Here is a 461,373-nt window from a genome sequence, read left to right on the forward strand (position 1 = left end):
AAAAGTAAAAATCAGATAACAAATAGTTAATTTCGCCTCCAAGTTTTTATAAAAACAAATACTACTATGGGATATATCGAACCGGCTCCAATAAAAGACTTAGAAAACCCTTTTGAGTCGATGATGTCGCGATTCCACATCGCTGCGCAACATTTAGGTTTAGATGATGAAATTTACAACGTATTGAAGTCACCTGCTCGTCAGGTTACAGTAAATCTTCCAATAACGATGGATGATGGGTCAATACAAGTTTTTGAAGGCTACAGAGTTATTCACTCCACTATCTTAGGCCCATCAAAAGGTGGTGTAAGGTATGATATGGGTGTGAATATCGATGAGGTTAAAGCACTTGCTGCATGGATGACATGGAAATGTGCGGTAGTTGACATCCCTTACGGTGGTGCCAAAGGAGGTATTAAGTGTAACCCACGTTCAATGTCTGCTGGTGAAATTGAAAGATTAACCAGAGCCTACACAGAATCAATGGTTGATGTATTTGGTGAAGACAGAGATATTCCTGCACCAGATATGGGGACTGGCCCAAGAGAAATGGCGTGGATGATGGATGCTTATTCAAGATCCAAAGGTATGACTGTAAACGCAGTTGTTACCGGTAAGCCATTGGTATTAGGCGGTTCATTAGGTAGAACAGAAGCTACAGGACGTGGTGTAATGGTTTCAGCTTTAGCTGCAATGGAAAAACTGAAAATCAATCCTTATAAAGCTACAATGGCTGTTCAAGGGTTTGGAAATGTTGGTTCTTTTGCTGCTTTATTGTTAGAAGAAAGAGGTGCAACAATCAAAGCAATATCCGATATTTCTGGTGCATATTTCAATGATAAAGGCATCAATATTAAAGAAGCTATTGAATACAGAAATAATAATAACGGTACTTTAGAAGGTTTTAATGGTGCAGAAAAAATTGCACATGAAGAATTATTAACCCTAGAGGTTGATGTATTAATTCCTGCTGCAAAAGAGGATGTGATAACACATGATAATGCAGGTAAAATAAAAGCTAAACTGATTGTTGAGGGTGCAAATGGACCAACTTCAGCAAAAGCAGACAGCATTATTAACGAACATGGAATTATGGTGGCTCCAGATATCTTAGCGAATGCTGGTGGTGTTACGGTATCATATTTCGAATGGGTGCAAAACAGATTAGGTTATAAGTGGACAAGAGAACGCGTAAACAGACGTTCTGATAGGATCATGAAAGATGCTTTTGAAGTGGTTTACAAAACTTCTATTGACTATGACGTACCTATGAGAATTGCTGCATACATTGTTGCAATCGATAAAGTAGCTCAAACTTATAAATATAGAGGTGGATATTAATTTATCAGCCAAATAATTTTTAATATATTTAAAAGCGCAGTAAATCTGCGCTTTTTTTAATAGAATTAGAAGTGAATAAAACTTCATTAGAATTCATATAATTTAACGCTATGACTTTACATAAAGAAGGAAGAAAAATATTGTTCTTTTCGCTGATTATATTCATTGGTATATTTTTCTTATTTGAATATGTGTTAAATACTCCACAATGGGTAAATGATGGAATATTAATCATATTAATTGTAGTTTATTTGTTAATACTTCAGTTTTTCAGAAATCCAAAATTCATCATCAATAAGAATGACAAACATGTTTTGGCACCAGCTGATGGAAAAGTAGTTGTAATTGAAGATACAGAAGAAACAGAATATTTTAATGAGAAAAGGAAGCAGATTTCCATTTTCATGTCACCCGTAAATGTGCATGTAAACAGAAGTCCGATTTCTGGTGTAGTGAAATTCTGTAAATATCATGCGGGTAAATATTTAGTAGCTTGGCATCCTAAATCCAGTACGGAAAATGAAAGAACTACTATTGTTGTTGAAAACGGAAGTGGCATTGAAGTACTTTTTAGACAAATCGCTGGAGCTATGGCAAGAAGAATCAAATGGTACGTTAGTGAAGGTGACGTTGTAGAACAAGGTGGAGAGTTTGGTTTTATTAAATTTGGTTCCAGAGTTGATATATACCTACCATTAGATGCTGAGGTAAAAGTGAATATTGGTGATAAAACAAAAGGTGGAAGAACTGTAATAGCGGAACTCAAATCTTAATCTTATCAGACTAATCCTCTATTTAAAAAATTGAAGCAAAAGAGAACTATAGGCAGAGTTGACAAAATAAGCCTACCTGAATTAGGCTTAGTAAACGTCCAGGCAAAAATTGATACTGGCGCTTATACTTCTGCTATACATTGTTCAAAAATACATCTAGAAAAAGAAGACAATGCTGATTTTTTAGTCTATACCATTAGTGGTAAAAGACTAGGTGAAGGCATGAAAGCTCGCAAATTCAGGACTTCTGATTTCAAATTGAAAAAGATCAGAAGTTCGAATGGTCAGGTACAAGAGCGTTATGTTATTAAAACAAAAGTCAAAATCTTCAATAAAATTTACAATACTGAATTTTCTCTTTCAGATCGTAGTCATATGAAAAACCCCATTTTATTGGGTAGGAAATTATTGAGTGGTAGATTTGTGGTAGATGTAGCAGAAGAAAATCTTTCTTTCCAATACAATCAAAAATCATAAAAGGGAAATGAACATTAGAATTGGAACTAGAGGAAGCAAACTGGCCTTATGGCAAGCCGAATACGTTAAAAATAAACTAGAAAAAGCAGGTCATAGTGCTGAAATCAAAATCATTGAAACCAAAGGTGATAAAATTTTAGATGTTGCTATTTCTAAAATAGGAAGTAAAGGTGTGTTTACCGAAGAAATAGAAGCACAACTTGCTGAAGGAAATATAGATATCGCAGTTCATAGCGCTAAGGATATGCAATCTGAATTACCGACCGGATTTGAATTAATTGCCTTTACTGAAAGAGAAAAAGTTAATGATGTATTAGTATCTCATAAAGATTCTATTGATTTTTATAATAAAGAAAATCCAATTGTAATCGGAACTTCTTCAACCAGAAGAATTGCTACTTTAAAACACTTCTATCCGCACGTTAAAACAGTTGATATTCGTGGAAACCTTCAAACCAGAATTCGAAAAATGGAAGAAGGACTATGTGACGCTATTCTATTAGCCTATGCTGGTGTACATAGAATGAATTATGATGAGAAAATAAAGCTTGAACTCTCAACAAAGGAATTTATCCCTGCGGTTGGTCAAGGCTCAGTAGCCATAGAAGTACATAAAACTATTGACCAAGAAAAGAAAGACATCTTGAGGTTTGCATTAAACCACAAGCAAACAGAATATTGCCTAAGAGCAGAAAGAGCCTATTTAAAATACTTACAAGGCGGATGCAGCATTCCAGTTTTTGGCCTTGCTCAACTAGAGGGTAATTCCATTGAAATGGAAGCGGGGATAATCAGTCTTAATGGAAAAGAAAGAATATCACTGAAACTGACAGATGAAGCTTCTAGAGCTGAAGAGTTAGGGAACCTTATCGCAAAACAAGTCCTTAAAAAAGGGGGTGACAAAATATTAAAAGAAATAAGAGAACAACTTTCTGAATAACTATACCATGAAATACAAAAATTTAATACTGACTACAGTTTTATTTATCACTTTATTTGCCTCGTGCCAAACTTCAAAAGATTCTGTGATTGTATTACATACAGAATATGGTGATATGAAAGCCATTTTATACGAAGAAACACCAAAACATAAGCAGAATTTCATAAAACTAGTTGAATCAGGAAAATATGACAGCACTATATTTCATAGAGTGATTGAAAACTTTATGGTTCAAGGTGGTGATGTAAATCAGAAAAAAAATATTGAGGATGAGGATAAGGTAAACTACACTATCGAGGCAGAAATTCAACCTGACTTTTGGCATGTAAAAGGGGCTTTAGCTGCTGCAAGACAAGGTGACCAAATCAACCCTGAACGAAAATCTAGTGGATCTCAGTTCTACATTGTTCATGGACAAAAATTCGAAGAAAGTGACCTAAAGCAAATGTCTGAGGGTAGAGCTTATCAGCAAAAGCAAATGAAATTACGTGAGCTTTTAGGCATGAAAAAATATGCTACTTTAAGAAATGAGGTGATTGAAATGCAAAAGGCCCAGGATATGGAAGGATTGCAAAACTTCATGGAAACGATAGCAGATTCATTAGTTGAAAAAGAATTTGGCAAGATTGAATTATATGAATTTAATCAGAGTCAAATCGAAGATTATGCCAATATTGGAGGTGCGCCTCACTTAGATGGAGAATATACAGTTTTTGGAAGAGTGGTCGAAGGCTTAAATGTGATCGATTCTATTGCTTCGGTGAGGACTGCTGGTGCAGATAAACCTGTTAAAGACATTTATATGACAGCGGAAGTTGAAAAAATGTCTAAAAAGAAAATTACTGAACAATACGGTTACGAATATCCAAGCGAAGAAAAATGAAAATTCTGCTAACAGGCTCAAATGGATTATTAGGTCAAAAATTAGTTAAACTTATAACTGAGCAAACAGATCATCAACTGGTAGCTACTGCAAGAGGAAAAAACCGTTTACCAGCAAGTGATCTATATCAATTTGAAAGTCTTGACATAACAGATAAAAATCATGTCTTAAACTGTATAAAAACTCATCAGCCAAATGTTGTCATTAATACAGCTGCAATGACTAATGTGGATCAATGTGAAACAGAAAAGGAAGATTGTTGGCAACTAAATGTTACCGCTGTTGAGTATTTAATTGAAGCTTGTGAACAAAATAATTCATTCCTTTTACATTTATCTACTGATTTTATTTTTGATGGTGAGGATGGCCCGTATTCAGAAGAAGCTGAAGCTAATCCTGTGAGCTATTATGGTGAAAGCAAATTGGCAGCAGAAAAATTAATTGAAGGAAGCAATATTGAGTGGGCTATAGCCAGAACTGTTTTAGTGTATGGTATAGCGCATGACATGAGTAGAAGTAATATCATTTTATGGGTCAAAAAATCTCTTGAAGAGGGTAAAGAAATTCAAGTAGTAGATGACCAGTGGAGAACCCCAACACTCGCTGAAGATCTGGCGCAAGGTTGCTTATTAATTGCTGAGCAAAAAGCTACTGGTATCTTTAACATTTCAGGTGATGATTTATTAACTCCATATGAAATGGCCATTGCCACGGCTGAATTCTTTAAACTTCCTACGGACAGTATGACTAAAACAGATAGCACTAAGTTTAAGCAAACAGCTAAAAGACCTCCTAAAACTGGTTTTATTTTAGATAAGGCCAAAAACATTTTAGGTTATAAACCACATTCATTTAAAGACGGTATTGAAATTTTGGCTGACCAAATAAACTAGTGATTCCTTATTTTCTATTTTTAAAAAAATTAAGAATTTTTCGTTTACACCCTTTTATTTATCGAAATATTATGTGGCTTCATGGAAAAATTTCCATATAAATATTACATCCTATAAACAATCTCATTATACAAGGCTTATTAATATCAGTTTTAAAAATTGATACCTATGCCAAAATTTACGATTGTTTTTAATGATGATTCAACAAAAGAAATAAAAGCAGAAAGTAAAAATGAGATGATTAAAAACTTCAGCATAGAAGATGCTACTGCATTTCAAGCTGATGTGAAAGAAATTAGGTGGGAAGAAGGAAATTTTTGTTGTATAGAAACCATTTCTAGTGGAAAAATTAGTAAAACACTAAGTGAACTAATGGAAAAATAAAGGGAGATATTTTCACTCCCTTACAACTAATATTCTATTTTGGCTTTTGAAATTAATCATAAAATTTCGCTTAAGAGTCAGAAGTATTCCTAGTTCTTACCTCTATAAAAACATCCAATTATTAAATAATATATCATTATTCTTTCTTGTTCAAAATAGTATAACTATTTCCATTCATAAAATATTGAATTACCACTGTTAATTAAGAGAACTCTAAATCCAATTATTCTCTTCTCTTAATAGGTTTTGAAGTAATTATCTGAATGGATCTTTTACAGAAATTTTAAAAAAACTTTATTATATTCACTATTATTTGAATACTTCAGATTTACTTCATAAAATACAGGCAGAATTACTTTTTTCAAGAAATGAATGTTCCTAAGCCCAAAATTCGCTCTCAACTTAGAAGAAAACTCGGAAAGGAGTTTTACATCATAAAGCGTAAATGGGATTGGATGAAAAAATCTCAGTCTTTTGCCAAAACCCAAATTCTGGAGCTCCTTCCAGAAGTAGTTTTTAGTCATAAATCTTTTTTGTTGCGGCCTTTGAAGGATGTGGATATGCAATTGCAAATCAATAAAATCACTAATTTGGAATTGGCAAATGAGCGAATTAGTAAAATCGTTATTCCTCCGGGTAAGACTTTTTCTTTTTGGTATTTAGTAGGCAAACCCAGCTCGGCCAAAGGCTACTTACCGGGATTAATATTGAACCAAGGAAGAATTGAATCAGGTGTTGGCGGGGGGCTATGCCAATTGGGCAATCTATTGTTTTGGATGATTATGCATTCTCCACTGGAAGTAACAGAGCGCTACCGACATGGCTTTGATGTATTTCCAGATGTAAACAGAAAAATACCCTTTGGAGCAGGAGCTACCTTGGCCTATAATTACATCGATTTTCAATTTAAAAATACAACTGATATTACTTTTCAATTAGAATTATATCTTACAAAAGAATACCTAAATGGCAATTTAAGGGCGGACAAGCCCCTTCAATACAATTACGAATTAATTGAGGCTGATCATCTTATCAAACACCAAAGCTGGGGCGGATATACACGGCATAATCGATTGGTAAAAAAAGTGATAGATAAAGAAAACAATGAGTTAGTAGAAGAAGATGTAAAAATAGAGAATAATGCCATTATGATGTATGAGCCTTTTCTTGAAGATTAATTTTTCAATAGATAGGCGGGCCTAACCTCATGTGGATTTTTCCAATTTTGGTGTAACTCATACAATGCTACACTTTCATGTTTTTTTAGATTAGCAAGAAATATTTGCCAATCAGACTCTTTCATGTAATAGTAATTCACTGCCAATTGGTAAGGTGTATTATGAAGATAATATTCATATAAACGGTCAAAAGGCAAGTAAGCAATGCGATAAAGCTTATCAGCTTCTACTTCATATTCCACCTGCCATGGAAGCACATCCACCTGGGTATGATAAGTTATTATTTCGGCCAATGATTTATGGCCAATTATGAGTTCTGCCTTGCTATTTTTCATCCAATAAGACTCCAATTTTTGTATCATTTTTGAATAGGTCTTATAATCCGGATCATGCTTTTCTGGCGCATAGGTTTTCCAGCTAAAAAAAGAAAAAATCATGAAAATGAATGTCAGGCTTCTAATCAGCCGTGAATTAAGATTCAGGTTTTTAAAAGATACCAAGAACAACAATGGAAGCAGTAGAAGACCAGCATGAAAAAGTCTGTAAGGAATATTGTCGGAGGTCATTTGATAAAAAGGAAACCAAAGGATAATGAATAAAGCTATTATCACAAATTGGAAAGAAGATATGCTTTGATTTTTTATTAGCTGTTTGAAGAGCCTTCCGATTATATAAATGACAAGCATGATACTCATAATCATTTCCATTCTCCACCAGTTGGAGATTTTTTCGGTTTTGAACAAGTGAAAAAATGATAAATGAGGTAATTGCAATTGATTACTTAATAATGAATTAAAGCGCTCAAAATCATAAAAAGAAATTAAGCCAGGCACAAAATGAACAATACTCAGGCTCAATAAGCCTAAAGTGACTATCCCAATCTTGAGTCTTATATTAATTTTTTTGTTGAAAATCCATAATGCTACAGTGATTAATCCCAAAACGGCTACCATCCTATGGGCAAAAAAACTCACTATCAATAAGGCAATAACGAAAAACCAAGACTTCTTAACTAGGGTCGTTAAAAGCAAAACATAAACGATGATCCCCAATAGATTCTTGGGCCATTGAGAAGCAAAATAGGTGAGCTCGGGGCTGAAAAGGAGATAGGCTAGTAGGAAGATAATGTACTCAAAACGAACTTTTAATTGAACGGTCAATAGAGAAAAGGCATACATGAACAAAGCCGTCAAGCTTGCGGATAAAAATTTAACGGCAGTAACGGAGTCTGAGAAAAACCAATCAACTAATATAAGGGTTGGATAAAATAGATTCCATTCCGAAGAGTGCATTTGTCCTGTGCCTTGCAGAGATGCTAATTGAATTAAATAATAGTAGGTGTCCCAACCATTTGCAAAATCTGTTTGTTGGAGCGATAACCATCTGAATACAAATCCCGCAATTAGAAAACAAAATACAATAAATCTTTTACCAAGCGATTTATTCATTGCAAAGCGCTTGATTTGAAATAGGATAAACTTCTCCTATATAGCTAAAATGCCACCATTCTGTTCTAATTCCTTTGAAGCCATGCTTTTCCATAATCGTTCGGAGCAACCTCCTGTTTTCCTGAACCTGGTCTGCTAGCTGATCGTATTCATAATGTGCTTCTTTTCCAAAATAATCAAAGTCAGTGCCCATCTTCAATTCCTCCTTGGTTGAGATATTAACTAATGTAATGTCAACTGCATCCCCTCTATTGTGGATAGATCCGCTCTTCGGATTGGCTACATATCTACCATCTGGCATTACTTCCCACATTTTGTATTGTACTGCTCTTGGTCTAAAGCAATCGTAAAATTGAATCTGATAACCATTTTTAATAAAATCACGATTGGCCTTAATTAAAGCCCTTACTGTTCGTGCTCTAAGCCAACAATTATCACAGTCATATACTTTTTTCCCTAAGAAATTATTGGCTGTTGCATAGCGCATATCATATTGAAATGAATCACTCACCTCGCGCAAATTAACAAATGCCGAGTCAGCCAATTCTTCCATAGCTATAAGGGTTTGAACTTTATAAGTTGCAGCACTTTCTTCTTGTTGAACCGAAATATGCTGATTATCAGTAGTTTTTTCATTTTTCTTTTCTTGATGACAGCTCAGCAAGAATAAAGCAGAACTAAATAGTATGGTAATGATTTTATTCATTTGACTCATGTACAATTTCATGGTTTTGAATGAACTTTTCTCCCTCAATCTTATCTTTCGTAAAAGTCACAAAATCCTGAAATATTTGTATGTAGGAATCCTCTGATGATCCTGCATAATAATCGATGGTTCTGGAAATGTTCATTAACTTTCCAAACACCCTTATTACTGCTTTGTTAGGCCCTAATTCCTTTATTTCCCAATTGCCATCTGAGATAGTTTCTTTTAATACTTCATCTCCTTCCCTTTCCTTATAGTAGGAAACAAATGTATAGTCGGATCTGAGAATGAAAGTGCTACTGTAGCCATCCATTTCCCCATACCAATAATCAACCGCATTGTCCAAGTAATTTTGGAGTACAGTATTTTTAGACTTTTCAATCAATTCCTTTTTCAAAGTCTCTTGCGCTTTATTCGAAATCACCATTAATTTGTCCCCTTGTAAAAACTTCAGCTCGCTGATTACCAAATCTTCATAAGCAGTACCTTTGTAACCACTATTAATGGTCAATGTGATGTTTTTACCATTTAGAGGTTGTTGTAAATCAATGTACTGCTCATCCATTTTATCTTTCACTTTAAGGATATTTTCATTACCATTCTCGTCTTCAATTTTTAATTCCTTCACTCTTGCATTTGCATAAAAATGGCTTTCAGAACGCTGAAATCCATTATTGATTAAAACCCCTGTTATTTCAGTTTCTGAGTCAAGTTTTACATTTATCGTTTCACCAATTCCTAAGCCAGGAGCCTCTTCTACCCAAGCAAATTCTTTGTGAGAATCCATTAGGTTTTGTACTCCATAGGCTTCTTTTGGTAAAAGTGTAGAGCTGGCAGTAAAACTTCCTGAGAGTAGCTGCGGAGCTTTTAAATTTAATCTGTTGCCAGCATGCATCATTTCAATTTCTGATATTGCAACTGATTTATTTTTATCGAAAAATGTAGTTCTCATGTATTCTCCATCGAATTTCTCGGTTCTGCTAATATCTGATAGACGCTCAAATTTAATATACAGGGAAAGAATATTTTCAGCTTCTAATTCGATGAATTCGTTTTTTAAATTATGAATCCCTTCTTTACTTCCGTTAGTGTAGATTTCTACTGTCTCTATCTGCGCGTAATTTACTCCACTCTTTTGATTGATTTTGATGAAATTAATTGCTGTCGGTTCTTTAAAATAAAGCATGATGCCTTCATTAGGTCCAGCACCCTTCATGCTTTCCCAAAAGGTGGTTTTATCTCCATCAAATAGGTTCGCATAGGAATATTTAGTGTGAGGCATTTTTGTAGAGGTTACATAAACGCCTTTCAATTTTGCATCAGTGGTCTTAGTATTCTGTGGAGCATTGAATGGTGAAGATTTATCGGTTTCGCTTATTGCCGCGGCTTCTTCTTCTATCTGTTCAGCAGCTTCCATCACTTCTTCCGTTTCAGTCGTACCTTCATTTTGTTCGTTGGAATTGCTTGAAGAGTTACAAGAATAAAAATAGGTGCTAAAAACAACCATTATAAATGCTAAATAAAAAGGATTGAGCTTCATGATATTGATGTTAAGGTGATGGAAAAGGTTTCATTTAAATAATTAAAACTAAGTAATAAGAGGTATCGGTGTTATTTTCTCTAAGCTTTGATCAACTTGAAAAGCATTAATAAATTAATTTCTTAAAAATATGGCGTTAATACAATTAATTCCTTTATAATTACTCCCCATCAACAAATCCTTGTAAATATTTATAATTATCATTCAATTGTCCATTCTCTGCAATTGTAGCATTTTTGATAACTTGTTGGGTATCTCCCTCAAGTAAGTGCGGAAGAACGTTTTCAATTAGCTCATTTCCAAAACTTTCAGACGCATCTCTAGGGAGTTCACATGGTAAATTATCAACCGCCATAACGGTAATGTTGCTCTCTACACTAAATTCAGGCTCTATTGTATCAGTATTAGGATTATAATCATATACTGGGTCATCTATAGTAGCCGGCTTTTTTGTACTTGGAATAGAGCCTTCTATGTCACAAGTGATATCTCCAATTATTCTAATTTTAAACTCCGGACGCATGGCATCCTCCTTTGTAAAAAGCATAGGAGCTCGAGGATCCCAAAAAGCACCAGCAATTAAAACATCCGCCACTTTAGCATATTTCATAAAATCGCCCTCATATAAGCCTGGATTTTCATGGAATTCGTTTCTATTATAAGGGCTTCCATCTCTCTTAACATGGTAAGTATGACTATTTAACTGAGCAAAAACAGGCCTGTCAAATCGTTCATTTAAAAACTCGTAAGGAGTAACTTGAAGTATATCCATTCCATACATTACCTCCATTGCTCCCTTTGCCACTCTACCCCCACCTGTTATCGCAATCTTAATAGAAGGTAATTTAACTTTTTCATATTCCGATTTCATATCATCAAGATCGAAACATTCATTTGCTCTCCTTAAATTGAATAGGTTATATCGTTTTCCAAAAGTCCATATGGTATTATATGCTCCTACTATTCCTGCAAATCTTCCAAAAGCAACTATTCTTTGATTAGTTTTTGGGTCTAATAAACATTCATAGTCAACTAGCTTTATTTTCTTTTCAAGAATGGTTTGTAAAAGTTCTCTATTATACTCTTGCTCTTTTATAGTATGTGAAAAAAAGAAATACGTTTTTCCTTCAATAAGTTTTTCGGTAGGAACTTCTTTTACTCCTAAAAGGATATCACAATCGCTTATATCTTCTACTACTGCAATACCATGTTGTAGATATTCCTCAGCTTGAAAAATCCTAACCTCACTTTTCTGAACTTTTACGTCAACATTAAACTTATTGGCAACTTCTTGACATTGAGCAGGCGTTAGTGGTGAGCGTTTATCAACCGGTATTTTATCCTCTCGAATGATTCCTAATTTCAGCATAAATAATGTTAATTCTTACAATTGGATTAAATCCTAAAGTTATTAAAATTAATTATGCTGAAGAATTAATAGGGATTAATGTTGAGAAAATAAACCGTGAACTTCAGTATCAATTTTACTCACGATTAAAGCAAAATCCTCTACATTATTTAAATAATCTAGCTGATTAACGTCTATAATTATAAGCTTGCCTTTATCGTAATTTTTCACCCAAGCTTCGTAATGTTTGTTAAGATTTTTTAGGTATTCGATTCGGATTGTTTCCTCGTATTCTCTACCTCTTTTTTCTATTTGCCCAACTAGCTTAGGAATGTCAGCTCTTAAATAAATTAGTAAATCTGGAGGAGTAATTACAGGAGACATAGAATGGAAAAGCTCCAGGTAATTATGATAATCTCGATCCGACATATTACCTGATTCATGAAGATTTTTAGCAAATACATGGCAATCCTCATAAATAGATCTGTCCTGAACTACTGTATGATCACTTTTCCTAATTCTTTTAACCTGATTCAGTCTGCTATTCAAAAAATAAACCTGTAAGTGAAAAGCCCATTGCTTCATATCATCATAAAAATCCACCAAATATGGATTCTCCTCTACTGCTTCAAATTCAGTTTTCCACCCATAATGATGTGATAACTTTTTTGCTAAAGTAGTTTTACCCGCACCTATATTTCCCGCTATTGCAATATGCTTTAGTTCCTTCATTCTTATTTTTATCTGGGCACAAAATTATAAAATCTATAGTTTTTACATCCTATATTTTTCTTATATAATCTTATAATTTTAAAGGTTGGTCGTATTATGTATAACAAATAAAATTTATTGTCAAATCTGAATCAGTCTGATTATACAATATTCATGACTTCAGCTACTAAACTTTATTCAACCTCCTCTACCGCTTGCCTTAAAAATTTATTTACGGGATAGGCTTTTTGAAACTTATCCGCACAAAAGGATACCAAATTATTTGAGGTGATTTTATCTTTTCCGTATTGACTCATAAAATAAAACTGCTTGTTATACAAAAGCGGAATTTGATCTCCATATTCTTTATATGGCGGTTTTAATATTTTGTTTTTATTACCTTGAAGCCCTCCAAATTCCTTTTTAAAATCTGAATTTCTCATGACTTCATTTATTTCATTTTCATTGTATAAAATCTCCTGCCTTACCTTATAGATATTTTCAGTAGATAAGTCATACAAACCTCCTCCTAACCAAATTCCTTTAGCATCTAAATGAACATAATATCCTGGAAACTGCTCCTTTTTAGAGCTTCTTGAAATGTAGGCCGCTACATTATTTTTGTAGGGTTGCTTATTTTTAGAAAAACGAATGTCACGATTAATTCTAAAAATTGCATCCTTTGGTTTTATCATGATTTCAGGATCAAATTCCTGTACTGCTAAAATCAAATCAGCAATGAAGGATTTAAAAGGATCTTTAACCTCCTTTTCGTATCTTTTTCTATTCTCATCAAACCATTCTTTATGGTTATTCTCAGCTAACTCTTCGAAAAAATTAATAAAATCATTACTAAAATAGGCCATTCTTTCTACATTAAAGGAACTAAAATAGCAATAAATAATTGTTATGTTTGTTTAAGGATTGTTGAATTATTTTCCTCATAATGCAAAATTACTATCAAATACTAGGTATAAGTGAAATGGCTACTCTAGCTGAGATTAAATCAGCTTATAAAGCGCTAGCAAAAGCTTATCATCCAGATATAAATCCTTCTAAGGAATCTGAGGAAAAATTTAAAATTATTTCAACTGCCTATTCTGTATTAAGCAATAATGCTTCAAGGCAACAATATGATGCAAAACTAGCTCATCAAAGACTTCAAGCAAAAAGAGCTAGCATGCGCGCTTATGAAAACCGGCAGAAGTCGTATAAAAATCCTTATCAAAATTATACCTATCGGCCGCCAGTTTACAGACCTTCTTCATTTGACAAAAATGCCGAAAAGAAAGCGAATTTATATGCCATAGGAATAGTCCTTTCAGTTGCAGTTTTAATCCTTATAGGTATAAGTATCTATGATTTTTATCATGAATATAAGTTGGAGAAAAAAATCTCCCTATTTGATGAAAGTGTAAAAAGAGCTGATAGTTTATTCTATGCAGGTAAGGTTGAAGCAGCATTAAACTCTGTAATTAAAATAAAGTCTGATAATAATGAATATAACCCCATTAAAAGTTATGAGATCGATTACCTGAATTTCAGAAGAGAACAAGCTGATATTGATTATAGAAATAAAGCATACCAAGATGCACTTTGGGGGTATTTATTCTTTATGGAATATAGTCAAACTCAAAATCCTGACATGCAATTTAAAATGGCGGTATGCTATCGAAATATGAATGAACCTAATAAAGCAGTTTTCATTTTAAATGAGTTGATGAATAATAATTACAAGCGGATAAGGATGATTGCCTTAATCGGTGAAATCTATAAAGAGGAATTAAACAATACAGATGTAGCCCTACAATATTATGATATGGGTATTCAGAGTATAATTGCTGATTTTAAGCGAGTATATGGTAATGCTTACAGATTATTAGTTTCTGCAGAAAGAACACCAGAAAATGTTAAATCAATTTATTTTAATTCTGCTGAAATTTATTATCAGAAGAAGAATTATAAACAGGCTTCAAAGCTTCTTGAATGGGTGATATTCTTTAAACCCGAGAATCAACTTGCCTATGAATACTTAATTAACAGTTATTTCGAATTAGGTAATGAAAAGGAAGCTTGTAATATTTTTAAAAAGGCAGAAAAACTGGATATTCACCCAGATTTAAATATTCAATTAAGCTGTAATTAAATGCGGAACTTTCTTTTATTAGTATTCACTATATTGATTTTCTCGTTTCCTAGCTTTAGTCAAAGCAAAAAAGCTCAAAAACATATCTCCATATTAACTGCTGATTCACTAGCAGGCAGAGGTTTTACAAAGGGGGGACAAACAAAGGCCGCAAATTATATAATCAGTGAATTAAAGAAATTAAATGTAAATCCATCAGGAGAAAATCAATTCAAACAGGAATTATCTTATCCTGTGAATACATTTCCAGGAATGGTTCAATTTTCAACTTCTATTGCAGGAACTACAAAAATTTATGGCGCAGGATCAGATTATTTATTTCACCCTTCATCAAACAGAATTGATATTGAAGGAAAAATAGAAATTATAGACACTACTTATCTTTTTGATAAAATTGAATCTAAAAATATTTACTACATTGATCATAAACCAAAAAACCCTTTTATTGAAAAATTCCTTTTTGAATCAGCTTCCCAAAATTCATTATTAATAGTAAGAGATACTGCAAAATGGAGCTGGTTTCCTTCTGATAAACAATCTCAAAATACAATAATGTATGTAAAAGATGAATTGAAATCTGGCGTAGAAGTTAAAGTTAGTAATGAGGCTGAGTTCATACCCAATTTTAGATCTTCTAATATAATTGGGAAAATAAATGGAGATAGATCAGATTCAATAATAGTTTTTACTGCTCACTATGACCATATAGGACAAATGGGGAGCGCCATTTTTAAGGGTGCTAATGATAATGCATCAGGTGTTTCAATGTTGCTGAGCCTTGCGGAATATTATAGCAAAAACACACCTCCATACGACACTTATTTTTTATTTACAACCGCTGAAGAAGTTGGCTTAATTGGAAGTTATTATTTCATTCAAAATCCAACTTTTGATTTACGGAAAACAAAAATGCTGATCAATTTAGATATGGTAGGAACTGGAGATGAAGGAATAACCGTAGTAAATGCTGTTAAACAAAAAGCATTTTATAATACACTAACCGAATTAAACCAGGGTAAAATCAGTCAAATTAAGAAAAGAGGAAAAGCATGTAATAGCGATCATTGCCTTTTTGATCAAATAGGTGTGCCAGCAATTTTCATCTATACCTTAGGAGGAAAACAAGCCTATCATGATGTATTTGATGACGGTAAAGATTTAAGCTTGGAAGCTTTTAATAGTTTACACGAGCTATTAATTGAAAGCGTGAATAGTTATTAAGCACTTAAGCTAAAGATTGACCGAACTTCTGCTTCTTGTCTTAAGCTTTTACCCTCAATTGCTTGAACAAAATGCTGGCTTAATTCCTTTCTACTAAAAAATTGCTCGGCCGTACTTCTTGAAGCTATTTGGTATTTTCTTAATAAATCTGGTGACTCTATAAATGGTTTTATTTTTTCAGAAAATTCAGCTGGGAAATCTGAATCTGCAAAAAAACCTATATGCCTTTTCTCCACCAAGCCTCTAATCCATCCTTGAATATTTGTAATTATAAGCTTGCCAGAGGCTATAGCATCAAAAAATTTATTAGGAGAGTTTGTTCTTAAAACAGGTTTGTGTAAAAAGGATACATAGCAAGCATCTGTTACATTCATCACATCTCTCACTTCTTCCTTAGTTCCGTATGGAATAAAAAATATATTCTTGAGCTGGTTTTCGGACACATAATTCTTAATAGAATCTAAACTTGAGCCTTCTCCCATAATCAAAAAACGAATGGGAAGATGAGTGGATAATTCGGCACATTTAATTAGACTCATTAAGTCATTTACAGGACCCACAGCCCCAAAATAACTTACGACAAATTTATTTTTAACTCCATACTGAAGCACTAAGTCTTCATCCTTCTTTTCAACTCTATTGAAGAAGTCACAGTCTGCCACATTGGGAATCAAATCAACATTTACATCAGGGGCCTTTTTTTCTATATGGTTTCTCATTCCAGGAGATAATGCTATAACTCTTTCAGCATTATTGTAAATCTGGATTTCCTTTCTTTCAAGCCATATCTTTAATAAAGGATTTCTAATTACTCCCATTTGAATGGGCGCTTCTGGCCATAAATCTCGTACTTCAAAAATATACTGGATGTTAAATTTCCTCTTTGCCCAAAGCGCAATAAAACCAATTGTAAGTGGGGTGCTTGTCGCAATTATTTTATCATAATTATGATGCTCATTTATATAAGATTTGCAAAGCATAATAAACTTCAGAAAAGCGGAGATTCTTTTAATAAAGCCATATTTATTGTTATAGCTAACCGCTAAATAATGAACGTTTAAACCATCAACCCTTTTACTCTTATCCGCACTTTCATTATGGGCTGTAAGCATATCTACCATATGCCCTTTTTCTTTTAAGGCCTGAGCCATAAAATAAGAGCGGTTTGCCCCTCCTTCATCTGGAGTTTTAAAATATTGATGGATGTAAAGAATCTTCATTGAAGCCTAAAGTAAGCCCTTTATACTTAATACAACAAAATTTTAATAATAAAATTCTTAATATGCGCACTAGCCAATCTCTCTTATTAAAGGATATTCATTTTGAGATTTTATTGTGATCATTCCATCCTCTATAACTTTTAAATAATCCTCTGATTTAGATAAATTACTCAATTCAAAGTTTTCACTATTTTCCAAGTTTAATTTAAAATCCTTGGGGTACCACTTTTTGAAAATAGGCTCAACACTCAAAATATATTTACCACTTTCAGTAAAGAAATTGATAGGTAGATGAATTGTGTTCTTGATAGATATAAACTTGGATTGCATCAAATCATTTTTGCAGAATACATTTAGGCCTGTATACTTCTTCTTGTTCAACCACTTAGCAATACTTGGCCATAAATCATCTGATTTCAAAATTATATCCTCCTCTTCCGACTCTATTGTATTTTTATCTTCTAAAATTAAACCGTCAATTTTAGTGCGCATAATTTCAAAAAAATACTTTAGTTCTGGATTAATCAAAACAATTGGAGACCAAGCCAACAATTCTGAAAGTTGATTCCAGTTATCATGCAACTCAAATACTAAAATTGGTGGCTCTTGTTCATCTCTAATTACATGATGAGAAGACATAATACTTTTTTATTTAGGTTAAATCTACTATTTTAAGCAATATGGCAAAATGATTTTGTATTATTACATTGAAATTATACTATCGCTTTAACTGGTATTCAAAGTGAAACTCAAAAACTATTTCATATTATTGTCTTTAAGCTTTTTGCTACCAAATATTGGACTTGGGCAAAATCAGCAACTGATCGACAGCTTGAAGTCTAGTATTGAGAAATCAGCTCCTACTGAAAGGGTTGAAATATACAATCAACTTGCTTGGGAATACAGAAAGTCATTTCCTGACAGTACCATTTTATTTAGTGAAAAAGCTATTGAATTAGTTGAAAGTAAACCTGAACTAAGTGAAGGTATTGCTAAATCAATAAATTTTAAAGGTGTTGGCCATTTTTACGAAGGGGAAAATATTAAAGCTTTTGAAACTTATCAACAAGCGAAAGACTCTGCCTTAATTTATGGAGATTCTTTACAATATGCATACGCTTTAAATAATATTGGTAGAATTTATTTTAATCAGGGAAATTATGTTTCTGCTTATGATAACTTTTTCCGTGCGTTAGAAATTTTTGAAGTACTCAACGATATCCAATCTATGAGTTATGGCTATAAGAGTTTAGCAGAATTATATCAAACCCAAAATAATTTAGAAAAGGCATTAGAAATGTCTTTAAAGACAGCTGAATACCGAAAAAGATTTGATGACCCTTCTGGCATTATATCAATTTATTTGGAAATAGCTGGAATTTATGGCCAAATGGAGAATTACAATAGTAGTTTAAAGTATTTTACTCAGGCCTACGAGGTAGCTTCAAAAATAAATGATGAAGCTAATCTTGCAATTATTAAATTATCAATAGCAGAAATGAATACTAAAAGAGGACAATTAGGAATTGCCTTAACCAATGCTATTGAAGCTCTAGATTTTGCTTCTAAGTCTAAAAATATTAACCTTATAATTCAAGTGTATTCCTTACTAGGGGAAATCTACTTCTACCAAAATAATTATGCTCAATCAAAATCATATTTCTTAAAAGTAAGCGAATTAGCACCTAATAATGATATTACATACACGCAAGAAGCATATTATTACTTATCTAAAATAGCAGAGAAACGCGGAAATATTGCTACTGCATTTGATTACTTTAAAGAATACACAAGCCTGAAAGAAAAAACTGAAAATGTAAATACCGCAAGGGAAATTGAACGTCTTGAGAGTAGGTTAGCATTAGAAGCCAAAGAAGTTGAAAATGAGTTATTGAAAAAGAATGAAGAGACCTATAAACAAGTAATTCAGAAGCAAAAGGCATTTAATTATGCGCTTATTGCTATTGTGCTACTTACTTTAACCCTATTAACCATTATTTGGATAACTGCCACCAGAAGAAGAAGACATAATATGGTTCTCCAACTAAAGAACAATAAAATTGAATCACAACAAAAAAGAATTACTCTTCAAAATAAAGAGATAAAATCCCAGAATGATCAACTAATTATCCGAAATAAAGAATTAGATGATCTAAATAATGAAAAGGACTCTCTATTAAGCTTAGTGGCACATGATATGAAAGCTCCTTTTCACAGAATTAAAGGCCTAACTGAATTACTCAGATTATCAGGCTTAAATGAGGAACAAATGCAATATGTAAGCATGATAAAAAATAATGCTAAGCATGGAGCTTATCTAATAAATGATTTATTGGATGTTAATTCAATGGAAATTGAGAAAGAGAATTTAAAAGTAGAAAATATTGAATTAAAGGAATTGTTAGAAGAAATTAATTCAAATTTCATAATAGAACTCACCAATAAGCAAATTGAAAGTAAAATTGAATGCGAAGCTGGGCTTGAAGTTAGAACTGACAAAAACTATATCAACAGGATTTTAGAAAATCTTGTATCTAATGCCATAAAATTCTCTCGATTAGAATCCGAAATCATATTGAGAGCAGGTAAAAATAAAAACCGTTTTTGGATTTCAGTAAAAGATTTTGGCCCTGGGTTTACCGAAGAAGATAAGATTAGTTTATTCAAAAAATTTAAAAAACTAACGGCTAAACCAACAGGTGGGGAAAGTTCAAATGGACTTGGTTTGGCAATCGTAAAAACCTTGACAGATCGTTTAAATGGAAATATTGAATTAAGAACAGAATTAGGAAAATACAGTGAATTTACTCTGTATTTCCCATTATCATAGTTATTTTAAAATCCTACCTTACCAGATTTCCAACCTTTTTCTTCAACCTCCTCAGCAGTTTTCAACACTTTATCTTTCATTTTCTTTTTATAATCATCAAGGTTTTTTGCAGCTGATTTATCAAAAGTGGAAACTATCTGAGCTGCCAAAATTCCTGCATTTTTTGCACCATTTAACGCTACCGTTGCAACAGGAACTCCTCCAGGCATTTGCAGTATAGATAAAATTGAGTCCCAACCATCAATGGAATTACTTGATTTTACAGGCACCCCAATCACAGGCAAAGAAGTATATGCCGCTACCATTCCTGGTAAATGAGCAGCACCTCCTGCTCCGGCAATTATGGCATGATAACCATTATCTCTTGCCTTTGTAGCAAACTCCATCATTCTTTCAGGAGTTCTATGGGCCGAAACTATGGTTAAATCAAATTTCACCTCTAGTTCCTCTAACACTTTAGCTGCTTCACTCATTACAGGCAAATCAGACTGACTTCCCATTATGATTGCTATTTTACCTTTACTCATGCTTTTACTTTTAATGTAGATTTCACAATATCAATTTTCCTTTTTAAAGAGGTTAAACTAGGATCAGTTATCGTAACATGTCCCATTTTCCTAAAGGGTTTTGTTAATTTTTTACCATATAAATGAACTGCTGCTCCAGGTATTTTCATTACTTCATCCATACCTTCATATTGAGCATTTCCTGTATACCCATCTTCTCCTAATACATTTACCATGGCTGAACTAATTTTGGTTGAGGTATCTCCTAGCGGTAAATTCAAAATTGCTCTTAAATGTTGATCATATTGTGAAACAAAATTTCCTTCAATACTTTGATGCCCGCTATTATGTGGCCTAGGAGCAATTTCATTTACTAATATTTCATTATCCTTAGTTAAAAACATCTCAACTGCTAAAATCCCTACCATCTCTAATTTTTCGATGATATCAATAGCTACTTTTTTAGCTTTAGCCTCCTCTTCTTTTTCAATTATGGCAGGCGATAAAAGATACTCTACCAAATTATGTTCAGGGTGAAAGACCATTTCAACCACCGGAAAAGTATTGACCTCTCCTGCTTCATTTCTACTTACTATTACAGCTAATTCTTTCTTAAAAGGAACAAATTCTTCTAAAAGGGCTGGCGCATCAAAACCAGATTTAATATCATCCTTTGATTTAATAACTTGAACACCTCTACCATCATATCCTCCTTTTCCAATTTTATGAACAGCTGGTAATTTATCCGTCAGCTTTTCCAAATCTTGAAGATTTTCAGTTAAAGTAAAAGGGGCTGTAGGAATATTATGATCAACATAAAATTGTTTCTGAACTCTTTTATCCTGTATCATTTCAACTATTTCCGGCTGGGGATACACTTTTACTCCTTCGGATTGAAGCTTTTTCATCGCTTCAATATTTACTTTTTCGATTTCAATTGTGAGTATGTCGCAATCTTTACCAAAATTGTAAACTGCATCATAGTCTTCTAAATCACCAACTGTGAAATCAGAAGTTAAATTTGAACATGGAGCATTAGGATCAGCATCCATCATTTTTAAATCAATATTAATATTTATGGCACTTTGCAAAAGCATTCTGCCTAGTTGCCCACCACCTAAAACACCAACTTTTAAATCTGTATTAAACCTCATAGAAATGATTTATGTATTTCTTATTATGCAACAAAGATATGAATATTGAAATTGTTCTCTTTTTAAAAGGATATAAAAAAAGCCTTTCCTTGGCGGGAAAAGCTTTTAAAGTTTCTTGATGGAGATATTATTTACCTTTTACATCTTTAATTTTATCTCCATTGATTTCTACTTTCAATATGAATAAATCAAAATCCTCATCTATTGGTAAAAATTTATATACTAATTTCTCACCTGTTTTTCTTGCTATATCTATTAAACCTAGTCCTGCTCCTCCTTTATTAGAAAGCTTACCATGCTTAATTTGTTGCATATACATTTTCTTAAGCTCATCAGCGCTAGCTGCATTTACTTCATCGATTGCGCTTCTTAAGTCTTCTACTTTATTTCTCGCAACCTTATTACTTGTGATTACATAGTAAATGTCTTCTTTATTACCGATGACGAACAATCCATTACCGATCTGAGCATCTGTAATTTCATCAGAGTGTTTATTCATGTTTTGAAGCGTTTCAACCATTACATGATATACTCTCTTTTTCACATATCTATCTTCTTTTTTACGCTCCATGTCCGACTCAGCCATGGAAGTAAACATCTTTGTAATTTCGTGATTAAATTCTCCTAAATAGACTAAGGAAATCCCGTTTCCTTGCATTTCAGAAAAAAGACTAAGTACCGATTTGATGAAATTTACGTTTAAATCCATCTTATTTTCATTTATGTTCTCTATCATCAATAACTAGATTTTTATTTCTACTTTTTACAAATATGTGAACTTTTTACAAATTAGGATATTTTTTTGAAAAATCAGTCAATTCCTAAATCAATTGTTTCAATTGTATCTTTACTATTCTTTTTACCTTTTGATTTCCCCTTTGAAACATTACCAAAAGTATGATTTATTCCAAATCTAAAATCAACCACCCTCCCTTTTACAGGATTTATAATGGAAGCCAAATCATTTGTAGCCAATACAACTTGAAATGGAATTAGGTTCAGAGTTATGCCAGTTCCGAAATTATTAATTCTTCCATTCATTGCTGTAGCTGAAAAAGCAAAATTAAAGAATGTTCCGGCCTGGAAATTATACATTGCGGTTAACGCTGGAATCAATGCACCTCGATACAATTCTGAATATAGAATAGCAGATGCAGTTTGTCTTCTGGTTATTTCGTATGATGCTCCAGCATAAAGTCTACCTGTTAATGAGGTAGAAAAAGCCTCTCCTGTTGTTTCAGCAATTTCCAAATCGTTTACAACACTGTCAAAATCATCCACTACCGAAATACTATTCCCGTTAATTAAATCAACCACATCAACTCCACTAAATCTGTAGTTAAAAGCGGGTACGGTTTGCTGATTTGTATAACTATCATTCCACCTAATGAATCCCAAATCATTCAAACTGGCGAAAAAGTTAATTTTTTCATTAAACTCATAAGTAGCTCCTAAATCCAATCCGAATCCTCTGTTTGATAATGCGGAGGAACGAATGTCTTCTGAAGTACTTTGATCATTAAATAATGCACCTGCAACACCTGCCGTTCTAATGTCAAATTCATTTATATTCATTGAAATAGAATCCCCTCTGAATTCTTCATTGCCATATGTCTGCAACTGAGCATCAAACGAATTGATATCCGCATAAGCATGCCCTAATAATAACTTCAGTCGAGCACCAACCGTCATTTTACCTGCTAAAATTTCACGACCATGGCTTATTCCTATTTCAGTAAAGCCTACTATTTTAGTATTAAATCTATTTAAATCTAATAAACCATCTTCTAATTGATCACTAGCATTTCCTAAAACAGCAAATTGAAAAAATTCTTCTGGAATACTTACACGAGAGATTGCTCTAGTGTTGATACTAAAAGCTGTATAACTTGCAAGACCTCGAATACCTAAGTGAAGCACATTAACCGTATTATTGACACTGATACGATTATTTCTTCTTAATCTATTTAAAATTCTTTCTGTATCAATATTCCCTTCTGCATCAGTAGAAGTTAACAAATCAAGATTTGTGAAATTTTGCCCTAAATTGAGGTGAAATCCTGATAAGCCTGGTAAGCCAAATGAGAACTTATAATCTGGTAAAACAGCCGGGTTTAAGTTATTGGCTTGCGGTAATGTTTTATTTAATCCATAAGAGATCATATCAGATTGGGCGAATACACTACCACTAGTAATCAGCAGCACAATCAGAATTATATATTGTAAATTTCTTTTCATAATAGTAGTCATTATAGATTTACATTATATTTAGCTTGAACAGCCAAATTGAATTGAACAGCCGCATCAGCGGTAATTCTTTCTATTGTTGTTCCGTTATTAGTAGTTGAAATCGTAGCTTTAATCCCGATTCTTCTTACATCTGCTAAGCCTTCAAGATTATCCTCTAATCTTATAAGATCACTTAAAGTCTCTGGTTGAGATGGGCTACCCCCACCTAAAAACTTACCATCAAATAAAGTTCTTACGAAACTACTGTCTTCTCTTAATAAATCTGCCCTAAAATTAAGATCGATTGGCAATGAGTTTTCTGAAGTAAACTTGAATAATGCATAGTCCAAATCCTGAAGATCAACCCCATCTAATTCAACTGTTTCATTTATTTCTAAACCACTTAGACTTAACTCTAGAGGAAGCTCAATCTCATAGCCTGCTTGAATGTAACTGTCTTTAGTGACGAAATTATCCGCAACATTTTCGGGGTCAATTAAACCACTAATTTGAAGTGAAACAGAATCAGGAACGTTATTGACTAAGTCTTTAAAAGCCTGATCAAAATTTGTTTCTGATTGTACTATTTCACCTTCTGGTGCAGATAGTAGTTCGATAGTATTGTCAATTGGCTCAACTGTTTGAGCTCCATTTTTAAAGGATAAGAAATTATCAATTTGAAACCTTACTGGTAATCCCATTGAATTTGTCAAAATTAAAGAGAACTTGGGGTCTTCAAAGAAATAATCTATGTTGTCAGCAAAGTCCACTCCACTAAAGAAATCTGTACTGATTGTATTTAAGTCTGTCACAATATTTTGTGTGTTCAAATCACCATATATTGCATTGAATATAATATCCCGTACTTGTAAATTTAACAAAATTGAATTTTCCCCAAATGTCAAGTCTTGATCCACTCTACTAATCGTAATATCAAAATTGAATGCTAATTGAGATTGACTTGCATCTTGATCAAAAATAAATTCTACACTTCCGAATTGATCTGATTGTTGGTCGGTTCCTACAGGGTTTCCACCTATGTTATATCCAAAAACATGTTGATAATCAAATAATCGAATATTCGTAGGTGCATCTAATGAAAAGGCCATGTCTACATTAGCTGGAAAATCTTCAGTAACATCAGCACTAACGGTACCTTCATCAATGAGTAATCTGTCATAATCGCCCGCTAAAGGATTATTTACATTTACACTTCTTGAAATTGAAACGCTTCCATTCTGATTAAATTCATTAATCTCATTTGGCGTTAGAATGATTGGCGGTACATTTATGTCTCTATCTGGAACTGAATAGTACTCGGTAGCCGACTGACTAAACAAACTGTCATCTGCTAGAGTAAAAACAATTGTATTTTCTGAATTTGTTGTATAGTCTATATTAGCCGCATTAGTTTCCAAGATTTCACTTAAAGTAAAGCGAGAATCAACTAATGGAACACCTAATTCAGGACTCCACTTTATACTGCCTAGTTCCAATTCACTCAATTCCGAGTAACAACCTCCTATCGTAAAGGAAATTAGTAGAACGAAATAGAACAATGGTTTTCTTATCATTCGATTCATATCTATTAAATTTATTCCAAATCTATCGAAAATTGAAGGATATTTATAAATTATAGAAATAAAAATATATGGAAAAGCAGTTGTATTTTATTGGAATCTGCCCTCCTCATCCATTAGAACAGGATATTCATAGGATAAAAGAGGAGTTTTATCAAAAATATGGTATTAAAGGTGCTTTTCGATCAAAAGCCCATATTACGCTGCAAATGCCTTTTCATTTAGCTGATAAAAAGGTAACTCCTCTAATTAAAGAATTGGAAGAAACACTCCATTTTCAGAAGAACTTTTTAGTAGAAATACGAAATTTCAATGTCTTTGAACCCAGAGTAATATATATTGATGTTATGAGAAACAAAAAGCTAGAGGCTTTACAGCAGATGATCGAAAAATTTATGAAACAATATCAAGTGTTTAATGGCACACATAAAAACAGAGGTTTTAATCCTCATATAACAATAGCTTTTCGAGATTTAAAAAAGCCTACCTTCTATAAAATATGGAATGAAGTGAAAGATCGAAAATTTCAGGAGTCATTTGAGGTAGATTCAATAACTGTTTTCAAGCATAATGGCAATGATTGGGATAATTATAAAGAATTGAAATTTGGTAATGCTGAATAATTGCAGTTTAGATTGAACTTTTTAACTTTAAAAATCAACCATCCTTTAGAAGTCTAAATGAATAAAATATACATCTGGTTCCGTAACTTTTTTGGCTTTTCCAGATCAGAAAGTAATGGATTTGTTCTTTTGCTTTTCATCATGATCCTGATTATTTGCATTCCATTTATTACCAAATCCATTTTTTTGAAATACAACCCGCCAATTCAATCTAAAGCTGACAAAGCCGCATTAGATAGTCTTATTGTTGAAATTGAAAAAAGAATAGTTAAGCAAAAGGAAGAAGAAAATAATTTCAAGACTTTCAATTTAAACACCTCAACTGCTGATGAAATAGTTGAAGCTGGTTTGCCAAATTATTTGGCAGAAAGAATAGTAAACTATAGGGGAAAAGTAGCGCCATTCAGTGAAAAAACTGACTTATTGAAAATTTATGGAATTGATAGTGCTTATTATTTAAGATTATCTTCCTTCATTAAGGTTACAAAAAGCGAGAACTCAATAAGTGAATTTAATATTTCTGAGAATATAGAAATCAAATCTTCAACCTATGGAAAAGCAAACTTTAAAGATAAAAGAGAAATAATTAAGCCTTTCGATATTAATAAGGCGGACGCTAGTCAACTACAAAAAATATATGGAATTGGACCTAGTTATTCAGAAAGAATTATTAAATACAGAAATCTATTAGGTGGTTTTTCTTCCTTAAATCAATTAAAAGAAGTTTATGGTCTTAAAAAAGAAAGTATAGATTCAATTAAAGCATATTCTTTTGTTGAAAATAATTCACAATTAAAAAAATATCCTATCAACCTTATATCTGCTGATAGTTTGGTTAAGCATCCCTATATTCGCTACAAAGACGCCAACCTCCTTATTAATTATCGAAATCAGCATGGATATTATACATCTGAAAATGACCTATATAAAATAATTGCTTTAGATAGCAGTTGGATTAAGAAGGTTATCCCTTATTTATCATTTCAATAAGCAAAAAACAAAGATTTCAAATACGCTAATAATTTATTAAATTGATTCCTTGCTAATTATTTTTTTATGCACGACATACTAAGGTACTATTTAAAACGTCTGACAAATCTTTCTGGTAGTAATCGTTCCTTATTACTGCTTCGTTTAATCTCAGATCAGACCTTAGATTTACATGATTTTGACTTTTTACTAAATAAAAGTTCGTTTTCGCTAATTGAAGATTTAATAGCCAGAAAAAAGCATATCCCACTTACTGCGCTTAATGATCCTCGTCTGGAGGATAATAACATCATGAGTCATAAGCTGAAAAAGCTAAAAAGGATTGAAAAATTTATTTATGATGAAAGAGGCGCTAAAGATTTATACGTAGGATGGCCCTTTGTAAGGGGTAAATTTCAAGGAGGTACTTCTGTACGATGCCCCCTTATTTTCTTTCCCATTGAAATTAAACAAATAAAAGATCAGTGGGTAATGGAATTGAGGGAAGATGTAAATATCACTTTCAATAAGTCATTCCTATTAGCTTATGCTCATTTTCATGAAATTAAAATTAGCGATGAGCTTATTGAAAAAGTATTTGAAATTTATGATCCCGACAGTAGAGTATTCAGAACTGACCTTTATCAAATTTTTAAAGAAAGTCCTATTGAATTAAATTTTAATCAAGATAATTTTATTGATGTACTTCATTCTTTCAAAAATTTTAAAAAGACTGAATTTGAAGAGAATGAAAAAGAAGGAGAGCTCAAGCTTTACCCTGAAGCAGTATTAGGAATCTTCCCCCAAAGTGGATCTTATTTAGTACCCGATTACACTTATTTATTAGAAAAAGAACAGCAAGTTCAGGATATAGAAGAATTCTTCTTAAGTAGAAATCCAGACAAGGAAACCGAAGATCCGAATGATTATAAACAGCGCTATCGTTTTATAGAAAGTATTAAGGAAGAAGAAACCTTTTCTGTTTTTCCTTTGGATGCTTATCAGGAAAATGCCTTGAAAGCAGTAAAAAAAGGAAATTCTCTCGTGGTGCAAGGTCCTCCAGGAACTGGTAAATCACAGCTGATTAGTAATTTGGTGACTGATTTTATTGCTCGTGGTAAAAAAGTACTGGTAGTATGCCAGAAAAGAGCTGCATTAGATGTGATTTACGATAGAATGAAATCAATCGACATGCAAGCTTTTGTAGCTCTAGTGCATGATTTCAAAAATGATAGAAAAGCCATATTTGAACAAATCCAGAATCAGATTAATCGATTGGAAGAATATGAGGCAAAGAACAATGGATTAGATTCTGTACAAATTCAAAGAGAATTTCTTAAATCAAGCCGTATAATTGATCAATTAGTAGAGGAAAAGGAAGAGTATAGATTGGCTCTATTTGATGAATCTGAATGTGGAATATCAGCTAAAGAACTGTATTTAAATTGCGATTTTAATCAACCCAAAATTGGCTTTAAGCAAATCCATAGGCATTTTCACAAAAAAGAGATTCAAGACTTTGCTGAAAAGCTTGTTCATTTTCAAACTTATGTGGATGACTTTAGCAAAGATGATTTTATTTGGCAAGACAGGGTAAATTTTAAAGGTTTTGGATTACCGGATAAATCTGAAATCATTAGGCTTTTGGAGAAAATACCTATCTATTTTCAAGAGAATGCAGAAAAATCTAAAAAATTGGTAGGTTCATCCATGTCGTTAAAAGAATTCGAGGATGTAGTTGAACATAAAGATAAGCTGGAAAAACTTGAAGAGTTACTAAATATTACCTCTTATGAATATCTGTTTCATATGTTTAATTACTCCGATGATAATACCAATGCTCTTTGGTTAAGTAATGTACAAAGAGTAATTAACGACTGTTTTAAAGACGGGGGAATTGAAAGTAGCTTGCCATCAAAAGATTTAGGAACACTTCAAAAAGTAATACAATTAAGACGCCAATCCAGGAAAAGACCTACAAAATGGCTTCATTGGCTTTTATTCGCGAAAGAAAAATACTTCTTAAAAAAGGTTTTAGTAGCTAATCAATTAGAAGTAAATGGTGCCGGAGTGAAAGAGCTCGAAAAACGTTTAGACAATAGGCTAAATTTTGAGCATAATATGACCAAGCTAAAAAAGCAAAATTGGTTAAAAGACATTCCAGATAGTAAAAATCAAATGGAATTAAACAATTGGTTTCAAGAACAAACACAAGCCATTAAATCAAAAGAGATAATAAGTTCATTTACTAATTTCAAAGCTTTTTCTTTAATAGAAGGAAAAAGTCTTGAAGAGTTTATTGATAAAATAAAGTCTATCATAAAATTATCAGAAGAGACAATACATGAGAAAAACACATGGAAAAAATACTTAACCCGAACTCAAATTGATCAGCTTGAGCAGGAGCGCTTACCAGAAACATATATTAAAACTTTTCAAAGGCATTTCGATGAATTGGTTCAATTTGATCAATTGTATGATGAGCTTGAAGAATATGAAAAGCAAGTAGTGAAATTGCTAAATGAAAGCGATATCACCATTGATCACAAAAATATAAAACCAATATTTCTAAATAGTATTTATTTGGAATGGTTGGATCATATAGAAACTAAATATCCAATTTTAAGAGAAGTATCTACTAGAAAATTTGATAAACAAACAGATGATTTACAATATGCAATTGAAGATAAGCTGAAACTCAGTTCTGAAATATTAAATCTTAAAGTAAGAGAAAGAACATTTGCTAATGTTGAGTATAACCGATTAAATAATCGAGTTTCATACAGAGATTTAAGCCATCAAGTCAGTAAAAAAAGGCAAATATGGCCGATCAGAAAAGTGATTCAGGAATTTCAAGATGAACTTTTCGATTTGATACCATGCTGGATGGCAAGTCCTGAATCTGTTTCAGCCATATTCCCAATGGAAGAAATTTTTGATCTAGTAATATTTGATGAGGCTTCACAGTGTTTTGTTGAAAAAGGAATCCCTGCTATGTATAGAGGGAAACAAGTTATTGTAGCGGGAGACAGCAAGCAATTAAGCCCAAATGATTTGTATAAGGTAAGATGGGAAGAGGAAGAAGTGGACCATCCTGATTTAGAAATTGATTCACTACTAGATTTAGCCAATAAATACTTAATGAATCTACAATTATCAGGACACTATAGAAGTAAATCTTTAGATTTGATTGAGTTCTCAAACAAGCATTTTTATAAAGACAGATTAAGATTATTACCTGACTTCAACTATATCAACAATGCAGATCCAGGAATTGATTATATTAAAGTAGAGGGTGTTTGGGAAAAGAATACTAATAGGGTTGAGGCTTTAAATGTAGTAGATTTAATAAAAGAATCGCTTAATAACCAACCTGAAAAGGAAATTGGAGTTGTAACCTTTAACGCAGCTCAACAAGGCCTTATCTGGGATTTAATTGAAGATCAAGTGGCCGAAGGAAAAATCACACTCCCAGACAATTTCTTTGTCAAAAATATTGAGAATGTGCAAGGTGACGAAAAAGATATCATCATTTTCAGTACAGGTTATGCAGCTGATAAAGCTGGAAGGCTTCGTATGCAGTTTGGTAGTATAAATGCACCAAAAGGTGAAAACAGATTGAATGTAGCCATTACAAGAGCTCGTGAAAAAGTAATTATTGTAAGCAGTTTATTTCCTGACCAATTAAAGGTAGAGGATACTAAAAATAATGGTCCTAAATTACTTAAATCTTATTTACAATATGCTTTAGAAGTATCAAAAGGAAACTTTATACCTAAGCCTAAAAGCACTGAAAATTTCAACAGTCCATGGTTTCTGAAAAATAAGGTGAAAGAAGAATTAGAAAAAACTAACAAAGCAATAGAAGCCGCAGAAGAACTTCCATTCGCTGATCTCAGCTTCAAAGATGGAAATCAGTACAGAGGACTATTATTATCAGATGATAATTTATTTTATGATAACCCCTCAGTGAAAGACATATTCGCTTATACACCATTTTTATTATCTAAAATGAATTGGCCATACATTCAAATCAAGAGTAGAAACTTCTGGAATGATAAAGAAGAGTTGATGGAAAGGGTAACTCAGTTCGTAAAAAGGAATGAATAAGTAAGCTTATTTATTTATACATCTTAATACCGAGCGAATAGTTTGTGTACTTCACCAATAGTAAACTACTGTGTTTAAATCAATTACAGTTGTAATTAAGTATAATTTCCACTATATTATACTACACTAAACTATTTTCACGTATGGTAAAAAGTTATAAAGGTGCCTTTATAAAGAAAGAGGCAGCACAAGAAGAAGCACATAGCCTTTCTGTAAAAGATTATATGGCTACTCAATTAATTAAGTTTCACGAGCATCAAACTGTTTATGAAGCCATGGATACCCTTTTGAAAAAGAAGATATCTGGTGGACCAGTAATTGATGAAGAGGATAATTTGGTTGGGATTATATCAGAAGGTGATTGCTTAAGAGAAGTGGTAAAGGGAAAATATAACAATTCACCTAGATTACCCGGCCTAGTAAAAGATTACATGGCTACTAATATAATTCATATCGATGCAGATGTGAATATATTTGAAGCTGCTGATATGTTTTTAAGAATGCGCTTTAGAAGATTTCCAGTATTAAAAGAAGGTAAACTAGTAGGTCAAATCAGTCAGAGAGATATCATGAGAGCGGTAAGAGATACCTCCGAAGTAAATTGGAAACATTAAAAAAGCCGAAACTAATAATTTCGGCTTTCCTATATCATAATGTACTGACTTATTTTATTCTGCTGCTAGGGCTTCAGCACCTGCTGTAATCTCAAGAATCTCAGTAGTAATAGCAGCTTGTCTTGTTCTGTTATAAGTTAATCTTAATTCTTTTAATAACTCACCAGCATTATCAGTTGCTTTATCCATCGCAGTCATTCGAGCTCCATGCTCAGATGCATTAGAGTCTAATAAAGCTTTGAACAATTGAGTTTTTAAAGAAGTAGGAATCAATTCATTCTCGATATAATCTCTAGATGGCTCATATGTATAATCATAATCTGATCTACTTTCCTCATCACTTGATTTAGCTATCGGCAAGAATTGCTCTTTATTTAAGATTTGTGTAGCAGCATTTTTGAACTCATTGTAGATGATTTCTACTTTATCGTAAGTTCCTTTTTCAAACTCATCCATAATGAATTGAGCTGCTTCGCTAGTCGCTTCAAAAGTTAAGTTATTGAATAAATTAATATACTGATCGTTATAAGAAAGCTTATTTCTTTTCAAATAATCAGAAGCTTTTTTACCAATAGTCATAAAATGAAGATTACCACTTTCAGCATATGACTTATACTCACCTTCCATCAAGCTTTTTACTTTACGTGTTACAGTAGAGTTAAAAGCTCCGCATAGTCCTTTATCAGAGGTTACTAATATTAAAAGGATATTGTTTACGGGTCTTTCCTTAGCATAAGGATTATTCATCTCACCGCTACCACTAACATTTTGTAATATAGTAGATAACTTCTGAGAATAAGGACGCATCATGGTGATTCTGTCCTGAGCTCGCTTCAACTTAGCGGCCGCCACCATTTTCATGGCTTTGGTAATTTGTTGAGTTGAAACAACAGATGTAATCCTATTTTTTACTTCCTTTAGATTTGCCATACAGCCTTATATCTATTTTTACCTTTACAAGGAAAATTTATCTTAAACTTTTAAAGGAGCTCTTTTGAGCTCCTAAATAATTAATATTTAGACGATAAATCGTCAGCTACTTTCTTAACCACTGCAATTAAATCGTCATTAATTTTACCAGCTTTGAAAGCGTCTAATGTTTCTTTCTCTTTGTTTTCCATCATCATCGCAAATTCCTTCTCGAAAGCACGAACTTTATCAACTGGCACCTTATCTAAGAATCCTTTTGTAGAGGCAATAATAATAGCTACCTGCTGCTCAACAGCAACTGGAGAATATTGTCCTTGTTTAAGAATCTCTTGGTTTCTTCTACCTCTCTCAATAACTCTTTTTGTTGTAGCATCTAAGTCAGATCCGAATTTAGCAAAAGCTTCTAGTTCACGGAACTGGGCTTGATCTAATTTCAAAGTACCTGAAACCTTCTTCATTGACTTAATCTGTGCATTACCACCCACACGAGAAACCGATATACCTACGTTAATAGCAGGTCTAATACCTGAGTTAAAGAGGTTTGTTTCTAAGAATATCTGACCGTCAGTAATTGAAATTACGTTTGTTGGAATATAAGCAGAAACATCTCCCGCTTGAGTTTCAATAATTGGAAGTGCGGTTAATGAACCCCCACCTTTAACTTTACCTTTTAAAGAAGGAGGTAAGTCGTTCATATCTTTAGCAATGTCATCATCATTAATAACCTTAGCAGCTCTTTCTAATAATCTTGAGTGAAGATAGAATACATCACCAGGGTATGCTTCACGTCCTGGAGGTCTTCTTAATAATAATGAAACTTCACGGTATGCTACGGCTTGTTTTGATAAATCATCATAAACAATTAAACCTGGACGACCCGTATCTCTGAAGTATTCGCCAATTGCTGCACCAGCAAATGGAGCAAAGAATTGTAATGGAGCAGGATCAGCTGCAGAAGCTGAAACAATAGTAGTATAAGCCATTGCACCAGCTTTTTCTAATTCTGATACAATTTGAGCAACAGTTGAAGCTTTTTGACCTATCGCTACATAAATACAGTAAACTGGCTCACCAGCATCATAAAATTCTTTTTGGTTAATGATGGTATCAATCGCAACAGCTGTTTTACCAGTCTGACGGTCACCAATGATTAACTCACGCTGACCTCTTCCAACAGGAATCATTGCATCAATTGACTTAATACCTGTTTGTAATGGTTCAGTTACTGGCTCACGGAAAATTACACCAGGCGCTTTACGCTCTAAAGGCATATCGTAAAGTTCACCTTCAATCGGTCCTTTACCATCAATTGGTTGACCTAAAGTGTTTACAACTCTACCTGCGATTCCATCACCAACTTTAATCGATGCAATTTTACCAGTTCTTTTAACAGCATCTCCTTCTTTAATACCTTGAGAGCTTCCTAAAAGTACAGCACCTACATTATCTTCTTCTAAGTTAAGTACTAAAGCTTGTAAGCCATTTTCAAACTCTAATAACTCACCTGATTGAGCTTGAGTTAAGCCGTAAATACGTGCAACACCATCACCTACTTGAAGGACGGTACCAACTTCTTCTAATTCTGCTTCTGTTTTGAAGCCTGAAAGTTGCTCTCTTAATATTGCTGAAACCTCGTCTGGTCTAACCTCTGCCATTATTCTTATATTATAGGTTAATTAATTTTTAAATCTTTTTGATATATTGATTTTGAGTTAATTCCCTTCTCAAATCATTTAATTTACTTTGAATAGTTTCATCTATTTGTCTATCGCCTACGCGAATCAAAAATCCACCAATCAAAGATTCATCTACTGTTTCGTTTAATTCAACTTCTTTGCCAGAAATCTCTGTAACTATTTTTACAACTTCTGAACGAAGAGCATCATCTAATGGAAATGTTGTGCTTACTTCAGCAGTAATAATTCCCTTATGCTCATTGTAAAGCTGCTTGAAAACTTTCGCAATCTCAGGTAAATATTTGTCTCTATTCTTTCTTGAAACAATTTCAAAAAATTTGGATGTCATATCCTGAACTTTGCCGCTGAATACTTTCTTTACTATGGCAGCCTTTCTTAGGCTCTCCAAAATAGGATTATTCAACATCAATACAAAGTCTCTATTTTCAGTACAGACTTTCGAAAGTAATTCCATATCTGCCTTTGCATCTTCTAATGTTCCCTTCTCAACAGAAAGGTCTAACAAAGACTGGGCATATCGGGATGCAATTCTATATTCTGACATTGGATCAGATTAATTGAGTTTCAATTCTTTCATAAAATCTTCAGCTAAAGCTTTTTGAGCTTTATCGTCAGATAAGTTTTTGCGGATAACTTTTTCAGCTATTTCTAATGAAAGCTCAGCAACTTTAGTAGTTACCTCTTTCAATGCTGCATTCTTCTCTACCTCGATAGAGTTTTTAGCGTCCGCTATCATTTTATCAGCTTGCTTAGCTGCATCAGATTTCGCTTCTTCTTTAATCTTATTAGCAATATCTGTTGCTTCTTTAAGCAATTTATCTCTCTCCATTCTAGCTTCTTGCAATAACTTTTGGTTATCAGCCTGTAATTTCGCCATTTCTTCTTTAGCATTTTCAGCAGCTTGCAATGCATCTGCAATACTACCTTCTCTTGCTTTCAAAGAATTTAGAATGGGTTTCCAAGCAAACTTTGATAATAAAAGCAAAAGAACAAGGAAAATGATGAGCTGCATGAAAAACAAGCCCGGAGAAAAGTCATTTATTAATTGTTCCATTTTTTTCTTTGATTAATTTAAATTTTTAAAAACGCTATTTGCAGCCTAGCGCATACAAATAGCGTTGTTTCATTTTCAGGATTAATTATCCAGCTAAGATTAAAGCACCGAATGCTAAACCTTCTAATAATGCTCCGATAATAATCATGGCTGTCTGGATTTTACCAGAAGCTTCTGGTTGTCTAGCAATACCTTCCATTGCTTTTCCACCAATCTGTCCTAGACCGATACCAGCACCAATTACGATTAATCCTGCTCCAATTAAATTGTACATGATAGTTGATTTATATTAAATTAAACAAAAATACTCTTTTAATGATGCTCCTCTACCGCCATACCTATAAACAATGCTGATAACATTGTGAAGATATACGCTTGAAGAAAAGCTACTAATAATTCTATTAGGGTAATAAAAAACGCTAAGCCAAATGAAATACTTGAAGAAGCTACTATACCGAATTGAGCTCTCATAGTAATTATAAGTGCTATTAAACTCATTACTACTACGTGACCAGCTGTTATGTTTGCAAACAAACGTATTAATAAGGCAAATGGCTTTGTAAACATTCCTAATACCTCAATTGGCATCAAGATAATTTTCATGACTACAGGCACACCTGGCATCCAGAAAATATGCTTCCAATAATTTTTATTCCCACTAAACTGTGTAACAACGAATGTAATGAGTGCCAACCCAACTGTAATGGCAATATTACCCGTTACATTGAAACCTAAAGGTGTTAAACCCAATAGATTCAATATCCAGATATAGAAAAATACTGTAAGTAAATAAGGGATAAACTTCTCGTATTTAGGGCCAATGTTTGGTCTTGCGATCTCATCGCGCACATAAATCACTAATGGTTCAAGAATTCGACCAACACCTTTCGGAATTGCTCTTTTGTGATAACCCCTTGCTAAACTGTTAAAACCTAAAAATATTAACAATGAGGCTAAAAGCATCCCTACTACATTTTTCGTGATTGAAAAATCTAAAGGCTTTGAATTTGTAGCGTGACCTTCTTCATCTAAATTAATTTCACCCTCTGCATTAGTTTCATAAACTTTACTGTGGTAGAGTGCAAAATACTTTCCGTTTGATTCAGCTACCTCATGCCCATGATCAAATTTTGAAGATGAGAAAACATGTAGGCCGTCTGACCATAAGATAACTGGTAAAGGAAAACCAATATGGGTTCCTGTTTTACCGTTGGTCCACAAAGTAAAATCATGAGAATCTTGCAAGTGATGCTCAATATAATCTTTTATCTCCTCTTGGGTGTCTATTTGCCCACCTTCTTCCGAACCTCCTGAAACCGCAAATAACGTATTCACGTTAAATAGCGATACTAAAAGTGCGAACAACAATGTTTTTCTCATTATAGTTGGATTGATCATTCTACTTTTCTACGATAGCCTTAATTTGGGGGCAAAGGTAATCATTTTCTTAATAAACATAATTTTTTTATTAAGTTTTTTACCACTTGAAAATTCATGCTTTGTCATTGGTATTCATAAGCCTTCCGCTATAAATAGCTTCCATAACTAAAAACATGAAGAAAGGGATGATAATGGAAATTCTTTCAGGGAAGTTCAATTCTTCTTCTGAAAACAAAGTATTCTTAAAAATCAGAACAAATAATCCGATTTTAATAAATACACTTGCTAAATAGAAGTATCCTACTTGATCAGGAAGTTTTTTGCTTAATAATTCAACTGAACCAGCTATTACAATAAATGATATGAAGTGAAAAATATACATTGCCTCTAAAGAATAAGACAATACTTCATTTTGGCTTGATAAATACCAGTTTTGGGCAAATAGAATTACTACTGCTAACACTAATGTTAATAGTGTAAAAATCAATAATCTTTTAACCATGAATTCTATTCTTGGGATTTTATAACTTCTCTTATCACAACAAATATGGATAAGAAAACTGCCAAAAGCGTTATGACTTTGGTATAAATGTCAGACCCACTTTCGGCAACTTCATCTACATATTCTCCTAGTAAGTGGCCTAGGTAAATGGTTACAGCCATTTGAATGGCTAAACCAGAAAATTTAAGATAATTATTATACTGCTTTTGCTTCTTCAATTTTTGGGTTTGATTGTGATTTGTTTCCTTTTTCATCACCTATTTTAATAGACTTGTTAGAAACACCCATTTTACATTCACCATTGAATGTAGCACCAGATTCAACAATTAATTTATTGGTAATAATGTCACCGTGAACAACAGCTGATGGTTTTAATACAAGTAATTCAGTTATTTCAACTACTCCTTTAACTTCACCTTCTATTTCTGCATTTTGAGCCAATACATTTCCTTCTATATGAGAGGTGCCACCTAAAACCAATTTTGACTTGGTTTTAATATTACCAATCACTTTCCCATCTATTCTGATATTACCAAATGTCTCTAAATCTCCATTTATGGTAGTTCCTTTTCCAATAGTATTGCTAGAACTTGTGATATCCTGTGCCATCTGTATTTTTTCTTGCTTGTTATTAAACATTTCTGTATTCTTTTCTTAATTATTTTAAAAGGTAATAAATTCTTCCGGATCAACCGGGTTACCATTATACCATATTTCTAAATGAACATGCGGGCCTGTAGTTAACTCTCCAGAATTACCTATAATTGAAATAACCTCCCCTGCATTTACAAAATTACCAACTTTTTTTAATATAGCAGAATTATGCCTTACAACTGATATTAAATTCGCTCTATGTTGAATTGCTATAACATACCCCCCGTCTTGAGTCCATGATGATAATATAACGGTACCATCTGCAATAGATTTTACTGGCTCGTTAGATTTTGCTACTATATCTATTCCATAATGATCAATACTCATATCATATGGAGAACTAACAATACCTTGCAAAGGAGGAAAAAAGAATATATCCTTTAATTCTTCTGAATAGTTATTGCTAGAATAACTAGTTAAGCTAAAGTCTTGCTCTTCAAACTCCTGCCTAATAATTGAATCCCCTGCATTCATCTTTTGAGGATTCATATCTCTGTTCAATTCCTCGGTGTTGACCTGGCTTGGTCTCCGATAAGTTTCTCCATCTGGCACATCACCCTTTAATATGGTTTGAAGATTACCTATAAATTGATCTTGTGCCTGCAGCCTTGATTTCAATGAATCCATTTCCATAGTCAGCGACAATAACTTTTGATTATACTCCATTGTGGTATGCCGTGGATCAAACCATTGTGCTAATAATGATTGGGATAGATATAATGCACCAATGAATATCAAAACGAAAGTTAATAGTCCTACTACAGCAACTTTTGCATAAGTAAAGTTAAGTGAAGATACTTCAGCTAAGTTTTCTTCGTTTCTTACCACCATTTGATATCTTGTGGTAAGCCAATTGGACATTGTTTTTCTTATTCGCAAATTTGTTATTTTAATATTTTATGCAAAAATACATATTATCAACGACTCACAACAGTTTTCTTATATGAATCGCTTAATTTAGTCGTTTCAAAATTACTGTGCTGATTAAAATAAAAAAATATCGTTTAATATTATTCGGGCTATTCTTGATTATTGTAAGCTGCTCCCCAGAAAATTCTGGTGTGATTGGCTATAGTTATCATAATATTACCGCTAAGTATAATGCCTATTTTATTGCTAACGAAAAATTAGATGAGGTATTACTTGAAATTAAAGAAGCTCACAAGAACAATTTCAATAGAGTTTTAAAAGTAAAAGCTCCAATTGACACTAACATTGTTAATTCAAATACGGAGAAAATTGAAGATATTATAAAAAAAGCATCCATTGCTATACAACGACATGAAGTTAGTAAATGGGTAGATGATAGCTACATATTGGTAGGAATTGCCAGAATGCTAAATCAAGAATATGAGGAATCAATTGAAACTCTGAAATATGTAAATGTGAATAGTGAAGATGAGCAAACCCGATATTATGCTCTCACTCATTTAATAAGAACATTTACAGAATATGGCGAACTCAATAATGCTTTAGCAGTAATTGATTATTTAAATAGGCAGAAACTATCTAAATCCAACCAAAGGTATCTTTATTTAAATGCCGCTTATTATTATCAAATAACTAATAATCCAAATAATGTAATCCAATACTTAAGTGCCGCTATAAAAGTAATGCCTAAAGGGCCTGAAAAGGCAAAAATGCATTTTATTTTAGGACAGCTTTTTCAAAAATCTAAGCTTGATGCAGTAGCTTATGATAATTATTCTCAGGTATTAGAAAACCGACCACCTTATGAATTATCATTTTATGCTCGACTTAATATGGCTCAAGTTACCGAATTAACTAAAGGCGAAGATGTAAAAAGAATTAGGAAATATTTCGAACAGCTATTGAAGGACGGGAAAAACGTGGAGTTCCGTGACAAAATATATTATGAGATGGCTGAATTTGAATTAAAACAAGGAAATATAAAAGAAGCTATCCCATTTTATAAGTCATCAATAAAATCCAGTGTTGACAATCCAAGACAAAAATCGTTTTCCTATCACAAATTAGGAAAAGTATATTTTGATCGATTAAAAGAGTATCCATTAGCCAAAGCTTACTACGATAGCGCATTTAGCATTATGCCTAAAGATGAACCAATCTATCCCCAAGTTGAAACTAGGCATGCTGTACTTTCAGAATTTATAAAACAAATCAATACTATTAATGAGAATGACTCATTATTAAATCTTGCTCAAATGGACAGCTTAGCATTAAATAATTTATTCCTTTCAAAAAGAAAGGAAAGAATTCAAAATGAGAAAGAGCAGGAGAAAAAGGAAAGAAGAGCCAAAAGAAATCAAGCGAGCTATACGAGCAATAATGCATTTAATGATAGCCCAACCATCCAAAATAATTCAGCCCCTGGAGGTGGATTTTATTTTTATGACCCTGCAACCGTTGCACAAGGTAGAAATACATTTAAAAGGATTTGGGGAGACCGCTCTTTGCAAGATAATTGGAGAACCAAAAGAAATACAGTTTTTGAAGAGGAGTCATCAGCAACAACGGAAGCAACTGCATCTAATGAAAGTGTAGAACAACCGAAAATTTCAGAGGAAGATTTAATTGCACAAGAAAGGAATGAATTCTTCAATACAATCCCATTCGACACGGCAAGCCAAAGAAAAATGCATGAAGAAATGGAGCTAGCTTATTACAAACTAGGGAACATTTACAATTTTGATCTTCAAGAAAAGGAAGACGCTATTACTACTTATGAAAAATTATTAGAAAAATATCCTGATACCGAATATAGGGCAGAAATACTATATCTGTTATATATCTATTATGAAGAGAGAAATCCTGAAAAGGCTAAACAATTCTCACAAGAATTATTAAACAGATTTCCGGATACTATTTTCGGAAAGCTAATTGAAAATCCTAACTATCAAGAAGAAAGTAATGTTGCTAGTGCAAAAGTTAAACTAATTTATGAAGATGCCTATCGAGTATATCAGGAGCAATATTATGATTCCGCATTAACCATAATCAATAATGGCTTAAATGATTATCCCGAAAATGATTATGAGGATAACTTAGTATTATTAAAAACATTAATCTCTGGAGTTCAAAACGGAAAAAACACCTACCGTTTTAATCTTCAAAAATTTATGGAAGATTATCCTGAAAGTGAATTATACAGTTTTGCTAAAACCTTATTAGCTGCAATAGATGAATTAGATCAGAAGCAATTACAAAAAGAGCAAATTAAATACATCCCCTATTTTGAGCAAACCCACTATTTCGTTGTGGTTTATGAAAAGAATAAAGCTTTATCGGGGATATTACCTTCTGAAATTGAATCCTTTGCTGAAAAATTCTTCCCTAATGAGAACTTAAATGCTGGAAATTTAATTTTCAATGACGACTATTCAATGGTTTTATTAAGCGAATTTGAAGGAAAAGAAAGTGCTGAAGCTTTTTATAAAAAATTTAATAGTGATTTATCGCCCTTAAAAAATTTCAATAGTTTAAATTTTAGTAATTTTATAATTTCAAAAGACAATTTTCAGATTTACTACCAAGCAAAAATGGTAGATAGTTATGATGAATTCTTTAATAATAATTATCAAATAACTCCCTAATTGAAGTATTGATCTTCAACTGAAGCAATTCGAGAATATGAAAAAATCTAAGATATCTAAAATAATAATTGCATTATGGTCTTTATTCGCCCTTGCTATTATTAGTTTTTCTTTATTCATCTATAGTATTAGTATAAATTTAAATGGTTGGTATGGTGAATTACCTGGACTAAAATCATTAGAAAACCCTAAAAGTGATTTATCATCAGTTCTATACTTTGCTGATAATAAAGAAATGGGGAAATACTACAGATACAACCGAAGCCAGGTTACTTTTGACGAATTATCACCTAATGTTGTAAATGCACTTATTGCAACGGAAGATATCCGTTTTACTGAGCATTCCGGAATTGATTTATATGGCTTAGGCCGTGTATTCTTTAAATCAATATTAATGTTTGACAAAAGCTCTGGTGGTGGTAGTACGATTACGCAGCAATTAGCTAAAATATTATTCCGAACTAGAAGTGATTTGTCAAACGGTAGTTTAAATGATGTTCCCGTTTTAGGATTGGTAATTGCCAAGATGAAGGAATGGATTGTAGCTGTGAAATTGGAACGTTCCTATACTAAAAAGGAAATCATTGCCATGTATCTAAACACCTTTGAATTTGGTAGTAATGCATTCGGAATCAAAACTGCTTCGAAAACATTTTTCAATACTACTCCTGATCAATTAAAAATTGCAGAAGCTGCTGTATTAGTTGGATTATGTAAAAACCCGAATTTATTCAGTCCAGTTTATGAACCTGAAAATGCATTTGAAAGAAGAAATGTAGTATTAAACCAAATGAGAAAATATGGCTATATAGATGATGTAGCATATGATTCAATTTCGTCTAAACCGATTGAGCTAGATTATGATGTTGAAAATCATAATGATGGTTTAGCCACTTATTTCAGAGGTGTTATTTTGTGGGATTTATTAGCTTGGACTAGAGCTAATGGTTACGATTTATATGAAGACGGTCTAAGAATTTATACTACCATCGACAGTAGAATGCAAAAATATGCTGAAGAAGCCGTAGAGGAGCATATGAAATTTCAGCAAGAAATATTTGACGAACATTGGGAAGGAAAAGCTCCCTGGAGGGACGAATCCGGGAGAGTAATTAAAGATTTTATTGAAAATCAGGCTAGAAGAACAAAGGCATATAAATATTGGGAGAAAAAGCTGGGAGATGATGAAGAAGAGATTTTCAAAAAACTGAATGAACCTAAAAAAATGAAAGTATTTAGCTGGGATGGTGAAAAAGATACTGTCCTTAGCACTATGGATTCAATCCGCTATTTCAAAAAATTCCTGCATGCAGGATTTATGGCAATGAATCCTAACAATGGACATATCAAAGCTTGGGTTGGCGGAATAAATTACAAATATTTCAAATATGACCATGTGAAACAAGGTAGAAGACAACCAGGCTCCACCTTTAAACCTTTGGTATATGCCGCTGCTATAGATAATGGATATTCTCCATGCTATCAGGTAGAAGATGTTCCTGTAACCTTTGAAGTACCAGGAGATCCTCCAACCTGGACGCCTGTAAACTCAAATGGAAAATATACAGGTGAAACCTGGACATTAAGAGAAGCTATGGCTCAGTCCTTAAATTCTGGAACCGCTTATGTTATGAAAAAAATTGGACCACAAACCGTAGTGGATTATGCGAAAAGATTAGGAGTTGAAAGTCCTTTAGCTGCAGTACCTTCACTCTGCTTAGGAACCTCCGATGTTTCTATTTACGAATTAATTGGTGCCTATAGTACTTTCGTAAATGAAGGATTCTATACTATGCCATTCTATATAGATAGGATTGAAGATAAGAACGGAAAAGTATTAAAACAGTTTGTACCGAAAACAGGCGAGGCCTTAAGTGCTGAAACTGCCTATGTGATGTTGCATATGTTGAAAGGTACAACAGAGCTACCAATAGGAACTGCAATTGGTTTAGATAGAGAGCTAAGAACAGATAATGAAATTGGTGCAAAAACGGGTACCACCCAGAATTACTCAGATGGGTGGTTTGTTGGCGTTACTAAAGATTTAGCTGCTGGTGCATGGGTTGGTGGTGATGACAGAAGTATCCACTTTAGAAATATTGCCTTAGGACAAGGGGCAAGAATGGCTATGCCTATATGGGAGAAATTCATGAAGAAGGTTTATGCAGATGAAGAATTAGCAGTATCTAAAGGCCCTTTCAAGAAACCTTCAAATCTTTCAATAGAAATTGATTGTGAACAGTATGATATGCAGCAAAATAATGTAACTGATTCAACTGAACAAATTCAAAAACTTGATGTTGATGCCATACAGTAAATAGCTGGATTATGTATGATGCAGTTTTTTTAGATCCAAAGGATATATCCGATTTACCAAAACAGCCTGGAGTTTATAAATTCCATAATAATAACGGAGATATTATTTATGTAGGAAAGGCAAAAAACCTAAAAAATCGTGTTAGCAGCTACTTCAATAAATCCTCCAATCACAATAAAAAAACAATTCGATTAGTTGGGGAAATAGATAAAATTGAAATAGCTATTGTAAATTCTGAATTTGATGCTCTTTTATTAGAAAACTCATTAATAAAAGAGCTTCAGCCAAAGTATAACATTCTATTAAAGGATGATAAATCTTTTCCTTATTTATGCATAACTAATGAGCCATTCCCAAGGATAATTTCAACCAGAAAACGTATTGCAAGAAATGGCACTTATTTTGGGCCATATGCAAGTGTTCGAGCTATGAATAATGTTCTTGAATTAATAAGGAAGCTCTATACGATACGGACATGCAAACTCAATCTTTCAGATCAAAATATTAAAGCAGGTAAATTTAAAGTTTGTTTAGAATACCATATAGGTAATTGTAAAGGGCCCTGCGAGGGATTACAACAACATAAAAATTACCAAAAAGATATAAATCAAGCTGCAGAGATTTTAAAAGGAAATTTAAATGTTCCTAAGCAACTATTTAAACTGAATATGCAACAAGCTGCGGAGGAGTTACATTATGAAACTGCTCAAAAATATAAAGAAAAATTAGAGTTATTAGAGAAGTTCCACAGCAAATCATTAGTTGTAAATCCTAAAATAACCGATATTGATGTTTGTACTATTATTTCTGAAGAGAAAAGTGCTTTTGTTAATTACTTAAGGGTTAAAAATGGAAGCATTACGGTGACCAAAACCATTCAGCTAAAAAAGAAGCTTGATGAATCCGAACAGGAATTATTATTATTGGCATTAATTGATCTTAGGAAACTATATGAGAGTGGTACTGAAGAAGTATTAACCAACATAGATATTGAAAACCTTCCAGAAAAATTTCACTTTATAAAACCACAAATTGGTGATAAAAAGAAATTAGTGGAGTTAAGTTTAAAAAATTCTTTATTCTTTAAGAAAGAAAAACTAAATCAGAATGAATCATCAAAAATAAAGGAGTTGAGAGTCTTAAAACAGTTACAAAATGATTTAAGACTAAAGGAATTACCTATCAAGATAGAATGTTTTGATAACTCCAATATGCAAGGTACTAATCCGACTGCTTCCATGGTTCATTTTAAAAATGGTCGGCCTAAGAAGAGTGAGTACAGACATTATCATGTCAAAACTGTGGTTGGGCCTGATGACTTTGCTTCCATGACTGAAATCGTAGGTAGAAGGTATAAAAGATTGAAAGACGAAAAGCAGGAAATGCCTAATTTAATAGTAATTGATGGTGGAAAAGGACAATTGAGTTCAGCAGTCAAAGCACTGAAAAAGCTCAATCTTTATGGAAAAATTCCAATAATAGGGATAGCTAAAAGATTAGAAGAAATTTATTTTCCTGAGGATCCCTATCCTGTCCATATCAGTAAAAAAAGTGAATCACTAAAGTTATTACAAAGACTTAGAGATGAAGCGCACAGATTTGCCATTACATTTCACAGACAAATTAGAAGCAAAAATACTTTTAAGATTGATCTAGAAGGTATCAATGGAATAGGAGATAAAACAATTGATCAACTATTGACTCATTTTAAATCCCCCAAAAAAATCAGGGAAGCTTCATTTGAAAACCTTAGCAATGTGGTGGGTACTTCCAAAGCAGAAATAATTATAAAAGCCTTTAAACAAAAAAAGGAAGACTAAAAGCCTTCCTTTTGAATTTATTTTATTTGGATTAATAAGACCACAATTCGTGTTCTTTTTCCATTAATTCATATTCTAACCATTGAGATGCCATAATACCCTCTTTTGGAGATTCATTATAAACATCAACAATCATATTATCATCAGGATTTGCAACCTTAACAATTCTAGCAGAGAATAATCTTAAAGCAAAGGCGTCAGCTAAATTTTTATGCTCAGCGCTATTTTGAGGGTTGAACCAAATCATTTGTTCTGGATTACTTCTAAACAAGTCAATCAAGTCTTTGTATTTAAAAACTCCAACTAATCTTTCCACACCAGAGGTAAAATTCTGTGCTGGAATTATGATTTTAATTGCTTGAATATCCCAATGAGTTACTGATCTTTTTCTATCAAAGATCATGTCTTCCACTAATTCTAAAGTAGATAACTGAGTAATTCTAAATTCGGTACTGATTTCACTAGCTGAAGATTCTTCTTCTGTTTCTGAACTATCATCACCTGAGCTATCGCCCCATCCATCATCACTACCCCATGAATCACCTCCACCGGAATCTCCCCAAGCATCACCGCCTCCACCCATATCCATATTAGCTAGAGATGGATCTTCTAATTTCTCAAGGAATTCTTCTTTTGTCATTCTATTAACCATAGAATCACCTTTGTAAATTGGGAGAATACCTGCCTTAGCAGCATTTACAATATGCTTAGTTATTTCATTACCTTTTGCAAAGAAAGGCTTATTCTGCTTTTCTCTTAAATCCATTCTTCTCCATACTCTCTTTTTATACATGATATCATCTTCATGCACGGGGTACACAGAATTAGGATTATAACCATTGTTTTCAGATTCTTGCGCTTTTACTGGTTTTACATAAACCATCAAGCCAAGAACCAAACATAATAACACAAACTTTTTCATACCTATATTCTTTAACACTATTAATTTAGAGATATCGGGAATACTTGTTCTCCAAGATTAACTTCCTCAGTATTTCCTCTAAAATTTCTTCTTAATACTTGGTCCACTTGAACAACCAATCTATCACCCGGACGCGCATTACTCATTAATTGACTAATGTTTACAGTTTCACTAGTAGCTTTGATCGGCTGACCCACTGGTCTTGGACCTCTAGCTAAAGTAATTGTCCATCTTGTAACTCTATATTGAGCATCCTTTGGTAACTGAGCTTTAAAGTTTTCATCAGGAATGGCCTGTACTCTTAAAACTCTCATCGCAGTAGCTTTTTCACCTTGTTTTAAGTTAACTGGTTTTGAACCATTATATACTTGAACATCTGGCTTAGGAATTCTTCTTACGCTAAATACTTTATTTCCTATTTTGTTACCATTTGAACTTACACCTAAAGTAACTTTAGGAGCATTAGGGATAATCGTAACTAACCCTCTTTCTTTACCTTGTATTGATGATCCACCAGATACTGAAAAAGAAGGATTATAAGAACTACCTAAAGCAGGCACTGATACATTTAATTCGTTACCGCAATTCAAATATAGTTGACTTAACGCAGCAGATTGAACTTGAATTACTGGCTCAGCAACAAAATACTCAATTTCTTGTCTGTAAACACTATCTTTCAATTTAGCAGTTGCTTCATAAGTCTTACGAGCTGTACCTTCTTCACCATAAGAACCTGCAGGAGTAGCTGTAAATTCTATTTGGCCAGCACCACCAACAACATCAATTTCTTTTCCATTAAAAGTCATTTCTGGGTCTTCAGCTGAAGATGAAGCTGCAACAATTAAATCAGCTTTATATTTTGCACCGGCTGCAACAACCTTTGATTCAGGTAATGCAACTAATTGGATTAAATCAAATTTTAAATCACCTGCACCAACTTTTCTTGCCAACAAATCTAAAGCTCTTGCTTCATAAGCCATCACTTTATTTTGATAATCAGAAATTGTAGCTAATGCGGCAGGAGTAGGAGCACCCATGAATTCCAATGTAGCCCAATCTTTCCCTTTTTGATTTGGATCATCCTTAAATCTCGGATTATCATTAGCATCTAAAGCTAATGGAGCGAAAGAAACAGCAGAATCTCCAACGGTTTCATCAATAAATGTTGCATATGCATTTAAAGATTTCTGTAATTTTATTCCATTATTCTGGTTTTCAGGCATCATGTAGTTTCCTACCTTATCATAGTCGGTTTTACCAACAATGTTTCCAGTTTCATCTCTACCTCCAGTAATTTCTATAAAGGTATCTTTATATGTCCCTAATTCTTTAACCATATCTCTGGTTTTCTCTCTGATGGCTTTAGCGGTTTCTAAAATTTTCACATCATCAGGACGGTTACCAGATTCTTCCACTGCGTTTTCAATTCTACGCAATGTATTACCATTCTGCTCTCTAGCCGCATCAACTGATACTTCTAGTGAGTTATTAATATCGATGAATTTGTCGAGTACTGTAACACTAACGTTAAGTGCCAAAAGGGCCGTTAGTACTAGGTACATCATACCTATCATCTTCTGTCTTGGGGTTTCTTTTCCTCCAGCCATATAGCTCTAAGTTTTAAGTTTTTTAATAACAAATTAACCTTTCATAGCAGATAGCATATTGCCATATACCTTATTCAATTGAGAAAGATTAGTTGTTAAGTTTTTAACTTCAGTCTGGAATTGTGCAGTATCCTTACTTGCCTCAGTCATGCTATCTAAAGCAGTTGATAAATTCTTGTAGAATTTATTCATTGCTTTTACATGATTCTGAGAGTCTTGCAATTCCATTTCGTAAACTTGATTTAAAGCTGTCAAGTTTTTAGTAACCGCTTGTACTTGTGAATGATATTCTTTTGAGTCATTCGTAGCGGAAGCCATTTGCTTCATAGCTGCAGCAGTACTATCATATGATTTGTTCATTTCCATCAATGATTTACTTGCCTGCTTAACGTTATTCGCATAATCGTTCGTAGCAACTGCTGCATTACTTAGGGTAGACATTTGTTTAGCTGATTCAGCCATATTTTTCATACCGTCACCTAAACTTTTAATCAACTCAGGACCAATTTTACCTTCTTCTAAAACTTTGTCAAGTTGCTGAGCAGTAGATCCAGAACTTTTCCCGATTTGTTTCTTTGACCCTCTAGAATCTAAATCTTCATATTCATCATTATCATCAAACTCTGTAGCTAGTTCAGGGTAAACTTTACTCCAATCTAATTCCTTATGCTGAGGCTCAAATGCACTTAGTAAGAATATAAGTGCCTCAACACTTAAACCTATACCTAACATGGCACCCGCACCAGGTAAGTGAAGAATTTTAAATAATGCACCAACAATTACAACTGCCGCTCCAATACCATATACCTTCGGCATAATGGTTTTAAATAGTAACTCCTGAAATCCGCCTTTTTTATTGCTCATGTTTGTAGTTTTTAATGGTTAATGTCTAAATATGATTTTATTTTTTTAAAAAGTCAATTAAAATTCCGCCCCAGATGATCTTCCTAAGTAAGTCATTGCACATCTGAAACCAATGTATGCTCTAGTTGAGTCTTTATGTTCGTAAGCTCTGGTACCTGTTTCTAAGTAATAAGCGATATCTTTCCAAGAACCTCCTCTGATAACCTTTCTCGGTTCACTCTCATCGAAAAACGTTGGGTTCAAATCCCATACTAAAGGAACTGATGCAGGATTAAATGCATCTTCACACCATTCGGAAACATTACCTGACATATCAAATAAACCAAAATCATTAGGGAAGTACGACATTACTTGAGCAGTATATGCATTTCCGTCATCGTAATAATTACCTCTACCTGGTTTGAAGTTAGCTAACATACAACCTTTAGCGTTTCTGATATATGGATTACCCCAAGGATATTTTGCCATATCTCTTCCGCCTCTAGCAGCATATTCCCATTCAGCCTCTGATGGTAATCGGAATGCCGGCATAGGAAATTCTCCTAATGATTCTCTATATGAATTTAAATAATCAGTTCTCCACTCTGCGAAAACTTTTGCCGCTTCCCAATCAACCCCAACTACAGGATAATCATCAAATGCAGGGTGCATATAATAATACTCTTGCATAGGATCTCCCATATGATTAGTGAAGTCTTTCATCCAAACCGTAGTATCTGGGTAAAGTTCAGTCATAATAAAATCACGACCCAATGTTGAAGCAGAATCCTCCATCATTCTTTGGATGAATTGACGGTACTCGTTATTAGTGATTTCAGTTTCATCCATGTAAAACCCACCAATCGTTACCTGTCTGTTGAAGTTAATCATACTCGCTGCTACATCTTCGTCAGCTTGTCCCATATGAAAAGTTCCAGCTGGAACTGATCTCATACCATAAGGAGTGGCCATATACCATCCTTCTCTTCCGGGAACACCTACCAAGTTACCGCCATCACCACCGCTTCCACCAAAAAGGCCGCAACCTTCTAAGAAAAGAGTAGCAATAAACAAAATCGATAGGGTTAAATTTTTCAAAACACCTTTATTATTCATAACACCTATTTGTTTCTAACTAAACGCTAATATATTGACAATTATTAAATATATTCTTTACACCTAAACAATATAACCTCACACTGTAAGGTTTTATTGTATTTTAAATAATTTATAGAAATATCTTTACAATTTTGAGAAAAAAGATTTATTCTGCAAGCATTTTACGATTAATGTCTAAATCTAGGCGTTCGTACAACCTTTTTTCCCGATGTAGATATAGCTGGCAATCGATAACTCAACATGATTTCATGAGAAGTAGTACTTTTTGCACTTTGAGCTACCAATACATAATCAAATGCGTAACCTAATTTTAAAGTATTTTCTTTAAAAAAACTATAACCCACCATTGCGATTGCTGCTTCTTGTTGTCTAAAAGATAAACCACCCCAAATTTTTTCTTTATAAGTTGCCACTGCTGAAACATCAAATGTATAAGATGTAAACTCAGTAGTTCTTACCAGTAAACTTGGAGTTAAACTGATGTCATAATTGATTGGAAATGTATAACCACCTGTTATTAAAAAGTCTTTTGGATATGGATTTCTAATTGCATCTGCACCGAAACCAAATTCCGCTTCAATTAAATGATTAAAAGCAGCACCAATGTAAAAATCTTTATGCTGAAAATTTACACCCATTGAAAAATCAGGACGTACTTGAGTAGCCTGTACATTGTCAATATTTGGATCATCATTATCAATATAGATATAACCATCTTTATTAATATTTTGAGTGATGGCCCCACCTCTAAATCCTATACTGATTTTTGATTCTTTTATCCCTAAATGATAGGCTCCTGAAACTTGTACTTGAATATAATTCTGATTCGCTATATCATCATTTAATACATAAAACCCGAATCCGCTATTGTAGCGCATAATAGGAGATGTTAATGAAATTAATTGCGAGTTCAGACCTGAAGTCGGGCCATTAGAGGGTGCATAACCAGCCCATTGTGTACGATGCAAGGCTGTTAGTTTAGTATAACCTTCAACTCCTGAATAAGCGGGGTTATTGAAAAGGTTATTAAACATGTAATGAGAGAACTGCACATCTTGACTGTAGGCATTTGAAATGCCCACAGCAAGAAAAGCAATTACTAATAATTTTGAAATTTTTTTCATATCCTCAACACTTTAGAGGGATAAATATAATAAAAATAACTTTTGTTCAAGCCTTTATGTAAGTAATTTAAAGTTATTATATAATTATATATGACTAAAGGTCTAAATACCAGCTATTTAAGACCATTAGCTTTTTTAATATAAAGTTCTAATGCTCCCGTCATAGACGGTGCATTTGGCAATGGTGCTTCTATATCTATTATCAGACCTGCATCCCTTGCAGCTTTAGCTGTTGTGGGTCCAAACACAGCAATTCTGGTTTTGTTTTGTTTGAACTCCGGAAAGTTCACAAACAATGAATTAATTCCTGACGGACTAAAGAACGCTAAAATATCATACGTAATATGTTCAAGATCAGATAAGTCTGCTGCAACTGTTTTATAAATAGTTGCTTCTGTGAAATTGTAACCGTTTTTGGTCATGAAAGATGGAATGTCATCTTTTCTGATATTTGAACAAGGAAAAAGATACTTTTCGTTTTTATGTTTCTTGATAACATTTAAAATGTCCTGTGCAGTTCGCTCTCCCACAAAAACTTTTCTTTTTCTAACTACAATGTATTTTTGTAGATAATTAGCCGTTTGTTCTGAAATACAAAAATATTTCATTTCAGGTGGCATCTCGATTTTACTACCCTTACAAATTCGGAAGAAATGGTCTACTGCATTTCTACTTGTAAAAATGATTGCAGTATGCTTTAAGATATCAATTTTTTGTTTCCTAAATTCTTTTGCATCAATAGGGTCAACATTGATAAATTGCCTGAAATCAATTTTAATTTTGTACTTATCCGCTAATTTGTGATAAGGAGAATTCTCAATATTCGCTGGTTCCGGCTGTGAAACCATAATACTTTTTACCGGATAAAATCGGTCTTTTACAGTTGTTGACATATTAATTGGTCTACTTTGAAAAGTTTTATCTCACGAAATATTTTAATCCAATTAAAAATGGGAATATTTCTGTGGTGCAAAAGTAAGAAAATAAATATAGATTACTGAACCCACTCAGTTTTAATATTTTAAAATATAGTAAGATCAACCTCAATAGATAGAAGAATAATAGGCCAAAGAGCGCTGTATTGAACCAAAAGTTAGGTATGAAGCCCAAATACAAGAATATTAGAGCCGTAATGAAAAATATAATTATGATAAAAAATAAATTTATGTTAAGCATTTCCTTTATGTAAAATGCTGAAATTTTGCTATTGCCAAACAAATTAGAAAAGAGGGTAACCAATACCACTTTTGAAATTAAGCCTATTGCTACCCATAATATAATGTTGAAAAACTCAGGTAGCCCTTTATTAGAAATAAGTGAGATTTCATAAGGGCTGTAAAAACTTAAAAAATAAACCAATGATGAGATTAGAAAAACATACAACCCTCCAAAAATTAAATTGTCTTGATCTGTTATTCTAACTCTTGATTGATCGCCTTCATTCAATCTGGTTGTAAATACTTTATTAAATGATAAAACCTGAAAAAGTCTTTTATCATAATTTAATTTAATTACAACCATTGCTAATGCCGTGATAATTAAAATTATGATTAATACATTGTTAGAAATCCATTTAGTTTCCCGATTAAAGTTTATTAATCCTGTGAATAAAGCATTTTCTTTTTTGTGCTGAAGAAAATATGTTTTAAAAGAAAATTCTTGAGCCTTATCGTCAATTCCTAAATAATAATTACCTTTTTCTGCCTTATCAATTTCAAAACGGAGTTCTCCAGTATTAGCGCCATAGATTAATTTTGCATCTTTAAATAAATATAATGGAGCATCTGCGACCGCTTCTAAATATAATTTTTTGTTTTCAATTGTTTTTATTTTAATCTGCCTAAGACTATCCGAGTCCCACTGGCTTAAGTTAGATAGAGTATCCGCCTGATAAATTATTTCAAGCTGATTGGATGATTTAGTTAATTCAATCTCAGCTTCTCTATCTTCTGATTGACAAGAAAAAAATAATAAGGGGAGTATATAAAGGATGATTCTGTACATTTCCAGAAGAAAATATTTTTAAAGTTTATGTATCTAAGACTATCGCTAGATAATAATTGAATTTTAAAAAACTGCAATATAGCCGAAATGAATTTTAGCTTGTCGAAAATCTACATTTTCATCAAGCTCATTTCCTAAAGCATAAATAATTCTAAACCAGCCATTTTTACTTCTTACATCCAAACCAGCACCAAAAGCATAAGTCCAATTTATTACAGGCTGTAATTTAGCAATATCAGTTAGCAAAAACACACTGGATTTATTATCTAAGAAATATCTATAATTCAAATTTAATAATGTATAATATCTAGAATAAAAATAATTTCTGTCAAAGCCTCTTAAATTCTGCAAGCCTCCCAAACGGAGCAAATCGTTTTGCGAAAGGGCTGAATTTTCAATGAAATTATATTGAGGAATAATTTCTATTAAAAATCGCTTAGCTAACCTTCTTTGAAAATGTAACTTAATTCTAGTAGAAAAATACAAGCTATTTTCAGGCACATCTTGCCAAACTTCTGGTAAAGATGAATAATTTAATATTCTTTTTCCCCCAATTCCGAAGGCAGATTCCAAATAATAATCATTTTTCAAAACTGGATAATAAATTGCTCTATTCCAGTCAGCAGACAACTGAATTGCATTCGTTTCTGAGCTTCTATATGCAATATCATCTATTTCTTCTGGCGAAAATTCTCTTAAAACACCATTGCTTTGTCTCTTATAGGATACGCCTAATGTCAATGATTTCCAAAAAGGATATTCTAGTCCGATATTTAAATCTGTTTGTAAAAAAGTACTATCCTCTTGCAATAAATTAAAATCAAAACTTACTCCTAAATCAGTTTTAAAAGCATAGGATTGACTTAAAGAAGTTGCCAAGGTTTGCGAATTTGCCGAATACTTTTGCCAAAAGATATCTAAGGCAACTCCCCTTTTGAATAAATTTCTTAGGCGAGTGTCAACTTGCCCTGTGATATTTACCTCATCACCATTAGGTACAAGGCCAATAAATGCATCAAATTGATTTGAAGTTTCTTTTATTAAATCCAGACCAATAATAGCTTTATTATTTTCAAACTTAAGAGTAGGGCTAGAACTTAAATTGATCTGATCAATACTTTCTATTTTCGTGTTAATTGCTCTAAAATCTTTGATATTAAATGCCCTACCAATTTCTAGATTTAATGCATTTGAAAGATATGAACTGTTAATTGATTGGATACTCGACTTAATATCTAGAGAATCATAAACAATATAATTTTGGGGTTTTATATAAACTGATGCTAAAACATTATTAGCATTCAGCCCTTCAATTGTTAAATTGGCTTTAGCAAGAGGATATCCTGATTTGTGATAGTTTTCAACCAAATACTTTTGCAAAGCTTTTTTTAATATGTATTGATTAGCCTGTTTTCCTATTTGCTTATCCAAAGATGAAATACTGATTCTAGCATCCTTTTCATAAACTTTTAAATCACTCCATAGGTAAGGTTTTCCTTCTTCTATTTTGAAAGTGCTATCATTTTCAATTTCTACAATAGCTTCCCAATAACCCAGATTAATTAATGAATCCTCTAGCTTCTTCTTTTGTTGCTTTAGGCGATCAATATTGACTTGTGAATAGGTAATTGGTGAGATAAAAAAATATAGGAAGAAAACGAGCAGGTACTTCTGTAAAATTCGAATTAACTTTGTATTCATTTTGGCAGGTATATACATACATATTCCCTTTTGTAAGCAAGCATGCTTTTATTGCGACTTCCATTTTTCTACCAATATGGTAATTAAAAATGAAATGGTAGATGCAATCTGTAAAGAAATTGAAATACAAAAGGATTACTTAAAAGGAGAAGTTGTTGAGTCCGTTTATTTTGGGGGTGGCACTCCTTCACTTTTAGATCCAAATCAAATACAAAAGATTCTTTCTACACTAAACGAATTCCATACTATTTCAAATACGTCAGAAATTACATTTGAAGCCAATCCAGACGACATAAAGCCTGAAAAATTAAAAATACTTTATGATTTAGGTATAAATAGGCTTAGCGTTGGAATACAATCTTTCAATGAAGAGATTTTAAAATGGATGAATCGTGCTCATAATAGTGCTGAGGCTTTCCAATCCCTAAAATGGATCAAGGAAAGTGATTTTTCAAACTACAGTTTAGACTTAATTTATGGTATTCCAATTGCATCTCATGAAATTTGGGCTGAAGACTTAAGAAGACTTGTTGCGTTTGAACCTCCACACATTTCATCCTATTGTTTAACCATAGAACCTAATACAGTTTTCGGTAGATGGCAGCAAAAAGGAAAATTAGATGAGGCTTCAGAAGATTATGCTGCTGAACAATTTCAATACCTAACTGCGTATCTGAAAAAGCATAATTATGAACATTATGAGGTGTCAAATTTTGCTAAGAAAGGTTTTAGATCTCAACATAATAGCAGCTATTGGCAACAAAAAGCCTATTTAGGATTAGGCCCTTCTGCACATTCTTTTAATGGAATAAATCGCCAATTTAACATCAATAATAATGCTAAATACTTAAGAGCTATCAAGCTAGGTCAACTTCCTGCTGAAATGGATATTTTAAATAATGAAGACAGAATAAATGAGTATATCATGACTTCTTTGAGAACTATTGAAGGCTGTAGCTTAGATTATTTAAGTCAAGAACATGATTATGATTTAATGAAAAATGCAAAGCCTCAAATCCAGCAGTGGATAGGATTGAAACTTTGCACTTTGCAAAATAATTATTTAAAACTTACAACAAAAGGAAGATTATTAGCAGATAAACTCGCCTCAGATTTATTTGTAGTTAATTAGAGACTCATCAAATCTTTAAACTTCGTTGCTTGTCTTCTAGAAACCTCTACTTTTTCACCGCCTTTTAATTTTACCATTAATCCCCCGTTGAACCAAGTCTCAATTTCATCTATCCATTCAAGATTAATAATATGCTTTCTGCTCACTCTGAAGAAATGTTTATTGTCTAACTTTTCATCCAAAGCATTTAATGATTTATGAATCATTGGTTTGTTTTTATCAAAATATACTTTGATATAATTACCATCCGATTCGAAAAGTCTAACATCTTTCAATTTCACAAACCAACAATTATCACCATCCTTAACAAATACTTGATCATTTACGGTTAGTTGTGTATTCTTTTTTTCAGATTCTTGCAATGCCTCAACTTCCTGCCTTATTTTAATGATAGATTCCATCAATCTTTTGGGCTCTATTGGCTTTAGTAAATAATCCAATGCGTTGAATTCAAAAGCTTTTAATGCATATTCATCATAAGCAGTAGTAAAGATTACTTTAGGTGTTTTCTCTAAAGATTCTAATAGTTCAAACCCCGTCCTTCCAGGCATCTGTATATCAAGAAAAATCAAATCCGGATTAAGGTTTTCAATCATTTCCTCCGCCTCATCAGCATTTGCCGCCTCTCCAACTATATTTATATCTTTATACTCCGCTAAAAGATTCCCTAATTCTTTTCGAGCCAATCTTTCGTCATCAATAATTAATACCTTCATATCTGCAATTTAATAAAATTAATAAATGATTTGAGGGATTTTTACGGTTGTTAATACCGTTCCCTCTGATTCATTTTTAATACTAAAAGATGCTTCTTTATCAAAAATCAACTTTAAACGCTGTTTGGTATTTTCAATTCCAAAGCCTTTATTTTTTCTTCTTTTATCCAATTTAAAATGACCAGAATTCCTAATGTTGATATTCAAACAGTTTTTTTCTACAATTTCTGTTTCAATTGACAGCCTTCCTCCGTTAGTTAAACTTGATATTCCGTGCTTAATTCCATTTTCAACCAAAGTTTGAATCATTAATGGGGGCACTTGATACTTATACGAATCTGGATGAATGATAAACTCAGTTGTCAACCTTTCTTCATATCTAATTTTCTCAAGAGCTAAAAAATCAATTACCGTATTTAGCTCATCATTAAAATTAATAAGTCTTTTTTTATCCAGAATAAGCGAGTTTCTTAGAATATTTGATAGTTGAGTAATAGAATTTTTGGCCTTCGCAGGGTCTTCATCTACAAGTGCTCTCACACTATTTAAAGCATTGAATATAAAGTGAGGGTTTAGCTGAGATTTCAGGTTATTCAATTCAATCTCATTCATTGCTGCATCAAATTTCAATGACCTATTGTAATTCTCAACATAATGATACATAAAGTAAACCAAAGACCATAGGAAGAATAGAATTAGATAAGCGAGTATATTTAGAAAAATTACCTTTGGATTAAGGTCAAAGGCAGGATCAAAAAATCCCAAAAAAGTTGTCATGAGAAATAAGAAAGCATAATTAATAATGCTTAGGACAAAGCATGCAATAATTACTCTAACAACTAATTTCTGAATAATAATCTTTAGCCACCCATTCCGGATTATAAAAATTCTGTAAATATGAGTGATGATAATATAGAAAGGTACCAGAATCAGCTGTCCCAATGTCTGCTCTTTTGAAAAACTTCCTCCAAAGTGAGCCAACGAAATATTAAGTAGGCCATATGCAGTCCAACCGACAATTTGAAGGGTCCAGTACAGTACCTTTTTATTCATTCTATTCTACTTCTACAAGAATCTGATTAAGCATGCAAAATAAGCTTCTTTTTGCAGATTTAAGAAACCGTCTATCAAATCATATGATTAGGTTTTTTTCTGCTTATTAATTTTAGGTATAAATGGCCTAATGATTAATCTAGTACCTCTATCGTAGGTGAAATAATTCCAAACCCAGTTACTAAGAATTACAATCTTATTTCTAAAACCAACAATGGAGATCAAGTGTACAAACATCCAAATGAACCAAGCCATAAATCCGCCAAAATGTAGATTCTTCGGTAAATCAACTACTGCTTTATTTCGCCCCACTGTAGCCATACTGCCTTTATCTAAATACTTAAAAGCTTTTTGCTTTTTTCCTTTTAGAGAAGCTAAAATGTTTTTTGCCAATAAGTCTGCTTGCTGCATTGCTACTGGCGCTAACATTGGGTGGCCTTTAGGGAAATCTTCGGTTTCCATTAAAGCTATATCACCAACTGCATAAATATTTTCTGTACCTTCTATTAAATTATATTTATCGACTTTGTAGCGACTATTTTTTACACTCTCTTCTGCGAGACCTTCAATTATGTTCCCCATTACGCCAGCACCCCAAAGCAAAGTAGTGGTTGGGATTTTTTCACCATTATCAAATTCAACGTTTTCTCCATCAAAGCTTTTGACCATAGTCTTTAACTTCACATTCACATCAAACTTTTTTAGGTATTTTTGAGCTTTTACATCTGCGAATTCTGACATACCTCCTAATAACCTATCCATTCCTTCCACTAAGTAAATATTTAACTTCTGGAAATCTAAATCAGGATAATCATTAGGTAGAACATGCTTTTTGAGTTCCCCTAAAGCCCCTGCTAATTCCACGCCTGTTGGTCCACCACCTACGATCACAATATTCATTAAGCGCTCAATGTCATTTTCATCAGAGCTTAATACTGCTTCTTCAAAATTTTGTAAAATATGACTTCTGAAATCTAATGCTTGCGGAATCTGTTTTAATGGAAAAGCTTTCTCAAACTTTTCTTGCTGACCAAAGAAATTTGTTTTCGATCCTGCTGCTATAATTAAATAATCATACGAAAGCTCCCCAACATTACTTTTGATTTTATTATTACTGTTATTAATATTAGTAACAGTTGCCATTCGAAAGAATATATTTTTATGATTTTCTAGTAACTTACGCAACGGGCCAGCAATTGAATCTGGCTCAAGTCCCGCAGTTGCAACTTGATATAATAAAGGTTGAAAGGTGTGATAATTATGCCTATCTAGTAATACAACCTGAACATCTTTACCCGCAAATTTTTTAGCCAATGTGATACCTGCAAATCCTCCACCTATTATAACTATTCTTTTTTGTTGAGTATCTGGAATTCTGAACGCATTAGATTGATTCATATCATACTTATTTAAAAAATAAAGTCCTTATTAACTAATATAAATGTATTGCTTATTCTTATCCTTTCAACATTATTTCCATTCTATAAAGCAATTTTTCTTACACTTCAGGAAAATTTTAACCCCTCAAAAATACTCTCTAGTTACAGTAATTCTATTTCTGAATAGAATACAAATTACAAAAAGGTAAAATGAATAAAATCTAGGCCTAAGGCAAAATTATAAACTATCCTAAATTGGATTATAAGCTAAGTACAATTTAAGATTTTACAATAAGAATAAACCTTTAACATGGCTAACCCTATATTGCTGATTTTTAACACTTTAAGTAGTGAATGAATTATAGATATAAAAACAAATTCAAAATAATATTAAATATATTAATGAAATAATTATATGAGATAAACAGTAAGCCTAAGGTTGAATTATAATATTTTATACGGCAGACTCTCCATTTTACAATATTTTCTTTTTATATAAAAAATATATATTTTAATATAAATCTTACATGTTAATTACATCAGCCGAATATTTTTCTGTAAAGTGCATGCAACTTTCCGCTATTATTCTGCGTCAACCTACTAAAAGAACCTAAAACAAAATATTATGAAATTTGCAGTTGTATTTTTCGCTTTCTTATTCTCAATTACTAGCGTTTACGGTGATGATGAGAATAAAAATATTGATCAAAAATTAATAGAAGAAGTAAAAGCTGAGCTTGCAGCTCCAGTTTTTAATCTGGAAGAAATAAATGAGCCAGCTATTTTAATATATAATACAGATGGTACTCTATTATATAGTTTTGAAAAGGATAACATTGATCCTGTAGCAATGAGAAATGTTGACTTACTTATGGAATTAAAAAGCCAGAAAATATTTATTAAGTCGCAGGAACTAAAACCTAATATTTAGAATTAATAAGTTATAGTTTAATTCATAGTGAATGGTTGATGTTTTGGTAAGTAAGAGCCTCTTTACGAAAAGTAAGAGGCTCTTTTTATTTTAATTCCCTCCTGCAACGGCATCGAGTAATTGTAATGCATTAGGGCCTAAATGTTTTGCTATAATCTTTCTGTAACTAGGGCTTGTTCTATATTCCTCTGTTAAAAATTCAGCAAATGGCTTAGCCCAATCGCTATTTTTTGGCATTACAATACCAAATTCTTCTGCAGCCTGATCACCAGCGGGGTGTCTCTTTACTGGTTTATTTGATTTCGTTGCATCCAAATAATAGGTAAAGTCAACATTTCCAAAATAGTCTGGACTGCTAATCACTTTATCCATCACTTCTTCGAATGAATTTACATATTCAATTTCTAAGGAAGAAAAATATTTCTTTTTGATATTTAATATTTGATCTTCATTTGTAGTTCCTTTAACTGAAACTGCTTTTTTACCAGCAAATACTTCCGAAATTTTTGATATATCTGATAAAGTAGGCACATCGCTATGTGTAAGCATCATTCCAATATTCGTGATATATGCAGGGCTAAACTTGTAAATAGATTTTCTTTTTTGAGTAATAGTGGTGTTACTTAAACCAAAAACACCATTTGAAGATTTCTTAACAGCATCTAAATAGGCTGTAAAATTATCAGCATGATCTTTTACCATTGTTGAATTAACGGTGATTCCGTAATTATCTAATAAATAGAATTCAAAATCACTCATAACATCAACGCATACTCCTTCAACCTGTCCATTTACTTCTGCGGCAAAACCAGGTGCTTCAGAATAAACATAAGTTAAATTGGCTTTTTTAGATTGCTTCGCTTTGGCAAATGTATCTCCGGAATATTGAGCCACAGATATAAAAGCTTGGAATAGAAAAATTAATAAAAGCGAACTTTGGATTAATAGTTTTTTCATAATATTTGATTAAAGTACGAATAGGAAACTTATGAAGGACTTACCATTATTTCAATAATATTCGTCAAATCAAATACATTTATCGATAAAATAAAATTATAATAAGAAAATAGTAGTCTAAATTATATTTATCAGCTTAAAAATATAATTAATCTAATGTATTGTTTTTTTAAGGCATAAAAAAAGCACAGCTTAAAGACTGTGCTTTTTGAAAAAATGAATTTATATATTTAATTATCGATAGACCCCATCACTCTTTGCATGAATCCATTAAGTGCTTCTTTTTTAGGGGTACCACCTTTTATTTCTTTTCTAACCTCAAGGGCTCCAGAAAAATTAGAGAGTAATTCTCCAATAACTTCTAATTCCTCATCCTTAATGCCTTTCGCCTCAATAAGGTCTTCAAGAACCTCCATTGTTTCTATTACAAAATCATCATCATTCTTTTCGATGAACTCTACAACGTGCTTAATTATTGGTAACCTCATTTAATAAATCAGTTATAATGCTTGGTTTATTTCCAGAAATAGAATTTACTAATTTACCATTTTTGAATCCTGCAAAAGTGGGTAAGTTTTTAACTTCTGCTAAAGATCTTGAATTTGGTAATTTTTCCGCATCAACATAAACAAATTTTATGTTTTCGTTTTCACCTGCTAACCTTTTGAATTTTGGTTTTGTAATCCTACAATTTCCGCACCATGTAGCTCCATATTGCACCATCACGGTTTCATTACCTTCAATTATTTCTTGTAAATTATCTTCTGCTAATTCTATCATGTCAATTTTTATTTAAACTCTTGCTTATTTAGAACGCAAAATTAACAATAGGTTTCAACAAATTAAATTGATTGTTTTCATACTCTTATAGACAAAATCTATAAATAGCAGTATCCCCTACAATTTTTCATAGATTCTATTGAATGAAGTAGCTTTTGCAATAAAACTTTCTAATTCATCAACAGACATTCTTTCTTGCTCTGTACTATCTCTATGGCGAATGGTTACCGTATTATCTTCCAATGTTTGATGATCAACTGCAATACAAAATGGCGTACCAATTAAATCTTGTCTTGTATAGCGTTTCCCAATGGAAGCAGCCTCTTCATAAACAACATTAAAGGCTCCTTTTAAAGAATTATAAATCTCCTTTCCTTTTTCTGGCAATCCATCCTTTTTGGTTAATGGTAAAATAGCAGCTTTCACAGGCGCTAATGCTGGGTGTAATTTTAAATAAATTCTGGTTTTAGCTTTGTCACCTTCTCCTACTTCTTCATTAGTATATGCATTGCAGAAAAGCATTAAGAAAAGTCGATCACAACCAACAGAAGTTTCCACAACATAAGGAATATAATTTTTGTTAATTTCAGGATCAAAATATTGTATCTTCTTTTTTGACACTTCCTGATGACTTTTCAAATCGAAATCAGTTCTGCTGTGTATTCCTTCAACTTCTTTAAAACCAAACGGAAATTTATATTCAACATCAACTGCTGCATTAGCATAATGTGCTAACTTTTCATGCTCATGTAATCGTAAATCTTCCTCTGGGATTCCGATGGCTTTATGCCATTTTAAACGCATATCGCGCCATTTTTCATACCATGAAAGTTCTTCCCCTGGGCGAACAAAGAATTGCATTTCCATTTGCTCAAACTCACGCATTCTGAAAATAAACTGACGTGCAACAATTTCATTTCTGAAAGCCTTTCCAATTTGGGCAATCCCAAATGGCACCTTCATTCTAGCAGTCTTTTGCACATTCAAGAAATTCACAAATATACCTTGAGCTGTTTCAGGTCTTAAGTAAATTTTACCTGAATCATCAGCCACACTACCGATTTGAGTAGAAAACATTAAATTAAACTGTCGCACTTCAGTCCAGTTAGCGGTTCCCGAAAGAGGACATTTAATATCTTCTTCAATAATTAATTCACGAACTGCTTCTAAATCTTCGGCTTCCAATAATTGGCCTGCCTTTTTTAGGAGAGCATCTGCTTTAGCTTTATCACCAGCATTTTCATATTCAGCAGCCTTTTCTTCTAATAAAACGTCAGCACGATAGCGTTTTTTTGAATCCTTATTATCAATCATCGGATCATTAAAGCTATCAATGTGACCAGAAGCTTTCCAAGTATCTGGATGCATGAAAATTGCTGAATCCAATCCAACAATATTATCATTAAAGCGAGTCATGGTATTCCACCATAATTCTTTAATGTTTTTCTTTAATTCTGCCCCGTAAGGACCATAATCATATACAGCCTGCAGGCCATCATATATCTCGCTAGACTGATATACAAAGCCATATTCTTTAGCGTGAGCTACAATATCTTTAAAAAGTGAATTCTCGGTTGCTTGTTCTTTCTTTGCCATGCCGCAAAGATAAATTAATTCAATTATGGATTGGAAAGGATTGTTTGAAAATTTAGGCTTTTGGTAATATTATCGTAAAAATGGTTCCTTCTCCTGATTCAGATTCAAGACTAATTGAACCACCCAATCTTTCTGTCATGTCTTTAACAATGTACAAGCCTAAACCAGAGCCTTTTGAATTTTCAGATGCTCGATAGAACATATCAAATATTTTGTCTTGAGCATTTGATGGAATTCCTTGACCATTATCAATAATTTTAATGGATAAATCACTTCCTAAATCTTCGGATTGAACTGCGATATATTTCCCAGGATAGCTGTGTCTATGATATTTAATTGCATTATCAATCAAATTATTTAATATAACACTTAGCCTTCCAATATCGGTTTCTAAGATGGTATCTTTTGGAATTTTCATTCTGAAATCTATATCAGCTGATAATTCACGATATTGAGTATTTTCAAAGGTTTCTTTTACTAAATCATAAAGATTGACTTCTTTTTTGAGAATTTCTGTTCTTGTATTTCGAGCAAAATTGATAATCTCATCAATGAAAGAATAAAGCTTTTTAACTCTATTCTTCATCATTCCCAATAACTGTTTTAGTTCTTGCGTGTCATCGGTAGTATCACCAATATTTATTAAGCCTTGAATTGAATTTAGAGGAGCCCTTAAGTCGTGAGACACACTATAAACAAATCGATCTAACTCAGCATTGGTCTGCTCAAGCAAATCATTTTTTTCTTTTATCTCTTCTTCTTTAACCTTCTTTTCAGTAATGTCTATTAATGAACCTACCATACGAGTGGGTTTCTCATCACTAGTCCATTTTGCCTGACCCGATCCATGAAACCATCTGTAGGTGCCATCTTTATGTTTGAGCTTATATTCTACGGAAAAAGGCTCTTTACTATTTAAGTGTTTTTTAAAGTCTTTTATGAGTTTCGGATAGTCTGATTTTTCAGCTAACAGGTTTTTGAAACTTGCTTTAGAAGGGGTGAATTCTTTCTGGCTATACCCCAATAATTCATATAATTTTGGCGACCACCACTGCTGATCTTTATTGATATTTTCCCAATCCCAAATTCCAGCATTGGTGCCTTCAACAGCTAACCTAAACCGTTCTTCACTTTCCTTCAATTTCCGATCTTGTTCTAAAATTTTTTGCTCCGATTTATGTTGTAGTTTAACTTGATAATAAATCACTACTATCAAGGCCGAAAAGGTGAATAAATAATTTAAAAAGTAGGTCTTATTTATATTTTCCTCTGAAACCAAATCTATCTCAAATAATCGAAAATCAGTATATTCACTAATTAAGAAGCAAGCGAAAGCTAAAAGGCCATATAAAAACCAATATTTAATTTTTTGATACCCAAATAAAGCAATTGAAGCAACTAATATGGGGAATAAATACAATTGAGAGCCATAGTACTTTCCATGATTAGTCATAAAAACAAATACAAACAAAATAGTAATTAGAATTAAGCTGTGTTTTGCCAATTCGAATTTACCAACTCTATTTAGCAGGAATGAGATTATTGCACCAAGTATTCCAATTAAAAAAACTGGGCTTAGATCTAAACTCCAAACGAATACACTTATTACGGCATGAACAGAACTAAAAAATAATAATAACAAACAGCACGCCCCTACAAGCAGAGCCTTTCTGTATTTTGACTCAGATTCTATATGAGTCGTATCGCCCAAAATAATATTTCGAAAAGGGTATTTTTTCATACTAACTGTTAGTAAATATACTTATTTCTCGAAATTTATTTAATAATTAAAGACAAGTGTTTGTGCTTACAAATGTGGTATTATACTGAAAAAAAAAGAATTCCACCTGATAAAAAGGCTAAGGATGCCAATATGAATTCCTAAAGGAGGTTTTAAAGATGTAAGAAAGTGAAGAATATTGTATTATTCCTTATATAGCATAAAGGTCCCCATAGAATGCTTACCCTGTACTAAAACTTCTTTATAAGGTTCTATTAAGCTAAAACCTATTCGGTTCATCTGATCTATAAATTGGTCTGAATTAATTACATATCTTAAGTTTTTCTGACCTAAATCCACTATATTTTCCTTCAACTTTAGAGTTGAATCAGAAAAATAAAGATCCGTCATAGTCCGTATAAATAGAGCGCCTTTGGATTTTAAAACTCTACTCATTTCTTCTATCATTTTAGTAAAATGATTCGTATCGGATGCGAAATGCAATACCGCATTACAAATTATAGTATCAAAAGTTTGATCAGGGAATAATAGTTTATCAAGTCTCATTTGCTGAAACCTTGCCTCAACATTATCTAATTTATGTATATTAGCTATAAGTCTCAAGAAATGTAATGCTTCAGGATTTTGATCAATACCAAAAACATCCATCTGGTTTTTCAGACAATAATGAATGTTTCTTCCTTCACCACAACCAGCATCTAAGATTTTTGTCCCCTCTTTTAAGTATCCTTTAAGAATAAAATCCAGCCAATAAAGGTCAATATTTCCTAATTCATGATTTACTTCTTTCCAGTTCATTTATATAATTATGGTATGCCTTCTCAAATGCAGTTTTACCCAATTCAACCAACTCATTACTTTTGTAAAATTCAAAAGTACCACAAGAATTTCTAGAAACTTGAACCAACATATCAGGTTTTATGATATCCATTTGTAGATTAGTCATCTTTTCCTGCATTAAATCAATAGATCTATTCAGTATATCAAAATAGCCAAACTTTTTAGGGGTATTATTGGCTTTGCCGTTGTTATTAGGAAAAAAGCTTTTGATCCGTGCTGTAAAATCATCTAAAAACTGTTTGTTTTTTTCATCTTGCTCAACTTCCTCTGCTGTTACTGCAATTTTTTTTTCAAAAGGTATGGCAGCATTTACATCAACAGCTATTAAAATATCTCCGTCTACTCTTTCTACTCTATTTAAAGGGATCGGATTTAAAACCCCACCATCTACAATTTCTTCATTATTATGATAAACTGGAGTTAAAACAGTAGGGATTGCACATGATGCCCTTAAAGCATCCATGAGGTTTCCTTCATTATACAACACTTCTTTTTGAGTTCGGATATTGGAGGCTACGGCAGTGAATGGAATTTCAAAATCTTCAATTTTAAACTCACCAAGTAACCGCCTCATTTCTTTAAATACTTTCTCTCCCCTAACAATTCCTTGCCAGCTTAAGGTGAAATCTAAAAGTTTAAAAACGTCTATTTTATCGAAATGAGTAACCCAGTCTTTGTATTCCTGCATTTTACCAGCAGCATATAAGCCACCAATAACGGCTCCCATACTTGAGCCTGCAATGGCAGAAATCTCAAAACCATTTTCCTCTAAAGCTTCAATTACGCCAATATGAGCAACTCCTCTTGCGCCCCCGCTACCTAAAACAAGTGCAACTTTTTGTTTCATAGTTTAAAAAATTTGGCTGAGCTCTAAGTTAGGAAAAATAAATCAAGTTATTAGGCTTATATGCCTAAGTATTCACTTCCTATTTTTGACAAACTTTAAAGCGACTATTGCAAGTACAAAAACCATAAGGGGATAAATGAAAGATAATTCTAATTTATTGATATCAGCTTGATCTTTGATGTGAACTGTAAAAAAATACAAAATTGAAAGGGCGACAATCACTTGTAAAAGAATTTTGGTTGGCTTCATGTGACTCTAAAGGTTGATGAAAAAACTTATTTTGATTTATTTATTCACCTCAATAAACTTATTTACATCTTTAGATTTTCCTAAGATGATCATAATATCTGTTTCTTTTAGGAAGGTATCGGCTCGCGGAACTCCTATGATGTGTTCTACTTGTTGTAGCTGCCCATCCACTTTCTCATCATATAATCTTTTTACTGTAATGAGGTTAAGGTTATATTTTTCACGTAATCCTATTTCGCTAATGGTTTGATCTACCACTCGTGTAGGGGTGTTGATCTCTACAATTTCATAGTCATCTGGTAAAGGAAGGAAAGATTTCATATTAGGATGCAGCAACATTTCAGCCACTGTTTTCCCTACTGTTTCTTCAGGTGATAGAATCTCACTAATCCCCATCTTCTCCAAAATCATGCGTTGCTGAGCGTTGGCTGCTCTGGCGATAATTCTTTCTACTTCAAGCTCTAATAATAAAACCGTAGTTAGTAATAAGCCTTCAAAATTTTCACCTATTGCCACTACCACAGCATCCATATCCTGAATATTCTGTGCTTTTAATGCTTTCACATCTGTAGAATCTAATGCTACAGCATAAGCTACATCATCTTTTATAGCTTCAACTTTATCTAAATCAATGTCAATAGCCAGTACTTCAGCACCACTATCACTCAAAGTTCTAGCAATTGATTCTCCGAACTGTCCTAATCCTATTACTGCAAAGCGATTGGTCATAAGGCTTTATTTTTAAGGTAAGATACTAAAACTTCTAATCCTTTATCAAATTTATTGTTATTAGGTACTATGATATCGGCATCATATTTAAAAGGATCGATATATTTTTCGTAGGTAGGTGCTACATGCTTTTCATATCGATATAATACGTCATCCAAATCATAACCTCTTTCAGAATTATCGCGGACAATTCTTCTTTTCAACTTCACATAATCCTTAGCATCAATGAAAACTTTTAAATCCAATAATTTCGCTAATTCAGGAAAATAGAATACGAATAATCCTTCTACCACAATTATTTTAGAAGGTTTAAACTCCAGCATTTTAGGTACTACATCCGGATTATTGAAAGTATATTCTTTACGGCTGACTGACTTACCCTCCTTCAACATTTTAATGTCACGGGCATAGTCGTCAAACTCTATAGATTGAGGAGTGTCAAAATTTTCAATACCATTCTCATCTTTAGGTTGCAAATGGCGATCTTTGTAATAATTATCTTGTGAAACTAAACAGATTTCTTCTTCAGGGAAATGGTCGAGCAAGCTTTTCAAAAACATGGTTTTTCCTGAAGCGCTTCCTCCTGTTATGCCTACAATGAATGGATTGTTCATGAGTGCAAAACTACGTTTTTTAAACTGTTTTTAGGAATTTGTTTTTAAAAAATCGACCAGTTTTCTTACAGCTTTCGAACGATGAGAAATTTTGTTTTTCTCTTCCAAACTCATTTGTGCAAAAGTTTGGTCATAGCCATCCGGAATAAAGATTGGATCATAGCCGAATCCTTTATCACCACTGTGAGAAGAAGCAATTTTCCCCTCAACTATTCCTTCAAAAAAGTGCTTTTCATTATCAATATAGGCACATATTACGGTTCTAAACCTTGCTTTCCTATTTGATGATTTTTCCAAACGCTGAAGTAATAGCGCCATATTATCTTCATCAGACCTTTGAGGACCAGCATAGCGAGCAGAAAATACTCCCGGCTCATTATTCAAAGATTCAACCTCTAAGCCGGTATCATCAGCGAAGCAATTTATATTGTAATTATTATAAACGTATGAAGCTTTTTGTTGAGCATTACCTTCTAAAGTACTCTGGTCTTCGCTAAGCTCCTCATTGCATCCAATATCTTTTAAACTAAGAAGCTCATAGTTATCACCTAACATTTGAGCTACTTCTTTAATTTTATAAGCATTATTAGTTGCAAAACAAATCTTCATCATCAATATGTATTCAGACGGATTCGAAATTCTACATTACTTCCTTCAGGGATATTCCTTGGAAAAACATCACTAATACCTTTATTGATCAACAGTTCTGCTGGGATGAAGACTCTATAATCTGCTCCCCTATTCATCAAGCTGATTGCAATTTTAAATCCTGGTACAACTGAGTTAGTACGTAAAGAGAATTCACTACCAATCGCACTAATAAAGATCTCATCGCTTCCTAGTTCGCGCCCTTCATAATCAATAGATACAGACGAACAAAAATTTGGAGATCTTCCTTCACCACTTTCTAATTCAACATATCGTATTCCAGATGAATGCGTTTGGTAATTAAGACCTTCAGCACTCAGATAAGCTTCAATTTCATTGATTTGAGATTCCAGATTAGTTTGATCTGGAGAGATATCTGGCGCCTGATCACATTGGATTTCAGATGTGCAAGAAGAAAAGATTGTAAATAATATACTTATTGATAAAAGATATCTTATCATTCTTTCTTAAAATTTAATTATTGATACTTACTAATTCTACTTCGAATAGTAAAACGGTATTAGGTGGGATGCTAGTATTTCCTCTAGGACCATATGCTAAATAGGAAGGCAAAAGTAAAGTAGCTTTTCCTCCTTCACTTAATTTTTTCATCCCAATTTCCCATCCTAAAATCACCTGACGCAAGCCTAAAGTAAATGAAAAAGGCTCATAGGTTCTTGACTCACTAAAAACACCTGCATCCTTAGCTACAGATTCAATACTGGTATCAAAAACTTCACCATCAAGAAATCGACCTACATAATTAACATTAATTTCCTGACCATTTTCAGGAAAAACCCCATTTCCTTCCTCCTCAATTATGTAAAACAAATCATAAGAAGGATCTCTTTCGGCTTCAAGGTTATTTTCGGCTATGTAATCTTCAATTAACTTAACGTCCTTGGCCAACTGCTCTTCCGGACATTCCCCTCTTAAATTTTCACATTCTTCATCACAAGAAGATAGCAAGACTGCTGCTAGTCCTGCTATCATAAATACTAATATCTTCTTCATTTTATTTTACCTCCACTAGCTCAACATCAAAAATTAAAGATGAGTTTGCTGGAATTTTTGGTCCTGCAGCTCTTGCTCCATAAGCCATGCCAGAAGGAATATACAAAGTAGCTTCGCTTCCTTCATTTAACAACATGATGCCTTCGTCCCATCCTCTGATTACTCTACCTTTACCAATAGGGATTTCGATTGGACCATATTCTCTCTGCTCATTATAAACACCCGATTCTTTAGCGATATCTTCGTATGAAGTATCAAAAACAGTACCATCCATAGTTCTACCTACATAGTTCACTCTTACAGTATCTCCTGCTTCAGGCTTCTCTCCTGATGCTTCTTCGGTTACCATATAATAAAGACCTGATTCTGTTTTCTCTGCCTCAATCTCGTTTTTAGCTAAGAAATCTTGAATCAATTGATCATCAATTCCTTTTTGTGCTTCAGCATCTGCTCTTTGCTTCTGCATTGCTTCCTCTCTTTTTTGTTGCTGCCATTCCATAAAACCAGCAGTATCTAATTTCTGAAGTGCTTTTGCATATACTGTTAATCTTTCTTCAGGATCTTTATCCTGAGCAACAGGCTGTCTGAATCCTTGAGTTAAAACTTCACTCGCAGAAAGTTTAGTTTTAATACTATCGCCAATATTCAATTCCTTTAAAATTGAAAACAATGGGCCTCTTGTTGATAATACAGAATCAATAATTTGAACTGGCAACTCACCTACTTCTTCACTATTAATCAATACTGAATCTTCACTATCTACTAATTTTAATGAGTAGATTGCGAAATCACCTTCAGAAAATGATTCTCCATTTTCACTTTCTACTAATACATAATCAATACCATCTTGAGTAGTCTCTTTCTTTTCACTATCACATGCTCCTAAAAAGATGATGGATAGTAAGGCTATGGCTAAACTCTTATAATTGTTCATAAACTTCTATTTTTTCTCTGTTTTGTAATTGTATTGCGTATTCTCTTATAATTCTTTCAAATAAATTCACGGTCTCCTTTAAACCTAAATCAACCTTTCCACCAGCTGCATTCTTATGGCCTCCACCATTAAAATATTCTCCTGCCAGTGTGTTAACTTCAAAATCACCGATTGACCTTAAAGATAGTTTAGTACCATCTTCTGTTTCAGTAAACAATGCCGCCATGGTAATACCATTAATAGATAAAGCATAATTTACAAGACCTTCTGTATCACCATTTTTAGAATTAAATTTTTTCAAATCTTCCAATGAAATGGCAAAATAGGCTGCATGCTCCTTTTCGAAAACTGTTAATCTTTCACTTAATGCAAAACCTAAAAATTTTAAGCGATCGAGTGAATTTGTATCATATATCAATCTTGATACTTCCGAATTGTTAGCTCCTAAACTAATTAACTCCGCTACAATTTCATGTACCTCCTGAGTAGTGTTAGGATGTTTAAAGGAGCCGGTATCGGTCATGATTCCTGCATAAAGGCAATCTGCAATATCAGGATCAATTTGTTCTTTATCTCCAAAAAGCTTAATCATTTTAAAGATTAGCTGAGCAGTAGAAGCTGAATCCACATCATGATAAACGTATTCAGCAAATTCTTCCGGACCGCGGTGATGATCTATTAATACCTTATGCGCTTTTGATTCACCTACAGCATCTCCTAATTCATTTATTCTATGAAGATTAGAAAAATCAAGACAAAAAATTAGATCTGCCTCCGCTACTAATTGGTTTGACTTTTCCTCATTTCCATTTTCATTGTATACAATCACCTTATCATTGCCTTTCATCCAATAAAGGAATTGCGGATAGTCAGTAGGGGTAATTACTGTTGCATTATGACCGTTTTTGATAAGATAATTATAGATTCCCAAACTACTGCCTAATGCATCAGCATCAGGTTTTTGATGGGTGGTAATTACAATATTTTGAGGTGTTTCTAATACCTCTTTTAGTTTTAAAATGTCCTGCATGAATCAGATTAACCCTATTGGGATTAAATTGATTTGCAAAGTTGACAAGAAAATCATGAAAAACAAACGCCTAATTGCCTGCGAGTTGACGAAAAAATTAATTTCCTGCTGAGATTAAGGAAATATAATATTTCATATCAGATTTATCCCTTAAATTTGCATTTCAAAATATTCAAATCAATAAATTTAACACAATGGCTGGAAACAGAACATTTACGATGATTAAGCCCGATGCAGTGGGTGAAAACAATATTGGTGCAATTACAAAAATGATTGAGGAAGGTGGATTCCGTATTGTATCAATGAAAATGACGAAATTAAGTGAAGAAAGAGCGGGTCAGTTTTATGCTGTTCACAAAGAGCGTCCTTTCTTTAAAGATTTAGTAGCATATATGTCAGGTGGCCACATTGTTGCTATGATTTTAGAAAAAGATAACGCAGTTGAAGATTTCAGAAAATTAATCGGAGCAACTAATCCAGCTGATGCTGAAGAAGGAACTATCAGAAAAATGTTTGCTAAATCAATTGAAGCAAACGCTATTCACGGTTCTGATTCTGATGAAAATGCTCAAATCGAAGGAAGTTTCTTTTTTGCTGATATTGAGAAATTCTAAGAATTAAGAATTTTGATTACTAAAAAAGGCATCTGCTGGAAAGCGGATGCCTTTTCTTTTTATTTAGTTTTGCTTCTAATTCGTTACGATTTCCGAAGCAGCTGGAGAATCAAAAATTTCTTTAAAGCTATACCTATATATAACCTGAAATAAGATGTTATATGACATTGAAGACATCGAACTTTGAGAATTCGCCTTATTATCAACGCTATCTTTTAGCATAGGCTTTTCCCTAATGTTGGCTAAAGAATCGGTTTTGCTTTTCTTCTCCGGATCTACTTCAATTGTTTTGTATTTTTCTTTTTTGTCTTCTGCGGTTTCGGCTGAAACATCAAATGCACAAAAAGCACCGAGTAATAATACTATAATACTGGTTTTTTTTAGATCAAACATGGCTGTTTCATTTTGATGTTATCAAATATATTGAAATAATATGACATTATCCCAATAACCTATTGATAACTATCTCTTTGCTGTAAGGTTTCAATTATTTTTTTATAAAAAAGTGAAATTTCCTTCGGTGTCTCCTATCATTCATAAATTTTGATTTATATTAAAGGAAAAATTAAGATCACTATTATGGAACTCACTAGGCTTTTCGATTTACTATCTTATCAAAAAGAAAACCACCCAATTAAAGATACATTCTCCTACAAATATGATGGCCGCTGGAAAAACTACAGCACAGATGATGTAATAAATATTGTAAATGCTGTATCAAGGGGCTTTCTAAAATTGGGATTAAAAAAAGATGATAAAGTTGGAATAGTCTCTTCCAACAGACCAGAGTGGAATTTTATTGATCTTGCCTTACAACAAATTGGTGCTGTTAGTGTGCCTATGTACCCTACCATCACCCCAAAAGATTATAAATTCATTTTTGAAGATTCAGGATTGAAATATGTTTTTGCTGAAGATCAAGAATTATATGATAAAGTTAAAAAAGCTTCAGAAGGCTTATCCTTTGTAGAAAATATTTACTCTTTTGAAAACCTGAATAATATTCCTCACTGGTCAGAATTAAGAGAAAGTGGAGAAAATGACACCACAGATTTAGAGGAATATAAAAAAGCCGTTACTCCTGAAGATTTAGTAACACTTATTTACACTTCTGGTACAACTGGTAATCCTAAAGGTGTGATGCTTACCCATAATAATGTATTAAGCAATGCAAAAGCTGTCTCAGAGAACTTAGATGTTGCCGGAATAAGAAAGTCTTTAAGCTTTTTGCCACTCTGCCATATATTCGAAAGAACCAGTGTTTATTTCTACTTATATAGAGGCGTTGGGGTTTATTATGCTGAAAACCTTGAAAAAATTGGAGATAATTTAAAAGAGGTACAGCCTGATATGTTCACCACAGTTCCGAGGTTGCTTGAAAAAATCTATGATAAAATTGTTGCAAAGGGAATGGAATTAACTGGGATTAAAAAATCTCTGTTTTTCTGGGCTTTAAACTTAGGACATAAATACGACCGTAACAAAGCCCAAGGCGGGTGGTATGATTTCCAACTTAAGCTAGCTAATAAATTAATTTTTAGTAAATGGAGAGAGGCAGTTGGTGGTAATATTAAAATAATTGCTTCAGGTGGTGCTGCATTACAACCTAGATTAGCTACTATTTTCTGGTCGGCACAAATACCTGTTTTGGAAGCCTATGGTTTAACAGAAACCTCTCCAGGCATTTCTTTTAACAGATACAATAAAGAAGATATGCTTATTGGTACAGTTGGTCCTGCATTACCTGGGGTTGAAATAAAAATTGCCGAAGATGGTGAGGTTTTAGCCAAGGGGCCAAATATCATGAAAGGGTATTATAATCAGCCTGAAAAAACTGCCGAGGTAATTGATAAAGATGGTTGGTTCCATACCGGTGATATTGGAGAAATGGTGAATGGTAAATTTCTTAAAATTACAGATCGTAAAAAAGAGATGTTCAAAACATCAGGAGGGAAATATATTGCGCCACAATACATTGAAAATAAACTAAAGGAATCCACCATGATTGAGATGGCTATGGTAGTAGGTGATGGACAAAAATTCCCTGGGGCACTTATAGTTCCAAACTTTGAAGCTCTAAAGGAATGGTGTCAACATAAAGGTTTAGCCTATACATCTGACTCTGAAATGATAAAGGATGAAAAAATTATTGAAAAATTTGACCGGGAGATAGGGAAAGCAAATGATCAATTTGCTCAGTATGAAAAAATCAAAAAGACCATTCTTCTTCCAGAAGCCTGGACTGTTGAAAATGGTGAATTGACCGCAAAACTGAGTTTGAAGCGAAAAATAATTGAAGCAAACTATAAAGATGAAATCGCTTCTATATATAATAATTGAGATATAATTTCATTTAGGTGGTTTACAATTCTTGATATAATAGTTATATTAGTGAAAGCGTAAACCACCTAAATATGAGAACCTTAGCTGCTCTTAAATTTCTTTCATTACTTTTTATAATTAATTTTTCATGTAATGCTGAACCTGAAAGCAATCTTAAAGATGATTTTGAGGGAGTCACTATTGCTGATGGATTAGAAAATCCTTGGGGAATGACCTGGCTGCCCGATGGCAAAATGCTTGTTACCGAAAAAAGAGGAGAAATTTTAGTAATTGAAAATGATGCTTTTGAAGGAGTAAAATTAAAAGGAGTTCCAGAAGTTTATAATCGTGGTCAAGGCGGACTTCTTGACATTCAAGCCCATCCCAATTATGCTGAAAATGGCTGGATATATTTTAGCTATGCAAAACCAGGCAAAGGAGGTGGTAGCACAGCCATTATGAGAGCCAAACTCGATGGAAATCAATTAGTCAATAAAGAATTGATCTACGAATCCTTTCCAAAAACGAATTCAGGCGTTCATTTTGGTTCCAGAATAGATTTTAAAGAGGGTTACATCTTTTTTAGTATTGGAGAAAGAGGGAAAATGGAAAACGCCCAATCAGTGGGAAATCCTTTTGGTAAAATCCATCGATTGTATGAAAATGGTGATCTTCCAGAAGATAACCCTTTCGTAAAAATTCCTGATGCTGAACATAGCATTTGGAGTTATGGTCATAGAAACCCTCAGGGCCTGCAGTTTCATCCTGAAACTGGAAATTTGTGGGAACATGAACATGGACCTAAAGGAGGAGATGAATTGAATATAGTAGAAAAGGCAAAAAATTATGGCTGGCCTGAAATCACCTATGGAATAGATTATGATGGCACTATTATTAGTAATGAAACCGAAAAGGAGGGAATGATGCAACCTGAGCATTATTGGGATCCTTCCATTGCCCCTTGTGGGATGACTTTTGTTAGCAGCGATCGATATCCTTCCTGGAAAGGCGACCTATTATTAGGCTCGCTTAAATTTCAATATTTATGTAGAGTTAATCTGGATGATGAGGGAAAATATATTAATGAAGAAAAATTATTAAAGGGGATCGGAAGAGTTAGGCATGTTGCTGAAAGCCCGGACGGTTACATCTATGTTGCAGTTGAGGGGCCAGGAAAAATTGTCAAACTAGTTCCAAAAAAATAAAAATATTTAAGATGGTAATTTCATGGCTATCTCTCTCTATTTCCAATTTCAATTATTATTCTACCTTAAGATAATTCTTTTAGGCTGAACTAAAATTTGTAAAACTGAATTACTTAGTGTAAATTAGACACTAAGTATCCTTACTGATTTCCAACTTCTTTTACTTTTTTGGATTACTTATTATCAGTAAATTATACATCTCAATTGACTGACTTTCATATTTATGCGTAACAATTCTTTATACAAATCTGCATTTGAACATGATGCCTGTGGAATAGGAACCATCATTAATATTAACGGCAAAAAAGAGCACCAACTTATTCAAGATGCTCTTGACATGTTGGAAAACATGGAGCACAGAGGCGGTACAGGAGCCGATAAGCAAACTGGTGATGGTGCAGGGATTATGATGCAAATCGATGAGCATTATATTAAATGGACTGCCGATGATGCGGGCATCTCATTTAAAAAGGAAAAACCGGTAGGGACAGGAATCTTCTTCTTTCCTAAAATGCCAAAAGTTGCTGATGAATGTAAAGAAGTATTAAATAAACATGCAGAAGAACTTGAGCTAGAAATTTTAGGATACCGAAAAGTGCCAGTTAATGAAAAAGTGCCAGGATCCGGTGCCAAGCCAGTAGAGCCTTTAATTGAACAGGTATTTATTCAGTCAAAAAAGGCAATTTCTAATGAAGAGTTAGAACGTAAATTATTTGTATTAAGAAATTACAGCACTCATTACATTGGCCATAATGTACAAGGAAACAATAAAGCCTTTTATGCCTGCAGCCTTTCTACTAATACAGTAATTTATAAAGGTCAATTAAGAACTAATCAACTTAGAGAATATTATTATGATTTAACAGACGAAAGATTTAAATCCGCTTTTGCTATTATTCACTCAAGATTCTCCACTAACACATTTCCAAATTGGAAACTTGCTCAACCTTTTAGATTCATCTCCCACAATGGAGAAATTAATACCATCAGGGGGAATGTAACCAAAATGAAATCTAAAGAAGCCAACTTTGATTCAAAGGTTTTTACTGATGCTGATTTAGAAAAGTTACTACCGGTAACCAATCCAGAACATTCTGATTCCGCTAATCTGGATGCCATTGTTGAAATGCTAGTGCTTGATGGCCGACCATTAGAACATGTCATGATGATGATAGTGCCCGAAGCATGGCAGGATAATAACATGATGGATAAAGACAGAAAAGCTTTTTATAAGTATCATGCATCCATAATGGAGCCTTGGGATGGCCCTGCTGCTTTAATTTTTACAGATGGTAAAAAAGTAGGTGCTACATTAGATAGAAATGGATTAAGGCCTTCTCGTTTCTGCATCACCAACAATAATCGATTGATAGTTTCTTCAGAAGCAGGAGCATTGCCGGTTAAAGCAGATGAAATTATCCAGAAAGGAAGATTACAGCCTGGTAAAATGTTGATGGCTGATTTAGAACAAAACAAAATTTTATTTGATGAGGAGATCAAAAATAGCATCACAGCTAATAAATCCTATCAAGACTGGATTATTGCCCATAGAGTAAAATTAAGAAATCTGCCCGTGCCTGAAGTTAGTACAGAAAAATTATCAGGTGAGAATTTATTACAACAACAAAAAGCTTATGGGTATACTTCAGAAGAATTAAAAGTTATACTAGCTGATATGGCGGTTAGAGGAACTGAGCCCATTGGTTCTATGGGGGCCGATACTCCACTAGCCATTTTAAGTAAGCAAAGCCAACATATATCAAATTATTTTAAGCAGTTATTTGCCCAGGTAAGCAATCCTCCAATTGACCCCATCCGAGAAAGAATGGTTATGTCACTTTTCACCAGAGTGGGTGAAAGTTTGAATATTTTAGAGGAATCCCCTGCGCATGCGAAACAAGTTCACATATCACAACCTGTTTTACTGGATTCTGATATTTCTAAATTCATGTACTTAAAAGACATTGGCTTTGATTATGAGATTATTGATTGTGTATTTAAAGCTGATGGAGAGCCTGGCAGACTAGAAGAAGGACTAAATACGATTTGCGCTAAGGCAGAAGAGGCAGCAAAGAACGGAAAAGTTGTTTTAATTCTTTCCGATAGAAATATTGATCATGACCACGCCCCTATTCCTTCTTTATTATCAACCGGAGCAGTTCACCAACATCTTGTAAAATTAAACCTTAGAACTAAAACAGGTATAGTAGTAGAAGCGGGAGATGTAAGAGAAACTCACCATTTTGCCACTATCATTGGATACGGAGCTAGTGCGATAAATCCTTACCTAGCAATTAATTCAATTGAAGAACTGCATGATAAAGGTCAATTAGAAGATGGGCTTTCAAAAGAAAAAGCAGTAGAAAATTATCAGAAAGCAATCGGATATGGCTTATTGAAGATTTTATCTAAAATGGGGATCAGCACCTTGCAGTCCTATCAAAGTGCACAAATTTTTGAAGCATTAGGTCTTCATTCAACCGTGATTGAAAAATGCTTTACGGGTACAATCTCTCGAATTGAAGGCATTGATTTTGATGGATTAGCTAAAGAAGTTTTAGTAAGACATTTACAAGCTTATCCTTCAAATAATCAGGTTAAAAAAGGTTTAGAAGTTGGAGGCGTTTACCAATGGAAACAAAGAGGTGAAAAACACCTTTTCAATCCGGAAACAATTCATCTGCTTCAGCATTCCACTAAGACCGCTAACTTTTCACTTTATAAGAAATATGCTTCAAAAATTAATGATCAGGTAAAAGATACTTTAACCTTAAGAGGCTTATTCGACTTTAAGAAAAGAGTACCTATTTCCCTGTCTGAAGTAGAGCCCGCAGAGAAAATAATGAAACGATTTGCAACCGGAGCAATGTCTTTTGGTTCAATTTCTCATGAAGCCCACTCTACACTTGCGATTGCCATGAATAGAATTGGTGCTAAAAGTAACAGTGGTGAAGGCGGAGAAGATGAAGTGCGATTTGAAGTAAAGCCAAATGGGGATTGGGAAAGATCTGCCATAAAGCAAGTCGCTTCTGGACGATTTGGTGTAACTAGTTATTACTTAACTAATGCTGATGAACTCCAAATTAAAATGGCACAAGGCGCTAAGCCCGGTGAAGGAGGTCAATTGCCAGGTCATAAGGTAGATGAATGGATAGGAAGAGTAAGGCATTCCACTCCAGGAGTAGGATTAATATCTCCTCCACCCCATCATGATATTTATTCGATTGAGGATTTAGCCCAACTTATATACGATTTAAAAAATGCTAATCGTACAGCCAGAATTAATGTGAAATTAGTTTCACAAGCGGGTGTCGGTACTGTTGCAGCTGGAGTTTCGAAAGCAAATGCAGATGTGGTTCTAATTTCAGGTGCAGATGGAGGAACAGGTGCATCGCCTTTAAGCTCTATTCGTCATGCTGGACTTCCATGGGAATTAGGATTAGCTGAAGCCCATCAAACCTTAGTGAAAAACAATCTAAGAAGTAGGATTACAGTTCAAGCGGATGGACAAATGAGAACAGGTCGTGATTTAGCCATTGCTACTTTATTAGGAGCTGAAGAATGGGGAATCTCAACTGCTGCTTTGGTGGTCGAAGGTTGTATCATGATGCGTAAATGTCATACCAATACTTGTCCTGTAGGAGTAGCTACTCAAAATCCAGAATTAAGAAAACTCTTTACTGGAGATCCTGAGCATGTTGTGAATTTCTTTAAATTCCTAACTGAAGATTTAAGGGAAATAATGGCTCAATTAGGATTTAAAACCATTGATGAAATGGTAGGCCATTCAGAAGTATTAAAGGTTAGAAATGATGTGCCTTTCTGGAAATTAAAAGACCTTGACTTAAGCCCAATTTTATATCAAGAGCATATTGCGGAACAGGTTGGTGTTTTTAAGCAAATTGAGCAAGAGCACGAATTAGATGAGGTATTAGATTGGCAACTATTGGAAACTGCCAAAGAAGCTTTAGAGAATAAACAAGCTGTTCGAAAAACTTTCCCAATCCGGAATATCAATAGAGCGGTGGGAGCAATTCTTTCCAATGAAATCAGTAAAAAGTATAAAGGAGAAGGGCTTCCTGAAGATACAATTCGATATAAATTTGAAGGATCAGCAGGGCAAAGCTTTGGAGCATTCCTTGCTCCAGGAGTGACCTTTGAAATTGAAGGTGAGTCTAATGACTATTACGGAAAAGGCTTATCTGGTGGTAAACTCCTCATTTATCCTCCTAAAAACTCAAGCTTTACGGCATCTGAAAATATCATAATTGGGAATGTTGCCTTTTATGGAGCGACTTCTGGTTATGCCTACATTAACGGAATGGCTGGTGAGCGATTCTGTGTTAGAAATTCAGGAGTACATACCGTAGTTGAAGGCGTAGGGGATCATGCATGTGAATACATGACTGGTGGAAGAGTAGTAGTGCTTGGTGAAACTGGTAAAAACTTTGCAGCCGGAATGAGTGGTGGTATCGCCTATGTATTAGATGAAAATAATTCATTTGAGGAAAATTGTAATAAAGCCATGGTAGGCATGGAAAGTCCTTCGGAAGAGGATATAAATGAGCTTAAGACCTTAATTGATTATCATGCTCAAGCCACTGGCAGCGTAAAAGCCAAAGCAATTTTAGAGGATTTTGATCACTATTTATCAAAATTCATCAAAGTAATCCCTCACGATTATAAGCGCATTTTAGAGGCTAAAAAAGAAGAAGAACAAAAGAATAACGAAAAAATAGTAGCATAAATGGGACAGCAAGACGGATTTTTAAAGTTTGATAGAGAATTACCAGATAGCAGACCACCTGAAAAAAGGATAGAAGATTTTAAAGAAATCTACCAGCCTTTTCCTGAGGTGAAAACCAAAAAGCAGGCAGCAAGATGTATGGATTGTGGCATCCCGTTTTGCCATTCTGGTTGCCCTTTAGGAAATATTATTCCTGAATTTAATGATGCGGTTTATCATGAAAATTGGGAAGAAGCTGCTAAAATTCTTTATTCTACCAACAACTTTCCCGAATTCACAGGAAGAATATGTCCCGCTCCTTGTGAGGCAAGCTGTGTATTAGGTATTAATAAACCTCCAGTGGCTATCGAGCATATTGAAAAAACAATCGCTGAAAAAGCTTATGAATTAGGGTATATAAAACCAAATCCTCCTCAAGTAAGAACCGATAAAAAAGTAGCGGTTATTGGATCAGGGCCAGCCGGATTGGCGGCAGCTGATCAGCTTAATAAAGCAGGACATTGGGTAACTGTATTTGAACGTGAAAGCAGAATTGGCGGATTACTTCGGTATGGAATTCCAGATTTCAAATTAGAGAAGCGGTTCGTAGAGCGCAGAATTAGCATTATGGACGAAGAAGGCATCCGTTTTAAGGTGAATGCAGAAGTAGGAAAAAACATTAATCCTGATATGCTGAAGGATGACTTTGATGCCATTGTGATTTGTACTGGTTCTACAGTGGCTAGAGATCTTCCTATTCCGGGTAGGGAGCTAAAAGGCATTCACTTTGCAATGGATTTCCTTACTATGCAAAACAAAGAAGTTGCAGGAGATAAAGTTGAAAATAAAATTTCAGCTGAAGGAAAAAATGTGGTTGTAATTGGTGGTGGAGATACGGGTTCAGATTGTATTGGCACTTCGCATAGACAAAAAGCTAGTTCTGTTCTTCAATTAGAATTGATGCCAAAACCTCACCTTAAAAGAGATGATAGTGATCCTTGGCCATTATGGCCTATGACTTTACGCACTTCTTCTTCACATGAGGAAGGTGGCGAAAGAAAATGGGGAGTATTGACTAAAGAATTTAAGGGGAATGAAAAAGGAGAATTAAGTCATATTAAGTTGGTCGATATTGAGTGGGTAAACCAAGGAGGTAGACAAAGCATGCAAGAAATACAGGGGACGGAAAGAGATGTACCTTGTGAACTGGCTTTACTTGCCATTGGTTTTTCTCATCCTGAAAATCATTTGCTAGAAAATTTAGGTGTTGAAAAAACCCAAACCGGATTAGTAGGATCCAATCAATACAAAACAAATGTTGACAACATTTTTACTGCCGGTGATGCAAGAAGAGGACAATCATTAGTAGTTTGGGCCATTTCTGAAGGCAGAGAAGCTGCCAGAGAAGTGGATCAGTATTTAATGGGACGAACAGAATTACCCGCAAAAGACAGTTCGTTTTTTGACATAGCTGAATTAGAAAAGTAACACTACTTTAAACATATTAATCAACGCATAGTTTTTAATGAAATGAAAACATATGCAACAATAGATTCTTCTGAAGAATCCTTAATTAAGGTAACGTTTACTGGTGAGAAAAGTACTGATGAAAACTTTAATCAATACTTATCTGAACTTTCTAAAATTTATGATAACAGGATAAATTTATCTATAATTTTTGATGCACGAAAAGCAGGAATCCCCAAATTATCTCACCAAAAAAAGCAAGCTACTTGGTTAAGTGAGCATTGGAAATTAATGGAAAAATATTGTAATGGAACAGCTTACGTAATATCAAATGCTGCTATTCGAGCTGTTTTAAAAGTTATATTTTCATTCCAAAATCAGCCTGTTCCTTATAAAATATTTTCAACTATAGATGAGGCCAAAGAATGGGTTTCAACGATTGATAATAAAAAAGCTAAAAAAATAAGCTAACAGCTATTATCTCGATTGATCTTGGATAGTGGTGTGTAAATAGCTTTTCAAGCTGTCAAGTTTTTGTAAAAGCTTGGCTTTCTTTTTAGCCGTTTTCAATTCAATTGTTGTACCATCTGAAAATTTAAGGAAGGCAATATATTTTTCAACATTGATAACGGAACTAGTATTTGCCCTTCCATAAAACCTTTGGCTAGTTTTTAAATTCTTAATAAATATTTTCTCAATTCCTTCATAGCCCTTCCATTCTCCAGTTTTGATAAAGTAAAACGCATTAAACTCTCTATACTTATTCCCTTTGAATTCGATTCCAGAATATGCGGTTATAATTAAAAAACTAATCAGAAATAGTAAAATAGCTACATATACATTAATAAATACAGCAATAAATGCCACTAAAAGTAAGCTATAGGCTAAAATCTGAAATTGTATCGGAAATAATAGTGCTTTGTAAAATCTCATATCTACATTCAATTATCATTCATAATATAAATGACATTTTTACCAGCCTTAAGATATACATTTGTTAATATTAAATCCCTGACATTTATCATTATTTTCGATAGTTTTCATCAAGAATCCTTAATTTGTGATTAATAATTTTGCGACTGCAAACAAGAAAAGAATTATGAAAGAATCACTAACTATAGTAACTGCCGAAGAGGCCGTTTCACACGTTAAATCTGGAAGTAGAGTATTCATTCAAGGAGCCGCCATGACTCCTTTAAAATTAGTAGATGCGCTGTCTGAAAGATACAATTCGCTAGAAGATGTAGAGCTTTTTCACTTGCATACAGAAGGTCAGGCTTTATATACTCAAGAACCTTATTATAAAGCTTTTAAAATTAATAGCGCTTTTGTAGCAGGAAATGTTCGAAAAGCCATAGCAGAAGGAAAAGGAGATTATATCCCGATTTTTTTAAGTGAAGTACACTGGCTATTCAGAAGAAATATTTTGCCTCTTGATGTGGCTTTTATCCAAATCTCAACTCCAGACCAACATGGCTATTGTTCCTTAGGGGTTTCTGTGGATGTCACTATCCCTGCAATTCAAACGGCAAAGTTGGTAATTGCTCAGGTAAATCCTAATGTGCCAAGAACTCATGGTGACGGGATTATTCACATTAGTCAAATTGATTGTGCGATTGAAGTGAATGACCCCATTAGAGTACACGATGTGGTTGTACCTACTGAGGTGGAACATAAAATTGGGGAAAATGTAGCGAGTTTAGTAGAGGATGGTGCTACACTACAAATGGGCATTGGGGCAATCCCTAATGCTGCTTTACTAAATTTAGGAAATCATAAGGATTTAGGAGTGCATACTGAAATGTTCTCAGATGGAATATTACCGCTTGTAAAAAGTGGCGTAATCAATGGTCGTAAAAAAGAAATCAAAACGGGCAAATTAGTGACCTGTTTCGCCATGGGATCTCAAGAATTATATGATTTTATGGATGATAATCCAGTAGTTCATATGAAAGAAGCTGCCTACACCAACGATACTGCCATCATAAGAAAAAACCCGAAGGTAACCGCTATTAACTCTGCCATTGAAATTGATTTAACCGGTCAGGTTTGCGCTGATACTATTGGGCAATATCAATACTCTGGTGTTGGAGGCCAAATGGATTTCATTAGAGGTGCATCTCTATCAGAAGGAGGAAAAGCTATTATTGCTATGCCATCTGCTACCAATAAAGGGGTTAGTAAAATTGTTCCTTTCTTAAAAGAAGGAGCAGGTGTAACCACTACTAGAGCTCACGTGCATTATATTGTAACTGAACATGGTGTCGTGAACTTATACGGTAAAAATTTAAGGGAAAGAGCAAAAGCATTGATTTCGATTTCTCATCCTGATGCCAGAGAGGAATTAGAAAAAGCTGCTTTCGAACGATTTGGTAAATTATAATTTACATACATTAAAATGTCCGATCATGAAGTCGGACATTTTTATTTTTTTGTGATCTTTAATAATTTTAGCCAAAAACTATCGAACCAATGAAAAGAATTAACAAAAACCAGTTCATCGGATTTCTTATAGGATTATTTGCCGTATTGGGTACTGAATTTTTATCCAATACTGAAAAATATGTAGATGCATTTAAGAATGGCTATGAGATGGCCCAAAAGCCTATATCCGAATAATTAAAATAAATTCTCTCGCTTAGGAATATTCCATCTAAGATTTATTCCATAAAAACTATTCTCACTGGTATTATTACCAAATTGGCTTTCTTGATTTCTAATACTATAATTTAAATCAAGGAAGAGATTATGATACGGCATATAACTTAAGGTCATTTTCACGAATTGTAAGGTATTACGTTCTCCTTGACCAATTGTATGTCCATATTGCCATCTGCTTCCTGTATCAGGATTGATGTGTGTATATCGAGTATTATTCGTTTTAAAAATATCACCTCCAAAATGGCCCACAGCAGTAGTATCTGTTCCAAATTCAGCCATTACCGCTTTTGCCTGAAAATGAATTCTAGGTGTGATTTGATAACGCAAAGTAGCCACCCACTCTTCAAAATTAGCACCTAAAGGATGAGCTAATGGTTGCTTATAATTCGCATAATTAGTGAAATTAGAATCATGCCCATAAATAAAAGGTCTTGCTACATTATATTCAGCCTGCAAATCCAAATTAGGAATTTCAAAAGCATTGAAATACTTCAAACCCGTCTGAACCGCCCATTTATTGGCCCACCAGCCTCCTTGTCTTAAATTATCAATTAAGAATTCATCCAAAACGAGTTGACCGTATAAGCTGAACCGCTTTAAGAATAATGCCCTGAAATCCATACCCAAAAGAGCGTTACCAGAACTACCATCCTGTTGTTCTAAGGCTCTATAAAAAATTAATGGATTGAAGTAAACCGGATCAATTGGATTTTGAGCGACTGATGAATCGCCCGACATGATGGCCTCAAAAACTCCTATGTTGATGTTATCGGTAATATTATAGCTTAAATGGTGAAGCGATAAAAATTTCCGAGGATACTGATATTGTGTACCTGATAGCTGGTTCCCTCTTAGTACAACATCTGCTGTTTGCAATCCAAATAGGTTGGTATAATTCAATTTCCAGATGCTTGTCTCAGCTTTTAAAAACAGATAGCCCGGAGAAAAATCGCTTAGAATTAACGAACGTTCTCCATTACCTATGAAAAAGCGATCATGACCAAATTGTAAATTAATACTTTTGGTAGCCTGAAATGAGATATATCCTCTAGCAGTGAAAAAATCTACCCCTTCATTATTATCACCATAAGGCTTCCAAAATCCTTCATTAGGCACTGCGCTAAAATCGCTTACATAATCATTCACATAAGACGGAAATACGACTTGATTTTCACCTACGAAAGTGTAAAACCCTAACTTTTTATTAATCAGTCCTCTTACCTCAAGCCCGCGGGTATTGGTATAAAGTCTATTATCAGAAATACTTTCTTGCCCGATTGAAAAATCTAAAACGGGGTTGATATGTAAATCAAATTCATCATTATGAACATTCAAAAAGTCTGCTTTAGTTTTATAAATGTGCCCAAATATGCCTTTTTCATTTTTGTAATCAGCACTATCAACCCATTCCCAATTATCATTTTTCAAATAATTATGGTTGAATTTATCTTTTCGATTATAATCACCCGTATCTAAACTATCTAAAAACTGAGCAATTTCTTTTCTATTAAATGGCTTCATGGAAGCATGAAAACCTTCAGAAAATTTCCCGCTTTTCACTTCCAGTCTCTCCAATAAATGATAATAATCGCGGTTTAGAGGAGCATTTACAGCCTGACCAAGCAAAAGTGAGGTGGAGAAAATGAAAAAGATAGTAAATAATAATCTCATATTGAATACTTTATGGCTTGCAAGATAATTAAAATAGTTAAGCAATAAATAAGCAGGTGTTTGGAAAGATTAAATGCATCTGCTATTTTTGCATTCCTTTAAAAGAATTGGTTGGAAATCAATAATTTAATTTATTAGTTATGAAAAAAGAAATTCATCCGGATTACAGAGAAGTTGTATTCTGGGATACTCAAGCAGACGTGAAATTCTTAACGAGGTCTACAATGACTTCCGATGAAACTATCAAAATGGATGATGGTAAAGAATATCCGGTAGTAAAAATTGAAGTTAGTTCAGCTTCTCACCCTTTTTATACAGGAAAGAAAATTTTCTTGGATACTGCAGGTCGTGTGGAGAAGTTCAACCAAAAATACAAAAAGAAGAAATAATTATAGATTATCACTTCTTCAAGAAAGTCTCTCTGAATTTAATTTTAGAGAGACTTTTTTATTTATACACCACTCAACATTTTTGTTTCGTCCATCACAATTATAAAGCTTATATTTGAATGCATTGAAAATCATTCATTATGGAGATAGAAGAGTTCAGAAAGCATGCCCATGCCATGGTAGATTGGATGGCCGATTATTTAGAAAATGTAGAAGAATATCCGGTCCTTTCAAAGGTTAAGCCGGGAGAAATAAAAGCTCAACTTCCAAAGCAATTTCCGGATAAGCCGGAAGAATTCAGTTCCATCTTTAAAGATTTTGAAGATAAAATCATGCCGGGCATCACCCATTGGGAAAGCCCTAACTTTTTTGCCTATTTCCCGGCTTCTAAAAGCAAGCCTTCTATATTAGGTGAGATGTTGATGTCAGTACTAGGTACTCAAGGTATGGTTTGGCTCACCTCCCCAGCTGCTACCGAATTAGAGGACCGCATGATGGAATGGATGCGTGATTTGCTTGGCCTTTCTAAAGATTGGACTGGTTCGATTCAGGACACTGCCTCCACAGGAACATTTAATGCATTGATTACGGCAAGAGAAAAAGCCTGTAATTTCCAAATTAATGAAAAGGGATTCCATCGAATGCCTAGCTACAGAATTTATGCTTCAGAACAAGCACATAGTTCCATTGATAAGAATGTGAAAATCGCGGGCTTTGGCATTAATAATTTAGTCAAAATTCCTGTAGATGAGAATTTCGCAATGATTCCTGAAAAGCTGGAAGAAAAAATTCAAAAAGATATAGATTCGGGCTACGAACCTCTTTTTATTTTGGGTGCATTGGGTACTACAGGAACGACTGCTGTTGATCCACTTGAAAAAATCGGACAGATTGCCAAAAAACATCATATCTGGTTTCATGTGGATGCTGCTTATTCCGGTGCCGCTTTAATTTGTCCGGAACATAGGTGGATGAGCAAAGGATTAGAATTAGCTGACAGCATGGTTTTCAATCCGCATAAGTGGATGTTTGTGAATTTCGACTGTAGCCTTTACTATGTGAAAGAACCTGATTTATTAAAACAAACCTATAGCATAACTCCTGAATATTTAAAAACAGATGCTGATGAGCAAGTTAATAATTATAGAGACTGGCACATCCAATTGGGCAGAAGGTTCAGGGCTTTAAAATTATGGTTTGTCTTGCGCGAATTTGGAGCCGATAAATTAAGATCCATCATTCACAATCATATTAAATGGGCTCAATGGCTGGAAAAAGAGATTGAAAATTCCCCTGATTTTGAAATGCTGGCGCCTGTTCCGGTTAACCTCTTGTGCTTCCGATTTAATAATGGAAAAATGAATGAGAATGAACTGAATCAATTCAATGAACAGCTGCTAAAACAGGTAAATGCCACTGGGAAAATATTTATTACGCACACCAAGCTAAATGGAAAATACACTTTACGTTTAGTGGGCGGACACCCTGAATTGACTAAAGGACATTTAGAAATAGCTTGGAAACTGATCCAGGATACTGCTCATAAAACACAGTAAGCAAGCTGTATAAAAATAGCAAATACTGAGCCGGTAGAGCAGGCTATTTCTTTGCCTTTTTTAACCGTAGATTTAAACTTTTATTAACGTTTTATTGATACCTATTTCCAAAAAACCTTCTCAATCGGTTCTATTAACATTTTATATTAACCTAATAATTAGTAAATTGCTTTAAAGCATAATATAGATATGACCACATTTGTGAGCATATCCAGATGTTGGCATCAAAGGAAATAATCAATGAAAAAAATACTTCTTATTCTCTTTCTTGTGATTAACCTTGATTCTTTTGCGCAAGATCCACAATTACCCATAATCGATATTCACTTACATGCTTATCAGGGAGTACCTCCAAACATGAAAGCTTCATGGGCAGGTGAATCTTATGCGCAAGGACTTAGTTCACCAGAAAATGCATCGACTCATCTTCAAATGGTCCTTGATGAGATTGAGAAAAACAATATCAAGCTTGCTCTGACAAGTAGTACCTCAATAAAAGCGCTTGAAACTTGGCAACAATCCCGTCCAGAATTGTTTCTGATGGGTATTCAAACAGATGATGATGGAAAACCGATTTTAAGCCCAGACTCTCTCAAACTATATTTCGATAATAACAAGGTTAACGCGCTCGGAGAATTGGGGCTTCAATATGCTGGAATTGCTCCTGATGACCCAATGATGGAGCCCTACTACAAAGTTGCGGAAGACTATGGTATTCCAGTCTGTTTACACACAGGTTTAGGTCCTCCAGGAGGCCCACACACCTTTGCCCCAAAATTCAGAACCACTCTAGGCAAACCAACACTCTTTGAACCAGTATTGGTCAAACACCCTAACATGAAAGCTTTTATAGCGCATGCAGGCTGGCCTTATATTTCAGAAACTATAGCAATGATGTACATCTATCCTAATTTGTACGCTGACATTGGGGTTTTGAACTGGGCGCTGACGAAGAAAGCTTTCTACACCGCACTTAAACAATTAATGGATGCCGGATTTGGTAAACGCATTATGTTTGGAACTGATCAGATGTTATGGCCAGAAGCAATCTCAATTGCCATTAAGGCGGTAAAAGAAGCACATTTCTTGTCCGAAGATCAAAAAAGGGATATACTCTATAACAATGCTGCTACTTTTTTAGACCTTTCTGAAGAGACAATTGCTAAACATCATGAATGATGACTAGAACAATAAATCCGGTGCTAACAATGGATAAAATGAATGCACATAATATCTTTGAGTAATCTAAGAAGTCAAATCAAAAGTCTTGTCCTTTTAGAGCGTTTAAGTAAACTCATTTTATCCAGACGTTAAAGTTGAATGAAAATCGAGAACAGCAGAATGTTATCAGACTTTTTTGAAAATAAGGACAGCTCTGCATCCGTCTTTGAACAGTGGGTCTATTCAAATCCTGATTTGGAAACCGAAATTGGAGAACATATTTAATCAGAGTTTATTTTATTAGACTTTAAAGATAATTCTATAAGGATTCAAGTCAAAGAATTAGTTGATCCATTAATAGATTATGCTCAATTACATAGAAAAGAAATAATTGCAATTTTAGACAGGCTGATTTCTCAGACAGGCAACCCACTGGACGAAATCAGAAAACTTTTCCAATTGTCTGAAAAAGGTTATATGTTTTTAGCTTCAGCTGAAATTGGCTATTTTTCGCTGCCATTCATTTAAGCCCGTACGCTCTGCAATAAAAATAATTGTACATTGAAAGTGTGATTTTTTGAAATTTCTGCGAATAATAAGCTAAAGATCAAAATTCATTCAATGAAAAAATGCCTTCACATAGCATGTCACCAATAGCGGATAATAAAAAAGACGAATTCTTAGCGACAATTGATGATCATAAAAAGATCATCTATAAAGTTGTTAATTCATATTGCAGGAATAAAGAAGACAGAAAGGATTTGGAGCAAGAGATCATTATTCAGTTATGGAACTCTTTCGACAAATACAATACTGCATACAAATACTCTACCTGGATGTATCGAATTGCGCTCAATGTTGCCATATCCTTTTATAGAAAGGAGAAAAAATGGCTAGCGATAAGTGATTTTTATAGTGAGGATTCAATCTACAGTATAGCAGAAGAAAATGAAAGCAAAACAGAATTAGACCATAATATTAAATCACTGCAAGAATTCATTGCTAAGCTAAATGAATTAAATAAAGCCTTGATGTTATTGTATTTAGAAGAAAAGCCATACGATGAGATAGCGGACATATTGGGAATAACAAAGACCAACGTGGCAACAAAAATTAGCAGACTTAAACTCAAATTAAAAAAAGAATTTCAAAAATAATATACTCTTATGGAAGCTCATGAATTAAGTAAAATAATGGAAGCTTATGATAATAAGTTGGACAAAACACTCCGCTTAAATAAGTCATCTATGGATCATTTACAGCTTGAAAAGCCTCAAAATAAAACAAAGAAAATTCTCGTATCTAGAATCTCTGAAGTCGTGGTATTTAGTTCTTTAGCTATCTTCCTAGGATGGTATGTAGCGAATAATTTGGGGCAAACTCATTTGGTAATAAGTGGCATCATCCTTCATGTATTTACTCTGATAGCATTGATAGGCAGTATTGGTCAGCTAGTATTATTACAGCAAATCGATTTTTCAAAACCAGTTATTGAGATCAGAAAAAAAATCGAGTTAGTAAATTCACATGGATTATTGTTTCTAAAATTGATTTTTCTTTCGGCCCCAGTTTGGTGGTCATATGCAATTGTGGGACTTGATGTATTTCTGGGTTTTGATATATATATTCATTTAGAGCAGGATTTTGTGATTCGCTATTTAGTGATCAACTTTCTTTTGATCATTCCACTTCTCTGGTTCTTAAATAAATTGTCTTATAAAAATCTCCATATAAAATGGGTACGAAATACCATCAAAATATTTACAGACCCAAAAACAAAGAAAGCCTTGGAGTTTTTAAATGATGTAGAAGAATTTGAAAATTAAGTTTTGAAACACAAATGACTATTAACCTTAAGTCCATTTACTACTAATTTTACAAATGGATTTAAGATCAAACTTGAATCGCTTTTTGTTTTTAATGAATAGCTGGTCCGATTCTTCTCATTATTTCCTAATCATTCATTGAATGAGTTATGCATTTGAGGATTATCAGAGCCAAATCTATTATCTGTCTGCCATCATTCAAATTCCTGTAGGGTGCAATCTATAATTGAATTTATCAATCTACACCTCTTTCCTCAATATCTCCAAAGGTGGTTTATTCACTACTGACCGGCTATTGGTTAAACCAATGAATACGGTTAATCCTGTAATGGCTAAATAAGTGATCAATACGGCAAGCAAGTTTGGTACAAATACCGTTTCAAAGCTGAAGTACGCTAATCCCCAGGCAGAAAGTAAAGCAATGATGATTCCGGTTAAACTAGAAATGCTCCCTAAGAAAAAGTATTCCATAAAATTTATGCGTATGATTTGTTTACGACTGGCACCTATCGTTCTTAACAATACTGCCTCTTGCATACGCTGAAACTTGCTGATATTAACCGCTCCTATCAATACAATAATCCCGGTTATGATAGAAAAGAAAGCCATAAATTGAATCACAAAGGAGATTTTACCTAAGACCTCGTCCACTGTTTTTAAGATCAAGTCCAAATCGATAATAGAGATGTTGGGGAATTTGCTCACAACTTTTTGCTGGTATTGAGCAGACTTCTCTACCTTTTCATAACGCGTTAGCAATACATGGAATTTTGGAGCCTGTTCTAATACACCTTCAGGGAAAACCACCAAGAAGTTTGTTTGTACACGCTGCCAATCAATTTCTCTTATGCTTCCTACATAGCACTGAATTAATGCACCTTGTACGTTGAAAGTTAGTGGGTCACCTAGCCCAATCTTCATATCTTCCGCTAAGCCTTGATCCAGTGAAATGAAAATTGAGTCATTCGGGTTTTGTACTTTTCCTTTCCACTCCCCTTCCAAAATGGTTTCAGAATCAATTAAGCTATCTCTATATGTTACCCTATATTCTCTTCTCAATACCCAGTTACGTACCTCTGAAGTGGTATCTTCCTTAATATCATCTGCCAATTTAGCTTTCAAACTGTGAAGCTTCATGGTTACTATGGGTACTTCTTGAATCACAGGAAGGCTATCCTTTTCAGTAATTTCAATGACCTGATCAACCTGGTCTGATTGAATATCAAAAAGTACCATATTCGGCTGATTCTCACTGCTGCTTAGCTTCACTTTATCGAGTAGCAATTCCTGACTTAACATTAAGGTGGTAATTAATGCAGTACCCAACCCAATGGTCACAACTAATATTAAGGTCTGATTATTGGGTCGATATAAATTCGCTAAACCTTGTCTCGTGGTGAAAGCGGTCTTTTCAGGAAAGTATTTTCTCACAGCCCAGATGATCAAGCGACTTACACCCATCAGAATTAAAGCTGCAATCAATAGAGATACCGTAAATACTGCGGCTTCCTTTAAAGATTCAAGTTGTAAATAAGAGAACCCAAATACAAAGAGTACTACTAATAGGTAGACAAATCGACTTGCTTTTGAAGTTTTACCCCAACCTAAACTTCTTAATACGTTTAAAGGCGAGACCTTCCTGATTTGCAATAGTGGTACTAAAGCAAAAAGGATACTGGCTAAAAGACCAATCAGAATGCCTTGAAGGAAGGAACTAAGGCTGAAACTCAACTCGATTTCAAAGGGTAAGAAATCAGCAAAAAGCTGCGGCAAAAAATATTGGATGCTACTTCCTATTCCTGCCCCAATGATGGAGCCTATCAATCCGATAACTGATATCTGGATCAAGAAAATGTACATCCCCTGTAAAGAAGAGGCCCCTAAGCATCTTAAAATGGCTACTGACTTTACTTTCTCCTTCACATAAACTTGCACGGAACTCGCCACACCTATACAGCCTAATAATAAGGCAATAAAAGCAGTGAGATTTAAGAAACCGGTCAGATCAGAGTAAGCATCACCTAATTCTTGTTTTCTTTCCTCCACATCATCAAAGCGTAGTTCCTCTTTTTCTAAGCGAGGTTTCAGAACCTCATTGAAATATTTTTGATCATCGATTCCATCAGGGAATTTGATGTATAATTTATAATTGATGCGACTCCCCTTTTGCATCAATCCTGTTTCTTCTAATTTGGAAAATGGAATAAATACAGGTGGGGCTACTGTAGTGGTAATGGCAGATTGGCCAGGCGTTTTATTGATCTCCCCTGCAATAGAAAAGACTGAATTTCCTATTCGAACAGAATCATTTGGATTGATATTAAACTGCAGCATTAAAGATTGATCTACTAATGCTTTTTGTGCTGCATTATAACTATTAGCAGAGGTTAATGGGGTTGTTTCAATGGCTCCATAAAATGGATAGTTTTCTTCTACTGCTCTGACATTAATTAATCGAGTTCCTCCATTTTTGGGGAAGTACACCATGCTGGCAAAGGCTCTTTCCTCGGAAAGTATTAAATTTTCCTCTTGAAGAAATTGATATAAAGAATCAGGAAAGGGGCTGCGACTTTCTAATTCTACATCTGCTCCTAATAATTCTTTGGCTTCCGAATTGATTTGCTGAGTAAGATTATCTCCAAATGAATTGATGGCTACAAGTGCCGCAATACCGAGTACAATACTACTCATAAATAGAAATAGTCGCGATCTATTTCTACGACTATCGCGCCAAGCCATTTTCAATAACCAGTTAAAATTTTGCATGAGAATGGGTTTTAAGCGTCTTGAGAAGTTGATTTAGCAGTATCCTTAATTAGTTTACCTCCTTTTAACTGCAGAATTCTGTCGGTTTTTTCTGCCAGTTCATTGTCGTGGGTTACTAAAACTAAAGTGGTGCCTAATTCTTTATTTAGATCGAAAATCAAGGATTCAATGGTAGCTCCCGTTTCTTCATCTAGATTTCCAGTGGGCTCATCAGCAAATAATATCTTCGGTTGATTGGCAAAGGCTCTGGCAATAGAAACTCTTTGCTGTTCCCCTCCTGATAATTGAGATGCATAATGATCCATTCTATCTCCTAGTCCAACTTTTTGAAGTAAATCAATGGCTACCTCCTTCACATTCTTTTTGCCTAGTAATTCGAGCGGAACCATCACATTTTCTAAAGCCGTAAGGGTTGGCAGTAAATTAAAGCTTTGAAAAATAAAGCCCACTGCTTCATTTCGAACAGCAGCTCTTTCATCCTCTGAAAGTTTTTCTAATTGCTTTCCATTTAAGACAACGGAACCTGAGCCGGCCTCATCTAAACCTGCACATAAGCCTAATAGAGTGGTTTTCCCACTTCCTGATGGTCCGATAATAGCGCAACTACTGCCTGCTTCAATTTCAAAATTGATATCTGACAATACGGTTAATGACTTTTCACCTGATTGGTAAGTTTTGGTCAGGTTTTGAACTGCTAATATTTGATTCATGCTCTTGATTTACTGCTATAACTACAAAACAAACGGTTCTAGCTGTAAACAGTTTTGGGAATGTGATAGGTGGAAATGACATTTAAACCACCCATCAAAATTTGAAAGCTAAATCTTCATCTAAAAGACTTATTTATTAACTTAAGATTCCAAAAATAAACTTTATTCAAAATGAAGAGATACATAGTATTAATAATTAGCTTTTGCTTTTTGACGAGCGCTAGTCTACAAGCTCAAGAAAAAAAAGATGAAAGCAGTTATGTAAAAGAAAATTACGATAAGGAAGAAGTCTACATCCCAATGCGTGATGGCACCAGACTTTACACTGCCATCTACACCCCAAAAGAAGAAGGTGAATATCCTATTATGATGCAAAGAACTTGTTATAGCATTGCGCCTTATGGGCCAGATGCCTACAAGCGCTCTTTGGGGCCTTCAAAATATTTAATGGAGGATAAATTTATTTTCGTTTATCAGGATGTAAGAGGAAGATGGATGTCGGAAGGCGAATGGACCAATATGACTCCTAACATTCCAGGTAATAAGCATAAAAAAGAGGCTGATGAAAGCTCTGATACTTATGATACTATTGAATGGTTGTTGAAATACCTTAAAGGCAAAACAAATGGAAAAGTAGGCCAATGGGGTATCAGCTACCCTGGTTTTTATACAGCTGCTGCTTTACCTGATGCTCACCCGGCATTAAAAGCTAGTTCTCCGCAAGCACCAATTGGAGATTTCTTCTTTGATGATTTTCACCATAATGGCGCTTATTTACAATCCTATACTGCTGCTTATCCAGTTTTCGGCTATCAAACAGAAGAGCCTACAACTGAATCATGGTATAGAGAAGCTTTAATGAGAATGAGAACAGCAAATGCAGCTGATGGTTATGATTATCATTTAGAATTAGGGCCACTTAAAAATATTACAGAGAAGATTCATTTTGATAATGAGTTCTGGGAGCAAACCGTTGAGCACCCAAACTATGATGAGTTCTGGCAGAAAAGAAGCATTATCCCTCATTTAGATGATATTGACCATGCTGTAATGGTTGTAGGTGGATGGTATGATGCGGAAGATTTATACGGTCCGCTGAACATTTATAAAACGATAGAAAAGACAAGCCCAGATGCTTACAATACCATTGTGTTTGGTCCTTGGAGTCATGGCGATTGGGCAAGAGAAAAAGGTTTTCAAGCCGTAAATCATATTTACTTTGGAGATAGCATTTCTACCTTTTATCAAAAGGAAATTGAAAGAACCTTTTTCAATCATTTCTTAAGAGATGGCAAAGGCAAACCAGATTTACCAGAAGCTTATATGTTTGATACTGGCTTAAAAGAGTGGCAAAAGTTTGACGTTTGGCCTCCTCAAATTCCAAAAACAACTTTAGGTTTTGCTAAAAATGGAAAGCTTTTAATAAACGGTGAAGGAAGCAATGATGATGAATTTAGCTATGTTTCTGATCCTGCTAAACCCGTACCTTATACTTCATTTACTGAAGGCGTAACTTTTACTCCTCGTCCTTACATGACGGATGATCAAAGACATGCCGCCAGAAGACCAGATGTATTGGTATGGGAATCTGACGAATTAGATGAGGATTTAACTTTAGCTGGTGAAATTGCCGCCAAATTAAAAGTGGCAATTTCTTCTACTGATGCTGATTTCATTGTTAAATTAATTGATGTTTATCCTCCAGATCATGAGAGCTATGAACACAATCCTGATAATATTGTAATGGGAAATTATCAGCAATTAGTAAGAGCGGAAGTATTCAGAGGAAGATTTAGAGATAGTTTTGCAAATCCTAAACCATTTGTACCAAATGAAGAGGATGAGGTGGAAATTGCATTGCAAGATATTTTACACACCTTCAAAAAAGGCCATAAAGTGATGGTACAAATTCACTCTACTTGGTTCCCTTATATTGATAGAAATCCTCAGAAATATGTAGACAATATCTATAAAGCCAATGAAGAAGATTTCATCAAAGCCACTATTACAGTTAAGGGAGACTCTAAAATTGAAATTGGTGAATTACAAACTACTCCCCAATCTTTACAATTAGAATTGGATAAATAAATACTATTTGAAATGATCTGAAGCCTCAGTAAGTAAATTGCTGAGGCTTTTTTTATAGCCAACCAATTATTAATTACATGTGTCTGTAAACTGGACGTTAAACCAAATCAATGAAAAAACTTTTCAGCCTAATTCTATTAAGCTTTATTGGCTTATCTTATGTAAATGCGCAAAAGCATTCGGTTGGTATATCTTACGATTATATTTGTGATGGAGGTGCTATCCGATTTGCTATGTTAGCTGGTGCTTCCTCTTATCATCATATACAAGGGAATAAAATAGGTTTGGTTTATTCCTATCAAATGAGTGATCATTTTTCATTGAATTCAGGCTTACAATACCAACAAAACTGGATGCAAACGAGAAATATTTCCTCAACAGGAGAACTTCAGACATGGGATTTTAAAGTTGAAACCATAAATGTTCCTTTTTTACTTCATGCCAATATTTTAAAATATCTATTTGCTGAAGCCGGGCCTTTACTAAACCTTCAGACTAATGATGTTGATGCTTATGGTACAGATCAACAATCTGGTATTGGTTTTTCCTTGGCAGCAGGTATACAATATCACTATAATCAATTTAGGGTTTTAATTAAACCTCAATCACAAATACAAAGTATAATTCCGTTTCAGAAAGAAAATTATCATAGCAGAATTATCAGCAATAGCATCTCTGTTGCATTAACTTATAGCTTTTAATCTCCGTTGGCTCTTATAATTGTGGAAAAATATATATTTTCATTTTTATGAAGAGAGAGACCAGATTAAAGTGGGTGATTTTATTAAACATTATCATCACAGCTTCTCAAATAATTGGGGGTATAGTGGGAAATTCCATGGCATTGATATCCGATGCTATGCACAATTTCAGTGATGTAGCCGCTCTTATTTTAAGTTTAGTAGCCATTATTTTAGCCAGTAAGGAAGCTACCTATAGTAAATCTTTTGGCTATAAAAGAGCCGAAGTACTAGCCGCTTTTGTCAATTCAGCAGTCATCATTGCAGTAGCTATTTACATTATTGTAGAAAGTATTCAGAGGCTTCAAGTTGCACAATCATTAGAAATAAATAATGAATTGGTGATTTGGTTAGCAGCTGTAGCAATTGTAGCAAATGGATTAAGCGTTGTCTTTTTGGCTTCAGATGCAAAACACAGCATGAATATGAAATCTGCTTTTTTGCATTTATTATCCGATACTCTCTTTTCAGTAGCCGTTTTAGGGGGAGGTTTAGCCATGAAATATTATGGAATTACTTGGGTTGATAGTATTTTATCCATCCTAATTGGTATATACCTAATTGCAACTTCTTGGAAGCTTTTATGGAGTTCTGCAAAAATATTAATGCAATTTGTACCGGAAGGTGTGAATATTCCTGAGATAGTTAAGAAAGTAGAAAAGTTAACCGAAGTAAAGAATATTCATCATATTCATATCTGGCAGTTGGATGAGTATACCATTCATATGGAAGCTCATGTTGACCTCAATGATGATTTGAATGTAAGTGAAACCCATGCCATACAAGAAAAAATAGAAAATTTAATGCAAAGCCATTTTTCTATTGGTCATATCACTTTACAATTTGAGCATGGTCTGGATGATGGGAATAAGGAATTGATTCAGTAAAAAACCACTTCATAAAATATGCTATCTAAAGCACAAGCGAATGCTTGCGCTATTTTAATGTTGTCTATTTCATCTTGCAGCTGATTCAAGCGTCCGCTTAGACCTATTTCAGTGGGTGGGAAAGAAAAAAATACGGGCCAGCGGTAGAATGTGGGTTGTCTGCTAGCTAGTAGCGGATTGTCCAGATTCTTCTATCTTTTTTATCAAGAAAAAAGATTAAAAATAACAATACACCCCTAATATCCCCTCTAGGAGATAGATTAAAAACAAAAAAACCATCTCAAATAAATGAGATGGCTTCAAATTTTAACTTAAGAGGATTTTACTCGCCCTTTTCTTTAAACTCATCTAATTTAGTTTTACCCTCTGCTTTAGGGAAAACATTATTAGTTTGATCTGTATCAGCTAATTCCCCTTCTGGATCAAATACTATTTTCGAAACTTCTTTATCAAGGATTAACATCTTACGAGTTTTACCTTCATTTTTCCTCCAGATTTCCGCTGGGATATATTTCTCTTCTTTAGTTCCGTCTTTATATTCAATATTGAAGATTAATGGCGTTACAAGCCCTCCTTTATTACTTAAAGTTACTTCATAAAAATGCTTGTCAGCGTATCTTGCTTCAATTGCTTCGTCATCAACTTTATTACGGTACTCACCATACCAGAAAGATGGCGTTTCAGAAATTGTAATGTAATCCGGACCTTCACTAAAGTCTGTTTTCATTTCTTTTTCTTCTTTTTCACCTAAATCACCTTTCGGTGCTTTAGCATTTTTCTCCATATCTGACTCATCCTGTGCGATTCGGAAGTATTTTACTTCATCAACACTTACATCAACATGGTCAGTAGTATAGAACCATCCTCTCCAAAACCAATCTAAATCAACAGCTGATGCATCTTCCATAGTTCTAAAGAAATCTGCAGGGGTTGGGTGCTTGAACATCCATCTTTGCGCATAGGCTTTGAATGATTCATCAAAAAGCTCAGGTCCCATGATGGTATTTCTCAATAAGTTTAAGGCTGCTGCTGGTTTAGAATAAGCATTAGGGCCCAATCTTAATACCTGCTCAGGGTTTGTCATAATGGCTCTTTGAGCATCTTTACTACTTTTCATATAACCTGTTACCGCTTGAGGAATATTATCATTGTAAGGTAAGTCAGGATAGTATTCGAACATTACGTTTGACTCTAAGAATGAGTTCAAGCCTTCATCCATCCATGCCCACTGACGCTCATCAGAGTTCACAATCATTGGGAAGTAATTATGACCTACCTCATGCACGATTACATAAGTCATTCCTAATTGAGTTCTTACTGAATAGTCACCGTTTTCATCTGGACGACCAAAGTTAAAGCAGATCATTGGATACTCCATACCGATAGAAGCTGCATGAACTGAAGTGGCTTGTGGATAAGGGTAATCGAAAGTTCTTTTAGAATATAGCTCTAAAGTATTTTTAACAGCCTTAGTAGATTCCTTCTCCCATAATGGATTTCCTTCTTTAGGATAGAAAGATTGTGCAAATGGTTTTTTAGTTTCTAATTCAACCATTTGTCCATCCCAGATGAATTTTCTTGAAGCCGCAAAACCAAAGTCTCTTACATTTTCAGCTTTGAATTTCCAGGTTTCATATTTGTTAGATTTCTCTTTCTCGTTTTCAATTGCTTCTTCTTCCGTAACAATGAAAGTCTGTTCAGTAGATTTTAAAGCTTTTTCGTAACGCTTGAACTGATCTTTTGTCAATACTTCTTTCGCGTTTTGAACCATACCAGTTGCACCAACAATGAAATCATCAGGAACTGTAATTTCAACATCATAATCCCCAAAAGTTAAAGCAAACTCACCTGAGCCTATGAACTGCTTATTTTGCCATCCTTCAACATCATTATAAACTGCCATTCTTGGGTAAAACTGAGCAATAGTATATAGCGCATTTCCATCCTTTTCGAAGAATTCATAACCACTTCTTCCTCCACCTTTCATTCTGTCATTTACGAAATAATTCCACTCAACAGAAAAAGAGATGTTTTCACCTGGCTTTAAGGCTTGCGGCAAACGAATTTTCATCATGGTTTTTTGGATTAAATAATCCATCGCTTCACCATTTGCATTTTTAACAGATTGAATGTTAAAACCACCAGGGAAATCATAAGAATTACCACCATTCGCTACATATTGCTCTAAATATTTACCAGGAATAGTGTCATTGAAAAACGTAGCCGTACTGATTAATTCGCTATCAGATCCTTCTGCCCTCATGTTTTGGTCTAATTGTAACCAAAGGTAATTTAAAGGATGTGGTGACTGATTGTAATAGGTAACCGTTTCTGAACCTGTTACTTTATTAGATGACTCATCCAATTTAACTTTAATAGAGTAATCCGCCTTTTGCTGCCAATAGTCTTCACCAGGAGCCCCAGATGCGGTTCTATATGAATTAGGAGTAGGCAACATAGTTCCTAATTGCTCAAACCTTTCCTTATAATCTTGCTCTTGAGCATGCATCATAAAGGGTGCACATAGCATGATTATGATTAATAGTTTCTTCATAGTTTTCATGTTTTTAATTTATTGTTTGCATTAAAACCTTAACTCGATAAGAATTATACTTTTAAAAAAACTAGTATAATACCAACTCATAGCTTTGATTTCAAAGCATTATTATCTTCAAACCTACTAAAAAATAGTGTTTCATCCTTTCAAGAGGCGTAAAATTACATCAAAGGACAAAAGAATTTTTTAAAGGAGAGTTTTATTAACGCAACTTTTATATATTTGCAACAATGTTGCGTTTAGGGAAAATATTATGGATGATAAGCCTGATGTTAAGTTCGGCTACTTTGCTTTCAGCACAAGATGATTGTAAAGTTAACTTATCGGGCAGAGTGCTCTCTGAAGGAGAACATGAAGCTATTGGTTTTGCCACCTTATATTTTCCTGAACTTAATGCTGGAACCCAAACTGATGAAAGAGGCTTTTTTAATATCAATTTGGATTGTAATAGTAGTTATGAACTTATAATAAGCCAAGTAGAGTATGAGAAAAGGAATACCCTTATTACAGTTAATTCCACAGACATAAAACAAGATTTTTATCTTATCCCTAAAGAAAATGTATTGTCAGCTGTAAGCGTACATTCTCATAAAAGAGAACAAGTAATGCTAACAAATGTTGAGAATGTATTAACCACTCGGGAGCTTAAAAAACTGAAAGGAAAATCCCTATCAGAATCTGTAAGTACACTTCCGGGAGTAAACAATATAAAAACAGGCCCTGGAATAAATAAACCAATGATACACGGCTTATTTGGAAGCCGAATTCAAGTAGTAAATAATGAAGTTTCTCAAATGGGCCAGCAATGGGGGATAGATCATGCACCTGAGATTGATCCTTTTGTAGCTTCCAGAATTACGGTAGTGAAAGGAGCTTCATCGGTTAAATATGGACCGAGAGCAATAGGCGGGGCATTATTATTAGATCCAGAACCATTATTGCCTGATTCTGCTTTACATGGAAGCCTTGACTTAGTAGGCTTTACAAATGGTAGAGGCGGAATAGGATCAGCAATGCTATCCGGAAGTATCTTTTTAAACAAAGAAGAATCCATAAATTGGAGAGTACAATCTTCTGCGAGGAAATCAGGAGATCAACACACAGCAGATTATAACCTTACTAACACCGGTAGTGAAGAGCTTAATTTTTCAGGAGCAGCCAATTACATTAAAAAAGATTTACAGGTTGATTTATTTTACAGCAGATTTTCGACCGAAATAGGTATTTTAAGAGGAGCCCATATCGGAAATGTAGATAACTTCTTCGAAGCTTTAGATAGAAGGCCTCCTTTTTTTACAGAAGCATTTTCTTATGAAATCAATAACCCTAAACAGCAAGTAGTACATCAATTACTAAAAGCAAAAGTCCATTTAGATAGATCCAGCTATGGGGATTTTGACTTTATATATGCTTACCAGCAAAATGCTAGAAAAGAATATGATGTAAGAAGAGGGGGAAGAAGCGAAATTGCAGCGGTTGATTTACAATTGGATAGCCATATAGCGAAGCTTCAGTTTCATCATGACCCTATTTGGAACAATTTAAGTGGTGAAATAGGACTAGATTATGAATATCAAAACAACAAAAATGTTCCGGGTACTGGAACTACTCCCCTTATCCCTAATTATTCAAGTTTTCAAGCTGGCGCTTTCCTAAACGAATCATGGATAGAAAACAACTGGAACCTTGAAGCAGGTCTTCGTTACGACATCATTGCGCTTGATGTATTAAAATTTGATGAGAACAAGGAATTAATCAACCCTACCCATCAGTATAATATGTTTGCTGGAATAATTGGCGGTGGGTATGATTTCAGCAAACATTTGAAGTATAAAAGTAATCTGAGCTGGAGCCAAAGAGCACCTAGCATCAATGAGCTATACAGCCAAGGCTTGCATCATAGCGTAGCGGCTATAGAAGAAGGCGATGATCAATTATTACCAGAGACTTCTTTAAAATGGATTCACAGCTTTCAGTTTAATTGGAATGAAAAACTAAAACTGAATATTGATGCCTATGCTAGTAGAATCAATAATTACATTTATTTAGAGCCAGAAGAACCTCGCTTAACTATTAGAGGAGCCTTCCCTGTATATCAATACCGTCAAACCATGGCTTCCTTATACGGTACCGATATAATTGGAAGCTATGAATTTTTTCATCATTTCAGTCTTAATTCTAAGGCTTCAATTATTAGAGGAAATGATTTAAGCAACAATTTACCATTGATTTTTATGCCTGCAGATCGATGGGAAAACAGCCTAAACTGGAGAATAACAGACCGATTAGGGTTTAGAGAAATTGATTTTAGCTTAAGCGGGCTTAAAGTATTTGAACAGTTTAGAGCTCCTATAACAGAAACTGAAGCTTATGAAAGAGGAACTGTACCCGTGCCTGAAGGCTATTTTATCAGCAATTTCTCAATTGATACTTCCAAAGAGTTTGGCGATACCCAACTTAATGTAGGCTTTAGCATTTACAATTTAATGAATGTGAATTACACAGACTACCTCAATCGATTGCGTTTTTACGCTGCTGAAACGGGTAGAAATTTTGAATTACGAATTAATTATATCTTTTAACCTTTAACTTTTAAACCCATGATTTTACAAAATTTAAAATTCTTAAGAAACTTTTTCCTATTAGGTGCAGTAGTGCTTTTTTCACAATGTAATACAGAAGAACCTGAACCAGAAAATGAAGAAGAACTAATCACTACTTTAGAAATGGTTTTTGAATCCGTTGATGGTAGTGAAACTGTTACTTTCAGACTTTATGATGAAGACGGAAATGGGGACATTGAACCAGTTGTTACAAATGGTTCATTATCTGCCAATACTGATTATAATGTAGAAATCGAAGTGCGAAATGATATTGAGAATGAAGATATCACTGAAGAAGTTTCTGAAGAAGCTTTAGAACACCAATTCTTCTTTACAATTGCTAATGGATTAAATCTAGATTTTGCATATGATGATGCGGATGAAGATGGAAACCCAATAGGAATCGAATCAACTTTTAGCACAGGAGATGCAAGTAATGGTTCATTAACTGTTGAATTAAGACATGAACCTAATAAATCAGCTGCAGGAGCAGTAGATGGTGACCCAGCAAATGCAGGTGGTGAGACCGATATTCAGGCAACATTTACAGTAGTAATTGAGTAGTAGTTTTTTTATATTTTGGTTAGTTAATAAAGCAGTAATTCGAGAGGATTGCTGCTTTTTTTATTCAAAAACGGGAACTACTAGGCATTTGGTTTGTCGTTAGAATGATTTTTTTCAAAACTAAAACATTTACTTAAATAAAATCGTTTTGATAGCAAAACAAATGAAACTAATAGTATTACTATCATGAGGGTAATCCTAAATTACATATTAGTTACTATTCTATTAATTCCTCTTGGATTGGAGGTCTCTTTTAGTCATCAAGAAGTGGCTCCTAAGCAACTAACTGAAGAAAGTATAAGCTTTCAAGAAGAAAATATACCTCTTAAAACAGCTCGTGAAGAAAGAAAAATATCAATTCGAGAATGTATTGATACTAAATATGTGTACTTACCTTCCATATCAATTTTTCCTAAAGTAACTGAAGTATTTATTTGCGCTAAGCCTCGCTACCTATTGCACCAATCCCTCCTCATATAATTCTTTTCTTTTTTAAAAACCAGATCGATATTTCTGGTTCTATATGCTCTATCTTATCAAAATAGATGCAGCCAATCAAATCTAAATAATTACCCTTTTAACTTTAAGAAAGATGAAAATAACTATGCTTGAGTATTCCAAGATGATACTCTCAAAGGTCCGTTTCAGTAAAAAATTATTTACTAAAGAATTTAGAAAAACGAAACAATGGCTTACAGTGGATGAGCACGAAGAGTTGAAAAACTGGCTTAGAAAGGATCGATCCTACAGAACCCCTAGTTTAAAATAAAATTTCGTAATCAATAGACTATCTAACACTTAAAGTAAAATGAATCAAACAACTTTATGGATCGGCTTTAATATTTTTATCGTCCTCATGCTTATTATAGATTTAGGTGTCTTTCACAAAAAATCACATGATGTATCAGTGAAAGAAGCGCTAATCTGGACCACTGTCTGGGTGACTTTGGCTTTCGCCTTTAATGTTTTCATCTATTATTATCTTGGGCAAAAAAGTGCTTACGAGTTTCTAACAGGTTATGTCATAGAAAAATCACTTTCTGTAGATAACATTTTCGTCATAGTTCTAATATTTTCCTACTTCAAAGTACCCAATAAATACCAACACAAAGTATTATTTTGGGGAATTTTAGGTGCATTAGTAATGCGAATCACCTTTATTTATTCAGGTGTAGAATTGATCAATAATTTTCATTGGTTGATTTATGTTTTTGGTGTTTTTCTAATTGTAACAGGAATAAGAATATTAAAATCTGGGGATGAAGAACCTGACATGAATAAAAATATTGCGGTTCGCTTAGCTCGTAAACTCTTCAAAATAACGCCTGATTTTGAAGGGGATAAATTTTTTGTGAGGAAAAAAGGAGTACTATGGGCTACCCCTCTATTTCTAGTAGTTATTGTTGTAGAATTTACAGATCTGATATTTGCAGTTGATTCAATTCCCGCTATTTTATCTATTACAAATGATGCTTTCATCGTTTACACCTCCAATGTTTTTGCGATTTTAGGACTACGCTCCTTATACTTTGCCTTAGCGGGAGTAGAAAAATATTTTACCTATCTAAAGTATGGCCTTTCGGTAATCTTAGTATTTGTGGGAGTAAAAATGTGCTTAGCGGATATCTATAAAATCCCAACAGAATTGTCTCTTGGATTTATCATTTCAACATTATCAGTTGCCGTATTAGCTTCTATGGTATTACAATCAAATCGTAATGTAGAAAGAAAATAATGTTTAGCATGAATACCGCTTTTCATTATTAGAACTAAAGTTTAGACTGGCGAATATCTAAAATTTGAGAAGCATGAATTATTGAAAAATAATCAGTGCTTCCATTTTGATTTAGAATGTTTCAGTAATAAATCTGCTACAGATGCAGTGAGTGGCGATCCAACTAATGCAGGTGGTGAAACTGATATACAAGCTACATTTACCGTAACTGTAGAATAAAAGATCTTAGATTTTGGTTAGTTAATATAGCAGTAGTTCGAAAGTGCTGCTGCTATTTTTTTTTGATTCAACTAATTTTTTAGTAATTGCTTTTATGATTCAACAATTTAGGTGTATATTTTGGTTTATTCCTAATTAATAAATAATAAACATGAATCGAATCAACTTATTTTCTCTCTCTCTTTTGGTGCTAATTGCAGTAGCCTGTAGCCAACAACCAGAAAAAAAATCAACAAAAATTATTGGGCAAATTTTTAACCAAGAAGAAGGGCAAGCATCACTTGAATTAATGGATACTACAATTTATGTTAATCTTGATTCAAGTGGCAGCTTTTCATCTGTTCTACCTATCGATACTGTTCAAAGTGTTATTTTTCATCATGGAAAAGAAATATCCAATTTATACATAAGACCCGGTGATGATTTAAGCTTGACTGTTGATTCAAATAAATTTGATGAAACGCTAAAGTATACAGGTAAAGGTGCTAAAATCAATAATTTTTTAGCTTCTATGGAATTGATGAATGATAGTCTTAAATCGTTGATTGAATTAACTAAATTAGAGGAAGACAGTTTTTTAGTGGCTTATCAAAGAAATTTTCAGGAAAAAGAAAATGCATTACAAAATGCTGAAGTTGATGATGAAGCATTTGTTAAGTGGTATTTAGGAAGTAATAAATGGGAATTAGCTTTTGGTCTCTTATCCTACCCTGCTTATAGATCGCAATTTCTTAAAGAAGAGTTCACACCATCAGACAAATATTTCTCTTATGAAGATTCACTAAATCTATATGATCCATCTAACTTAATATACAAAAATTATATCCCTTATATACAAAGAAGAATTTCAAAAAATATGATGTGGCGCTTTGAAGGTAAAGGCCCACAAGATGTTAGTGTCTTTATTATGGCATCAGTAGAGGAAATAAAAGATATTCCAAATGAAGCAATAAAAGAAGAATTATTATTTCGCTTAGTCGACAGAAGCATAATTCAACTTAAAACGGAAGATAGAAATATTTTACTTACCGAATGGAAAGCGCTCAATCCATCGGAAGACCGTTTAAGAAAAGTTAAAAAGCAACTCTCATTTCTAGATAATTTGGCAAAAGGAAGGCCTGCTCCAGGTTTTACCTATGCAAATACTGAAGGCAATACTGTAAACTTAAAAGATTTCAGAGGAAAAGTAGTTTATATAGACGTATGGGCTACATGGTGCGGACCTTGCATTAAAGAACACCCTGATATGGAGAAGCTTCAAGCGCAATTTGAGGAGGAAGAAGTGGCATTCGTTTCCATTAGTATTGATGAGTCACCTGAGCCTTGGATAAAAATGGTGAAAGAAAAAGGATTAGGAGGGCACCACCTTTATGCTGATGGTGCTTGGAAATCTACTATAATTAAAGATTATGGTATTATAGGAATACCTCGTTTTATTCTAATAGATCAGAAAGGTAACATTGTGGATTCTAATGCTGAAAGACCATCAGGAGATATTGCTTCTGAAATAAGTGCGTTATTAGATTCTGGAAACGCGAGTTAATAATCTAAAAAAATAATAACAAATTCAGTCCTTCTTTCTCAACCTTAATTTATAGCCAAATAATTTTAGTAGGATTATGGAGCTATGGAAAACACGTGTTAAGGTTGGAAGATGGAAAGGGCCATAGATGATATCAAATTGAAAAGGCCAATAAATCCATATGAAAAATGAATAAATAACGGATAAAAAAATGGTTATTATTGATATTAGAAGAAATTTACTCCAGTTAAATTGATTTGCTCTTAATACCATAAATATAAAAACAATACCCAGTACATAGGATATGGAACCTAGGAATAGATTTAAAAGCACTAATTCACTTAATGGCACAGGTAATTGCTCTTCCATTCTTTTACAACCTATAATGAATCTCAATCAAAATATTAGAAGTTATTTTATCTTAACATTATACAACTCCGGAATAAATGCATATTCTGGGTTAGAAGGCAGATAATAAATTTCCATTTTATCTCCTGTTTCCAAATGTCTCCTATAAGCTGAGCTAAAATCATACGTATAAATTTTATCATCCACCTTATAATTGAAAAAGTAATTTTTAACTACTCGGCTATTGTGTACAAAGGATGAATTTAAAATGTATGATAAATTAGCAGTTACTGAATGGCCATATCTAATAGTTTTAATTCCTCTTATTATAGTTTTAACTTTTCTATATGTAAAATAAAAACCTACAATTAGTAAGATTATTCCAATTACCAAATTTTCTGAACTCCCTTCAACATGAATTAAAGCAGAAATACCAAAAATCAACGCTACTTCTCCAAAAATAAAAGGAGCTATACTAAAGTAAATTTTTAACCGATTGTAAAAAGAAAGCTCTCTTGGCATAAGGTTAATTCCAATTTTCATAAACAACATCTAAATGCTGATTTGAGCCCGTCATCTGCCAATGGCCTAATGAAATTGGAATATTTCCTATACTATTGAGAGTATCAAAGAAGTTTTTTAGCTCAAAATCATTATTCTTAAGTTCTTGAATTCTGGCATAATCCGCCATGACATCTTCCAGTAAATATTTACCGGTAATATAGCTGGTACCATAGCCTGGCTGACGCAAATAAAGGTGTTGTTCAAAAATGAGCAATTCTTTTTCAGTTTTCATCCATCCACGTGGAGTGTATTCACTATGAATGGCACCCGCTTCTTCCATTGTCATTTCATTAGCATGAGCATATAAGGAGCCCAGACCTCTTGCTGCACGCTGCGCAATCATTATGTACACAATTTCTCGGGTTCTTGGGCTATCATCATATAAACCTGCATGCATGAACATTTCTTCAACGGCTGTTGCTGTACCCTCATTTCTTGAATCGAAAATGTTATATAACAAAGGCCCTTTTCTGATTTCACTTTGATGGGGTTCGTTATCCATTCTTGCTAACTCAAACCAATGGTAAAAATGAGAGTAAAGCGGGCGAGCATCATAATGCTCTCCGATCAAGAAAAAGTTGCGTTCTTCTTTAGGTACATATTCTCCCAAATGCTCACGCAAAGCGGGTTCCATGTAAGGCTTCACCGTTACAATATCTTGATCCTTTAAAAAAGACATTAAACTTTTGGCCGCTTCATCCGCCATTTTATCATAAGCTTCTGGTGAATCTGCTGCCTGCAGCTTCGGTAAGTTCCTATTTCTGTGTTCTTCTAATTTCAATGAAGACCAGGCACGAGCTAATTCGCGTTTTAGAATCATCACTTCATCCTCCCAGCTTAAGGGGACTAAATGAACATTTTGTAAATACCAGCTATAATTTTCCTTTCCAATTCCAGATGGACCTGTTTTCGATTTAGATTCTGCTTCTAGCCATTTCACGAACTGATCTGTGGAAGCAATAGCCTCTTCAATAAGCTGTAAAAATTCAGCGTCATCTTTTAGGCTAGGCTCTTCCGTTAAGTCGCTAAGTTCTTTGCTTTGGTTCCGGATATCTCTAATTCCAGCAATCCATAAATCCTTAGCATTTCCAGTTAAGTTCTTTTGGGCTTGAGTATTAAGTACAGGAATTACTTTTAAATCTTGAAGCAGACTTTCTCTAGCTTCTTGAGATAAGGGAAATTCATACTTCCATATATCGATAACTGCATGATTAGTGGGACCTTCATGAGCGGGGACATCACTTCTGTAGGTCCATAGCACTTTATAATAAGCGGGATCACGAACCCATGGTTTTAGAACTCTATGATTGAAATCATATCCATTCATTTCAGCCCATACGATCATCCAATCTACCTTATTTTCAATTGACCAATTGCTAGTGTCAATAGAGTTTAAGCTTGATTGTAAGTCCTTAAATTCTGACCATCTCTGATTGAAAGTTTCAGCTGTATAATCAGGTGCGCCATTCAACAGTGGGGGCTGTTCAAACTCCCTCCATTCATTAAATAATGAGACCAAATCTTGATATTTATCGCTTGTAAATTTTGGAGCTTCTGTTTGAGAATTTACTTTGCTTTCCTTTTGATCTGATTGACAACTAAAAAGGAACATTGAAAAAAGCGAAAAGACAATTATGGTTAATCTCATGGTGAAGGCATTTTAGTCAAATGAATTTTCTAAATATATAAAAAATAATTGCCTTCTCTATTTAATGAGATTATTACCATGAAAAGAGGTTTATAGTGATCGTTATTTTTTAACGGTTTGCATATGGCTTGTGGCGGTTTAGAAGCACTTTCCCTTCCAGCGAGACCAAAGCTGGCTATGGAGAGAAAGCCTTGCTGGCAGCCATTCTCCCGCCATAAGCTATATGCGTTGTTGTGCCACGTTTTTTATTTTATTCTTTCGCAATATTGTATAGCCTCCTTGCATTCTATGTCTAAGAATTCGTTCATTTCGAAAAACTGATTTCTTATTGTCCAAACAAATCGAAATTCAGATTGAACTTGATACTTGTTGTCCTTTAGATACATTAGATCGATACCATTTCCAATCATCTCGTTGGTTCGTTTAGCCATTCCTGGTCCACCAATAATAAAATTCCCTTCTTCATTCGTAAAGTCCTTCGCAGAAAGTCCTTTAATTTCCTTTTCAATTATGCGTCCATCTTGATAGTTACAAAACCCTACAAATACTTGGTCATTTCCTAAAATACTATTTGAAATAGCAGCTGCAAAGTTGATAGGGTCTTTTATTCTAAACACTCCGTCAGTTTCAAATTCATCCATTATACTTTGAGAATGAAGAAGGCTTGTCGAAAGCATATATCCATTTTTACCTACACGAGTCATTAAATGAAAAGTAAATCCTTCTTTGTCAGATTTACCTGTTATTGAACCGCCACCTTCAGATTTATCTCCACGAATTTCATCAGGATATTTTCTAAACTTATCAAACGAGCTGATTCGCAATTTACCTTCATCAAAGAACAAGTCAATAAACTGCTTGTCCATATACCTATAAACGATAGGAAATTTAATGTTTAATGGTTTTCCTATTTGTAGATTTATCATAGTTTTAAATTATGCTAATAAGTTACTGAGAAGGTCAAATTGTATTCGGTCATGATATTTAATCACATATGTTATCCTATCTATATTTTTTAAGTCTGATTCTCTTCGTCTCAGATAAGGAATAAGTTTGTTTTGAAGGTAATTATTGCTATTCAGAACTTGAATAAAAATTGAATATCGAAATTGGAGTTCGTCCACGTATTTACCGAGTTTGATAATATCTTTTTTTAATTGCTTTTTACCATTTGAGTGTTCAAGGGCTCTAAGTGTTTTAATCTCGCAAGCTATTAATTGTTGATTGAGGGTATTTTGTTGTTCATGGAGAACGAAATCTGGATAGACTTCACTTAAACTTTGGTGTCTGAGGATAGAATTATCTTTTCTTATTTCACCATTTAAGATCAGGTTTTCATAGGTATTTGATTCTGTTATAGTTCGCCAACGGTAATAAAACTCATAAGCAAACACTCGTTCTCCCATCTGTTGATTGATTCCATATTGCCAAATTAAATATTGCCTATCAACTTGCGTTAATGCAGTTAGAAAGTCTTTGAAATAGAAGTCATAGCCATTTAGTATTGGTAATTCCTGTCCATCTTCAATTTGTGTATTATAAATTTCATTCATTCATTGTTTTTTAATGTGGCACAACAACTGTATATGTGCACCTTTGGTGCACATATACGTCCAATATCGGAGATATAGTTACCCCTTGGTGACGATATATCTATTATGTCCTTCTAGTTCCAAAAAAATTGTTGAATTAGGTTTTGGTTGTAGATGAACTGATATCATAAATGTAATAAAATTATTTTGAATGTATACAAAACAAAAAAGCCTGTAGCGTTTCCACCACAGGCTTTTACATCATCATTAAAATTTAACTTATTCTTTTACTTCAATTGCTTCGTACTCTTCAAAAAGGGAAAGATCTAATTCGCTGATTTTCTCTTGATAGGCTTTCCAGTCTTCTGCGAAGAATTTATTAAGGGCTTCAATAGCAGGCTTTAATGCTTCCTCAGCCTGCTTTTTCAAACGCTTCTGAGTATCACCCGGTTTATCAAAGCTAGCAGCAGTATAATAATACGCATTTCCAATTCTATCGCCTATATCTGGAATTGGAGTTCTAATAATACCTTGCTTTTCGCTAAAGTCTTCACCAACAAATGGCTCAAACAATACCTCTAGGGAATCCTTAATAGCCTTGCTTGCTTTAATCTCTTCTTTGAAGGCTTCTTTATCTTTTTCCTTCATCCATTTGATATAGTGATCAGCAGTTTCCTTAGCTTCCAAAATTCTTTGGCTTGCCTCATAAGCCGTTACTTGCATTTCCTCAATTTCTTTGATGAAATCATAACGTGCTTGCAAGTCTGCTCTATCTACCTCTAAACGCGGATCGAACTGAACTTCTATCTCAGTAGAATCTTTATGTTCACCAAAGTGTAAAACCAATTTGTATTTACCCGGCATTACATCTACCCCACCTGCTTCTTCTGCATCTTCTTTCGTTAATCTTCTACTAGGCCCTCTGCTTCCTGCCTCATCCATTCTCCAATACATACGATGTAAGCCATTCTCTTTAGGTGTCTTATTTCTCAATGTACGGATCAACTCTCCATCCATAGTATAAACCTTCAACTTTAATGAGTCATAAGAAACTTTCTTCTCATCATTTTCCTCTTCTTCCTCCTTCTTATCCTCTTCCTCTTCTTTTTGCTCAGGCTTATTGATCAGATAAGAAATCATGGCATTAGAGTTTCTATTTTCTCCATTAAAAAGGGCATTCGCTCCAAAGCGAGAACCACTCGGCTGCTGGTTTACCGCCTGATAGGCTGTAGGTGGAGTAAATAGTTTTAAGGGTTGATCTAATACAGATTTACCTTCTGTAGCCAGTTCTCTTAACGGACGGATATCATCCATCACATAGATTGCTCTACCAAAAGTTCCAATTACTAAATCATGCTCTCTTGGATGAATCATCATATCACGAGTAGGTACATTAGGGTAGTCATTGGTCCATTTTTGCCAATTCTGTCCTTTGTTGATACTGAAATACAAACCTCCATCGGTTCCTAAGAACATTAAGTTAGGCTCTTCAGGATCTTGCACTACACTTAACGTATAAGTCCATACCTCATCACCTGAAGTTAAATTAGTCCAGCTTTTACCATAATTGGTAGTGTGGAATAAATAAGGTTTGAAATCGAAATTTCTATAATTATTCACTACCACAAATGCTTCTCCAGCATTATAAGTAGAAGCTTGGATTTGAGCTACCCATGATTCAGCAGGGAATCCCTTAATATTGGTACTTACCTTATTCCATGACTGACCACCATCTTGGGTTAGTTGAATGTTACCATCATCGGTACCCACCCATATCACTTCTTCTTTCAATGAAGATGGAGCGATAGCAGTAATGGTAGTATTATTTTCAGCCCCTGTAGCATCATAGGTTAATCCCCCACTTTCAAATTGCTTTTGTTTTTCTGGATCATTGGTTGTTAAATCTGGTGAGATAATTTCCCAAGTTTGTCCCTTGTCAGTAGTCTTATGTAAAAACTGACTTCCAAAATACACTGAGCTATTATCAAATGGATTTTGAGCAATAGCTGCATTCCAGTTGAATCTTAATAAAACATCTTTTTCAGGATGCGTTGGTCTTACAATTTGATTATTGCCAGTTTCTCTATCGTAGCGAACTACAAAACCTTGCTGTGATTGTGCAAATCCATATCTTGAATTATCAGGATCAGGTACTACATCAAAACCATCCCCAAAGGCTAACTCCTGGAAATAAGAATTACGGATACCTTGGGCTTTCCAAACGTAAGCTGGCCCGATCCAGCTACCATTGTCCTGCATACCCCCATAAACATTATAAGGATAATCATTATCTACATTAATATGGTAGAACTGTCCTACTGGTAGATTTTGTACAAATCTCCAGGTTTCTCCTCCGTCATAAGTGATGTTTAATCCCCCGTCATTTCCATCTAACATCATATCAGGGTTTTTCGGGTGAATATACCAAGCATGGTGATCAGGGTGAACCCCTACATCAGTACCGTAAGCTGGCATTAATTCTTTAAATGACTTTCCGCCATCTTCACTCACATTTACATAAGTGAAAATGGTATACACTCTATTTTCATTAGAGGGATCAGCATACAATTCGGCATAATAAAATGGACGGTTTCCAATTTCACCCATATCTGAGTTGATCATTTCCCACTTATAACCGCCATCAGTTGATTTATATAAAGCATTTTTCTTTGATTCCACTAAAGCATAAACCGTTTTAGAATCTGCAGCAGAAATCGCTAATCCTATTCTTCCTAAATCTCCTTTTGGAAGACCATCTTCATCCGTTAATTCTTTCCAGTTTTCACCTCCATCAACTGTCATGTATAAACCAGAACCTGGACCACCGGATGTAAATGTCCATGGCTTTCTTCTATGTTCCCACATTGCTGCAAATAACTTATTCGGATTATTAGGATCCATAATCAGTTCCGCAACACCTGTTTTATTATCTACAAATAAGCTTTTCGTCCAGCTTTTACCACCATCAGTGGTTTTGAAAACACCTCTTTCAGGATGCTCTCCCCAGGGTGAACCGATAGCACCTACATAAACCGTATTGGGATTGCTAGGGTCAATTCTGATTCTATGAATATTACGAGTCTTTTCTAGGCCCATCAATTTCCAGCTTTTACCACCATCCATTGATTTGTATAAGCCATAACCTCCATTAGAACTATTTCTTGGGTTACCTTCACCAGTCCCAACCCAGATCACATCCGGATTATCCTGCTGAATAGCTACTGCTCCAATTGATAAAATTTGTTCTTCATCGAAGACTGGTTTCCAGTCTACTCCTCCGCTTTCTGATTTCCAAAGGCCACCAGAAGCTGAGCCTACATACATTACTTGTGGATTATCATTCACCACATCAATGGCTGTAATACGTCCACTCATACCGGCTGGTCCGATACTGCGAACATCAATGCCTTTTAATTTCTCTAAGTCTACTTGTTGAGCAACTACTGTAAAATAGCAGCAGAAGGCTAACAAGAAGCTAATCCATAGTTTTATTGAAGGTTTCCTCATAGTAAAATTTAAGTTTGAATCAATCTCGTAAAAGCTAAGCTTAGATGCAAACGCTTTTTACGCCAAGGGTAAATATGCTTTGTGGAAGAGCATCTTAATGAGCTTGGTCCAAGCGGACGCTTGAACCAAAAAAGATTGGAGATGAAATAGAAGTGTATAATTTTATGATTAATGTGATTCAGTTCACAATTTCTGTATTAGGAAACAGTTAACTATAAAAGAAACAAGCTTAAAACATCAACCTATGAAAACCACCTTAGCATTTATTCTTTTCTTGTGCTCCCCGATTATCACTAATGCACAATTGGAACCAGAGCCAGTAAAACCAGTTCAATTCGCAGCAAAAATAGGAATTGGACTCACGGCATTTCATGTGACAGGTTATCACACAGAGAATTATCCCGCAACTGCCATTCGCCTAGGTGGTATGATCACCAAGCCTGTTATTAATGATAGATTTAAGATAGGCTTAGGATATAATATCTTTTATCGTGATAAAAGCGAATCACCACTTGATGGAATTTATTATTATGGTCGAGGTAATCCTTTACATAGATTAGATGACACAGCTATTCAAAGACATCTTGCATTTGAGTTTCCTATTACTTTTCATTATTCATTAAGTTACAGTCAATCCGTTTCAGCAGGGTTCATGTTAAGACAGTGGGCACCTAGTAAAAAGGTGGATTTATTATCCTCACAAACGGAATATGGTATTGTAATAGGGTTTAAGCAGAATCTTGTTATGGGAATGAGTGTAGGTATTGACTTACATACGGGTTTTGATTTTTACGATGCTTTACTTGTAACACCAAGAAGAAATGGTAGAATAGGCATTAATAATCATTCGATATTATTAACTGCTGGCTATGATTTTTAAGTCCTAATAATCAATTCAAGTAGATTCTCGGTAATCTGCCTATTAATGGTCCAAGCGAACGCTTGAACCAATAGAGAATGGGTTTATAAAGCACAATAGTTCAAGCGTCCGCTTGGACTATTATACTAAAGTGCTGATTATCTCTTTCTATAATCCACTGCCTTCATATTTCCTTCTTCATCTATAATATGTGTTTCTTTACCGGGTACAACATCCGTATTTTGAGCTGAAGCGCAAGTCCAGTAGCCCTGCTCATTTTGATGTACAACAAAAGTGAAAATGGTATTTCGATCTTGAGCTTGAACATCATTTACATTAGTTTGTCCTTCTAGATGGACTCTGGCATTTACCACAGCTATAGAATCAGACAAGTATTTTACTTTTGATTTTCTTAAAGTTAAGGTAGAGTCTTTGAAAATGACTTTCAGGCCATAATCATGAGCTTGAAATATAGATTCTCTGTCATGCCACCATAGCCCAGTAACATTTATAAATTCTGCATCCTCATCAAAAATAGAAGCTAATTTCCTGGCATCTTTTTCATTCCAGGCATCGATGAAAGTATTGGGTATATCTTCTGGAGAATTCAATTCTAAATGATCCATAGTATTCATACGGTTTCGAATCCACAATAGATATAAAAAAAGCCGATTGAAAATTAATCCAATCGGCTTTGTATATGATTTGAATTAGCTATTAAAGCTTTCTTTTTACTTCTCTTTCTTCGAAACCTTCGATTATATCTCCTTCTTTGATGTCGTTATAGCCTTTTATACTAATACCACACTCATATCCTTTCTTCACTTCCTGAACATCATCTTTGAAACGCTTCAATTGATCAATTTCTCCTTCGTACTTCACAATACCTTCTCTAATTAATCTGATCTTATTATTACGCTTCACATAACCGTCTGTTACCATACAACCCGCAACAGTACCGATTTTAGAGATTTTAAAGATTTCACGAACCTCTATATTACCCGTAATTACTTCTTCAGTAGTTGGTGCCAACATACCTTCCATTGCATCTTTGATCTCATTAATCGCATCGTAGATGATAGAGTATAACCTGATTTCGATTTCTTCATTCTCTGCTATTCTTCTAGCATTTTGAGAAGGTCGAACCTGGAAACCTAAGATAATCGCATCGGATGCAGAAGCTAATAATACATCAGATTCTGAAATCTGCCCTACAGCTTTATGGATAATGTTAACTTGAACTTCTTCAGTAGAAAGCTTCAACAATGAATCAGATAAGGCTTCGATTGAACCATCCACATCACCTTTGATGATCACATTCAATTCCTTAAATGAACCAATTGCCAATCTACGGCCAATTTCATCAAGCGTAATATGCTTCTTAGTACGCATGCTTTGCTCACGCTGGATTTGCTCACGCTTATTCGCAATATCTCTTGCTTCACGATCACTTTCCATAACGTTAAAACGGTCACCTGCTTGTGGTGCTCCATCTAAACCAAGCATCAATACTGGTGTTGAAGGACCTGCCTCATCCACTTTTTTACCTTTGTGGTCAAACATTGCTTTCACCTTGCCGTAATGAGCACCTGCTAATACCACATCTCCTACTCTCAAGGTACCTGCTTGAACCATTATAGTAGTTACATAACCTCTACCTTTATCTAACTCAGCCTCTACTACAGTACCTACAGCAGATTTAGCTGGATTTGCTTTCAATTCAAGTACTTCAGCTTCTAATAATACTTTCTCTAATAAGTCTTCAATACCAGCTCCTGTTTTGGCCGATACTTCCTGGCACTGGTATTTACCACCCCAGTCTTCTACTAGAATATTAATGTTTGCTAATTCTTCCTTAATTTTATCAGGGTTAGCATTTGGCTTATCTACTTTGTTAATAGCAATTACCATTGGTACGCCTGCAACCTGAGCATGGTTAATTGCCTCTTTCGTTTGAGGCATCACAGCATCATCAGCAGCTACCACTATTATGGCAACGTCAGTGATCTTAGCACCACGAGCACGCATAGCTGTAAAGGCCTCGTGACCTGGAGTATCTAAGAATGCCACTTTTTTACCAGAATCGGTCATTACATCATATGCACCAATGTGCTGTGTAATACCACCGGCTTCACCTGCAGTTACTTTTGATTCCCTAATAAAATCTAGTAATGATGTTTTACCGTGGTCAACGTGCCCCATGATCGTAACGATCGGAGCTCTATCTGTAAGATCTTCTGGTCTATCTTCTTCTTCAACAACCTCCGTTTCATCATCTGCTTCAGTGAATTTAACATCATAGCCAAATTCATCCGCAATTATAGTGATGGTTTCTGCATCTAATCTTTGATTAATAGAAGCAAAAATACCAAGGTTCATACATTTACCTATAACATCATTTACACTTACATCCATCAATGATGCCAAGTCATTTGCTGATATGAACTCTGTTGTTTTAAGGATTTTAGCTTCTTGCTCTTGCTGTTGAAGATCTCCTTCTCTTTTATCAGCCTGAGTTTGACGCTTTTCCTTTCTATATTTTGATCTATTACCGCTAGCTCCTGGTGATTTACCACTCAAACGAGCCATCGTTTGTTTAATTTGCTCTTGGATTTCCTTTTCCGTAGGCTCAGCCTTTTCTACTCTACCTTTTCTACCTCTATTTCTGTCGCTTCCGCCACCTCTATTTGCGCCTTGGCCTTGACCACCACCTTTTGCTCTTGCATCTTGTGGTTTATTGCTGGCGATTCTCTTTCTAGGTCGTTTTCCTCTTCTATTTTCTTTCTTATCATCAGAAGAAGCAACTGGCTTAACGCCTTTTTTACCCTTTTTCTCTTTCTCTTTCGGTAATTCAATTTTACCTAATACAGTAAGTCCTTTAAGAGAATCTGCTTTTGCTGAAATCGTGGAATCCTTTTGTTCCTCCACTGATTTAGATTCTTTATCAGATTTCTCATCAGTTTTAGGTTTTTCAGCTTTTGGAGCTTCTTCTTTCTTCTCTTCTTTAGGAGTTTCCTTCTTTTCTTCAGCTTTAGGTTGCTCTGGCTCTTTTTCCTTTTTCTCCTCTACCTTTGGCTCTTCTTTTTCTGCCTTAGGAGCCTCAACTTTTTTATCTTCTTTTGGAGTTTCTTCTTTCTTCTCTTCACCTTTTACTTCTGGCTTTTCTTCTTTAGGTTCCTCTTTAGGCTTCTTAGGCTCTTCTTTTGGAGTTTCTTCCTTTTTCTTAGCCTTTTTATCATCTAGGTCAATTTTACCTAATACTTTGGGGCCAGAAAGTTTATGGCTTTCAGATCTGTAAACGTCATCTTCCTTTTTCTCTTCCTCTTTTTTAGCAGATGATTCTTCTACAGGCTTTTGCTCTGCTGCTGGCTTTTCTTTTGATTCACCAGCATTTTTGATCAATACTTTGTCTTCATCATCTTCCTTTTCCGCCTCTTTGCTTTTTTCTGCCTCTGAATCGATGACCACATTGCTATTATGCTTTTTACCAATGGACAGACTGGATGCTTCCTCTTTCTCTTGTGCAGAGGAGGCAAACTCTTTTGCGAGCATACCAAATTGCTCTTCTGATATTTTGGAGTTTGGTTTACTATCCACCTCATAACCTTTTTTGCCCAAGAAGTCTGTGATTGTAGATAATCCTACATTCAATTTTCTTGCCGCAAGGCTGAGTCGCATCATTTTTTCTTCTGACATAAATGCTTTGTATTCTGCTAAAAAATTATTGAGTTTGAGTAATCAATAAGATCTTACTCAAATTCTTGACTAAATATTTTAAATATCTCGTCTATTGTTTCTTCTTCTAAGTCAGTCATTCTAACTAACTCTTCTCTTCCTAATTCTAACACTCTTTTGGCAGTGTCAAGCCCAACTTTCTTCAATTCTTCGATTACCCAATCTTCAAGAACATCATTGAATTCATCAATCAACACATCTTCTTCCTCCGCTTCAGATAACTCACGGAAAACATCGATTTCCATACCTACTAATTTACTAGCAAGCTTGATGTTCTGACCTCCTTTACCAATAGCCAAAGAAACTTGATCAGGTTTCAAATATACTGAAACTCGTTTATTCTCTTCATCAATTTTCATAGAACTTAACTTTGCAGGGCTTAATGCACGCTGAATATAAAGCTCCATATTTTCAGTATAATTAATTACATCAATGTTTTCATTCTGTAATTCTCTTACTATACTGTGAATTCTTGAACCTTTCATCCCCACACAAGCTCCTACTGGGTCAATTCTATCATCATAAGATTCCACGGCTACTTTCGCTCTTTCGCCTGGTTCTCTTACAATCTTCTTGATGGTGATCAATTCATCATAAACCTCTGGAACTTCCTGCTCGAATAAACGCTCAAGGAAAACCGGAGAAGTTCTTGATAATATAATTTTAGGATTACCATTCTGCATTTCCACTCTGTGAACAACGGCACGAACAGAATCTCCTTTTCTAAATCTATCTTTAGGGATTTGCTCAGATTTTAGTAATACCAACTCATTCCCTTCCGCATCTGTTAATAAAGTTTCACGGCTTAAGATTTGATATACTTCACCAGCGATAATTTCCCCTACTAATTCACTATACTTGTTAAATAAAATATCTTTTTCAAGATCTTTTACCTTCTGAATCAATGTTTGACGAGCTGTAGTAACGGCTCTTCTTCCGAAGTGCTCTAGTTCAACCTCCTCAGCTACTTCTTCACCAATTTCAAAATCAGGCTCAATTTTTCTAGCTTCAGTTAAACTAATTTTATCATGATCCCAGATATCTTCTGAGTTATCATCAACAATTTCTCTGAAACGCCAGATTTCAAGGTCACCCTTATCGGCATTAATAATAATATCAAAATTATCGTCCGTTTCGTATTTCTTACGAATCATGGTTTTGAATACATCCTCCAAGATTCGAATCATGGTTGGACGGTCGATATTTTTCTGCCTTGCAAAATCGGCAAACGATTCTATTAAATTTGATGTGTCCATGTTACTTAAATGAAACCAAGACTTTTGTTTTGTCTATAATGTCAAAAGGAACTTTCGTTTCCTCATGTTTAATTTTCTTTTTTCCTTTTTCCTTTATCTCTTGATTTACAAGAATAAAGTCTTCACTAACTTCAAGTAATTCGCCTCTTATCGATTTACTTTCCTTTGTATCAACCTTTACCTTTCTTCCAATATTCTTCTGATATTGTCTAGCATTCATTAATGGATGATCCAAACCTGGAGATGAAACTTCTAACACATAAGCCTTTTCCAACACTTCATCTTCTTCCATCTTATGACCAAGTTGTCGGCTTACGCTAGCGCAAAAATCTATTGATACGCCATTGTCTCCATCCACCAATACAACGATTTTCAATTTATCGTTTCCACTTATCACAATATCCACAATAAAATATTCTGGCTCTGTGATAATCTCAGCTAAATAAGATTGTATTTTTTCTTCTAAACCACTCATTCCACGATAAAAAAGAGGGGACTTAAAAGCCCCCTCGTCATGTTGTTTTACTAACTTTGTTGCAAATTTAGAGTAAATAATTGAGCAAAACAAATAGTGTTGGTCAACAGATTTATATATTATTAGTATAAAAATAAAAATTCAATCCTGTTTGTGTACCCAAAAAGAGAATCTTATTTATAATTTTGCCTTATGGACAAAGAACTAAAGATACAAAATTCGCTTACTAGACAGAAGGAGATATTCAAACCTATTAATCCTCCCTTTGTAGGAATGTATGTCTGCGGCCCAACTGTTTACAGTGATGCCCACATGGGAAATGTCCGAACTTTTATGAGTTTTGATGTCGTTAATCGCTATTTACGTCATTTAGGTTATAAAGTGCGCTACGTAAGAAATATCACGGATGTAGGCCACTTAGTTGATGATGCAGATGATGGAGAAGATAAAATTGGCAAAAAGGCAAAATTAGAAAATTTGGAGCCTATGGAAATTGTGCAAAAATATGCCAATGGATTCCATGAGGTAATGCATTTATTCAACATTTTACCACCTGATATTGAGCCAACCGCAACGGGCCATATAGTTGAGCAGATTGAAATCAATAAAACATTATTAGAAAAAGGTTGGGCCTATGAAGTAAATGGTTCTATCTATTTTGATGTTACTAAATATAATGAGGCGCATGAATATGGTATTTTAAGTGGTAGAAAGATTGAGGATTTATTAAGTAATACCAGAACTTTAGACGGACAGGATGACAAAAAGAACCCTCTAGATTTTGCGACTTGGAAAAAAGCCTCAGATGAACATATTATGCGCTGGCCATCTCCTTGGGGAGAAGGTTTTCCGGGATGGCATTTAGAATGTACTGTAATGAGTACCAAATATTTAGGTGAAACTTTTGATATTCATGGTGGTGGTATGGATTTAAAATTCCCGCATCATGAATGTGAAATTGCCCAATCAGTTGGCGCAACTGGAAAATCACCAGTTAACTATTGGATACACACTAATATGTTAACAGTAAATGGCCAGAAAATGAGTAAGTCATTAGGCAACTCATTTTTACCTACTCAATTGGTAACAGGAAATCATGAAATGTTGGAGCAAGGCTATTCGCCTATGACTGTCCGCTTTTTTATGATGCAGACCCATTATTCAAGTACTTTAGATTTTAGCAATGAGGCTTTAAAGGCTGCTCAAAAAGGATATAGAAGACTTGCCAATGGATTAAAAACTATAAGAAGTTTAGAATTCAAAACTGATGATGGCAAGAAAAATGAAAAAGCAATTAGTCAGATAGAGCAAGCCTGTGATGCGTGTTACAAATCAATGAATGATGATTTTAATACCGCCAAAACAATAGCAGCTTTATTCGAATTGCTTAAAAAGATAAATTCTTTACACACTGGCCAGCTAAAATTTGGTGAATTAGGGCAGGATGTTTTTGAAAAGCTAGCTAAAACTTATCAAGACTTTATGGTTGAGATTTTAGGATTAGAGGAAGAAGCACCAACTGACCTTGAACCCATCATCAATTCATTATTACAGGTTTATAAAAAAGCGAAAGCTGATAAAAATTATGAGCAGGTAGATGAAATCAGAGCCATATTAAAATCTAACAAGCTGATTATAAAAGACCTGAAAACGGGAGTGGATTGGGGATATGAAGAATAAAAAAATCTTAATTTATCATAAAAAAGGCGCTGAATCAGCGCCTTTTTTATTGAATTTTAATCTTACTCTGGTTGTGGAGTAGTTCTTAAATATGGCTTTATTATTTTATGTCCTTTAGGGAATTTCTCTTCAATCTCTTCATCTTTAACACCAAGACCAATAATAACATCATTACCTGGTGTCCAATCTGCTGGAGTAGCAACTGGATATTTTGCTGATAATTGAAGCGAGTCAATTACTCTTAAAATTTCAGCAAAGTTTCTACCAGTACTAGCTGGGTAAACGATTGTTGCCTTTATCTTTTTATCAGGTCCAATAAAAAACACTGAACGAACAGTAGCGGTTTCAGAAGCATTCTCATGAATCATATCATATAAATTCGCTACTTTTTTATCCTCATCTCCTATAATTGGAAATTCGACAGATGTATTTTGAGTCTCATTCACATCTTTTTTCCATTCATTGTGAGATTTCACATCATCCACACTAACTACTGCTACTTTAGTATTACGCTTAGCAAATTCATCCTTTAACTGTGCTGTTCTACCAATCTCAGTAGTACATACTGGTGTAAAATCTGCCGGATGAGAATATAATATTCCCCAGCTATCACCTAACCATTCGTGAAAATCAATTTTTCCTTCTGTAGTATCCGCTTGAAAGTTTGGTGCGGTATCTCCTATTTTAAGTCCCATAATTTAGTAATTTTTTATTTGTTTGAATTTTAAGATATAACGACTTGTTCAATTATGGGTTTTACATTTTCATACGATTGTGATATAAGTTACAATACTGATTAATAATATGTTATAACGCCTAATTTCCTAGCATGCTCTATTGCATCTTGAGTATTTTCCAAAAGCAATAATGGTACTTTTCTCTTTTTGAACTCCTGAATAGTTTCTTGATCAAACTTATCCTTCTTACCAATCTTTCTAATGTAAACCGCCAAAATTCTGTCAGGATAATTGACTAATGCTTCTCTGTAGATTTCAGTATCTCTTTGTCCACTATCCCCAATTAAAATGAATTTTAAGTGTGGAAATAATTTCATCAAACGCTTAATTTTATCTTGTTTGTGTTGATGGCTACCTCCTCCTGAGAAAATCAAATCTCGAAATCCTGATTTATATTCCTGAAGCAAAAATGGTCCTTTAGGAATTTTGCGAACATTGAAAAAATCCTGAAGAAATTCATATAAATTCCACTCACTACTACTTACATAGAAGAAAGGATTTCCATTAGCTTTTAACTGCTGATAAAAATTAGCAACCCCTTCAAAAGGTAGTCGCGTTTTAGCATTTTTTGTTAAAATTAACCTTAGCTTTTTGAATAATTGAGTAGCATGCGAAACCAAAATTGTATCATCAATATCAGAAATAGTTCCAAATTCAGCTTGCTCTCCAACTATCAAAAACTCACCTTCTGTTTCACAAATTATTTCATCAGAGTCTGGTTTCCTAATTTGAAAATTTACGGAATGCCAACCCGGTTCATAATCTATAATAGGATCTATCCAACTACTAAAATAACCATACTCGTCTGTTACAGAGTGATACACTTCACCATTTAAATGAATCCACACTTTCATATCTGGTAAAGGACTACTTAAATAGCGAGACAACATCACTCTAAAGTTTTTCCTTCTTTTATCGGTTGCTTCTGAATAAAATTCAGGGCGGTTTTCTACTACCCCTCCTTTAAGATAAAGAAACTCATTGGTGCCATAGCCCATAAAAGGAACAATCTTTGGGGGAGAAATAATCCCTAATAATCGTTTTAAATAAAGGGCAAATCGTATATTTAGAGTGCGTAAAATAATTTCTACATTTAGTTATTTATGACCCCACAAAAGCTACTTTTTATAGTAAATCCAAAATCTGGAAATAACGACAAGTCCAAACTAGAAAGAACTATAGCTAAAGCTTGTGATAAAAATAAAAAGGAATATACGCTTTTCTATACCACTGGCGAAAATGATTTAGATAAAATTAAGAAAGAACAAGACCTTTATCAAGCTGATACTTTGGTAGCATGTGGTGGAGATGGCACCGTAAATTTAGTAGCAGAATTACTATTAAATAGTGAAATCCAATTAGGGATCATTCCTCTTGGTTCTGCTAATGGCTTAGCTTATGAATTAAAAATTGAAGAAGATATTGAATCCAGTTTGGAATTGATTTTCAGAGGAAAAACCATTTCAATGGATGTAATAAAAATAAATGACCAGCATATATGTTTACATTTAAGCGATTTGGGCTTTAATGCTAAAATGATTAGAGATTTTGAAGAAGGTGGTGAAAGAGGAATGTTAGCCTATGCCCGCTCCTTTTTTAGCTCATTAATGGATAAAACTACTTCTGAATTTACTGTAGAGTTTAAGGGGGAAAAGAAGAATATAAAAGCAGATATGATTGTGATGGCTAATGCTTCTAGTTATGGCACTGGAGCTGTAATAAATCCTGGCAGCAAACTAGATGATGGAAGCTTTGAACTTGTGGTTTTTAAACCTATACCAATTAGAGATTTGCTGGGTTTAACCTTAGAATCTTTTCTGGGTGATATTAAAAATTCTCCCTATGTAGAAATCTTTAGGGTAGAAAAAGTAAATATCCATTGTAAAGAGGAAGAATTACTACAAGTGGATGGTGAGCTGAAAGGCGAAAAGCAAGAGATCAATGCTGAAATTTTAAAAGGAGCCCTAAAAGTAATTTCATAAATGAAAAAGAAAGAAAAAACCCCTTTTAGTAAGGGGTTCGTTGCATTTCTACTATTAATATTAGCGGTAATGGGCATTTACCAAATTATTCTTGATTTGTGGAATTATTTCAGTAATCCGTAACCAATTCTTCAATCTCATTCAGTTTTTTTAAGGATGACCTCCCCGATGTTGCATATATGATCTCTCCTGCTTTATTGACTACATAAAAATAAGGCAGCTCTTTATCGTCCATATTTAATTGATCCTCATAATCCCCCATTTTTCCGCTGTAAACAATTACATGTGGGTGTAATTTCTGATCAACATCTTCTTGCATTTTTTTCATTGCAGATCTTGATGCTCCTCTTTTAATTCCTGTAAACATGGGGATGAAAACTACATTTACATCAGGCTTCATTACCGGAATTAATGCGTTAGGATCCTCTTCTCTAATAAATTGCTCCCAAACGGGTTGAAACCAAGTTTTTAAATCATCTTCAGCTTTTTGGCTAAAGGCTATACCCACCAAGGTCATTTTATCCTGAGTGGCGGCTGGAACAGTTACTTCATCATTTGTTAAGCTCGTTCCTGTCATTTCAGGAAAAGCTTCTCCTACTTGAGCATTTACAAATTGATTGATTGAAAATAATATTGCGAATGTTAAGGTTAATTTTTTCATAAAATTGAAAACGTTGTTTTTAATATTCTGTTATTAACAAAAGTACAAAATATGATAGAGCAATTCTTTCAATGCCCACATTGTTTTCAAGAAATAAGCATGTTGGTGGATAGTAGCATCTCTAAACAATCCTATGTTGAAGATTGTGAGGTCTGCTGTAATCCACTTCAAATTAATTTAGAAATTGAAGATGGTGAAATCTCATATTTTGAAGCAAGCCCAGCCCAATAATTCATTTTCCAGTTCATTAGATTATATTTTTTATTAACTTGATTTTCTCTTTAACTTTTTACTATTGATCATGAAAATCGACTGTACTCATCAACACATATTAGTAACCGGAGGAACCAGAGGTATTGGCGCTGCTAATACTAGAACACTAGTAGAATGTGGTGCCAATGTTGTGGCGCAATATCACCGCCATGAAGAAGCTGCTCAAAAACTTAAGAAAGAATTGGGAAGCAGTGTTCACTTATTAAAAGCTGACTTATCCGGAGCTATGGAGGTGGCCCGCTTATTCAGTGAAACCTTAGAATATTTTGATGGAAAGCTAGATGGGGTGGTAAATAATGCAGGTATCGCCATCTCGTCTGATATTCATAAAAATGCAGTTGAATGGACAGATGATTGGCTAAAAACCATGGATGTGAATGTAAATGCAGTTGGCTTAATCTGTAAGAGAAGTATTGTCCAATTTGAGAAACAAAGTACGGGAGGTAGAATCGTAAATATTTCATCAAGGGCTGCTTTCAGGGGTGATACAGCTGACTACCTTGCCTATGCAGCATCAAAAGGAGCAGTAGTTTCATTAACCAAATCTATTGCAAGAGCCTTTGGTAAAAAAGACATAAAAGCTTTTACTGTAGCGCCTGGTTTTACCAGAACGGATATGGCACAACAATTTATCGATCAATACGGAGAAGATTTTGCTTTAAATGATATCGCTTTAAATCAACTAACAGAACCAAAGGATATCGCACCAACAGTTGCCATGCTTATGTCAGGACTGATGGATCATGCCACAGGTACTACCATAGATATAAATGCCGGAAGTTATGTCCACTAAATTAACTGATGAAAAAGAGAGGTGTCCATGGTGCTTAGGCTTTGACCAATACATCCGATATCATGATGAAGAATGGGGAGTACCTGTTCACGATGACCAAACACATTTTGAATTTTTAATTTTAGAAGGGGCACAAGCGGGTTTAAGCTGGTCAACTGTTTTGAAGAAAAGGGAAAATTACCGAAAGCTATTTGCTGATTTCAATGCCGAAAAAGTAGCGCAGTTTGATCAATCTAAAATTGATGAACTTTTACAAAATCCTGGTATCATACGAAATAAATTAAAGGTTAATGGAGCGGTCACCAATGCGCAGAAATTTCTAGAAGTACAGAAAGAATTTGGGAGCTTTGACCAGTACATATGGTCTTTTGTGAATCATAAACCGATTATCAATCAGTTAAAATCATTAGAGGAAGCACCTGCCACATCTCCTGAATCAGATGCTTTAAGTAAAGATTTAAAAAAACGAGGTTTTAAATTTGTAGGAAGCACCATTATGTATGCGCACATGCAAGCTTGTGGATTAGTAAATGATCATTTAGTCAGCTGCTTTCGATACAAAGAAGTGATGTAGGCAAAATTTATTCAAAGGAAATTATTAAAAACATCTTTTAATTTAAATATTAATCCTTTAGTTTAATGTTTACTCAACTTTAACATGAAGCTTAAACTATTTACTTTATTACTTTGGACGCTTAGTTCCTATACCTTAGCCCAAACCTTATCAGGAAGATTACTTAATACAAATAAAGAACCAATCCCATATGCCCATATTCAGTTGGATAAAAGTAATTATGGGACCATCACAAATGACTCGGGATATTTTAGCTTAAAAATAAAGTCTGGTTTTACCAATATCAATTTTTCTTCTATAGGATTTGAAGGAAAAAGTCTGCCCTTATCGGACTTATCTTTTGAGGGTATTCAAATCTTTGAATTAAAAAATAGCAGAATCTCTATGAGTGAAGTAGTGGTGAAAGGCACTTTTGATTCAGCTACCTGGTATGTAGAAAAAGCAATTAAAAACATTCGGAAAAATTATCCTAAAAGGAAGCATTCACAGATCGCATTTTATAGAGAAGCTACGATTCGAGATACCTCTTATGCAAGAATGTTAGATGCCATAGTGCTTTTAAGTGAAAGAGGAATAAACAAGCAATCGGAAGACACCCGGTATGAAATCTTAAGAAAACGGCAAACAAAGGACAATAGAGATATAAGCTGGAGGCAGTCACTTCAAAACTGGCTATATCAGGATTTAGGACCTTATACGGTTAACAAAGCAAATCCTACCAAGCCTATGGGACCGTATAATCAAGACCAAAATGACTTTTTATTAAGTTCAGAAATCTCAAAGATAAGAAAGGAGCGTCCTGAAAGATTGTTGTATGAGGGTTTTATTGAAGAAAATATTTTTGAAATTACCGATCGCTTTCTAAATAATGGTAAAGAATACTTAGAAATTACTACTGATAATGATTCTTCAAAATTTCAGTATAAAAATACTATTAATCCCGTAGCCAAAATGATTATTTCAAAGGAAGATTTTGCTATTGTGCAGTTTGAAAAGATTCAAGAGTTAGTAAAGAAAGAAGAGAAAAGCATCTTAACTGCTCAGTTAATCAGTGAGGGTATTAAATCTCATTATTTAATAAAGTGGAAGAAAAACTCTATGGATCAAAAATACTATGTTCATTATATTAGAGATGCAGCAGTAGGTAATAACGCAAGCAGAATATTTGGAGTAGCAAATATGCAGCAAGCCTATGATTCAAAATTTAAAACAGGTTTTGTAAAACAGGTGAATGAATGGTATGTGCTAGAGAATAGAGATTATGAAAAAATTCATTGGACGCAAGGTGCTGCTCATGATTACGATATTTATGAATTAAAGCCTACAAGGCGATTAGGAATTACTTTTGAGGATATCAATTCAATGCCAGTTAATCCCATCAACCAAAAAATGTTAGAAGATTTAACCGAAAATAATTCTATAGATGAGCTATTTATTGAAGAGTAAGACAGCTATTATTTTATTATTTTGGATAATAGCATTCGCTTGCAAGCCACCGCCAAGCAAATTTGATGCTGATTATCCTGAATATACTACTGAAAAAAATACCACAGAAAGCTATGAAATGGTAAATGACTCTACCCTGTTTCTATCCATTACTGCAGAAAATAAAGCTTATGGTAGAAGCCCCAAAAGCCCAATTTTTGTTGGAGTAACTAATGCTTATGAAGGTGGGAAAAACAGAGAACGATTTTTGAATGCGTTAGAAATGGAAGATGGAAGAGAGATCAAATATGAAAGACTTAAAAGTTGCTGTCCTTTTAAAACCTTAAATAGTAGAACTATTGGAGCAGATCAGAAATTTGGGTTATTAGACATATGGGTTCTTTATCCACAAGGAGAACATAAATCAGAGGCTGACACCTTATATATAAATGCCTATGATGAAGGTAATCCTATGATTCCAAAAGGTTACAGAGCAAAGAAATAAGTAAAATCCAAACCTAAGGGTGTTTTTAATGTTTTCTTAAACATGAAGAAATTCGTTATCCTTATTCTACTTTTTAGCGCCTGCTCAGTTAACACCTCTAAAAAAATTGAGCTTGATGGTTTACGATTTAATTATGCTGATGATGCCTATATATTCTTTAGAAATATGAGGCAAACCAATTATGACTTACAAGTAATGGAGGAGGGTGGATGGAGAATCTATAGACATGAAGAAAGAAAATTAGACACCTCAGATTTCTATTTTAATATTTCACTAGTCGTAAACTGGAGAGTCAATAGGGTTTACCCTATAATTGAAATGACCAAATCCATTAACAAAGCTAATTTTGAAGTCATTTGGGAATCCATAGAGTCAGAAGAAAGTGGTAAAATTTCTATGGAGGGAGAAAAACGAAAGGATGAAATGATCTTCTCTGCAAAACTCTACAATAAAATGATTGATGAAGTGGAGATTTTCACAACCTACCAGAATAATAAAATCCCTTTATTCGAAAATTCAGAACAAAAAGAAGCTTTTCGGATAAGTATGTACGATTTTTTTCGAATGACGGGACAATTATAAAAGATGAAAACTCTTTAAAGAGTTAGGTATTAGGTTTTCCAAAATCATTATTCTACCTTTGCAGTCCTTAAAACAAAAGGCTAATTACTTGATTAACAAAAGCCTGAGTTTTAAGAGAATATTCACGAGAGGAGGTGTAAATTATGATCGTAGTAAACGTAAAAGAAAACGAATCGATTGATAAAGCTTTAAAACGCTTTAAGAAGAAGTTTGAAAAGACAGGTGCTTTAAAAGAAGTACGTGCTCGTCAACACTTTGTAAAGCCTTCTGTTGCAAGAAGAAAAGAAGTTATCCGTGCCGCTTATAGGCAAAAAATGAGGGATATGGAAAGCTAATAATTTATAGCTTTTTATAAATCTTTTTACTAAGTTAGTATTCACTCGTAAGCATTACGATTTGGGTACTAACTTTTTTTTTGCCTAAGTTTAAGTATCAGATCGTATTAATTATTAATAGGGAAAAATATATATGCTGAATACTTTCTTTAAATACTTAGAATATGAAAAGCGATACAGCAAACACACCCTTTTATCCTATGAAAATGATTTAAAACAATTCAAATCATTTTTAGAAAATCAATCTCAATTACACGATCTTTTAAAAGCAGAACATAGACACATTAGAGCCTGGGTGGTTCAACTTATGCAAGAAGGAATTAAACCCAAAAGCATAAATAGAAAAATAGTATCCTTAAGAACCTTTTATAAGTTTGCCATTTCGAGAGAAGCTATACAACAAAACCCTACTCAAAAAATAAAGGCTTTAAAAGTCAGCAAAGATTTACCGCAATTTGTTCAGGAAAAGGAAATGGATAATCTTTTAAATCTGCTTGAATTTCCTGATGATTTTGAAGGTAGCAGAGATGCTTTGATCATGGAATTACTTTATGGAACAGGGATCAGATTAGCTGAATTATTGAATTTAAAATATTCTGATTTCAATCTTTCATCCAAAACCATAAGAATATTAGGTAAGGGAAATAAAGAAAGAATTATTCCGTTTCATTCTAAAATTCTGGAGCGATTAAATAATTACATTTCACATAAAAATAAAATGTTTATCGGCAACGAGGCCGGTCCATTAATCGTTTCTATTAATGGAAATGATGCTTATCCTATGATGATAAATCGAATTACTAAAAAATATCTCAACCAAGTCACCACCATTAGTAAAACAAGCCCTCACGTCTTGAGGCACACATTTGCAACACATTTATTAAACAAAGGTGCAGACCTAAATGCTGTAAAAGATTTACTAGGACATAGTAGCTTAGCAGCCACTCAGGTTTACACCCATAACTCGCTTGACAAGCTTAAAAAAGTATTCGATCAAGCGCATCCTAAAGCGTAAGTTTAACCTTTAAAACAAAAAATCATGAAGCTACAAATGCATTCTATCCACTTTGACGCAGACGTAAAATTGTTAGACTTTATTCAAAAAAGAATAGATAAGTTAGAAACCTTTTATGATAGGTTTATTGACGGAGAAGTGTTCTTAAGATTGGATAAAGACTCTCAAAGAGAAAATAAAATAGTGGAAGTAAAGTTGAATATACCTGGTAATCAATTGTTCGCTAAAGAGAAAAGCGACTCATTTGAAGCCGCTATAGATAGTGCCACAGAAGCTTTAAGGAGACAGATTAAAAAAATCAAAGAAAAACAAATGGCTCATTAAGTAATTAATATAAATTAAATTTTAAAAGCTCGATTTCTGTCGAGCTTTTTTAATTTTGTAGTTATACCATTAATTAAATGATTAGAAAATTATTTCTTTTAAGTATTTTAATAGGTTCTGCAGGCCTACTAAATGCCCAATATGTAATGAAGCAAGACAGCAGCATCTTGCTTAATAATATGTATATTCAAATTGAAGTAAACGAATCTGTGAATGCCATTTATAATGCCGAGCATGATAAGGTTGAGAAAGATTTTGAATGGTTAAAATATCGCTTTCCTAATCATCCACTTCCCTACTTTCTATATGGCTTAAATGAATGGTGGAAAATTCTTCCTGAGCCATCAGCTTATGAAGGAGGAGAAAAACTAATTGCTTATTTGGATACTGCTCAATATTATGCTGAGAAAATGGAAGAAGCAGATGAAGATAATTTAGAAGCGACTTTCTTTCTAGCTGCAATCCATGGTTTCAAGGGGCGATTTTATGCAGATAATCAAAGCTGGACAAAAGCCGCTTTCTCTGCCAGAAATGCGCTGAACTATATGGAAGAAAGCAAAGGCAATAGGAACTTAAGTCCGGAATTTTTATTTGGAGACGCTTTATATAATTATTACGTAGAATGGGTGCCAGAAAATTACCCTATTCTTAAACCGGTATTACGCTTTTTCGATGACGGTGATAAAAAACTAGGAGTAGAACAACTCACCAAAGTAGCTCAAAACGCATTTTATACACGAACTGAAGCACAATATTTTTTAATGAGAATATTGGCATTAGATGAAGGAGAACTTCAAAAAGGATTGCAATTATCTGAATATCTACACGAAACCTATCCACAGAATGCATATTTTCACAGATTTTATGCTCGCTTATTGTATACCGCAGGGAAAATTCAAGATTCGGAAAGAGAGTGCTTAGAGATATTCCAAAGATTGGATAGTGGTGCAATTGGTTATGGAGGAACTTCAGGTCGTTATGCAGGTTTTTTCCTTGGGCAGATTTACGAAAGGAAAGGAAATATAGATGAGGCTAAAAAGTATTATGAACGCGCTATGATTTCATCGGAAAGCATAAATGAAGAAGACGCTGGTTATTACTTATACAGTATATACCATTTAGGATTGATTGCGGAAAAGCAAGGTGATACCGAATTAGCTGAATTTTATTATAAAAAGACTAAGAAAAAAGCTGATCGTAGTCAGGGAGTCTTTAAAAGTGCGAGGAATAAATTAAGAGAGTTGTAAAACTAAACCATTGAAATTAGTTGATTTAATTATAGCGCCAGTCACTTTAGTAGTTCTACTTTTAATTGGCTACATCATCAGAGAGGTTTCCACTTCTGATGAAACTAAAAAATATTTCTACCCTGCATTATTACTTAAAATGCTGGGAGCGATAGCTGTAGGATTGGTTTATCAATTCTATTACGGAGGTGGTGATACTTTTAATTATTACACTCATGGTGCTTCCCATATAGTAAATGCCTTTTACGATAACTTTTCCACAGGATTTAAATTGCTAACGGCCAATGGCGAATTCGATCCTGAAACCTTTAAATATTCGTCCAAAATATGGATGTATAGAGACCCTACATCTTATATGATTGTTAGAATTGCAGCAATCTTTGGATTTCTTACCTACAATTCATATGCAGCAGTAGCTTTACTTTTTGCCTTTTTCTCCTTTTTAGGTTTATGGTTGATGTATCAATCTTTTGTGAAAATTTATCCTGAATTAAAGCTCCAATTTGCAATTGCTATATTTTTCATTCCTACTGTTTTCTTTTGGGGCTCAGGAATATTAAAAGATACCATTACCTTAGGAGCAAGCGGTTTTTTGGTATATTCTTTTATCCAAATCTTCTTTGAAAGAAGGAGTGTAGTTTTTAATACCTTACTCCTACTTTTGTCCATCTATTTAATTACTTCTATAAAACTATACATATTTTTATGTCTAATGCCTTCGCTCATTCTTTGGTTTTTCTTTTACAGAATAGGAAGAATTAAGTCATTAGCCTTAAGAATAATGGTTGCTCCTTTTTTACTTACTATTGGGGCTATTGCAGCGTATTTTGTTGCTCTAAAAGCAGGTGAAGACAACAATCGATATGCGCTTGATCAGCTTGCTGAAACCGCTCAGGTTACAGCTTATGACATCCGTTATTGGACAGGAAGAGATGCCGGTTCTGGTTATGCTCTGGGTGAATTAGATGGTACTTATGCTAGTATGATTAGATTAGCACCTCAAGCTATTAATGTATCGTTATTTAGACCCTATATTTGGGAAGTTAACAATCCTTTAATGTTACTCTCAGCACTAGAGGCTCTATTTCTACTAGGTTTAACTATATGGGTTTTTTATAAAAACAGATTCGTCCATATTACTCAAAGTATTAAGTCTCCAATTATTTTATTTTGCTTGATTTTTGCCATAATTTTTGCCTTTGGTGTGGGTATTTCCACTTATAATTTTGGTACGCTATCCCGCTATAGAATTGTAATGGTTCCATTCTACGTTATGGCAATTTATATGATCAATTTTCATGCAAGCGTTAAAAAGTATACTGCTGATAACTAATCGATTAGCCCTTTTATATTTTCAGTGCTCATTTTTTAAATCATTAATTTTCATTTTTAAATCCTTACAAACTTTAGTGATTTTCATTATATTGAAATACGATAAAGGTTCATAAATGAAATAAAATTCATTAAAAGAGCATTGTATGAATGTAAATCATCAGAAAAATAAAATGTTGAATCAGCAAATTGAATCATTAGCAAATATGGGTAGCTGGGAATACTTTTATTCAGAGCAATGCTTTAATTGGTCTGATGGTTTATTCGATATGCTGGGATATGAACCCAATGAGTTTGAGGTTACTTTCGAAAAATTTAAAGAATTAGTCCACCCAGATGAGCAAGAAAAAATAGATGAATTTTTCAAATCAGGAAAAAAAATAAAGACAAAGCAAACTACTGTTCACCTACTTACCAAAAGTGGAAAATATCTAAAAGTAAAAGCTAAAGCTAACTTATTAAACTTATCGAATGATTCTAAAGAACAACTAATAGGTATTTTCCAAGACTTATCTGAACAAGAAAGCACGGAGAATGACCTTAAAATATTTAAGGAAAGGTTTGAGTTAGTTAACAAGGCCTCAAATAATGTAATTTATGATTGGGATATTGTAAACGACAAAATATTTTGGGGAGAGGGCCTGGAGAGAGCTTTTGGACATAAAAGCAATGAGGGTTTTAAATTAAATGATTGGGCAAAATGGATTCACCCAGACGATGCAGATGAAGTATTACAAAGTATAGATATTTTTCTTTCAGATCAAAAACAGAAAAGATGGTCCTGTGAATATAGGTTTGAAGACTACAATGAGAAATATGCTTATGTAAAAGATGTAGGCTATTTGGTAAGAGATGAAAAGGGAAAAGCCACCAGATTGATTGGAATTATTTCGGAAAAAACGCAGGTTAAACTAGAAAGTATACGGCAAGAAATCCAAGAGCAACTTAATCGTATTTTTAAAAAAGAAGATAATTTAGAAAGTAGCTTAAGGAATAGTTTAAAATATCTATCCGAATTTTCAGATTATTCAGCAGGAGAAATATGGCTTACAAGTGAAGATGATCATCATATCAGAATTATGTCTCATTACGCACGAAATAAAACTGCTGAGACCTATTATGAATTTTGCGAGTTACAAGAGTTAAAAAAAGGTGAAGGATTAGCGGGAAATTGCTGGCAAAAAGGTGAAATAATGGTTTGGAATAATTTAGATGAGACGGATATTTATCTTCAAAAAAAAGCAATTGAAAAAACACATATCAACCATGCAGTTGCATACCCCTTATATTCGGCACAGTCAATTATTGGTGTGGTTTTATTTCTTCATAAATCTAAAATAGAGGACAGATCACATACTATTACCAATTTTAAAGTATTACAAAATTTTTTAGCAGATGAAATAATTAGAAAGCAACAGGAAGAAGAATTAAATCTATTTTTCGAAAGTGCCCCTGATATTTTAGTTATCGCAAATACTAAAGGTTATTTCACAAAAGTTAATCCTGCATTTTGCGATTTACTGGGCTATACAGCGGATGAATTAAAATCTCAACCTTTTAAAAACTTCATACATCCTGATGATTTACTTTCTACAACAAACGAATATGACAACATAGTTAAGGAAGGAAAATTTACTGATAATTTTCTTAATCGGTATAGAACAAAATCTGGGGAGTATAAATGGATTTCATGGAAATCATCAGCTGGCTTTGGGCCGGATAATCTTAGTTTCAGTTATGCAAGAGATTTTACTGATATCATAAAACTTCAAGAAAGTATTGATAATGCTTCAAAATTGGCTAAAGTTGGGGGCTGGGAATTTAATTTAGTCACTCAAGAAAGTTATTGGTCGCCTATAACAAAGGAAATACATGATGTTCCTCCAAGCTTTGAGCCTTCAATTGAAACTGGCATTAGCTTTTATCATCCTGATTATAGAGACTTGGTGACCGAGTCTGTTGAAAAAGCATTGAAAAAAGGTGAGTCTTATAAATTTGAAGCGAAAATTATCACTGCCAAAGGTAAAGAAAAATGGATTCGATCAATAGGCAATGCAGAATTAGTAGGTGGAGAATGTGTGAGAATTTACGGTAGCTTCCAAGATATTAGTTCGGAAAAAGCCGCAAAAGAAAGATTAAGAAAACTTTCTGATAATATCCCCGGAGTATTATTTCGTTTTCATTTAAAAACGGATGGTACTCAGTTAGTTGATTATGTGAGTCAAGGAGCTAAAGAAATCTGGGGTTTAACACCACAAGAGGCAATGAATGATATAAGTGTTTTGTGGAAAGGCGTAAAACTAGGAGGAGATTTTGAAGCAGTAATTAAAGAAATACAGAAGTCCGCACAAAACCTCAGTCGTTTTAATATGCGTTGGAGATATGTTATGCCAGACGGTGAAATCAAATTTCACGACTGCTTTGCTAATCCTGAAAAAACTACTGATGGTACTATTATTTGGGATGCCATTACAATTGACGCTACTGAATTTCAGTATTATGAAACACTTGCCGACAGAACTGCTAAAATTGCAAGAATAGGTAGCTGGGAATTAAAGATAAAAGATGAAAAACCTTATGGTGATGTTTACTGGTCATCTGTTACAAAAGAAATTTTAGAAGTTGAGCACGACTTTAAACCTACTGTTGAATCTGGTTTTGGTTTTTATATTGACAAAAGCCGAGAACTAATTGAGCATTCAATCGATCAGTTAATTAAAAAGGGCGATAATTTCGATTTAGAATTATTAGTAGAAACCCAAAAAAGAAATAATATATGGATCCGAATTATTGGAAATGCTGAAAGAATTGAAGGTCAAACAGTAAAGATTTATGGTAGTATTCAAGACATAAACTCCAAAAAAACATCGGAGGAAAAAATCAAAAACTCAAACGAAAGATTTGAAAAGGCAGCACTAGCTACCAATGATGCTATATGGGATTGGAATATTAAAACAAATAAGACTGTAAGATCAGGTTTTGGTTTTGAAAAGCAGTTTGGTTACAAAACTTATAATGCAGATAAAGACGATCAATTTTGGCTGAAAAACATTCATCCTGACGACTTAGAAAGAGTGCAAAACTCACAATCCAAAGCAATCAATAATAAAAAATACAATTATTGGAAAGATCAATACAGGTTTAAAACTAAATCAGGAGAATATGCCCATGTTATCGATAAAGGCTTTATTGTAAGAGATGAATCTGGTGAAGCAATTAGAATGATCGGTGCGACTACAGATATAACCGATCGGATTAAATATGAAAAATCTTTAATTGAAGTAAACGAACAACTCCAAAAGCAAACATTTGAATTATCAAAATCAAATGCTGAATTAGAACAATTTGCCTACGTAGCATCGCATGACCTACAAGAACCACTACGGATGGTTTCCAGTTTCTTAACTCAGCTTGAAAAAAAATATGGTGATAAGCTCGATGAAAAAGGGATTCAATACATCAATTTTGCTGTGGATGGTGCCAAAAGAATGCGCCAAATCATTCTCGACTTATTAGATTACTCTAGAATTGGCAAGCATGAGGAAGAAAAGAAAGAGATTAACCTCAATGAAATAATTGATGAAGTTTGCCTATTAAACCGTAAAAAGATTGATGAGCTAGATGCTAAGATATATTATAAAAAGCTTCCTTCAATTATCAATCATAATGCGCCCATGATCCAATTATTTCAAAACTTAATATCAAATGCGCTAAAATACATTGAGGAAGGTGTTCAACCCAAAATTATTATTGATGCCTCAGACAAATTAGAATACTGGGAGTTTACAGTAAAAGACAATGGTATTGGTATAGATGAAAAATACTTTAACAAAATCTTTAATATATTTCAGAGACTCCACAATAAACATGAATACTCTGGAAGCGGAGTAGGTTTAGCTATTGTGAAAAAGATAATTGATCACAATAATGGTAAAATTTGGGTCGATTCTGAAATAGGTAAAGGCACTACCTTTCACTTTACCCTTCCGAAGGTTTAGGTAACCTCAAAAAAATGTAACTTCTTGCGTATACTAAATTTATTCTTCTAAAGATTTTTGTGTAATTTTCATTGAATTAATAGTACTTTTTTTTAATACGTTTAATAATTATGGAATTTTTTTAAACGCAAGATGTTATCGTTGCAGCTTGAAACTATTAACCTTTAAACCATAATTTAAATAATGAAAAACATTCATATTCTTTTAGTAGAAGATAATGAAGGAGATATTATCTTAACACAAGAAGCATTAGAAGATAGTAAATTCATTAATACAGTTGATGTGGCTAGAAATGGTAAAGAAGCCATTGATTATTTAAAAAGGTCTGAAGGCTATTCCAAAGCACTTGAACCAGACCTGATATTACTAGATATAAATTTGCCTATCATGAGTGGTCATGAAGTTTTACTGGAAATTAAGAATGATGAAAAACTAAAACATATTCCAGTTATCATGCTAACCACTTCATCTTCTGATACAGATATCAACAAAGCTTATGATAATCATGCTAATTGTTATATAAGTAAGCCAGTAGATATTGATGAATTTATGAAAGCAGTAGCTGGAATTGAACATTTCTGGTTTAGCATAGTTCGCCTTCCTAATGTAAAATCTTAGGATGAAAACCAAAAAGAGGCGATATGACATCTTAGTAATCGAGGACAATCCTGGAGATGCTTTATTAATAGAAGATTTTCTTGATGAAGCTGCAATTCTTAATAGGCTTTACAAAGCTGATGATTTTAAATCAGCCAAAAAACTCCTTAATAATACTACATCATATGATATCATTTTACTTGATCTAAGCTTGCCTGATAAAAATGGAGAAGAACTAATTAATGATATCCAAGTTTTAACTAAAGATAAACCCATCGTCATCTTAACTGGCTATCCTAACATGGATTTTGCTATTAAATCTTTAGCCTTAGGAGCTTCTGATTATGTATTAAAGGATGTATTAAATGCTACTATACTTGAAAAGAGTATAATTTATAGTATTGAGCGGAATAAGATTTTAGTTGACTTAAAAGAATCAGAAAAACGCTATGCTGATCTTTTCCAACTCAGCCCTTCACCCATGTTTGTGTTTGAAAGAGACAGCTTTGAAATTTTGGATGTTAATGAAGCTGCACTCCAAAACTATGGATATTCTATTGAAGAATTCATGGCGCTTGACATTACACAATTGATGGATGAAAAATCGAAATTGAGTTTTAAAAATTCTTTATCTTCATTGAAAAGAAACCATCAAAACCAATACATAGGCTTACAAAATCATATTACAAAAAAGGGTCAAATTATAGAAGTTGAGGTAAGCGCGAATAGTTTTATCTATAAAGGCAAAGTCTCTGAAATTATTTCTTTGAATGATGTAACTGAGAAAAACCGTCAAATAGCTGCTATTGAAGAACAAAATAAAAGGCTTAAAGAAATTGCTTGGACACAATCGCATGTTGTTAGAGCCCCATTGGCTAGAATAATGGGTTTGGTTGAAGCAATGAAAGGAGATAATTTTGATAAGATTGAAAAAAACACTTTTTATGATTATATTATTAAATCTGCTGATGAGTTAGATCAAATCATCCGTGAGATAGTCAGTAAATCTCAAGAGATAAATCTAAAAAATGATAAATCATGAGCGCTCACAATTTAATAATAGATGATGATGAAATAAGCCTTTTGTTGGTTGAAAAACTTCTTAAAAAACAAGATTCTTTTAGTGAACCCATTAAGTTTTTTGATGCTAAGAATGCATATCAATATCTACAGAAAAATTATTCCTCCAATTGTAAATACAGAATATTCCTAGATATTAATATGCCTTTAATGGATGGATGGGAGTTTTTGGATGAAGCAAGTAATCTACTTTCAAAGAAGAATACTTGCGTTTATATTTTAAGCTCATCTAATAATAAAATAGATAAAATAAAATCTGAAGAATATGATTTAGTTAAAGGGTTTATTAGTAAACCACTAAGGCAAGCTCATATTAATAACCTAATCAACTAATTTATTTTACATTTCTACTTTAATATGATGAACTCTGTCAAAGAGTTCAATTTTTTCCTTAACTGTTTTATTTCCATCAAAGCTTATGCTTTTAGCTTCAGCATATTCAAAATTAATTTTCCAATTGTGCAACTGTGATATTTTAAATTCCAGGGTATTATCAATTCTTTTTACCTGAATGTCAATCAAATTATTTCCTACTTTGATTTGATTGAGGCTAACATCATCCCAGCTTAAAGGTAAATTAGGTTTTATTGTTATTTCATTTTTCCATGCAGCCGGTTTAATCCCAAAATACTCTTCCACCACAGGGACTGCCACAGCGTAAATATTCCATGCTTGTGCCATCATTCCAAAATCAGGACTTACTTCATACATAGAGCCAGCTAAGGCATAGCTAAATGAATTCTCTAACTTCTTCAGGTATTCTAAAGATTTATCTGCCTTACCATATTTTGCTTCCGCAATGGCTTGAACTCCGGTTGGTAATGTCATTACAGCACCCACATAACTGAATGATTTCCACTTTGAGGCTTTTTCTTGCTTTTCATCCCTATCAATTCCTGTAACAAACATACCAAATCGATTGCTATATTTCTCTGCAGATTTAAGCGCTTTTTCAGCCTTATCAGGATCAGAAGCACCTACTTCCATAGGTGTATTTACTATCCAATTATGGAATACAACATATGGTGAATTCCCCTCATTTTGATCAGCCTTTATTTGGATCAGTGTATTTTCTAATTCCTCAACGGACCATGGTTTTTGAATACTATCCGCTCTGATTATAGCATCTTCAGTTAATTGAATAGCTTTTTCTTTTGATGATCGAAAGTCCGCATAAGATTTAAATTCTTCTACCCACCAATCCGAATTGATTCGTTCTTTAAGGGATATTGCCTTTTGATTATAGTCATTGGCTAAAACCATATCATTTTTAACTTTGGCAAAATTTGCTGCTGCTATATACATTTCATATTGATAGCTCACAACATCAATCATTTCGGAGTCTAATCCATGAATTTCCATCATACCAGCACCATCCGGATAGCCATTTTGATCTTTATCTTGCTGCTCCACCCATTTTACTGCCTTTTTGATAAATTCATAATAATCTAGAATTTTTGAGTCTGCAGTCCAGGCATAGGCTTTCCATAATAGGCTAACAAATTTAGGAGTGGTATTTAAATTACCAGGATTAAAAATGACACCATTAGTAGAAGCTTCATGCATAATTCTACCAGTATCACCATTGGCTTTTTGAGATAATTTTAAAGTGAGGGCGATAGATTGTAACGCTTCTTTATGCATGCCTGCAGCAAGTAAGCCTTGAACCGCATAGCCATTATCTGTACCAAACCACCAAGGATAATCGGGACTACCAGCCGTAATGCCTGTTCCGAGTTCGGGCACAGTTTGCATCAACCATTTGGAATTATATTTCAACCAGGTATACATCTGATTAAATCCTTCATCATTTGTATTGAGAGCATTAAAGTTTTTGATGTTTTGGTAGGCTATTATTTTTTCTTCTAATAACTGCAGCCTATTTTTCAACAACTTCTTATGGATATTAAGGGCTTCCCCTCTGCTTTCATAAGAGCCAGCTATAGCATAGAATATAACTTGGCTTTCATTTGCTTTTAGTTTTATGGACTTACTTAAGGTCTGATTAAATCCTAAACCATTAGATTCACTATCACATAGTTGATTATTCATTGAGGGCTTAAACCCCTTACCTCCAAAGGCTACAAACCATTTATTTGATTCATCTTTGGCCGTATAAACACCCGGCTTCATGATCCATTTACCCTTATCCTTTCCATTTTTAAGTTGAAGCGAATCTGATAACCAAACGGGCAGTAAATCAACAGCATTGTGAATATTAAGCTGAAAATTGTTTGCTTCGCTACTATTATTCTGCAATTTCAAAGCTATTATAAGTCCCTTTTCTTCCTCTGGTACAAAATGAAACTGACGTATCGCTATACCTAATTCATCCAAATTAAAATTCTGCGATGCTCCAACGGGATAATTTTCAAAATTGACTGCTTCGTTCAGACAGATTTGTTGGGTATCCTTTTTAATCGAAAGGCTATAACCATCCATTAATTTGATAGGAGGAAGCCAAACACCACCCATTTCATCTTTTATATGCCAACCTAAATCTGGAAATGTTCCATTTTGATGGCCCACTACATACATTCTTTCCCCCGCACTTAAAAAAGGACTATCCATATAATCAGGATTCCCATTTATACTTTCCAAGTTATTTATTTGAACAAAGAAAGCATCCTCTTTCACAGAATTGCAGGAAATTAAAACAAGAAAAAAAATGAAGTGGATTGTATATTTCATGCTTAAATATGTAATGTATTTAAATTTAATCATTATGATTTTGAAATAGCATTTTAATGTTAAAACATCTTTTAAAAAGACCAAATTTGAAGAAATAAGCAGTTTGATGTAAGGTTTTCTGATAAAAATTGAACTTTTTTATGTGAATTTGATCGAAATAATTAACTTTCCTTAGAATTGGTATAAAATAGCTGAATAACAAAAATTATGGCGAAACTAAAGAATATTATCATGCAACTTTCAGATGCTGATTATCAGGCAGTTCATGAAAGTTTATCAACAGGAGGCGCAGAAAAATCTGCGTATTTACTAAAATCGATGCGTGAAAGTTCTTCAAGTGATCATGCCATTATGGAAGAACTTGAAGTGAATACGAATGCTTATTACACTTTAAGGTCTAGACTTAACCAAAAAATTGAGGAATATCTGCTTCAGCAGATGGAAAACCCTAGAACGGACATTCTAAAGAAAGTAGCCAATATTAATGAAATCATTTTCACCAAGAAAAAGGCTATCGCCATTGCGACCTTAAAAAAGCTGGAGAAAGAATTAATTGATTATGATCTTTCTAATGAGTTAACCATTGTTTATAAAGCATTAAAGAAATTACATCAAAATACTGAGGAATATTTTCAGTATAGCCAATTGTATAACCGCCATGTAGCGTATATGCTCGCGGTTGATAAAGCGGAGGACCTTTTAAGCAGCTATTTTATTAAATTTGGTAACTACTCACTTACAGGTGATGAAACTAACAAACTTGAATTGGTTTTATTAAATAAGGAAATGTTGAATACCTGTCAGATTTATGACTCTCACAGATTATTCATATATAAAAACTGTCTTAACATCTTCCACCGCCTATTTGTAGAAGAGGATGAAACAGACGTTGACCTTGATCCTATTGAAGATATATTAGCCAAAGCTGACGGTATTTTTGAATTATACAGTCTAGATTCAATTTATTTTCATTTAAAACTAGTCTATGAATTCTTGAAACTTGAATATTATAATCACTACAGATTATATAGAAAAGCAGAGAATTACTTTGAAGAAGTAAATGAATCATGTGCAGCATTCTTATCTAACTTTAACTTATTTACCTATCCGGCTCAGTTTTTAATTACCAAACTACAGCGATCAAAAAGACTCCCAGATAAAATCAAGTTATCAGAGGAGAATGCGGCTTTATTTCAAGACTTTGAAGCTGATAAAGATGATATCCCTCAATATATCACTTATGCTACTTACAGATCTTTAAGTTGCCATTTTGATGACAAACATGAAGAGGCCGCTAAATGGTTAAATAACTTATTGAATGATGTTAGTCTAAAGAAATACCAAAATGCACAATTAGAGATAAAGACTCTTTTAGCTTTAGAGTATTGCTTAATGCGTGATTATGAATTATTCAATCAGTTAATCAACAGTATTCAGCGTCAAATCCGTATTATCGGAAAAGAGAACTGTATGAATATTCAGGTGTTGAATAAAATCATGAAAATCTCATTAAGCGAATCCAAAAGAAATAAAGAAGAGAAAATTAGTGAACTAGTGAAGAAATTTAAAACCGTAGAGCCACAACAACACTTTGCTCCTACTTTATTGCTGGAATTTAATGATGACATCATCAAAAAGTTAGTGGTATAGTTCAAGATATTTTTACGATAAAAAAACCATTTGAAATAATTCAAATGGTTTTTTTATTGATCAATGTTGTTTATTCACTTAGAGTGATAAGTCAGTTAAGCTTTCCTGTGACAATGGTTTATTCAAATACTTTTTAACTGCATCATATTTTTTAGACTTGCTAACATCTTGTGGATTTATAGATGAAGTAAGCATTACAATCTTGCACTTTTCTTTAGTGCTATCTTTCAATTTATTGAACTCTTCCAAGAATTGGAAGCCATCCATTAGAGGCATATCAATATCTAAAAATATAATATCTGGTAATACGTTAGACACTATATTATCATCTAATTGTTCAATATTTTTTAAGAACTCAATTTCGCTTTTAGCACCTGTGTGAGTATAAATATATTTTGATAAGCCAGCAGCTTCAACCATCTTTTGGTTAATCAAATTATCGATTTCATTGTCATCGATTAACATCACAGAATTATACTTACTCATATTGAACAATTTATATTTTAAACCAAGTTAATAAAATCAATATTTTTTAAAAACATTTCAATATAGAAAATGCACACGAATAATTGTGTGCATTTTCAGAAAAAATTAAATATCAAATTTAATCCCTTGAGCAAGTGGTAAAGAATTACCATAATTCAAGGTGTTCGTTTGTCTTCTCATATAAGCTTTCCATGCATCTGATCCAGACTCACGGCCACCACCGGTTTCTTTCTCACCACCGAATGCACCACCAATTTCGGCACCTGAAGTACCAATGTTCACATTTGCAATACCACAATCAGACCCTCTAGAAGAAAGGAACCTGTGGGCTTCTTGCATGCTGTTAGTCATGATGGCAGAAGAAAGCCCTTGCTTCACATCATTTTGCATGTCAATAGCATTTTGTACATCTCCTTTATACTTCATCACATAAAGAATGGGGGCAAAAGTTTCTTCTTGAACAATTTCAAAATGATTTTCAGCTTCAATTACAGCCGGCTTAACGTAACACCCACTTTCATATCCTTCACCTTCTAATACACCTCCTTCAATTAAAACTTTACCACCTTCCGCTTTCGCTTTTTCAATAGCATTTAAGTAATTATTTACAGAGTCTTTATCAATTACAGGTCCCACGTGGTTTTTCTCATCAAGTGGATTACCAATGCTTAATTGTGAATAAGCATTTTTAATTTTATCAATCAACTCATCGAAAATGTCTTCATGAATGATTAACCTACGAGTAGAAGTACATCTTTGACCAGCAGTACCTACAGCACCAAAAACGGCACCAATTAAGGTCATTTTAAGATCTGCTTCTTTGGTGATGATCATAGCATTATTACCGCCTAATTCTAAAATGGATTTCCCTAATCTTGAAGCCACTTCCTGACCTACGATTTTACCCATTCTAATGGAGCCTGTAGCGGATACTAATGGAATTCTTGAATCTTTAGTCATCATTTCACCCACTTTATAATCACCATTTACCAAGCATGAAACCCCTTCCGGCATATTATTTTCTTTCAGTACTTCAGCAATTATGTTTTGACAAGCAATACCAGTCAATGGCGCTTTTTCAGATGGTTTCCATACGGTAACATTCCCACAAACCCAAGCCAAAGCCGTATTCCAACTCCATACCGCCACTGGGAAGTTGAATGCAGAAATGATAGCGGTAATTCCTAATGGATGCCATTGCTCTTGCATAGCGTGATCAGGACGCTCTGATTTAATGGTTAAGCCGTATAGTTGACGAGATAAACCAACGGCAAAATCACAAATGTCAATCATTTCTTGAACTTCACCCCATCCTTCTTGAAGTGATTTACCCATTTCATAAGATACTAACCTACCTAATGGATCTTTTAATTCTCTTAATCTATTACCAAACTGACGAACGATTTCACCTCTTTCTGGAGCAGGCATATTGCTCCAAGTTTTGAATGCTTCAGAAGCAGCTTGAATTGTTTTTTCGTAATCTTCAGCAGTAGTTACGCCTAAAGATGCTATCTCTTTACCATCAACTGGAGAAACAGAGCTTATTTTTCCACTTCCTTCCATCCAGTTACTTCCTGTTGAAGTACCGCCATTATGTTCTTTAACTCCTAATTTTTTAAGGGCTTCCTCTAAGCCGTATGTTTTCTTAATGTCCATAGTATTCAATTAATAATATTTATAGGTATTTTAGGTGTTTAAACAGTTTAAAACAGGTTTTTAACCATAATACATTGATTTCGACCTGCCTTCCCAAATTTTAATTGCACAAAATTGGCTTTTTTTAAAGGATAACAAAAGAAAAAGGCACCCTTATTGGAGTGCCTTTCAAAATTATTTACAAAAGTTAGGATTTATTGCCATCCCATTCCATAATAGGCTTTTGTACCATCAGGATATATTCCTTCGATTAAAACTCCACCTTGCTTTCCTTGTAAAGTTTCAATTAGATCTTCAGTATTGGCTACAGCACCTTTATCAACTGCAGTAATAATGAATCCTTCTTCTATTCCTATATCCTTCCATTTTCCTTCTTTTACTTCTACTACTTTTGCTCCACCTTTTATGTCTAATCTTTCCATTTCTTCCGCTGTAAGGTCTTCAAAAGTTGCACCACCTAACATTTTAGCTGTGCTAGCTTTTACTACCTCCGTGCTATTCATTAAGTTTTTCAGCTCTACATTAGCAGTTTGATCATTTCCATCACGCAAATAAGTAACCTTAACTTTTTCACCTGGACTATAACGAGCAATTTGCTCTTGCAATTCCGCTACATTAGTAACCTCCTTATCATTAATTTTAATAATGATATCTTCATCCTCCATACCTGCTTCTTCGGCTGCACTGCCTGGATTAATAGCCGCTACAAATACACCAGAGTTTGTAGGAAAGTCTTTATTTTCCAATCGAGGGTCATTTAAGTCTAAAATACTTACTCCTAGAACAGCTCTTTGTACAACTCCGTATTCTTTTAAATCATTTACAACTTTTTGAACCAAAATAGAAGGAACGGCAAAAGAATAACCTGCAAAACTTCCAGTTGGAGTCGCAATAGCTGTATTTACCCCAATTAATTTCCCAGATAAATTCACTAAAGCTCCACCACTGTTACCTGGATTCACCGCAGCGTCAGTTTGAATAAATGATTCAATTCCATAGCGATTTTGTCTGTTTAAGATATTAATGTTTCTTGCTTTTGCACTCACAATACCGGCAGTAACTGTTGATGTTAAATTAAAAGGATTCCCTACTGCTAGTACCCACTCACCTACTTTAGTATTATCGGAGTTCCCGAATTCAACAAAATTTAAATCCTCCTCATCAATTTTTATTAAAGCGATGTCCGTATTGGGGTCAGTTCCGATTACTTGTGCGGTATAGCTTCTATTATCATGTAATACGACTTCTAATTCCGTTGCATTATCCACTACATGATTATTAGTAACGATATAACCATCTGGGGAAATGATCACTCCTGAACCTGATGATTGACCTTTTCTTGGCTGCTGGCCTCGGTCTCCGTAATAATCTCTAAATAACTCTTCAAATGGTGATCTTGATCTAGGCATATCACGTTCAACTTCAGCCTTAATATGCACAACTCCTTTGGTTACTTCTTCAGCGGCATGTATGAAATTGATGCCTTCGGGTACATTGTATTCTGTTTCATCTAAAAAACTTGAAAAGCGTGTATTGTCTGCTTGAATTTCTTCAAAACTTTTATTGTCCGTTGCTGATGGACTTGGATTAAAATATACATAGCCTCCCACTGATATTACAGCACTAAGGATAGAGGCAAAAATAATTCCTAAAAAAAACTGCTTCTTTTCCATCTTATAACTCATTTTAATTTACATCTAAAACGCACAATTAACGCTGTGGTTTTTAATCATATTGTTTAAAAAGTAAAAAGGGGCCATTAGCCCCTTAATAATTTATTTAAGTGTTGATTATTTTACTTGAATGGTTCTTTTTAATTCCTTTTTCTCATCTTTTGGAATTGTAATATTTAAAATTCCATCCTGATAAGTGGCTTCAATTTTATCTTCTTTTATGTTTTCTGGAAGATGAAATGTTCTTGAAAATGAACCATATTGAGTTTCTATTGAATGAAAGTTTTTTTCATCCTTTTTTTCTTCAAATTTTCTCTCTCCAGAAATGATAATTGAACCATCATTCATGTTAATGTTAAAATCATCTTTTTTCATTCCAGGAGCCGCAACTGCAATTTCAAAAGCAGTTTTAGTTTCTGCAATATCTACTTGTGGAGAGAAGTGTTGCATCTCTTTTCCTATACCGTTAAATGATTCATTAAAGAATCTGTCTAATAAACTTGAAAAGCTTCTGTTTTCAGTATTAGGTAAACTTGGGTTATACTTTATAAGTGTCATAATTTTTTGTTTTAAGGTTTAAAATCAAATTCATAAACACTATAGAAAATTCTATACCAATTGCTTAAAATTTTATAAATAAGCCATTATGTCATATTTTGTTGAATATTGAAATATAATAATGTCATTTTGGCGTCTTTTATTGAATTTACCTTCATTGGCTGTGCCATTTTTTACTCGTTAAAATATTTTTAATTTTTTTTAAGGAAGTATTTGGAAATAATCAAAGCGCCATGCATATTTGCATTCCCAAACGGGAAAATTCCTCTTTAGCTCAGCTGGTTAGAGCATCTGACTGTTAATCAGAGGGTCCTTGGTTCGAGTCCAAGAAGAGGAGCAAGCCTTACAGAAATGTAAGGCTTTTTTTATGCTCTTTTGTTTATATTAGACTATGAGCACATTTTTCGTTTACATCCTATTCTCTTCAAAAATCAATAAATTCTATATTGGTTATTCTCAAAATCCAGAAAAGAGACTAGAGTTTCATAATTCAACATTAAATAAAATTTGGTCAAAGAGAGGTCAACCCTGGGAGCTGAAAACGACAATTCCATTTAAATCAAAAACAGAAGCTCTAAAAGCTGAGCGAAAAATAAAAAAACTAAAAAGCAAAGCGATCATCAAAGACATTATTGAAAATGGGTGGAAGCATTAGCTTGTCTCCAAACTTGCGCATCTGATCCCGATTCATCGGGAAGGGTCCTTGGTTCGAGTCCAAGAAGAGGAGCAAGCCTTACAGAAATGTAAGGCTTTTTTTATGCTCTTTTGTTTATATTAGACTATGAGCACATTTTTTGTTTATATCCTATTCTCTTCAAAAATTAATAAATTCCATATTGGTTATTCTCAAAACCCAGAAAAGAGACTAGAGTTTCATAATTCAACATTAAATAAAATTTGGTCAAAGAAAGGTTAGCCCAGAGGGCTTAAAACTTCAATTTCATTTGAATCAAATTCAAAAGCTTTAAAAACAGGTAGAATTATTAAAAACTTAGAGAGGTAAATTAATACTATAAAAAACAGAAAGGGCTATAAATACAAAAAGCCTCTCATTACTGAGAAGCTTTTGTGCCAGGAGCGGGACTTGAACCCGCACGAGCTAATGCTCACAAGATTTTAAGTCTTGCGTGTCTACCAATTTCACCATCCCGGCTGAGATGTCTTGTTTGTGTCAAAAAAATAAGTGAGCCTAATGCTCACTTATTCTCTTTTTGAGCGGGAGACGAGGTTCGAACTCGCGACCTCAACCTTGGCAAGGTTGCGCTCTACCAGCTGAGCTACTCTCGCTTTTCCCCGATTGGGATTGCAAATTTAATAGGCAGTTTTTAAAATACAATAGCAATTCAAAAAAAATTTAAAAATTTATGCTACTTGCTTTTTCATCTGTTCTTTTAAAGCTTTTGCTTCTGCTCTATTTTTTGATTTCTTGATATATTTTGGCACTGGTTTCAAGTCCCAAATTAAACCTAACATTGACATAAATTTAAGCCCATAGTAAGTAAGATCCACTTCCCACCAGAAAAATCCTTGGCGTGCAGAACTTTCGTAATAATGGTGGTTATTATGCCAACCTTCCCCTAAAGTTAATAAGGCTAACCAAACACTATTTCTTGACTCATCCCCTGTTTCATAACGTTGTTTCCCAAACTTATGCATAATGCTGTTTATTGAGAATGTAGCATGATAAAGTATGATGGTACTTAAAAAGAAGCCTATAAATAAAGTAGAAAATCCAGCTGATGTAAACATAGCTAGAATACTTCCTCCATTTACTATACCACCCAAAGCCATTACGGTTAAAGCCAATATCACAGGAGGAACCAGATAGTTTTTATTTAACCATCTTAGTTCAGGATATTTGCTGTAGTCATTAATGACTTTAAAATCTGTTTTCTTGAAGTCAGAACCTATAATCCAACCCACATGAGAATACCAAAATCCAAAATGTAGCATACTATGTGGATCTTTTAAAGTATCACTATTTCTGTGATGATGCCTGTGATGAGAAGCCCACCATAAGGCTCCTTTTTGAGCTGAAGTTTGAGCAAAAAATGCAATTAAAAACTGAAACCACCTAGATGTATTATAGCTTCTATGAGAGAAATACCTGTGGTAACCTCCTGTAACCCAAAACATTCTCCAGACATATAAAAATGCACAAACTGTCCAATCGAACCAAGTAGCCCCAGTCCATATTGCACCAAGCGGCAATAAATGAACTATAGCAAAGCTTATTTCTTTTTTCCAGGTTCCTTTTTTCCTGTGTTTTAAGTTTTCTTTAACTGCAACTGCCATTATAATTACTTTAATAAATGAAATACAAAGATAGGACTATTACTTTTTAATCTTTAGTAAAAATAAAAACGAAATGATTTTAAAAATAGTTCTTAGGGAATAAACAATCGAATTTTATTTGTTATATCGTGCTGGAACCAATCTCCAATAAAGATTTAAAGAAACGAAAGTGGTATCCTGATCATTTGTATTTCCGAAGCCAGCATAGGCTTCTATCATAATATCAGCTGAAAAATAATATCCTATTCCTAGGTTAGCATAATTATCCCAGCTTTCCCTTCCGTATTGACCATAATATTCCACAATTATATCCAATGGATAAGGTATAGTAAAAGTAATTCCTGAAAGATAAACCAGATTAGCTCTAGGGCTGCCTGAAGACCAGCTTAATCCTAAATTATTTTCCAAAGCTAGATAGCTGTCTATATTATGTTCAGAAATAGCCGTTATTTGTGCTGCTCCTACTAGCTTGTCAAATTCATTTCTAGAAAAGCCCAAATCAGATTTTAAAGAAAAGTTTTGGCTGATTTTTTTCTTAAACCCTGCTGTGAAGTTGCTTAAGCCATTAGACCTTCTCATTTGATCAGAAACAAAGAGCTGTTGTCTTGAAAAGTTATAGCTGAAGGCTATATCTAAATTATGTAGAACTCCATATTTTATTAAGCCATATTGTGATATTTGCTGATTGTATTGGTTAATATTATTATTTAAACGTTCAATATTTAGCCCATACTCTAGCTGAAGTACATCTTTACCTGTAAAATTCTTCCCACCTGAAAATACTAATTGTTGCAATCCTTGACCATATACAGCCATTCCTACAAAATACAATATGATAGAATAAATAAATTTCATATTTATTTATTCTTCACTAGGCATCATTTCTTCAGGTCTAAAGCGTGTTATAATTCGATAAGAAATCCCTGCAGTTAAAAAATAGCTTTTGTATGGATAATTTGCGCCCCAACCCCCATTTAAATCAATTAGTAAATCTTTATTTAAGTTGTAGCCCAAACCAATATCGAAATAATTATTAATCTGTGACTTTATAAAGTTTCCATAACTCTCAGCAACAAGCGACATATTATCTGTAAGGGCAAAAGAAAAACTAAAGACATAAAAGCCTCTTGGCCTTCCATCTACTCCATTCCAATAAGTTCCAATATTGGTAGTTAAACCTGCATATTCCCCGAAGGGAGTACTATACATTACTCGAAAGCGTGGGGCTAAAAAATCAATTTTATAATCTTCACTTCTTATTCTAGTACTCACTCCTACTTGCAAGGCAAGATGGTCGTTAATTGTTGTTCTAGCTCTAATCAAACTGGTATTAATGCCGCTTCTAGACAGTGATTCAGAGCCATCTTCTAAAAATTCCGTAGAATTAATATGATTAATTACGGTACTCACTTCAAACCTTTCTCTCAATCCAAACCTTATTACTAAATTTTCTGAGGTGTTTTCCACCCTGTAATTCATGCTATCTCTAACATCTCTTACTTCATCATATTGAATTCCTGTTTGAAATTGTAAAACTCCCTTTCCTACAGTACCTGCACCATTAGCGGCACCTGGACGAGCAGTTGCAATGGTTTCACTATATTGCCCAAAAAGCAGGACTGAGTAGCTACTAAAAAGAAAAAAGACTAAAATTTTTTTCATTTTGCTGAGAAAAACAAACGTTTTTTGTCGTTGATCGTCTTTGAATTTTTTAGCGACTGACGGAATTTTTCATCTGGATTATCTATTATATAAGCTGCTTTTTCAACCAGACTTTCAAATTCCTGTGAGGTAGAAATTACTTTATATTTATCAGTTGCATTTAGTATTTGTTCATTTAATGTTGGAAACAGTTCTTCACTTATCGATTCGTATACCTCATCTTGATTATTTTTTACAATAATTTTACTGCCGAAAAGGGTCTTTTTAGTAGAAGTGAAGTTATCTTTAATCCATTCAAATTTTCTATTCATTTTATAAACAGCAAACTCTTTTTGTAACCGTAATTCCTTTTCAACTAACTCAAATGAGTATTTCCAGTTTCTATCATTATATTGAGAAATTGAAGAATAAAGGGTATCATACCATTCTAAGTCATTTGATAAATCATCAAATTCTTTCGTTTGTTCAATAAAATAAGTGAGTTTTTTATCGAAATCATCTTTATAATTATATTCACCAATCACACTGTCATAATCTAGATACAGTGAATCCGATAGGGTTTTTATGGATTTTAGTTGATTTAGGTTTTGAGGGTGAGTTGTATTTAAAACTAATATCTCACTAAATATTTGCTTTTTCTTTTTACTTATCGCTGAATACGTTTTAGCATCAATGCTATTTATTTTATTACCATTTACATCATATTCGCTGATCTCGATTAAATCACCCTTTTCATTGTAGTATTCATGAATTCCCAGCAGCTTACTGGATTGGGTTAGACCATATGATTTTAGCTTACCATTAGTAAAATATTTTTCGGTTTCATAAACCTTTGTTTTATCCTGAATACTTTTTGGAATATCTTCTTGATCAGTAATTAATTCTTTTAGCTGAATTAGATTTTCATTTTCATCAAATATTTGGACGTTATCCGCTAAACCATTAGCATAATTTATTTTTTTAATAATTGAACCATCCTTGCGGTAAGTATTCCATAATTCAATTTTTGAACCTTCCTTTTCTTTTCCACTTTCTTTAAGATTACCATTGGCATAATATTTTTTTATGCTTTTAGTAGTAGGATTCAAAACGGTAATCTCACTTACTAAATTACCATTATCAAACAGCTTTTCAGAATTAAGCTGTCCTCTTTTATTGAAAGTATTTTCAGTTAATAGTTTTCCATCCTTATAATTCTTCCAAACCCCTATTCTTTGAATTTTCCAATCACTATCTAACAATCCTTTTATTTCTGCTTTTCCTTCTGAAGTTTTATTCCCATCAAAGCTATAATTAATTACATAAGGTAACTGATCATTAGAGCTGAAGTCAATAGTTCTGATAAGCTTACCATTATCATAAATTTTTGCAGTTCCGGAAGGATAAGCTGCCACCTTTTGTAATCTAAATTCAAAATTCAAATCTACATATGGTGATTCAAAGTTCTTTAGCAGCTTAAGTTCTTTCTTTAGTTCACCAGTCGCATCATAAACCACAAAATCATTTACTAACCTATTTTTATCAAACTCTGCTGTTAATTTTACTTTTCCTGTATTACAATTGTAAATAATTAGTTCATCATGATATTTTATTTCATCATTCTCAATATATCTAAATCCTAAAGAGAAGGGTTGGTCTTTTAATTCTTCGTTTGATAATTCACCATCATATAAAGGCAAATCAACTTCATCTGCACAATCAATTCTAAACCTATCGAGATTCTGTGACTGAACACCAAACGTGCAAAATATTATAAGCAGTATTACTACATATAGTTTCATAATATAATTATCTATAATTTAAATTTAAGCTGATTTATTCTCGTCAGAATTTGACATATAGGTGCTTTCCGAAACCTTATGAATAATTTTTTCAAGGTTAGAAGCTGACTTTTTAAGGTGATTTAAAATTCTTTTACTACTCTCGTTTACTGATTCAAAATCAAGTAAATTAAGTAAGCCTAAAATTGAAGCTAAGGGGGCCCTTACTTCATGAGCATTAATGAAGGCTATGTCGTCAAGCTTCTTCTCAGATATTCTAATTCTCTTTTCAAGATTTACTTCTTCTGTTATATCGGAAGTATTTAAGATTACGCCCATGATTGTTCCTGTGGAATCAGAAACAGGCTTTAATTCCATGTCAACTATTTTTTCGTAGCCACTTAAATTTTTAAATGAACGACAAAACTTTTGTTTTTGACCCTTTTTAGCTTTATCAAATAAAACTTCAAAGGTCTTAGTAAAACTACCGCTAAAATAAAATGGTAAATACTCATTTAATCTTAATTCTTTATGAGTATACCATGACATAAACTCATAAGCAGTAGCATTGAATTCAATAACATTTCCATCCAAACCAACTAGAATATTGGATTCATCAGCATCATTAAAAATTGCTTTCATCCAACTATCCGTGGTCTCTTTTTCTGTAATTAAACTTTGCTGAGATTTACCAACCGTTGCAATCAAATTGAAGCCAATATATTGACCATTTAAATCTCGAGTTGGAATTATATTGGTATGATACCAAGAAATACTTTCTCCTACCTTATTAGGAAAAGCAAAATTTCCATTCCAAGACTTTTGCTGCCTTACCAAATAGGTTAACTCATCTTTAATGTATTCAGGTAATTCTTCACATAAGTGTTGAAAGAAATTTAAACCTGCTAGTTCATCTCTTCTAATACCAGTAGCCTTAAGGAAAGTATCATTGGCAGAAAGGACATCAAAATCCTCATTAAAAGATAAAAGCACGACATTATTTGAAAGAAAATCTATTGGGTCTTGCTTTACCTTTTGTGCCTGTTGAATGTTTATTACTTTTTCCATACAAATCCTTAAACAACATTAGTCCTGTATGGTTTTGTATATATAGACTAAACGTAATCAGTAATTATACCTTAATAGAAATGTACATTTGTAAACTAATATATGTTTACACACGAAATAAGGGTTTAAATAAAATATAAAGGCATTTAACTATTTGAAAAATATTAAGCGCTTGTGGATAAGTTGTGGATAAGTTTTGTTTAACTTTTTAATTTTTTTATTCAACAGATCTATTTCAGCTTACTTTTTAGTTCATTTAACTTTAATAATGCTTCTACTGGGGACAAGGTATTAATGTCAATATTTTCAATCAAATCTTTAATTTCTGACATAGCTGGGTCTGCTTCAAACATATTTAGCTGATAATTATTCTTAGGAACTTCATTCATTTTTTTATTTGTTCTTTCACGAATTTTATCTTTTTCCAAATGATGCATAATTTCATTTGCTCGGAGGACAACAGGATTTGGCATTCCGGCAATATGAGCTACATGGATACCAAAACTATGCTCACTGCCTCCCTTTTTCAACTTTCTTAAAAAGATAATTTCACCATCAATTTCTTTAACTGATACATTAAAGTTTTTAATTCTTGGAAAATCATGGGCTAACTGATTGAGCTCATGATAATGAGTAGCAAATAAAGTCTTCGCTTTAAATTTCGGATGGTTATGCAGGAATTCAACTATACTCCAGGCAATGGAAACGCCATCATAAGTACTAGTACCTCGACCAATTTCATCCATTAAGATCAAACTTCTATCCGATAAATTATTTAAAATGCTAGCCGTTTCAGTCATTTCTACCATAAAGGTTGACTCCCCTTTCGAAAGATTATCAGAAGCGCCCACTCTGGTAAAAACTTTATCTACCATGCCAATTTCAGCTGATTTAGCAGGAACGTAACAGCCCATTTGCGCCATTAACACAATTAGTGCCGTTTGTCTGAGCAAAGCTGATTTACCCGCCATATTAGGCCCAGTAATAATCATAATCTGTTGACTTTCATTATCTAGAAATACATCATTGGGGATATATTCTTCTCCATGTGGCAATTGCTGTTCAATAACAGGGTGCCTCCCCGATTTTATATCTAAAGATGAATCTTCTAAAATACTAGGCTTTACGTATTCATTGGCTAGTGATATTTCTGCAAAACTTAATAGACAATCTACTTGAGCTATAACTCTTGCATTCTGTTGAATAGGGGTTACAAAATCCATTGCATTTTGCAGTAAGGATTGGAATATCTTCTGCTCAATGACTACCATTTTATCTTCAGCACCTAAAATCTTCTCTTCATATTGCTTAAGCTCTTCAGTGATGTAGCGTTCAGCATTTACTAAAGTTTGCTTTCGAATCCATTCTTGAGGTACTTTATCTTTATGGGCATTTGTTACTTCTAAATAATAGCCAAAGACTTTATTATAGGCAACTTTTAAAGAAGAGATGCCTGTTTGCTCCATTTCTCGTTTTTGAAGCTGTAATAGATAGTCTTTACCTGAAAATGCTATTTTCTTTAATTCATCTAATTCTTCGTCAACTCCTTCCTTAATTAAATTACCTTGATTAGTCAATAAAGGAGCATCCTCCATCAACTGCTTATCAATTAACTCATAAAGGTATTCGCAAGTGTTTATTTGATCTGCTAACTTTTTTAAGACTTCAACATTTGAATTCTGAAGTTCTTGTTTTAGAGGCACCATTAATCCTAAAGCTTTCTTCAGCTGGTTGAGTTCTCTTGGGTTTACCCTTCCTACTGCGACTTTAGATATAAGCCTCTCAACATCTCCCATGGTTTTTAATGAAGAAGATATTTTCTCTCGTAGATCAGCACCTTCATAAAAGGCTTCTACCACTTTCAGCCTTTCCTCTATTACCGCTTTGTCTTTAACGGGCAACACCATCCATTTCTTAATTTGGCGAGAACCCATTGGCGTTAAGGTTCTATCTAACACCTGAATTAATGGAATTCCTCCTTCTTGTTGAGGATAAACAAGCTCTAGATTTCGGATCGTAAATTTATCCATCCAGACATACTTCTCCTCCTCAATTCTGGAAATGGAAGCGATATGTTCTATCTTTTTATGTTCTGTTTCTTCTAGATAATGAAGAATCGCCCCAGCAGCAATAATCCCTTCTTCTAGTGATTCAATCCCAAAACCTTTGAGGGAGTTTGTCTTAAATTGTTTGGTTAATTTTTCATAGGCAAAGTCAAATGCATAAATCCAATCTTCCAAAAGATGAACATTATAATCATTGGAAAATTTTTCTTCAAAATGATTCCTTGCGCCTTTAGAATAGATAATTTCTGAAGGCTGAAATCCTTGCAGTAGTTTATCGATATAGGCTGCATTTCCTGAAGCCGTCATAAATTCTCCTGTGGAAATATCTAAGAAAGCTACGCCTAAAGAATTTTGAGAAAAGTGAATAGAGGCTAAATAATTATTTCTTCCCGTTTCAAGGACATTATCGTCAAAACTGACCCCAGGAGTTACGAGTTCAGTCACTCCTCTTTTCACAATTCCTTTTACTGATTTTGGATCTTCTAATTGGTCACAAATAGCAACTCTATGGCCTGCTCTAACCAATTTAGGCAAGTAGTTATCCATAGCATGGTGAGGAAAACCAGCCAATTCAATATGAGATGCAGACCCATTCGCCCTTTTAGTCAAAATGATATTTAAAACCTTACTAGCTTTAACAGCATCCTCCCCAAATGTTTCATAAAAATCACCAACACGAAAAAGCAAAAGTGCACCAGGATACTTTGCTTTTATCTGATTATACTGCTTCATTAAAGGAGTTTCCTTCGCTTCTTTAGTCTTCGCCATGCTTTTAGGGAAATGTTCTTACTTTTGCAGTTCAAAGATGATAAAATATGAGGAAATTAGCCAATGAGGAATTAAATCGATTAGAAGTAGAGGAATTTAAAGAAACTCCTAAAAACCCCATTGTTTTAGTGCTAGATAATGTTAGAAGCATGAATAATGTAGGTTCAGCCTTTAGAACTTCTGATGCATTTTTAATCGAAAAAATTTATTTGTGTGGCATAACTGCTAAGCCTCCTCATAGAGAAATTAATAAAACAGCATTGGGAGCAACCGATTCAGTAGAATGGGAACACCTAGAAAATACTTTAGATGCGGTTGAAAAACTTAAAAAAGAGGGCTATAAAGTAATGAGCGTTGAGCAGGCTGAAGAAAGTTTAAGCTTGGAAGAATTCAATCCTCAAAAAGATGAAAAGTATGCTTTTGTTTTTGGAAATGAAGTATTCGGGGTAGAACAGGAAGTAGTGGACAAAAGTGACCATTGTCTAGAAATTCCTCAATTTGGTACCAAGCACTCTTTGAATATTTCCGTTAGTATTGGTGTGGTTTTATGGCATACTGTACTAACTGCAGGATTGGTGCAGAAATAGTCTATTATTAAAATTTAAGATCAAGCGTTACATAAAAATTTCTTCCTGCTGAAGGTATGATGCCAGGACCTGGATAACCTGTTGCTCTTCTCGTAAAGTAGAAATTATTAGTTAAATTATTAATTCCTGCCTCCAGCTGAGCAAACTTATATTTATACTTAGCGCTTAAATCCAGAACATGGAAAGAAGGGATAATACCATCTACTCCTGTAGCCGTTCTTTCTGCATTAGTTGCTTCAGTATATTGCTCACTTAAATAAGTGAATTGAAGTGTTGAGGAGAAACTTTTCCATTCATAATTTAATCCTGTTTTAATATTAACCTCCGGAACTAATTCTACTTTGTTTCCAGCTATAGCACTTTCCTGATTATCTTCAGCATACCTACCTCTGATAAAGGCTGCATTTAAGAAGGTGGAAAATTCATGAATAGGCTTCGGATTTAAAAATTTGCTCCAATTCATTTCTGTATAAGATTCAACACCTGCTATAGCTGCATTACCCACATTAGTTCTAAATCTATAAATTCTAGGAAAGCCATCTATAGCATCATCGTATCGAAGTAATGCACCTAATCTATCGTTATAAGCCAAATAAAATAAGCTCCAATCAAAATTTAAGAAATCGCTATAATTTCCTCTAAATCCTAAATCAGCATTATATCCGCTTTCATCTTTTAGGTTCGGATCAACCAAAATATTGGTATTATTAACTCTTAAATCATTGAAGTTAATTCCTCTATAATTCATTGAAATATTCGAATATACTTCTAAATCAGATTCCGTTTTGTAGCTTATTCCTATCCCACCCAATATGAAAGAGCGATCAAGGTTTTTAGACTCGTAAATTGTAGTATCAAATATTATATTTCCAGCTAAATCTTCAACTGAATTCCTATAATAACCAGTACTATTTGTACTTATATATTCCCATCTTACACCTGGTGTAATGGATAATTTATCATTTACATTTATTATGTTTTCAGCAAAAACAGCAATGTTTTCTGATGGATATCTAAATGCTAGGTCTTCTAATTCTGAAGGATTATTGAATCTGAAATCGGCCTCGAAACCAGCAGGGCCTAAGCCTTGTCTTTGTTGCGTATTTCCTTTAAAGTATCTGGCACCGATTGCTGCTGCTTGAATTTGGCCAAATAGGTCATAACGATGCAAAAACCTCAATTCAGAACCAAAGTTTTCATAATCATCCCACAAAAGATTTCTTTCTTCTTCTGGAAAATCAACTTGAGTAACACGTTCTAGATTACCCAAAGCCTTTCTAGAACCTACCAATCCAAAAGTTTTCCAGTTAATTTTAGTCTTTTCATTAAACTTATAGTCCACTATCATAGCTGGAATATTCCATTGAATAGCAAACCAGTTCCTTTCTCTTACCGATTGAGTTGGATCTTGCTCAAACATACGGTCGGTTAAACCTCCTGCTTGCTGCGCTAAATAATCCATGTGAGTGAATTCAAAACACAAATACAGCTTATCGGTCAAATTCATATTTAGATCGGCAAATAGCGTATTGGATTCAAAGGATTCATTATCTCTAAAACCATCTCCTTGTTTTCTTTGATAGAAAACAAAGTAATCCATATCCCCAGTATTACCCGTAACACTATTGTAAGAACTTAAAAGACCGAATGAGCCTACAGTATTTCGGGTATGAAATTGAAAAGGGTCTCCCTCAGGTGCTCTTTTGAAAAGGAAATTGATCATTCCTCCGAATTGAGAACCGTATTGTAATGATGCAGCCCCTCTAACCACTTCTATCTTAGATAAAGATTCAACGGGTGGAGTATAATAACTTTCCGGATAGCCTAATGGGTCTGCAGAAATATCATATCCATTTTGTCTGGTATTGAAATTAGATGTTCTATTAGGATTAAGTCCTCTTCCTCCAATTCCTAATTGTAAGCCTCCACCATCACTTTCCCATATATTTAAACCTGGAACCTTGGCAAATACTTGACGAGCATTATTGGTTGCTAAATTTCCATTTAATTGATCAATGTTGATGACCTCATTTTTCTTCGCCTCATATATTAAGGTCCCTTCAACTGGATTTAATCGAGTAACATTAAACACTTCAGATTTTTTACCATAAGCTTTCACTTCATCTAAAGTTTCAAGAAGAGGTTTTAATGAGAAATTGATGGTCTTCCAGCCTGATTCAATCTTAATTTCTTTGATTTCGCTTTGTCTTCCCAAATAGAAGGCCGCAACTTTATATTCTCCAGAAGGTAATTCTAATTTATAATTTCCCTTTTTATCCGTAACTGCTTTAAGGTTACTATCGAGCACAAAAATTTCAGCTTGTTCAATGGCATCATTACTTTCTGAATCACTTACTTTACCCTTTAAACCTTGCGCTATTGCAGCATTTTGAAAAATACCGATTAACAAAATGATATGTATACAATACTTTTTCATTGATTGTATGGTAGTACCCAATTTTTATGTTGATAACCTCTTTTTATGCTCGCTAAATTTATATTTGGATCGATAAAGGGGCGACTACCTTTACCATTCACTGCGGCATAGCTTTCCACAAAAACTTTTGCAGAAGCATTAAATTCTTCTTGATATATATCTCTTAAAAAGTGAGAAAATTGTAAGATCATGTCTGGCTGGGTGTTCATCATTTTTTCCTGCACAGCTGTTAAATATTGCTGAGGCATCACTTTAAATGATTTGTTCAGGTCTGGAATTTCTACTGTAAATTCTGAGTATCCTACCTTCTCCATTAGCATAACTCTCCACGAAAATCTATAGCCTTGCTCTGTCCAAAAAAGATTACCTGGGTAAAGTGTGTAGCGAAATGGTAAAAGAAGCTGTATTCCGAAAAAAATAATTAAGAAATATTTCAATATACCAAGTTTGTAACTTTTACTAGATTGTATTTCTGGAACCTGAATGTTTTGAAAAAACCTATTCCATAATCTTTTGTGAAAGTCTTCAGAAAAGAAAATCAAGGTACTTAATACCATTATATATGGAAACATTCCGATTTGGAATAAGGCTGCAGTCATAAAGTGGAAAGCAATAACCGTTAAATAAGCTATTACTCTAGTGCGCTTCCAAAGTAAGAAAAACGGTATAGTTAAATCGTAAAAGGCACCAAACCAGCTAAAAACATATGCTGTGAATTTGTAATCAAACAACCAACCAATTAATGGAGTATCTACTCTAGAAGGTAGCCAGATTTTTAAGGGTAAGGCTTCAATCAACCAATCTGATTGCAATTTTGCTAGCCCAGCAAAAAAATAAACAATGCATAATTGTATAATGATGACATCAATAGTCCAGGATGGAACATAGAAACTCTGCTGTTTTTTTCTCCAGGCATCAAAAGAATAGGCTTGATTTGCTGGTACCAAAATGAGTAAAAAGGCAACTATGCTTACAAAATAGTAATGATTAAGATAATTCGTTTTATCAATTAGCTCTACATAGGTGAAAGACAGGAAAAATAAGGATGCACTAAATCGGTAAAAAGCTCCAAATGCAATTCCGATAGCAGAGATACCCATTAATGCAAACAAGATGTACATTCCCGGATCACCTAAAGACTTTATCCATTCAAAGCCATAATAAGGGAAATAAAAGTCTGGCTCTATATATTGTTTAGCTATCCAACCATTAGCCCAAAATCTAATAATAGAAGCTAGCATCATAACACCAAAAGCTACACGGAATGTAGCTAGTGGCGCAATATGTTTCAATTGATTAGGACGATATTTTAATGACCAGTTAGTCACCGTCATTATCCTGGAAAGTAATGGAAACTGATAATGCTGAGGTCATATCAACTTTTATAAGTGGAATCACTATTTGCAATTGATTATAAACCTCAACCAAATTACTTCCTTCATTAGCTGCTAGTTCGCTGTAAGGAGCATTTATGGACTCCATTAAATCTAATGCAGCTTGCGACTCATTAATAATCGAAGTACTTAAAGGATTTTCATTTCTATCAATTGCATTAAGGGCATCTAGGTAATCATCCATTCCTAAGCCATCAGTTGTAGAATTAAAAGCTTGTCCTTTGAACACTTCAATTGAAGACTTTACTGACTCTTTAGCTAAATCACCTGACCAGCCAGAAAAATAAGCTTCAACGCTTTGGGGACTTACTATACCGCCAGTTCTAGGATTACCACCAGAGGGAAAACCAATTTTAGCATTCTTAAGTCGAATATCGAACTGAAAATTATATTCATTTACTAGCAAACTAGTTCCACTTCCTACATCCGTTCCAATGTTACTAATAAATGTCTCTCGGTAAGGATCCCAGCCTTCTGATACAATATTCGAAGCAGTTTGAATATCCGCTATAACATCCGATAAGTATTTCAGTCTGCTTTCTCCTAAATCTGGATCTCCAAAATAAGATAAAACTTCTTCCTGACTAGCTCCAGTTCCAAATAATAAATAATCAATAGCAGGAAATCCTTTAGCTGCTACATTTGATGCAGAACCAATTATATAGTCTTGATTATTGATATTCTGTTCAATCAATTCCGTGTTGGTGGGAAAAATATTAACTCTATCCCTTAAGTTAACACTTGAAACAGGGCCTACATGTACAAAAGCTAAGTGTTGATACGCTAACCAAGCTTCTTTAAATTCTGATCTTAATTCGTTAAGGCTTTCTAAAGATGGGTTAGTAGCAAATGAACTGCTAGCCACAGAAATTCCTTCAACTTCTGATGCAAAATTTAAAATTGACGGCTTGATTACATTATCAGCCATATTGACTAAAAATGCTTCTCTATCAAAATCAACCTTTTCACTACCTGTGTTATCATCACAGGCGGTGAATAAGGTTAACAAAAATATGAAGAATAAATATTTAATGTGTCTCATATTACGTTTTATAGCTGATCTTGAACTTCTTCGAATCCGTATGTAGAAACTAAAGTTGCTTTAACTGCATTGATATTATCAGTAGTTATCTCATAGAAATTAGTTCCTAAAAGCGCTAATAAAGCTTCAATTTCTGTATTCGTTAATTTTTTATTTGGATTAAATTTTAAAGAATAAATAAAGGCCCATGCTTCAGAAATTACGTGATTTCTAATAGCATCATCAGCAAAGGATGCAATTCCACCATTTAAATAATGAACAGCGGTAGCTGCTGAAACTCTTTCCCATTCATTTCTAATGATTTCAATTTGCTCATCTCTGGTATCTAAATCTTTATTTGAAATGGCTGCTCTACCTGTAATGAAAGCATTCATTAAAGCTTCATTCGTATTCAATAACTCATCTCTTCCATTGGAATATTTACCCCAAAATCTAGTTCCATCATTATTGGTAGGGAAATCAGTTGGAACACCTAAGTAACCAAAAGCCTCATCCCAGTGATGTTCCATTGCTGTTCCTTCGCCCTCAATAATTTCCTCATTATCAACATCCATTTTACCTGGGCTTAGGTAAATAGAATTAGCTTGAAAATAAAAACAAGCTCCCATTAACCCTTTTTCAATTAATTGAATGTGTTCAAAACCATTTTCATCGAAGAAATATTGCGCAGACCCATCATTTGAAACAACTACTCCAGGTGTTCCATTACTACCAACTCCACCATTAGCTTCCACTGTTGCTGCTGCAAAATCTCTAATAAAAGTTTTAAATCTTGATACTTCGCCTTCTACTGTTTTATTTTCTAATTCTTTTGAATCCGCTTCATTTAAAGACGCCTCCTCAAAAGCACCATTTTCATTGGCATACATATCGAGCATTTTCTGAGCATCTAATACCGCTCCATTGTTTGCGGTTTTCATATAAACAGTAAGCTCATCTAACATATCAAGTCTTTGAGTTTGGCCCGTATAGCTTACATTTTCAAAATCATAGGTAGAAGGTACCTCATATGACAAATCATTTTCTCCTTCTGTGTTATCATCGCAGCTTATTAAAAATATTGAAGCTAATAATGTTAATCCTAGTAATCTCAAGTTTTTCATTTGTGCAAAATTAATATTTGTATTTAGATTGATTCTAATGATGACGCAAAATTAATTTTATTTAGATTGGTTACAAATAAAAACCTAAATTTATTTAGATCAGATTTAAATAAATTTTAAAACATAGGTTCAATGGCTCTCGAAAGCTTTTTTACGTAGAAAGGGAGATTTGAAAAATGGAAGGATGGAAGATAATTTAATCTTAGAAGTTTAATTATTGAGGAGTGGCAGCATAAAAAGTAGATAAATCTTTCATGCTTTTTAATGAAAGTCCGCTTTCAATATTTCCGTTTTTTTTCTGGTGACAATAGCCGATTGACAATACACAAATGAATAATACGAATAGGCTAACCATCAATCTTTCGTAAAGATTTTTCATTTCAGATTTATTGATTTGATGCAAATTTAGACTAAAATCAAGGATAAAGCGAATATATTATGATTTTTTATAGTTGTTTTATCATTATTCGAATTATTTAGTCTGTCTATTTTCTTATTTAATCATAGCAATTCCTATGATTAGTTGTAATTTTACGGCATTAATCGAAAACAGACCTACTTATGGAATATAGAATAGAAAAAGACACAATGGGCGAAGTAAAAGTACCAGCTGACAAGTACTGGGGTGCCCAAACCGAAAGAAGTAGAAACAATTTTAAAATTGGTGCTGAAGCAAGCATGCCTTTAGAAATTGTTCATGGTTTTGCTTATTTAAAAAAAGCTGCTGCTCATACTAACCATGAACTAGGAGTTTTAAGTAAAGAAAAAAGAGATCTGATTTCTAAAGTTTGTGATGAAATTTTAGACAATAAACATAATGACCAATTCCCATTAGTAATCTGGCAAACAGGTTCAGGTACTCAGTCTAATATGAATGTGAATGAGGTAGTATCAAACAGATCACAAATATTAGCAGGTAAAACATATGAAGATGAAAAAGTTGTTCATCCGAATGATGACGTGAACAAATCACAGTCTTCAAATGATACCTTCCCTACAGGCATGCACATTGCTTGTTATAAAATGGTGATAGAAACTACCATACCAGGTATTGAAAAATTAAGAGATACCTTAAAGAAAAAATCAGAAGAATTTAAAAAGGTAGTTAAAATAGGAAGAACTCACCTTATGGACGCAACTCCACTGACTATTGGTCAAGAATTTTCTGGTTATGTGTCTCAATTAGATCATGGAATAAAAGCTCTAAAAAATACGTTAGATCACTTATCTGAAATTGCACTAGGCGGTACTGCTGTAGGAACTGGTATTAATACTCCTGAAGGTTATGCTGAATTAGTAGCTAAAAAAATAGCTGAATTTTCTGGTTTACCTTTCAGAACAGCAGAAAACAAATTTGAAGCTTTAGCAGCTCACGATGCGATTGTAGAATCACATGGAGCATTAAAGCAAATTGCTGTTTCTTTAAATAAGATTGGAAATGACATTAGATTACTAGCCTCTGGCCCTAGATCCGGAATTGGCGAAATTATAATTCCTGCAAACGAGCCTGGATCATCGATTATGCCAGGAAAGGTTAACCCTACTCAAGCAGAAGCCTTGACCATGGTATGTGCACAAGTAATGGGTAATGATGTAGCCATTACAATAGGGGGTACTCAAGGTCATTATGAGTTAAATGTGTTTAAACCAGTAATGGCTGCTAATTTTCTTCAATCAGCAAGATTAATTGGTGATGCTTGTGTATCATTTAATGATAATTGTGCAGTAGGAATTGAGCCAAACTATGAAAGAATTAAAGAACATTTAGATAATTCTTTAATGTTGGTAACTGCCTTAAATACTAAAATTGGGTATGAAAAAGCGGCTAAAATCGCTAAAACAGCTCATGAAAATGGTACTCGCTTAAAAGATGAAGCAGTGAATTTAGGTTATTTAACTGCCGAAGAATTTGATGAATGGGTAAGACCAGAAGATATGATTGGAAGCCTTAAGAAACATTAAAATAGTATAATTTGGCTTTATTATAGTTATTTACTTACTTTAGTTATATAAAATAGAATTAACGGAATCATTGATATGAAAAGCAAGATCAGTTTTATCGCCATCCTTATGATTTTTTGCATGGCTTTTTCAGTTTCTGCTCAATTGAGCAAGGAAGAAAAGAAAGAAATGAAAAGCTTAGCAAAAGAGCTTAAGAAAAACCCAGAGCAAATGAAAGCTATGGTGGACGAAAACGAAAGTTTAAAAAGCTCAGTAGCAAGCTTAACTGCAGAAGTTGAAAACCTTAAAGGACAACTTAGCAATAAAAATGCTGAGATCGCAGCTGCAAAAGCTGAAGCACAAGAAGCAAAAGCTATGGCTGAAGCTCAAAGACAAAGAGCTAATGAGATGGCAAAAAAAGCAAAGGAAGCTAATAATAGCGAACCTGCAGCTTTAGATGAAAGTGGTACTTGGTTTAAAGTTCAAGTTGGCGCTTTTGAAAACATCGACATGTCTGAATACTTTAAAAACAATCCAAATTTCAGCGGTGAAGATACTGAAGAAGGTTTGCAAAGAATTACTTTAGGGAGATTCAGAGATTATTGGGAAGCCGATAAATTCAAAAAAGCACTTAGGCAAATGGGCGTTAAAGAAGCCTGGATTGTTCCATATAAAGACGGTGTAAGAGTTCCGTTAAAAGAAGTTTTAGAAAATCTTACTGCAAAGCCACAAGGCGCAGGAAATTAATATTTAAAGCTTGTTTGAAAGTGTAAGGCTATAGTTGCCTTTTAAAAATGTAGAGATGCATTAAACTTTCAAGCAAGCTTTTTTTGAATCTTAAAACATACCGTTACACATCCTTGAAATTTGATTTTTCTTTACTGCCCAATCTAACCAAAGGAGAAATTACTCAACTCCATCAGGATCACAGTATTGAAAATATTTTTATCGACAGTAGAAATATTGTTGTTAGCTATAAAAATATATTTATAGCTATTGAGGGTGAAAGACATGATGGCCACCAATTCATCCAAGAGCTTTATTCTAAGGGCATCCGAAATTTTATAATTGAAAAGGATGTAAACTATATTGAGTTTGCTGAGGCTAATTTTTTTAAAGTTGAGAGTTCTATTCAAGCCTTACAACAAATTGCGGGTAAAAATAGAGCTAAATTTAAGGGCATACTTATTGGAATAACAGGAAGCAATGGTAAAACCATTGTCAAAGAATGGTTAGCTAAGTTAATCGAATCTGTTTATTCTGTTTATAGAAGTCCTAGAAGCTATAATTCACAAGTAGGTGTACCCCTTTCACTTTGGCACATTAACGATTATCAAGATTATGCCATTATAGAAGCTGGCATTTCACAAATGCATGAAATGGAAAAGCTTGAAGCTATAATAAAACCTAATATTGGTATTTACACCAATTTAGGCACAGCACATGATGAAGGTTTTCCTAGCTTAGAAGAAAAAGCACATCAAAAAGCTCGATTATTTAAGGATAGTAAAACTATTATTTTTTGTAAAGATTTTCCAGAAATATCTAATGCTTTACATAATCTTCCCAATCTGGAAGATAAGGAATTTATAGGTTGGTCTTTTGAAGACAACACGTCCAACTACTTTGTTGAAACCGAAGAAAGAGAAAATGGAATTGCCATTAGAATACCATATAGGGAGGAGTTCTTCATTTTTACAGTGCCTTTTAAAGATTATGCATCTTTAGAAAATATAACACATTGCTTGCTATTGCTTCTTCATGAAGGCGTTCCTATCAAAATCATTCAAAATACTTTAAATGAAATCCGCCCTTTAAAAATGAGGTTAGAAACCAAAAAAGGGAAAAATAACACTTATTTGGTGGACGATTCATACAATAATGACTTAGTAGGACTGGATACTGCTTTGCATTTCTTTGCACAACAAAAACAATATCAGAAAAGAGTTTTAATCTTGTCTGATTTACTTCAAACTGGCTTAAGTGGAGATATCTTATACAAACAATTAGCCGAAAGGATTGAAAATGAAAATATTGACCAATTGATAGGTATTGGATCTGAAATTCAGCAATTAAAAAGCTTTTATCATGGTAAAATAGAACTCTTTAATTCAACTAATGAATTTTTAGATTATGAACAAACCCATCCGTTTCACAATAGTGTGATTTTAATTAAGGGTGCTAGAAAATTTGGCTTTGAAGCCATAGTTCAGCGATTAGAGCAAAAAATTCATGGAACAGTCTTAGAGATTGATCTTAATAAAATTACTCACAACCTGAACTTTTACAGATCACGGCTAAAACCTAATGTTAAAACCATGGTAATGGTAAAAGCATTTGCTTATGGAAGTAGTAGCCATGAAATCGCAAATTGGCTTGAATTCCATAATGTTGATTATTTAGCGGTTGCCTACGCTGATGAAGGAGTTATTTTACGACAGCATGGAATTAAACTCCCTATTATGGTCATGAATCCTGATCCACGCTCATTTGAATTACTTCATCACTATAATTTAGAACCTGAAATATATAGTTTTAGTTTGTTAAATGACTATGTGAATTATACCAGAAGTTTTGATTATAAAGCTAAAATCCATTTAAAACTGGATACGGGTATGCATAGGCTAGGGTTTGAACCTTTTGAAATTGAAGATTTAATACCTATTCTAAAGAAAAATCCTCATATCCATGTTTCTTCCATATTTAGCCATTTAGCTGCTTCGGATGAAGCCTCACATAATGGTTTTTCTGCTCAACAGGCTATGTCTTTTAAAAAAGCCGCTGACGATATCATCAGTTACATAGGATATAAGCCTATCCTTCACCTCTTAAATAGCCCAGGCATCAGTCGCTTTCCAGATTATCAGTTTGATATGGTGCGCTTAGGGGTGGGTCTTTACGGAATTGACACTACAGGTTTACATCCTGGTGAATTATTGCCCGTTTCTACTTTGAAAACCGTAATTTCTCAAGTGAAGCATATTAAGAAAGGAGATACAATAGGATATTCACGAAAAGGCCTAGCAATTGAAGATATGAAAATTGCTACCATATCGATCGGTTATGCAGATGGCTTCAACAGAAAGTTTAGTCAAGGAGTGGGAATGGTAAAGATTAACGGGAAATTAGCCCCAGTAATTGGCAATGTTTGCATGGACATGACAATGGTGGATGTAAGTGAAATTGATTGTGCAGCTGGTGATGAAGTTATTGTTTTTGGTGATGAGCCCAACATTACAAAAATGGCTAAATCTATTGATACCATACCTTATGAGATCTTAACCAATGTGAGTGAAAGAGTAAAAAGAGTATTTTATACTGAGTAATCAGTCTCTATTTCAATTAAACCAATCTTTTTAAAGAATACCTACTTTTAGGTATTGACTAAGTATATATTTCCTTCAATATTTATAAAAATTTTAGGGGATGAAGTTTTTCTTAGTTATATCAATAATTGCCTTATGGTGGATGCCCACTAATTCACCTGGCAATATTGATATGAAAAAAGTAAGCTTGCCATCAATATCTACACAGATAAAAAATCAATCGATTAACTATCAAAAGAATACAAGCTTAACAAAAAGAAAACTAGATCATTATGGCTATCAAGCTAGGAAAAGCTTTTTTAGATAATATTTGATATGGAAATTAATTCTAAAAACATTTTAGAAGAATTACAAGGAAATTGGAATTGTACTGAAATTAATGATAGTTCTAAGCAAGAATCAATTAATTACAGCTTCTCCTTATTAATATCTGAAAACTTAATTTCATGCAACGGTGATAAAAATGAGTACTGGCCCAGCATTTGTAATTTTGAATCTGTGGGCTCTTTAAAGGATGGATATTTTTATAGAGAAGATGGTTCATTCCTTCAAATTAAATCTCTAATTGATAATAAGTTACAAATAGAACTCTCCTTTAAAAATGAAAATGGAGATATAAATCCTGTTCTGTTTCAATTTAAAAAAGAATTGGAGGAAACTATATATTAATAAAAAAAGCAAGCTGACTAATCAGCTTGCTTTTCCTACTCAATATCTTAATTCCATTTAACTATTGGTTTTTACCCATTTAATTAGGGTTTTATAATTTACCTTTGTGCCATGCATTAATATACCGATTCGGTATATTCTTCCCGCGGTCCAAATTGTAAATAAAAAGCCAACGATCATTAATCCCATACTTAATGCTAGCTCCCATGCCGGAACACCAAAAGCAACTCTGGCCATCATGGCTACTGGTGCTGTAAATGGTATTATAGAGAGCCAAAAACTAACATTTCCATCAGGCTCAGGCATTACAAACATAAAGGTTCCTAAGAAACCTATTATCATAGGCATAGTGATAGGCATGGTAAATTGTTGAGCATCTGAAATATTATCAACCGCTGAACCCACTGCCGCAAATAACGCCCCATATAATAAATAACCTGAAATGAAGAAAAAGGCAAATACAGAAATATAATAAGCATATGGAATATCATAAACAATATTCAAGATCTCCCCTGCTTTTGAATTTTCCATTACCATTTGCTGAGTTTGCGATGTCCCATTCATACCTGACATACTCTGCTGTGCAGTTTGCATATCCGCTGGATTTAAATCGAAAAAGCTAAATACCGCTGAAGAAAGCACAAAGATTAATACTACCCAAATAGTAAACTGTAATAATCCTACAGATGCAACCCCTACTACCTTACCAAGCATCAACTGAAATGGTTTAATAGAAGAAACAATGATTTCTACAATTTTATTGGACTTCTCTTCAATAACTCCTTGCATAATTTGTGTACCGTAGATCAACACAAACATGTAAACCAAAAAGCTAAATACATAAGCAATACCATAAGCAACTCCTGCACTACTGGCTTTTTCTTCACCATCATCTGAAACATTAATGGTACTTAAGCTTATGTTCGTTTTCAGGTTTTCTAATTCCTCCTCGCTAATACCACTTTCCGTTAATTTTAAATCTCGGATTTGTGATTCGATTTTGTTTTCAAAATAAGAACTTGCCTGTAAGCTTGGGTTCTTTTTAGCGTACATTACAATGCCTTCAGGGTTTGCCAATTCAATTTGTGGCAAATAGATTAAGGCATAAGCTTCACTTTCTGTAAAAATAGTTTTAGCCTCTTCTAAGCTAATGTTAAGCTTTTCAAAAGCATACTTTTTATCATTTTCAAATTTGAAGTTATCTCCTTCATCTATAAAATATACTTTTTGCTGTTCCGCATTTTTAGATTCCTCTATGGCGAAATAGATCATTCCTCCTATAATAGCAGGAAACAATAGTGGTATTAAGATAGTAGCTAGTAAAAAGCTTCTTTTTTTAACTCTACTATCAAATTCTCTTTTTATTACTAAGCCAATTTTACTCATTAGTTCGTGTTTTAAGGTTATGCAGTAGCTAAATTTTGTTTTTCACCTTTTACCAATTGAATAAAAATATCATTGATGGAAGGGATTTCTTCTTGGAAGGATACGATTTCTACCTTTTGGTTAATCAATTCCTGTAAAAGTTGGTTTGAATTTGATTCAGCTACAAGTTTTAAGATTGATTTATGATAGCCTTCGCCTGCATCAGAAGTGTTTTCAATGTTAAATATTTCATTAGTTGAAATATTGTTTCCTTTATGGATTAGTGTAAACTGATTGGATTTGAAATTATTTTTGATTTCTGATTTTTTACCATCCAATATCTTTTCTGATCTATTTATTAAAGCAATATAGTCACACATTTCCTCTACGGATTCCATTCGGTGTGTACTGAATATAATGGTACTTCCTTTTTCCCTAAGGCTTAAAATTTCATCTTTAATCAAATTTGCATTAATAGGGTCAAAACCAGAAAAAGGCTCATCTAAAATAATTAATTCGGGTTCATGCATTACAGTTGAAATAAACTGTACTTTTTGTTGCATCCCTTTTGATAAGTCTTCAATCTTTTTGTCTAACCAATCAGAAGCCTCAAAGCGTTCTAACCAAGCTTTGATTTTTTGAACTGAATCCCTTCTTGAAAGTCCTTTAAGTTGGGCCAAATAAAGAAGCTGATCGCCAACTTTCATTTTTTTGTAAAGCCCTCTTTCCTCAGGTAAGTAGCCAATGGTTCCCACATGTTTAGGGGATAAATTTTCACCATTAATTTGAATTTGACCAGAATCAGCATTTATAATCTGATTCACAATTCGGATAAAAGTACTTTTCCCTGCTCCATTTGGACCTAGCAACCCAAAAATTGACTGTTTCGGTATTTCTAAATCTACATTATGCAGCGCAACATTTTCATGAAATGTCTTATTAAGATTGTTTGCAGTAAGTATGTTCACGTTGATAAGTTTTTTTTACAAAAGTATTTTAAAAATTAATACATACAACTAAAATTGATGTCCTTACTATTTTTCTAGATGAATGGTAGATAAATCATGATTTTAGGGACTGAACTTCTAACTCCTTCTGCTGTAGTTTTTCCTCTAAAGCAGCTTTTTCCTTTTGAACCATTTCCAATTCAGCTCTTAGTTCCTGTTCCTGTCTTTCTGTTTGTTCCTGAGTAGCTTGAAGTTCCTCCATGTTCTGCCTCATTTCCTCCTCTTGAGAATGCAACTGTTGAGATTGTTCCTGCATTTCAGCTAATAGCAATTTAGTTTTTTCATTATTCTTAATGCTATTGAGTTGCATGGCAATGTTCTCTCCCATTTCTAACATAAAATCTATTTGGTATTGCTCTATTTCTTTAAAAGAAGCAATTTCAAAAACACCATATACTTCTTCGTTCACCATTAAAGGCGTTATTAAAATTGAACGAGGGTTAGCATCCCCTAAGCCACTGGTTATATTTATAAAATTTTCTGGTACTTCTGTAAGATAGATGTAATCCTTTTCGAGATAACATTGACCTATCAACCCCTCTCCAACATTTACCTTCTGATGAATTTTCTTTTTTCGTTTAAACGCATAAGCGGATTTAAGCGAGAGTTGAACTTCTTCATTATCTTCTTTTTCATCTATTAAGAACAAAGCTCCTTGATTAGCCTCTAGATACTTTACAATAAATGAAATAATTTGATCTGTTAAAACATTTAAATCTTCCTGCTCACGTAATATAGACCCAATTTCAGCCAAGCCTTTTGTAGCCCATGCTCTCTTCTTTTCTTCCTGTTGTGCTTCTTCTAATTTCTCTAATGATTGTTCCAGTTCCTTTTCTTTCTCTAATGCTTTTTTATTTTCTACAGCAAATCTATTAGTCAATTCTTGAGCCTTATCGAATTCTTTTTGATTTAATCGCTGAAGAAATACGAATAAAAAGCCTCCTAAAAAGAATGCTCCAAATAAAACAGAATTACGAACCCAGGCTTGTTGAAATGGGGAATTATCAAAAGCTACATCAAAAAAATCATTCCATTCATGTATATATAATATCGGAATAGCCGCTATAATAAAAGCAGGTAACCAAAATCTAATCCTTTTATGATCAAACAGGCTAAAGGCTATTAATGAACCTACAATTTGAAAGGCATATACCTCCTTCATAATGCTATCCCCTGCTTGCATAATGACCGCATGTAACATACCTATAACCAATGCTGGGAGTATTGACATAATAAATCTTGTCAACAGATTGAATCTTAAATATGATAAGAAAAGATTTAGTGAATAGGCAGCAAAACCGTATAGGCAATAAGGCACTAATTCAGGTACCACTAAAGCTGCGATAACGGAATAAAAAGCTATGATTACGATTAAAGCTAAATTTAAAATATTAGCTAATTTTATTTTGGTGTTGATTGAATCTTCAAGTTTTGAATCTACCCCAAAGTCAACTATTCTATTAATGAATTTCATTTTGTAAAGAATTAAGGCTTGTTTATGCAATATAAATTGATTGTTGCTTTAATCAAAAGTATAAATACACATTGTTCTTAGCTCTGCATTAGCGCTTTTTCATATCATTCTTTAGTTTATATGTTGTAACAAATATTACAAAAACATCCTAAACAAGCCGATATAGCATTTAATCATAGAATTTCATGACGTATGTCAGGGTTTAGAAGAGAATTACCTAGCACCTTTACATCGTAATAAAAATACAAACGCCATGAAAAGTTTAATGATTATAATGCTGATAATTTTTGCACCATATGTATATGGACAGCAATTAAAAGTAAATGAGCAAAACACTCAACTCAGCATTGACGGTACTTCGACAGTTCATGATTGGACAATTGAAGCGGAAGAGTTTGATGGAACAGCAGATGTTAAAATTGAAAACAATGCTTTGCAAGCTATCAACAGCTTAAGTTTCAATGTTCCAGTGAAAAGCTTAAAAAGTGGGAAGTCTGCAATGGACGATAACACCTATGAAGCCCTAAAGGAAGATGATCACCCAATCATCACTTATAAGTTCAAATCAATGGACAATGTGAAGGTTGAAGGCAACACCACTACCATGGATACTAAAGGCATACTCACCATAGGGGGCGTAAGCAAAACAGTAAACATGAAGGTAAAAGCGGATACTAAAAATGGAATCGCTTTTAATGGAGACATCACTTTTAAAATGTCAATATTTGAAATTGATCCTCCTACTGCAGTTTTCGGAACCATAAAAACCGGAGATGAGGTAACCATAAAATTTAATGCACAATACAACTAAATAAGATAACCTATAAATAAAAGAAGCCATGAAAACTTTTTTAAGATTTACGATGATTGCCCTATTAATGGGATTTACACAAGTACTATTCGCACAGAATAGTAGAAACCTACAGTTTTTCCGACCAGTTGGCCAAGATGGATTAAATGTATTCGAGACTGGTAAAGCTGATTCCATTGAATATGATGGAGTTAAAGTAAGAGTTGGTGGTGATTTTGCCATGCAATTTCAAGGACTAAGCCAATCAAATGCTGCAGAAGCTGGATCTGGTTTAGAATTTAAGGATTTAAACAACAATTTCAATTTACCTACTGCTAACTTCAACTTAGATGTTCAGATGTATGATGGAGTAAGATTACACTTACGTACTTACCTATCTGCTCGTCACCACGCTGAAGCATGGGTAAAAGGTGGACACTTACAAATTGATAAATTAGACTTCATCAGTGAAGGTTTTATGGAAGGTTTGATGGAGTACACTACCATCACAGTAGGTTTGGATGAGTTCAACTATGGTGATGCTCACTTTAGAAGAACCGATAATGCAAGAGCTATCTATAACCCATTTGTTGGTAACTATATTATGGATGCCTTCTCTACTGAAGCTTTCGGTGAAGTAACAGTTCAGAAAAACGGATTAATAGCGGTTGTTGGTTTAACCAATGGTAACTTAAACCAAAATGTAACAAGAGGCACTGACAATAAACCTTCTTTTTACACTAAATTAGGTTTCGACAAACAAATCAGTGATGATTTCAGAGCACGTTTAACCGGTAGCTGGTATGTAAATAGTGGTACAAGTACAGGTACTTGGTTATACGGTGGTGACCGAGGTGGATCTAGATACTACAATGTATTGCACACTACTGGTAATCCAGATTTAGGAGTTGATGCTCAAGGAGGTGACTTCGATGGTAGATTTAACGCAAGATTCGCTAAGTTATCTGCGATACAAATCAACCCATTCATTAAAGCAGGAGGATTTGAGTTCTTCGGAATTTATGAAGTAGCTAGCGGCTTAAGCGAAGGCGATGGTGCCATGACTCAAGTAGCAGGTGAAGCCCTGTACAGATTTGGAGCAAATGAAAGATATTACGTAGGTGGACGTTACAACACTGTAAATGGTAAAATGAACGAAGCAGCTACTGAGGATATGAATATTAGCAGATTGAACTTCGGTGGTGGTTGGTTCTTAACCGACAACATCATGACTAAAGTGGAATATGTAAACCAACAATACAATGGTGATGCATGGACTGGAAGATTTGCTGGCGCTGAGTTTAATGGTGTGATGGTAGAAGCTGTTATTAGTTTCTAATTCGAACAGCTTGTTTAGTTAAAGAGCGATGGAGCAAAGCTTCATCGCTTTTTTATATTCACATAAAGTATTAAATAGTTGATATATTGAAAGTTACAACTTAACTTATGAATTCAACCCCATGAAAAGTTTACTTTTAAATATTGTAATATCGCTATTTAGTTTTAGTTGCTTATTTGCTCAAATTGAACAAAAACGTATTAAAATAAATAGTGAAAATTCATTCGTAAAAGTGCATGGTAGCACTAATGTAAATGAATTTAGATGTACTTATTCCGCTGAATTGCCAATTGAAGAACTCGAAATTACCTATCAACAAAAAGGAGAAAATTTTATTATTAAGCATGAGGCTCTTTTTTTAAAAGTCATCAACTTTACTTGCCCAAACAGCCAGATGACCGAAGATTTTCACGATCTACTCGACTATGAGCAATATCCTTATATCATTTTTCAAGTTCAGAAAATCATAAATCATAACACTGCCGAAATCATAATCGAAATGGCTGGTGAACAAAAAACTTACTTTGTTGACATCCAAAATAATTTTCAAGACAAACTATTAGCCTGCACTACCACCATGCAAATCTGCATAACTGACTTTGGCCTTAAAGCTCCAGAGAAATTCTTCGGAATGGTGAAAGTCAATGAAAATATTGAAGTAGATTTTAAAATAGAAATGAATATTAACGATAACTAATATTATAGAATCAAGAGTCTAGATACTAGGATCTAGACTCTTACAATCTATTTTTAAAATCCTAAACAAAGAAAGCTCCCATTTAATAGGTTTTCTTTATTGTAATTGAAACGTTCCTCCTCTGTATTGCCTTTGTATATTTTACCACCTGCAGCTTCAAGTATAGCTTGGCCAGCACCTGTATCCCATTCCATAGTAGGTCCATGACGGTAATAAATATCTGCTTTACCTTCAGCCACCATGCAAAACTTCAAAGAACTTCCTTTAGAAATGCTGTCTTTTACATCATATTTTGCTAGCAACTCATCTTCTTCAGGAGATGCATGGGAAGCACTTCTTACGGCAATTCTATCCGAATTCTTTTGGTTGACTTTCAGCTGTGTTTTTTCTCCCCCTACTTCTTTGAATGCACCTATTTCGCTACCGTAGTAAAAAGTATCTGTAGCAGGAACATAAATCACTCCCATAATTGGAAAATGATTTTTTATCAAGGCAATATTAACCGTGAACTGACCATTTCTTTTGATAAATTCTTTTGTCCCATCCAAAGGATCCACTAACCAAAAAGTATCCCATTCTTTACGCTCTTCATAGGACATCTTTTTACCCTCTTCTGATAAGATTGGATATTGAACAGAAAGCTCTTCCAATCCTTTTTTGATCACTTTATCTGCCGCCTCATCTGCCAAGGTTAAGGGACTATCATCCGCTTTATAATCTACTACCTGGCTAAGGTCTGCATCAGCATAAATTTTCATGATGGCAGCCCCAGCATTTAAAGCTATTGCCTTTACTTCTTCTACTAAATTTTCAATTTGCATAAGTGAACTAATGAATTTCAATTCCAAAGTGGAATTTCCAAATTTTTTTTTATTAAAAATCCTCCTCTATTAGCCTACAAACCCAATAGAGTTTAAATATTTTTGGGAAGCTGCAAAATTACGCAACAAATGCTTATTAGTATAATTTTATCCTATTAACTTTGCCAAAAATTATATGAGTTTGGAAAATATTTATCCCATATTCGATACTATACTTAGCCGCTCGGATAAAGAGAAAATGCTAAATCAAAAGTCTATCGTCATCTGGATGGTGGGCTTATCGGGTTCAGGCAAAAGTACCTTAGCTAGAGCATTAGAAAACAGCTTACATGAAGAAGGCTATTTAACACAGCTTTTAGATGGTGACAATATGCGAACTGGTATTAATAATAACTTAGGCTTTAACCAGGAAGATAGGACTGAGAATATTCGAAGAGCGGCAGAAACCGCTAAGCTATTTATGAATGCAGGTTTGGTAACTATTTGTTCTTTCATTAGCCCTACGGAAGATCTTCGGAAAATGGCAAAGGAAATCATCGGTGATGGATATGTAGAGGTATATGTAGATTGCCCAGTTGAGGTCTGTGAAAAGAGAGATGTGAAAGGCTTATATGCCAAGGCCAGAAAAGGAGAAATTCCAGATTTTACGGGTATCAGTGCTCCTTTTGATGAACCCAGTGCTCCAGATGTTGCAGTAGACACTGCTAATCAAAGCTTAGAAGAAAGCCATCAGCAATTAGTGAAGGCTATAATCGAAAAAATAAAATATTAAAATAGAATAAAAGATATGTCATCTTACAATTTATCACACTTAGATCAGCTAGAGTCAGAAGCTATTTACGTTTTTCGTGAAGTAGCTGCTCAATTCGAAAAGCCGGTTATCCTTTTTTCCGGTGGAAAAGACTCTATTACCATGGTGCATTTAGCGAAAAAAGCTTTTTGGCCAGCTAAAGTCCCTTTTCCATTATTACATATCGACACGGGTCATAACTTTCCGGAAGCTCTAGAATTTCGTGATAATTTAGCAGAGCGATATAATGTAAACCTTGATGTTGGCTTAGTGCAGGATTCTATTGACCGAGGAACAGCAGTAGAAGAAAAAGGGGTAAACCCTAGTAGAAATACGCTACAGTCCATCACACTCTTAGAGAAACTGGAAGAAGGTCAGTATGATGCCGCTTTCGGTGGTGGCCGTAGAGATGAGGAAAAAGCGAGAGCTAAAGAAAGGTTCTTCTCCCACAGAGATGATTTCGGCCAGTGGGATCCTAAAAATCAACGCCCGGAATTGTGGAATTTATACAATGGTAAAAAAGCACCAGGTGAGTCATTCCGTATTTTCCCCATCAGTAACTGGACAGAAATGGACGTATGGCAATACATCAAAAAAGAAAAAATTGAATTGCCTAGTATTTATTTCTCTCACAAAAGAGAAGTAGTAAACAGAAATGGTGTATTAATCGCTAAATCTCCTTACAATACTTTATTAGAAGGAGAAGCATACGAAGAGAAAATTATCCGATACAGAACTTTAGGTTGTATGACGATTACAGGTGCTGTAGAGTCTGAAGCAGATGATTTAGATAAAATCATTGAAGAAGTAGCGGCTGCAAGACAAACGGAAAGAGGCGGAAGAGCTGACGATAAGCGATCGGAAGCAGCAATGGAAGAAAGAAAGAAACAAGGATATTTTTAGAAGTAGATCTTAGATTTAAGAATCTAGATTCTAGACTCTGGATGCTAGGTTCTTCTCCAACAAAATTGATACAGTTATTGAAAAGACATTTATAAATGCAAGACACTAAAGAACAAAACACTACAGACACTGCGGGTTACTTAGACATGGACCTATTGCGTTTTTCAACTGCAGGAAGTGTTGATGATGGTAAAAGTACCCTGATCGGTAGATTGATGTACGATACAAAATCAATCTTTGAAGATCAGATTGAGGCCGTAGAAAAATCAAGTAAAAATCGTGGTGACGAACACGTTAACCTTGCTTTATTAACTGATGGTTTGAAAGCCGAAAGAGAGCAAGGAATCACCATTGATGTAGCGTACCGTTATTTCGCAACTCCAAAAAGAAAATTCATTATTGCAGATACTCCGGGTCACGTACAATATACTCGTAATATGGTTACGGGTGCCTCAAATGTGAACTTAGCCATTATCTTAATTGATGCAAGAAAAGGAGTAATTGAGCAAACCAAAAGACATTCTTTCATTGCCTCTTTATTACAGATCAAGCATGTAATTGTTTGTATCAACAAAATGGACTTGGTTGATTATAAAGAAGAAGTATTCGAGCAAATCAAGAAAGATTATTTAAGCTTTGATGCAAAACTTGAAATTCCAGATATCCGATTTATTCCGATCTCTGCCTTAAATGGGGATAATGTAGTAGATAAGTCTAAAAATATGGACTGGTATCAAGGTCCTTCCTTATTATGGACATTAGAAAATGTACAGGTTGCATCCGATCGAGATTTAATAGACGGTAGGTTCCCCGTTCAATGGGTAATCAGACCACAATCTGATCAGTATCATGATTTCCGAGGCTATGCAGGTTTAGTAAGCGGTGGAATTTTCCGTAAAGGAGAAGAAGTAGTGGTTTTACCCTCTGGTTTTACCACTAAAATCAAATCCATAGAGACCATGGATGGGGAGTTGAAAGAGGCCTTTCCACCTATGTCAGTTACGATGACCTTAGAAGATGATATTGACATCAGCCGTGGAGATATGCTGGCTAAGGTAAATAATCAGCCAACTAAAGCACAAGAAATTGAATTAATGGTATGCTGGCTAAATGTTGATCCCCTAAAATTAGGAGGGAAATATACCGTGAAGCATACCACAAATGAGGCTCGAGCGATCATTAAAGAAGTGAAATATAAGGTGAATGTAAACACTTTAGAAAAGAATGAAGAAGATAAAGCTGTAGGAGCAAATGATATTGCCAGAATCACAATCAAAACTGCTAAGCCTTTATTATTTGATTCTTACCGAAAAAATAGAAATACTGGTTCTTTAATTATCATAGATGAATTCTCACAGCAAACAGTGGGAGCCGGAATGATCATTTAAGGAAAGAATATTTAGGAGCTTTTCTATTGTGTACGATTGGAAAGCTCCTTCCTTTTGAACCTACAGGATAAAAGCACTATGAACCCTCTAAAAACCTTCCTCCTCATTGCTTCTATGAGCGTTTACTTTTTATGCCCACAATCTATAATCGCTCAAAAGAATCATAATAACTATACACCTTTTATGTTTACCAGCTCCATTTTTATGGAGGGGAAAGAGCCAAATGAGCAAACAATAGACAGCATTTTTCAATTGCAAAGCGCACTCAGCTCACTGGACTTGGAAGAGATTAAATATTGGAATTCTGCCTACCCTAATTATAGATGGCATCAACTTTTAATGGACATTAGCAATGCACATAAGGGCCATAAGAATGGGGCAAGGGTGGTTATTATGCATTTAGCTATTTATGATGCCTTAGCAACCATAAACAATTATTCAACTGATAGAACTAGCAAAAGGCCTTTTGAGCTAAACCCAGATGTAAAATTGTTTGCTAAAAACAAGAATACATCTTCACTTTGCGAATGGAGTGCAGCAGCAGGAGCTGCTTCTCAAATCATTTCCTACTACTTTCCAGATCAATCATATAAGGTGGACAGTTGCCTTCAATCTTTCAAATTAAATCGCTTGAGAAGCGGCACCCTATATGCGAAAGAAATTAATGCAAGTATTGAGGTGGGAAAAAAGGTTGCCGCTCAATATATAGCTTACGCTAAAACTAATCGGACAGCAGATACTTGGGAGGGAGAGGTTCCTATTGGAAAGAATAAATGGAAAGGCATACCGAGCAAATGGGATCCTATGAAAGCAAAATGGAAGCCTCTAACTTTAGATAGCAATGATCAATTCAGGCCGGGGCCTCCACCTTCAGACTGGGAAGCTGAAATGCAAGAATTAAGGGAATTCCAAGAAAATCATAAGCGAAGTAACATTGCCTGGAAGTGGCGCACCGAACCCGTTTGGGATGACCTTCTAGAACGAAAAATTTTGGAATATGACCTTAATCCTATGCAGGCCGCCTATGCCTCAGCTCTTTTTCATGCCTCCAGATATGAGGCTACCATTGTCGCATGGGATGGAAAATATCATTACTGGACTATCCGTCCATTTCAATACGATCCAGGGTTTAAACCGTATTTAATCGATACTCCTAACTTTCCGGGCTATCCTGCTGGTCATACTACGGTAGCGGGTTCAGTTGCTGAAGCCTTAAGTTATATCTTCCCTCTTGATCATAAGGAGTTTGAATTATTGGCAGAAGAATGTTCAGAATCTAGATTTGAAGGTGGAGTACATTTCAGAACCGATAATGAGGTAGGACTTGAAATTGGCTCTCAAGTAGGCGAATTTGTGATCAAGCGATTCCAAAAACTTAGTCCTCGCTAAGCTGATTTACGGCCTCCCAAACTAAATCGGCCTCAAATCCTTTTTGCAATAAATAGCGTACTGTTTTCTGCTTTTTAATGTAGAGGTTCTGCTCTTTTAAAGCATCCCATTTCTTTTCCACTAAGCTAGTAATGGTGTCTTCATAGGCTTGAGGGTCTATCTCTTTCATACCCATTTTAATGCAATATGATGATATTTTCTTTTGCTCCAGGCCTTGCTTTATTTTAAGCTTTCCCCACTTCTTTAATTTGAAATGACCCCTTACATAGCTTTGAGCAAAACGCTCTTCATTCACAAAGTCTTCAGAAATTAACCAGGATAATACTTCCTCCACTTCATCACCATACAAACCCCATTCGTACAACTTATCTCGTACTTGCTGTTGACTTCTTTCCTGACCAGCGCAATATTTTGCCCCTCTGGCTTTTCCCTCTTTAATAGTATATATTTTCTGTTTTGCCATTAGCCCTTCATGCTCTATCAGCAAAATTACAAATGCTTCTGCAAAACACCCATTAAAGCTTCTACATCCTCAGCATCATTATACACATTTGGTGAAATTCTTATTTTGCTGCCTCTAGCCGAAACAAAAATATTATTTGATTTTAAGCTATTCATTAATTGGGGAAGATCAATAGTATCTGGAACAAATAAGCCGTATAAATGGGCACTCATCCTATTGTCTACTTCTTTTTCAATCCCTTTTTGATCCAATAAATCACGGAGTGGATTTAGTAATTCAAAACAGTAATTTTGAATACTTTCAGGCCTCCACTCTAATAATTGCTCTAATGCTTTCTGCATCATGGGTAGAGCAATGAAATTACTAAATTCTCCTACATTATAGCGCATCGCATTAGGGCCAAAATCCTCTGGGTATTCTGTTAATTTACTGAAATCATCGCTATCCTTTCGAGTCATCCAGGAATATTCAAGCGGAATGCCTTCATTAAACTTTTCACTATAATAGGCTAAGCCAGATGAATAGGGTCCTAGTAACCATTTATAGGCTGCGCAAATTAAGGCATCAATGTGAAACGCTTCTACATCCATCGGAAGTGCCCCAACCGACTGGGTACCGTCTACAATAAAGTAGGTATTGGTTTCTCTACACTTTTCTCCTATCGCTTTTAAATCAAACTTCAATCCTTCCATCCAATGAATAGAAGACATGACTACTAAGGCAGTATCCTCAGTAATTGACTCAATAATTTGATTGGTCCAGCTTTCAGTTCTGCCCTCAACAAAATCAGGAGGAGAAACTACTTTTAGTTCAGCCTGATATTTTTCGCAAAAATGCCTTAGGGTTAAGTGATCACTTGGAAATTCCTCATTCACAGTAATGGCATGTTGCCCTTCTTTGATGGGAACATTTTGAATAGCATTCATTAATCCATAGGAGGCAGAGGGAATTAAGGCTATTTGTTGAGCCGGAGCATTTACCAATTCGGCAAACAAGGATTTAACCTTCTCTGCAGGTTTAAAAAAGTCCTCTTCAGAAATTGAGGTAGGATTTGTTTTCCTTTGAATCCCTAGAATTCCAGCTGCTTCTACAGTTTTTAAGTTTGGAGACATATAGGCCCCATTTAAATAATGGATATTTTCAGGGAGGTTAAAAAGCTGTTTTTGGTTTTCCATAGTATAGATTTCAATTACTCTTTTCTTTTTTGAAAAGTATATTCAATAAATTTAAAGAATTAATTAGTCCGATATGAAAAGAGAAAAAGAAATAGCAGTCGAATTTTTAAGAATGGTTGCTAGCGGTGATGTAGAAAATGCTTTCTCCCTTTATGTTTCAACAAATCTCAAACATCATAATCCCTATTTCAAAAAGGATATATCTTCTTTAAAAACCGGCATGCAAGAAGATGCTAACCAAAACCCCCAAAAAGAATTAATCATATTAAGGGCGATGGCAGATGAAGAAGGAGTGGCAGTACATTCTTTAATAAAGCAAAACCCTAATGATTCTGGCTATATATTGGCGCATTTTTTCAAATTTCAGCGTGATAAAATCAGTGAGCTATGGGATCTTGCTCAAGAAATTCCTAAAGAAATAATCAATGAAAATGGGATTGTTTAATCTAAAACTATACCGTGTCTATTGTTAAGTAAATTCTAACAATTAAGAATCTAAATTCGTATATTTCATTATGAGTAGAGAAGAAGTAAAAATAGCTATCAATGAAATGCTGGAAAATATTCCTGAAGAAGCTTTACAAGAAGTCTTTGAATTTTTGACAGCTGTGAAAAATCAATCTTCCGATAATTTTAATACTGTCAAAAATCTTCGAACTATTTTGTCTGAAGATAAGCAGCTTCTTGAAAAGTTAGCAAAGTGATTTCTCAAAAGGAGGCCTTGGAAATTCACCAAATATTAATAGAAAGATTTGGAGGATCAGATGGTATAAGAGATAAAGAATTATTAAACTCTGCCTTAAACCGCCCTTATCAGACGTTTGATGCCAAAGATTTATACCCTAATGTAATTGATAAAGCGGCTGCAATCCTAGAAAGTATAGTCAAAAATCACCCTTTTTCAGATGGTAATAAAAGGACAGGCTATGTTTTAGCTAGGCTGTTAATGATGAACAGTAAACATGACATATATGCTAGTCAAGATGAAAAATATCAATTAGTTATTTCAATTTCAAAAGGAGAAGTTGACTTTGAATATATCAAGAACTGGATTTTAAAGCATTCAAAGCAAAATTAAATCATGCCCCTACCTTCTCATCTTCTTTCTTCAAGCATCTTTTCGCCAGTATTAGTAAAACGATTGCCAAGGCAAAAAGTAAAGTAGCCACTATGGATATACTATATATTCCTTTTTCGAAGTTTTGAAAAGCCAAAACAAATAGTGAGCTCAGCGTAACTACAAACATGAAAAACATTGGGATCAGCAAAAAGCCTACTTTCTTGCCCGACTTTATCATCCAAACGGAGACCGCCAAAAGCGCCAAAGCTGCTAATAACTGATTAGCTGAACCAAAAATGGGCCATAAAGTAGTGAATTCCCCCGATAGCAAAAATAAAGAAGAAAGGATTACCACCACCGTTGTGGATAAGAACCTATTTTGGGTAAGCTTTTGAACTGATTTATTATCTGATTCTTCAAAAAATTCCTGAAACGTAAAGCGAGCTAAACGGGTGCAGGTATCTAAAGTGGTTAAAGCAAAAGCAGAAATGGTTAGCGCTACAAAGTTAACCGCTAAGCCTTCTTCAATTCCTAAGGAGGAAATGACAAACCCCATTCCATCAGCAAACATATTAACAGGTCCATCAGTGCTGAGACTGTTTACATAATCTGTTCTACTAATCACCATAACGGCACAAACAGAAATGATAGCCAGGAAAGATTCAATCAGCATTCCACCATAGCCTACCACCTTAGCATCTGATTCCTTATTAATTTGCTTGGAAGTTGTGCCTGATGCTACCAAAGAATGAAAACCACTTATAGCACCACATGCGACTGTTATAAAAAGAACCGGGAATAAATACCCAATATCCTCACTATTAAATACAATATTATGGTCCATTTTCACTTCCGGATTGGCCACTACCACTCCTACTATGGCGAGAATGATCAAACCATATAATAAAAAGCTACTGAGATAGTCGCGTGGTTGTAATAAAACAGACATAGGCGTAACGGATGCCGCAAATGCATAGGCTAATAATAAACCTACCCAAAACACATAATTCCGTTCAAAAGGAATGCTGTTCCCTAATATTACAAAGTAATACATGAAGAAAACCCCAATTATAGATAGCCAAAGAAAGGCTGATTTTTTATGTGCCAACTTTCTATTCAATGAGCCAAAAATTAAGGCTAAGCCTATAAATAAAGCAGAGGTAGAAGCTACCCCTGGGTTTTTTACAAAAGTCTTGGCAATAATATCCGCAAAAACAGCTATGATTAAAATCAGGGTAGAAAAGCTAAAGATCAGAAATAGTCTTTTCCCATTTTGCCCAATATATTGTTGAATGATTACCCCAATTGATTTTCCTTTATGGCGCAAGGAGGCTACCATGCTTCCGATGTCATGCACAGCACCAAAAAAAATCCCCCCTAATAAAATCCAAATCACTGCTGGAATCCAACCGAAAGTTACTGCAATAATGGGCCCTACAATAGGACCTGCCCCCGCAATGGAAGCAAAATGATGCCCTAAAACCACTAATTTATTGGAAGGAACATAATCTACTCCATCATTTTGAGTATGGGCTGGAGTAGGCTGCTCATCCCGAATTTCAAACTTTTTACTAATAAATCTACCGTAGGTAAAATAAGCAAATAGTAGAATAAGGGCCGAAAGGAGCAATAGAAGGGGTAAACTCATAAAGTTCCAGGTTTTTTTGATTTTTTACAAAATAATTATAACAACAAATTTCGGATAATGAAAGTATGTTCGTACTTTTGCCCTGCAAATAATCACAGCTAATTATTTGCATTATGAGCTTAGACACATCCAAATTTGTTTACGAAGCTTTAACTTACGATGACGTATTATTGCTTCCAGGATATTCAGAAGTTTTACCGAGAGACACTGACACTTCCTCAAAATTAACCCGAAATATAACGCTTAACATCCCTTTGGTTTCCGCTGCCATGGATACCGTAACTGAGCACAATTTAGCCATTGCTATTGCATTGGAAGGAGGGCTTGGCTTCATTCATAAAAACATGACCATTGAGCAACAGGCTATGGAAGTGCGTAAAGTGAAGCGTTCTCAGAGTGGAATGATATTAGATCCGGTTACCCTTCATATTGATAGCACAGTAGGTGACGCCTTAAAAATTATGCGTGAGAACAAAATTGGAGGTATTCCGGTGGTTGATTCTTCCAAAAAACTATTAGGCATTGTAACCAACAGAGATTTACGTTTTCAAAAGGACAATAAAGTGTCGGTTGAAAAAGTAATGACCAGCCAAAACCTCATCACAGCTGAGGAAGGAATTGATTTAGAAGGTGCTGAAGAAGTATTACAAGAGTATAAAATCGAAAAATTACCGATCATTAATAAATCAGGCATCTTGATGGGCTTAATTACCTATAAAGATATCCTGAAGAAAAAAGATAAGCCTAATGCCTGCAAAGATGAGTTTGGCAGATTAAGAGTTGGGGCTGCCGTTGGGGTTACGGATGATATTGAAGAAAGAATTGATGCCTTGGTGAAAGCTGGAGTAGATGTTGTAACCATTGATACCGCCCACGGACATAGTAAAGGCGTAATTGATACAGCTGCAAGAATCAAAAAAGCATATCCTAATCTTGACATGATAGTAGGAAATATTGCCACTCCTGAAGCTGCAAAAGCTTTGGTAGAAGCAGGTGCTGATGCGGTAAAAGTAGGGGTTGGACCGGGAAGTATTTGTACTACCCGAGTGGTTGCCGGAGTAGGCGCACCACAGCTTTCAGCCGTATATGAAACTTATAAAGCGATTAAGGATACTGGAGTTCCGATTATTGCAGATGGCGGTATCCGTTTTTCTGGTGATATCGTAAAAGCATTAGCCGGAGGCGCAGATAGCGTAATGATTGGGTCATTATTAGCGGGTACTGAAGAAGCACCTGGTGAAATGATTCTTTTCGAAGGTAGAAAATTCAAATCTTACCGAGGCATGGGTTCTGTTGAAGCCATGGGGCAGGGAAGTAAAGATCGTTATTTCCAAGATGCGGAAGATGATATTAAGAAATTAGTGCCAGAAGGAATTACAGGACGTGTACCGTTTAAAGGAATGGTAGCGGAAGTATTGCACCAGATGGTGGGTGGATTAAAAGCCGGAATGGGTTACTGCGGTGCTGGAAACCTAGAGCAATTAAAAGAAGCGAAGTTTGTTAAAATAACAGCTGCTGGTGTTGCGGAAAGTCATCCACACGATGTACATGTAACTCGTGAAGCTCCGAATTATAGTAGAAAATAAGATGCTAGATTTTAGAATCTAAATTCTAGACTGATTTATAAATTCTTTAAAACCTTGGAATGAGAATTTCAGGGTTTTTTTAGCTCTTAACCTTTCAGATTATTTATTACTTTATACCACAGGAAAAGCCAAGTATCTCATTACTTGGTTATAGAATCTAGATTATACACCCCTATAATCCCCTCAAGGGGATAGCTTTTAATAACCCCAATTATTTGGTTGGTAAGGAATTTATAATATTGTTAATTAACTATTAGCTTTAATACACAAAAACCTGTCAGGTTTTAACTTGACATTATTAGTATTGATATTCGTATTAAGTTATGTTTAAACTGGAAACCTGACAGGTTTAGTCCGATTTTAAGATTAGAGTATGGTATTAGGTTACATTTTACAAGATTCTAGGTTCTAGATTCTTATCAATTTGACACCACTATTATGTCCTCAAGGGGATATCTTTGCTGTAAATTCATATTCTAAACCTGTCAGGTTTAAAATCATTACGACCACCGAAAATTATAAATTGAATGAAATTTGCTACTGAAACCTGTCAGGTTTCGATTGACTTTAATAATTTTTATAAGTACTAAACGTGCCCTTAGAGATATTTAGTTAACTAGTTCCTATACTCTTAGTTCTAGTATCTAAAATCTAATTTTCCATATAATCTTGCCATTTGATAAGGGTAAATTTTCTGACATCCTGATCATCTTTGAAGGAAAGAAAACCAAACTCAAAGCAAAAAAGATAAACCTGATTTTTACTATTCTTCCAATAATGGGTGAAAAACTTTGGGTCGAAGCCGTGTTTATATAGTTCTTCTGCCCTTACGGTTGCTTTCCCTGCCCGATTGTAGTTTTTTAATATCCTTCTGTTCAGTTTTAATTGCTTATCAATCTTTTTAAATAAGCTGCTTTCTTTCTGCTTATTTCGCTCATAATGGTAGTTGGACTTACAATAAGGAGTGCAGAATTTCTTACCCGCTCTTCCTTCTAACTCTTTTCCGCAATTCAAACAAGTCTTCATATCCGTAGATCTTAACGTTTAATAAACGTTTAAATCTACCATTAAATTTTGATTGAAATGCAATTTTGGCTGTGTTTGTATCGAAAAACATTGATTTATGCGAAATCTTGATAAAATGGTAAGCTTGCGACATTTACAAGTAGAAGGCAAGCGTATGATCGGCTTAAAATTCTATCCAGACAAAGTTTTGCAAGCCTTGGTGAAGCAATTACCAGATGTCAAGTGGCATCAGGCGAGTAGTTTAGCTTACATCCCTAACAAAAAAGAATACCTTAATTTAATATACCAAACCTTCAAGGGGGTAGCCTATGTGGATGGTAAATACTTTTATAAAAAAGCAGCCCTTAAAAATCCTGTCAGTAAAGAGAATCAATTTAGTTTCCCGCTAAATCCAGATAATGAAATAGGGGTAGACACAGCTATTCCCAGAGAGTATTTACAGAAATTAGCTTTAAAAAAATATGCAAAGAGTACAGCAAACACCTACATCAACCTATTCAAAAGCTTTATGAATTATCATCAAGGCAAACCATTAAATGATTTAGCAGAAGAAGAAATCAGAGATTATTTATGTTTTCTGGTTCAATCTGGCAAGAGTGATTCCATGCTTAATCAGACAATCAACGCTATCAAGTTCTATTATGAAGTTGTACTTGCTATGCCCAACAGGTTCTATGAAATTGAACGTCCTCAAAAAAAAGAAAAGTTACCCTTAGTTTTATCAAAGAAGGAAGTACAGCTCATTTTAAATCAAATTAAAAACTTAAAGCACAGGACTATTATCGGATTGATTTATTCTGCTGGTTTGAGAGTTAGTGAATTAACTAATCTGAAAATTGGTGATATTGACAGTAATAGAATGATGATTAGAGTAGAGAATTCAAAAGGAGGAAAAGATAGGTATACCTTATTAAGTCAGCATATATTGAAAGAACTGAGAGAATACTATAAGAAATACAAACCTAAACGCTTCTTATTTGAAGGCCTAGATGAACAACCTTATTCAGCCACTTCTGTAAGGGCTATATTAAAAAGAGCATGTAAAAAGGCACGAATTCGAAAGAAAGTAAGAACCCATACTTTAAGACATAGTTTTGCCACACACTTGCTTGAACAGGGGACTGATTTAAGAAGTATACAAATATTGTTAGGTCATAACAGCCTAAAAACTACCGAAATTTACACACATGTAGTAAACACTCATATGAATACAATAAAAAATCCATTAGATTAGTGCCAATAATATATAAACGCAATAATAGCGTTTGCACAATTGTTGGCAAACATTTGGAAGCATGGGAATCTGGAATAAACTTTTTGGCAGTACGGACAAGAATTCTGAAGAGGGCTTACAACCATCTGAAGTCAGGGTATCATTCCCTGAAGAAGTGTTTTCAACTATAGAATTTAACAAAGACGACCTACCAGGTATTGGAATTATTACGTCCTCCCTTAAGGACTTTGAACACAAACATATTTTTCCTTGGCATCTTTCAATTGTACTTCAATACAATGAACTCATTGAGAACGGTATGCCATCGATTCAGGAAAGAGAAGAAACAGATACATTTTGTGAGCATCTTGAAGAGTTATTGAAGGGTGAAAACCAAGATAAACCTAATGGTCTATTTATAGGTCGATTTACATGGAATGGTACCCGTGAAATGATATGGAAAATACACGATCCAGAAATTGCAGATAAAGAATTAAAGCAAATCATTGATTCAGGCAGTCATCCAAGACCGTTTGATTATAGAATGGAGGAAGATCCTGAATGGAAACTTTCAAAATGGCATTTGATGGAGTAAAATACGTTTGCCAACAAAACATAAAACCAATTTGCTCACCACCCTGTAGCAAAGTCAGCAGTAACTAGCCAGCAATTTATGCTTTCACTTTGTGGCGGCTTCATCAACGGGCGGACTTGGCATTGCAGGGCTCAAAAGCTTTTAAGGTTATTCATTCAAGTCAACTATTTGCCATCATCGGGCGGACCCTATTTTACCGACCCACTGGACTGGCTGTATAAGGACATCACTTTAATCAACATTCGGCCTTGGTGGAAACCGCATAAATTGCTTAGTTTAGCTTTTCATAGCTTACATCGGCAAACAGGTTTTATGTAGGCGTTGTATGCCATATCAATCACAGACCTACACAAAATGACTAGACACCTTATCCTAATTTTTCTATTGTCAGTTAAAATCGCTTTTGGACAAGTAATTCAGAATGGACTTATTTTACCAGAAGAAAAGGACAACCAAGAAATCTGTTGTATTTATGCCCCAAAAGAAGGATTCACAATTTACAACCTGCCCGATGGGGACATTGTAGGAAAGTTGACAAGAGATGTGAGACAGAATACTGGCGACCAGTCAAATTATCGAATTTACCTTGTCGACTTCAGAACCAAAGCAGATACCCAAATTGATTTAGAGCACTTTGAAGAAATTGGATATGAAATCTGGGCTTTACCATATTCTGAGAGAAGAAACGGATTCGTTAAATTTAGATATGACGAAAAGGACTTATGGTTAAAGGAAAATGATATTAAGAAAGCAGGGTTTGCATTAGTCGACTGGCAAACTTTTCTTGCCGACAATGTTGAAAACCTATTAGGCTTTTATGCCAATGACCCTGGATTAAATTTAAGAGAAAGACCTAACACAGACTCGAGAATAATTAAAACATTGAAAGGCGAGACACAACAAATTTCTCCAACAAAAGAGCACGATGGACTTTGGACAAAAGTTAAAGTTATCACTACTAAGGAGCATCCTTGTGGCACAGACTTACCAGAAAAGGAAAATATTATTCAAGAATTGGAAGGATGGATAAAAATTATTGGCGATAATGGACTACCAAACATATGGTACTATTCAAGAGGGTGCTAAAATAAGTACGGCATACAACACCAGCTATGAATGAATGGGGTTTCATCAGTCAGGAAAATTTGGTAGTGGTTGGAAAGTCCGCCACAATTAGTAAATTTATTAAAAAACAATTGGTTATTGTGGCTTGGAGAAGATGGCAAACTTAGTTCTTTCTATGCCCCACTCATCATAGCCATAACGTTGGCAACAATTATCAATCAATGAAACATTTCATTTTAATCACAATCTTATCAGTTCTCATCTCTTGCACAGAGGACAAAGCATCTTTGGAAAAATATTTACTCGCTCAGGAAAAATACGAGCTTGAAAGACTCGAAAGAAAAGCAAATGCAGTTTCTAATTTGTTGGCAGAAAGTACAAATAAGGAATTGCTCGTAAAGAGTAAATTGAAAAATTTAGACTCATTATATGATAAAGCGATAAGCGACTTAAAAAATGGAAATGAGATAAAAAAGATATTCGATTCCTTCAAAGAAGGATCTTATGGACTATCAAAATACAACTATAGTGATTGGGAAATTATCTTAAGCGAGGCTCCTAGAAAATATGAAAAGCTAGCGGGTACTGTTGCTCTTACAAAAGCAAAGACAGCGATATTGGAAAATATTTCAATGGAAGCAGGAGCATCTTATATGTTTGATCAGCTTGAACTGATGGTTGTGCCTACAAAGAAAGTATTCACTACTAAGGAAAACTTCGAAGCTGAAGTTATATTTGCAGCTTTTTCTTCTAAAAGTGAAGAGTTCATGACAATTGTACTTAATGATAGTGACACTCTTGATATCATTAATGGGAAAGCTAAAATAAAAATAGATCCTAAAGGCATAGGTAAACATACTATTAAAGTTAACATGTATGATAAAAAAGGACTTGACCTATCAGATGATTTAATATTAGAAAAAGAAATCACATATCAAGTAGAATAAAAAACTGTTGCCAACAATACATAAAACCAATTTGCTCAGCACTCTGTAGCACACTCAGCAGTAAATAGCCAGCAATTTATGCTTTCACTTTGTGGCAACTTCATCAACGGACGGACCGAGCAGTGTAGGGCTAACTAGCTTTTAAAGTAGTTCAAGCAACTCAAATATCTGCCATCATCGGGCGGACCATTTTTTACCGACCCACTGGACTCGACTAAGTACAGCATCACTTTAATCAACAGTGTACCTTGGTGGAAACCGCATAAATTGCTTAGTTTAGCTTTTCATAGCCCACATAGGCAAACAGGTTTTATGTAGGCGTTATGCATAAAAACATGAAATATAATCTAATCATTTTATTCATAGTAATTATTTCCTGTGAGTCAAAAACCCAAAGGGTCATAAAAAAATTATCGAACGGAAATGATACATTGATTGAAGAGCCTTCCTACTTAAGAAAAAAAGTGTTTCAAGAATCATATCCTGGTATTTTAGTATTTAAACAAATTATTAAAGACGATCAGGGCAGAATTATTCAAGAAAGGACTATTGATGAAAATGGAAGACTGGTTAAACTTCTTATGCAATATCCTATTATTGATTATACTTATGATTCTATAGGCAACTTAATTTTAACAGAAAGGAGAGATAGAAATCACCAACTTACGTCACATATGGGTGAAGCACCATCAGTCAAAAATAAATATGACAAGAATAATAATTTAGTAAAAATTAAATATCTGGATGAAAACGGAAATTATTTTTACCCAATTAGCCAAACATCCATAGTTGAACATTCCTATGACGACCTTAATAGACGTATTCAAACTAAATACTTAAATAAAAAGAGGAATCCTAAAAGAAAAGCAAGCATTATTGATTACTCATATGACTCTTTAAATAGAGTAATTAAGGAATATATCTACGATTATTCCAATGGGAATCGGGAGCTCTTTTATTTTAAAGAATTCAAATATACCCCTAATGACACTATTGAGAAACGTATTAAACCTGATGGGTCATTAATTATGCATTTGAAAAGAACGAAAGAAGCTGTTTATGTCATTACTGAAGAGACTGACAGTACAACAACCTTTTATATTAGTGAAGAACACAAATGATATGCATAACACTACCTATGAATGAATGGGGTTTCATCAGTCAAGAAATTTTGACGGTAATTGGTAAGTCAGCCACAATGTGTAAATTTATTAATTGCTGTGGATGTTATGCAGATGTCAAGCTTAGTAATTTCTAAGCCCCACTCATCATAGCCTAAGCGTTAGGTGTAATAAGGATTGCAAAAAATGAAAAGACTCAGTAACTGGCATATTTTTATAGTATTTCTAACACTAATAATAGGTAGCCAGATTATAAAAGACGAATTGATTTCAGAGCTTTTTACCGCAGGAATATTTATATTCATTATTTCATATTTTCTTCTGACTGCGGAGGAATTAAGAGAAAATGCTAACAAAAAGACGAATTGGTTCTATATTTTTAATTGTATTTTCATGCTGTCGATATATTCACTATCGTTGGCAGGTATAAAAATTGACGAGGGTATAATCGTACTTCCAATTTTGGGATATTTTGGATTTTCCTACATTTATGTGACCGATGAATTAGCTATTCTGTTAAGAAATTCTGAAGGAAAACAGACAGGCAATTTTAAGCAGAAAAAGGAATTTTTACTTTTTTTTCTATGGCCCGTAGGAATATGGTTTCTTCAACCAAGAATTAGGAAGGTTCTTCAGTAGAAAAATAAATAAAACACCTAACATTTGCTAAAAATGCATTTGCTTACTGCTTCTAGCGAAGTGAGCAGGTATTTCACCACAAAGCCAAACATCTAGTTTCATTCAAAGAGTATACAGACACAGCGATCCTGTCTTTTTACTGCTCCGCAATTGTAGTTATGGTTTGGCTTTGCTACTTTAGTATTTCATAAGCGGAGTATAGCAAACGCATTTTAGCTTCGCGTTGGCAAACATTTGGAAGCATGGGAATCTGGAATAAACTTTTTGGCAGTACGGACAAGAATTCTGAAGAGGGCTTACAACCATCTGAAGTCAGGGTATCATTCCCTGAAGAAGTGTTTTCAACTATAGAATTTAACAAAGACGACCTACCAGGTATTGGAATTATTACGTCCTCCCTTAAGGACTTTGAACACAAACATATTTTTCCTTGGCATCTTTCAATTGTACTTCAATACAATGAACTCATTGAGAACGGTATGCCATCGATTCAGGAAAGAGAAGAAACAGATACATTTTGTGAGCATCTTGAAGAGTTATTGAAGGGTGAAAACCAAGATAAACCTAATGGTCTATTTATAGGTCGATTTACATGGAATGGTACCCGTGAAATGATATGGAAAATACACGATCCAGAAATTGCAGATAAAGAATTAAAGCAAATCATTGATTCAGGCAGTCATCCAAGACCGTTTGATTATAGAATGGAGGAAGATCCTGAATGGAAACTTTCAAAATGGCATTTGATGGAGTAAAATACGTTTGCCAACAAAACATAAAACCAATTTGCTCACCACCCTGTAGCAAAGTCAGCAGTAACTAGCCAGCAATTTATGCTTTCACTTTGTGGCGGCTTCATCAACGGGCGGACTTGGCATTGCAGGGCTCAAAAGCTTTTAAGGTTATTCATTCAAGTCAACTATTTGCCATCATCGGGCGGACCCTATTTTACCGACCCACTGGACTGGCTGTATAAGGACATCACTTTAATCAACATTCGGCCTTGGTGGAAACCGCATAAATTGCTTAGTTTAGCTTTTCATAGCTTACATCGGCAAACAGGTTTTATGTAGGCGTTACCAGCAATAATCGTATATGCACAGGATAATTCTTATTTCTATAGCATTGATGGCATCAACTCTCTGTAAATCGGATCCTTTCGGTTATGATCTAATTATTTCCTTTGAAGTTGAGACGGAAAATTTACGGATTATTCATTATCATAACTGGTCAGATTCTACAAGAGAAAGTAGATTTAAAATGATTTCTACAGATCAAAATCCATTTACACCAGAAAACAACTATGCCTATGTAATGGCCATAGACAAGAAATCTAGTGACACTTTATTTAAATCACCCTCTCCGGCTTTAACACATATTGAGGTTTCTGATGATGAACAATATATTATTGGTATCACTAACATCATGTTGTGGAATCCCTTTCAATTAGTTGCATATAATCTTAAAGGTGATGTAGTTTATAAAAGACATATTACCTCTATAGAAGCAAAACTGGATAGCGCAGATTTCAAATATTTTAAAAACAACTATTCAAAAGGGTTTAAACACTTACAAGAACTTGACAGAATACATCTATATAAAGGCTATTATTATATAGATTTTCTGAGTGCAAATATGCCAACGAAGATAAAAGAAGCTGGGAACTACCTTATAAAACTAAAAAGTAATAATCACCTATCCGATGATTTTAGTGAGACAACTTCAAATTATATTTTTTGGTATCAAGAAAGCGATCCTAAGCTGGAAATATGCTCCTTACCAAACAAATTAGATTATATCTCTCTATTAGACCCAGAAGGAAATAGGTTTTATCTGATGATTAAATAAAATAGCTGGTAACATAATATAAAAACCCATTTGCTCACCACCCTGTAGCCACGTTTGTGCCAAATAGTCCGCAATTTATGCTTGCTTTTAATAGAAGGCAAACAAGTTTGAAATTCTAAAATTTTGCAATTAATGAAGTGTATCAGTTTGTGGAAAGAGCATAAATTACTACTTTCAGTATTTCATAGCCAAGTAAAGCAAACGGGTTTTATACGGTCGTTAGGTAGCACTGCCTTCCCACTCAATCATAATGACAACTATCATTCAATATTTTTATTTTAGGTTTTTTAAATTTTCAAAAGCTTTGAGCTTTGGAGCGAGTAAACCTCAGTATAGAGCTGCATTTTGGGCGAGCACCTCGACTCTTTCTTATATGTTCTGTATTTACATTTACATTTTGAATCAGACACCAGTAAAGACACCTTGGCTAGTATATACAATCCCTATTGCAGTTTACATCTTATTTCTAATGTTCTTTCTAAGCCCCAAGAGATATAGAAGTGCGTTAAAGAGATTTAATGAATCCTTCGTTATCAGTATTCTGGGAAATTGGATAACTGCGATTTATATTCTAACATCATACGCTTTGAGTTTAAAAGCATTAGTTGAAAATTAGAAACGCTACCTAACATAGTATCAAAACCCATTTGCTCACCACCTTGTAGCAAATTGAGTGCTAAAGAGCCCGTAATTTATGCTTACGTTTCATAGCTGGCAAGCAAGGATACTGCGTTGGTCAAGTAAGGCGCCTAATTATTCTAATCTTTTGCAATTAATGAAGTGTATCAGTTTGCGGAGATAGCATAAATTACTACTTTCAGTATTTCATAGCCTAGTGTAACAAACGGGTTTTATACAGGCGCTACCTGTAATTCCCCATATAGCTAAGCCATTGACTTCACAAGCTAACGGTGATGCTAGAAATTGAAAGAATTAATAAAAAAAGTGAAATGATTGGGAGAAATTGATTTTCAACAACTTAAATAAACGTTAGTCAGAATTAAGTATTGGGAGATATTTACTTTGATAGCTAACGGATACAATAAATAATAGCAAATCATAAATTAAAAAATGTTATTTTCACCACCTAGGTAAAATGTAAATCAGAATAAATTAACCTTCAAAAAATGATAATAAGCAAAGTCATAAGCTATAAAAATGCTTGGCAAGATTTAATAAATGAACATCCGAATGAATTGGAGGAGGTATTAGAAGTACTGCCTCAATTTATAAGCAGTTATGTTTCAATGAGACAAGCAAATGAACGGACTTTTATTGGTCATAGGGATATTTGGAATGAGCTTCTTAAAGAAAAAGAATGGATAATATCGGATACATCTTTTTACCTAGAAGATGGACAGCGAATCTTTATCGGCAATTTAGGGCCAATTAAAAATGACGTTAGTGCCTATATTTCATTTGGACATATAGATTTTGCTAACAGGTGGCTTTTTCAGCAGACTACTTTAGCAGGTAAATATGACATAGCAAAAATACCTATTTTATTAGTACCTACTGCAGAATTTGGTGCTAGACATGAAGATAGATTCTTTAAAAGGTTGTCATTCGAACAATATCAAAAGCAAATCCTTCCTCTTACTCCTTTAAGTCACTCTTATCCTTTTTTAATACTTGGTTATACTGACCAAGGTCAATTATTTGAAACAGAAATTCATGAATTAGAATCTGACCCTCTAATTTCAAATGAAAATGTAGTAATTGATAGATGTATAGAATTTCCACCTGAATATTATCAAGCTGGTTTGAACATTCTAAATTACTTTGGCACCTATATCAGAGAACAATATCCTGACCAAGAGGCAAAAATTAAAATAGAACAGAAAGACAAAATTGTAAGACTCATCATTGAAACGGGTGATGGAGAAACAGAAGTTATCGAAAGAGCACTGCAGGAATATCAGCTTGTTATTACAGGACAGAAAACGCCAGAAGAAGTTACCAAAAATGAAAAATTGATATTAGAACTAAAAAACGAATTAAGATTAGCAAGGTATAGAGTAGAAACTCAGCAAGACATTATGCTAGTGCAAACAGGACAAATTGATAAATTAATGAATATACTAAGTGAAGGGTTAGCTAATAAAAGTCCAATTCATATTGATTTCAAACCTGTTATTACTTTAGATAATAAAGTTGTCAATAATCAAACCGTGACTTCTGTTATATCAGATATTAACGACTTAAAGTTGCTTCTTGGAACTTCAAGTCCAGAATACATAGAACTGCAAAATTTGGAGGGTTCTCTAACTGCAATAGAAAAAGAAACCGACTCTGAAATTGTGAAAAATTCGACTGCGATGCAGAAGTTGAGAAATTTTCTTAATTCAGTATCTGAAGGGAATGAACAATTAGCAAAAGTTCTTGAAACTACTGAAACTGGAATTGATATTATCAGGAGCCTTGCGGGCAAATATAATAGTATTGCAGAATGGTGTGGATTACCGCAAGTTCCTAGAGTTTTTATAAAATAAAATACAGGTAACACCACATATAGCTTATGGCGGGTGAAGCAGTAAAAGAAAATTTTGTACATTTAAGTAAGTGTGTTGAGGACAGACAAGAAGGCACCTCGAAAACCGCCACAAAGCCATATGCTTAGCGTTGGCAAACATTTGGAAGCATGGGAATCTGGAATAAACTTTTTGGCAGTACGGACAAGAATTCTGAAGAGGGCTTACAACCATCTGAAGTCAGGGTATCATTCCCTGAAGAAGTGTTTTCAACTATAGAATTTAACAAAGACGACCTACCAGGTATTGGAATTATTACGTCCTCCCTTAAGGACTTTGAACACAAACATATTTTTCCTTGGCATCTTTCAATTGTACTTCAATACAATGAACTCATTGAGAACGGTATGCCATCGATTCAGGAAAGAGAAGAAACAGATACATTTTGTGAGCATCTTGAAGAGTTATTGAAGGGTGAAAACCAAGATAAACCTAATGGTCTATTTATAGGTCGATTTACATGGAATGGTACCCGTGAAATGATATGGAAAATACACGATCCAGAAATTGCAGATAAAGAATTAAAGCAAATCATTGATTCAGGCAGTCATCCAAGACCGTTTGATTATAGAATGGAGGAAGATCCTGAATGGAAACTTTCAAAATGGCATTTGATGGAGTAAAATACGTTTGCCAACAAAACATAAAACCAATTTGCTCACCACCCTGTAGCAAAGTCAGCAGTAACTAGCCAGCAATTTATGCTTTCACTTTGTGGCGGCTTCATCAACGGGCGGACTTGGCATTGCAGGGCTCAAAAGCTTTTAAGGTTATTCATTCAAGTCAACTATTTGCCATCATCGGGCGGACCCTATTTTACCGACCCACTGGACTGGCTGTATAAGGACATCACTTTAATCAACATTCGGCCTTGGTGGAAACCGCATAAATTGCTTAGTTTAGCTTTTCATAGCTTACATCGGCAAACAGGTTTTATGTAGGCGTTGGGTTCCATAGTGTCCATTCAAATTCTATTACAGCATATAATGAAAAGTCTATCAGTCCTAATATTGTTAACGTGGTCACTAAATCTGTATGGTCAGCAGGATTCTGTTCCTGTTAAGGTTTCTGCAGTAAAAATTTTAAAAGAGTTTATTGAAATAATTCAGCAGAAAGACTACAAGAAAGCATATAGCTTTACAAGTGATCAATATTCAAGTAGCGTAATGACATTGCAAGAATTCACAAACTACTTTATTTCTTTAGATCAATATTATGGGGACCTGTTAGAATATTCAATCGTGGAAAAACATTTACCGGATAGCATGTCGACTTCAGCTAAATCCATTATGGCAGGAAGTCAAATGACTTTTGAGAATGTGACCTGTTTTAATACTTGGGAATTAAAGCTTACTGATAATAAGGACTTTAAAATATCGTATTTTACATTTGGTATAATTGAATATACAAACAGAGATGCATTTAATGCTATTACAACTAAAGAGATTGAATTGATAAACCAAAAAGAATTCGATTCAATTTACAACTCATCGCTTTGGCTGAAGCAATTTGAAGATTTAGATGAATTCAGAAAAAAAGGATTGAGATTTTTAGGAAAAAAACCACCGGGTTTAAAATTAAGCAGATTCGATATTTATACTTTTGACGCAACAACTAATATAGAATTATCTTATAAAAACAATTTATCCAAGAATGAAATTATCCTTGAATATTCAGAAGAAGCTGATTCTCTAAGATTCGAAACGATGAGGTTCTTTTTTGAAGATGATGTTCATGAATACGCAAAAATTGATAGTGTTTTTCACACAGAAACATATTTCGACTCGACCTTTCACTACAGTTTTAAATATCCAAATAACTGGCTAATTGCTGATACATCTGGAAGCGTTGTTCTTGTTGAAAAAATCAAAGAAGATATGATTTTTCCATCAATTGTTTTAATCTCGGCACAAGATTCAGTTTCATTAAAAGAAACTATCAAGTTACATGAAAAATCGCTCGAAGAAGCTAATGGCATCCAAGATTTACAACTTGAATCAAAGTCTGATTTAAAGTTTAAAGACTACGAAGCGTTAAGATACAAATACACAGGAAGAATAGGAATACCTCTTTTATTTATAGATATTTTATTTATTGAGGCTAATAATAAAATATATTCAGTCTCATCTATATGCTCGCTCGATAGGAAAATTATAAATCAGGCAAAAATCAAGAAAATAGAAGACTCTTTTACTATTAAAAAATAACGGAACCCAACATTCTGTCATAAATCATGGCTTTTCAGTAGGTTATTGCTACTTCTGCTCTTTGTAGATAGTCCGGCAATCCGCAGGATTGCCTTATTTGTAGAATTAAATTAATAAGCCAATCCTGCGGATTGCCTCGGTAGTTAACTGAAATTTTTATACTTTTAATCAGCCACGAATTTATACAGTGGCGTTAGGCTCAATTAAATGTCAGCAAAACTCATCATTATATTAACATTATTCTTTACAAGCTTCGAGTCACTCGGACAAGAGGTTCAAGTAAATTGTATCATACAGGTCAACAAAGAACTTGTAGAAGGACAGCTCGCGGACATTAAAATTTGGTTTTCCGACAACATGGAAAAAAAATATCAGGTTGGATATGTACCAGGCGAACTCAGCATTCCAAAAGAGGCATACCAAAGGCTGATAGACCAAAAGGATACGATTCAGGCAGTTCTAAATTTTGATTATTACAATTACGATAAAAAGAATCAGAGAGATATAGTAAATTGGTCGATAAAATTAACTGGTATTTTATTTAAGCAACCATATTTAATACTGGACATCTATGACTTTAGAGTTAGGAAGTACAGAAAAATGTATAGCTTTCATACCGATCAAAATTTCATCTATGAGTGGAATTTCCCTAACTCAGGAATGCTGATATCAAAATAAAAACTTATTTACACTTCAGTTAACCATGAGAAATAAAAAAATAAATATTCAGTCGTTGCCAATTGCTATGGAACAAGCAAATGAAATGTTTAACCATGCACTTCAAATTGACAAGGAAATTCAGAAATATCTTAATAAGGACAAAAATAACTCTCCACTAGGAAAAATGATTTCTGCCAATGTTTTGATTGGACTTTCAATTGAACTATATCTTAAAAGCTTGATGATAGCTGGGCGAAAGGATGGTGTAGTATTCGGTCACAACTTGACGGATTTATATAATGAAATACATCCTGTTTTAAAGATGGCAATAGAGACAGAATATGGAAAATGCAAAAAGTCTAAAAATGTGTTGATGGTGGAAATTGGTATAAAATCATCAAAGGGATTACCGCCTAAACCAGAAAAAGAACCTTTTGACGGAGTAGACTTTAAAGATTTCAATCAGTCTCTAGACACTATTTCTAACATTTTTGTAGAGTCTAGATATTATTTTGAGACAATCGGTTCAAGTGACTGGTCATTTATCAAATATGCTTTTGAATCTGCAAGATGTATCGCTATTGCGGTTAAAACAGTTTTAGAAAATTTTCGAGCGGGCATTTTTAAAGGTGAAATATGAGTTAAAATGAGCCTAACATCCTGTATAAATCATGGCTGTTCAGTAGGTAATTGTTCCTTTGGCTCTTCGTAGAAAGCCCGTCAATCCGCAGGATTGCCTTATTGGTGAAAATTAATTTAATAAGCCAATCCTGCGGATTGCCTCGGTAGTTAACTGAATTTTTTATACTTTTAATCAGCAACGAATTTATACAGTGGCGTTATAGCCAAATATATTTTCAATGAAACAAATTTGCTTAATTCTAACCTTCTTTACTTTAATTGCTTTTGGAGCTGTGGCTCAGGACTCGCCATGCTTTGAAAATAGTAATGGAGAATGGTGGCCAATTGAGCCTGAATTAGAATATAAATATTCTGAGGGCAAAGCGTCAAAGACTTCTTTGATACTAAATGATAGCATAAAATTTAATGGGAAATTCTATCTCATTAAAAGGGAAACCTATAAAAATGGAAAAGTAAAAGAAAGTTATTGGAGAACAGAAAACGGAGCAGTCTATCACTATAACAAAGAAGAAGGACATGAATCGAAAGATTTACCAGCTTCCCCTGAAGTTGGACAAGAGTGGAATAGTACTAAAAATGAATGGTCATATAAGATTATTAGTTTAACTAGTTCTTTCTCTACTCCGTTTTGCGATTTTAATGGTCTTTTAGAAGTAGAAACAAGGAGTTCTGAAAGAGAAGGAACTACTTATTCTTTATTCTACAAAAAAGGAGTAGGTTTTGTGGGACTCAATGTCAATGGAATTCCGTACACCCTAATCATGCCTAATGGTCAAATAAATGAAAAGGATTTTATGGCATATGGTTGTGAGAATTTAGAATCTGAACAAGAAATAAAAACTTGCACACAGCAAAAAATTCTTCAACACATACAGAATAATTTAAAATTCTCTAGAAAGTATGAAAAGGGGGAAATATTAGTAAATGTAATTATTGGCACTGATGGTAATGTAGAAAATACGGAGGTAATTAAAGCCATGCCTAATTCTGATAAACAACAAGCGGCAGTAATAAAAGTGATCAAATCTTTACCAAAATTTATTCCAGCCCAAGTCGATGATGATAAGCTCGTTAGGGTTTCCTTTGTAATTCCTATCAAGTTTTAAAATGGCTATAACATCACATAAAACCAATTTGCTCACCACCTTGTAGCAAAGTCAGCAGTAACTAGCCAGCAATTTATGCTTTCACTTTGTGGCAACTTTATCAACCGAGGACCGAGCATTGTAGGACTCACTAGCTTTTAAAGTCATTCAACCAACTCAACTATTTGCCATCATCGGGCGGACCATTTTTTACCGCCCCACTGGACATACTGTATGTGGACATCACTTTAATCAACAGTGAGCCTTGGTGGAAACCGCATAAATTGCTTAGTTTAGCTTTTCATAGCTTACATTGGCAAACAGGTTTTATGCGGGCGTTAGTAACAATCCTCACTATTGAGCAGACTATATAAAATATCAAAAAGTGACATTCTAAAGTCAAATAAGTACTTAATTAGGTATTTATATTTGCTACCAATATTATGTATTCTAGCTATACCTCTAGCTCATTACAGAAATGGCTGGAATTGGGAAAAAGCCGTAGAATATGCAGTTCCAGTAACGATTTCATCTTTCCTTGTATTAGGAGTTATTCCAAATCTAATAATGCATCTAACTCACTATTTCTCTAACAGAAATCTTTCAATCCTAATAGACTGTGAAGAAAAGAAAATTACAATTCAAAAAGACTTGAGATTTACTTACAAATTGAATGAACTAACTATTATTCTTAATACCCCAATTTATCATAAGAACAAAGTCGATAATAGAAATCGTTGGGAAACCCCATGGTCTAACTATTCATTTTTCACTTTAATAACACCTGATAACAAGGAATTTAATATAAGTTCAATTGTATTATCGCATTCAGAACTTCCGATTGAACCAACTGAAATAAAATATTCGCTCTGGCCCACCATTAAACCATGGTATGTCAACAGACAAATTGAAATCGACCGTAATCAAGAAATTTATAGAGAACAAATTAATAACTGGAAGCAAAAGTTTTCAGACTTGACTTCTGAAGAACTAAAATCTAAGCTTGGAAGACCAAAAGATTATGATGAACTACCAAAAATAGCAATGGAGGAACTCCTGAAAGAAAAAGTTACTAACATTTGCTTACTGCTTCTAGCAAAGTGAATAGGTAAATTGCTGCAAAGCCAAACGTCTATTTTATTTACATTTAGAACAAGTAGCCAGTATGTGTCTCTTCTTTTTTCTTTCAATAATTGTGGTTATGGTTTGGCTTCGCTACTTTAGTATTTCATCAGCGAAGTGTAGCAAACGCATTTTAGCTTCGCGTTACAGGCCATAGTAGCAATATGAGAATATTAATCATAATCACCCTCTTCATCACTTCTTTCAACTCTGCATCTGGACAGATAGTAAAAGCAGACCTTGAGCCTGTTGAGAAAGATTACTACGCTTGGATTACTTCTTTAAACGAGGGACCAATAGAATGGCTAACTGTATCTACTAATGACATAGATGCTAAAGCCTACCGAATAGTCATTACAACTTCAGAAATCTATAATAGTTTATATGTGGAGACTGTAGTTTTTGGCAATGAAGGCTGCTGTAAAAGAATAGTTGCAAAACATCAAATTGATCTGTACGACCTTTTTAGTAAATTGAAAATGAGTGGAGAAATTACGAATATTGAATTTACTAAGTGGCTAAACAATGGGGAGTTCGAAATGAACATTCAAGATCAAAGCTATTTATTGAGTATAGAGGAAGACCATGTAGAAGTCAGCCAAATCAACTAGAATAAACAGCCTGTAACATCACATAAAACCAATTTGCTCAGCACCTTGTAGGAAAGTCAGCAGTAATTAGCCAGCAATTTATGCTTTCACTTTGTGGCCACTTCATCAACGGGCGGACCGAGCATTGTAGAGCCAACTAGCATTTAAGGTTAATCCGTTAAGTCAAGTATCTGCTATCATCGGGCGGACAAGTTTTTACCGACCCACTGGACCTGCCTGCCGGCAGGCAGGCTTGCTGTATAAGGACATCACTTTAATCAACATTCTGCCTTGGTGGAAACCGCATAAATTGCTTAGTTTAGCTTTTCATAGCTTACATAGGCAAACAGGTTTTATGTAGGCGTTAGCGGTAATTCCCCATTTAGCTTAGCCATTGACTTCGCAAGCTAACGGGTGAGTAAAGAAATTGGAAGGATTAATGAAAATCAAATAAATGCAAACTATTGATTTTAAGCAGTTTATAAAACGTTATTTAGAATAAAGATTCAGAATTGAGATTTAAAAGAAAACAGCGGTTTGAGCACTATCCATCTACTTTGACTGGCAGATTACTGAAGAATAAATTCTTTTTAGCCTTTTTTGTAGTTTCAATAACAATTGTAGTGTATTCTGCCTTTAAAGATTCTAAGAATAGAAATGACTGGATAGCGACTAATAAAAATAACTGCCAAAGTTATAAGTCAGTCTATTTTCAAGGTCAAATTGACTCAACCTATGAAGATAAAGATAACAGGTATTTATTTACTGCCATTGTTGAATCACGGGATTCTATATTCTCAATCTCCTCATGGTATATTGACTATCCTGAAGCATATTTTAAAAAGGGGGATTATATTATAAAGGAAGCAAATGGCTTTATCTATAAAATAATAAGACCACAGCAATCAAGTGACACTATAAGAATCAAAAGTGATTTTGATTGTAACCGATGGGAAAAGCATCGTAAATAGAAAAAACCGCTAACATTCTGTCATAAATCATGGCTGTTAGTAGGTTATTGTTGCTTCAGCTCTTTGTAGAAAGCCCGTCAATCCGCAGAATTGCCTTATCTGGTGAAAATTAATTTAATAAGCCAATCCTGCGGATTGCCTCGGTAGTTAACGCAAATTTTTATACTTTTAATCAGCCACGAATTTATACAGTGGCGTTGTGTGAAATTGATCCCATAACAAATTTGAATGAATAGATTCATAGCACTTTTTCTTTTTGGCCTATTTGCATCTTGTTCAAATAATGAGCACTCAAAAAAAGCTGATGATAGTCTAAACCAGTCTGAAACTTTAGAGTCAAGTTCAAACATTGGAAATCTAAGTGAATTTCTTGCTAATCATAAGCCATATCGCAGTTACTTTCAGTTGAACATATTTAATGATTCAATAAATCATGTTGCAATAGTCAAAGAGACAAAAGATAAATCTCCCTGTTTATCTTTGTTCGATTCAGGCTGCTATTATTTAGAAATTTCAATTTATAATCAAACAAATAACAACTGGAGAATGAGAGAAACCATTTCTCTTCCAGATGCAGCAAATACTTTTATAACGACAGATTCCTCATTAAACCTGATCATCAATCAAAAATTCAGGCCATCTGGATTATCCTCTCAAGAAAACAGCCTAGGTTATGCTTTTAAAAATGACAATTACATTTTACAGAAAGCTAATTTTATAATAAATACAAAATCTAACGCTTCAGGTAGCCTAGACACAGACAATTGGAATTACTGCGTAAATATTGATTCCAAAATGGCAATTATTCAGAACACTAAGACAAGAATAGTTGAGCATGAAGGTGGTTCTAAAGATTTAGAATCAACAGATACAACATACAGTGTGCAAATCAAGCCAAACTTAAAGCTACAATTAGGACAGTCAATTAGTTTAGACTCGCTTTTATCTGAGAAAGACCTTATTCACTTCTATTAAAAACTTCACACAACAGTACATAAAACCAATTTGCTCAGCACCCTGTAGCAAAGTCAGTAGTAATTAGCCAGCAATTTATGCTTTCACTTCGCGGCAGCTTCATCAACGAGGGACTGACCATTGTAGGGCTCACTAGCTTTTCTAGTTATTCAGTCAACTCAAGTTTCTGCCATCATCGGCCGGACTGATTTTTACCGACCCACTGGACCTACCGTAGGTGGACAGTTTCACTTTAATCAACAGTGAGCCTTGGTGGAAACCGCATAAATTGCTTAGTTTAGCTTTTCATAGCTTACATTGGCAAACAGGTTTTATGTAGGCGATAGCGGTAATTAAATCGAAATGAAAGAAATAGAAAAATCTTGGATAGAAAAAGGCTATCGGTTTTTCGCCTACGAAGGACCTAGAGGACTTAAAGTAGAACGACTATCTAAAGAAGTTGGCAAGCATAAATCTTCCTTTTATCATTTATTTGCGGATTTAGAAATCTTTTTGGAAAGAGTACTGACTTTTCACTTACACCAAGCCAAAATTGTTGCTGCTAAGGAATCAAACTCTAAAAATGAAAAAGAACTAATAAAAGTTATTCTTGAACATAAACTTGACCTATTATTTAATCGACAATTAAGAATTCATAGAGAAAACCCAGATTTTGAAAATTGCTTCAATCTAACCAATCAGATTTCAATTCCTGCGATTCTTCCTATTTGGAAAAGAGTAATAGGCTTGTCAGAAAACAATTCATTAGCACAAATGGTGCTAATGCTCAGTTTAGAAAACTTTTATCTTCAAATTACAGATGAAACTCTGAATGAATCTTGGCTTGAGGAATACTTCGCAAGTATTCGTAATATGGTTTTACAGCTCAAGCAATAAGATAGAAAAATCCCATTGGACGGTAGCGTCTAAAATTTAACCATTAAGCTCTTTATTTTTACCGAAACAATAATCGTAATGGAAGTAGGTAAAAAGCAGAAATTCTTAAAAGGACTTTTAATAATCCAGACACTTGGACTATTAATATATACAGTTATCGCAATTCAGAATGATGGTGGAAATTTTTTAGCAAGAGCTATAGAATTTGCTACTTCCTTGACGTGGATGGGGCAATTTGCATTGGATTTTCAATGCTATTTGATACTTTCAGCATTATGGGTAGCTTGGAGAAACAATTTTTCAATTAATTCAATTGTAATTGCGATAGTAGCAATGATTCTAGGGATTATTATATTCGCACCGTATTTACTCTTTTTATTATCTAAAGAAAAGGGAGATTTGAAAAGAGTCTTAATTGGAAATAGATAAAAACTAACTCCAACTACGTATATAAAAAATAGCAGTTTAGGTGTTTACCTGAACCGCTTTTGTATTTAATTAATTATCTTATAGTCCAAAAGCTTAGTGTACATGAATCCGCTACTTTTCATATACAAGAACGTAGTGCGTATAAGATGACATTGGAAATGATAATAAGACAAGAAACAAAATATGATCATAAGGAAGTCTTTAGCGTAATTGAAAGTGCTTTTAAAGATGCTGAATTCGCAGACCACACTGAACAGTTTTTGGTCGAAAGATTAAGAAAATCAGACGCTTTCATTCCTGAACTATCAATGGTGGCGGAAATTAACGGACAAATAGTTGGCCATATTCTATTGACAAAACTTAAAATCAATAACGATTCTAATGAATTTGATTCATTGGCGTTGGCACCTGTTTCTGTCTTACCTGAATTTCAAGGAAATGGAATTGGTGGAAAACTAATACTGGAATCACACAAAAAAGCAAAAGAATTAGGGTATAGATCAATCGTTCTTTTAGGACATGAAAAATACTACCCAAGATTCGGTTATAAACAAGCGGATATATACGGAATACAATTGCCATTTGAAGTTCCGAAAGAGAATTGTATGGTAATTGAATTGGTTAAAAACGGACTGAAAGGAGGATATGGAAGGGTTGAATATCCTAAAGAATTTAACGAATAAAAAACCGATTAGATTCTCAATATGGAAAACATAAGATTGAGAAAAGCAACTAACAAAGAGAAGCTAATTGTAGTGGACATTGATTATAGGCTTGACAAGAACGAACACATCAAGCTGAACAGGGAAGAAAAAATCACCAAAGCAATATCACGTGACGAATGCTTTCTCATTTTATCAGATCATCAAGTGATTGGGTTCTTGATTTTTGATTACCGTTTTTTTGACCAAGGTTGGATAGAGTTGATAATCATAGATGAAAAATATAGAGGAAAAGGAATAGGTGGAAAAGTATTTGATTTGTTGTGTGAAAAATGTAGAACGGATAAGATATTTACTTCTACCAATAGTTCAAATACTCGAATGCAAAAAGCACTTACAAAAGCTAATTTTTCTTTTGCAGGTAAACTTAACGGATTAGATGATGGAGACCCAGAACTATTCTATTATAAAAAGCTTATTAAATCAAAAACTGATTGACATAAAAATAGCGCACAACAACTAAGCATTTGTTTCGTGTTTACAAGCCAAAATAGTGTATCCCTACTTCGTGAAACCTAATGATGAGCGTTGTACATTATAAGGCTAGGTCAAAAGGAGGTAGTTTAAAATTCTAAGGATATTACGTTGACTATATTCTCAAATCTTTAAACATTAAAAAAACAAAAAACCTCTGCCTATGGCTAGAGGTTTTTTGTTTACACACTTCTTCACTTCGTCTTACTACTCTATAACAAATTCAAAAGTGCCAAACTCTCCCCTTGCGTTCTGTTCCTGATAAATAATGGTGACTAAATAGGCTGAACCTGATTGAGAAACTGTGAACAGTCTGCCGTCCTGACGAATAAATTCATTTTCAGTCTCCACTGAGCTAAAGTCGAAGCTCCCACTGCCAGGCCACACTGGACTACCATTGGTGGTGGTATAGCTTTTATCGCTGATCGTTAGCGTAAAACCCTCGAAATCAGTAATCAATGTTCCATCTTTACGGACTTCATTGGCCGTCCAAGTGCCTTGAATGGCTTCCAATAATTCTTGCTGTGCTTCTTCTATAGGCGTTAGTGGCTCCTCTGAATTACAGGCCATTAGCAATAGCCCTATAGCCAAAAAACTCAATCCTGTGTATATTAATTTCATTTTCATTTTCGTATTATTTTTTAATAAATCTTTTAGGTGCATTCCCGTTTATTTTGAGTTGATAAACACCAGTTGGAAGCTGTGAAACCTCTATTACAGATGACTTACCTTCTAACTTTTGTTCTAACAACTGCTTTCCGCTTAAGTCATAGATGCTTAATTGAGTTGCATCCTCTGAGTGTTGCACTTGCAAGCTATTTATTGCTGGATTTGGATAAAAAGACCACTCCGCTTGCCCTTCTTCAATATTTGCAGTTACTCCACCTACTGTGAAAGTTTCGCTTAGGCTACATCCGTTTTCATCAGTTACCGTTAGGCTATATTCGCCAATTTCTAGCTCCGTCAAACTTGCCGTTGCTGCCCCATTCGACCATGCATAGGTGTACTGGCCTGTCCCTCCCGTTACTGTTATGCTTATGCTTCCGTTTCCGAATATACTCGTGCTGTTCTCTACTTCTGCTGTAATCGCTAGCGCTTCAGGAGCAATCAGTTCCACCGAAACTATAGCGCTACATCCATTTGCATCCATAATAGTTACTTCATAGGTTCCTGCGCTCATATTTTGAAATAGATTTTCACTTTGTGAGCTGCCTTCCATTTCATAAGTAAAAGGTGCTTTTCCTCCACTAACCGTAAGTTCAAAACTACCATCTGATGCATCCGCACATGAAATAGGCTGTATGATTGAGGCTGATGCAGAGAAACTTTCGCATGCTGAAATCACTTTAAAACTCATGGTCGCTGAAGCTTCCATATAATTCTGATTGCCTGCCTGGCTTGCTACTACTTCTACAGTGCCAAGGTCTGTGAATGTAAGGGTGTTACCGCTTAGGGTAGCTGGGCCCGAACTGACCTCAAAGGTTACTTCCAAATTAGCATTTGAAGTGGCTATTACTTCCACGCTCTGATCTTCAAGTAGCTGATCTTCTAATTGCTCAAAGGTAATCGTTTGTGCTGCTTTATTCACGATCAGCTCTTGCTGTACTGGTGCAGCCGCATTGAAGTCATTATTACCTTCTTGGGAGGCGGTAATGATGGTGCTCCCTGCCCCTACAATCGTTAGCATATTTCCATCTACAGTGGCTACCGAAGTATTTGAGCTTGCATAGGAAACTGTGAGATTGGAACTGCTTGTTGCCGTCAGCTCAAAAGCTGTATCTCCAAATGTTTTGGCTGCTAAGGCGTCAAAAGTGATGGTCTGATCTGTTTTTGTGTTAACCGTGGTGAAATTCCAATCGCTCTTGTTTTGTAGCCCGATAAAAGATTCAGCATTGAATGAACTCCTTAAGCTTCCCGCTCCTTCTAGGACCACATAGTACTGAGTACTGTTGTCAAAATCTGAAGCAGGATTAACCGTGATGATCCCGTTTAGGAAGGTGCCGGCTCCTTCTCCCATATCTAGGGCAGCAAGGTCGAAAGACGCAAAGATGTTATTTGAAGCAAAGTCTTTGATGACCAACTGTACCGCACCATCCACGTACATATCCTCATCAAGATCTAAGGTAAGTGAAGCATCAATTGCTATGTCAGTTGCATCGTCTGCTGGGGACAATGCTTCAATCAATGGTCTAGCATTGGCAGTAAAGTCAAGCTCCCCAATCCCTATGCCGGCAAAAGGATTTCCGGCCAAATCTTCATAAGCACCTTCTGAAACTAAAATGTAATAAGCAGTAGATGGAACTAAATCAGTATTGAAATCCCAGGTAATTCTAAAATCTGCCGGTTGTCCGAGACGCGTATCATTTATTCCAGTTGGGATGGATTCTACCAATGTCCCATCAGCGAGATAGAGTTCAATAGTTCCAGCCGCTTGTTGCACTGCTTCATTGAATACTATACCTCCTCCTCCACTTAATGGCGCAAATGTGCCTTCATCGGATGGTGAAGTAGAATTTACTACCGGAGGCGAAACATCATTATTACATGTAGTAGAAAAGCTGACCCCTGCATCTACATTCCCAGAAAAATTAGTTTCAAAATGAGTGACATCATCAACATTAATACATGTAAGGTTAGCATTGCCCCTCGCATTAAATGAGCTAATATTAGAATTATTCCCATTTTTAACGGTTAGTGAAGACAAGTTACAATTAGCTACATTTATCGTTCTTAAATTAACATTAGATGAAAGGTCTAACTCGGTAATGGAGGTTCCATTAGCATCTACAATTTGAACATCTACCATATCGCTAATATCAAGCATTGTTAAATTGGTGTTCCCATTTATCAGGAAACGATCAAAAACATTAGTACCTGTAAAATCTACCGTTGTAAGGTCATTTATATTAAGAAAAAGATAAGTAGAAATACTAGAGTTAGTAATACTAACATTTGTTAGTGCATTATAGCCCAACTCCACACTTGTAAGATTTATTGCACCGTCAAGTTCAAAGCTAGTTAGTGCGCACTCACGTGCGTTTATCCTCTCTATTGTACTGCTAGAAGCGGACAAATTTAAGGCAGACAATGAAGCGTTTGCTCTCGCAAAGACCGTGATAAGATTAGCATGATTGGATAGGTCTAGAGTCGATAAATCATTATAATTCACATTTATATCCGTCAATAGCAGGTTATTGCTAAGGTCAAGGTTGCTTAAGTTATTATTGTTTACATACAATTCAGTTAAGTTGGGGAAAGCTTCGATACCCGTTAAATCATTAATCCCCAAATTTCCGGCAGAAATTTGCCCAGTAAACGCCTCTGCCTCAGACACCTGAATTTCTGTATCACCGTTAGTATTAATGGAATTATTTCCCACCAGATACGACTTAAAATTAGCATCAGGGATATTAACAATAGCAGGAGGATCAGCGGTGACGAAGTTATATACCATACTCAAAGTCCAGCTATCCAGAAAATTACCTGCATCATCAGTAATGGAATTACTGAATCCAGTAAACTGAAGATAATGCATGGTACCGGACTGCATCTCTGGTATTCCCGACAGGGTAATAGTATTTCCACTAACGGTCAAATCAGGAGCATTGCTTACCGCCCATTGTTTAACAATTGGATCCCCTACACTCGACTCGCGCAGGGTAAAAGTTCCTGTAATGCCTCTATTCACTGGCTCAGTCATAGTCAGGACAATAGTTCCCAAATTCACGTCCACATTATTGGATGATTTCACCGGCACGGCTGAGTCGATTGTCGGTTTCGTAACATCTGGCGCAGCTGTAGTAAAAACCCAGTCTCCCTCGGGAGTGGTAGCTATCTCATTACCTGCTGCATTTTGAATATTAGCTAATCTAATGTTGTAGGTTTTTGAGTTTTCAAGTCTACCTTCTGGGAATGTAAATGTAAGTACATTATCTACCCAGCTCACATTTGCATCATTCTCTCTGTAGAAATATGGAGTTTCTCCATCCAACAATAGAACGATAATTTCGCCTCCTTCCAATATAATATTCTGATCAAAAGTAACTGTAAATGTTTGGTTTAATGGAACATTATTAGTGGTAGTTGCCGGGGTTTTAGTTAGAATAGCAGGCGGGGGATTGTCTGAGGAGGTTGTGAAAGCCCAGCTAGTGGTATTATCTAAGTTTGTAATACCATTACCAGCTATATCTTTGATGGCATTATCATCAATTGAGATGTAACAAGCAGTACCTACGGGAAGGTTATCCCTATTAAATGAAATAGCGTTATTAGTGACAGATAAAAAGCCATTTGTTATAGATTGAGTACTGTATGAAATAACAGTTATTTGTGTATCATCACTTTGCCTTTTTATTCTAATATAACCTGAATTCGTACTTGTAGGTGCCTGGATGTCCTCGTTAAAAGTTATCGTAAATAATTCATCTGCAGGCACGTCTAGTGCACCAGCTGATGGATTTCTACTAGATACAGTTGGTGGCGTAACGTCACCTCCCGCACCAGTTGTAAAAGTCCACTCACCAGCGGGTATATTTGGAATTCCATTACCGTCTGCATCAATATAAGTAGTAAGCGCACCTGTTACTCTCACTTGATAAGTAGTATTAGGGTCTAAAGCCGGTAAGTTATTGATGTGCATATCCAGTCCATCAAATTCTATATCTGGGTCGGATCCATCCATAACATAAAGCTTTATCCAGCTTCCATCTTTATCAATCCATACATTTCCACCCGTGCCATTCGGATCGAAGAATATTGGCTCTGAAAAGGTAACCGTAACGCTATTAATGGAGGTAGAAAGCCCCGTTGCATTGTTTGCAGGAGTTAAGTTAGTGATAGTAGGCGGTATAGTGGTGGTGAATTGATAGGTATTTAAAGTGAGTTCTGGTGTCGGGTTATCAGCTAAATCCTTTCCTACGCCTTCCGGAAGGTAAAGTGAATATGTAGTTCCGGGATTTAAAGTGGTTGACGTTAATGAAAACCTTAGTTCTCCATTACCGATGTAGGGAGTTAAAGAGGCCACAAGGTTATTAGCCGCATCACGCAACTCTGCTTGTCCTGTGCCTACAGAAATTTGCTCATCATAGTCAATGCCAATAAAAGTTTGAGTTAATCTAATATTTTGCGCACCGTTTACTGGAATAAAATCAACTATTTCCGGAGGCCTTGTATCACCCACTCCTGTAGTGAAAGAATAGCTTTTATCTGTGATACCCGCATAATCATTATTACTATCATCTTTAATCACACCGGCAGGCATGTGTACATAATATTGCGTACTGCTAGTCAATGCCGTTAGGGGAACAGTGACGGTAGTTCTGGGTAGAGGACTAATATTTTGTGAAAAAGTAGCAGCGCCTATGGCTATGGATTCTATAACCACATTATCACTAAACCTTCTTAATTCAATATTACCAGTACCGGCAACCACTACCTCATCGAATGTTAAAGAAATTTGTGTAGTAGATGGTGAAACATTAGGATCAGAAGCAACAGGAATTTTTCTTGTTAAGCTAGGGTTGATATTGTCAGCTCCAGTGGAAAATGTAACGAGCGAGCCATCATTAGGACTCCACCCTCCTCTTATTCTTGTGTTCTCGTCATACACACCCACTACATTTGCGAAGTTAATGTTGTCAAATCCTGTAGCAATAAGCTCGTAAGTGGTAAACGGATCTAATTGACTTGCTAGGTTAGCAGTACTAAGGCCCAAAAAAGGTGTCATCGTTAAAGACCTAGTATCATTATCATAATTGAAAGTAGTGATATTAGTGGCATTATCTGATCTTCTCAAATAAACTTGATCCAAATTAGATGGTATCAGAGATACTTGATAAGGCTGTTGCCATTGGAAATGAAAAGATCCAGGCTGAACACTAACATTGGTAGCATTATCAGCTGGAGTGGAGGAACTAGGAGCCTGCGCTGAAGCAAAATGTATTACAGAAATAAATAAGGCCGTAAGTAATAGTCTAAAATGTGTAAATAGTTTTCCCATAACAGTAAGATTTTAACGTCTTGCTAATGTCTTACTAAAATAGGCTCAATTCAATCGGGTATTTTCACAGATTTACTAGGTGAATTCCCGTAACATATATTATTGTTTTAATTTTTTATATAATTATCCCTTTATTAAACCGATCTTTAGGGCTTGCTTCACAAGTTCTATCGGGGTCGTGACATCCAATTTTTTTAGGAGATTATTTTTGTGAGACTCTACAGTACGAGAACTAATTGATAGGCGGTCTGCAATCTGCTTGTAGGGGAGTCCTTCGGAAATGAGTTGCAGAACTTCAAGTTCTCGAATGCTGAGGTCAGCATTGTCTTCAATGAGCAAATTGCTAAAAGATTGTGAAATATACCTCTTTCCTGATGCGACAGTTGACAGTGCTCTTATATACTCATCAGATTCAATGTCTTTACCCAGAAAACCATACGCTCCTGCATGCTGCGCTCTTTTTAAATCTAGTGCATTAGGCTCTGCTGTGAGTAATATGCACCGTAAGTCATTTTTTATTGCCATCAAGTCTTTAATGAGAACGGATCCGTTACAGTCTGGCAAACGTAAATCCACAAACGCGATAGAAGGTAGCTCTAGCTGTTTTAATTTTACCTTGGCTTCGGTACCAGATGTCGCTTCCCCTACCACGGAGAACTCGGGAAACCCAAGCAAGATTGCTTTAATGCCATCCCTTACAATTTTATGATCGTCTATAATAAAAACAGAATGCTCCTTCATGCGGCTTTGGGGAATAATAATTTAAATGTTGTACCTGAATTTTGCTCACTTTCTATTTCCATTTTAGCACCCATTTTCTGTAGAAGCTCTTTTGACAGGGTTACGCCTAATCCAGTACCTTTTTTATCGGAATTTTTAATATCATGAACTGACCCGTTTTCACTTAAAATGAGGGCTACTTCAGATTCCGACATACCAACTCCATAATCCTTGATACTTATGGTACTGTAGCGCTCGTTTTCATCAATAATTAAATCTATGGATTTACCCATAGAGGAGAATTTTATGGCGTTGCTTAAGAGATTTCGTAAAATTATTTTTAAATAATCTTGATCCGCTTGAATACTTGCTGAAGAATTATATTTCCTATTTAGGATAAGACCATTGGCTTGAATGGCAACCTCTAATTGTTTAATTGCATCATCTACCACTACATTTGGTTCTAATAGCTGTGGTTTATAGTTGAGTTGACCCGTTTGTGAAAGCGCCCAACGAAGTAAATTATCCATCATTTCATGCACCTCTTTGGAGGAGTCACGCAGGCTTTCAATGAACGATTTCAGTTGTTCTTTCTCTAGCTTGTCCCAGTTTTCAGTTAGACTTTTCGTAATGGTGTGAAACGAACTTAAGGGGCTTTTTAAATCATGTCCAATAATGGAAAAGAGTCGATCTTTAGTGAAGTTGAGCTCTTTGAGTTCTTTATTCTGCTGATCAAGCAGTTTCTTTGCACTATTTTCTTTTTTGAAACTTCGAAATAACAGTATTGCAATGATAGCTACTGCACTAAGAATAGCAATAAGCATGATTTTAGACTGCCTATCCTTCTGCTGTTGAAGACGCTGGATCTTATTTTCACTCTCCAGTTTAGCTATTTCTGATTCTTTTAGCTCTGTATCAAATTGTACTTGCAATTCCTGCAAGGATTGTGCACGCTCAGCACTGATAATGGAATCATTTAATTCCGCATAATTCGCCCAATTTTCAGTCGCCTTTTTGTATTGACCTGCACCTTCATATAATTGTGCAATGACTTTATACATATCACTTTTGGCTTTTACATCTTTTAGAAGTTGAATCGATTTAGTTGCTGTTTGAATCCCCTCCTTAAACCTTGATGTTTTCAAGTAATATCCTGCTCTGTTACCAATATCAATCGAGTAGGCTATTGAGTCACCAATTTCCAAATCCAAAGCCAATACTTTAGAATTATAGAACAAAGCTGAATCGTATTTTTCTTCATCACTAAATAGTACTGCCAAACTGTTATAGGTTTTCGCTAAGCCTTTCTTGTCATTATATTTTTTCTTGATTTCAAGAGACTTATAAAAATAATAGCGAGCCGAATCATATGAAGCCAACTCTGAAGTATAAATACCCAGGTTATGGTAAGATGAAGCTAAAGAAGCGCTATCGCCTAGCTGCTGCTTATACTTAATCGCATTTTTTAGATAATAAATTGCATTTTTATAGTCGCCCAAGTAGCCGTAGGTGGCCCCTATATTATTGCTTAACTTGGCTAGCAACTTTGTATCGTTTAGCTTTTCGATAATACGATTAGCTCGCTTCCAATATTCAATGGCCATTTTATCATTCGCTTCATAGTAATAAGTAGCTCCTATTTCAATGTACAATCCAGCAAGAATTTTGTCTTCTAATGCTTCACCATACTTATCGATCATCAGAAGGAAATGATTCCTGGCCGAATCAAGCAAATTTTGGGATTGAATATTAAGCCCTATTTGCTTTTCGGCCTTCGCTATAAGGTTCTCGTCATTAGTTGTTAATGCAAGCCTTTTAGCTTCATTTGCTAGCTGATAATGAAGCCCATTATTAATCTTTAGGGCCTGATCTGCATACTCAAGCAAAAAGTTAATCTTATTCTCCACTCCCACTACTTGGTTCAATTCAACCTCAACGCTATCCGGAATTTGAAATGCAAGGCTGAAAGAGCAAAGAAAAAACCATAGAAGAATCGATAGAGTTAATTTTTTCATAACATTTCAAAATGAAATACTTCTTTAATTTGCATAAATTTATTAATAATAAATATTAAATCTTTACAAAAAAAACATATAAGAAGCCTATAATGATCTTTTCAACTTAAGTACCGTTATCGGTGAAAAACATTTGATATGATTGACTTAATGATGAATAGCAATTATCATGACAAAACACTTAATTGATTTTCGAAAGTTTTATGTTGCCCTGTCTCTAGTTTTGATAATTCATAATTTAAATGCTCAAGATACCACAGATATAAAAAGGTCTCAATATGTAAATGGGGATGACATAAGAAAACAATACGTGCATCTTGAACTTGGTGGTCGGACATTTTTAATGGGTTCGTTCAATTACGAATATTTGATCAGTGAACAGTTTGCTATTGGTTGCGGTTTGGGCATAATTAATTTTCAAAGAGGAGAAATTAGCAGAAATAATAATGGTGCGACAGAGACCGGTAAATATCTTGATATTAGTACTTCTCAAATGATTTACGGAAACTATTTTATTGGAAAAGATAATCACAAACTATATTTCACAGTAGGGATATCTAATTTTCTGTTTACAAATAGAAATACATATGTGAAAGAGACAGAAATATCACGGGAAACAGAATTAGAATTTAATACTGGAATCGGATATCAATTTACTTCAAATAAAATTTATTTTAGATTTACGGGCTATTTGATTAGCCTAGCTGAATCAACTGAGTGGTTTCCAAAGTATCTACCTTGGGTTGGAATATCAACTGGAATAAAGTTTTAAAGCAATAATATCAACAAAACAATGGTTTTAAATCAAGGAAATTACTTTTTTATAAAATGAATTAGAGCTGAGTCAGCCTATTTTTTAATTTTAAATTATAATAGTTAAATTTCCGTAATTAATATTTACTTAACTAAAATTATGAACTCTGCACACTGGCATTTAGTAGTCAATCATTTCCCCATTATAGTTCCTATCATTGCTCTATTCGTTATGGTCGGAGGGATTGTTTTTAAGTCTGATATCTTAAAAAAGACGGCCTATTTATTATTTATTTTAGCTGCAATCTTAACACTTTTTGCATTTAACACAGGAGAAGAAGCTGAAGAAATAGTTGAAGAAATGGGAAATATAAGTCATGATATTATTCATGAACATGAGGAAGTAGCAGAAACTTTTTCAATTATGATGTATGTATTAGGGGGTATTTCCCTAATTGGTTTTTGGGCTAATTGGAAGCAAAAGTCATTTTCTGGAATCATTGTAATAGTAACATTAGTTTTCTCTATAGTGACATTATTCTACGCTCAAAAAACAGGAACAAGCGGTGGAGAAATAAGACATACTGAAATTCGAGCTGACTTCTCAGCAGAACATGAGGAACAAGAAGAAGCTGAATATGATGATGACTGATTACGAATACGATTATTAAATTGAAATTCTATTAAAAAATTAAAATCTTGGGCGAATAAACTCTTTAATGAAATAAGTGCTTTACAAATTGCATTGATTAAGAATTTAGTTGCCTGGTATGTAAAGGCATTAATCATTTTTGTTTTAGCCTATGCTTTTAGCCCAATTGATTTAATTCCTGACTTCATTCCTATACTGGGAATTTTAGATGACCTTGTTCTTCTTCCAATTTTAATTTTTTTCATTATCAAACTCATTCCCAAAGATGTAATGGCGTATTGCCGTGCTTTGGCAAAAGAACATGAGTTTACTAATCAAAAAAATTGGTTCTTCGGAATACTGGTAATCTTATTATGGACCGCCTTAATATTTTGGGCGTTAATGTTTTACGTAAATCGGGAATCCCTTTTTTAAACAATACATCTTCTAATAGTTGTTCTCGTTAGGAAATACTCGTATAACTCATTAAGATTGTATTTTAATCAGACTTGAAAAGAACCGCAAAGATCATATCATATATAGTAGCTAGCATTGTATTGCTATTTGTGGTCTTCATATTTTCCTTAAGAATTCCATCAGTTCAGCAAAAAATCACCAATTATGCTACAAATTATGTGAGCGATAAAACGCACACAAAGTTTGAGATTAATAAACTATACATTACATTTTTAGGTGCTGCCCAGATAGAAGGAATATATGTTGAAGACCAACGGAATGACACCCTTTTATATGCAAAATCAATTTTAGTGGATCTTGCCTGGAAACCATTAATAGATGGAAATATATATGTTAAATCTTTAGAACTTGACGGTTTAACTGCAAGAGTATATAATCAATTACCCGATAGCAGCTTTAATTATCAATTCATAATTGAAGCCTTTTCTTCCGAGCAAAATACTAAGCAGAATGAAAAGAGTGAAAACACATCCCCCACTTCTATTATTGTTGATAATATCACTTTAAATAATATTGACTTAGGGTATAAAAACATTGCAGTGGGATTGAAAACCTATTTAAAATTGAAAAAATTAAAGCTTGCTTTTAGTGATTTCAATTTAGATAGTATGGAATTTAATGTTGATAATTTTGTAATTTCTGGGCTCAACGGAGGCTATTCTCAAGTTAAGCCCTTTTCTGAATCAGTGAATGATACATCTGAAGTTATTCTACCTAAGATTAAGTTAAGTACGCTTAATTTTCGAGATATTAATTTAAGGTATAATACCGCTTTTGATAGCTTAAATATCAATTCTTTTATTAATTTCATTAAGCTAGAAAACGCTCAATTGAATCTAAAAACTAATTCCCTATCTATAGGAAGTTTTGATAACCAGATTGATCATTTTCATATGACTTTAGGTCAAACAAATGATTCTTCCTCTTCTGAAAAAAATAAGGCTCCTTCCAAATTCGAATTTCCTGACTACCAGTTTCAATTTGACAAATTTAATTTCAATTTAGCGGATTTAATTATTAAATCATTTCCTAATTCTCAACCTAGTCCTTATTTTAATCCTGATTATTTAGCCTACCAAAATATAGGTTTTCATATAGATGAAGGCCGTTACAAACCGAATAATATTAATATTTCATCATTCCAATTCAATGCTAAAGATCAAGATCAATTTCAATTAAAAACCTTATCAGGAGGGATTATACTAGATAATAATACTATTTCAATTAGTGACATTAACTTAGAAACCAATCATTCTATATTACAATCAAATTTAAAAGTAAAGTACAATTCTATAGATTCATTAATCAAAGGAAGCTTTCATAAAACAGATTTTAATTTAAAAGTACAGTTACCTACTTCTTTAAATATTAGAGATGCTTATTATTTTTCTCCTGACTTAGCCAAAGACAGCACTATTATAGCATTATCAAAATCACCAATCAAAATTTATGGTGGTATAAAAGGAAATGAAAACTCACTAGATGTAGAGCAATTGCATTTATTATATGGGAAAGAAAGTTCTCTATCTATCAAATCTGAAATCAATAATTGGCAAAATGTAGAAAACCTTTCTGCATCGATTCAAAATCTTAACCTTAACACTTCTATTTCAGATTTTAATGATTTGATACCATTTAAGTATCCTGACCATTATCCTAAAAAGGTAGAATTAAACGCTAAAGGAAATTATAAAAATGGTATAATAAGTACTGATTTAATTGCTTTTCTTGATAAGAAAAGTTCAATAGACATTAAAGGGAATTACAATACGAACACTCCTAGTGATTATAAGGCCCAAATAAAATTATCAAAACTAGAATTGGGAAAGTGGCTTCAGGATACCGTAAAATTTAATACAGCAGATATTGATTTAAAAGTTGAGGGTGAAGGACTTATTCCAAAAGATATGAATACCAATCTGAATATGGCTATTAATAATTTCAGTTATTTATCTAATCAAATGGAAAGTATAAGTCTAAATGCCTCTCTCATTAAGAACGAATTCATTTTAAATACTGATTATTCAGATGCTATAGCCGACCTGTCCTTCAAAACTACTGGATATATTGATACGGTAAAGCAAAAGCTAAACATTAATGCAGATATAAAGAAATTAGATCTATTCGCTTTTGGCATTGCTGATAGTGCTGTCTTTGCAGCTACAAAAACAGATATAAATATTGAACTGGATAGTGCTTATCAGTTAATAACAGGAAATATAACAGATACAAAAATCACTAGTACAAACCAAAGCTATTCATTTCCTCCTTTATTATTTGAAACGAATAATTCTACAATAAACTCTTATGCTTATTTGAGTTTAGATGAATCATTTATTGATATAAAACTTAACCATAGCTTTCAGGAATTATCTAACTACAATTTAGAGGCATCAAAACTCCAAAAGGCTAAAATATTTGAAGTAGATAATACTGAAAACCCAATGGATTTATCTTTTAATTTGAATTTAAAAGATAATCAAAGTATCTCTTCTCTTCTACCCGCTGATGTAAACTTTAAGCCTGTGGTAGGGAAAGGGAAATATAATAGCGAAAATGAATTGATTGATTTTAACTTAAGTATCGAAAAGTTTCATTATGGAAATATCGATTTAGATAGTCTCTCAATAAAGCTTGATAATTCAGCTGATGAGTTTCACATTAACACAAATTTCAAAAGAATCAATTCAGGTGATATCAGTATTTTTCCAACTCAATTAAGCACTGATATTACACCTGAAAAAGCATTTTTTAATCTGTTTATGCAAGATGAGATGGCTGATAGTTTATTCTCTGTTAATGCAGTAGCACTTAGAAAAACAGATTCACTTTTTTGGTCTATCAAAAATGAAAACTTAATTCTCAATGCTGAAAAATGGAAAATACATCCCGAAAACGAGATTTATTTTGATGCCTCCAGTGTTAAAATTCAAAACCTGATTTTCGAAAGAAATAAGCAATATTTTGAATTAAAGACTACAATCAATAATGCTATTACTTCACTTAACTTAGACTTTGAAAACTTTCGAATCGAAAATATTTTTGCCATTATCAATGCAGAGGAAAGTCCTGTAAATGGAATTTTAGATGGAGATATCCACCTCAATAATTTGAAAGATCTAAATTCTTTTACTTCAGATTTAAAAATTGATAGCCTGAAAATATACAATACTGCTGTTGGGGTATTGAATGTAAATGCACAGCAAAATAAGGAAAACAGGTATCAGTTTAATGTCAATTCTGTAGGTGAAGTAAGTCTACGATCTGAAGGATGGCTAGATTTGAATGATGAATTACCAACTTTTGATATTAAATTAGATATGGACAGTGTTTCACTACCATTTTTAGCAAGTTTTTCAGAAGGTTTAATTCGAGAAACAAGTGGAAACTTAATCGGTAAATTCAACATAAAAGGTAATACAGAAAATTTTGATTATAGTGGAAATTTAAAATTTGAATCCGCTTCCTTATTTTTTCCATATCTTAATATGGCATACGAATTACCTGATGAAGAAATAAATCTAAAAAACGAAAAAATAGTATTGAACAACTTTACTATACTGGATCAGCAGAAAAACAAACTAGTTCTAAATGGAAGATTTACAACTAAAAACATTTTTAATCCTACCTTCGACCTAAAGCTAAAAGCTGAAAACTTTCAGTTGTTGAATACTACTCAAAAAGAAAGTGATTTATTTTATGGTCAGGCATTCTTCAACGCAGATTTAAATTGGGTAGGAAGTCTAAATCAATCAAAACTTCAGGCAAATATTGGACTTAATGAAAAAACGGATTTAGTCTATATTATTCCTGAAAGTGAAATAGATATAATTGAACAAAAAGGAATAGTACGCTTTAAAAAAGCATACCAAGCCTCTGATACATTAAAATCTGAATCTGAAGAATTAAGCAGAAACTCTGATATTGAAGGACTTGATATTAATGCTTTTATAACAACAGATAAAAATGCAAAATTCAAGGTGATTGTTGATCAACAAAGAGGTGATTATCTAACTGTTTCTGGCGATACAGATTTAAATTTTAGCATGCGTAAGAATGGCGCCATAAGCCTAAACGGTAATGTGGAAGTGGATAATGGGTATTATCAATTAAGTTTATACGATCTAGTAAAAAGAAGATTTGATATTGAATCTGGCAGTAGAATCAGTTGGTCTGGTGATCCTTATGAAGCTTCCTTGGATTTAACTGCTATATATAAAACTGAAACAGCGGTAAATACTTTAATGGAAGACCAAATTTCTTCTGCATCCTCACAAATAAAAACTCAATATAAACAAAGATTGCCTTTTCTAGTCCAGCTTTTTGTGGATGGAAATTTAACGAAACCAGAAATTTCATTTGGATTAGACATGCCTCAAAATAGTAAAGGTGCATTAGGAGGAAATGTGTATCAACAAATTCAGTTCATTAATGCTGATGAAAATAGACTGAATAAACAGGTGTTTTCATTATTAGTGCTCAATCAATTTTTTCCTACTGGAAGTAGCAGTAATGGCACAAACTCAGAAGCTATAGCTAGAAGTAGTGCCAGTCAAATTTTAAGTAATCAACTCAACAAATTAAGCAATCAGTATGTAAAAGGCGTTAACCTAAACCTAGATTTAAATTCCTATGAAGACTACCAAAGCGGCAGTGCTCAAGATCGAACTCAGCTAGATTTAAGCCTGAGTAAAAACCTATTTAATAACCGATTTAGAGTGGAAGTTGGAAGTCAGGTTGATCTGGAAGGACAACAAAGAACTAATCAACAAGCTACGGATATAATTGGTAATATTTTAGTAGAATATTTATTGACTGAAGATGGTAGATATAGACTGAAAGGTTACCGCAAAAATGAATTTGAAGGCTTAATTGAAGGAAAAGTTACTATTACAGGAATCTCAATTCAATTCAGTAAAGAATTTGAGAAGTTTAATGAATTATGGCAAAGCAATTCTGAAGAAGATAATTGAAAATAAAGCTTATCCATATCGCCCTTTTTCTATCCGCAAGTGTTGCATTCATTGCTTGCAATACTACTAAAAAATTAGCTGAAGGTGAAAAGCTATATCTAGGAAGAAAAATAAAATTAGAGCAAACAGATAAGGTGAATTTTAAACAGGAGATACTTAACAGTTTGGCTGAAGTAAATCGACCAAAACCTAACGAGAAAATTGGTGGAATGAGAATCGGCTTATGGGCCAACCAAAAAGTTCAGGATAGCAGCGCTAAATTCTTAGCAAAATGGATCAATAAAAAAATTGGGGAAAAAGAAGTTTTACTCAAGGATGTAAATATAAATAACGTAGAAAAGTTGATAAACAATCGATTGGAAAACTTAGGCTACTACAATAATAAAATCAATCATCGGGTAATAGAGAATAAAAACACTGCATTAATTCAATATGATGTTAAAGTCGCTAATAGATTAATCATTAGTGATGTTAAATATGAAAGAATTGGAAAAAATGAATTTGATAGTCTTATAACGCTCTTTTTACGTGAAGAAAAACCAATCAAAGCAAATTCCCCTTTTTCACTTCAAAAGTTGAAAAATACACGTGATGAGGTTTCTTATTATTTGAGATCTAATGGATATTATTATTTCACTGCTGATAATTTGATTTTTGAAGCAGACACTCTAAATACAAGCTTACCACATCATGCTAACTTAAAGCTAAGCGTGAAAAAATCAGTTTCAGAATTAGCTTTAATTCCTTATAAAATTGATGATATAAAAATCTATCCTAATTATTCCCTAAATTCAAATGATAGCAGCCAATTAAATGATACCACTTCAATTGAGGGAATAGAATTTATTCAATCCCATAATTTTTTTCGAGCAGATAGAATGCATCCCTACCTTTTTATGAAAGAAGGAGAAAGTTATAATCCTCTTAACGAAAGGTGGACCAATAAACGTTTAAATCAACTAAAAACTTACAGATTTATCAATATCCGATACCAAGAAGATAGCGTGATTGAAAATGGAATAGGGAACCTTGATGCCAGCATTTATTTATCTCCATTGAGCAAACGTTCCTTTCGGTCGGAACTTCAAGCTGTTAGTAAATCAAATAATTTTGTAGGTCCTTCTTTAAACTTTGAATATTTAAATAGAAACTTATTTAAGGGTGGAGAAGCACTTCGCCTAAGCAGTAAAGTAGGCTATGAAGCGCAAATAAATAGGGGTAATATCTCAACTGGCCTTAACAGCATTGAAACAGGAGTGGCGGCTGAACTTATAGTACCAAGGTTAATTTCTTTATTTCCTCTAAAGGATCGCTTTATTTATTCTGTTCCCTCCACAAAATTTAAACTATCCTATGACTTACTCAACAGATCACAGTGGTTCAATTTAAATTCATTTTTAGCAGTTTATGGATTTGAATGGAGTCCTAATTTATACATTACTCATAATTTAAATCCGATTTCCATTAACTATATAGATGTGGGTAATGAAAGCAGTGCTTTCTTAAATCTATTGTCAGCAAATCCTTTCCTAGCAAGAAGTTTTGAACAGCAATTTATACCAGGTTTAACTTATAACTTCCAATTAAATCAATTGATTGATAATAAAAGATCAAGTCGTTTTTACTTTGCTTTTGGCGCAGACTTTTCTGGCAACACTTTAGCCCTAATCCAAAATTTAGGAGGAGTAAAAGGAGATAATAAAAGATTTTGGGGCCAGTCATATGCACAATTCTCACGTTTTGATTTTGACCTAAGACATTATCAAAATATTGGAGAAGAAAGCAGGCTAGTGAGCAGAGTATTTACAGGTTTAGGATTACCTTATGGCAATTCAGTAAGTCTACCGTATGCTAAGCAGTATTTTGCAGGAGGACCAAATTCTGTTCGCGCCTTTCCTATCAGAAGCTTAGGACCAGGGAATTATCAGCCATCAAATACAACGGACGGAACTAGCTTTTTTGATCAAGCTGGAGATATAAAAATTGAAGCTAATATTGAATATCGCTTTCCCCTTATTTCATATCTAAAAGGAGCTGTATTCACTGATGCCGGTAATGTGTGGCTAAGAAATGATGATAACAGAAATGGTCAAATTAGCTCAAACTGGATCAATGAAATGGCAATAGGCTCTGGTTTAGGTTTAAGACTTGATATTGAGTTTTTTGTTATTCGATTAGATGTGGCCGCACAAATAAGAAAACCAACACCTACAGGCTTTGAATGGCAAGATAGTTTTCAACTAGGAAACAAAAGCTGGCGACAAGAAAATATCAACTGGAATTTTGGCATAGGATATCCATTCTAATATTTAATATTTCCACAACAATTTTAAATTTGACCGTATAACTTCTATTAAAATAGTTTCCTATTTAAACCAATAATATGAAAGCCATTACAATCAAAAAGCCCGGAGGACCAGAAGTATTACAAATTGAAGATAAAGAAAGCCCTAAAGCTGGAAAAGGAGAAGTTTTAATTGAAGTTAAAGCTGCAGGAGTCAATAGACCAGATGTTTTTCAAAGAATGGGGGGATACCCTGCTCCCGCTGGTGCTCCTGATGACATTCCCGGTTTGGAAGTAGCGGGAATAATAAAAGCCATAGGTGAAGATGTAAATGATTGGAAAGTTGGCGATAAGGTTTGTGCTTTAGTAGCGGGTGGCGGATATGCAACAGAAGTGGTAGCTCCAGCATTACAATGTCTTCCTATTCCAAAAGGATTAGACTTTAGAGAAGCTGCCTCGCTTCCAGAAACTTTCTTTACTGTATGGTCAAATGTTTTTGATAGAGGCCATTTCAAAAAGGGAGAGTCCTTCTTAGTTCATGGTGGAACATCAGGTATTGGAGTAAGCGCCATTCAAATGGTGAAAAGTATGGGAGGTACATTTTACACCACTGCGGGTACAAAGGAAAAGTGTGATTATACTGATAAATTAGGGGCAGATATTTCTATAAATTATAAAGAAGAAGATTTTGAGGAGGTTTTGAAGGATAAAGGAGTTGATGTTATCTTAGATATGGTTGGGGGTGATTATACAGCCAAAAACCTTAATATATTAAACCCTGATGGCAGATTAGTAATTATTAATGCCATGAAAAATGCTGAATCTACCATCAATATGAAAAAATTAATGGTGAAACGATTAACCATAACAGGTTCCACTTTAAGAGCACGGTCTCCGGAGTTTAAAGGCAAAATTGCTCAAAAATTAAAGCAATATATTTGGCCAAAAATTGAATCAGGTGAAATAAAACCTGTGATTTATAAAAGCTTTCCATTAAAAGATGCAGCAAAAGCACATGAATTGATGGAAAGCAGCCAACATATAGGAAAAATCATTTTGGAGGTTAGCTAAAATAAAGTGTAAGCCCCTCCCCTTCTGAAGGCATGTGTATTCAGTTCAATTTTTTGAATTGAATTCATATGCTTTCTTTTTGCCATATAAAATAGTTGTTTGATTATATCAGATTCATTTCCATTCCCTTTCATTCTTTGACCCCAATTCGAATCATTAACATTTCCATTGTGTAAACTTTGTATCTGGTGCCATATTTTATCAAAGCGTTCTGGAAAATAATTCTCTAACCACTTTTTAAAAATTTCGGCTATTCTACCATTTAAACGCACCACTGTATAACCTGCATCTATTGCCCCATGTTCGGCTGACCTCTTTATTATTTCTGGTATTTCATGGTGATTTAAGCCAGGAATAATAGGAGCATTCATAACTGAAACAGGAATTCCTGATTCACTCAAAACCTTAATGGCATTTAGTTTTTTAGCGGCTGATGCAGTTCTGGGCTCTAATACGGATCTCAGTTTTTCATCCAAACTGGTAATGGAAAAAATAACTCTGATCAAATTATCTTTTGCTAGATCAATTAAAATATCTAGATCATCTAATACGGCTACATTTTTAGTAATAATTCCTACAGGATGTCGATATTTTGCTAATACCTGTAATAAGGACCTGGTAATTCTTAGTTTCTTTTCGATCGGTTGATAACAGTCTGTGTTTCCTGATAATACAATGGGCTTTACTTTCCAATTTTTATGTAAAAGTTCCTTTTCAAGTAATGATGGTGCATTCTTTTTTACAATTATTTTTGATTCAAAATCTAAACCAGCATCCCAACCCCAATATTCATGTGAATTGCGTGCATAACAATATACACATCCATGTTCACAGCCTTGATAAGGATTTATTGAATACTCCATCCCAACATCAGGGCTACTAACTTTATTAATGATCTTCTTAGGGTATTCATAAAAAATCTGAGTTTTAGGTTTTTCTAAATGAGTGTACTCATCTATTCCCTCATCCCATTCTGTTGTGAATTCTTGTTTTAAATATGAATTAGATAATTTGTGCTGTGCTCCTCTTCCTTTTATGTTTTGATCTGATTTCACAGTATAAAATTACTAATTTAATTAGTGTTTAGCTAAATTTATTAGCCAATAATTTTTGCATTAATTATCATAATGACAAATAAGGATTGTAACTTAAAGGCTCGAAAATCAGTAAAACTAAAGCATGAAAAACATTTACTTTTCCATTTTAGCCTTATTCATTTTTAATGTTGCCATTGCACAAGATGTAATTCCGAACAAACCTAATCCTCCACGATTGGTAAATGATTTTACCCAAACTTTAAATAGAGGTGAGCAACAACAACTGGAAAGAAAATTAAGGGCTTATAATGATAGTACATCTACTCAAGTTGTGATTTTAATTGTTCCAACTTATGGGCAATATGACCCAAATCAATTCGGTGTTCAAGTATTTGACAAATGGAAAATAGGCCAAGCGGGTAAAGACAATGGCTTGTTAATTACTGTGGCCATACAAGATCGTAAAATGTTTATCAACACTGGTTACGGTTTAGAAGATGTAGTTCCTGATGGAGCTGGAAGTACTATCATCAATGATTATATGAAACCTGCTTTCAGAAATGATAATTATTATGGCGGACTAGATAAAGCTACAGACGTTATTTTTGATTTGGCAGCGGGAAAATATTCAGCTGATGAAATAACAGATAATAATGCTGGTAAAGGAATTGGCTTAGGTGCATTTCTTATTTTCTTCTTTATATTCATCACCATTATCTCGAAAATAAGAAGAGTGAGAAGGCATCATATGGGTGGCGGAAGCCTTGACTTTTTAACCCTCATGATGTTATTAGGCAGCAGCAACAGAAGACATGGCGGAACCTTCGGTGATTTCAATTCTGGAGGTGGCGGCTTCGGAGGAGGTGGATTTGGCGGCTTCGGTGGTGGAATGACTGGCGGAGGTGGCGCTGGTGGTAGCTGGTAAGCCTTTCTAAACTCTTCCCTATTATTCTTGTTGCTTACTTTTAAATCTATTCATAACTATTTATGCGTAATTTTTTATTTGCAGTTATTACACTTCTATTCATTTCAGAATTCTCGATAGCTCAAGAAAATGAAATCAATAATGATTCAATTCTAAAGGTTGTAACTGTCACCGGTTTCAGCAAGGGCGAAAAAATCAATCGACAATCAGCCCCAATTGCTTATTTAAGTCCTAAAGAGTTAGATAAATTTTCACCACATAATCCTGTAATGGCATGGAATACTTTGCCTGGCGTTAACCTAGAACAACGAGCTGTTTCTAGCTATAGGGTGAGCATTAGAGGCAGTTCAATACGATCCCCCTTTGGAGTGAGGGACGTTAAAGTTTATTGGAACGGATTACCTTTTACAGAAGCTAATGGATCGACCGCTTTAAACCTATTAAGCAATACTCAAATGCAAGAATTGGAAGTAATAAAGGGCCCAGCTGGAAGTCTGTATGGAGCTGGCTTGGGTGGAGTAATGCAAATCAATAATTTTCCAGTATCGAATTACAGCCCTTTGGAAATTCAACTTTCAGCTGGGAGTTTCAATCAATTAAATGGCGGGATAAAAGGTCAATTCGAAACAGGAAAATTTAAAACCTTTTATGCATTTGATCATCAACAAAATGATGGCTACCGGGATCACAATTCATTAAACAGACAAAATTATCAGCTTTCAACACGATATCAAATCAATGAGAATAACCAATTAGATCTCCATTTACTCTATAATGATTTATTCTACGAAATTCCTGGTGGCTTAAATGCAGATCAATTTGCTGAAGACCCTACTCAAGCCAGAGCTGGGAGCGAACCGCAAAACTCTTCAATTGATCAAAAGACCTTGTTTTATGGTATTGGCTATACTAGTTTTTTTAATGAAAACTTAAGCCAATCTACAAATGCTGCTGGTACCTATACCTGGTTTCAAAATCCATTTATACTGGATTATAAGGAAGATCAAAACAGAGAGTTTGCATTGCGCCATCAATGGACTTATGACATGAATTTGAATACTCTTGAATGGAAATGGGATGCAGGCTTGGAATGGCAATACGCAGATAATTCAGCCAATAATTATGGAAATGTAGATGGGGTTAAGGATACTATAAGGTTTGCGGATGAATTAAATATTGATCGGAAACTATTCTTTCTGCAAACTCAAATCGGAATTGATAAGTGGGAATTTACAATTGGATTGAGTAGTAACTTATTAGAATATCAGGTCAATAGAGTGGTTAATGCCTTTGCAGAACCTTTCCAGTTTACAAGAAACTTTGATAATGAATTGATTCCTCGTGCTGCCATAAAATATCAATGGTCTGATCAAAATATGACTTTTGCTTCATTAAGTGAGGGCTTCTCAAGCCCAACTCTGGATGAAATCAGAACAAATGAAGGCAGCATAAACCGGAACCTTCAAGCTGAAAGAGGCAGAACTTATGAATTAGGTCATAAATATTATAGCCGCAAAATTCAGTTTGATGCCACTGTTTTTTATGCTGGCTTAAGAGAAACCATTACCACTTACACAAATCCTGATGGAGTAGTTTTATTTAGAAATGCGGGTGCTACCAATCAATTAGGAACAGAAATTGGAATAAATGCTGTTTTGTATAAAAATGAAGAATCCATAATTAAAAACATCAATAGCAGAACAAGTTATAATTTCTATGAATTTACTTTTGATAATTACCAACAAGAGGAAGAAGACTTTTCAGGTAATTTACTCACCGGTGTTCCGCAACATACCTTTAATCAAGTTTTTGATTTTGATATTACTAATCAGGTAAATCTAAATATTCATTATAGATATGTAAGTGAAATTCCATTGCGAGATGATAATACATTATTTGCAGATCCTTATCATTTGGTAAACTTGAATGCTGAGTACAAATTACCAATACAGGCTAAAATCAAACTCTTTGGCGGAATGGAAAATCTATTTGACACAACATATAGCCTTGGGAATGACCTTAATGCCTTTGGCGGAAGATATTATCAGCCAGCACCTGGAAGAAACTTTTATGTTGGGTTAAATTGGAAACTTTAAATGAAAAACTTTTAAAGCTTACATTAATTCTGCTACTGCTACAAATTCCTTTAAATTTGCATGATTAAATCATGCGATACTTTTTTACAATAGCATATAAAGGAACTAATTACCATGGGTGGCAAAAGCAACCTAACGCAATGGGTGTGCAGCAAAAAGTGGAAGAAGTTTTTTCCAAAATATTAAATAAAGAATCTGAAATAGTTGGTAGCGGTAGAACCGATAGTGGTGTACATGCTACTGATCAAATTTTTCATTTTGACTTTGAGGAAAATATAGCGGCTGACCAATTGCTATATAAAGCCAACAAAATGCTTCCTAAAGACGTAGCCTTAATGGATGTTAGAGCTGTAAAACCAGAAGCTCATGCTCGTTTTGATGCTGAAAGTAGGGCATATGAATATCATATTACGAGACACAAAAATCCATTTGCAATAGATCAAACTTATCATTTTGTTCATCCTTTAGATTTAGATAAGATGAATGAAGCGGCAAAACTTTTATTACAGCATCAGGATTTTGAAAGTTTTAGCAAGGTGAAAACAGATGTTTTTACTTTTAACTGTGATATATTTGAAGCTTTCTGGAAACAAGAGGTTGACTCTTTGGTTTTTCATATCAAAGCTAATCGGTTTCTGAGAGGAATGGTGAGGGCAATAGTGGGAACACTGTTGGATGTGGGCGAAGGTAAAATTGATATTGATAGATTTAATCAAATTATAGAATCAAAAGACAGAAAAGCAGCAGGTAGAGCAGTGCCTCCACATGGATTGTATTTAACTAAAGTTTTATACCCAAATAATATATATTTATAAAAGCGAAAGGTGAAGCAGGATAATATTAAAAGCGGAAATATAATTGACACAAATGTCTTAAGACGTTTATATAAATTTGTAAAACCCTACCAAGGGCGTTTCTATTTCTTGGTATTTCTTACCTTGGCACTAGCTATTTTAGCACCTGCAAGACCCTTTGTGATCCAAAAAGCCATAGATAATCCTATAGCTCAAGGCGATTTTCAAGGCCTCATTAATATGACCATTATCTTAGTGAGTTTATTAGTGATGCAAGCTCTTGTTCAATACGGTCATACCTATTTATCTGGCTGGCTAGGTCAGTTCATAATCCGGGATATTAGAATAAAATTGTATCGGCACTTATTAAGTCTTCGCTTAAAATTCTTCGATAAAACTCCGATTGGAAGATTAGTGACTAGAAATGTATCAGATGTTGAAACTTTATCTGATGTATTCAGCCAAGGGCTTGCTGCCATGATTGGAGATGTACTACAAATATTATTCATTTTAGGGATGATGTTTGCCATGAGTTGGAAACTTACTTTGGTTTCATTGGCAACACTACCACTACTTTTCATTAGTACTTATATTTTTAAAGAAAAAGTTAAAGTAGCCTTCAATGAAGTACGTAATGCAGTTTCTAATTTAAATTCCTTTGTGCAAGAGCACGTTACAGGCATGTCAATTGTACAAATATTTACTGCTGAAAAGCGTGAGTATGATGAATTCAAAAAGATAAATAATGAGCATAGAAAGGCCAATATAAGATCTGTATTATACTATTCTATTTATTTCCCAGTAGCGGAAGTTATCCAAGCAACTGGTATTGGCTTATTAGTGTGGTATGGAGCAAAAGGGGTAGTAAACGAAGCAGAAACGGGTATAACATTGGGTATGCTCATAGCCTTCATTCTATATATACAAATGTTCTTCAGACCGATAAGAATGATCGCAGATAGGTTTAATACTTTGCAAATGGGTATCGTAAGTTCATCTAGAATATTAAATCTATTAGATAATAAAGAGCATATTCCGAATAATGGAAACTATGCTCCAGAAAAAATTAATGGGAATATTTCTTTTGAGAATGTAGAGTTTGCTTACAACGAGGGAGAAACCGTTCTTAAAAATATTTCTTTTGATGTAAAAGAGGGAGAATCAGTAGCATTAGTAGGGGCCACAGGAGCGGGTAAATCTTCAGTGATAAATCTATTAAGTAGATTCTATGATATTCAAAAAGGTAAAATCACTTTAGATGAAACGGACCTTAAAGAATTTGATTTATATGCTCTTCGTCAGAATATTGGAGTGGTATTACAAGATGTTTTCTTATTTTCTGATACCATTCTATATAACATAACTTTAGGTAATCCTGATATTAGTTTACAGCAAGTAAAAGATGCTGCTGAATTAGTAGGGGCAAGAAAGTTTATTGAAAGGTTACCTGGTGGGTATAATTATAATGTGATGGAAAGAGGAGCAACACTTTCTGTTGGTCAGCGTCAGCTAATCTCCTTTGTTCGTGCTATGGTGTATAATCCGAAAATCATTGTGCTGGATGAAGCTACCTCCTCAGTTGATACTGAAACCGAAGAAATGATTCAAAATGCAATTGAGAAAATGATGAAAGGTAGAACAAGTATTGTGATTGCTCACCGATTATCTACCATTCAAGAAGCAGATAAAATTATTGTTTTAGATAAAGGTGAAATTAAAGAAACTGGAACTCACCAGGAACTACTTGATAAAGGTGGATTCTATCATCAATTACATAATATGCAATACAAAGAAATGGCCTCTTGATTAGCCTTTCTTTTTATCTAAATCCTCATAATAATCGCGTTCCCTATAAGGATGCTCAATATTGAATGATTTAATCAATATAGATTCAAAGCCTGGGCCTAGCCAGATTAAAACAATACCCGTTATTCCTAAAATTATTGACTCATTATATAGAGTATCCATGTTTTGAATCCAAAATAAAGCATGCAATACACTTGTCATGACTCTTAGAATTAGAGTCCAGTTTTTACGCCAGGTTATGATGATTAGGGTATTTTGTAAAATGATAAGAAGAGCAAATACTAATACATAATCATTAAAAAACCAATCTAAGAATAGATTTTCAAAAACAGTTCTTTTCGTTTCATCTCCAAGGAAAGGCTCAAATAAAAAGAGCAACTGATAAACTCCATAAAACAATAAAATTTGTGCTAGACTGATAGCCAAGCCTACAAAGATTCTCTTTTTGAGCATATTGAGGTTACTTTTAATTAATTATAAGGTAAAAGATACAAAAAGGCTCTAAAAGCACAAAGAAAAGGTTTTATTGGATAGCGAACTTTCCATCACTCCTATCAAAAAACATAATAAATATTAATACCGTTATAATTAATATGAAATCAGAAGAAAAAAATAAGAAACTAGAGAATAATAATTCAGACATTAAAAATAAGCAAAAGGAAAATAAACAAGGCCCAAAAGAGGAGAATGAAAATCATGAAGAAAGAAATGGCGTGCTTCCTGAAGGTATGGATTTCAAAAAATTTATAGGTTGTGGCGGGTGACCACTTCAATTTTAAATACTATAAAATAAAAAAGGCTTACTCGATATGAGTAAGCCTTTCTTTTGTTATTAAACGAATATCAATTATTTGTTTCCTCCTGCTCTAATCATAGCGCAACGGAAACCAATTGTTGCAGTTGATGAATCCTGCTCAATAAATCTTCTTGTACCTGGAGATAACCAATAAGCAACATCTGCCCAAGAACCTCCTTTGTAAACTCTAATGTTGTCGTTGATTAATGAGTTGATAGTATTTGGATCATTAGCACCATTGTCGTAGTTAGACTGTGGATCTAAAGTACCATCTCTTCTTACTGGATTTAAATCTTCAAAATCTTGGAATGATAATGGACGGTATAAATCCCATACCCATTCATTAACATTACCAGCCATATTGTAAAGACCGTAATCGTTTGGTGGATAGTTGTAAATATAATCTGTTACAAACGCTCCATCATTTAATTTACCGGCAATACCACCGTAGTCACCTCTACCTCTTTTAAAGTTGGCTAAGAAGTAACCCATTTCTTTTCCATAAGGATTTCTTAATGAGTGACCATCCCAAGGATAAATTCTTTTATAAAGTTGAACTTCATCAACCCATTGAGTACCAATTAATGCAGTAGCTGCGTATTCCCACTCAGCTTCTGTTGGTAATCTATAATCTGGTAAAACAACACCTGTTTCTAATGGAATTCTACCACCTGATTCCGCTGGGACTTCAATTCCCGCCTCTTCAGCTAATTTATAATTTACCATTACAGATCTCCATTTAGAGTATTCGGTTGCTTGCTCCCAACTAACTCCTACAACAGGGTGATATCTGAAACCAGGGTATCTTAAATAATGATCTACATAAGGATCGTTATAAGCTAATTTTTTAGCCCATACTGTAGTATCTGGTTTCACAGATTCATAATAATCTCTAGATGAATCTAATTTTACGTAGTGTAAGAACTCTAACCAGTGGATATTAGCAACCTCAGTTTCATCCATGTAGAATGAAGATACTGTTACTGTTCTTTCTATATTATCTCTTGAATGAAGAATATCCTCTTCAAATGAACCTAAAACTGTTCTACCTCCTTCGATGTAAACCAAGTTAGGTCCATCAGGTTGGCCACGGAATTCAGCTACCTGAAAGCCTTCTTCACTATTGTATTCCAAACCTGTTGTAGTACTTAACACCCCTGGACCTTTGGCGGTAGGGTTGTTACTGCCACCACATGCAGAAATAACGGCCACAGCCGCTGCAAGGACAGCATATTGAATTTTAAACACACACTTTTTCATATCCTGTTATTGTATTCGTTTAATAAACACTGTTTAATCACTTATATATCAATGCAATATATAAATAATTGGTAAATATAACTTTACCAAACACTAAATTCAACTATTAAAATGAAATTTTAAAGTATTTTAGTACAAATTCGACCAATATGTAAGAATTTTAAATCAGTTGCAGTAAAACGTCTATCGGAAAGCCTTTATTGCTTTATGCATCAGTCCATACCTTAGTACCTTCAGTACAATTTGTACAAATATCAATTTCACTTCTTGATTTTAAAAGTTTATTTCGGAAGCTTTGATAGGCTTTCCCATTCCAGACATCCTCAAATTTCTCTTGATTTAAATTTCCTAATTGATGTTGTGCATCTTTATCGAAACAACATGGAACAACCCGCCCGTCCCAGGTTATTACACAGCTATGCCACATCTTCCAACACTGATTTAACAATTTATTTTTTATAGCATACAAACCATCTTTCATTTTTTTATAGCGGCTATATTTCGGATTATCAGGAATAAGCGGTGAGCCGTTTTTATAATCATAAATCTGCGCTGTTTTTAATTTGACCTCATCAACACCCAATTTATTTGCTAATTCATAAATTGCTGGAATATCTTGTTCATTAGGCTTTACAACCAAAAACTGAAAAATAACGTGCGGAGTACTTGATTTTAATGTTTTCTTCCATTTCATCACGTTTTGTGTACCTTCTAATACTTTATCAAGTTTCCCACCAATTCTATATGATTCATACGTTTCCTGACTTGCTCCATCGATTGAAATAATTAACCGGTCCAAACCACTTTCCACGGTTTTCTTTGCGGTTTCATCATCTAAAAAATGGGCATTTGTTGAAGTAGCGGTATATATTTTATGCTTGGAAGCAATTTTTACGAGCTCCAAAAAATTCTTATTCACATAGGGCTCACCCTGAAAATAGAATAACATATAGATTAAATGATCTTTAAGCTGTGCAAGTATCTTTTCAAAAGCATCCGGCTTTAGCATACCCACTGGCCGAGTAAATGAGCGTAATCCACTTGGGCATTCCGGACACCTTAAATTGCATGAAGTAGTAGGTTCAATTGAAATTGAAATAGGCTTCCCTTTTATATTAGCTTGTCTGGAATGTTTAGAAAGATGATAGCTACACCATAGCAGAAAAGCGTTTGTAGCTTTCCGAAATGTTATCTTTTTCAATAGATTAAGGCTATCTTTAAAATGCATTTCAATAATGTGTTAAAAGCAAAAACGAACTTAATAAAACTAGATGAACTTTAAAGCAATCCTTCGAATAATTCCCTGGATAGTAGTATTGATTTTGTTAGTGTTTCTTTGGTTAAGAAGACTGGGTAATTACACAAGTCCCGAAAAAGTAAATACTGATTATACCTTAGTTCTTCAGCAGATTGAAAAATTAGGTAAGCTTGAATTAGTGAAATATAACTATAAAGAGGTAGTTGAAGTAGAAAACATAGCTAAAAGGTATCTGGATTTAGGTTACTTTTATATTCCTGGAGGCCAAGACCAGAAAGCAATTTTAATTGCTCAAGGTGAGGCTGTGGCTTGTTTAGACCTCATGAAAATCAAAAAAGAAGATATATCGATTGAAAATGATACGTTAACAATATTATTGCCACAAACCGAAATCTGCTATTATAAAGTGAATTTGGAAAACAGTAAGTTTTATGATTTAAGAACAAGCAGAGATGATAAAAAAGCGGCTGAATTTGTAGATCAAGTCTACGCAAAAGCGGAAAAACAAATAAAAATAGCTGCGCTGGAATCTGGAATATTAACAGATGCTAAAAACATGAGCCATGATATTTTAAAGCCTTTCGTTGAAAATATTACTGGAATGCCTGTTCTATTAATCTATCCTGAGCAACCTAAATCAATACCTATCAGAATTGAAAAATAGGCCTATTGGGAAAAGGGCACTTAAACCAATTTAAGTCCCCTTTTTAATGCTTCATTCCTTATCTTTCGAGGAATTCCCCTAATAAGGAACCACCTTCTTTTCTTGAATTTTTACTGTAAGGTGCAATAGCCTGAATTAACTTTCTTATAGGCATAGATTGTAACCAAACTTTACCAGTTCCTCTTAAAGTAGCCAGGAAAATACCTTCCCCTCCGAATAACATAGACTTTATTCCTCCACTTGCTTGAATGTCAAAATCCAAAGAAGATTCATAAGCTACTACACAGCCAGTATCTACTTTTAGTGTTTCATTATTTAATTGTTTTTCAATTACAGTTCCACCAGCGTGCACAAAAGCCTTTCCATTTCCTTGTAACTTTTGCATGATAAAACCTTCGCCTCCTAATAAGCCAGACCCTAATTTTCTATTTAAAGTAATTGAAACTTTAGTACCCATTGCAGCACATAAAAAACCATCCTTTTGAACTATTACCTCATTATTGTAATGGTTTTTTAAATCCATTGCGATTACAGTACCAGGATATGGACCAGCAAAAGCCACATGGGCTTTACCTTGTCCTCTATGTGTAAAGTGAGTCATGAAGAGCGACTCACCGGTAAAAATCCTACTTCCAGCAGAAAGTAACTTACCCATAAAACCTTCATTAGGGTTGGAACCGTCCCCCATTTTGGTTTCAAACTGAATGTCATTGTCCATGTAAACCATGGCTCCGGCTTCAGCAATTACGGTTTCTTGAGGATCTAATTCTATTTCTACCAGCTGTACGCCATCTCCTAAAATCTTATAATCTACTTCGTGTGATTGTGAATGCATAATTTTAAAGTTTAGATAGCTAAAATAATAAATTTATTGATAAATTAATTGCATCTGCACTCTTCTATTTTTGGCACGACCTTCAGCTGTTTCATTACTTGAAATTGGTTCTGTTTCACCTTTTGAAACTAACCTAATTTTTCTTTTAGAAACTCCATTATTGAGTAAAATTAAGCCAATCATTTTTGCTCGCTCAAATGAAAGTTTCTTATTATACTCTTCTGTTCCGACATTATCAGTATGGCCGGTTATCAATACTTTGACTCTATCACTTTGTTTAAGAAGCTCACTCATTTGATAAATATATTCTTCATCTTCTTCAGTTAGTTCTATGTCATCAAAATCGAATTTGAATACATAGGATAAGTCCTCAAATTCATGGGGTAAATAAGTTATGGTTCCTGCTTTGGTTTCTACTTTAATAGCATCTTCCTCTTCTTTTTCACTTTCTTTTGATTCATTATCCTGAATTTCATTATCTATTGTGTTTTCTTTCTCTTCAGAAATCTTTTCTCTATTCCCATAGGTCAGCTTACTTTTCCTTTTTGGCCGTCTAAGCCTCTTTATAGAAAAAACGACCTCAAAAGTGCCATGATTACTAATATTATTTTTAAAGAAATTAATATCAAAAGCACCTCCTACAGAATAATTTTTTGAGTCATAAACAGCTCCTAGCATCAGGTTATTGGCTGTTGAATAACGGAGCATACTTTTAATAGATTCTGTTGCACTGTTACCCATTGAATACCTAATAGATGGGCCTGTTATAATTTCAAATGAAGGGCCAGCATGCCTGAATAGCACATCTTGAGTTAAATGCCATTGATAGTTTTCAAAAATTGTAGCAGATCCTGTTAAAACATTAACAAATGGAAGTTTATTAACATTGCTTTCATTGAAAGAGTCTTCAGGCCTATTTAAATTTTGTAAAGAGTATCCTGCAGTGAATAATTTTTTGCCATATCTGTCAACTTTTTGCCAACTAAATCCAAAAGAAAAAGAAAAGTAATTTTTATTGATTATTCCAGAGCTTTCACCGCTAGGTAGATTAGAATCAAAACCAAAGTATTCCACATATTGGCTTCCTGTTACCAATTGTTGTCGATTTAATGATTTTGATTGAAAACTAGAATTTAATCCAAAAGACAATTCATTTTTATCAATTAAAGGAACACTTATGGCATAAGAAACACTAGCTTGGTTCAGTTTATAAATATTGTTTCCTGTAGTTTGGTCATTCATTAAAGAAACTGATATTCCTGACCATCTTCTATCTTCATTAAAAAATGGCTGGTTCACTTCTGCATATGATGACATAAAGTTTACATCTTGAGAAGCCGATTGATTACGGAAAATAAAAATTCCATTTTGATAATTATCAGTTGAGGCAAAAGCAGGATTTACTCGATTTGGAGCATAATCAAATAGAGAATGCATAAAGCTCTGACCAAACAAATTGCCTGCTGTTATTCCTAAACATAATGTGATAATAACTTTTCGCATGACAATTACTTACTTAATAGTATTTTTCCTTTCTGATTTCCATTAAGTAAAATCAGGTTTCCGTCATGATATGAACCACGGACTTGCCAAAAGTAGATGCCTGCTTCTGCTTTATTCCCGAACCTTGTTCCATCCCAACCTGAAGTATTCATTTTATCGGGCTCTTGACTTCTAAAAACCACATTTCCTTCCCTGTCATATATTATAAACTCAAAATCATTTACATCTACTAAACCATATATCCTGAGTTTATCATTTCGAGCATCACCGTTAGGAGTGAACATTTCTGGAATAAAAGCTTCTTGAATTACTTCAATTCTTACCGTATCATAGGAAAAACACCCATTAGCTGATATTCCCTTCACTACGTATGCGGTAGTTGTTTCAGGTATTGCTATAGGATTTGAAATGTTAATTGCATTAAGATAAATGTTGGGAGCCCATTCATAAGCCACTGCACCATCTGCTTGAAGTTGAATTTGGCCTCCTCTTTTAATTACTGAAGTATTATTCAATATTTCTACTTGAGATTGATCTATAGTAATCGAAAAGGAGCTCTCAATTTTACATTCATTTACGTATGCCTCATAATTTATTTCGGTCTCATTTTCCACTAAAATATTTAGAGAAAAATCGCTTGATAAAAGATTATTGTTTTCATACCAGTTAATACTATCTACTTTTTGGTCTAGATTAATATTAAGTTCTTGAACCTCACAAACAACAAAATCATTCAATTGATAATCTGATTCATCAATTATGTTAATAACATAAATTTGATTGCTATTACAATCTGAATAATTTACATCTCTAAAATAAAGAGTATCTTCTTTTTCAACTAAGATTTCCACTTCTTGAAACTCACCTAAATAGCCATTCTTTTCGGAATACCAATATTTAGTTTTTGTGCTATCTCCAAGAGTAATAGTCCTCCCGACACAAGTATTAATTATCTGTTCATTTACACTCTCACATATCTCAAAATTTCCGCAAGCCATATACCTCCCGCCACATTCTTCCGGGCAATATTCTGGTTTTAAATCATCTGGGATAGCAATAGTTAATGAATTGTCGATAGGTTGAATACCATAACTGTAATTTCCTGATGGTAGATTATCCAATTTCAGCTCATTTGAATAGGAATTATTCCCTCTTGATGTTTTAATTCTATCACTGGAGTTGATATCAAAATTGGGCGATAAAAACTCTGTGGAATAATCACTGCTTCCGATAAAAACATCATAAGTGATATTATCAGTAACTGTATGGTCATCTACTGCATCATTCCATACTATAATCACCCCATCTTGAGATTGAAAAGCAGTTTGAGAAGTTGGAACTTTAGGCGGTAGGTTTTCATTCCCATATTGATTTTCCCAGCCATAAAGTACAATGCCTGAAGAATCTTCTTCTGTAACAAAAGTGATATCCAAATCACCATCTCGATCGGGATCATAAAAGCTGAGACTTTGAATATCTAAGCTTTCTATGGAATCAAGTTCATATTCGTTATTGGGTTTTTGAAAGATGAAAGCAGATTGGCTTAAATCGCTAATAAAAATATCTGTTAGGCCATCTGAATTGAAGTCTGCTAGGAAGCTTTTTTGAGGATTAAAGCCGGAGACATCAAAGATTACATGCTCAATAAAATTGGTACTATCATTTATGAAAACAGCTGATTTCAAAACGGCATTTGAGTCGCTATAATTTGCGAAGAAATCAGTTTTTCCATCATGATTATAATCGCCAAGTGAAACACTTTTATAATTTCCTTTTGGAAGACTAGTCTCTTTACGAACTGTAGAATCTTTATAATTTATTAAGATTGCTGGTGATTGAAGAGCAGCACTATCAAAAGAAGTAATCAGAATATCATTTCTACCATCAAGATTAAAATCAAAAAATTGGAGCTCAGGTTTTTGAATTAATTTTGCAATTTCTTCTGATTTATTTAAAAAGCCTCCACTGGAATTTTCTAATAATGATAAACTTAGGGTATCATTACTGTTTTTCACATACAATAAATCCTTAAATCCATCTTTATTCCAGTCCTCTAGGTAAATCTGTTTTACATCTTCCAATTTGATTTTAAAAGAAGAGGTAAAATTGCTGCTCTCTTGAGTAAAAATCTCTAATGAATTATTTCCTGCACTGTCTTTTGTAAAACCAATTACATCCAGTTGGTTATTATTATCAAGGTCTTCAATTTTTACCGGAAAGGTTGTTAGATTGGGTATTTGGATACTTCTTTCTTGAAAAGTAAGCCAATCAAATACAATCAAATGAGAGCTGTCCATTTTAGTGTTTAACTGAAGAGTAACTTCATGTAAACCATTATTATCAATATCTAGCCAAAATGAATTCTCTACATTATTAGCAATAATTTCATTAGTGTTTTTAATTTTCAAGTTTTGAGTAATGCCTTGATTTGAAAACACCATAATTAAGGCGAATATTAAGGTTGATAGCTTTTTCATGATTTAGTCTTTTTGCGGTTCAAATTCGAAAGACAATTGGATGCTTACTCTAGAATTTACGGGCTTGCCGTTTCTAATAGCGGGTTCCCATTTTGGCATATTCGATATTAGCCTTTCACACTCTTCATCAAATGGCGATCCTAATGAATTTTGAATCTGGATAATATTAGCTTCACCTGTTTTACTAATCTCGAAGATTACGTTTACTGTCCCCTCTATTCCTTCCGATTTATCCACACTTTCCGGATAAATTATTCTTTCATTAAAGTATTGATTTAGAGAATCTATACCGACAATTGGGATTGCTCTTTTATAGCCTAATTGTATCTTTTCTTCTTCATCTTTTGGCATATTCTGCTTTACAATCCCAGTTTCTTTTTTACTGTTACTCTTAATTGGGTTATTTGATCGTGAGATTTTCTCTTTATGGCTTTGCTTTGCTTTTGGAAGTTTTGGTAAAGATTTCTGCATAAAATCTATATTGTTCTTTAATGCAATCTGGTCTTTTTCTGTGCTAATTTCCTCGTTATTTTTGACATAATTCCAATAGAAAAGGCTTGAGCCAATAATTGAAACTACTGCTAAACTTGAGACAATTCTTATCATTGATTTCCTCACATTATTTTTATGCTGAAGCTGTTCTGTTCTTCTATTTAATAAAGCTTTGAAATCTTTATGCTTCGAGATTTCTTGATTTGAAAGCTCTTTTAAATGATCTATATTTTTATATCCTCCTCTCATTTTACATTCATTTTTATTCTGAGCTTATCTAATATTCTGTAGCATTTTACCTTGGCGTTGCTCTCTGTTACATCTAAAACTGCTGCTACTTCTTTAAATGAAAGGCCTTCAAAAAACCTAAGCTCAATAATGTCGAGTTCCTTTGATTTTAAGCTGTTAATTGCGATTTTCAATAATTGAAATTGATCATCTGAACTTTCTAAAGGGAATTCTTCGAATAGACTTTCAGACTTTAATAATTCAAGCGGGATTACTCTCTGATTTTTCTTTTTTCTAAATGCTAAATTTGATTCATTTAAAGCAATTCTATAAAGCCAGGAAGAAAATGGATATCCTTTATCTTTATATTGATGAATTTTTGTCATCGCTTTATAAAAAGTTTCTGAACACAATTCAGATGTTATTGCTGCATCACCATGCCTCTTATATAAAAACCTAAAAATCGCATTATAGTATTTATCGTATAATGGTTCGAACCAGCGAGGATTTTCTTTAGCTCTTTTTATGCAATCCTCTTCGGAAGCATCTTGTATTATTTTTTCACTATATTTTAAAAGTTTATCCAATTATCTGATTGATTTTATACTTGTAATTCAGAAGTAAGTGAAAAGATACACTTTATTTAAAAAAATTTTTTTACGCATATCTTTTTAGAATAAACAAATCTAGTTTTCACGAATTATACATAGGAAACACATCTAAATTATGATGATTAAGAAATCTAAATGTAGCTCAATTCAATTCGTATTTTTGTTTCTATTGGTGGGTTGTGGAAATCCGGAAGGGTCAACTGAAAAAGAAGGAGTTCAACTGTATGATACAATTCAAGTAACCGCTACTGCCTATAATTCTGTTGAAAGCCAAACCAAGAAAAGAAACCCAAGTATTGCAGCATGGGGAGATACACTGAAGCCAGGTATGCAATCTATCGCGATTTCGAGAGATTTTCTTAAAGAAGAGCTCTTAGAACATAACGATACAGTTTTGATTGAAGGATTAGAAGGGCCATATTTGGTGAAAGATAAAATGAATAAGCGCTGGACCCGTAAAATTGATATTTATATGGGCTTAGATGTTCAAGCTGCAAGAAGTTGGGGCAAGAAAGAGGTAGAAATTTATATACCTATTAAAAGTGAAGAAATAAAAAAAGAGGAATAGTTATTCCTCCTCTTCATTATCTTTTTTAATATCCTCTAAATCATCCCTATCTTTCAGCTTTTTATCCTCAACTTCTTCATTAAGGAATTGATTAATCTTATCAATATCAAAACTAGTTTGAATCTCACCGAAGGAATCAATTTTTACATCAAAGCCTTCTAATTTTGGGTTGACATTCGGTTTTTTATGTTTTTTACTATCGTCTTTCTTTTTAGGCATTATTAAGAAATTTGGTCCTTTAGCTTATCTAACGCTATTCGGATCCTTTCTGTTATTTCTTCTTTGCCTAAAATCTCAATAATATCCATCAAATCTGGTCCGCCTGCTTCTCCCGTAATACTAACTCTTAAAGATTGCATTACTTTTCCCATGCCTATTCCTTCTTGCTCCAATACAGCAGCAAAAGTTGCCTTGGCATTTCCAGCATCAAGGTGTTCTACTTTCTCTAAAGCATCTGCGTATAAGCCTAAGGCTTTATCCACATCGGCATTCCATTTTTTACGCACTACCTTTTCATCATAATGATCTGGTTTTTTAAAGAAATACTGTCCTTGGGTCCAGAATTCAGTAGGGAAAGTAACACGCTCTTTTAATGCATGAACAATACGCTCTAGTTTTTGCTGTGAAACTTCAATGCCATTAGCTTCAGTATCTTTCTTTAAATAATCTGCTAACTCAGCATTCGTTTTACTTTTCAAATACTGCTCATTGAACCACTTCGCTTTTTGGATATCAAACTTGGCTCCTGCTTTTCCGATTCTTTCGAGTGAGAAAGCATTTATTAATTCCTCTAAACTGAAAATCTCTTGCTCCCCTCCTGGGTTCCAGCCTAAGAATGCTAAAAAGTTAATCAAAGCATCTGGCAGGTAGCCATCTTCTTTAAAGCCTGCTAACATTTCTCCTGAAGCAGGGTCTTTCCATTCCATTGGGAAGATTGGGAAACCATGTTTTTCGGCATCACGCTTACTTAATTTACCATTTCCATCTGGTTTTAGTAATAATGGTAAGTGAGCAAATGTTGGCATGGTATCTTCCCAACCTAAAAACTGATAGAGTAACACATGCAATGGTGCAGATGGTAACCATTCTTCTCCTCTGATTACATGCGTGATTCCCATTAAATGGTCATCCACTACATTAGCTAAATGATAGGTAGGCATTCCATCTGACTTCATGATGATTTTATCATCAATTTGAGTAGAGTGAACCATTACCCAACCTCTTACTTTATCGTTTAGTCTGATTTCTTCTTTTCTAGGTACCTTCAATCTAATAACATAAGGCTCACCAGCATCAAGTTTTTGTTGTACTTCCTCTTTGGAAAGTGTCAAGGCGTTTTTCATCTGCATGCGAGTAATCGCATTATACTGAGGAGTATCTACTCGAGCTGCTTTCAAACGCTCACGCATTTCATCTAATTCTTCTGCAGTGTCGAATGCGTAATATGCTTTATCTTCATCAAGCAATTGCTGTGCATATTTTGCATAAATTTCCTTACGCTCACTTTGCCTATACGGCCCTACTTCACCTTCATCATTCCATGGGCTTTCATCAGGTGTAATCCCTAACCATTTTAAAGTTTGGTGAATATAATCCTCTGCTCCTTCTACATATCTGTTTTGATCAGTGTCTTCAATTCTTAAAATGAATTTCCCACCTTCTTTTTTCGCAAAAAGGTAATTATATAAAGCCGTTCTAACTCCACCGATATGAAGTGGTCCGGTTGGACTAGGGGCAAAACGTACACGTACAGCTTGACTCATGAGATTTATGTTTTTATGCTAATGGGCTGCAAAATTAATCAATAATGTGTAAAACTCGCATAAAGATTAGATTTATGCCCCAATATTATGATTCCTAATCAACCCTTATTTTGAATACTTTTAATAGGTGTGTCATACCTATTTATCGCAATTTTTAAATAATCTGTAGAATTAATTTAGTCTTTAAGGTATTTGAAAACAGAAATTATTAAATTACACTTGTATGTAATAATGGCCTCATAGCTCACTATCAAACTTAAAATACTAATATTATGGAAAAGCAAATGTCTAATTTGAATAATGATAAAAAAGGAAACCCAACTATTATGATCTGTTTAAAGTGCATTGTGTTTATGTCACTTTTCCCAGGTATTTACTTAATTGGCCGCTTTTTTATACTTTAAAATATAACCTATTTTCTTACTCGTTTAAATTGGTTTTGCACAATACTATTTAAATATATTTTAGTATTAATACATTCAAAATTTAATGAGTGTTCTAGTGATGAAAATAAAGAGACTCCCTCACCGAGTAAAATAGGGATTTTGGTGATGGTCATTTCATCTATCAAATCCTCTTTTAGGAAACTTTGAATTAATTTTCCTCCATCGATATACAAATTAGAATAGCCCTTATTATGAATAGTATTTAAAACGGAATTTAAACCTCCTTTTAATAATTCTACTTTTCCGGAAAGTTCGTCAGGTATCTGTTTTAAAGAATTACTTAATACAAAAACAGGCTTTTCATATGGCCATTCAATATCAAAACCAGAAACTGTATCAAAAGTATTTCTACCCATCAATAAAGCATCGACCCCATTCATAAATTGCTGATAACCCATATCATCTTGATCAGGGTTTGGGATTGAATGGAGCCAATCAATATTGCCATTTTTATCCGCAATAAAATTATCTATACTGGTAGCAATAAAAACTTTGTTTTTAGACATTATATTAATTTCTAGTGAAATTACTAGAAAGAATAGCCTATTCCAATTGAAGGTACAGTGAAGTTTGGTTTCTCACCAAATATTAAATCCACACCATAAATTACCGCATTACCAATAGCCATTTCTACCAAGTCATCAGTAGCAAAGCCTAATAGAGTAGTAGATGTAAAGCCTACCTGGAAGAATACACTATGAGATGGTTTTTGGAAACGATAGTGCATGTTAAAAGTACTGGTAGGAATTCCGTAGTTTCTTACTTCCTGTTGTCTACCATTATACCATTGCCCGTAATATCCTGCCCATCCGAAGCCCATAGTAAATAAGTGACTTTTTCTTCCTACTAGCATATTAAACTCGAAACTAGCATTTGCTAACTTTAAATCATCATATTGGGGAATGGGAAGGTAAAATCCACCAAGTTTGGCTGCAAAATTTATTAATCCATTCTTAGTTATAATTCTTTCATAATTAAAAGACGCTGGGATCGATGAACCTAGAACATTAAGGTAAAAAGAGTTTCTACTAAACTTTTCTCCTTTGACCCTTCTGGGCTCACCATCGTCTTTATTAAAATCTATAGTTGATCGCTTAACAGTAGTTTTAGAAGTTGGGGTATTAGTTTTCGGTTTTGGCTTTGGTTTAATTTCATAGGTTGTTTGTGCTTGTGCTACAACAACACTAAGAACTAATAGAATTGTAAATAACTTCTTCATATCATAAATAAATTAGTGCGAACTGGCTAAAACCAAATAATGGGCCAAAAATTTTGTTAAACCATTGGTTATTAACCTCTGGAATATAGTATTGGGCCAGATGATTTTTGTTACAAAACAAATATGATATAATTATTTTTATTTTTTTTATATTATTTCAATTAAACCATACATGGCAAATATTGAACATAAAATAAAAAAGCACGCTCTTTCAAGCGTGCTTCAGAATTAAATAAATCAGCTACTTATTATTTTAAGCCTGCTCTTTCTAGTAAAGCTTCTATTTTAGGTTCTCTTCCACGGAATCTTTTATACAATTCCATTGGATGTTCACTTCCGCCTTTTGATAGGATATTGTCTTTAAAGGATTGAGCAACCTCCTTATTGAAAATTCCTTTTTCTTTAAAAAGTGAGAATGCATCTGCATCCAAAACTTCTGCCCATTTATAGCTGTAATATCCAGAAGCGTAACCTCCAGCAAAAATATGACCAAATTGAGTACTCATTAAAGCCCCTTCCACACTAGGAAATAATTCAGTTGGAGCCATGGCTTTTTGCTCAAAAGCAGCAACATCATCAATAGTATCGGCTTCCTCTTTTGATAAACTGAAATATGCCATATCCAACATAGCAAAGCTTACTTGCCTAACCGTAGCATAAGCTTCATGGTAAGTACTACTTGCTTTTATCTTGTCGATATACTCTTGAGGAATCTTTTCTCCTGTTTCATAGTGTTTCGCAAAAAGATCCAGACATTCCTTTTCATAACACCAGTTTTCGAATATTTGTGAAGGTAATTCCACAAAATCCCAATATACGTTCGCTCCGGTTAAACTTCCATATTGACCATTACCTAGCATGGCGTGTAAAGCATGACCAAATTCATGAAATAAAGTAGTTACCTCATTGAATGTTAATAAACTAGGATTATCAGGGGATGAGGGGGTAAAATTACAAACATTTGAAACTAATGGTCTTACTTCTTCACCATCTTTTCTGTATTGATCACGATAAGTCGTCATCCAGGCACCTCCTCTTTTTCCTTCACGAGGATGGAAATCTGCGTAAAAAATGGCTATTGGTTTGCCATCTAAATCTGTCACCTCATAAGTAGTAACTTCCTCATGATAAACCGGAATATTCTTTACTTCCTTAAATCTGATATCATATAATCTTTCAGCTGTTTGGAATACGCCATCTAAAACATTTTCCAATTTGAAATAAGGTCTTAGCAATTCATCATCAATCGCATATTTCTTTTTCTTCAGCTTTTCAGAATAGTAGGCCCAATCCCATCTTTGTAATTCAATATCATCACCTTCCTTCTTAATAAACGCTTTAATTTCTTCAACTTCTTCTTTCGCTTTTGGTAATGATTGATTTAATAAGTCAGATAAGAATTTTTGAACTTTATCTGCTCCTTCTGCCATCCTTTCTTCTAATACATAATCCGCATAGCTTCCATACCCTAAAAGGTTTGCCATCTCGCTCCTTAGGCTAACAATCTCTTTTATAATATCTTTATTATCATGCTTATCGCCTTTGTTGGCTTTAGACATGAATGCTTTATAAAGTTTCTCTCTGAGCTCTCTATTATCAGCATTTTCCATAAAAGGTACAAAACTTGGAGCTTGTAATGTGAAAACCCATTTGCCTTCATGGCCTTTGCTTTTTGCTGTGGATGCCGCCTGTTTTTTTATAGAATCTGGTAGGCCACCTAAGTCCTTTTCGTCTGAAATAACTAATTCAAAATCGTTTGTCTCAGCCAAAACATTTTCACCAAACGTAAGTGTGAGTTGGGAAAGCTTTTTGGAAATTTCTTTAAATCGGGCTTTATCTACAGAATTTAAATCTGCTCCATTTCTTACAAATGACTTATACGTTTTATCCATAAGCATTTGCTGTTCTTGGTTTAAACCCAATTCATCTTTCTGATTATGAACTGCTTTTACTCTTTTGAATAGTGCTTCATTTTGCCATATATCATTTCCAAATTCTGATAAAATAGGTGAAGCATCTCTGGCAGCAGCCTGAATTTCCTCATTGGTCTCTGCACTATTCAGATTAAATAATATCGATGCTATGGAGTTTAATTTTTTGCCGCTAAATTCTAATGCTTCAACTGTATTCTCAAAGGTTGGTGTTTCGTCTTGAGAAGTGATTTCCTCTATTTCCTGTTTAGCTTCTTTTATCGCCTCCTCTATTGCAGGCATAAAATGCTCAGACTTAATTTTATCAAATGGAGGGGTTTGAAAGGGTGTTTTAAATTCTTCTAATAAAGGATTATTCATATAAATCTATACTTTAATTTATTTGCAAACTTAAGCTTTTTAATACGGAATGCGTGTAGTAAAGATTTATTGATTGGAAGATATATTTAACTATTGTTTCTTATAGATTCTAAAGAAAACTTCATTCCAGCTTTTACCATAATCGGAAGACTGATCCCATTTTTGTGTCACATTTCCATTTTCTAATAACTCCCAGGTGATCTGGCTTTGGTTTAGCTTGCTTGAATCAGAATTCATTATTATTTTACTTTTTGATGACTTTCCATTTAACAATAAGCTAGCTCCTTGATTATCCACCCAGCTTTGATGCCATCGTTTATTTGATGAGTTATAAAAGTTATAGCTGCTTCCTTTAAAAGCTCCTGATCCAGAAGTCCATTTCTCTTGAATTCCACAGGCAAAATCAATTTTGGTAATGGTATTATGTCCTAAATATCCTCCTTTTCTGTTATACACTTCCCAGTCTCCTAGCCAGAAATTAAAAGCATGGTAATTTTTATCCTCACATTTATCTAACCAATAATTAAATGTGTTTGAGTTCGTTTCTAGTCTTAGTTTTTCAGTTTTTACATTCTCTCTAAATTCAGAAGGTTTTAATTCGTTTTGAAAATCGGGTCCTTTTATGTTTTTCAACCACTCTTTAAACCGGGTTTCGATTTTTTCTAACTGTTCCTGATCTGAGTAAAAAGTTTCTAGAACAATATCATATTCTTGATTATCCTGTGAAAGAAATATGGAGTAATCTGATATGTAGCCATGGGATTTTGCATATTTTCTAAAAGACAACCAATTATGTTCATAAAAATACAAGGCTTCAGCATAATGATTTTCTAATACTTTGACATAATCAACCACCTTAAATTGTTCAGACTTTCTTCTCTCTTCTGGAAGATCCAATGACAAAATAATGGGGTTTATATTCTCTGGATTATTAATTTCTCCATCATTATTTAAAGGCCAAAAGCTATTGGCGATATAATAGAATTTACCATTTGAAATATAGCCAAGAGTAGGTTCGCCCATAGCAGGGTGATTCTTTTCCAAATACTCAAACTTAGTAATTTCAGTACCATCACCATTTAGTTCACAATAAGTAACTCTATTTGGAAAGACTCCATTTTGAATTGCAACAAACCCATTGCCGTATTGGTAAATACCGTCAGTACCTTTTAATGATAAATCTTTAGGGGTTTTAACTAACTCTATTCTTCCATCCTGTTCATAAAAAACTCCTTTGGTGTAATCGGCCATGTAATATGACTGATTAATCTGTGTGATTCCCTGTAAAGAAAGAATTTGATCGCTAGTAATATATTCTAACAGCTTATTTTGTTCTAGTTTATAAACTGTATTTGCTTTACTGTCGCTTATTAAAACTTGATTATTCTCATTCAAATATAAATCTCCAAATAAATGGGGTTTCGAATCTTCTAGCTGAAAACTATCAAGCAAAACTCTATTCTTTAAATCTGCTTTATAGAGTTTTGAGGTGTTGAGCAATGCACTATCCTGGCCTAATCCTGATTGAGCAAAGCCTGCGGCAGTAAACCAAAGAATAGAATCTTGAACCAACATTCCAGTAATGGATAATTGAAAGGGATTGAATAATGGAACTAACCTTTCTTTATCAATTTCAAAAATATTCTTCTTATTGATGCTGCTCACCAAATATTTGCTGGTATAAACGTTGAATTCAACGTCTTCAATGTGTAACTGAGAATCATTAATTTGTATCAGTGAATCCGAGTTTATTTTAGGCTTTCGCATAAATTCTTGATATGCAAAAAGACCATTCCATCTTTCATTTTCTTTTAAAGAATTAAAATCTTCAGTATCTAATTCATAATTAAAAGCATCTATAGAAAGCAGTTTTCTTAGGATGGTAATAGCTTCGTCCTGTCTAGCATTTCTAGATTGAGCAATTGCTAAATAATATAAAATAGTTTGATGATTAGGCCTTAAGTCATATGCTTTTTCAATGCTCTTCAACATTTCTTCAAAATTCTGCTTTTCATATGCAGTTTTAGCATTCGAAAAATGCTCTTGAACGGATTGACTGTTACTTATAAAACAGAATAGAAACGATAAAAGAAATAAAAAAAGTAGGCGCATAATTATAAATTTACAGACATATGTAATTTAATTAAATATGTACAATACCCTCCTACCTTTTATATAATTGAGGTTAAAATGCTAGAATTGTAAGAAATATCACGCCCACTATGGCTAACATAATATAAAGAGGTACCATAAATTTTAAGAATTTATCATATCCAATTTTTACCAAACCTAAGGAAGCTAAAACCAAACCTGTTGGGCTCACGCTATTAAAAAGACCATTCCCCATTTGATAAGCATTCACGATAAGTTCTCTACCTATATTCACGTTTTCAGCCAGGGGCGAAAGAATAGGCATTGTTAAAACCGCCATTCCAGAACTAGAAGGAATGAAAAAGGTAAGGCCCTGGTAAATAAAATATAGTGCATTGATGAATACTCCTTTATTCATCCCGCTTGTAAGTTCACTTGCATAAAACAAAATACTATCACTAATTAATCCATCATTCATGATGATAGTAATGCCTCTTGCTAAGCCAATTATGAATGCAACGCCTAATAAATCCGCTGCACCCTGTAGAAAAGATTCAATGAAATCATTTTCTTTCATTTTCGCTATAAACCCAATTAATATAGCTCCTGCAAAAAAGACTGTAGTCATTTCAACAAACCACCAGCCCCATTGGGAAACGCCTAATATCATCAACACAAAACAAGCAGTAAATACGATTAGAATGATTCTCAACCTTAGTGTAAGTGCAATATGTTTATCGGAAGTTGCTTGTTGAATGTATGCTAAAGATTTGGTTGCTTTAGGATCAGTTAGGGATTTTTCAGGATTGTTTTTTACTTTTTTGGCGTACCATAATATGTATAAGATGGTAACAGTCATAGATACTATATATAAAACAATTCTTCCTTCCAATCCTGAAGTCCAGCTAATCCCTGCAGCATCTGAAGCAATAATAGTTGCAAAAGGATTGACAGTACTGGCCATTACACCAATAGCAGAACCTAGAAAAATGCTGGCTAAACCAACCATGGTGTCATAGCCCGCTGCAATGAAAATAGGGATTAGTATAGGATAGAATGCCAAGGTTTCTTCTGCTAAACCAAAAGTGGTTCCGCCTAGAGAGATTAATAATGAAGTAAATATGATCAACAAAAACTCTTTCCCTTTCAGCACTTTTGAGAGCCAAGCCATCCCTGCATTAAAAGCTCCGGTAGTATTCATTATTCCAATCATTCCTCCAATGATTAATACCAAGAAAATAATATCGGCTGCTTCTATAATTCCCTTAATCGGGGCTGAAATAAAATCCATAAAGCCTTGAGGTTTTGAGGGAAGCTTTTCATAAGTATTCGGAATGCTAATGGGTTTATATATCGCCCCGCTTGTAAATTTATCTATCGGAATATTTACATTCAACTTACTCAAGCTTTCTTCTGATGCAGCTAATTGATAACTGCTATCCTGGCTTTGGATGACAAAATTATCAGCAGATTCATTATAGCTTAAACTATTGTAACTTCCAGCTGGAATGATCCAGGTCATTATTGTTACTAAACCAGCAATGATGATTAAAATGGTTTGGGCTGCAGGAAATTTCATTCTCTCTTTTTTGTCATTTTAACCCAAATATAAGAGAATGATTTTTCTTTAAATATTAGAATAGCTGTTAAGCTTTTTTTAAAGCTTAACTAAATAGGTAAAGAAGAAAAAAGGCAATAAGCTAGTATTGCCTTTTAGTGACTTAAAATTATTTATAATGGGCTAAGGTCCAATCTATGTTAAACCTTTCCTTTAAATAAGGTTGAAGTGGCCCTAATCCTATTTTTTCTCTCCTTTTATCTACATTTTCAGGATTTTTAAGAGGTAATAATTTCTTTTCAAAATTAATAATCTCAATCTGTGTACCATAGAGTTGTTCTTTACCTTTTTCGATTAAAATTCGATCCTTCATTTTAGCATACAAAAGTGGATCTACTTCTCCCCGTCTAAAGGCTTCACTTACATATGGGAAAAATTTGACTCTCATATCATGATCTGCATGCTGTACAATAAGAGTAGCTCCATCAATAGCAATTTCTGGAACTTCTGAAACAGATGGCCATCCGAAATCATCTAATAAATCATTAAGTTTATCTATATTTTCTGCTTTATACTTTTCTTCTAGAGCAAGTACTGGATAAATTGCAGCTGTATTAAAAACCCCACCATTCTTCAAATATTTTTTTCGTTCTAAATTACCGGCATACATGAATCCTTGATCTTTTATGATCATTCGCAGAAGTTCTTTTGCAAACTTTTGATTTTTAATAGGTGGATGATTTCTTTGATACATCATGATCTGATGGTTTTCTATTTTCTTCCACCTTGGATCCTCAATCAAACTCAAAAAGCTAGGGTCATGAAGAGCTGCCAAATTATGATCGTTTTCTATGGCATACTTTAAGAAATGGAAGGCTGTGTCTCGCATATCTTTAGTCCATAGTAATGCACAAGTTTGTGCAAGGTAGTATGAAGTAGTCCGTGTAGGGTTTTTTATCATGAGCTCACCGTACTTCATCAAAGCAGGCTCTAGTAAACCAATTTGTTTTAAACTATCCGCTTCTTTTCTTAAATCCTGAGCATAAGAAAAATGAATGGTAATTAATAAAAGGGCGAAAGCAAGTATCTTTTTCATAATGTTTTTGTTTAATTATGATACAAGCTTAGTGTCTATTTTAGATCCATGACGGATTAGTCGTTGAGCTACCAGATAATGAAGATACTTAACTAAAGCATGAAACTAAAGTGAAATATTAGTAATACGGAGAAAGAAAAGCAGCATATGTTTTTGATTTGTATCAATATGAGCTTCAAATTTTAAAACGGATTATAAAAACAGGAAAGATCACGAGTTTCTGAAAAAACCCGATTTGAATAATAAATTATAAAATTGATCCATTACAAACACATGAGGTAGGGTGATAGAGGAAATGATAATTAACATAATATAACCATAGGATAGGCTGATTATGTTAAAATAAATAAGGGCAAAAAGAAAGAGTATTCCAGCAAAAGAAAGTACGCTAAAAGGAGTAAGTAACTTCAAAAAGCCTTTCAAATTAGGTATGATATTTTCTGATTTTAGATATTTAAACTCCTCTTCCATTACTTTATAAGAATGTAGAATGATAAAGTAAAGACTAAAACCAATTAGCAATGGCATAAGATAGAAGCTTAATAATGTCAATGACATTACTATTATTTCCATTAATACGGTTTCAATAGAAATGATATTTTTATAAACGAGCTGCGCAAGTATAATAAGTGTGATAGCAAGTGAACCAACAAATATTATTTCAAGCATTTGCTTAGAATGTACTAATTCAAAACTCGCAAATGACTCATACTTTTGAGTCATTAAGTTGATTTCCGCTAAATTAAAATATATTAAGCCTACAATTAAGATTAAACCCCATGAAAAGAATAAAATCTTATGATAAAAGGTCTGTTTTTTAAGATAGTGTGTGAATTCAGATTGCCCAAAATGATAAGCTGAAATTAAAAGGAATAAGACATATGCAAAAACAGGCGTAACTAGCCATAACCCAATATTTAATGCAATTATGCTGAGGTATACCGCAATAAATTTAAAATTGGATATTTTTTTACTCCTTTTAAACAATACATTATCAATCGCTCCATGTGGAATTCCAAAAATGATAATGAAAGGTACAGTAATATAAAAAGCAAAATTCTGAAATTGCCCTTCTGATATTGATAGCAAGGGTAAAAATAATAGGTTAGCTGCGATAAAGTAGAATATTGCTTTAGTCATAATGAAAAAAGCCTCTTCAGAAAAACCTGAAGAGGCATAAAAAATACTTTAATTATGATTTGTTTGATGAGTTAATCGCAATACCATAAACTACTAAACCAAATCCAATTTTGTTGATAGCATCCGCTATATTGTAGAATAAATCTACATTTTCAGGACCCCATCCTAAAGCTACATTTAACCAGCCACCAGGCATACACATATACCCAATCGGATAAATAGCCCATCCTACTAAAACAAACCATGCTAGTACTCTAACACCTTGTTTTACCTTGGCATTATCACTGTTTTTAGCAAGTTGAGCAACCTCACCAAACCATGCAGTATAAAGGATATAAACATAACCTAGTGTTGATATTACACCATAAATTACCGAGTGTGTAGTATCTCCGCCTTCTGGGTTGAAAGCTTCACCAATGTAACCAAATACTAACATCCATACAGAAGCCACAATAAGCTTCCATAATAAGTTTAGTTTAGCTCCAGCAGCTTTTGTTAATAAATAAAACTCTACAGCCATCAATGGAACTGTTAAAGTCCAGTCAATGTAACGCAATGATGTAGGGTTTTCACCTGTACTCAAATAGTAATCCTTCATATAGTAGTAGTGAACTGCTGCAATGAAGGTAATAAGACCGGAAACCAATAATGAGGTTTTCCATTTAGCATCAACTTGACTTCTCTCAAAAAAGAAGAATACGGATGCTGCCATCATAGCCATATACCCTATAAAAAAGGTAAATGCTACTACGTCCCCTTCGGGAATGATAATAATCTCTGATAGTACCATAGTTATTTTTGTTTATTTTGGTACTAAACAGAGTGTTGTGTTTTTTGTTTAATAGTTTGTGTTGTTTTTTAAACAAATTATTTATTGATATAAATTCTTAATATAAAATAGTAAAACATTTTACCCCCTAATAGCAATATATAATATTGTTGTATAGAACTATTTTAAACTATCATAAATTAACTGATAATTATTGTTTAACAAGTTCATAAAAACATAAATTATATTTTATAAAGATTCACAATAAGCCTAATTTCAATCTAGAAGGTTGTAGATGTTTTAATTTGGGACATTAATAATCCTTAATGAGTATTTTATCAATCTCTTTTGATATATCTTCACTTGGTCGGGCACACTTATTTTGAAATACTTTTCCATTTTCATCAACCAATACACTGTGAGGAATTCCTCTAATTCCAAAATCCTTTTCAATTTTTGAAGTCCAACTATTTTCAGCAAAGAGATTAATTGACTTTAATTGGTATTTCTGAATATATTTTTTCCACGTTTTCTTATCTGAATACATGCATATATTAACTACACTTAGCTCTTGATCGTCATATCGCTCAACTAATTTATTTTCATAGGGAAATTCCTTAATACAAGGCTTACACCATGTTGCCCAGAAATTTATCAATAGAATTCTACCTTTAAAATCATTGGATTTAATTCTATTTCCATCACTGTCGGTTAATAAAAAGAAAGGTAGCTGTGATCCTTTTGGCAAAATGGGATTGGCTTCATATTTCTGTAAGACTAATTTTTTTAATTCCTCACCTTCAATATTTTCAATCCATTTAGTATTAAAAATATACCTTCTTCTTTCAATAATATTTAACAAAGTAAATGTCAAGTAGGTATCCTTAACCTCAGCTGTTAATAGCTGATTAATTACATCTATTGAATGTTCATAAAATACTATCCATTCTTCAATGTTTGAAGGCATTTTATTTTCATACATTGGGTCTGATTTATAGCCTATGAAATCGCTTAAAAAATTCATATACCTTTTATTTCCCAACATATCCGAATCATTAATTGACAAATCATTAATGGTTAATTCTAAAAATTGAGACCCTAAAGAATCCGATTTATTGAGCATTCTTTTTCTATACATTAAACTGTTTAATTTCCAATAGGCATTGAGATAGTTTAGCCTTTTCCTTTCGAATGAAAAATACCAATTGGGTAATTCCATTTTATTGTCGGTCAAGAACTTTTGTTGAAGTTTTGTGATTGAATCATTTGCGGTTATAATTTCTTCAAATTCATCAGCATTATGTGTAAAACGAACGCGGGGCATCCAATCCGATTCTGTTGATTGAAAATAATTTCCCTTTTTTAACAAAAACTCGTTAACATCTTTTTCTGAGCCGCTAAAATCGATATTATCTTCTGACTGATATATTATTTGAACGATGGAGCCAGGTTTAGAAAATATTTTAAATGCTTTATTATTAATTTTTAGATTGAAATAATCCTTGGCTTGCGATATTAGTGAAGTATAAAACGAATTATTTTTTAATATAAATGTATCAATTTTTTGAACTTTCCATGGTATGGTATACCAGTTTTCAATGTTGATAAAAGCAGTATCAGTGGAAGTATTTTCAATTAAAAAACTGCTTTTTCCATTTAAGTCAAAATCCTCTTGTAAAGCTTTGGAAGTAAATGAGCTTACAAATAGTAAATAACTGACAATTAATGTTTTAATAATGGCTTTATACATAGTAAATTTATTATAAAGCTCAGTATAACTAATTTATTAGTTGATTAAAATTAGAATTAAATTTTTCTAGAAAAAAAGCACGCTGAATCAGCGTGCTTAGTTGTTCAAAAAATTCCACAATAATTCATGAGACACTTATTGTGTTTTCTTAATTTGAACGGCTATTTATTAATTAAACTAAATCCGATTTTTAAACCTTTTCCAACTAAAAAAATGAAAAAACCATATAAGGTAGGATAAGAAGAAACTTTCAAACCCCCAGCTAATAATGCTTGGGAAACTTCTCCAACTTGTTCTATAGCTTCAAAAGCACCAAACAAGCCTACCAACTGACCTAAGATTCCGAAAACCAATGCAAATAGTGCGATCTCCTGAGATATTTTAAGCCATCTCTCTGACTTATTTTTAAATGCTATAACTGAGGTGATAATTACTGCCACTAGTAAAAGAAACAGTATTCCCATAAATAATATACCTCCTGTAAAATGTAATTCAATAATGCTCATAATTCTTTTTTGGTTAAGTGAAATGCAAGTGTAATAAGTAATCCTTTAAGTTTTTTTATTAGTCGATCATCAACCAATTTAAAATGGTGGATAACGTATTTATATTAATCAAGCATCAAAATTGCTTTCTGCCTACTGAAAACGGTTATCGGTCGATTATAAAGTATTCTTATTATTTCTTGTATAAATTTACACTTCATGTTTAAATTATTATACCATATCCTATTTTGGGGCCTATCCTTTTTGCTTTGTTCATTCTTGATGAGCTATAACAATAATTGGAATGAGGCATTTTTACTTTCTTCTATTTACATGCCGATAACCATTGGATTAGCATATACTATTTCTTACTACCTTATTCCACAGTTTTTACTAAAGGGTAAAAAATTTAGGTTTGCGCTTTACTCAATATATACTTTCATAATTGCAGAATTTATAACTCTAACACTTAATACCATCATTTTCATTTTTATTGCCAATTATCAATATGACTTGATGCCTCCTGCCACTCAGGATTTTGCCATATTAAATACTGTTTTATTTCTTATTGTCATGCTTTTTTTAGCCATTACTAGTATCGATAAATGGCGAGCAACTGATACAGAAAAGAATGAAGCATTGAAAAACATGGCTGAGGCAGAATTGAAATTTTTAAAAAGCCAACTGAATCCACATTTCTTATTCAATACCATGAATAACTTATATGCTTTAAGCCTTAAAAAATCAGATAAAGCACCAGAACTTATATTAAGGCTAAGTGCATTACTGGAATATATATTAGAGAATAGTAAAAAGAACTTAGTTAGATTATCAGATGAGGTTAAGGTTTTGGAAGACTATATCTATATAGAGAGTTTTAGGTTTGGAGACCGATTAAAAATACATCAAGAATTGAATGTTGGAAATCAAAATGAGATTCAAATTCCACCACTTCTACTTATCACCTTGATGGAAAACTGTTTTAAACACGGTGGGAAAAATAATTCTGATGAATTAATTATTAATTACATGATTGAAGTGATTGAGTCTAAGATTAAAATTTCTTTTTCTAATAATTTCGTCAGTTCAGAATCAAATTCTCAAGCAATTGGACTAAAAAATATTAAAAGTCAATTGGCTTATTTATACAAAAGTCATTACAAAATGAACCATATGATAACTGGTAAAATTTTTAAGATCGAAATAGAACTGCCATGTCAATGAAAAAGTGGAAATGTGTAATAGCAGATGACGAGCCTTTAGCTCGTGAATTAATTAGCGATTATACTGATAAAGTCCCTTTCCTTGAACTTAAGGGAGTTTTTAAAGATGCTTGGGAAGTACGAGAGTTTCTAAAAAGTAATAAAGTAGATTTACTATTTTTGGATATAGAAATGCCTGGTTTAGATGGTCTTACATTTATAAAAAGTAATCCAACTAGACCGAAAGTCATTTTCATAACAGCCCATAGAAAATACGCAGTTGATGCATTTGAAGTAAAAGCTATTGATTACTTATTAAAGCCCATATCCTTCGAAAGATTTCTAAAAGCTGTAAATGAATTAGATAATGAAGCAGAAATAAAGCAGACAAAAGATCATATATTCATAACCCATGAAAGACAGCAAGTAAAACTCATGCTTTCTGATATAAAATATATAGAAGCAAGAGGAGACTATTTAAAGTTCTATCTGGAAAGTCTAAAGCCTATTTTAACAAAAATGACTTTAAAAACATTGATAGAGGAATTACCCGAATCATTTATTCAAATTCACCGCTCTTTTGTAATTAATCAGGATAAAATAATGGCCTACCAAAAAGAGAAGGTTAAAGTTGGTGAAGATTGGCTGACTATTTCAAGATCTTTCAAAAAGGATTTGAATTTGGGTGATTAGTAAATTCCATTTTATACAAGCAACTTCTGGAAGAAATAGCGGGTCTATTAATTGAGCTAAAATTGTTTAAAATGAAAAAAGCTATCCCATTTTCGTTGTTCTTACTTTTATTTATTGCTTGTGAAAAGGAATTTGAACCCCCATTCGATAATCAAAAATTTTATGATTATCATGAAACGCAAAACTGGAATTCTGAGGACTTCAAAAGCGAGCTTATAGGGGAATGGCAATTGATATATCAATATTGCTGTTCGGAAGCAACTTCTGCAGCTTGGGCTGATGTTCGAGAAGAGGAGTATGTTCTAAATATTGGTGTAGATTCTATTCAGGTATATCGAAAAGGAGAGTTAGCAAGCACTACTTTCTGGGAACTGGAAACGCGAGGTGAAACCGCATTTTATCTTAATTCAGAAGTAGGAATTGAAAACACTTTCGGTACAATATATCTCAATAAAGAATATTTGCTCTTTAATGGTTCTCCATCTGATGGGTCTGATTCATATTATGAAAGAATTAAGTAACCATTTTGTGATATTGAAGTTGATGTAGAAAATTCAACTTATGAAAACTATTGCAATAACAGGTGCTACTTCCGGGATTGGCCTTGCTACTTCTGAAGCATTACTTGAAAAAGGAAATAAACTATTCTTTCTAGTGAGGAATGTAGATAAAGCTAAAAATATTATTTCTGATTGGAAGCAAAAAGAAAACGTTAGCATCATTGAATGTGATTTGGCTGATCTAAAGTCCGTAAAGAAAGCATCACAAACATTATTAGAAAAAACTGATCATTTAGACGTATTAATTAATAATGCTGGTGGTACCTTTCAAGAAAGAAAAGAGAGCAAAGATGGATTTGAACTACATTTGGCAGTAAATCATTTGGGTCACTTCCTTTTAACTAAGCAGATATTTACTCTACTTGAGAAAAGTAATACTAAGGTGATCAACGTGAGCTCAGAAGCTCATCGTGCGGCTAAACCTGACTGGTCAGATCTTAATTTAAAAAACAAATATTCAGCCATATTGGGTTATGCAAATGCAAAACTCTACAATATCCTATTCACAAAATCATTAGTTGATAAAGGAATAAGCTCCTATGCTTTGCATCCTGGCGTAATTAATTCAGGTTTTGGTGATTCTTTGCCAAGTGTACTTAAAATCATGTGGAATTTAGGAAAGCCTTTTATGAAGACAACACGTGAAGGAGCCTCCACCTCTATTTACTTAGCCACTAATGAATTGTCGGCTGATAAAAACGGTGAATATTTTAAAGATAAAAAGGTGAAAAAAGCGACTTCATTAGCAAATAGTTCTGCGGCTAGAGAACGTTTGTGGGAAGAAAGCGAAAAAATGATTGCCAGCCTTTAAAATATCCTGATGCAGACGGGCTAAAACTAAAAGGAAATAATTAACTTAAAATTTACTTATTTCAATCAGTATGAGGCCTCCATTTTATGTCTTACCTATAATTGTTTTTTCACAGTTCTGCTGTACTTCTTTATGGTTTGCAGGAAATGCCATAATGCCCGAATTAATAGCCGATTTCAGCTTACCTATTACCGCACTAGGAAGCCTAACCTCAGCTGTGCAGTTTGGCTTTATTTTGGGCACACTGGTTTTCGCTATCTTTTCTATTTCCGACAGCTTTTCCCCCACCAAAGTGTTTTTCGTTTGCGCTGTTTTAGGAGCCCTTTTTAATTTAGGTGTGATTTGGGATAATAATAATTTCAATTCACTATTACTTTTTCGTTTTTTAACTGGCTTTTTCCTCGCAGGTATTTATCCGGTAGGAATGAAAATTGCATCAGATTATTTTGAAAAAGGATTAGGAAAATCTTTAGGGTTTTTAGTTGGGGCTTTAGTATTAGGAACCGCTTTTCCTCATCTATTAAATTTATTCACACAAGATATTCAATGGGAATTCGTCCTATATTTCACTTCATCATTAGCTTTCGTTGGAGGGTTGCTCATGTTCTTTTTAGCCGATGGCCCCAACCGCAAAAAGGTTCAAAAACCTGATTTCACAGCCTTTTTTCAAGTGTTTAAAAAGAAAGAATTTAGGGCTTCTGCCTTCGGTTATTTTGGGCACATGTGGGAACTATATGCCTTCTGGGCTTTTATCCCTATATTTCTTGGCGTCTATCAAGGTTTCCATAAAACCGTAGAATTCAACATTTCTTTAATGTCATTTATAATTATTGGTGTTGGAGGTATAGCATGTATATCCGGTGGATATATTTCAGAAAGCTTGGGAACTAAAAAAACAGCTGCATGGTCTCTATCCTTATCTGGCCTATGTTGTCTAATTTCGCCAATAGCAGTTATGTATTTCAATCCCGCACTTTTCATTGGGTTTTTAATTTTCTGGGGAATGGTAGTAATAGCTGACTCTCCTCTTTTTTCAACCTTAGTCGCTACTCATGCACCTGCTGAAAATAAAGGTACTGCATTAACCATTGTAAATTCAATCGGATTTGCCATTACTATCATAAGCATTCAATTATTAAATATTCTAAGAATAGAGCTGAGGCCAGAATACTTGTTTAGTATTTTAGCTATAGGGCCAGTTTCAGGTTTGTATTTTCTAAATTCTAAAAACCCATTGAAGGCTAGATGAATTTATTAAATAGATTTTAAACGCTAACCAACCATTTTGCTTACTAAGAGTATACTTAATAATATATAAACTTCAATAATGGATATCAATTTAGCAGTACTAATAGATGGGGATAACATTCCTTCGGCCAATGTGAAAGAAATGATGGAGGAAATTGCTAAATACGGTAATCCTACCATTAAAAGAATTTATGGGGATTGGACTAAGCCTAATTTAAGTAAGTGGAAAAACTTACTGTTGGAAAATGCCATCACACCCATACAGCAATATGGCTACACCACTGGGAAAAATGCTACTGATTCGGCCATGATCATAGATGCAATGGATATCTTATATTCCGAAAAAGTAGATGGCTTTTGCTTGGTTTCCAGTGATAGTGATTTTACCCGATTGGCTACCAGGCTCCGAGAGGCAGGCATGAAAGTTTATGGAATTGGAGAAAAGAAAACCCCTAATCCATTTATAGTAGCTTGTGATAAGTTTATTTATATAGAAATATTAAATACCCAACCTGAAGAAAAAGAAGCTAGTTCTGATAAATCAAAACCTAATGTTGATAAAATTACTCAAAAAGACATTAAACTGATATCAAGTACCATTTCCGATTTAGCTGATGATGACGGATGGGCATTCTTGGGTGATGTCGGTAACTTATTGCAGAAGAAACAACCTAATTTTGATTCGAGAAACTATGGTTATCCTAAACTTACCCCTCTTATCAAATCCATTAAAAATTTTGAGATCGAGGAGCGCATAGGAAATAAAAATAATCTGAAACTAGTTTATGTTCGACTTAAAAAAAAGCAGAAATAGCTCTTTAGTTAATCTCCTTTAATTTCTCTTTATATACTTCCACCACAGATTTAACTTTTTCAATTTCAGAATATAATGAATCTATGGAGTTTTTAAGATTTTCTAAAGTTTGAACATACTGTGTAGAGTCATTTCTCAATTCTTTTAGCTCTTGTTCGTATTCTAAAATCTTTTCATTTGTGCGCTCATAATTTTTTTGATTTTTACGTTCATCCCTTTTAAGATCCTCAAATTCTTTACTTAGATAAGTTGCCGCTTGTTCCGACTCATCTATTTTCTTTTGAGCTAAATCCGTCCTCATTTTTAGGTTGAAATTATATACAAACTCCTCAACTGCTTTTTGTAGCTCTGGGTAGATCTCTTTTGGAATGCCTTGTGGGTCAATCCCCATCCACAACACACTTTTTTCGGTATTTCCTGTAATTTGACTAAAAATCAAGACCTCCTCCACATAAATATCTGTTCGGAATGTAGTTTGATAGGTCTTATGGTTTTGAGTATCTTCACTTCTACCAAAATCCTTGGCGTATTCTTTCCAGCTATTCTGAGCTTTTTCCTTAGAAAAAGGTAAATCAACTTCATATCCTTCAACATCTACACCTAACAAATTATGAGCACTGCCGACCGTTTGATATTGTGCAAATAAGGGACTGATGCTGAAAAGCAAAATGAACGGTAATAAGATTCCTTTTAACATATCAATAAGATTCTTTTTGATTGCAAACGTAAATATAAACATAATGGTGTAGCTATTTATGTTATTCCATAACCAATAATCAGGCCTAATATTATTTTACTGAGCCGATTCCCAACTAATTTGCTTAGCAGTAGTTAAAAAGATAGAACTTATGAATATGAAAAATATATTAATAACCGGTGGCTCTGGACTTGTAGGAACTGAACTTTCTGCTCTATTAAAATCTAAGGGATATGAAGTTGCCCATTTAACAAGGAGCATAAAGAAAAACTATCCTTATCAACAGTTTGAATGGAATATAGGAAAGCAGCAAATTGATGAAAAGGCTTTCGAGTTTGCCGATGTGATTATCCATTTAGCTGGTGCTGGAGTAGCTGACAAACGTTGGACAGAGGAGCGTAAAAAAGTAATTATTGAAAGCAGAACGAAATCTGCTCAACTTCTATTCGATAAAATTCAAGCTAATCCTGAATATGCACCTAAACATTTGATAAGCGCAAGTGCTATTGGCTATTATGGTATGAACACTGGTGATAAATGGGTAGATGAAGACTCTGAAGTTGGCAATGATTTCTTAGCTGATGTAACCAAAAAATGGGAAGCTTCTGTAGATCAATTTGAAGCATTGAATATTCCAGTTGCTAAAATCAGAATAGGAATTGTCTTAACAGATAAAGGCGGAGCATTACCACAATTAGCTCAGCCCATCAAATTATTTGCCGGTGCACCCTTAGGTTCAGGAAAGCAATGGATGAGCTGGATCCACATCGATGACTTAACAAGGCTATTTTTACACAGTTTAAAAAATAAATTAACTGGAGTATATAATGGCGTTGGAGAAAATCCAAATACGAATAAAGAAGTAACACGGGCAGTTGCAAAAGTTTTAAATAAACCTTTGGTTCTGCCAAATGTGCCTGCTTTTGCGATGAAATTATTATTAGGCGAAATGGCTCAAATGGTTTTGGGAGGTAATAAGGTAAGTGCGAAAAAAACGCTTCAGTCAGGATTTGAATTTAAGTTTGAAAAGTTGGATGAGGCATTAGAGGATATTTATAAGGCCTCCTAGCCGCAGCCCCCTAACCCCCAAAAGGGGATTTCTCTCTCCGATTTAGATTAGTAACAAATGATAAGTTTCATCTCTTTTAACGTAAATTTCTTAGCGAAGAAACTAATTAAAATGCAAATGTTTTTCTGTGAGTATTCCCCCTTTGGGGGCTAGGGGGCTACAAAAACACCCAAAAACTCAAGATCAATACCCCCCATAAAATACCTAAAAAATGCCATCCTTTAATCAGCAATTCATATTTTAAGTGCCAAAAGGGATTAGTTTCTGCTATTAAATATTTTACTGGATCTTTAGAAATGGAGTGGGTTTGAAAAATCAAAAACCCTAAATAGGTGTGAGCCGCTAAAAAGTGAGCAGCATGTAAAGCAGTAAGTACATATAAAAAAGAAGCAGAAACATGAGACGAAAATAATACATCTGATTCTCTAAGCATTTTCCAACCTAAGAACTGGCAAAGTGCAAAACCTAAGCCGAGAAAAAATGTAACCCTCAGCGCCATTAACAAAGACGATATTTCTTGGGCTTTGAATAATTTATGAATTGGGTGAATCATAAAACTTGAGGCAGCAATCAATATTGTACTAAGTGTAAAAACAGCCGGTAATTCTATTTCTTTATTTCCCTCATTTCCAAGACTCATAAAAAATGAGAACAATAAAAAAAAGAAAATTAAAGTGCTTCCAAATAAACTTAGAATAAATATCATTTTATAGGGGTGCATCTTTTCAACCCTTTCAAAAAATGATAATTCTTTAACTTTTGTTTTCTTATCCATTTAACACAAAATTTAGGCTATCAAGCAATCCTTAAACCATTTTCCACACTTTTATCAACTCCTAGCAAACTGACTCTGTCATCATCTACCGCTCCTAGAACCAAACATTCGCTCATGAAGTTCGCTATCTGTTTTGGAGGAAAGTTTAATACTGCAACCACCTTTTTACCAATTAATTCTTCTAACTCATATAAAACAGTTATTTGAGCTGAGGATTTCCTGATTCCATACTCTCCAAAATCAACCCATAATTTGTAAGCAGGCCTCATTGCTTCCGAGAATTCTTCAGCTCTTAGTATTGACCCAACTCGCATTTCTATTTTAGAAAAATCCTCCCAGCCAATTGTTTTATCATTCTCATTCATAACTGAATAGCCTCCGTTTTGGTTATTTTTTAGTTAATTTTTTCTGTGGTCTTCGAACTATGCGCCTTTCCGGCTAGTTTGTTTTACCTTTGCAAGATACACTAACGAAATTCTTGCGTAAAAGTCAGCGCAACATTTAAATAAGAATAGCTTTGAAGATAAAGGACTTTCTAAAATTATATAAAGATGATGCTATCATGCAAACCATGATGGCTTCCCTTAAACCTAATGAAAATCAAACAATCCACCTGAAGGGTTTAGTAGGAAGTTTGGATGCAATAGCCGTAGCAGTATCGCACCAGATTAATCATCAAAACCAACTCATCATTTTGCACGATAAGGAGGAAGCGGCTTACTTCCAAAATGATTTACAAAATTTATTAGACTTCAAAGAGCCGCTGCTTTTTCCCACTTCTTATAAAAGAGCTTATCAGTTTGATGAGACTGAAAACGCTAACGTTTTAATGAGAGCGGAAATTCTGAATAGAATTAATAACAAATCCTCCACAGGTGAAATTATTGTTACCTATCCGGAAGCGCTTTCAGAGAAAGTGATTAATAAAAAGTCACTAAAATCGAATACTTTCACAGCAAAAGTTGGAGAATCATTAGATGTTGAATTCATAGCAGAGCTTTTGCAAACCTACGATTTCGAACCAACCGACTTCGTTTACGAACCTGGCCAGTATGCCATAAGAGGGGGTATTATTGATATTTTTTCCTATGCTAGCGATGAGCCTTATAGAATTGAACTTTTCGGAAATGAAATTGACAGCATTCGAACTTTTGATGTTGCCTCACAATTGTCGATCGACCCTATAAAACAGATTAATATTATTCCGAATGTACAAACTAAATTACTGGAAGAAACACGAGAGTCTTTATTAGATTATATTCCTAATAACACTAAAGTGTGGTTCAAAGACTACAAGCAAACTCTGGATGTTATCCAGCAGTATTTTGATAAGGCATCTCATTCTTTTCAGGAAATTCTTGATAGCACTCATCAAACACAAGTGGTTTTAGAACCCCATATGTTATTTGAAACGCAGGAAAGTTTTGAAAAAGGACTTGAAAAATACATTAAAGTAGAATTCGGAAACCGCTTTTATTCAAAAGCAGATCAGCAATTTGAATATCAGGCAAAACCTCAACCTTCTTTTAATAAGAATTTTGACTTAATTGCTGAAAACCTTTCAAGCAATCAGGAAGCCGGTTTAATCAATATCATTTCTTCAGAATCTATAACTCAAACGGAAAGGCTCAAAAATATCTTTGAAGAAATCGATCCATTTATAAAATTTCAGTCACTTCCTCACACCTTAAGGGCCGGCTTTGTAGATGATCAATTAAAGCTCGCTTGCTATACCGACCACCAGATTTTCGAAAGGTTTTACCGTTATAAAACCAAGGATAAGCAGAGTAAATCAAAAGCGATTACCATCCGGGAGCTCAAAAATTTGCAACCGGGTGATTTTGTAACCCACATAGATTACGGAGTTGGCCGCTTTGCCGGAATGGATAAAGTGGACAATAACGGAAAGAAACAGGAAGTAATTCGTTTAATCTACAGAGATAATGATTTACTGTATGTGAGTATTCATGCGCTGCATAAAATTTCGAAATATAGTGGTAAAGAAGGCAGCACCCCATCCATTAGTAAATTAGGTTCTCCTGAATGGGAAAACAAAAAGAAAAAAGCCAAGAAGCAGGTTAAAGATATTGCTAAAGATCTTATTGAGCTTTATGCAAAAAGGAAATCTGCTCCAGGTTTTGGGTGTAAAGAAGATAGCTTTTTACAAGCTGAGTTAGAGTCTTCATTTATCTATGAAGATACTCCTGATCAAGCAAAATCTACTGCCGATGTAAAAGCAGATATGGAGCAAGAACACCCTATGGATAGGTTGGTTTGTGGAGATGTGGGTTTTGGTAAAACTGAAGTTGCTATTAGAGCAGCTTTTAAGGCGGTTGACAATCAAAAACAAGTTGCTGTTTTAGTGCCTACTACCATTTTGGCTATGCAGCATTTCAGAACTTTTGCTGAACGCCTAGAAAAAATGCCGGTTACGGTTGAGTACATTAACCGTTTTAGAACCACTAAACAAATCAAAGATATTCTAAAGCGAACTGCTGAAGGAAAAGTGGATATTTTGATTGGTACGCACCGAATCGTAAATAAAGATGTAAAGTTTAAAGATCTTGGTCTACTTATTATTGATGAAGAGCAAAAATTTGGCGTTTCAGTGAAAGATAAGCTCAAGGAGTTTAGAGTAAATGTTGATGTATTAACGCTAACCGCTACTCCTATTCCTAGAACTTTACATTTTAGTTTGATGGGGGCTCGGGATTTGAGTGTTATTCAAACTCCTCCACCTAATCGCCAGCCTGTCACCACAGAATTGCATACTTTCAATGAAGAAAAATTAAGAGATGCCATTTCCTTTGAATTACAAAGAGGCGGACAAGTTTTCTTTGTTCACAATAGAGTGGGTGATATTGAACAGGTCGGCAACATCATTTTAAAACTAGTTCCTGATGCCAGAATTGGGGTGGCCCATGGTCAAATGGATGGCCCAAAACTTGAGAAAGTGATGATGCGCTTCATTGAGGGTGAATATGATGTGTTAGTTTCTACCAATATCATTGAATCCGGATTGGATATTCCGAACGCCAACACTATTATCATTAATCATGCACATATGTTTGGTATGTCTGATTTACACCAGATGCGTGGTCGTGTAGGGCGTTCAAATAAAAAGGCTTTTTGTTATCTTTTGACTCCCCCTACTATTGGTTTGAGTTCGGATTCCCGAAAAAGGCTTACTACTTTGGAAGAATTCTCTGATTTAGGAGATGGCTTTAAAGTGGCGATGCGAGATTTGGATATCCGTGGAGCAGGTAATATGTTAGGGGCTGAGCAAAGTGGTTTTATCACAGATCTTGGGTTTGATATGTATCATAAGATATTAGATGATGCAGTAGCGGAGCTGAAGCAGACTCACTTTGCTGATCTTTTCAAGGATGAATTAGCGAAAAAAGCAGAGATTATTGCCCAGGATTGCACGATTGAAACAGACTTAGAAATTCTCATCCCTGAGGATTATGTAGAAAACATAACAGAAAGGTTAAGTCTGTATTCACAATTGGATAATATTAAAAACGAAGAAGAGTTAGGCGTTTTTGAAAGATCAATGGAAGATCGTTTTGGCAAAATACCTGCAGTAGTTTATGATTTAATTGAAACGGTTAGAATAAGATGGAAGGCCGAAAAGCTTGGCTTTGAAAAGTTGTTGATCAAAAATGGTAGTCTAAAAGCTTATTTTGTTTCCGCCGATAATGAAAAATATTTTAAATCAGACATCTTTGGTAGAATATTAACCTTTGTTCAAATGCATGGTAAACAATGCAAAATGAAAGATTATAAAGGCAGACCGATTCTAAAAATTCAAGATATTGAAAATATTGAGCAGGCTAAAGCGATAATTTTTGACATGGCTGGAGAAGAAGTGGAAGCGGCTTAGTTTATATTTATAAAATTGGTTGATAAAATGTTACACAGCTAATGAATAGATTATTTACATTGATATTTATTTTACTCTTTTTAGCATGTGGTGGAAATACTGACAAAAAAGAGATTAATAAGAAAGATTCTGTTCGAGAATCAACCAGCTTGGATTCGTCTAAAAATAGCAATTTTCAAAAATCACAAAGTAAATCTAAAGAGGTTAAATCTTCAGATAATGATAAAAAATTGATTTTTTCTAATAGCCCTAGTCGTGAAAGGTTAGAATTACACGGCAATACAGTATTAATTATAAAACTAGACTCCGCAGAAATAGAACAGCTAAAAAAAATTAAGGGAGAAGAAAGTTTCTATACTGGTGCTGACGATTTGATGTGGTATAACTCAAAAATGTTACAAAAAATGGATTCGTTTGGTATTCCAGTCAAGTACACAGATAAAGATACGGTTGATTTATACTCAACTGACTATAAACAAACAATTGTAAAAGATTCTACTTTTTACTTTTACACATATTTTTATTTTGACGGACAAAAACTAAAGAGAACAAACGCCCTTGAACTATTGACTAATAGTATTGGAAGCAAGTTTCAGAAGACTTCAAATTCCTCTAAAAAATCTGTTTTTATAGGTGTTTTAAATGATTTTTACGAATCAGAAGGTTTTTACGTTGAGCTATATTATTCGGAAAATTATTCTAATGAAGATATAAATAAACTTGGTGAAAATCATAGTGAAACCATTTACCAAGGTGAAGAAATGACTCGAACAAAAGTGCCATTAGATATTGCTCAAAAACATCTTGATGTAGAATTTATTGACTCTATGTATGTTTTTAATGAGATACAAGAAATAATAGATTCAATATCACTTCAAAATATTGAATATTTAGACGCAATGATAGAATCTAATTATATAGCTACTTATAATCATTCAAAAGACCTTACAGAGAAACTAGTAATTAGTAAGACTAATCATTTGAAAAATTTAAAAAAGTCCCCCTCATTCCAAAAAGGAAAGAAATCCCTAGTAGAGGAGTTGAAACTAAATATTGACCCTTTAGCTATCGGAGAAGTGTTTGAACTTAATCACAATAAAGATTCATTCCATATATTTTCCTATACCGATAAAGAATATAATCATCATATCTTTTCATTAAAGAATAGAAATATAACTGACACCATAGAACAATATCAAATAAATAGGATAAGACCTGTGCCCTTAGCATCAGAAGGCAAAATTTATTATATCGTTTATGCTGCCGTTCCAGATACAGACCACTCTTGGACACAACTTCTGGGAATCGATTTAAAAACTGGTAAATTTGTTAAGACAAGAGGTAACAGATTAAAATATTGATAAAATGTAGTAGTGTCATGTTTTATAAAGAATGATAAAATCAGTCAGAAAAGAACACGATTTAACAAAAGAACAGTTGGGTATGTTCATAAGAGTACAAAAATCCCAGCTTTCCAAGCTGGAGCGTAATACAAAAAATGTGACGATTGAAACTATCCTGAAAGTTTTTAATACTTTGAAGGTAAATGTTAAATTTACTGTTGAACTAGACCAATCTGACTTAAAAATTGCTTGAATAACACCATATTAAAACTAGCCTAACCTAATTCTTTGATATGGCAGGAGAAGAAGTAGCGACAGCTTAGCGATTATTTTAACAATTGGTATCTTTACAGCGTAATACTAAAAGCATAGAATTTTTATCATAGAATAACCTAAGACATGAATAAGAAAGTAATTTTAATGATATTAGACGGTTGGGGTATTGCAACCAATAAAGAAGTCTCGGCTATAGATAAAGCCAATACACCTTTTGTTGATGGCTTATATACTCAATATAAACACAGCAAATTAGAAGCTTCGGGTCTTGCAGTAGGATTACCAGAAGGTCAGATGGGGAACTCTGAAGTGGGCCACATGAACATTGGTGCTGGTCGTGTTGTCTATCAGGATTTAGTAAAAATCAATAAAGCAATCGAAGAAAAGTCTATTAAAGAAAACCCTGTTTGGTCAGAAGCGATGAGCTATGCCAAGGAGAATAATAAAAAAGTCCACTTTATCGGTTTAGTTTCTGATGGTGGGGTACACTCTCATATTGATCATTTAAAAGGCTTGATGACCCTTGCTCATGAGGAAGGCGTAAAAGATTTATTCGTGCATGGCTTTACTGATGGCCGTGATACGGATCCGAATGGGGGAAAAGATTATTTAAAAGATGTTGAAGAACATGCTGCAAAAACAGGGGCAAAGATTGCCTCTATCATTGGTAGATATTATGCGATGGACCGCGATAACCGATGGGAAAGAGTGAAGTTGGCTTATGATGCCATGGTACATGGTGAAGGAAAACAAACAGAATCTGTATTAGATGCCATTCAAGAATCTTACGATGAGGGCGTAACAGATGAGTTTATTAAACCCATTATCAATACCGAAAATGGTGAAGCCATTGCTAAAATAGAAGAAGGTGATGTGGTGATATCTTTCAACTTCCGAACCGATAGAGGTAGAGAAATCACGCAAGCTTTAACTCAAAAAGCTTTCCATGAGCAAAACATGCATCCTTTGGATTTACACTATATTACTATGACGAAGTATGATGATACTTTCAAAGGAGTAAAAGTACTTTTCGAGAAGGATAATTTAGTCAATACTTTAGGAGAAGTATTAGCGAAAAATAATAAGAAGCAGATTAGAATAGCTGAAACAGAAAAGTATCCTCATGTCACCTTTTTCTTTTCTGGAGGAAGAGAAACTGAGTTTGAGGGAGAAAAAAGACTCATGTGTCCTTCACCGAAAGTAGCTACTTACGATTTACAACCAGAAATGAGTGCTGGCGATATAAGGGATAAAATCATTCCCGAATTGAAAGCGGGTGATGCTGATTTCGTTTGTCTAAATTTTGCCAATCCTGATATGGTAGGCCATACTGGGGTTTTTGAGGCAGCCGTAAAAGCTTGTGAAACAGTAGACCAATGTGCTAAAGCGGTTGTTGATGTAGCCAAGGAAAATGGTTACGCTACCATTATCATAGCCGACCACGGTAATTCGGATTATATGGTAAATGAAGATGGAAGCCCAAATACAGCGCACACTACAAACCTTGTGCCTTGTATATTAGTTGATGATGAATTCAAGGGCACTATCAAAGATGGTAAACTAGGTGATCTAGCTCCAACTATTTTAAAAATAATGGATGTTGAAGTACCTAAGGAAATGACCGGTGATATTTTAATTGATTAATAAATATTTGAGGGCTTTGTATATTCAAAGCTCTCTTCATTTTTATCTTATAAGTATGATAAACTTCAGTAGAATTCTTTTTGCCTTCCTTTTATTCGGAATTATTTCATGTGAAACGGCAGTAAGAGAAAAACCGATCAATGAATATTATGATGTTGATGCATTGGTGGATCAGCAGGCAAAACTTCTATCGGACATGCAGCCTAAAATTGAAAAGTCTGTTGAAGTTGATGGGCAAAAGGAGATGGATACTTTGGAATTTGATTCTCTCGGCTGGAAAAATGAATTAGAAGTTTTCAAGCTGGCTGACATCAATAAACCTACATTATTTGATGCATATGAAGCCACTGAAGAACAAACCTCTAATGGAAAAATTTGGCGTTACTCTACAGAGAAGCCATCATTAGGTATTGAGTTCTTGTACGTTTATTTCGATCAAGATAGTACGGTTAAAAAACTTGAAGCACGTTATCATGAGAATAATGCGCTTTATATATCAGAGCGAAATTTTGAAATCAACTTCAATAACACTAACGGAACTCCTGTTTTAGCATCTTACAAAATATATGGTCGTCAAAAGATGGCCATGAAAGATGAAGTTAGCTTTTCTATTGAAAGTGAAGTAGTGAACTAATTATCGAGTTTTAGATTGCTTCGCTACGTTCGCAATGACAGTATACATATAAGTTCTATTCTAAAACCTTCGTGTACGTTCATTGCATCATTGTAAGGTGAGCACGACTGAAGCAATCTTAATTCGCTAGGAGCTTAAAAGCCGACCGCTACCGTTTCTTTAACTACTTTAGTATTTCCATTTGAATCAAAAAGCTGAAAGTAAATAATGTAATAACCTGTTCTTACTTTTCTGCCATTAAAATCTACTCCATCCCAGCGGAAAAAACCTGTATTGCTAAGCGTTTCATTATTCGCTAAAGTAGTAATTACATTCCCCTTCATATCAAAAATTTTAACGGTCGCCATACTTCCCACATTTTCTAGCTGGTAATTAATAATCGTATAATTTCTGCCTGGCTGATCATGGGCAAAAGTTTTCGGCTTAGCAGCTATGGTTCCAAAATCAATGTCTTCCGAGGTGCGTTGCGAATTTTCTTTCCCAGGTGTTGCAAATCCAACTGATGAAGCGGCTGAATTCCATGATTCAGTTTTGTCAATGGGCGCGTCAGGATGAATTCGCTCCAAAGAAACACCATCAGTAGTCCTGAGAAAAGGCAAATGCATATCGTCTGAATATTCAAAATATTCTGTCAAAGCTTCATTTGCAGAAGTAATGCTTACAACTCCTTCCCCATTAGAAAGAGCAGGAAAAGAAGTTTCATAAATATTTTGTGCTACATGCGATGTGGGGTAATCCTTGATTATGCTCGCTTTATCACTCGTTATAACCAAAAACTGCCCAGGACTAATGATCACGTTTTCATTTTCAAAAATTACTTCTTCATTATTATTTCCTTTAACTATCCATCCTATTAAATTAATATACTTGTCCGAGATATTTAATAGTTCTATAAAATCAGCCCCTCCAGATTTTTGATCATAGAGGACTTCATTCAAGACTACATCTCCTTGAACGGGAGGCTCGGCTAATGCGAAGCTTGTTTGATTTTGATCAGATAAAATAATATTGCCTTCACAATCAGTTAAATTATCCACAACAAGTGTGTAGGATACTTTTGCTTTTAGATCCGCTTGCAATACAAGTTTTATTCTATTCAAATCGAGAAGCTCAATCTTCGCAATTGTTATCTCAGGCACTATTCTAAATTGATTTCTTCTAACATTTGTAATGTCAATCGGCTCATTAAAATCCACTATGACTTCTTTTGTATTAGGCGCATATGCATTGGCTAACTCAGGTCCACTTTGGTCAGTATTGCTTTCCATAACTGAGTTTTCAGCGCCAGGTGTCGCTTGTTTTTCATCAACTGATGCACGCCAATTTGATATTCCTAGGCATGGACTGCCAGTATCAATCATTTCCAGTGACCACCCTCCTTCATCATATTTTGAATTTTCTTTATACCAGCTTTCACTGTAAAAGGCCTGATTGATTATTTGCTCATCGGTAACCAACTGAAGATTATCTCCTCGATTATTTAAATTGGGCCAAGGACTCAAAGCTATTACACGTCCATACGAAGACAAGTCCTCCACCGCAGATGTGGCCGCAATTAAAATATATTCGTTTGGTTCTATATAGTTCAATCCTAAATTCACCGTATCCCTTTCATCCATAAATTGCACATCGGTTAAGGAAAACAGTTGATCCGTTGCATTGTATATTTCTACAAATTGTCGATTGGGCAATATTTGGTCCTCTTTTGGGTTTGCCATAATTTCTGTAATAATCAAATCATTAAAAGTAGGTTTAGCGGGCTTTTTCATAATTATTTCTTGTTTCAACTGAGTCATGAAATTTCCTGATAAATCTGAAATGCTATCTACAGTCAAGCGATAGGGAAAACCTGCAATCCAACGGTTTTCCCAGATCAATAAAAGTTGATTTTTGCTCCATATTTGAGCTTTGGTTAATGTAATCTGGGGTGATAAACTATAATTACTTAGATTTTCAGCAGACAAAGTATCAATTGGCTCCGTAAAGGTTAAAAGCAAAATTGAGTCTGATAAAAAGAAAAGTGAATCTAATTGTGGTCGCTCAATATCATATAAAAAGCTTGCTGATAAATCTTCTGCAATATTTCCATTACAATCCGACACCTCTTCTATAGTAATTGTATAAGTCACATCATTTTGTAGTTTATTTTGCAGATTCAGCTTTACTGAGTTTTCGTTTTGTCGATCCACTATAATGCTATCAATCTGATCTCCAGACTGCAGTAGGTAACTCGCATTTACCAGTGATTCCATATCCATTTTTTTATCAAAAATTATTTCTAACTGAATTGGGGAGCTTGAATAAAATGAGACTATTCGGGCTGGCTGACCAGTGAAAGTTGAATCATAAGTACTATTCACCATTCCAGGTGTACCTCCTTGATCTGCCTCAGAGCCTTTCCAGTTTTTGATATCAAAACAAATTAAGCTTGGATTTATAAGTTCTAAAGAATACCCTCCTTCAGACTTCTCTTCAACTTGAAACCAAGATCGATCGTAGGCTAAGGCATCAATTATGACTCCAGAAGAATCTTTGATTTCTATACTATCACCCCCATTATTTAAAGATCGCCATGAAGATGGAACTAATACTTCACCAAAATTAGCATAGCCATCTTTTGCAGAAGCAGGAGCTAGAATAATGTACTCTTTAGGGTACAAAACAAAAGAAGGTAATGAACCCTCTGATTCTGTATCATCGGAAATTTTCCAGCCTTTTAAGTCGATGAATTTATCTGAGCGATTATAGATTTCTACAAACTCTTCATCTGGAAGGCCTAAAACAGGTGTCGGATCAGGAAAAAATTCGCTGATTATAATATCGCCTGGCTCTGCATTTTCCAATTCAAAATATAAAAATTCAAGGCTATCTAATTCTGCAGTATTTCCTTTTAAGTCGCTTATATTTTCTGCTAACAAAAAGTAGTTGCGTCCATTTTCAAATGAGTTTTCGAAAGTAATCCTGACAGTATCATCCTTTTGTTCTACCTGAAGTGGATTTATATCATCTGGTTGCAAAGAGTAATTGCTGTTATTTACTTGACTCAACTCTTCATTATAAATTAATTCAATTTGATTATTTCCAATGATCTTATATTCCTCAATTGATGGAGGAATGGTATCAAACACATAATTTCCAAAATAAATATTATCAAAATAAAAACTGCTGCTACGACTTGATGTGAAGTAACAGATAAACCCCAAACTTGTAGCTGCACTAAGACTTGCCTCTTGACCACTTGCCAATACTTCAAAACTTTCTCCTTTGCTGGGGTCAACTGCAATTTCCCAGATTGCATTTTCATCTCTCCTTACTCTCACTCTAAGATCAAAAGCAGAAGCAAATAATCCGTCTCCTCCTCTGGCTATTAACTGTGTTGTTTGTCCATTTCTATAAAACAAACTAACTCCATCTTCAGTACCATTTTCTCCTATTTCCAAGTAATAGCCTTCTTGTATGCTTCCAGTGTTTTCATAATCTAATAGGTTTTCTGTAGTACTTGCTAAATAAATTTCCACACGATTAGAATTGGAAGGATTGAAATCCAATTTGATATCAAATCGCCATTCCTTTAGTTCAAGGCTATTATTAGAAATTGCAGTAGAAATATAGCTTGATCTTAAAGGATCATCCTCAAAGTTTAATTGTAATTGAAAAGTATCATTAATGATGAAATCCTCAATATTTCCATTCCATTCAGGAGAATAATTTAAATCACCATCAGAAAAATCATCATAAACAATTTGAGCATTTAAAGAAAAGAGACAAAAACAAAATAATACAATTAGGGTTGTTAGGTTTTTTATCATAAGGTTTTGGTTCAGGTCTAACCAAATATACTATTTTTGTGACAAATTTGTGATTTGAAACAAATTACTATCTCCCTAAGTATTAGAAAGGTAAAAATTAAATAAAAATGAAAATAGCTGTTGTAGGTGCCACTGGACTAGTTGGCGGTGAAATGTTAAAGGTTTTGGATGAAAGAAATGTCCAATTTGATGAATTACTTTTAGTTGCTTCGGCTCGCTCTGCAGGAAAGAAGATGAGTTTTAAAGGTAAAGAATATACTGTCATCACTTTAGAAGAAGCCGTTGCAGCCAAACCTGATTTAGCACTATTTTCAGCAGGCGGAAGTACATCACTTGAGTGGGCTCCAAAGTTTGAAGAGGTTGGAACTGTTGTCATTGACAATAGCTCTGCCTGGAGAATGAATAATCGCATAAAATTGATCGTTCCGGAAATTAACGGTCATGAATTAAAAATAGATCATAGAATTATCGCCAACCCAAATTGTTCTACTATTCAAATGGTATTGGCATTAGCTCCGCTACATAAAAAATATGGCATCAAGCGTATCGTAGTTTCCACCTATCAGTCAGTAACGGGAACGGGAAAAGCAGCCGTTGATCAATTGATGGATGAAAGAGCAGGAAAGCAAGGTGAAAAAGTATATCCTCACCCCATTGATATGAATGCATTACCTCATATTGATGTATTCTTGGAAAATGACTACACTAAAGAAGAAATGAAGATGGTAAACGAAACCAAAAAAATCTTCAGTGATGATTCTATTGGCGTTTCTGCTACTTGCGTTCGTTTACCAGTAATGGGGGGCCATTCGGAATCTGTAAATGTTACATTTGAAAAAGATTTTGATATAGCTGAAGTAAAGGATTTATTATCTAATACTTCAGGAGTGGTTTTAGAAGATGAACCTAAAAACAATCTATACCCGATGCCATTAAATGCACATGGGAAAGATGAAGTATTTGTAGGGAGAATCAGAAGAGATGAATCAGCTCCAAATACTTTAAACATGTGGGTTGTAGCCGACAACCTTAGGAAAGGTGCCGCAACCAATGCTGTTCAGATAGCGGAATATATGATTGAGCACAGCTTAGTTCATCCTTATGGAATTGAGCGCTAATAGAAAAGACGTTTGGAAATTTATTAAAGACCATGAGCAGGATGACCCTGCTCAATTGGTTTTTAAGCAAAAGCAATTTCCTGACCTACCCTTAAAAGAAATTGCTTCTCAAATTCAAGCCCGTCAAAAAGCTAAATCAAAACTTCCTGAATGGGCCAATAAAGAAATATGGTTTCCCCCTCTCCTATCTTTGGAACAATCTAGCTCCGAAGCTACTGCTAAATTTAAAAGTAGTCTTCTTTCAGGTAATCGTTTTGCAGATCTAACTGGTGGTTTTGGAATTGATTGCTATTACCTTGCTCAAGATTTTAAGGAAAGTCACTACATAGAACAACAAAAGATTTTATGTGATTTAGCAAATTATAATTTTGATGTATTAAAATCTGACATTCAAATTCATCAAACTCAAGCCTCAGATTTCTTAGAAAACAATTCACTTAATTTCGATTGGATATACTTAGATCCTGCAAGAAGAGGAGATAAAAACCAGAAGGTGTTTTTATGGGAAGACTGTAGTCCTAATTTAATTGAGCTTTTGCCCTTGCTATTTGAAAAATCAAAAAACGTGATGGTGAAAGCAGCACCTATGCAGGATATCAGTAGAGGAATCTCAGAACTGGATCAGAGGGTGAAAGATATTTATATTATTGAGCATAATGGCGAAGTAAAAGAACTGCTTTACATCCTAAATAAAGAAAAAGTTAGTGCTCCCAATATTCATGCTATTCAGTTAAATAAAATGGGGGATTCATTATTTCATTTTCAAGGTAAAAAACATTTAGAAGATGATTTGAATTATCAGTTTGAGAATCCTGAAAACTATCTTTATGAACCCGCTCCTTCAATCATGAAATCTGGTTTATTTAAACAGTTAGCTAAGCAATTTAACATTTCAAAACTGCACCCAAACAGTCAGCTGTTTACAAATAATGATTTAATAGAAAATTTCACTGGGAGAAAATTTAAGATCATTAATCAAGTGTCTGCTCAAAAGAACGCCTTGAAAAAAGTTTTACCTGAAATGAAGGCAAACCTGAGTTGCAGAAATTTCCCTATGCCTGTTGCTCAATTAAGAAAAAAACTAGGCTTGAAAGATGGAGGAGAATACTACCTTTTTGCTACTACACTTAAAAATAATGAGAAAGTGATTTTAGTTTGTAAGAAGTTGAAGTAAATATGATCTGGGACGCTTTCATTAGCTTATTTACTGTGGTAGAAAAGCCGGTCTGACTACCGTCTGACCTTTGCAGTACATTAGGTCAGACGGTAGTCAGACCGGCTTACAATACTAATTTTAAAACTAGCACCAGCAAAAAAGGAATTCCATAATAAATAAGCACCTTCAACCGGTTAGGTGCCTCATTCCACCACAGCACCCACCAGGGCCTGATGTAACCCAAAATCACAAGTGTGCCGAAGCAAATCAAAATTAAATTTATGTAATTCAAACGCTTATCTGTTAAAATAGAAAGTTAATCGAAAAGCAAGTTTTTCTTGTAACAAAGTTCAAGAAAACAAGATTAATTGTTTGAACAAATTTTTTAACAATATGATAACAATTGCCGAAAATAAGCAATATTCTATTAAAGTAGATGTTTCCAAAAACAGAGCCTACTTAAAAATAATTGGCTTTTGGAGAAATAAAGAAGATATTCCAGGATATTTAAATGACTGGGATAAAGCAATTGGTAAATTAAAAACTGGTTTTACTCTTTTAACAGATGCAACTGAAATGAAAATACATCCTGGCGATGTGAGAGATGTACATTCAAAAGCACAAAAGAAAGTTATTGATGCAGGTATTAGAAAAGTTGCTGAATTACATAATTCGGGTGGACAAGAAATGCAGCTAGATAGTGTGTCAAAGGAAACGGGAATGCCGAAAAAGAATTTCGATAATGAGGAAGATGCCAACAAATGGCTAGATGAATAGAAACAAAAAAGCTCAGGAGTTACTGAGCTTTTTTTTGAATTAAACGGTTTATATTCTTCCGCTTCTATTCCTTTATGAATCGTTTAATTACTTCTCCGGATTTTGCTTTAATCTTAAGTAAATAAATCCCTTTTTCTAATTCTGAAACATCAATTGATTCAGAACCTTTAAATATCTTAATCAATCTACCTTCTAAAGACAGCACTTCAATCTCTTTCAATTGAATGTTTAAATTGCTAGTTATTGAAATATAATCTGTAACTGGATTAGGGAATATATTTAACTCATCTGATTTTAAAGGTGTATTAGATAAAACTGCATTACCAGTGGAAGCTATATTAGAAGGGAAAGAAGAATTAATAACAGAATCATCCTCCACTAAATAACTCTGCACATAATATTCATAAGTAATACTTGGATCATCAATGAAATCATCAAATGTAAACTCATTAGGTTGGTTTCCTTCTATGGTCTCTAATAATTCAAATTGTTCTCCTTCTGCTGATCTTTTGTAGATATGAAATTTTGATTCAAAATCTGATTTATCATTAATTACCAGCTGATACTTTCCTTCTTTTTCGAAGTAGGCTACTTCAGTTATTTGAGGAGAATTTAAGTGGGTTAAGATAGTGTCACTAAATACAAAATCACTACTTTTCCATTTATTAAAAGCTCTAATTTTGACAAATTGTGGGCTGTTTTCTTTATGCACAGAGAGATTTAAACTTTGATTTTTACCATTACTTTTAATCTCCAATATGTTTCTATATGGATACCAGTCTTGAGTAGAGTGTTCTATATAATCCATAATATATATTGAATCAACCATATTAGTCGGCTCACTTAGCTCCCAGCTAACTTTTAAAGAGTCTACAACATTTTGCTCTATCTGAATATTTTTAGGAGGATTAATAACTACCTCGAGAGTACGAGTATATATCCCACCTGCATCACCTTCTAGTTCCCCCTTTATAGGAAATACTCTAAAAACATATCTATTTGAAGGGGCTAAACCAGTAAACCTAAAACTAGTAGTGTTCTCTTCTAAAGTATCTAGACTAATATCTGTTCGGCTATTATCAAAAAAGCTAATCTTATAGCATTCTACGATATAAGCCTCCTCATCAGGGGAATCCGCCCAACTTATGTCGAAAGTTTCATAACCAACACTATCAACATTAAATCCAACCAGGGGGTTCAATACATCATCATTTTTGTAATAGAAGTTGTTTATCCAACTGCCTCCTTGATCATATTGTTGCATATACACCAGAGTATCTTGATAGGAAAAAACCAAACTGGTAGGCTCGTATTCATCTGTAACTCTGGCTACTTCTTTTTCTTCAAAAAAAGGCTGCTTTGTAAAATCTATATTATAAATTCTTCCATTATAAATCTGAGTCTCTTGACCATTCAATTCAGTAATAGAGTTTTTATAAGGAACCTGCTCAATGTTATTTTTAACTGTTCTTTTAAAAGAAAATGATTTGTCAACCATATAGGCTTGCTTATCGGCATCGATTGCAATTAAAGAGTCTTTTATTTTACCAATATATCTAAGTCTATCCAGAGATAAATTTACAAATTCAATTTTATTAGTTTTAGTGTCTAAGATTATCAACTCTTCATAAGAATATGACCCTTCTTCGATACTTAATACTATTTTATTTTCGTCAAACTGGCTCGCATACTTCACTGCACTAATGTTGCTATTTACTTTCGTCCATTCATATTTTTCTAAATCATAAACAAAGATTGTTTTTAAAGTGGAGCCATCTATTTTCTCTGGCGTAAAGAAATATGCTTTATAATTGGCAAACGCCACCTCAGAAAAAGCTTTCATTTCACTGTCTAATGGTATATCTGGAAGACTTATCAGCTTGTCTAAGTTTAAATCAAAATAAAATGCCTTTTTGGTATAGGTAGAAACAAAGAATAATTTATCGTCATAATGATCAATATTACTAATTTTGTAATATTCCAATGAATCCGTGATTGCACTCAATGAGTTTTCTCTATACGAATCCCATGAAGCTGTTTTTTGACTATTAGCTGTGATCGGCTTGCTATATAATGAAGTGTATTTTTCATTAATACTCCTTAATCTATAGTAATATCTTGTATTAGGTTCAACTGTAGGATCCACATATTCACGTTCATATTTAGAGCTCGTTCTAACAGTATCAATTATCTCATATTTTTCTCCATCAATAGATCGTTCTATAACTGTATTAGTTAGAGTATCGATATTGGAGCTGTAACCAAATTCTACAGCACTATTACTAGTAAGTCTGTGATTAGTAAATGTTGGAGTTAACAAGTGTTTATTGATTCTTACTATATTTGAAGTATCTATTCCAAATACATTTTGATTAATAGCAAATATGTTAATTGAATCTTTATCATAGATTGAAAGACTCTTAGGTCTATTTGAAAAACCATAATACTCCTCATATATAGTATCACTCACCATAATAACAAACCTCAGACTATCAAGGTTGTTGAATGAAACAAATTCTAAATCGACTTTAGGGTACTCTGAATTTATAAAAGTGGTTAATATTTGAGGAGCCTCGGGTTTTAGTTCCTCTGTATCAAATGATATGATATTTGAATAGTCTGAATCTTCTCTTCCTTCTGTAGTGACTTTTACACGAAATTTTAAAAGGTCAGCATCTTGTTTAAATTTGCTGTCAAGATAAGAGTCCCATCTTGTATCTAATAAAGAAACAGTACCACCAATCAAAAACTCTTCAAAAGTACTACCGTCATCATAACTAATTTCAATTATAACTCTGGCTTTAATATCATTGTTTAATACATTAAATTGCATCTTTATACTGCCAGAATCTATTTTATTTTCACTTACCTCTAAAAGTTCCGGAGTATTCAATTTCCCTGTTTCAAACAGAGGAATAAAAGAGATTTCATCAGACTCTATTACGCCTCCTTTATTGTATGCTGCTACTTTAACATAATAATTTACATTTCTTTTTAAGTTGTCAAACTTATAAGCTCTGGACTTATAATTGGCGCTCGTTACCGTATCTACAATTTCGTAGTTTTGATTGTCGTTTTCGGACAAATAAATTAGAAACCCATCCTCATTATTTGAATTATCGAACCAGCCAATATCGGAGGAGTATGAAGATAAATATTGGTGTAAATAAGTAGGTGCCTCAGGCGGGTAAATAGTCACCAATTTTTGAAAACTATTCTTTTCAATTGCATCTCCAAACTCATCGTATAGTAACCCTATTCCTGCATAAGCTTCTCCGTTAAGGAAAAATGCAACTCCAGCATTTCTTTCATCTGTGAAATAAGCATCTTCTGTGGTTAAAGTATTATCGGTTGGGTCTATAACTACTTGCTCTTTGGTAGAGCCAGAATTAAGAATATGGACTAATCCATCAGCATCTGTATAAGCTGTGTTTTGCTGCAAACTGCTTAATTTACTATCCGCAAAAATTTCTTCTGACCAGCTATCACTTACAGGGTCATAAGAATACATGCCTGAAAACTGAATACTTCCAACACCCGAAGCAATGTATCCTTTTCCATTTGCTGAAAAGCCAACGGCTCTACTTCTTGCTTCACTTTCTGGTAAAGAAGCAATAGCTTCCCAAGCCCCAGTTACAGGATCATATTCATAAAAATCATTCAATGAACCTGTATCGTTTCCTCCTAAGCCTACATAGCCTTTATTGTTAATACTAAAACTTGAAGCTTGGTTTCTTATTTCACCAGGTAAGTCTGAAATTGGGCTCCAGTTTCCGGTAGAAGGATCATATTCATAGAAATCCTTTAATTGAGTGGTGCCGTCTGTACCCGTTCCAACATAGGCTTTTGCATCGGCCACAAAAGCAACAGCATTTTTACGAGCAGCACCCGGAAAGTTATTAATCGATCGCCAGTTGGCATCATCAGCATTATATTTATAAAATGAATTTAAATGGCTTGTTCCATTATAGCCCGTTCCAACATAAGCAGTATCTCCTATCACAAAACTTACGGCTCCTGAACGTGAATCAGGAAAACTTTGGATACTTTGCCATTCTTGAACTTGAGCTTTTACGGTAAAACAAAACGAAAGAATTAATAGAAAAGCGGGGAATAATAGTAAAGGTTTCTTCATATATATAGTTATTCAAACTACAAATGTATGTGATTGGCTGTCAATATTAAAACTTTATGGTAAAAGTTCTATTTCTCTGCCAATTTAAACCCAAACCTCTCATTAAAGCCTTTAATTCCCTGAAGGCCTCCTGAATGAATCACTAATATTTTTTGGTCTGAATTGATTTTATCTTTCTTCCATTCCATCATAAGGCCATACATTAATTTTCCTGTATAAATGGGGTCGAGAGGTATAGTCGTTTTGTCATAAAACTCTTCAATGAAATCAATTAACTCAGGCTTCCATTTGGCATAACCACCAAAATGATATTCAGTATTGATTTCCCAGTCCTGAAATTGTTGTTGACCTAAAAGATTCTGGATTTCTTTTTTTGGCCAATCTCCTTTTAAAACAGAAAAGCCCAATATATTTTGATGTTCCGATTTTCCCTTAATTAATCCTCCTAAAGTTCCTCCTGTACCAAAACAGCTCGCTATCAAATTGTATTCTTTAGGAATGAAATTATGGATTTCTGCAGTTCCAGCTATAGCCATATCATTAGTGCCGCCTTCTGGAATAATATAGGGATAATCAAATTGAGTTTTTAGTTTGTCTATAAATTCTGGATCATCCTTTTCTTTATATTTTTCCCTACTTATAAAATGAAGTTTCATACCATATCTTTTGGCTAAGTTGAGTGTTGGGTTTTCCACCTCCTCACCCCTTATTACTCCCACGGAATTAAAGCCGCAAGCAGCAGATGAAATGGCAGTAGCCGCTATATGATTTGAAAAGGCTCCTCCAAAAGTTAGAATATTCTTATAGCCCTTTTTCTCAGCTTCCAGGAAATTATATTTCAGTTTAAAGAACTTATTCCCTGAGGCACCGGCATGAATTTTGTCTAATCTTAAAACATCAAAGATCAGTCCTGCAAACTGAACTCTTTGAATAGGAACATCTTTTGGCGAAAAGAATTTTTCTACTGACATGAAGCTAAATTATAGCTAAATGGCTAACTTTATTATATAAATACTATTTTTATTGAATTAATATTCATGATATGAAAAGGCTTTTCCTATTTTATTTCCTTCTCGCTCTAGTACTGTCTTCTTGTATGAAATCCGTTTCGATCAATACTTTAAGACCTGCGGATATCAACATTCCAAATGATATTCAGTCCATTGCCTTAATTGATAGAACAGCCTATAAAAAAGATGCTATTGGTATAATTGAAGGAGTATTAACCGGAGAAGGGATTAATGAAGATCGTGATGGCGTAATGACCATGTTTAATAGTCTTCAAAATAGTTTAAGAGCTTCTCCTCGATTCGATGTTGTGCTAGCATCTGAAAGATTGAAGGGACAAAATATACTAGGCTCATTTCCCGAACCATTAGATTGGAGACAAGTAGATCAGCTTACCAGAAAATATAATACAGATGCCTTATTAGTAGTAGAAATATTCGATAGCAATTTCATTGTAACCAATGGCAAAAGAAAAAATACCAGAAAAGTAAAAGACAAAGATGGAAATGAGGTGGAAGAAGAATATACTGAGTTTTTTGCTGAAGGAGTAGGAAATAATAGAATTGGTATCCGTTTGTACGATGCCAAAAACAGGACCATTATTGATCAAGACATTTACACTTCGAATAAAACCTGGGAATCATCCGCTACTTCCTTGAAAGAAGCTTTAGCTCAATTAGTCAATAAATCTCAGGCCACTAAATATTTAGCGCGTTCTGTTGGAAATACATATGCAAGTAAAATTGCTCCAATGCCGGTTAGAGTTTCTAGGTCTTATTATGCAAAACCAAAGAAAAATAGTTATTTAAGAAAAGGGGCTAGGCAAGCTAGCGTTAACCAGTGGGAAGATGCCATTTCAAGCTGGAAAATGGGTCTGAGAAAAACTAGCGATAGTAAAACTGCGGGAAGATTAGCATACAACATTGCTTTGGGATACGAAATAATGGGCGATTTATTTAAAGCGCATGAATGGGCAGGAAAATCATTTGTTGATTATGGTAACAAAAAAGGTAGAAGTTATGCCAGCCTCTTAAATAATAGAATGATCACTGAAGAAATTTTAGATGAACAATTACGTTTACCTGAAAAAGATTCTGATCAAAAACCAGAAACCGGAGGTGAAAAGCAGGATAAGCCTACCATTAAAATAAAGATGAAGGAAAATTGAGTATTAATTAAGAATTAGTATTTATACTCCTTTGCCTTACCGCCTCAAAAACTGCTATCGCTGCGGAAACAGATACATTAAGTGATGCTATTTTTCCGGTCATAGGAATTTTAGCTAAATGATCTGCTATTCTGATCAAATCATTACTAATCCCATCTTCTTCTGAGCCCATGATGATGGCAAGAGGTTGAGCCATTGGCATGTCATAAATTAACTCCGTTCCCTTCTCAGTACAGGCTACAACTTGCAAACCATTTTGCTGAAGATATTCTACCGTTCCTTTCAAATTATTTTCTCTACAAACAGGAATATAATGTAACGCGCCCGCTGAAGTTTTTACTGCATCAGAGTTTATTTGAGCACTCCCTTTAAAAGGAATTACAATGGCATCCACTCCCGCACATTCCGCTGATCTGGCAATAGCACCAAAATTTCTAACATCTGTAATTCTATCTAAAATTAGAATTAATGGATCTTTTCCTTTGGCATAAGCATCATTGATCACATTATCCAATGAGGCATAGCTTACTGCAGAAACCATGGCGATTACACCTTGATGATTTTTTCTGGTTATTCGATTAAGTTTTTCAATCGGAACTTTGGTGAAAGGCACTTTTTGCTCTTTGCATAAATCCATCAGCTCACTAACCAATTCATTTCGGACATCTTTTTGGATATAGATATTATCCATCTCCTTGCCAGAATGAATGGCTTCAATGACAGCACGAGTGCCAAAAATATAATCTTTTTCGTTGAGTTTGGGTTTTTTATGAAATGCTGCCATATCTGATTTTATATTCAAACACAAAATTCAGAATCTAATAGGTGAAAAGCTAATTTTAATCTTTTTTAATTGAACTAAACCTGACGAGTCTCAGATATGCAGCTAAATTAGTAAGCTCAAATGAAAGTTTTACATCCCCCTAACCCCCTTCAAAGGGGGAACTATTCCCTTGGGGAATTATAGGGGTGTAAATATTATAAATATTAGAATCTGATAAAACCAAACTTGAAAGTTGTCAGGTTTGAGTTGTAAAAAAATAGCCCACATTTCTGTGAGCTATTTATTAATCGATAGTTTTTTAATTTACATTCTTTCGTATAAAACTCTTAATTGATCTTGATATTCTACCGCTTTTTGATTCATACCATATTGTCTCATGATTTGAACTAATTGACTTAAAATGGCGAAGCTAATTTGTCTTTCTCTTCCCATATAAATCAATTCATGATTTACCAAGTATGTAAACTGATTAAAGTTTTGCTCCCATAGAATATCAATAATTTCATTAGCTTTTTCTTCATTCCCTGTTGCCAGGTAAATCTGAACATAATCTAATGCAGTCATATCATAAGGAACTACTTCATTTGGTACTTTTTCAATTATATAATTAAGAACCTCTAAAGCTCTTTCATTATCGCCTTCGTTTACCATTGATTTTGCTAAAGCAGTATAAACTGATCTATTATTTAGAAAGAAGTTTCTATAGTTTTCATTATAATAAACATCCGGATCAGTAGTATTGGTGAAATGGAAATCATTCATTAAGTTATTATACATAACCTCTGTGTTGACAAATTCTTCCTGCACATTATCTCTTTCAAGTGGTAATAATCTATACGTTAAGCCTTCTTGAATTACATATTTTCTTAAGTCCATTTTAATACCATTCAATGAAGTAGTGTTGAAGTAAATTGGTCTTTCCCAATTATTTTCATTCATGATATCTAGAATCATTAAGTCTTTTTTCTCAAGACCATTTCCTTTTACATTCCATACCATTCTATCCACCATCATATCGGCTTTGTCTTCAGGAATAATTCCTAAACTTCTCACGTGTGCAGAATCTACCTTTAAACTTAATTGCTTAGAAGGCAACATATTATAACTTCCAACTGAAGTTGGCACCTCTAAACTTTTATTGTCACTTCTGATTAAGCTTAAATAACGATCAATTGGAATGGCACCGGAAATTCCTGTATTCGCCATATAAGGCAGATAATCATTCTTTCCGCCTTGCGCCACTTGTTTTCTGCTTAAGCTCAATGGAAGCGGTTCTGAATCATAAGAATTTTGACGCATTTGATTGATATACCAATCTGTATTAAAATAGCTTAATACAATTACACGAACATCAGTTCTGAAACCTTCCACTTCCTGAACAAACCAAAGTGGGAAAGTATCATTATCACCTCCAGTAAATAAAATGGCATTCGGTTCGCATGATGCTAAGTAATTTCTAGCTGCATCAACAGAAAAATATCTTTCTGATCTGTCGTGGTCATCCCAACCTTCTGATGCCATTATTCCTGGAACCAATAAACAAATTACTCCAGCTACTGCTCCAGCAAGTTTTGGGTTTTTAATTGCCCTTTCTAATAAGTTCGCAATAGCGATAACTCCAAAGCCAATCCAAAACGCAAAAGCATAATAAGATCCGGCATATATATAATCTCTTTCTCTAGGTTCAGTAGCTGGTGAGTTCAGATAAAGTATTAAGGCTATACCCGTTAAGAAAAAGAATAAGCCCACTACACTAAAACCTTTAACATCTTTTCTGTACTGGAAGAATAATCCAATCAATCCTAGAATGAAAGGCAACATATAGAAATTATTTCTGGCCTTGTTATCTTTCATAATTTCAGGCATTTCACTATCATCCTGGAACATCGTTTTCCATCCTGCTCCTTCAATATCACTTTCACGACCAGCAAAATTCCACATCAGATAACGGAAATACATATGGCCTAATTGATAGCGGAAAAGGAACTTAATGTTATCCGCAAAATTTGGCTTTTCATTTGGTCTTAATCCTGTCCATCTTCTGTATTCTTCAGGATGACCCGGTGCTCCACTATACATTCTTGGGAAGATAGTGGTTCTTTTCGGATCATATTGAGTAGTGATTTTATAATCTGTTATTTCATATTCCTCTTCTCCCTTACTGTAAACCGCATCTCCTCTATCTTGAGAAATAACCTCCGCATCAAAATATTGACCGTGAACCAAAGGTCTTGATCCGTATTGATCTCTATTTAAATAGGATAATAAGGTCATCACATTTTCAGGATTATTCTGATCAATCGGTGGGTTATAATTCGATCTGATCATTACAATGAAGTACGATGAATACCCTATCAAAATAAAGGAGAAGGCTAGTAAGAAAGTATGAAGTGTTACTTTTTCATTTTTGATGGCATAGAAGATTCCGTATGAAATAGCTCCCACTAATATTATTCCAAATATTAAGGCTCCAAAACCAAAAGGTAGACCAACAGTATTGATGAAGAAAATTTCAAACTTACCGATTAAGTTAGGAACTCCTAAAATGATAAACTGCCAGATAACAATCAGAATTGCACTACTGATTAATAAGGCAAAGAAGATCCCTTTAAAAGTAACCGTTTTATATTTTTTGAAATAATAGATTAATCCTAATGCAGGAAGTGCTACTATATTTAATAAGTGAACTCCAATTGATAAACCTATGATGTAAGCAATTAAAATCAACCAACGATTTTCTGTAGATTCATCTTCTATTATATCCCATTTCAACATGGCCCAGAATACTAAGGCAATTAGGAAAGATGACATGGCATAAACTTCTGCTTCAACAGCTGACCACCAGAAGGAGTCTGAAAAGGTGAAGGCTAAACTACCAATTGCACCCGCAGCAAAAATTTTGATCATCTGGCCAGTGTTGGCTTCACCCACCTTTATCTTCATAATTTTATGAGAAAGTAGATTGATAGACCAATACATAAACAATATGGTAAACCCACTACTTAGGGCAGAAACCAAGTTTACTGCAAAGCCAACCGCTTCTACATCACTGCTCACAAACATTGAAAACATTCTACCGATAAGTAGAAATAAGGGTGCCCCTGCAGGGTGAGGAACTTGCAGTTTGTAAGCACTAGCAATAAATTCTGCGCAGTCCCAAAAACTAGCTACAGGTTCTAAAGTGAAGATATAAACAGCGGAAGCAATTAAAAATATAATCCAGCCACTTAGGTTGTTAATCTTTTGATATGACATCATAGATAGTTGTATTTTTTATAATAGAGGCGAAAATAAGAAATTTCATCCTTAACGGCATTAGAACGAAGAGATTAATTCAGGATTGCGAACGATAGAAGTTTTTAATTCTTAGTTAAAGTACCAAAAATTTACTTTTGTAGATTAAAATATATTTAAAAAGTTATGCTATATTAAAAGCAACAAAATTAAAATTATATGACAGGTGGTGCTGGCTTTGCTAGACAAGGAAGTGATTCATTCAAACAAAATAGAGCTTTACGAAATAAAAGAAAGCGGATGAGTGATAGCCCATACATAAACGTAAGGGGTGTTAAAGGCAAAAGGAACGCAGATTTTGATTTCAAAGCGATTCAAAAATTTAGAGAAGATCGAAGGCGAAAATCCAGAATTATCACTATAGTAATTTCAACTACACTTATTGTGCTTGCAATTCTATTGCTCGCTATCACTTAATAAATTATAATAAAGGCTTTAGATTTTCCCACACTGTTTCAGCCACAATTTTATGACCCTCTGGCGTTGGGTGAATTCCATCTGGTAGATTTAGTTCTGCCTCTCCTCCCACATCTTTTAACAAAAATGGAATGAGATTAACATTTTTATCTTCAGCAATTTGTGGAAATATCTTTTGAAATTCTTCCGCATAGGCTTGTCCCATGTTAGGAGGTACCATCATTCCTGCCAATAGAATTTTTACTTCTGGATGTATTGATCTTACTTTATCAATAATAGCTCTTAAGTTTTTGTCGGTTTCTTCAGGTTTAATTCCTCTTAATCCATCATTGCCTCCTAATTCTAAAACAAAAATATCAACTGGCTGTCTTTTTACTACCCACTCCACTCTTGATAAACCACTTGCTGTAGTTTCACCACTTACTCCAGCATTAATCACATTATACTCAAAGCCCAGAGAATCCAATCTTTTTTGCGTTAATCCAGCAAATGCTTCTTCTGACTCTACACCATAACCAGCTGTTAAACTATTTCCAAAAAATATAATGTTGTTTTGCTTTTCTACCTTTTCAGGCTCTTTCTGACTTACTTCATTTTCAACTTTTTCTTTCTTTTTTTCATTATTTGAAGCACAAGAGGCTACAGCCAAAAGGAATGAGAACAATAATACATTAATATAAAACCTCATATTTATCATTGAATTAGAGATAAGCATTTTCATTAAAAAGCTTAAATTACGGAAAATGTTACAAAATGATTGATTTTAACAAAAGCTTAATTCTAATTCTTATTATCCTTCTTTTTAGTGCTTGCCAAAAGGGAGCTGATCTGCCTATATCTGATTCAGCGGAATTAATTAAAATTTCGAATCAATTTGATTTTACGGAAGGTCCTACATCTGATGCTAAAGGTAATGTCTATTTTACTGACCAGCCGAAAAACAAAATCTACAAATATAATACCGAAGGTAAGCTCTCTGTTTTTACCAATCAATCTGGAAGATCAAACGGATTATATATAGATTCTAATCAGAATTTATGGGCTTGTGCTGATGGTAAAAATCAATTGTGGAAATTTAAGCTTGATGGTAGTAAAGAAGTGATTTTGAATGATTCAGGAACCGTTGCTTATAATGGCCCCAATGATGTTTGGATTCATGAAAATGGAAACTTATATTTTACAGATCCAATTTATCAAAGACCTTACTGGGAAAATGCTCACGATACAGTAGGTTATCAATCCTTTTATCTTTTTAAAAATAAAAAAGTCGTTTTACTTGATTCAAGTTTAGTTCAAGCCAACGGAATCATAGGCAGTTCAAAAAACAATTTATTATTCGTTGCAGATATTGGCGCTGGAAAAACCTATCGATACGAAATGAATGCAGATGGTAGTGTTAAAAACAAATTGTTATTTGCAAATCAAGGCTCTGATGGAATGACTCTTGATTCAAAAGGTAATCTTTATTTAACGGGCAAAGGTGTTGATATTTATAATAGAAAAGGTGAGCATATTCAACATTTGGATATAAACGAAGACTGGACTGCTAACGTCTGCTTTGGAGGAATGAATAATGATGAGTTATTTATTACTGCTTCAAAATCACTTTACAAAATTCAAACTAATATGGAAGGAGTAAAATAAGTAATTGCATTAGTAAACTTGACTTTAACTTCCTTTTAAGCTGTTTCATTAAGCCTGTAAGCTTTCTTCCAAAAACGGGGTATTCTTACCGTCCATCTTGTTTAAGTTTGATTAATATAATTTTGACATGAATTCCTTTTCAAATATGTTAAAATTATGTGTTTAAGTGATTTAAAAGAAAAAATCAACAGGCATAATGCACAAATACATATCAGTATTCCTGATTATTAATATTTTATCAGTTGTAATTATTTCCGCAAAAGATAAAGAAAAAAGGTCTCCACGTGAAATGGAGACTGAATTTGTTGAAAATATTACACCCGAAATTGATGGTTTACTTGATGATGAATTTTGGCAAGATATCGAAACTGAAAAAGTTAATTTTATCACATTTATTCCAGAAAATGGTTCTGTTTCTTCTGAAAAGACTTTTATAAAAACCGCCTACACTGATTTCGGAATCTACATAGCCGCAAAAATGATTGATAAAAGCGGTGAGCCTGTTCAGCAAGAATTAGGCATAAGAGATGACGATAATAGAAATACTGATCAATTTGGTGTGATATTGGACACTTACCAAAATGGACAAAATGCTTTTTACCTAAAAGTTAGTGCCGCTGGCGTTCAAACCGATATATTTATAAATCGAGGAAGAAATGATTATAACTGGGATGCCGTTTGGAATAGTGCGGCAATTATAACTGAAGAAGGTTGGCAAGTTGAAATTGAAATTCCATATTCTGCTATTCGTTTTCCTAAAGACCCTGAACAAAATTGGAACATTAATTTTATGCGTAAAATCCAGAGTAAAAACGAAACTTCATTTTGGAATTATGTTGATAATTCTGTTGATGGATTAGTGAATCAATCTGGAACTTTAACTGGATTAAAAGGTATCAAACCTCCCCTTAGATTACAAGTTTCACCATACATTACTGCCTATTACAATAGAAATGCTGAAGGAGGAAATTTTGATTTCACCGGTGGTATGGATTTAAAGTATGGGTTTACAGAAAGCTTTACTTTGGACATGACCTTGATTCCTGATTTTGGTCAAACCGTTTCAGATAATGTGATCTATAATTTAGGCCCCTTTGAAGTTCAATACGCGGAAAACCGAGCATTTTTTACGGAAGGTACAGAATTATTTAATAAAGGTGGATTATTCTATTCAAGAAGAGTTGGCCAAAGTTTTGGAGATTTGGAATTAGAAGAGCAAGATTCTATAGTCACCTACCCTTCAGAAGCTCCTTTGTTAAATGCCTCCAAAATTACTGGCAGAACGAAAAATGGTTTAGGAATTGGATTCTTTAATGCGGTTACCAATAGAACATTTGCAGAAGTTTATGATAAGGAAACTAAAGAGAAAAGAATAGAGCAAGTTGATGATCTTACCAACTTCAATATTATGGTAGTTGATCAAAGTTTGAGAAATAATAGTAATATCAGTTTGATCAATACCAATGTAAAAAGATTTGATGGCGGAAATGATGCCAATGTTATCGGAACTGATTTTAGATTGAGAGATAAAACGAATACCTACCAAATTGATGGTTTCGGGGCTTATAATAATATCATGAAACCTCAAGAAATCAATGAAGAGGGATATAAATATAATCTAGGTTTTTCAAAAATCAGTGGTAAATACCAGTTCAACCTTGGAAGAAATGTCGAAAGCGATACCTATAATCCAAATGATTTAGGTTTTTTAAGAAGCCCAAATGAAATCAGTCATTTTGCCTCTTTCGGATATAATCAATTTCAGCCTACGGAATTGTTCAATCAATATAGAATTTGGGCTGGTGGGGATTATAGCCAGTTATTCGAACCTAAACTATATCAAAATTTCTCAACCTGGACTGACTTCTGGGCCCAAACTAAAAACTTTGAGACCTTCTCTTTCAACCTAAGGTACAGGCCTTCTAAAACATATGATTATTTTGAACCTCGAGTAGAAGGAGCAAGGTATTTTAGAACCTGGAATTACAGCACTAATTTCAGATATTCTTCTGATAGCAGAAAAGCTTTAATGAGTAATATCTCTGTAGGAATCTGGAATGCTCCTGATCGAGAGCAGTTCGATTATTGGATAAATATTTCTGCTCGTTATAGAGTTAATAATCAATTTTCCATTAATTATGATTTCAGAATAAATAAACAGCTTAGTTCAATCGGTTTTGCTGAACATTTTACTAATGAAGCTGGTGATGTTGAACAAATTGTTTTTGGAGAAAGAGACATTGATGTTTTATCGAATGTTCTTGGTGTCAATTACACCATCAATAATAAAATGGGTTTTAATTTCCGCTTAAGACACTATTGGAATAAAGTTGATTATTTTAACTATTTCAATTTAACGAATGATGGGGATATTGAACCAATTGCCTATGATGGGAAAGATTTAGCTTCGGATAATTACGAAATACACGATACTAATTTTAATGCCTTTAATATTGATGCTGTCTATTCTTGGCAAATCGCTCCTGGTAGTTTTGTTAATGTGGTTTGGAAAGATGCTGTTCAAGAGGTAAATAATATGGTAGATATGAATTTCTCAGAAAACTTTAACAATGTAATTTCAACTGATCACCAGCAAAATCTAAGTATTAGGATTATTTATTTTCTAGACTACACGCAAATTAAAAGGGATTTAGCTTTAAATAAGAGTTAATAAACAGAGGCTTTATAAAATTTCCAGCCTTTTTCATTTACCCTTTCAATTGAGCTTTTGTAAACTAAATTTGGATTAGCATTTTTATCAGGATTAACAATTTATTCTTGAGTACTTTCTTCTGTGGAATATTTTAATGAATTGCCAATTTAGGAACGCTATTTCTTTAGATAATAATTGTAAATTTTGTTCCCCTTCCTATCTTACTCTCTACCTCAATTTTACCCCCTAGTGCATCTATTTGTGTTTTTACCAAATATAATCCAAGCCCTTTACCTTCAACATGAAAATGAAATCGTTTATATAATCCAAAAACTTTATCAATATTATTTTCAAGATCAATACCTAACCCATTGTCTTCAATTTCTATCTTAAGTTTATTTTGAAAATCATTAACCTTAATATATATCTGTGGATTAAGATTCTTTTGACGGTATTTTATAGCATTAGAAATTAAATTATAGATTATGCTTTCTATGTATAATGGTAAAGATTTTAATTTATTTTTATTTTGATAACTTTCATTTATAACTGCTGAGGTATTATCAATCTCATTTTTCAAAATGTTTTTGACTTTCGAGATTGTTTCCCTTATATCAACCTCTTCTAAAATTTTAGTTATAGGTTTCTGTATCAATAATATCATACTCACATCATTGATCAATTCATGCAGATCTTCAGATGATTGCTTCATTAATTCAATGATATTTTCTCTTTCTGATCCTGATGTATTATCAATTAAATTTGACAACCCTAAAAGCCGTGCAGTTGATGATCTTAAATTATGTGATACGATATAGCCAAACTGTTGAAGTTTATTAATTTGATTAATGAGTTCTAAATTGGTTTCTTTTAAATTTTTATTCTGTTTGGCTACCTCTTCTGTAAGTTCTTCGTTTTTTAATTCCAGTAACTTTTGTTGTTTTTCAATTGTTATTTTAGCCTTATTGAGAATATCATTCTGTAGTGTTAACTCTTCATTTTTCTCTTCAATCAACCTTTGAGAATCTTTCATTTCCTCATTTTGTGAGAGAATCACGTCATTTTGTGAAGATATTTCTTCATTCTGAGCTCTAATCTCTTCATTCTGAGCTAAAATTTCGTCAGTTCTTTTCCTAACTAAACGTTCTAGTTTTTCCTTCTGCTCTTTTAAAATATTGGATTTTTCGGACTCAACAACTCTTAATTTTTCGGACAGTCCTAAAGAGCGGACTGCATATCTTGCTGCATATAACAGGGTTGGTAAAGCTATTATAAATAGTATTATTTGTAACCAAAATGAAGTATTAACAGCTCTTTGGAAATTATAGGTCGCTTTTTTCTGAATATTAAGTTCATACTCCTTCAATTTATTGGAGAAAGAATTTGCGATTAACCAAACAGGATAGCCTTGATCCTGCAAAATTATACTCTTAGCCTTTTCTTTGTTTCCATTTTCTAGTGCTTGATCTATTTCAGAAACGAGTTTGAAATAATAATTTACAGTATCTTTAACTATGGAGTATTCTTCTAGAGCATAAAATTGATTGTCTAATTCTTGATCTAGAAAATTAAATGTTTTTTCAATTCTTCTTTTTGCTGAATCCGCAGGACTTTGGTACATAAACTTATTTCCTGAAATGTAATAGCCTCTAATTCCTACATCAATTAAGTGTAGAATTTCAACTATCTCTTCAGCATTAATGATAATCTCCTGAGATGTATTTAAAATATCTTGATTCTTCTGAATAGTCTTCCCATTTTGTCTGATAAGCAAAATGTTAATAATCATTAACATTGAAATGATGCCAACAATTACATAAATCCTATTTCCCGTCTTTGAGTTCAAATGTGTTTTTACAGCTGATATGAATTTAATAATAAAAACTTTTATTATGAAATATTTAATATAAAGCTAATTCAAAATATCCGAATGCCAGAAGCATAATTCTCCCATTGAATTGACAAAAGGAAGAGTTATTTATTCCTCAGCTTGATGAAATTGGAAAGAGGAGACTTTTTTTAAAAAAAATTTATTTAATATTTCAATAAATAAGAACTGATATGAGCTTCTTAAAACTTACTATTTTCACCACTTAAAGGAACAATATCTAAAAGCCTCAATTTTTTTACAAAATGAAAAGGAACAATTGAATTAAAGTTGTAATAATTAATAATAAGGCAATCGTTAATTTAATATCATTATTTTTTAGAAAGCGGAAATAAACTATTATCAACAATAAATTTACTGGTATTAATAATCCAAAAATTTGAAATAGGCCATATTCTGGTATTAAATAATTATCATCGGATATTTTTAATTTTATTGGTTCGTGGAAAATACTAGTTCTCTTTAATTCCAGTGTTTTGCCTATATTTATTACTGAGATTTCTTTGGTTCCAATTCGAAATTTATTGCCGTTATCTAAAAGCAATGCATAATCATAAACCTTTTTTGTGCTGCTGTAATTTCTACTTCTAAAATAATCAGTTTTAATTTTAATGACCCTAACCTTTTGATTTTGATAGGGAAGAAGGAAATCAATCGCTAATGTTATATTGAATAATAAAAAGATTATTAAAATAGGCTTTATCTTTTTGAATAACCATTTAAACATTTGCTCTTTTTGAGCTTTTTCTTCAGCCTGTTTCTTTCGCTTTTTTTCAAAATACGCCCTTTTCCTATATTCATGTTTGCTCTGAGATCCTGAATTTGGTCTAGAATTCTTTAGACCCTGTATCGGTGGATAAGGATTTTGATTTAAAAATTCGTAGGCTTGTGAAATTGATTTGAATTTTTCACCATTATCCAATTTATAAATATCAGGATGATATTTTTTAGCAAGCCTTCTATAAGCAAGTTTAATTTCATCCGTTGTTGCATTATGTTGCAACTCAAGAATTTCTATAGCTTGATTATAAGTTAAATGATTTTTGCTCATTTATTTTTTGATATAAAAAAAGCCTAATCCAAGAGCAAAAGCTATTCCTGTAAACAATGAAATATTTCCAAGCAGATAACCTATCAACATTCCGATTAAGGTAATGATTACAATTTTAATGAATGGAATTATTGATCCCATTTTCATTTTACAAATAACCTATAAACGGGATATTTTTTATGCGCTTTTTCGTAATGATCAGATCTTTTGAAGATCCAGTCAAGCTGGGCATAATTGTTAGCTGCAAATGCTGAATCATTTTCTTGTAAATCATAAAACTCTTTTTGTTGAGATTCAGACATATTAGCTAGAATCTCTTTAGCCATTGGTTCAAACACATAAGCAGAAAAATTCTCTTTTTGTTGAAGAATAGTATCGAAGAAATTCCAGTTAAAAAATGAGTCTTGAGATTCCGGTTCTAGCGTTTCAACTATATATCTTCTAGAAAATTGAGCTGTGTTAATTAAGTAATCTCCTTTTCTAAAATTTATTTCGTTTTCTGACTTTTTAACTTTTGTAGAATAGTGTAAATAATGTCCTTCGTAAGGGTTATTTCTCGTTTCAAAATCTTCAATATGGTACACTTCAACATTAAAGGAAGTATCCTTTTTAATTTTTTCTAATTCTACATCATTAGCTTGTAATCTCTCAATTACTCGATACCAAGCTTGAGGTATTACATAATAATCTGGAACTTTAACCATTTTATCCACTTTATACACATTATAAAACGGAACTTCTTTTTCCAGCTTTTCTTCTTTGTTATAAGTCAATAATGGATTCTTAGTTAATTCACTTATAGGTTGATCGGTCTCATATCCCATTAATGTTAACATTTCAAACTCATCCTTATCAATGGCCCAGCTTATTGGCAAACTATCCGCTTCTAATAAATCTTCTCGATCTTGCCTTTTTAAGGCCTGAATCTTTTCTCCTTCTTTTGCGCTTATTTCTGAAGCAATGGTTAAAAAATCATACACATTTTCAACTCTGGTTTTATAATCTTTCCACATATGATCTTCAGTCATAAAACCGAAAGTCTGAAATAATGTAGCATATCCTGTGGAATATCTTGGAGCATCCCAAAATTGATTCCATCCATTTTCTGGTGACCAGCCGTGAACATTCACATATTTGATTGGATTTCTATTTCGTTTCTCCATTTCTGAAAAAATCATAGGTTCAAATTCCATTTGTAAATAATTCCCTAATTCACCACCTAATTTGTTATGTTGAGTGGTTAAGACTGTTACCACATGTTGATGGTCCGATCCATTGGTTACGTGAGTGTCAATAAATACATCAGGATCCAGACTGTGAAATATATTCGCAAAGGCAAATGCATTTTTCGAATCCATCTTGATGAAATCTCTGTTCAAATCGTAATTTTGAGCATTTCCTCTGAATCCATATTCTTTCGGTCCATTTTGATTGGTTCTTGTAGTACTATTACGGTTTAATGCTCCACCTACATTATAGATTGGAATAACCGCTACAATTAAGCTATCTAAATATGAAAACTGGCTGATGTTCTGGGCCCAATTTCGCAACATCATCATGGATGCATCAATTCCATCCGATTCGCCAGGATGAATGCCATTGTTGATAAACAGAATTGGTTTTTCAGATTTCTCCAGATCTGAAAATTTGAATTTTTTGTCTTTATTAAAAATAACCAAATGAAGAGGTTCCCCACTATCGGTTGAACCCATTTCCTGAATATGGATTTGAGGATACTTTTTGGCTAATTTTTTATAATAACTAATTGTCTCTTGGTAGGTAGCGGTTTCACTACCACCTGATTTTTCATATGTTGTAATTAATTCTTGTGCGCTAAGATTTGAATAAATAAAAAGTGATAATGCAATCAAGATAATTCGTGACATATAGTAAATTTTAGGTTTAATGATAAAATTACTAAATCCAGTTTAGAAGAATGAATTGCGGCAATAAAAATTCTATCTTCTATTCTGTTTCTTCTTTCTATTTGCAAAAAACTCTTGCTTCCTTCTTTGCTTTTCTTTTTCAAACTCTTTTTTCTCGGCTGTAGTCATGGGCTTATCAGTTTGTGGAAAAGGGTTTTTATTAACCACAGGAATTTTTTGTTTGATGAGCTTTTCAATTTCTTTGACGTATTCATTTTCTTCTGGCTCACAAAATGAAATGGCGAGTCCTGACTCTCCTGCTCTGCCCGATCTGCCTATTCTATGTACATAGGTTTCTGCTACATTGGGAATATCGTAGTTGATTACAAATTGCAGTTTATCAATATCAATTCCCCTGGCGGCAATATCTGTAGCTACTAATACTCGAATTTTCTTTTCCTTGAATTGGATAAGGGCTTTTTGTCTTTGATTCTGTGCCTTATCTCCGTGAATTGCAGCGGCTGTAATATTCTTCTTTTTTAAATCCCTTACTATTCTATCCGCTCCATGTTTAGTTCTATCAAAAAGTAAAACTTGATCTAAAGAAGAATCTTTTAAAATATGGTATAGTAAATCTTTTTTGGTGGATTTATTGGTGTAGTATAACTGCTGTTGAATTGTTTCAGCAGTTGATGAAACAGGACTTACTGAAATTCTAGTGGGGCTATTCAGGATTTGATTAGATAACTCAACTATTGTTTTTGGCATAGTAGCTGAGAAAAATAAAGATTGTCTTTTATGTGGTAATACTTTGATGATCTTTTTAATATCATGAATAAAACCCATATCCAACATTCTATCTGCTTCATCCAAAACGAAATATTGAATATGCTTCAAATCAATATAGCCTTGATTCATTAAGTCAAGAAGTCTACCGGGGGTTGCAATTAAAACATCAACTCCTTTTTTGATTTGATCAACTTGACTTTTTTGATTTACACCTCCAAAAATCACAGCATTCTTACTAGTCAAAAATTGTCCATAATCATCAAAGCTTTCTTTAATCTGAATAGCTAGTTCTCTTGTAGGGGTGAGAACAAGTGTTTTTATACTTGAAGGTCTTGAATCGCCTTTTTCTAATAATTGCAAAATTGGAATTGCAAAAGCAGCAGTTTTTCCCGTACCGGTTTGTGCAGTCGCCATTATATCATTTCCTTCAAGTAGTATAGGAATTGCTTTTTTCTGGATGGCGGTGGGTTCCGAATAATTCTGTTTTTCTAAAGCCTTTAAAATAGGCTCAATAATATTAAGTTCTGTAAATTTCATATGTTGGGAAATTTTGTTCCCATCAAATGAATTAAATATAGGAACTGTTAGATATGTCAATTAAAAAATCAAAGGTAGACATTAAGACTGGATAAAAGACTCTTTATTAATTTAATTAACAAAATCACCTCTTAAATTTCGAAATCGTTTTCTAGCTTCTGCTACAAAAATGCTCCCTGGATAATCGCGCAATAGAATTTGATACAATTCTTTCGCTTTTTCATTATTTTGAAGTAATTCTTCATGAATTACTGCCATTTCAAAAAGCGCATCATCTGTTAAAATATCATATGGCATTTCATTGACTATGGTATTTAACAAATCAATGGCTTCATCATAAAGGCCAATATCTTTATTTCTTTTTGCCTTAAGCCAAAGCAACTCATCTAAGATAGGATGTTCTTGATATTCAATAATCAGACTATCCAAAGTTTGTTGGGCTCGTTGATATTTATTTTGATACAGCATCAAATCTACATCTGCATAGGCGCGAAGCGCCTTTTGCGTAGAATCTAGAATAGTATTGTTTTTTATTAAGATGCTTAAGTCCATAGCATCGTTTGCTATCTCTCTTCTAGTAGCATTTTTCAAAATATCTAGATGTTCTTGGGCTAATTTGAACTCTCCTTTGTAAAATGAAAGTTTAGCATTTTTCAATTTTGCATTTTCACCCAAATCTTCATTTTTATGACTTTTTTCTACCTGGTAATAAAGCAATACAGATTCCCATGGTTGTTCAATAATAACAAATATATCTCCCAAGTTTAGTTTTGAAATTGCAATGATATCTCGATCAGCATTAGGATAATTAATTATGTTTTGAAGAATATTTATAGCGGTATCAAATTCTTCTAGATAAAATGCATGTAGCAATGCCTTTTGTCTATAAGCTTCTAAAGTATAATATGAAAGTCCGATATTCTTTATGAGGTTATCATAAGAATGAACCAGTTCTCGAATTGCAGTGGTATCAATAGGAAATTGATTTTTAATTTTTATTTCCTGAGCCTTAATAACCATCTGTTTTGCTTTTATATAATTTCTCGAATCTGGATAGTTATCCACTACATAAGAAAAAATCATTTCAGCAACTTCATACTCTCCATTTTCAAAAGCAAGAGTTCCAATTTCTAAACTATTTTCACCCTGAAGTTGGTTTCGCTTATCAATTGCCCGAGCCTGAATAAAAGCAGCATAAAAATTTTCCAATTGTAAATTGGCCCAAATTAATAGATCTGCATACATATCCTTTTCATTTGAATTTTGCAGCTTATCCATAATCTTTTCCACAAAAGCTTGTAGCTCCTCATCTTCTGTCAATGAGAGCTGCAGCATATTCTTCACATAGCGTATATTATTAGGTCTTTCTAGCGCATATTTTAGGTATTCGTTTACCATTTTATCTTTTTGACTCGTATAGCGGTAGAGTGTCGCTAATTGAATGGCAAATGCATTAGGATCCCTCATTATTGATCTAGCTGCTAAATACAGTCTTTCTGCATATTCTCTATGTTGTTTGTTAATAAAAAATTGAGCAGCTGATCTAAGGTTGGCTAAATTTTCAAGAACATTGGTTTCAATTTTATCATAATATTTTTCTGCTTTTGCGCTGTCATTAACGGTAATATAGTAATCCACAAAATCGACTTGATAACTGATGTTATTTGGATAAATCTTATTAATAGATTTCAGATAATCTTCAGCTTCTTTATTGTATTGTTTTGCGTATAAAAGTTCTAGATAATTTTTGTGGATAAAAGCAATGTTTTGCGGAGACTCCGCCAGCTGTCTATAAATAGATATTGCCTTTTCGTATTCTCCGTCTTTATAATAAGCATCTGCCAATCTTATTTCTTGGTTTGATTGGGCAAAGCTTATAGTTGTTGCAATTAAGAAATATGTAAAAATGATATATCTCATTTCAATTTTTTAGAATACACTTTTAGTTTTCTCCACACACATAATATTATATTATTTAAATATATATAAACTATTATCTATTGTTAGTCTTGTTGATATGTGGATAATTTATTCATTTATTTATTTCTTCTGTCTTCTGTATATTAAATGTAGATAATTAATATGCTTATCCACTTTTAATTTTCTGAAAATCTGTGAATTAACATATATTAGATTTTTTGTTTATAAGTTTTGAATAACTTCTGTGTATATAGATTGTGTGGATGAAGGTGTAGATAGATCTAACTTTTTTACACTTATACTATTCACTTATTCACTTTCTATCTCTAATTGCTTATCAGTGTTTATAAATGTTTATAAGTCCTCTTCTTTTACACTATTATCCACTTCGTTTTCCACACTCAAATCAAAGTTTTTGTCTATAACTTCCCAATTGGCTTTGACCGTAATTAATTCGTTTAAAAAGATGTATTTTTCACTCTCTTTTAATGTGAATGGATTACCAGCATCCCATTTTTGATTATTATTTTGATCCTTTAATAACCTAAGTTTATAATCACCAGGTTCTACATATTGAAATGTATATTCTTCCTGATTGCTAATGCTGTCTAACACATTGAATTCTTCATCAAGTAATTCAACAACAAAAGGAACTTCAGCTCCGATTACTTTGCCCTTTATAATTCCATATTCTTCAGCTTGTTTGAATTCTATTTTTGTAGAAGAGCTTTTACTGCTATCCTTTTCTATTCCAATAAAAGCAGCCTGTCCTATATAGAGATTTAAATTACTTTTCTTTGAGTTGGATGTATTATTTGAGTTATATAATTGCTTGTTTTCACTTATGTTTTTTGATAATGTATCTGTTTCATTGCTTACACTATCATTTTCATTTGTGGTAGTATCAGTATTGAGCGTTGATAAATAAGCTGTAATACTATCGATAGTAGCTTCAACTTGGGATTTATCAAGTTTTGTTAAAATGCTTATATTTTTTTTGTTTGCAGATATCTTTACGTTTTTATTATCAATTCTGTATACTGGAATACTATCATATCTGATTTGAATTGAATCATAATTAATGTCAAATATTGGTTTAGTGGTTGAAAGCTCGAATTCTTGAATACCAGATGTTATTTTACCTTCGGGTTTTGTAAGTATTTTAATTGAATCATTTGTTACTCTACTTTCTCTGAATTTAATGTATACACTATCAGTTCTATTATTATATGTTGAATCTATAACATGACTTATTAATAAAACAGAATCTGTCTCATATTCTAACTGTGGAAAATTCTCTCTGTAGACTTTTATGTATTTTGATTTTTCTACATCATTTGCATATATATATTGACTAGAATCAATAGGATTGATTAGAGAGTAATCTTTTATTCCTTTATTATATTGAATAATAAAATCCTTACCAACTGGGCTATATTTTTTTAGTTTAAGCGTGTCCTCATTTCTTTTGTAAGTAGTCAGCTCAATATTGCCTATGCTATCATATAGGGAAATTATTTCACTATGGAATCCAAATGCTTCAGATTGCGAATTATTTATTAAATCATTATTACTATCCCTGAAAGTATAAAGTCGATAATTACCTGCTTTTAAATTTCTAAAACGATAATTACCATTTTCATCAGTAGTTGTAAAGTATACAGGCTTACCTTGTCTTAAATCTGCTGAATCATAATTTGCATCATACAGACCTACTAAAAAATCTTTCTGAGCTTGGTGAGTAAATACATTTTCTACTTGACCCTTAAATTCTAAAGAATCTAAGAATGGACCAGTGCTAAATGCTATAACTGGGTTCTCCCATAAATTTCCTTCAGTTATATCCTTTAATGCCTCTCTGAAATTAAAAGTGTAAGTGGTCGAATCTTTTAAAGGTTTTTCTAATTGAATTATTAATTCTTGTTTTTTCAAATTGGCTTCATAATCAATTTCTTCTCTAGGTGTGATTATTAATTCATTTTGTATTTGTTCTAATTTCATCCATTCATTAAAAAATAATCTAATCTCAGTTCCCTTAAAGTTAATGGATTGATCAGCTGGATTGGATTCATATAAGATTGGTGCTTTTTCATCTTTTTCTCCGCCTGTAGGACTTTGAACTGTAGCACATGCATATATGATTAGAATACTAAAAAGTAGGGAGATATATCTTTTAATCATTTTTTGATTATATATATAAGACTTGAATAATTATTTTGATTTTTATTAGCGTAACTATTTGATTTATAACCTGTTAAGATAGATTTTATGAATTTATTCTTTTGAAATTTATATTTATTACTTAATAAACTTATGTAATATGCATCTAATTTCATTGGATAGACTTTCTTCACTTTTAAACCATGTTTGAGCATTAATGTGTTCATGGTATCCTGGCTAAAATGGTAGAGATGTCTTGGTACATCATATGCAGCCCAATGCTCTTCATAAAATGATTGCTCATAACTATCAATATTAGGAACTGCTATTACTAATTTGCCTTTTTCTTTTAATATTGATTTTAATTGTTTGATGATGTCATTAAGATCATGTATGTGTTCTAATACATGCCATAGCGTAATAACATCAAACTTCTTATTCTTTAAATTGAGCTGTTCAATATTTTCTTTAACCTTTGCTTTTTCTGTTGCAATAGATCGGGCTTTTTCATTGGGTTCAATACCATATACTTTCCAGCCATTACTTTTCATATTTTCAAGAAAGTATCCGGTTCCGCATCCATAATCTAAAAGTCTACCTTTTTTATGATTAGCAACAGAATTAATTAATTTCCTTTTAGAAGACAATGCATACTTTCTTGCAATCTTATATATAAAGTTAATAGGGGAATTAGCCTTGTCTGAGTGTGATATATATTCTTCAGAATTATAATACTTTCCTATATTCTCCTCATCAGGTCTTGGGTTTGTGAATTGAAAATTACAATTATCACACATCATTATATTGAATGATTCCTGACTAACTGAATGATCTTTAACTACTTTATGATTTTTTAAATTTGATCCACCACAAACAGGGCAATCTGTTAAATTTTCGTAATTCATTATCTACCTAAATAAACCATTAAAATTGAAATATCAGCTGGAGTTACTCCACTGATTCTTGATGCCTGTCCTAATGTTTGAGGTCTTACCTTTCTTAACTTTTCTTTTGCCTCAGATGATAATGCAGGGATAGCATTGAAGTCTAAAGAATCTTTAATCTTTAAATCTTCAAGATTTCTCATTTTTTCAATTAGCTGATTCTCTTTTTCTATATAACTTTCATATTTAATGTTTATCTCAGATGCTTCTACCACTTCTTTAGTATAACTACTGATCATATCATTTAAATCTTGCTCAATAAACTGTAATTGCTTAAATGAAATCTCAGGACGTTTTAAGATACTATAGGCATTTGTTTTCTCCTTAATAGGAGAAGACTTAATTTCAGTAAGTTTATCATTAACAGTATTAGGCTTTACTTTATGAGTTTTCAATCCTTTAATAAACGCATCAATTCTTGACTGTTTTTCTTCAACCTGTTTTAATCGTTCATCTGAAGCTAATCCAATCTTATGACCTAAAGGAGTTAATCTAACGTCTGCATTATCTTGCCTTAATAAGATTCTGTGTTCTGCTCTGGAGGTAAACATTCTATAAGGCTCTTCCGTCCCTTTATTGATTAAGTCATCTATAAGAACACCAATATATGCTTCTGATCTATTAAGAATGAATTCTTCTTTCTCATTAATTTTCAAATGAGCATTTATACCTGCCATTAAGCCTTGGCAAGCCGCCTCTTCATAACCAGTGGTACCATTTATTTGACCTGCAAAATACAGATTATCTACTAGTTTAGTTTCTAGTGTTGTCTTCAATTGCGTTGGAGGAAAGAAGTCATATTCAATGGCATAGCCAGGTCTGAACATTTTTACATTCTTGAATCCTTCAATTTCTCTGATGGCCTTATACTGAATATCTTCTGGTAATGAAGTTGAAAATCCATTCACATAAACTTCAACAGTATCCCATCCTTCAGGCTCAACAAATATTTGATGTCTATTTCTTTCTGCAAATCTATTAATCTTATCTTCTATAGAAGGACAATATCTAGGACCTAAACCTTGTATTCTGCCATTAAACATCGGTGATCTTTCAAAGCCATCCTCTAATATTTCGTGAACTATAGGATTTGTATAGGTGATATGACAGCTTCTTTGATTCTCTAAAGGTTTTGTCTCATTTGAAAAGGAGAACTTTTCAGGTACTTCATCTCCTTTTTGTTCCTCTATTTTAGTGTAGTCTATTGTTCTTCCGTCAACTCTAGGTGGAGTACCCGTCTTCATCCTTCCTGATTCAAAGCCAAGACTTTCTAATTGTTCTGTTATACCCTTAGAAGCTCTTTCCGCTGAACGTCCACCACCAAATTGTTTTTCACCTATATGTATAAGCCCATTAAGGAAAGTACCATTCGTAAGAACAACCGCTTTCGCCTTTATTTTTAGGCCCATACTGGTTTCAATACCTACTACCCTATTATCTTCTACTATGATTCCAGAAACCATTTCTTGCCAGAAATCGAGATTGGGTATTCTTTCCAATTGTAATCTCCACTCTTCAGCAAAACGCATTCTATCATTTTGTGTACGAGGACTCCACATTGCAGGACCTTTGGACTTATTAAGCATTCGAAATTGAATCATAGATTTATCCGCTATGATACCAGAATAACCACCCAATGCATCAATTTCTCTAACGATTTGCCCTTTTGCTACCCCACCTACCGCTGGGTTACAAGACATTTGAGCAATAGTATTCATATTCATGGTAGCTAATAATACCTTTGAACCCATATTAGCTGCAGCCGCTGCTGCTTCACAACCTGCATGACCACCTCCTACTACTATCAAGTCGTAATTTTGAAACATACTATATTTCCATTTTAGGTGTTCCACGTGGAACACATGATTTATTAATTATAATTTTTGATAACTGTTCCACGTGGAACAGTTGATTACTCTTTTTAGTTTTGTTCTATACTTAAAAACTGTTCCACGTGGAACACTCAATATTCACAATAATTCTAAAGCTTTATTCTCTGCTTCTCTCATTTTTGATTTCTCATCTTCTGTTTTGTCTTTGAAACCTATAAGATGAAGTATGCCATGAGCCATTACTCTTGAGAGTTCTTGCTCAAAACCAATCTTTAAATTATTTGCGTTTTCTTTTATTCTATCTATGCTAATGAAGATATCAGATTCAATTAAGTTGTTTTGTTCTTCAGAATCATTTAAATCAAATGTGATGATATCAGTATAAGTGTCATGATCTAAATAATCCAAGTTGATTTTATGTAAATATTCATCTGAACAAAAGATGTAGTTAATTTCAGCTATTTCATACTTATATTGGTCTGCAAGCTGATTTAACCACTTTTTATGCTTTTTAAGTTTCCTTAAGTCAAATTGACAATCCTCTTTAAAAAAGTAAATATTATCCATTAACTGATGTAGAAGCTTAATTTTACAGTCTTACCTTCTTGTTCAAAACTTAATTCATCGCTTAATGCTTTCATAAGAAAGATACCTCTTCCGCCTGGTTTATCAATATTTTCAGGAGCTGTAGGGTCAGGCAATGAATTATAATCAAAACCTTGTCCTTCATCAGAAATATTAAAGGTGATGGTATTCTCTTCCATATTTAAGGATAGATACACATTCTTATCTTTATTTCCATCATTCCCATGAATTATAGCATTATTAACTGATTCTGTTACAGCAATCATAATATTGCCGTAAATGTCATCGTCTAAACTGAATCTCTCTTTAGCATTGTCGATAAAGCTTTCAACAATTCTGATGTTTTCACTAAGAGATGGAATACTTATACTGATCTCACTCATTGTTTTTGGTTTTCTTTTAATTTTAATCGATTATAATATTTATTGATTTCGTTTTTATAATAAGGTGTAAAGTTTGGAGGAACGTTTCTCAACTGTTCAATCTCCTTTTTCTTTTCTTCTATATATTCTTCAAAAGCATTAGGTATTCGGTTTTTCTCGTAATCTGTGGCAGTTTCTCCTTTTCTTTCTTCATCTTCTTCTTGCTCTTGATTTGCCTTTTCTGATTCTAATAACCTGGTAACAATTTTTTGTTGTCTTTCAATTAGTCTTTCGTTTAGTCTTTTATTTACTAACTCCTCTTCTATCTTTTCCATTTCTTCAACAATATCACCTGCATTTCCACCATTTTCCTTTCCACCTTCTTCACCATTATTACCAAGCTGCTTTTGTAACTCTTCCATCATTTTACGAATTTTAGCTTGTTCAGCTGCTAATTCACCTAATTTCTCAGAAAACTGTCTGCCTTCTCTTTGTCCTTGACTTAGCTCTTTTGTTTTCTGATTAAGTGATTTTTGCATGTCTGAAAGACTTGGCGATTGTTGATTTCCTTTAGATTGTTGACCCATTCCCATAGAGGCTTGCATTTGCATCTGCATTTGTTCCAGAACGTCATCTAACATAAGTGCTAAATTATTCATAGCAGTCATAGCAAACTGTTGTTCAGCAATTGCTTTGCCATTTTCTCTTTCTCTTAATGCTGATACGCTTGCTTCCATGGATTCGTTCATCTGATCCAATTCTTTATTAATAAAGTTTTTTATCTGGAAAACCCGTTCAGCAAGTGAATTCAAGCTATCTTCCACAATTTGTGCATCATCTTGCATGGCCAATTGCTTTTCAGATAAAGAAATAAATCTTGGGTCGCTAGGGTTAACTTCCCTGAAGGATTTCATTAATTCCTCTTGTCTGAAAGAAAGTTTAAGAAGATTATCTACTATATCTCTAAGATCATCAATATTTTCTTGAAGCATCTCCATTTCCATGTTCATTTGCATAGAAGATAACATTTCAGACATCTCCTTCATTTCTTCGGCCGATTTCTTTTGATCTTCACTAGCCCCACTTTTATTGTTTTCTTGTAGTTTCTGTAAACTATTCTGCTGATTTAATTCAATTTCACTTTCTTTCTCCTTTGTATCTTGTAAAGAGTTAGGCTGTTTTAATGACTGGTTGCGTTTTTCAATCTCTCTCAGCTCTTCTTGGATTTTATCAAATTCTTGATTTAGCTCTTTTTGTTCTTTAACAGCTTCTTGCTTTTCTTCTTCTGAATTAAATTCATCTGAATTATCATTTGATTCAGTATCTCTTTGCTTATCGTTTTCTTCAGAGAGTGTATTTTGTTTTTCCTCTAAATCCTTAAGCTTTTCGCCTACTTGCTTCATGTCATATTGGATTTCCATTCTTTTGAATAGTTCCATAAGACGCTCCATCTCTTTCAACTTATTTTGCTCCTTTCTCTTAAGGTCTTCAACCGATTCTCTAAATTCATCTGATTGATTTTGCTCCTCTAATAAAGACTTAATTTTTTCCATTAACTCTTCATTTTCATTTTGAAGCATTTCTTCCATTAAATTTTCAAGCTGTTCTGATTTCTCTTTTAACTCAGGGCTTTGTTTATTGAATCGATCACGTTTTGCCTGATTGCTTTCAAATTCGTTCTTAATCTTTTTTAACTCTTCTCTTCTTTTCTCATTTTCATTAATAATATCTTCTAAGAGCTTTTTATCTTCCCAATTTAGTTTTCGTTTCGTCTTAAGAATATTTTCTAATTCTTCCAGCTTTTGATTAGTACCTTCATAGGCCTTAACACTTTTATCTATCTGATTTTCAGTGTTTTGACTTGTTTTTTTAATACTTTCCTCAATGTATTCATCATCAGGTAATTGAAAGATGAAGCTCGAACTTTTTGAATATTTAGCACCATTTACTCCGTCATTATCTGCTACTTCTACATAATATTCAATCTGTGTGTTCTCTTCTATTAAGGAATCCAATTGCCATAAGCTGAAATACTTCTGATTAAGAATTTTTCTATCAAATTGAAGAGGAACCTTTCCTTTTTCTACAGTTTGTCCATCCTTTAATTTATTGTATACAATATTCAATTTTGAGAATCCGTAATCATCACTGATCTCTCCCGCAATTGCTACTTGCCTAAAATAGGTACTATCATTAATAGGGGTTAAATTTATTTCAGGATACTTATCTTTTATTACTTCTATTGAATAGTTAATAGATTGATTGTAGTTACTTTCTTTATTAAATAAATTCAATTTATAATCTGAAGAATTTACAAGAGATTTTGATAAATTATAACTGTTTTGAGTCGCATTATTAAAACTGTATGATTCGTTTTTAAACTCAATAGAGATTTGATCACTCGCTTTACTTTGAATCAACCAATTAACTACTGTTCCTTCTGGAATAATGATATTCCCTGAGTTATTGATCATATCATTATCAAGGCCAGTATAATTAGGATAATCTAATTTGATATTCATTTCCTGTATACTTGGTTTCTCATATATTTTCAATTGATAATTGTTAGAATAGAAACCAGCTGCTTCGAGCCTAAAGTCTACATTAGATTGAATGTTTTTAAAAGTGAATTTAAATTGATTGTCGGTGGTTCTTTCAAACTTTTGTTTTACTCCTTCCTTATTTATAAATAATTCTGCTGGGATTTCATTGCCTTCAAGTTTTGCGGTTAAAGTAAAATCTTCACCTTTAAAACCATTCAGTTCATCATTCAGAATTTGAAATTGAAAAGGAGCCTTAGGAATAAAATCTTCATTAAATTTAATAACTCGATAACTACCTTCAGTTATCATGTTGGGAGAGAACATGAAAACCAATACAGTAATAACGGAAGGAATTAAGAGATAAGGCAGATAGCTCTTATTAGATTTTCTAATGTTAATACTTTCCTTAAAATTGAAGAGTGAAATATTTTTGTATTTCTGACTTATACTAGCTGATATCAATGAGTTTTCTGTACTTGATAATTCATTTAACTGAATGATATTCAGTAGTTTATCTTTAATTTCAGGAAAATACTGTCCAATTTGTTTTGCGGCCTCATCATTACTTAAGTGCTTTCCATTTCCTAATAAATGGTAAAGAGGAATAATTAGAAAATTAATGGAAACTGCTATTAAACTTATTAAGGCTAGTGCAAATAAAACAGTTCTAGTAGGACTGTTGAGTTGAAATGAATATTCTAACCCACTTACAAGCAGTATTATAAATAAGATAAAGCCTATATTTAAAATTAAGCCTTTAACAATTTTATTTAAGTAATACTTTTTCTTGTAAGCCGTTAGCTTATTTAAAATTTCCGCTATGTTACTTTTCGAATTCACTTCAGTAATAACGAGAAATTTAATACAATGATTTCCAATATTTTATATGTTTTAGGATACATCCAACTCAACTTTTATAGGACAATGGTCTGAGTGTTTAACATCTTGTAAAATATCGGCTGATTTTAGTTTATCAATTAAATTCTCAGAAAGCATGTGGTAATCAATTCTCCAGCCTTTATTTCGTTCACGGGCTGCAGCTCTATAGCTCCACCAGCTATACTGATCGGGTTCTTTATTTAAATGTCTGAAAGTGTCAACAAATCCATCATTTAGGAATTCAGTCATCCATTCTCTTTCCTCTGGCAAAAAGCCAGAGCTATTTTTATTTCTTACAGGATCATGAATATCTATGGGTTGATGACAAATATTATAGTCTCCACAGATCAACAGATTAGGAATTTCTTGTTTTAATTCTTGAATATAATTTCTAAAATCTGAAAGCCACTCCATTTTAAAATCTTGCCTTGGATCTCCACTTGAACCACTTGGCATATAGGTGCTCATGATAGAAAAACCGTCATAATCCGCACGGATTACTCTTCCTTCCCTATCATATTGTGGTATTCCGCATCCTATTTCAACATTTTTTGGTTTCACCTTAGTAAATATTCCAACCCCACTATATCCTTTCTTTTCTGCAGAATGCCAATAGATATCATAGCCCAGCTCTTCAAAAACAGTAAGATCAACTTGATCTCTATTTGCTTTAAGTTCTTGTAAACAAAAAACATCAGGCTTTTCTTCTTTAAGCCATTCGCTTAAACCTTTTTTTTCTGCAGCTCTGATACCATTTACATTGTATGAAATTATATTCATTAAATATCTGATTTAAAATACTAAACCAATCTCATTCTCAAAATACTCAATTACATGCATTTTGAGCAATTTTTCTTGTTCTAAAAGGTCAAAATGGGGTAACTTTTTCTCTAATACCCAATGTGGCCATCCATTTTCATCTGTCCCTTCCAGTCTGTAAAAACCAGAAAGACTTAATACTTTACAAATTGCAATATGCATTAAGTCTTGCTTATCTTCTTTATTAAAACTATGAGGCCCTTTTCCTAATTCTTGAACTCCAATTAGAAATAAAATAGCATTCATGTCTTTAGGCTTTCGCCCTACATTATCTTTTAAAGCCAATCTTAAGGCTTGCCATTTCCTTTCTAATTCAAGATCTTTTTTAATCATTCTCGTTTTCTTTCAAATATTCCCAGAATTCAACTGCTCTTCTTAAATGGGGAATTACAATTGTGCCACCTATTAAATTGGCAATAGAAAATATTTCAAAAACTTGTTCATCTGTAACGCCCAGTTCGAAGCATTTACCTAAATGATAGCGAACACAGTCATCACACCTTAAAACCATGGAAGAGGATAATCCTATCATTTCCTTAGTTTTTTTATCAACACTGCCTTCAGCGAAAGCATTTGTATCAAGATTGAATATGCGCTTGAGGATTTTATTGTTACTCCCCACAATTTTATCATTCATTTTTGCGCGATACTCGTTGAATTCCTCTACTTTATTCATAAATTAAATCACTATCAATTTTGAAATTTAAATTAACCTGCAAAGTTAGTCCTTGTGAGCTATTCAACCCAAACCTTTTCCCTAATACTATCCGATTTTATATCATTATTTTTCCCGAACTACTGCCTTTCCTGTAATCTTACCTTATCCAGGTCTGAAATACTAGTTTGTAGCCACTGCCTCAATGATTTAAATCGAACAAACCTTCATCTTGACCAACCCAATCAATTACATACTCGCTTTTTTGAAGTTCCTAATTTAAAATATGCTTTTGCCTTAAGTTGGTTTCAAAAAGGAACAGTAATTCAAAAGCTTTTACATCAGCTTAAATATGAGGGAAACGAAGCTGTTGGGCTTTTGTTGGGAGAAATTATGGGTGAAGAAATCAAACCTTATTTTCAAAATGAATGGGATCTGATCACTACAGTTCCTATTCATTATAAAAAAGAGAGAAAAAGAGGATACAATCAGAGCGATATTATAGCAAAAGGGCTTTCAAAAGTATTAAATATCCCTTTTACCCCTATTCTAACTAAAACCATTAATAGTAAAAGCCAGACTAAAAAGCATAGAATTGAAAGGTTTGAAAATGTGGAATCTGTTTTTGAATTAATATCAAAAGAGCAAAGTATTGATAAAAAGAAGATTTTGCTCTTAGATGATGTCATAACAACTGGAGCAACCATGCAATCATGTTGCAAACCTTTAATACAAGCAGGTGCTGAAATATCGATTGCTTCAATAGCCTGTACTAGGAAATAAAGGAATGTTCTATAATTAGGAACCTATTAACCATTTTTAATACAAAATTAAATGTCTGAAATATTTGATCTTGGAGCTAATCAGTATAGTTATAAATTCATTTATAGAATGGTTTAAATCAAGAAATACAAGCTAAGTTCTTTTTAATGAGTGTTTTAACTAGGATTTTAACTTTTCTAATAATAAATCTTGATGTTTTAGATACAATACCATGTTTTCCAACATAATATCCGCAGCTTCTCTGTCTTTAACATTTTCTAAAACTTTTTCACAAACTCTGTACAGAACTTGTCTGGAACTGATATTGTGAGCATCAGCCACTTTTTGAATAAAACTAGCGATTTCATTTTCAGACAAACTTCCTTCAGCTAATTCATCCATTTTCTTTATTTCATCTTTTAAAGCTTCAACTTCAGCTAGTTGGGTAGGTTTTTTAGATAAATAATCTTGATCTTCAGATTTTGAATCCGTTGACTGATTCTTCATGAAATCATTTAAGTCTTTTAAGGTATCTTTCTTCTTAGCCATTGCGATCAATTATTTATAAGTGAGCTAATATTGCTTTAGTGATTGGTAAAAATTCTTTTTCAGCTAAAATTGTACTGAAATTAGCAAAAATATTTTTAGCCGGTACTTTTACTTCCAAAATTTCTGCGTCTAATTCAGACAAAGCATCTTTTACTGTTTCTATTTTGGTAGCGGAATGAACTCTATTGGGAAGCACTAATATCTTCAACTTATTATTTTCCTCTCTTGCAGGTTTAATATCCTCAATTGTTTGATAGGTTACTAATAGATCATTAGGCGTTAAACTAGTAGGAACAATTACCAAATCACTACTTAAGCTTAGCTTTTTGATATGTTCATCAGTGGTTTTTCCTGCACTATCCACTACTATATAATCTAATTTCCTATTTTTGAGTTCGGCTATGTCGTTTAAAGCTTTATGATCTTCCGAACCGATAATCGGAAAAACGGATGATTCTTTTGCGCCAGTTTTATATACTTCCATTTTTCGTAAAGTATTGAGCGTATAGTTGGTATCAGTTTCCAACATTGCTAATGAATGGCCCAAGCTGTGCAGCATAGTTGCAAAATGGATGGCACTTGTAGTTTTTCCGGTACCTCCTTTTCTGGAGATAAATGAAATTATTTTTGTCATATCATAAATTCAATATGAATAAAAATACATAGCTGTAACCCTTTTTCCAAATCTAGGTTAGAAATGAAAAAAAGATAATGAAAAAAAGATTTAATATCGATGAAATTAATGAATTGATCGCAACCAGAAGATCAATTTATCCTGCACAATACACAGGTGAAAAAGTAGATGATGAAATCATAGATCAAATGCTCGAAAACGCGAATTGGGCTCCTAATCATAAACACACTGAACCCTGGAGGTTTATCGTTTTTACTGAAGCGGGCTTAAATGAACTAGGAAAATTTCAGGCAGACATCTATAAAAAGGTTTCTACTGAAAAAGGGGAATTTGATGAAGCGAAAATGGAAACACTAAGAAACAAACCTTTGTCTGCTTCGCATGTGATAGCTATTGGAATGAAAAGAGATGAGAAAAAAAGTGTTCCAGTTGAAGAGGAAATTGCGGCAGTGGCAGCAGCAGTTCAAAATATGCAATTAACCGCAAGTGCTTATGGTGTGGGTTGCTATTGGGGATCAGGTGGTATTACTTACATGGAAGAGGCTAAAGAAGCATTGGCTTTAGATAAAGATGATAAATTATTAGGCTGGCTTTATGTAGGCGTTCCAAAAGAAGGATTTTGGCCAGCAGGGAAAAGATCTTCAATAAATGATAAAGTAAATTGGGTTAAAGGATAAAATGGAATATCTGATTACATATTTACCCATAATTCTCGCTTGGTTAATTTTTGGATTAATGCATTCAATTTTGGCATCTAGATTAATGAAAGACAAATTGAATTTAGGTCCTTTAACCTATAGAAGGTTGTATAATGTATTTTCTATATTTGCTGTTTTATTCATTTTCTTTTTAGGAGCCACATTACCAGCAGAATATTTATTTGTAAAAGATCAGGTGAGTAAATCAATTGGTTTAATCATAGCTACTTTTGGTTTTCTTTTAGCAAAACTCGCTTTTAGGCCTATTAGTCTATCAGAATTTCTGGGTATAAAATCAGAAACAAATCAAAAACTAATAAAGGATGGAATATATGCCAGAATTAGGCATCCTCTTTATTCCGCTCTGATACTAGGCTTAATAGGTTTTTTGATTTTTAGTCCTACTTACACCAATTTAGTACATGTTATTTGTATTCTTTTTTACTTATTTATTGGTATCTATTTTGAGGAAAAACGACTTAAAAATTTCTTTGGGCAAGAATACGATGATTATAAAAAACAGACTCCCATGTTATTTCCTACCTTAAGGAAATAGTACTTTATCGAAAAAGTAAATTTCATGGCACTTTTTTAACTAAATTAAGGTTAGAGCACTTATTATAGCGATTCAATGCATATTGTAATGTTAATTGATAGTTTAGTGAACAAATATTTTAGTTTTTATTCTTGCAAACTACATATGAAGTGTATATTTGCGCCACGAAATTTTAAATTCCTTTATGGAACTTATTCAAAATAAGCACTTTAGTCAAGAACAAATTGATCAGTACAAAGAGGAGTTTGAATCCTCTAAACCGTTTCACCACATTATTCTGGATGACTTTTTGTCGACAGAGGTAGCAGAAAAACTCCATAATTTCTTTCCAGAGGATGAGCTTTTCAATAAGCCAAAGAAGGATAAACATGAGAATAAGCTAGAAGGTGATAAGTTTGAGGAATATCCACGCCTTTTCAATCTCTTAAAAGAGGAAATTGCCAAACCTAAATTTTTGGAATTCATTGAGCAAGTGACAGGCATTGAAAACGCCTTCATTACCAATGATGGTTTTGGTGTAGGAATCCAAAAAGGGAAAAAAGGATCTTTTGAAGATGTGCATGTTGACTTTAACATTCACCCTGAAAAAGATGTGCAAAGAAGATTAAACCTTCAACTTTACCTTACTCCAAGGTGGAAACCAGAGTGGAATGGTGCATTGGAAATGTGGAATGATTGTGTGTCTAAATGTAAGAAAGCCGTTTCTTGCAGATTTAACAGAGCGGTAATCTTTGAAGTAAAAGACACTTCATATTATGGTTATACCAAACCTTTGGAGTGTCCTGACAAAGAAGAACGAAAAATGTTTTCTGCTACTTTTTATACCAAAAAAGAAAAAGAAGATATAACTTACCATGATACAATTTTTCCTGAAACTAGTCAGGAGGAAAAACCACAAAACTCATTTTTTGATAGCATAAAGAAAGTGCTAAAAGTAAGCTAAGACCATTATGGCTAAACATTCTACAACTGAAATCACTTCAGATTCAATTGCGTCTGATAATCCAATTCACCAGAGGTTATTAGCCGCTTATATATATGCTCAACCTTCAATTGAAGGTAATTTGTTAGAAATTGGATGTGGAACAGGCCGTGGATTGCAAACTTTAGTAAATACAGCTGATCATTATACCGGTATTGATAAATACAAAACCTTAACGGATGAGCTGCAAGCTGAATATCCTCAGGCTGATTTTAAAGCTATGCACATTCCCCCTTTGAAAGGAATCGAGGATAATAGTTTTGATACGGTGGTCTCTTTTCAAGTAATTGAGCACATTAAAGATGATATTACTTTTTTAAAAGAAATCCATCGTGTGTTAAAGCCTGGTGGAAAAGCAATTATTTCTACGCCTAACAAGAAAATGACGCTTACCCGTAATCCTTGGCATGTGAGAGAATATTTTGCTCCTGAATTAGAGAAAATCTGTAAATCTATTTTTTCGAAAGTAGAAGCGAATGGAATTGCAGGGAATGATAAAGTGATGGAGTATCATGAGAAAAACCGTGAATCCGTTAGAAAGATTACTAAGTTCGACATTTTCAATCTCCAGTATAGATTACCAGCCCCATTATTAAGAATTCCTTATGAATTTCTAAATAGAGTCAATAGAAATAAATTAGATCAAGCGGATAATTCACTTGTAAAATCAATTTCAGTAGCTGATTACTATGTAAATGAAAATGCTGAAGAAAGCCTTGATTTATTCTATACCTTAGAGAAATAAGCTAATTATTTCATACCAGGTAAACTAATTCCTTTTAATTTTCTGTATAGATTTATTGCATAACGATCCGTCATTCCACTGATATAATCAATACAGATTAAACTGATTTCGTAAAGACTTGCGGTATCCGTAATTAATTCCTGATAGGTTTCAGGCAGCAATCTGAAAACCGTTAAATCTTTGGTGCTTGAATCTTCAGCGCCTTTTTGGGCAATGGCTGCCCCTAAAAATTCTTCTAATAAACCTTCTAAAACTCTATGGCCCACTACTTCTGTTTCTAAAACTACATGAGATCTGTATATTTTTTGAATAGAAACTTCAATGATATCTCGTAATACTTTTTTGGAAGGCACTTGGCTCATTAATGAAGCATCGAATTCACCCGTTAGAATTTTATCTTCATTTGCCATGAACACTTCAGCACACTCATTGATAAGTTTATTAATACATAAAGCTCTTAAATATGCGATTTTTGCATTTTTGCCCTTAGTCTTCTCTAATTTTTCAGGCATGTAAGAATCGCCTAAAACATTTGCTAGTAAATCTCTAGCTTGTTCAAAAGGAACCCAGCCTAATCGGCAGCCATCTTCTAAATCAATTACATGATAACAAATATCATCAGCAGCTTCTACTAAAAAGGTTAGTGGATGACGAACCCAGCTCATCTCATTAGAAAGTCTTATTAAACCCAATTCATTTGCTAGTTCTTCAAAGTAATCTTTTTCAGTCTGGAAAAACCCGTATTTCTTCTGGCTCTTGCGTTTAGGGTCTTTTTCAAATAAGTGGGCAGTTCTTGGGTATTTGCTAAAGGCAGCTAAAGTACTATAGGTTAGTTTTATTCCTTGATTGTCAGGCCTATGAAATAGACGGAATCCTTGAGCGTTCCCTTCAAAGTGAGTAAGATCTTCCCATTCTTCAACGGATACTTCGGATTGAATCCATTGTCCTAATTCGCTATTTTTGAAAAATCCTGAAATAGCATCTTCACCAGAATGGCCAAACGGTGGGTTTCCAATATCATGCGCTAATGAAGCTGCTGCTACAATGGCTCCAAAATCAAATGAAGAAAATCCAGCATCATTTAATTCTGAGTATTTATCTATAATAGACTCGCCTACTTTTTTACCTAATGAACGGCCCACGCTACTCACCTCTAAACTGTGTGTAAGTCTGGTATGAACAAAATCTTCCTCTGGAAGAGGCACCACTTGAGTTTTATCCTGAAGTCTTCTAAAAGGATGAGAAAAAATTATTCTATCATAATCTTGCTCAAAAAATGATCGAGCACTGGATTGATTAGAAATAGATTTTTGCCCTAGTCTATTAGGATTTAATAATTTAAGCCAGTTCATTTTTTCCATTCTTCAAAATTAATTGAATTTGGGAGAAAAGGGCTATCTAAATTAAGTACATTTTGAATAATGAGACCCTTTGCTTAAGAATGCCAATAAAGAAGTGCATTTCATTAGCTTTTGATTTAGGTTGTGTTTAGAAAAAAAGCGACACTATTTAAATCCAATAATGTCGCTTTTCATCATTAAAATCAATATGTAATATTTTTATTCGAATAAAGTGATTAATTCTTCTTTTGGTTTTCTTACCTTTTTTAAATTAACTAACCAGTCTTCTTCGGGCTTTCTATAACCAAGCGGTAAAAGCACGCAGCTTCTTAATCCTTTTTCTTTTAATCCTAAAATTTCATCTACTGCATCAGGGTCAAATCCTTCCATTGGAGTAGCATCAACACCTTCGAACGCAGCAGCAGTTAAAGCTTGAGAGAATGCAATATAGGCTTGTTTGCTAGCATGTTGAAAATTAGTTTCAGCATCTCTTTTAGGGTAGCTATTCAATAATTGCTGTCTATAATTTTCCCAGCCTTCATTTTTAAAACCTCTTTCTTCATTCACTAAGTCAAACATTCTATTAATTCGCTCTTCCGTGTAGGTATCCCATGCTGTAAACACCAATAAATGCGAACAATCTGTTACCACTGATTGATTCCATGCCACCGCTTTAATTTTTTCTTTCAGTTCTGCATTGGTCACGATCATAATTTCAAACGGCTGTAAACCACTAGAAGTAGGAGCTAAGTTAGCGGCCTCCAATATGTTGTCAATTTTTTCTTGAGGTACTTTTTCACCATTCATTGCTTTTGTAGCGTATCTCCAATTCAATTTCTCTAATAATTCCATTCTTACTTTAAATTTATTCTATTTTTGATTTTCAAATATTATGACAATCCAATCCGTGAGTTTTTACTTATGTCGTGCACGATATAAATATAAATAGGTTGTGAAAAATATTATATAATTGAAAAAGAATTATTGGTTAGGACTACTTACTATTGTATTATCAATATAAAGTGTGTTTCCAGATAAGCTAGTATAATATTCTCTCAACTTTCGAGGGGAAGGGCTATTGGTGGGGTATCCGCTAAGATTATAAAATGAGTTTCCACATTCACATTCCAAATATTGCTGCCCAGCATTCATTGATATGATTGAACATTCTTTTTCAGGCTCATACGGGCAAGTTCTCTCAAATGCTGCATAATCGAAATCACTTTTTTTGACTACAATTATCCCATTTAAACCATAATCTTCCAAAATCACATTTTTTTCAAATTGCAGACTTTGATAACTGACTAAGTCTAAATTGAGAGAAAGTTGGAATGGGTCAGGTAAAGGTAATTCATCTACAAATACTTCAGGATTTTCTTCTGCACAAGAAGAAAATATGAAAAGAGAGATTAGTAATAAATAAAACTTTTTAATTGTAGTCATAAAACCCTTTTCCACTTTTTCTGCCATGATGCCCGGCATCTACTTTTTGTTGCTGAATTCTGCTAGGTCTGAATTTACTATCATAGTAGAAAGACTCAAACATAGATTGAGTTACAGAAAAATTAGTATCCACTCCTATTAAATCCATTAACCTAAATGGTCCCATTTTAAATCCTGAACTTTCCACTAATCGGTCGATTTGCTTAAAGTCAGCCACATTTTCTTCAGCAATCTTCAGCGACTCCACATAAAAATGGCGCGCCACTCTATTAACGATGAAGCCAGGCGAATCTTTTGCCATTACGGCTTTTTTACCCATTTTTTCTGCCAAAGCTTTTGTGGTTTCAGCAATTTGCGGATTTGTGGCAGCTCCAGAAATTACCTCAACAAGCTTCATAATATGAGCAGGGTTAAAGAAATGCATTCCTACTAATCTATCAGGCTTTTGAAGCCCCGCCCCAATTTGAGTAATTGGAATAGAGGAAGTATTAGTAGCTAAAATTGTTTTATCCCCATTTATCTTTTCTAGCTGACTAAAGATATCAATTTTGATTTGCAGTTTTTCAACTACGGCTTCTATAATAACATCTGCTTTAAGATCCTCTAGATTTGAAATGAAACTAATATTAGAAAGGCAGGCTTCTTTTTGCTCTGCTGAAACTTTACCTTTTTCTATTCCTTTATCAAGGTTTTTAGTCACAGCAGCTTTTGCTTTTTCTAATGCTGCTTCCTGAATATCAAAAATTGTGGTTTTATAGCCAGCCATTGCACTCATTTGAGCAATACCAGATCCCATGGTTCCAGCCCCTACTATTCCAATTGATTTGATATCTTCTAGTTTCATATCGCTTTAATTAATATTTTTAGCTTAAGTGTTTAAATTGATTCAGGAATCGAACATCATTTTCAGAATATAGCCTTAAATCATTTACTTGAAACTTAAGCATTGCAATTCTTTCAATTCCCATTCCAAATGCAAATCCAGTATATTCTTCTGAGTCAATTCCGCAGTTTTCCAACACATTAGGATCAATCATACCGGAGCCTAAAATCTCAACCCAACCAGAATATTTACAAACATTGCAACCCTCGCCTTTACAGATATTACAAGAGATATCCATTTCAGCACTTGGTTCTGTGAATGGGAAATAAGAAGGGCGAAAACGCACTTTTGTATCCTGACCAAATAATTCTTTAGCGAAATAATAAAGGGTTTGCTTTAAATCTACTAAGCCCACATTCTTGTCAACAAAGAAACCTTCTACTTGGTGGAAAAAACAGTGAGCTCTAGCAGAAATTGCTTCATTTCTAAATACTCTACCTGGAGCTAAGGTTCTGAATGGAGGCTTTTGATTTTCCATTACCCTAATCTGAACAGAAGAGGTGTGCGTTCTCAATGCAATATCAGGATTACTTTCAATAAAGAAAGTATCTTGCATTTCACGCGCAGGGTGATTTTCAGGAAAATTTAATGCAGTAAAATTATGAAAATCATCTTCTATTTCTGGTCCATCAGCCACATTGAAACCAATTTTCTGGAAGATTTCAACAATTCTATTGTGGATATATGTTAGGGGATGAACAGTTCCTAAATTTATATTAGGTGGTAAAGTTAAATCAATTGGTGCTGAAGATTTGCCTCCCGAATCAGAGCTTTCTAAACCAGCAATTAGTTCTTTGAACTTCTCTTCCGCTAATTGTTTTACTTCATTTACCGATTGACCATAAGCCTTTCGCTCTTCTGGCGCAATATTTTTAATGTCAGCAAAAAGGTCACCTAATACACTTTTACGACTGATGAATTTTAATCTATATGCTTCTAACTCATCCTGAGTTTTTGCTTTTGCTGCTGAAATCTCAGCCTTTAATGCTTCTATCTTCTCAGACATTGATTTTTAATCAGTTTATTACCCTAAAAAACAAAGTTAAACGAAAATGGCGGAATATTAAACTTTATAAGCAAGGCAAAATGCTATTAACTTTCCATATAGTGTGACCACCATTCTTGGAATACAATTAGTGCCCAAATAGTAGCATGGCTATCCTCAGGATTATTGGAGAATAATTTCTTTTTCAAGGCTTGAACTTCATCCCAATCAAAAACAGATTGATCTACTATTCGGTCTTTATCAAGCCATTTATTTTCTATATCTGATTTTAGATCTTTTCTAAGCCAATCCAATAAGGGAACTTCAAAGCCATGTTTAGGTCGATTGTAAATTTTAGTAGGCAGAATATCACGGAAAGTATCCTGTAAAATCATTTTTTTTCGCTGGCCATTTACTTTAAAGCTTTCTGGCAGACTATTGGCGAAAGCTACAACTTCATGATCCATGAAAGGAACCCTAACTTCCAATGCTTGTTGCATACTCATCAAATCAACTTTTTGAAGCATGTCACCTTGAAGTACAAGTTCCTGGTCTAGCTGTAAAGCTTGGTTTATTGATTTCGATTTTAATGGGCTGAGTAATTTTTCTTTCCACAAATCGAAGGATTCAAAATCAATCTTTTCTAAAAGATTATTTGACAGCAGTTCACTGCTTTTACGTGCATTTAGTAAGCTTGCCAGTAACCAATACTGATCTTGAGGATCTAATTTATAAGCTTCAGCAAACTTATGTAATTGCCTTATTTTATTACCAATTGGGTTGTTTCGTGATTTTGGTAAAGCTTTCCATATTGCAGATAAACTGCTAACTATTTTTTCTTTAAAGCCAGGATTCCATAATCTGTACAATGCAGCATGTTTATTGTAACCTGCAAATAGCTCATCTGCTCCATCACCTGAAAGAGCAACGGTTACTTTTTCCTTTGTAAGTTTGCTTAAGGCATAAACGGGTAGTGCGGAACTGTCAGCAAAGGGTTCCGAAAAGCTTTTCAATAAATCCGGTAAATAATCATATAAATCATCAAGGCTTAGAGAAAAAACCTGATGTTTGGATCCGATATGTTTTGCAACGGCATTGGCATATTCTGTTTCATCAAAAAATGAATGGCCTTTGTAACCAATGGAAAAAGTATGAAGACCTTCTACTTTTTTAGAAGCAATTGCTGAAATAATAGAAGAGTCAACTCCACCACTTAAAAAAGTACCTAAAGGAACATCTGCTATTAAGCGTTTTTCAACTGCACTTTCCATTAAAGATTTTAGCTGAATTTGAGCTTCTTCATAAGACCCTTCGAATGTCTTTTTAAAAGTATCTTCTAACTTATAATAAGCGTTGAATTCTACGGATTTCTTTTTAACTAGAGCATAGTTTCCAGGCATCAGTTTCTTAACGCCCTTTACCATACTCATAGGGGCAGGAAGATAATTGAGTTGCAAATAACTGTATAAAGCATTTGAATCAACTTTCTTTTCAATTCCAAACTTTAGAATTGCTTTTAATTCACTGGCAAAAATAAAGCGATCTTCATCTTCTAAATAATAAAGCGGTTTAATTCCATAGCGATCACGAGCCACTAAAAGTTCTTCCTTATGTTGATCGTAAAATGCAAATGCAAAAAAACCATTTAATTTATTTAAGGAATCTTTTCCTTCATGAATCAACAACTGTAATAAAACTTCAGTATCAGATTCAGTTTTGAATACTACCCCCTTTTGAGATAAGTCTTTTTTTAATGATTTATAATTATAGATTTCGCCATTGAAGACGATTTGATAACGGCCTTCTTCAGACATCATAGGCTGGTTAGCCTCAGGATTGAGGTCAATAATGGAAAGTCTCCTATGGCCTAGGGCTACATAATCGCTGACATATACTTTTTGAATATCAGGTCCTCTATGCTCAAGTGTTTCAGTAGCATTCGAAATATTAGGAAGATTAAATCGACCTATTTCGTTAAATGCAAAAATTCCAGTTATCCCGCACATAGTACGAAGATAGGCAATAATTTTTCTAAAAAAGTCAATTGGTATTCAACAAATGATTGTTAAAATATTTTGAAATAAAATCACTTATGACATATATTAACTTTTTTTATTTCAATCATATAGCAAAAATGGGATTATCATTTGCAATTATTTTTTTAACAACAGTGATATTAGGATCATATGTTGGTATAAAATATTCAAGAAGTCGTAATAAAAAACTATTTTTCAATAATGGTGCTTATAAGGCTTTTATATATTCACTTATTATAATTATTGGAGGAGGGTTAGTTATCTATCTAATTAGTCCAGAGCAATCTGTAAAATTAAAATATATAAAATTTCATTCTGATTTTATAACTGATAAAATCACATCTACAGAAGGCATATTATATTACTGGTACAAATCAATATCCATTTTTTCAGAACTTAATGTATTTGGGTTATTAGCAGCAATTTTTATAACAGCCATATGGTTCTATTTTATAAAGAATCTCGACTTTTTTAATAGGGAAAAGACAACTTTTACCATACTCACTTTTGTTTTAGGAACCTTATTTACATTCTTAACATTCCCTTTTTCTGATTTTATTCATCATATATTTTCTATTGAGTATACAGATAATAGATTTTATAATTTGTTTGTATATAGTTTTTTAGGGATTGGTGTAGTTGAGGAATTAATAAAAATAATTCCGGTATTAATTATTCTTTTTTATACAAAAGAAATAGATGAGCCGATTGACTTAATTTATTACGCCTCTATATCTGCGCTAGGTTTTGCATTCATAGAGAATTTATTGTATTTCAGAGATGTATCAGGTTCAATAGTTGTTGGAAGAGCATTAACCTCAGCGGTTGGTCATATGGTTGACTCATCAATCATAGCATATGGTATAATTTTATTTAAGTTTAGGAAAGAAAGTGTTTTTACTGTAGTACAATTATTTATGTTGGGGGCTTTTGCCCATGGATTATATGATTTCTTAATTTTTGAAGAACTTACCTTTTTGTTTTTTGCTTTTTTTGCATTTTTTATTCAATCATGGGCAATAATCATAAATAACGCAATTAATAATTCAAAATATTTTGATTATTCAATCCATTATAAACATGATGCAGTAAGGTTTAAAATAGCTTTATTACTAAGTATTTTAATGATATTTTCATTACTTCTAAATGGTTTTATAGTCGGAAGAGATCAGGCATTTAAAGTTTTCTTAGGATCATTAGGCTGGAGTAGTTTGTTGATTTTGTTTTATGTTGGTTTTGCAAGTAGCTTTGATTTATTTAAAGGGCATTGGAGACCAATAAAATTCACATTACTATCGCCTAATTCAAATGCTATGCCTGGTGTACGAATTTTGGGTTTATTTACAGGTCTTTTTACTGAAAATACCATTGTTCCATTAAACCATGTTGGTAAAAAAATTAAAATACATTCTCCAAGATATAACAAGCGCCTTCTACAAATTTTTCGAAGAGGTGAGGGTAAAATAGTTAGCAGACATGAACTTATTTCTAAAAAAAGAACAGACAGAGAATGGTTTTTAATTAAATTAAATAATTCTTTGGACGTTAGCAAGGAATTTAACAGTGAGTTTATTATGATTAAACTTCAAAGTAAGTACATGTCATTAGTTCATGATAAACACATACGCTGTTTTTTAAAATTAATACCAAAAGGTGTAAATCCAGCCACTGAAAAAAATAGGTCTGAATATATTTCTTTTGGATATATAATTATTAATGGTTTTGACTACGAATTTAAATCTAGTAAATAGTTTATTGTTATTCTTCCACATTTTTAGGAACCTGACTTTTTACAATCAATAAGCCAATTCCGGCAAGAATGGAACCAATTAGAAAAGGGAAAATATATCCAAACCTAACCGCATAACCTGATACAAAAGAGCCTAATGAAATTCCTAAACCAAATGCCATTGTTACAACAGAAAGCTGAGAACCGGCTTGTCCTTTTTCAGCCAGATCACCTGCAAGTGCTAAAGAGGGCGCAAAAACCATTGCGGCACTAATTCCCTGTAATCCTCTGGCTGTAATCATTTGCCAGGGTTCGGTAGTAAGTCCTTCTACTAGTACAATTGGCATCAAACAAATTAATCCTATAATAATAAATATTCTCCTTCCATATTTATCACTTAATTTTCCAACGATTGGTTGGGTAACTGCGAGAGCAGCAATTAAAGCACTAAATTCTAGTGAAAACATGAACGGCCCTTGAGACAAACGCTCATTGGTTTTGGTTTCTATTGGTGCTAATAAAGAGAAGCCAAAACTCATCACTAAAGTGGCTAGGGCGAGAGCAAAAATAGGATCTAATACTGTGTCTTTTGCTTTGGATAAAATTTTAATATCCATTTTTCTATCACTAGGTTCAATATCATCCGGATCAGATACAAAAAAGAAAACCAATATGGCACTCAAAAAAGCCGCTGCAGCAGCAATCCCAAAAGAAGCAACAAATCCATTAATTTCGCCTATAACTGGAAGATGATACGGGCCATTTTCTACTAAAAAACCACTCCCAAGTGGGCCTAAACCAAACCCCACTAAACGAAAAGAGTTGTATACCCCCATGTTATTTCCTCTCGTTTTTTTGGTGCTCACCTCACTCACTAATGCTAAACTTGAAGTGATGGTAAATGCAGCGGCAATCCCTTGAGCTGTCCGAACCAATAGTAATAACCAATATGAACTAGCAAATGAATAGGCGAAATTTGCAAAGGTGAAAATAATTAAACCCAACAATACAAATAATTTGCGCTTACCTGCTTTATCAGAAAGTCTTCCGGTAAATGGTTGTGTAAAACTTGTGATTAGTCCGAAAACACCTAAAAGTAAACCAGTTATTAATGATTCCTTTAATCCGAAGAAATTTCCTGAAATATTATCGCTTGCTATGTATAAGGGTAATACTACTATAAGGAAAGAATTACCCATGGCATCTGCCATTCGAGCAAACCCTAAAAAGACAACACGTTTATCTACTCCTACAGAACTTGAGTTTTCTTTTTTCAAATGATTTTGGTTTTAATGACCAATAAATCAACTGCTCATAATTTTAATAGTTTCAATAAACAGTAATTTACTGTAATGTCATCATTCGACTGATGAAAAAGCTTAACCTAAAGCAACATCTAATAACATCATTAAAGCAAAACCAATCATAGCGCCAATTGTTGAAAGGTCAGTTTTATTTCCAGACTGAGATTCAGGAATTAGTTCTTCTACCACTACAAAAATCATAGCTCCTGCAGCAAATGATAAAGCATAAGGTAAAATAGGTTCAATACTTAATACAAGGTAAGCACCTAGCACACCCGCAATTGGTTCTACTATACCAGATAATTGACCATAATTAAACGCTTTTAATCTTGAGAATCCTTCTCTACGGAGAGGAACAGAAACAGCAGCTCCTTCGGGAAAATTTTGTAGTCCAATTCCAAAGGCAAGCGCAATAGCGCCAGTTAAAACTGAAGGGTCAGAATTATGAGCAACTGCACCAAAAGCAACACCTACCGCCAAACCCTCAGGAATATTGTGTAAGGTTATAGCTAATACCAATAGTACACTTCTGTGCCAACTGGTACTAATACCTTCCGCTTTATCTTCAGATAAGCCTAAATGTAAATGAGGTAAAATCTTATCAATTATTAAAAGAAATGCTCCTCCTGAAAGAAAACCAACTACAGCAGGAACCCATGGTGTAGTTCCTGCTTCTTCTGCCATTTCTATTGCGGGTTTTAAAAGAGACCAAAAGCTAGCGGCAATCATAACCCCAGCTGCAAAACCGAGCATCGCATTTAGAAGATTCTGATTGATTGATTTAAAAAAGAAAACCATTGAAGATCCTAGTGCCGTTACCATCCAGGTAAATAGGGTTGCAGCAAATGCTAGGAAGACTGGATTATAATTTGAAAGGTGTTCAATGATCATTTTAAATAAATTAATATTGTATGAATGCCATTATATAAACCTAATATGATTTACGTTTGATATCCCCCAAGAGTTTACGTACTTGTAAATCACCATAACCATAAATAGCTTCTCTTTTCGAGAATTCTTTAAATATGGGCCCAAACTCATATGTGCCTAATTCTTCAATAATATTTTGAAGTGTTTCCACTGGTTTTCCTGGGTGTTTTTCAGATGGGATACTTGCAATATGTGCTTCAACTGCTTTTAGAATGAATGTATATTTATTTTTAAGTTCCAAAGCAGTTTTGTGCAATGCTTCAATATTTCCAGATCGATAATGAATCCACAATTCAGAAATTTTATCAGCTTGAACTAAAACAACTTTACTTTTATAGCATTTTATTAGCGCTGAATTATTTAGATGACCGAAACTATAGGGACTATCAATAGGTAGAATTAAATGAAGATGAGCAGATTTTGTATTGTTTAAAATTAAATATACACAGTACCAGAGATTTACTTGACAAAACAAGTCCTCTTCAAACCACAAATTAACTTCAGAATTTTCAGGGATTGATTTTATTTTTTCAAATTCTGAAACGCTTTCTTGATAGTAATCTTGCAAATTAACTTCTTCATAAGTCTTGCTTAAAAATTCAGCTCTATTATGATAAAACTCTTCTTCTGTATCTCCTTTTAGTTCGCCATCTACTAAACATTCTCTGGCGATAATAACTTCTCCCTCTATCTCTTTAGGTAATTGTTCTTTTAAGGCATCACCATTTAAAATGTGATAGATCTTGCTCATTTTTTTCTTTTAGATGTGTAGGGAATACTTTCGTCTAGTAGTAATGCCTCCTGGATAATTTCGTAAATATGATCTCTGGGAATCTCATCCACGTTTGAAAAGCTAATACCAGCAACTTGCTTTCTGCCTTTAAAATCAAGTATTCCCTGATGATTGCTAAGTTCATTAGCACGAAGAAACGCTACTTCCACACCACCATTTTTGATAGGGTTCATATAGCAAACCCAAGATTTATGATAGTAAAATGGGATTTTGTATCTGATCTTATCTTCTAGCTCCAATTGATGAGCTAATAGATCGTGAAAATACAGCATGATTTCACGTTGATTGATTTTTAAATCAAATATGTATTGCTCAACTTCAGTCATCTACAAAAAGTGAATTAAGTGCAAGAGACATTACTCTTGCACTTTTACATTTACCAAACCGCTACTCTTTCTTCTTCTGCTAAATACATTTCATCCCCTTCCTTAATATCAAAAGCAGAATAAAAAGCTGGGGTATTCATTAGTGGACCATTTACACGCCACATGGGTGGCGAATGCGAATTAGTTTTAATCCATAATCGAAGATATTCCTCTTTCATTTTTACTCTCCAAATTCTGGCTAATGACATAAAAAATCGTTGATCAGGTGTAAAGCCATCAATTTTTGCAGTGTCTTGTCCTTGTTTGGTTAATTTGAAAGCATCATAGGCAACCGCTAATCCACTTAAGTCTGCAGTATTTTCACCAACTGTCATGGCGCCATTTATATGGAGAGTATCCAAAACAGTAAAGGAGCTATATAAATCAATAACATCTTGAGTTTTGGCCCTGAATTTCTCGTAATCTTCTTTTGTCCACCAATTGTTGACATTTCCCTCCTTGTCAAATTGTGCTCCCTGATCATCAAACGAATGAGTCAGCTCATGACCGATTACCATTCCAATTCCTCCGTAATTTAAAGCATCATCTGCTTCATAATCGAAATAAGGAGGTTGTAAAATTCCAGCTGGGAATACGATTTCATTTGCCGAAGGATTATAATAAGCGGTAACAGTTGAAGGAGTGGTATACCATTCTTTCTTATTAACTGGTTGGCCTAACTTTGCGAGGTTATAATTATAATCTGCTTTTGAAGCAGATAATATGTTAGCAAAATAGTCATTACGTTTTACCTCTACACTTTCATACTCTCTCCATTCGTCTGGATATCCAATTTTTTTAGTAATAGAAAATAACTTCTCTTTGGCTTTCACCTTAGTGCTATCCGTCATCCATTCCAAATTATCAATTCTATTGCTATAAGCTTTTTGAGCATTTTCTAACAATTCCAACATTCGCTCTTTACCGGATTCAGGAAAATACTTTTTCACATATAATTGACCCAAAGCTTCACCTAGAAGATTATCAACTTCGCTTGCCATTTTTTCACCTCTGGTTTTTTGAATTGCTTGTCCGGAAATCACCTTAGTGAAGGCAAATTCAGCATCAACAAAATCTTTACTCAGATGAGCGGCATAATTACGCATAGTTGTAGCTTTCAAATAAACCTTCCAATCCTCAATAGAAATGCTTCCTAACAATTCATTCAGTTTATTGTAAAATTCGGGTTGTCCAACATCAATTGAATCAGTGGAGGCCCCCATTTTATTTAGAAGGTTCGACCAAGCGATATTGGGATGCATTTCATCCAAACTTGCAACAGCCATTTTATTATAGTTAGCTTTAACATCTCTTAGTTCAACTCTGGTTCTGTGTGATTCAGCCAGATTTTTTTCTACTTCATATACTGTTTTAGCAAATGCTTTAGCTTCATCTTCATCCACACCACTCAATTCAAAAAGCGTAGTGACATAATCTTTGTATGCCTTTTGAATACCAAGAGTGGAAGAATTATTTTCGAAATAATAGTCTCTATTAGGCAGACCTAATCCAGTTTGATAGGCGTGAGCTATATTAATTTTACTGTTTTTATCATCTGGCCCCACATAAAATCCTACAATAGTATTGTTATACATCTTGGACTGTTCTGCAACAAAATTCATTAATGAAGGAACATCTATTATGGATTCAACTTTAGATAAAATGGGTTTAATAGGTTCGTATCCCTTTTGGTTTATACTTTCCATATCCATACCAGAAGCGTAAAAATCTCCCACCATTTGTTCAATACTTCCTTCTGCATTTTTAGTTTGAGATACACTGTCCAATAGGTTTTGTAATCGTAACCTTTGAGGATAGTTCATAAAGCGATAAGCTCCTACTCCTGCCTGTGTTTCTGGAATGGTAGCAGAATCGTACCATATTCCATTTACATAGCGAAAGAAATTATCACCAGGATTCATGGTAGAATCAATGTCTTCAATTTTAATAATTTTTTGAGTTTGTTCTGATTTCTCAGAAGGACTATTGCAAGCGAATAGTATTAGTGCTGCAATAGATAGTGTTAGAATTTTTTTCATGGTCAAGGATTTAATGCAATAAAATTATCAAATAAGTTAAGGAATAAATTTGATATTATCCGTGCGGAGATTAGACCAAAGGTTAATAGTGGTTATAGAAAGATTTAAAATAAAAAAATCGCACAAGAAATATCCTGTGCGATTTTAAATAAAGATCTAAAATATGATTCTTAATCAATGCTTTTCACAAAATCAGCAAATACTTGCTTATGCTTTTCTAAATCTAAGTCTGGAGAAACAGAAACTCTTGCTATATAGTCTTTATCTTCCTCTTTAGTAGTTCCTTGTGTGGAGGTAGCCGGAATAGTCCAATAGCAACCTTTTAGCTGACCATAACTCACGCAGTATTTACTTTCATTTGGAATTTCTGTGATCATCATATCAATAAGCTTTTGGTTTAAAGCTCTTTTGTATTCTTCTCTTTCTTCATCTGTGTTGCCTTTAGTAGGAAGATCTAAGGAAAATACTGACGGAGTAAAATCTTCCTTAGCCAGTTCTTCAGAAACAAAATTTATTTTAGCAGAAGGCAAAGTTTCTTTTATAAAATTTACAAACTCTCTTGTGTTTTTGTAAGCATCCTCAATTCTTTGATTCATAGACGGCAATTGTTCTGCCAAGATTTCAGTTTGCAAAGGAGTTGCTTCATTATCGCATAATTTTAAGTGCTTTTCAATTGAACTCATAAGGTGAGCGGCCTTTCTATTAGCCGTAACATAACCAGCTGTGCACTTACCGCCACTCGGAAATTTAGATCCACTTACATATGAAATCACTTGAACTTCTGAAAGAATACCTTCTTCACTTAAGAATTGAATATTAGGGCAGAAGGTTTGGTCTAATATGAATATTGGGTCAATGGCATTTTCTCCATTAGGTGTTTTTCTATCTTTCACTAAAGCCTTTCTTAGAGCTTCCATATCTGGAACCTCAACTCTAGGGTTGGTTGGGATTTCTGCAATAATTAATGGAACAGCATCAAGTTTTGCTGCTTCATCTAAAACTTTGTCAGTTGATTGTACCATATCATTATCACCATCAACTGGTAAGTCCATAATATCAACATTGTCAACAGCTGCGGCTACTCTTCTTGCCTGATCATTTGTTCCTCCATAACAGTTTGGTGGCACTATGATTTTTATGGCTTTGCCTGGATGTTGTTTCATGGCATGTTCGATCAATCCCATCATAATGGCATATTGAACTGATAATCCGCATGATCCTAATAAGGCCTTTGTTTCGGAAGCTGTTATTTTTCGAATTGAATCAAGAACAGATTTCTTATTAGATTCAAATTGTGTCTGATCAAAAGAAGCAACTTTGTTTCCTTGAATTAATTGTAAGGCACTATACGAATTTTGAGGAGTCATAGCAATGGTTTCCCTCCTTCTTACATGCTGAATTGCAGGAATGTATGCTTCATTTTTAGCACCATTTACCATAAACACACTTCCGAGCTGACTATGAGAATTAATATAAAAGTCAATATTTTCGTTTAATTCTACCTTTCCTAAGTCGTTGGTAGCTTGAAAGAAAATGGTGCTCCCGCTAAACTTTTCAATATCATCAAGGCTGTCAATTTTTTGAATTTTTAACGTATAATTATACGTTTGTTGAATTGTATCTAAATCCAAGGACTCAGGAAGCTCTCCTTTATAATAAAGTATTGTTTCTTTTTTATCAAATAGGTTTTTTCTTAATACAGCTAATATGGGAATAGTGCGAGATGCAAAACTTATAACTTGATCGGCTTTTAAACCATTTAATTTTGCGATTGACCATTCTAATACAGTTGACAGAGGGTGGCCTAATCTAATATAATCATAAGCGGTAGGAAGTTCGCTCAGTGTGGAGGTTTCAGAGTTTCCTTGTTCAAATAAGTTATTAAAGTGTTGAAGAAATTCAGTTTTTGCTAAATCTTCATTGTAAATATCTAATCTGTGAGTAGTAAGTTTTAACCAATCAGATGGAACATTATTCACTACATCATCGATATAATTTAAGACTTTATTTTCGCTCATAATTTAATATGTTAGTTCGGGATTTGTTACTGTTTGTTAAAACCCATTGTTTTCCTATCAAAAATAGAACACGAAATTAAGCAAGAAGAAGTTGTTGACAAAGTTATGCTGAAAGTGTTATTTCATAAACTAAGTCGTAAGACTATCCAATTTTCTTTGATAAAATTTAAAAATATAATTTTCCTTTATTTTAGAACCAATCTTTTAATGGTGATTCTGAGCAACTTCGAATATTTTCCAATATTAGCACCTCCATCAAAAACGATTCTAGGATTTAGTTTCGCTAATTTTTTTAGGAGCAGTTCCTCTCCATTGCTTTTAGAATCATAATTCTTGTTTTCATAAAATCTATTCATGGACCTTTCGAAACCAGCTAAGGCTTTGAAAAATGAGTTATGTGTATTTCTTCTAAAAACCGTTCTTAAAACTCCCATCTATGTTTTGCAAATCTTAATATAAGCATGAAAGTAGCAAATAATATTTCAGTGCTAAAAAGGATTACTCAATTCTTAGTAAGTAGTCGTCATATCTTTATCCACACAAATAATAAAATCCGCTTTATTGAGATTCTCTTCTTCTAATTGATTAATATTTACCTGTGATACAGTTGAAATAGTGGCATAATTTAAATCATCCCGTTTCTGTTTTAAATACCACAATATGCCTTCATATTTATCGGAATGATAAGCACCATTATAATGAATAAAGGTATGATTCTCTGAATAGTTCTTTAATATAAAATGAGCCATAGTTGCATCTTTTATGGCTTGTGCCATGACCAATTTTGGACTGCCGTGCTCTCCCATCATCTTCAGAATATTTTGGTAGGTTGGTAATTCAGGCTTAAAAATAATTGGCAAAGGAGCAATCCACTTTTTTTCTTCATCTGAAAGTGAATCAAGCGCTTCAAATCCTTTTCGGTAAACTAGGTTAGCATACCTTCTTGGAACGTTAGTCGCAATAAAATCTAACTTTTTATCTTTGGCAAAATCAACTAACGGAGCATAATCTGTTTGATAATTCGGCCATAGCCTGGCTAATGTGTCCAAGCCTTTATAGTTTAAACTATCGATTAAATAAAGATTTAAGGCTTCTTGATTATCAGCTTCCAACATTTCTGCTCCTAAAATAAGCGGCTTAGATTCATGAAGATCTGCAGTTACTTCATATTGAAGCCAATGTGCAATGGGGTTGTTATGCAACTCTCCAAATAAGATGATATAACTTTTTTGAAGTGATTTAAGCATCTTTTCGTAAGAAACCTCTTTTCCATTAGCCTTGTAAATCACATAGGGCTGTTTCTGACTAAATATAACATTTGAAAGAATTAAAAAGTAAAGTATAAAAAAGAGCTTCTTCATTAAAAGTATAATATTTTTAGTATCAAAGATGAATTTATTAAAATGAAGGGAGACTTAAATACTAATATCTAATTTTATTTACTTTTCTTTAATGATTCAATTTTCATTTTTGCATGTTGGTTTTTAGGATTTAGCTCAATGGATTTTTCATAATTTTGACGGGCTTTTTTGTTTTCTCCTAAGGCCTCAAAAGCTTCACCTAGGCTATCAAATGCATTAAAGGAATTAGGATAGTTTTTAGTATTTAGTTCGAAAAGCTTTAAGGCTTCTGATCTATCTTTTTCATCTTTCGATCTAAGTAAATAATATGCAATTCTATTTACCAAAAACTCTGGAGGATTAAATTCAAAGGACAGCCTGTTAGATAACAACTCAAAATGTTTAACTAGTTGCTCACTATCATTAATATCTCTATAATATACCCCATACCCTTCAAAAATGGATGTAATCGCATTATAAAAAGCTAGTGGAGGTACGGAACCGTGGTTTTCATTTTCGAAGTACTCATATTTAGCGGGAAATTGACCGTCACATTTACTATTTAATGCTTCAAATAATCTCAAATGACGATCACGGTTAGTGAAATTTCTTTTCCCCCAATTAGCCGTAGCGAGATACAAATATCTATCAAAGGAATTTTCAGTAACAGCGGCTATTTTCTGATCCATAGTGTTAGCATCCCAGGTTCCAAAGCTTGGGTCTACTGCAATAAAAGCATTAAAAAGGGTTTCTTCTTTCATGTAGGCATGTGTTGCTAACAAGCCTCCTAAAGAATGACCGAAAAGGATTCGATAAGGAATTGTTCTATACTTCTGATCCAATTCCGGAATAAGTTCATCTTCCAGAAAGGATAGAAAGTTTTCCCCTCCTCCTGTATCATTTTCTCTAACGGTAACCACTTTATCTGGAGTAAAATCTCTCCGTCTGTTTACATTCTGAATCGCCACCACTATCATTTCTGGTACTCTGGTATTTCCATTATATCCAGAACTCATATAGTCTAACATTCCAGAGATTGATTTAAAATGTGCGTCTCCATCTAATACAATCAATATGGGGTATTCTTTATATGAGTTTTCTATGTTAGAATACGATTCAGGAAGGCTAATCCAATACTCTCGCTCTTCATCTAGAATGTTAGAATGTATTGTATGCTTTTTGCCGATTATTATAGATTCCGAATCCTGTGATTGTGCTGAATTTAGTTCAATCAGTAATAATAGAAGAACAATGATTTTATTTCTCATTTTAATTTGCAGCATTTGATATGTTTATAAAACTCTAGTTTGAATACTATTATTGTAATATCTCTAGTTCTGAATGTTTTCTTTGCTCTTTATTTAAGATGAAATAGCTCATTTGAAAGCCAGCTTTTCAGATAAAATAAAGGCTTTCGTTTTTTTAATTTGGATTATAGATTTCAACAGCTTTTCTTATCAGTTTCATTTGAGTTTGAATGCTATTTCTTCTTTGGTACTCACTCTTTGTTTTAAAGGCTAAAACAACATCTATTTCAGGGTAAACCGTAATGTTTTGTCCTAGGGCACCTTGAGCGGAATAAGCATTTTTAAGTTTGTTGTCGTCTGTGTTTTCAATTAACCACCACATATACCCATAGCCTAAATCAAGTCCATCTTCTTTTAAGATAGGCGCATTTTTTTGAGCCTCCTGATAAGATGTTCTTTGGGTAACCATTTCTTTCACCCATTCTTTAGGAATAACTTGCGTATCTTTCCATTTTCCCTTTCTAAGCATCAATAAGCCAACACGTGCCATATCTCTTGTAGAAAACCATATGTGGTAAGCAGGAAATTTCGATACTTCTAGATTTCCATTTTTTAGTTGTAAAGACCTATTCCAATCTTGCATTTGAAGAGGAAGCACTAATTGCTTTTCAATTTCATCATAGATGTTTTTCTTCGTTTCTTTTTCAAAAATATAACCTGCTAAATTGAAATCCCAGTTACTATAAAGCCAATAACTTCCTGGTTTTACAGAACCTCTTTTGGGGGCTAATCTTCTAAAATCACCCCCATTAGATCCGGGTAAAAAAACGCCTGAACGTGCTGATATGACGTCCTTGATAGTTGCTGATTTTTCAATTTCAAGTAAAGGGGCATGATCCTCAATTTTTAATTCACCTAGCGATTTATCTAAATTGATCTGACCATTTTCCACATATTTACCATAGAGAATTGCCAATATGCTTTTTCTACAAGATGCGATATAGCTGTTTTCTTCTGTATCTCCATATTCAAATACAATTTTACCCTTATGAATAATAACAAGACCTGTAACATTAGTACTATCAATGATATAGCGCATGAAAGTTGATCGTTCCGTATCTCTCCAGCCATCTAAAGCAGGGTTTTGATTAAGTGCCCAGTTTCTATTGGGATAAATCTGCGCTTCGCTTGAACAGCTCAATAAAAAAGAGGAAATTAATAGGAGGAATGTTGCTCTCATTTTTTGTTTTAATAAATACCATATATTGGTAAAAAAGCTGTTTGCTATGGTTCTATTCACAGTTTGTAAAAGAAACGCAATATAGGCTTATTTAATTGCTATAATAAGACTCGTGATAAATTGAATTAAAGCCACAGGAGCCCAAATACGTTCTATTTTACTGGGAGTAATGGTATTCATTATAGTACCGAAAATAAAAAATATAACTATAGGCCAAATCCCGATACTAGAAATTGAATTTAGTTGAGGGAATAACAAATTTGCTTCAGATAAAACAATTGCTGACATAAAAGCTAAAATTAGCATATTCAAGATGGCAACGAATCGCATTTTTAAAGGATATTTTCCAGGGTATTTGCCCCCCATGGATGCCTTTCCCCATGGCACACCAGCGGCTAAACATCCTTGAAATATGATTACAATAAAAGTGAATGTAGTAAAGATTATGGCAGAGATTGTTTCTAGCATATTGAATTATTTAATGGGTTTTATTTTTTCCAAAATGTTTCAAAAGCCTTAAGGCTCTCAGTGTATTCCACCTAATGAGCTTTCTGGTTTTTTTCAAAGTGTACTTTCCCTGCCTAAACGGCCGGCACTTTTCTGCATCCATTTATAAATTTTATTCGACTTGAATATACAGAATCTTAATCCATTCAGCATAGCTTTTGGGATAACAGCCATTTTATTTCCTGCTGGGTTTTTAATCTATTGGTTCATTTTATCTATTATTTACAACCAATATTCTATAAACCCTTCGGTATTATGTCAGGAAGCATTACATTATATTGCTTACGAACATTTGAATAAACCAACACCTTTTTCTATTGAAAAAAATATAGCGGCATTCCATCTTCCAAGGGATCAGTTCGCATATTCATTTTAGTATTTGTTATCTTCTTTTCTTAATTAAGTAATCTTCTGGGCTTAGTATTTCACCGAATTCTTTTATTTCAACAAGTTCTAAAAGGACTGTGTATCTGCCTAAAATTTCGTACTCCATTTTTACGAACCCCACTTCTGAATTAAAATAAGTTGTTAAAATGGATTCCCCGAATGTACTCTTAGCGGTGCTTTTGGTTATCAAGCATCGAAATTCTCCCAGATGAGACGCAATATTTTTGAATCCTTTATTGGCATAAATTAAATCAATCGTCTGATCACCTTCCCATGTTGCCCATCTTCTGTCCTGCCATTTTTGATCTATCTTTATTTTATCCTGCCATTTCAAATCGGCTGAGGAAAACTTTACATAGGGAAATGGACATAGTTCTAAAATCTTAAAGAAGTTGCTTCTGGGTGGATGCAACCAGATATTTTGAGCATTTTCAACGATCCCTGTATTTTGAAAGGTTTTTCCTTGTGGTTCAAATCCAATTATTACTTCTGTTTGTTTTTTATTAATTCTTTTTGATCTATTTACTGAAGCAGTCAAATAGATTATACTGTTCACTTGGCCTTTAGAAGATTCTTGAGAAATTTCCTCAAAATCCCAATCTGTATCAGAAAAAACTAATTGCTTTTCATCTCCTGATTCATAAATCGATAGTTGGTATAGAAATCCTCTTCCAGTTTTAAATATCGTATTATCAATGTCAGGATTTCTACCTTTTTCGATGTGGACGCTTTCATAGTCTTGTGCTTGAAGACCTGAAAAACTTATAACAAAAAGTATAATTATAAAAAGTCGCATAATTTAAAGATAATGACCAACTATCATCCGTAAGCTATACTTTTTAAATTTCTATGAATTTATCTAATCGCACAGTCCTTTGCAAGTAGCCCAATTAGTGCGGCCGGCTAGGCCTAAGGATGATAGTGTTTGTTAGCGAATTATCAATTTAATGAGTTTATGTACCTCTGTATAACTGTTAATGCAATTTCTGGTTTGGGTATTGGAGGAATCATTAATTTGACTTTTCCAGTATGATCAACCATATAATAGATTGGAAATAGTTCGGTATTAGAAATAAGTTCTTTCTGAATATTATCTACTAAGTATATGTTTTGGGTTTTTTTTAGAAAGCTTTTTGTGAAAAAATGGTCTAATGACTTGTCTTCGTTAGTGGACACTAAGAGGAAGTCAATATCTGAATATTGTTCAATCAGGCTCAATAAGTCAGCACGAATTTTAATCCAGGTAATATCATCAACGATTACAAGAATCGAATTCGGATTACTTTTTTCTTTTCCAATACAAATTTTATTTGAAAAAGCATTTTTCGCACATAGTGATGTGATAGTATCGCCCATCTTTAATTTAGGTTTAAAAAACGGAAAATTTTTAGTGCTAATCACTGTGCTTCCATCTGTATGGACTTGATATTGATTATCAACTGGACTGCTAGGGTCTCTTTTTCTAATTAAATGCTCTATCTCAAAAAAAGAATTAATAGAAGGTATTGAAATGTATTCGCCTGTTCTCATCAACTCAAGGGCTTTTTTATGGCTAATTATGTTTCCAATCGAATCTAGATGGAAGAACATATCGTCAGGTTTTTCATCTAGCTCTATAGTTTCCTGTGCCAAAATATTAAAACTGAGAAACACAATGAAAGTGGTAATAATAAATGGCAGGCTAATTTTCATACTATTTCATTTGGTTTATTCGCTAACGCTTAGAATATGGGGCGTTGGGCTTTTCAAGGCTCCAAACTTCCAATTCCTCACATATTTTCTTAAATGTAATCATTTTCAACTTTAGCACTATCTGCCCAATGACCTATATTTAGTGTTACAGGCAGTCTCTATTAGTGCGTCTCATATTTATACCTGAAAAATTCGCTTTCTCCGTTTGCCACTTTAATTACAAGTTCGATTTTACCGAATTTATCATATTGATAAGTGTATTTTGTCTTTTTGTCTCTTCTTAAATCCACTTTGGCTGTCGAGATTAGTTGTTTATTTGAGTTGTATTCTAAAGTCTCACTTCTTGTTGTTAGGCCGTCTTTATCCAATATTTCCATTTTAACGAGATTGCCATTAATATCTAAACTATCAATTCTAAACAACCTCTCATCTTCTGTATAGTGTTCAAGTTTGTTATCAGTTTTGATTTCATCTAGATGTCTCTTTTCATTTTCTTTAGTTCCATTTTTATCAAATTGGATTTTAGTCACGTACTTTTTGCCATCAAAATATTCATAGTGATATTGGACGTAAATTACATTAGAAAGAAATCTAGTTTCAAGTAGAGGTCTCTCTTCGCTGTCATAAACGTAAACGTTCTTTAATTTCAAAGTACCGTCATCGTTATATTCTGAATATATTCTTATGTTCTCTGGTTTGATATAAGCTGTTTTTCTGAAAAGCAGACTGTCTTCAAGTTTGTACATTTTTCTTATCCCATCTTCAAACTTGTAATAATATCCATAACGAAACGAACCATCCGAATTAAAATATTTTGTTTCTGTTTCTCTGTTTTTATCATCAAAGCTGGAGGTAGATTTGCGGACGTAGTCATTTTCCATTCCGATTTGGATAATGGCATTCCCGTTTTTATCAAATTCATGAATGGATGAAAGGGCAGTGTCTCTTAGGAAGAGAATCTTTTTAATGCCATGATTTTTGACAAATTCAGATATTGACATCCCTAAGTCAAGTTGATAAAATAGCTTTTCAGGTTCGTGCTGAATTTTTGATTGTCCATAAACAATTTGGGTAGCAAAAAGTAAAAATGTTAGAATTCTCTTCATTGGTTGGTCAAATTGCCTGTAACAATTGAATAAGTGCACCTCGAGCTACACGTATTTGCTATATATTTATAACAATCTAACAATTTATTTAGAGGTAAAAAAGGCCCAATATAGTTTAGAGCCATGTTTTTTAGAGGGCATCAAAATTAACCGAATATTAAACGTTTAAATCTACAGTTATATATACACCTAATTCGCCAACCATAGTTCTGGTTTTGCCCCTAGGCTATGGAGCCACTGACGGTAATATAAGCGATATTTGGTTTGTAAATCAATGTATTTCATTCGGGCATTCACCAAACTCATTTGCCGGTAGTTAATCAAAAAGATACTGCTCTCTCCAATCTCAAACTTTCTCAATTCTGCTTCTAATAAACTTTCATATTGGATAACAATATTCTGATAGGTAGCAAGCTGATTTGAAATATTGGCAAAGGTGTTTTCGTATTGTCTAGCTTTATTTTGTATTGACAATCTTTTTTGCTGTAAGGCAAAATTTGTATTCTCTAACTTAATTTCATTCATTCGTAGCTCGCCTCTTGGTTGGCGTAGCAGTAGTGGCATACTGAAGCTCAACCCCCATTTATAATTATCCAAGCCCTGTATTTCGTTGAAGTTGTTGGAAGGGTCTTGCAATAAATTATATTCAAGATTAAGCTTAGGCTTTAATTTTTCCTTTTTTAAACGATTGTCAATTTGCAGCTTCTGAATCTTTAGTTCACTCTCTCTGATGGCAGGATGCTCCTGAATGAAAATAGGCAAACTTGCCCTTAAGCTATCAATTCTATTTTGTGAAATGGTATTAATAGCTGTAGCTCTTACGTCTGACTCCTCTATCGGGCCTTCCTGTCCCCATAAAAAAGTAAATAAGTTTAGTTTTGCGTTTTCTAAATCAACAGCTAATTGCTGATTTTGTATCTGGAGATTCTGTAATTGAATGGAAGCCTCCAAAGTATCAACGGCTGGTTTATCGCCTTGCTCGAAGGAAGTTTTATAGTTTAAGAAATTATCTTCTGCCAGTTCTATAGCCTCTTCAATTACTTTTTTCTGGTTTTGAAATTTAGCAAACTGCCAGTAATAATTTGCTCCTTCCAGAAGGATATCAATCAATAGTAGTTGGGCTTCGTTTTCGAATGCTCTTCTATCTACAAAAGCTGTTTGAAGTGCGGCTCTTCTATCATCAATAAACAAGCCTTGTAAAACAGGTACGCTTACGCCTGCATACCATAAACCTGATTCAGGTAATGTTGATTCTCTACTTAAATTCTCACCGTCTGTCCAGTCATATCCACCTTGCAGTGTGATTCCAGTTCTAGTGGCTAAACTGATTCCTGACTCACTATATTGATAGTAATTTTTCTGATCGTAGTATTTTTGCTTGTTTTTAGAAAAAAGCTCAGGGTCAAAATTTCCTCTAGCAGCCATTACTGCAAAATCACCCATTTCTCTCAAATTTTGAGCTTGCTCAATTAAGGGATGATTTTCCATTACTAAGTTCAGAAATTCATACTCACTAATTTTTTCCCCTAATATGGGAGAATCTTGTGCAAGGCTTAGCTTAGCTGAAGTAAGGCAGATAAAACCTAATAGACCAATATGAATGAATTTACGAATCATTTCTTTTCTTTAGAATCTGATTTATCTTTTGCTTTCATATTTTCATTTCCAGTATTTTCTGGTGTATAGAAGTTTGGTGGGAAGCCATTAATTTGTCTCCATATTTCATACCATACTGGTACAGTATCCAATAAGGCTAAACCATTCGTTCCACCTCCAACTCTTAATGCATCTGGCCATTCTGGCTCATCAGGATCTTGAGCAATTAATATTCTATATTTACCGTTAGGGCTGATAAAGCGGTCTATGGCTACTACTTCACCTCCGAAGGTACCATATGTAATAATAGGCCAGCCGGAGAAAACGATAGACGGCCAACCGTCAAAAATTAATCTTACTTCGTTACCCACACTAAACAGAGGCAAATCTCTTGGATAAATATACATTTCGACTGCATAATCAATCTCTGCTGGCATAATGGAAACTAATGATTCCCCTGCTTTTATGTTTTCACCAATTCCAGTGCTGACAGCTCTGGTAATATAACCATCCTGAGGAGCTGTGATATAATACATTCCAAACCTTACCTGATAGTTGGTTAATTGGTTTTCCATTTTCACCACCTCAGCTTGAGCATTTTGAAGCATTGAGCGGGTTTCGAATAAACTAGATCTAGCTTTTTGAAGCTTGTCGGTATATTCATTGTAAATAGAATTCAATTCTATTTTGGCATTCAAGAGTTTATTTCTACTGCTCAGTAATTTACTTTCAACGCTTATCTTCTTGGCTAATGACTCTTGATACTTAGAGGTTCTCTTTTCCAGATCAGTCAATGACTTTAACCCTTCATCATAGAGTTCTTTTTGTCGTTCTAACTGGCGATCAGCAATTCCTAAATTCGTTTGCGCAGCTTCATAATCTATACTATCAGCTTGAATTTGAAGCTCCGCTTGTCTAAGATAGTTTTTAGCCTGGTTTAATTTCAGTTGACGGTTTTCTTCAATTGCTACCACTTGACTTTTTAGAGCATCAATTTTTTCTTTATAAAAACCTAGGGATTCCCTCTTAGCATCAATTTGATTTTGAGTACGCTCTAATAACCTAGGATCGAAGTATTCATCTTTTATCTCTCGTATAAAAATAATGGTATCTCCTTTCGCTACGAAATCACCTTCTTGTACATACCACGCTTCAATCCTACCATCTATTACGGAATTTAATTCTTGTGGCCTTTGAGATGGTGACAAAGCGGTAACATGTCCATTTCCTCTGATATTTTGCGTCCAGGGTAAAAAGGCCACTACAAGAACTAGACCCAGAAAAGTGAGTAATAATTGCTTTAAAACCTTGTCAGCTCTTATTTCCTGAAATAAGCTGAAGGACTTGTACTTGCTAGTATCAATTTTATCTTTTAGGCTATGTGGGCTAATATTAAGCATTGCTATTCATACAAGTTTTTTTGAACCATTCGTTTTCCTTTATTTCAGAAGAAGGGATATCATAGATAATTTCACCACCTTCCATACCAAGTACCCGGTCACACTTTTGCAATATTTTCATATCATTACTAACCATCAATACGGTTCTGTTGATAGACTTATCACACAAATAATCTGTGAACTTTAGTTTTTCTTCTCTTGAAGTAGTTCCAAAAACATCCTCCCAAAGAATCAATGACTTATTGCCTAAAATACCTCGAGTCCATTTTATTTGTTGTTGAATTTTTTTAGGAAATGTATTGTCTCCCGGATATATCATGATTTGATATCCTTTGTTGGAGGATTCTATAAATTCTGATAGACCGGTTATTTCTGCTGCCTTTTGCACTTCAGAGAAACTACATAATGGGGAACCAATCATTATATTTTCTTCAATGGTGCCCTGAAACAGATTTCCTGTTGACATGCAATCACCGATTTCTCTTCTAATATCGGTTAAATTAAGATCATTAGCAGGGATACCGTTATATAAAATATTTCCTTCGTAATCATTATACCAACCACTTACAAATTGTAATAGAATTGCTTTTCCAGTATTAGTATCCCCCGCAATTCCTATTTTTTCTCCTCCCTTAACATCTAATTCAAGATTGTTTAAGTAAACATAATCGGTCGTTTTGTCCGTAAGTGTAACCTTTTTCAACTTTAGAGACATGGCCTCTTGTTGATTGAAGTCTTTTGTATTATTGATGACATCTTCCAAAGGTAAATCAGTTACAGCGGCAATTTTTTCTACTGAAGTTAATACATCATATATCGACTCAATCGTAAAAATCATTTTTTCAACTGAATTAATAATCAAAATCACTATAATTTCAGCAGCGACAAACTGACCAATATTCATTTGCTGTTCAATTACCAGAATACCTCCGATTAACAATAAGCCTGCTGCCACTACTGCTTTAAAACCAATCATTAAAGAGAACTGATTGATAATTACGTCAAAGTGGGTTTTTCTTGCTTTTATGTATGAGTCAGTTTTTTCATCATTTTTTTCTAATGACAAGGTAGACTCACCGGCCATTTTAAAGGTTTCTACGTTTCTAGCTAATTCTTCTAACCAATGTGCTGTTTCATATTTGTGCTTTGACTCTACAAGAGAGGTTTTTAGTCCTTTTGGCCCAGTAAACCGTACGATTAAAAATATTAGCAGAACTAGGAAAAAAGAAAAAACAATAAAAAACGGGTGATAAAAAGAGACTAATAATAAACCAAATATGATTTGAAAAAAGGCGGTCGAAAAATCAATTAAAATTTTAGATAAGCCTTTTTGAACTGACATGGTATCAAAAAACCGGTTAATCAATTCAGGTAGATATTGGTTTTTGATTTGGTCTAGTCTCAATCTTGGAATACGATAGGCAAATTCAAATGAAGCACGACTAAATATTTTTTGCTGTAATACCTCATTAATAGTTAATTGACGTACCTGCAAATACCCATTAGCCACTATACCTAATATAACCAAAATCACAAGTATAACCCAGGAAGTACTTACCTGACCCCCCATGATTAGATTTATAATTGCTTGTATACCCAAAGGCAAGGATAAACTAATTAAACCTGCAAAAATTGCATAGAGGTAAATGGTGAAAACTAGGCTTTTCTCAGGTTTAAGTAACTGAAGAAATCTATTAAAAGGATGTATTTTAAAGTTATCGTCCATTTTTAGTGCTGTAGGTTTTTAAGGATGATTTGGTAAAAAACATTTGATAATTCCTCAGTATCGGAATGAATATCGGAAAGAGAAGGCATATGTGCAGCAAAAAACTGTTGATGCAATATCCCCACTATACTTGTTGAGGCCAAAGTATTGGCGTGTCCAAATTTTGGATTTATTTCTAGCATTATCTCGGCTAAATGCTTTGATACCTTTTTAAAAGCTAAAAACAAACCATATTTATTCTCTTTATCGACTTCTTTTGTCAAATATGCTTTAGATGATTCTGAAATTACAATGTTTATGAGTTGTTGATAGTTTAAGGTATTAATTTTATTCTCTTCGTCTTCTGGTTTACAAATAACCTCTACCGCACGCTTTAATTTTTGGGTAGGATCGCTAATATTTGTAGTACTAAATGCAAGTTGTAAATCAATCCAGCTCCAATACCAATTGTAAAAGTACAATAAAAGCTTGTGTTTACTTTCAAAATAGCGATAAATCGAACTTTCTGTTGTGCATAATGCCTTTGCAAGTTTACCAAAAGTAAATCTTTCAAGTCCCATTGTATCAATCATCTCTAATGATTTGGAGAGAATATTTCTTCCCAATTCAGATGATTCTGGGTCTTTTTGATAAAGATGAGGGTTTAACTCAATCTTAATAGTAGGCAAAGTATAATCCAATTTTTCGCAATATTAAAAGTAATACTATCGAAAAACGGATAATTGCTATTCTTGTTCTAAAATGTTTAAAATATTTTTTCTGGGTTCAATATAGTATTGGGGTCAAAAGCTTTCTTAATACCACGCATTAAGTCCAGTTTTACATCACCCATTGCCATTTGCATATAAGGTCTTTTTGCGATTCCTATACCATGCTCACCAGATAGCGTCCCTCCTAATTTTACTACTTCTTTAAAGATTTCACCTATTCCTTCATTCACTTCATTATTCCAATAGTCATCACTCAAATCTTCTTTCATGATATTAATATGCAAATTGCCATCACCAGCATGACCATAGCAAACGGAATTAAAGCCATATTTTTTACCTACTTCTTTAATGAAAACGATTAGAGCCGGCAAGTTTCCCCGCGGCACTACAACATCTTCGGCTTTAGTTAGTGAATAAGCATTTACTGCGGGACTCACATTTCTTCTTAGTTTCCAAAGCTCATCTTTTCTGGCTTGAGTATCAGCAAATAAAACTTCACCTCCTGTATCGAAATCTTCTAATACATTCAAAATAGTTTCTGCCTCATTCATCATTACTTCTTCATCATTACCATCAAGTTCGATTAGCAAATGAGCTTTTATGTGATCAGGCAAATCAACCGTTACACTTTCACCCATTTCTTCTTTGATGTAGGTTTGAGTTTTTTCAATGGCATCACGTTCCATAAACTCCATTCCAGAAGGGGCAACTCCTGCTTTGAAAATAGCGGCAATTGCACGGCATGCTTCTTCATTACTGGTGAAAGGAGCCAATAAAGTCACATCTTTTTTAGGATAAGGCCTTAACTTGAATACTATTTTAGTAATAATTCCCAAAGTACCTTCACTTCCACACATCAATTGAGTTAGATTGTAACCAGTGCTATTTTTTAATACATTGGCTGCGGTCCAGATGATTTCACCATTCGCTAAAACCACCTCCATATTGAGTACATAATCACGAGTAACACCATATTTCACTGCTTTTGGTCCACCGGCATTTTCAGCTAGGTTTCCACCTAAAAAGCAACTTCCTTTACTGGATGGATCTGGAGGATAAAACAATCCTTTTTCTTTTACTGCATTTTGGAAAACCTCAGTGATAACTCCAGGCTCAACCGTAGCTTGCAAGTTCAATTCATCAATCGATAAAATATTGTTGAACTTCTCCATACTGATGACCACACCTTTTTTAGTTGGCAAAGCACCACCGCTTAGTCCAGTGCCCCCGCCTCTTGGCGTTACAGGGATAAGGTGTTCGTTACATTTTTTCATGATGGCACTTATCTCTTCTGGTGTTGAAGGTTTAAGCACTACATCGGGCATAAAGGAATAATCTTCCGTATGATCATGTGAATATTTATACTTATCCTCATCTTGTAAGTAGGCATTTTTTGCTCCTACTATGCTGACCAATTCCTCAAAAATGCTTTGATTTGTAACTGTATCCATCGAATAAATTGATTTCTTAATTGAATTATGACTCAACACAAATTTAGGAAAATATATTCCACCAAACTGATATTCTTTACATTGATTGTCATATTCTTATCGGGATGTGTCGGTAGTAAAAAAAGAAAAATCAGAGAAAGACGATTGGATACCATTATACAAACTGCCCGCTCATATGTGGGCACTCCCTATAAATGGGGTGGTGTTAATCGTTCCGGTATGGATTGTTCAGGATTACTTTATGTGAGTTTTAAAGCTGGTGATGTAAATATTCCGAGAGTATCTTCTGACCAGGCTAAGGTGGGGAAAAAGGTAAAATTTCATAAGCTTGAAAGAGGTGATTTAGTCTTTTTTGCGATGGGGAAAAGGCGTAGGAAAATTACCCATGTAGGCTTAGTAACTGAAGTAAGAGGCAAAAATGATGTACGGTTTATCCATGCTTCATCCAGCCTTGGTGTAATTGAGGCCAATATTTATACTGATTATTATACCAAAAAATTCAGGAAAGCAAGGCGCTATTTTTAGATTTGAGTTTTTTCAATAGCTTTGTGAAGTTTAGAAAAAAGATTAGGATTATATGGGGCATTAGCTCAGCTGGCTAGAGCGCTACGCTGGCAGCGTAGAGGTCATCGGTTCGACTCCGATATGCTCCACAAAAGCTACTTCGAAAGAGGTGGCTTTTTGTATTATATACCAACGGCTTTACTATATTTATCAAAATAACAATCTATATATGGAGCTATTAAGAAAAATAGTATTAGAAAGTAATACCAAAAAAGGTAAGACTTTCGATTTGGTAATTCAACTCTTAATAGTTCTTTCAATAATAAACTTTACATTATCTACCATAAAAGGTAAATCAGAGTCTTACTATAACTTTTTAAATACTTTTGAAAAAGTAACAGTAATAATTTTTACAGTTGAATATTTATTACGGGTAGTATTAGAAAAGAAAAAACTGAAATTTATAATTAGTTATTTTGGTCTAATAGATCTTATTGCTATAATTCCATTTTATTTATCAACAGGAGTAGACTTGCGCTCTTTAAGAGCCTTGAGATTATTAAGAGTTTTTAAATTTTTTAGATATTCTAAAACACTGTATAGAATTTCAAAAGCAATAAAAATTGCAAAGCAGGAATTAATATTATTTTTCTCATTAACCTGCATTTTATTGTACCTAGCAGCTGTAGGCATATATTATTTTGAAAATCAAGCTCAACCGGAAGTTTTTAAATCAATTTTTGATTCTTTATGGTGGGCAGTTGCGACATTAACTACTGTAGGTTATGGAGATTTATATCCGATTACAATTGGAGGAAGAATCTTTACATTTTTCATTTTAATGATCGGCTTAGGTATTGTTTCTATTCCTGCTGGAATAATTGCTAGTGCGGTATCAAAAGCAAGAGAAGAAGAGTAAAATTCTCCTTCAAGAACTAATATAAATCAACGCATAGCTGTACCTTTGCAACTCCAACAAAAGAGCTAATAAATTGTCATATCAATATTTAACGAAGGAGAATATTCAGCAATTCATCAAGCAAGCATTAGAAGAGGATATTCGTGACGGGGATCATTCTTCATTGGCTGCGATTCCAAAAGGAACCAAAAATACTGCACAGTTAATCATTAAAGATGAAGGAGTATTAGCTGGAGTGGAAATGGCTCAGCACATATTCAAAGCTGTTGACCCTTCATTAGAATTAGAACTTTTCAAAAAGGATGGTGAATGGGTGAAGAGAGGTGAAATTGGTCTAAAAGTGCACGGAGAATCAGCATCAATTCTTTCAGCGGAGCGTTTAGTGTTGAATTGCTTACAAAGAATGAGTGGTATAGCGACTTATACTCATAATCTAAATAAGCTTATATCGCATACTTCTTGCAAATTATTAGATACACGGAAAACGACTCCTAACTTCAGAATCGCTGAAAAGTGGGCGGTTCAAATTGGAGGAGGACAAAACCATAGATTTGGTCTATTTGATATGGTAATGTTAAAGGATAACCATAATGATTTTGCAGGAGGAATAACTGCTTCTGTGAATGCGACCAAAGCCTATTTAAAGGAGCATAAATTAGATTTGAGAATTGAAGTCGAAACCCGAAATATTGAGGAGGTAAAAGAGGCTTTAGCAGTTGGTGGTGTTGATGTCATTATGTTGGATAATATGGAAGTTGATGAAATGAAAAAAGCAGTTGAAATCATTGATGGTCAATGTGAAACGGAAGCATCTGGAGGTATCACGGAAGATACAATTGCAGCCAAAGCAGAAACAGGAGTTGATTATATATCGGTCGGAGCCTTGACTCATTCCTATAAAAGTTTGGACATGAGTTTGAAAGCGGTTTCCTGAAACCATAAAAATCAAATATATTTGCACTTCCTTAACGGAAAACAATAATTATTTACGAACAATAGAATTGCAGTAATGCTAGTAAAAACAAAAAAATATAAGCTGGATAACGGTACTTACATTAAGACGGGCTTAAAAAACATTGTGAAAGAACAGTGGTGGGTCTTTTTAATTGCAGCAGCAATCTGTGCAGGTTACGCTTGGATTCCCAACATTTGGTGGTTTATAGGTTCTTTTATAGCCCTATTATTATATTTCCTTTTCTGGTTAATCCAATTTGCTGGGGTAACACAGTTGGAGCAGTATAAAATTCTATTTGAAAGATTGTCTTACGAAATCAGCTCACAACAAATTTTAATAAAACTGAATACTAAGCAAGGAATGCCGATCAAATGGGATCAGATAAAATCTGCCAAAGTGGGCAAGAATGCTTTTACCTTAGTATTATCTAAAGCACAATTTGTATATCTTCCTTTCAAGGTTTTCAAAACAGAAAACGAAATAAAGTTTGTAGAAACTATCTTGAAAAGAAAGGAACTTATTAAATCATGAGTTCAGTAAAAAGACTCGCTATTTTTGCTTCTGGCTCTGGTACCAATGCAGAGAAAATTATGCATTATTTTGCTGAGCAGAATAACATTGAGGTAGCTTGTGTTATTACAAATAAGAAAAACGCAGGTGTTTTAGAACGTGCTTCTAAAGCATCTGTTCCTTCTATCCGATTTCCTAAAGCGGACTTTGACCAGCCTACAGCTCTAATTGAATATTTAAAATCAAAAGAGGTAGACTTTATTATACTTGCGGGCTTTTTATTAAAAATTTCTCCTCAACTTATTAGTGCTTATCCTGATCGCATTATCAATATTCATCCTGCCCTATTGCCAAAATATGGTGGAAAAGGGATGTATGGTCATTTCGTACATGAAGCAGTAATTGATAATATGGAAAAGGAAAGCGGTATCACCATTCATTTGGTAAATGAAAATTATGATGAAGGCCGTATCATCTTTCAGGCAAAATGTGAAGTTTCACCAGAAATGAATCCAGATCAATTAGCAGCAAAAGTGCAGCAATTAGAGCATCAGCATTTCCCAAAAGTGATTGAGGAGTATGTGAATAAATTTGAAAAAGCTAGTTAAGCACTCTTTTCAAATAGCGTTTCAACTAAATCTGAAAAATTCTCTGGTTCTGAATACAGCCTATCAGAATATACGCTTGCCATTATTTTCAAATAATGTGGCTTTTCATCATGTAAAATTAACTCCAAGCTTATGTTTCCATATCGCTGGTCAATAGGAGGCTCCATCTGAATAGGGGGTTTCAAATAATACATCTCCTTGGTAATCACACGGTCTTGTTCAGCGGTTACTTTTCTATTAGATCCAGACTGACGATAACCAATAGAGAGTACTTGCTTTTTAAAATGTTCTAGAAGCATTTTATAATCTGAATTAAGTAAGTTGCTGCAATTAGCGATAGCAAATCCATTTGCCTTATCGCTTTCAAAAAGCGCTATAGGAATTGGATCATTTATATTCGTTTTTTTCAGGTGGTACGCTCTAAATATTTTATCTAAAATTGTTTTACTAACATCCGAAGCATGCCATTCGTCATATGAATTAAATTCATGCTGACTTCTCTTCAACACCTCATTTGTTAGGATTATATTTTTCTTCTCTTTTGGGAATATTTTATTTATGATTTGATCAAAGAATGACATCCAGTATACTTTATTGAATTAAAATTACAACTAATCAAGTAACTCATTTATAGTGTGAAAGATTAGCAAAAAAGCTATAATCTGAAAAAAATATTCAAGATGTCATTATTAAGTCTGTAAAGGCTAAGGGATAAAGCTATAAATCAATTAGTTTTGCAACAAAATAATTCAGAGTAAAATGTCAGTTAGAAAAATCCAATCAGCACTAATTTCAGTATTTCACAAAGATAATCTTGAGCCTATTATCAAATTATTAAAGGATAAAGGCGTAACAATATATAGTACGGGTGGTACTCAAAAGTTTATTGAAGAGCAAGGAGCGGAGGTAATCCCAGTAGAGGACCTCACTAGTTATCCTTCAATCTTGGGGGGAAGAGTGAAAACTTTACACCCCAAAGTGTTTGGTGGAATTTTAGGCAGAAGAGATTTAGAATCTGATAAAGCCCAATTACAAGAATATGACATTCCTGAAATTGATTTAGTAATTGTAGACTTATATCCATTTGAGCAAACTGTAGCCTCAGGTGCAAGCGAGCAAGATATTATCGAGAAAATTGACATAGGTGGAATTTCTTTGATTAGAGCAGCAGCTAAAAATTTCAAAGATGTTGTGATTGTTGCTTCACAAAACCAATATGCTGATTTAGAAAAAGTATTAGAAGAGAAAGACGGAAGCACTGACCTAAACGACAGAAAGGCTTTTGCTATTCATGCTTTTAATGTTTCTTCACATTACGATACCGCAATCTTTAATTATTTTAATGAAGAGGATTCCATAAAAGGCTTTAAGCATAGCATTTCTGAAAGTAAAACTTTACGTTATGGTGAAAACCCTCACCAAGAAGGTGTATTCTTTGGAGATTTAGAAGAGCTTTTTGATCAATTAAACGGTAAAGAATTATCCTATAATAATTTAGTAGATGTTGATGCAGCGGTTTCTTTAATTGAAGAATTTGATAATGAAACCGCCTTTGCAATTCTCAAACATACGAATGCATGCGGTATGGCATTAGGCTCAACCGTAAAAGAAGCGTATCAAAAAGCGTTTGCGGCAGATACTCTTTCTGCTTTTGGTGGAGTTTTAATTACTAATGCTACTGTTGATAAAGAGGCTGCGGAAGAAATGCATTCTTTATTCTTCGAAATCTTAATTGCTCCTGATTTCACCGAAGAAGCATTAGAAATATTAAAAGGGAAGAAAAACAGAATTTTGCTGAAGAAGAAAACCAATCTTTCTACCAAAAAACAATTCAAGAGCTTATTGAATGGTGTTATTGAGCAAGATAGAGACCTTCATACAGACAGTAAATCAGACTTAAAAGTTGTTACAAAAGAAGCGCCTTCTAATGAGGAGGAAAAAGCACTATTATTTGCTTCGAAAATTTGCAAACATACGAAATCAAACACTATTGTGTTAGCCAATAATGGTCAGTTGCTAGCAAGTGGAGTAGGCCAAACTTCAAGAGTAGACGCTTTAAAGCAAGCGATTGAAAAGGCGAAAGTGTTCGGATTTGATTTGAATGGAGCCGTAATGGCATCTGATGCCTTTTTCCCATTTCCTGATTGTGTAGAAATTGCAGACCAAGCTGGAATTACTGCAGTTATTCAACCAGGAGGTTCAATAAAAGATCAGGATAGTATTGATTATTGTGATGCTCACGGTATGAGAATGGTGACTACCGGGATTAGACATTTTAAACATTAAAAATCATTCTTTTAGATAAATCTTGAAATATTTTAGTTGAACGTCTTAATTTATCAAACTAATTTGTAAATTTCCAAAGCGATAATTTTTAATATATAATTTACACGAACATCCATGGGGATATTTGATTTCTTTTCAAGTGACATAGCCATCGATTTAGGTACAGCCAATACCTTAATTATTCATAAAGATAAGATAGTAGTAGACGAACCTTCTATTATTGCCATTGATAAGGCAACTAATAAGGTTTTAGCCATTGGTCGTCAGGCCATGCAGATGCATGAAAAGACTCACGAAAACATAAAAACAATTCGTCCTTTAAAAGACGGGGTGATTGCAGATTTCCATGCTGCGGAACATATGATTCGTGGAATGATTAAAATGATTGACGGTGGCAAAAGAAGCTTTATGCCTTCTTCCCACAGAATGGTGATTTGTATTCCTTCAGGAATTACGGAAGTTGAAAAAAGAGCAGTACGAGATTCAGCTGAGCATGCTGGCGCTAAGGAAGTATACATGATACACGAACCTATCGCAGCGAGTATCGGTATTGGCGTTGACATTGAGCAGCCGGTTGGTTCTATGGTAGTTGATATTGGAGGAGGTACTACAGAAATTGCGGTTATAGCTTTGTCGGGTATTGTTTGTGATCAATCCATCAGAGTAGCCGGTGATACATTTACTAAAGATATTCTAGATTATATGCGTAGGCAGCATAACCTATTAATAGGTGAGCGATCTGCGGAAAAAATAAAAATTGAAGTTGGGGCAGCCCTAACGGAATTAGATGACGGTCCGGAAGATTATGAAATCAGAGGTCGTGATTTAATGACAGGGATTCCTAAAGTTATTAAAGTTTCTTATTCTGAAATAGCTTTTGCGATTGATAAGTCTGTATCAAAAATTGAAGAGGCCGTGTTGAAAGCATTGGAGATTTCACCGCCCGAATTGTCAGCTGATATTTATGACAATGGAATTCATTTAACTGGTGGAGGTGCTTTATTAAGAGGACTTGATAAACGCCTAGCCCTTAAAACTAAATTGCCAATTCACGTGGCAGATGATCCGCTAAGAGCAGTAGTTCGCGGAACAGGCCTAGCTTTGAAAAATTTAAATCATTACAAAGCAGTTTTAATGAGTTAAATGAGGCATCAAAAATGTAAAATATTTGGAAAAGGGAATCCTGTGAAAGGCATTCCTTTTTCCGTTTTAAAGCATTTTATTTTATTGCCTATAATACTAATGGTGAATGCGTAGGTTATTTCAGTTTATTTATCAATATAGAGCTTTCTTCCTCTTCCTATTATTGGAGGTGTTAAGTGCGTGGTTAGTAGTAAACCATAATGATTACATTAGCGCATCTTATTTTAATTCTTCTAGTGCATTTGTGGGCAATGTTTATGAAAATAAACAAGCCGTGCAAGATTATTTTGCTCTTGCAGATGTTAATAAAAATTTAGCGGAAGAAAACGAGATTTTAAGAAACCGTCTTTCTGGTGATAGTATTTTAATTGATACAACAGAAAACGCAATCCCTTTTGGTTTATCCGGACAATATGAATTTGTAAGCGGGAAAGTGGTGAATAATTCAGTGCATCGATTCCGAAACTACTTTACTTTAAATATTGGTGAGAAAGATGGAGTAAAGGAAGGCATGGGTGTAATCAATCCAAAAGGAGTAGTGGGAAAAGTAAAAAGTGTATCCAAAAACTTTTCAACTGCTTATTCAGCACTCCATAGTAAACTCTTGATATCCGCATTAATTGAAGATACCAAAACTTTATGTACCGTAAGATGGTCGGGTGAGGATCCTACAGAAATATCTTTAGAATATGTTCCTCGCCATATCCAAGTAAAGGAAGGAATGCTAGTGGTGAGTTCAGGATTTGATTCTATTTTTCCTGAAGGGGTAAAAATAGGAACCATAAAAGAAGTAGAATTAAACGAAGAATCTACTTTTTATGATATTACACTTTCTTTATCCGCTGATTTTTTCAGCTTAGATTATGTATATGTAATCGGAAATAAATTAAAGCAGGAAAAAGACTCTTTAGAAACAGAATTAGTTATAGAAGATGAATAGTAGCAATAACTTAAAGCAAATACTAATCTGGGTGCTATTTGTCGCATCGCAAATCTTATTTGCACAAAACTTTGTGCTCTATAATCGTGCATTCTGTTTCGTTTATGTAGGTTTTTTATTGTTGTTGCCTTTGGGCTTTTCCAGACTTAATACCTTGTTGATAGGGGTTGTCACTGGTTTTGTTATCGATTTATTTTACAACAGCTTAGGAACTCATATGGCTGCAATGACGTTCATAGCGTTCCTTCGTCCTATTTGGTTAAATGCTATTACGCCAAGAGGAGGCTACGAAAATATTGATACCCCTTCTGTTAAGGATTTAAGTTTATCATGGTTTTTAGCTTATGCATTACCGCTGATGTTCCTTCATTTGGCAGTAGTTTTTTTCATTGAGGCCGGAGGATTTCACATGTTTTTTTATGTGATATCAAAAGTATTATTGAGCACTTTATTAACCGTATTGGTGTTAGTAATTCTACAATATCTATTTTATTCTAAGGGAAGATATTCATGATTGAAAACAGAAAGTACATTATTCAGGGTCTGATTATTTTAGTAGGATTAGTTTTTATAGGAAAGCTTTTTTCTATTCAAGTAATGGACAGCAGATATAAGCTGGCTGCTGAGAATAATGTCATCAATAAAGTTGTCCAATATCCATACAGAGGGTTAATTCTAGATAGAAATAATAAAATTATAGTTCATAACACACCTGTTTATGATATCATGGTGGTACCCAAAGAAGTAGAAGTAGAGGATACCACCGCCTTTTGTAATCTTTTTGATATAACAGAAAAAGAGTTTGAAGAGAAAATCAATAAGGCAAAATCCTATTCCTACATTAAACAATCATTATTCTTTCCTCAATTAAGCAATGAAGAATTTGCTAAAATTCAAACACGTTTAGTGGAATACAAAGGTTTCTATCCCGTTGCCAGAACAGTGAGGAAATATCCAGAACCAGTTTTGGCGAATGGTTTAGGCTATATAGGCGAAGTAAGTAAACGGCAGCTCCAAAGAGACACTTCTAACTATTATAAACAAGGTGACTTTATTGGGATTTCTGGAATAGAGGCTGCTTATGAGGAAGAGTTAAGAGGAAAACGAGGAGTGAAATATAAACTCGTAAACGTTAGGGGTATAGAGAAAGGGTCTTTCAATGATGGTCAGTTCGATACGCTTTCAGTACCAGGAAATAATTTGGTTACTACTATTGATTTAGAGCTTCAGAAATATGCTGAATATTTGATGGAGGATAAAGTGGGAAGTATAGTAGCCATTGAACCCTCAACTGGTGAAATCTTGGCATTTGTTAATAGTCCCTCTTATGACCCTAATCTTTTAGCAGGAAGAAATTACAGTAAGAATTTTAGCAAGCTAAATCAGGATACGCTTAAGCCATTATTTAACAGACCCATCATGGCCCAGTATCGCCCGGGTTCAGTTTTTAAACTGGTGCAATCACTTATTGCATTGCAAGAAGGTGTAATTAGGCCCTCAACCAGGACAGTATGTAATCGTGGAATTATTAATTGTCATGGGGCTCATACCAATGAAGATTTACATGGGGCGATAAAATTTTCTTGTAATCCTTATTTCTATCAAACTTTCAGAAAAATAATTCAACAAGGCGAAGTAGAAGGCATGAATCGTGATGCAAGAGTTGGGCTTACAAAATGGAATAATTACTTAAGTGATTTAGGTTTTGGAAGAAAACTAGGAGTTGATATTCCGAATGAAAGTAAAGGGCTAGTTCCAGACACAACCTATTATGACTATTATTATAAAAGAAACAGCTGGAATTTTTACACGATCTATTCACTAAGTATTGGGGAAGGTGAATTACTTACTACGCCTCTTCAAGTAGCGAACTTAGCTTCAATTCTTGCGAATAGAGGGTATTTTATTAGGCCTCATATGGTGAAAGGAATTGACACGCCCGATTCATACTATAAACTTGAGTTTGAAAAGGAGAAAACCGGCATTGATTCAGTTCATTTTAAAACGGTAGTAGATGCCATGGCTGAAATTGTGGATGGTACAGCCAGAATTGCTAGGGTGAAAGATGTAGAAATTGCAGGAAAAACAGGGACTGTTCAAAATAAGAATAGCTTCGATCACTCAGCCTTTATGGCTTTTGCTCCTAAAGAGAATCCGCAAATTGCCATTTCAGTATATGTTGAAAATGCCGGTTGGGGTGGTGGTGTTGCTGCTGCCATTACAGGTTTGTTAATTGAAAAATATATTAAAGGAGAAGTTGCTTCAAACAGAGCCTGGGTTGAAAATTATGTGATGACTAAAGCCTATTTGAATAATTTATGAGAAGACAGGATAGCATTTGGAATAGAGTTGATTGGCTGTTGATCACAGTGTTTTTCCTTCTTGTATTGTTAGGTTGGCTGAATATTTATGCGGTTGTTTACGATGCTGAGCAAGCTCAAAATATTTTCAGCTTCGATCTTAACTCAGGTAAACAATTGGTATGGATTGCGGGCTCAGTTGTGATCATTATTACCATTATGATATTGGATTTCAAGTTCTTCGATTCCTTTGCGTATTATATTTATGGTGGGTTTATAGTATTACTGATCCTTGTGTTATTCTTTGGTAGGGAGATTGCTGGTAATCAATCCTGGTTTGTATTTGGTCCAGTACGATTACAACCTTCGGAGTTCACAAAATTTGCCACGGCTTTAGCCATAGCCAAATACTTCAGTAGCCGAAATGTCAGATTAGATCGTTTTAATGAGCAGATTAAATCCTCTTTGTTTGTTTTAGTCCCAATGGGCTTAATTATTATGCAAGGTGATGTGGGGACAGCTTTAGTTTTCATCAGTTTTATACTGGTTTATTATCGGGAAGGACTGCCTTCTTTTTATGTGATAACGGGTGTATCTGCAGCAATTATTTTCATACTTACCTTATTGATTGACCAGCTCTATTTAACTATAGGTGTGATTGTTATTGCTACTGTTATAGTCGTAATTAATAATAAGCGATTGAAAAATATCGGAATCACTATATTGGTGTCAGTCTTAGTAATTGGTGTAATTCAAAGTGTGGATTATGTGGTTTCAGATGTATTGAAGCCACACCAGCAGAACCGATTAAAAGCTCTGGTAAATCCTGATGCTGATCCATTAGGTTACGGTTGGAATGTGACCCAGTCAAAAATCGCAATTGGTTCTGGCGGTACTTTTGGAAAGGGCTTTTTAGAAGGGACTCAAACTAAATTTGACTTTGTTCCGGAACAAAGTACTGACTTTATTTTCTGCACTATAGGAGAAGAGCACGGCTGGGCAGGAAGCTTTATTTTGATATTCCTTTTCTTAGTATTGATGATAAGAATTATATTCCTAGCAGAACGGCAAAAGTCAAATTTTGCAAGAATTTATGGTTATGCTGTGGCAGGAATTTTCTTTTTCCACTTTGGGATTAACATCGGGATGACCATTGGTTTATTTCCCGTTGCTGGTATTCCTTTGCCTTTCTTTAGTTATGGAGGTTCATCGCTTTGGTCTTTTACCATTCTACTATTTACACTAATTAAGTTAGATGCACATAGAATGCAGGTACTGACCAGATGATAATTTAGTCGCCATCACCATCGCTGAAGGTGGTTACTAAACCAAGCTGACCCATCAGTTCTGTTTTTAAAAGTATACCTAGATTAAGTGATTCAAGATATATTTGATCTACTTGTTTAGAGCTTTCAGTAATCATTTTAGCTAGGCTTTCTTGGCTATCAATTCTTGCTAGAACTGTATTTATTTGGTTATTTATTTTTTCATTTAGTGGTAAGTTATCCGATACTTTAATATTCAAATTTTTCAAATAATCATCAACTCCTTCTTTTTCTCCTCCATTAAAGGATTGCTGTAGGGCAAGCAATTTAGCTTCTATAATAGCTAATGAAGTTTGGCTGTATGGAGCCTGGAGGTTATAGATGTTCTTCTCAACTCCCACAGTTTTTCCAGCAGGTCTTCCTACTTCATCCCCTTTGATATAATCCGCCATTTCAATCCATTGATTGGTTAATTTGCTGATGCTGGAGTTAATGCCACTGCCCGTATTTTTACTAAACTCTTCAGCATAATTATTTTCCCATTGAGTTAATACTTCTTGATTAAGCTCTGATAATTGATTACTTAGCATTAATATGAACTTAAGCTGATTATCATTTAATGTTTCATTTGTGAAAAGCACAAATTCTATGGCTCCTAAACCTTGTACGTTACTGCCAAGTGAAGAAATGAAACCTTTCTCCTGATTATAATTGGCAATTGCACTTTGGATTTTAGTAGTGTCAACTGGAAAATAATAGAAGTTATTTTCAATCAATAAATCATCTATGGGCCCAAAGCGGTAGGGCGCTGTCTTGGCCCAGCTAATTGAAGCAGTATTCCATGAGCTTCTAAGATCTGCTATGCTATTTGCCTTTTGTTGGAAATCATTAAATGATTGCTTCAGCTTTTCAAAGTTATTTAAACTCTCTTGGTAGGCAGGAATTGCTAAATTATAAGCAATGTTTTTTAACATTGGCTCTTTATCGAAATCAGTATTTTTATCTCCGGAATTGCATCCAAATAGAAAAGTCAAACTGATTAATAATGCGAACTTGAGGAATTTCATATTATAAAGAGTTTACAAAGGCGATTAAATTTTCTCTATTGATTTTTGATAGTTGTTTGAATTCTTCTTGGCTGTTTTGCGCTTCACCCCCATGCCACAGAATAGCTTCTTCAACATTTCGAGCTCGGCCATCATGCAATAAAGTAGTATGACCATTCACTGTTTTTACCAATCCGAGTCCCCATAAAGGTGCAGTTCTCCACTCCACACCATTAGCTTCATTGTCTGGTCTATGATCGGCTAAGCCTTCACCCATATCGTGTAGCAATAAGTCAGTATAAGGATATATTTTTTGATTGCTAAATTCTTCAATATCCGCATTATCCTTGGTAGTAAATGATGGGGTATGGCATTTCTGGCATCCAATTTCATGAAAGAGCTTTTGACCATCCACAACATTTTTGGTTCTTGCATTTCTTCTTTTTGGAACTGCTAATACCTGAGAATAAAGGGTAACTCGATCTAAAATATCATCCGTAACTTCAGGTTCGCCTCCATTTATGATAGAGGCTAATAATTGAGCTTCCGTATCGTTTTGAGCTGGAAAAATAGTACTAGTTAGCCCCATATCACCTTGAAATGCGCCAGCTACTTGTTGCTTTACGGTAGGTTCATTTGCCTTCCAGCCAAATCGACCAATCACTTTTTTTCCTTCTACTACATCTTCAACATAATTTGGACGACCCGAAATGCCGTCATTATTTTTATCATCAGGATCAGCTATTGCTAAAATGTCTTCCTTGCTGATCGCTTCAAGTAAACCTAAACCAATAATATGAGGAGCAACTCTCGGAGAAACCATAACTTTCTCATCTATGTCTCCATAATTAAGATTCTCGAAACTGTAAGTAGGCTTTCTTAATGAATATTCAGTGCCATCTGCATATCGCCCTTTTACTTCTTCGTATTCAATTTTAACATCACCCTCCTCTTTTGCGCCAATAATCGCCAAATGGTTAAACTGATTTCCGTAGTTAGGGACAGGAACCACTTTGCCTTCCGCATTTTCTACACTTAACCTAAAAAGTAGAGCGGATGATTGACCTTTTTCGAATCCAGGCTCTCCTTTACCATCTAAGAAGTGACAGCTTGAGCAGGACTTAGCATTTAACAAAGGACCTAAACCATCTAAATCTTCAGTGGAGGCCGGAGCTGTTACCCAATTTCTTTTAAAGAAGGCATTTCCGGTTACAAATTGCATTTGTTTTGCATCGGAAATTTTGGGAGCCGCATGACCAAATGCGTTTACTGAAAAATCATCTGTTGTGGCAGCATCCCCTCCAGGATAAAGAGATGACTCGCTTACGGCTTCATAACTTTCCTTGCTACTGCAAGAAAAAATGAAGAGGGCGATTAATAAATATAAAGAGTAACTATTTCTCATTTTTATATGGCTTCCGGATCGAATTTGAAACCAAATTTATTAGCTGCAACGGCAAATAAATCACCTTGTTTTCTGAATAAGCTAATTGTTGCAGCGATTTGTTTTCTGCCTTCAGGGTTTTTTATTTGCTGATCAAAAGGAGCTTCAATTTTTTTGCTGGAAGCTAATCCTTTAGCTATAGTTTCTTTGAGATTTTCTGCTAATTCGGGGTCTTCTGATTTTAAAAGATGATAAACTCCAGGGCCATTAACTGTACTATCAGAATTTAACATTTTGTATTCACCCAGGTAAACATTCTGGATTCCCTTCTCATTAGTAATGATATCTCTATGAGTATTATCACTAAAACAAGAATGCTCATCTTCTTTCGATTTTAAATCATAAGCCACAAACATTCTTTCGCCAGCTAATTCACCCTTACTTAGTTTCCCTAATCCCGAAAAAATTTTCTTTAATGACTCTTCTGGATTACTTGTAAATTCAGCACGGTAATTATCTTGATTCGGTTCCCATTCCTGCTTGACCGTGTTTAAATCGTGAAGTAAAAGCTTAGCGGTTTCTAATAAATAAGTTTGTCTTCTTTCTGCATGTATTCTGTGGGCTTCATCAGCAGGAATATAATCTGTATAAGGTCTTTGCCCTGCTCCTGCGCCATCACTTAAATCTTGACCCCACAATAAAAATTCAATGGCATGATATCCTGAACTCACATTGGTTTCACTTCCTTTTTCATTCATGGAAGCAATAAATTCAGCATTAATTTCGGGGTATTGCTCTGGGCTGTTTATGATGTTAGCGTTATTATTATCAGAGGCCACATAGTCAATATAAGCTTCATCCAAAGGCCAAGCGTTTATTTGTCCTTCAGGTCCGTTTTCGCCATCAATCGGCCCACCATAAAATCTGAAGGCTTCTGTTTGACCATAAGCTTCTCTAGCCATTAGCCAAGCTTCTTTACAAGCTTGCAACCCATCATCAGAAGGCTCATTTATAAAAACTTCAATTTCTTGCTTTAATTTTTCTGCTTGATCGTAGGTGTCCTGGTAGCTTGCATAAACGATTTGAGCATAATTTTCAATTATATCTTCTTTACTTACTTTCTCTTCAGAATTACAAGAAAACAGTAAAACTATAGCTGCTAATAGAGTAACCGCCTTATTCATTTTATTTAGATTTATTAAAGATAGTGCAAAAGTAATAGACTAAACTTAGAAAAGAAACTTTTGTTAAATATTGAAATTGAAGGCTTTAAAAATTATCCGAATCTCTTTTCAATTAACTCTAAAAATTCTTCGACCTCTTCAGTTTCCATATCCCAATTATACTTATCAGCAAGTGAGTTTTTAATATGTGAGGAGGCTTCATCAAAGCTTTCCATTTGGTCGATATATTCTAGGGCAGATAAAAATTGACTTTGATTACCATCAAATAATTCATTTACAAACATAAAGCGCTGATTTAGGCTAAGCATTTTCATTATGCTTTTCGCGCCACTTTGGGCTAGTTTGTCAGCAAGTGTCTGCTTATCTTTACTTTGAAATTTTTCATTTAACATTACGCCTTCTTCTTTTTCTTCCTCCAAGTAAATATCGGCTAAGGATAATGGAAGTGTTTTTGAAAATTCTTCTAGTAGTGGCTGAATATCAGCAGGCTGCTCATCCGTAGTATTGCAAACCTCATTAAACATTTCAAAAGCCTGATCATTAAAAACCACCTTTTCTTTTAATGATATAAAATGTTCAATTAAGCCATCCAATAAAAAGCTATTGAATTTAATGTATTTCTTTAGGTCTTTTAAGTCAGCAAGTTTTAATCGGCTATCATCTCTTTGGTTTATTTCTTTTGAATAAAAATCGTAAGGAGAGAAAGCTAATAAAACACTATCTTTAATAGATTCTTTTAATAGAGGTTCAAAGTGTTCTTTTTTGATGTATATATGACGAGAGAGCGTGTTCATAAAATCTTTCATGGCTTTTTTAACCTCATCGCTGTGGTAATCGAAATATGGGCTTTGCAGTTTTGCATTCTCCTTTTTCCATTTCCTGAACAGGTTTTTAATTACCATCAAGTTGATTTGCTTATTGGGGCTTAGCTCAAGTATTTCTTTTCCACTTATATGAGTTGAATTACTAAAGAAAGATTTGCAGAGTTGTTTTGCCAAAGCTTTGCTGTATGCGTCAATCGCCTGATGATTTAATTTGCTCTCCATTATTAAATTTACTTTTTTTGCAATTTGTTCTTATGCCAGAAATCGAGATCACTAATCTTTATAATCGCAAGATAATCACTAATAGCTTAGAAAAAACGGCATTAGAGATTATACACGAAAACTTTATCGATTGGATGCATGCCTGCGGTAAAAAGGGAAGGTGTACCTCCTGTAAAATGATAATTGAAAAAGGGCAAGAAAATTTAGCAGAATTAACTAAAGCAGAGGAACGTTTTAGAAATCAAAATCGGTTAGCTGATAATGAAAGGCTAGCTTGTCAGGCGGTTTTAAAAGGAGATATAAAAATTAAAGTAGCGGAAAGAAATAAGTTTCCGCATATGGATTATTCAGATTAAGTATAATTTTGTTCGCATTAAAACTGTCAGGTTTTAGTTAGAAAAATATAGAAGGTATAAAATGTTTGTAGAACCGCATATTGGTAGAGAAGAAGAAGGAACAGGAAAGGGCTGGATAGAGCTTATTTGTGGTTCTATGTTCAGTGGAAAAACAGAAGAACTGATTCGTAGGCTTAATCGTGCTCTAATTGCTCAACAGAAGGTTGAAATATTCAAGCCTAAAGTTGATACGCGTTATCATGATACCGAAGTCGTTTCTCATAATAAAACTAAAATACGTTCTACCCCCGTTGACTTCGCAGAAGATATTTTATTATTCTCTGGCAATTCTCATGTCGTAGGGATTGATGAAGCACAGTTTTTTGATGCGGAAATTGTTAGTGTAGTAAACACTTTAGCTAATCAAGGGAAGAGGGTAATCATTGCTGGCTTGGATATGGATTTCAGTGGTAAAGCTTTTGGTCCAATTCCAGAATTAATGGCGGTATCAGAATATGTAACAAAGGTTCATGCCATCTGCGTTAAATGTGGAGGAATTGCATCTTATTCTTATCGTTTAAGTAAAGACACTGAAAAAGTAGTCTTGGGTGAAAAAGATAAATATGAACCAAGATGTCGCAGATGTTTTGAAATGGGCTAATAATTAATACTTTCAATCGTTTTTGAATTCATGCAAAAGTTCTCAGCTTTCTTATTTTTATTGTTTTTGAATGTTAGCGTATTTGCTCAAAACATTCCTTTGGGAACTTGGAGAAACCATGCTGATTATTCAAACGCCAAAGAAGTTGAATTCTTTAATCAAAAGATCTTTACAGCCACCGAAAATGCTTTGTATTACTTCGATTTAGAAGATGGAAGTTTAAATACATTAAGTACTGCTGATGGTTTGAGTAGTTTAAAAATCACCTCACTAAACGCGATTAATGATTTGTTATTAATTGGCTATGAAGATGGCATTGTTAATATTTTAGATTCAGATTTAAACATTAGCGCTTTTTCACAAATCTTCAATTCTGATATTAGAACTAGTAAGCAAATTAATGAAGTCATCCAGCTTGAAGATTTGATTTATATTGCGACTGATTTTGGAATCATCCTTTATAGTTCTGAAAGTAACGAATTGGTAGATGCTTTTACTAATTTATCAGATACTGGTGAGGCATTAGTCATTCACCACATTTCACATAAAAATGGAATTCTGTATTTAAGCACTGATGAAGGACTGCTTTCAGGTGATTTGAATTCAAACTTAAACCTTAAAGATTTCCAGAATTGGAAAAGGTACCCACTTCATTCAGCAGAAATAGGCTTGCGATCTGCTTATCCATTTAACTCTAGTATTTATGCTTTAGGCGCTAATGATAGTATTTATGTATTCGAAAATAATAATTGGAATTTAGCTTTTGGAAATGATAAAGCTGTACAAAAATTAAATGTATTTGATAATAATCTTTATGCTTCAAAAGGGAATCATATTCTAAAATTTGAAAATGGACTTTTTGAACCGGAGTTTAATGTAAATGCATCTATTCAAATCAATGACTTTGTAATTTCAGAAAACCAATACTTTTTAGCAACTGAATTAGCTGGACTAGTAAAATATCAGAATGGCTCTTCAGAGAGTCTGATTCCTCAAGGGCCTAAAGGGAAACCCAGTAGTATTCACCAGCTTGAAGAATATACCTTTTCACTTTCAAATAATACTAAAGGATTTTCCTTTTTTGAAAACGGTCGATGGAATTACGTGGGGAAAGATGATAATGAGAATGATTTGCCAATTTTTAGAGATGTAGCTTTAGATTTGATAAGTGGAAATGGAATATTTCTAAGTGAAACTGATGGGCCATATAGCTGGGACACTAATCAGGTTTCTAAAGTGAGTGTTGAAGACACAACATTATCAGAATGGCTTTATTTAGCAGAAAGTGTAGAAGGTGATTATTGGGCTTTAGTTAGAACTTCTGACAATTTTTATGGGGTTTTCAATCCTCAAACTCAAGCGCTTTTTAAAACGAATTTGAATAGTAATGCTCAAATCAATGATTATTTAATAGTGCCTAATGGCGATCATTATGTGGCAACCAACTCAGGTATTTATATTTTTAATCCTGAAATAGAGAATGACAGACGACTCAATACGATTTTAGGAAATGGAAATTTACCTAACAATCAAATTTTAGATCTGGAGTTAGCTTTGGATGGTCAATTATGGATTGCCACAAATTCAGGAGCTGCTTTTTTTAATAGCTATCAAGCAGTTTTAACGGGAGAATCAGCTGATGCATCTCAACCTATATTTGAAGGCTTTTTTCTTTTTGATGGAATACCCGTAAATCAGATAAAAATAGACGGAGGAAATCGTAAATGGATGAGCACCCGAGATGGCCTATGGTTATTTGATGAAAATATAAATCGAAATATTTTACACTTAAGAAGAGATAACAGCCCAATTGTGGATACTGAAATAAGGCAAATGGTAGTAAACCCTATTAATGGTGAATTATTCATGATTTCTGATTCGCAATTTTTATCTTACAGAACAGATGCTAGTAGGGCAGGCGCCATTCACTCCAATGTTGAAGTGTTTCCTAACCCAATCAGTGCTTCGAGAAACTCAAGGGTAACCATCAGAGGATTAGCCTATAATAATGAAGTAATGATTACGGATATGGCAGGCAATCTAATTCATAAAGGGCAGGCCAATGGGGGTACTTTTTCTTGGGATTTATCTAATTATTCGGGTTTTAGATTAAAGCCTGGCGTTTATCTGGTTTTTTCTATTAATGCCGATGGAACCGAAACCTATCAAGCTAAATTTGCTTTGATTCCCTAGCGATGTTACATAAAACCAAAGGTATAGTGATCAGTCATGTGAAATATGGGGAAACCTCTATTATTATACAGATTTATACTGAAAAGTTTGGCATACAATCCTACATTGAAAATGGGGTTAGGAAGGCAAAGGCTAAAAATAAGATGGCCATTTTTCAGCCTCTAACTTTGTTAGATTTAGTAGTTTATAAAAAATCAAACAGCAGCATTAACCGAATTTCTGAAATAAAGGTAAGTCCACCATTTAGAAGTATTCCTTATGAGATTATTAAATCTTCTATGGGAATATTTTTAGCTGAAATGTTAAACCATATTCTTAGAGGTGAGGAAGATGAAAACCCACTAATGTTTGAATTTATTGAAAAAAGCTTAGTCTATTTTGATCAGAAGGAAAGCAATTATGTAAATTTTCATTTACAATTTTTAATTCAATTAACTGCTTTTTTGGGGTTTAAACCCGCTAATGCTCATGAAATGATTCAAGAAGTTTCAGACTTTCATCACGTAAAATTACGTCCTGATGAAATTCAGAAATTAGAAGAATTAATAGAAAATGATATTTCAGCAGAGGTTAAATTAACAGGAGAACAAAGGCAACAATTGATAAAAGTAATTATCTTTTTTTATCAAATTCATAGCCATTCATTCAAAGAGATAAAGTCATTAAAAATTTTACATGAGGTATTAAACTAAAAACTCCGCTAACTAGCCTTTAAAATAGATAGCGGAGTTGTATGATTAAGCCTTTTCTATTGCTTCTTCTATATTATTTGGTCCGGATAGTAACTCTAATGATCTTCTGTAGGTGTTTTCAGCTTCTAATGATTTTACCACCACATCTGCTACATCCCATCTTGGGATTGAACCCATTCTTTCATCAGTTCTTTCACCAAAATCAACTTTTCCCTTTGGCTCATCATCCGTTAATAATCCAGGTTTGAAGATTGTGTAGTTGAGTCCTGTTTGTTGCAAATAATCATCTGCTGCAGATTTGGCATTATAATATGCAGCCATATCTTTAGGCCAATCGGATGGGTTAAAATCCGCACCGAATGCACTTACCATCATAAACCGAATATACTTATGCTGTACAGCTAAGTCAATGGCTTTAATGGCACCTTGTTGGTCAATTGCTTTTGTTTTATCATCTCCAGTATTACCACCGCTTCCAGCAGTAAAGATTACAGCATTATTTCCTTCATAGGCATGGCTAAAATCTTTCTCAAGATCTCCTAATACGGTTTTAATTCCTTTTTTCTCAAATTGTTCTTTTTGAGATTCCTCTCTTACCATGGCTATGGCATCATGAGGAGTATTATCATGTATTTTATTAACTATTTTTTTACCTATTTTTCCGTTTGCTCCTATTACTAAAATATTCATAATGTTTGTTTTAGTTCATTTAAGTATACGGACTGAATAGAATTTGTTTAAATCCTAACAAATTGATTTCATAATTATGATAAAATACTATTTTTGTAGTTGAACCCTATTTTAACTGTCAACCACAATAAAATGAATCGAATTATAATAGCTCTTGCATTTTTAGTTTCTACTCAATCCTTTATTGTTGCACAAAATAAACCAGAAGCACTTGAAAAAGGAGAAGCGGCTTCTGTATCTAATAATTTGGTAAAAGTAGAGACACTTTTACCTTCAATAATAGGTTTTTCGTACGAGAAGAAGCTTGATCAACATATTTCCCTGTATAGTAGCTTAAGCCTATTAGGGGGCTTCGGAGGAGGAACCTATTCGCGTACTTTTTATTATGTTGATAACTACTATATTCTTACACCCCAAATAAAAGTGCAGCCTCGCTTTTACCATAATATTGCTAAGCGCGCAGCTAATGATAAAAATATCAATTCTAATGCAGCAAATTATATAGGCTTTTCAGGAAGTTTCTATCATACCTCCTTTTTTATGACCAATGCGGAAAATTATCCTAAAGGACCAGGGATCTTTGATTTACAAATATCCTATGGTTGGCAAAGAAGCTTTTTTAAGCGCATGAATATAGACTTAGCATTTGAGCCTGGTATTGAATTTAGTCAGGGCCAGGCAGAATTTTTTATAGGCTTAAATTTACAATTAGGATTTGTATTATTTTCTAATTGATACAATGCATCGCCACTTTATTCTACTCCTAAATTTTCTAAATCATTAATTCAACTGCCCAATGTGACTTATTTTCAAAAAGAAATAAACAAAGAAGGCGTTAAGACAGATTGCAGAGATTAAATTCAAGCCCATAGTCCAGCCGAAATTTGCAAACTTTTCATTTCTATGTACTAAAGCAAACCAGATCAGGAAATACAATACAGTTGGTGACATGAATAATAAAAAGGAAATAGCTATTTGCTCATTGTGATAGTTTAAGAAGTAATATTCAAAACCTAATGTTGCCAATAAAAAAACGATCAATGTGAAAAGGAATGTACCTTTAATTCCCAACAATAAAGATAGAGTGTTATCCCCTCTTTTATTATCCTCTTCATGCTGGTAAACCTGAGTCATAGGATATGAACCCCAAAGAAAAAAGGAGGTCAATAAGCCAGGAAAAATCACTTTCCATTTTAATGCAAGCTCCATTCCAAAACCATTAATCCCTACATAAGCCATATAAAAAGTAAAAACGCCTTGAAAAAAACCAGCTATGAACCATCCCAACCAAGGATATTTTTTCAAACGAATACCAGGGTGGCTGTAGGCTTTTGAAGCAAGTCCATAAATAAAGACAAGAATAGCAAATTCCATACTGATCATCCAGGCTAGGGCAATTCCAATAAAATCAAAAACTAAACTAGTGTAATAAAGCCCAATCGTTACAGGAGGAGGCTTTTTGATTAAGCCAATACTTTTTTCGTCCTTATCGAAATATGAATTATAAGCATTGCTAGCTGGGTAAATAAAAAAGTGAAGTAATACAAATGAAAGTATAATCTGGTCTTCACCAATGTTAGGGCTAATGCCTAAAGCAAAGATATAAACTGGTAATAAAAAGAATGAAAATGGAATCCTTAAATGTTGAAGAATATGTAATGCTTTTTTCATGAACAATATTCAAAATTTTTGCTTAATATAGTCAATCAAGAATTATTTATGCCATACATCAACCTGATTTCTCCTGCGAACCCGGAGATTAAAATTCCGCAAAATGAAATAGCAGGCTTTATGCAAAAGGCTATGCGACTCAATGAGGATGAGAGCAGAAAGTTAAATGCTATTTTCAGAATGTCGGGTATAAAACAAAGGCATACCGTTATAGCCGATTATCAGTTTTCTGATGACACAAAATGGAATTTCTACCCGAAAGCCCAGAGCAATAAGTCACAGCCCAATACAGCTGAAAGAATGCAGCTTTTTGAAAAGCATGCATTACCACTAGCTCAAAAATCATTAGATAAGGTTTTTAGCCAATATCAGCCCAACGAATTTACCCATCTTATTACAGTAAGCTGCACGGGCATGTTTGCTCCAGGATTGGACATTCAGTTAATTAAAAATACCGGACTAAATTCAGATGTAGAAAGAACATCCATTCAATTTATGGGGTGTTTTGCTGCATTCAATGCTTTAAAGACAGCAAACCATATTTGTAGATCAGATAAGCAAGCAAAAGTTCTGATTGTGTGCGTTGAGCTTTGTACTATCCATTTTCAGGCAGATTATAATGAAGATAATTTGTTGGCGAATACATTATTTGCCGATGGGGCTTCATCTGTTGTGGTGACTAATGAGAAAACAGATTCCGCACTTGAAATAAAGGCTTTTAAGAGCGTAGTGGAAAATAATTCGGAGCAAGAAATGGCCTGGAATATTGGTAATCTTGGTTTTGAAATGAAATTGAGTAGCTACGTGCCGGAAGTTATTGCTAATAATATTGCGAAATTGGGTGACGAACTTATGCAAAAGTTAAACCTCAAACTTCAAGATATTGATCAATTTGCCATCCATCCCGGTGGAAAAAGAATTCTAGAGGCAGTTGAAAAAGGCTTAAATGTATCTTCAGAGAAGAATAAATCTGCTTATAAAGTATTGAGCGAATTTGGCAATATGTCTTCACCCACAGTCCTTTTTGTTTTGCATGAAATGTGGGATAATATAAAGCCAAAAGATAAAATTTTAAGTTTTGCATTTGGGCCAGGTCTTACTATGGAAAGCATGTTATTAGAACAAGTTGAAATTTAGCAATGGTTGATTTATCCTACAGATCGGAAGAGTTAGAAATCATGGATGATTTGTCGGATGATAGCCCGGCTTTATACCAAGCACTTAAGGAGTTGGATATTATCAACAAATGGTTGGGGGGAAATGCGGTTACCCTTATAGCCGTAAAAAAGATATTAAAAAGCAATCCTCAGAAAAATTGGACCATAGCAGATTTAGGTTGTGGAAGCGGAGAAATGCTAATTAAAATAGCCGACTGGGCTAGACAAGAGAATATTAATGTTGAACTCAATGGATTTGATGCAAATCCCAATGTTATTCAATATGCCAAAAACCATTGTGAAGATTATCCTGAGATCAATTTACAAACCGAAAACATCTTTTCAGAATCCTTTAAAAACAGAAAATTCGATCTTATTAGCTGTACCCTCTTTTTGCATCATTTCACTAAAGATGAACTAGTGAATTTATTAGAACAGTTTAATCAGCAAAGCAAAAATGTGGTCATAAATGATTTGCATCGTCATTACTTCGCCTATTATTCAATTAGAGTAATCACTCAGTTATTCAGCAAATCAAAAATGGTAAAGAATGATGCTTGCTTATCGGTATGGCGGGCCTTCACCAAAAAAGACTGGCAAGAAATCCTCCAATTGGCTCAGATTAACAATTATTCAATTAAATGGAAATGGGCTTTCAGGTGGAAAGTCGTGTATTAAAATAACTTTCATTAGTAGAGCATCATATTCAAAAATTTGCTCAAATATCTTACTTCCTCACAACCTTTTAAGCCTAACGAATGTTAGTTGGGTAATTAAGCTATTTTAAACTATATTTGCACTTATTTTAGGAAACGAACGACTAAAGCAGAATATATGGATTTTGGATTGAATGAAAATCAGGAAATGATTGCCCAAATGGTAAAAGACTTTGGGGCAAAAGAAATCACACCTCATCGTGATCAGTGGGACGAAGAGCAACACTTCCCTATTGATGTTATGAAAAAATTAGGCGGTTTAGGGTTAATGGGCGTATTGGTACCTCAGGAATATGGTGGTGCTGGCTTCGGTTATGAAGAATATGTTACTGCAATCTTAGAGCTTGCTAAAGTTGATCCTTCTATCGGCTTATCCATGGCAGCACATAATTCATTATGTACAGGCCATATTTTACAATTTGGTAATGATGAACAAAAGAAAAGATGGTTACCAAAACTAGCAACTGCTGAGTGGATTGGTGCTTGGGGTTTAACTGAGCCTAATACTGGATCTGATGCAGGTAATATGAAAACTACTGCAGTTCAAGATGGAGATTATTGGGTAATCAACGGTGCGAAAAACTGGATTACACATGGTAAGTCTGGTGATGTTGCAGTTGTTATTGTTAGAACAGGCGAAAAAGGAGATTCTCACGGCATGACCGCTTTTGTTGTGGAAAGAGGAACGGAAGGATTCAAGGCCGGAAGAAAAGAAAATAAATTGGGTATGCGTCTTTCTGAAACCGCAGAAATGATTTTTGAAGATTGCCGCGTACATAAAGACAATATGTTAGGTAAAGTGGGTGAGGGTTTCATTCAGGCTATGAAAGTTTTAGATGGTGGTAGAATTTCGATCGCTGCACTTTCATTAGGTATTGCAGAAGGAGCTTATGAAGCGGCTTTGGCTTACAGCAAAGAAAGACACCAGTTTAATCAGCCTATTTCTAACTTTCAAGGTATTGCATTCAAATTAGCAGATATGGCAACTGAATTAGAAGGTGCTAAATTATTAACCTTCCAGGCGGCAGATTTGAAAAACAAAGGTAAGAGCGTAAATAAAGAGTCTGCAATGGCTAAGTATTATGCTTCCGAAGTAGCGGTTAAAAACTCAACTGAAGCAGTTCAGATCTTTGGTGGTTATGGTTATACTAAAGACTATCCTGTTGAGAAATTCTACAGAGATTCTAAGCTTTGTACAATCGGTGAAGGTACTTCTGAAATTCAGAAATTAGTAATCAGTAGATCAATCTTGAAAGGATAAGTTAAAATCAAGTTTATATTGAACCCGAGCTTTTTAAAGTTTCGGGTTTTTTTATGTCTCTATAAGAGAAACATATTATAATTTAAATAAAATTTTATGTTAGAATATCAAGGATACTAAAAATTATCGTTTCTGATTAAATATATTTTATTCAACTATAACCTTCAAATGAAGAAAGTCATTTTATTCCTAACCTTAAGCCTTACTTATTTTTCTTGTGATTTATTCTCACAGGAACCGAAGAGTGAATTAAAACTTGGGGTTTCAGCTTATAATTTTTCCACCATATCTTCCTATTCCTATTTTGCAGGAGAATATAATTATAGAGTCTTCAAAGACATTTTAGATGTTGGTTTTCATTTTGGATATGATAAAATTATGCTTCCAATAGATTATGATAGTATTACAAAAGACTTTGATGATGTTCAAAGATCTATTTTTACAGTTGGTTTAAATGCAAATATCTTCTTGACAAAATTGATACCTGAAATAAGATATCAAGATAAATTCGAAGTTTATGCAGCATTAAAATTTCGTAAAGGATTTGTTTATAATTTCCCAGAAGACTATATATATGTAAAACCAAAATTCCATGATATACAACTTGGAATAGGTGCGAGATATAATATTTATAAAAATTTGGGTGTATTTATTGAATATGATTTTTATCAGGAGACACCATATCGTATGATTTATCCAGGTATAAACTTTAGATTTTAAGTATACTTATTTACTATATATTTAGATTCAAAACAATAAGGCCAGCTGTAATTTAGCTGGCCTTTTTGTTTGCCATGATCTTACATTAAAACTGTTCAAAAACCGTTTTATCCCACTCTTGAGCAACTTTAATATCATTTAATGATCTTTCACCTCTACCAGATGATAAATATATATCGCCATATTTCTTATAATCCGACCATTCGTTACTAAAGCTTGCGGCACTATCCGAAGCATTTTGATAGTAATCCCATTGTAAAATCATATGGGTTTCAGGCTCTATATAGGCATTGTATTTGTTTTGCGGAGTAAAACCTACTTGTTCGAAAGTTAAACTGATTACTTCCGCATCCTTTCCACTTAAAGTAGTGTCTTGGCCATGGTAAGTTAAGGATACGCCAGGATCTTTGAATTTAAACGGAAATACTAACCAATAGGAATCATTCACCCATATTTGCTTTCCTCTTTCAATGTATTGATCTAAAGAATCTCCTTTGCTTAATTCGCGATCTCCAATTTTTACTTTACCCGTATTATCATTAATGTTAATCAGATAAGTAGAATTTTCTCTCGGGAAATCAATGCGAACATCTCCTGTATATTTATCCCAGATTAAATCGCGAAACCCTAAAAAATTCCAAGCGATGTAACGAGTATTATTCCAAGCCTCTTTTCCACCATGAGCTTGCATAACTTTATCCGCAAGTTCAATGGCTTCTTCATCTGAGTTTTCAGGCTTAAACTGTGGTCCTTTTTCCACCGTTTTAGTTTCCGATTCTTGCTCTTGGCTTTTTTCTTTGGTTTGGCATGCAAACACAAAAGAAATTATAGTGATGATTAGTGCTAGTTTTTTCATGAACATTAAATTAATAAGTTATCATTTTGTTTCATTTACTGCATTGGTTATCGCTTCTTTTTGCTAAATGGATTTTTCATACCTACAATTTTTCTCAGGACATCATAATACAACATTACATATAATAATATGCTCATAAGCCATATTATGGCTATATTAAATTGTAATGTATTGAAAATATAACCTGCAAAATGCTTTTCACCAGCATAGAATTGTGTTCGGAAGTCTAATAAGTGTTCTGGCTGAGGTTCCATATATACCGGATATATTTTCTGAATCAGTTTATTATCGTATTCAATTATTCGATTTGGATCATTAGTATTTTTAACCAAAGTGGCCACAGTTGTATTGAAATAATTATCTCGTAAATATTCGAAACCTTCTTTCTTTTCTGGTGTGGAGGTTAAGGTGAAAATGGCTCTTTCCTTTTTGGTATTAGCTTCATTAAAGAAGTTGTTATAGTAACGACTAAGAGTATTTAAGAATACAAGAGTTTTATCAGCAGTCCATTTATCGAATTTTTCAGGAGTTAATTTGTGAAAAGCATTAAATTTATCCTCTCCAACTTTTTCCAATTCTATCCCGATTTCGCGCTTCAATAAGTTAACGGCATCTTTAAATTCCTGAGTATTTTTATTTTCCAGATTACGGTTAAGAAATTCTAATGTCGATTTTAATCTTGGAATGTAATACACAGTTTTGTATTCAGATTGTGCCATTTTTCTATCCAACTCATAGAAAGGAGCGGCAAATTCATTGCTTTTAAACTGGGCTACCATGGAGGCCTCAAAAGCCCACCTTGATGCCATAAATTCTCCTACCAAAGGTACCTGATCAGGAGTAGTAATTTGTGGATTTAAATTATCGAATTTCACTACCACACCACTAAGGATTAATTGTGGAATTAATAAAATTGGAATTAAAATATAAATTGTAATGGCAGAATTAAATGCTGAACTGATATTCAAACCTAGCATATTCGCAAAGCAAGCGGTGCTAAATAGAATGGCCCAATAGGTAAGACTCATTCCATCAATTTCTAGAATTAAATCTCCAATTATAACATAGGTGAAGGTTTGAATGGCTGAGAATAGGAATAATATTCCAATTTTGGAAAATAAATAACTACTGCGGCTTAAGTGCAGAAAGGACTCTCGCTTTAATATTTTTCTATCTTTTATAATTTCCTCAGCACTTACCGTTAAGCCCATGAATAAAGCCACAATAATACTCATAAAGAAGAAGGCTGGAATATTAGAGTTGTCAATAAATAAATATTCACTCTGCTCATTTTCAGGATAATAGCGAATTATATACGCCAGAAGCATTGCTAGAATAGGAGCCTCTAATAAATTTATAAGTAAGTATTGACGATTTGCCAGTTTGGACATAAAGTCTCTTTTGAAAAATAAGCTTATCTGCTTCGTCCAGTTAGGAATTTGTAACTCAGGTTCAGGTAAAGGGTCTGGGTTTTCTACTTTAGGTACATCCAGTTGTTTATCAAATAGGGAGTACCATTTTTTCGGACTGATCTTTCTTTCATCAGTAGCTTTACCGTATTCATTTACCACCTTGGTTTCAATGATATTGAATATCTGCTCTGGATTAACATTTCCACATTCAATACAAGCGGCCTGATCTTTATCAATCGTATTAATTTGATTCTTAAAATACAGAACCGCCTCAACAGGGTTTCCATAATAAATTTGATAACCGCCTACATCTAAAATTACCAACTTATCAAACATTCGGAATATATCTGAAGAGGGTTGATGGATCACAACAAACACCATCTTGCCTTTCAAACTTAATTCTTTCAGCAAGTCCATAATATTTTCAGAGTCGCGAGATGACAATCCGGAGGTAGGTTCATCCACAAACAGCACAGAAGGTTCTCTCAGTAGCTCAAGCCCAATATTTAATCGTTTTCTTTGTCCACCACTTATGGTTTTTTCTAAAGGAGAACCTACCTTCAAATCTTTGGTTTCAGACAAGCCTAATGAAGCTAGTGTTTTATACACCATCTCTTCTATTTCGAATTGTGATTTATCATCGAAGCAAAGTTTGGCCGCATAATATAGGTTTTCATAAACCGTAAGTTCTTCAATTAATAAGTCATCTTGAGGAACATAGCCAATCGTACCTTTTATTTTTTCTGGCTCATTGTGGATATCTATCCCATTGATTTCAACTTTACCTTCAGTGGGTTTTTCGTTTCCATTTAACACATTCAATAAGGTTGATTTACCAGAACCTGACGCTCCCATCAAGCCAACTAATCTTCCTGTATCTTCCGCAATATTTACATTGTGAAGGCCTTTATGTCCATTGGGAAATGTAAAACTGATATTGTCTGCAACAAATGAAATATTAGGAGTGCTATCATCAGTTTTGTAATGGCTGGCTACATCACTGTAAAAAACAGTCTGAGACTTTTCGCCTTTAATAGTGCTACCTGAAGGAAATAAAGTGATGGCGTTTTTCCTCAAAGCAATACCGTTCATATTAAGTTGGGCGGTACCCAGGTATTTTACAAAATACATTTCTGCTCCCGATAATTTCAGAATAGCCAAAAAACCATCCAGATTATCTTGCGGAATAAAATGAGTGGCATCCGCAACTTTATCATTATTCTTTGCAACAATTAAGAATTTATCAGATTCAAAGTCTTCAATATTTTTCGCTAATGCGAAGGTTTGAATGTAAGCAATTATTTCAGAGGGTAATTTAATATTATCACTAACTCGGTCTAAAATTTCCGTTTCCTCTTTTGCTATGTCACCATCTGCTAAAATGAGTTCTATTAATTGCAATGCAAGAATTATCTTTTGTGGATAAGTAAACTCATTATTAATCTTCTTGCAGATAGCATCAATGTTATCATTGCTATTTTGAATTTCATCATTGGTGAATTCATCAAACATTTTCAGGTGGCGCTCCGCAGATTCTTCTGAAAGATTTTCGCTAAGAAAATTCTTCACATTATTTCTTTCATCTTCCGTTACGGTTCCCTTTTTAGCAACAATGGCAAATAATTCTAATAAAGCTTTTAATAGATTTTCACTCATGGGTTAAGTTAATATGGGTATAGATTAGATTTAATTAGCAGAAAAAAAGGGTACAGATAACAAACGAATGCTCTATACCCTTTTCGTTATTTAAGGTTATGATTGATCATCCTGTTACATCATCACGGATTTTCCCCATTTGATTGGTGATATTATCTAAAGTTTCATCTTTCAATAATTCAGCACCATTTCCTTCATCCATCAATTGCTGTACATTTAACTTTTTGTATTCCGCTTGTAAACCTTTTAAGTCAGCCACTAAAGTAGATATGTATTCATCACCCTCTTGAACGCTTTCTAAAAGCTCAATCAGGTCAACTAATGGCTCTTCTTGTTTTATGATCACATCCACTAAAGGCACTAATATCAAAGCTCTAGCATCATCAGGTAATTCATTCGGATAATTTTCAACTAAAGCAGTGGCGATGTAAAGACCTTCAATAAATGATCCTGCTAATAATAAAGCCGCAACTTTTGGCCGATCCGTTTTCCTTAAATGATCATCCGCATTATTCACAGCTTCATTAACAATCATAGCTAATGAATCTGAATTGGATAGGTTTTTCTCAAACTTTTCAACTGTTTGCGGATCAAAAGCCCCAGAAAGAGCCAATTGATCAGCAAGAGGTCTAACTTCTGTGATATATTTCAGAGCTTCTTGTGATTTTTCGTAAGCACTTAAATACCCAATATCGGCAGCATAAACACCGAGATTAACCGCTGCTTCATTATTATTGGAACTGTAATTATTTGCCAGTTTCACATCATGAATTAAACTCATGTTTAAATCAGCCCCGGTTTCCATTAGTAGAAAGGGAATTTCTGATGGAGCCGGCATTTCTTTTACTACTCCTGAGATTTTTTCTTTTACTTCTTCTTGAGCCTTTTCAAAAGCTTCAGAATTCTCTTCTTTTGAATCTTTCTTTTGAGGGCTGCATGCTACTACTGCTAAAAGGCATGCAAATAGAATGGATTTTAAATACATATTCATAGTTTAGGTTTTTCGTTATCACTAAAATTATAAAATAATTTTAATAAATAATATAGTTCTACTAAGTTGATTTCAAAAAACTTTAAGCTTTCTATCTGATTTTCACCACAAAACAAATTTTGATTGATGATTATGACATCTATTTTCTTTTAAGTCCGTAATTGTATGTATCTACATATAATTTCAAAGAGATGGAAAAAATAATTTATAAGGCCGATTCAAGAGGACATGCTAACCATGGTTGGTTAGATACACACCATACTTTCAGTTTTGCTTCTTACTATAATCCTAATCGAATTCATTTTGGAGCATTAAGAGTATTGAATGATGATAAAATCACCAGTGGAACAGGTTTTCCAAAGCACCCACATGAAAATATGGAGATCATTTCGATACCATTAAAAGGAGATTTGGCTCATGAAGACAGTATGGGAAATCAATCTACAATTAAGCAAGGTGATGTGCAGGTGATGTCTGCTGGAACTGGAGTAACGCATTCAGAATTTAATCCTAATAAGGACATAGGAACTGAGTTTTTACAGATTTGGGTATTTCCTAAAAAAGAAAATGTAGAGCCGAGATACGGACAGGTAAGCTACTCAATGGCAGATAGAAAAAATAACTTTCAAATGGTAGTGGCTCCTAGTGCTGAGGAGGTAGAAACTTGGATTCATCAGGATGCTTGGTTTCATTTAGCTGATTTTGAAAAAGGCTTTGAGAAAACCTACGAACTGAAGAAAAAGGACAATGGACTTTTCCTATTCCTGTTAGAAGGAGAAATAGAAATTGGCGGTGAAATACTTTCTAAAAGAGATGGCATTGGTTTGTTAGATCTTGAGAAAGTTGATATTAAAGCCAATGAAAATGCAGAAATGCTATTGATGGAAGTGCCATTGGATTGGTAGGAGTTGAGTTTTATGATTTTGCGTAGAAACAGAAAAGGGCAGCAATGCTACCCTTTTCGCCTACAACCATAAAACTATGAACGGTAACCAGCCATCCACAGAAAGATTTCAACCAAAACCTTCTACTTCAAAGACAACCAATATCTTAAAATGGTTGGATTGAACTTAAAAATCATATTTCATTTAGAATTTCATATTTATGCTGAAAGCATAAAAATCACACACCATTCTAAGCTTTTCTATAAGTTTTTATAAATTGAAGCTTTAGAGACTATGATAGAAATGTAAAACTGTAAAGTAAAATCAGGACGAGACAGTGCTTTCTAATCCCCACACTTCATAGCCAAACCGTTGGCATTCATTTACTTTAATTATGCAGCAGTCAAAGGAGATCTATTTGGAACATGAAAAGATTGGCTTTCCTAAAATCAGCGAACAGGATCAAGCGGATATGCTTATATGGCATAACCCAGAAATCATTAACAAACTAACACCAGGTTTTATAGCTGAATTTATACCTACTGAAGTAGCAAAAAAATACATCTCAATATCTAAGGGAACATTTAGAGAATATTTTAAAGTAAGTGGATACATTGAAAGACTAAATGAAAATCACAAAGTATTCCCAAAAGAAGATAGTCAATGGGTTGAAAAAAATGGTGTTTCAGGATATAAATTAAAAGTTCAAGAACGTGGTGGCCTAGTACACATTGAATTTTTCGATTCCTATGAAGAATAGATTGATTATTTTGTTACATCTAAGTTCAAAACATTTAGTCTTTTTTGATCTAAAAACGAAATGGCAACAATTTATAAAACCCATTTGCTAACCACCTCGTAGCAAATTGACTGTTAAATTGCCACTTTCAGTATTTCATAGACCATTATAGCACGTGTTTTATACTTGCCATATTAATCACAACAACACAATCTCCTTCACTACTTCTTTACCTAGTTTATCTTTAAACATATGAATTATTTTTTCTTTGTTCATATGCAATTCATGCTTTAGTGCGCTGGATTCAACCGTAATGAAAAGCTTATTGTCTTTCATGAACACTCCCTTGGTATGATTGGCAATAGTTTTTCCCATAAGCTTTGGCCATAGGTTTACCACCTGAGTATGATCTACTTTTTTATTAAGGTGATAGGCATCAAACATTTCGTTAATTACCTGTCCTAAAGGAGTAGCCTCTGACTTTCTAATGCTGGCAGGATGTGGATTTTTCTTCTTATACATTTTCTTCTGGTTTTAAATCCAATTCGAAAAATTTCTTTTCGGTAGTGATATCTTTTAAATACTTTTTACTTCTCTCTGGTCGGGCATCAGTTAAAAATATTTGCCCAAAGCGACCGTCCGACATCATTTTTAATAAATAAGCAATGCGTTTATCATCCAATTTATCAAAAATGTCATCTAATAAAAGCAATGGTTTTTGTTCTTTAGCATTTTTCAGCATTTCAAATTGCGCTAATTTTAAGGCAATCACAAATGATTTTTGTTGCCCTTGGGACCCGAATTTTTTCACTGGCTTTCCTTCCGACAGGAACAGATAATCATCCTTATGAATTCCCAAAGTTGTGCGTCCTCTTCTAAAATCTTTTTGATGTTGACTTTTAAAAGCTACTTCAAAGTTTTCATCTACTTGGGTGTCATATTGAATGCTTACTTCCTCTTGTCCATCGGAAAGGTCTTGATAAAACTCTACGAAAATGGGAAGAAACTTTTTCAATAAATCTTCTCGTTCTTCTTTAATTTTCAAACCTAAAGGAATCATCATTTCATCATAAGGAGCTAACTGATCAGCCGAAAAGCGATTTTTCTCAAGGAAGGATTTCAATAAAGCATTACGTTGCTTGAGTAAATGATTATACTTTACCAATACTTTTAAATAATCCTGATCAAGCTGGCAAAGCAAATTATCGAAGAATTTCCTGCGCATTTCACTGGCTTCCCTCACGATGTCTGTGTCTTGCGGAATAATCATGACCAAAGGTAATTTCCCAATATGCTCACTTAACTTTTCATATTCTTTCCCTGCCCAGCGGATCAATTTTTTCTCCCCCATTTTCACAGCACAAAGCATTTCAATGTTTCTTTCATCCGCTTCAAACTGTGCTTTAATGGAGAAAAAGCTTTCATCATGCATGATATTATCTTTATCTACTGCATTGAAAGCACTTTTGGTAAATGCCAGATAATAGATAGCATCCAATAAGTTGGTTTTACCAATTCCGTTACGGCCTAAAAAGCAATTAATTCCATCAGCAAAAGTGAAATTTGCCTGTGAATAGTTTTTGAATTGGGCTAAGCGGATATTTTGAAGCTTCATTTTTCGCACTTGTGGGTTTTTTCGTTATTTTCGCATCCCGGAACAAGATTAACAAAGTTAAGTTATTCTTTTGTGACGAAAGAAATTCATAGATAAAAGAAAAAGCATTATGGCTACAAAGAAATCTAAAGCTGCCAATAAGAAGAGTTTCGATAAAGAAACTTATATGGAATGGTTCAGAAGCATGTCTTTAATGAGAAGATTTGAGGAGAAATCTGGTCAGTTATATGGTCAGCAAAAAATCAGTGGTTTCTGCCACTTGTATATTGGTCAGGAAGCTTGTGTGGCTGGAGCGGTCAGTGCATTAAAAAAAGGAGATAAATATATTACAGCCTATAGAGATCACGCTCATCCAATTGGTTTAGGGACAGATCCTAAAGCAGTAATGGCGGAGCTTTACGGAAAAGAAACGGGTGTTTCTAAAGGTAAAGGTGGATCTATGCACATGTTTGATAAAGAAAACCATTTCTTTGGAGGCCATGGTATTGTAGGGGGTCAAATTCCTTTGGGTGCTGGTATTGCCTTTTCTGAGCAATATAAAGGGACTGACAATGTCTGTATCACCTATATGGGTGATGGTGCAGTAAGACAAGGTGCTTTTCACGAAGCTTTAAACATGGCCATGAGCATGAAATTGCCGGTTATTTTCGCTATTGAAAATAATGGTTATGCAATGGGTACTTCTGTTAAAAGAACTTCAAATGTAACTGAATTGCATACTTTAGGTGAAGCATATGATATGCCATCAAAAGGAGTGGATGCTATGAATGTTGAAAACGTTCATAATGCAGTAGCTGAAGCAGCGGAAAGAGCAAGAAAAGGAGAAGGTCCAACATTATTGGAGTTCAGAACTTACCGTTATAAAGGTCACTCTATGTCAGATCCTGCGAAATACAGAACAAAAGAAGAGTTAGAAGAATACAAGGCAAAAGACCCTATAGAGCAAGCTAAACAAGCTATTTTGAAAAATAAATATGCTACTGAGGAGGAGCTTAAAGAAATAGATAACGAACAAAAGGAGATCGTAAAAGAATGCGTGAAATTTGCTGAAGAATCAGATTTCCCTTCTGTGGATGAGGTATATAAAGATGTATACGCTCAAGAAGATTATCCTTTTATAGTGGATTAATAATACTTAATTACTAATAAACCTGTCAGGTTTCAGTTTGAAATGCCATCTAAGTTATTAATACAGATGAAATCTTTAGAATGAGTAAACCTGACAGGTTTAATTTTTATAAAAACAAAAGTTTGCAATTAAACTATATAACTAAAATTCCACATCACTTATTTTAATGGATTTAAATCCCAATACTTTAAACTAATAAAGCAACAAATTGGGTAATAATAAATAAATTTTTATAGCTTTGCGGTCTTAAAGTAGAGTCAATGGCAAAAACAAAAACTAGACAGAAGGAACAAAGTTCTGAGTTTTACGAAAATCCTGAGGTATTAGCTCAACAACTTTCTAAAACTGAACAATTCATAGAAAACAATAAGAAAGTGGTTTTCGGTTTGGGCGGGATCATCGCCTTAATCATTGTAGCTTTTTTTGGTTACCGTTATTATATGAACAATTTGAATGAGGAAGCTCAAAAAGAAATGTTCCAGGCGGTATATTGGTTTGAAAATGGAGAGTACGACCTAGCCTTAAATGGTGATGGTAATAACTTTGGCTTTTTAGCGATAGTAGAAGATTATGGTTCTACAAAAGCAGCTAACCTAGCGAACTTCTACTTAGGTAATATATACTTACAACAAGGCCAGTTTGAAACTGCAATTGACTATTTAGAAAGCTTTAGTAGTGACGACTTATTAATACAAGCTAGAGCGTATGCTTTAGTAGGTGATGCATATATGGAGTTAGGAAATTATTCTATTGCTGCTGATGAGTATGCTAAAGCTGCTTCATACAAATCAAATGATGAGTTCAGCCCATTATATTTATTAAAGCAAGGATTAGCTAACGAAAAAGCTAATGACAATGCTGCAGCTATAGAAAGCTATAAAAAGATCGTAGAAGATTACAGTGAGTCCAAACATAAGGCAGATGCACAAAAATATCTGTCCCGTTTAGAGGCTCAAAACTAATTTAATATATAAATGAATTGCTAAAAGGGGACAGGTTGAAAAATCTGTCCCTTTTTTTATTTTAAACTAATTTATAAATGGCATCTAACTTAAAAAACTTAAGTACGCATTCTGGTAAAAACATGAAAGGTTTGCACGACAAAAAATTTGCAATTGTAGTCTCAGAATGGAATGAAGAAGTAACCGAATCATTATACAATGGAGCATATGAAAGCTTAATTGAAAACGGAATTCCTAAAGAGAATATTCAAAAGCATTATGTTCCTGGAAGCTTTGAATTAAGCTTAGGAGCACAGTGGATGGCAGAAAAAGAAGATATTGATGCGGTAATATGCTTGGGCTGTGTAATTCAAGGCGAAACGCGTCACTTCGACTTCATTTGCGATGCAGTAGCTCATGGCATAACGAATGTAAGTTTGAAATATAACAAACCTGTGATTTTTGGTGTTCTTACGCCTAATACTCAGCAGCAAGCCTTAGATCGTGCAGGTGGAAAGCATGGAAACAAAGGTGATGAAGCTGCATTTACTGCATTAAAAATGTTAGGATTAGCTAAAGGATTATGATTGTATTGAAATTTGGTGGTACCTCGGTTGGTACTCCTCAAGGAATGAATCAGATTCGTGAAATTATCACGAATGATCAAAATAAAAAACTGATAGTACTTTCTGCATTAAGTGGCGTTACCAATACCTTAGTTGAAATTGGCGAAAGGTTAAGAAAGAAAGAAACTGATTTAGCTCAGAAAACGATCAAAAAGCTTCAAAAGCGCTATGATGAATTTATTGAAGAGCTTTTTGAAACAGAAATTTTCAAGAAAAAGGCGAATGAAATTGTAGCTGAAAGCATGGCCTTCGTAAAAGGCTGTTTAGAAATAGCCTTTACCAATGCTATCGATAAAGAATTATTGGCTCAAGGAGAATTAATGTCAACCAACATATTCCATCTTCATTTGCAGGAGCATCAATTAAATAGCGCTTTAATTAATGCATTGGATTTTGTTCGTACGGATGCTTTTAGTGAGCCAGATGAAGCCTTCATCAATAAAGAGCTGTCTGATATATTGGTGAAATTACCAGCAGAGAAAAATTTAATTATTACCCAAGGCTATATTTGCAGAAATGCTGAAGGGAATATTGACAACTTACAAAGAGGAGGAAGTGACTATACTGCCTCATTGGTAGGAGCTGCACTCAATGCGGATGAAATCCAAATTTGGACGGATATTGACGGTATGCATAATAACGACCCAAGAGTTGTTGATAATACTTTTAGCATTCCTGAGCTTTCTTTTGAAGAAGCAGCGGAGCTCGCCTATTTTGGGGCAAAAATTTTACATCCCTCATGTATTAGGCCAGCACAAAAAAGGACCATTCCTGTTCGTTTGAAAAATACCATGAAACCCGAAGCGCCTGGCACATTAATTCATACGAAAGAAGGTGCTGGAGAAGGCATAAAAGCTATTGCGGCTAAGGATGGGATTATCGCAATTAAAGTGAAATCACTTCGAATGTTAATGGCTTATGGTTTCCTAAGAAGAGTATTTGAAATTTTTGAGAAGTATAAAACGCCAATTGATGTAATTACTACTTCTGAGGTAGCCATTTCAGTAACCATCGATAATATATACTATTTAGATAGTATTTTAAGTGAGTTAAGACCATTCGGTGAAGTGGAAGTGGATCAGGAACAAAGTATTATTTGTCTGGTAGGTAATATGGTGGCTGAAAAGCCGGGTTTAGTCAGTAAAATATTTGCTGCCCTTCAGGACGTACCCGTAAGAATGATTTCTTATGGAGGTAGTCGTCATAATATTTCAATTGTTGTGGATACCCAATATAAATCAGAAGCCTTAAAAAGGCTGAATGATGGTGTGTTTTAAAATTTTAGTAGAGGAGTGGGTTGAAATAGCCCTCTCCTTATCCTACAAACTTATCTTTAAACGCTTGTATTGACTTTTTATCCCCTAACAAAATCAATACATCTCCTTCATTACATTTTACCTCTGAATTAGGATTAAAAACAAAACCTTGTTTTTTGTCTTTAAATGCCAAAACAGTAGCTCCCGTTTTGTTTTTCACATCCATTTCGCCTATAGATAAATTTTTGAATTCGTCTTTTAACAGATTATGATTAATTTCTTCTAAAGAATATTCTGATTGTTGATCTCCATTTAATAATTCAAGAAATTCAACTACACTTGGTTTGGTCACTAATGAAGCCATATAAGAACCTCCCACTCTATCAGGCATCACAATATGATCGGCACCCGCTCTGCGCAGTTTCTTTTCAGTATTTCTCTCGGTGGCCTTGGCTATAATTTGAATTTGCGGGTTTATTTCTTTAGCAGTTAAAGTGATAAATACATTATCTGCATCGCTTGGCAAGGTGGTGATTAAAGTGCTGGCTCTTTCCACTCCTGCCTCTATTAATACAGATTCTAAAACTGCATCACCATGTAGAAATTGATAGCCTTTCTCATTATTGTAATTATTAATTAAATCAGCATTCTTCTCAATAAATAAAAGTTCTTTATTAGAATGTCTAAGACCGCTTCCAGCAATCTCTCCATTTTTTCCAAAGCCACATATAATAATATGATTGTTCAATTTTTTCAAAGCTTTTCTATCGGTATAAGTTTTATATATTTCTCTAAACCTGCCTTCAAATAAATAAGAAGAAATTACTGAAGCAGTATAGGCAAATAAGCCCAAATTTATAATAATATAGAATACGGTAAATAATTTCCCATCATCACTTAGGGGCTGTACTTCTTGAAAGCCTACGGTAGAAAAGGTAATGACTGACATGTAAACGCCATCCCTAAAATTATAATTTTCAATCAGCATATAGCCAAAACTCCCTAGCAGAATACTAATAATTATAAATGCAAAAGCATAAAAGAGCTTCATTAAAGCAGTTTGCATATTCGAAAATTTATTCTGTCACTTTTACACCGTTCCAAAAAGCAACATAGTTTTCAATATTTTTAGCTAAATCTTTTGCATCGGGATAGTACCATGCTGCATCCTTATTTACATCGCCATTTACATTTAATGAGTAATAGGAAGCAGTTCCTTTCCAATGACAGGTGCTAGAATAATCTGATTTCTCAAAATACTCCTTTTTAATCGATTGAGGCGGAAAATAATGATTGCCTTCAATCACGATGGTGTCATCGCTTTCTGCTACTACTTGATTGTTCCAAATTGCTTTCATAATATACAAAGTTTATCGTTTGTTAACTACTTTAAACCTAAGGCTATTCGTAAACCTGTCAGGTTTAGGATTTAAATAAATATTCTGAACAAGGATTCATATTATAGAATTTAATTATGTGAAACCTGACAGGTTTCAAACTCTATTGTCAGCATCAAGCTTAACCTTATAAATAACGCCTTGTCCAAAACAGCATATACCAGAATTAAAGACCACCAGGGCAAAAGTCCCATAATAAATCCAATTCCATCCTTCAGGATGATCCATTCTGAAAAAAGCGGCATCAATTGCTAAGCTTAAGCCAGCTCCTATTAAAATTAAACCTAAAATTGAGAAAAATAACCATTTTTGCTTTAGCGCCTGCATGACATATATAGAATTTGTTCCAACAAAATTTAACTATCTTCGTGTTTTAGTTTTTAAGACGAATAGCCGTTATTAAAAGTTTATGAAATATTTAATATACAGTCTACTGCTAGTAGGAACCATTTTGCAAAGTTCTTTTGCACAAGTTATAAAACCAATAAGCTGGGAAAGTTCGATTTTAGAAGAAAATGTAGAAGTTGGAGACACTGCTACTATCTCTTTTAGAGCTAAAATTGATGAAAACTGGTATTTGTATTCCTCAGATTTTGATCCTGATTTGGGTCCTATGCTTACAGAATTTGAGTTTGTTGAAGATGATTCTTACCAATTAGTTGATAGCATCATTCCTATTAATCCTTCAGAAGGATATGATGAAATCTGGGAAGGAAATTATACTTATTTCAAAAAGAATGCTGAGTTCCAGCAAAAGGTAATCATTAAAGAAATTCCATTCAGAATAGAAACTAGTAATAGCTACCAAGTTTGTTCTGATGTAGATGGGAAGTGTATTCCTTTCAGTGATGATTTTTTATTTGGTAAAAAACTGGCTTCTAAGAAAGACGAAGCGAAAGACTCTAAAGTAGATAAAGAAGTAAGAAAAGATAAAGTAGAAGGAAATTCTGGCTTAGACTTAACCCAAAAAGATTCTACTTCACCTTATTCCCTCTTAGGCTTTATGTTGGTGGCTTTTTTAGCAGGTTTGGCAGCACTTTTAACACCTTGTGTTTTCCCCATGATTCCGATGACGGTAACCTTTTTTACAGGTAAAGCCAAGACAAGAGCTGGAGCTATCCGTCAGGCTGTAATTTATGGTTTGTCCATAGTGGTTATTTATGTTGTAGCAGGGACAATAATTGCGGTAATTAATGGACCTGAATTTGCAAACTGGTTGAGTACGCACTGGATTCCAAATGTATTTTTCTTTTTGGTATTCTTCATTTTTGCACTTTCTTTTTTAGGTCTTTTCGAAATCAATTTGCCTTCATCTTTTGTGAATAAAGTGGATGCAAAAGCTGATAAAGGAGGCTTGGGAGGCGTGTTTTTCATGGCCTTTACTTTAGTTTTGGTATCATTTAGCTGTACCGGACCTATAGTGGGAAGTATTTTAGTTGAATCCGCTGGAGGAATGGTAATAAAACCCTTATTAGGAATGTTTGCTTTTAGTATGGCATTCGCAATTCCATTTACACTTTTTGCTATTTTCCCTGAATGGTTGAATAACCTACCAAAATCTGGAGGATGGCTGAATTCGGTAAAAGTAGTTTTAGGATTTTTAGAATTAGCCTTAGGTTTAAAGTTCTTAAGCATAGCAGATCAGGTTTATCACTGGGGAATATTAGACAGAGATATTTACTTAGTGCTTTGGATTGTGATTTTTGGAATGCTTGGCCTTTACCTTTTAGGAAAACTTAGATTACCGGGTGATAGCCCTATAGAGAAGCTTTCTGTTAGCAGACTAATGCTATCAATTGTTACTTTCAGTTTTGTGCTTTATATGATTCCAGGATTATTTGGTGCTCCTCTAAAAGCTCTATCTGGTTATTTACCTCCTATGAGTTCTCATGATTTTGACCTACCAACATTAATTCGTGAGAACAGTGGAGGTTCTGTAACAGCGAGCTCAGAAGACCAATTATGTGAAGAGCCAAAGTATGCTGATATGCTTCATTTCCCTCATGGGATAAAAGGTTATTTCGATTATGAACAAGCTTTAGCTTGTGCAAAAGAACAAGGAAAACCAATTTTTGTAGACTTTACTGGTCACGGTTGCGTGAATTGTCGAGAAATGGAAGCAAGAGTTTGGTCTGATCCTAAAGTATTAAGCCGATTGAAAAATGATTTTGTTATGTTAGCATTATACGTGGATGAAAAAACTGAATTGCCTGAAAGTGAGTGGTATACCAGTGAATATGATGGTAAGGTGAAAAAGACCATGGGTAAGCAAAATGCTGATTTTCAAATCACTCGCTTTAATAACAATGCTCAGCCTTATTATGTACTTCTCGATACTAATGGCGAACTATTAGTGGAGCCTATTGCTTATGAAAGAAGTATTAGCAAGTTTGTAGACTTCTTAGAAACAGCTAAAGAAAAGTTTGAAGCCAAAAACAAACCTTAATTAAAGATATTGTACCTTTGCAAGGTCTATTTAATTTGAAACGTTAGCAATACAGAATGGCAAAAAGAAGAAAAAGCGATTCGCTTAAAGAGGAAGAGAAAAAGCCACTCAACAAAGAAAATTTTAAAAAGCTCACCGGAGTTTTTCAGTTTATAAAACCCTATAAAGGTTACTTTATAGCAGGTTTATTCTTTTTACTTATATCTAGTACTACTCTATTAGGCTTTCCATATGTTATGGGTAAATTAGTAGATGTAGCGCAAGGTAAAGCTTCTGGTGTTTTTACTGAAATCAATACGGTTGCCTTCATCCTTATCGGAATATTAGCAGTTCAGAGTTTCTTTTCTTTCTTTAGAGTATATCTTTTTGCTCAGGTAAGTGAAAGAGCTATGGCCGATATGCGGGCTAAACTCTACAATAAACTGATGAGTTTACCGATGGCTTTTTATGATAAAAGTAGAATTGGTGAATTAGTAAGTAGAATCACTTCTGATGTCTCTTTATTGCAGGATACTTTTTCTGTAACCTTAGCTGAATTTATAAGACAGGTTTCTACCTTGATTATTGGTGCTGCGATTATTTTTTATACCACTCCAAAATTAGCAGGCTTTATGATTGCCACATTTCCTATTCTGGTTATTGCTGCTATGGTTTTTGGTAGATTTATCAGAAAGCTTTCTAAAAAAACGCAATCGGAACTGGCTTCTGCTAATGTGATTGTTGAAGAAACATTACAATCCATCAATATTGTAAAAGCCTTTACTAGCGAGTTAACAGAGGTAATGCGTTATCGTAAATCATTGGATAAGGTGGTTAAAGTAGCATTGAAATCTGCTACTTTTAGGGGCGCATTTATTTCCTTTATAATTTTCGCTATGTTCGGTGGAATTGTAGCTGTATTGTGGTATGGTGCCAGCTTAGTTCAAGAGGGTAGCATGAGTGTTGGTGATTTACTAAGCTTTGTATTGTATACTACTTTCATAGGGGGTTCAATTGCCGGCTTAGGAGATTTATATGGTCAAATTCAAAAAGCTATTGGGGCTTCTGAACGTGTGATGGAAATATTGAATGAGGAAGAGGAGCTTCAAATCAAAGCAGAAGATAAGATCAAATTAAATGGGGCTATCCAATTTGAAAATGTTCATTTTTCTTACCCAACCAGGAAGGATGTAGAGGTTTTAAAAGGATTGGATTTAACCGTTGATGCGGGTGAAAAGGTAGCTTTAGTAGGGCATAGTGGGGCAGGAAAATCAACTATCATTCAGTTATTAATGCGTTTTTATCCTGTTGATGGTGGCCAAATAATGGTGGATGGACAAGCGGTGACTTCTTTATCACTAAATGCTTTCAGACAGAATATCGGTATTGTTCCTCAAGAAATTATTTTATTTGGGGGTACTATCCGTGAGAATATTGCATATGGTAAACCAAATGCTACTGAAGAAGAAGTAATTGCGGCTGCTGAAAAAGCTAATGCATGGATGTTTATTAAAGATTTTCCAGAAGGCTTAGATACTGTAGTGGGTGAAAGAGGCGTTAAATTATCAGGTGGACAAAGGCAAAGAATTGCAATTGCCAGAGCTATATTAAAAGATCCTAAAATATTGATTTTAGATGAGGCAACATCATCATTAGATGCAGAATCAGAGAACCTGGTTCAGCAAGCCTTAGATGAATTAATGCAAAATAGAACAACTATTATCATTGCCCATAGGCTAGCTACTATCAGAAAGGTAGATAAAATATTTGTGCTTAATGAGGGCAAAATTTCAGAACAGGGTTCTCATCAAGAGCTTTTAGAATCAGAAAATGGTACTTACAGTAATTTGGTTAAGCTCCAATTACAGGATTAAATATGAAATTTAAATATTATTTTCTAAAAGCGATATTTTGGCTTCTAAGTATAATTCCTTTTTGGTTTTATCATGGATTTTCAAGCCTAATTGCTTTTATTTTTATCCAGTTTAAACTCTATCGATATAAGGTAGTGATAAACAATCTTAAGATTGCGTTTCCTGAGAAGTCTGATAATGAAATAAAGAAAATTGCTCACCGTTTCTATTATCACTTCACAGATTTGCTTATAGAAAGTATTAAAGCCTTTACCATTTCAGCTAATCAGATCAAGAAGAGATGGAAGATTAATGTTACTTCAGACATTCAAAGAATCCTTGATGAAAAGAGGAACATAGCCATTATTATGCCACATTATAGTAATTGGGAATGGGGAGTTCCAAGTTTTTGTATGATGACCGATCGTAATCAACCTATTGGTTTGGGGATATATAAACCCTTAAAAAATAAGTTGATGGATAAAATAATGAAAGATAACCGATCTCGTTTTCCTGGTGCTAAACTTGTACCCAAAAATGATGTGTCTAAAGTAGTGAACAAGTATAAAAATGATCATTTTATGTTGGGTTTCGCAGCAGATCAAGCACCTCATAACGGATATAGCGCTTATTGGATGGAGTTTTTAGGAAAAGAAACTGGCGTTTTTTATGGGGCTGAAAAATTCTGTAAAAAACTAGACCTAGTTCCGGTTTATGCTCATGTAAAAAAATTAGGTCGCTCTAAGTATGAAGTTGACCTTGAAGTCATCAGTGAAAAACCTAAAGAAACAGATTATGGATTCATAACTGAAAAACATATGAAATTACTGGAGGCGGATATCAAAAAAGAGCCGTATTTATGGCTCTGGACTCATAAAAGGTGGAAGCGTTCAAAACCTGCTGATTATGAGACAGTAAGAAGAAAAGAGAGAATTAAAAATTAGTCTACAAAGCAATTATTTTACTAGGAGTTAACTTCTTGTATAACCTTAAAATTATTGAATATGAGTGAATCAAATAATGAAGATAAATTAGAATTAAATAAAATAAGAAAAGCTTTTAAAGACAGAGATTGGAATGAAATTAAAAGCTCAGACTCTTGGGCAATATTTAAAATCATGTCCGAGTTTGTTGATGGATTTGAAAAGCTAGCTAAAATTGGACCTTGTGTTTCTGTATTTGGGTCAGCAAGAACTAAACCCGATCACCCTTATTACAAAATGGCTGAGGAGGTAGCAGCTAAATTAGTACGCCATGGATATGGTGTTATTACAGGTGGTGGCCCTGGAATAATGGAAGCCGGTAATAAAGGCGCTAAAAGTGAAAATGGTAAATCAGTAGGTTTAAATATTGTTTTGCCATTTGAGCAATTCAATAATATCTACATTGATCCAGATAAATTAATCACTTTTGATTATTTCTTCGTTAGAAAAGTAATGTTCGTAAAGTATGCTCAAGGCTTTGTGGTGATGCCTGGTGGTTTTGGAACTATGGATGAGCTTTTTGAAGCCTTAACCTTAATACAAACTCACAAAATAGGTAGATTTCCTATTGTTTTAGTAGGTAAAAAGTTTTGGGGAGGATTAATCGACTGGATAAAAGACACATTGATTGAAGCAGAAAACAATGTAAGTCCGGAGGATCTGGAGCTTTTCACAGTAGTTGATACTCCAACTGAGGCAGTGAAAGTGATTGATAACTTTTACTCACAGTTCATGTTATCACCTAACTTTTAGTATCAAAAATATTTTTTATGTCAGACAGCAGGTATGCTTTAATTATTTCTATTGCTTCACTTTTAACCGTTTTAGTGGTTGCCTTTTATGGAATTAATAAAAATGTTAAGCAAGATCAATATTTAGAGCAGCCAAAACGTCCTATTGCATTTACAAATGCGAAGACTATTCCTTTACCTGATAAAATTGATTTAGCAGGTGAAGTTGTACCGTTAGACATTGATGATGTAAAAGAAAGGCTAGATAAAGAGTTACATATTAATTCTTACTGGCATAACAATACCATTTTCCTATTTAAGAGAGCCAGCAGATGGTTTCCAATTATAGAACCGATCTTAAAAGAAAATGGCATTCCGGATGATTTCAAGTATTTAGCTTTAATTGAAAGTGGCTTAGAAAATGTACAAAGCTACGCGGGAGCTGTTGGTTTCTGGCAAATATTGAAAAGTACAGGACGGGAGTATGGACTAGAAATAAACCGGGATGTGGATGAAAGGTATCATCCGATAAAATCTACTGAAGCAGCCTGTAAATACTTTAAAAGAGCATTTAATAAGTTTGGTAACTGGACATTAGTTGCAGCATCTTATAATAGGGGAATGAGAGGTATGCAAAATGCTTTAGATCATCAAAAAGTTGATAATTATTATGATTTAATGCTGAATGATGAGACCTCTAGGTATGTATTTAGAATTCTGGCCATAAAACAGATTTTTGAAACACCTGAAGATTATGGTTTAGATATAAGCAAAGAACATCTTTATCAGCCGTATCAATATAGATTCGATACATTGCGTAATTCTACAGATTGGGTAGAATATGCGAATGAACAAAAAGTAACCTATAAAACCCTCAGAATTTATAATCCATGGATTCAAGATGATGACATTCGTGTAGGAAGGGGTGAATATTATGTGGTTAGTTTACCTAAATAAATTTAGAATATAACTCCAATTTCTAATCCCACATAATCTGTTCTAAGATTGAAACTATCTTCATAAATTGAAGTATTGATGGTGTTTAATAATCCTCTTTGATAAATCACACCTCCAAAAAGTTTTGTATTTATCCCTATTCCATATTCTAAACCTATTGCTAAAAGGGAATTGAGATCAATAAATCTAAAACTTGTAACAATGTTGTCTGGATCTCCTTCATCATTGGTGTTGAAATCAACGGTACCACCAAATTGAAAATATAGTTTTTTATCTAAACCAATTTCTTCTGTAAAAAGCTTAAGAGTAAGAGGTACTTGCAAATATTGCGGATTATAATCTTCGCTATAAACTATTCCTAATGAATCAGCCGTAAATGAAGCTCTTTTTGCGGTGAAAATTAATCCTGTACTGAAATAATGGTTTTCTTTAAACTCTATGTCAAAAACTGGCCCTAGCTGAAATCGAAGCCCTACTCCTTCAGTTCCAAAATCTGTATTTTCAGCTTCTGAATCAATCCTATTAAATGAAATATTGGGTCCTGCTTTAAAGCCAAATCTCACTTGGGCTTCAGCAAAATAAACTGAAGACAGGAATAAGATAGAAAAGAGCAATTTTTTCATTTATTTTGAGTTTGATTTCATGACAAATATAATCAATGACTTATGCAAAAAAATATATATAGAGTATTTAGTTTTTTGTTAGTGGGCCTATCATTTTATTCATGTTCAGATGACTCAGATCAGTTTTGTGACAACGCTCCGAATGTCAGCGGTATTGAAGCTAACATTAAAATGAACGACCTTACTGATGATATGGTATCTCTTAGTTCTGAAAAGGAGGCATTAACATTCATTGAAGAGAATCCTTTTGTAGCAGATTATTTTTTTGAAAGAAGTAGATATGGTGCTGATTCTATTATTGCTTCTAGTATGGTCAATATATTTTCAAATCCTTCCTATAAGGATACTCTTTATCAACAAGTAAAAAACACTTTCGGTGATTTCTCTGGAATAAAGAATGACTTTGAAAATGCATTCAAGCATTATAAATATTATTATCCTGATGTTTATGTACCAACTCTTGAGTTTGTATTAACAGGTTTAAGAAAGGATTTATATGTATCCGATAGTTTGATAAGTGTGGCTGCAGACTATTTCTTGGGTCCTGATGCAGCTTATGTTCCTAATGGCATTCCTGATTATATATTAATGCGCTATGAAAAGGAATATATTGTTCCTATGACCATGCTGTTGCTTACTCAAAAACAAAATCAAACAGATCAATCCGACAACAGCCTTTTAGCAGATATGGTTTTTTATGGTAAGTCTTATTATATGACTAAAATGACCATTCCTTGTACACCGGATTCATTATTAATTGGCTATACAGCAAAGGAAATGGAGGACATAAATAAAAATGAACATATCATTTGGGCTAATTTTTTAGAAAATGACTTATTATATGAAACAAGTCATTTCATGAAGAATAAATTTATTGGTGAAAGACCTAAAACATTTGAAATTAGCCAACAGTGCCCAGGTAGAATCGGTATTTGGGTAGGTTGGCAAATTGTAAAAGCTTATATGAAGAACAATCCTGAAGTTACAGTTCAAGAGTTAATGGAAAATACAGATGCTCAAGATATATTTAGTAAATCGCGATATAAACCTAAAGGATAGCAACATTTTTACTTAAAATAGTAATTAAGCAATAAATTTATTTCTGAATTCTTATTGTAGAATTATTTATCTAATTTATAAGCAATTAGATAAATGGCTGTACTATGAATCCTGCTGAAAAAGGTTGGTTAAAAGAATATATTAAGTTTAGGGGTCCTCATCCAATTGACCTAAGTCAATATATGATTAAGGACGAAGATAGCTTGCTATATAAAATTGTTCAACCAACAGGATTAATCTACGGTCATCCTATTCATGCTCCGGGAATCCGTCACCCAAAAGAGCAAAGATGGAATAGCTTAAGTAAAATGAAAATCGTTTTGCTTGAGAGCTTTATTCATAGCGCTAGTTTAAAAGTGAATAGCCTTCCAGAAACAGCTTCAGATTGGGAAAGCTATTATCATGATACCAGTAAATCAATTGCGGAGTTTTATCAAGTTTTAGACCCTCAGGTTAGTAAAAAGAAATATTTTTTCTTTAGACCAGCAAAAAGGGATGATATCCGCTTTACAGAAAAGATTTTACACAGGAGATTATTTTTAAAGTCTCGTTGGGATTATTTCTGGGCAAGCCTATTCCAAAACAGTTTGTTATTTTTAGATACTTATTACTTTGGAGAGTGGAGTGCTGGCAGGTTTCATAATATAAAATGGCATAAGGATGCTATTAAAATGCTGCTGCTAAAAGTTATTGCAGCGGCTGCTCATGCCAATCAAATTATTGAACGCGAAGAACGAAATATGTTTTTCACCTTTTTGAATTCTTCAAACCTCACTAAATCTCAAAATAAAATTACAAAAGAAGCTTTTAGAAATGGTATTACTTTAAATGATATAGATTTGCGACAAGCAGATACTTGGTTGTTAAAAAAATACGTGCTTGAATTAGCTATTCTAATGATTTGGGCAGATAAAGTGGTAAGCACAGAAGAAAGGATTTTTTTAAGTGACTTAGCAAATAGACTTGGGTTAACAGAAGAGGAGCTAGATATAAGTTTAATTGCAATTGAATCTTTTGTGATTGAAAATTGGAAGGAAGTCTATTTTTTGCAAAGTAAGCATTCTTTTCAGGTGATAAGTGAAAATATTGTACAGAGAATTTCATTTGTACTAAATCAGCATAAGCAAAGCATTTCTACTGAAATTAGAGAAAGTAAAGAACTTTGGAAGTTGTTCGAAAAATCTAAGCAACAATCCCTAACGGATGAAGAAAAGGAAAAGATGAGAGTTCAATTAATAGACATTCTTAAAACAATACCAGCTTTTGTAATTATAGCTCTTCCAGGGTCATTTTTAACCCTTCCGCTACTTTTAAAAGTATTACCTAAAAGTGCTTTACCTACAGGATTCAGAGATTAAATGAAATCGTTTGATTTAGTTTTTTGAGGAATTAATAGACTCAAAAGAATTGACAATAATAAGGTTGAGAAAATAACCGTAAAGGAGGCGAATGTATTGATATGGATGTGGAAAATTTCCAATAACATTTTAGCCCCAATAAAAATCAGGATGAATGATAGTCCTTTTTGTAGCAAGTAAAATCTATCTATTATACCAGCAAGTAAAAAGAACTTTGCCCTTAAACCTAGAATAGCAAAAATGTTCGAGGTATAAAGAATGAATTCATTCTGGGATATAGCAAATACTGCTGGAATAGAATCCACAGCAAAAATCAAATCAGTTGATTCTACTAAAAGAATGACCAAAAACAATGGAGTGAACAAAATTGCTCTGCCTCTTCTAATTATAAATTTACCACTAAAATTACCTTTTGTAATACGTAAGTATTTTCTGGCAAATTGGATTATCAAATTCTTTTCTGGATCTAGATCGTCTTCTTCTTTTGAAAAGAATATTTTAATTCCACTGTAAACCAGGAATGCGCCAAATATATATAGAATCCAATGGAATTGATTTACTAAAAATGCTCCTAGAAAAATAAAAATTGCTCTAAATATGATGGCCCCTAAAACACCCCAAAATAAAATTTTATGATAATAGGTATCATCTACTTTGAAATATCTTAAAATTAGTAAGATGACGAAAATATTGTCAACAGAAAGTGCATATTCTGCAACATATGCAGAAAAGAATTCTAACATAACAACGGTACCGCCATAAAATCTGTAGATCAAATATCCAAAAGCGATAGAGATTACCACCCAAAAAACAGATTGATAAGCAGCAGACTTGAGCGATACTTTTTTGGCTTTCTTATTAAAGAAGCCCAAGTCAAAGATTAGGAAAATAATAATAACAACTGCAAAAACCGTATAAAGGATGTGTTCAGTGTTATTAAAGAATTCCAGAATGCTGTTCATAAAAAATTTTATCCCCCAAATGAATCTGCAAGTTATATTATTTGTAACTTTTTATTAAATATTATAAAGAAAATAATTAGTTTTTGGTCGAAATGTTTGATTTTTAGTCGTATGAGGTCTTATAAAATACTGTTGTAGATGTAAGGTTTTAATTTTTATTCTACAAATAAAGGTGGAGTCTTTAGATTAGTTGACATTTTATTGGGATAAAAGTGTATTTTAATAAGATAAAAGCAGATTAAAGTTTAATCTGCTTTAAGGGGATTTTACATAAATTAATTATTTAACTGTTTTAACATCTTCTTCGGAGAGGCCATAATATTCAATCACTTCATGGTAATTGGTGAAATCAACTGAATCTGCTACTCTACCATTTGTAAATTGACCAGGAACAACTACTACTCTAGCTTTCCAATCATCAGTGTAGGATGCACCTAATTCATTAAGGTTAAAATTAGCATCTAAGAATAAATTCACATCGAATATGGTGAAATCGTAATTGTAAATTAAGGTACCGAATTTAGTGAATTCTGTTTGTGGAAGCGCTCTCCAAATATTATCGCCTTCTTCTGTTTGACCATAAAGGAAATAAACGTGGGCAACATCAGAATCTAACATTACAAAATCACCCGGGAAATCTAAAAAAACACTATATTCATTTGAAGCTGAGAAGGTAATAAGTTCATATTCGAATACAAAAGCTTCTTGGCCGTCTTGCCCATCCTGTCCAGCAGGTCCTCGAGGTCCGGCAGGTCCTTGTGGTCCAGGGGCTCCATCTTGTCCATTAAAAGTGCAGCTTCCTAAAAAGAGAAATCCTAATGCGAATATTATGTAGAATAGATTTTTCATAGCTTTAAATTTTTGATTGGTTAAAACTAACCAAAAAATATGCCAAAGCATTGGTAAATCCTCAAACCATGACTTTATGGAACCCTAAATTAACTGTTTAGGAAGGTTTTGATTAAGGCACCTATAAACAAAAGAAAAAAGATAGCACCTTTAATGATATTATCGTTTATCCTTGAATTCTTCAACAATCGGAATACATTGTAAATCATGTAGTAAATATAATTTGAAGCATTGTAAGTTGCTAAAGCCTTATTTTTAGGAGGAGTAATATTTGAGTATTATTAATTAATTGTTTTAAAATACTTCAAATATGTTTGAGAAACATACAGTTGATGAAATGTTAATTAGGCTTTATTTGAGCATTTTTAATGCTACTAATAAAATAGAAAGCTTAAATACCTCTATATTTTTATAGGAAGATTAATCAAATACTACATGCGTAAAATTGAATATGAATTGCTGCAATCAAATTCTAGCTTGGTAGGTATAGAGGTCGAAATATCTCCCTTTTTTATCAATAAGTTCATTGTGTTTACCTCTTTCTACAATTTCACCATCCTCAATTACCAATATTTGATCCGCTTGTCTGATAGTGCTTAGTCTGTGCGCAATTACAAATGTCGTTTTACCTTTCATCAACTCTTTCAAACTCGATTGAATAAAGTTTTCACTTTCAGTATCCAAGTTGGATGTGGCCTCATCTAAAATCAATATTTTAGGATTTGCTAGAATAGCTCTGGCAATTGCTATTCTTTGTTGCTGGCCACCTGATAATTTCACACCTCTTTCTCCAATTTGCGTATCGAGTCCGGCCTCAAATTTATCTGTGAATTGGTTTACATATGCTGAATTAACAGCATTTAGAAGTTCTTCTTCTGATGCATTAGGTCTTGGAAATAAAATATTTTCTCTAATAGTTCCTTCAAAAAGAAAGTCTTCCTGCAGAACTACACCTAATTTGCTTCTATAGCTTTCTAAAGTTAGTTCTTCCAGATCGTATCCATCTACTAATATTTTCCCTGAATCTGGATTTAAGAATGAAGAAACCAAACCTGAAATCGTACTTTTTCCAGATCCTGAGGTCCCAACAAAGGCAGTTACAGAGCCTGGTTTAGCCTCAAACGAGATATTTTTAACTACATCTTTATTTTCCTCATAAGCAAAAGAAACGTCTTCAAATTTGACGTGTCCTTTTAACTCTTTAAGCTCAATTTTTCTATTAGGATTATCGGTTTCAACAGGGGTGTTCATGATTTCTTCAGTTCGATCCAAACCTGCAAATGCTTCTGTGAGCTGACTTCCGATATTACTCATTTGTACTATCGGTGCAATCATAAAACCTAAATAGAGAGTAAATGCTAGAAAATCACCAAAAGTAAGCTGTTCCTTCATAATCATCCAGCCACCAATTCCCATAATTCCCGCTGATGCTAATCCTAATAATAAGGTAGCAGAACTAGTGATTAAACTGGTAGCGGTTAAACTAGATTTAATATTTTTGAATAATCTATCCACCCCTTCTGCAAAAACTCGAATTTCCTGTAGCTCTGCGTTAAATCCTTTTATGACTCTTATGCCCCCTAAAGTTTCTGTTAAGCGTCCTGTAACATCAGCATTTATTTTACCTCTTTCTCTAAAGATTGGCCTGATTCTTCCAAATGCTTTAAGTGAGATGAATCCAAAAATAGCTACCGGAACTAATACATAGACCGTCATTAATGGACTAATCGTTATTAAAATTATAAGGCAAACTATTGAAGTTAGGATTCCACCTACCATTTGAGCTAAACCTGTGCCGACTAAATTTCTTACTCCTTCCACATCCGTCATTATTCTGGAAACGAGCTCTCCAGTTTTAGCATTATCAAAGTACCGGATAGGAAGTTTTAGGATGTGGGCTTGTACTTTAGATCTTAATTGGGCAATTAAATTTTGCGCTTCTACACTTAATATTTGAGTTAGAGCAAAGGAAGTAACAGATTGTATAACCAAAGCTCCTACTACTGCAAAAATCAGCCATTTTAACATCTCTAAATCGCCATTCGGAACAATTTCATCCACCAGAATTTTACTAGATCCTGGTAAAACAAGAGATGCTGCTCTACTGATAATAATTAGTACGAGGCCTACGAGAATATATTTTCTTCTTGGCCATATAATAGTTTTGAAAGCCTTGCTTAAGCTTGCTTTTGAAGATTTGTCTTGCCTTGCCATAAATTATTAGAGGAAGCGATTAGAAACGATAATTGCAATTAAAAGGTTTTAGTGATTATCGTATTTGATTGGGTAATTTAAGCAAATACTTCCCATAACCACTTTTCACTAGAGGTTCAGCTATTTCTTCTAGTTGCTTACTGTTAATATACCCCATTCTAAACGCTACTTCTTCGATACAGCCAATTTTCATTCCTTGGCGCTCTTCAATTACCCTTACAAATTCAGAAGCTTGCATCAGAGAAGAGAATGTTCCAGTATCTAACCAAGCTGTACCTCTATTTAATACGCTTACTTCTAACGTTCCTTCTGCTAAATATTTTTTATTTATATCTGTGATTTCAAGCTCACCTCTAGGACTGGGCTTAATGTTTTTAGCAATTTCGACCACACTATTATTGTAGAAATAAATGCCAGGTACAGCATAGGATGATTTTGGTTTCTTAGGCTTTTCTTCAATTGAAATAGCTTTACCCTCATTGTCAAATTCCACTACCCCATACCTCTCAGGATCATGAACATGATAAGCGTAAACTATTCCTCCTTTGGGTTGAGTATTGGATTGTAATAATTTGGACATACCTGAACCATAGAAAATGTTATCTCCTAAAATTAAGGCCACATCTTCATTTCCAATAAACTCTTCTCCAATTATGAAAGCTTGAGCTAAGCCCTCCGGCCTTTCCTGAACTGCATATTCAAATTTACATCCTAATTTTGAGCCATCGCCCAATAATTGTTTGAAGAGTCCCGTATGTTCAGGAGTTGAAATGATTAGAATATCTTTTATACCAGCTAACATTAAGGTTGAAAGTGGGTAATAGATCATCGGTTTGTCATATACAGGCATTAATTGTTTGCTTAATGCAATGGTTAATGGATGTAAACGAGTACCCGAACCACCAGCTAATATAATTCCTTTCATAATTAAGATTTTTAGAGTCTAGAATCTAGATTCTAGACAGTTTTAGTAGAGCTTTTATTTTAGTTTAATTTTCTAGATTCTAATATCTTGGTTCTAGTCTCTTTTGTCATACATTTCATCATAATATCGTTGGTAATCACCTGAAGTTACATTTTTCAGCCATTCTTCATTTTCTAGATACCAATCGATTGTTTTGGATATACCTTCTTCAAATTGTAAACTAGGTTTCCAACCCAATTCTTTGGTGATTTTTGTAGCATCAATGGCATATCTTAAATCATGGCCTGCCCTGTCGGTAACATATGTTATAAGCTTTTCAGAAGTTCCAGCTTCACGACCAAGTTTTTCATCCATTGTTTTACAGATGACTTTAATTAGATCAATATTTTTCCATTCATTAAAACCACCAATATTATACGTTTCCCCAGTCCTACCTTTATGATAAACATCATCAATTGCTCTGGCATGATCCACCACATATAACCAATCCCGAATATTTTCTCCTTTACCATAAACGGGCAATGGTTTATTATTTTGAATATTATTAATGAAAAGTGGAATCAGTTTCTCAGGAAATTGATTGGGTCCATAATTATTAGAGCAATTACTGATTATAATAGGTAGGTTATAAGTGTTAGCATAAGCTCTGATAAAATGATCAGACCCTGCTTTAGAAGCAGAGTATGGTGATTTTGGATCGTAGGCTGTAGTTTCGGTGAAGAACCCTCCGTTATCTAATGAACCATAAACTTCATCAGTAGAAACGTGGTAGAACCTTTTATTGTCAAAATGATCTTTCCATATTTCTTTAGCAGCATTCAATAAGGTAACAGTTCCGAAGATATTGGTTTTTAAAAATTCTAAAGGATTTGAAATTGATCTGTCAACATGAGATTCAGCAGCAAGATGAATTACCCCATCAAAATCATATTTTTTAAATAAATCGAAGATGTAGTTCTCATTGGTTATATCTCCTTTTTCAAAAACATAATTTGACTTTTGGTCAATATCTTTAAGATTTTCAAGATTACCTGCATAGGTTAATGCATCCAGGTTAATAATCTTATAATCTGGATATTTGTTGACAAACAACCTAACTACATGTGATCCGATGAATCCTGCCCCGCCTGTTATTAATAAAGTTTTCAATATTTCCTTCTGCTTTAATTATATCCAAAATTAAATAATATAGTATTCATTGCAATTTTTATTTCTATAGTTATTAATTCTTCTGTTTATTTGTAAAAATTTTAATTTTATTATGTCAGAAGAACATAAAAATCAACAGACTAGTAACAATTCAGACGAAATTGACTTAAGGGAATTGTTTTCCGCAATTGGAAACTTCTTTAAAAACATCTTTCTAGGTTTTATAATGCTAATTGTGAAATTTAGAAACGCCACATTAAAGCATATTAAAATTATTATTGTTTTTGGCGTTTTGGGTGGCTTTGTAGGTATCGCTTTAAACTACTACTTGCCTGATTATTATAGTAGTTATATGTTAATCAACTCTAAGCATTCAAGCGGTAGGTTAATGGAAAACTCTGTGGATAAACTTCAGCAACTTTCATCAGAAGGGAATTATATTCAATTAGCAAAAATTCTAGATATTGATACAGTTCAAGCGAAAAATTTAAAAGGATTCCGTTATGAACCATTTGTTTCAGAAGAAGAAATTGTGGAATTAGAGGTTTTGAAGGAACAGCTTAAAGGTTCAATTGATGATGAAGAAACCATTAATCGCTTTGTTGAAAAATTAAAGATTGATAATAAGTCTACCTATAAAATTTTTGTGGAGGTATTCAATAATGACGGATTAGCAGAATTGGAGCAGCCATTAGTTAACTATTTTAGAGAAAATGAATATGTGTCTAAAAGGTTAGAAATTGAAAAGGAAAATTTAAAAGATAGAGCTCAAAATTTAAGAGAGGAATTAGCAAGGTTAGATAGCCTAAAGAAAATTCTAATGAATAGCTACAGCAATCTTTTTTCTGATAAGGCAAAATCAGGAAGTAATAATGTAATTCTTGGAGATGAAAAGGTTGATCCGATCTCCATTTTTGAGGAAAGCAAAATTCAATATAGAGAATTACAAAGAATTGAAGAGGATATTTATTTAATGCCTAGTTTTGAATTAATTGATGGATTTACAGTGTTTTCAAAACCAGAAAGTCCAAGTTTGATTAAATTAGGATTTTACTCAGGCTTAGTTGGTTTGGGTATAGCCTACATCATCATTATGCTGATCAGCTTTAATAAATACTTAAATAAAGTAGAAGAAGATAATAAAAGACAAGCGGCCTAAAATTTAAAAAGGAGAGTCAAAAGATTCATAAAGTTGATTTTTTAAATCTTTATCTGAGATAATCATTTTATCTGCTTCAACTTTCCAGTCAATATTTAAAGAGGTATCATTAAACATGATGCCTCTTTCATTTTCTGGGCTGTAATAATTATCACACTTATAAAAGAATTCAGCTTCCTCACTTAATACGGCAATACCGTGTGCAAAGCCTCTTGGAATAAATAATTGCTTCTTATTATCAGCGGAAAGGGTAATAGAAAATGACTTTCCATAAGTTGGTTTATCTTTTCGTAAATCCACTACAACGTCTAAAACCTTACCATTTAAAACTCTTACAAGCTTAGCTTGAGCCATGGGTGGAACCTGCATATGTAAACCACGAATTACACCATAAACAGAACAAGATTGGTTATCTTGAACAAATTCGCAATCTATACCCGTAGCCTCTCTAAATTTTTTCTGATGAAAACTTTCAAAGAAATAGCCTCTTTCATCTTCAAAAACTTTTGGGCTAATAACATATAAATCATCGAATTCTGTTGGTGTAATTTCCATGCTAAAATTTTTATACAAATAAAGTATATCATTTTCTTTTTACCATGTCATATTAGGCTTTATATATTAAATTTGCACCGTGATTAGCCAAGCAATATCAATATTTAAAAAGGAAGTTAAGCTAGAATGGAGAAATAAAACTGCATTTAATGGCATATTACTTTATTTGGTTAGCACTATATTTATTTGTTATCTAAGCTTTAATGTAAGAACTGGTCAACTTCAAGTATTAACATGGAATGCACTTTTCTGGATCATTATTGTTTTTGCAAATATAAATGGAGTAGCAAAAAGTTTTCTTCAAGAAGGTGAAGGTAGGATGTTGTATTACTATACATTATGTAAACCACATGTTATTTTAAGTGGTAAACTTCTTTTTAATATACTATTATCTGTGATCATATCCTTAGTTGGTTTTACGGTTTATGCTTTCATATTAGGAAACCCAGTTAATAATTACACATTCTTTTTGTTAACAATACTTTTTGCTTCTATTGGCTTTTCAGCAGTGTTGACCTTGGTTTCAGGAATAGTTTCCAAAGCAAATAATAGTACTGCTTTAATGTCAATATTAAGCTTCCCAATATTGCTTCCTATATTACTGATGTCTGTTAGGTTAACCAAGAATGCGATTGATGGAATTAATATTGGTATCATGAGTGACAAACTGTTTACATTAATTTCCGTAGATGCTATTGTCTTAGCTACGGCTTATATTTTGTTTCCTTTTATCTGGAGAAATTAAGAAATGAAAAAACGTTGGTGGAAAATAATTGGAGTTTTATTAGTACTGTATACGATAATTGCAGGCTTATTAATGGAAGCTCCACGCTTAGCAATACTTAATGAAACAATCAGAGCCATGCATTTCCATGTTCCGATGTGGTTTGGTATGGTGATTATGTTAACTGCATCAGTAGTTTTTTCTGTTCGATATTTAAGAACGGGTAATCAAAAGTTTGATACCTACGCTATTGAATTAGTAAATACGTCCATACTTTTTGCCGTACTAGGCCTAGCAACAGGTATGATCTGGGCTAATTACACTTGGGGTGCTCCATGGAGTGGTGATCCGAAACAAAATGCTTCAGCTATTGGGGTATTAATCTATTTCGCTTACATCCTATTACGAAATTCAATTACCGACCCACAACAAAAAGCTAAAATTGGAGCAGTATATAATATCTTCGCTTATGCGACCTTAATCCCATTATTATTCATACTTCCTCGATTAACAGATTCTTTGCACCCAGGAAATGGAGGAAACCCTGGCTTTAATGCTTATGAATTAGATGGTAGACTTAGAATGGTATTCTATCCTGCTGTAATTGGATGGACATTACTTGGTGTTTGGCTAACAGAACTTAGAATAAGATTGACATTTTTAAAATCTAAGATAGATGAAGAAGATTAAATATATAATAGCCTTTGCTCTTTTGATAGTGAGCTTGAATTTAAACGCTCAAAAAACAGAAATTGTGGAGGAAGATTATGCAAATAATAAAATTGAGATGGCTGATACTATGAGGTCAGAAGGCAAAATATATGTTTTAGTAGCCATCATGCTTACCATATTTGCTGGTTTTGTTATTTACACGGTATCCACTGAAAGAAAAATTAAAAAATTAGAAAAATCTTTAAAAGAGAAAGAATAGAGAATTTTTTAGATATTACCTTTGTTCAATTCTGAGAATCAATATTAAATATGAAGAAGTCTTACATTTTTGGCATAATCGTAATAGCTGCAGCAATCATGATGATTGTATCTACTGCAGGAGACGCAAGTTCTTACGTTACTTTTAAAGATGCTCATGACATGGCCGTAGAAGGCAATGATAATAAAATTCATGTGGTGGGTCAATTAAAGAAAAACACAGCAGGAGAGATTGTTGGATTACACCCATCTGATGATAAATTATCCTTTACTTTTTTAATGGTTGATGAAAATGGAATGGAGCAGGAAGTTTTCTATAATGAACCTATGCCTGCCGACTTTAAAAGATCAGAACAAGTAGTGGTTATTGGTGGTTTTCAGCAAGGAATGTTCGTGGCAGACAAAATATTGATGAAGTGCCCATCTAAATATCAAGAAGAAACGGTTATATAATTTGATTCCAAAAATATGATACATACTACAATAGGTGACATGGGTCACCTTTTTGTTATTATAAGCTTTGTTGCAGCATTAATTTCAATCTTTAATTTCTATAAGGCAGAAAAAAGCCCCATTCCTGAAGTGCAAAAAGGATGGATGAAAAATGGTCAGATAACTTATCTGATACATGGGGCGGCCGTGTTTGGAATAGTAATCAGCTTATTTACGATTATCTCTAATCATTATTATGAATACTTCTATGCATGGAGTCATTCCTCAAGGGCACTTCCAGTCGAATATATCATTTCCTCGTTTTGGGAAGGGCAAGAAGGAAGCTTTTTGTTATGGTTATTTTGGAATGTCCTGCTAGGGTTTGTTATTCTGCTTACCAATAAAAAATGGGCGCCATCTGTAATGATGAGCTTTGCAGTGGTCCAAGCATTTTTATCATCCATGATCTTAGGAGTGGTGATAGGGGATTTCAAAATCGGTAGTTCTCCATTTATCTTATTAAGGGATGCGATGGATGCTCCAATATTTAATGTAAATCCAGATTATGTTCCAGAAGATGGAACAGGTTTAAATCCTTTATTACAAAATTACTGGATGGTGATTCACCCTCCCGTATTATTTTTAGGATATGCTACTACTTTAATCCCGTTTGCTTACGCAATTGGAGGTTTATGGAAAAAAGACTTCAAGGGTTGGGTTAGACCTGCTTTACCATGGGCACTTTTTTCAGCAGCCATATTAGGCGTTGGTATTTTAATGGGAGGTTACTGGGCCTATGAAACCTTAAACTTTGAAGGTTTCTGGAATTGGGATCCAGTTGAGAATGCTTCTTTAGTTCCATGGTTGGTTTTAGTGGCAAGTATACATACCATGATAACCTATAAAAAGAGTGAAACAGCCTTAAAGGCCTCTATTATTTTAGTACTCTCTGTTTTCTTGATGGTACTATATGCTACTTTCATGGTAAGAAGTGGGGTATTAGGAGAATCATCTGTTCATTCATTTACTGATCTAGGACTATCCGGACAATTGCTAATTTATTTACTTAGCTTTTTAATTATATCAATAGTTTTAGCGGCCGTTCGCTGGAAACATATTCCATCTACTGAAAAGGAAGTATCAACCTACTCTCGAGAATTTTGGATATTTATGGGAGCAACATTATTATGTTTGATGGGTTTCCAAATTTTACTGCCAACATCAATTCCGGTTTATAATTCCTTAATTCAATCTTTTGGAGGTATTTCAAACTTAGCGCCTCCCGCTGATCAAGTTGAGTTTTATACTAAATGGCAGATGTGGTTTGCTATTGGATTGGCTATTCTATCAGGTACAGGCCAGTTTTTCTGGTGGCAAAAGATGAAGAAATCAGAAGTAAAAGATTCTTTACTAATGCCAATTTTGGTCACTTTATTGATTTCAGCCATAATCATTGTGACTGGTGGAATGACTAATATAGCGTATATTATTATGGTGGTTGCTTCTATTTATACCATAGTGGCGAATGCCAAAATCTTCTTCAAAATTGTTAAAAGCAATTATAAGCTATCAGGGGGTGCTATTGCTCATATGGGATTAGGATTGATGTTATTAGGTATTTTATTTTCATCAGCTTATTCTAGAACTATTTCTTTGAATGAAACAGGTTTATTGTTAACCAATTCGGAAGAGGTGGAAGATAATTTCAATCAGGAAAACATTCCGTTGTTTATTAATGATCCGCAAACGATGGGTGAATATACCCTTACTTACAAAGGTCGTTTCTTCGAAACTTATGACGGGGGTTACGTAAAAGCTTCATATTTGAATGATACTGATGATGAAAATTCAAAAGTCATCAAAAGAAAAATTCAAAGGGATGGCGAAACTTTAAATACTGGAGATACTTTGAAAGTTTATGGTGCCAACCATTACTATAAAGTAGATTATCTGCATGCAGATGGAGAGAAATTCTCATTATTTCCAAGGGCGCAAATTAATGCAGATATGGGCGGTTTAATTTCATCTCCAGACATCAGAAGAAAATTCAGCAAAGATTTGTATACACACGTTTCATCAGTGCCAGACCCAACTCAAGAAATTGAATGGTCTGAAGCTAAAACAATGGAAGTTACTTTTGGTGAGAAATTCTTCTTAAATGATTTCGTAACTGTTTTAGAGGATGTTAAACGAGTGGATGAAATCGATGGCGAAAAACTCAAAGGGAATGATTTGGCTGTTAAAGCTACCGTAAAAGTTTATGGCGATGGCCAAGATTATATCTTAAATCCATATTACTTAATTAGAGATAATATGGCAGGTAAAATTCCTGATGAGAATAGAGAGATTGGTGTTAAGTTAAATATTGAAAGTATTCAACCTGAATCAAATACATTCACATTATCGATTCAAACTACTCAGAAAGATTATATTATATTAAAAGCAATCGAAAAGCCATTGATAAACTTATTGTGGATTGGTACATTAGTCCTAACATTTGGTTTTGGTATGGCGATTTTTAGAAGATACTCAGAATTCTATAAAATGAAACGTAAAGGACTTGAGTGAGAAATGCTGCTTATCATATTAGTTTTATTGGTGCAGGTAATGTAGCCTGGCACCTTGCTCCTGCATTGGAAAATGTTGGGCACTATGTGAAAGAAGTATATAGCCCAAGTGGAAAAAGCGCTAAAAAACTAGTAGGAAATTTATATGATGCGGTAGTCAAAGAGAATCTTGATTTCTCTGAAAGTCCTTCTCAAATCTTTATACTGGCTATTCCAGATGATGAAATTGAAAATGTAGCCAAAGAGATCATTTTTCCAGATCAAAGCTTGCTGGTTCATACTTCAGGCAGTAAGCCATTAAGTGCTTTAGAATATTCGAGCGCTTCAGCAACAGGGGTTTTTTATCCCCTACAAACCTTTTCAAAAAGCCGGCAGGTTTCATTTGAACGAATACCATTCTTATTAGAAAGTGAAAATAAAGAAGCTTTAAGGATATTACAGAACCTAGCCAAATCCTTAAGTAAGGATGTACAACTAGTTTCAACTGCCCAAAGGAAACAATTACATTTGGCGGCAGTATTTGCTTGTAACTTTACGAATCATATGATGAGTATATCTGAGGGAATCATGAACAATGCTCAACTTGATTTCAAGTTACTCACTCCTCTGATAATGGAAACCATCGAAAAGGCATTGAATCATTCTCCTTCAACAGTTCAAACAGGCCCGGCCAAAAGAGGGGATTTGGAAACTTTAGATAAGCATATGGAAATGCTTAATAATAATGAAAATGTGCAGGCGATATATAGAATGATCAGTCAGCATATTTTAGACCAACACTAAGAGAAATATAAGCTTTCTTATTAGGACAATCCCTTCCGATTCATCAAATTTATAGCTGGAATAACCAAGACTATCAAATGACACCACAATTGCCTAAAAACTTTTCTTTCCCTGGTTTTGTAAGGCTTATTCGTGTCCAGAATTTGATCATCATAGTCCTGACACAGTATTTAACTGCATTATTCTTACTAGAAGGAATTTCTATATTTAACCTAGAGTTATTCCTACTGAGCTTGAGTACTGTATTTTTAGCAGCCGCTGGCTACATCATCAATGATTATTATGATGTAAAAATTGATTACATCAATAAACCCGATAAAGTTATTGTTGGCAAAGTAATTAAAAGAAGGGTCGTTTTATTTTGGCATACCTTTTTAAATTTCGCAGCTATCATTATGGGTGGTTTTTTAGATCCTAAAATAGCAGGGATTCATTTTATTGCTGCTTTTTTCTTGTGGTTATATTCCAATCAGCTTAAAAGATTACCCTTTATAGGTAACTTCATAGTAGCATTATTAACTGGGCTTTCCATATCAATCATTACGATTTACTTTGGTCAGAAACCTATTTTGGTTCATACTTATGCACTTTTTGCTTTTGCAATAAGTCTTATCCGTGAAATCATTAAAGACATGGAAGATTGGCAGGGAGATGCTAATTATGGCTGCAAAACCTTACCTATTATCTGGGGATTAAGAAAAACGAAGCTGCTGGTTTATGTTTTAATAGCCGCTTTCTATTTCTTGATATTCTACATGACCGAGTTTCTGGAAAACGACATTTTATATTTTTACTTCTCTGGCTTAACCTTATTCGTAATCTTCTTTGTTCATAAATTAAGATTAGCCGATACTGTTAAGCATTACCACTTCCTTAGCAATTTCTGTAAAGTCATTATGCTTAGTGGAATATTGAGCATGTTATTTTTTTAGAAACTATTCTTCGTAAATCACTTGTAATAAAGTTTGGCCTACAGCCTTTAAAGTTTCTTTTGATATTATCTCCATATTATCGTTATGGGTGTGATGGTACGATGGAAAAAACTGATCTGAATTGGGGTCATGCGCAATAATATCAATCATGGGAATTTTTCCAAACTCGTTCACAAAATAATGATCATCTGTAATAGGCCCTACTCTATTATTAACAAAGAATCTTCCATAGCCAATTTCTGCTGAAGTATCCCAAACCTTATCAACTATAGAAGGAGCATATTTCATTGAATAACCCTCTTTATGAAACTGAGCATCTTTAGCTCCCACCATATCTAGTAAAATCCCATAATAGGCAGAATAACCTGGTACATGCTTATTCTTACTCCAATGTTGAGAACCTAAACACCACCATGTTTTGGATGGATCATTACTTGCCATACCGTATGGCTCACCATTATCTTCTCCATCAAATAAAATAATATCTATTCCAATTTCCGGTTTATTTTTTGTTTCCTGAATGGTTTTAGCTATTTCCAAAATTACGCCAACACCACTAGCGCCATCATTCGCCCCATCTATTGGTTCGTTTTTTCTTTCTGTATCCTTGTCAGCTATTTTACGACTATCCCAGTGTGCAGCTAAAAGTATTCTTTTTTTCTTAGCAGGATCCACAGAAGCGATAATATTACTTAAATTCCATATCTCACCATCATACGTTTCCGCTTCAAAATCTTGAGTTTGCACTTTAGCGCCAGCACTGTCTAATTGATTAATAATATATTCTTTAGTGAGCCTATGAGGTTTTGTGTTGGGTACTCTTGGGCCGAATGCCACTTGATCTGCTACATATTGATAGGCTCTAGATTGATTAAAGCTTGGAACTTGAAGGTCTTTTCTCTTAGTAGTAAGGTTTTCTTTTTGCTTATTTTCTTTATCAGAGCCACAAGCAATGATAAAAAATGACAAAAACAGATATGGGAATAATTTTTTCATGTTTACTATTAATTCAAAAATACAGTTATTGGCAGTTTCTACTTATATAAATTAAAAATATACGTCTTCACCTATTTGATTCGTTAATGAAACACCTTATTTGATGTATTATTTTAGACACAAATGTAAACTTTATTCATGTAGCTACAGTAAAATTTTTAAACTTACAGCGAAATAGCATCTTATTATTTATTTAATCTATCTATTTAGGGTGTTTATTGATAAAATATATTAGTTTATCGATTATGCTTTCACTAGGAACTATTATTACATCAGAAGTAACTTATTTAACAAAGCGCCTTTTTTATAAATTATTATCAACCTAAATTTGAAACATAACTTAAAAACAGGAACCAAAAATGAAAAAGTCAATTAAATTATTCGCAGCAATTTCAGGATTAATCTTATTCGCTTCAGCTTGTGCGCAAAGAACCTGCCCTACTTACGCTACTCAAGAAGTAGAAAAAGATAGCAAAATAGAAGCTACTGTTTAATCAACGATAATTTCTGCCATTAATTCCCAAAGGATTAATTGAAATGATATAAAAAGATTAACGAAGCGCTATATGCTGGCTTTTTCTCATCTTTTATCTCCATAACGATATCAATCTGGGCTTTACTCACCCCTCTTAAGTCTACGATAGAATTAAGTTTAGCTTTTAGTCTAACGGCTGAGCCTACCTTAACGGCTTGATTGAATTTCAATTTCTCAATACCGTAATTTATCATCATTTTCAAGTTAGTAACATTAGCAATCTGCTCCCATAAATATGGAGCTAAAGATAATGTTAAGTAACCATGCGCAATTGTTCCCCCAAATTGACTTTTTGCTGCTCTCTCTTCATCAATATGAATCCATTGGTGATCAATAGTAGCATCTGCAAATTTATTTACTTGTTCTTGATCAATCGTATGCCAATCAGAAACCCCTAGTTCTTTTCCTTCATAGGCCTTAAATTCTTTGAAACTGCTAATTTGAATAGGTTGCATGATAGTCGTTAATTTTAATTAGCCGCAATATATAAGCTTATTTATAAATTATTGAATAGAAAAGACAATATGTACTTCAGCTTTTAATTTTATGTTTTTAAAATCTAAATCAGAAATTATAGATGAATTTTCGCTTGAAGCCGCAAGCATTCTGTTATTTGAAACAGACTTATAATAGATTGGTTGAAAGTCTCTTTGATTTTCACTCATTTCAATTACTTTTCCTAACTTTTCTCCTAAGGGCTCTAATAATACTTCAGCCTTAGCCTTTGCATTTTTAACGGCTTCTACTTGAAGGTTTTGATTCAGTTCATTGATATTAGAGTGAGTATATTGCGTTATTCTAGCGTACTCAATTCCTTTAGGATCAATTTCAGATAATATCTGATTGAGTTTATCAACATCAGTGAGCTTAAGCTGAAACTGTTTTTTAGCTAGAAAGTCTTTATTATTTTTTTCTTTCCAATCGTAATTATATCCATATACATTTTCAACTTTCAGGTTTTCCTGATCAATTCCAGCATTTTCTACTGCTTTAATTAATTGATCTTCCAAGCCACTGATCAGAAATTTACTGCCTGAATTTAATTTATATTCTTTAAGCGAAATGCTGAAATAGAGGATGTCAGGCTTGATTTCATCTTCCGCAATTCCTGTTACTTTTATAGTTCTTAAAGCATTATTTGAATCCTGAGCATAAGTGGAAAACGCTATAATTAAAGCGAGAATTAATATACTGATCTTTTTCATATCCATAAAATTTGTTTGAAATGGTTTTATCAAATCCCATGCCTTAACGCTTTAATTTGGCTTTTAAATTTTCAATATGATTAAATAAAGCCTCTTGCCAGCTTTGTCCTGCATCCCATTCTTCACCCAAATAAATATCTTTGGTATAAAGTTGTTGAACATAATATTTATGAACCTGCTGATCGATTCGGTATTTCATGACTTCTTCATTGGGTCCTTTTCTAATGGATATCAGTATGGTTTCTTCCTCTGATAAATCATAGCCTAGCATTCTTCTCAGGCTTTCTCCATTATTCTGTAGTTTTTTTAGTACCATTAAATAACCTTGAGAAATCATTTCCTCTGCAGTCATTCCAGGTTCAACTAATCCATATTCGAACGGATAATAATTTTCCATGATTGAATCTAATGCCATATTTGCTTGGTCTACATCCATGTCCAGCATTATACTTTCGGTGAATTTTGGTACTGCTAATTTATCTATTCGGATATCAGGATTGAAATTTTCAACTCTTCGGGATTTAATTACGCGTGTCTTCTTAAATGTTTCAGGAACATCTATTATTAAAAAGTTTTCTCTTTCAAGTCCTGACTTATTCACTAAAGTACGCAACTGTGATCCTAATTCTTTTAAGGTTTTATCCTGTAGGTAAAATGCTTTCATTCCATTTTGAAAGAAGCCGCCTTCTTCTGGAATTTTGGTAGCGTACAAGGCAAAACCGCTATCCATCTGATGGACAATTAGCATATTTTCTATGCTTCTATCTGTAATATCTGAGTAAAAAGCTTTAGTAGCATCTTCTCCTGACATGATATCGGATAATGAATAATAGGCAACTGCATCTACGCCAATTTCAACAAAATTATTATGTATAATTTGAGCTTCCTTTTCCCAGTTTAACGAATTGATATTCATAAAAACGACTGCTCTTTTACTTAATAGGTCTTTTGGGAGCTGATCCGTTTTTGTTAAAAAAGGAAAATCATCTTGTGAAATGCCTCTAAAACACATAAAAAGGAATAAAAGTGAAAATATACAGTTTCTCATAGAATTAATTTCGGACGAAAATTAAAGATTTTTGACTAATCGGCTGAATCTTAACGCCATTATCTATAAATTTATTCTTTAGCTAAAAATGCTAATTCTATTAAATGATAAAGCTTTGATGAAATCAATTAAATATTGTTTTTTAATTTTATTAATCTTGATGGCCCATCAGGGCTATAGCCAGAGGGATTCTGTAAAGGTATTTCCTGACTCTTCAAAAGTTATGAATGATTTATTTTTTCTCGCTTCTGATTCATTAGAGGGAAGAGAAACGAATACAACTGGAAATGCTATTGCAAGAAAATATATTGTAAATAGATTACAAAAGTTAGGTGTTTCCGCCTATGTTCCTGACTATATTCAGTCCTTTATTTTTGGGAAAGACTCCATTCCAGGGGAAAATATTTTAGGCTTTATTGAAGGCTTTACTGGAAAGAATTATATAGTAGTTTCGGCACATTACGATCATGTTGGGATGGAAGACAGCACAAAAATATTCAACGGGGCAGATGATAATGCCAGCGGAACAGTAGCTTTATTGGCTTTAGCCGAACACTTTAGAGCAAATCAACCAGATAATAATATACTTTTTGCATTTTTTGACGCTGAGGAAAAAGGTCTTCAGGGAGCAAAATATTTTATGCAGTCAGTAGTGGTAGATACCAACAGAATTAAGATGAATGTGAATTTAGATATGGTAAGCCGTGGCGATAAAAATGAAATTTATGCAGTAGGCACTTATTTCACTCCCTATTTAAAACCTATGCTCAAAGATGCAGCTGAAGACAAAAGCATTAAACTTCTATTTGGTAGAGATGAACCTAAGAAAAAGCCAAATTGGGTAAACTCTTCGGATCATGCACCTTTTCACAATGCAAAAATTCCTTTTGTTTATTTTGGGGTAGATGACCATGCTGATTATCATAAAATTACCGATACTCCAGATAAGGTTAACCCAGATTTTTACTTGGAAGCGATACGATTAATAAAGGATGCAATAGAAAATTTTGATGCCAATTTGGGTGATATTGTTTATGGCAAATAAACAATTAAGTACAAATCCCTATTGATTTTAAATACATGAATTAAAATAGCTCTTTAAGAATATATAATATGCAGGAAAGACACAGCTACGACCTCGGAATGATTGGAAACTGCGCCTATCTGGCGTTAATTGGTAAAGACACAGACATTAAATGGATGTGTATGCCTCGCTTTGATAGTTCCTTCATTTTTGGGAGCCTAATTGGAGGTGAAAAAGGAGGAGAGTTTTCTATCAAGCCTACTTCTGAAAAGTATAAGATTACCCAATCGTATATTCCGAATACAAATGTGTTAGAAACCATAGTTGAAACGGACGAATATGCCTATAAAATCACGGACTGTGCTCCTCGCTTCAGACAGTTTGATCGCTACTATCGCCCGCAGATGCTCATTAGGAAAATTGAACCGCTCAATGGTTTGCCGCAATTAAGAGTAGTATGTGACCCTGTAGGAGACTACGGACAAAAGAAATTGAAAAGAGAAAGAGGGAGTAGCCATATTCGCTACTTTGGTTTGCCTGAAACTTTAAGGCTTACCACCAATATTCCGATTAATATGGTGATGGATAGCAGCCCATTTGTTTTGACCAAAACGCGCTATATGGTCATGACCTACGGGGCTCCTTTGGAAGCAGAATTAAATGAAACAGCTGAAAACTTCATTAGCAAAACCGTTGCCTACTGGCAAAACTGGGTAAAGTCAACCAGTATTGGTCAGCATTATCAGGAAGAAGTGATCCGGTCTTCTTTAGCCCTGAAAATTCACCAGTATGAAGATACAGGGGGTATTATTGCTTCGCCAACCATGTCCTTACCAGAATCACCAGGGAGCACGCGGAACTGGGATTATCGTTATTGCTGGATGCGCGACACCTATTATACGCTTACGGCTTTTAATAACATTGGTCACTTTGAAGAGATGGAAAATTACTTCCTTTACCTCACCAATATTCCGATGCGGGGTAAGGAAAGAGTGCAGCCACTTTATAATTTAGTAGGCGAAGGCACTATAGTAGAAAAAGAACTGGACTTACCAGGTTATATGGGCAACCAACCGGTGAGAGTGGGGAATGATGCCTATACTCATATTCAGAATGATGTGTATGGTCAGATTTTATTGGCGATTCTTCCGCTTTATACCGATAAGCGTTTTGCCAATATGGAGAAATCGCAATCGGCCTATCTATTAAAAACCATTTTGGATAAGATTGAATACACCATAGATGAGGCGGATGCCGGTTTATGGGAATTTAGAAACCTGAAGCAGAAGCACGCTTATACTCACCTTTTCCAATGGGCAGGAAGCCATGCAGCTGTTAAAATTGCCCATGAAATTGGAGATCCTGATTTAGGAAAAAAAGCAGAGAAATTACTGAAACAAGCAGCCGCTCATTTAGAGAAATGTTATGCCCCTAGCCGAAAAGCCTATGCCCAAGCTGAGGGCGTAGAAAGAATGGATGCCAGTACCTTGCAGTTGATTATGATGAATTATATTCCTCATGGAAGTCAGAAAGCGAAAGATCATTTAAAAGCATTGGAGGAAGATTTAAGAGTGGGTAAAGGCCTCTTTTATCGATACAAGCATGCTGATGATTTTGGCGAACCAGAGACTACTTTCTTGATTTGTGCTTTTTGGTATGCGGAAGCCTTGGCTTGCGTAGGAAGAACGGAAGAAGCCATGGAAGCCTTTGAAGAAATTATTGGCTATTCTAATCATGTTGGTTTGTTGAGTGAAGATGTTAAATCAACGGATGGTTCTATGTGGGGGAACTTCCCGCAAGCCTATAGCCATGTTGGCCTTGTAAATGCTGCCTACAGAATAAATAATAAGTTGGACAAACCTGATTTTCTGCCTTAAGTTTTGTTTTTTGATATCATAGCATATTTAATCCTGTTAACATTAATAGGATTAATATTCGGGCTTTTATTTAAAACTATAAGGGATGTTGTGAGGCTAACGTTAAATTATTTTGGCCTTTATAGTTTCAGTCGCCTGAACCAAGATCAAGTGAGAAAACTGAAAAAGTATTCTCCTTATTTCAGGAAATTGAAGCACAAGCATCAGCGGGAGTTTATGTGGCGAGTGAGTCAGTTTATTGCGGCCAAAAGCTTTGTTCCAAGAGGGATGAAAGAAGTAACCGAAGAGATGAAAGTAGTGGTGGCAGCTTTAAGTGTTCAAATTACTTTCGGCTTGCCCCGCATTTACCTCTCTCATTTTAAGAGAATCCTGATTTATCCGGATAGTTATTATTCTACTATTAATAATCAATACCATAAAGGAGAAGTAAACCCAAGGTTTGGGATTATCGTGCTTTCATGGAAGAATTTGGTTTCGGGTATCGCCAATGAAACGGATGGTATTAATTTAGGCATACACGAACTGGCACATGCTATACATCTGGAGAATAGAATTCACAATACTGAATTTGGTTTTATTGATCAGGCCCTTTGGGATGAATATTCCAATCTGGCGCAATACGAAATGATGAAAATCAATACTGGGGAACCCACATTTTTTAGAGAGGTGGGTGGAGTAGATCACTATGAGTTTTTTGCGGTGCTGCTGGAGAACTTCTTTGAAAGGCCTAAAGCCTTGAAAAACTACAGTCCCAAACTTTATCATAAAACCTGCCTACTCTTAAGGCAAGACCCCCTTAAGTTGCTAATGAATATCTAAGCTATTGAAATGCCAAATACGTTTACACCTCTATAATCCGCACAGGGGGATAGCTCTACTAATTCCCTTTTGAAATTAATGTAAATCAGGGCACTGTGTAGTTCGTTCACTATCAAGCTATTGTCAATTATTCTTCCGCTATTGTTGCCTGCCAATTAATAACTTTCCAGATGCCCTCTTTCTTTTGAAAAACACCAGAATTGAAATAATTTCCTATTTCTTCTCCATCAGATTTAGCAATAAGTTTAAAGGCTACAACGGCCACATTCTCCATTATTCTTATTTGAACCTCCTCTGCAGAGTAGGAAGTTTGTTGCTCCTTGCTGCTGGCCTGATCAACATTCTTAAAGCCATCCATGACGGTAGATTTTCCAAAGCGCTTGCCAGCTGAACTGGTGTATACCAAATCTTCAGACCAAAAGCGGTTATGCATTTGAGGATTGTTCACATCGCTGAGAAAGTCGTGAAGTAATTTATTTAGAATTTCCTTTTCTGCTTCTTGAGCATAGAGTGTAGAGTTTAGAAAAAATAGTGTGCTGATTAAGAAAATGTATCGCATAGTTTTCGTTTTTCTGTCATAAGATAGCGAAAAATGAATAAGTCTAAAAAAGAGGGTGCAGTATTAAACAATTTTAAGTAAGGGTATGTGAAACTATAGCATGCTAAACTATTTAGGTGTCCAATAAAGATCAGGACTTTATTACTAAAGACTTGAAATACCTATAGGCATCCCGTGCTTATGCTAGCTTTAGCTATAATTTTATAAATGGAAGGTGCTGCATGCAGCAAGCGCAACCCTGCAGCTCACTCACAATCAAGCTATTGTCAATTATTCTTGCTATCTTTAGTAAGGTAAATCCCCACTAACAAAAAGCACTCATGAAAAACATCGCCTCCATCTTCTTTATTGTGCTTGTTATGCAATCCTGCAGCCCCCAAAATAAAAATACTGATCAGCTAAAAAGTCATAATGAAACGGTTATTAATTCATTAACTGAAAAATTGGATTCTATTCAAAAAAATGGACAAATAAATGGATTTGCAGTTGCAATGGTAGACCAAAACGGAGTACTCTATGAAAAAGGCTTTGGATTAGCTAATCTTGAGACAAAAGAGAAGTATACTGAAAACACCATACAGCATATTGCTTCGGTTTCTAAAACCCTAATTGGTATAGCTCTATTAAAAGCAAAAGAACTGAGTAAGCTGAATTTAGATGATCCTATCCAGACTTTTTTACCTTTTAGTGTGATAAATCCTAATTATCCTAATGAGAGGATTACAATCAGACAATTAGCTACTCATACTTCCGGAATTAATGATACTGAGCAATATATGGATCGGGCATGGATTCTTTCAAAAGATCAGGATTTAACGAAAGTAAGTACAGCTTATCCTGCCCAAAGATTAAATCCACCTGAACTTGATATTCCATTAGAAAAATATTTGAAAGGATATTTAGAAATAGACGGAGATTATTTTCAAGAGGATAATTATATAAACTTTAAAGCAGGTGAACGATATAACTATTCAAACATAGGGGCCACTTTATGTGCATTGATTATTGAAAAAGCAACAGGTCAAGCATTTGATTCCTTTACGGAAGAGCACATCTTAGAACCTTTAGGGATGAATTCATCAGCTTGGTCATTGGAAGATGTAGAGAGAAAAAAGCATTCAAGATTATATAGAAATGATAATACACTATTACCTTTTTATACTGCAATAACTTATCCCGATGGAATGTTGATTTCATCAAGTAGCGATATGGCAAAATACCTCCATGAATTAATTAAAGGGTATTTTGGAGCAGGTACCTTACTTTCGAATGATAGCTATAAAGAATTTTTTAAGGAACAATTAGAAGAACAAAATTTTGAATCGCGAAATGCAGCGAATCCTTATAATGGAGATTATAGCCCAGCATTATTCATTGGACATAGTGCGTTGGGATATATTGGCCATTCGGGCGGAGATGCAGGAGTTGGGACTTGGATGTATTTTAATAAAGAGAAAAAAACGGGCAGATATATAGTTATAAACACGGATATGGGAAATGATGAGCGGGCAAAAGAGTTAGAATATTATGCTATTTGGGATATAATGAATGAATATTTTGATAAACTTGAGCTAGATAAATCCGAACCACTGTCAATAAACATAAAATAAGCGAAACTTAAGTTCGCTAGTACTTACCCTATGATTTGTCTCCCTATTTAAGCTAGAAATAACTGATCCTCATAATATTTTTTAGTTAGGAGTAACTTTATTCTCCTATACGCATCTTCACGATAGGTCATAAATTGATTTATCATGAACTTGAGTAAAAAAGACAAAATTGAAATATTTGAAAATGCCATAAGCTGGATTGTCGTTTTGGCCATGTTCCTTTACGGTGGAGGGAAATTAATTCAATTTAATGGAGCGGCAGAATTGGATAAAACAGTCGCAGAAATGACAGGAATGGAATTAATGTGGGCTTTTTACGGATATTCGAAATCCTTTGCCATCACCCTAGGATTTTTTGAACTGCTGGGTGGTATTTTAATTCTGATCAAACCGACTCGCCTAATTGGCGGCTTGTTTACCAGCACCATTTTAATGAATGTAATCCTTCAAGACATTTTTTATGGCGTTCATGTGGGCGCCTTAAAAGCAGCTATATTGTATCAAGTATTGATCTTGATCATTTTTTGGATGAATAAAGAAAAAATGATTGAGGCTTTCAAAAGCCTGTTGAGTTCGAAAAAAATTCAACAAACAAAAAGTAAGTTTTTTCTAAAATTTCTTATCGCTTTCGGACTCTTTGTGGTCTTCAGAATTTTAGAATACTATTTTACTATAAAGCTATAAAACCTATTATTTTATTCGTAACTAGCTAGACTTGCAAAGGTCAGGATTTTACAGAAAAGCTATCTTTCAAAAATCATAAAATACGCTTATATTATACATTCATTTAAATTGTAAATCTAAATGAATGTAGCCTACGACCAATACTATCAGACTGAAAATTACTTCGGAGAACCTTATCCTGAACTTATTCAGTTTATGCAAGACCATCCAGAAAAAGGGAAAGTTTTGGATTTAGGATGTGGCCAAGGAAGAGATGCCATTGCTTTGGCACGCTTGGGCTATGTTGTGACAGGAATCGACAACTCTAAAGTGGGTATTGATCAAATGCTCGAAATTAGCAGAGCAGAAAAGCTGAAGTTGGAAGGACAAGTTGGAGATATTTATTCTTTTGATGGGTTTAATGAATTCGATATTATCCTTTTAGATAGTATGTTTCATTTTGCTAAAGAAGACAGGGAAAAGGAAATTGGTTTTCTCAAAAAAATTGTAGCGAATATAAAGAAAGGTGGAATACTTATTTGCTGTATGCAAGATGCTGAGGATAAAGTGAAAACCTTCAAAGAGACCATCGATACAGAAGTTAATCCCATTTTATTAGTAGATAAAGCCTTTCCATACCTTTTTGAAGACAGCGAAAGTGGACAGCAGTTTGCAATCGATTACAGAATGATGGTATTAAAGATATAATAAAACTAAAAACAGGCCTTATGATAGCCAATACACCGAAACCACCTTATTATGCTGTGATTTTTAGCTCTGTAAGAACTAAGGTAGATCATGGCTATGCTGAAATGACTCAGCGAATGATGCATTTAGCGGAGAAACAAGATGGCTTTTTAGGGGTAGAAAGTGCTAGAGAAGAACTCGGTATAACCGTATCGTATTGGACAGACTTAGAATCAATTAAAAAATGGAAACAAAATTCTGAGCATCTGATAGCTCAAAATAAAGGCCGTATGGAATGGTATAAACATTATAAAACCAGAATTTCAAAAGTTGAGAGAGATTACGGCTTTGACAAATAGAATATACTCATTTCAATTGAATGGCTTTCGATAAAACCTATACGCTAAAGGATGTATTCTAATTATATTCTCTTATCTTAGAGGTACCTCTACAACCAAAACCTTAAGAGTTCATCTCTCATGACGCTTGGTTGAAAAAAATATAGTGTATATAAAGTAACAATGGTTTTTTTATATGCAATATATGGAGGATAAAGTAACATTACTTACTTTATACAATTGTTGTGTGTAATAAGGTTTAACTACTATCGATTTTAATATTTCATATACAATTAACTCAGTCGAGTTTACCAGTTTAAATGACACTAATTGCGCTCTATTTATCGGTAAACTTCATGAAAAGAAATTAACTATTCCATTTAAGCTTTTTGTTTCGCATACCAAAAACGGAAATTGGAAGTTTGAGAAATTATCATTTACTGTAAAAAAACTAACTAGCAGGGATAAACAAAATTTAACTTCACAATCATTTAAAGATCAACTAACAGAAAAGGTATCCAGCATGTTGAACACGATTAATATGTGGTACGGAGAACAGACTGAAACTGGAGCAAAAATGATTTTAAATGAACTGATGCCTCCTGCAGCGGATAAGGGCAAGATCTCTTGCTCGTTTCGCAATCGACTTCTAAGTCTACCTGATTCATCCTGGAAAAGGCTCTGGCCACTTATAAAATCACGTGTTGATTATGATGACTTCTTTTGGGTGCAAGGTCTTCCTAAGAAACTTGTATCAGAGGCAATGGAAAGACTTGAAATAATATTTCCATATGAATGGATCGAAAAACAATTTAAGACTTACCTAAATAAGACAGAAGTAGACTTTGCTGCAGACCTGCCTCAGAGCGAATCATTTTGGTATCCTAGTTATCACTTGGCTAGAACTGCTCTTGGAGCAATTTGTGTTGATCCAGCATGGAATTACTTAATTGAATTAGCCAAATCTATCGATAATCTCAATGGATTCCCGAAAGTAGATCAGATCACAAGGTCTATAACAAAACAACCTGGAAATCAACATCATTTATGCTATGCCAGCGAATTTCACGACAGGAATATGTTGATAGAATTAGAACCTTTAATTGGGAAAGGTTCCGCGAAAAATGATCTTCAAGTCGAATACAAAGGGGAAAGGATTGATATTGAATTAAAAGCATTTTCATCAAAAACACCAGAAACTAGAATAAAAAAAGAGATAATAAAAAAGCTAGATCAGTTACCTAATGAACTTATTCATCCACTAATCTTTCACCTTGTTATTATAGAAAATGGACAATATGATAAAGAACAGGAAGCAAATTTTCTCAATACAGTGAGATCACTTGAAGATTCATTTCTGGGTAAGATTCATGCTGTTGTTGCTGGTAGAATGTTTGTTGATTCTTCTGGTGGATTTTTGAAACGAGATTTTAAGGAGATTAGAATAAATAGTACTTCAAAGTTTGATCTTAACGAAAAAAGTATTTCTGAAATATTCAAACCAAATTTTAATGAAATAAAATATCCAATATATGGTATTGGATCATTTTTTCAATTTGCAAATGAAAGTCAATAATTACTATACACAACAAACACTATCATCCATAAGCTTACTGAGTTATTTGCAAAGGTTGGTGCGATGAGATACTTTTATAGATATTTAAAAGTCCAGCTTACGTATGATAGTTGGACGTCCAGAATAAATTAATCAAGCAATATGACTAGATTTTCCTGTCTAATTTTTCTTTTAATATGTTGTTGCTGTAATCCGGCAGAAAAAAAAGAAAGTTCATCAACTTTTAATTTGACTATCTCATCCACTGTTGATCAAGAAGCTCAGATAAATCAGGAAATTATTAAAACCCTCCGCGGATTCTTGTCAACAAAAAATAAATCCAACTATGAAAATACATATTGGTCATCAGATGACTTTGATACCTATTGGTTTCCATATCAGGACATTTACAGAATTGAAGATAAAGATAGTATTTCAAATTTTTATCAGCCTACTTTGTTACACATCGTGGACACGGATGAGGAGAACAAAAAACTTATTAAAGTGGCATATATAGGTCATAATACTGCTACAGAAGAAAATACATTAAAGTATATTTACAATATTTTGGCAACGAAATCGGACTCAGGCGTTGTTCTTTCTAATTCAACTCAATATTTTACAAAGGACTGGAAGAAAATTGAGAAAGGGAGTCTAAGTTATGTTATCTCTCCGAATAAAGAGTTCAATGAACAAGAAGCTGAAAAGCAAATAAAAGATATCGAAAAAATAAGTGCCTTTTTTAATACCGAGCCCTTACCGATTACCTACTATTCTTGTACAAACCTTAAAGAACTATTTCAAATCAAAGGCTTCGACTATAATCCAATTATGTATAGAGAAGGTGGTGGAGGTCTATCTGCTCGCCAGAATATAGTTTTTTCAGCAAATAGTTCGGAGTTCTATACTCATGAAATCATGCATCTTTATATTATTGCTTTTTATTATTCTAGAGCTCAACTGTTCAATGAAGGGATGGCTACATATTTTGGTGGCAGTCGAAAGTACAGCTATACTTGGCATAAAAAAAACTTAAAAACATACCTTGCAGAGAACCCTGAAATTGACTTAAGCTTACACTTAGAACCTTTTGAAAGATTCTTTGCCGGAGAAACTTCAATTCCGTATATGATAGGTGCATTGATATGTGAAAGGACGTTTCGTTTGTATGGAAAAGAAAAGTTATTAGCATTATTAGAAAAAGGCGAGATGTGGGATTTATTAAATGATGTTGGGTTGACAAAGGAAAATCTTAATACAGAATTAAGAAAAGAGTTATTACTTCCACCAACCTTAGCGATAGCCAATTCGGATTAAATTATATAAGGTTAACATATTACAATTAATAAACTTTATTAAGCCAGACAAGATGGTGTTTCAAAATCCCGCACTTAATGTAGCTTTAGGGTTTCCGCCATGCTCTGCATAGTGGGCATTTATTTTTAAATAAATCATTCTAAAAAACTATCAATAAATTTAAACACATGAAAAACATCCTTTTACTTATTTCGCTAAGCTTTTTGTTGGGCTTTCAAGAAAGCCAAGCAAAATCACCCAATCGCTTCCGAAAATCACCCAACCGCTTTCCAAAATGACGCAACCGCTCAATAAAATCATTTAACCGCTCAATAAAATCATTTATCCGCGCTATAAAATGATATAACCGCATTAAAAAATGGCTTACCCGCTATAAAAAATCGTTCACCCGCAAGAAAAGATCACTTACCCGCTTTTTAAAATGACTAAACCGCACTCCTGCGCCACTTTCACCCCTTCCTGCGTGAATATGACCCTCTCCTGCAAGACTTATGACCCTTCCTGCGCCAAATTTTGCCTTTCCTGCGTAAAAATATAGGCCTCCTGCTTCAGGAATACCCTATATGAAGAGGTTTATCTCATTCGAAATATCCGCTGGAATAGTCTTTTATATGAGTAGCTAAGGCAGATAATGCTTCTTCTTGCAATTTGGGGAGAGATCGTTAATCCTGAATTTAGAACTGAAAAAATTGATTAAGAATTAAAGTAATAAGAGCTATGCAATAGCCTTTATCTTCTACCGTTTCAAATATCTATCCACTAAAACAAAAAATGAAAAGACTCTCATTTTTAATTCTGTTAATTTCCCTTTCTAACCAGCTATCCGCTCAGGAATTCAACTATAAAAATAATGTCCAATTAGAGCTAGGGGGCCATGGTTTAGCCTATTCTTTAAATTACGAACGCATAATATTTGATCAGTCGAAATGGAAAACTACTGCCCAAGTTGGAATGGCTTATTATCCGCCCTTTGTTGGTTTTATCGATTTATGGTTACCAATGAGTATTAATCAGATTTATAAGATTGGGTTAAGTCACCATATAGAAGGAGGCTTAGGTATAATTAAAGTCTATTCTTCAACTCGAGATGCAGACAACCAAGCAGTAGACTGGAGTTGGGATACTTTTTTCTCAGCTCGTTTAGGATATAGGTACCAAAAACCAGACAGTCGATTTCTGTGGAGGATTGGCATTACACCTATTATGGAGACAGATTATTTAAAATCGGAATATTATATACCTAAGTCATATAGAAAAATTATTTCTGATTTTCATTTTATGGCAGCTGCCACTGTAGGTTATAGTTTTTGATGATCTCAATTGCTTTTGCTTTAAATTAACTACTTTCATAGGAAACTAACCTTAATTTGCATGAAAGCTGTCCTGTTTGATCGTAAAAATCCATACCAAAAATTTCAAATTCATGAAGTGCCCAAGCCAAATATTCGGGATGACGAAGTTTTGGTAAAGGTACACTGTGCTTCACCTAATGCGGCTGATTATCGCTCTATCCAAATGCGAATTGTTCCTAAGCATAACATCTTAGGATCTGCTATTTCGGGCATAGTTGAAGAAGTAGGTAAAGGCATTAGCCAATTCAAAGTTGGAGATGAAGTAATAGCGGATTTAGCCGATGTGGGTATGGGAGGATTTGCCGAATTTAAGGCAACTAAAACTTCAGTATTAGTGCACAAGCCAAAGGGAGTATCCTTTGAGGAGGCAGCTGCTTTGCCAGTTGCGGCTACTACCGCATTGCAGGCCTTAAGGAAAGGCGGTATTTCAAAAGGAGAAAAGGTTTTGATCATTGGATCTGCTGGAGGGGTAGGAACTTTCGCCCTTCAATTAGCCAAATATTTTGAAACGGATGTCACGGCCGTTTGCAGTACTAAGTCGGTTGAGCAATCTTATAATTTTGGAGCCGATAAAGTCATCGATTATATGCAAGAAGACCTTTTTAATCGTGATGATCGCTATGATTTAATCTTAGCTATAAACGGAAATTACCCACTGTTAAAATGTAAACAGATGTTGAGCAAAAGCGGTCAATACATTGCTGTTGGAGGTAGTTTAAAGCAAATCTTTAAAGCGCTATTATTTGGAAAAATTTTATCTTTCGGGAAAAAGAAAATAAAAGCGGTAGCAGCAAAACCATTTTCAGAGGATTTGGCTTTTGTTGCAGATTTAGTCGAAAAGGGAAAAATAAAACCATCCATTGAGAAAGTATATAAAATGGAACAAACTGATTTAGCGATGGAGTATTTAAGTGCGGGTCACGCAAAAGCTAAGGTTTTGATTTCTTTTTTGCCAGTGATGAGATAATTTGAAAAGACCAAAGAACTATTTCATATAAATTAATCTAACGGTAATTTTCCTTTAAACCCAATCTCTGTATCTATCTATCTGGTTTACAGCATTTTTATCATAATATTTTATATATTGCTATTAGTACAATATGATAAAAACTATATCCAACCCGAAATTATTCACAGCAAATAGAGGATATGTCTGATTTTAACCAACATTATAAGGAATTAGAAGAGGAAGTTATTCATTTAAAAAATGAATTAGAAGCCTGTAAAAAGCGTGAGCAAGAAGTTCGCGATCAGGAAACAATATTTAGGCTATTTTACGAGAATAGTTCTGATGCCTTATTAATTACTTCACCAGATGGAGGGATACATTCTGTAAATCAGGCAGGATGTGATTTGTTTGGTTGGACTAAAGAAGAAATTTATAAGGGGGGCCGTGATTTATTAGTTGATTCATCGCAAGAATCCTTAAAGAAAGCTTTGCAAAAACGAAAAGAGGAAGGCTATGTTGAAGGAGAATTGATTTTTGTGAAAAAGGGAGGGATTAAGTTTATAGGGGAATATACAAGTAATGTCTTTACGAATAGTGAAGGGCTTAAACGTACTTCTATGATTATTCGGGATGTAACAAAAAGAATAGAAGCCGAACGAATTATTAAAGAGAGCGAAAAGAAATTATGCGAGCTTAACAACACAAAAGATAAATTATTTTCAATTATAGCTCATGATATTAGAGGGCCCTTCAATAATTTAAAAAGCCTTTCTGAACTTATGCTTAAGCAGTTGAGAAATAATGAGATAGCCAAGGCTAAAGAGTATGCTACTTTGATTTCTTCTTCCACAAGAAGCGGTATAATTCTGTTAGAAAACTTATTAAACTGGTCCCAATCACAAACTGGTCAGTTGAGTTTTGATCCGAAGAAAATAGATATAAATGAGGTGATGCTTAATGTAATTGAGTTGAAAAAATCGCTATGGCATTCTAAAGAAATAAGCATTGATTTTTCTCCTAAAGATGGTATAAGCGCACATGCAGATGAAAATATGTTACGCCTTATTTTGAGAAACTTGATTTCGAATGCAGTAAAGTTTACCCATAGAGGAGGAAATATCACCATTAATGCTACGCCAAATGAGCATTTTATAAAAGTGTCTGTAAGTGATAATGGAGTTGGCATGAGCAAAGACAAGCTTGAATCTTTATTTGATATCTCAAAAATTAATAGCACAGCGGGAACAGATAAGGAAAAAGGCTCAGGATTAGGTTTGTTGATCTGTAAAGAGTTCGTAGATAGAAATGGTGGAGAGATATGGGCTGAAAGTACTGAGGGAAATGGAACAGAATTTAGCTTTACATTGCCTATGTACAATCATGATTAATCGCATGTTAAATTTATTTGCAGTCGATCGCAAAAAATTCTCATTATGTAAGCATCCAGTATGAATAGAAAATAAACTGATTGAGGGTTGGTTTATTTAATTATTACTAACATACTACTTAAAATCAAAAAGAAGTATGTTAGTAATAACCTTAAAAGTTTAATTTTCACTTTTTAATTATTTTATGATAGCTAGATTTACCTTTATATTCTAAAACTAATAAGTAAACACCAGAATTAACCTCATCTAAATTTTCAAACCCTTTTATAGAATGAAAGGACCTAATCATTTTGCCATATTGGTTATACAATGTAGCTTTATCATATTCCCCTTTTATGGTGAATCGATTTTTAAAAGGATTTGGATAAATACTATAATTTTGATTTACCTGATTATCGTTTGAGGTAATTTCTGGTTCTGTATAGACTTTAAATTCATTCGTAATTTTGTTAGAATTATTATTTGAAAATTGAGTACTGTAATTGAGTTCAACTAGGTAGTCTCCGTTTTCTAAAAATGACTCAAATCTTAATGGTAATGTGATGGTAATCGATCCGGATTTTTGAATTGTTAATTCCTTTACGAATAATGAATCAGTTATGAATTCTGTTCCTTTTTTTATTGTAATTAGAAATTCAGTTGTAAGGGATCTAATATTGTTATTTTCATTTCCTGCAATGTCGATGGAACAATTAATTTCATTCTGATCTCCCCTTATTTCCTCTGGAATAGTTAATTCCGTTATTTCTATAGAAGGATCATTGATTCTAAAGTTCAGATGATCTTGTTTGCTGTAATTATTAATTGGATGTTTTAATTCAATTATAAATTGATAGTCTCCAGGAGATAAAAAGTTCCCAAGTGCAGAATTTAAGTCAATATATTTCACATATTCCGTAAAACTTGATCTTGCAACATCAACTACTAACTCTTCTTCAGTTACTATTAAAGTATCTTCTTTTTGAATTAGATAAGTGAATAATTGAGTATTTAAATTTTTAATTGAGTCTTGATTGTTTGCACTAATTTTAAAACTATACATTAGTGAGTCCGAGAGAATCGAGAGTTGTTCATTTAGTGCTAGATTAGATAACGAAACCCTTTGATTTCTAATTCTAAAAGGTGTTTCAATCAGTTGCAAATTCGATTCATCTCTTCTTAAAGGATAAAAGCGTGTAATCAAATTATAATCACCAAGAGATAATGGAGCATCTAGATTGAGATCAAAATCTACAATCATGTTTTTACCCTTCGCTAGGTTAATAAAATTGTCATGACTTTGAATTTTTAGTGTGTCTTCGCCCTTTAGTAAAATATGCTCATAATAAACCTTAAATTTAGCAAGGCTGTCTGAACTTCCAGCTAAATCAAACTGTAGGTCTAAGCTGGTTTCATTTTCTTGAATCTCATTTTGAAACTGCACATTGTTTAAATAAATGTTACCATCTATAATTTGTATAGGGAAGGATTTACTTTCAATAAAGCCAGCAGTATAAGGGGAAGAATAATTGAATTTTACATCATAAAATCCGGCTTTTAGATTTTCATTCAGGGCGAAAGTTTTATGTATTTCTTGAAAATTGTTGAAATCCAACATTTCTGAATATGCAAAACTGAGTGAATCATTGGTTGATTGAGAAATCAAATCAATTCTAAAATCAAAAGCGATTAGTTCATCAGGGAAGTTATTATCTTGTTTATCTACACTAAAGCTTAAATCAAGTTGATCAGAATTATTGTAATTATTAAAAACGGTATCTTTTTGTGCCATAAAATCAAAATCAAATTGATTTTGAGAACTGGATGAGGTGTTAATTTCAATCTGGTATAGATCATCCTGAGCATTTACGTTCAGAGAATACCATTTTTCAAAATTTTGACTAATAGTACCGTCATTAAAGAACAGCAGGTATTCACCTGTTTCCATATCTGCCAATTCTAAATAGTTGTTTTCAGTACTAAAAGTATTAATCACACTACTGTCTGCAGCATGTGATAATATTACCTGAGTACCTGAGAAGTTGAAATTTTCATCGTTTAAATTAAATTCAACTTTTTTATTCCCAGATAAACTGCTTTTAGGATTATTAATGAGTTGAATTTGATGTTCAGTATCCACAGTTAAGTTTTGGACGTCACTTTCTTCGAAAAAGTACTGGTGGTTTTGAAAACTTGGAATAAGCTGAGGAAAAATTTCTTCTTCTGGAATTACATTGATAATGTATTCACAAGCGGTAGTATAAAAGTTTGCGATTCCATTTTGCTGTATTGCTTGTTCTTCAAATAAGCTAATAGCTCCATTTTCATGTATTTTAAATAACTGAACTATTCCTGATGTCAAGGGTAATTGGTTTTCATCTAAGGCGATCACATCAATGATATAGTGCGGTTCAATAACACTAAAGTTTCTAGCTGTACCTGTAAATTCTGTATCCTGAAAAGGAGTTGAGAAATGTAATTCTATTTCATAGTCTCCAATCATCAATGAGTTCGTTAATGAAATTGAAGTTTTGAGGTTTAGCGTATCATTTTGATTGAGATTTAAATTCTGATCAAAAGAAATAGAATCCAGAACAGTGCCATTTTGCTTTATTAAACTATAAAAAGACGCATTTGAAATCGAAATGGAATTGTTTTTGAAAAAATTTGACATTTGATACTGAATAGTAACATTATTTTCATCAGCTTCAATATCACTAGCTTCTAATTCAAAAGCAGCCAATTCCATTTTCAAGTTTTCAACTGCCACTTCACCTGTTTCATTTACTACTAACTCTACAATATCGGTGGATTCATCTATACTTAAGTTGGCGGAAATATCATTGGATTCCAGAATATTGCCATCATCAAAATAAATTTCATATTCACCATTTTCAACCTCTGTAAAGGTAAAAGAACCACTTGCATCTGTTTTTGTAAATGCTACTACCTCACTATTTCTTATTAAGTAAACAGGAGTTTGATCAAAATTAGTAGAAGCGGTTTGTCTGTAAGCTACTCTAGCACTTGATGTACCTGATACAATATTGCCAGTGATTGTCTTTTCACCATTCAGCACATTGGGAGCTACATATATTGGCTCAATTTGAATTGTAGTGTTACCGTTAATTTCTGTGAAACTAGTTTGTTCTAATTTAAACGTATTTCCAGATACTGTTCTGAGGTAATTCGGAAATTGACTTTCATCTGGCACTACATAAAACATAAAGTCTCCTGCACTTTGCAGGAAGGTCACCTGTCCCACCCCATCTACTTCCTCAATATTTTGATTACCTAAGTAATTGATATTACCATTTGCATTTTTCTCATAAAAATAGACGATTCCTTGATTGATGATGTCTCCATTTTGGCCTAATATTTCAACATCTATGGAATACTCTGAAGCAAATATTTCTATCTCACTTGTAAACGGCCCGGCACTACCATCTTTATAGTCTAAAGTGATATTGGTGGTAACATTGTAAGTGCCGGCAGTAAGAGTGGGTCTATTTGGAAGTTTTATATAAAGTTGATTAGTTTCAAAAGCATCCATGTAAACACCATTTCTAATGTTATAATTTTCTATAATTTGACCATCCAGAGACTCTAATGTTATATCAATAGTAGCATAATCATAAATTGAATTACTGTTAGGATTTTCTAATTCGATATTCAGGGGAATTTGAATGTCTTCTGTTTCTACTTGAGATGTTGATGATATGCTTACTATGTTAAAATCATAGTTGAAAATGGGTTGACTTCCAATGTGTACTTCTATTTCATCGATTAAAGGGTAATTAGGATCATTATTTCCTATGTAAATATATTCGCCAGATAGTTCATTATCATAAATATCCACGAACTCCAATCTGCTTTTACCTGCTTTTATTCCTGAACCATAATAATTTTGAGGATCATAGCCTGTTCCAACGGAATAGGACGATACATAGTAATCTAAATAAGTTACGTCAGTTGTACCGGTATTTTCAATATTAAATGATAAACTGACACCGTACTCAGTCCATTGATAAGATACCGAAAATTCATCTATAGTTAAAAATGCATTTGAGGAAGCTACCTCTATACTACCTGCCTGATAAACATTATTTGTTTCATCGATTTCTTGAATCTGATCGTAGCTATCAACCTTTAAAAAAACGTAATATTCACCTGGGTTTAGGTTGAATGGGATTTCAAAATCATTTAATAAAATTCCAGTTAGCTCATTTTGATAATCAAATCTTAAATAATCAGTATGCTCTAATTGTATATCATCCTCATCAAATACCATATCGGCTGATAAGTATGCTTCAACATAAACTCCTCTTATGGTTGAACCTTGATTAAAGGCATCCACATTCAGTGCTAACTCTTTTCCTTGCACATGATTTGTCGCATCATTTAAACTAAAATTACTTAAAAGGATGTCAGCAGTAGAAACTGTCACTTCAGCAACACCTGCTTGAAACTTATTATTTGAGGGATTTACATCAACAAAATTATATGAATCTGGGTCAATTATAGCATTAACATAATATGACCCTACTTCTTGATCCAAATCTTCTAAATAATCCGAACCACCTATTTCAAAGTTTAAGGTGACTGTTTCATCAGCCTCAAGAGCAGGGAAATAGTCTGACGTAAAGAAATTAGAGTAGTCTGAAGCATCATTACCAAAATAAATCTTTAAAAGTCCTTGATTGGAAGAAATGACACCTATATTCTTAATACTGATACTATAAGTAAAGGCTGAATGTTTTTGGTAGCTAGTTTCAATAGTCATCGATTCGATAATCAAATCCTGACTGTAAGCGGCAAAAGACAATAGAATTGTAAGGATTGGAAGAAGTATTAATTTTCTCATGATATATTGTAAAAATCGAAAAAATTAAAACTACTAAAAATATTTCTATTAGCGTATATTAAAAACTGAATTATTTATCAGAAATATGGCATTCTATTTTTATCAATAACTTTTGAACAAATGAATGATAAAAGGTTTCGCACTAGTCATCAAATAAAAAATTAAAATATCTTAAATCATAATTCTTAATTCACTAACCTATACATTAAAACAGCAGCTCTTTTTGCTTGCATGCTGAGCTTACTTAAATCTCCAGTTTCATTTATAGTATGATCATCAGCTCCACTCAATCCCATCCCATCTATGGCCATGTCAACATAGCCAGATGTAAAAGAAACATCAGCAGCACCTGCATTTCTTGGGTTAACAGCTACCACTTCACCAAAGCCTAAATCTTGACTTACTTGATTATATTTTTCTAACAATTCACGATTTCCCTCTGATGGTGCGAGTGGAGGATAACCCCCCTCTTTAAAAACTAATTTTGCCGAGGTTCCGGGATAATTATCAGCGACTATTTCTTGCATGATTTTTTTTGCCCTTTTCAATTGCTCCAGTGAAACCGCTCTTATGTCTCCACTTACCTTTACCTCTTGAGCCACTACATTGGATTTACCAAAGGCACTACCTCCGCTTTCTCCTTCATCGTATTGAACGGAAGTTCCACCTAAAATAACCCCAGGGTTGAAAGTGAGGTTTTCCTCTTTTGATAGCTGAACATAAAATTCGTTTAATATTCTTGCGGCTTCGTAAACAGCTCCAACACCTACTTTATCTGAAAAAACTTGAGAAGAATGAGCTGCATTTCCTTTCACATTTAAGCTCCATCCGGATGAACCCCTTCTTGAAACGACTATAGTTTTAGGGTCACCATCTGCGTTTTCAAAAGCTAAAGCTATGTGAGCCAATTTTGCTGCATCGGTCAATGCTTTTTTAGACAATTCGATTGGGCTACCACTTTTTTCTTCATCACCTGTCATCACCACTTCTATTTGCATATCCTCTAAAAGCTTGGCTTCCTTCAAAGCCTTAAGCGCCATTAGTATAATCACATCTCCACCTTTCATATCTGCTACTCCAGGGCCTTTTAGAATATTTCCATCTTGCATCTCATATTTTTGAAAAGGACTATCTGGTTCAAAAACGGTGTCTAGATGACCTATAAGCAAAAGTTTAGGGCCTTTTTTCCCCTTAGTTCTAGCCACTAGATGACCTGCTCGATTAAAACTTTCTCCTGGCAACCACTCCGTTTCCATACCCAGTTTGTCAAACTCTGCTCTTAATACCATTCCCACTGCTTGCACCCCTTCAAAGTTCATGGTGCCACTGTTCATGTTTACTATCTTCTTGAGAAGCTCTGTATAATATTCATTATGCTGATCAACTGAAGCAAGCAGTTTTTTTTCTGTTTTATTGTTCTGAGCATTTAGATTTAAAACGCAATAGGAAATAATGAGGAGAAGGCTAAAAAATCTTTTCATGTGATTAAGTTAATAAATTAGTTTTATTAATAATGCATTGTTTTAATAAACCTATTTAAAGCCAAAAGTTTAAAACTGAAACACAAAATATTTATGAAGTTTAAATTTTAAAGATAGCTTTAGAAAAGCTTCCAATTTAGAATAGAATTGGAAATATTGAATTTTATAACAACCGATCAAATGGTAATTGTAGTGGTAGGTGATGAAGCTACAAATATCGAAGGCTTAAGAAAATTAGGCTATGATATTGTGAAGCTTAATGCCAAAGGTGAGCCGGTTGAGCAAACTAATATGGAAGGCGGAAAATAAGTTTTTTATAATTGAAATGAATAAGAAGCCAGTACTGAAAAGTGCTGGCTATTTAATCGTTTATCTACATCTGTAAAAGTAATCGATATTAATGATGGTTCTGTCGATAACTTGTAAAATTACTATCTGAAAGTAAATGCATTAGTTCTTTATTATTTTACTTTTCATTATTTTTAAATATTCCTCCAAAAAGCCTTACAGAAATTTAACTTTTTATAAGCTTTTCATGCATTTTAGCTAATAACTATTAAAAGATTATGATTAGGAGCATTATTGTTGATGATGAATTGAAAAGCAGAGAAAGTCTGCAAATATTGCTTACTGATTTTTGTGAAAATGTAGAAGTGTTAGCACTCTGCCAAAATGTGGAGGAAGGCTTGAAGGCCATTAAATCACATGATATTGATGTGGTTTTTTTAGATATTCAGATGCAAAGAGAAACGGGCTTTGACTTGCTATCTAAGCTAGACAAGAAAAACTTCGAAGTCATTTTTACCACTGCATTTTCGGAATATGCCATTAAGGCTTTTCAATATAGTGCTATCGATTATTTATTAAAACCAATAGATATACAGGAATTAAATAGGGCGATTAATAAAATCACAGAAAGAAAGAAATCTGATATTTCAGCTCGACTAGATTACCTTTTAGAAACAATTTCCCCTCAAAATAAAGAATTTAAAAAAGTAGCGCTGCCATGTCATGATGGTTTGGTGTTTGCAAGCTTAGAAGATATTGTATACCTAGAAGCCTCCAGCAATTATACTATTTTTCATATGAAGGATGGTCAAACTCATATTGTAAGCAAAACATTAAAAGAATACGAAGATTTATTAAGTAATACGAAGTTCTGTCGCATCCATAATGCGCATATGATTAACATAGATTACCTCAAAAAATATGTACGAGGCGATGGTGGTTATGTGATCATGCATGATGATAAATCATTAGATGTATCTAAGCGAAAAAAGTCTGGGTTTCTTCAGATGATAGGGTATTAAAACTACAATTAAATACATTTTCAATTTTAATAAGTCTGCTGATTTAATGTAAATCAGCTTTTTTTTGCTTTTAATTTTCCCTCCCACTTACTCAATTTTCCTCCCACCTAATCATTTTGGATTCCTTTTCCTGATATAAAAAGCAAGATTTGATTATCAATAAATCGGAAAAAGACCATGATAAATGAATTAAGCTTACTAGAAAATGTGGACTCCTTTCTCTCCTTCAAATTAAAGGAAGAGATGTTCGCAGTGGAAGTAGAAAAAGTGGTTGAGATATTGGAAGTACCCAAGATTACTTTCATACCTAAAGCTCCCAAATACATGAAGGGAGTCATTAACCTCAGAGGGATAGTAATTCCTGTAATTGACGCAGGTCTGAAATTCGGACTAACTCCCATTGACATTACTATTGATTCTTGCATTGTTATCATCGAATTACATGATGAAGACAGAGAATTGGAGTTTGGAATTTTGGTAGATCAAGTACTTGAAGTATTTGAATTAGGTAAGGAAAAACTACAAGCATCCCCATCTGTAGACTCCGACTATAATCTAGATTATATCAAGGGCATCTCTAAGATAGATGAAGAATTTGTAATGGTGATTGACATCGACAAAGCTTTTTCAGTAGGAGAAATCAAATTGAAAACAGAGCCCACAGCAAAATCAAAAGCAAAAGCAAAAACAAAGAAATAATGAAAAAGACATTTTTAACTCCAATTATTTTATTCCTATCAGTTAGTTGTGCCTTCGCACAATTTTCAATGGATGCTGAATTTAGAGCACGCTCAGAGTATAGGGATGGTTCTCGTATCTTATTAGATGATACAATGACTCCTTCATTCGTAAGTTCACAAAGAACCAGATTAGTAAGTACTTACATTGATGATGGGTTTGAATTTAAATTCACCATTCAAAATGCAAGAATCTGGGGACAGGATGATGAAAGAGGTAATGTTCCTAACCTTAATTTAGCTGAGGGGTATCTGAAATATAATATTAGCGATGCCTTTTCAGTAAAAGTTGGTAGACAGCATTTAGTATTAGATGATGGTAGAATCTTCGGATTGCGAAACTGGAATGATATTGCTGTTTCACACGATTTAGCAAAAGTTACTTATCAGAATAAGGGTTTTACGATACAGACTGGCGGAGCTTACAATAATCAAAAGAACATTTACCAAGAAGCGGACTATACACTTAGCTATTACAAATATTTAGTATTCTTCCATGCTAATAAGAAATTTGATAATGGTTTATCAGTATCCTTATTGCATTCAACTGATGCAAATCAAGACCCTAATGATATCAATAGACATTTTGAAAGGCAAACTACTGGGGCTTATCTACAATTTAAAAATTCAGGCCCTTTCTCTTTACAAGCATCGGCTTATTATCAATACGGAACTCACACTAGCGGTTTAGATCAGCAAGCAAATTTATTTTCTGTAATACCAGCATATAAAGTGAATGACAAAGTGAAATTATTTGCGGGAATGAATCACCTAAGTGGAAATGATCAAACTGAAGTTAACCCAACAGTAAACAGATCATTCAATAAGCTTTTTGGTGATGGCCATAGATACTATGGTTTAATGGATTACTTCTTAAATGTTGAAAGCAATACACAGGGTGCTGGAGTAAATGAAATGATGGCAGGTATTTATTATACATTCAAGCCGGGAACTGAATTAGAAGTTTCTTATCACGGTTTTAATGTAGCAGGTGCCTTGGTTGATCCAAATGAAACAGCATTAACTACAGCAAACGGCAAATATGGTGACGAGATTGACCTTCAATTGAAGCATAAAATCAACAAATATTTAAGCATCAGATTCGCTTATGCTACCATGTTTGCAACTCCAACTATGGAGATCATCAAAGGTGGTGATAGTAACAGATATCAGCAATGGGCTTTAGTAATGTTAAGTGCTAAGCCCAATCTATTCAAATTTGACAAAAAATAAAACGAGGAACAATGAAACTAGTAAAACTAACCACCAATCAGCGAATCGTTTACATTTTCGCTTTCGTGATCTTAATATCTGTAGGAGGAGCGGTGTATAATTCACTCCAAACTCAAAAGTTAAAAACAGAAATTGATAAAATTTACAATGACAACTTATTAAGTATTGACTATTTAATTGAAGCGGATAGAGATGCGTACCAATCTAGCATTGCAATTGCTCAAGCACTTTCTAATAAAAATGGCTCGGAGGATGACTATTTAGCACAAGTAGAGGATGATGTCCAAACTAATTTACAGCAGGTATCAGATAGGTATAATCAGTTTTTTGAAATATCAGCTTTTACTAAGCTAGAGGAGTTCAATCAGTATGATAGTTTTGATGCTACCTTCAGAAAAAACCATGAAGAGCTTCAGCAATTAAGCAATGAAATCATAGAGGATCTAAAGAATAGAAGAATAACGCATGCAGGTGAGCTATACTATGGAGCTTATATGGAAGCTTTTGAACCCATGCGTTCCGCCATGGATAAATACACAGAATTAAGTTTAGATTCATCTGAGAAAGCTTATGCATCAAGTATTGTATTAAGTGATGGCATCTTCAGAAACTCAATGATCATAGTTGGTGCAGTATTCTTCTTCATCCTTGCTGGTGGAATATTCTTGAAAAACAGTATTTCAAGACCATTGAATGAGGCTACAGAAATAGTAGAGAAGATGTCGGTAGGTAACTTGAATATCAACATCAATAAAGATAAATACAATAAAAAGGATCAGATTGGTTTCCTTCTATTAAAGATGGATGAAATGGCCAAAAAGATCAAAGGAGTTATTTCAGCTGTAAGTAGCGGAGCAGAATACATCAATAGAGCGAGTGTAGAATTAAGCTCTTCAGCAGGCCAGCTATCACAAGGTGCATCTGTTCAGGCGAGTTCAGTAGAAGAGGTTTCTTCTTCTATGGAGCAAATGGCGGCTAATATTATGCAAAATACTGACAATGCTAAAGAAACAGAAACCATCGCAAAAAATACTACTCTAAGAGTTGAAAGCTCTAATAATGCAGTACTGGAAACGGTAGATTCAATGAACCTAATCGTTAGAAAGAACTCTATCATAGGGGAAATAGCAAGACAAACTAACTTATTAGCCTTGAATGCTGCAGTTGAAGCTGCAAGAGCAGGTGAGCACGGTAGAGGGTTTGCGGTAGTAGCTTCGGAAATTAGAAAGTTAGCAGAAAGAAGTCAGAACGCAGCTAAAGAGATTGATGATATTTCAAATACTAGTGAGAAAGTGGCTCGCAATGCTGGTGATATGTTAGGAAAACTAGTTCCTGAAATCGAGAAAACAAGTAATCTGGTAGCTGAAATTACTGCAGCAAGTTTGGAACAAAATGAAGGAGCCAATCAAATTAATGATGCTATTCAGCAATTAAACTCTGTAGTACAACAAAATGCGGCTAGTGCAGAACAATTAGCTTCAAATTCTAAAGAATTGAACTTCCAGGCAGATGGATTAAAAAGAGCTATTGCTTTCTTCAAATTCGATAAAGATTCTAACGGTGCAGCAACTGAAGAGGTAAGCGATGATCCATTAATGATTAATCTTAATGATGATATAGATGCATTACCAGACTCACCATTAGAATTAGCAGATAAAGCTAAGAATGGTAAGCATAAAAATGGCAAGTCATTAAATGGAAAAAAAGAAGCAGAATTAGAAAATGATGGCTTCAAGCTAATCCTCGATAATGAAGAGGATGATGAAGATGATTCAAAATTTGAAAAATTCTAAAATAAAAATCAGGCATGCTGTTCTTCAGTATGCTTGAATTAATCCAAAAATTAAGGTGATGTCAACAACAACTGTCATGAGCAATAATAACAACACCATCAAGTTACTCGATCGTGAATACTATAAGTTGAGTAGCTTTATCCATGATCATTATGGGATCAACCTGACGGATGCAAAGCGTGTTTTGTTGGAAAGTAGATTGCAGAAAAGACTTAGAGCAGCTGGCCTCACCAATTTTAAGGATTATGTAAAGCAGGTGATCTCTTCTAAAAATCAAGAAGAGATCATCAATATGATCAATGTAGTATCCACTAATAAAACGGATTTCTTCAGAGAAAAATCTCACTTTGATTATATGTCTAAGGTATTATTACCTGAAATGGCAACCAAATATGGAAAGGAATTAAAAGTTTGGAGTGCAGCTTCTTCAACGGGTGAAGAAATTTATACCATCGCTATGGTAATTGAAGAATTTATGAATGCGAATAGCTTCCAGTTCAATTATTCAATAGACGGTACTGATATATCAACTGATGTACTAAGAAAATGTATTCGCGGGGTATATGATTTAGCAGATATTGCTCCTATTCCAAATTCATTGAAGCAAAAGTATTTTTTAAGAAGTAGGGATAAAATCAGGCCAAAGGTTAAAGTAGTCAGAAAACTTAGAGCCAGAGCCAACTTTTATAGATTTAATTTAATGAGTTCGAATTACCCCACTAAAGGTAAATATGACATCATCTTTTGTAGAAATGTATTGATCTATTTTGATCGCAAAACGCAATATGAAGTGATAAAAAAGTTATGCGGTTCACTTAAAACTGGGGGTTATTTATTTCTAGGTCATTCTGAATCTATAATAGGTTTGGACTTACCTCTTCAGCAGGTTACCCATACAGGATATAGAAAAGTTTTAAGCCATGGAAATGCTTGAATTGATATTGAAAGAACATTTCGTTCATCCGGGAATGCTAAGGGTTTCAAGATTTAAAGAAATTATTTGGACTGTTTTAGGCTCATGCGTAGCGGTAGTGCTTCATGATAAAGAGAACAAATATTCAGGTATGAATCATTTTATGCTGCCTTATTGGAATCAAAAGGATGCACCTACTGAAATGTATGGCGATATAGCTACAGAACGTTTGATAAAAAAATTTGAAGCGATGGGTAGTAAAATTGAAAACCTAGAAGCAAGAATTGTTGGGGGCTCTGAGCAAATCAATAAGACTTTTGAAATAGGAAAAAAGAATGTAGCTGTTGCTGAAAAGATATTATCAACCTATAAAATTAAAGTAGTAGGAAGACAAACCGGTGGAGCAAGTGGAAGAAAATTAAAACTATTAACCCACAGCGGAAAGCTCTTTATAAAAAACTTGAATTGAAATTATTTAAATCATTAATCATAACCTCATGAATAAAAATATTGTAATAGCCGAAGATTTTAATGTTTCTCGTAAAATAATAGCGAGTGTATTAACAAAAGCGGGACACCATGTAATTGAAGCTTCTGATGGTAAAGAAGCCGCTTCCTATTTTGACGGTCGTAAGGTCGATATGCTTATCACAGACTTTAATATGCCAGAAATGAATGGAGCAGAACTGATTCAAAAAGTAAGAGCTACATCTGATTACTCATTCATTCCAATTTTATTGTTAACTACGGAAGTAAATGAGGTAAAATTGAAAGCTGCCTTAGATGAAAACATTACGGCATGGATTAAAAAACCTTTTCAAGCAGATGTATTTCTGAAAATTGTAACTAAAGCGCTGAGATAATTATGGACTTTAAGCAAGAATATATTGAAGAAGTAAAGCAGATTTTGAAGAATTTGGAAAAGTCTATCATGCTGCTTGACCAAGAGCCTAATCAGCCAGATGAAATCAATAATATCTACCGCTATTTACATACTGTAAAAGGCAGTGCTGGTATGTTTGATTTTAAGGACATGGAGCGTTTAACTCATGAATTGGAAAACGTTTATACAGATATACGTGACGGCATTAGGACAATAGACGAATATGTTCTTGATCTCACCCTCCATGCGATTGATATTTTGAATGATTTAATTGAAGGAAGTGTGGATAGTGGGCCTACAGATAAGATTATTGAATCTATCATTACCTTAAGAGGGCAAGAAGCTAGTCTTGAATCATCTCAGTCTTTAACCGCAAATAATAATAAAAAGGAAGCATTTAGTATTTTTTTTCGTCCAACGGAAACTCTTTTTAAAAGAGGAATAAACGTTAGTGCCATGTTGGAAGATTTGGAAGATCTTACTTGGCATGAAATTATTATTCATAATGAATCAGTACCGTTTGAAAAACAATTAGCAGATCAGAAATTTGTTTCATGGCTAGAAATTTTAGCCGTTTCTGAAGAAGGACGAGAAGCGGTTGATGATGTTTTTCTTTTTTTAAATGATCAAGATTTTCAAGTTTTGAAGCTTGAAAGTAAGGAAAGCTTTACTAATGAGGAATATAAAAAACAGGTTGTTTTAAACGATGATGAGGTAGAATTCCGACTTGGTAAACTGGAGTCTTTTGATGCAGAGATTTTCAACAAGCAAGCACAGCAAGAAAAAACCAATAAATCTGCTATACTTCAAGAGGTAAAGCATGAACTTCAAGAGTTGCAAGAAGAAGAGGAGCAGGTAGAAACGATAGCCATAAAAAAATCATCTAAGAAGTCAGCGCATATCAATGTAAGTACTGATAAGCTTGATGATTTAATCAATATTGTGAGCGAACTGGTGACCTTCCGTTCTGAAATGCAACACTTATTAAGTGATGAAAAAGACAATGAAATAACGGAAGCGGTAGAAAAATTAGAGTTTCTAACCTTAAGATTAAGAGATTCTGCATTTAATATCCGATTAGTTCCGATTAATATCCTTCAGGTTAAGCTTCAAAGATTAATTAGAACGGTTTCCAAAGATTTAAATAAAGAAATAGAATTCATTACAGAAGGTCTAGATACGGAGCTTGACCGAAGCATTATTACGGCACTTGAAGCTCCATTAATGCATATTATTCGAAACAGCTTAGACCACGGAATTGAGTCACCTGACGAAAGAGAAAGTAGAAATAAGCCAAGAAAAGGCTTATTGAAATTATACTCTTATAATAGTGGAGACCATGTTTTTATTCAAATCCAGGATGATGGAAATGGAATTGATTTTGAAAAAATTAAGAAGAAAGCAATAGAGAAGGGCCTTATAAAAGCCAAACAAGAATGCACTGAACAGGAGTTGATAAATATTATGATGTCTCCTGGTTTTTCAACTGCAGATGAAGTTACCAAAGTAAGTGGAAGAGGTGTGGGAATGGATGTGGTGAAAAAGGAGATAGAATCTTTAAGAGGAGATATTGATATAAGCACAGAAGACGGTTTAGGGACTATCATCACTTTAAGACTTCCACTTACTTTAACAATACTAGATACCTTAGTAGTTAAAGTTTCTGAAGAGAAGTATTTAATACCTATCAATGAAATTGAATATTGTTATGAGGAAGATCATGCAGTATTGTTCAAAAATAACAGAAGACTAATTAATTATGATAATGTATTCATTCCATTCGTTTCCTTAAGAAATCACTTTGGCCATGAAGAGCACCCAGAAAAGGAAACCGTCATTATTGTAAAGAAGAATGATGTTAGGATAGCAGTAGTGGTAGATGATATTATTGGTCAATATCAAACGGTTTATAAGCCATTAAATGAATTAATTCAAGATATAGACTGCTTCTCAGGAGCTTCTATTCTTGGGGATGGTACTACTGCATTAATTTTAAATGCATTGAAACTTAAAAATTAGGTGATATGAACCATCAAATCCTCATAGTGGATGACTTAAAAGGTATTTACAGAAAAATTCAATCTGTATTAGAACCTAGAGGATGCGAAATCACCTATTGTGAGACTGGAGAAAGTGGAATAGAAGCAGCTCAAAATCATTTGTATGATTTAATCATTTTGGATATACACTTACCCAATATGAATGGTATTGAGGTCTGTAAAACTTTAAAGAAACTACCCAATTATCAACACCGACCTGTCTTATTGCTTACTTCAGATACCAGAAAGTTAGAGCTGGGCTTAATGGCAGGGGCTTCTGATTATATTTTGAAGCCTTTTAATGAACTCGAAATGATTGCCAGAGTATTTACACAAATTAATCTTAGTAAAGAAAAATTAAAGAGTATATCTGAAAAACAGTCCCTTCAAAATGATTTGCAAAAGCAAGAATTCAAACTGAAAGAAGTACAAAATGATTTACATCAATATTTCTATCAAACCGCCCATAAGCTTCGCTCGCCCTTATCTAGCATGGAGGGCTTAATTCAATTATTGCAATATGAAAAACCTGATATTTGTCAGCATGAATATATGAAAATGCTTAAAAAGACGATTGATAAGATGTCATATGTCAATCATCAAATATCAAAAATTGGAGAGATTAAGTCTTCAGTTATAAAGCCAAAAAAATTCAAGCTGCATAGCTTCATTTCAAAAATTTTAAAAACTCATTTCTTCCAACACTCAATCAAAACTAATATTTCACATAACATTTTGCTTGAAACCGACACCAAAATATTCCAAAATGGTTTAAAGCCAATCATAGAAAATGCCATCTATTATACATGCCTAAAGAAAAAGGTTCAATCTATCATTATTGAAATTAATTTAGTTCAGAAAAATGACAGCTATTATTTGATGATAAGAGATAATGGACCTGGTATTTATAAAGAGGAACTGGATAAGATTTCGAGTATCTTTCACGTAGGTACTGATAAATCGCAAGGCAATGGCTTAGGATTATTTATTAGTAAAATAGCATTAAATAAAATAGGAATGGAACTTCATTTCGAAAGTAAACTCGATCAATTCACTGAGGTACAAATTGATTTAACACGAGCAATCGATAAATCGCTAGGATCTGAATTAAAATATCAAATTATAGCGTAACTTATGTAATTATTTCAACTAGTAATATGGCCATAAAAGTATTAATTGTAGATGATTCAGCTTTGGTAAGACAAAGCTTTAAAGCAATATTAGAAAGCGATAGAGAAATATCAGTAATCGCTACTGCTCGAGATCCTTTTGTGGCGGCTGAACGAATTGCAAAAGAAAAACCTGATGTGATCACGCTCGATATGGTGATGCCTAAAATGGATGGTTTAACCTTTCTTAAGAAATTAATGAAACAGGCTCCAATCCCTGTGATTGTAATTTCTAATCAAACTAATAAAGGGGCAGAATTAGCAATGAAATCATTGGAATACGGAGCGGTTGATGTTATCTCAAAACCCAATATTTCCAATGAGGAGCAAATAGAAGAGAGCAAAGTATTATTAATTGACAAAGTGAAATCCGCCTATTATGCGGGACGAAAATCGAAAAAAATAAAGGAGGAAAGACTAAAGAATAAAAATAACATAACTTCTAATTCAGGAGCTTTTCATCATCATAATACAGTGATAGCGGTGGGAGCTTCCACAGGAGGAACGGAGGCAATTAAGGATTTCCTGCAATCCCTTCCTTCGGAAATGCCCCCAATATTAATAGTGCAGCATATGCCCGAAAAGTTTACGGCTAGCTTTGCTGCAAGATTAAATGAGCTATGTTCACTTCATGTAAAGGAGGCGGAGAATAATGAGGAAATAAAAAAGAATACGGTTTACATTGCGCCAGGAAATTTTCATATGTCCTTACATTATAATTTAAGCAAAAAATATATTCGGATTACTAAGGGGGATTTAGTTAATCGTCATAGGCCTTCGGTTAATGTACTATTCAATTCTGTGGCTAAGTCAGCAGGTGAAAATGCGATTGGAATTATAATGACTGGAATGGGAGATGATGGTGCCTTGGGAATGAAAAATATGTTTGATCGAGGTGCTTTCACTATTGCGCAAGATGAAGATTCATCTGTAGTATTCGGAATGCCTATGAAAGCCATTCAAAACAAAGGTGTTACTCAAATAATGCCTTTAAATGAAATAGCTCCTGCTGTAATACAATTATTAGAAAATAAAGGGATAGCTACAGATTGAAAAACGGTCTAATTAAATATATTTATACCGATGATCAATAAGGCGAAATCCATATTAACTAAAAATAGATTAAAAGAGTCATTAGTATTTCAAAAAAGATCAATACTCCTATCTAATTATATAAGCTGGATATTGGTGATTATCAATGTATTGCTTTTAATTTTAATACCTGGTAATCATAACTTAGAAGCAATAATAGAATCAGCTATTGCAATAGCTATTTTTGCATTTCCTTTTTTATTGAATCACCTGAAATTATATACGCTTAGCAATTTTTATTTGTCATGGGTGCCTCCAATATTAGTCACCCTCTTTTTTATGTATTCAATTGAGGGTCAGGAAAATGTATCGCCAACCGTTTACGATGGTTTAAAGTTTTACATTATCGCAAGTGGAAGTATTCCTGTTATTCTTTTTGGAAGAAATCAACTCGCTTTAACGGTATTTGGTATTCTGCCAAGTTTAATAGTAATCTTATTCTTTGAATCTATTTTTAGTTTTTTTGAATTAGGATTTGGACAGATTGGAGTGGAAGATGGTTACTATCACATTAATAGAATCAGGTCGTTTATTGCTTATTTTATAATTACCGCTTCTAGTTTTTCATTACGTTTTCTGGTGGATAAAAGTGATTTAGAGAATTTCCACCTTCAAGAAGAATTAGCCCATAAAAATAAAGAAATTCAAGAGCAATCAGATCGTAATTTAGCGCAATTAAATACAGAATTATCGGAAAAAGTAAAGCAATTAGAGCATAGAGAATTTATGTTGTCACAATCTCAAAAGGTGGCCAATATCGGGAATTGGGAATGTGATAGCAATGGTAAATTCACCTTTTGGTCAAAGGAAATGTATAATATTTTTGGTTTTGATGATAGTACAGAGGTTACCCAAATAAAACTATCTGATTTCCTTAAAGTAAATGAAAAAAATAAATTTGAGGATACAGTCGAACTGGTTCTTGAAGCAGAATTTGAGACCAAAATTACATTGCCCATCACCACACCTATCGGATACCACAAATGGGTGGAGTTCTTCTTTTACGTGATAAAAAATGATAGACAGCAAGCAATAATAAGAGGGGTTTGTAAGGACATAACCTATTTCAAGGAATCAGAACAATTACTGAAATCAAATGAAAGGAAATATAAAGGATTATTTAAGCAATCTTTTTATCCTATTATTTTAATTAATAAAGAAGGGTTGGTGTTAGATGCTAATGAAAGCTTTGACAATCTCATCGAGGCTGAAAGAAACGAATTCATATATCATGATATCAATACTTTACTTAGGTTTGATCTCAATAAAGCCATAAAAACTTCTTATGAGATAGATAACTTTAAAATGGAAGGTGAAATTTCCACTATCCTTGGTAACATACTTCAAATTGAATTATTCATTGGTTATCTGGATCATGATAATTTGATTCTCACCTTTAGGGATATTACAGAACTAAAATTAGCTGAACAAAGAATCATCGAAAGTGAATTAAAATTTAGAACCTCCTTTGAATTTTCTGCTAATGGAATGGCACTACTTTCTAAAGAAGGCTATTTTATGGAGGTAAATGAAAAATTATGTGAAATCACCGGATATAGTGCTAATGAATTGAAAGAAGTAAGTTTTTCAGATATTACTTATAAGGATGATTTACCTCGTGATGCTGATTATACCAATATGTTAGAACGAGGGGAAGCCAGTTCATACAATAAAGAAAAGAGATATATTCATAAATCTGGCGCTATTATTTGGGTAAGTATTTCTACCTCTATTATTAAGAATCCTGAAAATGAAGAGGACTTTTATTATGTGGCGCAAATTCAAGATGTAACCGATCGGAAAAACTCAGAAAGTCAGCTTATTGAGGCAGAAGAACGATTCAGAACCTTGGTTGAAAGGTCACTAGTGGGGGTATATATTATTCAAGACGATCGCTTTGAATATGTGAATCCTGCTTTTTACAAACTCTTTGGATACACTGAAAGTGAGATGTTAAGTTTAAATGATTTTTCTGATTTAGTACATGAAGATGATCAGCAAAAAATAAAAGCCAATGTAGCCGCTAGAATGAATGGCGAGTTGTTGAAAGCCAGAACAGAAATTAAAGGTGTTGATAAGCAGGGTAAAATTATATGGGTTGAGGCTTATGGTAGTAATATAACTTATAAAGGAAGGCCAGCTGTCATTGGAACCTTAGTAGATATTACGGATCGTAAGCAATTCGAAAAAGAGCAGGCTCTTTTAGGTTCCATAGTGGAATCGATAGACGAAGCCATAATAAGTATTTCAATAGATGGTTTTATAAACTCTTGGAATACGGGAGCTCAAAAAATATTTGATTTAAAACCATGGGAAGCAATAAATCATCAATTAAATGAAATCATTCCTTCTGAAATACTTCCTAACGATGAGGATTTGGCTTTAGTAATGAATGATGATTTGCTGATTGAAAATTTGGAAAAGAAATGGTTGAAAAAGGGAGGGTGGAGAAATATTTCAATATCTTTTTTCCCTTTAAAAGATCGATCAAATAATCTTATTGGATCAACCATAGTAGCCCGAGATATTACGAATAGGATAAAAGCACAACAAGAGCTAAAAGAAAGTGAAGAGCGCTATCGTGATTTAGTTGAAAATGCTTCTGAAGCATTAGTAGTATTTAAAGCAAAAGATGGTGATTTTGTTCATATTAGCAATAGTGCTATTGATTTATTCAAAACTTCACATGATCAATTGTTGGATATGTCCATATCTGATTTGAGCCCTAAATACCAACCCGATGGTAAAGAATCAAGAACTCAACTTAGGAAGTATATTCTGAAGGCAACCAAATATAATATGATTGCTTTTGATTGGACTTTCCTTGATCTTGAAGGTAACCAAATTCCTACTGAAGTTCGTTTGACCAAAGTCCCATCAAAAGAAGGTTTATTTGTTAGAGGAAGTATTATAGACATTAGTGAGAGAATTGAGAAAAATAAACTGTTAGCGGAAGCCAATAAAAAGATTGGAGAGCTAAAGCTAATGGCATTGCGCTCAGTCATGAGCCCTCATTTTATATTCAATGTGCTAAATTCTATTCAATTTTTTATTGGTAAAAATGATAGACTTAATGCCATCAATTATCTCTCTACTTTCTCGAAATTAATAAGAGGAATATTAACTCACTCGGTGGATAATAAGATAAAACTGTCGGAAGAAATTGAGATGCTGAAAAATTATGTGGAGCTGGAAATGCTACGATTCGATAATAAGTTCGATTTTGAATTGATAGTAGATGAAGATCTTGATTTAGATTACATTGAAGTACCATCCTTATTAATTCAACCCTATGTTGAAAATGCTATTCTGCATGGATTATATAATAAAGAAGGCAAAGGGAAATTAACGCTGGAAGTTACTGAAAAAGGAGACGTTATATATTTCAAAATCCTTGATAATGGAATTGGAAGAGAAGCCGCTAAAAAACTGCGTAAAAAGAGTTTTCCGAAACATAAATCTATGGGTTTGAAACTGACGGAAGAGCGATTGAAATTAATTAATGAGAATCATAATATTTCATTTTATATTCAAGATGTAATGGAAAATAATGAAGTTGCAGGAACCGTTGTTACCATTGGTATCCTTACCTAGTGCCTAAATTTAAAAGACGGCACAATATTTGACAACTAATCATATAGTAGTTTTAGTAAATCTCAATACTATGGTTCGTAAAGCCTTTATTATTCTATTTTGTCTTCTTTCTTGCTATTCCAAAAGTATTCTCGCTCAACAGATCTCGGGAAAAGTTTTAGACGAAAATCAAGAGCCTTTATTAGGGGCATCTGTCTATATAGACGGAACCACCATAGGTGATATTTCTGATATCAAGGGAGAATTTAGTTTCGAAATAGATAAAGAAATTAATGCAGTACTTATTGTGAGTTTTGTTGGCTATCAAAAAGTTTATATAGAAAATCCAGATACTCAGAAGCCATATTTAATACAACTTGAGCCAGATGTTTCGGAGATGAAGGAATTAGTAGTATATAATAATCCGTATTCAAGAGAGGAAATGCTGCAGGTTTTTAGAGATGAATTTATTGGAGATCGGAAGTTACAAAAGACTTGTAAAATTATAAATGAAGAAGACATACGCTTTCGTTATAACCCTCAAACTTTAACTTTTACAGCCCTATCCGAAAAACCGCTTAAAATCGAGAATCATTATTTAGGCTACACCATCAATTATGATCTTTTGAAATTTGAATTAATTTTTCAGCGCTTTACTCTAAATACAAATTTTCTGAAAAGTAGTACTTATATGGGTACCACTCAATTTTTGCCCATGGAATTGAATAAAAAATATCGAAAAAGAAGGAAGGAGGCCTATGAGAATTCAACTTTACACTTCTTTAGAGCTTTAAAAGCTAATAATTTAAAAAAGCAAGGCTTTCAATTATATTTTAAAGGTTTTCAAACAAATATTACGCAATTACTGGAGCTACAAAACATTGGAGTTATGGCTGAGGTAAAAGTAAAACAGAAAGATATTAAGTTTAAACCCAAAAATTTAGTCTCTAGTTTTGAAGTATTATACAAGAAGAATGATCAAACTTCAATAAGTTTTTATACTGATAATTTTTTAATTGACGGCTATGGATTATACTCTAAATTTGATCAAATAATGTTTTCAGGTGCCATGAGTAAGAAAAAGATGGCGATGATCTTACCTGCCGATTATGAATACTAATACGATATAGAAACATTTGTATTGTTTAAATCATCACCTTTAATAATTTAAAACATTCATTGTAACATTATAATTCCTTATGCATCTTTAAAGAGAACCCTTATTTATTCTTTATCTATGGTATCAAACATTAAATTGATCTCCACTTCAGGAAAAGGTAATCTTGCCATTCAAAAAGATGAAAAGCTATTGGCTTCATTGAATTATAAAAGCTGGATGTCGAGAACAGCCAGTTCCGAACTTGATGATCAGTCTATACAAATTACCGCACCTTCGATTTGGAAAAGCACCTATTTAATTTCTAAAGCAGGAAAAGAAATAGGAAGCATAAAAATGAACTGGAAAGGAAATCTTGTGATTTCCTATTTTTTAGATGATGCTGAGACTTACCAACTACATTTTAAATTAAAGGGGTTTTGGAAACAGCATTATGAATTAACTGATGAAGAGGGGAATATTTTACTAATCATCAGATCACAATTCTTGTGGAGAAAGTTTAAATATGAATATCCTGTTACAGATATACATGATAAGCTAAAAGGAAATCAATTAATTGAAATACTACTATTTTGTGCTTATTGTATAAACCTAATTCAAAATATGCAAAGCGCAGCTGCTTCTGGAGCAGCTGGCTAATATTGGAATTAATTTAAGGATGATAATGAAATATTCGTAGTTGTGTCTGGCTTTTTTTCTGGAGTCGAATTTAGTGTTTCAAGGAATGCGATCAGCGCTTCCTTTTCTTTCGAATTCAAGGACAAAGAATCAAATGGTAAAGTTTGGTGCTCAACTGCAAGCCCAAGCCCCTTACCTCCGCCTCTATTATAAAAATCAATTACTTCATCCAAAGAATTATATATACCATTATGCATATAGGGAGCTGTTAATGCACTGTTACGAACAGTAGGTGTTCTAAACATTCCTTTGTGAATATCGACTTCATAAAATGTATAAAATCCCAGATCTAGCGTGTCCAATTGATCGTTTGTGGCAACCAAAGGCACTCCAATAACTTCCTTTTCAGTATGTTTATAAAAGGGTGGCAGAGTTCCATTCATCAGAGGAATAAAATGACAGGATCCACAAAGTGCTTTTCCCATATAAAGTTGTAAGCCTTTTTTCTCAAGTTCAGTAAATGATGTTTCTTCTTTACGCATATTTCTATCAAATTTGCTATCGAAAGCCTGTAAGCTGGCAACATATTGTGCTAAGCTTTTAATTAGTTGATTTACAGATTTTGGTTTCCCACCATAGGCTTTCTTAAATAATTTATCATACTCTGCATCTAAAAGCAGTTCCTCAGGAATATTATTCATAGATCGATTGAATTCATCGTGAGCATTAAACACTTCCCTGATTTGGCTCTCTATAGTTCCTGACCGGCCATCCCAAAAAAAACTTTTGTTGAAAATTGTATTTATTAAGGTTGGGGCATTTCGCTTTAACGGTTTCCCTGAAGCTCCCAAAGAGGTTGGTAAAGCATCAGAAAAGGCTTCTTTTTTCTGATGGCAACTAGAACAAGATAAAGAATTTGATAAGGATAACCTTTTATCATTAAACAATTTTTCACCCAGCAACAAGTCTTCTTTATCCCCAAGACCAGTAGAAGGATTTACAAAGAAAGAGGTGTTAAATGCATCTTTTTCAAAAAATGTAGTGGAATTGAAATTCAAGGCTTTATTGGTGGAAGGTTCCCAAAGATTAGTGCTATTTCTTAACGCAACCCAGCTTTTAGTAAGCGGATTGAAATAATCCCTTATGTATCTATAGTAGTCAAATTCGTCAAAAGCTGAAGACTTATTTAAGTAATCGATATTGCGATTCAAGTAGGTGATAAAATTATCATATATATCTTGATTATGATCATTTACAACAGTTCCGATAGTCAAACGAACAGTAGTTTTAATAGAATGAAGGCTAGCAGCAGACTCTTCAAACCCCCAATGGCTGATAGGAGTATCAAAATGAGTGATACCAAAGCTCAAAATTCGAAGAAATTGCTCGTGTAGAGCAATGAAATAACGCTCTGGGCTTAGGTTTCTTTCCTTAATACCAGCAAGTAAATTATTTAAATAGCCAATCGTTCTTTCAATTTGATACTCTAGTAATTTCCGGTTTTGGAAATCTTCAAATAGGGTTTCTTCAATGGCTTGTAAGCCAATAGGGTCTAATATTTTTAAATTATCTTCTTTGAAAATGGGTAAAGCTGGTCCGTTTACCTTACTCCCTACTTCAGGGTTAATATGAGCTGCATAGGACTCTGCTTTTTTAAAATTTAAACGAATATCTTTTAAACTTTGAATAGCATGAGCTTGATTCATTTTAGTGTTGAGATGCTCCAAAGAATCAATTGCTTTCTTTAAAGCGGTTTGATAATAATCCTGACTTAAATTCCAATTGATTTGCTGAGGCTCACTTGTGTTTTTGCATGTAGCAAAAATTATGAGAAAAAGAAGAGGTAAATACGTACGCATGTTGAAATAGGTTAAAATTAAAACAGCACCCCATTAATTAGAGTGCTGAATTTTGAAAACTTGAATTAATTATCTTGGAAGCCCGTATAGAATTACGATCTGCGATCCTTGATCATCTTCCCTTGATCCGTTTGAATTGCCTTCGTTATTGTGGCCATCAACGCCTTTAAATGCATCATCTTCCCAGTAATGTGGCTGAACAGCCAGCATAAAAGTATTGGGAACCCCAATTTTATCAGAGATGTCAATTAATGCTCCAAATTCACCAGAATTTGAAATGTTTTTATCTCTTGATAAGTCAGCTCTTTCCACTAATTCCAAAACTACTCTAGGATTATTCCCATTTAAATCAGATTGGTAGATGTAGGCAGAGTGATTTCTCGAAAATGAATTTGGGTCTTCTTGAGTATATATGAAATTTTCTGTGACACAAATGTTATCAGGACTTTGTAATAAAGAAAGGTTTCCGTCCATATTATTGGTATCTGTGTTTCCACTAATAATTTGTGTCAGTTTACCATTTAATGGAGAAGCTTCGTCCAATTCTAATTTATATACAGTACCCCAATCATTGTATGTCCCTCTGCCAGGTCCTCGGCCTGTAACAGCGAAGTAAACATTTCTACCCGCAGCGT

406 protein-coding genes, 4 tRNA genes and 1 pseudogene (1 of these 411 cut by a window edge) are annotated in these 461,373 nt (G+C 33.8%); 213 read left to right on the forward strand and 198 right to left on the reverse strand.

Annotated features, from left to right (window positions below; translation table 11 throughout):
* The first annotated feature begins 66 nt into the window (after window positions 1–66).
* From QYS47_RS00240 to QYS47_RS00275, 8 genes are all read left to right on the forward strand, one after another.
* The gene (locus tag QYS47_RS00240; protein WP_308358332.1) at window positions 67–1,341 is read left to right on the forward strand and encodes a Glu/Leu/Phe/Val family dehydrogenase; all 1,275 of its coding nucleotides are present in this window, start codon (window positions 67–69) and stop codon (window positions 1,339–1,341) included.
* A gap of 110 nt (window positions 1,342–1,451) precedes the next feature.
* Window positions 1,452–2,114, forward strand: a complete 663-nt coding sequence (locus QYS47_RS00245; protein WP_322347298.1) for a phosphatidylserine decarboxylase family protein — start codon at window positions 1,452–1,454, stop codon at window positions 2,112–2,114.
* A gap of 30 nt (window positions 2,115–2,144) precedes the next feature.
* Complete coding sequence (locus QYS47_RS00250; protein ID WP_322347299.1) at window positions 2,145–2,591, forward strand: ATP-dependent zinc protease family protein; 447 nt, start codon at window positions 2,145–2,147, stop codon at window positions 2,589–2,591.
* A 7-nt stretch (window positions 2,592–2,598) separates the two neighbouring features.
* Window positions 2,599–3,531 (forward strand): hydroxymethylbilane synthase, encoded by a 933-nt coding sequence (gene hemC, locus QYS47_RS00255; RefSeq protein WP_308358328.1) that lies wholly within the window; start codon window positions 2,599–2,601, stop codon window positions 3,529–3,531.
* Window positions 3,532–3,538: 7 nt separating this feature from the next.
* Window positions 3,539–4,414, forward strand: a complete 876-nt coding sequence (locus QYS47_RS00260; RefSeq protein WP_322347300.1) for a peptidylprolyl isomerase — start codon at window positions 3,539–3,541, stop codon at window positions 4,412–4,414.
* Complete coding sequence (locus tag QYS47_RS00265; protein WP_322347301.1) at window positions 4,411–5,307, forward strand: SDR family oxidoreductase; 897 nt, start codon at window positions 4,411–4,413, stop codon at window positions 5,305–5,307. Before QYS47_RS00260 ends, QYS47_RS00265 begins: the two co-directional genes overlap by 4 nt.
* A gap of 168 nt (window positions 5,308–5,475) precedes the next feature.
* Window positions 5,476–5,691: a hypothetical protein gene (locus QYS47_RS00270; protein WP_302122262.1), complete on the forward strand. Its 216-nt coding sequence runs from the start codon at window positions 5,476–5,478 to the stop codon at window positions 5,689–5,691.
* A gap of 368 nt (window positions 5,692–6,059) precedes the next feature.
* Window positions 6,060–6,869 carry a VanW family protein gene (locus QYS47_RS00275; protein ID WP_322347302.1) on the forward strand — a complete coding sequence of 270 codons (810 nt, stop codon included), beginning with the start codon at window positions 6,060–6,062 and terminating at the stop codon, window positions 6,867–6,869.
* On the opposite strand, the gene QYS47_RS00280 is transcribed toward QYS47_RS00275, so the two are convergent.
* The 6 genes from QYS47_RS00280 to QYS47_RS00305 form a co-directional block, all read right to left on the reverse strand.
* The gene (locus QYS47_RS00280) at window positions 6,866–8,317 is read right to left on the reverse strand and encodes a hypothetical protein (protein ID WP_322347303.1); all 1,452 of its coding nucleotides are present in this window, start codon (window positions 8,315–8,317) and stop codon (window positions 6,866–6,868) included. The genes QYS47_RS00275 and QYS47_RS00280 overlap by 4 nt on opposite strands.
* A complete protein-coding gene (locus QYS47_RS00285; RefSeq protein ID WP_322347304.1) occupies window positions 8,310–9,032 on the reverse strand; it encodes a M15 family metallopeptidase in 723 nt (240 codons plus the stop codon). Before QYS47_RS00285 ends, QYS47_RS00280 begins: the two co-directional genes overlap by 8 nt.
* On the reverse strand, window positions 9,016–10,563 hold the full coding sequence (locus tag QYS47_RS00290; protein ID WP_322347305.1) for an NADase-type glycan-binding domain-containing protein: 1,548 nt from the start codon (window positions 10,561–10,563) through the stop codon (window positions 9,016–9,018). Before QYS47_RS00290 ends, QYS47_RS00285 begins: the two co-directional genes overlap by 17 nt.
* Before the next feature lie 160 nt (window positions 10,564–10,723).
* Window positions 10,724–11,932 (reverse strand): NAD(P)-dependent oxidoreductase, encoded by a 1,209-nt coding sequence (locus QYS47_RS00295; RefSeq protein WP_322347306.1) that lies wholly within the window; start codon window positions 11,930–11,932, stop codon window positions 10,724–10,726.
* Window positions 11,933–12,007: 75 nt separating this feature from the next.
* Window positions 12,008–12,643, reverse strand: coding sequence for a deoxynucleoside kinase (locus QYS47_RS00300; protein WP_322347307.1), 636 nt, complete (start codon window positions 12,641–12,643; stop codon window positions 12,008–12,010).
* A gap of 173 nt (window positions 12,644–12,816) precedes the next feature.
* Window positions 12,817–13,488: a DUF2461 domain-containing protein gene (locus QYS47_RS00305; RefSeq protein WP_322347308.1), complete on the reverse strand. Its 672-nt coding sequence runs from the start codon at window positions 13,486–13,488 to the stop codon at window positions 12,817–12,819.
* 80 nt (window positions 13,489–13,568) lie between these two features.
* On the opposite strand from QYS47_RS00305, the gene QYS47_RS00310 reads away from it, so the two are divergent.
* Both QYS47_RS00310 and QYS47_RS00315 read left to right on the forward strand, forming a co-directional pair.
* Window positions 13,569–14,768 (forward strand): J domain-containing protein, encoded by a 1,200-nt coding sequence (locus QYS47_RS00310; RefSeq protein ID WP_322347309.1) that lies wholly within the window; start codon window positions 13,569–13,571, stop codon window positions 14,766–14,768.
* Window positions 14,769–15,989 carry a M28 family metallopeptidase gene (locus QYS47_RS00315; protein ID WP_322347310.1) on the forward strand — a complete coding sequence of 407 codons (1,221 nt, stop codon included), beginning with the start codon at window positions 14,769–14,771 and terminating at the stop codon, window positions 15,987–15,989.
* Here QYS47_RS00315 and QYS47_RS00320 read toward each other — a convergent pair.
* Together QYS47_RS00320 and QYS47_RS00325 are read right to left on the reverse strand one after the other, a co-directional pair.
* On the reverse strand, window positions 15,986–17,209 hold the full coding sequence (locus tag QYS47_RS00320) for a glycosyltransferase family 4 protein (RefSeq protein WP_322347311.1): 1,224 nt from the start codon (window positions 17,207–17,209) through the stop codon (window positions 15,986–15,988). The two genes, QYS47_RS00315 and QYS47_RS00320, sit on opposite strands and share 4 nt — an antisense overlap.
* 69 nt (window positions 17,210–17,278) lie before the next feature.
* Window positions 17,279–17,848, reverse strand: coding sequence for a hypothetical protein (locus QYS47_RS00325; RefSeq protein WP_322347312.1), 570 nt, complete (start codon window positions 17,846–17,848; stop codon window positions 17,279–17,281).
* 103 nt (window positions 17,849–17,951) lie between these two features.
* Here QYS47_RS00325 and QYS47_RS00330 point away from each other — a divergent pair, with 103 nt between their 5' ends.
* The gene (locus QYS47_RS00330) at window positions 17,952–20,039 is read left to right on the forward strand and encodes a tetratricopeptide repeat-containing sensor histidine kinase (protein WP_322347313.1); all 2,088 of its coding nucleotides are present in this window, start codon (window positions 17,952–17,954) and stop codon (window positions 20,037–20,039) included.
* A 5-nt stretch (window positions 20,040–20,044) separates the two neighbouring features.
* Here QYS47_RS00330 and purE read toward each other — a convergent pair whose 3' ends face one another.
* The 5 genes from purE to QYS47_RS00355 all read right to left on the reverse strand — a co-directional run bounded on the left by purE (window position 20,045) and on the right by QYS47_RS00355 (window position 25,511).
* Window positions 20,045–20,566 (reverse strand): 5-(carboxyamino)imidazole ribonucleotide mutase, encoded by a 522-nt coding sequence (gene purE / locus QYS47_RS00335; RefSeq protein WP_322347314.1) that lies wholly within the window; start codon window positions 20,564–20,566, stop codon window positions 20,045–20,047.
* Window positions 20,563–21,699, reverse strand: coding sequence for a 5-(carboxyamino)imidazole ribonucleotide synthase (locus QYS47_RS00340; RefSeq protein ID WP_322347315.1), 1,137 nt, complete (start codon window positions 21,697–21,699; stop codon window positions 20,563–20,565). The genes purE and QYS47_RS00340 overlap by 4 nt, the downstream gene beginning before the upstream one ends.
* A gap of 127 nt (window positions 21,700–21,826) precedes the next feature.
* The gene (locus tag QYS47_RS00345; RefSeq protein WP_308358313.1) at window positions 21,827–22,435 is read right to left on the reverse strand and encodes a SiaB family protein kinase; all 609 of its coding nucleotides are present in this window, start codon (window positions 22,433–22,435) and stop codon (window positions 21,827–21,829) included.
* Between the two features lie 74 nt (window positions 22,436–22,509).
* A complete protein-coding gene (locus QYS47_RS00350) occupies window positions 22,510–23,937 on the reverse strand; it encodes a DUF5723 family protein (RefSeq protein ID WP_322347316.1) in 1,428 nt (475 codons plus the stop codon).
* Window positions 23,938–23,948: 11 nt separating this feature from the next.
* A complete protein-coding gene (locus QYS47_RS00355) occupies window positions 23,949–25,511 on the reverse strand; it encodes a hypothetical protein (RefSeq protein ID WP_322347317.1) in 1,563 nt (520 codons plus the stop codon).
* A 68-nt stretch (window positions 25,512–25,579) separates the two neighbouring features.
* On the opposite strand from QYS47_RS00355, the gene QYS47_RS00360 reads away from it, so the two are divergent.
* From QYS47_RS00360 to QYS47_RS00375, 4 genes are all read left to right on the forward strand, one after another.
* Window positions 25,580–26,131 (forward strand): 2'-5' RNA ligase family protein, encoded by a 552-nt coding sequence (locus tag QYS47_RS00360; protein ID WP_302122224.1) that lies wholly within the window; start codon window positions 25,580–25,582, stop codon window positions 26,129–26,131.
* Between the two features lie 186 nt (window positions 26,132–26,317).
* Window positions 26,318–27,121, forward strand: a complete 804-nt coding sequence (locus QYS47_RS00365) for a helix-hairpin-helix domain-containing protein (protein ID WP_322347318.1) — start codon at window positions 26,318–26,320, stop codon at window positions 27,119–27,121.
* A gap of 66 nt (window positions 27,122–27,187) precedes the next feature.
* Window positions 27,188–31,210 carry an AAA domain-containing protein gene (locus QYS47_RS00370; protein ID WP_322347319.1) on the forward strand — a complete coding sequence of 1,341 codons (4,023 nt, stop codon included), beginning with the start codon at window positions 27,188–27,190 and terminating at the stop codon, window positions 31,208–31,210.
* 143 nt (window positions 31,211–31,353) lie between these two features.
* Window positions 31,354–31,824 (forward strand): CBS domain-containing protein, encoded by a 471-nt coding sequence (locus QYS47_RS00375; RefSeq protein WP_322347320.1) that lies wholly within the window; start codon window positions 31,354–31,356, stop codon window positions 31,822–31,824.
* Window positions 31,825–31,878: 54 nt separating this feature from the next.
* Here the strand turns inward: QYS47_RS00375 and atpG are convergent, their stop codons facing one another.
* The 10 genes from atpG to QYS47_RS00425 form a co-directional block, all read right to left on the reverse strand.
* A complete protein-coding gene (atpG, locus tag QYS47_RS00380) occupies window positions 31,879–32,754 on the reverse strand; it encodes an ATP synthase F1 subunit gamma (RefSeq protein ID WP_308358307.1) in 876 nt (291 codons plus the stop codon).
* Between the two features lie 80 nt (window positions 32,755–32,834).
* Window positions 32,835–34,409 carry a F0F1 ATP synthase subunit alpha gene (gene atpA / locus QYS47_RS00385; protein WP_308358306.1) on the reverse strand — a complete coding sequence of 525 codons (1,575 nt, stop codon included), beginning with the start codon at window positions 34,407–34,409 and terminating at the stop codon, window positions 32,835–32,837.
* A 28-nt stretch (window positions 34,410–34,437) separates the two neighbouring features.
* Window positions 34,438–34,995: an ATP synthase F1 subunit delta gene (gene atpH, locus QYS47_RS00390; protein ID WP_302122205.1), complete on the reverse strand. Its 558-nt coding sequence runs from the start codon at window positions 34,993–34,995 to the stop codon at window positions 34,438–34,440.
* Window positions 34,996–35,004: 9 nt separating this feature from the next.
* A complete protein-coding gene (locus QYS47_RS00395) occupies window positions 35,005–35,505 on the reverse strand; it encodes a F0F1 ATP synthase subunit B (protein ID WP_302122203.1) in 501 nt (166 codons plus the stop codon).
* Window positions 35,506–35,590: 85 nt separating this feature from the next.
* Complete coding sequence (gene atpE / locus QYS47_RS00400; RefSeq protein ID WP_085516136.1) at window positions 35,591–35,779, reverse strand: ATP synthase F0 subunit C; 189 nt, start codon at window positions 35,777–35,779, stop codon at window positions 35,591–35,593.
* A gap of 38 nt (window positions 35,780–35,817) precedes the next feature.
* On the reverse strand, window positions 35,818–36,885 hold the full coding sequence (gene atpB, locus QYS47_RS00405; protein ID WP_322347321.1) for a F0F1 ATP synthase subunit A: 1,068 nt from the start codon (window positions 36,883–36,885) through the stop codon (window positions 35,818–35,820).
* Window positions 36,886–36,997: 112 nt separating this feature from the next.
* A complete protein-coding gene (locus tag QYS47_RS00410) occupies window positions 36,998–37,387 on the reverse strand; it encodes a DUF6168 family protein (RefSeq protein WP_322347322.1) in 390 nt (129 codons plus the stop codon).
* Window positions 37,388–37,392: 5 nt separating this feature from the next.
* On the reverse strand, window positions 37,393–37,605 hold the full coding sequence (locus tag QYS47_RS00415; protein WP_322347323.1) for an AtpZ/AtpI family protein: 213 nt from the start codon (window positions 37,603–37,605) through the stop codon (window positions 37,393–37,395).
* Window positions 37,583–38,026: a bactofilin family protein gene (locus QYS47_RS00420; protein ID WP_302102542.1), complete on the reverse strand. Its 444-nt coding sequence runs from the start codon at window positions 38,024–38,026 to the stop codon at window positions 37,583–37,585. The genes QYS47_RS00415 and QYS47_RS00420 overlap by 23 nt, the downstream gene beginning before the upstream one ends.
* A 24-nt stretch (window positions 38,027–38,050) precedes the next feature.
* Entirely contained in the window at window positions 38,051–38,902 is an 852-nt protein-coding gene (locus tag QYS47_RS00425) for a M23 family metallopeptidase (RefSeq protein ID WP_308358302.1), read from the reverse strand.
* A 116-nt stretch (window positions 38,903–39,018) separates the two neighbouring features.
* Here QYS47_RS00425 and porW point away from each other — a divergent pair, with 116 nt between their 5' ends.
* From porW to uvrC, 3 genes are read left to right on the forward strand one after another with little or no spacing between them, the layout of a single operon-like run.
* Window positions 39,019–41,616 (forward strand): type IX secretion system periplasmic lipoprotein PorW/SprE, encoded by a 2,598-nt coding sequence (gene porW, locus QYS47_RS00430; protein WP_322347324.1) that lies wholly within the window; start codon window positions 39,019–39,021, stop codon window positions 41,614–41,616.
* A 37-nt stretch (window positions 41,617–41,653) separates the two neighbouring features.
* On the forward strand, window positions 41,654–43,933 hold the full coding sequence (locus QYS47_RS00435) for a penicillin-binding protein 1A (RefSeq protein ID WP_322347325.1): 2,280 nt from the start codon (window positions 41,654–41,656) through the stop codon (window positions 43,931–43,933).
* An 11-nt stretch (window positions 43,934–43,944) separates the two neighbouring features.
* Window positions 43,945–45,753: an excinuclease ABC subunit UvrC gene (gene uvrC / locus QYS47_RS00440; protein WP_322347326.1), complete on the forward strand. Its 1,809-nt coding sequence runs from the start codon at window positions 43,945–43,947 to the stop codon at window positions 45,751–45,753.
* A 31-nt stretch (window positions 45,754–45,784) separates the two neighbouring features.
* On the opposite strand, the gene porN is transcribed toward uvrC, so the two are convergent.
* The 8 genes from porN to QYS47_RS00480 form a co-directional block, all read right to left on the reverse strand.
* Complete coding sequence (gene porN / locus QYS47_RS00445) at window positions 45,785–46,675, reverse strand: type IX secretion system ring subunit PorN/GldN (protein WP_308358298.1); 891 nt, start codon at window positions 46,673–46,675, stop codon at window positions 45,785–45,787.
* 20 nt (window positions 46,676–46,695) lie between these two features.
* Window positions 46,696–48,282, reverse strand: coding sequence for a type IX secretion system motor protein PorM/GldM (porM, locus tag QYS47_RS00450; RefSeq protein ID WP_308358297.1), 1,587 nt, complete (start codon window positions 48,280–48,282; stop codon window positions 46,696–46,698).
* A gap of 33 nt (window positions 48,283–48,315) precedes the next feature.
* Window positions 48,316–49,146: a type IX secretion system motor protein PorL/GldL gene (gene porL / locus QYS47_RS00455; RefSeq protein ID WP_308358296.1), complete on the reverse strand. Its 831-nt coding sequence runs from the start codon at window positions 49,144–49,146 to the stop codon at window positions 48,316–48,318.
* Window positions 49,147–49,203: 57 nt separating this feature from the next.
* Window positions 49,204–50,241, reverse strand: a complete 1,038-nt coding sequence (porK, locus tag QYS47_RS00460; RefSeq protein ID WP_308358295.1) for a T9SS ring complex lipoprotein PorK/GldK — start codon at window positions 50,239–50,241, stop codon at window positions 49,204–49,206.
* A gap of 170 nt (window positions 50,242–50,411) precedes the next feature.
* Window positions 50,412–51,368, reverse strand: coding sequence for a PorP/SprF family type IX secretion system membrane protein (locus tag QYS47_RS00465; protein ID WP_322347327.1), 957 nt, complete (start codon window positions 51,366–51,368; stop codon window positions 50,412–50,414).
* Window positions 51,369–51,481: 113 nt separating this feature from the next.
* Window positions 51,482–52,261: a uroporphyrinogen-III synthase gene (locus QYS47_RS00470; RefSeq protein WP_308358293.1), complete on the reverse strand. Its 780-nt coding sequence runs from the start codon at window positions 52,259–52,261 to the stop codon at window positions 51,482–51,484.
* A gap of 25 nt (window positions 52,262–52,286) precedes the next feature.
* Complete coding sequence (locus QYS47_RS00475; protein ID WP_322347328.1) at window positions 52,287–53,372, reverse strand: DUF4271 domain-containing protein; 1,086 nt, start codon at window positions 53,370–53,372, stop codon at window positions 52,287–52,289.
* Window positions 53,373–53,435: 63 nt separating this feature from the next.
* Window positions 53,436–55,073 carry a BamA/TamA family outer membrane protein gene (locus tag QYS47_RS00480; protein ID WP_322347329.1) on the reverse strand — a complete coding sequence of 546 codons (1,638 nt, stop codon included), beginning with the start codon at window positions 55,071–55,073 and terminating at the stop codon, window positions 53,436–53,438.
* Between the two features lies 1 nt (window position 55,074).
* Here QYS47_RS00480 and hemW point away from each other — a divergent pair, with 1 nt between their 5' ends.
* The gene (gene hemW / locus QYS47_RS00485; protein ID WP_322347330.1) at window positions 55,075–56,205 is read left to right on the forward strand and encodes a radical SAM family heme chaperone HemW; all 1,131 of its coding nucleotides are present in this window, start codon (window positions 55,075–55,077) and stop codon (window positions 56,203–56,205) included.
* Here the strand turns inward: hemW and QYS47_RS00490 are convergent.
* The 3 genes from QYS47_RS00490 to QYS47_RS00500 all read right to left on the reverse strand — a co-directional run bounded on the left by QYS47_RS00490 (window position 56,202) and on the right by QYS47_RS00500 (window position 59,372).
* Window positions 56,202–56,921, reverse strand: a complete 720-nt coding sequence (locus QYS47_RS00490) for a LytR/AlgR family response regulator transcription factor (RefSeq protein ID WP_302122154.1) — start codon at window positions 56,919–56,921, stop codon at window positions 56,202–56,204. The two genes, hemW and QYS47_RS00490, sit on opposite strands and share 4 nt — an antisense overlap.
* 18 nt (window positions 56,922–56,939) lie before the next feature.
* A complete protein-coding gene (locus tag QYS47_RS00495) occupies window positions 56,940–57,974 on the reverse strand; it encodes a sensor histidine kinase (RefSeq protein ID WP_322347331.1) in 1,035 nt (344 codons plus the stop codon).
* A gap of 87 nt (window positions 57,975–58,061) precedes the next feature.
* Window positions 58,062–59,372 carry an NAD(P)/FAD-dependent oxidoreductase gene (locus QYS47_RS00500; protein ID WP_308358288.1) on the reverse strand — a complete coding sequence of 437 codons (1,311 nt, stop codon included), beginning with the start codon at window positions 59,370–59,372 and terminating at the stop codon, window positions 58,062–58,064.
* 606 nt (window positions 59,373–59,978) lie between these two features.
* Here QYS47_RS00500 and QYS47_RS00505 point away from each other — a divergent pair.
* A complete protein-coding gene (locus tag QYS47_RS00505) occupies window positions 59,979–60,284 on the forward strand; it encodes a hypothetical protein (RefSeq protein ID WP_302122152.1) in 306 nt (101 codons plus the stop codon).
* Window positions 60,285–60,374: 90 nt separating this feature from the next.
* Here QYS47_RS00505 and QYS47_RS00510 read toward each other — a convergent pair whose 3' ends face one another.
* From QYS47_RS00510 to QYS47_RS00575, 14 genes and pseudogenes are all read right to left on the reverse strand, one after another.
* Window positions 60,375–61,241, reverse strand: coding sequence for a substrate-binding periplasmic protein (locus QYS47_RS00510; RefSeq protein WP_322347332.1), 867 nt, complete (start codon window positions 61,239–61,241; stop codon window positions 60,375–60,377).
* A gap of 230 nt (window positions 61,242–61,471) precedes the next feature.
* On the reverse strand, window positions 61,472–61,729 hold the full coding sequence (locus QYS47_RS00515) for a DUF6952 family protein (protein ID WP_308358286.1): 258 nt from the start codon (window positions 61,727–61,729) through the stop codon (window positions 61,472–61,474).
* A complete protein-coding gene (locus tag QYS47_RS00520; RefSeq protein WP_308358285.1) occupies window positions 61,710–62,021 on the reverse strand; it encodes a thioredoxin family protein in 312 nt (103 codons plus the stop codon). The genes QYS47_RS00515 and QYS47_RS00520 overlap by 20 nt, the downstream gene beginning before the upstream one ends.
* 117 nt (window positions 62,022–62,138) lie before the next feature.
* Window positions 62,139–63,617 (reverse strand): glycine--tRNA ligase, encoded by a 1,479-nt coding sequence (locus QYS47_RS00525; RefSeq protein ID WP_322347333.1) that lies wholly within the window; start codon window positions 63,615–63,617, stop codon window positions 62,139–62,141.
* Between the two features lie 52 nt (window positions 63,618–63,669).
* Window positions 63,670–65,358 carry an ATP-binding protein gene (locus tag QYS47_RS00530; protein WP_322347334.1) on the reverse strand — a complete coding sequence of 563 codons (1,689 nt, stop codon included), beginning with the start codon at window positions 65,356–65,358 and terminating at the stop codon, window positions 63,670–63,672.
* Between the two features lie 183 nt (window positions 65,359–65,541).
* Window positions 65,542–66,156, reverse strand: a complete 615-nt coding sequence (locus QYS47_RS00535; RefSeq protein ID WP_302122141.1) for a class I SAM-dependent methyltransferase — start codon at window positions 66,154–66,156, stop codon at window positions 65,542–65,544.
* Window positions 66,131–67,045 carry a patatin-like phospholipase family protein gene (locus QYS47_RS00540; protein WP_322347335.1) on the reverse strand — a complete coding sequence of 305 codons (915 nt, stop codon included), beginning with the start codon at window positions 67,043–67,045 and terminating at the stop codon, window positions 66,131–66,133. Before QYS47_RS00540 ends, QYS47_RS00535 begins: the two co-directional genes overlap by 26 nt.
* Window positions 67,046–67,330: 285 nt before the next feature.
* A complete protein-coding gene (locus QYS47_RS00545) occupies window positions 67,331–68,023 on the reverse strand; it encodes a potassium channel family protein (RefSeq protein WP_308358279.1) in 693 nt (230 codons plus the stop codon).
* Window positions 68,020–68,652 (reverse strand): annotated as a pseudogene (gene udk / locus QYS47_RS00550) (uridine kinase); the annotation flags it as partial. The pseudogene udk and the gene QYS47_RS00545, both read right to left, overlap by 4 nt.
* 15 nt (window positions 68,653–68,667) lie before the next feature.
* Window positions 68,668–69,246 (reverse strand): non-canonical purine NTP diphosphatase, encoded by a 579-nt coding sequence (locus tag QYS47_RS00555; RefSeq protein ID WP_322348409.1) that lies wholly within the window; start codon window positions 69,244–69,246, stop codon window positions 68,668–68,670.
* Window positions 69,247–69,248: 2 nt separating this feature from the next.
* A complete protein-coding gene (locus QYS47_RS00560; protein WP_302122132.1) occupies window positions 69,249–69,746 on the reverse strand; it encodes an FKBP-type peptidyl-prolyl cis-trans isomerase in 498 nt (165 codons plus the stop codon).
* Window positions 69,747–69,759: 13 nt separating this feature from the next.
* Window positions 69,760–70,299: an FKBP-type peptidyl-prolyl cis-trans isomerase gene (locus QYS47_RS00565; protein WP_322347336.1), complete on the reverse strand. Its 540-nt coding sequence runs from the start codon at window positions 70,297–70,299 to the stop codon at window positions 69,760–69,762.
* Window position 70,300: 1 nt separating this feature from the next.
* Entirely contained in the window at window positions 70,301–71,233 is a 933-nt protein-coding gene (locus tag QYS47_RS00570) for an FKBP-type peptidyl-prolyl cis-trans isomerase (protein WP_308358276.1), read from the reverse strand.
* Entirely contained in the window at window positions 71,220–72,263 is a 1,044-nt protein-coding gene (locus tag QYS47_RS00575) for a DHH family phosphoesterase (protein WP_322347337.1), read from the reverse strand. Before QYS47_RS00575 ends, QYS47_RS00570 begins: the two co-directional genes overlap by 14 nt.
* A 194-nt stretch (window positions 72,264–72,457) precedes the next feature.
* Here QYS47_RS00575 and QYS47_RS00580 point away from each other — a divergent pair, with 194 nt between their 5' ends.
* Complete coding sequence (locus tag QYS47_RS00580) at window positions 72,458–72,877, forward strand: nucleoside-diphosphate kinase (protein WP_302128841.1); 420 nt, start codon at window positions 72,458–72,460, stop codon at window positions 72,875–72,877.
* A 75-nt stretch (window positions 72,878–72,952) separates the two neighbouring features.
* On the opposite strand, the gene QYS47_RS00585 is transcribed toward QYS47_RS00580, so the two are convergent.
* Window positions 72,953–73,270 carry a hypothetical protein gene (locus QYS47_RS00585; RefSeq protein ID WP_308358273.1) on the reverse strand — a complete coding sequence of 106 codons (318 nt, stop codon included), beginning with the start codon at window positions 73,268–73,270 and terminating at the stop codon, window positions 72,953–72,955.
* Between the two features lie 186 nt (window positions 73,271–73,456).
* Here QYS47_RS00585 and QYS47_RS00590 point away from each other — a divergent pair, with 186 nt between their 5' ends.
* From QYS47_RS00590 to QYS47_RS00610, 5 genes are all read left to right on the forward strand, one after another.
* The gene (locus tag QYS47_RS00590; protein ID WP_322347338.1) at window positions 73,457–75,217 is read left to right on the forward strand and encodes an AMP-dependent synthetase/ligase; all 1,761 of its coding nucleotides are present in this window, start codon (window positions 73,457–73,459) and stop codon (window positions 75,215–75,217) included.
* A 74-nt stretch (window positions 75,218–75,291) separates the two neighbouring features.
* Complete coding sequence (locus QYS47_RS00595; RefSeq protein ID WP_322347339.1) at window positions 75,292–76,404, forward strand: PQQ-dependent sugar dehydrogenase; 1,113 nt, start codon at window positions 75,292–75,294, stop codon at window positions 76,402–76,404.
* A 223-nt stretch (window positions 76,405–76,627) separates the two neighbouring features.
* A complete protein-coding gene (gene gltB, locus QYS47_RS00600; protein WP_322347340.1) occupies window positions 76,628–81,151 on the forward strand; it encodes a glutamate synthase large subunit in 4,524 nt (1,507 codons plus the stop codon).
* A complete protein-coding gene (locus QYS47_RS00605; protein WP_322347341.1) occupies window positions 81,152–82,618 on the forward strand; it encodes a glutamate synthase subunit beta in 1,467 nt (488 codons plus the stop codon).
* Window positions 82,619–82,660: 42 nt separating this feature from the next.
* A complete protein-coding gene (locus tag QYS47_RS00610) occupies window positions 82,661–83,068 on the forward strand; it encodes a SpoIIAA family protein (RefSeq protein WP_308358267.1) in 408 nt (135 codons plus the stop codon).
* Between the two features lie 6 nt (window positions 83,069–83,074).
* Here QYS47_RS00610 and QYS47_RS00615 read toward each other — a convergent pair whose 3' ends face one another.
* Window positions 83,075–83,530, reverse strand: coding sequence for a hypothetical protein (locus QYS47_RS00615; RefSeq protein WP_322347342.1), 456 nt, complete (start codon window positions 83,528–83,530; stop codon window positions 83,075–83,077).
* 166 nt (window positions 83,531–83,696) lie between these two features.
* Here QYS47_RS00615 and QYS47_RS00620 point away from each other — a divergent pair, with 166 nt between their 5' ends.
* Complete coding sequence (locus QYS47_RS00620) at window positions 83,697–84,980, forward strand: acetyl-CoA hydrolase/transferase family protein (RefSeq protein ID WP_308358265.1); 1,284 nt, start codon at window positions 83,697–83,699, stop codon at window positions 84,978–84,980.
* 89 nt (window positions 84,981–85,069) lie between these two features.
* Window positions 85,070–85,216: a hypothetical protein gene (locus tag QYS47_RS00625; protein ID WP_322347343.1), complete on the forward strand. Its 147-nt coding sequence runs from the start codon at window positions 85,070–85,072 to the stop codon at window positions 85,214–85,216.
* On the opposite strand, the gene QYS47_RS00630 is transcribed toward QYS47_RS00625, so the two are convergent.
* Window positions 85,217–86,929, reverse strand: a complete 1,713-nt coding sequence (locus QYS47_RS00630) for a capsule assembly Wzi family protein (RefSeq protein WP_322347344.1) — start codon at window positions 86,927–86,929, stop codon at window positions 85,217–85,219.
* Between the two features lie 140 nt (window positions 86,930–87,069).
* On the opposite strand from QYS47_RS00630, the gene QYS47_RS00635 reads away from it, so the two are divergent.
* From QYS47_RS00635 to QYS47_RS00660, 6 genes are all read left to right on the forward strand, one after another.
* On the forward strand, window positions 87,070–87,318 hold the full coding sequence (locus QYS47_RS00635) for a type B 50S ribosomal protein L31 (protein WP_308358263.1): 249 nt from the start codon (window positions 87,070–87,072) through the stop codon (window positions 87,316–87,318).
* 140 nt (window positions 87,319–87,458) lie between these two features.
* Window positions 87,459–88,874, forward strand: a complete 1,416-nt coding sequence (locus QYS47_RS00640) for a pyridoxal phosphate-dependent decarboxylase family protein (protein WP_322347345.1) — start codon at window positions 87,459–87,461, stop codon at window positions 88,872–88,874.
* Between the two features lie 240 nt (window positions 88,875–89,114).
* Window positions 89,115–90,053: an amidohydrolase family protein gene (locus QYS47_RS00645; protein WP_322347346.1), complete on the forward strand. Its 939-nt coding sequence runs from the start codon at window positions 89,115–89,117 to the stop codon at window positions 90,051–90,053.
* A gap of 141 nt (window positions 90,054–90,194) precedes the next feature.
* Window positions 90,195–90,320, forward strand: coding sequence for a hypothetical protein (locus tag QYS47_RS00650; RefSeq protein WP_302122097.1), 126 nt, complete (start codon window positions 90,195–90,197; stop codon window positions 90,318–90,320).
* Window positions 90,321–90,679: 359 nt separating this feature from the next.
* Window positions 90,680–91,192 (forward strand): RNA polymerase sigma factor, encoded by a 513-nt coding sequence (locus tag QYS47_RS00655; RefSeq protein WP_322347347.1) that lies wholly within the window; start codon window positions 90,680–90,682, stop codon window positions 91,190–91,192.
* A 9-nt stretch (window positions 91,193–91,201) separates the two neighbouring features.
* Window positions 91,202–91,861: a hypothetical protein gene (locus QYS47_RS00660; protein WP_308358258.1), complete on the forward strand. Its 660-nt coding sequence runs from the start codon at window positions 91,202–91,204 to the stop codon at window positions 91,859–91,861.
* 240 nt (window positions 91,862–92,101) lie between these two features.
* Here QYS47_RS00660 and QYS47_RS00665 read toward each other — a convergent pair whose 3' ends face one another.
* On the reverse strand, window positions 92,102–94,627 hold the full coding sequence (locus QYS47_RS00665; protein WP_322347348.1) for an ABC transporter permease: 2,526 nt from the start codon (window positions 94,625–94,627) through the stop codon (window positions 92,102–92,104).
* An 11-nt stretch (window positions 94,628–94,638) separates the two neighbouring features.
* Complete coding sequence (locus tag QYS47_RS00670; RefSeq protein ID WP_308358256.1) at window positions 94,639–95,337, reverse strand: ABC transporter ATP-binding protein; 699 nt, start codon at window positions 95,335–95,337, stop codon at window positions 94,639–94,641.
* 171 nt (window positions 95,338–95,508) lie between these two features.
* Here QYS47_RS00670 and QYS47_RS00675 point away from each other — a divergent pair, with 171 nt between their 5' ends.
* The 3 genes from QYS47_RS00675 (at window position 95,509) to QYS47_RS00685 (ending at window position 99,052) form a co-directional block, all read left to right on the forward strand.
* Window positions 95,509–97,425, forward strand: a complete 1,917-nt coding sequence (locus QYS47_RS00675) for a CocE/NonD family hydrolase (RefSeq protein WP_322347349.1) — start codon at window positions 95,509–95,511, stop codon at window positions 97,423–97,425.
* 110 nt (window positions 97,426–97,535) lie between these two features.
* Window positions 97,536–98,126 carry an outer membrane beta-barrel protein gene (locus QYS47_RS00680; RefSeq protein ID WP_322347350.1) on the forward strand — a complete coding sequence of 197 codons (591 nt, stop codon included), beginning with the start codon at window positions 97,536–97,538 and terminating at the stop codon, window positions 98,124–98,126.
* Window positions 98,127–98,173: 47 nt separating this feature from the next.
* Complete coding sequence (locus QYS47_RS00685; protein WP_322347351.1) at window positions 98,174–99,052, forward strand: cation diffusion facilitator family transporter; 879 nt, start codon at window positions 98,174–98,176, stop codon at window positions 99,050–99,052.
* A gap of 322 nt (window positions 99,053–99,374) precedes the next feature.
* Here QYS47_RS00685 and QYS47_RS00690 read toward each other — a convergent pair whose 3' ends face one another.
* Complete coding sequence (locus QYS47_RS00690; RefSeq protein WP_322347352.1) at window positions 99,375–101,606, reverse strand: M1 family metallopeptidase; 2,232 nt, start codon at window positions 101,604–101,606, stop codon at window positions 99,375–99,377.
* Between the two features lie 233 nt (window positions 101,607–101,839).
* Here QYS47_RS00690 and QYS47_RS00695 point away from each other — a divergent pair, with 233 nt between their 5' ends.
* The 7 genes from QYS47_RS00695 to QYS47_RS00725 all read left to right on the forward strand — a co-directional run bounded on the left by QYS47_RS00695 (window position 101,840) and on the right by QYS47_RS00725 (window position 108,273).
* Window positions 101,840–104,191, forward strand: a complete 2,352-nt coding sequence (locus tag QYS47_RS00695) for a TonB-dependent receptor (RefSeq protein WP_322347353.1) — start codon at window positions 101,840–101,842, stop codon at window positions 104,189–104,191.
* A gap of 18 nt (window positions 104,192–104,209) precedes the next feature.
* Window positions 104,210–104,776, forward strand: coding sequence for a hypothetical protein (locus QYS47_RS00700; RefSeq protein ID WP_322347354.1), 567 nt, complete (start codon window positions 104,210–104,212; stop codon window positions 104,774–104,776).
* Window positions 104,777–104,962: 186 nt separating this feature from the next.
* A complete protein-coding gene (locus tag QYS47_RS00705) occupies window positions 104,963–105,256 on the forward strand; it encodes a hypothetical protein (protein ID WP_322347355.1) in 294 nt (97 codons plus the stop codon).
* A 142-nt stretch (window positions 105,257–105,398) separates the two neighbouring features.
* On the forward strand, window positions 105,399–105,545 hold the full coding sequence (locus tag QYS47_RS00710; protein WP_308358245.1) for a hypothetical protein: 147 nt from the start codon (window positions 105,399–105,401) through the stop codon (window positions 105,543–105,545).
* An 87-nt stretch (window positions 105,546–105,632) separates the two neighbouring features.
* Window positions 105,633–106,511 carry a TerC family protein gene (locus tag QYS47_RS00715; protein WP_407660347.1) on the forward strand — a complete coding sequence of 293 codons (879 nt, stop codon included), beginning with the start codon at window positions 105,633–105,635 and terminating at the stop codon, window positions 106,509–106,511.
* An 81-nt stretch (window positions 106,512–106,592) separates the two neighbouring features.
* A complete protein-coding gene (locus QYS47_RS00720; RefSeq protein ID WP_322347357.1) occupies window positions 106,593–106,730 on the forward strand; it encodes a hypothetical protein in 138 nt (45 codons plus the stop codon).
* Between the two features lie 151 nt (window positions 106,731–106,881).
* Window positions 106,882–108,273: a TlpA family protein disulfide reductase gene (locus QYS47_RS00725; RefSeq protein ID WP_322347358.1), complete on the forward strand. Its 1,392-nt coding sequence runs from the start codon at window positions 106,882–106,884 to the stop codon at window positions 108,271–108,273.
* 390 nt (window positions 108,274–108,663) lie between these two features.
* Here the strand turns inward: QYS47_RS00725 and QYS47_RS00730 are convergent, their stop codons facing one another.
* From QYS47_RS00730 to QYS47_RS00750, 5 genes are all read right to left on the reverse strand, one after another.
* Entirely contained in the window at window positions 108,664–109,143 is a 480-nt protein-coding gene (locus QYS47_RS00730; protein ID WP_322347359.1) for a DUF3592 domain-containing protein, read from the reverse strand.
* A complete protein-coding gene (locus tag QYS47_RS00735; protein ID WP_322347360.1) occupies window positions 109,127–110,812 on the reverse strand; it encodes a hypothetical protein in 1,686 nt (561 codons plus the stop codon). The genes QYS47_RS00730 and QYS47_RS00735 overlap by 17 nt, the downstream gene beginning before the upstream one ends.
* 245 nt (window positions 110,813–111,057) lie before the next feature.
* A complete protein-coding gene (locus tag QYS47_RS00740; RefSeq protein WP_322347361.1) occupies window positions 111,058–111,738 on the reverse strand; it encodes a hypothetical protein in 681 nt (226 codons plus the stop codon).
* Between the two features lie 9 nt (window positions 111,739–111,747).
* Window positions 111,748–112,365: a hypothetical protein gene (locus QYS47_RS00745; protein ID WP_302128609.1), complete on the reverse strand. Its 618-nt coding sequence runs from the start codon at window positions 112,363–112,365 to the stop codon at window positions 111,748–111,750.
* Between the two features lie 258 nt (window positions 112,366–112,623).
* A complete protein-coding gene (locus tag QYS47_RS00750; RefSeq protein WP_322347362.1) occupies window positions 112,624–115,851 on the reverse strand; it encodes a WD40/YVTN/BNR-like repeat-containing protein in 3,228 nt (1,075 codons plus the stop codon).
* Window positions 115,852–116,095: 244 nt separating this feature from the next.
* On the opposite strand from QYS47_RS00750, the gene QYS47_RS00755 reads away from it, so the two are divergent.
* Entirely contained in the window at window positions 116,096–116,731 is a 636-nt protein-coding gene (locus QYS47_RS00755; RefSeq protein ID WP_322347363.1) for a hypothetical protein, read from the forward strand.
* Between the two features lie 137 nt (window positions 116,732–116,868).
* On the opposite strand, the gene QYS47_RS00760 is transcribed toward QYS47_RS00755, so the two are convergent.
* The 4 genes from QYS47_RS00760 to QYS47_RS00775 form a co-directional block, all read right to left on the reverse strand.
* Window positions 116,869–117,336, reverse strand: a complete 468-nt coding sequence (locus tag QYS47_RS00760) for an SgcJ/EcaC family oxidoreductase (RefSeq protein WP_322347364.1) — start codon at window positions 117,334–117,336, stop codon at window positions 116,869–116,871.
* Window positions 117,337–117,427: 91 nt separating this feature from the next.
* The gene (infB, locus tag QYS47_RS00765) at window positions 117,428–120,406 is read right to left on the reverse strand and encodes a translation initiation factor IF-2 (RefSeq protein ID WP_322347365.1); all 2,979 of its coding nucleotides are present in this window, start codon (window positions 120,404–120,406) and stop codon (window positions 117,428–117,430) included.
* Window positions 120,407–120,459: 53 nt separating this feature from the next.
* Window positions 120,460–121,701, reverse strand: coding sequence for a transcription termination factor NusA (nusA, locus tag QYS47_RS00770; RefSeq protein ID WP_308358233.1), 1,242 nt, complete (start codon window positions 121,699–121,701; stop codon window positions 120,460–120,462).
* A 1-nt stretch (window position 121,702) separates the two neighbouring features.
* Window positions 121,703–122,176 carry a ribosome maturation factor RimP gene (locus QYS47_RS00775; protein ID WP_302128600.1) on the reverse strand — a complete coding sequence of 158 codons (474 nt, stop codon included), beginning with the start codon at window positions 122,174–122,176 and terminating at the stop codon, window positions 121,703–121,705.
* Between the two features lie 192 nt (window positions 122,177–122,368).
* Here QYS47_RS00775 and cysS point away from each other — a divergent pair, with 192 nt between their 5' ends.
* Window positions 122,369–123,856, forward strand: coding sequence for a cysteine--tRNA ligase (gene cysS / locus QYS47_RS00780; protein ID WP_322347366.1), 1,488 nt, complete (start codon window positions 122,369–122,371; stop codon window positions 123,854–123,856).
* Between the two features lie 62 nt (window positions 123,857–123,918).
* Here cysS and QYS47_RS00785 read toward each other — a convergent pair whose 3' ends face one another.
* Window positions 123,919–124,551, reverse strand: a complete 633-nt coding sequence (locus QYS47_RS00785) for a peroxiredoxin (protein ID WP_308358230.1) — start codon at window positions 124,549–124,551, stop codon at window positions 123,919–123,921.
* Between the two features lie 101 nt (window positions 124,552–124,652).
* Window positions 124,653–125,591 carry an App1 family protein gene (locus tag QYS47_RS00790; RefSeq protein ID WP_322347367.1) on the reverse strand — a complete coding sequence of 313 codons (939 nt, stop codon included), beginning with the start codon at window positions 125,589–125,591 and terminating at the stop codon, window positions 124,653–124,655.
* Window positions 125,592–125,696: 105 nt separating this feature from the next.
* Here QYS47_RS00790 and QYS47_RS00795 point away from each other — a divergent pair, with 105 nt between their 5' ends.
* The gene (locus QYS47_RS00795; protein WP_322347368.1) at window positions 125,697–126,575 is read left to right on the forward strand and encodes a diacylglycerol/lipid kinase family protein; all 879 of its coding nucleotides are present in this window, start codon (window positions 125,697–125,699) and stop codon (window positions 126,573–126,575) included.
* Between the two features lie 109 nt (window positions 126,576–126,684).
* Here the strand turns inward: QYS47_RS00795 and QYS47_RS00800 are convergent, their stop codons facing one another.
* Window positions 126,685–127,236, reverse strand: a complete 552-nt coding sequence (locus QYS47_RS00800; RefSeq protein WP_308358227.1) for a hypothetical protein — start codon at window positions 127,234–127,236, stop codon at window positions 126,685–126,687.
* Between the two features lie 51 nt (window positions 127,237–127,287).
* Here QYS47_RS00800 and QYS47_RS00805 point away from each other — a divergent pair, with 51 nt between their 5' ends.
* The 15 genes from QYS47_RS00805 to QYS47_RS00875 all read left to right on the forward strand — a co-directional run bounded on the left by QYS47_RS00805 (window position 127,288) and on the right by QYS47_RS00875 (window position 141,649).
* Complete coding sequence (locus tag QYS47_RS00805) at window positions 127,288–127,467, forward strand: CPXCG motif-containing cysteine-rich protein (protein ID WP_302102645.1); 180 nt, start codon at window positions 127,288–127,290, stop codon at window positions 127,465–127,467.
* A gap of 70 nt (window positions 127,468–127,537) precedes the next feature.
* Window positions 127,538–128,302 (forward strand): SDR family NAD(P)-dependent oxidoreductase, encoded by a 765-nt coding sequence (locus tag QYS47_RS00810; RefSeq protein WP_322347369.1) that lies wholly within the window; start codon window positions 127,538–127,540, stop codon window positions 128,300–128,302.
* Entirely contained in the window at window positions 128,292–128,876 is a 585-nt protein-coding gene (locus QYS47_RS00815; RefSeq protein ID WP_322347370.1) for a DNA-3-methyladenine glycosylase I, read from the forward strand. The genes QYS47_RS00810 and QYS47_RS00815 overlap by 11 nt, the downstream gene beginning before the upstream one ends.
* 84 nt (window positions 128,877–128,960) lie before the next feature.
* Window positions 128,961–130,322 carry a carboxypeptidase-like regulatory domain-containing protein gene (locus QYS47_RS00820; protein WP_322347371.1) on the forward strand — a complete coding sequence of 454 codons (1,362 nt, stop codon included), beginning with the start codon at window positions 128,961–128,963 and terminating at the stop codon, window positions 130,320–130,322.
* On the forward strand, window positions 130,300–130,806 hold the full coding sequence (locus QYS47_RS00825) for a hypothetical protein (protein ID WP_302128591.1): 507 nt from the start codon (window positions 130,300–130,302) through the stop codon (window positions 130,804–130,806). The genes QYS47_RS00820 and QYS47_RS00825 overlap by 23 nt, the downstream gene beginning before the upstream one ends.
* 42 nt (window positions 130,807–130,848) lie before the next feature.
* Window positions 130,849–131,388, forward strand: a complete 540-nt coding sequence (locus QYS47_RS00830; protein ID WP_322347372.1) for a hypothetical protein — start codon at window positions 130,849–130,851, stop codon at window positions 131,386–131,388.
* A gap of 143 nt (window positions 131,389–131,531) precedes the next feature.
* On the forward strand, window positions 131,532–131,723 hold the full coding sequence (gene rpsU / locus QYS47_RS00835; RefSeq protein WP_302102653.1) for a 30S ribosomal protein S21: 192 nt from the start codon (window positions 131,532–131,534) through the stop codon (window positions 131,721–131,723).
* A gap of 133 nt (window positions 131,724–131,856) precedes the next feature.
* A complete protein-coding gene (locus QYS47_RS00840) occupies window positions 131,857–132,738 on the forward strand; it encodes a tyrosine-type recombinase/integrase (protein WP_302128589.1) in 882 nt (293 codons plus the stop codon).
* Between the two features lie 24 nt (window positions 132,739–132,762).
* On the forward strand, window positions 132,763–133,062 hold the full coding sequence (gene hpf, locus QYS47_RS00845; protein ID WP_308358221.1) for a ribosome hibernation-promoting factor, HPF/YfiA family: 300 nt from the start codon (window positions 132,763–132,765) through the stop codon (window positions 133,060–133,062).
* Between the two features lie 77 nt (window positions 133,063–133,139).
* Window positions 133,140–134,309 (forward strand): tetratricopeptide repeat protein, encoded by a 1,170-nt coding sequence (locus QYS47_RS00850; RefSeq protein WP_308358220.1) that lies wholly within the window; start codon window positions 133,140–133,142, stop codon window positions 134,307–134,309.
* 10 nt (window positions 134,310–134,319) lie between these two features.
* Window positions 134,320–135,642, forward strand: coding sequence for a hypothetical protein (locus tag QYS47_RS00855; RefSeq protein ID WP_322347373.1), 1,323 nt, complete (start codon window positions 134,320–134,322; stop codon window positions 135,640–135,642).
* A gap of 145 nt (window positions 135,643–135,787) precedes the next feature.
* Window positions 135,788–139,639 (forward strand): PAS domain-containing protein, encoded by a 3,852-nt coding sequence (locus QYS47_RS00860; RefSeq protein ID WP_322347374.1) that lies wholly within the window; start codon window positions 135,788–135,790, stop codon window positions 139,637–139,639.
* 183 nt (window positions 139,640–139,822) lie between these two features.
* Window positions 139,823–140,257: a response regulator gene (locus QYS47_RS00865; protein WP_322347375.1), complete on the forward strand. Its 435-nt coding sequence runs from the start codon at window positions 139,823–139,825 to the stop codon at window positions 140,255–140,257.
* A gap of 1 nt (window position 140,258) precedes the next feature.
* The gene (locus QYS47_RS00870) at window positions 140,259–141,278 is read left to right on the forward strand and encodes a response regulator (protein ID WP_322347376.1); all 1,020 of its coding nucleotides are present in this window, start codon (window positions 140,259–140,261) and stop codon (window positions 141,276–141,278) included.
* Window positions 141,275–141,649, forward strand: coding sequence for a response regulator (locus QYS47_RS00875; protein WP_308358217.1), 375 nt, complete (start codon window positions 141,275–141,277; stop codon window positions 141,647–141,649). Before QYS47_RS00870 ends, QYS47_RS00875 begins: the two co-directional genes overlap by 4 nt.
* Before the next feature lie 6 nt (window positions 141,650–141,655).
* On the opposite strand, the gene QYS47_RS00880 is transcribed toward QYS47_RS00875, so the two are convergent.
* Window positions 141,656–144,007 carry a glucosidase family protein gene (locus QYS47_RS00880; protein WP_322347377.1) on the reverse strand — a complete coding sequence of 784 codons (2,352 nt, stop codon included), beginning with the start codon at window positions 144,005–144,007 and terminating at the stop codon, window positions 141,656–141,658.
* A 207-nt stretch (window positions 144,008–144,214) separates the two neighbouring features.
* Between QYS47_RS00880 and QYS47_RS00885 the strand changes: the two genes are divergently transcribed.
* Complete coding sequence (locus QYS47_RS00885; RefSeq protein WP_308358215.1) at window positions 144,215–145,657, forward strand: hypothetical protein; 1,443 nt, start codon at window positions 144,215–144,217, stop codon at window positions 145,655–145,657.
* A 78-nt stretch (window positions 145,658–145,735) separates the two neighbouring features.
* On the opposite strand, the gene QYS47_RS00890 is transcribed toward QYS47_RS00885, so the two are convergent.
* From QYS47_RS00890 to QYS47_RS00905, 4 genes are all read right to left on the reverse strand, one after another.
* Window positions 145,736–146,143: a response regulator gene (locus QYS47_RS00890; RefSeq protein WP_302128564.1), complete on the reverse strand. Its 408-nt coding sequence runs from the start codon at window positions 146,141–146,143 to the stop codon at window positions 145,736–145,738.
* A gap of 105 nt (window positions 146,144–146,248) precedes the next feature.
* Complete coding sequence (amaB, locus tag QYS47_RS00895) at window positions 146,249–147,799, reverse strand: L-piperidine-6-carboxylate dehydrogenase (protein ID WP_322347378.1); 1,551 nt, start codon at window positions 147,797–147,799, stop codon at window positions 146,249–146,251.
* A gap of 194 nt (window positions 147,800–147,993) precedes the next feature.
* Window positions 147,994–149,472 (reverse strand): Do family serine endopeptidase, encoded by a 1,479-nt coding sequence (locus QYS47_RS00900; RefSeq protein WP_322347379.1) that lies wholly within the window; start codon window positions 149,470–149,472, stop codon window positions 147,994–147,996.
* A 117-nt stretch (window positions 149,473–149,589) separates the two neighbouring features.
* Complete coding sequence (locus QYS47_RS00905) at window positions 149,590–150,030, reverse strand: Hsp20/alpha crystallin family protein (protein ID WP_302128563.1); 441 nt, start codon at window positions 150,028–150,030, stop codon at window positions 149,590–149,592.
* 263 nt (window positions 150,031–150,293) lie between these two features.
* Between QYS47_RS00905 and QYS47_RS00910 the strand changes: the two genes are divergently transcribed.
* The 3 genes from QYS47_RS00910 to QYS47_RS17515 all read left to right on the forward strand — a co-directional run bounded on the left by QYS47_RS00910 (window position 150,294) and on the right by QYS47_RS17515 (window position 150,946).
* Window positions 150,294–150,367 (forward strand) — tRNA-Asn (locus QYS47_RS00910).
* A gap of 54 nt (window positions 150,368–150,421) precedes the next feature.
* Window positions 150,422–150,685, forward strand: coding sequence for a GIY-YIG nuclease family protein (locus tag QYS47_RS00915; RefSeq protein ID WP_302128562.1), 264 nt, complete (start codon window positions 150,422–150,424; stop codon window positions 150,683–150,685).
* Between the two features lie 126 nt (window positions 150,686–150,811).
* Window positions 150,812–150,946: a GIY-YIG nuclease family protein gene (locus QYS47_RS17515; RefSeq protein WP_407660348.1), complete on the forward strand. Its 135-nt coding sequence runs from the start codon at window positions 150,812–150,814 to the stop codon at window positions 150,944–150,946.
* Between the two features lie 153 nt (window positions 150,947–151,099).
* Here the strand turns inward: QYS47_RS17515 and QYS47_RS00920 are convergent.
* The 8 genes from QYS47_RS00920 to mutS form a co-directional block, all read right to left on the reverse strand.
* Window positions 151,100–151,183 (reverse strand) — tRNA-Leu (locus QYS47_RS00920).
* Between the two features lie 61 nt (window positions 151,184–151,244).
* Window positions 151,245–151,317, reverse strand: a tRNA-Gly gene (locus QYS47_RS00925).
* A 75-nt stretch (window positions 151,318–151,392) separates the two neighbouring features.
* Window positions 151,393–152,325, reverse strand: a complete 933-nt coding sequence (locus QYS47_RS00930) for an acyl-CoA desaturase (RefSeq protein ID WP_322347380.1) — start codon at window positions 152,323–152,325, stop codon at window positions 151,393–151,395.
* 114 nt (window positions 152,326–152,439) lie between these two features.
* Window positions 152,440–153,180, reverse strand: a complete 741-nt coding sequence (locus QYS47_RS00935) for a hypothetical protein (RefSeq protein WP_302128559.1) — start codon at window positions 153,178–153,180, stop codon at window positions 152,440–152,442.
* Between the two features lie 6 nt (window positions 153,181–153,186).
* Window positions 153,187–153,987, reverse strand: a complete 801-nt coding sequence (locus tag QYS47_RS00940) for a transporter (RefSeq protein ID WP_322347381.1) — start codon at window positions 153,985–153,987, stop codon at window positions 153,187–153,189.
* Window positions 153,984–155,768, reverse strand: a complete 1,785-nt coding sequence (locus QYS47_RS00945) for a toxin-antitoxin system YwqK family antitoxin (RefSeq protein WP_322347382.1) — start codon at window positions 155,766–155,768, stop codon at window positions 153,984–153,986. Before QYS47_RS00945 ends, QYS47_RS00940 begins: the two co-directional genes overlap by 4 nt.
* 24 nt (window positions 155,769–155,792) lie before the next feature.
* A complete protein-coding gene (locus tag QYS47_RS00950; RefSeq protein ID WP_322347383.1) occupies window positions 155,793–156,815 on the reverse strand; it encodes a PAS domain S-box protein in 1,023 nt (340 codons plus the stop codon).
* A gap of 230 nt (window positions 156,816–157,045) precedes the next feature.
* Entirely contained in the window at window positions 157,046–159,649 is a 2,604-nt protein-coding gene (mutS, locus tag QYS47_RS00955) for a DNA mismatch repair protein MutS (protein WP_322347384.1), read from the reverse strand.
* Between the two features lie 47 nt (window positions 159,650–159,696).
* Between mutS and QYS47_RS00960 the strand changes: the two genes are divergently transcribed.
* A complete protein-coding gene (locus QYS47_RS00960) occupies window positions 159,697–160,236 on the forward strand; it encodes an RNA methyltransferase (RefSeq protein ID WP_322347385.1) in 540 nt (179 codons plus the stop codon).
* 7 nt (window positions 160,237–160,243) lie between these two features.
* On the opposite strand, the gene QYS47_RS00965 is transcribed toward QYS47_RS00960, so the two are convergent.
* The 5 genes from QYS47_RS00965 to QYS47_RS00985 all read right to left on the reverse strand — a co-directional run bounded on the left by QYS47_RS00965 (window position 160,244) and on the right by QYS47_RS00985 (window position 166,591).
* The gene (locus QYS47_RS00965) at window positions 160,244–162,673 is read right to left on the reverse strand and encodes a TonB-dependent receptor (protein ID WP_322347386.1); all 2,430 of its coding nucleotides are present in this window, start codon (window positions 162,671–162,673) and stop codon (window positions 160,244–160,246) included.
* Complete coding sequence (locus QYS47_RS00970) at window positions 162,670–164,007, reverse strand: HTTM domain-containing protein (RefSeq protein WP_322347387.1); 1,338 nt, start codon at window positions 164,005–164,007, stop codon at window positions 162,670–162,672. The genes QYS47_RS00965 and QYS47_RS00970 overlap by 4 nt, the downstream gene beginning before the upstream one ends.
* Window positions 163,994–165,109 (reverse strand): imelysin family protein, encoded by a 1,116-nt coding sequence (locus QYS47_RS00975; RefSeq protein WP_322347388.1) that lies wholly within the window; start codon window positions 165,107–165,109, stop codon window positions 163,994–163,996. Before QYS47_RS00975 ends, QYS47_RS00970 begins: the two co-directional genes overlap by 14 nt.
* Before the next feature lie 8 nt (window positions 165,110–165,117).
* Window positions 165,118–166,212 carry a DUF4856 domain-containing protein gene (locus QYS47_RS00980; RefSeq protein ID WP_322347389.1) on the reverse strand — a complete coding sequence of 365 codons (1,095 nt, stop codon included), beginning with the start codon at window positions 166,210–166,212 and terminating at the stop codon, window positions 165,118–165,120.
* Between the two features lie 214 nt (window positions 166,213–166,426).
* The gene (locus QYS47_RS00985) at window positions 166,427–166,591 is read right to left on the reverse strand and encodes a hypothetical protein (protein ID WP_302128544.1); all 165 of its coding nucleotides are present in this window, start codon (window positions 166,589–166,591) and stop codon (window positions 166,427–166,429) included.
* A gap of 182 nt (window positions 166,592–166,773) precedes the next feature.
* Between QYS47_RS00985 and fumC the strand changes: the two genes are divergently transcribed.
* The 5 genes from fumC to QYS47_RS01010 all read left to right on the forward strand — a co-directional run bounded on the left by fumC (window position 166,774) and on the right by QYS47_RS01010 (window position 172,148).
* Entirely contained in the window at window positions 166,774–168,174 is a 1,401-nt protein-coding gene (gene fumC, locus QYS47_RS00990; RefSeq protein WP_308358195.1) for a class II fumarate hydratase, read from the forward strand.
* A gap of 75 nt (window positions 168,175–168,249) precedes the next feature.
* Window positions 168,250–168,900, forward strand: coding sequence for an SPOR domain-containing protein (locus QYS47_RS00995; RefSeq protein WP_302128543.1), 651 nt, complete (start codon window positions 168,250–168,252; stop codon window positions 168,898–168,900).
* 83 nt (window positions 168,901–168,983) lie between these two features.
* Window positions 168,984–171,479 (forward strand): bifunctional UDP-N-acetylmuramoyl-tripeptide:D-alanyl-D-alanine ligase/alanine racemase, encoded by a 2,496-nt coding sequence (locus tag QYS47_RS01000; RefSeq protein WP_322347390.1) that lies wholly within the window; start codon window positions 168,984–168,986, stop codon window positions 171,477–171,479.
* Between the two features lie 100 nt (window positions 171,480–171,579).
* Window positions 171,580–171,786 carry a hypothetical protein gene (locus QYS47_RS01005; RefSeq protein WP_322347391.1) on the forward strand — a complete coding sequence of 69 codons (207 nt, stop codon included), beginning with the start codon at window positions 171,580–171,582 and terminating at the stop codon, window positions 171,784–171,786.
* 8 nt (window positions 171,787–171,794) lie between these two features.
* Window positions 171,795–172,148, forward strand: a complete 354-nt coding sequence (locus tag QYS47_RS01010; protein ID WP_322347392.1) for a hypothetical protein — start codon at window positions 171,795–171,797, stop codon at window positions 172,146–172,148.
* A gap of 57 nt (window positions 172,149–172,205) precedes the next feature.
* Here the strand turns inward: QYS47_RS01010 and QYS47_RS01015 are convergent, their stop codons facing one another.
* The 3 genes from QYS47_RS01015 to QYS47_RS01025 form a co-directional block, all read right to left on the reverse strand.
* Entirely contained in the window at window positions 172,206–173,534 is a 1,329-nt protein-coding gene (locus QYS47_RS01015) for an ABC transporter permease (protein WP_322347393.1), read from the reverse strand.
* Between the two features lie 17 nt (window positions 173,535–173,551).
* Window positions 173,552–174,481 (reverse strand): ABC transporter ATP-binding protein, encoded by a 930-nt coding sequence (locus QYS47_RS01020; protein WP_302128538.1) that lies wholly within the window; start codon window positions 174,479–174,481, stop codon window positions 173,552–173,554.
* 94 nt (window positions 174,482–174,575) lie between these two features.
* The gene (locus QYS47_RS01025; protein ID WP_302128537.1) at window positions 174,576–175,994 is read right to left on the reverse strand and encodes a GAF domain-containing protein; all 1,419 of its coding nucleotides are present in this window, start codon (window positions 175,992–175,994) and stop codon (window positions 174,576–174,578) included.
* Window positions 175,995–176,247: 253 nt separating this feature from the next.
* Here QYS47_RS01025 and QYS47_RS01030 point away from each other — a divergent pair, with 253 nt between their 5' ends.
* The 3 genes from QYS47_RS01030 to QYS47_RS01040 all read left to right on the forward strand — a co-directional run bounded on the left by QYS47_RS01030 (window position 176,248) and on the right by QYS47_RS01040 (window position 178,820).
* The gene (locus tag QYS47_RS01030; RefSeq protein WP_322347394.1) at window positions 176,248–176,805 is read left to right on the forward strand and encodes a YceI family protein; all 558 of its coding nucleotides are present in this window, start codon (window positions 176,248–176,250) and stop codon (window positions 176,803–176,805) included.
* 28 nt (window positions 176,806–176,833) lie between these two features.
* On the forward strand, window positions 176,834–178,123 hold the full coding sequence (locus QYS47_RS01035) for a hypothetical protein (RefSeq protein WP_322347395.1): 1,290 nt from the start codon (window positions 176,834–176,836) through the stop codon (window positions 178,121–178,123).
* Window positions 178,124–178,244: 121 nt separating this feature from the next.
* On the forward strand, window positions 178,245–178,820 hold the full coding sequence (locus QYS47_RS01040) for a YceI family protein (RefSeq protein WP_302128535.1): 576 nt from the start codon (window positions 178,245–178,247) through the stop codon (window positions 178,818–178,820).
* A 53-nt stretch (window positions 178,821–178,873) separates the two neighbouring features.
* On the opposite strand, the gene cysQ is transcribed toward QYS47_RS01040, so the two are convergent.
* Window positions 178,874–179,641 (reverse strand): 3'(2'),5'-bisphosphate nucleotidase CysQ, encoded by a 768-nt coding sequence (cysQ, locus tag QYS47_RS01045; protein ID WP_322347396.1) that lies wholly within the window; start codon window positions 179,639–179,641, stop codon window positions 178,874–178,876.
* Window positions 179,642–179,816: 175 nt separating this feature from the next.
* On the opposite strand from cysQ, the gene cysC reads away from it, so the two are divergent.
* The 4 genes from cysC (at window position 179,817) to QYS47_RS01065 (ending at window position 184,111) form a co-directional block, all read left to right on the forward strand.
* Complete coding sequence (cysC, locus tag QYS47_RS01050; RefSeq protein WP_322347397.1) at window positions 179,817–180,413, forward strand: adenylyl-sulfate kinase; 597 nt, start codon at window positions 179,817–179,819, stop codon at window positions 180,411–180,413.
* A 15-nt stretch (window positions 180,414–180,428) separates the two neighbouring features.
* The gene (cysD, locus tag QYS47_RS01055; protein WP_308358182.1) at window positions 180,429–181,334 is read left to right on the forward strand and encodes a sulfate adenylyltransferase subunit CysD; all 906 of its coding nucleotides are present in this window, start codon (window positions 180,429–180,431) and stop codon (window positions 181,332–181,334) included.
* Window positions 181,335–181,429: 95 nt separating this feature from the next.
* Window positions 181,430–182,722, forward strand: coding sequence for a sulfate adenylyltransferase subunit CysN (gene cysN / locus QYS47_RS01060; RefSeq protein ID WP_322347398.1), 1,293 nt, complete (start codon window positions 181,430–181,432; stop codon window positions 182,720–182,722).
* 78 nt (window positions 182,723–182,800) lie between these two features.
* On the forward strand, window positions 182,801–184,111 hold the full coding sequence (locus QYS47_RS01065) for a vanadium-dependent haloperoxidase (RefSeq protein ID WP_322347399.1): 1,311 nt from the start codon (window positions 182,801–182,803) through the stop codon (window positions 184,109–184,111).
* On the opposite strand, the gene QYS47_RS01070 is transcribed toward QYS47_RS01065, so the two are convergent.
* A complete protein-coding gene (locus tag QYS47_RS01070; RefSeq protein WP_302128527.1) occupies window positions 184,098–184,574 on the reverse strand; it encodes a regulatory protein RecX in 477 nt (158 codons plus the stop codon). The genes QYS47_RS01065 and QYS47_RS01070 overlap by 14 nt on opposite strands.
* Before the next feature lie 26 nt (window positions 184,575–184,600).
* A complete protein-coding gene (locus tag QYS47_RS01075) occupies window positions 184,601–185,749 on the reverse strand; it encodes an aminotransferase class V-fold PLP-dependent enzyme (RefSeq protein WP_308358179.1) in 1,149 nt (382 codons plus the stop codon).
* Between the two features lie 73 nt (window positions 185,750–185,822).
* Here QYS47_RS01075 and QYS47_RS01080 point away from each other — a divergent pair, with 73 nt between their 5' ends.
* The 3 genes from QYS47_RS01080 to QYS47_RS01090 all read left to right on the forward strand — a co-directional run bounded on the left by QYS47_RS01080 (window position 185,823) and on the right by QYS47_RS01090 (window position 186,827).
* The gene (locus tag QYS47_RS01080; RefSeq protein WP_322347400.1) at window positions 185,823–186,194 is read left to right on the forward strand and encodes a nuclear transport factor 2 family protein; all 372 of its coding nucleotides are present in this window, start codon (window positions 185,823–185,825) and stop codon (window positions 186,192–186,194) included.
* Window positions 186,195–186,264: 70 nt separating this feature from the next.
* Window positions 186,265–186,453 carry a hypothetical protein gene (locus QYS47_RS01085; protein ID WP_302128524.1) on the forward strand — a complete coding sequence of 63 codons (189 nt, stop codon included), beginning with the start codon at window positions 186,265–186,267 and terminating at the stop codon, window positions 186,451–186,453.
* Complete coding sequence (locus QYS47_RS01090; protein ID WP_322347401.1) at window positions 186,450–186,827, forward strand: type II toxin-antitoxin system death-on-curing family toxin; 378 nt, start codon at window positions 186,450–186,452, stop codon at window positions 186,825–186,827. The genes QYS47_RS01085 and QYS47_RS01090 overlap by 4 nt, the downstream gene beginning before the upstream one ends.
* 1 nt (window position 186,828) lies before the next feature.
* Here QYS47_RS01090 and QYS47_RS01095 read toward each other — a convergent pair whose 3' ends face one another.
* Complete coding sequence (locus tag QYS47_RS01095) at window positions 186,829–188,457, reverse strand: carbon starvation CstA family protein (RefSeq protein WP_322347402.1); 1,629 nt, start codon at window positions 188,455–188,457, stop codon at window positions 186,829–186,831.
* Window positions 188,458–188,570: 113 nt separating this feature from the next.
* Here QYS47_RS01095 and guaB point away from each other — a divergent pair, with 113 nt between their 5' ends.
* Window positions 188,571–190,043 (forward strand): IMP dehydrogenase, encoded by a 1,473-nt coding sequence (gene guaB / locus QYS47_RS01100; protein ID WP_322347403.1) that lies wholly within the window; start codon window positions 188,571–188,573, stop codon window positions 190,041–190,043.
* Between the two features lie 651 nt (window positions 190,044–190,694).
* Here guaB and QYS47_RS01105 read toward each other — a convergent pair.
* Window positions 190,695–191,069: a hypothetical protein gene (locus QYS47_RS01105; protein ID WP_308358176.1), complete on the reverse strand. Its 375-nt coding sequence runs from the start codon at window positions 191,067–191,069 to the stop codon at window positions 190,695–190,697.
* Between the two features lie 97 nt (window positions 191,070–191,166).
* Here QYS47_RS01105 and xerA point away from each other — a divergent pair, with 97 nt between their 5' ends.
* From xerA to QYS47_RS01215, 22 genes are all read left to right on the forward strand, one after another.
* On the forward strand, window positions 191,167–192,303 hold the full coding sequence (xerA, locus tag QYS47_RS01110; RefSeq protein WP_322347404.1) for a site-specific tyrosine recombinase/integron integrase: 1,137 nt from the start codon (window positions 191,167–191,169) through the stop codon (window positions 192,301–192,303).
* Window positions 192,304–192,364: 61 nt separating this feature from the next.
* Window positions 192,365–192,877 carry a DUF695 domain-containing protein gene (locus QYS47_RS01115; protein ID WP_302128511.1) on the forward strand — a complete coding sequence of 171 codons (513 nt, stop codon included), beginning with the start codon at window positions 192,365–192,367 and terminating at the stop codon, window positions 192,875–192,877.
* 354 nt (window positions 192,878–193,231) lie between these two features.
* Entirely contained in the window at window positions 193,232–193,963 is a 732-nt protein-coding gene (locus QYS47_RS01120; RefSeq protein WP_322347405.1) for an SH3 domain-containing protein, read from the forward strand.
* Window positions 193,964–194,163: 200 nt separating this feature from the next.
* Entirely contained in the window at window positions 194,164–194,889 is a 726-nt protein-coding gene (locus QYS47_RS01125; protein ID WP_322347406.1) for a hypothetical protein, read from the forward strand.
* Window positions 194,890–195,224: 335 nt separating this feature from the next.
* On the forward strand, window positions 195,225–196,010 hold the full coding sequence (locus QYS47_RS01130) for a hypothetical protein (protein ID WP_322347407.1): 786 nt from the start codon (window positions 195,225–195,227) through the stop codon (window positions 196,008–196,010).
* Between the two features lie 186 nt (window positions 196,011–196,196).
* Window positions 196,197–196,649, forward strand: coding sequence for a hypothetical protein (locus QYS47_RS01135; RefSeq protein ID WP_302128517.1), 453 nt, complete (start codon window positions 196,197–196,199; stop codon window positions 196,647–196,649).
* 242 nt (window positions 196,650–196,891) lie between these two features.
* Window positions 196,892–197,404 carry a DUF695 domain-containing protein gene (locus QYS47_RS01140; protein WP_302128511.1) on the forward strand — a complete coding sequence of 171 codons (513 nt, stop codon included), beginning with the start codon at window positions 196,892–196,894 and terminating at the stop codon, window positions 197,402–197,404.
* 373 nt (window positions 197,405–197,777) lie between these two features.
* Complete coding sequence (locus tag QYS47_RS01145; protein ID WP_322347408.1) at window positions 197,778–198,497, forward strand: hypothetical protein; 720 nt, start codon at window positions 197,778–197,780, stop codon at window positions 198,495–198,497.
* Between the two features lie 1,127 nt (window positions 198,498–199,624).
* Window positions 199,625–200,989: a hypothetical protein gene (locus QYS47_RS01150; protein ID WP_322347409.1), complete on the forward strand. Its 1,365-nt coding sequence runs from the start codon at window positions 199,625–199,627 to the stop codon at window positions 200,987–200,989.
* A 149-nt stretch (window positions 200,990–201,138) separates the two neighbouring features.
* Window positions 201,139–201,651: a DUF695 domain-containing protein gene (locus tag QYS47_RS01155; RefSeq protein ID WP_302128511.1), complete on the forward strand. Its 513-nt coding sequence runs from the start codon at window positions 201,139–201,141 to the stop codon at window positions 201,649–201,651.
* A 363-nt stretch (window positions 201,652–202,014) separates the two neighbouring features.
* The gene (locus QYS47_RS01160) at window positions 202,015–203,235 is read left to right on the forward strand and encodes a hypothetical protein (protein WP_322347410.1); all 1,221 of its coding nucleotides are present in this window, start codon (window positions 202,015–202,017) and stop codon (window positions 203,233–203,235) included.
* A 207-nt stretch (window positions 203,236–203,442) separates the two neighbouring features.
* Window positions 203,443–203,913: a hypothetical protein gene (locus QYS47_RS01165; RefSeq protein WP_322347411.1), complete on the forward strand. Its 471-nt coding sequence runs from the start codon at window positions 203,443–203,445 to the stop codon at window positions 203,911–203,913.
* 25 nt (window positions 203,914–203,938) lie between these two features.
* Window positions 203,939–204,535 (forward strand): hypothetical protein, encoded by a 597-nt coding sequence (locus tag QYS47_RS01170; RefSeq protein ID WP_322347412.1) that lies wholly within the window; start codon window positions 203,939–203,941, stop codon window positions 204,533–204,535.
* Window positions 204,536–204,755: 220 nt separating this feature from the next.
* Entirely contained in the window at window positions 204,756–205,643 is an 888-nt protein-coding gene (locus QYS47_RS01175; RefSeq protein WP_322347413.1) for an energy transducer TonB family protein, read from the forward strand.
* A gap of 408 nt (window positions 205,644–206,051) precedes the next feature.
* Window positions 206,052–206,726 (forward strand): hypothetical protein, encoded by a 675-nt coding sequence (locus QYS47_RS01180; protein ID WP_302128501.1) that lies wholly within the window; start codon window positions 206,052–206,054, stop codon window positions 206,724–206,726.
* Window positions 206,727–206,908: 182 nt separating this feature from the next.
* Complete coding sequence (locus tag QYS47_RS01185; RefSeq protein WP_302128500.1) at window positions 206,909–207,355, forward strand: hypothetical protein; 447 nt, start codon at window positions 206,909–206,911, stop codon at window positions 207,353–207,355.
* Window positions 207,356–207,846: 491 nt separating this feature from the next.
* Entirely contained in the window at window positions 207,847–208,305 is a 459-nt protein-coding gene (locus QYS47_RS01190; RefSeq protein ID WP_322347414.1) for a hypothetical protein, read from the forward strand.
* Window positions 208,306–208,533: 228 nt separating this feature from the next.
* Window positions 208,534–209,280, forward strand: coding sequence for a hypothetical protein (locus QYS47_RS01195; protein WP_322347415.1), 747 nt, complete (start codon window positions 208,534–208,536; stop codon window positions 209,278–209,280).
* Window positions 209,281–209,622: 342 nt separating this feature from the next.
* Complete coding sequence (locus QYS47_RS01200) at window positions 209,623–210,156, forward strand: TetR/AcrR family transcriptional regulator (protein ID WP_322347416.1); 534 nt, start codon at window positions 209,623–209,625, stop codon at window positions 210,154–210,156.
* Between the two features lie 78 nt (window positions 210,157–210,234).
* The gene (locus QYS47_RS01205; RefSeq protein WP_322347417.1) at window positions 210,235–210,585 is read left to right on the forward strand and encodes a hypothetical protein; all 351 of its coding nucleotides are present in this window, start codon (window positions 210,235–210,237) and stop codon (window positions 210,583–210,585) included.
* A gap of 158 nt (window positions 210,586–210,743) precedes the next feature.
* On the forward strand, window positions 210,744–211,268 hold the full coding sequence (locus QYS47_RS01210; protein ID WP_322347418.1) for a GNAT family N-acetyltransferase: 525 nt from the start codon (window positions 210,744–210,746) through the stop codon (window positions 211,266–211,268).
* Between the two features lie 21 nt (window positions 211,269–211,289).
* Window positions 211,290–211,745, forward strand: a complete 456-nt coding sequence (locus QYS47_RS01215) for a GNAT family N-acetyltransferase (protein ID WP_302102756.1) — start codon at window positions 211,290–211,292, stop codon at window positions 211,743–211,745.
* Between the two features lie 243 nt (window positions 211,746–211,988).
* Here QYS47_RS01215 and QYS47_RS01220 read toward each other — a convergent pair whose 3' ends face one another.
* From QYS47_RS01220 to QYS47_RS01235, 4 genes are all read right to left on the reverse strand, one after another.
* Window positions 211,989–212,402 (reverse strand): hypothetical protein, encoded by a 414-nt coding sequence (locus tag QYS47_RS01220; RefSeq protein ID WP_322347419.1) that lies wholly within the window; start codon window positions 212,400–212,402, stop codon window positions 211,989–211,991.
* A gap of 13 nt (window positions 212,403–212,415) precedes the next feature.
* Window positions 212,416–217,779, reverse strand: coding sequence for an Ig-like domain-containing protein (locus QYS47_RS01225; protein WP_322347420.1), 5,364 nt, complete (start codon window positions 217,777–217,779; stop codon window positions 212,416–212,418).
* 123 nt (window positions 217,780–217,902) lie between these two features.
* Complete coding sequence (locus QYS47_RS01230; protein WP_322347421.1) at window positions 217,903–218,520, reverse strand: response regulator transcription factor; 618 nt, start codon at window positions 218,518–218,520, stop codon at window positions 217,903–217,905.
* Window positions 218,517–220,514: a tetratricopeptide repeat-containing sensor histidine kinase gene (locus QYS47_RS01235; RefSeq protein ID WP_322347422.1), complete on the reverse strand. Its 1,998-nt coding sequence runs from the start codon at window positions 220,512–220,514 to the stop codon at window positions 218,517–218,519. Before QYS47_RS01235 ends, QYS47_RS01230 begins: the two co-directional genes overlap by 4 nt.
* A 169-nt stretch (window positions 220,515–220,683) precedes the next feature.
* On the opposite strand from QYS47_RS01235, the gene QYS47_RS01240 reads away from it, so the two are divergent.
* The 6 genes from QYS47_RS01240 (at window position 220,684) to QYS47_RS01265 (ending at window position 230,703) form a co-directional block, all read left to right on the forward strand.
* Window positions 220,684–221,286: a hypothetical protein gene (locus tag QYS47_RS01240; protein ID WP_322347423.1), complete on the forward strand. Its 603-nt coding sequence runs from the start codon at window positions 220,684–220,686 to the stop codon at window positions 221,284–221,286.
* Between the two features lie 141 nt (window positions 221,287–221,427).
* A complete protein-coding gene (locus tag QYS47_RS01245) occupies window positions 221,428–221,919 on the forward strand; it encodes a hypothetical protein (RefSeq protein ID WP_322347424.1) in 492 nt (163 codons plus the stop codon).
* Window positions 221,920–222,012: 93 nt separating this feature from the next.
* Window positions 222,013–222,333, forward strand: a complete 321-nt coding sequence (locus QYS47_RS17520) for a YkvA family protein (protein ID WP_407660349.1) — start codon at window positions 222,013–222,015, stop codon at window positions 222,331–222,333.
* Between the two features lie 74 nt (window positions 222,334–222,407).
* Window positions 222,408–227,348, forward strand: coding sequence for a translocation/assembly module TamB domain-containing protein (locus QYS47_RS01255; protein WP_322347425.1), 4,941 nt, complete (start codon window positions 222,408–222,410; stop codon window positions 227,346–227,348).
* Window positions 227,345–229,654, forward strand: coding sequence for a translocation and assembly module lipoprotein TamL (gene tamL, locus QYS47_RS01260; RefSeq protein WP_322347426.1), 2,310 nt, complete (start codon window positions 227,345–227,347; stop codon window positions 229,652–229,654). Before QYS47_RS01255 ends, tamL begins: the two co-directional genes overlap by 4 nt.
* Before the next feature lie 77 nt (window positions 229,655–229,731).
* The gene (locus QYS47_RS01265) at window positions 229,732–230,703 is read left to right on the forward strand and encodes an NAD(P)H-quinone oxidoreductase (protein WP_322347427.1); all 972 of its coding nucleotides are present in this window, start codon (window positions 229,732–229,734) and stop codon (window positions 230,701–230,703) included.
* Here QYS47_RS01265 and QYS47_RS01270 read toward each other — a convergent pair.
* Window positions 230,700–231,758 (reverse strand): PA0069 family radical SAM protein, encoded by a 1,059-nt coding sequence (locus QYS47_RS01270; RefSeq protein ID WP_322347428.1) that lies wholly within the window; start codon window positions 231,756–231,758, stop codon window positions 230,700–230,702. The genes QYS47_RS01265 and QYS47_RS01270 overlap by 4 nt on opposite strands.
* A gap of 124 nt (window positions 231,759–231,882) precedes the next feature.
* Here QYS47_RS01270 and QYS47_RS01275 point away from each other — a divergent pair, with 124 nt between their 5' ends.
* From QYS47_RS01275 to QYS47_RS01290, 4 genes are all read left to right on the forward strand, one after another.
* The gene (locus tag QYS47_RS01275) at window positions 231,883–232,665 is read left to right on the forward strand and encodes a TPM domain-containing protein (RefSeq protein WP_322347429.1); all 783 of its coding nucleotides are present in this window, start codon (window positions 231,883–231,885) and stop codon (window positions 232,663–232,665) included.
* A 62-nt stretch (window positions 232,666–232,727) separates the two neighbouring features.
* A complete protein-coding gene (locus QYS47_RS01280; protein ID WP_322347430.1) occupies window positions 232,728–234,761 on the forward strand; it encodes a TonB-dependent receptor in 2,034 nt (677 codons plus the stop codon).
* A 71-nt stretch (window positions 234,762–234,832) separates the two neighbouring features.
* Complete coding sequence (truA, locus tag QYS47_RS01285; protein ID WP_322347431.1) at window positions 234,833–235,576, forward strand: tRNA pseudouridine(38-40) synthase TruA; 744 nt, start codon at window positions 234,833–234,835, stop codon at window positions 235,574–235,576.
* A gap of 9 nt (window positions 235,577–235,585) precedes the next feature.
* Window positions 235,586–237,361 (forward strand): ABC transporter ATP-binding protein, encoded by a 1,776-nt coding sequence (locus tag QYS47_RS01290; protein WP_322347432.1) that lies wholly within the window; start codon window positions 235,586–235,588, stop codon window positions 237,359–237,361.
* Here the strand turns inward: QYS47_RS01290 and QYS47_RS01295 are convergent, their stop codons facing one another.
* Complete coding sequence (locus tag QYS47_RS01295; RefSeq protein ID WP_308358140.1) at window positions 237,362–237,814, reverse strand: hypothetical protein; 453 nt, start codon at window positions 237,812–237,814, stop codon at window positions 237,362–237,364.
* A 140-nt stretch (window positions 237,815–237,954) separates the two neighbouring features.
* Between QYS47_RS01295 and QYS47_RS01300 the strand changes: the two genes are divergently transcribed.
* Entirely contained in the window at window positions 237,955–238,125 is a 171-nt protein-coding gene (locus QYS47_RS01300) for a hypothetical protein (RefSeq protein ID WP_322347433.1), read from the forward strand.
* 83 nt (window positions 238,126–238,208) lie between these two features.
* Here QYS47_RS01300 and gldJ read toward each other — a convergent pair whose 3' ends face one another.
* Both gldJ and QYS47_RS01310 read right to left on the reverse strand, forming a co-directional pair.
* Window positions 238,209–239,417: a gliding motility lipoprotein GldJ gene (gene gldJ / locus QYS47_RS01305; RefSeq protein ID WP_308358138.1), complete on the reverse strand. Its 1,209-nt coding sequence runs from the start codon at window positions 239,415–239,417 to the stop codon at window positions 238,209–238,211.
* A 205-nt stretch (window positions 239,418–239,622) separates the two neighbouring features.
* Entirely contained in the window at window positions 239,623–240,651 is a 1,029-nt protein-coding gene (locus QYS47_RS01310) for a radical SAM/SPASM domain-containing protein (RefSeq protein WP_407660371.1), read from the reverse strand.
* A 37-nt stretch (window positions 240,652–240,688) separates the two neighbouring features.
* Between QYS47_RS01310 and QYS47_RS01315 the strand changes: the two genes are divergently transcribed.
* Window positions 240,689–241,339 carry a DUF4230 domain-containing protein gene (locus QYS47_RS01315; RefSeq protein ID WP_322347435.1) on the forward strand — a complete coding sequence of 217 codons (651 nt, stop codon included), beginning with the start codon at window positions 240,689–240,691 and terminating at the stop codon, window positions 241,337–241,339.
* A 58-nt stretch (window positions 241,340–241,397) separates the two neighbouring features.
* Here the strand turns inward: QYS47_RS01315 and QYS47_RS01320 are convergent, their stop codons facing one another.
* From QYS47_RS01320 to QYS47_RS01340, 5 genes are read right to left on the reverse strand one after another with little or no spacing between them, the layout of a single operon-like run.
* Window positions 241,398–242,174, reverse strand: coding sequence for a TIGR00266 family protein (locus QYS47_RS01320; RefSeq protein WP_308358135.1), 777 nt, complete (start codon window positions 242,172–242,174; stop codon window positions 241,398–241,400).
* Between the two features lie 33 nt (window positions 242,175–242,207).
* The gene (locus QYS47_RS01325) at window positions 242,208–243,677 is read right to left on the reverse strand and encodes a PorP/SprF family type IX secretion system membrane protein (RefSeq protein ID WP_322347436.1); all 1,470 of its coding nucleotides are present in this window, start codon (window positions 243,675–243,677) and stop codon (window positions 242,208–242,210) included.
* 5 nt (window positions 243,678–243,682) lie between these two features.
* Entirely contained in the window at window positions 243,683–246,154 is a 2,472-nt protein-coding gene (locus tag QYS47_RS01330) for an FG-GAP-like repeat-containing protein (protein ID WP_322347437.1), read from the reverse strand.
* Between the two features lie 3 nt (window positions 246,155–246,157).
* Window positions 246,158–246,895, reverse strand: a complete 738-nt coding sequence (locus tag QYS47_RS01335; protein ID WP_322347438.1) for an energy transducer TonB — start codon at window positions 246,893–246,895, stop codon at window positions 246,158–246,160.
* Window positions 246,892–247,461, reverse strand: a complete 570-nt coding sequence (locus tag QYS47_RS01340) for an RNA polymerase sigma factor (protein WP_322347439.1) — start codon at window positions 247,459–247,461, stop codon at window positions 246,892–246,894. Before QYS47_RS01340 ends, QYS47_RS01335 begins: the two co-directional genes overlap by 4 nt.
* A gap of 139 nt (window positions 247,462–247,600) precedes the next feature.
* Between QYS47_RS01340 and QYS47_RS01345 the strand changes: the two genes are divergently transcribed.
* A complete protein-coding gene (locus tag QYS47_RS01345) occupies window positions 247,601–248,053 on the forward strand; it encodes a 3D domain-containing protein (protein ID WP_322347440.1) in 453 nt (150 codons plus the stop codon).
* Here the strand turns inward: QYS47_RS01345 and QYS47_RS01350 are convergent, their stop codons facing one another.
* The 12 genes from QYS47_RS01350 to QYS47_RS01405 all read right to left on the reverse strand — a co-directional run bounded on the left by QYS47_RS01350 (window position 248,054) and on the right by QYS47_RS01405 (window position 262,682).
* On the reverse strand, window positions 248,054–248,272 hold the full coding sequence (locus QYS47_RS01350; RefSeq protein ID WP_322347441.1) for a hypothetical protein: 219 nt from the start codon (window positions 248,270–248,272) through the stop codon (window positions 248,054–248,056).
* 2 nt (window positions 248,273–248,274) lie between these two features.
* Window positions 248,275–249,816: a glutamate--tRNA ligase gene (gene gltX, locus QYS47_RS01355; RefSeq protein ID WP_322347442.1), complete on the reverse strand. Its 1,542-nt coding sequence runs from the start codon at window positions 249,814–249,816 to the stop codon at window positions 248,275–248,277.
* 412 nt (window positions 249,817–250,228) lie between these two features.
* Window positions 250,229–250,768, reverse strand: coding sequence for a dihydrofolate reductase family protein (locus QYS47_RS01360; RefSeq protein WP_322347443.1), 540 nt, complete (start codon window positions 250,766–250,768; stop codon window positions 250,229–250,231).
* A gap of 23 nt (window positions 250,769–250,791) precedes the next feature.
* Window positions 250,792–251,481 (reverse strand): hypothetical protein, encoded by a 690-nt coding sequence (locus tag QYS47_RS01365; RefSeq protein WP_322347444.1) that lies wholly within the window; start codon window positions 251,479–251,481, stop codon window positions 250,792–250,794.
* A 248-nt stretch (window positions 251,482–251,729) separates the two neighbouring features.
* A complete protein-coding gene (locus QYS47_RS01370; protein WP_322347445.1) occupies window positions 251,730–253,772 on the reverse strand; it encodes a M3 family metallopeptidase in 2,043 nt (680 codons plus the stop codon).
* 90 nt (window positions 253,773–253,862) lie between these two features.
* On the reverse strand, window positions 253,863–255,884 hold the full coding sequence (locus tag QYS47_RS01375; protein WP_322347446.1) for a tetratricopeptide repeat protein: 2,022 nt from the start codon (window positions 255,882–255,884) through the stop codon (window positions 253,863–253,865).
* Window positions 255,885–255,957: 73 nt separating this feature from the next.
* Entirely contained in the window at window positions 255,958–257,442 is a 1,485-nt protein-coding gene (locus tag QYS47_RS01380) for a YfcC family protein (protein ID WP_322347447.1), read from the reverse strand.
* Between the two features lie 148 nt (window positions 257,443–257,590).
* Complete coding sequence (locus QYS47_RS01385; protein WP_322347448.1) at window positions 257,591–258,517, reverse strand: DUF6624 domain-containing protein; 927 nt, start codon at window positions 258,515–258,517, stop codon at window positions 257,591–257,593.
* A gap of 210 nt (window positions 258,518–258,727) precedes the next feature.
* Window positions 258,728–259,657: a Brp/Blh family beta-carotene 15,15'-dioxygenase gene (locus QYS47_RS01390; RefSeq protein ID WP_322347449.1), complete on the reverse strand. Its 930-nt coding sequence runs from the start codon at window positions 259,655–259,657 to the stop codon at window positions 258,728–258,730.
* Window positions 259,658–259,709: 52 nt separating this feature from the next.
* On the reverse strand, window positions 259,710–260,447 hold the full coding sequence (locus QYS47_RS01395; RefSeq protein ID WP_322347450.1) for a bacteriorhodopsin: 738 nt from the start codon (window positions 260,445–260,447) through the stop codon (window positions 259,710–259,712).
* Between the two features lie 292 nt (window positions 260,448–260,739).
* Window positions 260,740–262,176 (reverse strand): TlpA family protein disulfide reductase, encoded by a 1,437-nt coding sequence (locus QYS47_RS01400; RefSeq protein WP_322347451.1) that lies wholly within the window; start codon window positions 262,174–262,176, stop codon window positions 260,740–260,742.
* 161 nt (window positions 262,177–262,337) lie between these two features.
* Entirely contained in the window at window positions 262,338–262,682 is a 345-nt protein-coding gene (locus QYS47_RS01405) for a MotA/TolQ/ExbB proton channel family protein (RefSeq protein WP_302128421.1), read from the reverse strand.
* A gap of 198 nt (window positions 262,683–262,880) precedes the next feature.
* On the opposite strand from QYS47_RS01405, the gene QYS47_RS01410 reads away from it, so the two are divergent.
* From QYS47_RS01410 to QYS47_RS01435, 6 genes are all read left to right on the forward strand, one after another.
* Window positions 262,881–263,885 carry a sensor histidine kinase gene (locus QYS47_RS01410; RefSeq protein ID WP_322347452.1) on the forward strand — a complete coding sequence of 335 codons (1,005 nt, stop codon included), beginning with the start codon at window positions 262,881–262,883 and terminating at the stop codon, window positions 263,883–263,885.
* Window positions 263,882–264,556, forward strand: a complete 675-nt coding sequence (locus QYS47_RS01415; RefSeq protein ID WP_322347453.1) for a LytR/AlgR family response regulator transcription factor — start codon at window positions 263,882–263,884, stop codon at window positions 264,554–264,556. Before QYS47_RS01410 ends, QYS47_RS01415 begins: the two co-directional genes overlap by 4 nt.
* Before the next feature lie 71 nt (window positions 264,557–264,627).
* Window positions 264,628–265,077, forward strand: coding sequence for a hypothetical protein (locus QYS47_RS01420; protein WP_322347454.1), 450 nt, complete (start codon window positions 264,628–264,630; stop codon window positions 265,075–265,077).
* A 40-nt stretch (window positions 265,078–265,117) separates the two neighbouring features.
* The gene (locus QYS47_RS01425) at window positions 265,118–265,927 is read left to right on the forward strand and encodes an SDR family NAD(P)-dependent oxidoreductase (protein WP_322347455.1); all 810 of its coding nucleotides are present in this window, start codon (window positions 265,118–265,120) and stop codon (window positions 265,925–265,927) included.
* A 154-nt stretch (window positions 265,928–266,081) separates the two neighbouring features.
* Window positions 266,082–267,176, forward strand: a complete 1,095-nt coding sequence (locus QYS47_RS01430) for an MFS transporter (RefSeq protein WP_322348410.1) — start codon at window positions 266,082–266,084, stop codon at window positions 267,174–267,176.
* Window positions 267,177–267,254: 78 nt separating this feature from the next.
* Window positions 267,255–267,989, forward strand: a complete 735-nt coding sequence (locus QYS47_RS01435; RefSeq protein WP_308358117.1) for an NYN domain-containing protein — start codon at window positions 267,255–267,257, stop codon at window positions 267,987–267,989.
* A 4-nt stretch (window positions 267,990–267,993) separates the two neighbouring features.
* On the opposite strand, the gene QYS47_RS01440 is transcribed toward QYS47_RS01435, so the two are convergent.
* Window positions 267,994–268,686: a hypothetical protein gene (locus QYS47_RS01440; protein WP_322347456.1), complete on the reverse strand. Its 693-nt coding sequence runs from the start codon at window positions 268,684–268,686 to the stop codon at window positions 267,994–267,996.
* 157 nt (window positions 268,687–268,843) lie between these two features.
* Between QYS47_RS01440 and QYS47_RS01445 the strand changes: the two genes are divergently transcribed.
* Window positions 268,844–269,755 carry a TIGR01777 family oxidoreductase gene (locus tag QYS47_RS01445; RefSeq protein ID WP_322347457.1) on the forward strand — a complete coding sequence of 304 codons (912 nt, stop codon included), beginning with the start codon at window positions 268,844–268,846 and terminating at the stop codon, window positions 269,753–269,755.
* 157 nt (window positions 269,756–269,912) lie between these two features.
* Here the strand turns inward: QYS47_RS01445 and QYS47_RS01450 are convergent, their stop codons facing one another.
* The gene (locus QYS47_RS01450) at window positions 269,913–270,530 is read right to left on the reverse strand and encodes a hypothetical protein (RefSeq protein WP_308358114.1); all 618 of its coding nucleotides are present in this window, start codon (window positions 270,528–270,530) and stop codon (window positions 269,913–269,915) included.
* Between the two features lie 20 nt (window positions 270,531–270,550).
* The gene (locus QYS47_RS01455; RefSeq protein WP_308358113.1) at window positions 270,551–270,895 is read right to left on the reverse strand and encodes a tRNA-binding protein; all 345 of its coding nucleotides are present in this window, start codon (window positions 270,893–270,895) and stop codon (window positions 270,551–270,553) included.
* Between the two features lie 152 nt (window positions 270,896–271,047).
* On the opposite strand from QYS47_RS01455, the gene mfd reads away from it, so the two are divergent.
* From mfd to QYS47_RS01475, 5 genes are all read left to right on the forward strand, one after another.
* Window positions 271,048–274,416, forward strand: a complete 3,369-nt coding sequence (mfd, locus tag QYS47_RS01460; RefSeq protein WP_322347458.1) for a transcription-repair coupling factor — start codon at window positions 271,048–271,050, stop codon at window positions 274,414–274,416.
* A 41-nt stretch (window positions 274,417–274,457) separates the two neighbouring features.
* Window positions 274,458–275,777 (forward strand): hypothetical protein, encoded by a 1,320-nt coding sequence (locus QYS47_RS01465; RefSeq protein WP_322347459.1) that lies wholly within the window; start codon window positions 274,458–274,460, stop codon window positions 275,775–275,777.
* A gap of 31 nt (window positions 275,778–275,808) precedes the next feature.
* Window positions 275,809–276,012, forward strand: coding sequence for a helix-turn-helix domain-containing protein (locus QYS47_RS17525; RefSeq protein WP_407660350.1), 204 nt, complete (start codon window positions 275,809–275,811; stop codon window positions 276,010–276,012).
* Between the two features lie 146 nt (window positions 276,013–276,158).
* Entirely contained in the window at window positions 276,159–277,679 is a 1,521-nt protein-coding gene (gpmI, locus tag QYS47_RS01470; RefSeq protein ID WP_322347460.1) for a 2,3-bisphosphoglycerate-independent phosphoglycerate mutase, read from the forward strand.
* Window positions 277,680–277,734: 55 nt separating this feature from the next.
* Window positions 277,735–278,313, forward strand: a complete 579-nt coding sequence (locus QYS47_RS01475) for a hypothetical protein (RefSeq protein WP_322347461.1) — start codon at window positions 277,735–277,737, stop codon at window positions 278,311–278,313.
* Between the two features lie 134 nt (window positions 278,314–278,447).
* Here QYS47_RS01475 and QYS47_RS01480 read toward each other — a convergent pair whose 3' ends face one another.
* A complete protein-coding gene (locus tag QYS47_RS01480) occupies window positions 278,448–282,122 on the reverse strand; it encodes a lamin tail domain-containing protein (protein WP_322347462.1) in 3,675 nt (1,224 codons plus the stop codon).
* A 107-nt stretch (window positions 282,123–282,229) separates the two neighbouring features.
* Between QYS47_RS01480 and QYS47_RS01485 the strand changes: the two genes are divergently transcribed.
* The 3 genes from QYS47_RS01485 (at window position 282,230) to QYS47_RS01495 (ending at window position 285,173) form a co-directional block, all read left to right on the forward strand.
* Window positions 282,230–283,240 carry an aspartate-semialdehyde dehydrogenase gene (locus QYS47_RS01485; protein WP_322347463.1) on the forward strand — a complete coding sequence of 337 codons (1,011 nt, stop codon included), beginning with the start codon at window positions 282,230–282,232 and terminating at the stop codon, window positions 283,238–283,240.
* Window positions 283,224–284,414 carry a THUMP-like domain-containing protein gene (locus QYS47_RS01490; RefSeq protein WP_322347464.1) on the forward strand — a complete coding sequence of 397 codons (1,191 nt, stop codon included), beginning with the start codon at window positions 283,224–283,226 and terminating at the stop codon, window positions 284,412–284,414. The genes QYS47_RS01485 and QYS47_RS01490 overlap by 17 nt, the downstream gene beginning before the upstream one ends.
* A 375-nt stretch (window positions 284,415–284,789) precedes the next feature.
* Window positions 284,790–285,173 carry a hypothetical protein gene (locus QYS47_RS01495; protein WP_322347465.1) on the forward strand — a complete coding sequence of 128 codons (384 nt, stop codon included), beginning with the start codon at window positions 284,790–284,792 and terminating at the stop codon, window positions 285,171–285,173.
* Between the two features lie 64 nt (window positions 285,174–285,237).
* Here the strand turns inward: QYS47_RS01495 and QYS47_RS01500 are convergent, their stop codons facing one another.
* Window positions 285,238–289,308: a T9SS type A sorting domain-containing protein gene (locus QYS47_RS01500; protein WP_322347466.1), complete on the reverse strand. Its 4,071-nt coding sequence runs from the start codon at window positions 289,306–289,308 to the stop codon at window positions 285,238–285,240.
* 68 nt (window positions 289,309–289,376) lie between these two features.
* Window positions 289,377–290,279, reverse strand: coding sequence for a 1-aminocyclopropane-1-carboxylate deaminase/D-cysteine desulfhydrase (locus tag QYS47_RS01505; RefSeq protein ID WP_322347467.1), 903 nt, complete (start codon window positions 290,277–290,279; stop codon window positions 289,377–289,379).
* A 71-nt stretch (window positions 290,280–290,350) separates the two neighbouring features.
* Here QYS47_RS01505 and QYS47_RS01510 point away from each other — a divergent pair, with 71 nt between their 5' ends.
* Window positions 290,351–291,484, forward strand: coding sequence for a DUF6340 family protein (locus QYS47_RS01510; RefSeq protein WP_322347468.1), 1,134 nt, complete (start codon window positions 290,351–290,353; stop codon window positions 291,482–291,484).
* A gap of 7 nt (window positions 291,485–291,491) precedes the next feature.
* Here QYS47_RS01510 and rlmB read toward each other — a convergent pair whose 3' ends face one another.
* Together rlmB and QYS47_RS01520 are read right to left on the reverse strand one after the other, a co-directional pair.
* Complete coding sequence (gene rlmB / locus QYS47_RS01515) at window positions 291,492–292,268, reverse strand: 23S rRNA (guanosine(2251)-2'-O)-methyltransferase RlmB (protein WP_322347469.1); 777 nt, start codon at window positions 292,266–292,268, stop codon at window positions 291,492–291,494.
* Between the two features lie 303 nt (window positions 292,269–292,571).
* Entirely contained in the window at window positions 292,572–295,526 is a 2,955-nt protein-coding gene (locus QYS47_RS01520) for a DUF2723 domain-containing protein (RefSeq protein WP_322347470.1), read from the reverse strand.
* A gap of 195 nt (window positions 295,527–295,721) precedes the next feature.
* On the opposite strand from QYS47_RS01520, the gene QYS47_RS01525 reads away from it, so the two are divergent.
* A complete protein-coding gene (locus tag QYS47_RS01525) occupies window positions 295,722–295,979 on the forward strand; it encodes a hypothetical protein (protein ID WP_302128387.1) in 258 nt (85 codons plus the stop codon).
* Between the two features lie 4 nt (window positions 295,980–295,983).
* Here QYS47_RS01525 and QYS47_RS01530 read toward each other — a convergent pair whose 3' ends face one another.
* Window positions 295,984–296,667 carry an arylesterase gene (locus QYS47_RS01530; protein ID WP_302128386.1) on the reverse strand — a complete coding sequence of 228 codons (684 nt, stop codon included), beginning with the start codon at window positions 296,665–296,667 and terminating at the stop codon, window positions 295,984–295,986.
* 65 nt (window positions 296,668–296,732) lie between these two features.
* On the opposite strand from QYS47_RS01530, the gene QYS47_RS01535 reads away from it, so the two are divergent.
* Together QYS47_RS01535 and QYS47_RS01540 are read left to right on the forward strand one after the other, a co-directional pair.
* Entirely contained in the window at window positions 296,733–297,623 is an 891-nt protein-coding gene (locus QYS47_RS01535; RefSeq protein ID WP_322347471.1) for an SMP-30/gluconolactonase/LRE family protein, read from the forward strand.
* A gap of 196 nt (window positions 297,624–297,819) precedes the next feature.
* A complete protein-coding gene (locus tag QYS47_RS01540; RefSeq protein ID WP_322347472.1) occupies window positions 297,820–300,294 on the forward strand; it encodes a DUF5916 domain-containing protein in 2,475 nt (824 codons plus the stop codon).
* Window positions 300,295–300,460: 166 nt separating this feature from the next.
* Here QYS47_RS01540 and QYS47_RS01545 read toward each other — a convergent pair whose 3' ends face one another.
* The 14 genes from QYS47_RS01545 to QYS47_RS01610 all read right to left on the reverse strand — a co-directional run bounded on the left by QYS47_RS01545 (window position 300,461) and on the right by QYS47_RS01610 (window position 319,126).
* The gene (locus tag QYS47_RS01545; protein ID WP_322347473.1) at window positions 300,461–302,065 is read right to left on the reverse strand and encodes a sensor histidine kinase; all 1,605 of its coding nucleotides are present in this window, start codon (window positions 302,063–302,065) and stop codon (window positions 300,461–300,463) included.
* Window positions 302,066–302,402: 337 nt separating this feature from the next.
* Window positions 302,403–303,215 (reverse strand): J domain-containing protein, encoded by an 813-nt coding sequence (locus QYS47_RS01550; protein ID WP_322347474.1) that lies wholly within the window; start codon window positions 303,213–303,215, stop codon window positions 302,403–302,405.
* Between the two features lie 143 nt (window positions 303,216–303,358).
* Entirely contained in the window at window positions 303,359–305,101 is a 1,743-nt protein-coding gene (locus QYS47_RS01555; RefSeq protein ID WP_322347475.1) for a M14 family metallopeptidase, read from the reverse strand.
* 72 nt (window positions 305,102–305,173) lie between these two features.
* Window positions 305,174–306,406: a DEAD/DEAH box helicase gene (locus QYS47_RS01560; protein WP_322347476.1), complete on the reverse strand. Its 1,233-nt coding sequence runs from the start codon at window positions 306,404–306,406 to the stop codon at window positions 305,174–305,176.
* A 111-nt stretch (window positions 306,407–306,517) separates the two neighbouring features.
* Complete coding sequence (locus QYS47_RS01565; RefSeq protein WP_322347477.1) at window positions 306,518–308,326, reverse strand: tetratricopeptide repeat protein; 1,809 nt, start codon at window positions 308,324–308,326, stop codon at window positions 306,518–306,520.
* 354 nt (window positions 308,327–308,680) lie between these two features.
* Window positions 308,681–310,507, reverse strand: a complete 1,827-nt coding sequence (locus QYS47_RS01570; RefSeq protein WP_322347478.1) for an Ig-like domain-containing protein — start codon at window positions 310,505–310,507, stop codon at window positions 308,681–308,683.
* Window positions 310,504–311,391, reverse strand: a complete 888-nt coding sequence (locus QYS47_RS01575) for a class I SAM-dependent methyltransferase (RefSeq protein ID WP_322347479.1) — start codon at window positions 311,389–311,391, stop codon at window positions 310,504–310,506. Before QYS47_RS01575 ends, QYS47_RS01570 begins: the two co-directional genes overlap by 4 nt.
* Window positions 311,391–313,256, reverse strand: a complete 1,866-nt coding sequence (mnmG, locus tag QYS47_RS01580; RefSeq protein ID WP_322348411.1) for a tRNA uridine-5-carboxymethylaminomethyl(34) synthesis enzyme MnmG — start codon at window positions 313,254–313,256, stop codon at window positions 311,391–311,393. The genes QYS47_RS01575 and mnmG overlap by 1 nt, the downstream gene beginning before the upstream one ends.
* Window positions 313,257–313,400: 144 nt before the next feature.
* On the reverse strand, window positions 313,401–313,829 hold the full coding sequence (gene ybeY, locus QYS47_RS01585) for an rRNA maturation RNase YbeY (RefSeq protein WP_322347480.1): 429 nt from the start codon (window positions 313,827–313,829) through the stop codon (window positions 313,401–313,403).
* Entirely contained in the window at window positions 313,829–314,230 is a 402-nt protein-coding gene (locus QYS47_RS01590; protein ID WP_308358088.1) for an ATP-binding protein, read from the reverse strand. The genes ybeY and QYS47_RS01590 overlap by 1 nt, the downstream gene beginning before the upstream one ends.
* Window positions 314,227–317,592, reverse strand: coding sequence for a DUF4175 family protein (locus tag QYS47_RS01595; RefSeq protein WP_322347481.1), 3,366 nt, complete (start codon window positions 317,590–317,592; stop codon window positions 314,227–314,229). Before QYS47_RS01595 ends, QYS47_RS01590 begins: the two co-directional genes overlap by 4 nt.
* Before the next feature lie 51 nt (window positions 317,593–317,643).
* Window positions 317,644–318,411, reverse strand: a complete 768-nt coding sequence (locus QYS47_RS01600; RefSeq protein ID WP_322347482.1) for an exodeoxyribonuclease III — start codon at window positions 318,409–318,411, stop codon at window positions 317,644–317,646.
* A gap of 12 nt (window positions 318,412–318,423) precedes the next feature.
* Window positions 318,424–318,783, reverse strand: a complete 360-nt coding sequence (locus QYS47_RS01605; RefSeq protein WP_322347483.1) for a hypothetical protein — start codon at window positions 318,781–318,783, stop codon at window positions 318,424–318,426.
* Window positions 318,776–319,126 (reverse strand): carboxymuconolactone decarboxylase family protein, encoded by a 351-nt coding sequence (locus QYS47_RS01610; RefSeq protein WP_308358084.1) that lies wholly within the window; start codon window positions 319,124–319,126, stop codon window positions 318,776–318,778. Before QYS47_RS01610 ends, QYS47_RS01605 begins: the two co-directional genes overlap by 8 nt.
* Before the next feature lie 54 nt (window positions 319,127–319,180).
* Between QYS47_RS01610 and QYS47_RS01615 the strand changes: the two genes are divergently transcribed.
* Window positions 319,181–319,888, forward strand: a complete 708-nt coding sequence (locus tag QYS47_RS01615) for a ComF family protein (protein WP_322347484.1) — start codon at window positions 319,181–319,183, stop codon at window positions 319,886–319,888.
* 159 nt (window positions 319,889–320,047) lie between these two features.
* On the opposite strand, the gene QYS47_RS01620 is transcribed toward QYS47_RS01615, so the two are convergent.
* Window positions 320,048–320,416 (reverse strand): hypothetical protein, encoded by a 369-nt coding sequence (locus tag QYS47_RS01620; protein WP_302128350.1) that lies wholly within the window; start codon window positions 320,414–320,416, stop codon window positions 320,048–320,050.
* Between the two features lie 13 nt (window positions 320,417–320,429).
* Entirely contained in the window at window positions 320,430–321,050 is a 621-nt protein-coding gene (locus QYS47_RS01625) for a ParA family protein (RefSeq protein ID WP_322347485.1), read from the reverse strand.
* A gap of 77 nt (window positions 321,051–321,127) precedes the next feature.
* On the opposite strand from QYS47_RS01625, the gene QYS47_RS01630 reads away from it, so the two are divergent.
* The 4 genes from QYS47_RS01630 to QYS47_RS01645 all read left to right on the forward strand — a co-directional run bounded on the left by QYS47_RS01630 (window position 321,128) and on the right by QYS47_RS01645 (window position 324,031).
* A complete protein-coding gene (locus QYS47_RS01630; protein ID WP_322347486.1) occupies window positions 321,128–321,727 on the forward strand; it encodes a nitroreductase family protein in 600 nt (199 codons plus the stop codon).
* Between the two features lies 1 nt (window position 321,728).
* Window positions 321,729–322,304, forward strand: coding sequence for a methyltransferase family protein (locus tag QYS47_RS01635; RefSeq protein WP_302102880.1), 576 nt, complete (start codon window positions 321,729–321,731; stop codon window positions 322,302–322,304).
* A gap of 184 nt (window positions 322,305–322,488) precedes the next feature.
* Entirely contained in the window at window positions 322,489–323,247 is a 759-nt protein-coding gene (locus tag QYS47_RS01640) for a 2OG-Fe(II) oxygenase (protein ID WP_308358080.1), read from the forward strand.
* Between the two features lie 7 nt (window positions 323,248–323,254).
* The gene (locus QYS47_RS01645) at window positions 323,255–324,031 is read left to right on the forward strand and encodes a class I SAM-dependent methyltransferase (protein ID WP_308358079.1); all 777 of its coding nucleotides are present in this window, start codon (window positions 323,255–323,257) and stop codon (window positions 324,029–324,031) included.
* Window positions 324,032–324,036: 5 nt separating this feature from the next.
* On the opposite strand, the gene QYS47_RS01650 is transcribed toward QYS47_RS01645, so the two are convergent.
* The 6 genes from QYS47_RS01650 to asnB form a co-directional block, all read right to left on the reverse strand.
* A complete protein-coding gene (locus QYS47_RS01650) occupies window positions 324,037–325,392 on the reverse strand; it encodes a deoxyguanosinetriphosphate triphosphohydrolase (protein ID WP_322347487.1) in 1,356 nt (451 codons plus the stop codon).
* Between the two features lie 198 nt (window positions 325,393–325,590).
* Window positions 325,591–326,223: an NAD(P)H-dependent oxidoreductase gene (locus tag QYS47_RS01655; protein WP_322347488.1), complete on the reverse strand. Its 633-nt coding sequence runs from the start codon at window positions 326,221–326,223 to the stop codon at window positions 325,591–325,593.
* A gap of 129 nt (window positions 326,224–326,352) precedes the next feature.
* Window positions 326,353–326,814 carry a hypothetical protein gene (locus tag QYS47_RS01660; RefSeq protein WP_322347489.1) on the reverse strand — a complete coding sequence of 154 codons (462 nt, stop codon included), beginning with the start codon at window positions 326,812–326,814 and terminating at the stop codon, window positions 326,353–326,355.
* Window positions 326,801–327,658: a 3-hydroxyacyl-CoA dehydrogenase NAD-binding domain-containing protein gene (locus QYS47_RS01665; RefSeq protein ID WP_322347490.1), complete on the reverse strand. Its 858-nt coding sequence runs from the start codon at window positions 327,656–327,658 to the stop codon at window positions 326,801–326,803. The genes QYS47_RS01660 and QYS47_RS01665 overlap by 14 nt, the downstream gene beginning before the upstream one ends.
* A 19-nt stretch (window positions 327,659–327,677) precedes the next feature.
* Window positions 327,678–328,703 carry a phenylalanine--tRNA ligase subunit alpha gene (pheS, locus tag QYS47_RS01670; RefSeq protein ID WP_322347491.1) on the reverse strand — a complete coding sequence of 342 codons (1,026 nt, stop codon included), beginning with the start codon at window positions 328,701–328,703 and terminating at the stop codon, window positions 327,678–327,680.
* A gap of 86 nt (window positions 328,704–328,789) precedes the next feature.
* Window positions 328,790–330,688, reverse strand: a complete 1,899-nt coding sequence (gene asnB / locus QYS47_RS01675; protein WP_322347492.1) for an asparagine synthase (glutamine-hydrolyzing) — start codon at window positions 330,686–330,688, stop codon at window positions 328,790–328,792.
* Window positions 330,689–330,816: 128 nt separating this feature from the next.
* Here asnB and QYS47_RS01680 point away from each other — a divergent pair, with 128 nt between their 5' ends.
* Window positions 330,817–332,469: a PrsW family intramembrane metalloprotease gene (locus tag QYS47_RS01680; RefSeq protein ID WP_322347493.1), complete on the forward strand. Its 1,653-nt coding sequence runs from the start codon at window positions 330,817–330,819 to the stop codon at window positions 332,467–332,469.
* 7 nt (window positions 332,470–332,476) lie between these two features.
* Here the strand turns inward: QYS47_RS01680 and QYS47_RS01685 are convergent, their stop codons facing one another.
* The 11 genes from QYS47_RS01685 to QYS47_RS01735 form a co-directional block, all read right to left on the reverse strand.
* Window positions 332,477–333,724: an MFS transporter gene (locus QYS47_RS01685; RefSeq protein WP_322347494.1), complete on the reverse strand. Its 1,248-nt coding sequence runs from the start codon at window positions 333,722–333,724 to the stop codon at window positions 332,477–332,479.
* A gap of 102 nt (window positions 333,725–333,826) precedes the next feature.
* On the reverse strand, window positions 333,827–334,642 hold the full coding sequence (locus tag QYS47_RS01690) for a ZIP family metal transporter (RefSeq protein WP_322347495.1): 816 nt from the start codon (window positions 334,640–334,642) through the stop codon (window positions 333,827–333,829).
* Between the two features lie 40 nt (window positions 334,643–334,682).
* Complete coding sequence (locus QYS47_RS01695; protein WP_322347496.1) at window positions 334,683–335,432, reverse strand: DUF1835 domain-containing protein; 750 nt, start codon at window positions 335,430–335,432, stop codon at window positions 334,683–334,685.
* Entirely contained in the window at window positions 335,429–335,800 is a 372-nt protein-coding gene (locus tag QYS47_RS01700) for a DUF1801 domain-containing protein (RefSeq protein ID WP_322347497.1), read from the reverse strand. The genes QYS47_RS01695 and QYS47_RS01700 overlap by 4 nt, the downstream gene beginning before the upstream one ends.
* A gap of 50 nt (window positions 335,801–335,850) precedes the next feature.
* Entirely contained in the window at window positions 335,851–337,878 is a 2,028-nt protein-coding gene (locus QYS47_RS01705) for a M13 family metallopeptidase (RefSeq protein WP_322347498.1), read from the reverse strand.
* A gap of 170 nt (window positions 337,879–338,048) precedes the next feature.
* Window positions 338,049–339,896, reverse strand: a complete 1,848-nt coding sequence (locus QYS47_RS01710) for a PLP-dependent transferase (protein ID WP_322347499.1) — start codon at window positions 339,894–339,896, stop codon at window positions 338,049–338,051.
* Window positions 339,897–340,081: 185 nt separating this feature from the next.
* Entirely contained in the window at window positions 340,082–340,330 is a 249-nt protein-coding gene (locus QYS47_RS01715; protein WP_322347500.1) for a hypothetical protein, read from the reverse strand.
* A 75-nt stretch (window positions 340,331–340,405) separates the two neighbouring features.
* Complete coding sequence (locus QYS47_RS01720; RefSeq protein ID WP_302128328.1) at window positions 340,406–341,257, reverse strand: ChaN family lipoprotein; 852 nt, start codon at window positions 341,255–341,257, stop codon at window positions 340,406–340,408.
* A 74-nt stretch (window positions 341,258–341,331) separates the two neighbouring features.
* On the reverse strand, window positions 341,332–342,504 hold the full coding sequence (locus QYS47_RS01725) for an alpha/beta hydrolase-fold protein (RefSeq protein WP_322347501.1): 1,173 nt from the start codon (window positions 342,502–342,504) through the stop codon (window positions 341,332–341,334).
* A 154-nt stretch (window positions 342,505–342,658) separates the two neighbouring features.
* Window positions 342,659–343,723 carry a serine hydrolase domain-containing protein gene (locus QYS47_RS01730; RefSeq protein ID WP_322347502.1) on the reverse strand — a complete coding sequence of 355 codons (1,065 nt, stop codon included), beginning with the start codon at window positions 343,721–343,723 and terminating at the stop codon, window positions 342,659–342,661.
* Between the two features lie 87 nt (window positions 343,724–343,810).
* Window positions 343,811–344,191 carry a hypothetical protein gene (locus QYS47_RS01735; RefSeq protein ID WP_322347503.1) on the reverse strand — a complete coding sequence of 127 codons (381 nt, stop codon included), beginning with the start codon at window positions 344,189–344,191 and terminating at the stop codon, window positions 343,811–343,813.
* 160 nt (window positions 344,192–344,351) lie between these two features.
* On the opposite strand from QYS47_RS01735, the gene QYS47_RS01740 reads away from it, so the two are divergent.
* Entirely contained in the window at window positions 344,352–344,606 is a 255-nt protein-coding gene (locus QYS47_RS01740; RefSeq protein WP_322347504.1) for a hypothetical protein, read from the forward strand.
* A 6-nt stretch (window positions 344,607–344,612) separates the two neighbouring features.
* On the opposite strand, the gene QYS47_RS01745 is transcribed toward QYS47_RS01740, so the two are convergent.
* The 8 genes from QYS47_RS01745 to QYS47_RS01780 all read right to left on the reverse strand — a co-directional run bounded on the left by QYS47_RS01745 (window position 344,613) and on the right by QYS47_RS01780 (window position 354,298).
* A complete protein-coding gene (locus tag QYS47_RS01745; protein ID WP_322347505.1) occupies window positions 344,613–345,413 on the reverse strand; it encodes a hypothetical protein in 801 nt (266 codons plus the stop codon).
* A gap of 143 nt (window positions 345,414–345,556) precedes the next feature.
* The gene (locus tag QYS47_RS01750) at window positions 345,557–346,309 is read right to left on the reverse strand and encodes a hypothetical protein (protein ID WP_322347506.1); all 753 of its coding nucleotides are present in this window, start codon (window positions 346,307–346,309) and stop codon (window positions 345,557–345,559) included.
* Window positions 346,310–346,470: 161 nt separating this feature from the next.
* A complete protein-coding gene (locus tag QYS47_RS01755; RefSeq protein ID WP_322347507.1) occupies window positions 346,471–347,415 on the reverse strand; it encodes a hypothetical protein in 945 nt (314 codons plus the stop codon).
* 189 nt (window positions 347,416–347,604) lie between these two features.
* Window positions 347,605–349,032: a TolC family protein gene (locus QYS47_RS01760; RefSeq protein ID WP_322347508.1), complete on the reverse strand. Its 1,428-nt coding sequence runs from the start codon at window positions 349,030–349,032 to the stop codon at window positions 347,605–347,607.
* Window positions 349,029–350,411, reverse strand: a complete 1,383-nt coding sequence (locus QYS47_RS01765; RefSeq protein WP_322347509.1) for an HlyD family secretion protein — start codon at window positions 350,409–350,411, stop codon at window positions 349,029–349,031. The genes QYS47_RS01760 and QYS47_RS01765 overlap by 4 nt, the downstream gene beginning before the upstream one ends.
* Window positions 350,404–352,137 (reverse strand): peptidase domain-containing ABC transporter, encoded by a 1,734-nt coding sequence (locus QYS47_RS01770; RefSeq protein WP_322347510.1) that lies wholly within the window; start codon window positions 352,135–352,137, stop codon window positions 350,404–350,406. Before QYS47_RS01770 ends, QYS47_RS01765 begins: the two co-directional genes overlap by 8 nt.
* 2 nt (window positions 352,138–352,139) lie before the next feature.
* Window positions 352,140–352,817, reverse strand: coding sequence for a TetR/AcrR family transcriptional regulator (locus QYS47_RS01775; RefSeq protein ID WP_308358047.1), 678 nt, complete (start codon window positions 352,815–352,817; stop codon window positions 352,140–352,142).
* Window positions 352,818–352,882: 65 nt separating this feature from the next.
* Window positions 352,883–354,298 carry an FAD-binding oxidoreductase gene (locus QYS47_RS01780; protein ID WP_308358045.1) on the reverse strand — a complete coding sequence of 472 codons (1,416 nt, stop codon included), beginning with the start codon at window positions 354,296–354,298 and terminating at the stop codon, window positions 352,883–352,885.
* Between the two features lie 27 nt (window positions 354,299–354,325).
* Here QYS47_RS01780 and QYS47_RS01785 point away from each other — a divergent pair, with 27 nt between their 5' ends.
* The 6 genes from QYS47_RS01785 (at window position 354,326) to purN (ending at window position 357,794) form a co-directional block, all read left to right on the forward strand.
* The gene (locus tag QYS47_RS01785) at window positions 354,326–354,823 is read left to right on the forward strand and encodes a C40 family peptidase (protein ID WP_322347511.1); all 498 of its coding nucleotides are present in this window, start codon (window positions 354,326–354,328) and stop codon (window positions 354,821–354,823) included.
* Between the two features lie 54 nt (window positions 354,824–354,877).
* Window positions 354,878–354,951: transfer RNA gene (locus QYS47_RS01790), tRNA-Ala, on the forward strand.
* 80 nt (window positions 354,952–355,031) lie between these two features.
* Complete coding sequence (locus QYS47_RS01795) at window positions 355,032–355,721, forward strand: ion transporter (RefSeq protein WP_322347512.1); 690 nt, start codon at window positions 355,032–355,034, stop codon at window positions 355,719–355,721.
* A gap of 73 nt (window positions 355,722–355,794) precedes the next feature.
* Window positions 355,795–356,655, forward strand: a complete 861-nt coding sequence (gene nadC / locus QYS47_RS01800) for a carboxylating nicotinate-nucleotide diphosphorylase (protein WP_322347513.1) — start codon at window positions 355,795–355,797, stop codon at window positions 356,653–356,655.
* A 75-nt stretch (window positions 356,656–356,730) separates the two neighbouring features.
* Complete coding sequence (locus tag QYS47_RS01805; RefSeq protein ID WP_302102925.1) at window positions 356,731–357,207, forward strand: YcxB family protein; 477 nt, start codon at window positions 356,731–356,733, stop codon at window positions 357,205–357,207.
* Window positions 357,204–357,794: a phosphoribosylglycinamide formyltransferase gene (gene purN, locus QYS47_RS01810; RefSeq protein WP_302128312.1), complete on the forward strand. Its 591-nt coding sequence runs from the start codon at window positions 357,204–357,206 to the stop codon at window positions 357,792–357,794. Before QYS47_RS01805 ends, purN begins: the two co-directional genes overlap by 4 nt.
* Here purN and QYS47_RS01815 read toward each other — a convergent pair.
* Complete coding sequence (locus QYS47_RS01815; protein ID WP_322347514.1) at window positions 357,791–358,375, reverse strand: hypothetical protein; 585 nt, start codon at window positions 358,373–358,375, stop codon at window positions 357,791–357,793. The genes purN and QYS47_RS01815 overlap by 4 nt on opposite strands.
* 178 nt (window positions 358,376–358,553) lie before the next feature.
* Between QYS47_RS01815 and purH the strand changes: the two genes are divergently transcribed.
* From purH to rodA, 6 genes are all read left to right on the forward strand, one after another.
* Window positions 358,554–360,080: a bifunctional phosphoribosylaminoimidazolecarboxamide formyltransferase/IMP cyclohydrolase gene (gene purH / locus QYS47_RS01820; protein ID WP_322347515.1), complete on the forward strand. Its 1,527-nt coding sequence runs from the start codon at window positions 358,554–358,556 to the stop codon at window positions 360,078–360,080.
* A 114-nt stretch (window positions 360,081–360,194) separates the two neighbouring features.
* A complete protein-coding gene (locus QYS47_RS01825; protein WP_303271315.1) occupies window positions 360,195–361,223 on the forward strand; it encodes a rod shape-determining protein in 1,029 nt (342 codons plus the stop codon).
* Window positions 361,224–361,329: 106 nt separating this feature from the next.
* The gene (gene mreC / locus QYS47_RS01830; RefSeq protein ID WP_308358039.1) at window positions 361,330–362,163 is read left to right on the forward strand and encodes a rod shape-determining protein MreC; all 834 of its coding nucleotides are present in this window, start codon (window positions 361,330–361,332) and stop codon (window positions 362,161–362,163) included.
* Window positions 362,156–362,677 (forward strand): Rod shape-determining protein MreD, encoded by a 522-nt coding sequence (locus QYS47_RS01835; RefSeq protein WP_322347516.1) that lies wholly within the window; start codon window positions 362,156–362,158, stop codon window positions 362,675–362,677. The genes mreC and QYS47_RS01835 overlap by 8 nt, the downstream gene beginning before the upstream one ends.
* Window positions 362,674–364,485 carry a penicillin-binding protein 2 gene (mrdA, locus tag QYS47_RS01840; protein WP_308358037.1) on the forward strand — a complete coding sequence of 604 codons (1,812 nt, stop codon included), beginning with the start codon at window positions 362,674–362,676 and terminating at the stop codon, window positions 364,483–364,485. Before QYS47_RS01835 ends, mrdA begins: the two co-directional genes overlap by 4 nt.
* On the forward strand, window positions 364,482–365,750 hold the full coding sequence (gene rodA / locus QYS47_RS01845) for a rod shape-determining protein RodA (protein ID WP_308358036.1): 1,269 nt from the start codon (window positions 364,482–364,484) through the stop codon (window positions 365,748–365,750). The genes mrdA and rodA overlap by 4 nt, the downstream gene beginning before the upstream one ends.
* Before the next feature lie 4 nt (window positions 365,751–365,754).
* On the opposite strand, the gene QYS47_RS01850 is transcribed toward rodA, so the two are convergent.
* The 4 genes from QYS47_RS01850 to QYS47_RS01865 all read right to left on the reverse strand — a co-directional run bounded on the left by QYS47_RS01850 (window position 365,755) and on the right by QYS47_RS01865 (window position 370,388).
* Window positions 365,755–366,795: an imelysin family protein gene (locus tag QYS47_RS01850; protein WP_322347517.1), complete on the reverse strand. Its 1,041-nt coding sequence runs from the start codon at window positions 366,793–366,795 to the stop codon at window positions 365,755–365,757.
* Between the two features lies 1 nt (window position 366,796).
* On the reverse strand, window positions 366,797–368,179 hold the full coding sequence (locus QYS47_RS01855) for a di-heme oxidoreductase family protein (RefSeq protein ID WP_322347518.1): 1,383 nt from the start codon (window positions 368,177–368,179) through the stop codon (window positions 366,797–366,799).
* Window positions 368,180–368,181: 2 nt separating this feature from the next.
* On the reverse strand, window positions 368,182–369,342 hold the full coding sequence (locus QYS47_RS01860) for an imelysin family protein (RefSeq protein ID WP_302128304.1): 1,161 nt from the start codon (window positions 369,340–369,342) through the stop codon (window positions 368,182–368,184).
* A gap of 92 nt (window positions 369,343–369,434) precedes the next feature.
* The gene (locus tag QYS47_RS01865) at window positions 369,435–370,388 is read right to left on the reverse strand and encodes a hypothetical protein (protein WP_322347519.1); all 954 of its coding nucleotides are present in this window, start codon (window positions 370,386–370,388) and stop codon (window positions 369,435–369,437) included.
* Between the two features lie 32 nt (window positions 370,389–370,420).
* On the opposite strand from QYS47_RS01865, the gene QYS47_RS01870 reads away from it, so the two are divergent.
* From QYS47_RS01870 to recO, 4 genes are all read left to right on the forward strand, one after another.
* The gene (locus QYS47_RS01870) at window positions 370,421–370,744 is read left to right on the forward strand and encodes a 2Fe-2S iron-sulfur cluster-binding protein (RefSeq protein WP_322347520.1); all 324 of its coding nucleotides are present in this window, start codon (window positions 370,421–370,423) and stop codon (window positions 370,742–370,744) included.
* Window positions 370,745–370,805: 61 nt separating this feature from the next.
* Entirely contained in the window at window positions 370,806–371,384 is a 579-nt protein-coding gene (locus QYS47_RS01875) for a thymidine kinase (protein WP_322347521.1), read from the forward strand.
* Window positions 371,385–371,414: 30 nt separating this feature from the next.
* Complete coding sequence (gene porZ / locus QYS47_RS01880; protein ID WP_322347522.1) at window positions 371,415–373,577, forward strand: type IX secretion system anionic LPS delivery protein PorZ; 2,163 nt, start codon at window positions 371,415–371,417, stop codon at window positions 373,575–373,577.
* A 2-nt stretch (window positions 373,578–373,579) separates the two neighbouring features.
* The gene (recO, locus tag QYS47_RS01885; RefSeq protein WP_322347523.1) at window positions 373,580–374,269 is read left to right on the forward strand and encodes a DNA repair protein RecO; all 690 of its coding nucleotides are present in this window, start codon (window positions 373,580–373,582) and stop codon (window positions 374,267–374,269) included.
* Between the two features lie 45 nt (window positions 374,270–374,314).
* On the opposite strand, the gene QYS47_RS01890 is transcribed toward recO, so the two are convergent.
* Window positions 374,315–374,959, reverse strand: a complete 645-nt coding sequence (locus QYS47_RS01890) for an SDR family oxidoreductase (RefSeq protein ID WP_322347524.1) — start codon at window positions 374,957–374,959, stop codon at window positions 374,315–374,317.
* Between the two features lie 132 nt (window positions 374,960–375,091).
* On the opposite strand from QYS47_RS01890, the gene QYS47_RS01895 reads away from it, so the two are divergent.
* The gene (locus QYS47_RS01895) at window positions 375,092–375,694 is read left to right on the forward strand and encodes a hypothetical protein (RefSeq protein ID WP_322347525.1); all 603 of its coding nucleotides are present in this window, start codon (window positions 375,092–375,094) and stop codon (window positions 375,692–375,694) included.
* Between the two features lie 45 nt (window positions 375,695–375,739).
* On the opposite strand, the gene QYS47_RS01900 is transcribed toward QYS47_RS01895, so the two are convergent.
* Complete coding sequence (locus QYS47_RS01900; protein WP_322347526.1) at window positions 375,740–376,630, reverse strand: UbiA family prenyltransferase; 891 nt, start codon at window positions 376,628–376,630, stop codon at window positions 375,740–375,742.
* A gap of 48 nt (window positions 376,631–376,678) precedes the next feature.
* Here QYS47_RS01900 and QYS47_RS01905 point away from each other — a divergent pair, with 48 nt between their 5' ends.
* The 4 genes from QYS47_RS01905 to QYS47_RS01920 all read left to right on the forward strand — a co-directional run bounded on the left by QYS47_RS01905 (window position 376,679) and on the right by QYS47_RS01920 (window position 380,484).
* Window positions 376,679–377,767, forward strand: a complete 1,089-nt coding sequence (locus QYS47_RS01905; protein ID WP_322347527.1) for a type III polyketide synthase — start codon at window positions 376,679–376,681, stop codon at window positions 377,765–377,767.
* A 2-nt stretch (window positions 377,768–377,769) separates the two neighbouring features.
* Complete coding sequence (locus QYS47_RS01910; protein ID WP_322347528.1) at window positions 377,770–378,465, forward strand: methyltransferase domain-containing protein; 696 nt, start codon at window positions 377,770–377,772, stop codon at window positions 378,463–378,465.
* A gap of 156 nt (window positions 378,466–378,621) precedes the next feature.
* Complete coding sequence (locus QYS47_RS01915; protein WP_322347529.1) at window positions 378,622–379,764, forward strand: acyl-CoA dehydrogenase family protein; 1,143 nt, start codon at window positions 378,622–378,624, stop codon at window positions 379,762–379,764.
* Between the two features lie 168 nt (window positions 379,765–379,932).
* Complete coding sequence (locus tag QYS47_RS01920; protein WP_322347530.1) at window positions 379,933–380,484, forward strand: hypothetical protein; 552 nt, start codon at window positions 379,933–379,935, stop codon at window positions 380,482–380,484.
* Window positions 380,485–380,569: 85 nt separating this feature from the next.
* On the opposite strand, the gene QYS47_RS01925 is transcribed toward QYS47_RS01920, so the two are convergent.
* The 3 genes from QYS47_RS01925 to QYS47_RS01935 all read right to left on the reverse strand — a co-directional run bounded on the left by QYS47_RS01925 (window position 380,570) and on the right by QYS47_RS01935 (window position 385,399).
* Window positions 380,570–381,340 (reverse strand): hypothetical protein, encoded by a 771-nt coding sequence (locus QYS47_RS01925; protein WP_322347531.1) that lies wholly within the window; start codon window positions 381,338–381,340, stop codon window positions 380,570–380,572.
* A 47-nt stretch (window positions 381,341–381,387) separates the two neighbouring features.
* Window positions 381,388–384,408, reverse strand: coding sequence for an ATP-binding cassette domain-containing protein (locus tag QYS47_RS01930; RefSeq protein WP_322347532.1), 3,021 nt, complete (start codon window positions 384,406–384,408; stop codon window positions 381,388–381,390).
* A 106-nt stretch (window positions 384,409–384,514) separates the two neighbouring features.
* Window positions 384,515–385,399 (reverse strand): hypothetical protein, encoded by an 885-nt coding sequence (locus tag QYS47_RS01935; RefSeq protein ID WP_322347533.1) that lies wholly within the window; start codon window positions 385,397–385,399, stop codon window positions 384,515–384,517.
* Between the two features lie 191 nt (window positions 385,400–385,590).
* On the opposite strand from QYS47_RS01935, the gene QYS47_RS01940 reads away from it, so the two are divergent.
* Both QYS47_RS01940 and QYS47_RS01945 read left to right on the forward strand, forming a co-directional pair.
* The gene (locus QYS47_RS01940) at window positions 385,591–386,304 is read left to right on the forward strand and encodes a pirin family protein (protein WP_322347534.1); all 714 of its coding nucleotides are present in this window, start codon (window positions 385,591–385,593) and stop codon (window positions 386,302–386,304) included.
* 373 nt (window positions 386,305–386,677) lie between these two features.
* Window positions 386,678–387,043 carry a hypothetical protein gene (locus tag QYS47_RS01945; RefSeq protein ID WP_322347535.1) on the forward strand — a complete coding sequence of 122 codons (366 nt, stop codon included), beginning with the start codon at window positions 386,678–386,680 and terminating at the stop codon, window positions 387,041–387,043.
* A gap of 177 nt (window positions 387,044–387,220) precedes the next feature.
* On the opposite strand, the gene QYS47_RS01950 is transcribed toward QYS47_RS01945, so the two are convergent.
* Entirely contained in the window at window positions 387,221–387,544 is a 324-nt protein-coding gene (locus tag QYS47_RS01950; protein ID WP_322347536.1) for a DUF721 domain-containing protein, read from the reverse strand.
* Window positions 387,537–388,637: a DNA replication/repair protein RecF gene (gene recF / locus QYS47_RS01955; protein WP_322347537.1), complete on the reverse strand. Its 1,101-nt coding sequence runs from the start codon at window positions 388,635–388,637 to the stop codon at window positions 387,537–387,539. Before recF ends, QYS47_RS01950 begins: the two co-directional genes overlap by 8 nt.
* 109 nt (window positions 388,638–388,746) lie before the next feature.
* Here recF and pdhA point away from each other — a divergent pair, with 109 nt between their 5' ends.
* From pdhA to QYS47_RS01975, 4 genes are all read left to right on the forward strand, one after another.
* The gene (gene pdhA / locus QYS47_RS01960) at window positions 388,747–389,766 is read left to right on the forward strand and encodes a pyruvate dehydrogenase (acetyl-transferring) E1 component subunit alpha (protein WP_308358014.1); all 1,020 of its coding nucleotides are present in this window, start codon (window positions 388,747–388,749) and stop codon (window positions 389,764–389,766) included.
* A 260-nt stretch (window positions 389,767–390,026) separates the two neighbouring features.
* A complete protein-coding gene (locus QYS47_RS01965) occupies window positions 390,027–390,728 on the forward strand; it encodes a tetratricopeptide repeat protein (protein ID WP_322347538.1) in 702 nt (233 codons plus the stop codon).
* Window positions 390,729–390,805: 77 nt separating this feature from the next.
* The gene (gene ribH / locus QYS47_RS01970; RefSeq protein WP_322347539.1) at window positions 390,806–391,294 is read left to right on the forward strand and encodes a 6,7-dimethyl-8-ribityllumazine synthase; all 489 of its coding nucleotides are present in this window, start codon (window positions 390,806–390,808) and stop codon (window positions 391,292–391,294) included.
* The gene (locus QYS47_RS01975) at window positions 391,291–392,610 is read left to right on the forward strand and encodes an aspartate kinase (protein WP_308358011.1); all 1,320 of its coding nucleotides are present in this window, start codon (window positions 391,291–391,293) and stop codon (window positions 392,608–392,610) included. The genes ribH and QYS47_RS01975 overlap by 4 nt, the downstream gene beginning before the upstream one ends.
* Window positions 392,611–392,647: 37 nt before the next feature.
* Here QYS47_RS01975 and QYS47_RS01980 read toward each other — a convergent pair whose 3' ends face one another.
* The 3 genes from QYS47_RS01980 to QYS47_RS01990 form a co-directional block, all read right to left on the reverse strand.
* Window positions 392,648–393,655, reverse strand: a complete 1,008-nt coding sequence (locus QYS47_RS01980) for a potassium channel family protein (RefSeq protein WP_308358010.1) — start codon at window positions 393,653–393,655, stop codon at window positions 392,648–392,650.
* A gap of 10 nt (window positions 393,656–393,665) precedes the next feature.
* A complete protein-coding gene (locus tag QYS47_RS01985; RefSeq protein WP_302102963.1) occupies window positions 393,666–393,947 on the reverse strand; it encodes a DUF427 domain-containing protein in 282 nt (93 codons plus the stop codon).
* 135 nt (window positions 393,948–394,082) lie between these two features.
* The gene (locus QYS47_RS01990; protein ID WP_302128276.1) at window positions 394,083–394,313 is read right to left on the reverse strand and encodes a hypothetical protein; all 231 of its coding nucleotides are present in this window, start codon (window positions 394,311–394,313) and stop codon (window positions 394,083–394,085) included.
* Between the two features lie 82 nt (window positions 394,314–394,395).
* On the opposite strand from QYS47_RS01990, the gene QYS47_RS01995 reads away from it, so the two are divergent.
* The 5 genes from QYS47_RS01995 to QYS47_RS02015 are packed head-to-tail and all read left to right on the forward strand — an operon-like array spanning window position 394,396 to window position 400,935.
* Complete coding sequence (locus QYS47_RS01995) at window positions 394,396–396,432, forward strand: protein-disulfide reductase DsbD family protein (RefSeq protein ID WP_322347540.1); 2,037 nt, start codon at window positions 394,396–394,398, stop codon at window positions 396,430–396,432.
* A 56-nt stretch (window positions 396,433–396,488) separates the two neighbouring features.
* Window positions 396,489–398,285, forward strand: coding sequence for an ABC transporter ATP-binding protein (locus QYS47_RS02000; protein WP_322347541.1), 1,797 nt, complete (start codon window positions 396,489–396,491; stop codon window positions 398,283–398,285).
* 2 nt (window positions 398,286–398,287) lie between these two features.
* Entirely contained in the window at window positions 398,288–399,208 is a 921-nt protein-coding gene (locus QYS47_RS02005) for a lysophospholipid acyltransferase family protein (protein ID WP_322347542.1), read from the forward strand.
* A 60-nt stretch (window positions 399,209–399,268) separates the two neighbouring features.
* Window positions 399,269–400,000 (forward strand): LOG family protein, encoded by a 732-nt coding sequence (locus tag QYS47_RS02010; protein WP_308358004.1) that lies wholly within the window; start codon window positions 399,269–399,271, stop codon window positions 399,998–400,000.
* Window positions 400,001–400,017: 17 nt separating this feature from the next.
* A complete protein-coding gene (locus QYS47_RS02015) occupies window positions 400,018–400,935 on the forward strand; it encodes a lytic transglycosylase domain-containing protein (RefSeq protein WP_322347543.1) in 918 nt (305 codons plus the stop codon).
* Window positions 400,936–400,937: 2 nt separating this feature from the next.
* Here the strand turns inward: QYS47_RS02015 and QYS47_RS02020 are convergent, their stop codons facing one another.
* Window positions 400,938–401,558, reverse strand: coding sequence for an outer membrane beta-barrel protein (locus tag QYS47_RS02020; protein WP_322347544.1), 621 nt, complete (start codon window positions 401,556–401,558; stop codon window positions 400,938–400,940).
* A 42-nt stretch (window positions 401,559–401,600) separates the two neighbouring features.
* Here QYS47_RS02020 and gldB point away from each other — a divergent pair, with 42 nt between their 5' ends.
* The gene (gene gldB, locus QYS47_RS02025) at window positions 401,601–402,617 is read left to right on the forward strand and encodes a gliding motility lipoprotein GldB (RefSeq protein WP_322347545.1); all 1,017 of its coding nucleotides are present in this window, start codon (window positions 401,601–401,603) and stop codon (window positions 402,615–402,617) included.
* A 104-nt stretch (window positions 402,618–402,721) separates the two neighbouring features.
* On the forward strand, window positions 402,722–403,975 hold the full coding sequence (locus tag QYS47_RS02030; protein WP_322347546.1) for a tellurite resistance TerB family protein: 1,254 nt from the start codon (window positions 402,722–402,724) through the stop codon (window positions 403,973–403,975).
* On the opposite strand, the gene QYS47_RS02035 is transcribed toward QYS47_RS02030, so the two are convergent.
* The 5 genes from QYS47_RS02035 to rfbB all read right to left on the reverse strand — a co-directional run bounded on the left by QYS47_RS02035 (window position 403,972) and on the right by rfbB (window position 410,077).
* Window positions 403,972–404,937 (reverse strand): TerC/Alx family metal homeostasis membrane protein, encoded by a 966-nt coding sequence (locus QYS47_RS02035; RefSeq protein ID WP_308358000.1) that lies wholly within the window; start codon window positions 404,935–404,937, stop codon window positions 403,972–403,974. The two genes, QYS47_RS02030 and QYS47_RS02035, sit on opposite strands and share 4 nt — an antisense overlap.
* Window positions 404,938–405,216: 279 nt before the next feature.
* Window positions 405,217–405,786, reverse strand: coding sequence for a collagen-like triple helix repeat-containing protein (locus QYS47_RS02040; protein WP_322347547.1), 570 nt, complete (start codon window positions 405,784–405,786; stop codon window positions 405,217–405,219).
* A 465-nt stretch (window positions 405,787–406,251) separates the two neighbouring features.
* Entirely contained in the window at window positions 406,252–408,000 is a 1,749-nt protein-coding gene (locus tag QYS47_RS02045) for an ABC transporter ATP-binding protein (protein WP_322347548.1), read from the reverse strand.
* A 55-nt stretch (window positions 408,001–408,055) separates the two neighbouring features.
* On the reverse strand, window positions 408,056–408,925 hold the full coding sequence (rfbA, locus tag QYS47_RS02050; protein WP_322347549.1) for a glucose-1-phosphate thymidylyltransferase RfbA: 870 nt from the start codon (window positions 408,923–408,925) through the stop codon (window positions 408,056–408,058).
* Window positions 408,926–409,018: 93 nt separating this feature from the next.
* On the reverse strand, window positions 409,019–410,077 hold the full coding sequence (gene rfbB / locus QYS47_RS02055; RefSeq protein WP_322348412.1) for a dTDP-glucose 4,6-dehydratase: 1,059 nt from the start codon (window positions 410,075–410,077) through the stop codon (window positions 409,019–409,021).
* 109 nt (window positions 410,078–410,186) lie between these two features.
* On the opposite strand from rfbB, the gene QYS47_RS02060 reads away from it, so the two are divergent.
* On the forward strand, window positions 410,187–411,233 hold the full coding sequence (locus QYS47_RS02060; RefSeq protein WP_302128263.1) for a GumC domain-containing protein: 1,047 nt from the start codon (window positions 410,187–410,189) through the stop codon (window positions 411,231–411,233).
* Between the two features lie 3 nt (window positions 411,234–411,236).
* Here QYS47_RS02060 and rfbC read toward each other — a convergent pair whose 3' ends face one another.
* Window positions 411,237–411,788 carry a dTDP-4-dehydrorhamnose 3,5-epimerase gene (rfbC, locus tag QYS47_RS02065; RefSeq protein ID WP_308357995.1) on the reverse strand — a complete coding sequence of 184 codons (552 nt, stop codon included), beginning with the start codon at window positions 411,786–411,788 and terminating at the stop codon, window positions 411,237–411,239.
* Window positions 411,789–411,867: 79 nt separating this feature from the next.
* On the opposite strand from rfbC, the gene QYS47_RS02070 reads away from it, so the two are divergent.
* From QYS47_RS02070 to QYS47_RS02100, 7 genes are all read left to right on the forward strand, one after another.
* The gene (locus QYS47_RS02070) at window positions 411,868–412,533 is read left to right on the forward strand and encodes a heme exporter protein CcmB (protein ID WP_322347550.1); all 666 of its coding nucleotides are present in this window, start codon (window positions 411,868–411,870) and stop codon (window positions 412,531–412,533) included.
* Between the two features lie 3 nt (window positions 412,534–412,536).
* Window positions 412,537–413,202 carry a cytochrome c biogenesis protein CcsA gene (gene ccsA, locus QYS47_RS02075; protein ID WP_308357993.1) on the forward strand — a complete coding sequence of 222 codons (666 nt, stop codon included), beginning with the start codon at window positions 412,537–412,539 and terminating at the stop codon, window positions 413,200–413,202.
* The gene (locus tag QYS47_RS02080) at window positions 413,189–413,443 is read left to right on the forward strand and encodes a CcmD family protein (protein WP_302102978.1); all 255 of its coding nucleotides are present in this window, start codon (window positions 413,189–413,191) and stop codon (window positions 413,441–413,443) included. The genes ccsA (QYS47_RS02075) and QYS47_RS02080 overlap by 14 nt, the downstream gene beginning before the upstream one ends.
* Before the next feature lie 50 nt (window positions 413,444–413,493).
* Window positions 413,494–413,895: a cytochrome c maturation protein CcmE domain-containing protein gene (locus QYS47_RS02085; RefSeq protein WP_302128262.1), complete on the forward strand. Its 402-nt coding sequence runs from the start codon at window positions 413,494–413,496 to the stop codon at window positions 413,893–413,895.
* A 15-nt stretch (window positions 413,896–413,910) separates the two neighbouring features.
* Window positions 413,911–416,442 (forward strand): cytochrome c biogenesis protein CcsA, encoded by a 2,532-nt coding sequence (gene ccsA, locus QYS47_RS02090; RefSeq protein ID WP_322347551.1) that lies wholly within the window; start codon window positions 413,911–413,913, stop codon window positions 416,440–416,442.
* Window positions 416,439–417,224 (forward strand): Rossmann-like and DUF2520 domain-containing protein, encoded by a 786-nt coding sequence (locus QYS47_RS02095; protein WP_302128261.1) that lies wholly within the window; start codon window positions 416,439–416,441, stop codon window positions 417,222–417,224. The genes ccsA (QYS47_RS02090) and QYS47_RS02095 overlap by 4 nt, the downstream gene beginning before the upstream one ends.
* Before the next feature lie 77 nt (window positions 417,225–417,301).
* Entirely contained in the window at window positions 417,302–418,156 is an 855-nt protein-coding gene (locus tag QYS47_RS02100) for a geranylgeranylglycerol-phosphate geranylgeranyltransferase (protein ID WP_302128260.1), read from the forward strand.
* A gap of 3 nt (window positions 418,157–418,159) precedes the next feature.
* Here QYS47_RS02100 and QYS47_RS02105 read toward each other — a convergent pair whose 3' ends face one another.
* The gene (locus tag QYS47_RS02105) at window positions 418,160–419,152 is read right to left on the reverse strand and encodes a M28 family peptidase (protein WP_322347552.1); all 993 of its coding nucleotides are present in this window, start codon (window positions 419,150–419,152) and stop codon (window positions 418,160–418,162) included.
* A gap of 359 nt (window positions 419,153–419,511) precedes the next feature.
* On the opposite strand from QYS47_RS02105, the gene QYS47_RS02110 reads away from it, so the two are divergent.
* A complete protein-coding gene (locus QYS47_RS02110; RefSeq protein ID WP_302102982.1) occupies window positions 419,512–419,646 on the forward strand; it encodes a hypothetical protein in 135 nt (44 codons plus the stop codon).
* A gap of 34 nt (window positions 419,647–419,680) precedes the next feature.
* Here the strand turns inward: QYS47_RS02110 and QYS47_RS02115 are convergent, their stop codons facing one another.
* Genes QYS47_RS02115 through QYS47_RS02125 form a run of 3 tightly spaced genes read right to left on the reverse strand, consistent with a single transcriptional unit; the run spans window position 419,681 to window position 421,940 of the window.
* Window positions 419,681–420,142 (reverse strand): MaoC family dehydratase, encoded by a 462-nt coding sequence (locus tag QYS47_RS02115; RefSeq protein ID WP_302128258.1) that lies wholly within the window; start codon window positions 420,140–420,142, stop codon window positions 419,681–419,683.
* Window positions 420,143–420,190: 48 nt separating this feature from the next.
* Window positions 420,191–420,892, reverse strand: a complete 702-nt coding sequence (locus QYS47_RS02120; protein ID WP_322347553.1) for an SIMPL domain-containing protein — start codon at window positions 420,890–420,892, stop codon at window positions 420,191–420,193.
* Window positions 420,893–420,935: 43 nt separating this feature from the next.
* On the reverse strand, window positions 420,936–421,940 hold the full coding sequence (locus tag QYS47_RS02125; protein ID WP_322347554.1) for a hypothetical protein: 1,005 nt from the start codon (window positions 421,938–421,940) through the stop codon (window positions 420,936–420,938).
* Window positions 421,941–422,100: 160 nt separating this feature from the next.
* On the opposite strand from QYS47_RS02125, the gene QYS47_RS02130 reads away from it, so the two are divergent.
* The 3 genes from QYS47_RS02130 to QYS47_RS02140 all read left to right on the forward strand — a co-directional run bounded on the left by QYS47_RS02130 (window position 422,101) and on the right by QYS47_RS02140 (window position 425,660).
* Window positions 422,101–422,985 (forward strand): M20/M25/M40 family metallo-hydrolase, encoded by an 885-nt coding sequence (locus QYS47_RS02130; protein ID WP_322348413.1) that lies wholly within the window; start codon window positions 422,101–422,103, stop codon window positions 422,983–422,985.
* Window positions 422,986–423,053: 68 nt separating this feature from the next.
* Complete coding sequence (locus tag QYS47_RS02135) at window positions 423,054–424,841, forward strand: glycoside hydrolase family 15 protein (RefSeq protein ID WP_308357985.1); 1,788 nt, start codon at window positions 423,054–423,056, stop codon at window positions 424,839–424,841.
* A 150-nt stretch (window positions 424,842–424,991) separates the two neighbouring features.
* A complete protein-coding gene (locus QYS47_RS02140) occupies window positions 424,992–425,660 on the forward strand; it encodes a zinc-dependent peptidase (RefSeq protein WP_407660351.1) in 669 nt (222 codons plus the stop codon).
* A gap of 127 nt (window positions 425,661–425,787) precedes the next feature.
* Here the strand turns inward: QYS47_RS02140 and QYS47_RS02145 are convergent, their stop codons facing one another.
* Window positions 425,788–426,219 carry a nuclear transport factor 2 family protein gene (locus tag QYS47_RS02145; RefSeq protein ID WP_322347555.1) on the reverse strand — a complete coding sequence of 144 codons (432 nt, stop codon included), beginning with the start codon at window positions 426,217–426,219 and terminating at the stop codon, window positions 425,788–425,790.
* A gap of 320 nt (window positions 426,220–426,539) precedes the next feature.
* Here QYS47_RS02145 and QYS47_RS02150 point away from each other — a divergent pair, with 320 nt between their 5' ends.
* From QYS47_RS02150 to QYS47_RS02190, 9 genes are all read left to right on the forward strand, one after another.
* Window positions 426,540–427,829: a serine hydrolase domain-containing protein gene (locus tag QYS47_RS02150; RefSeq protein ID WP_322347556.1), complete on the forward strand. Its 1,290-nt coding sequence runs from the start codon at window positions 426,540–426,542 to the stop codon at window positions 427,827–427,829.
* 144 nt (window positions 427,830–427,973) lie between these two features.
* A complete protein-coding gene (locus QYS47_RS02155) occupies window positions 427,974–428,513 on the forward strand; it encodes a hypothetical protein (protein ID WP_302128248.1) in 540 nt (179 codons plus the stop codon).
* Between the two features lie 120 nt (window positions 428,514–428,633).
* Window positions 428,634–429,200 (forward strand): class I SAM-dependent methyltransferase, encoded by a 567-nt coding sequence (locus tag QYS47_RS02160; RefSeq protein WP_322347557.1) that lies wholly within the window; start codon window positions 428,634–428,636, stop codon window positions 429,198–429,200.
* A gap of 20 nt (window positions 429,201–429,220) precedes the next feature.
* Window positions 429,221–429,538 carry an antibiotic biosynthesis monooxygenase family protein gene (locus QYS47_RS02165; protein ID WP_322347558.1) on the forward strand — a complete coding sequence of 106 codons (318 nt, stop codon included), beginning with the start codon at window positions 429,221–429,223 and terminating at the stop codon, window positions 429,536–429,538.
* Between the two features lie 520 nt (window positions 429,539–430,058).
* Complete coding sequence (locus tag QYS47_RS02170; protein WP_322347559.1) at window positions 430,059–431,093, forward strand: hypothetical protein; 1,035 nt, start codon at window positions 430,059–430,061, stop codon at window positions 431,091–431,093.
* A gap of 300 nt (window positions 431,094–431,393) precedes the next feature.
* Window positions 431,394–432,389, forward strand: a complete 996-nt coding sequence (locus QYS47_RS02175) for a hypothetical protein (protein ID WP_322347560.1) — start codon at window positions 431,394–431,396, stop codon at window positions 432,387–432,389.
* 771 nt (window positions 432,390–433,160) lie between these two features.
* On the forward strand, window positions 433,161–433,700 hold the full coding sequence (locus tag QYS47_RS02180) for a hypothetical protein (RefSeq protein ID WP_302128240.1): 540 nt from the start codon (window positions 433,161–433,163) through the stop codon (window positions 433,698–433,700).
* Window positions 433,701–433,760: 60 nt separating this feature from the next.
* Window positions 433,761–434,708, forward strand: coding sequence for an NAD(P)-dependent alcohol dehydrogenase (locus QYS47_RS02185; RefSeq protein ID WP_322347561.1), 948 nt, complete (start codon window positions 433,761–433,763; stop codon window positions 434,706–434,708).
* 182 nt (window positions 434,709–434,890) lie between these two features.
* A complete protein-coding gene (locus tag QYS47_RS02190; protein WP_322347562.1) occupies window positions 434,891–436,078 on the forward strand; it encodes a PAS domain-containing sensor histidine kinase in 1,188 nt (395 codons plus the stop codon).
* A 166-nt stretch (window positions 436,079–436,244) separates the two neighbouring features.
* On the opposite strand, the gene QYS47_RS02195 is transcribed toward QYS47_RS02190, so the two are convergent.
* Together QYS47_RS02195 and QYS47_RS02200 are read right to left on the reverse strand one after the other, a co-directional pair.
* Complete coding sequence (locus QYS47_RS02195) at window positions 436,245–440,921, reverse strand: T9SS type A sorting domain-containing protein (protein ID WP_322347563.1); 4,677 nt, start codon at window positions 440,919–440,921, stop codon at window positions 436,245–436,247.
* 185 nt (window positions 440,922–441,106) lie between these two features.
* Window positions 441,107–442,402: a M20/M25/M40 family metallo-hydrolase gene (locus QYS47_RS02200; RefSeq protein WP_322347564.1), complete on the reverse strand. Its 1,296-nt coding sequence runs from the start codon at window positions 442,400–442,402 to the stop codon at window positions 441,107–441,109.
* A gap of 156 nt (window positions 442,403–442,558) precedes the next feature.
* On the opposite strand from QYS47_RS02200, the gene QYS47_RS02205 reads away from it, so the two are divergent.
* The 14 genes from QYS47_RS02205 (at window position 442,559) to QYS47_RS02270 (ending at window position 458,900) form a co-directional block, all read left to right on the forward strand.
* On the forward strand, window positions 442,559–442,711 hold the full coding sequence (locus tag QYS47_RS02205) for a hypothetical protein (RefSeq protein ID WP_302128231.1): 153 nt from the start codon (window positions 442,559–442,561) through the stop codon (window positions 442,709–442,711).
* A 257-nt stretch (window positions 442,712–442,968) separates the two neighbouring features.
* Window positions 442,969–443,712, forward strand: a complete 744-nt coding sequence (locus QYS47_RS02210) for a LytR/AlgR family response regulator transcription factor (RefSeq protein WP_322347565.1) — start codon at window positions 442,969–442,971, stop codon at window positions 443,710–443,712.
* 177 nt (window positions 443,713–443,889) lie between these two features.
* Window positions 443,890–444,411 (forward strand): chemotaxis protein CheW, encoded by a 522-nt coding sequence (locus tag QYS47_RS02215; RefSeq protein WP_322347566.1) that lies wholly within the window; start codon window positions 443,890–443,892, stop codon window positions 444,409–444,411.
* Window positions 444,411–445,682 carry an alginate export family protein gene (locus QYS47_RS02220; protein WP_308357966.1) on the forward strand — a complete coding sequence of 424 codons (1,272 nt, stop codon included), beginning with the start codon at window positions 444,411–444,413 and terminating at the stop codon, window positions 445,680–445,682. The genes QYS47_RS02215 and QYS47_RS02220 overlap by 1 nt, the downstream gene beginning before the upstream one ends.
* Before the next feature lie 11 nt (window positions 445,683–445,693).
* The gene (locus QYS47_RS02225) at window positions 445,694–447,475 is read left to right on the forward strand and encodes a methyl-accepting chemotaxis protein (RefSeq protein WP_308357965.1); all 1,782 of its coding nucleotides are present in this window, start codon (window positions 445,694–445,696) and stop codon (window positions 447,473–447,475) included.
* Window positions 447,476–447,551: 76 nt separating this feature from the next.
* A complete protein-coding gene (locus QYS47_RS02230; RefSeq protein ID WP_322347567.1) occupies window positions 447,552–448,409 on the forward strand; it encodes a CheR family methyltransferase in 858 nt (285 codons plus the stop codon).
* A complete protein-coding gene (locus QYS47_RS02235; protein WP_322347568.1) occupies window positions 448,396–448,857 on the forward strand; it encodes a chemotaxis protein CheD in 462 nt (153 codons plus the stop codon). The genes QYS47_RS02230 and QYS47_RS02235 overlap by 14 nt, the downstream gene beginning before the upstream one ends.
* A gap of 28 nt (window positions 448,858–448,885) precedes the next feature.
* Entirely contained in the window at window positions 448,886–449,251 is a 366-nt protein-coding gene (locus QYS47_RS02240; protein ID WP_302103028.1) for a response regulator, read from the forward strand.
* 2 nt (window positions 449,252–449,253) lie between these two features.
* On the forward strand, window positions 449,254–451,290 hold the full coding sequence (locus tag QYS47_RS02245; RefSeq protein ID WP_322347569.1) for a chemotaxis protein CheA: 2,037 nt from the start codon (window positions 449,254–449,256) through the stop codon (window positions 451,288–451,290).
* A 5-nt stretch (window positions 451,291–451,295) separates the two neighbouring features.
* Entirely contained in the window at window positions 451,296–452,441 is a 1,146-nt protein-coding gene (locus QYS47_RS02250) for an ATP-binding response regulator (RefSeq protein ID WP_322347570.1), read from the forward strand.
* Window positions 452,442–452,467: 26 nt separating this feature from the next.
* Entirely contained in the window at window positions 452,468–453,532 is a 1,065-nt protein-coding gene (locus tag QYS47_RS02255; RefSeq protein ID WP_308357960.1) for a protein-glutamate methylesterase/protein-glutamine glutaminase, read from the forward strand.
* 30 nt (window positions 453,533–453,562) lie between these two features.
* Window positions 453,563–457,165 carry a PAS domain S-box protein gene (locus QYS47_RS02260; RefSeq protein WP_322347571.1) on the forward strand — a complete coding sequence of 1,201 codons (3,603 nt, stop codon included), beginning with the start codon at window positions 453,563–453,565 and terminating at the stop codon, window positions 457,163–457,165.
* A gap of 28 nt (window positions 457,166–457,193) precedes the next feature.
* Window positions 457,194–458,264, forward strand: a complete 1,071-nt coding sequence (locus QYS47_RS02265) for a carboxypeptidase-like regulatory domain-containing protein (protein WP_322347572.1) — start codon at window positions 457,194–457,196, stop codon at window positions 458,262–458,264.
* Window positions 458,265–458,381: 117 nt separating this feature from the next.
* A complete protein-coding gene (locus tag QYS47_RS02270) occupies window positions 458,382–458,900 on the forward strand; it encodes a hypothetical protein (RefSeq protein ID WP_322347573.1) in 519 nt (172 codons plus the stop codon).
* Window positions 458,901–458,908: 8 nt separating this feature from the next.
* On the opposite strand, the gene QYS47_RS02275 is transcribed toward QYS47_RS02270, so the two are convergent.
* Both QYS47_RS02275 and QYS47_RS02280 read right to left on the reverse strand, forming a co-directional pair.
* Complete coding sequence (locus QYS47_RS02275) at window positions 458,909–460,738, reverse strand: cytochrome-c peroxidase (RefSeq protein WP_322347574.1); 1,830 nt, start codon at window positions 460,736–460,738, stop codon at window positions 458,909–458,911.
* 69 nt (window positions 460,739–460,807) lie between these two features.
* On the reverse strand, window positions 460,808–461,373 hold the 3' portion of the coding sequence (locus QYS47_RS02280) for a PhoX family protein (protein WP_322347575.1). It continues 985 nt past the right edge of the window; 566 of the gene's 1,551 nt are visible here — the last part of the coding sequence; the start codon falls outside the window, past its right edge — the gene reads right to left on this strand; it ends in the stop codon at window positions 460,808–460,810.

The organism is Marivirga arenosa (assembly GCF_030503875.2).
Lineage (GTDB): Bacteria > Bacteroidota > Bacteroidia > Cytophagales > Cyclobacteriaceae > Marivirga > Marivirga arenosa.

Bases quoted from the DNA above. Each gene is read 5' to 3' on its own strand.
- QYS47_RS00240 (WP_308358332.1), top strand. From the start codon at position 67: ATGGGATATATCGAACCGGCTCCAATAAAAGACTTAGAAAACCCTTTT.
- QYS47_RS00245 (WP_322347298.1), top strand. From the start codon at position 1,452: ATGACTTTACATAAAGAAGGAAGAAAAATATTGTTCTTTTCGCTGATT.
- hemC (WP_308358328.1), top strand. From the start codon at position 2,599: ATGAACATTAGAATTGGAACTAGAGGAAGCAAACTGGCCTTATGGCAA.
- QYS47_RS00260 (WP_322347300.1), top strand. From the start codon at position 3,539: ATGAAATACAAAAATTTAATACTGACTACAGTTTTATTTATCACTTTA.
- QYS47_RS00265 (WP_322347301.1), top strand. From the start codon at position 4,411: ATGAAAATTCTGCTAACAGGCTCAAATGGATTATTAGGTCAAAAATTA.
- QYS47_RS00270 (WP_302122262.1), top strand. From the start codon at position 5,476: ATGCCAAAATTTACGATTGTTTTTAATGATGATTCAACAAAAGAAATA.
- QYS47_RS00275 (WP_322347302.1), top strand. From the start codon at position 6,060: ATGAATGTTCCTAAGCCCAAAATTCGCTCTCAACTTAGAAGAAAACTC.
- QYS47_RS00280 (WP_322347303.1), bottom strand. From the start codon at position 8,317: ATGAATAAATCGCTTGGTAAAAGATTTATTGTATTTTGTTTTCTAATT.
- QYS47_RS00285 (WP_322347304.1), bottom strand. From the start codon at position 9,032: ATGAGTCAAATGAATAAAATCATTACCATACTATTTAGTTCTGCTTTA.
- QYS47_RS00290 (WP_322347305.1), bottom strand. From the start codon at position 10,563: ATGAAGCTCAATCCTTTTTATTTAGCATTTATAATGGTTGTTTTTAGC.
- QYS47_RS00295 (WP_322347306.1), bottom strand. From the start codon at position 11,932: ATGCTGAAATTAGGAATCATTCGAGAGGATAAAATACCGGTTGATAAA.
- QYS47_RS00300 (WP_322347307.1), bottom strand. From the start codon at position 12,643: ATGAAGGAACTAAAGCATATTGCAATAGCGGGAAATATAGGTGCGGGT.
- QYS47_RS00305 (WP_322347308.1), bottom strand. From the start codon at position 13,488: ATGGCCTATTTTAGTAATGATTTTATTAATTTTTTCGAAGAGTTAGCT.
- QYS47_RS00310 (WP_322347309.1), top strand. From the start codon at position 13,569: ATGCAAAATTACTATCAAATACTAGGTATAAGTGAAATGGCTACTCTA.
- QYS47_RS00315 (WP_322347310.1), top strand. From the start codon at position 14,769: ATGCGGAACTTTCTTTTATTAGTATTCACTATATTGATTTTCTCGTTT.
- QYS47_RS00320 (WP_322347311.1), bottom strand. From the start codon at position 17,209: ATGAAGATTCTTTACATCCATCAATATTTTAAAACTCCAGATGAAGGA.
- QYS47_RS00325 (WP_322347312.1), bottom strand. From the start codon at position 17,848: ATGTCTTCTCATCATGTAATTAGAGATGAACAAGAGCCACCAATTTTA.
- purE (WP_322347314.1), bottom strand. From the start codon at position 20,566: ATGAGTAAAGGTAAAATAGCAATCATAATGGGAAGTCAGTCTGATTTG.
- QYS47_RS00340 (WP_322347315.1), bottom strand. From the start codon at position 21,699: ATGAGGTTTAATACAGATTTAAAAGTTGGTGTTTTAGGTGGTGGGCAA.
- QYS47_RS00345 (WP_308358313.1), bottom strand. From the start codon at position 22,435: ATGATAGAGAACATAAATGAAAATAAGATGGATTTAAACGTAAATTTC.
- QYS47_RS00350 (WP_322347316.1), bottom strand. From the start codon at position 23,937: ATGAAAAGAAATTTACAATATATAATTCTGATTGTGCTGCTGATTACT.
- QYS47_RS00355 (WP_322347317.1), bottom strand. From the start codon at position 25,511: ATGAATCGAATGATAAGAAAACCATTGTTCTATTTCGTTCTACTAATT.
- QYS47_RS00360 (WP_302122224.1), top strand. From the start codon at position 25,580: ATGGAAAAGCAGTTGTATTTTATTGGAATCTGCCCTCCTCATCCATTA.
- QYS47_RS00370 (WP_322347319.1), top strand. From the start codon at position 27,188: ATGCACGACATACTAAGGTACTATTTAAAACGTCTGACAAATCTTTCT.
- QYS47_RS00375 (WP_322347320.1), top strand. From the start codon at position 31,354: ATGGTAAAAAGTTATAAAGGTGCCTTTATAAAGAAAGAGGCAGCACAA.
- atpG (WP_308358307.1), bottom strand. From the start codon at position 32,754: ATGGCAAATCTAAAGGAAGTAAAAAATAGGATTACATCTGTTGTTTCA.
- atpA (WP_308358306.1), bottom strand. From the start codon at position 34,409: ATGGCAGAGGTTAGACCAGACGAGGTTTCAGCAATATTAAGAGAGCAA.
- atpH (WP_302122205.1), bottom strand. From the start codon at position 34,995: ATGTCAGAATATAGAATTGCATCCCGATATGCCCAGTCTTTGTTAGAC.
- QYS47_RS00395 (WP_302122203.1), bottom strand. From the start codon at position 35,505: ATGGAACAATTAATAAATGACTTTTCTCCGGGCTTGTTTTTCATGCAG.
- atpE (WP_085516136.1), bottom strand. From the start codon at position 35,779: ATGTACAATTTAATTGGAGCAGGATTAATCGTAATTGGTGCTGGTATC.
- atpB (WP_322347321.1), bottom strand. From the start codon at position 36,885: ATGAGAAAAACATTGTTGTTCGCACTTTTAGTATCGCTATTTAACGTG.
- QYS47_RS00410 (WP_322347322.1), bottom strand. From the start codon at position 37,387: ATGGTTAAAAGATTATTGATTTTTACACTATTAACATTAGTGTTAGCA.
- QYS47_RS00420 (WP_302102542.1), bottom strand. From the start codon at position 38,026: ATGTTTAATAACAAGCAAGAAAAAATACAGATGGCACAGGATATCACA.
- QYS47_RS00425 (WP_308358302.1), bottom strand. From the start codon at position 38,902: ATGTCCAATTGGCTTACCACAAGATATCAAATGGTGGTAAGAAACGAA.
- QYS47_RS00435 (WP_322347325.1), top strand. From the start codon at position 41,654: ATGAAAAAATCTAAGATATCTAAAATAATAATTGCATTATGGTCTTTA.
- uvrC (WP_322347326.1), top strand. From the start codon at position 43,945: ATGTATGATGCAGTTTTTTTAGATCCAAAGGATATATCCGATTTACCA.
- porN (WP_308358298.1), bottom strand. From the start codon at position 46,675: ATGAAAAAGTTTGTGTTATTATGTTTGGTTCTTGGCTTGATGGTTTAT.
- porM (WP_308358297.1), bottom strand. From the start codon at position 48,282: ATGGCTGGAGGAAAAGAAACCCCAAGACAGAAGATGATAGGTATGATG.
- porL (WP_308358296.1), bottom strand. From the start codon at position 49,146: ATGAGCAATAAAAAAGGCGGATTTCAGGAGTTACTATTTAAAACCATT.
- porK (WP_308358295.1), bottom strand. From the start codon at position 50,241: ATGAATAATAAAGGTGTTTTGAAAAATTTAACCCTATCGATTTTGTTT.
- QYS47_RS00465 (WP_322347327.1), bottom strand. From the start codon at position 51,368: ATGAAAAAAATTTCAAAATTATTAGTAATTGCTTTTCTTGCTGTGGGC.
- QYS47_RS00470 (WP_308358293.1), bottom strand. From the start codon at position 52,261: ATGTCAACAACTGTAAAAGACCGATTTTATCCGGTAAAAAGTATTATG.
- QYS47_RS00475 (WP_322347328.1), bottom strand. From the start codon at position 53,372: ATGTACAGAATCATCCTTTATATACTCCCCTTATTATTTTTTTCTTGT.
- QYS47_RS00480 (WP_322347329.1), bottom strand. From the start codon at position 55,073: ATGAATACAAAGTTAATTCGAATTTTACAGAAGTACCTGCTCGTTTTC.
- QYS47_RS00490 (WP_302122154.1), bottom strand. From the start codon at position 56,921: ATGAAGGTATTAATTATTGATGACGAAAGATTGGCTCGAAAAGAATTA.
- QYS47_RS00495 (WP_322347331.1), bottom strand. From the start codon at position 57,974: ATGAATAAAAAGGTACTGTACTGGACCCTTCAAATTGTCGGTTGGACT.
- QYS47_RS00500 (WP_308358288.1), bottom strand. From the start codon at position 59,372: ATGAATCAATCTAATGCGTTCAGAATTCCAGATACTCAACAAAAAAGA.
- QYS47_RS00505 (WP_302122152.1), top strand. From the start codon at position 59,979: ATGAAATTTGCAGTTGTATTTTTCGCTTTCTTATTCTCAATTACTAGC.
- QYS47_RS00510 (WP_322347332.1), bottom strand. From the start codon at position 61,241: ATGAAAAAACTATTAATCCAAAGTTCGCTTTTATTAATTTTTCTATTC.
- QYS47_RS00515 (WP_308358286.1), bottom strand. From the start codon at position 61,729: ATGAGGTTACCAATAATTAAGCACGTTGTAGAGTTCATCGAAAAGAAT.
- QYS47_RS00520 (WP_308358285.1), bottom strand. From the start codon at position 62,021: ATGATAGAATTAGCAGAAGATAATTTACAAGAAATAATTGAAGGTAAT.
- QYS47_RS00525 (WP_322347333.1), bottom strand. From the start codon at position 63,617: ATGGCAAAGAAAGAACAAGCAACCGAGAATTCACTTTTTAAAGATATT.
- QYS47_RS00530 (WP_322347334.1), bottom strand. From the start codon at position 65,358: ATGAAAAAATACCCTTTTCGAAATATTATTTTGGGCGATACGACTCAT.
- QYS47_RS00535 (WP_302122141.1), bottom strand. From the start codon at position 66,156: ATGAACTGGAAAGAAGTAAATCATGAATTAGGAAATATTGACCTTTAT.
- QYS47_RS00540 (WP_322347335.1), bottom strand. From the start codon at position 67,045: ATGAAACAAAAAGTTGCACTTGTTTTAGGTAGCGGGGGCGCAAGAGGA.
- QYS47_RS00545 (WP_308358279.1), bottom strand. From the start codon at position 68,023: ATGACCAATCGCTTTGCAGTAATAGGATTAGGACAGTTCGGAGAATCA.
- QYS47_RS00555 (WP_322348409.1), bottom strand. From the start codon at position 69,246: ATGAAGATTTGTTTTGCAACTAATAATGCTTATAAAATTAAAGAAGTA.
- QYS47_RS00560 (WP_302122132.1), bottom strand. From the start codon at position 69,746: ATGATAAGATATCTTTTATCAATAAGTATATTATTTACAATCTTTTCT.
- QYS47_RS00565 (WP_322347336.1), bottom strand. From the start codon at position 70,299: ATGAAGAAGATATTAGTATTTATGATAGCAGGACTAGCAGCAGTCTTG.
- QYS47_RS00570 (WP_308358276.1), bottom strand. From the start codon at position 71,233: ATGAACAATTATAAGAGTTTAGCCATAGCCTTACTATCCATCATCTTT.
- QYS47_RS00575 (WP_322347337.1), bottom strand. From the start codon at position 72,263: ATGCAGGACATTTTAAAACTAAAAGAGGTATTAGAAACACCTCAAAAT.
- QYS47_RS00580 (WP_302128841.1), top strand. From the start codon at position 72,458: ATGGCTGGAAACAGAACATTTACGATGATTAAGCCCGATGCAGTGGGT.
- QYS47_RS00585 (WP_308358273.1), bottom strand. From the start codon at position 73,270: ATGTTTGATCTAAAAAAAACCAGTATTATAGTATTATTACTCGGTGCT.
- QYS47_RS00590 (WP_322347338.1), top strand. From the start codon at position 73,457: ATGGAACTCACTAGGCTTTTCGATTTACTATCTTATCAAAAAGAAAAC.
- QYS47_RS00595 (WP_322347339.1), top strand. From the start codon at position 75,292: ATGAGAACCTTAGCTGCTCTTAAATTTCTTTCATTACTTTTTATAATT.
- gltB (WP_322347340.1), top strand. From the start codon at position 76,628: ATGCGTAACAATTCTTTATACAAATCTGCATTTGAACATGATGCCTGT.
- QYS47_RS00605 (WP_322347341.1), top strand. From the start codon at position 81,152: ATGGGACAGCAAGACGGATTTTTAAAGTTTGATAGAGAATTACCAGAT.
- QYS47_RS00610 (WP_308358267.1), top strand. From the start codon at position 82,661: ATGAAAACATATGCAACAATAGATTCTTCTGAAGAATCCTTAATTAAG.
- QYS47_RS00615 (WP_322347342.1), bottom strand. From the start codon at position 83,530: ATGAGATTTTACAAAGCACTATTATTTCCGATACAATTTCAGATTTTA.
- QYS47_RS00620 (WP_308358265.1), top strand. From the start codon at position 83,697: ATGAAAGAATCACTAACTATAGTAACTGCCGAAGAGGCCGTTTCACAC.
- QYS47_RS00625 (WP_322347343.1), top strand. From the start codon at position 85,070: ATGAAAAGAATTAACAAAAACCAGTTCATCGGATTTCTTATAGGATTA.
- QYS47_RS00630 (WP_322347344.1), bottom strand. From the start codon at position 86,929: ATGAGATTATTATTTACTATCTTTTTCATTTTCTCCACCTCACTTTTG.
- QYS47_RS00635 (WP_308358263.1), top strand. From the start codon at position 87,070: ATGAAAAAAGAAATTCATCCGGATTACAGAGAAGTTGTATTCTGGGAT.
- QYS47_RS00640 (WP_322347345.1), top strand. From the start codon at position 87,459: ATGGAGATAGAAGAGTTCAGAAAGCATGCCCATGCCATGGTAGATTGG.
- QYS47_RS00645 (WP_322347346.1), top strand. From the start codon at position 89,115: ATGAAAAAAATACTTCTTATTCTCTTTCTTGTGATTAACCTTGATTCT.
- QYS47_RS00650 (WP_302122097.1), top strand. From the start codon at position 90,195: ATGAAAATCGAGAACAGCAGAATGTTATCAGACTTTTTTGAAAATAAG.
- QYS47_RS00655 (WP_322347347.1), top strand. From the start codon at position 90,680: ATGTCACCAATAGCGGATAATAAAAAAGACGAATTCTTAGCGACAATT.
- QYS47_RS00660 (WP_308358258.1), top strand. From the start codon at position 91,202: ATGGAAGCTCATGAATTAAGTAAAATAATGGAAGCTTATGATAATAAG.
- QYS47_RS00665 (WP_322347348.1), bottom strand. From the start codon at position 94,627: ATGCAAAATTTTAACTGGTTATTGAAAATGGCTTGGCGCGATAGTCGT.
- QYS47_RS00670 (WP_308358256.1), bottom strand. From the start codon at position 95,337: ATGAATCAAATATTAGCAGTTCAAAACCTGACCAAAACTTACCAATCA.
- QYS47_RS00675 (WP_322347349.1), top strand. From the start codon at position 95,509: ATGAAGAGATACATAGTATTAATAATTAGCTTTTGCTTTTTGACGAGC.
- QYS47_RS00680 (WP_322347350.1), top strand. From the start codon at position 97,536: ATGAAAAAACTTTTCAGCCTAATTCTATTAAGCTTTATTGGCTTATCT.
- QYS47_RS00685 (WP_322347351.1), top strand. From the start codon at position 98,174: ATGAAGAGAGAGACCAGATTAAAGTGGGTGATTTTATTAAACATTATC.
- QYS47_RS00690 (WP_322347352.1), bottom strand. From the start codon at position 101,606: ATGAAGAAACTATTAATCATAATCATGCTATGTGCACCCTTTATGATG.
- QYS47_RS00695 (WP_322347353.1), top strand. From the start codon at position 101,840: ATGTTGCGTTTAGGGAAAATATTATGGATGATAAGCCTGATGTTAAGT.
- QYS47_RS00700 (WP_322347354.1), top strand. From the start codon at position 104,210: ATGATTTTACAAAATTTAAAATTCTTAAGAAACTTTTTCCTATTAGGT.
- QYS47_RS00705 (WP_322347355.1), top strand. From the start codon at position 104,963: ATGAGGGTAATCCTAAATTACATATTAGTTACTATTCTATTAATTCCT.
- QYS47_RS00710 (WP_308358245.1), top strand. From the start codon at position 105,399: ATGATACTCTCAAAGGTCCGTTTCAGTAAAAAATTATTTACTAAAGAA.
- QYS47_RS00715 (WP_407660347.1), top strand. From the start codon at position 105,633: ATGCTTATTATAGATTTAGGTGTCTTTCACAAAAAATCACATGATGTA.
- QYS47_RS00725 (WP_322347358.1), top strand. From the start codon at position 106,882: ATGAATCGAATCAACTTATTTTCTCTCTCTCTTTTGGTGCTAATTGCA.
- QYS47_RS00730 (WP_322347359.1), bottom strand. From the start codon at position 109,143: ATGAAAATTGGAATTAACCTTATGCCAAGAGAGCTTTCTTTTTACAAT.
- QYS47_RS00735 (WP_322347360.1), bottom strand. From the start codon at position 110,812: ATGAGATTAACCATAATTGTCTTTTCGCTTTTTTCAATGTTCCTTTTT.
- QYS47_RS00740 (WP_322347361.1), bottom strand. From the start codon at position 111,738: ATGATAAATCTACAAATAGGAAAACCATTAAACATTAAATTTCCTATC.
- QYS47_RS00745 (WP_302128609.1), bottom strand. From the start codon at position 112,365: ATGAATGAAATTTATAATACACAAATTGAAGATGGACAGGAATTACCA.
- QYS47_RS00750 (WP_322347362.1), bottom strand. From the start codon at position 115,851: ATGAGGAAACCTTCAATAAAACTATGGATTAGCTTCTTGTTAGCCTTC.
- QYS47_RS00755 (WP_322347363.1), top strand. From the start codon at position 116,096: ATGAAAACCACCTTAGCATTTATTCTTTTCTTGTGCTCCCCGATTATC.
- QYS47_RS00760 (WP_322347364.1), bottom strand. From the start codon at position 117,336: ATGGATCATTTAGAATTGAATTCTCCAGAAGATATACCCAATACTTTC.
- infB (WP_322347365.1), bottom strand. From the start codon at position 120,406: ATGTCAGAAGAAAAAATGATGCGACTCAGCCTTGCGGCAAGAAAATTG.
- nusA (WP_308358233.1), bottom strand. From the start codon at position 121,701: ATGGACACATCAAATTTAATAGAATCGTTTGCCGATTTTGCAAGGCAG.
- QYS47_RS00775 (WP_302128600.1), bottom strand. From the start codon at position 122,176: ATGAGTGGTTTAGAAGAAAAAATACAATCTTATTTAGCTGAGATTATC.
- cysS (WP_322347366.1), top strand. From the start codon at position 122,369: ATGGACAAAGAACTAAAGATACAAAATTCGCTTACTAGACAGAAGGAG.
- QYS47_RS00785 (WP_308358230.1), bottom strand. From the start codon at position 124,551: ATGGGACTTAAAATAGGAGATACCGCACCAAACTTTCAAGCGGATACT.
- QYS47_RS00790 (WP_322347367.1), bottom strand. From the start codon at position 125,591: ATGGGCTATGGCACCAATGAGTTTCTTTATCTTAAAGGAGGGGTAGTA.
- QYS47_RS00795 (WP_322347368.1), top strand. From the start codon at position 125,697: ATGACCCCACAAAAGCTACTTTTTATAGTAAATCCAAAATCTGGAAAT.
- QYS47_RS00800 (WP_308358227.1), bottom strand. From the start codon at position 127,236: ATGAAAAAATTAACCTTAACATTCGCAATATTATTTTCAATCAATCAA.
- QYS47_RS00805 (WP_302102645.1), top strand. From the start codon at position 127,288: ATGATAGAGCAATTCTTTCAATGCCCACATTGTTTTCAAGAAATAAGC.
- QYS47_RS00810 (WP_322347369.1), top strand. From the start codon at position 127,538: ATGAAAATCGACTGTACTCATCAACACATATTAGTAACCGGAGGAACC.
- QYS47_RS00815 (WP_322347370.1), top strand. From the start codon at position 128,292: ATGTCCACTAAATTAACTGATGAAAAAGAGAGGTGTCCATGGTGCTTA.
- QYS47_RS00820 (WP_322347371.1), top strand. From the start codon at position 128,961: ATGAAGCTTAAACTATTTACTTTATTACTTTGGACGCTTAGTTCCTAT.
- QYS47_RS00825 (WP_302128591.1), top strand. From the start codon at position 130,300: ATGAGCTATTTATTGAAGAGTAAGACAGCTATTATTTTATTATTTTGG.
- QYS47_RS00830 (WP_322347372.1), top strand. From the start codon at position 130,849: ATGAAGAAATTCGTTATCCTTATTCTACTTTTTAGCGCCTGCTCAGTT.
- rpsU (WP_302102653.1), top strand. From the start codon at position 131,532: ATGATCGTAGTAAACGTAAAAGAAAACGAATCGATTGATAAAGCTTTA.
- QYS47_RS00840 (WP_302128589.1), top strand. From the start codon at position 131,857: ATGCTGAATACTTTCTTTAAATACTTAGAATATGAAAAGCGATACAGC.
- hpf (WP_308358221.1), top strand. From the start codon at position 132,763: ATGAAGCTACAAATGCATTCTATCCACTTTGACGCAGACGTAAAATTG.
- QYS47_RS00850 (WP_308358220.1), top strand. From the start codon at position 133,140: ATGATTAGAAAATTATTTCTTTTAAGTATTTTAATAGGTTCTGCAGGC.
- QYS47_RS00860 (WP_322347374.1), top strand. From the start codon at position 135,788: ATGAATGTAAATCATCAGAAAAATAAAATGTTGAATCAGCAAATTGAA.
- QYS47_RS00865 (WP_322347375.1), top strand. From the start codon at position 139,823: ATGAAAAACATTCATATTCTTTTAGTAGAAGATAATGAAGGAGATATT.
- QYS47_RS00870 (WP_322347376.1), top strand. From the start codon at position 140,259: ATGAAAACCAAAAAGAGGCGATATGACATCTTAGTAATCGAGGACAAT.
- QYS47_RS00875 (WP_308358217.1), top strand. From the start codon at position 141,275: ATGAGCGCTCACAATTTAATAATAGATGATGATGAAATAAGCCTTTTG.
- QYS47_RS00880 (WP_322347377.1), bottom strand. From the start codon at position 144,007: ATGAAATATACAATCCACTTCATTTTTTTTCTTGTTTTAATTTCCTGC.
- QYS47_RS00885 (WP_308358215.1), top strand. From the start codon at position 144,215: ATGGCGAAACTAAAGAATATTATCATGCAACTTTCAGATGCTGATTAT.
- QYS47_RS00890 (WP_302128564.1), bottom strand. From the start codon at position 146,143: ATGAGTAAGTATAATTCTGTGATGTTAATCGATGACAATGAAATCGAT.
- amaB (WP_322347378.1), bottom strand. From the start codon at position 147,799: ATGGACATTAAGAAAACATACGGCTTAGAGGAAGCCCTTAAAAAATTA.
- QYS47_RS00900 (WP_322347379.1), bottom strand. From the start codon at position 149,472: ATGGAAAAGAAGCAGTTTTTTTTAGGAATTATTTTTGCCTCTATCCTT.
- QYS47_RS00905 (WP_302128563.1), bottom strand. From the start codon at position 150,030: ATGACACTTATAAAGTATAACCCAAGTTTACCTAATACTGAAAACAGA.
- QYS47_RS00915 (WP_302128562.1), top strand. From the start codon at position 150,422: ATGAGCACATTTTTCGTTTACATCCTATTCTCTTCAAAAATCAATAAA.
- QYS47_RS17515 (WP_407660348.1), top strand. From the start codon at position 150,812: ATGAGCACATTTTTTGTTTATATCCTATTCTCTTCAAAAATTAATAAA.
- QYS47_RS00930 (WP_322347380.1), bottom strand. From the start codon at position 152,325: ATGGCAGTTGCAGTTAAAGAAAACTTAAAACACAGGAAAAAAGGAACC.
- QYS47_RS00935 (WP_302128559.1), bottom strand. From the start codon at position 153,180: ATGAAATTTATTTATTCTATCATATTGTATTTTGTAGGAATGGCTGTA.
- QYS47_RS00940 (WP_322347381.1), bottom strand. From the start codon at position 153,987: ATGAAAAAAATTTTAGTCTTTTTTCTTTTTAGTAGCTACTCAGTCCTG.
- QYS47_RS00945 (WP_322347382.1), bottom strand. From the start codon at position 155,768: ATGAAACTATATGTAGTAATACTGCTTATAATATTTTGCACGTTTGGT.
- QYS47_RS00950 (WP_322347383.1), bottom strand. From the start codon at position 156,815: ATGGAAAAAGTAATAAACATTCAACAGGCACAAAAGGTAAAGCAAGAC.
- mutS (WP_322347384.1), bottom strand. From the start codon at position 159,649: ATGGCGAAGACTAAAGAAGCGAAGGAAACTCCTTTAATGAAGCAGTAT.
- QYS47_RS00960 (WP_322347385.1), top strand. From the start codon at position 159,697: ATGAGGAAATTAGCCAATGAGGAATTAAATCGATTAGAAGTAGAGGAA.
- QYS47_RS00965 (WP_322347386.1), bottom strand. From the start codon at position 162,673: ATGAAAAAGTATTGTATACATATCATTTTGTTAATCGGTATTTTTCAA.
- QYS47_RS00970 (WP_322347387.1), bottom strand. From the start codon at position 164,007: ATGACGGTGACTAACTGGTCATTAAAATATCGTCCTAATCAATTGAAA.
- QYS47_RS00975 (WP_322347388.1), bottom strand. From the start codon at position 165,109: ATGAGACACATTAAATATTTATTCTTCATATTTTTGTTAACCTTATTC.
- QYS47_RS00980 (WP_322347389.1), bottom strand. From the start codon at position 166,212: ATGAAAAACTTGAGATTACTAGGATTAACATTATTAGCTTCAATATTT.
- QYS47_RS00985 (WP_302128544.1), bottom strand. From the start codon at position 166,591: ATGAAAAATCTTTACGAAAGATTGATGGTTAGCCTATTCGTATTATTC.
- fumC (WP_308358195.1), top strand. From the start codon at position 166,774: ATGGAATATAGAATAGAAAAAGACACAATGGGCGAAGTAAAAGTACCA.
- QYS47_RS00995 (WP_302128543.1), top strand. From the start codon at position 168,250: ATGAAAAGCAAGATCAGTTTTATCGCCATCCTTATGATTTTTTGCATG.
- QYS47_RS01005 (WP_322347391.1), top strand. From the start codon at position 171,580: ATGAAGTTTTTCTTAGTTATATCAATAATTGCCTTATGGTGGATGCCC.
- QYS47_RS01010 (WP_322347392.1), top strand. From the start codon at position 171,795: ATGGAAATTAATTCTAAAAACATTTTAGAAGAATTACAAGGAAATTGG.
- QYS47_RS01015 (WP_322347393.1), bottom strand. From the start codon at position 173,534: ATGAGTAAAATTGGCTTAGTAATAAAAAGAGAATTTGATAGTAGAGTT.
- QYS47_RS01025 (WP_302128537.1), bottom strand. From the start codon at position 175,994: ATGAAATTCATTAATAGAATAGTTGACTTTGGGGTAGATTCAAAACTT.
- QYS47_RS01030 (WP_322347394.1), top strand. From the start codon at position 176,248: ATGAAAAGTTTAATGATTATAATGCTGATAATTTTTGCACCATATGTA.
- QYS47_RS01035 (WP_322347395.1), top strand. From the start codon at position 176,834: ATGAAAACTTTTTTAAGATTTACGATGATTGCCCTATTAATGGGATTT.
- QYS47_RS01040 (WP_302128535.1), top strand. From the start codon at position 178,245: ATGAAAAGTTTACTTTTAAATATTGTAATATCGCTATTTAGTTTTAGT.
- cysQ (WP_322347396.1), bottom strand. From the start codon at position 179,641: ATGCAAATTGAAAATTTAGTAGAAGAAGTAAAGGCAATAGCTTTAAAT.
- cysC (WP_322347397.1), top strand. From the start codon at position 179,817: ATGAGTTTGGAAAATATTTATCCCATATTCGATACTATACTTAGCCGC.
- cysD (WP_308358182.1), top strand. From the start codon at position 180,429: ATGTCATCTTACAATTTATCACACTTAGATCAGCTAGAGTCAGAAGCT.
- cysN (WP_322347398.1), top strand. From the start codon at position 181,430: ATGCAAGACACTAAAGAACAAAACACTACAGACACTGCGGGTTACTTA.
- QYS47_RS01065 (WP_322347399.1), top strand. From the start codon at position 182,801: ATGAACCCTCTAAAAACCTTCCTCCTCATTGCTTCTATGAGCGTTTAC.
- QYS47_RS01070 (WP_302128527.1), bottom strand. From the start codon at position 184,574: ATGGCAAAACAGAAAATATATACTATTAAAGAGGGAAAAGCCAGAGGG.
- QYS47_RS01075 (WP_308358179.1), bottom strand. From the start codon at position 185,749: ATGGAAAACCAAAAACAGCTTTTTAACCTCCCTGAAAATATCCATTAT.
- QYS47_RS01080 (WP_322347400.1), top strand. From the start codon at position 185,823: ATGAAAAGAGAAAAAGAAATAGCAGTCGAATTTTTAAGAATGGTTGCT.
- QYS47_RS01085 (WP_302128524.1), top strand. From the start codon at position 186,265: ATGAGTAGAGAAGAAGTAAAAATAGCTATCAATGAAATGCTGGAAAAT.
- QYS47_RS01095 (WP_322347402.1), bottom strand. From the start codon at position 188,457: ATGAGTTTACCCCTTCTATTGCTCCTTTCGGCCCTTATTCTACTATTT.
- guaB (WP_322347403.1), top strand. From the start codon at position 188,571: ATGAGCTTAGACACATCCAAATTTGTTTACGAAGCTTTAACTTACGAT.
- QYS47_RS01105 (WP_308358176.1), bottom strand. From the start codon at position 191,069: ATGAAGACTTGTTTGAATTGCGGAAAAGAGTTAGAAGGAAGAGCGGGT.
- xerA (WP_322347404.1), top strand. From the start codon at position 191,167: ATGCGAAATCTTGATAAAATGGTAAGCTTGCGACATTTACAAGTAGAA.
- QYS47_RS01115 (WP_302128511.1), top strand. From the start codon at position 192,365: ATGGGAATCTGGAATAAACTTTTTGGCAGTACGGACAAGAATTCTGAA.
- QYS47_RS01120 (WP_322347405.1), top strand. From the start codon at position 193,232: ATGACTAGACACCTTATCCTAATTTTTCTATTGTCAGTTAAAATCGCT.
- QYS47_RS01125 (WP_322347406.1), top strand. From the start codon at position 194,164: ATGAAACATTTCATTTTAATCACAATCTTATCAGTTCTCATCTCTTGC.
- QYS47_RS01130 (WP_322347407.1), top strand. From the start codon at position 195,225: ATGAAATATAATCTAATCATTTTATTCATAGTAATTATTTCCTGTGAG.
- QYS47_RS01135 (WP_302128517.1), top strand. From the start codon at position 196,197: ATGAAAAGACTCAGTAACTGGCATATTTTTATAGTATTTCTAACACTA.
- QYS47_RS01140 (WP_302128511.1), top strand. From the start codon at position 196,892: ATGGGAATCTGGAATAAACTTTTTGGCAGTACGGACAAGAATTCTGAA.
- QYS47_RS01145 (WP_322347408.1), top strand. From the start codon at position 197,778: ATGGCATCAACTCTCTGTAAATCGGATCCTTTCGGTTATGATCTAATT.
- QYS47_RS01150 (WP_322347409.1), top strand. From the start codon at position 199,625: ATGATAATAAGCAAAGTCATAAGCTATAAAAATGCTTGGCAAGATTTA.
- QYS47_RS01155 (WP_302128511.1), top strand. From the start codon at position 201,139: ATGGGAATCTGGAATAAACTTTTTGGCAGTACGGACAAGAATTCTGAA.
- QYS47_RS01160 (WP_322347410.1), top strand. From the start codon at position 202,015: ATGAAAAGTCTATCAGTCCTAATATTGTTAACGTGGTCACTAAATCTG.
- QYS47_RS01165 (WP_322347411.1), top strand. From the start codon at position 203,443: ATGTCAGCAAAACTCATCATTATATTAACATTATTCTTTACAAGCTTC.
- QYS47_RS01170 (WP_322347412.1), top strand. From the start codon at position 203,939: ATGAGAAATAAAAAAATAAATATTCAGTCGTTGCCAATTGCTATGGAA.
- QYS47_RS01175 (WP_322347413.1), top strand. From the start codon at position 204,756: ATGAAACAAATTTGCTTAATTCTAACCTTCTTTACTTTAATTGCTTTT.
- QYS47_RS01185 (WP_302128500.1), top strand. From the start codon at position 206,909: ATGAGAATATTAATCATAATCACCCTCTTCATCACTTCTTTCAACTCT.
- QYS47_RS01195 (WP_322347415.1), top strand. From the start codon at position 208,534: ATGAATAGATTCATAGCACTTTTTCTTTTTGGCCTATTTGCATCTTGT.
- QYS47_RS01200 (WP_322347416.1), top strand. From the start codon at position 209,623: ATGAAAGAAATAGAAAAATCTTGGATAGAAAAAGGCTATCGGTTTTTC.
- QYS47_RS01205 (WP_322347417.1), top strand. From the start codon at position 210,235: ATGGAAGTAGGTAAAAAGCAGAAATTCTTAAAAGGACTTTTAATAATC.
- QYS47_RS01210 (WP_322347418.1), top strand. From the start codon at position 210,744: ATGATAATAAGACAAGAAACAAAATATGATCATAAGGAAGTCTTTAGC.
- QYS47_RS01215 (WP_302102756.1), top strand. From the start codon at position 211,290: ATGGAAAACATAAGATTGAGAAAAGCAACTAACAAAGAGAAGCTAATT.
- QYS47_RS01220 (WP_322347419.1), bottom strand. From the start codon at position 212,402: ATGAAATTAATATACACAGGATTGAGTTTTTTGGCTATAGGGCTATTG.
- QYS47_RS01225 (WP_322347420.1), bottom strand. From the start codon at position 217,779: ATGGGAAAACTATTTACACATTTTAGACTATTACTTACGGCCTTATTT.
- QYS47_RS01230 (WP_322347421.1), bottom strand. From the start codon at position 218,520: ATGAAGGAGCATTCTGTTTTTATTATAGACGATCATAAAATTGTAAGG.
- QYS47_RS01235 (WP_322347422.1), bottom strand. From the start codon at position 220,514: ATGAAAAAATTAACTCTATCGATTCTTCTATGGTTTTTTCTTTGCTCT.
- QYS47_RS01240 (WP_322347423.1), top strand. From the start codon at position 220,684: ATGACAAAACACTTAATTGATTTTCGAAAGTTTTATGTTGCCCTGTCT.
- QYS47_RS01245 (WP_322347424.1), top strand. From the start codon at position 221,428: ATGAACTCTGCACACTGGCATTTAGTAGTCAATCATTTCCCCATTATA.
- QYS47_RS01265 (WP_322347427.1), top strand. From the start codon at position 229,732: ATGAAAGCCATTACAATCAAAAAGCCCGGAGGACCAGAAGTATTACAA.
- QYS47_RS01275 (WP_322347429.1), top strand. From the start codon at position 231,883: ATGAAAAACATTTACTTTTCCATTTTAGCCTTATTCATTTTTAATGTT.
- QYS47_RS01280 (WP_322347430.1), top strand. From the start codon at position 232,728: ATGCGTAATTTTTTATTTGCAGTTATTACACTTCTATTCATTTCAGAA.
- truA (WP_322347431.1), top strand. From the start codon at position 234,833: ATGCGATACTTTTTTACAATAGCATATAAAGGAACTAATTACCATGGG.
- QYS47_RS01295 (WP_308358140.1), bottom strand. From the start codon at position 237,814: ATGCTCAAAAAGAGAATCTTTGTAGGCTTGGCTATCAGTCTAGCACAA.
- QYS47_RS01300 (WP_322347433.1), top strand. From the start codon at position 237,955: ATGAAATCAGAAGAAAAAAATAAGAAACTAGAGAATAATAATTCAGAC.
- gldJ (WP_308358138.1), bottom strand. From the start codon at position 239,417: ATGAAAAAGTGTGTGTTTAAAATTCAATATGCTGTCCTTGCAGCGGCT.
- QYS47_RS01315 (WP_322347435.1), top strand. From the start codon at position 240,689: ATGAACTTTAAAGCAATCCTTCGAATAATTCCCTGGATAGTAGTATTG.
- QYS47_RS01320 (WP_308358135.1), bottom strand. From the start codon at position 242,174: ATGCATTCACAATCACACGAAGTAGATTATAAGATTTTAGGAGATGGC.
- QYS47_RS01325 (WP_322347436.1), bottom strand. From the start codon at position 243,677: ATGCGAAAAGTTATTATCACATTATGTTTAGGAATAACAGCAGGCAAT.
- QYS47_RS01330 (WP_322347437.1), bottom strand. From the start codon at position 246,154: ATGAAAAAGCTATCAACCTTAATATTCGCCTTAATTATGGTGTTTTCA.
- QYS47_RS01335 (WP_322347438.1), bottom strand. From the start codon at position 246,895: ATGAGAGGAGGATATAAAAATATAGATCATTTAAAAGAGCTTTCAAAT.
- QYS47_RS01345 (WP_322347440.1), top strand. From the start codon at position 247,601: ATGATGATTAAGAAATCTAAATGTAGCTCAATTCAATTCGTATTTTTG.
- QYS47_RS01350 (WP_322347441.1), bottom strand. From the start codon at position 248,272: ATGCCTAAAAAGAAAGACGATAGTAAAAAACATAAAAAACCGAATGTC.
- gltX (WP_322347442.1), bottom strand. From the start codon at position 249,816: ATGAGTCAAGCTGTACGTGTACGTTTTGCCCCTAGTCCAACCGGACCA.
- QYS47_RS01360 (WP_322347443.1), bottom strand. From the start codon at position 250,768: ATGTCTAAAAACAAAGTTTTTATTGCTACCAGTATAGATAATTTTATT.
- QYS47_RS01365 (WP_322347444.1), bottom strand. From the start codon at position 251,481: ATGAAGAAGTTATTTACAATTCTATTAGTTCTTAGTGTTGTTGTAGCA.
- QYS47_RS01370 (WP_322347445.1), bottom strand. From the start codon at position 253,772: ATGAATAATCCTTTATTAGAAGAATTTAAAACACCCTTTCAAACCCCT.
- QYS47_RS01375 (WP_322347446.1), bottom strand. From the start codon at position 255,884: ATGCGCCTACTTTTTTTATTTCTTTTATCGTTTCTATTCTGTTTTATA.
- QYS47_RS01380 (WP_322347447.1), bottom strand. From the start codon at position 257,442: ATGAAATTTCCTGCAGCCCAAACCATTTTAATCATCATTGCTGGTTTA.
- QYS47_RS01385 (WP_322347448.1), bottom strand. From the start codon at position 258,517: ATGAAAAAGATACTTGCTTTCGCCCTTTTATTAATTACCATTCATTTT.
- QYS47_RS01390 (WP_322347449.1), bottom strand. From the start codon at position 259,657: ATGACTAAAGCAATATTCTACTTTATCGCAGCTAACCTATTATTTTTA.
- QYS47_RS01395 (WP_322347450.1), bottom strand. From the start codon at position 260,447: ATGGTACTATCAGAGATTATTATCATTCCCGAAGGGGACGTAGTAGCA.
- QYS47_RS01400 (WP_322347451.1), bottom strand. From the start codon at position 262,176: ATGTATAAAGCCATTATTAAAACATTAATTGTCAGTTATTTACTATTT.
- QYS47_RS01405 (WP_302128421.1), bottom strand. From the start codon at position 262,682: ATGAGCATTATTGAATTACATTTTACAGGAGGTATATTATTTATGGGA.
- QYS47_RS01410 (WP_322347452.1), top strand. From the start codon at position 262,881: ATGTTTAAATTATTATACCATATCCTATTTTGGGGCCTATCCTTTTTG.
- QYS47_RS01415 (WP_322347453.1), top strand. From the start codon at position 263,882: ATGAAAAAGTGGAAATGTGTAATAGCAGATGACGAGCCTTTAGCTCGT.
- QYS47_RS01420 (WP_322347454.1), top strand. From the start codon at position 264,628: ATGAAAAAAGCTATCCCATTTTCGTTGTTCTTACTTTTATTTATTGCT.
- QYS47_RS01425 (WP_322347455.1), top strand. From the start codon at position 265,118: ATGAAAACTATTGCAATAACAGGTGCTACTTCCGGGATTGGCCTTGCT.
- QYS47_RS01430 (WP_322348410.1), top strand. From the start codon at position 266,082: ATGCCCGAATTAATAGCCGATTTCAGCTTACCTATTACCGCACTAGGA.
- QYS47_RS01435 (WP_308358117.1), top strand. From the start codon at position 267,255: ATGGATATCAATTTAGCAGTACTAATAGATGGGGATAACATTCCTTCG.
- QYS47_RS01440 (WP_322347456.1), bottom strand. From the start codon at position 268,686: ATGTTAAAAGGAATCTTATTACCGTTCATTTTGCTTTTCAGCATCAGT.
- QYS47_RS01445 (WP_322347457.1), top strand. From the start codon at position 268,844: ATGAAAAATATATTAATAACCGGTGGCTCTGGACTTGTAGGAACTGAA.
- QYS47_RS01450 (WP_308358114.1), bottom strand. From the start codon at position 270,530: ATGGATAAGAAAACAAAAGTTAAAGAATTATCATTTTTTGAAAGGGTT.
- QYS47_RS01455 (WP_308358113.1), bottom strand. From the start codon at position 270,895: ATGAATGAGAATGATAAAACAATTGGCTGGGAGGATTTTTCTAAAATA.
- QYS47_RS01465 (WP_322347459.1), top strand. From the start codon at position 274,458: ATGAATAGATTATTTACATTGATATTTATTTTACTCTTTTTAGCATGT.
- QYS47_RS17525 (WP_407660350.1), top strand. From the start codon at position 275,809: ATGATAAAATCAGTCAGAAAAGAACACGATTTAACAAAAGAACAGTTG.
- gpmI (WP_322347460.1), top strand. From the start codon at position 276,159: ATGAATAAGAAAGTAATTTTAATGATATTAGACGGTTGGGGTATTGCA.
- QYS47_RS01475 (WP_322347461.1), top strand. From the start codon at position 277,735: ATGATAAACTTCAGTAGAATTCTTTTTGCCTTCCTTTTATTCGGAATT.
- QYS47_RS01480 (WP_322347462.1), bottom strand. From the start codon at position 282,122: ATGATAAAAAACCTAACAACCCTAATTGTATTATTTTGTTTTTGTCTC.
- QYS47_RS01485 (WP_322347463.1), top strand. From the start codon at position 282,230: ATGAAAATAGCTGTTGTAGGTGCCACTGGACTAGTTGGCGGTGAAATG.
- QYS47_RS01490 (WP_322347464.1), top strand. From the start codon at position 283,224: ATGGAATTGAGCGCTAATAGAAAAGACGTTTGGAAATTTATTAAAGAC.
- QYS47_RS01495 (WP_322347465.1), top strand. From the start codon at position 284,790: ATGATAACAATTGCCGAAAATAAGCAATATTCTATTAAAGTAGATGTT.
- QYS47_RS01500 (WP_322347466.1), bottom strand. From the start codon at position 289,308: ATGAAGAAACCTTTACTATTATTCCCCGCTTTTCTATTAATTCTTTCG.
- QYS47_RS01505 (WP_322347467.1), bottom strand. From the start codon at position 290,279: ATGTCAGTAGAAAAATTCTTTTCGCCAAAAGATGTTCCTATTCAAAGA.
- QYS47_RS01510 (WP_322347468.1), top strand. From the start codon at position 290,351: ATGAAAAGGCTTTTCCTATTTTATTTCCTTCTCGCTCTAGTACTGTCT.
- rlmB (WP_322347469.1), bottom strand. From the start codon at position 292,268: ATGGCAGCATTTCATAAAAAACCCAAACTCAACGAAAAAGATTATATT.
- QYS47_RS01520 (WP_322347470.1), bottom strand. From the start codon at position 295,526: ATGATGTCATATCAAAAGATTAACAACCTAAGTGGCTGGATTATATTT.
- QYS47_RS01525 (WP_302128387.1), top strand. From the start codon at position 295,722: ATGACAGGTGGTGCTGGCTTTGCTAGACAAGGAAGTGATTCATTCAAA.
- QYS47_RS01530 (WP_302128386.1), bottom strand. From the start codon at position 296,667: ATGAGGTTTTATATTAATGTATTATTGTTCTCATTCCTTTTGGCTGTA.
- QYS47_RS01535 (WP_322347471.1), top strand. From the start codon at position 296,733: ATGATTGATTTTAACAAAAGCTTAATTCTAATTCTTATTATCCTTCTT.
- QYS47_RS01540 (WP_322347472.1), top strand. From the start codon at position 297,820: ATGCACAAATACATATCAGTATTCCTGATTATTAATATTTTATCAGTT.
- QYS47_RS01545 (WP_322347473.1), bottom strand. From the start codon at position 302,065: ATGATTATTAACATTTTGCTTATCAGACAAAATGGGAAGACTATTCAG.
- QYS47_RS01550 (WP_322347474.1), bottom strand. From the start codon at position 303,215: ATGAGCAAAAATCATTTAACTTATAATCAAGCTATAGAAATTCTTGAG.
- QYS47_RS01555 (WP_322347475.1), bottom strand. From the start codon at position 305,101: ATGTCACGAATTATCTTGATTGCATTATCACTTTTTATTTATTCAAAT.
- QYS47_RS01560 (WP_322347476.1), bottom strand. From the start codon at position 306,406: ATGAAATTTACAGAACTTAATATTATTGAGCCTATTTTAAAGGCTTTA.
- QYS47_RS01565 (WP_322347477.1), bottom strand. From the start codon at position 308,326: ATGAGATATATCATTTTTACATATTTCTTAATTGCAACAACTATAAGC.
- QYS47_RS01570 (WP_322347478.1), bottom strand. From the start codon at position 310,507: ATGATTAAAAGATATATCTCCCTACTTTTTAGTATTCTAATCATATAT.
- QYS47_RS01575 (WP_322347479.1), bottom strand. From the start codon at position 311,391: ATGAATTACGAAAATTTAACAGATTGCCCTGTTTGTGGTGGATCAAAT.
- mnmG (WP_322348411.1), bottom strand. From the start codon at position 313,256: ATGTTTCAAAATTACGACTTGATAGTAGTAGGAGGTGGTCATGCAGGT.
- ybeY (WP_322347480.1), bottom strand. From the start codon at position 313,829: ATGGATAATATTTACTTTTTTAAAGAGGATTGTCAATTTGACTTAAGG.
- QYS47_RS01590 (WP_308358088.1), bottom strand. From the start codon at position 314,230: ATGAGTGAGATCAGTATAAGTATTCCATCTCTTAGTGAAAACATCAGA.
- QYS47_RS01600 (WP_322347482.1), bottom strand. From the start codon at position 318,411: ATGAATATAATTTCATACAATGTAAATGGTATCAGAGCTGCAGAAAAA.
- QYS47_RS01605 (WP_322347483.1), bottom strand. From the start codon at position 318,783: ATGATTAAAAAAGATCTTGAATTAGAAAGGAAATGGCAAGCCTTAAGA.
- QYS47_RS01610 (WP_308358084.1), bottom strand. From the start codon at position 319,126: ATGAATAAAGTAGAGGAATTCAACGAGTATCGCGCAAAAATGAATGAT.
- QYS47_RS01620 (WP_302128350.1), bottom strand. From the start codon at position 320,416: ATGGCTAAGAAGAAAGATACCTTAAAAGACTTAAATGATTTCATGAAG.
- QYS47_RS01625 (WP_322347485.1), bottom strand. From the start codon at position 321,050: ATGACAAAAATAATTTCATTTATCTCCAGAAAAGGAGGTACCGGAAAA.
- QYS47_RS01630 (WP_322347486.1), top strand. From the start codon at position 321,128: ATGAAAAAAAGATTTAATATCGATGAAATTAATGAATTGATCGCAACC.
- QYS47_RS01635 (WP_302102880.1), top strand. From the start codon at position 321,729: ATGGAATATCTGATTACATATTTACCCATAATTCTCGCTTGGTTAATT.
- QYS47_RS01640 (WP_308358080.1), top strand. From the start codon at position 322,489: ATGGAACTTATTCAAAATAAGCACTTTAGTCAAGAACAAATTGATCAG.
- QYS47_RS01645 (WP_308358079.1), top strand. From the start codon at position 323,255: ATGGCTAAACATTCTACAACTGAAATCACTTCAGATTCAATTGCGTCT.
- QYS47_RS01650 (WP_322347487.1), bottom strand. From the start codon at position 325,392: ATGGAAAAAATGAACTGGCTTAAATTATTAAATCCTAATAGACTAGGG.
- QYS47_RS01655 (WP_322347488.1), bottom strand. From the start codon at position 326,223: ATGGAATTATTAGAGAAATTGAATTGGAGATACGCTACAAAAGCAATG.
- QYS47_RS01660 (WP_322347489.1), bottom strand. From the start codon at position 326,814: ATGACTACAATTAAAAAGTTTTATTTATTACTAATCTCTCTTTTCATA.
- QYS47_RS01665 (WP_322347490.1), bottom strand. From the start codon at position 327,658: ATGAAACTAGAAGATATCAAATCAATTGGAATAGTAGGGGCTGGAACC.
- pheS (WP_322347491.1), bottom strand. From the start codon at position 328,703: ATGTCTGAGAAGATAGAAGCATTAAAGGCTGAGATTTCAGCAGCAAAA.
- asnB (WP_322347492.1), bottom strand. From the start codon at position 330,688: ATGTGCGGGATAACTGGAATTTTTGCATTTAACGAAATAGGTCGATTT.
- QYS47_RS01680 (WP_322347493.1), top strand. From the start codon at position 330,817: ATGGGATTATCATTTGCAATTATTTTTTTAACAACAGTGATATTAGGA.
- QYS47_RS01690 (WP_322347495.1), bottom strand. From the start codon at position 334,642: ATGATCATTGAACACCTTTCAAATTATAATCCAGTCTTCCTAGCATTT.
- QYS47_RS01695 (WP_322347496.1), bottom strand. From the start codon at position 335,432: ATGAGCAAGATCTATCACATTTTAAATGGTGATGCCTTAAAAGAACAA.
- QYS47_RS01700 (WP_322347497.1), bottom strand. From the start codon at position 335,800: ATGACTGAAGTTGAGCAATACATATTTGATTTAAAAATCAATCAACGT.
- QYS47_RS01705 (WP_322347498.1), bottom strand. From the start codon at position 337,878: ATGAAAAAAATTCTAACACTATCTATTGCAGCACTAATACTATTCGCT.
- QYS47_RS01710 (WP_322347499.1), bottom strand. From the start codon at position 339,896: ATGAGCGAAAATAAAGTCTTAAATTATATCGATGATGTAGTGAATAAT.
- QYS47_RS01715 (WP_322347500.1), bottom strand. From the start codon at position 340,330: ATGGGAGTTTTAAGAACGGTTTTTAGAAGAAATACACATAACTCATTT.
- QYS47_RS01720 (WP_302128328.1), bottom strand. From the start codon at position 341,257: ATGAAGAAGCTCTTTTTTATACTTTACTTTTTAATTCTTTCAAATGTT.
- QYS47_RS01725 (WP_322347501.1), bottom strand. From the start codon at position 342,504: ATGAGAAATAAAATCATTGTTCTTCTATTATTACTGATTGAACTAAAT.
- QYS47_RS01730 (WP_322347502.1), bottom strand. From the start codon at position 343,723: ATGAGAGCAACATTCCTCCTATTAATTTCCTCTTTTTTATTGAGCTGT.
- QYS47_RS01735 (WP_322347503.1), bottom strand. From the start codon at position 344,191: ATGCTAGAAACAATCTCTGCCATAATCTTTACTACATTCACTTTTATT.
- QYS47_RS01745 (WP_322347505.1), bottom strand. From the start codon at position 345,413: ATGCGACTTTTTATAATTATACTTTTTGTTATAAGTTTTTCAGGTCTT.
- QYS47_RS01750 (WP_322347506.1), bottom strand. From the start codon at position 346,309: ATGAAAATTAGCCTGCCATTTATTATTACCACTTTCATTGTGTTTCTC.
- QYS47_RS01755 (WP_322347507.1), bottom strand. From the start codon at position 347,415: ATGAAGAGAATTCTAACATTTTTACTTTTTGCTACCCAAATTGTTTAT.
- QYS47_RS01760 (WP_322347508.1), bottom strand. From the start codon at position 349,032: ATGATTCGTAAATTCATTCATATTGGTCTATTAGGTTTTATCTGCCTT.
- QYS47_RS01765 (WP_322347509.1), bottom strand. From the start codon at position 350,411: ATGCTTAATATTAGCCCACATAGCCTAAAAGATAAAATTGATACTAGC.
- QYS47_RS01770 (WP_322347510.1), bottom strand. From the start codon at position 352,137: ATGGACGATAACTTTAAAATACATCCTTTTAATAGATTTCTTCAGTTA.
- QYS47_RS01780 (WP_308358045.1), bottom strand. From the start codon at position 354,298: ATGGATACAGTTACAAATCAAAGCATTTTTGAGGAATTGGTCAGCATA.
- QYS47_RS01785 (WP_322347511.1), top strand. From the start codon at position 354,326: ATGACTCAACACAAATTTAGGAAAATATATTCCACCAAACTGATATTC.
- QYS47_RS01795 (WP_322347512.1), top strand. From the start codon at position 355,032: ATGGAGCTATTAAGAAAAATAGTATTAGAAAGTAATACCAAAAAAGGT.
- QYS47_RS01805 (WP_302102925.1), top strand. From the start codon at position 356,731: ATGCTAGTAAAAACAAAAAAATATAAGCTGGATAACGGTACTTACATT.
- purN (WP_302128312.1), top strand. From the start codon at position 357,204: ATGAGTTCAGTAAAAAGACTCGCTATTTTTGCTTCTGGCTCTGGTACC.
- QYS47_RS01815 (WP_322347514.1), bottom strand. From the start codon at position 358,375: ATGTCATTCTTTGATCAAATCATAAATAAAATATTCCCAAAAGAGAAG.
- purH (WP_322347515.1), top strand. From the start codon at position 358,554: ATGTCAGTTAGAAAAATCCAATCAGCACTAATTTCAGTATTTCACAAA.
- QYS47_RS01825 (WP_303271315.1), top strand. From the start codon at position 360,195: ATGGGGATATTTGATTTCTTTTCAAGTGACATAGCCATCGATTTAGGT.
- mreC (WP_308358039.1), top strand. From the start codon at position 361,330: ATGCGTAGGTTATTTCAGTTTATTTATCAATATAGAGCTTTCTTCCTC.
- QYS47_RS01835 (WP_322347516.1), top strand. From the start codon at position 362,156: ATGAATAGTAGCAATAACTTAAAGCAAATACTAATCTGGGTGCTATTT.
- mrdA (WP_308358037.1), top strand. From the start codon at position 362,674: ATGATTGAAAACAGAAAGTACATTATTCAGGGTCTGATTATTTTAGTA.
- rodA (WP_308358036.1), top strand. From the start codon at position 364,482: ATGAGAAGACAGGATAGCATTTGGAATAGAGTTGATTGGCTGTTGATC.
- QYS47_RS01850 (WP_322347517.1), bottom strand. From the start codon at position 366,795: ATGAAATTCCTCAAGTTCGCATTATTAATCAGTTTGACTTTTCTATTT.
- QYS47_RS01855 (WP_322347518.1), bottom strand. From the start codon at position 368,179: ATGAGAAATAGTTACTCTTTATATTTATTAATCGCCCTCTTCATTTTT.
- QYS47_RS01860 (WP_302128304.1), bottom strand. From the start codon at position 369,342: ATGAATAAGGCGGTTACTCTATTAGCAGCTATAGTTTTACTGTTTTCT.
- QYS47_RS01865 (WP_322347519.1), bottom strand. From the start codon at position 370,388: ATGGAGAGCAAATTAAATCATCAGGCGATTGACGCATACAGCAAAGCT.
- QYS47_RS01870 (WP_322347520.1), top strand. From the start codon at position 370,421: ATGCCAGAAATCGAGATCACTAATCTTTATAATCGCAAGATAATCACT.
- QYS47_RS01875 (WP_322347521.1), top strand. From the start codon at position 370,806: ATGTTTGTAGAACCGCATATTGGTAGAGAAGAAGAAGGAACAGGAAAG.
- porZ (WP_322347522.1), top strand. From the start codon at position 371,415: ATGCAAAAGTTCTCAGCTTTCTTATTTTTATTGTTTTTGAATGTTAGC.
- recO (WP_322347523.1), top strand. From the start codon at position 373,580: ATGTTACATAAAACCAAAGGTATAGTGATCAGTCATGTGAAATATGGG.
- QYS47_RS01890 (WP_322347524.1), bottom strand. From the start codon at position 374,959: ATGAATATTTTAGTAATAGGAGCAAACGGAAAAATAGGTAAAAAAATA.
- QYS47_RS01895 (WP_322347525.1), top strand. From the start codon at position 375,092: ATGAATCGAATTATAATAGCTCTTGCATTTTTAGTTTCTACTCAATCC.
- QYS47_RS01900 (WP_322347526.1), bottom strand. From the start codon at position 376,630: ATGAAAAAAGCATTACATATTCTTCAACATTTAAGGATTCCATTTTCA.
- QYS47_RS01905 (WP_322347527.1), top strand. From the start codon at position 376,679: ATGCCATACATCAACCTGATTTCTCCTGCGAACCCGGAGATTAAAATT.
- QYS47_RS01910 (WP_322347528.1), top strand. From the start codon at position 377,770: ATGGTTGATTTATCCTACAGATCGGAAGAGTTAGAAATCATGGATGAT.
- QYS47_RS01915 (WP_322347529.1), top strand. From the start codon at position 378,622: ATGGATTTTGGATTGAATGAAAATCAGGAAATGATTGCCCAAATGGTA.
- QYS47_RS01920 (WP_322347530.1), top strand. From the start codon at position 379,933: ATGAAGAAAGTCATTTTATTCCTAACCTTAAGCCTTACTTATTTTTCT.
- QYS47_RS01925 (WP_322347531.1), bottom strand. From the start codon at position 381,340: ATGAAAAAACTAGCACTAATCATCACTATAATTTCTTTTGTGTTTGCA.
- QYS47_RS01930 (WP_322347532.1), bottom strand. From the start codon at position 384,408: ATGAGTGAAAATCTATTAAAAGCTTTATTAGAATTATTTGCCATTGTT.
- QYS47_RS01935 (WP_322347533.1), bottom strand. From the start codon at position 385,399: ATGAATATGTATTTAAAATCCATTCTATTTGCATGCCTTTTAGCAGTA.
- QYS47_RS01940 (WP_322347534.1), top strand. From the start codon at position 385,591: ATGGAAAAAATAATTTATAAGGCCGATTCAAGAGGACATGCTAACCAT.
- QYS47_RS01945 (WP_322347535.1), top strand. From the start codon at position 386,678: ATGCAGCAGTCAAAGGAGATCTATTTGGAACATGAAAAGATTGGCTTT.
- QYS47_RS01950 (WP_322347536.1), bottom strand. From the start codon at position 387,544: ATGTATAAGAAGAAAAATCCACATCCTGCCAGCATTAGAAAGTCAGAG.
- recF (WP_322347537.1), bottom strand. From the start codon at position 388,637: ATGAAGCTTCAAAATATCCGCTTAGCCCAATTCAAAAACTATTCACAG.
- pdhA (WP_308358014.1), top strand. From the start codon at position 388,747: ATGGCTACAAAGAAATCTAAAGCTGCCAATAAGAAGAGTTTCGATAAA.
- QYS47_RS01965 (WP_322347538.1), top strand. From the start codon at position 390,027: ATGGCAAAAACAAAAACTAGACAGAAGGAACAAAGTTCTGAGTTTTAC.
- ribH (WP_322347539.1), top strand. From the start codon at position 390,806: ATGGCATCTAACTTAAAAAACTTAAGTACGCATTCTGGTAAAAACATG.
- QYS47_RS01975 (WP_308358011.1), top strand. From the start codon at position 391,291: ATGATTGTATTGAAATTTGGTGGTACCTCGGTTGGTACTCCTCAAGGA.
- QYS47_RS01980 (WP_308358010.1), bottom strand. From the start codon at position 393,655: ATGCAAACTGCTTTAATGAAGCTCTTTTATGCTTTTGCATTTATAATT.
- QYS47_RS01985 (WP_302102963.1), bottom strand. From the start codon at position 393,947: ATGAAAGCAATTTGGAACAATCAAGTAGTAGCAGAAAGCGATGACACC.
- QYS47_RS01990 (WP_302128276.1), bottom strand. From the start codon at position 394,313: ATGCAGGCGCTAAAGCAAAAATGGTTATTTTTCTCAATTTTAGGTTTA.
- QYS47_RS01995 (WP_322347540.1), top strand. From the start codon at position 394,396: ATGAAATATTTAATATACAGTCTACTGCTAGTAGGAACCATTTTGCAA.
- QYS47_RS02000 (WP_322347541.1), top strand. From the start codon at position 396,489: ATGGCAAAAAGAAGAAAAAGCGATTCGCTTAAAGAGGAAGAGAAAAAG.
- QYS47_RS02005 (WP_322347542.1), top strand. From the start codon at position 398,288: ATGAAATTTAAATATTATTTTCTAAAAGCGATATTTTGGCTTCTAAGT.
- QYS47_RS02010 (WP_308358004.1), top strand. From the start codon at position 399,269: ATGAGTGAATCAAATAATGAAGATAAATTAGAATTAAATAAAATAAGA.
- QYS47_RS02015 (WP_322347543.1), top strand. From the start codon at position 400,018: ATGTCAGACAGCAGGTATGCTTTAATTATTTCTATTGCTTCACTTTTA.
- QYS47_RS02020 (WP_322347544.1), bottom strand. From the start codon at position 401,558: ATGAAAAAATTGCTCTTTTCTATCTTATTCCTGTCTTCAGTTTATTTT.
- gldB (WP_322347545.1), top strand. From the start codon at position 401,601: ATGCAAAAAAATATATATAGAGTATTTAGTTTTTTGTTAGTGGGCCTA.
- QYS47_RS02030 (WP_322347546.1), top strand. From the start codon at position 402,722: ATGAATCCTGCTGAAAAAGGTTGGTTAAAAGAATATATTAAGTTTAGG.
- QYS47_RS02035 (WP_308358000.1), bottom strand. From the start codon at position 404,937: ATGAACAGCATTCTGGAATTCTTTAATAACACTGAACACATCCTTTAT.
- QYS47_RS02040 (WP_322347547.1), bottom strand. From the start codon at position 405,786: ATGAAAAATCTATTCTACATAATATTCGCATTAGGATTTCTCTTTTTA.
- QYS47_RS02045 (WP_322347548.1), bottom strand. From the start codon at position 408,000: ATGGCAAGGCAAGACAAATCTTCAAAAGCAAGCTTAAGCAAGGCTTTC.
- rfbA (WP_322347549.1), bottom strand. From the start codon at position 408,925: ATGAAAGGAATTATATTAGCTGGTGGTTCGGGTACTCGTTTACATCCA.
- QYS47_RS02060 (WP_302128263.1), top strand. From the start codon at position 410,187: ATGTCAGAAGAACATAAAAATCAACAGACTAGTAACAATTCAGACGAA.
- rfbC (WP_308357995.1), bottom strand. From the start codon at position 411,788: ATGGAAATTACACCAACAGAATTCGATGATTTATATGTTATTAGCCCA.
- ccsA (WP_308357993.1), top strand. From the start codon at position 412,537: ATGAAAAAACGTTGGTGGAAAATAATTGGAGTTTTATTAGTACTGTAT.
- QYS47_RS02080 (WP_302102978.1), top strand. From the start codon at position 413,189: ATGAAGAAGATTAAATATATAATAGCCTTTGCTCTTTTGATAGTGAGC.
- QYS47_RS02085 (WP_302128262.1), top strand. From the start codon at position 413,494: ATGAAGAAGTCTTACATTTTTGGCATAATCGTAATAGCTGCAGCAATC.
- ccsA (WP_322347551.1), top strand. From the start codon at position 413,911: ATGATACATACTACAATAGGTGACATGGGTCACCTTTTTGTTATTATA.
- QYS47_RS02100 (WP_302128260.1), top strand. From the start codon at position 417,302: ATGACACCACAATTGCCTAAAAACTTTTCTTTCCCTGGTTTTGTAAGG.
- QYS47_RS02105 (WP_322347552.1), bottom strand. From the start codon at position 419,152: ATGAAAAAATTATTCCCATATCTGTTTTTGTCATTTTTTATCATTGCT.
- QYS47_RS02110 (WP_302102982.1), top strand. From the start codon at position 419,512: ATGAAAAAGTCAATTAAATTATTCGCAGCAATTTCAGGATTAATCTTA.
- QYS47_RS02115 (WP_302128258.1), bottom strand. From the start codon at position 420,142: ATGCAACCTATTCAAATTAGCAGTTTCAAAGAATTTAAGGCCTATGAA.
- QYS47_RS02120 (WP_322347553.1), bottom strand. From the start codon at position 420,892: ATGAAAAAGATCAGTATATTAATTCTCGCTTTAATTATAGCGTTTTCC.
- QYS47_RS02125 (WP_322347554.1), bottom strand. From the start codon at position 421,940: ATGAGAAACTGTATATTTTCACTTTTATTCCTTTTTATGTGTTTTAGA.
- QYS47_RS02130 (WP_322348413.1), top strand. From the start codon at position 422,101: ATGGCCCATCAGGGCTATAGCCAGAGGGATTCTGTAAAGGTATTTCCT.
- QYS47_RS02135 (WP_308357985.1), top strand. From the start codon at position 423,054: ATGCAGGAAAGACACAGCTACGACCTCGGAATGATTGGAAACTGCGCC.
- QYS47_RS02145 (WP_322347555.1), bottom strand. From the start codon at position 426,219: ATGCGATACATTTTCTTAATCAGCACACTATTTTTTCTAAACTCTACA.
- QYS47_RS02150 (WP_322347556.1), top strand. From the start codon at position 426,540: ATGAAAAACATCGCCTCCATCTTCTTTATTGTGCTTGTTATGCAATCC.
- QYS47_RS02155 (WP_302128248.1), top strand. From the start codon at position 427,974: ATGAACTTGAGTAAAAAAGACAAAATTGAAATATTTGAAAATGCCATA.
- QYS47_RS02160 (WP_322347557.1), top strand. From the start codon at position 428,634: ATGAATGTAGCCTACGACCAATACTATCAGACTGAAAATTACTTCGGA.
- QYS47_RS02165 (WP_322347558.1), top strand. From the start codon at position 429,221: ATGATAGCCAATACACCGAAACCACCTTATTATGCTGTGATTTTTAGC.
- QYS47_RS02170 (WP_322347559.1), top strand. From the start codon at position 430,059: ATGTGGTACGGAGAACAGACTGAAACTGGAGCAAAAATGATTTTAAAT.
- QYS47_RS02180 (WP_302128240.1), top strand. From the start codon at position 433,161: ATGAAAAGACTCTCATTTTTAATTCTGTTAATTTCCCTTTCTAACCAG.
- QYS47_RS02185 (WP_322347561.1), top strand. From the start codon at position 433,761: ATGAAAGCTGTCCTGTTTGATCGTAAAAATCCATACCAAAAATTTCAA.
- QYS47_RS02190 (WP_322347562.1), top strand. From the start codon at position 434,891: ATGTCTGATTTTAACCAACATTATAAGGAATTAGAAGAGGAAGTTATT.
- QYS47_RS02195 (WP_322347563.1), bottom strand. From the start codon at position 440,921: ATGAGAAAATTAATACTTCTTCCAATCCTTACAATTCTATTGTCTTTT.
- QYS47_RS02200 (WP_322347564.1), bottom strand. From the start codon at position 442,402: ATGAAAAGATTTTTTAGCCTTCTCCTCATTATTTCCTATTGCGTTTTA.
- QYS47_RS02210 (WP_322347565.1), top strand. From the start codon at position 442,969: ATGATTAGGAGCATTATTGTTGATGATGAATTGAAAAGCAGAGAAAGT.
- QYS47_RS02215 (WP_322347566.1), top strand. From the start codon at position 443,890: ATGATAAATGAATTAAGCTTACTAGAAAATGTGGACTCCTTTCTCTCC.
- QYS47_RS02220 (WP_308357966.1), top strand. From the start codon at position 444,411: ATGAAAAAGACATTTTTAACTCCAATTATTTTATTCCTATCAGTTAGT.
- QYS47_RS02225 (WP_308357965.1), top strand. From the start codon at position 445,694: ATGAAACTAGTAAAACTAACCACCAATCAGCGAATCGTTTACATTTTC.
- QYS47_RS02230 (WP_322347567.1), top strand. From the start codon at position 447,552: ATGAGCAATAATAACAACACCATCAAGTTACTCGATCGTGAATACTAT.
- QYS47_RS02235 (WP_322347568.1), top strand. From the start codon at position 448,396: ATGGAAATGCTTGAATTGATATTGAAAGAACATTTCGTTCATCCGGGA.
- QYS47_RS02240 (WP_302103028.1), top strand. From the start codon at position 448,886: ATGAATAAAAATATTGTAATAGCCGAAGATTTTAATGTTTCTCGTAAA.
- QYS47_RS02245 (WP_322347569.1), top strand. From the start codon at position 449,254: ATGGACTTTAAGCAAGAATATATTGAAGAAGTAAAGCAGATTTTGAAG.
- QYS47_RS02250 (WP_322347570.1), top strand. From the start codon at position 451,296: ATGAACCATCAAATCCTCATAGTGGATGACTTAAAAGGTATTTACAGA.
- QYS47_RS02255 (WP_308357960.1), top strand. From the start codon at position 452,468: ATGGCCATAAAAGTATTAATTGTAGATGATTCAGCTTTGGTAAGACAA.
- QYS47_RS02260 (WP_322347571.1), top strand. From the start codon at position 453,563: ATGATCAATAAGGCGAAATCCATATTAACTAAAAATAGATTAAAAGAG.
- QYS47_RS02270 (WP_322347573.1), top strand. From the start codon at position 458,382: ATGGTATCAAACATTAAATTGATCTCCACTTCAGGAAAAGGTAATCTT.
- QYS47_RS02275 (WP_322347574.1), bottom strand. From the start codon at position 460,738: ATGCGTACGTATTTACCTCTTCTTTTTCTCATAATTTTTGCTACATGC.